The sequence below is a fragment of the Colwellia sp. RE-S-Sl-9 genome, from assembly GCF_048296855.1.
Taxonomy (GTDB): Bacteria; Pseudomonadota; Gammaproteobacteria; order Enterobacterales; family Alteromonadaceae; genus Pseudocolwellia.
Map to the genome: position 1 here is coordinate 3,920,667 of NZ_CP182631.1, position 461,373 is coordinate 4,382,039.

At 35.9% G+C, this 461,373-nt stretch carries 401 protein-coding genes, 10 tRNA genes, 1 other RNA gene, 3 pseudogenes and 1 other annotated feature (2 of these 416 running past the window's edge); of the genes and pseudogenes, 241 read left to right on the forward strand and 174 right to left on the reverse strand.

The window, feature by feature from the left end:
- The 6 genes from thrB to ACM9HF_RS17025 all read right to left on the reverse strand — a co-directional run.
- Positions 1-688, reverse strand: partial view of a homoserine kinase gene (gene thrB / locus ACM9HF_RS17000; RefSeq protein ID WP_473611887.1) — the 5' portion only. The gene continues 275 nt to the left of window position 1, outside the view; only the first 688 of its 963 coding nucleotides appear in the window; its start codon is at positions 686-688; the stop codon falls past the left edge of the window.
- Positions 688-3,144 carry a bifunctional aspartate kinase/homoserine dehydrogenase I gene (gene thrA, locus ACM9HF_RS17005; RefSeq protein WP_473611891.1) on the reverse strand — a complete coding sequence of 819 codons (2,457 nt, stop codon included), beginning with the start codon at positions 3,142-3,144 and terminating at the stop codon, positions 688-690. Before thrA ends, thrB begins: the two co-directional genes overlap by 1 nt.
- A gap of 625 nt (positions 3,145-3,769) precedes the next feature.
- Positions 3,770-4,483, reverse strand: a complete 714-nt coding sequence (locus ACM9HF_RS17010) for a M48 family metallopeptidase (RefSeq protein WP_473611895.1) — start codon at positions 4,481-4,483, stop codon at positions 3,770-3,772.
- Positions 4,484-4,524: 41 nt separating this feature from the next.
- Positions 4,525-4,959 (reverse strand): YebG family protein, encoded by a 435-nt coding sequence (locus tag ACM9HF_RS17015; protein ID WP_473611898.1) that lies wholly within the window; start codon positions 4,957-4,959, stop codon positions 4,525-4,527.
- Positions 4,960-5,111: 152 nt separating this feature from the next.
- On the reverse strand, positions 5,112-6,500 hold the full coding sequence (gene dbpA / locus ACM9HF_RS17020; protein WP_473611902.1) for an ATP-dependent RNA helicase DbpA: 1,389 nt from the start codon (positions 6,498-6,500) through the stop codon (positions 5,112-5,114).
- Between the two features lie 179 nt (positions 6,501-6,679).
- On the reverse strand, positions 6,680-7,408 hold the full coding sequence (locus ACM9HF_RS17025) for an alpha/beta fold hydrolase (RefSeq protein ID WP_473611906.1): 729 nt from the start codon (positions 7,406-7,408) through the stop codon (positions 6,680-6,682).
- A 150-nt stretch (positions 7,409-7,558) separates the two neighbouring features.
- Here ACM9HF_RS17025 and ACM9HF_RS17030 point away from each other — a divergent pair, with 150 nt between their 5' ends.
- The 4 genes from ACM9HF_RS17030 (at position 7,559) to ACM9HF_RS17045 (ending at position 11,976) form a co-directional block, all read left to right on the forward strand.
- Complete coding sequence (locus tag ACM9HF_RS17030; protein ID WP_473611909.1) at positions 7,559-9,196, forward strand: response regulator; 1,638 nt, start codon at positions 7,559-7,561, stop codon at positions 9,194-9,196.
- An 877-nt stretch (positions 9,197-10,073) separates the two neighbouring features.
- Positions 10,074-10,742 (forward strand): GntR family transcriptional regulator, encoded by a 669-nt coding sequence (locus ACM9HF_RS17035; RefSeq protein WP_473611913.1) that lies wholly within the window; start codon positions 10,074-10,076, stop codon positions 10,740-10,742.
- A gap of 742 nt (positions 10,743-11,484) precedes the next feature.
- Positions 11,485-11,793 carry a DUF1289 domain-containing protein gene (locus ACM9HF_RS17040; RefSeq protein ID WP_473618326.1) on the forward strand — a complete coding sequence of 103 codons (309 nt, stop codon included), beginning with the start codon at positions 11,485-11,487 and terminating at the stop codon, positions 11,791-11,793.
- A 107-nt stretch (positions 11,794-11,900) separates the two neighbouring features.
- Positions 11,901-11,976, forward strand: a tRNA-Phe gene (locus ACM9HF_RS17045).
- Between the two features lie 53 nt (positions 11,977-12,029).
- On the opposite strand, the gene ACM9HF_RS17050 is transcribed toward ACM9HF_RS17045, so the two are convergent.
- Together ACM9HF_RS17050 and ACM9HF_RS17055 are read right to left on the reverse strand one after the other, a co-directional pair.
- Positions 12,030-15,512, reverse strand: coding sequence for a transporter substrate-binding domain-containing protein (locus tag ACM9HF_RS17050; RefSeq protein ID WP_473611917.1), 3,483 nt, complete (start codon positions 15,510-15,512; stop codon positions 12,030-12,032).
- A 3-nt stretch (positions 15,513-15,515) separates the two neighbouring features.
- Entirely contained in the window at positions 15,516-16,565 is a 1,050-nt protein-coding gene (locus ACM9HF_RS17055; RefSeq protein ID WP_473611920.1) for an HD domain-containing phosphohydrolase, read from the reverse strand.
- 473 nt (positions 16,566-17,038) lie between these two features.
- Between ACM9HF_RS17055 and ACM9HF_RS17060 the strand changes: the two genes are divergently transcribed.
- Complete coding sequence (locus ACM9HF_RS17060) at positions 17,039-18,994, forward strand: RiPP maturation radical SAM C-methyltransferase (RefSeq protein ID WP_473611923.1); 1,956 nt, start codon at positions 17,039-17,041, stop codon at positions 18,992-18,994.
- Between the two features lie 30 nt (positions 18,995-19,024).
- Here ACM9HF_RS17060 and ACM9HF_RS17065 read toward each other — a convergent pair whose 3' ends face one another.
- The 3 genes from ACM9HF_RS17065 to ACM9HF_RS17075 form a co-directional block, all read right to left on the reverse strand.
- Complete coding sequence (locus ACM9HF_RS17065) at positions 19,025-20,017, reverse strand: C1 family peptidase (protein ID WP_473611927.1); 993 nt, start codon at positions 20,015-20,017, stop codon at positions 19,025-19,027.
- 84 nt (positions 20,018-20,101) lie between these two features.
- Complete coding sequence (locus ACM9HF_RS17070; RefSeq protein ID WP_473611931.1) at positions 20,102-20,797, reverse strand: iron-containing redox enzyme family protein; 696 nt, start codon at positions 20,795-20,797, stop codon at positions 20,102-20,104.
- Positions 20,798-20,980 (reverse strand): aroma-sacti cluster domain-containing protein, encoded by a 183-nt coding sequence (locus tag ACM9HF_RS17075; RefSeq protein WP_473611935.1) that lies wholly within the window; start codon positions 20,978-20,980, stop codon positions 20,798-20,800. It abuts the gene before it with no gap.
- A gap of 210 nt (positions 20,981-21,190) precedes the next feature.
- Here ACM9HF_RS17075 and ACM9HF_RS17080 point away from each other — a divergent pair, with 210 nt between their 5' ends.
- On the forward strand, positions 21,191-27,385 hold the full coding sequence (locus tag ACM9HF_RS17080; RefSeq protein WP_473611939.1) for a response regulator: 6,195 nt from the start codon (positions 21,191-21,193) through the stop codon (positions 27,383-27,385).
- A 37-nt stretch (positions 27,386-27,422) separates the two neighbouring features.
- On the forward strand, positions 27,423-28,328 hold the full coding sequence (locus ACM9HF_RS17085) for a GGDEF domain-containing response regulator (protein WP_473611942.1): 906 nt from the start codon (positions 27,423-27,425) through the stop codon (positions 28,326-28,328).
- Between the two features lie 25 nt (positions 28,329-28,353).
- Here the strand turns inward: ACM9HF_RS17085 and ACM9HF_RS17090 are convergent, their stop codons facing one another.
- From ACM9HF_RS17090 to ACM9HF_RS17120, 7 genes are all read right to left on the reverse strand, one after another.
- Complete coding sequence (locus ACM9HF_RS17090; protein ID WP_473611947.1) at positions 28,354-29,583, reverse strand: cyclic di-GMP phosphodiesterase; 1,230 nt, start codon at positions 29,581-29,583, stop codon at positions 28,354-28,356.
- Between the two features lie 276 nt (positions 29,584-29,859).
- Positions 29,860-30,456 carry a 3-isopropylmalate dehydratase small subunit gene (gene leuD / locus ACM9HF_RS17095; protein ID WP_473611951.1) on the reverse strand — a complete coding sequence of 199 codons (597 nt, stop codon included), beginning with the start codon at positions 30,454-30,456 and terminating at the stop codon, positions 29,860-29,862.
- Positions 30,457-30,465: 9 nt separating this feature from the next.
- Positions 30,466-31,878 (reverse strand): 3-isopropylmalate dehydratase large subunit, encoded by a 1,413-nt coding sequence (gene leuC / locus ACM9HF_RS17100; RefSeq protein WP_473611955.1) that lies wholly within the window; start codon positions 31,876-31,878, stop codon positions 30,466-30,468.
- A 2-nt stretch (positions 31,879-31,880) separates the two neighbouring features.
- Complete coding sequence (leuB, locus tag ACM9HF_RS17105; RefSeq protein WP_077341540.1) at positions 31,881-32,975, reverse strand: 3-isopropylmalate dehydrogenase; 1,095 nt, start codon at positions 32,973-32,975, stop codon at positions 31,881-31,883.
- 96 nt (positions 32,976-33,071) lie between these two features.
- Positions 33,072-34,622 (reverse strand): 2-isopropylmalate synthase, encoded by a 1,551-nt coding sequence (gene leuA / locus ACM9HF_RS17110; protein ID WP_473611960.1) that lies wholly within the window; start codon positions 34,620-34,622, stop codon positions 33,072-33,074.
- A gap of 326 nt (positions 34,623-34,948) precedes the next feature.
- Complete coding sequence (locus ACM9HF_RS17115; protein ID WP_473611962.1) at positions 34,949-36,442, reverse strand: capsule assembly Wzi family protein; 1,494 nt, start codon at positions 36,440-36,442, stop codon at positions 34,949-34,951.
- A gap of 143 nt (positions 36,443-36,585) precedes the next feature.
- Positions 36,586-37,176, reverse strand: a complete 591-nt coding sequence (locus tag ACM9HF_RS17120; RefSeq protein ID WP_473611966.1) for a TIGR04211 family SH3 domain-containing protein — start codon at positions 37,174-37,176, stop codon at positions 36,586-36,588.
- Between the two features lie 290 nt (positions 37,177-37,466).
- Here ACM9HF_RS17120 and ACM9HF_RS17125 point away from each other — a divergent pair, with 290 nt between their 5' ends.
- Genes ACM9HF_RS17125 through ACM9HF_RS17155 form a run of 7 tightly spaced genes read left to right on the forward strand, consistent with a single transcriptional unit; the run spans position 37,467 to position 43,366 of the window.
- Entirely contained in the window at positions 37,467-38,969 is a 1,503-nt protein-coding gene (locus tag ACM9HF_RS17125) for a CYTH domain-containing protein (RefSeq protein ID WP_473611970.1), read from the forward strand.
- 36 nt (positions 38,970-39,005) lie between these two features.
- Entirely contained in the window at positions 39,006-39,533 is a 528-nt protein-coding gene (locus ACM9HF_RS17130; protein WP_473611973.1) for a hypothetical protein, read from the forward strand.
- 3 nt (positions 39,534-39,536) lie between these two features.
- Positions 39,537-39,728, forward strand: coding sequence for a hypothetical protein (locus ACM9HF_RS17135; protein WP_473611977.1), 192 nt, complete (start codon positions 39,537-39,539; stop codon positions 39,726-39,728).
- A gap of 28 nt (positions 39,729-39,756) precedes the next feature.
- Positions 39,757-41,340, forward strand: a complete 1,584-nt coding sequence (lnt, locus tag ACM9HF_RS17140; RefSeq protein WP_473611981.1) for an apolipoprotein N-acyltransferase — start codon at positions 39,757-39,759, stop codon at positions 41,338-41,340.
- Positions 41,327-41,626 (forward strand): acyl carrier protein, encoded by a 300-nt coding sequence (locus ACM9HF_RS17145; protein ID WP_473611985.1) that lies wholly within the window; start codon positions 41,327-41,329, stop codon positions 41,624-41,626. Before lnt (ACM9HF_RS17140) ends, ACM9HF_RS17145 begins: the two co-directional genes overlap by 14 nt.
- Entirely contained in the window at positions 41,619-42,857 is a 1,239-nt protein-coding gene (locus ACM9HF_RS17150) for a beta-ketoacyl-[acyl-carrier-protein] synthase family protein (RefSeq protein ID WP_473611988.1), read from the forward strand. Before ACM9HF_RS17145 ends, ACM9HF_RS17150 begins: the two co-directional genes overlap by 8 nt.
- A 23-nt stretch (positions 42,858-42,880) precedes the next feature.
- Complete coding sequence (locus tag ACM9HF_RS17155; protein ID WP_473611992.1) at positions 42,881-43,366, forward strand: GNAT family N-acetyltransferase; 486 nt, start codon at positions 42,881-42,883, stop codon at positions 43,364-43,366.
- A 57-nt stretch (positions 43,367-43,423) separates the two neighbouring features.
- Here the strand turns inward: ACM9HF_RS17155 and ACM9HF_RS17160 are convergent, their stop codons facing one another.
- The 8 genes from ACM9HF_RS17160 to ACM9HF_RS17195 all read right to left on the reverse strand — a co-directional run bounded on the left by ACM9HF_RS17160 (position 43,424) and on the right by ACM9HF_RS17195 (position 49,998).
- Complete coding sequence (locus ACM9HF_RS17160) at positions 43,424-43,882, reverse strand: potassium channel family protein (RefSeq protein ID WP_473611997.1); 459 nt, start codon at positions 43,880-43,882, stop codon at positions 43,424-43,426.
- Between the two features lie 44 nt (positions 43,883-43,926).
- The gene (locus tag ACM9HF_RS17165; protein WP_473612001.1) at positions 43,927-44,250 is read right to left on the reverse strand and encodes a hypothetical protein; all 324 of its coding nucleotides are present in this window, start codon (positions 44,248-44,250) and stop codon (positions 43,927-43,929) included.
- Between the two features lie 3 nt (positions 44,251-44,253).
- A complete protein-coding gene (locus ACM9HF_RS17170; protein WP_473612005.1) occupies positions 44,254-44,895 on the reverse strand; it encodes a hypothetical protein in 642 nt (213 codons plus the stop codon).
- 88 nt (positions 44,896-44,983) lie between these two features.
- Positions 44,984-45,673: a PspA/IM30 family protein gene (locus ACM9HF_RS17175; RefSeq protein WP_473612009.1), complete on the reverse strand. Its 690-nt coding sequence runs from the start codon at positions 45,671-45,673 to the stop codon at positions 44,984-44,986.
- Positions 45,674-45,699: 26 nt separating this feature from the next.
- A complete protein-coding gene (locus ACM9HF_RS17180; RefSeq protein ID WP_473612013.1) occupies positions 45,700-46,113 on the reverse strand; it encodes a YjfI family protein in 414 nt (137 codons plus the stop codon).
- A 152-nt stretch (positions 46,114-46,265) separates the two neighbouring features.
- Entirely contained in the window at positions 46,266-47,975 is a 1,710-nt protein-coding gene (locus ACM9HF_RS17185; protein ID WP_473612017.1) for a polyamine aminopropyltransferase, read from the reverse strand.
- Positions 47,976-48,090: 115 nt separating this feature from the next.
- Positions 48,091-48,993 (reverse strand): DUF350 domain-containing protein, encoded by a 903-nt coding sequence (locus ACM9HF_RS17190; protein WP_473612021.1) that lies wholly within the window; start codon positions 48,991-48,993, stop codon positions 48,091-48,093.
- Positions 48,994-49,017: 24 nt separating this feature from the next.
- Positions 49,018-49,998 carry a hypothetical protein gene (locus ACM9HF_RS17195; protein ID WP_473612025.1) on the reverse strand — a complete coding sequence of 327 codons (981 nt, stop codon included), beginning with the start codon at positions 49,996-49,998 and terminating at the stop codon, positions 49,018-49,020.
- Between the two features lie 341 nt (positions 49,999-50,339).
- Between ACM9HF_RS17195 and glnE the strand changes: the two genes are divergently transcribed.
- Positions 50,340-53,213 (forward strand): bifunctional [glutamate--ammonia ligase]-adenylyl-L-tyrosine phosphorylase/[glutamate--ammonia-ligase] adenylyltransferase, encoded by a 2,874-nt coding sequence (glnE, locus tag ACM9HF_RS17200; protein WP_473612029.1) that lies wholly within the window; start codon positions 50,340-50,342, stop codon positions 53,211-53,213.
- A 135-nt stretch (positions 53,214-53,348) separates the two neighbouring features.
- Here the strand turns inward: glnE and ACM9HF_RS17205 are convergent, their stop codons facing one another.
- The gene (locus ACM9HF_RS17205; RefSeq protein ID WP_473612033.1) at positions 53,349-54,047 is read right to left on the reverse strand and encodes a putative porin; all 699 of its coding nucleotides are present in this window, start codon (positions 54,045-54,047) and stop codon (positions 53,349-53,351) included.
- 354 nt (positions 54,048-54,401) lie between these two features.
- Between ACM9HF_RS17205 and ACM9HF_RS17210 the strand changes: the two genes are divergently transcribed.
- Entirely contained in the window at positions 54,402-54,773 is a 372-nt protein-coding gene (locus ACM9HF_RS17210) for a DoxX family protein (protein WP_473612037.1), read from the forward strand.
- A gap of 134 nt (positions 54,774-54,907) precedes the next feature.
- On the opposite strand, the gene ACM9HF_RS17215 is transcribed toward ACM9HF_RS17210, so the two are convergent.
- Together ACM9HF_RS17215 and lpxL are read right to left on the reverse strand one after the other, a co-directional pair.
- Entirely contained in the window at positions 54,908-55,612 is a 705-nt protein-coding gene (locus ACM9HF_RS17215) for a TcpQ domain-containing protein (RefSeq protein ID WP_473612041.1), read from the reverse strand.
- A gap of 52 nt (positions 55,613-55,664) precedes the next feature.
- Positions 55,665-56,603 carry an LpxL/LpxP family Kdo(2)-lipid IV(A) lauroyl/palmitoleoyl acyltransferase gene (gene lpxL / locus ACM9HF_RS17220; RefSeq protein ID WP_473612045.1) on the reverse strand — a complete coding sequence of 313 codons (939 nt, stop codon included), beginning with the start codon at positions 56,601-56,603 and terminating at the stop codon, positions 55,665-55,667.
- A 69-nt stretch (positions 56,604-56,672) separates the two neighbouring features.
- Here lpxL and hldE point away from each other — a divergent pair, with 69 nt between their 5' ends.
- The gene (gene hldE / locus ACM9HF_RS17225; RefSeq protein WP_473612049.1) at positions 56,673-58,100 is read left to right on the forward strand and encodes a bifunctional D-glycero-beta-D-manno-heptose-7-phosphate kinase/D-glycero-beta-D-manno-heptose 1-phosphate adenylyltransferase HldE; all 1,428 of its coding nucleotides are present in this window, start codon (positions 56,673-56,675) and stop codon (positions 58,098-58,100) included.
- An 81-nt stretch (positions 58,101-58,181) separates the two neighbouring features.
- Positions 58,182-59,226, forward strand: a protein-coding gene (locus ACM9HF_RS17230; protein ID WP_473612053.1) for an IS630 family transposase whose coding sequence is annotated in 2 segments (ribosomal slippage) — positions 58,182-58,654 and positions 58,653-59,226 — 1,047 coding nt in all. Because the reading frame shifts where the segments join, the coding sequence is not laid out codon by codon here.
- A 202-nt stretch (positions 59,227-59,428) separates the two neighbouring features.
- Here the strand turns inward: ACM9HF_RS17230 and tolC are convergent.
- Positions 59,429-60,754 carry an outer membrane channel protein TolC gene (gene tolC, locus ACM9HF_RS17235; RefSeq protein ID WP_473612057.1) on the reverse strand — a complete coding sequence of 442 codons (1,326 nt, stop codon included), beginning with the start codon at positions 60,752-60,754 and terminating at the stop codon, positions 59,429-59,431.
- Between the two features lie 211 nt (positions 60,755-60,965).
- Here tolC and ACM9HF_RS17240 point away from each other — a divergent pair, with 211 nt between their 5' ends.
- The 6 genes from ACM9HF_RS17240 (at position 60,966) to ACM9HF_RS17265 (ending at position 68,974) form a co-directional block, all read left to right on the forward strand.
- The gene (locus tag ACM9HF_RS17240; RefSeq protein ID WP_473612061.1) at positions 60,966-61,610 is read left to right on the forward strand and encodes an NUDIX domain-containing protein; all 645 of its coding nucleotides are present in this window, start codon (positions 60,966-60,968) and stop codon (positions 61,608-61,610) included.
- Positions 61,607-62,062 (forward strand): DUF1249 domain-containing protein, encoded by a 456-nt coding sequence (locus ACM9HF_RS17245; RefSeq protein ID WP_473612065.1) that lies wholly within the window; start codon positions 61,607-61,609, stop codon positions 62,060-62,062. Before ACM9HF_RS17240 ends, ACM9HF_RS17245 begins: the two co-directional genes overlap by 4 nt.
- A 20-nt stretch (positions 62,063-62,082) precedes the next feature.
- Positions 62,083-62,868 carry a metallophosphoesterase gene (locus ACM9HF_RS17250; RefSeq protein WP_473612068.1) on the forward strand — a complete coding sequence of 262 codons (786 nt, stop codon included), beginning with the start codon at positions 62,083-62,085 and terminating at the stop codon, positions 62,866-62,868.
- Positions 62,861-63,436 carry a YqiA/YcfP family alpha/beta fold hydrolase gene (locus ACM9HF_RS17255; RefSeq protein ID WP_473612071.1) on the forward strand — a complete coding sequence of 192 codons (576 nt, stop codon included), beginning with the start codon at positions 62,861-62,863 and terminating at the stop codon, positions 63,434-63,436. The genes ACM9HF_RS17250 and ACM9HF_RS17255 overlap by 8 nt, the downstream gene beginning before the upstream one ends.
- A gap of 61 nt (positions 63,437-63,497) precedes the next feature.
- Entirely contained in the window at positions 63,498-65,384 is a 1,887-nt protein-coding gene (gene parE, locus ACM9HF_RS17260) for a DNA topoisomerase IV subunit B (RefSeq protein WP_473612075.1), read from the forward strand.
- Positions 65,385-66,163: 779 nt separating this feature from the next.
- On the forward strand, positions 66,164-68,974 hold the full coding sequence (locus ACM9HF_RS17265) for a carbohydrate-binding protein (protein WP_473612079.1): 2,811 nt from the start codon (positions 66,164-66,166) through the stop codon (positions 68,972-68,974).
- 176 nt (positions 68,975-69,150) lie between these two features.
- On the opposite strand, the gene ACM9HF_RS17270 is transcribed toward ACM9HF_RS17265, so the two are convergent.
- Both ACM9HF_RS17270 and fdhD read right to left on the reverse strand, forming a co-directional pair.
- Positions 69,151-71,448, reverse strand: coding sequence for an FdhF/YdeP family oxidoreductase (locus tag ACM9HF_RS17270; protein ID WP_473612083.1), 2,298 nt, complete (start codon positions 71,446-71,448; stop codon positions 69,151-69,153).
- A 15-nt stretch (positions 71,449-71,463) separates the two neighbouring features.
- On the reverse strand, positions 71,464-72,312 hold the full coding sequence (gene fdhD / locus ACM9HF_RS17275; protein ID WP_473612087.1) for a formate dehydrogenase accessory sulfurtransferase FdhD: 849 nt from the start codon (positions 72,310-72,312) through the stop codon (positions 71,464-71,466).
- Between the two features lie 176 nt (positions 72,313-72,488).
- On the opposite strand from fdhD, the gene ACM9HF_RS17280 reads away from it, so the two are divergent.
- From ACM9HF_RS17280 to parC, 4 genes are all read left to right on the forward strand, one after another.
- Entirely contained in the window at positions 72,489-72,833 is a 345-nt protein-coding gene (locus tag ACM9HF_RS17280) for a metalloregulator ArsR/SmtB family transcription factor (RefSeq protein ID WP_473612092.1), read from the forward strand.
- Positions 72,834-73,285: 452 nt separating this feature from the next.
- Positions 73,286-75,241 carry a diguanylate cyclase domain-containing protein gene (locus tag ACM9HF_RS17285; RefSeq protein WP_473612096.1) on the forward strand — a complete coding sequence of 652 codons (1,956 nt, stop codon included), beginning with the start codon at positions 73,286-73,288 and terminating at the stop codon, positions 75,239-75,241.
- Positions 75,232-76,419, forward strand: coding sequence for a GGDEF domain-containing protein (locus ACM9HF_RS17290; protein ID WP_473612099.1), 1,188 nt, complete (start codon positions 75,232-75,234; stop codon positions 76,417-76,419). The genes ACM9HF_RS17285 and ACM9HF_RS17290 overlap by 10 nt, the downstream gene beginning before the upstream one ends.
- A gap of 186 nt (positions 76,420-76,605) precedes the next feature.
- Positions 76,606-78,909 carry a DNA topoisomerase IV subunit A gene (parC, locus tag ACM9HF_RS17295; protein WP_473612104.1) on the forward strand — a complete coding sequence of 768 codons (2,304 nt, stop codon included), beginning with the start codon at positions 76,606-76,608 and terminating at the stop codon, positions 78,907-78,909.
- 24 nt (positions 78,910-78,933) lie between these two features.
- On the opposite strand, the gene ACM9HF_RS17300 is transcribed toward parC, so the two are convergent.
- Together ACM9HF_RS17300 and ACM9HF_RS17305 are read right to left on the reverse strand one after the other, a co-directional pair.
- Complete coding sequence (locus ACM9HF_RS17300; RefSeq protein ID WP_473612107.1) at positions 78,934-79,497, reverse strand: DUF6942 family protein; 564 nt, start codon at positions 79,495-79,497, stop codon at positions 78,934-78,936.
- A gap of 81 nt (positions 79,498-79,578) precedes the next feature.
- Complete coding sequence (locus ACM9HF_RS17305; RefSeq protein ID WP_076419589.1) at positions 79,579-79,749, reverse strand: DUF3545 family protein; 171 nt, start codon at positions 79,747-79,749, stop codon at positions 79,579-79,581.
- A gap of 269 nt (positions 79,750-80,018) precedes the next feature.
- Between ACM9HF_RS17305 and yaaA the strand changes: the two genes are divergently transcribed.
- On the forward strand, positions 80,019-80,795 hold the full coding sequence (gene yaaA, locus ACM9HF_RS17310) for a peroxide stress protein YaaA (RefSeq protein ID WP_473612112.1): 777 nt from the start codon (positions 80,019-80,021) through the stop codon (positions 80,793-80,795).
- A 78-nt stretch (positions 80,796-80,873) separates the two neighbouring features.
- On the opposite strand, the gene srmB is transcribed toward yaaA, so the two are convergent.
- Together srmB and fldB are read right to left on the reverse strand one after the other, a co-directional pair.
- The gene (gene srmB, locus ACM9HF_RS17315; protein ID WP_473612116.1) at positions 80,874-82,118 is read right to left on the reverse strand and encodes an ATP-dependent RNA helicase SrmB; all 1,245 of its coding nucleotides are present in this window, start codon (positions 82,116-82,118) and stop codon (positions 80,874-80,876) included.
- Between the two features lie 59 nt (positions 82,119-82,177).
- Entirely contained in the window at positions 82,178-82,705 is a 528-nt protein-coding gene (fldB, locus tag ACM9HF_RS17320; protein WP_473612120.1) for a flavodoxin FldB, read from the reverse strand.
- Positions 82,706-82,937: 232 nt separating this feature from the next.
- Between fldB and dsbC the strand changes: the two genes are divergently transcribed.
- The 4 genes from dsbC to lysS all read left to right on the forward strand — a co-directional run bounded on the left by dsbC (position 82,938) and on the right by lysS (position 88,374).
- On the forward strand, positions 82,938-83,711 hold the full coding sequence (gene dsbC, locus ACM9HF_RS17325) for a bifunctional protein-disulfide isomerase/oxidoreductase DsbC (RefSeq protein ID WP_473612123.1): 774 nt from the start codon (positions 82,938-82,940) through the stop codon (positions 83,709-83,711).
- A gap of 106 nt (positions 83,712-83,817) precedes the next feature.
- Complete coding sequence (gene recJ, locus ACM9HF_RS17330; RefSeq protein ID WP_473612127.1) at positions 83,818-85,554, forward strand: single-stranded-DNA-specific exonuclease RecJ; 1,737 nt, start codon at positions 83,818-83,820, stop codon at positions 85,552-85,554.
- Between the two features lie 101 nt (positions 85,555-85,655).
- A protein-coding gene (gene prfB / locus ACM9HF_RS17335; RefSeq protein ID WP_473612131.1) for a peptide chain release factor 2 occupies positions 85,656-86,754 on the forward strand; the annotation gives its coding sequence in 2 pieces (ribosomal slippage) (positions 85,656-85,730 and positions 85,732-86,754; 1,098 coding nt in all).
- Positions 86,755-86,799: 45 nt separating this feature from the next.
- Positions 86,800-88,374 (forward strand): lysine--tRNA ligase, encoded by a 1,575-nt coding sequence (lysS, locus tag ACM9HF_RS17340; RefSeq protein ID WP_473612134.1) that lies wholly within the window; start codon positions 86,800-86,802, stop codon positions 88,372-88,374.
- 91 nt (positions 88,375-88,465) lie between these two features.
- Here lysS and flgE read toward each other — a convergent pair whose 3' ends face one another.
- The 6 genes from flgE to ACM9HF_RS17370 form a co-directional block, all read right to left on the reverse strand.
- A complete protein-coding gene (flgE, locus tag ACM9HF_RS17345; RefSeq protein ID WP_473612140.1) occupies positions 88,466-89,806 on the reverse strand; it encodes a flagellar hook protein FlgE in 1,341 nt (446 codons plus the stop codon).
- Positions 89,807-89,834: 28 nt separating this feature from the next.
- Positions 89,835-90,524: a flagellar hook assembly protein FlgD gene (locus ACM9HF_RS17350; protein ID WP_473612144.1), complete on the reverse strand. Its 690-nt coding sequence runs from the start codon at positions 90,522-90,524 to the stop codon at positions 89,835-89,837.
- 20 nt (positions 90,525-90,544) lie between these two features.
- Positions 90,545-90,964 (reverse strand): flagellar basal body rod protein FlgC, encoded by a 420-nt coding sequence (gene flgC / locus ACM9HF_RS17355; protein ID WP_473612148.1) that lies wholly within the window; start codon positions 90,962-90,964, stop codon positions 90,545-90,547.
- A 2-nt stretch (positions 90,965-90,966) separates the two neighbouring features.
- Positions 90,967-91,365: a flagellar basal body rod protein FlgB gene (gene flgB, locus ACM9HF_RS17360; protein WP_473612153.1), complete on the reverse strand. Its 399-nt coding sequence runs from the start codon at positions 91,363-91,365 to the stop codon at positions 90,967-90,969.
- 111 nt (positions 91,366-91,476) lie between these two features.
- Positions 91,477-92,307: a CheR family methyltransferase gene (locus ACM9HF_RS17365; protein ID WP_473612156.1), complete on the reverse strand. Its 831-nt coding sequence runs from the start codon at positions 92,305-92,307 to the stop codon at positions 91,477-91,479.
- A gap of 32 nt (positions 92,308-92,339) precedes the next feature.
- Positions 92,340-93,269, reverse strand: a complete 930-nt coding sequence (locus tag ACM9HF_RS17370) for a chemotaxis protein (protein ID WP_473612160.1) — start codon at positions 93,267-93,269, stop codon at positions 92,340-92,342.
- A gap of 160 nt (positions 93,270-93,429) precedes the next feature.
- Here ACM9HF_RS17370 and flgA point away from each other — a divergent pair, with 160 nt between their 5' ends.
- The 3 genes from flgA to flgN all read left to right on the forward strand — a co-directional run bounded on the left by flgA (position 93,430) and on the right by flgN (position 95,013).
- A complete protein-coding gene (gene flgA / locus ACM9HF_RS17375; protein WP_473612165.1) occupies positions 93,430-94,122 on the forward strand; it encodes a flagellar basal body P-ring formation chaperone FlgA in 693 nt (230 codons plus the stop codon).
- A gap of 74 nt (positions 94,123-94,196) precedes the next feature.
- Positions 94,197-94,508 carry a flagellar biosynthesis anti-sigma factor FlgM gene (flgM, locus tag ACM9HF_RS17380; protein ID WP_473612169.1) on the forward strand — a complete coding sequence of 104 codons (312 nt, stop codon included), beginning with the start codon at positions 94,197-94,199 and terminating at the stop codon, positions 94,506-94,508.
- A gap of 73 nt (positions 94,509-94,581) precedes the next feature.
- Complete coding sequence (gene flgN / locus ACM9HF_RS17385) at positions 94,582-95,013, forward strand: flagellar export chaperone FlgN (protein WP_473612173.1); 432 nt, start codon at positions 94,582-94,584, stop codon at positions 95,011-95,013.
- Between the two features lie 73 nt (positions 95,014-95,086).
- On the opposite strand, the gene ACM9HF_RS17390 is transcribed toward flgN, so the two are convergent.
- Together ACM9HF_RS17390 and ACM9HF_RS17395 are read right to left on the reverse strand one after the other, a co-directional pair.
- Positions 95,087-95,557 (reverse strand): LPP20 family lipoprotein, encoded by a 471-nt coding sequence (locus ACM9HF_RS17390; protein ID WP_473612176.1) that lies wholly within the window; start codon positions 95,555-95,557, stop codon positions 95,087-95,089.
- 6 nt (positions 95,558-95,563) lie between these two features.
- A complete protein-coding gene (locus ACM9HF_RS17395; RefSeq protein ID WP_473612180.1) occupies positions 95,564-96,208 on the reverse strand; it encodes a FlgO family outer membrane protein in 645 nt (214 codons plus the stop codon).
- A gap of 190 nt (positions 96,209-96,398) precedes the next feature.
- Here ACM9HF_RS17395 and ACM9HF_RS17400 point away from each other — a divergent pair, with 190 nt between their 5' ends.
- The 24 genes from ACM9HF_RS17400 (at position 96,399) to ACM9HF_RS17515 (ending at position 122,178) form a co-directional block, all read left to right on the forward strand.
- Complete coding sequence (locus tag ACM9HF_RS17400; protein ID WP_473612183.1) at positions 96,399-97,562, forward strand: flagella assembly protein FlgT; 1,164 nt, start codon at positions 96,399-96,401, stop codon at positions 97,560-97,562.
- Between the two features lie 47 nt (positions 97,563-97,609).
- A tRNA-Arg gene (locus tag ACM9HF_RS17405) sits at positions 97,610-97,686 on the forward strand.
- Positions 97,687-97,855: 169 nt separating this feature from the next.
- Entirely contained in the window at positions 97,856-98,902 is a 1,047-nt protein-coding gene (locus ACM9HF_RS17410) for an efflux RND transporter periplasmic adaptor subunit (protein ID WP_473612187.1), read from the forward strand.
- Positions 98,902-102,057 carry an efflux RND transporter permease subunit gene (locus tag ACM9HF_RS17415; protein WP_473612191.1) on the forward strand — a complete coding sequence of 1,052 codons (3,156 nt, stop codon included), beginning with the start codon at positions 98,902-98,904 and terminating at the stop codon, positions 102,055-102,057. Before ACM9HF_RS17410 ends, ACM9HF_RS17415 begins: the two co-directional genes overlap by 1 nt.
- Before the next feature lie 127 nt (positions 102,058-102,184).
- Entirely contained in the window at positions 102,185-102,928 is a 744-nt protein-coding gene (gene flgF, locus ACM9HF_RS17420) for a flagellar basal-body rod protein FlgF (RefSeq protein ID WP_473612195.1), read from the forward strand.
- Positions 102,929-102,947: 19 nt separating this feature from the next.
- Positions 102,948-103,736, forward strand: a complete 789-nt coding sequence (gene flgG / locus ACM9HF_RS17425) for a flagellar basal-body rod protein FlgG (RefSeq protein ID WP_473612198.1) — start codon at positions 102,948-102,950, stop codon at positions 103,734-103,736.
- A gap of 55 nt (positions 103,737-103,791) precedes the next feature.
- Entirely contained in the window at positions 103,792-104,475 is a 684-nt protein-coding gene (gene flgH, locus ACM9HF_RS17430; protein WP_473612201.1) for a flagellar basal body L-ring protein FlgH, read from the forward strand.
- Between the two features lie 40 nt (positions 104,476-104,515).
- The gene (locus ACM9HF_RS17435; RefSeq protein ID WP_473612205.1) at positions 104,516-105,619 is read left to right on the forward strand and encodes a flagellar basal body P-ring protein FlgI; all 1,104 of its coding nucleotides are present in this window, start codon (positions 104,516-104,518) and stop codon (positions 105,617-105,619) included.
- An 18-nt stretch (positions 105,620-105,637) separates the two neighbouring features.
- Positions 105,638-106,642, forward strand: coding sequence for a flagellar assembly peptidoglycan hydrolase FlgJ (gene flgJ, locus ACM9HF_RS17440; RefSeq protein WP_473612209.1), 1,005 nt, complete (start codon positions 105,638-105,640; stop codon positions 106,640-106,642).
- 58 nt (positions 106,643-106,700) lie between these two features.
- A complete protein-coding gene (gene flgK, locus ACM9HF_RS17445; RefSeq protein WP_473612214.1) occupies positions 106,701-108,701 on the forward strand; it encodes a flagellar hook-associated protein FlgK in 2,001 nt (666 codons plus the stop codon).
- Positions 108,702-108,710: 9 nt separating this feature from the next.
- Complete coding sequence (gene flgL, locus ACM9HF_RS17450) at positions 108,711-109,916, forward strand: flagellar hook-associated protein FlgL (protein WP_473612218.1); 1,206 nt, start codon at positions 108,711-108,713, stop codon at positions 109,914-109,916.
- Positions 109,917-110,038: 122 nt separating this feature from the next.
- A complete protein-coding gene (locus ACM9HF_RS17455; RefSeq protein WP_473612221.1) occupies positions 110,039-110,857 on the forward strand; it encodes a flagellin N-terminal helical domain-containing protein in 819 nt (272 codons plus the stop codon).
- Positions 110,858-111,098: 241 nt separating this feature from the next.
- Entirely contained in the window at positions 111,099-111,920 is an 822-nt protein-coding gene (locus ACM9HF_RS17460; RefSeq protein WP_473612224.1) for a flagellin N-terminal helical domain-containing protein, read from the forward strand.
- A 244-nt stretch (positions 111,921-112,164) separates the two neighbouring features.
- Positions 112,165-112,986 carry a flagellin N-terminal helical domain-containing protein gene (locus ACM9HF_RS17465; protein WP_473612227.1) on the forward strand — a complete coding sequence of 274 codons (822 nt, stop codon included), beginning with the start codon at positions 112,165-112,167 and terminating at the stop codon, positions 112,984-112,986.
- A gap of 185 nt (positions 112,987-113,171) precedes the next feature.
- A complete protein-coding gene (locus ACM9HF_RS17470) occupies positions 113,172-113,993 on the forward strand; it encodes a flagellin N-terminal helical domain-containing protein (protein ID WP_473612231.1) in 822 nt (273 codons plus the stop codon).
- A gap of 85 nt (positions 113,994-114,078) precedes the next feature.
- Complete coding sequence (locus tag ACM9HF_RS17475) at positions 114,079-114,555, forward strand: flagellar protein FlaG (protein WP_473612234.1); 477 nt, start codon at positions 114,079-114,081, stop codon at positions 114,553-114,555.
- A gap of 42 nt (positions 114,556-114,597) precedes the next feature.
- Entirely contained in the window at positions 114,598-115,962 is a 1,365-nt protein-coding gene (gene fliD, locus ACM9HF_RS17480) for a flagellar filament capping protein FliD (protein ID WP_473612237.1), read from the forward strand.
- A 48-nt stretch (positions 115,963-116,010) separates the two neighbouring features.
- The gene (gene fliS / locus ACM9HF_RS17485; protein ID WP_473612241.1) at positions 116,011-116,445 is read left to right on the forward strand and encodes a flagellar export chaperone FliS; all 435 of its coding nucleotides are present in this window, start codon (positions 116,011-116,013) and stop codon (positions 116,443-116,445) included.
- Position 116,446: 1 nt separating this feature from the next.
- Positions 116,447-116,788, forward strand: coding sequence for a hypothetical protein (locus ACM9HF_RS17490; RefSeq protein WP_473612245.1), 342 nt, complete (start codon positions 116,447-116,449; stop codon positions 116,786-116,788).
- Positions 116,789-116,832: 44 nt separating this feature from the next.
- Positions 116,833-117,819 carry an NAD-dependent 4,6-dehydratase LegB gene (locus tag ACM9HF_RS17495; protein ID WP_473612249.1) on the forward strand — a complete coding sequence of 329 codons (987 nt, stop codon included), beginning with the start codon at positions 116,833-116,835 and terminating at the stop codon, positions 117,817-117,819.
- Positions 117,820-117,857: 38 nt separating this feature from the next.
- Complete coding sequence (neuC, locus tag ACM9HF_RS17500; protein ID WP_473612252.1) at positions 117,858-119,021, forward strand: UDP-N-acetylglucosamine 2-epimerase; 1,164 nt, start codon at positions 117,858-117,860, stop codon at positions 119,019-119,021.
- A gap of 85 nt (positions 119,022-119,106) precedes the next feature.
- On the forward strand, positions 119,107-120,201 hold the full coding sequence (gene neuB, locus ACM9HF_RS17505; protein WP_473612255.1) for an N-acetylneuraminate synthase: 1,095 nt from the start codon (positions 119,107-119,109) through the stop codon (positions 120,199-120,201).
- A gap of 226 nt (positions 120,202-120,427) precedes the next feature.
- Complete coding sequence (locus tag ACM9HF_RS17510; RefSeq protein WP_473612258.1) at positions 120,428-121,477, forward strand: nucleotidyltransferase family protein; 1,050 nt, start codon at positions 120,428-120,430, stop codon at positions 121,475-121,477.
- Positions 121,477-122,178, forward strand: a complete 702-nt coding sequence (locus ACM9HF_RS17515) for an acylneuraminate cytidylyltransferase family protein (RefSeq protein WP_473612262.1) — start codon at positions 121,477-121,479, stop codon at positions 122,176-122,178. Before ACM9HF_RS17510 ends, ACM9HF_RS17515 begins: the two co-directional genes overlap by 1 nt.
- Here the strand turns inward: ACM9HF_RS17515 and ACM9HF_RS17520 are convergent.
- Positions 122,175-123,119, reverse strand: a complete 945-nt coding sequence (locus ACM9HF_RS17520) for a hypothetical protein (RefSeq protein ID WP_473612265.1) — start codon at positions 123,117-123,119, stop codon at positions 122,175-122,177. The two genes, ACM9HF_RS17515 and ACM9HF_RS17520, sit on opposite strands and share 4 nt — an antisense overlap.
- 185 nt (positions 123,120-123,304) lie before the next feature.
- Between ACM9HF_RS17520 and ACM9HF_RS17525 the strand changes: the two genes are divergently transcribed.
- From ACM9HF_RS17525 to ACM9HF_RS17545, 5 genes are all read left to right on the forward strand, one after another.
- The gene (locus tag ACM9HF_RS17525; RefSeq protein ID WP_473618327.1) at positions 123,305-125,092 is read left to right on the forward strand and encodes an acyl-CoA dehydrogenase C-terminal domain-containing protein; all 1,788 of its coding nucleotides are present in this window, start codon (positions 123,305-123,307) and stop codon (positions 125,090-125,092) included.
- 229 nt (positions 125,093-125,321) lie between these two features.
- A complete protein-coding gene (locus ACM9HF_RS17530) occupies positions 125,322-126,056 on the forward strand; it encodes a 1-acylglycerol-3-phosphate O-acyltransferase (RefSeq protein WP_473612268.1) in 735 nt (244 codons plus the stop codon).
- The gene (rraB, locus tag ACM9HF_RS17535) at positions 126,056-126,406 is read left to right on the forward strand and encodes a ribonuclease E inhibitor RraB (protein WP_473612271.1); all 351 of its coding nucleotides are present in this window, start codon (positions 126,056-126,058) and stop codon (positions 126,404-126,406) included. Before ACM9HF_RS17530 ends, rraB begins: the two co-directional genes overlap by 1 nt.
- A 21-nt stretch (positions 126,407-126,427) precedes the next feature.
- Positions 126,428-126,586 carry a hypothetical protein gene (locus tag ACM9HF_RS17540; RefSeq protein WP_473612275.1) on the forward strand — a complete coding sequence of 53 codons (159 nt, stop codon included), beginning with the start codon at positions 126,428-126,430 and terminating at the stop codon, positions 126,584-126,586.
- Between the two features lie 603 nt (positions 126,587-127,189).
- Positions 127,190-127,411 carry a TIGR02922 family protein gene (locus ACM9HF_RS17545; protein WP_473612278.1) on the forward strand — a complete coding sequence of 74 codons (222 nt, stop codon included), beginning with the start codon at positions 127,190-127,192 and terminating at the stop codon, positions 127,409-127,411.
- 67 nt (positions 127,412-127,478) lie between these two features.
- On the opposite strand, the gene ccmE is transcribed toward ACM9HF_RS17545, so the two are convergent.
- The 5 genes from ccmE to ccmA are packed head-to-tail and all read right to left on the reverse strand — an operon-like array spanning position 127,479 to position 130,399.
- Entirely contained in the window at positions 127,479-127,970 is a 492-nt protein-coding gene (ccmE, locus tag ACM9HF_RS17550) for a cytochrome c maturation protein CcmE (RefSeq protein ID WP_473612281.1), read from the reverse strand.
- Positions 127,954-128,238, reverse strand: a complete 285-nt coding sequence (gene ccmD, locus ACM9HF_RS17555; protein ID WP_473612283.1) for a heme exporter protein CcmD — start codon at positions 128,236-128,238, stop codon at positions 127,954-127,956. The genes ccmE and ccmD overlap by 17 nt, the downstream gene beginning before the upstream one ends.
- Entirely contained in the window at positions 128,238-128,984 is a 747-nt protein-coding gene (locus ACM9HF_RS17560) for a heme ABC transporter permease (RefSeq protein WP_473612285.1), read from the reverse strand. Before ACM9HF_RS17560 ends, ccmD begins: the two co-directional genes overlap by 1 nt.
- Position 128,985: 1 nt before the next feature.
- Positions 128,986-129,690 carry a heme exporter protein CcmB gene (gene ccmB, locus ACM9HF_RS17565; RefSeq protein ID WP_473618328.1) on the reverse strand — a complete coding sequence of 235 codons (705 nt, stop codon included), beginning with the start codon at positions 129,688-129,690 and terminating at the stop codon, positions 128,986-128,988.
- A 55-nt stretch (positions 129,691-129,745) separates the two neighbouring features.
- Positions 129,746-130,399, reverse strand: coding sequence for a cytochrome c biogenesis heme-transporting ATPase CcmA (gene ccmA, locus ACM9HF_RS17570; protein WP_473612288.1), 654 nt, complete (start codon positions 130,397-130,399; stop codon positions 129,746-129,748).
- Between the two features lie 400 nt (positions 130,400-130,799).
- Between ccmA and ACM9HF_RS17575 the strand changes: the two genes are divergently transcribed.
- The 5 genes from ACM9HF_RS17575 to hemH are packed head-to-tail and all read left to right on the forward strand — an operon-like array spanning position 130,800 to position 136,194.
- A complete protein-coding gene (locus tag ACM9HF_RS17575; protein ID WP_473612292.1) occupies positions 130,800-132,806 on the forward strand; it encodes a heme lyase CcmF/NrfE family subunit in 2,007 nt (668 codons plus the stop codon).
- Positions 132,806-133,354, forward strand: a complete 549-nt coding sequence (locus ACM9HF_RS17580; protein WP_473612295.1) for a DsbE family thiol:disulfide interchange protein — start codon at positions 132,806-132,808, stop codon at positions 133,352-133,354. The genes ACM9HF_RS17575 and ACM9HF_RS17580 overlap by 1 nt, the downstream gene beginning before the upstream one ends.
- A 5-nt stretch (positions 133,355-133,359) precedes the next feature.
- Entirely contained in the window at positions 133,360-133,842 is a 483-nt protein-coding gene (locus ACM9HF_RS17585) for a cytochrome c-type biogenesis protein (protein ID WP_473612299.1), read from the forward strand.
- Positions 133,843-133,846: 4 nt separating this feature from the next.
- Positions 133,847-135,148 carry a c-type cytochrome biogenesis protein CcmI gene (gene ccmI, locus ACM9HF_RS17590; protein WP_473612302.1) on the forward strand — a complete coding sequence of 434 codons (1,302 nt, stop codon included), beginning with the start codon at positions 133,847-133,849 and terminating at the stop codon, positions 135,146-135,148.
- A gap of 20 nt (positions 135,149-135,168) precedes the next feature.
- Positions 135,169-136,194, forward strand: a complete 1,026-nt coding sequence (hemH, locus tag ACM9HF_RS17595; RefSeq protein ID WP_473612305.1) for a ferrochelatase — start codon at positions 135,169-135,171, stop codon at positions 136,192-136,194.
- 77 nt (positions 136,195-136,271) lie between these two features.
- Here the strand turns inward: hemH and ACM9HF_RS17600 are convergent, their stop codons facing one another.
- From ACM9HF_RS17600 to pepA, 5 genes are all read right to left on the reverse strand, one after another.
- Complete coding sequence (locus ACM9HF_RS17600) at positions 136,272-137,264, reverse strand: GDSL-type esterase/lipase family protein (RefSeq protein ID WP_473612309.1); 993 nt, start codon at positions 137,262-137,264, stop codon at positions 136,272-136,274.
- A gap of 201 nt (positions 137,265-137,465) precedes the next feature.
- A complete protein-coding gene (locus ACM9HF_RS17605) occupies positions 137,466-137,675 on the reverse strand; it encodes a cold-shock protein (RefSeq protein ID WP_077341370.1) in 210 nt (69 codons plus the stop codon).
- Positions 137,676-137,969: 294 nt separating this feature from the next.
- Complete coding sequence (locus tag ACM9HF_RS17610) at positions 137,970-140,843, reverse strand: valine--tRNA ligase (RefSeq protein ID WP_473612314.1); 2,874 nt, start codon at positions 140,841-140,843, stop codon at positions 137,970-137,972.
- Between the two features lie 64 nt (positions 140,844-140,907).
- Complete coding sequence (locus tag ACM9HF_RS17615; RefSeq protein ID WP_473612317.1) at positions 140,908-141,393, reverse strand: DNA polymerase III subunit chi; 486 nt, start codon at positions 141,391-141,393, stop codon at positions 140,908-140,910.
- 71 nt (positions 141,394-141,464) lie between these two features.
- Positions 141,465-142,973 (reverse strand): leucyl aminopeptidase, encoded by a 1,509-nt coding sequence (gene pepA, locus ACM9HF_RS17620; protein ID WP_473612321.1) that lies wholly within the window; start codon positions 142,971-142,973, stop codon positions 141,465-141,467.
- 240 nt (positions 142,974-143,213) lie between these two features.
- On the opposite strand from pepA, the gene lptF reads away from it, so the two are divergent.
- Entirely contained in the window at positions 143,214-144,359 is a 1,146-nt protein-coding gene (gene lptF / locus ACM9HF_RS17625; RefSeq protein ID WP_473612325.1) for an LPS export ABC transporter permease LptF, read from the forward strand.
- Positions 144,356-145,420 (forward strand): LPS export ABC transporter permease LptG, encoded by a 1,065-nt coding sequence (gene lptG / locus ACM9HF_RS17630; RefSeq protein ID WP_473618329.1) that lies wholly within the window; start codon positions 144,356-144,358, stop codon positions 145,418-145,420. The genes lptF and lptG overlap by 4 nt, the downstream gene beginning before the upstream one ends.
- Positions 145,421-145,437: 17 nt before the next feature.
- Here lptG and ACM9HF_RS17635 read toward each other — a convergent pair whose 3' ends face one another.
- Positions 145,438-145,941, reverse strand: coding sequence for an RDD family protein (locus ACM9HF_RS17635; protein ID WP_473612328.1), 504 nt, complete (start codon positions 145,939-145,941; stop codon positions 145,438-145,440).
- A 261-nt stretch (positions 145,942-146,202) separates the two neighbouring features.
- Between ACM9HF_RS17635 and ACM9HF_RS17640 the strand changes: the two genes are divergently transcribed.
- Positions 146,203-146,287: transfer RNA gene (locus ACM9HF_RS17640), tRNA-Leu, on the forward strand.
- Between the two features lie 101 nt (positions 146,288-146,388).
- Here ACM9HF_RS17640 and ACM9HF_RS17645 read toward each other — a convergent pair.
- The 5 genes and pseudogenes from ACM9HF_RS17645 to ACM9HF_RS17665 all read right to left on the reverse strand — a co-directional run.
- A pseudogene (locus ACM9HF_RS17645) lies at positions 146,389-146,628 on the reverse strand (RNase H1/viroplasmin domain-containing protein); the annotation flags it as partial.
- Positions 146,629-147,255: 627 nt separating this feature from the next.
- Positions 147,256-147,615, reverse strand: a complete 360-nt coding sequence (locus tag ACM9HF_RS17650) for a hypothetical protein (RefSeq protein ID WP_473612332.1) — start codon at positions 147,613-147,615, stop codon at positions 147,256-147,258.
- A 36-nt stretch (positions 147,616-147,651) separates the two neighbouring features.
- The gene (locus tag ACM9HF_RS17655) at positions 147,652-149,499 is read right to left on the reverse strand and encodes a glycerophosphodiester phosphodiesterase family protein (RefSeq protein ID WP_473612336.1); all 1,848 of its coding nucleotides are present in this window, start codon (positions 149,497-149,499) and stop codon (positions 147,652-147,654) included.
- Positions 149,500-149,549: 50 nt separating this feature from the next.
- On the reverse strand, positions 149,550-150,488 hold the full coding sequence (locus ACM9HF_RS17660; RefSeq protein ID WP_473612339.1) for a glycerophosphodiester phosphodiesterase family protein: 939 nt from the start codon (positions 150,486-150,488) through the stop codon (positions 149,550-149,552).
- Positions 150,489-150,550: 62 nt separating this feature from the next.
- Complete coding sequence (locus ACM9HF_RS17665; protein ID WP_473612343.1) at positions 150,551-153,202, reverse strand: TonB-dependent receptor; 2,652 nt, start codon at positions 153,200-153,202, stop codon at positions 150,551-150,553.
- A 163-nt stretch (positions 153,203-153,365) separates the two neighbouring features.
- Here ACM9HF_RS17665 and ACM9HF_RS17670 point away from each other — a divergent pair, with 163 nt between their 5' ends.
- From ACM9HF_RS17670 to ACM9HF_RS17680, 3 genes are all read left to right on the forward strand, one after another.
- A complete protein-coding gene (locus ACM9HF_RS17670; RefSeq protein ID WP_473612347.1) occupies positions 153,366-154,532 on the forward strand; it encodes an ROK family transcriptional regulator in 1,167 nt (388 codons plus the stop codon).
- 71 nt (positions 154,533-154,603) lie between these two features.
- The gene (locus ACM9HF_RS17675) at positions 154,604-155,920 is read left to right on the forward strand and encodes an MFS transporter (RefSeq protein WP_473612351.1); all 1,317 of its coding nucleotides are present in this window, start codon (positions 154,604-154,606) and stop codon (positions 155,918-155,920) included.
- Between the two features lie 435 nt (positions 155,921-156,355).
- A complete protein-coding gene (locus ACM9HF_RS17680; RefSeq protein ID WP_473612354.1) occupies positions 156,356-156,889 on the forward strand; it encodes a PEP-CTERM sorting domain-containing protein in 534 nt (177 codons plus the stop codon).
- 1,073 nt (positions 156,890-157,962) lie between these two features.
- Here ACM9HF_RS17680 and ACM9HF_RS17685 read toward each other — a convergent pair.
- Together ACM9HF_RS17685 and ACM9HF_RS17690 are read right to left on the reverse strand one after the other, a co-directional pair.
- A pseudogene (locus ACM9HF_RS17685) lies at positions 157,963-158,140 on the reverse strand (IS982 family transposase); the annotation flags it as partial.
- 91 nt (positions 158,141-158,231) lie between these two features.
- Complete coding sequence (locus ACM9HF_RS17690) at positions 158,232-160,106, reverse strand: sulfatase-like hydrolase/transferase (RefSeq protein ID WP_473612358.1); 1,875 nt, start codon at positions 160,104-160,106, stop codon at positions 158,232-158,234.
- 265 nt (positions 160,107-160,371) lie between these two features.
- Between ACM9HF_RS17690 and ACM9HF_RS17695 the strand changes: the two genes are divergently transcribed.
- The 5 genes from ACM9HF_RS17695 (at position 160,372) to ACM9HF_RS17715 (ending at position 169,589) form a co-directional block, all read left to right on the forward strand.
- Positions 160,372-161,727, forward strand: coding sequence for a hypothetical protein (locus ACM9HF_RS17695; RefSeq protein WP_473612362.1), 1,356 nt, complete (start codon positions 160,372-160,374; stop codon positions 161,725-161,727).
- 133 nt (positions 161,728-161,860) lie between these two features.
- A complete protein-coding gene (locus ACM9HF_RS17700; RefSeq protein WP_473612366.1) occupies positions 161,861-164,473 on the forward strand; it encodes an alpha-amylase family glycosyl hydrolase in 2,613 nt (870 codons plus the stop codon).
- Between the two features lie 13 nt (positions 164,474-164,486).
- Positions 164,487-165,386 carry a sialate O-acetylesterase gene (locus tag ACM9HF_RS17705; RefSeq protein ID WP_473612369.1) on the forward strand — a complete coding sequence of 300 codons (900 nt, stop codon included), beginning with the start codon at positions 164,487-164,489 and terminating at the stop codon, positions 165,384-165,386.
- Positions 165,387-165,670: 284 nt separating this feature from the next.
- Positions 165,671-166,381 (forward strand): helix-turn-helix domain-containing protein, encoded by a 711-nt coding sequence (locus ACM9HF_RS17710; protein WP_473612373.1) that lies wholly within the window; start codon positions 165,671-165,673, stop codon positions 166,379-166,381.
- 631 nt (positions 166,382-167,012) lie between these two features.
- Positions 167,013-169,589, forward strand: coding sequence for an EAL domain-containing protein (locus tag ACM9HF_RS17715; protein ID WP_473612376.1), 2,577 nt, complete (start codon positions 167,013-167,015; stop codon positions 169,587-169,589).
- Between the two features lie 39 nt (positions 169,590-169,628).
- Here the strand turns inward: ACM9HF_RS17715 and ACM9HF_RS17720 are convergent, their stop codons facing one another.
- Positions 169,629-169,847, reverse strand: a complete 219-nt coding sequence (locus tag ACM9HF_RS17720; RefSeq protein ID WP_473612379.1) for a hypothetical protein — start codon at positions 169,845-169,847, stop codon at positions 169,629-169,631.
- 370 nt (positions 169,848-170,217) lie between these two features.
- Here ACM9HF_RS17720 and rnk point away from each other — a divergent pair, with 370 nt between their 5' ends.
- On the forward strand, positions 170,218-170,628 hold the full coding sequence (rnk, locus tag ACM9HF_RS17725) for a nucleoside diphosphate kinase regulator (protein WP_473612384.1): 411 nt from the start codon (positions 170,218-170,220) through the stop codon (positions 170,626-170,628).
- Positions 170,629-170,773: 145 nt separating this feature from the next.
- Here the strand turns inward: rnk and ACM9HF_RS17730 are convergent, their stop codons facing one another.
- The 4 genes from ACM9HF_RS17730 to ACM9HF_RS17745 form a co-directional block, all read right to left on the reverse strand.
- Positions 170,774-171,466, reverse strand: a complete 693-nt coding sequence (locus tag ACM9HF_RS17730) for a cupin domain-containing protein (RefSeq protein WP_473612388.1) — start codon at positions 171,464-171,466, stop codon at positions 170,774-170,776.
- 27 nt (positions 171,467-171,493) lie between these two features.
- Positions 171,494-172,114, reverse strand: a complete 621-nt coding sequence (locus tag ACM9HF_RS17735; protein WP_473612391.1) for a glutathione S-transferase family protein — start codon at positions 172,112-172,114, stop codon at positions 171,494-171,496.
- A gap of 232 nt (positions 172,115-172,346) precedes the next feature.
- A complete protein-coding gene (locus ACM9HF_RS17740; RefSeq protein WP_473618330.1) occupies positions 172,347-173,078 on the reverse strand; it encodes an FAD-dependent oxidoreductase in 732 nt (243 codons plus the stop codon).
- Positions 173,066-173,419, reverse strand: a complete 354-nt coding sequence (locus ACM9HF_RS17745; RefSeq protein ID WP_473612394.1) for an NAD(P)-binding protein — start codon at positions 173,417-173,419, stop codon at positions 173,066-173,068. Before ACM9HF_RS17745 ends, ACM9HF_RS17740 begins: the two co-directional genes overlap by 13 nt.
- Positions 173,420-173,534: 115 nt before the next feature.
- Here ACM9HF_RS17745 and ACM9HF_RS17750 point away from each other — a divergent pair, with 115 nt between their 5' ends.
- Complete coding sequence (locus tag ACM9HF_RS17750; protein ID WP_473612397.1) at positions 173,535-174,071, forward strand: TetR/AcrR family transcriptional regulator; 537 nt, start codon at positions 173,535-173,537, stop codon at positions 174,069-174,071.
- A 243-nt stretch (positions 174,072-174,314) separates the two neighbouring features.
- Here ACM9HF_RS17750 and ACM9HF_RS17755 read toward each other — a convergent pair whose 3' ends face one another.
- Complete coding sequence (locus ACM9HF_RS17755; RefSeq protein ID WP_473612401.1) at positions 174,315-177,464, reverse strand: response regulator; 3,150 nt, start codon at positions 177,462-177,464, stop codon at positions 174,315-174,317.
- 467 nt (positions 177,465-177,931) lie between these two features.
- Here ACM9HF_RS17755 and ACM9HF_RS17760 point away from each other — a divergent pair, with 467 nt between their 5' ends.
- Both ACM9HF_RS17760 and ACM9HF_RS17765 read left to right on the forward strand, forming a co-directional pair.
- Positions 177,932-178,423, forward strand: coding sequence for a hypothetical protein (locus ACM9HF_RS17760; RefSeq protein WP_473612404.1), 492 nt, complete (start codon positions 177,932-177,934; stop codon positions 178,421-178,423).
- Complete coding sequence (locus ACM9HF_RS17765) at positions 178,423-179,508, forward strand: hypothetical protein (RefSeq protein ID WP_473612407.1); 1,086 nt, start codon at positions 178,423-178,425, stop codon at positions 179,506-179,508. Before ACM9HF_RS17760 ends, ACM9HF_RS17765 begins: the two co-directional genes overlap by 1 nt.
- 375 nt (positions 179,509-179,883) lie before the next feature.
- On the opposite strand, the gene ACM9HF_RS17770 is transcribed toward ACM9HF_RS17765, so the two are convergent.
- A complete protein-coding gene (locus ACM9HF_RS17770) occupies positions 179,884-180,936 on the reverse strand; it encodes an aldo/keto reductase (protein ID WP_473612411.1) in 1,053 nt (350 codons plus the stop codon).
- Between the two features lie 486 nt (positions 180,937-181,422).
- Here ACM9HF_RS17770 and ACM9HF_RS17775 point away from each other — a divergent pair, with 486 nt between their 5' ends.
- The 4 genes and pseudogenes from ACM9HF_RS17775 to ACM9HF_RS17790 all read left to right on the forward strand — a co-directional run bounded on the left by ACM9HF_RS17775 (position 181,423) and on the right by ACM9HF_RS17790 (position 184,796).
- A complete protein-coding gene (locus ACM9HF_RS17775; RefSeq protein ID WP_473612415.1) occupies positions 181,423-181,743 on the forward strand; it encodes a hypothetical protein in 321 nt (106 codons plus the stop codon).
- Between the two features lie 102 nt (positions 181,744-181,845).
- A pseudogene (locus ACM9HF_RS17780) lies at positions 181,846-182,826 on the forward strand (IS630 family transposase).
- 28 nt (positions 182,827-182,854) lie between these two features.
- Positions 182,855-183,049, forward strand: coding sequence for a helix-turn-helix transcriptional regulator (locus ACM9HF_RS17785; RefSeq protein ID WP_473612419.1), 195 nt, complete (start codon positions 182,855-182,857; stop codon positions 183,047-183,049).
- 604 nt (positions 183,050-183,653) lie between these two features.
- The gene (locus ACM9HF_RS17790; protein ID WP_473612423.1) at positions 183,654-184,796 is read left to right on the forward strand and encodes an HNH endonuclease; all 1,143 of its coding nucleotides are present in this window, start codon (positions 183,654-183,656) and stop codon (positions 184,794-184,796) included.
- 694 nt (positions 184,797-185,490) lie between these two features.
- On the opposite strand, the gene ACM9HF_RS17795 is transcribed toward ACM9HF_RS17790, so the two are convergent.
- From ACM9HF_RS17795 to rpsU, 11 genes are all read right to left on the reverse strand, one after another.
- The gene (locus ACM9HF_RS17795) at positions 185,491-186,315 is read right to left on the reverse strand and encodes a hypothetical protein (RefSeq protein ID WP_473612427.1); all 825 of its coding nucleotides are present in this window, start codon (positions 186,313-186,315) and stop codon (positions 185,491-185,493) included.
- Positions 186,316-186,359: 44 nt separating this feature from the next.
- Positions 186,360-186,662, reverse strand: coding sequence for a helix-turn-helix domain-containing protein (locus ACM9HF_RS17800; RefSeq protein WP_473612431.1), 303 nt, complete (start codon positions 186,660-186,662; stop codon positions 186,360-186,362).
- A gap of 10 nt (positions 186,663-186,672) precedes the next feature.
- Positions 186,673-186,939 carry a helix-turn-helix transcriptional regulator gene (locus ACM9HF_RS17805; protein WP_473612435.1) on the reverse strand — a complete coding sequence of 89 codons (267 nt, stop codon included), beginning with the start codon at positions 186,937-186,939 and terminating at the stop codon, positions 186,673-186,675.
- 122 nt (positions 186,940-187,061) lie between these two features.
- Positions 187,062-188,030, reverse strand: a complete 969-nt coding sequence (locus tag ACM9HF_RS17810; RefSeq protein WP_473612439.1) for a hypothetical protein — start codon at positions 188,028-188,030, stop codon at positions 187,062-187,064.
- A 92-nt stretch (positions 188,031-188,122) separates the two neighbouring features.
- Positions 188,123-188,551, reverse strand: coding sequence for a hypothetical protein (locus tag ACM9HF_RS17815; protein ID WP_473612444.1), 429 nt, complete (start codon positions 188,549-188,551; stop codon positions 188,123-188,125).
- 15 nt (positions 188,552-188,566) lie between these two features.
- Positions 188,567-189,817, reverse strand: coding sequence for an integrase domain-containing protein (locus ACM9HF_RS17820; RefSeq protein WP_473612448.1), 1,251 nt, complete (start codon positions 189,815-189,817; stop codon positions 188,567-188,569).
- A gap of 167 nt (positions 189,818-189,984) precedes the next feature.
- A tRNA-Ile gene (locus ACM9HF_RS17825) sits at positions 189,985-190,061 on the reverse strand.
- Between the two features lie 234 nt (positions 190,062-190,295).
- A complete protein-coding gene (gene rpoD, locus ACM9HF_RS17830; protein WP_473612452.1) occupies positions 190,296-192,143 on the reverse strand; it encodes an RNA polymerase sigma factor RpoD in 1,848 nt (615 codons plus the stop codon).
- Between the two features lie 153 nt (positions 192,144-192,296).
- The gene (gene dnaG, locus ACM9HF_RS17835; protein ID WP_473612455.1) at positions 192,297-194,054 is read right to left on the reverse strand and encodes a DNA primase; all 1,758 of its coding nucleotides are present in this window, start codon (positions 194,052-194,054) and stop codon (positions 192,297-192,299) included.
- A gap of 168 nt (positions 194,055-194,222) precedes the next feature.
- A complete protein-coding gene (locus tag ACM9HF_RS17840) occupies positions 194,223-194,669 on the reverse strand; it encodes a GatB/YqeY domain-containing protein (protein ID WP_473612459.1) in 447 nt (148 codons plus the stop codon).
- Positions 194,670-194,707: 38 nt separating this feature from the next.
- Positions 194,708-194,923, reverse strand: a complete 216-nt coding sequence (rpsU, locus tag ACM9HF_RS17845; protein WP_076420232.1) for a 30S ribosomal protein S21 — start codon at positions 194,921-194,923, stop codon at positions 194,708-194,710.
- A gap of 218 nt (positions 194,924-195,141) precedes the next feature.
- Between rpsU and tsaD the strand changes: the two genes are divergently transcribed.
- A complete protein-coding gene (gene tsaD / locus ACM9HF_RS17850; protein WP_077341576.1) occupies positions 195,142-196,167 on the forward strand; it encodes a tRNA (adenosine(37)-N6)-threonylcarbamoyltransferase complex transferase subunit TsaD in 1,026 nt (341 codons plus the stop codon).
- An 11-nt stretch (positions 196,168-196,178) separates the two neighbouring features.
- On the opposite strand, the gene plsY is transcribed toward tsaD, so the two are convergent.
- The gene (plsY, locus tag ACM9HF_RS17855; protein WP_473618331.1) at positions 196,179-196,775 is read right to left on the reverse strand and encodes a glycerol-3-phosphate 1-O-acyltransferase PlsY; all 597 of its coding nucleotides are present in this window, start codon (positions 196,773-196,775) and stop codon (positions 196,179-196,181) included.
- 251 nt (positions 196,776-197,026) lie between these two features.
- Here plsY and folB point away from each other — a divergent pair, with 251 nt between their 5' ends.
- The 5 genes from folB to ACM9HF_RS17880 all read left to right on the forward strand — a co-directional run bounded on the left by folB (position 197,027) and on the right by ACM9HF_RS17880 (position 201,285).
- Positions 197,027-197,383, forward strand: a complete 357-nt coding sequence (folB, locus tag ACM9HF_RS17860; protein WP_076420229.1) for a dihydroneopterin aldolase — start codon at positions 197,027-197,029, stop codon at positions 197,381-197,383.
- Positions 197,383-197,886 (forward strand): 2-amino-4-hydroxy-6-hydroxymethyldihydropteridine diphosphokinase, encoded by a 504-nt coding sequence (folK, locus tag ACM9HF_RS17865; RefSeq protein WP_473612470.1) that lies wholly within the window; start codon positions 197,383-197,385, stop codon positions 197,884-197,886. The genes folB and folK overlap by 1 nt, the downstream gene beginning before the upstream one ends.
- A 5-nt stretch (positions 197,887-197,891) precedes the next feature.
- Positions 197,892-198,704, forward strand: coding sequence for an undecaprenyl-diphosphate phosphatase (locus tag ACM9HF_RS17870; protein ID WP_473612474.1), 813 nt, complete (start codon positions 197,892-197,894; stop codon positions 198,702-198,704).
- 426 nt (positions 198,705-199,130) lie between these two features.
- Positions 199,131-200,288 carry an acyl-CoA dehydrogenase family protein gene (locus ACM9HF_RS17875; protein WP_473612478.1) on the forward strand — a complete coding sequence of 386 codons (1,158 nt, stop codon included), beginning with the start codon at positions 199,131-199,133 and terminating at the stop codon, positions 200,286-200,288.
- Between the two features lie 148 nt (positions 200,289-200,436).
- Positions 200,437-201,285: a co-chaperone YbbN gene (locus tag ACM9HF_RS17880; protein ID WP_473612482.1), complete on the forward strand. Its 849-nt coding sequence runs from the start codon at positions 200,437-200,439 to the stop codon at positions 201,283-201,285.
- A gap of 64 nt (positions 201,286-201,349) precedes the next feature.
- Here the strand turns inward: ACM9HF_RS17880 and msrA are convergent, their stop codons facing one another.
- The gene (gene msrA, locus ACM9HF_RS17885; protein WP_473612485.1) at positions 201,350-201,889 is read right to left on the reverse strand and encodes a peptide-methionine (S)-S-oxide reductase MsrA; all 540 of its coding nucleotides are present in this window, start codon (positions 201,887-201,889) and stop codon (positions 201,350-201,352) included.
- 199 nt (positions 201,890-202,088) lie between these two features.
- Here msrA and ACM9HF_RS17890 point away from each other — a divergent pair, with 199 nt between their 5' ends.
- Positions 202,089-202,307 (forward strand): DUF3820 family protein, encoded by a 219-nt coding sequence (locus tag ACM9HF_RS17890; protein WP_473618332.1) that lies wholly within the window; start codon positions 202,089-202,091, stop codon positions 202,305-202,307.
- A gap of 112 nt (positions 202,308-202,419) precedes the next feature.
- On the opposite strand, the gene ACM9HF_RS17895 is transcribed toward ACM9HF_RS17890, so the two are convergent.
- The 3 genes from ACM9HF_RS17895 to ACM9HF_RS17905 are packed head-to-tail and all read right to left on the reverse strand — an operon-like array spanning position 202,420 to position 205,910.
- On the reverse strand, positions 202,420-203,796 hold the full coding sequence (locus ACM9HF_RS17895) for a sigma 54-interacting transcriptional regulator (RefSeq protein ID WP_473612490.1): 1,377 nt from the start codon (positions 203,794-203,796) through the stop codon (positions 202,420-202,422).
- 3 nt (positions 203,797-203,799) lie between these two features.
- Positions 203,800-204,420 (reverse strand): hypothetical protein, encoded by a 621-nt coding sequence (locus ACM9HF_RS17900; protein WP_473612494.1) that lies wholly within the window; start codon positions 204,418-204,420, stop codon positions 203,800-203,802.
- Positions 204,417-205,910, reverse strand: a complete 1,494-nt coding sequence (locus tag ACM9HF_RS17905) for a HAMP domain-containing sensor histidine kinase (protein WP_473612500.1) — start codon at positions 205,908-205,910, stop codon at positions 204,417-204,419. Before ACM9HF_RS17905 ends, ACM9HF_RS17900 begins: the two co-directional genes overlap by 4 nt.
- 431 nt (positions 205,911-206,341) lie before the next feature.
- On the opposite strand from ACM9HF_RS17905, the gene ACM9HF_RS17910 reads away from it, so the two are divergent.
- The 25 genes from ACM9HF_RS17910 to lpxC all read left to right on the forward strand — a co-directional run bounded on the left by ACM9HF_RS17910 (position 206,342) and on the right by lpxC (position 231,721).
- Positions 206,342-206,647 (forward strand): hypothetical protein, encoded by a 306-nt coding sequence (locus ACM9HF_RS17910; RefSeq protein ID WP_473612503.1) that lies wholly within the window; start codon positions 206,342-206,344, stop codon positions 206,645-206,647.
- Positions 206,648-206,745: 98 nt separating this feature from the next.
- Positions 206,746-207,045: a hypothetical protein gene (locus ACM9HF_RS17915; protein ID WP_473612507.1), complete on the forward strand. Its 300-nt coding sequence runs from the start codon at positions 206,746-206,748 to the stop codon at positions 207,043-207,045.
- A 97-nt stretch (positions 207,046-207,142) separates the two neighbouring features.
- The gene (locus ACM9HF_RS17920) at positions 207,143-207,442 is read left to right on the forward strand and encodes an EF-hand domain-containing protein (protein ID WP_473612511.1); all 300 of its coding nucleotides are present in this window, start codon (positions 207,143-207,145) and stop codon (positions 207,440-207,442) included.
- Positions 207,443-207,541: 99 nt separating this feature from the next.
- Entirely contained in the window at positions 207,542-207,859 is a 318-nt protein-coding gene (locus ACM9HF_RS17925) for an EF-hand domain-containing protein (protein WP_473612514.1), read from the forward strand.
- A 171-nt stretch (positions 207,860-208,030) separates the two neighbouring features.
- A complete protein-coding gene (locus ACM9HF_RS17930; RefSeq protein WP_473612518.1) occupies positions 208,031-208,363 on the forward strand; it encodes a hypothetical protein in 333 nt (110 codons plus the stop codon).
- A gap of 370 nt (positions 208,364-208,733) precedes the next feature.
- Positions 208,734-209,096 (forward strand): YcxB family protein, encoded by a 363-nt coding sequence (locus ACM9HF_RS17935; protein ID WP_473612522.1) that lies wholly within the window; start codon positions 208,734-208,736, stop codon positions 209,094-209,096.
- A 454-nt stretch (positions 209,097-209,550) separates the two neighbouring features.
- Positions 209,551-210,549, forward strand: coding sequence for a Fe(3+) ABC transporter substrate-binding protein (locus ACM9HF_RS17940; protein ID WP_473612526.1), 999 nt, complete (start codon positions 209,551-209,553; stop codon positions 210,547-210,549).
- A gap of 119 nt (positions 210,550-210,668) precedes the next feature.
- Positions 210,669-212,297 (forward strand): ABC transporter permease, encoded by a 1,629-nt coding sequence (locus ACM9HF_RS17945; RefSeq protein WP_473612531.1) that lies wholly within the window; start codon positions 210,669-210,671, stop codon positions 212,295-212,297.
- Entirely contained in the window at positions 212,294-213,406 is a 1,113-nt protein-coding gene (locus ACM9HF_RS17950; protein WP_473612535.1) for an ABC transporter ATP-binding protein, read from the forward strand. Before ACM9HF_RS17945 ends, ACM9HF_RS17950 begins: the two co-directional genes overlap by 4 nt.
- 321 nt (positions 213,407-213,727) lie before the next feature.
- Complete coding sequence (gene mraZ, locus ACM9HF_RS17955; RefSeq protein WP_473612538.1) at positions 213,728-214,186, forward strand: division/cell wall cluster transcriptional repressor MraZ; 459 nt, start codon at positions 213,728-213,730, stop codon at positions 214,184-214,186.
- A 27-nt stretch (positions 214,187-214,213) separates the two neighbouring features.
- Positions 214,214-215,155 (forward strand): 16S rRNA (cytosine(1402)-N(4))-methyltransferase RsmH, encoded by a 942-nt coding sequence (rsmH, locus tag ACM9HF_RS17960; RefSeq protein ID WP_473612542.1) that lies wholly within the window; start codon positions 214,214-214,216, stop codon positions 215,153-215,155.
- 17 nt (positions 215,156-215,172) lie between these two features.
- The gene (ftsL, locus tag ACM9HF_RS17965) at positions 215,173-215,487 is read left to right on the forward strand and encodes a cell division protein FtsL (protein ID WP_473612546.1); all 315 of its coding nucleotides are present in this window, start codon (positions 215,173-215,175) and stop codon (positions 215,485-215,487) included.
- The gene (locus tag ACM9HF_RS17970) at positions 215,484-217,244 is read left to right on the forward strand and encodes a peptidoglycan D,D-transpeptidase FtsI family protein (RefSeq protein ID WP_473612550.1); all 1,761 of its coding nucleotides are present in this window, start codon (positions 215,484-215,486) and stop codon (positions 217,242-217,244) included. The genes ftsL and ACM9HF_RS17970 overlap by 4 nt, the downstream gene beginning before the upstream one ends.
- The gene (murE, locus tag ACM9HF_RS17975; RefSeq protein ID WP_473612554.1) at positions 217,237-218,754 is read left to right on the forward strand and encodes a UDP-N-acetylmuramoyl-L-alanyl-D-glutamate--2,6-diaminopimelate ligase; all 1,518 of its coding nucleotides are present in this window, start codon (positions 217,237-217,239) and stop codon (positions 218,752-218,754) included. The genes ACM9HF_RS17970 and murE overlap by 8 nt, the downstream gene beginning before the upstream one ends.
- On the forward strand, positions 218,751-220,142 hold the full coding sequence (gene murF / locus ACM9HF_RS17980) for a UDP-N-acetylmuramoyl-tripeptide--D-alanyl-D-alanine ligase (protein ID WP_473612558.1): 1,392 nt from the start codon (positions 218,751-218,753) through the stop codon (positions 220,140-220,142). Before murE ends, murF begins: the two co-directional genes overlap by 4 nt.
- On the forward strand, positions 220,142-221,224 hold the full coding sequence (gene mraY / locus ACM9HF_RS17985) for a phospho-N-acetylmuramoyl-pentapeptide-transferase (protein ID WP_076418508.1): 1,083 nt from the start codon (positions 220,142-220,144) through the stop codon (positions 221,222-221,224). Before murF ends, mraY begins: the two co-directional genes overlap by 1 nt.
- Positions 221,225-221,266: 42 nt before the next feature.
- Complete coding sequence (gene murD / locus ACM9HF_RS17990) at positions 221,267-222,637, forward strand: UDP-N-acetylmuramoyl-L-alanine--D-glutamate ligase (RefSeq protein WP_473612565.1); 1,371 nt, start codon at positions 221,267-221,269, stop codon at positions 222,635-222,637.
- 20 nt (positions 222,638-222,657) lie between these two features.
- Entirely contained in the window at positions 222,658-223,836 is a 1,179-nt protein-coding gene (gene ftsW, locus ACM9HF_RS17995; protein WP_473618333.1) for a cell division protein FtsW, read from the forward strand.
- On the forward strand, positions 223,833-224,960 hold the full coding sequence (gene murG, locus ACM9HF_RS18000; protein WP_473612569.1) for an undecaprenyldiphospho-muramoylpentapeptide beta-N-acetylglucosaminyltransferase: 1,128 nt from the start codon (positions 223,833-223,835) through the stop codon (positions 224,958-224,960). Before ftsW ends, murG begins: the two co-directional genes overlap by 4 nt.
- Positions 224,961-224,968: 8 nt before the next feature.
- Entirely contained in the window at positions 224,969-226,429 is a 1,461-nt protein-coding gene (gene murC / locus ACM9HF_RS18005; protein ID WP_498811556.1) for a UDP-N-acetylmuramate--L-alanine ligase, read from the forward strand.
- The gene (locus ACM9HF_RS18010; protein WP_473612578.1) at positions 226,429-227,367 is read left to right on the forward strand and encodes a D-alanine--D-alanine ligase; all 939 of its coding nucleotides are present in this window, start codon (positions 226,429-226,431) and stop codon (positions 227,365-227,367) included. The genes murC and ACM9HF_RS18010 overlap by 1 nt, the downstream gene beginning before the upstream one ends.
- Positions 227,368-227,416: 49 nt before the next feature.
- Entirely contained in the window at positions 227,417-228,175 is a 759-nt protein-coding gene (locus ACM9HF_RS18015; protein ID WP_473612581.1) for a cell division protein FtsQ/DivIB, read from the forward strand.
- Between the two features lie 5 nt (positions 228,176-228,180).
- Positions 228,181-229,416, forward strand: a complete 1,236-nt coding sequence (gene ftsA, locus ACM9HF_RS18020; RefSeq protein WP_473612585.1) for a cell division protein FtsA — start codon at positions 228,181-228,183, stop codon at positions 229,414-229,416.
- Positions 229,417-229,525: 109 nt separating this feature from the next.
- Positions 229,526-230,689 (forward strand): cell division protein FtsZ, encoded by a 1,164-nt coding sequence (ftsZ, locus tag ACM9HF_RS18025; RefSeq protein WP_473612589.1) that lies wholly within the window; start codon positions 229,526-229,528, stop codon positions 230,687-230,689.
- 114 nt (positions 230,690-230,803) lie between these two features.
- Positions 230,804-231,721 carry a UDP-3-O-acyl-N-acetylglucosamine deacetylase gene (gene lpxC / locus ACM9HF_RS18030; protein WP_473612593.1) on the forward strand — a complete coding sequence of 306 codons (918 nt, stop codon included), beginning with the start codon at positions 230,804-230,806 and terminating at the stop codon, positions 231,719-231,721.
- A gap of 140 nt (positions 231,722-231,861) precedes the next feature.
- Here the strand turns inward: lpxC and ACM9HF_RS18035 are convergent, their stop codons facing one another.
- Positions 231,862-232,335 (reverse strand): DUF721 domain-containing protein, encoded by a 474-nt coding sequence (locus ACM9HF_RS18035; RefSeq protein ID WP_473612596.1) that lies wholly within the window; start codon positions 232,333-232,335, stop codon positions 231,862-231,864.
- A gap of 78 nt (positions 232,336-232,413) precedes the next feature.
- On the opposite strand from ACM9HF_RS18035, the gene ACM9HF_RS18040 reads away from it, so the two are divergent.
- From ACM9HF_RS18040 to mutT, 3 genes are all read left to right on the forward strand, one after another.
- Entirely contained in the window at positions 232,414-233,271 is an 858-nt protein-coding gene (locus tag ACM9HF_RS18040; protein ID WP_473612601.1) for a M23 family metallopeptidase, read from the forward strand.
- Between the two features lie 97 nt (positions 233,272-233,368).
- Positions 233,369-236,050 (forward strand): preprotein translocase subunit SecA, encoded by a 2,682-nt coding sequence (gene secA, locus ACM9HF_RS18045; RefSeq protein WP_473612603.1) that lies wholly within the window; start codon positions 233,369-233,371, stop codon positions 236,048-236,050.
- Positions 236,051-236,132: 82 nt separating this feature from the next.
- Positions 236,133-236,534 carry an 8-oxo-dGTP diphosphatase MutT gene (gene mutT, locus ACM9HF_RS18050; RefSeq protein WP_473612607.1) on the forward strand — a complete coding sequence of 134 codons (402 nt, stop codon included), beginning with the start codon at positions 236,133-236,135 and terminating at the stop codon, positions 236,532-236,534.
- A gap of 33 nt (positions 236,535-236,567) precedes the next feature.
- Here the strand turns inward: mutT and yacG are convergent, their stop codons facing one another.
- From yacG to ACM9HF_RS18095, 9 genes are all read right to left on the reverse strand, one after another.
- Positions 236,568-236,804 (reverse strand): DNA gyrase inhibitor YacG, encoded by a 237-nt coding sequence (yacG, locus tag ACM9HF_RS18055; protein WP_473612610.1) that lies wholly within the window; start codon positions 236,802-236,804, stop codon positions 236,568-236,570.
- A 56-nt stretch (positions 236,805-236,860) separates the two neighbouring features.
- Positions 236,861-237,607, reverse strand: coding sequence for a cell division protein ZapD (gene zapD, locus ACM9HF_RS18060; protein WP_473612615.1), 747 nt, complete (start codon positions 237,605-237,607; stop codon positions 236,861-236,863).
- Between the two features lie 152 nt (positions 237,608-237,759).
- A complete protein-coding gene (coaE, locus tag ACM9HF_RS18065) occupies positions 237,760-238,368 on the reverse strand; it encodes a dephospho-CoA kinase (protein ID WP_473612619.1) in 609 nt (202 codons plus the stop codon).
- 33 nt (positions 238,369-238,401) lie between these two features.
- Positions 238,402-239,307, reverse strand: coding sequence for a prepilin peptidase (locus tag ACM9HF_RS18070; protein ID WP_473612623.1), 906 nt, complete (start codon positions 239,305-239,307; stop codon positions 238,402-238,404).
- A 119-nt stretch (positions 239,308-239,426) separates the two neighbouring features.
- Positions 239,427-240,677 carry a type II secretion system F family protein gene (locus tag ACM9HF_RS18075; RefSeq protein ID WP_473612627.1) on the reverse strand — a complete coding sequence of 417 codons (1,251 nt, stop codon included), beginning with the start codon at positions 240,675-240,677 and terminating at the stop codon, positions 239,427-239,429.
- A gap of 66 nt (positions 240,678-240,743) precedes the next feature.
- Positions 240,744-242,375 carry a type IV-A pilus assembly ATPase PilB gene (pilB, locus tag ACM9HF_RS18080; RefSeq protein WP_473618334.1) on the reverse strand — a complete coding sequence of 544 codons (1,632 nt, stop codon included), beginning with the start codon at positions 242,373-242,375 and terminating at the stop codon, positions 240,744-240,746.
- Between the two features lie 215 nt (positions 242,376-242,590).
- Positions 242,591-243,037: a pilin gene (locus ACM9HF_RS18085; protein WP_473612630.1), complete on the reverse strand. Its 447-nt coding sequence runs from the start codon at positions 243,035-243,037 to the stop codon at positions 242,591-242,593.
- 308 nt (positions 243,038-243,345) lie between these two features.
- Positions 243,346-244,323 (reverse strand): carboxylating nicotinate-nucleotide diphosphorylase, encoded by a 978-nt coding sequence (gene nadC, locus ACM9HF_RS18090; RefSeq protein WP_473612634.1) that lies wholly within the window; start codon positions 244,321-244,323, stop codon positions 243,346-243,348.
- On the reverse strand, positions 244,324-244,845 hold the full coding sequence (locus tag ACM9HF_RS18095; RefSeq protein ID WP_473612638.1) for a retropepsin-like aspartic protease family protein: 522 nt from the start codon (positions 244,843-244,845) through the stop codon (positions 244,324-244,326).
- A 47-nt stretch (positions 244,846-244,892) separates the two neighbouring features.
- Between ACM9HF_RS18095 and ampD the strand changes: the two genes are divergently transcribed.
- The 10 genes from ampD to ACM9HF_RS18145 all read left to right on the forward strand — a co-directional run bounded on the left by ampD (position 244,893) and on the right by ACM9HF_RS18145 (position 260,426).
- Entirely contained in the window at positions 244,893-245,525 is a 633-nt protein-coding gene (gene ampD, locus ACM9HF_RS18100; RefSeq protein ID WP_473612642.1) for a 1,6-anhydro-N-acetylmuramyl-L-alanine amidase AmpD, read from the forward strand.
- Positions 245,526-245,579: 54 nt separating this feature from the next.
- On the forward strand, positions 245,580-246,416 hold the full coding sequence (gene ampE, locus ACM9HF_RS18105) for a beta-lactamase regulator AmpE (RefSeq protein WP_473612646.1): 837 nt from the start codon (positions 245,580-245,582) through the stop codon (positions 246,414-246,416).
- Between the two features lie 318 nt (positions 246,417-246,734).
- Positions 246,735-247,508, forward strand: coding sequence for a pyruvate dehydrogenase complex transcriptional repressor PdhR (gene pdhR, locus ACM9HF_RS18110; RefSeq protein WP_473612650.1), 774 nt, complete (start codon positions 246,735-246,737; stop codon positions 247,506-247,508).
- A gap of 139 nt (positions 247,509-247,647) precedes the next feature.
- The gene (gene aceE / locus ACM9HF_RS18115; RefSeq protein ID WP_473612654.1) at positions 247,648-250,332 is read left to right on the forward strand and encodes a pyruvate dehydrogenase (acetyl-transferring), homodimeric type; all 2,685 of its coding nucleotides are present in this window, start codon (positions 247,648-247,650) and stop codon (positions 250,330-250,332) included.
- A gap of 26 nt (positions 250,333-250,358) precedes the next feature.
- On the forward strand, positions 250,359-252,287 hold the full coding sequence (gene aceF / locus ACM9HF_RS18120; protein ID WP_473612658.1) for a pyruvate dehydrogenase complex dihydrolipoyllysine-residue acetyltransferase: 1,929 nt from the start codon (positions 250,359-250,361) through the stop codon (positions 252,285-252,287).
- 209 nt (positions 252,288-252,496) lie between these two features.
- Positions 252,497-253,930: a dihydrolipoyl dehydrogenase gene (gene lpdA / locus ACM9HF_RS18125; RefSeq protein WP_473612662.1), complete on the forward strand. Its 1,434-nt coding sequence runs from the start codon at positions 252,497-252,499 to the stop codon at positions 253,928-253,930.
- Between the two features lie 107 nt (positions 253,931-254,037).
- Positions 254,038-256,296 carry a leucine-rich repeat domain-containing protein gene (locus ACM9HF_RS18130; RefSeq protein ID WP_473612665.1) on the forward strand — a complete coding sequence of 753 codons (2,259 nt, stop codon included), beginning with the start codon at positions 254,038-254,040 and terminating at the stop codon, positions 256,294-256,296.
- Between the two features lie 117 nt (positions 256,297-256,413).
- Positions 256,414-256,890, forward strand: coding sequence for a YHS domain-containing (seleno)protein (locus ACM9HF_RS18135; RefSeq protein ID WP_473612669.1), 477 nt, complete (start codon positions 256,414-256,416; stop codon positions 256,888-256,890).
- Between the two features lie 401 nt (positions 256,891-257,291).
- A complete protein-coding gene (gene pepN / locus ACM9HF_RS18140) occupies positions 257,292-259,946 on the forward strand; it encodes an aminopeptidase N (protein ID WP_473612674.1) in 2,655 nt (884 codons plus the stop codon).
- A 120-nt stretch (positions 259,947-260,066) separates the two neighbouring features.
- Positions 260,067-260,426, forward strand: coding sequence for a hypothetical protein (locus tag ACM9HF_RS18145; protein ID WP_473612677.1), 360 nt, complete (start codon positions 260,067-260,069; stop codon positions 260,424-260,426).
- Between the two features lie 191 nt (positions 260,427-260,617).
- Here ACM9HF_RS18145 and ACM9HF_RS18150 read toward each other — a convergent pair whose 3' ends face one another.
- Complete coding sequence (locus ACM9HF_RS18150; RefSeq protein ID WP_473612680.1) at positions 260,618-263,413, reverse strand: bifunctional aconitate hydratase 2/2-methylisocitrate dehydratase; 2,796 nt, start codon at positions 263,411-263,413, stop codon at positions 260,618-260,620.
- 368 nt (positions 263,414-263,781) lie between these two features.
- Here ACM9HF_RS18150 and ACM9HF_RS18155 point away from each other — a divergent pair, with 368 nt between their 5' ends.
- The gene (locus tag ACM9HF_RS18155) at positions 263,782-264,156 is read left to right on the forward strand and encodes a YacL family protein (protein WP_473612685.1); all 375 of its coding nucleotides are present in this window, start codon (positions 263,782-263,784) and stop codon (positions 264,154-264,156) included.
- A 20-nt stretch (positions 264,157-264,176) separates the two neighbouring features.
- On the opposite strand, the gene ACM9HF_RS18160 is transcribed toward ACM9HF_RS18155, so the two are convergent.
- Positions 264,177-265,019 carry an HDOD domain-containing protein gene (locus ACM9HF_RS18160; protein WP_473612688.1) on the reverse strand — a complete coding sequence of 281 codons (843 nt, stop codon included), beginning with the start codon at positions 265,017-265,019 and terminating at the stop codon, positions 264,177-264,179.
- A 180-nt stretch (positions 265,020-265,199) separates the two neighbouring features.
- Here ACM9HF_RS18160 and ACM9HF_RS18165 point away from each other — a divergent pair, with 180 nt between their 5' ends.
- Positions 265,200-266,327 (forward strand): WD40/YVTN/BNR-like repeat-containing protein, encoded by a 1,128-nt coding sequence (locus ACM9HF_RS18165; RefSeq protein ID WP_473612692.1) that lies wholly within the window; start codon positions 265,200-265,202, stop codon positions 266,325-266,327.
- 80 nt (positions 266,328-266,407) lie between these two features.
- Here the strand turns inward: ACM9HF_RS18165 and ACM9HF_RS18170 are convergent, their stop codons facing one another.
- From ACM9HF_RS18170 to lgt, 3 genes are all read right to left on the reverse strand, one after another.
- Positions 266,408-267,520, reverse strand: a complete 1,113-nt coding sequence (locus ACM9HF_RS18170; RefSeq protein ID WP_473612696.1) for an NF038122 family metalloprotease — start codon at positions 267,518-267,520, stop codon at positions 266,408-266,410.
- Between the two features lie 173 nt (positions 267,521-267,693).
- Positions 267,694-268,479 (reverse strand): ribonuclease H family protein, encoded by a 786-nt coding sequence (locus ACM9HF_RS18175; RefSeq protein ID WP_473612700.1) that lies wholly within the window; start codon positions 268,477-268,479, stop codon positions 267,694-267,696.
- 6 nt (positions 268,480-268,485) lie between these two features.
- On the reverse strand, positions 268,486-269,292 hold the full coding sequence (gene lgt, locus ACM9HF_RS18180) for a prolipoprotein diacylglyceryl transferase (protein WP_473612703.1): 807 nt from the start codon (positions 269,290-269,292) through the stop codon (positions 268,486-268,488).
- A 546-nt stretch (positions 269,293-269,838) separates the two neighbouring features.
- On the opposite strand from lgt, the gene ACM9HF_RS18185 reads away from it, so the two are divergent.
- Positions 269,839-272,163 (forward strand): putative bifunctional diguanylate cyclase/phosphodiesterase, encoded by a 2,325-nt coding sequence (locus ACM9HF_RS18185; RefSeq protein ID WP_473612707.1) that lies wholly within the window; start codon positions 269,839-269,841, stop codon positions 272,161-272,163.
- A gap of 9 nt (positions 272,164-272,172) precedes the next feature.
- Here ACM9HF_RS18185 and ACM9HF_RS18190 read toward each other — a convergent pair whose 3' ends face one another.
- Together ACM9HF_RS18190 and malQ are read right to left on the reverse strand one after the other, a co-directional pair.
- On the reverse strand, positions 272,173-272,604 hold the full coding sequence (locus ACM9HF_RS18190) for a DUF3859 domain-containing protein (RefSeq protein ID WP_473612711.1): 432 nt from the start codon (positions 272,602-272,604) through the stop codon (positions 272,173-272,175).
- 78 nt (positions 272,605-272,682) lie between these two features.
- Positions 272,683-274,875, reverse strand: coding sequence for a 4-alpha-glucanotransferase (gene malQ, locus ACM9HF_RS18195; protein WP_473612715.1), 2,193 nt, complete (start codon positions 274,873-274,875; stop codon positions 272,683-272,685).
- A gap of 306 nt (positions 274,876-275,181) precedes the next feature.
- Here malQ and ACM9HF_RS18200 point away from each other — a divergent pair, with 306 nt between their 5' ends.
- Genes ACM9HF_RS18200 through ACM9HF_RS18210 form a run of 3 tightly spaced genes read left to right on the forward strand, consistent with a single transcriptional unit; the run spans position 275,182 to position 277,057 of the window.
- On the forward strand, positions 275,182-275,847 hold the full coding sequence (locus tag ACM9HF_RS18200; RefSeq protein ID WP_473612719.1) for an SDR family NAD(P)-dependent oxidoreductase: 666 nt from the start codon (positions 275,182-275,184) through the stop codon (positions 275,845-275,847).
- Positions 275,841-276,227, forward strand: coding sequence for an MGMT family protein (locus ACM9HF_RS18205; protein ID WP_473612722.1), 387 nt, complete (start codon positions 275,841-275,843; stop codon positions 276,225-276,227). The genes ACM9HF_RS18200 and ACM9HF_RS18205 overlap by 7 nt, the downstream gene beginning before the upstream one ends.
- 50 nt (positions 276,228-276,277) lie before the next feature.
- Positions 276,278-277,057: an alpha/beta fold hydrolase gene (locus tag ACM9HF_RS18210; protein ID WP_473612726.1), complete on the forward strand. Its 780-nt coding sequence runs from the start codon at positions 276,278-276,280 to the stop codon at positions 277,055-277,057.
- A 75-nt stretch (positions 277,058-277,132) separates the two neighbouring features.
- Here the strand turns inward: ACM9HF_RS18210 and ACM9HF_RS18215 are convergent, their stop codons facing one another.
- Together ACM9HF_RS18215 and tpx are read right to left on the reverse strand one after the other, a co-directional pair.
- Positions 277,133-277,612 (reverse strand): Hsp20 family protein, encoded by a 480-nt coding sequence (locus ACM9HF_RS18215; protein ID WP_473612730.1) that lies wholly within the window; start codon positions 277,610-277,612, stop codon positions 277,133-277,135.
- A gap of 323 nt (positions 277,613-277,935) precedes the next feature.
- A complete protein-coding gene (tpx, locus tag ACM9HF_RS18220) occupies positions 277,936-278,532 on the reverse strand; it encodes a thiol peroxidase (RefSeq protein WP_473612734.1) in 597 nt (198 codons plus the stop codon).
- Positions 278,533-278,717: 185 nt separating this feature from the next.
- Here tpx and ACM9HF_RS18225 point away from each other — a divergent pair, with 185 nt between their 5' ends.
- Complete coding sequence (locus ACM9HF_RS18225; protein ID WP_473612738.1) at positions 278,718-279,812, forward strand: response regulator; 1,095 nt, start codon at positions 278,718-278,720, stop codon at positions 279,810-279,812.
- Between the two features lie 2 nt (positions 279,813-279,814).
- Positions 279,815-280,780, forward strand: a complete 966-nt coding sequence (locus tag ACM9HF_RS18230; RefSeq protein WP_473612741.1) for a sensor domain-containing diguanylate cyclase — start codon at positions 279,815-279,817, stop codon at positions 280,778-280,780.
- 54 nt (positions 280,781-280,834) lie between these two features.
- On the opposite strand, the gene lnt (ACM9HF_RS18235) is transcribed toward ACM9HF_RS18230, so the two are convergent.
- The 7 genes from lnt (ACM9HF_RS18235) to ACM9HF_RS18265 all read right to left on the reverse strand — a co-directional run bounded on the left by lnt (ACM9HF_RS18235) (position 280,835) and on the right by ACM9HF_RS18265 (position 289,770).
- Entirely contained in the window at positions 280,835-282,391 is a 1,557-nt protein-coding gene (gene lnt, locus ACM9HF_RS18235; protein WP_473612746.1) for an apolipoprotein N-acyltransferase, read from the reverse strand.
- Between the two features lie 20 nt (positions 282,392-282,411).
- On the reverse strand, positions 282,412-283,290 hold the full coding sequence (locus ACM9HF_RS18240) for a CorC family transporter (RefSeq protein WP_473612750.1): 879 nt from the start codon (positions 283,288-283,290) through the stop codon (positions 282,412-282,414).
- A 41-nt stretch (positions 283,291-283,331) separates the two neighbouring features.
- Positions 283,332-283,787: an rRNA maturation RNase YbeY gene (ybeY, locus tag ACM9HF_RS18245; protein WP_473612754.1), complete on the reverse strand. Its 456-nt coding sequence runs from the start codon at positions 283,785-283,787 to the stop codon at positions 283,332-283,334.
- Positions 283,787-284,842 (reverse strand): PhoH family protein, encoded by a 1,056-nt coding sequence (locus tag ACM9HF_RS18250; protein ID WP_473612757.1) that lies wholly within the window; start codon positions 284,840-284,842, stop codon positions 283,787-283,789. The genes ybeY and ACM9HF_RS18250 overlap by 1 nt, the downstream gene beginning before the upstream one ends.
- 57 nt (positions 284,843-284,899) lie before the next feature.
- The gene (gene miaB, locus ACM9HF_RS18255; protein WP_473612761.1) at positions 284,900-286,342 is read right to left on the reverse strand and encodes a tRNA (N6-isopentenyl adenosine(37)-C2)-methylthiotransferase MiaB; all 1,443 of its coding nucleotides are present in this window, start codon (positions 286,340-286,342) and stop codon (positions 284,900-284,902) included.
- A gap of 202 nt (positions 286,343-286,544) precedes the next feature.
- On the reverse strand, positions 286,545-289,403 hold the full coding sequence (locus tag ACM9HF_RS18260) for a ligand-binding sensor domain-containing protein (RefSeq protein ID WP_473612766.1): 2,859 nt from the start codon (positions 289,401-289,403) through the stop codon (positions 286,545-286,547).
- On the reverse strand, positions 289,324-289,770 hold the full coding sequence (locus tag ACM9HF_RS18265) for a hypothetical protein (protein WP_473612770.1): 447 nt from the start codon (positions 289,768-289,770) through the stop codon (positions 289,324-289,326). Before ACM9HF_RS18265 ends, ACM9HF_RS18260 begins: the two co-directional genes overlap by 80 nt.
- A 203-nt stretch (positions 289,771-289,973) precedes the next feature.
- Here ACM9HF_RS18265 and ACM9HF_RS18270 point away from each other — a divergent pair, with 203 nt between their 5' ends.
- Entirely contained in the window at positions 289,974-291,155 is a 1,182-nt protein-coding gene (locus tag ACM9HF_RS18270) for an FAD-dependent monooxygenase (RefSeq protein WP_473612774.1), read from the forward strand.
- Between the two features lie 68 nt (positions 291,156-291,223).
- On the opposite strand, the gene ACM9HF_RS18275 is transcribed toward ACM9HF_RS18270, so the two are convergent.
- From ACM9HF_RS18275 to hisG, 14 genes are all read right to left on the reverse strand, one after another.
- Positions 291,224-291,308 (reverse strand) — tRNA-Leu (locus tag ACM9HF_RS18275).
- A 50-nt stretch (positions 291,309-291,358) separates the two neighbouring features.
- Positions 291,359-291,433: transfer RNA gene (locus tag ACM9HF_RS18280), tRNA-Gln, on the reverse strand.
- A 74-nt stretch (positions 291,434-291,507) separates the two neighbouring features.
- Positions 291,508-291,582: transfer RNA gene (locus ACM9HF_RS18285), tRNA-Gln, on the reverse strand.
- A gap of 38 nt (positions 291,583-291,620) precedes the next feature.
- Positions 291,621-291,705 (reverse strand) — tRNA-Leu (locus ACM9HF_RS18290).
- A gap of 10 nt (positions 291,706-291,715) precedes the next feature.
- Positions 291,716-291,792 (reverse strand) — tRNA-Met (locus ACM9HF_RS18295).
- 188 nt (positions 291,793-291,980) lie between these two features.
- Positions 291,981-292,469 carry a GNAT family N-acetyltransferase gene (locus tag ACM9HF_RS18300; RefSeq protein ID WP_473612778.1) on the reverse strand — a complete coding sequence of 163 codons (489 nt, stop codon included), beginning with the start codon at positions 292,467-292,469 and terminating at the stop codon, positions 291,981-291,983.
- A gap of 153 nt (positions 292,470-292,622) precedes the next feature.
- Positions 292,623-293,243 carry a bifunctional phosphoribosyl-AMP cyclohydrolase/phosphoribosyl-ATP diphosphatase HisIE gene (hisIE, locus tag ACM9HF_RS18305; protein WP_473612781.1) on the reverse strand — a complete coding sequence of 207 codons (621 nt, stop codon included), beginning with the start codon at positions 293,241-293,243 and terminating at the stop codon, positions 292,623-292,625.
- Positions 293,237-294,028 (reverse strand): imidazole glycerol phosphate synthase subunit HisF, encoded by a 792-nt coding sequence (hisF, locus tag ACM9HF_RS18310; RefSeq protein WP_473612784.1) that lies wholly within the window; start codon positions 294,026-294,028, stop codon positions 293,237-293,239. Before hisF ends, hisIE begins: the two co-directional genes overlap by 7 nt.
- On the reverse strand, positions 294,010-294,747 hold the full coding sequence (gene hisA / locus ACM9HF_RS18315) for a 1-(5-phosphoribosyl)-5-[(5-phosphoribosylamino)methylideneamino]imidazole-4-carboxamide isomerase (RefSeq protein WP_473612788.1): 738 nt from the start codon (positions 294,745-294,747) through the stop codon (positions 294,010-294,012). Before hisA ends, hisF begins: the two co-directional genes overlap by 19 nt.
- A 3-nt stretch (positions 294,748-294,750) precedes the next feature.
- Positions 294,751-295,377 carry an imidazole glycerol phosphate synthase subunit HisH gene (gene hisH / locus ACM9HF_RS18320; RefSeq protein WP_473612793.1) on the reverse strand — a complete coding sequence of 209 codons (627 nt, stop codon included), beginning with the start codon at positions 295,375-295,377 and terminating at the stop codon, positions 294,751-294,753.
- Complete coding sequence (gene hisB, locus ACM9HF_RS18325) at positions 295,377-296,447, reverse strand: bifunctional histidinol-phosphatase/imidazoleglycerol-phosphate dehydratase HisB (RefSeq protein WP_473612795.1); 1,071 nt, start codon at positions 296,445-296,447, stop codon at positions 295,377-295,379. The genes hisH and hisB overlap by 1 nt, the downstream gene beginning before the upstream one ends.
- A gap of 24 nt (positions 296,448-296,471) precedes the next feature.
- Positions 296,472-297,596, reverse strand: coding sequence for a histidinol-phosphate transaminase (gene hisC / locus ACM9HF_RS18330; RefSeq protein WP_473612799.1), 1,125 nt, complete (start codon positions 297,594-297,596; stop codon positions 296,472-296,474).
- 1 nt (position 297,597) lies between these two features.
- Complete coding sequence (gene hisD, locus ACM9HF_RS18335; RefSeq protein WP_473612802.1) at positions 297,598-298,902, reverse strand: histidinol dehydrogenase; 1,305 nt, start codon at positions 298,900-298,902, stop codon at positions 297,598-297,600.
- Between the two features lie 3 nt (positions 298,903-298,905).
- Positions 298,906-299,805 carry an ATP phosphoribosyltransferase gene (gene hisG, locus ACM9HF_RS18340; protein ID WP_473612806.1) on the reverse strand — a complete coding sequence of 300 codons (900 nt, stop codon included), beginning with the start codon at positions 299,803-299,805 and terminating at the stop codon, positions 298,906-298,908.
- A gap of 69 nt (positions 299,806-299,874) precedes the next feature.
- Positions 299,875-300,004: a sequence feature (His leader region), on the reverse strand.
- Positions 300,005-300,258: 254 nt separating this feature from the next.
- Between hisG and ACM9HF_RS18345 the strand changes: the two genes are divergently transcribed.
- The 8 genes from ACM9HF_RS18345 to fadD all read left to right on the forward strand — a co-directional run bounded on the left by ACM9HF_RS18345 (position 300,259) and on the right by fadD (position 307,940).
- Positions 300,259-300,504, forward strand: coding sequence for a hypothetical protein (locus ACM9HF_RS18345; RefSeq protein ID WP_473612810.1), 246 nt, complete (start codon positions 300,259-300,261; stop codon positions 300,502-300,504).
- 103 nt (positions 300,505-300,607) lie between these two features.
- Positions 300,608-302,596: a DNA repair helicase YoaA gene (yoaA, locus tag ACM9HF_RS18350; RefSeq protein WP_473612813.1), complete on the forward strand. Its 1,989-nt coding sequence runs from the start codon at positions 300,608-300,610 to the stop codon at positions 302,594-302,596.
- Entirely contained in the window at positions 302,593-303,309 is a 717-nt protein-coding gene (gene tsaB / locus ACM9HF_RS18355; protein ID WP_473612817.1) for a tRNA (adenosine(37)-N6)-threonylcarbamoyltransferase complex dimerization subunit type 1 TsaB, read from the forward strand. The genes yoaA and tsaB overlap by 4 nt, the downstream gene beginning before the upstream one ends.
- 115 nt (positions 303,310-303,424) lie before the next feature.
- Complete coding sequence (locus ACM9HF_RS18360; RefSeq protein ID WP_473612821.1) at positions 303,425-303,853, forward strand: hypothetical protein; 429 nt, start codon at positions 303,425-303,427, stop codon at positions 303,851-303,853.
- Positions 303,846-304,523, forward strand: coding sequence for a M50 family metallopeptidase (locus tag ACM9HF_RS18365; RefSeq protein ID WP_473612825.1), 678 nt, complete (start codon positions 303,846-303,848; stop codon positions 304,521-304,523). Before ACM9HF_RS18360 ends, ACM9HF_RS18365 begins: the two co-directional genes overlap by 8 nt.
- Before the next feature lie 76 nt (positions 304,524-304,599).
- Positions 304,600-305,199, forward strand: a complete 600-nt coding sequence (locus tag ACM9HF_RS18370; RefSeq protein WP_473612828.1) for a Slp family lipoprotein — start codon at positions 304,600-304,602, stop codon at positions 305,197-305,199.
- A gap of 15 nt (positions 305,200-305,214) precedes the next feature.
- Positions 305,215-306,099 carry an alpha/beta fold hydrolase gene (locus ACM9HF_RS18375; RefSeq protein WP_473612831.1) on the forward strand — a complete coding sequence of 295 codons (885 nt, stop codon included), beginning with the start codon at positions 305,215-305,217 and terminating at the stop codon, positions 306,097-306,099.
- A gap of 185 nt (positions 306,100-306,284) precedes the next feature.
- Entirely contained in the window at positions 306,285-307,940 is a 1,656-nt protein-coding gene (gene fadD / locus ACM9HF_RS18380) for a long-chain-fatty-acid--CoA ligase FadD (protein ID WP_473612835.1), read from the forward strand.
- Positions 307,941-308,506: 566 nt separating this feature from the next.
- Here the strand turns inward: fadD and ACM9HF_RS18385 are convergent.
- Positions 308,507-310,351 (reverse strand): M2 family metallopeptidase, encoded by a 1,845-nt coding sequence (locus tag ACM9HF_RS18385; protein ID WP_473612839.1) that lies wholly within the window; start codon positions 310,349-310,351, stop codon positions 308,507-308,509.
- Positions 310,352-310,783: 432 nt separating this feature from the next.
- Between ACM9HF_RS18385 and psrA the strand changes: the two genes are divergently transcribed.
- The 6 genes from psrA to ACM9HF_RS18415 all read left to right on the forward strand — a co-directional run bounded on the left by psrA (position 310,784) and on the right by ACM9HF_RS18415 (position 317,849).
- Positions 310,784-311,419, forward strand: a complete 636-nt coding sequence (gene psrA / locus ACM9HF_RS18390; RefSeq protein WP_473612843.1) for a TetR family transcriptional repressor PsrA — start codon at positions 310,784-310,786, stop codon at positions 311,417-311,419.
- 145 nt (positions 311,420-311,564) lie between these two features.
- On the forward strand, positions 311,565-312,578 hold the full coding sequence (nagZ, locus tag ACM9HF_RS18395) for a beta-N-acetylhexosaminidase (protein WP_473612847.1): 1,014 nt from the start codon (positions 311,565-311,567) through the stop codon (positions 312,576-312,578).
- A 146-nt stretch (positions 312,579-312,724) separates the two neighbouring features.
- On the forward strand, positions 312,725-313,936 hold the full coding sequence (locus ACM9HF_RS18400; protein ID WP_473612851.1) for a saccharopine dehydrogenase family protein: 1,212 nt from the start codon (positions 312,725-312,727) through the stop codon (positions 313,934-313,936).
- A 12-nt stretch (positions 313,937-313,948) separates the two neighbouring features.
- Positions 313,949-315,139, forward strand: a complete 1,191-nt coding sequence (gene nspC, locus ACM9HF_RS18405) for a carboxynorspermidine decarboxylase (protein WP_473612855.1) — start codon at positions 313,949-313,951, stop codon at positions 315,137-315,139.
- An 84-nt stretch (positions 315,140-315,223) separates the two neighbouring features.
- Positions 315,224-316,090, forward strand: coding sequence for an agmatinase (gene speB, locus ACM9HF_RS18410; protein ID WP_473612859.1), 867 nt, complete (start codon positions 315,224-315,226; stop codon positions 316,088-316,090).
- 613 nt (positions 316,091-316,703) lie between these two features.
- Positions 316,704-317,849, forward strand: a complete 1,146-nt coding sequence (locus tag ACM9HF_RS18415; RefSeq protein WP_473612862.1) for a N(5)-(carboxyethyl)ornithine synthase — start codon at positions 316,704-316,706, stop codon at positions 317,847-317,849.
- 194 nt (positions 317,850-318,043) lie between these two features.
- On the opposite strand, the gene ACM9HF_RS18420 is transcribed toward ACM9HF_RS18415, so the two are convergent.
- Together ACM9HF_RS18420 and ACM9HF_RS18425 are read right to left on the reverse strand one after the other, a co-directional pair.
- Positions 318,044-321,130, reverse strand: a complete 3,087-nt coding sequence (locus ACM9HF_RS18420; protein ID WP_473612866.1) for an efflux RND transporter permease subunit — start codon at positions 321,128-321,130, stop codon at positions 318,044-318,046.
- Entirely contained in the window at positions 321,131-322,240 is a 1,110-nt protein-coding gene (locus ACM9HF_RS18425; RefSeq protein WP_473612870.1) for an efflux RND transporter periplasmic adaptor subunit, read from the reverse strand. It lies immediately after the preceding gene.
- Positions 322,241-322,387: 147 nt separating this feature from the next.
- Here ACM9HF_RS18425 and ACM9HF_RS18430 point away from each other — a divergent pair, with 147 nt between their 5' ends.
- From ACM9HF_RS18430 to ACM9HF_RS18460, 7 genes are all read left to right on the forward strand, one after another.
- Positions 322,388-323,260: a LysR family transcriptional regulator gene (locus ACM9HF_RS18430; RefSeq protein ID WP_473612874.1), complete on the forward strand. Its 873-nt coding sequence runs from the start codon at positions 322,388-322,390 to the stop codon at positions 323,258-323,260.
- Positions 323,261-323,377: 117 nt separating this feature from the next.
- Positions 323,378-324,856: an ATP-binding protein gene (locus ACM9HF_RS18435; RefSeq protein ID WP_473612878.1), complete on the forward strand. Its 1,479-nt coding sequence runs from the start codon at positions 323,378-323,380 to the stop codon at positions 324,854-324,856.
- Positions 324,857-324,874: 18 nt separating this feature from the next.
- Complete coding sequence (locus tag ACM9HF_RS18440) at positions 324,875-325,540, forward strand: response regulator (protein ID WP_473612882.1); 666 nt, start codon at positions 324,875-324,877, stop codon at positions 325,538-325,540.
- Positions 325,541-325,641: 101 nt separating this feature from the next.
- Positions 325,642-325,950: an EF-hand domain-containing protein gene (locus tag ACM9HF_RS18445; RefSeq protein ID WP_473612886.1), complete on the forward strand. Its 309-nt coding sequence runs from the start codon at positions 325,642-325,644 to the stop codon at positions 325,948-325,950.
- Entirely contained in the window at positions 325,943-326,407 is a 465-nt protein-coding gene (locus ACM9HF_RS18450) for a hypothetical protein (protein ID WP_473612890.1), read from the forward strand. The genes ACM9HF_RS18445 and ACM9HF_RS18450 overlap by 8 nt, the downstream gene beginning before the upstream one ends.
- 168 nt (positions 326,408-326,575) lie before the next feature.
- Entirely contained in the window at positions 326,576-327,862 is a 1,287-nt protein-coding gene (locus ACM9HF_RS18455; protein ID WP_473612894.1) for a YHYH protein, read from the forward strand.
- A gap of 75 nt (positions 327,863-327,937) precedes the next feature.
- Positions 327,938-328,465 (forward strand): hypothetical protein, encoded by a 528-nt coding sequence (locus tag ACM9HF_RS18460; RefSeq protein ID WP_473612897.1) that lies wholly within the window; start codon positions 327,938-327,940, stop codon positions 328,463-328,465.
- Positions 328,466-328,734: 269 nt separating this feature from the next.
- Here the strand turns inward: ACM9HF_RS18460 and ACM9HF_RS18465 are convergent, their stop codons facing one another.
- The 9 genes from ACM9HF_RS18465 to ACM9HF_RS18505 form a co-directional block, all read right to left on the reverse strand.
- Positions 328,735-329,457: a hypothetical protein gene (locus ACM9HF_RS18465; RefSeq protein WP_473612901.1), complete on the reverse strand. Its 723-nt coding sequence runs from the start codon at positions 329,455-329,457 to the stop codon at positions 328,735-328,737.
- Positions 329,447-330,229 (reverse strand): hypothetical protein, encoded by a 783-nt coding sequence (locus ACM9HF_RS18470; RefSeq protein ID WP_473612904.1) that lies wholly within the window; start codon positions 330,227-330,229, stop codon positions 329,447-329,449. The genes ACM9HF_RS18465 and ACM9HF_RS18470 overlap by 11 nt, the downstream gene beginning before the upstream one ends.
- Positions 330,226-330,612 carry a cupredoxin domain-containing protein gene (locus ACM9HF_RS18475; RefSeq protein ID WP_473612907.1) on the reverse strand — a complete coding sequence of 129 codons (387 nt, stop codon included), beginning with the start codon at positions 330,610-330,612 and terminating at the stop codon, positions 330,226-330,228. Before ACM9HF_RS18475 ends, ACM9HF_RS18470 begins: the two co-directional genes overlap by 4 nt.
- The gene (locus tag ACM9HF_RS18480) at positions 330,612-331,925 is read right to left on the reverse strand and encodes an ATP-binding protein (RefSeq protein WP_473612910.1); all 1,314 of its coding nucleotides are present in this window, start codon (positions 331,923-331,925) and stop codon (positions 330,612-330,614) included. Before ACM9HF_RS18480 ends, ACM9HF_RS18475 begins: the two co-directional genes overlap by 1 nt.
- Entirely contained in the window at positions 331,926-332,585 is a 660-nt protein-coding gene (locus ACM9HF_RS18485) for a response regulator (protein WP_473612914.1), read from the reverse strand. It abuts the gene before it with no gap.
- Positions 332,586-332,706: 121 nt separating this feature from the next.
- Positions 332,707-333,981: a DUF3570 domain-containing protein gene (locus ACM9HF_RS18490; protein WP_473612918.1), complete on the reverse strand. Its 1,275-nt coding sequence runs from the start codon at positions 333,979-333,981 to the stop codon at positions 332,707-332,709.
- Positions 333,972-334,196, reverse strand: a complete 225-nt coding sequence (locus ACM9HF_RS18495; RefSeq protein WP_473612922.1) for a DUF4266 domain-containing protein — start codon at positions 334,194-334,196, stop codon at positions 333,972-333,974. Before ACM9HF_RS18495 ends, ACM9HF_RS18490 begins: the two co-directional genes overlap by 10 nt.
- Before the next feature lie 8 nt (positions 334,197-334,204).
- A complete protein-coding gene (locus ACM9HF_RS18500; protein ID WP_473612925.1) occupies positions 334,205-334,726 on the reverse strand; it encodes a TlpA family protein disulfide reductase in 522 nt (173 codons plus the stop codon).
- Positions 334,727-334,859: 133 nt separating this feature from the next.
- Positions 334,860-335,564, reverse strand: coding sequence for a DUF6445 family protein (locus ACM9HF_RS18505; RefSeq protein WP_473612928.1), 705 nt, complete (start codon positions 335,562-335,564; stop codon positions 334,860-334,862).
- Between the two features lie 350 nt (positions 335,565-335,914).
- On the opposite strand from ACM9HF_RS18505, the gene ACM9HF_RS18510 reads away from it, so the two are divergent.
- The 21 genes from ACM9HF_RS18510 (at position 335,915) to ACM9HF_RS18610 (ending at position 351,198) form a co-directional block, all read left to right on the forward strand.
- The gene (locus ACM9HF_RS18510) at positions 335,915-336,364 is read left to right on the forward strand and encodes a DUF2753 family protein (protein WP_473612931.1); all 450 of its coding nucleotides are present in this window, start codon (positions 335,915-335,917) and stop codon (positions 336,362-336,364) included.
- 32 nt (positions 336,365-336,396) lie between these two features.
- Positions 336,397-336,588 carry a hypothetical protein gene (locus ACM9HF_RS18515; RefSeq protein ID WP_473612935.1) on the forward strand — a complete coding sequence of 64 codons (192 nt, stop codon included), beginning with the start codon at positions 336,397-336,399 and terminating at the stop codon, positions 336,586-336,588.
- A 1-nt stretch (position 336,589) separates the two neighbouring features.
- Positions 336,590-337,096: a superoxide dismutase, Ni gene (gene sodN, locus ACM9HF_RS18520; RefSeq protein WP_473612938.1), complete on the forward strand. Its 507-nt coding sequence runs from the start codon at positions 336,590-336,592 to the stop codon at positions 337,094-337,096.
- A 20-nt stretch (positions 337,097-337,116) separates the two neighbouring features.
- On the forward strand, positions 337,117-337,398 hold the full coding sequence (locus ACM9HF_RS18525; RefSeq protein WP_473612940.1) for a S24/S26 family peptidase: 282 nt from the start codon (positions 337,117-337,119) through the stop codon (positions 337,396-337,398).
- A 243-nt stretch (positions 337,399-337,641) separates the two neighbouring features.
- A complete protein-coding gene (locus tag ACM9HF_RS18530) occupies positions 337,642-338,163 on the forward strand; it encodes an RNA polymerase sigma factor (RefSeq protein WP_473612944.1) in 522 nt (173 codons plus the stop codon).
- 19 nt (positions 338,164-338,182) lie between these two features.
- Positions 338,183-338,542, forward strand: coding sequence for a DUF6768 family protein (locus ACM9HF_RS18535; protein WP_473612948.1), 360 nt, complete (start codon positions 338,183-338,185; stop codon positions 338,540-338,542).
- A 235-nt stretch (positions 338,543-338,777) separates the two neighbouring features.
- Positions 338,778-339,152, forward strand: coding sequence for a DoxX-like family protein (locus tag ACM9HF_RS18540; RefSeq protein ID WP_473612951.1), 375 nt, complete (start codon positions 338,778-338,780; stop codon positions 339,150-339,152).
- Positions 339,149-339,736, forward strand: coding sequence for a DUF2238 domain-containing protein (locus tag ACM9HF_RS18545; protein WP_473612955.1), 588 nt, complete (start codon positions 339,149-339,151; stop codon positions 339,734-339,736). Before ACM9HF_RS18540 ends, ACM9HF_RS18545 begins: the two co-directional genes overlap by 4 nt.
- A gap of 381 nt (positions 339,737-340,117) precedes the next feature.
- Positions 340,118-340,516: a P-loop NTPase family protein gene (locus ACM9HF_RS18550; protein ID WP_473612957.1), complete on the forward strand. Its 399-nt coding sequence runs from the start codon at positions 340,118-340,120 to the stop codon at positions 340,514-340,516.
- A gap of 388 nt (positions 340,517-340,904) precedes the next feature.
- Positions 340,905-341,516 carry an acyltransferase gene (locus ACM9HF_RS18555; protein WP_473612961.1) on the forward strand — a complete coding sequence of 204 codons (612 nt, stop codon included), beginning with the start codon at positions 340,905-340,907 and terminating at the stop codon, positions 341,514-341,516.
- The gene (locus ACM9HF_RS18560; RefSeq protein WP_473612965.1) at positions 341,516-342,958 is read left to right on the forward strand and encodes an oligosaccharide flippase family protein; all 1,443 of its coding nucleotides are present in this window, start codon (positions 341,516-341,518) and stop codon (positions 342,956-342,958) included. Before ACM9HF_RS18555 ends, ACM9HF_RS18560 begins: the two co-directional genes overlap by 1 nt.
- 75 nt (positions 342,959-343,033) lie before the next feature.
- Positions 343,034-343,972 carry a glycosyltransferase family 2 protein gene (locus tag ACM9HF_RS18565; protein ID WP_473612969.1) on the forward strand — a complete coding sequence of 313 codons (939 nt, stop codon included), beginning with the start codon at positions 343,034-343,036 and terminating at the stop codon, positions 343,970-343,972.
- A gap of 36 nt (positions 343,973-344,008) precedes the next feature.
- Complete coding sequence (locus ACM9HF_RS18570; protein ID WP_473612973.1) at positions 344,009-344,734, forward strand: glycosyltransferase family 32 protein; 726 nt, start codon at positions 344,009-344,011, stop codon at positions 344,732-344,734.
- 4 nt (positions 344,735-344,738) lie between these two features.
- Positions 344,739-345,929, forward strand: a complete 1,191-nt coding sequence (locus tag ACM9HF_RS18575; RefSeq protein ID WP_473612976.1) for a glycosyltransferase — start codon at positions 344,739-344,741, stop codon at positions 345,927-345,929.
- Between the two features lie 13 nt (positions 345,930-345,942).
- The gene (locus ACM9HF_RS18580; protein ID WP_473612981.1) at positions 345,943-347,025 is read left to right on the forward strand and encodes an EpsG family protein; all 1,083 of its coding nucleotides are present in this window, start codon (positions 345,943-345,945) and stop codon (positions 347,023-347,025) included.
- A complete protein-coding gene (locus ACM9HF_RS18585) occupies positions 347,025-347,915 on the forward strand; it encodes a glycosyltransferase family 2 protein (RefSeq protein WP_473612985.1) in 891 nt (296 codons plus the stop codon). Before ACM9HF_RS18580 ends, ACM9HF_RS18585 begins: the two co-directional genes overlap by 1 nt.
- A 20-nt stretch (positions 347,916-347,935) precedes the next feature.
- Positions 347,936-349,051, forward strand: a complete 1,116-nt coding sequence (locus tag ACM9HF_RS18590) for a glycosyltransferase family 4 protein (RefSeq protein ID WP_473612989.1) — start codon at positions 347,936-347,938, stop codon at positions 349,049-349,051.
- A gap of 264 nt (positions 349,052-349,315) precedes the next feature.
- Complete coding sequence (locus ACM9HF_RS18595; protein ID WP_473612993.1) at positions 349,316-349,774, forward strand: DUF2753 family protein; 459 nt, start codon at positions 349,316-349,318, stop codon at positions 349,772-349,774.
- A gap of 48 nt (positions 349,775-349,822) precedes the next feature.
- The gene (locus ACM9HF_RS18600; protein WP_473612997.1) at positions 349,823-349,948 is read left to right on the forward strand and encodes a hypothetical protein; all 126 of its coding nucleotides are present in this window, start codon (positions 349,823-349,825) and stop codon (positions 349,946-349,948) included.
- A 49-nt stretch (positions 349,949-349,997) separates the two neighbouring features.
- A complete protein-coding gene (locus ACM9HF_RS18605; protein WP_473613002.1) occupies positions 349,998-350,252 on the forward strand; it encodes a S24/S26 family peptidase in 255 nt (84 codons plus the stop codon).
- A gap of 205 nt (positions 350,253-350,457) precedes the next feature.
- Positions 350,458-351,198 carry a substrate-binding periplasmic protein gene (locus tag ACM9HF_RS18610; RefSeq protein ID WP_473613006.1) on the forward strand — a complete coding sequence of 247 codons (741 nt, stop codon included), beginning with the start codon at positions 350,458-350,460 and terminating at the stop codon, positions 351,196-351,198.
- 515 nt (positions 351,199-351,713) lie between these two features.
- On the opposite strand, the gene ACM9HF_RS18615 is transcribed toward ACM9HF_RS18610, so the two are convergent.
- Positions 351,714-353,045 (reverse strand): RICIN domain-containing protein, encoded by a 1,332-nt coding sequence (locus tag ACM9HF_RS18615; RefSeq protein WP_473613009.1) that lies wholly within the window; start codon positions 353,043-353,045, stop codon positions 351,714-351,716.
- Between the two features lie 162 nt (positions 353,046-353,207).
- On the opposite strand from ACM9HF_RS18615, the gene ACM9HF_RS18620 reads away from it, so the two are divergent.
- Entirely contained in the window at positions 353,208-353,477 is a 270-nt protein-coding gene (locus ACM9HF_RS18620; RefSeq protein ID WP_473613013.1) for a DUF6662 family protein, read from the forward strand.
- Positions 353,478-353,597: 120 nt separating this feature from the next.
- Positions 353,598-354,491, forward strand: a complete 894-nt coding sequence (locus ACM9HF_RS18625) for an FAD:protein FMN transferase (RefSeq protein ID WP_473613017.1) — start codon at positions 353,598-353,600, stop codon at positions 354,489-354,491.
- Between the two features lie 511 nt (positions 354,492-355,002).
- Here ACM9HF_RS18625 and ACM9HF_RS18630 read toward each other — a convergent pair.
- The 4 genes from ACM9HF_RS18630 to ACM9HF_RS18645 are packed head-to-tail and all read right to left on the reverse strand — an operon-like array spanning position 355,003 to position 357,566.
- Complete coding sequence (locus ACM9HF_RS18630; RefSeq protein WP_473613020.1) at positions 355,003-355,251, reverse strand: hypothetical protein; 249 nt, start codon at positions 355,249-355,251, stop codon at positions 355,003-355,005.
- Positions 355,238-355,774: a tRNA adenosine(34) deaminase TadA gene (tadA, locus tag ACM9HF_RS18635; protein ID WP_473613024.1), complete on the reverse strand. Its 537-nt coding sequence runs from the start codon at positions 355,772-355,774 to the stop codon at positions 355,238-355,240. Before tadA ends, ACM9HF_RS18630 begins: the two co-directional genes overlap by 14 nt.
- Positions 355,771-356,925: a radical SAM family heme chaperone HemW gene (gene hemW / locus ACM9HF_RS18640; RefSeq protein WP_473613028.1), complete on the reverse strand. Its 1,155-nt coding sequence runs from the start codon at positions 356,923-356,925 to the stop codon at positions 355,771-355,773. The genes tadA and hemW overlap by 4 nt, the downstream gene beginning before the upstream one ends.
- Before the next feature lie 35 nt (positions 356,926-356,960).
- A complete protein-coding gene (locus ACM9HF_RS18645) occupies positions 356,961-357,566 on the reverse strand; it encodes an XTP/dITP diphosphatase (protein ID WP_473613031.1) in 606 nt (201 codons plus the stop codon).
- A 109-nt stretch (positions 357,567-357,675) separates the two neighbouring features.
- Here ACM9HF_RS18645 and ACM9HF_RS18650 point away from each other — a divergent pair, with 109 nt between their 5' ends.
- Positions 357,676-358,578 carry an EamA family transporter gene (locus ACM9HF_RS18650; protein WP_473613036.1) on the forward strand — a complete coding sequence of 301 codons (903 nt, stop codon included), beginning with the start codon at positions 357,676-357,678 and terminating at the stop codon, positions 358,576-358,578.
- 80 nt (positions 358,579-358,658) lie between these two features.
- Here ACM9HF_RS18650 and ACM9HF_RS18655 read toward each other — a convergent pair whose 3' ends face one another.
- The 4 genes from ACM9HF_RS18655 to ACM9HF_RS18670 form a co-directional block, all read right to left on the reverse strand.
- Entirely contained in the window at positions 358,659-359,096 is a 438-nt protein-coding gene (locus ACM9HF_RS18655) for a DUF4426 domain-containing protein (protein WP_473613040.1), read from the reverse strand.
- Between the two features lie 73 nt (positions 359,097-359,169).
- Positions 359,170-359,718 carry a YggT family protein gene (locus tag ACM9HF_RS18660; RefSeq protein ID WP_473613044.1) on the reverse strand — a complete coding sequence of 183 codons (549 nt, stop codon included), beginning with the start codon at positions 359,716-359,718 and terminating at the stop codon, positions 359,170-359,172.
- A gap of 38 nt (positions 359,719-359,756) precedes the next feature.
- Positions 359,757-360,569: a pyrroline-5-carboxylate reductase gene (gene proC / locus ACM9HF_RS18665; RefSeq protein WP_473613048.1), complete on the reverse strand. Its 813-nt coding sequence runs from the start codon at positions 360,567-360,569 to the stop codon at positions 359,757-359,759.
- A gap of 62 nt (positions 360,570-360,631) precedes the next feature.
- Positions 360,632-361,309 carry a YggS family pyridoxal phosphate-dependent enzyme gene (locus tag ACM9HF_RS18670; RefSeq protein ID WP_473613052.1) on the reverse strand — a complete coding sequence of 226 codons (678 nt, stop codon included), beginning with the start codon at positions 361,307-361,309 and terminating at the stop codon, positions 360,632-360,634.
- Between the two features lie 71 nt (positions 361,310-361,380).
- Between ACM9HF_RS18670 and ACM9HF_RS18675 the strand changes: the two genes are divergently transcribed.
- Both ACM9HF_RS18675 and ACM9HF_RS18680 read left to right on the forward strand, forming a co-directional pair.
- Positions 361,381-362,427 (forward strand): type IV pilus twitching motility protein PilT, encoded by a 1,047-nt coding sequence (locus tag ACM9HF_RS18675; protein WP_473613056.1) that lies wholly within the window; start codon positions 361,381-361,383, stop codon positions 362,425-362,427.
- Between the two features lie 38 nt (positions 362,428-362,465).
- Positions 362,466-363,596 (forward strand): PilT/PilU family type 4a pilus ATPase, encoded by a 1,131-nt coding sequence (locus ACM9HF_RS18680; protein ID WP_473613058.1) that lies wholly within the window; start codon positions 362,466-362,468, stop codon positions 363,594-363,596.
- Between the two features lie 71 nt (positions 363,597-363,667).
- On the opposite strand, the gene ruvX is transcribed toward ACM9HF_RS18680, so the two are convergent.
- From ruvX to ACM9HF_RS18720, 8 genes are all read right to left on the reverse strand, one after another.
- Positions 363,668-364,108: a Holliday junction resolvase RuvX gene (ruvX, locus tag ACM9HF_RS18685; protein WP_473613059.1), complete on the reverse strand. Its 441-nt coding sequence runs from the start codon at positions 364,106-364,108 to the stop codon at positions 363,668-363,670.
- 54 nt (positions 364,109-364,162) lie between these two features.
- Positions 364,163-364,717: a YqgE/AlgH family protein gene (locus ACM9HF_RS18690; protein WP_473613060.1), complete on the reverse strand. Its 555-nt coding sequence runs from the start codon at positions 364,715-364,717 to the stop codon at positions 364,163-364,165.
- A gap of 52 nt (positions 364,718-364,769) precedes the next feature.
- A complete protein-coding gene (gshB, locus tag ACM9HF_RS18695; RefSeq protein WP_077338238.1) occupies positions 364,770-365,723 on the reverse strand; it encodes a glutathione synthase in 954 nt (317 codons plus the stop codon).
- 33 nt (positions 365,724-365,756) lie between these two features.
- Positions 365,757-366,518, reverse strand: a complete 762-nt coding sequence (rsmE, locus tag ACM9HF_RS18700; protein ID WP_473613061.1) for a 16S rRNA (uracil(1498)-N(3))-methyltransferase — start codon at positions 366,516-366,518, stop codon at positions 365,757-365,759.
- A 236-nt stretch (positions 366,519-366,754) separates the two neighbouring features.
- Positions 366,755-367,942 (reverse strand): methionine adenosyltransferase, encoded by a 1,188-nt coding sequence (gene metK / locus ACM9HF_RS18705; protein WP_473613062.1) that lies wholly within the window; start codon positions 367,940-367,942, stop codon positions 366,755-366,757.
- A 193-nt stretch (positions 367,943-368,135) separates the two neighbouring features.
- Positions 368,136-368,975 (reverse strand): glutamate racemase, encoded by an 840-nt coding sequence (gene murI / locus ACM9HF_RS18710; protein ID WP_473613063.1) that lies wholly within the window; start codon positions 368,973-368,975, stop codon positions 368,136-368,138.
- A gap of 98 nt (positions 368,976-369,073) precedes the next feature.
- Positions 369,074-369,256, reverse strand: a non-coding RNA gene (ssrS, locus tag ACM9HF_RS18715) — 6S RNA.
- 140 nt (positions 369,257-369,396) lie between these two features.
- Positions 369,397-369,708, reverse strand: a complete 312-nt coding sequence (locus tag ACM9HF_RS18720) for a cell division protein ZapA (protein WP_473613064.1) — start codon at positions 369,706-369,708, stop codon at positions 369,397-369,399.
- Between the two features lie 260 nt (positions 369,709-369,968).
- Here ACM9HF_RS18720 and ACM9HF_RS18725 point away from each other — a divergent pair, with 260 nt between their 5' ends.
- From ACM9HF_RS18725 to ACM9HF_RS18760, 8 genes are all read left to right on the forward strand, one after another.
- Positions 369,969-370,538: a UPF0149 family protein gene (locus ACM9HF_RS18725; RefSeq protein ID WP_473613065.1), complete on the forward strand. Its 570-nt coding sequence runs from the start codon at positions 369,969-369,971 to the stop codon at positions 370,536-370,538.
- Between the two features lie 19 nt (positions 370,539-370,557).
- On the forward strand, positions 370,558-371,916 hold the full coding sequence (pepP, locus tag ACM9HF_RS18730; RefSeq protein ID WP_473613066.1) for a Xaa-Pro aminopeptidase: 1,359 nt from the start codon (positions 370,558-370,560) through the stop codon (positions 371,914-371,916).
- A 48-nt stretch (positions 371,917-371,964) separates the two neighbouring features.
- On the forward strand, positions 371,965-373,215 hold the full coding sequence (gene ubiH, locus ACM9HF_RS18735) for a 2-octaprenyl-6-methoxyphenyl hydroxylase (RefSeq protein WP_473613067.1): 1,251 nt from the start codon (positions 371,965-371,967) through the stop codon (positions 373,213-373,215).
- Positions 373,216-373,262: 47 nt separating this feature from the next.
- Positions 373,263-374,519, forward strand: a complete 1,257-nt coding sequence (locus ACM9HF_RS18740) for a UbiH/UbiF/VisC/COQ6 family ubiquinone biosynthesis hydroxylase (protein WP_473613068.1) — start codon at positions 373,263-373,265, stop codon at positions 374,517-374,519.
- Positions 374,520-374,791: 272 nt separating this feature from the next.
- On the forward strand, positions 374,792-375,595 hold the full coding sequence (locus ACM9HF_RS18745) for a hypothetical protein (protein ID WP_473613069.1): 804 nt from the start codon (positions 374,792-374,794) through the stop codon (positions 375,593-375,595).
- A 14-nt stretch (positions 375,596-375,609) separates the two neighbouring features.
- Positions 375,610-376,308 carry a phage tail protein gene (locus ACM9HF_RS18750; protein WP_473613070.1) on the forward strand — a complete coding sequence of 233 codons (699 nt, stop codon included), beginning with the start codon at positions 375,610-375,612 and terminating at the stop codon, positions 376,306-376,308.
- 62 nt (positions 376,309-376,370) lie between these two features.
- The gene (locus tag ACM9HF_RS18755) at positions 376,371-377,279 is read left to right on the forward strand and encodes a tetratricopeptide repeat protein (protein ID WP_473613071.1); all 909 of its coding nucleotides are present in this window, start codon (positions 376,371-376,373) and stop codon (positions 377,277-377,279) included.
- Positions 377,280-377,723: 444 nt separating this feature from the next.
- Entirely contained in the window at positions 377,724-378,764 is a 1,041-nt protein-coding gene (locus ACM9HF_RS18760; protein ID WP_473613072.1) for an XdhC family protein, read from the forward strand.
- A 12-nt stretch (positions 378,765-378,776) separates the two neighbouring features.
- Here the strand turns inward: ACM9HF_RS18760 and rimI are convergent, their stop codons facing one another.
- The 4 genes from rimI to aceK form a co-directional block, all read right to left on the reverse strand.
- On the reverse strand, positions 378,777-379,223 hold the full coding sequence (gene rimI, locus ACM9HF_RS18765; RefSeq protein WP_473613073.1) for a ribosomal protein S18-alanine N-acetyltransferase: 447 nt from the start codon (positions 379,221-379,223) through the stop codon (positions 378,777-378,779).
- Positions 379,223-379,600 (reverse strand): DNA polymerase III subunit psi, encoded by a 378-nt coding sequence (locus ACM9HF_RS18770; protein WP_473613074.1) that lies wholly within the window; start codon positions 379,598-379,600, stop codon positions 379,223-379,225. The genes rimI and ACM9HF_RS18770 overlap by 1 nt, the downstream gene beginning before the upstream one ends.
- A 133-nt stretch (positions 379,601-379,733) precedes the next feature.
- A tRNA-Trp gene (locus ACM9HF_RS18775) sits at positions 379,734-379,810 on the reverse strand.
- Between the two features lie 183 nt (positions 379,811-379,993).
- Complete coding sequence (gene aceK, locus ACM9HF_RS18780; protein WP_473613075.1) at positions 379,994-381,721, reverse strand: bifunctional isocitrate dehydrogenase kinase/phosphatase; 1,728 nt, start codon at positions 381,719-381,721, stop codon at positions 379,994-379,996.
- A 225-nt stretch (positions 381,722-381,946) separates the two neighbouring features.
- Here aceK and queA point away from each other — a divergent pair, with 225 nt between their 5' ends.
- The 5 genes from queA to secF all read left to right on the forward strand — a co-directional run bounded on the left by queA (position 381,947) and on the right by secF (position 387,558).
- Positions 381,947-382,993: a tRNA preQ1(34) S-adenosylmethionine ribosyltransferase-isomerase QueA gene (gene queA / locus ACM9HF_RS18785; RefSeq protein ID WP_473613076.1), complete on the forward strand. Its 1,047-nt coding sequence runs from the start codon at positions 381,947-381,949 to the stop codon at positions 382,991-382,993.
- Between the two features lie 85 nt (positions 382,994-383,078).
- Positions 383,079-384,209: a tRNA guanosine(34) transglycosylase Tgt gene (tgt, locus tag ACM9HF_RS18790; RefSeq protein ID WP_473613077.1), complete on the forward strand. Its 1,131-nt coding sequence runs from the start codon at positions 383,079-383,081 to the stop codon at positions 384,207-384,209.
- Positions 384,210-384,288: 79 nt separating this feature from the next.
- Positions 384,289-384,624, forward strand: coding sequence for a preprotein translocase subunit YajC (yajC, locus tag ACM9HF_RS18795; protein WP_473613078.1), 336 nt, complete (start codon positions 384,289-384,291; stop codon positions 384,622-384,624).
- 119 nt (positions 384,625-384,743) lie between these two features.
- Positions 384,744-386,591, forward strand: a complete 1,848-nt coding sequence (secD, locus tag ACM9HF_RS18800; protein WP_473613079.1) for a protein translocase subunit SecD — start codon at positions 384,744-384,746, stop codon at positions 386,589-386,591.
- Between the two features lie 19 nt (positions 386,592-386,610).
- On the forward strand, positions 386,611-387,558 hold the full coding sequence (secF, locus tag ACM9HF_RS18805) for a protein translocase subunit SecF (RefSeq protein WP_473613080.1): 948 nt from the start codon (positions 386,611-386,613) through the stop codon (positions 387,556-387,558).
- Positions 387,559-387,648: 90 nt separating this feature from the next.
- On the opposite strand, the gene ACM9HF_RS18810 is transcribed toward secF, so the two are convergent.
- Positions 387,649-388,851 (reverse strand): cyclic di-GMP phosphodiesterase, encoded by a 1,203-nt coding sequence (locus tag ACM9HF_RS18810; protein WP_473613081.1) that lies wholly within the window; start codon positions 388,849-388,851, stop codon positions 387,649-387,651.
- Between the two features lie 247 nt (positions 388,852-389,098).
- Between ACM9HF_RS18810 and ACM9HF_RS18815 the strand changes: the two genes are divergently transcribed.
- Positions 389,099-391,639 (forward strand): TonB-dependent receptor, encoded by a 2,541-nt coding sequence (locus ACM9HF_RS18815; RefSeq protein WP_473613082.1) that lies wholly within the window; start codon positions 389,099-389,101, stop codon positions 391,637-391,639.
- A gap of 122 nt (positions 391,640-391,761) precedes the next feature.
- Complete coding sequence (locus tag ACM9HF_RS18820) at positions 391,762-393,366, forward strand: tetratricopeptide repeat-containing sulfotransferase family protein (protein WP_473613083.1); 1,605 nt, start codon at positions 391,762-391,764, stop codon at positions 393,364-393,366.
- Positions 393,367-393,471: 105 nt separating this feature from the next.
- On the opposite strand, the gene ACM9HF_RS18825 is transcribed toward ACM9HF_RS18820, so the two are convergent.
- The gene (locus ACM9HF_RS18825) at positions 393,472-393,810 is read right to left on the reverse strand and encodes a hypothetical protein (RefSeq protein ID WP_473613084.1); all 339 of its coding nucleotides are present in this window, start codon (positions 393,808-393,810) and stop codon (positions 393,472-393,474) included.
- Positions 393,811-394,195: 385 nt separating this feature from the next.
- On the opposite strand from ACM9HF_RS18825, the gene ACM9HF_RS18830 reads away from it, so the two are divergent.
- Entirely contained in the window at positions 394,196-395,857 is a 1,662-nt protein-coding gene (locus ACM9HF_RS18830) for a beta-helix domain-containing protein (RefSeq protein ID WP_473613085.1), read from the forward strand.
- 76 nt (positions 395,858-395,933) lie between these two features.
- Complete coding sequence (locus ACM9HF_RS18835) at positions 395,934-398,636, forward strand: TonB-dependent receptor plug domain-containing protein (protein ID WP_473613086.1); 2,703 nt, start codon at positions 395,934-395,936, stop codon at positions 398,634-398,636.
- Positions 398,637-398,707: 71 nt separating this feature from the next.
- Here ACM9HF_RS18835 and ACM9HF_RS18840 read toward each other — a convergent pair whose 3' ends face one another.
- From ACM9HF_RS18840 to ACM9HF_RS18855, 4 genes are read right to left on the reverse strand one after another with little or no spacing between them, the layout of a single operon-like run.
- On the reverse strand, positions 398,708-399,337 hold the full coding sequence (locus ACM9HF_RS18840; protein WP_473613087.1) for a PqiC family protein: 630 nt from the start codon (positions 399,335-399,337) through the stop codon (positions 398,708-398,710).
- A 25-nt stretch (positions 399,338-399,362) separates the two neighbouring features.
- Positions 399,363-401,012, reverse strand: a complete 1,650-nt coding sequence (gene pqiB / locus ACM9HF_RS18845; protein WP_473613088.1) for an intermembrane transport protein PqiB — start codon at positions 401,010-401,012, stop codon at positions 399,363-399,365.
- Complete coding sequence (locus tag ACM9HF_RS18850) at positions 401,005-401,619, reverse strand: paraquat-inducible protein A (protein ID WP_473613089.1); 615 nt, start codon at positions 401,617-401,619, stop codon at positions 401,005-401,007. The genes pqiB and ACM9HF_RS18850 overlap by 8 nt, the downstream gene beginning before the upstream one ends.
- Positions 401,616-402,242 (reverse strand): paraquat-inducible protein A, encoded by a 627-nt coding sequence (locus tag ACM9HF_RS18855; RefSeq protein ID WP_473613090.1) that lies wholly within the window; start codon positions 402,240-402,242, stop codon positions 401,616-401,618. Before ACM9HF_RS18855 ends, ACM9HF_RS18850 begins: the two co-directional genes overlap by 4 nt.
- 238 nt (positions 402,243-402,480) lie before the next feature.
- On the opposite strand from ACM9HF_RS18855, the gene ACM9HF_RS18860 reads away from it, so the two are divergent.
- The 10 genes from ACM9HF_RS18860 to rpoS all read left to right on the forward strand — a co-directional run bounded on the left by ACM9HF_RS18860 (position 402,481) and on the right by rpoS (position 409,807).
- A complete protein-coding gene (locus tag ACM9HF_RS18860; protein WP_473613091.1) occupies positions 402,481-403,098 on the forward strand; it encodes a hypothetical protein in 618 nt (205 codons plus the stop codon).
- An 83-nt stretch (positions 403,099-403,181) separates the two neighbouring features.
- Entirely contained in the window at positions 403,182-403,502 is a 321-nt protein-coding gene (gene ftsB / locus ACM9HF_RS18865; protein ID WP_473613092.1) for a cell division protein FtsB, read from the forward strand.
- Positions 403,503-403,504: 2 nt separating this feature from the next.
- Entirely contained in the window at positions 403,505-404,275 is a 771-nt protein-coding gene (gene ispD / locus ACM9HF_RS18870) for a 2-C-methyl-D-erythritol 4-phosphate cytidylyltransferase (protein WP_473613093.1), read from the forward strand.
- Positions 404,275-404,757 (forward strand): 2-C-methyl-D-erythritol 2,4-cyclodiphosphate synthase, encoded by a 483-nt coding sequence (gene ispF, locus ACM9HF_RS18875; protein ID WP_077338201.1) that lies wholly within the window; start codon positions 404,275-404,277, stop codon positions 404,755-404,757. The genes ispD and ispF overlap by 1 nt, the downstream gene beginning before the upstream one ends.
- A gap of 30 nt (positions 404,758-404,787) precedes the next feature.
- The gene (gene truD / locus ACM9HF_RS18880) at positions 404,788-405,846 is read left to right on the forward strand and encodes a tRNA pseudouridine(13) synthase TruD (RefSeq protein ID WP_473613094.1); all 1,059 of its coding nucleotides are present in this window, start codon (positions 404,788-404,790) and stop codon (positions 405,844-405,846) included.
- Positions 405,847-405,866: 20 nt separating this feature from the next.
- Positions 405,867-406,613 carry a 5'/3'-nucleotidase SurE gene (gene surE / locus ACM9HF_RS18885; protein WP_473613095.1) on the forward strand — a complete coding sequence of 249 codons (747 nt, stop codon included), beginning with the start codon at positions 405,867-405,869 and terminating at the stop codon, positions 406,611-406,613.
- Between the two features lie 75 nt (positions 406,614-406,688).
- Entirely contained in the window at positions 406,689-407,351 is a 663-nt protein-coding gene (locus ACM9HF_RS18890; protein WP_473613096.1) for a protein-L-isoaspartate(D-aspartate) O-methyltransferase, read from the forward strand.
- On the forward strand, positions 407,351-407,929 hold the full coding sequence (locus ACM9HF_RS18895; protein WP_473613097.1) for a YqaA family protein: 579 nt from the start codon (positions 407,351-407,353) through the stop codon (positions 407,927-407,929). Before ACM9HF_RS18890 ends, ACM9HF_RS18895 begins: the two co-directional genes overlap by 1 nt.
- 78 nt (positions 407,930-408,007) lie before the next feature.
- A complete protein-coding gene (locus ACM9HF_RS18900; protein WP_473613098.1) occupies positions 408,008-408,817 on the forward strand; it encodes a peptidoglycan DD-metalloendopeptidase family protein in 810 nt (269 codons plus the stop codon).
- Positions 408,818-408,901: 84 nt separating this feature from the next.
- Complete coding sequence (rpoS, locus tag ACM9HF_RS18905) at positions 408,902-409,807, forward strand: RNA polymerase sigma factor RpoS (RefSeq protein ID WP_473613099.1); 906 nt, start codon at positions 408,902-408,904, stop codon at positions 409,805-409,807.
- Positions 409,808-411,084: 1,277 nt separating this feature from the next.
- Here the strand turns inward: rpoS and mutS are convergent.
- The 5 genes from mutS to ACM9HF_RS18930 all read right to left on the reverse strand — a co-directional run bounded on the left by mutS (position 411,085) and on the right by ACM9HF_RS18930 (position 417,711).
- On the reverse strand, positions 411,085-413,682 hold the full coding sequence (mutS, locus tag ACM9HF_RS18910) for a DNA mismatch repair protein MutS (protein WP_473613100.1): 2,598 nt from the start codon (positions 413,680-413,682) through the stop codon (positions 411,085-411,087).
- 439 nt (positions 413,683-414,121) lie between these two features.
- Positions 414,122-415,579, reverse strand: coding sequence for an NAD-dependent succinate-semialdehyde dehydrogenase (locus ACM9HF_RS18915; RefSeq protein ID WP_473613101.1), 1,458 nt, complete (start codon positions 415,577-415,579; stop codon positions 414,122-414,124).
- Positions 415,576-416,019, reverse strand: coding sequence for a homoprotocatechuate degradation operon regulator HpaR (gene hpaR / locus ACM9HF_RS18920; RefSeq protein WP_473613102.1), 444 nt, complete (start codon positions 416,017-416,019; stop codon positions 415,576-415,578). The genes ACM9HF_RS18915 and hpaR overlap by 4 nt, the downstream gene beginning before the upstream one ends.
- Positions 416,020-416,021: 2 nt before the next feature.
- Positions 416,022-416,276, reverse strand: a complete 255-nt coding sequence (locus ACM9HF_RS18925; protein ID WP_473613103.1) for a fumarylacetoacetate hydrolase family protein — start codon at positions 416,274-416,276, stop codon at positions 416,022-416,024.
- Between the two features lie 16 nt (positions 416,277-416,292).
- Entirely contained in the window at positions 416,293-417,711 is a 1,419-nt protein-coding gene (locus ACM9HF_RS18930; protein WP_473613104.1) for a pyridoxal phosphate-dependent decarboxylase family protein, read from the reverse strand.
- A gap of 115 nt (positions 417,712-417,826) precedes the next feature.
- On the opposite strand from ACM9HF_RS18930, the gene ACM9HF_RS18935 reads away from it, so the two are divergent.
- Positions 417,827-419,224 carry an aminotransferase-like domain-containing protein gene (locus ACM9HF_RS18935; RefSeq protein WP_473613105.1) on the forward strand — a complete coding sequence of 466 codons (1,398 nt, stop codon included), beginning with the start codon at positions 417,827-417,829 and terminating at the stop codon, positions 419,222-419,224.
- 53 nt (positions 419,225-419,277) lie between these two features.
- On the opposite strand, the gene ACM9HF_RS18940 is transcribed toward ACM9HF_RS18935, so the two are convergent.
- A complete protein-coding gene (locus tag ACM9HF_RS18940) occupies positions 419,278-420,195 on the reverse strand; it encodes a LysR substrate-binding domain-containing protein (RefSeq protein ID WP_473613106.1) in 918 nt (305 codons plus the stop codon).
- Between the two features lie 146 nt (positions 420,196-420,341).
- Between ACM9HF_RS18940 and ACM9HF_RS18945 the strand changes: the two genes are divergently transcribed.
- The 13 genes from ACM9HF_RS18945 to ACM9HF_RS19005 all read left to right on the forward strand — a co-directional run bounded on the left by ACM9HF_RS18945 (position 420,342) and on the right by ACM9HF_RS19005 (position 446,814).
- The gene (locus tag ACM9HF_RS18945) at positions 420,342-421,820 is read left to right on the forward strand and encodes an SLC13 family permease (RefSeq protein WP_473613107.1); all 1,479 of its coding nucleotides are present in this window, start codon (positions 420,342-420,344) and stop codon (positions 421,818-421,820) included.
- Positions 421,821-422,552: 732 nt separating this feature from the next.
- A complete protein-coding gene (locus ACM9HF_RS18950) occupies positions 422,553-425,405 on the forward strand; it encodes a TonB-dependent receptor plug domain-containing protein (protein WP_473613108.1) in 2,853 nt (950 codons plus the stop codon).
- A gap of 233 nt (positions 425,406-425,638) precedes the next feature.
- On the forward strand, positions 425,639-427,666 hold the full coding sequence (locus ACM9HF_RS18955) for a prolyl oligopeptidase family serine peptidase (RefSeq protein WP_473613109.1): 2,028 nt from the start codon (positions 425,639-425,641) through the stop codon (positions 427,664-427,666).
- Between the two features lie 552 nt (positions 427,667-428,218).
- On the forward strand, positions 428,219-429,118 hold the full coding sequence (locus ACM9HF_RS18960) for an alpha/beta fold hydrolase (protein ID WP_473613110.1): 900 nt from the start codon (positions 428,219-428,221) through the stop codon (positions 429,116-429,118).
- Positions 429,119-429,277: 159 nt separating this feature from the next.
- Positions 429,278-430,696, forward strand: coding sequence for a 3-isopropylmalate dehydratase large subunit (leuC, locus tag ACM9HF_RS18965; protein ID WP_473613111.1), 1,419 nt, complete (start codon positions 429,278-429,280; stop codon positions 430,694-430,696).
- Positions 430,696-431,304 carry a 3-isopropylmalate dehydratase small subunit gene (gene leuD, locus ACM9HF_RS18970; RefSeq protein WP_473613112.1) on the forward strand — a complete coding sequence of 203 codons (609 nt, stop codon included), beginning with the start codon at positions 430,696-430,698 and terminating at the stop codon, positions 431,302-431,304. The genes leuC (ACM9HF_RS18965) and leuD (ACM9HF_RS18970) overlap by 1 nt, the downstream gene beginning before the upstream one ends.
- A gap of 227 nt (positions 431,305-431,531) precedes the next feature.
- Entirely contained in the window at positions 431,532-432,728 is a 1,197-nt protein-coding gene (locus tag ACM9HF_RS18975; protein ID WP_473613113.1) for an alpha-hydroxy acid oxidase, read from the forward strand.
- Between the two features lie 230 nt (positions 432,729-432,958).
- On the forward strand, positions 432,959-435,811 hold the full coding sequence (locus ACM9HF_RS18980) for a TonB-dependent receptor plug domain-containing protein (protein ID WP_473613114.1): 2,853 nt from the start codon (positions 432,959-432,961) through the stop codon (positions 435,809-435,811).
- Positions 435,812-436,467: 656 nt separating this feature from the next.
- Positions 436,468-437,781, forward strand: coding sequence for a metal-dependent hydrolase family protein (locus tag ACM9HF_RS18985; protein WP_473613115.1), 1,314 nt, complete (start codon positions 436,468-436,470; stop codon positions 437,779-437,781).
- Positions 437,782-438,614: 833 nt separating this feature from the next.
- Positions 438,615-440,630, forward strand: a complete 2,016-nt coding sequence (locus ACM9HF_RS18990; RefSeq protein ID WP_473613116.1) for a TonB-dependent receptor domain-containing protein — start codon at positions 438,615-438,617, stop codon at positions 440,628-440,630.
- Between the two features lie 294 nt (positions 440,631-440,924).
- Positions 440,925-443,081, forward strand: a complete 2,157-nt coding sequence (locus ACM9HF_RS18995) for a S9 family peptidase (protein WP_473613117.1) — start codon at positions 440,925-440,927, stop codon at positions 443,079-443,081.
- Positions 443,082-443,369: 288 nt separating this feature from the next.
- A complete protein-coding gene (locus ACM9HF_RS19000) occupies positions 443,370-445,517 on the forward strand; it encodes a S9 family peptidase (RefSeq protein ID WP_473613118.1) in 2,148 nt (715 codons plus the stop codon).
- 301 nt (positions 445,518-445,818) lie between these two features.
- Entirely contained in the window at positions 445,819-446,814 is a 996-nt protein-coding gene (locus ACM9HF_RS19005; RefSeq protein ID WP_473613119.1) for an alpha/beta fold hydrolase, read from the forward strand.
- A gap of 57 nt (positions 446,815-446,871) precedes the next feature.
- Here ACM9HF_RS19005 and ACM9HF_RS19010 read toward each other — a convergent pair whose 3' ends face one another.
- On the reverse strand, positions 446,872-447,351 hold the full coding sequence (locus ACM9HF_RS19010; RefSeq protein WP_473613120.1) for an Lrp/AsnC family transcriptional regulator: 480 nt from the start codon (positions 447,349-447,351) through the stop codon (positions 446,872-446,874).
- 216 nt (positions 447,352-447,567) lie between these two features.
- Between ACM9HF_RS19010 and ACM9HF_RS19015 the strand changes: the two genes are divergently transcribed.
- The 8 genes from ACM9HF_RS19015 to ACM9HF_RS19050 all read left to right on the forward strand — a co-directional run bounded on the left by ACM9HF_RS19015 (position 447,568) and on the right by ACM9HF_RS19050 (position 457,231).
- Positions 447,568-448,800, forward strand: a complete 1,233-nt coding sequence (locus tag ACM9HF_RS19015) for a 3-methyl-2-oxobutanoate dehydrogenase (2-methylpropanoyl-transferring) subunit alpha (RefSeq protein WP_077338177.1) — start codon at positions 447,568-447,570, stop codon at positions 448,798-448,800.
- A 50-nt stretch (positions 448,801-448,850) separates the two neighbouring features.
- A complete protein-coding gene (locus tag ACM9HF_RS19020) occupies positions 448,851-449,864 on the forward strand; it encodes an alpha-ketoacid dehydrogenase subunit beta (RefSeq protein ID WP_473618335.1) in 1,014 nt (337 codons plus the stop codon).
- Between the two features lie 2 nt (positions 449,865-449,866).
- Positions 449,867-451,612 (forward strand): 2-oxo acid dehydrogenase subunit E2, encoded by a 1,746-nt coding sequence (locus ACM9HF_RS19025; protein WP_473613121.1) that lies wholly within the window; start codon positions 449,867-449,869, stop codon positions 451,610-451,612.
- Between the two features lie 8 nt (positions 451,613-451,620).
- A complete protein-coding gene (gene lpdA / locus ACM9HF_RS19030; protein WP_473613122.1) occupies positions 451,621-453,039 on the forward strand; it encodes a dihydrolipoyl dehydrogenase in 1,419 nt (472 codons plus the stop codon).
- 45 nt (positions 453,040-453,084) lie between these two features.
- Positions 453,085-454,236, forward strand: coding sequence for an acyl-CoA dehydrogenase family protein (locus tag ACM9HF_RS19035; RefSeq protein ID WP_473613123.1), 1,152 nt, complete (start codon positions 453,085-453,087; stop codon positions 454,234-454,236).
- A 40-nt stretch (positions 454,237-454,276) separates the two neighbouring features.
- Complete coding sequence (locus ACM9HF_RS19040; protein ID WP_473613124.1) at positions 454,277-455,341, forward strand: branched-chain amino acid aminotransferase; 1,065 nt, start codon at positions 454,277-454,279, stop codon at positions 455,339-455,341.
- Positions 455,342-455,382: 41 nt separating this feature from the next.
- A complete protein-coding gene (locus ACM9HF_RS19045; RefSeq protein ID WP_473613125.1) occupies positions 455,383-456,156 on the forward strand; it encodes a 3-hydroxyacyl-CoA dehydrogenase in 774 nt (257 codons plus the stop codon).
- Positions 456,157-456,589: 433 nt separating this feature from the next.
- Positions 456,590-457,231, forward strand: coding sequence for a hypothetical protein (locus tag ACM9HF_RS19050; RefSeq protein WP_473613126.1), 642 nt, complete (start codon positions 456,590-456,592; stop codon positions 457,229-457,231).
- A gap of 214 nt (positions 457,232-457,445) precedes the next feature.
- On the opposite strand, the gene ACM9HF_RS19055 is transcribed toward ACM9HF_RS19050, so the two are convergent.
- Positions 457,446-458,333, reverse strand: coding sequence for a LysR family transcriptional regulator (locus ACM9HF_RS19055; RefSeq protein ID WP_473613127.1), 888 nt, complete (start codon positions 458,331-458,333; stop codon positions 457,446-457,448).
- Between the two features lie 146 nt (positions 458,334-458,479).
- On the opposite strand from ACM9HF_RS19055, the gene ACM9HF_RS19060 reads away from it, so the two are divergent.
- Together ACM9HF_RS19060 and ACM9HF_RS19065 are read left to right on the forward strand one after the other, a co-directional pair.
- Positions 458,480-459,703, forward strand: a complete 1,224-nt coding sequence (locus tag ACM9HF_RS19060; RefSeq protein ID WP_473613128.1) for a multidrug effflux MFS transporter — start codon at positions 458,480-458,482, stop codon at positions 459,701-459,703.
- A 195-nt stretch (positions 459,704-459,898) separates the two neighbouring features.
- A complete protein-coding gene (locus ACM9HF_RS19065) occupies positions 459,899-460,879 on the forward strand; it encodes a LamG domain-containing protein (RefSeq protein ID WP_473613129.1) in 981 nt (326 codons plus the stop codon).
- Positions 460,880-460,950: 71 nt separating this feature from the next.
- Here ACM9HF_RS19065 and ACM9HF_RS19070 read toward each other — a convergent pair whose 3' ends face one another.
- Positions 460,951-461,373, reverse strand: the 3' portion of a protein-coding gene (locus ACM9HF_RS19070; RefSeq protein WP_473613130.1) for a hypothetical protein. The gene runs 2,016 nt beyond the window's last position; 423 of the gene's 2,439 nt are visible here — the last part of the coding sequence; its start codon lies off the right edge, out of view; the stop codon is at positions 460,951-460,953.

A 461,373-nucleotide genomic window follows, 5' to 3' on the forward strand; every position in this document is an offset into this window, starting at 1 on the left:
CGCCTCTATGGCAAGCATCAACAAATGTTGCTAAATTTTGTGCAAAGGTTATGGCATCTTTTCTGCTGTAGCTAGTAGGTAAAACTTCTCTAGCAGCTTTAGTTGATACTTCAATACCTGGATAAGCCATTACATAATAACAAGCTTCAAAACCCGGTAAGGTTTTACAAATAATTTGCTCGTCTGGCACCATTAATTGTAAGTTACCTAAATAACATGGTGCTACATTGTCATAATGTAAACTACCACTTATTTGAGCTTCCATTTGGCCCATCATGAAAAGCATACTTTTTTTGCTAAAGTAAGCTTGGTTTAAGTTATGAGCTTTTTGGTAATAAGCATTTAAGCCTTCTAATGCTGCTACTACTGAACAAGCACTTGAACCTAGCCCACTACCTACTGGCATTTTTTTATCAAGCACCATTTTTACCGGTTCAACTTTATGGCCGGCTTTTTCCATTTCTTTGTTAAAAAGTAAAAGGCTGTGCCATACAATATTGTCGGTAGGTGCGCCGGGTAGCTTATTAGCAAATTCGCCAATAACTACTAAGCTATCTTCTTCTGCTGCTTCAACGGAAACAACATCACCTAATAATGTGCCATCAATAGGTCTTACTGCTAAACCTAAGATGTCAAAGCCAACACTTAAATTACCAATAGATGCTGGCGCGAAAACAGAAACAGACATTAGTGTTGTTGCTCCCATGCTAATGTTCTTAATATGTCACCAAATACACCCGCAGCAGTAACGGCAGCACCTGCGCCATAGCCACGTAATACAAATGGTAGTGGTTGATAGTAACTACTGTGAATGGCTAAAGCGTTTTCACCATCTTTTATACTGTAAAGAGGGTGGTCTTGGCCCACAGCTTCTATAGATACTTGGCATTTACCGTTTATGATATTACCAATATAACGTAGTACTTTGCCTTCAGCTTTCGCTGCTTGAACACGTTCATTAAACTTAGCATCGATAGACTTTAAGTTGCTCATAAATGTTGCAACGTCACCACTATCGTCAAAATCACTTGGTAATACAGGTTCAATGTTGATGTCTGAAATTTCTAATTGCATACCTGCTTCACGTGCCATAATCAGTAGTTTACGTGCTACGTCCATACCGCTTAAGTCATCACGTGGATCAGGTTCAGTAAAACCATTCTCTTTGGCAATAGCTGTTGCTTCTGAAAGAGGCATACCTTCTTCTAATTTACCAAACATGTAAGATAACGAGCCTGATAATATACCTTCAAAGCGTTGTAGTTCGTCACCTGCTTTAAGTAAGTTTTGGAAGGTGTCAATTACCGGTAAGCCAGCACCAACAGTTGTTTCGTATAAAAATCTACGGTTAGATTTTTGAGCGGCTGTACGAAGTGCTTGGTAGTATTCCCAAGAATCGGTATTGGCTTTTTTGTTTGGTGTAACTACGTGAAAGCCTTCTTCTAAAAAGTCTACATAGCTCATCGCTAATGCTTCATTAGAAGTAGAATCTACTAATACTGGGTTGATTAAATTGTTTTCGCGTACGAAAGCTTTTAGGTTTTCAGCGGTTACAGGAACGGCATCTTTACCTAGCGCATCTTTCCAGTTTTCTAGGTCGATACCTTCTTGGTTAAATACCATGCCTTTGCTATTTGCTAAGCCGTAAACTTTAATAACAATGTTTTGCTTTGTTAATTTAGCTTGTTGACGTGCTATTTGATTAATCAGTTCGCTACCAACAACACCACAACCTACCATGAAAACGTCGATGGTTGGTTTGTGAGAGAAGAAGTTTTGATGACTTACTTTCATTGCAGCGGTACATTTACGTTCTTCAATGACTACTGAAATACTTCTTTCTGAAGAGTCTTGTGCAATAGCTACTACATTAACTTGCGCTTGTGCTAATGAACTAAAGAATTTAGCAGCTACACCGCGTTGGTGGTGCATGCCATCGCCTACTAGAGAAACAATTGATAAGTTGCTCGTAAGTGTTAACGGCTCTAATAAACCATTAAGTAATTCTAATTCGAATTCGTTTTGTAAACTTGTTTTTGCTGCTTCTGCATCATGTGAATGAATACAAAAGCTAATGCAGTATTCGCTTGACGACTGACTAATAAGAATTAATGAGATGTTTTCACGGCTCATAGTTGCAAATACGCGGCTGGCCATGCCTACCATACCTTTCATACCTGGGCCAGAAACGTTAACCATAGTTAAGTTGTCTAGGTTTGAAATAGCTTTAACTTTTTTCTGTTGGTCGTTTTCGTTAGCGATTAAAGTACCTGGTGCTGATGGATTTCCCGTGTTTTTGATTAAACAAGGAATATGGTACTGAGCGATTGGACCAATTGTTTTAGGGTGTAAAACACTTGCACCGAAATACGAAAGCTCCATTGCTTCTTGGTACGATAGGTAATCAAGCAAGGTTGCTTCTTTTATTACACGAGGATCTGCGTTGTATACACCATCAACATCTGTCCATATTTCACAACATTCTGCTTGTGCACATACTGCTAAAACGGCAGCAGAGTAATCTGAACCATTACGACCTAATGTTGTTACTTGTTTTTCGCTATTTACACCAATAAAACCAGGCATAATCGCAATGTTATGTAAGTTAGGGTAAGTCGCTTGGAAAGCGGCTTTACATTTTTCTAATTCGGCAACAGCATTAAGTGAAACATTGTTGGTATATAAAAATTCTTCAGGCGCTAAAATTGATACTTTTTCATTTTGAGCAACAAGTACTGACTCAAGTAAAGCAACACTTAATCTTTCACCCATGCTGATGATTCTTGCTCTGATATGCTCAGGGCAGAATGAAAGCATGTTAGCACCTTTAAGGTATTGGCCTAAGCTATGTTCCCACTTTGCTAATGTTTGTTCTGAATGTTCACGGTTAAAAGTAGGTAATTGCGTATTTAAGTCTTCAATAATGGTATCAATAGCGTGTTTAAAAGAAGTTAAATCAGAGGCTAGTTTGGCTTCATCATTAATATTTTCAGCCATAGCGACTAAATGATTCGTTACGCCTTGAGGCGCAGAAACTACTACAGCTACTGGTGTTGTTGAACTTTGATCTTTGATGATTGAAGCAACTTGCAAAAACCTACCAGCATTTGCTAATGATGAACCACCAAACTTTAATACACGCATTTTACATTCCTCTTAATACAAAAAAGCCCGTGAGTGTTAGGTCACGGGCTTTGATAAAATCTTTCGTTTTTACATTAGCCAGCGACTACCGTCCAAATAATGGTAGTAGTGTTAGTCGTAATAATAATAGCGTTGCTGATTAATGTATTCATAGTGCGTAAAATGCCTGAATTAGCGGATTCTGTCAAGGGTAGTTTTGAATAAAGGTGAATCAATAATTGAATAAAAGAGATGATTTTTGAATAAAATATAGGGTATTTGCATAAGTAAGGGGAAATTGAGCGTAAAAAGCATACTATGGCTTAATTAACCTTTTTTACTATTTAATAGTATTAAAGCTAAACCATTTAATATACTAAGATATTTTGTATTAGCACCCTAAACAATAATTAAACAAATTGTCATTATTGAAAGTATGGTTGATACAATATAAATACCTGTAATTTTATAACTATGTGTATTGATTTTCATATTAAACTCACCCTAAAACACGCCTAACGAAAACATTCTCTATAATAATTAAAGCGTAAGCGATATTTATGCCAGAATGTTTTATGTTTAGATGGTTTTTTATACAAAAAGTTTAATATATTTTTTAAAATAATTGTTTGTATCAGGAGAAGGTTTACCAGTGCATTTTAGCTTGGTTTTGCTTTAACCATTGACTGGCTTTTTTATAGTTAGGCATGTGTTTTTCAACTAACCCCCAAAATTGAGCGGAGTGATTTAAATGTTTAATGTGGCAAAGCTCATGAACAATTACATAATCAAACACCCAAGCAGGTGCCATTATTAGTAAGTAGTTAAAACTTAATTCATGTTTGTTATTACAGCTTCCCCAGCGTGCCTTATAACGTTTTACTTGATACGAAGCCGGAGTAATATTAAGTTGCTTAGATAGTTCAGCTAACCGGTAAGCTAAATAATTTTCAGCTTGGCTTTTCATCCAACAGGCTAATTTTTTCTTAATTTGTTTTGATAAATAACTAAGGTCTTCCTGTTTTCTTTCTACCAGTAAAGGAAGTGTTAAGTTAACTTCCTTTTCAGTTATGTTGATTGAATTAGAGGCTTTGCTTCTTTGATATTGAACACACAGTTTTTTTTCAACCCCGTAAATAAGCAGGGTGCTGTTAGGAAGGTAAGTGGGTAATTCTGGGGGACAATGTTGCCTATGCGCGGCAAGTTTGTTGAGGATCCAAGAGGTTTTATTGGTTATAAGTGTTTGAATAAAATCAGGAGAGACACCTTTTGGTGCTCTCACAATAACTTCATTATTTTTTATTTGTAGTGCTATGGTTTTACGTTTGTCACTACGAATAACTTTATAATCAATGTTCACATTATTCACGATTAAAGGTTAATTTGTAGCGGTTGCTGTTTTTAAGCTGGGGTATTTGCAATTTCACTCGCGGTTTTGCTTTTTGTTTTTCTAACGGCTTTTTTAGGTGCAGGTTTTTCTTGAACAACTTCAGGCGTTTCATTTTCAGGTTCTGTGATAATAGTCTCTGCAACTGGAGCCGCTTCTACAGCAACTTCTGCTTTCGGTTCTATTTGAGCTTTTGGTTTAGCTTTAGGTGCCGGTTTAGCTTTTTTAGCTTGTAAGGCTACAAGAACATCTTCACGGTTTTGCGCTAAGTAGATACTTAATTCTTCTTTAACTTCATCACTAAGATCAAAAGGAGTAGAGTCTAACATGGCTGTTAAATTATCTGCCATATCAAGCATTTTATCGTAATCATCTGCTGCTTTTTTGTCCATGAATGTTTGAACCTCCACACCGTGTCGAATGACAACAAACCGACTTTCAACTGCCATTTTTTTCCCTTACTTAACGAATATTTATATTATTGAGTAAACTCGAGGATCTTTTGTATTAAACTAAAACGCAAAAAATCCTGTTAACAATATCATCTGTACATGTATATAACAACAGTGCTTTGTATCTTTTTTGTTATCGTGACTTGATATTAATCTAGCAACTGCCGTGTTCTTACGTTTCGGCCTTTTAATTTGTCTTGCGAGAGTTTCTTTAATGCTTTTTTAACAACACTTCTTTCTACAGCTACATAAGCCCACGTAGCGCCTAATTGAATTTTTCCAACTTGCGATCCTTCAATGCCATTATCTCCGGTTAATGCACCTAGAATATCACCGGGTCTAATTTTTTGTTTTTTACCTGCATCAAGTTGTATTGTTGTCATTTTAGGTTTTACGGGAGTTGTGTTTAATACGCTTGCATCGGGTAGTAATTCGCTTTCTATTGTTTTATTTAAGTAATCTTCAAGTAAGCCAAATTTATAAGATTCTTTATCGCTGTATAATGTACAAGCTATACCTTTGCTTCCTGCTCGACCTGTTCTTCCTATACGATGAACATGTACTTCACTGTCGTGTGCAATTTGGTAATTAAAAACGGCATCAAGATTATCTATATCTAGCCCTCTAGCGGCTACATCAGTTGCAACCATAATTGAAGCGCTATTATTTGAAAACCTAACTAAGGTTTGATCTCTGTCGCGTTGCTCTAAGTCTCCATGTAAAGCGACTGCGCTAAAACCGAAGTTGTTAAGGGCATCAGCAACCATTTGCACTTCTCTTTTGGTATTACAAAATACAATTGAGGTTTCAGGCTTATGTGCGAGTAGTAATAATCTAATAGCATCAATGCGTTGTACGTCATCTTCCACTTTGAAAAAATGCTGTGCAATAGTTTGTTCTGTATGCTCACCTTTGGCTTCAACCATTTCTGGTTTATTCATTATTTTATTTGAAATAGCTTCAATCTGTTTTGGGAAAGTTGCGCTAAATAATAACGTTTGGCGTTCGCTAGGTATTTGGCTAATGATGGCGTCAAGTGAAGCTTGAAAGCCCATTTCAAGCATTCTATCTGCTTCGTCTAACACTAAAGTGTCTACATCATTAAGTGTTAATGTACCTCGACCTAAGTGATCTTCAACTCGCCCAGGAGTTCCAACAATAATATGAGCGCCATGCTCAAGCGAACCTACTTGTGGTCCAAATGGAACACCACCACACAAGGTCAATATTTTTATATTGTGAATGGTTCTGGCGAGTTTTCTTAATTCTTTAGCGACTTGATCAGCAAGTTCGCGTGTTGGGCATAACACAAGCGTTTGGATACGAAATCGTTTAACGTTAAGTTTGTTTAGTAAACCTAAACCAAAAGCTGCTGTTTTTCCTGATCCTGTTTTACCTTGCCCGATAAGATCTTTACCTAATAATATATGAGGTAGGCTTTGGGCTTGGATCTCTGTCATTTCTTCATAACCAAGAGAAATGAGGTTATGAAGCAGATCAGGATTTAAATTTAAAGATGAAAAGGCATTGGCAGTCAATGGAAAGATCTCGTTGTAAACATATTGCGCTTATTTTACATGGTTTACTTTTTATTTGTCAGAGTTTTATTGGCTTTGTTTATTGCCTATACCTGTTACCAATTAATATGCGTATTTTAGAGCATTTGAGCAATATCAATTCAAAGCATTGTTGATGAAGTGATTTTGCTCAAGCGCTTCTACGATGGGTCTAAAAACCATTCTGAAATTGTATGAGCTAATAGTTGGGGTTGTTCTAACGGTAGCATATGACCCGTATTTTTAAGTATTTTTAAAGTTTTATTCTGTGTTATTGCTTCATCAATTTGTTTTTCAATACGTGACAATTTAACTAAACAATCGCTATCACCTACACAAAATTTTATTGGGCAATTCAGTTTGAATAATTCAGGTAATAAGTTTTTCCGTTGCGTTGTTACATCTAATTGATGGAGTAATACGTTTTTACCTAAGGTTTGATCCATTGCACGAATAGTTTGTTTTATGAGCTCATTAGTATGCGCTGAAGGATGCAATAAATGATGTATGCGCTTGTCAGGTATGCCGCTATATCCGTTAGATTTTATCCATTGAATGGTTCGAGCTCTTTCTTTTTTTTCTTTTTCAGGTAAGGCACTCGACATATTCGATACAAGTAATAACTTAGCTATTTTATCAGGATGTTTAAGAGCAATATTTGATGCTAGGTAACCACCCAATGAAAACCCTACGAGGTAGCTACTGTCAGAAATTGGTTGAGATAAATGTTCGGTTATTTCATCAATTGTTTTTAATGATGGTATAGGTAAATGAATAAATTCAGTACTTGCAGGGAGTAATGTTGATAGTGACTTCCATGCATTTGTCCATAAACGTTCATCACACATAGTGCCAGATATAAAGTAAATTTTTTTCGTTGTAATTGTCATAAAAGTTTATATAGTCAAATTTTTGTAAGGGTTATCTGTAGATAGTCTATTATTTTAATAGTGGACTATTCGTATTTACATTGCTTTTATTCAAAGTAGTTGATAAAAATAACAAGGTAATTACTTCAAACAGCAAAGGTTTTATTATCGATGGAAATAACAAGTAAAAGCGATTTAGATGATTTTGCTAATTTAAATGTGTTAATTATTGATGATAATAGACTTGTACACGATTTTTTAAAACATACTTTTTTCGATTTAGGGTTTAAAACCGTTCGATGTGCTGAAAATGCTTATCATGGTTTAAGTCTATGTGAAGAAACTCGCTTTCATATTATTATTTGTTCATTTAATGTAAAAAGTGATAAAGATGGGTTTCATTTATTAGAAGAGCTTAAATTTAAAGGGCATGTTAGTAAAACCACTATTCTTATTTTTCTGAGTTCTGAAACCAACGAATCTTTAGTGAATTCAATTGTAGAATTGCAACCGGATGATTTTTGGGTAAAACCTCTTTTACCTAAAACCGTTATCGCAAGGATTAAATACACTCTAGATATTAAAAAACACCTTTTTAGTTTGTATAAATCGATTGATCTTAAAGAGCCTTCTAAAGTTATTTACTATGCAGATCGTTTTTTATTAGATAAAACCTTGGCTAAATATCACCCTAATATTCAGCGTATGAAAGGTGAAGCCTTTATTAATTTACTTGAATATAAAGAGGCTGAAATTTTCTTCAAAGGCCTGCAATCTAAATATCGCTATGCATGGGTGTATTTGGGCTATGTAAAAGCGTTATTAAAACAAGGGAAAATGGAAGAAATTCAAGATTTATTGGAGGAGTTAGCAAATAAGCCTGATACACGTTTTGCTTTGCATGATTTATTAGCTCAATATTATATGGAACAAGAAAACTATGAGCGCGCTTACGAAGAAATTAAAAAGGCAACGAAACTATCACCTCGTAATATTGAGCGAAATAAGAAGTCATGGGATTTAGCGCGATTAAATCACGATCATATGGGGCAGTATATGGCAACGAAGAATATTGCAATTAATGCCAAAAATTCTATTCACGACTCTCCTGCATTAATACTAAATGTTATTCGTTCAGGCATTGATCTAGCTTGCACTATAACTGATGAGTCTTCTAATAAAGTACTAGGTGAAACAGATCAGTTTATTAAAAAATTAGAGCATGGATATAAAGATTTAAATTTATTTAAAGAGCAAATTACCGTGGTAAAAGCTCGCCTTCATAATGTGCGAAATGAAAATGTTAAAGCAAAAAAATTAGTAGAAATGCATTTAACTTTAAAGCCGTCGGAATCTATTGAAGATAACTTAGATAAAGTAAAAGTTTTTCATGAGTTAGGAATGAGAGAAGAAGCTTTTACATTACTTAAAGCTGTTAAAAATCAAGTGTCGGGTGACTCTTTAACCAGTGAAGTACTCAGTAAGTATGTCGAACAAGAAACCGACGAACGTTCAGAAATTAATTTTACCCCCAAGCAGCTTAATAGTATGGCTGTAGAATTTTTTCAAAAGAATAAACTTTTACCTGCCCTCAACTCTGTTATTCAAGCATTAAAATTAGCGCCTACAAACGTTAAACTACTATTTAGTTTGTTGAAAATTCTTATCGTGATGAAAAAACGTGAAGAAATCACCTCAGAGCAAACTAAATTAGCGGCAGATGCTATTGAAAAATTAGAGAAAACGCCTCTCGATGATAATAAACTACACGTTTTTAGCGGACTGAAAATAAAATGGCATAATGATTAACACTCAAGTTAGCATAGGTAAAAACAAGTGTTTATTATTTGTTTTGTCTAAGATTTTTTCATTTTACACTTTCTATTAAGGTCAGATAACTTTTCTCCGATAATCAACAGCGGAATATTTATCTCTGATTTATTAGCATTTTAAATTGCTAAGCCAGCAATAGCTCAATAATTAATGATTTTTGTATGAGCTAAATCACTTTCTATTAATTAAAATTAAGTATTTAACCTCAACTCGGGTTAATGAATGTTAGATAATGAATTAAAATTCTTATTTATCAAAGCCTTAATCTGTATCGTTGTTTTCCTAAGTTATATTAGTCTCTCAACATTGATATTTTTGTGTATAACAAGGCGAATTTTTCTATCTAATAGCTAGCTATTAGTAATAAATTCAACAAAGTTAGGCATAAAAATAGCTTGTTGAGTAACTTTGCTTATCCCGAGCTGAGGTTATTTAACCTTGAATTCGGTTTAATAAGTGCTTCTCTAGCAACTATTTTTCCTAACTTCTACGTTAAATTTACTTGCAATAGAGGAGTATTGACGCGAAATTTGCCTTGAATTAGGAAAAACTTGCAAGCTAGAGGCTCAGTAAAGCTATTTTTTTGTTATATTTCAATTTGTTAAGGAGCTCTTAAACCGAGTTCAGGTTAGTTAACCTTTTTAGTTATCAGTTTGTTTTATTCAGTAGAATTCAGAAATATTCTTTAATAAGATATGAAGTACTTTTACAAATGTTAAAAAAAGGTTAATATGAGGTTAACTTTTTAAGTGACAATAGAATACTTATATTCAAATTATTGAATATAATAAGTTTGTCTGTATATGTTTTTAGCATGAAATTTATATAGGCTCCATAATTTCAGGGAACGCAAATGTCCATTACGTATAAAACAAGAACTCAACTGGTTGTTGAAACTATTAGAGAAAAAATATTAAGCGGAGAAATAAAGGCTGGACAACCTTTACGCCAAGCGGCGTTAGCAACAGAATTAAATGTTAGCCGTATACCTATTCGTGAAGCTTTATTACAGTTAGAAGCTGAAGGCTTAGTTTCTTTTGAACCACATAAAGGCGCAACAGCAACCGAACTTAATGTCAGCAGGGTTGATGAATTATTTGAACTTCGTGCATTATTAGAGTCTGACTTACTGGCATCGTCTATCCCTCATTTATCAGAAGAAAAATTAGAAGAAGCAACTCATTTATTGCATCAGCTTGATCGTGCTTTAGGCACAGAAAATGCCGCTAATAAATGGAGTGAGTTAAACTCTAGTTATCATAATTGTTTGTATTCGGCATCAAACAAGCCGCAAACAATCGATTTAGTTAATACCCTTAATAAAAATGCAGACCGTTATATTCGAATGCATTTACTTTGGGCAGGTGGTATTTCAAAAGCAGAATCTGAGCATAATGAAATACTTACTTATTGCAAAAACAAAGACATTGAGAATGCTGTTGCTGTTTTGAAAAAACATATTTTAGGTACTAGAGATGAAATTAGATCTTTCTTACTTGAGCGTGAATTAGCTAATGCTTAATTTGAATATTTAAATACCTATTCAATAATTATTAAATAGGTATTATAAATTTTAATTCATAATAGGCTAAGTAGCCTGAACTCAGCTTAATAAATGCTTCTCTAGTAGTTACTTTTCCTAACTTCTGCGTTAAATTTACTTGCAATAGACTGGCTATTGACGCGAAATTTACCTTGAATTAGGAAAAACTAGCTAGAGGCTCAATAAAACTATTTTTCTTATATTTCAATTTATTAAGAATCTCTTAAACCAAGTTCAGGTTAAGTACTCAATGGTAAAACTTTTACGTGTACCTGCACTGTAAGATTTAATGTAAGTGCTTGTTTTATCTTTTCTGATTTCATGCCTAAAAAGTAAGCAGTTATTGACTTTTTTCATTCCTATCTATACTATTCACGCCGCTTTAACTCCCTGTATTTAAGGTTTAATTTCTTTTTAGTTTGTTTTTAAAGCTATTTTTTATACCGTTCCATAAATAATTTGGCCTTTTTATACAAAGGGTGCTTGGTCTTTTTAACGACTAGAAATGATCAATTAATTATTGGGATTGAAGATCTTAATTACCATCTTGCAACAGATAAGCTGGCATAAGTTAGAGAACTTAGGTAAAAGTATCTATACTCATACCACCTCAATATGCAGTTTCAGGACGTCTGAGGTGGCATGGGTATATGTGTTATAATTTATAGATATCTTTTGATCTTATTATTTATGTCAATTGCGTTAAGGTTCCTATGTGAGTATGCAATTAGAGTTTTTTGATGTTCCTAGTCCTTGTGTTGGAATTTGTCAGTCAAATGACAAAGGTCAGTGTTTAGGGTGTTTTAGAACAAGAGTAGAGCGTCAAACATGGACGAATATTAATTCGGATGAAAAACAAAAGGTTATCAAGCGCTGTATTCAACGTAAAAAACGTTTTGAAAATAAAGTGATAGCCAAAGTTAAAGTAGAAGAAGAAACTAAAGTTGTGCAACCTTCTTTACTTGATCCTCCTGTTAAAAAAACATTAGATACGTCTACAGATTTCGACTTTGACGATTTTGAATTGTAAATCATCAAGTTAAATAAGTTGCTAGCGAAACTAATAACTTATATGATGTGCGCTCTTTTAGAGCTTAAGCATATTTAAATGTTAGAATTGTATTAAGTCGCTAAATTGCCCCGATAGCTCAGTTGGTAGAGCAGAGGATTGAAAATCCTCGTGTCCCTGGTTCAAATCCGGGTCGGGGCACCATATAATATATTTGATATAAAATATAACTAAAGCCTGCATTGATGCAGGCTTTTTTATTTTTGTTCAGTGAATAACATAAATTGATGTAAGTAGTATTTAATTTTATTTATGTCAAATACATCAGCTGCAGCAAAAAGCTCTTGTGCGTATTCTTCTATAGAGTATTCTTCATTTTTTTTCGCCCAAACCTCTAGTTCTTGCGAAAACTTGATAATACCGTTGAGCTGATTATTTTTTTGTAATAGCAGGCAGATTGGAACATAGGTTTCAGTAAGCTCCTTTAATCGTTCTTTATTATGAAGCGCTATCGTTGTAGTGTTATGAGCCTCTTTTTTATTATTTTCACTTGATACAAACACATGATCTAAATGTTTTGTGAGTTCATCAATTAATTCTTTTTGTAATACGGGTTTACGTAGGTAACCATCAAAATTTTCTCGTCGTTGTCGTTCGTAATCACTTCTCATTACCGATGCAGTTAACGCTATTATAGGTAGGTTAGGGTTTGATGCTTTAATGATTTGTGCGGCTTCGTATCCATCCATTCCAGGCATTCTAATGTCCATTAATACTAAGCTAATATTATTGCTATGGGCTTTTTCGACGGCTTCTTCACCGCTTTTAGCTATCAATAGTTGAATAGAAAGAGAAGAGAATATTTCTATTAATAATTGCCTGTTGTCTTCAATGTCATCAACTATCAGTATGCTGGCTCCTAAAAAATCACATTTTTTGGTATCATTATTTTCTTTAGGAGATATGTCTTCGTTTGATAATATTTGTTCAATTGCGTGTAATTTTAAACTGAAGCAAGAGCCTTTATTGAGTATGCTAGTAACCGATAGGTCACCATTCATTAATTCGGTTAGTCTTCTACTAATTGTTAAGCCGAGGCCTGTACCACCATATTTTCTAACGCTTTGTCCTTCTCGTTGATTAAAGCTTTCAAAGATAGATTCTTGATCACTTTCAGAAATACCAATACCACTGTCTTGTACTGATATAATAAGGTTTTCTTGATTATTAGTACTTTTTTCTATTGTTGCTTTTAAGGTAATTAAACCAGAGTCCGTAAATTTAACTGCGTTGCCTACAAGGTTAAAAAGTATTTGCCTTACTCGTGCTTTATCTATTAATAAGTGACGGGGAATATCGTCTGAAACATCAATAATAAAGTCTATGTTCTTACTTTTAATTTTCATTAAAAAGACATTGCCTATTTCATCAAATAATCCGTTTATATTGGTAGGCTCTTTAATAATGGTTAGCTTACCCGCTTCTATTTTAGATAAGTCTAAAATATCGTTAATCAGCATTAATAAAGAGTTACCTGCTGATTGTATGGTGTTGACGAAAGTTTTTAATTTACGATCCGTAATCTGTTCGCTAAGTAGTTCTGTAAAACCAATAATTGCATTCATTGGGGTTCTGATTTCATGGCTCATATTGGCTAAGAATTCTGACTTGGCATTGTTTGCCATTTCAGCTGACAGCTTTGCTTGCTCTAAATTTTCTTCCATAGCGATACGCTCAGTTACATCAACGGCTATGGTTAATAAAACAGGCTTCCTTTTATAGGTAAGGGGAATTACCGAAATCATCATTGAATGTACTGAACCATCATAACGCTTGAAAGGAATCACAAGTTGTTCTATTTTTCCGTGCTTTTTAATTTCCTCGGCTACCGTTTCTCTATCATTCATATTGTGATAGAAATCAGCAATATTTAATTTTTTTATATCGATATTTTTAATATTATTGTCATGTTTAGCTTTTTTGTTCGCTGTAATAATATTGCCGCTAAGATCTGTTACTACAACATGTTGTGGAATATTATCGAGTAAAGCTTTTGTTTGAGTTTCTGCTTCTTTTCTTAAGAGTATTTCGTGTTTAAGTTTTCTATTCCAATAAATGATGAAAATCAGAATAAAAATAAAAACAGAGACAATTTGAGCGATTAACTGATAATCAATTTTAGTGACAAACTGAGAACGTCCCCATTTTTGGGCTATGCTTTGTTTTTCACTGGGGGGAATTTTTTTCAATGCTTTATTTAGAATAGGAATTAATGAAGATAATTCTGGGTTCACTCCAAAAGTGAGTTTTGTTTTAAATTCGGTTGTACCAACCACTCTAATATTGTTTATCCCCATTTCTGATATTAGGTAGCTAACTTGAGGTAGTGTGCCGAGAAAAGCATCTACTTTACCTGTGGATACAGCTGTTAAACCATCAGCTACGGTGTCTACTTTGTTAAATGGAATATAGGGATAGCGATTTAATATTTGATGGGTGTTGCCGTAATCTTTAACGATCGCTATTTTTTTTGATTTGATGCTATCAATATTTTCAATAAACCTTTGTTTACTTTTCATCACGATAACAATTGGGCTGGTAAGGTATTGTTCGGTAAATTCTAATTCGTTAGATAAAAATGTTTGTTCGGTTGTTGAAATAAGCCCTATTTCCCCTGATTTAGCCAGTGCAACCGATTCAGCCCAAGTATTTGTTGGTATGTATTTAAACGTTATATTAAGGGATTGGCTTAAAACATTTAAGTAATCAGACACCATTCCAATGTATTGGTTATTTTTATCTTTTGCTTCATAAGGCAACCAATGTGGATCACCTGCAAATGTAATAATAGGATGTTTTAGTAACCATTCTTTTTCATCTGTTGTGAGGTATTCTGTTGTTGAGTGCTTTTTTGGTTTATTACTTAGCCAACGTTGAGAAATGTTCTTTTTGTCACTTTCAGTAATTGCTAATAACCCTTTATTAATAATGCCTGCGAGTGTTTTATTTTTTTTCAAAGTAACAATGTGAATAGTGTGCATACCAATTGAGCGGGTTGATTTAAAGGGGACTATTGTATTTATACCTTCTTTTTCAAGTGTATAAATAAGGGCTCCGTAAGTATCGTAAAGTATATCTGCACGGCGTTCTAAAACCGCATCTATAGCTTCTCCAAAGGTATTAACTAAATAAATATTTATTTTGGGGTAATGTTTTTGCAATATTTCTATATGAGCATAGCTCTTAGGAATAGCGACTGTTTTACCATTTAGGTCTTGAATTGATTCAGCTTTTACAGATTGATGAATAAAAAAATAATCTAATGCTTCGAAGTAAGGTTGAGAAAAATTTAAGTATTCTTCACGTTTTTTTGTGTGGTATACCGCTGGTAATAAGTCTACTTCACCGGTTTTTATTTTAGCTAAATTATCGTCCCAAGTTGAAATCGAAATATTAAATGTTAAACCTGTATATTTTGTAATAAGTGATAGGTAATCGTTAGATATTCCTTGATGTTTACCTGAATCGTCAGCGAAATTAAAAGGTGTCCAATCCTTTGTTCCACCCACATTTACAACAGGGTTTTGTTTTATCCATAACAGTTCTGAAGGGGTTAGTATTTGATTATAAGTTGTGTGTTGTTCGGTGTTTTTTGTTTTATCGGTATTTTGAGCAATTGAAAAGGAACTAAGCAAGTATATACACAATAAAAAGTGAGTGATTAAGCTTGTTTTTTTCATTCGCTAGTTTGTTCCTATAGCAATAAATTCATCTAAATGCTCAATAAAAATATTAACCAGCGCGGGATCAAAATGAGAGCCAGACTGTGCTTGTATGTAAGCGACGGCTTCATCAATTGGCCAACTGTCTTTGTACTTGCGTTTATGAGTTAATGCGTCAAATACATCGGCTAATGCGACTATACGACCATATATGTGTATTTCATTGCCTTTAAGGCCTCTAGGGTAGCCACTACCGTCCCATTTTTCATGATGTTCATAAGCTATAATCCCTGCAGATTTAAATAATCGACGATGAGATTTTTTAAGAAAATCTTTTCCTCTTTCTGCATGGGTTTTCATTATGTCAAACTCGCTTTCTGTGAGTTTTCCTGGTTTATGGAGGATTTCTTCTGGAATAGCTATTTTGCCTATGTCATGCATGGGAGATGCGTGGAAAAGAATAATTTCGTCTTCTTCCGTTAAACTTTCAGTATAATGTGCTAATAGCCTGCATGACTCTGCCACACGTTTAATATGTTGACCTGTTTCATCCGATGTTAATTCCATCATTTCCATTAAAATGTAAATCATTTCACGCTGATTTTCTTCTAACTCGTTCGTTAATCTTTCTTGTTGAAAACCTGCCTTTACAGTTAACTTAATATTGGTTTGTTTTAATAAACTTTTAGCGCGGTGTAGTTCTAAATGATTTTTGACACGACAGAGAATTTCTTCAGCGTGAAAGGGCTTTATTATGTAGTCGGCACCGCCTAATTTGAAACCTTTAGATATTGAGTCTATATCGGATTTAGCGGTGAGAAAGATAATAGGGATATCTTTATGTTCTTCCATTAGCTTAAGCTGACGGCATACTTCAAATCCGTCTAGTTTGGGCATCATAATATCTAACAGAATAAGATCAAACGTTTCATGTTTGATGAGTTCAAGCGCTTCAAAGCCGTCAGATGCGAAAGATAATAAATAATTTTCTTCTTTTAAAATATTCATAGCCACTTGAATATTTTCAGGTACATCATCAACAATAAGAATTTTCATGTCTTGTAAATCCATTATTCTCAACTCCTTGTTATTGACATGCATAAATAAGCGGGAAGGGAATAGCTTATTTACTAATTTTTATATTTAAAAATTGCTTGTTATCTAAACTATAGCAGGTTTTTTGTACAGTAAAATCTAGATCAAGTTTTATCATGATCTTATTTTTATAAAAGGCATTATATCTTGTTAACTTCATGACTAAATTTTATAGTGAATATAGATAACCCGAATTCGGGATAAGCAATTATGCCTAATATTGCTATTTAATCACCTAACGTCGTTATTTTTATTGCTAATAGCCAGCTATTAGTCAATAAAAAATGCCTTGTTAAGCGAATAAATTTCAACATTAGGAAGCTAATAACGTGTTATTTGGATAATATTTATTTATGTTTATCATCTTTTATTTATAAATCAGTAAATTACAAAATCCATTATCCCGAGTTCGGGTTAAATTATATGTTCATGATATTAAGTCGTTTTATATGAAAGCAGATATTTGTTTGATCAGTATGCCTTATACCTCTCTTAGCACGCCTTCTTTGGCATTAGGTGTACTTGAAAACTATATTAGTCAGTATGGAAATACGGTGCATTCAGTTTATGGGAATTTAGAGTTTGCTAAAAAAATAGGTTTGGCAGAATACGAATTTATTAATAATGCTTTTAATGATTATTTGATAGGTGAATGGACTTTTTCTCAATCAGCATTTCCGCAACACGACTTAAAGGATGAAGGTTTTTTCGCACTATTTAGAGATTTAGATAAGCCTAAAAAACAAATGTTGTTATCTATTAGAGATAGCGCTACAAATTTTATAGACGATATGGCCAAAAGTGTTTTAGCTAAACAGCCGAGAATAGTAGGGTGTACGTCAACATTTCAACAAAATTGTGCGTCTTTAGCTTTACTGAGAAAAATTAAAAATGCAGATCCTTCTATTATTACTTTAATGGGAGGAGCCAATTGCGAAGGTGTTATGGGGCAAACCATCAGTGAAGAATTTACTTGGGTTGATTATGTTTTTTCTGGTGAATGTGATGATGTTATTGGCGAGTTTATTGATAAATTAGTTAAAGGTGATTCAATAGATAACCATAACCTACCTTATGGGTTTATTACCCAAAAAAATAAAGCTATTTTTACTGATGCTTCTACAAAAAAAAAAGCCCCCCGAGCGCATATGGAAGATATGTCGCTAGTGTCTTCGCCTATTTTTGATAGCTATTTTAATACGTTAAATAATCTTAATTTATCTGAATATATTTCTCCGGGGTTATTAGCTGAAACATCCAGAGGATGCTGGTGGGGAGCTAAACAACATTGTACTTTTTGCGGTTTAAACGGTGGAAGCATGGAGCATCGTTCAAAACTACCTGAAGTAGCTATTGAAGAAATGGACTATTTATCCACGCGATATAATGTGAACAAATTTTTTATTGTGGATAATATTCTCCCTGTAGAATATATGAACAGCGTACTACCAGAGCTTGCCGATAAATATGAATATAATATTTTTTATGAAACCAAAGCTAATTTAAAAAAAGGCCATGTAGAAAAACTCGCTAAAGCCGGTATAAAGTGGATACAGCCTGGTATTGAAGGATTACATGATGACTTTCTTAAAATTATTAAAAAAGGTACGACGGCTATTCAAAACGTTGCGGCTTTAAAATGGTGTAGAAGTTACGGTGTGAGGGTAACGTGGAATTTATTATGCGACGCTCCTTTTGAACAAGCATCGTGGTACGATGAAATGGCAGAATGGTTACCTTTGGTATCGCACTTACACCCACCTTTCGATCAAATGGCAAAAATTTGTTATCACCGTTTTAGTCCCTATTTTAATAATCCTGAACAGTTTGGTTTAACATTAGAGCCCACTAAAAGTTATCAGTATGTTTATCCGCTATCAAAAAATAAACTCTTTAATTTAGCCTATTTTTTTATTAAGCAAACAGATAACACACAAGGGATCTATACCTTAAACTTTACTTTTACATCTGAAACTGCAGCTCATGAAAAAGTACAAAATATCTTAAATGACTGGAGCAACTCTTGGTTAGAAGGGGCTTTACCTATGTTATTTATGGTTGACCAAGGGTCACAAATAATTATTATGGATACGCGTAAAGTCGCAACAAATTTTACTCATATACTTACGGGGTTAACCGCTACTATATACAGAATGATTGCAGAGCCAACACCTAAAGCAAGGTTGCTCGTTAAATTGACTGAGTATTATCAATCAGCAGAAGAAACATATACTGAAGAAGCATTAGAAGAAAGCATTGATTTTTTAATTAAAAATCATTTAATGATCCATTTAAGTAAATGTTATATGTCACTCGCTTTTATAGGAGAGTCAGCAGAGATGCTAGACAATCAAGATGCACCTAGCGGTTGTATTGATTTAGTTAAAGCGGCGAATGAATTATAAGGTTTCTCCAATAATATTACGTGTTTATCGTTACAAAGAAGATAAGCACCAATAGCTAAAAGTGTTATCAACTTCACCTTCAGCCGTATCGTAGCGGCTTAAAAAAAACAGATAAGGGATATAGCAATAGCCATTATCGCCAAAGGTATCACCGTACGAGTTTCTTACTATGAACACTTCTTTTTCATCATCAAAACCAACCGCTAACATGGCATGACCACCTAACCTAATCTCGTTTTTAGCTGGCATAGTCATTACGCCGTTATTGGTGATAAGAAAAAAACTTTTAGGTACCATCATACCAAAAATAAACGGTATACCTTTTGATAACGATAATTTTAGCTCGGTTAAATCATCCTTTACTGATAATTTGCAATAACGAATAATTTTGTATTGGTTTGCTTGCGCTATCGCTTTTGTAGAAGGTTTCTCGGTGATTGCTGCGTGTATTTCGGTTGCATTTTCTTTTAAAACTTTGGCTACTTCTAATTGAACATCTTGAAATGTTCCGGTTTTAACTACAGAGGCAATACTGCTCGGGTAGGCCATTTCAGGATAAGGCCATAGCGGTTCAGAACATACACCGTGTTTGTTTAAAACTTTAATGCCATCTCGAATAAAAACAGGTTTGTTGAAATCAACTTCGTTTGCTAATACGCGTTCGTGGTAATAAATAAACATAGGTGATGCGTTTAATGATTTTGCGGTTTGCTTAAGTTGATCTTTATGAATAGCGTTGGTATTTAGTAATGATCTATTTTCGTTAACAAAATAGAGTTCAGCGGCAACCGACAACGCACAAGCAGAGCAAGAATTTAATAACCCTTGATTAATTATGGGGGAATTTAATAAATGGCGTAAATCAACTTTTTCATGAATATGCTCAGCTATTTTAGTTTTTAATTGAACAGGACATGAAATATGAGAATAAGAGGAAGAGTTTTCTCCATGAAGATCACAAAAAAGGTGATCTCTATGATCATAACAATCAGGCTGTACCGTCGTTTTATATAACGCTTCCATAATATCTCTTCAATTATTGATTTTTTTGTATAAAAAAACCTTAATAACATGATTAAGGTTTTTTAAACTCATACCCATTTAAAATTACGTGCTTTTAGGTGCAGCTCTGCAAACATCTTCCATCACTAAAGCCACATAACGATAGGTTTGAAATGCGCTCATTTCAATGGCTCTAAAATGCGCTTCAGTTAGTGGTAAGCTGTTAATTGTATTTATTATATCTTGCCCATGCTGGCTGTCGATAACCGCATGCTCTAAAATAGTACTAAAACCTTCAGCGGGTAATCCTGATTTTTCAATTAAGCTATTAACATATTCAACGGTTGGGTGATTAACTTCTAAACAAGCTATATACCCTAAAAAGGCGATAGGGTGATGGTGGCGAATTAAATAATATTGTGAACCAACTAAAGCTGAAACATTGGAAGGAGGAATACGTGAAAAAATTTCTTCACGTGATACACCTAATTTTTCTAAATCGTTAACATACCATTGATCATGATCTGTTTCTTCAGCAATATGTTTTTCCATATACTTTATTAATGGTGCACAAACAGGATCATTTTCTATTGTATTTGCGCAATTAATAACTTCCTCCATCAATGGAACGGTTGCTCTAGCGACCATTTGATTGATAAATATGTGCTCTATACACACAGAAGGATGTATTGCCAGCTGAGTAAATTGGTTATTTATATCTGCAGCTCTAGCACTTAAAAAGCTTAAGTTAGCTTGTAAACGTTCAAAGTGAGTTGTTCCCTTATTTATTTTACCTATCACTTAAAGAATAATCCCAACGGGCTGACCACTTTGGTTCTGAATTTTTTTATTAATTGATTTTAAATGATCTACTTCTTCTTGAGATAATTGGTTTATCGCATTGACGTGATCTTCATGTAATCTATCTTTATCCAAAGCACCAGCTTCATGAAGTTGCTCAACATTGGTTTTTGTATTAGACATGTTAATTCCTTGTAAAATTATTGTTTTTTTTAAGTTATTTAAAGTTATTCAGTTAATTACGTTAACAGAATAAGGAATAAAGGTAATTGTTGTCAATCATTGATATTGATCGATAGTTCTTTTGTTATTTAATAAATATTGCCTTTACAAAAGATGATTTTTATTCACAAAATAAGCTATTAATATAAATTAAAAAAATTAATCAATTTTATGAATTCATCTAAATTCAGTTTCTCTAACATTTATATCATTCTATTTTTATTTCTTTTTACTGCTATCAGCAACATTGCACTCTCTATAGAAATATCTAATAAACAATTTTCTCACTTTTCATTAGAAGACGGTTTATCACAAGCGACAGCTCAAACAATGCTTTATGATAGTCAAGGTTTTTTGTGGGTTGGAACCACAGACGGTCTAAATAAGTATGACGGTTATCAGTTTAAGGTGTACAGACATAATCCAGATGATAATAAGTCAATATCAAGTAATGATTTGATATCAAGTATGGAAGATTCTGCTGGTAATTTATGGTTTGGAACAAACGGGCAAGGTATTACTTTATTTGATAAAAAGACTGAAGGCTTTACACATTTTAAATTTTTAGAAAATGAATCAACAAGTCTCAGTCATGGTGTAGTTAAGTCCATTGCACAAGACAAAAAAGGGGGGCTTTGGTTTGGTACTAAAAAAGGCTTAAACCATCTAATACGGCCATCTGATAAATTTATACATTTTAATCAGCCCCTAGAAAAGGGTATTAATGCTTCTGATTTAGATATCAATTATCTATTACCTGACAATAATAAAATTTGGATTGCTACGGCTAATAGTGGTCTATTTTATTTTGATTTGATTAACCAATCTTTTACGGCTATCCCAGTAGATAATGTTAGTTCTACTATTACCTCAATGGTTAAGTTTAACGATACTCAAATTATGTTAGGCACTGATGATGGGGTTGCCTTTTTAGATATTAATTTACTCAAAGTTATTGCTCATAAACCTTTATCTATTTTAAAAGCTCAATACATTAGTTCGCTCTTATTAGAAGATGATAACTTATGGATTGGCACTAAAAGTGGAGGGTATGTTTATAATGTTAAAAGTAAATCTCTCAGCCATTTTACTCATCAAGAAAATAAAAACAAAAGCTTAAGCCATGCAGAAATAACAACATTAACCAAAGATCGATTTGGAGGCGTTTGGGTTGGAACTTTTGTAAAAGGATTAAATCGTTTTGATAGATCTACTATACAGTTTAACCATAGCAATATAGAAAATACCAGTTTATCAAGTAATATCGTTTTAAGCTTTTTAGAGAAAAAAAATAGATTACTTATTGGCACCTATGGTGGGGGGTTAAACATATATGACAGAAAAAGTAATACTTATGAACTCCGTAAAACAATAATAGATAACACCAATAGTATTTCAAGTGATGTTATAACTGCGTTAGTTGCCGAAAATGATAATACTTTCTGGGTAGGTACTATTGGGGGAGGAGTAAATAAATTTAATATAGTTGAAAATACTATGTCTCATTATGTAAATACTCCCGATAATTTAAAAAGTTTAAGTAATAATAATGTATTAACTCTATTTAAAAGTAAAACTGGAGAGTTATGGGTTGGAACTTGGGGAGGAGGACTAAATAGATTTGACTATGAAGGCGATTATTTTAAACGTTATACCCATGAAGTAAATAATAAAAACAGTATATCAGATGATAGTATTTGGGCCATTTATGAAGACAATAATGGTTTTTTATGGCTGGGTACAGAATCAGGAGGGCTAAATAAATTTGATCCTCAAACGAATATATTTACGCATTATTTGAATGATGTAAATAATAAGAAAAGTTTAAGTCATAATTATGTTCTTTCCATTCTTCAAGCTAAAAATGGCACTTTATGGATAGGGACAAAAGGAGGGTTAAATAAATTTGATCCTATATCTGAGTCTTTTATTCATTACAGAGAAAAAGATGGTTTAGCTAATGACAGTGTTGTAGGGATTATTGAAGATCTTGATGGCAATTTATGGCTGAGTACAAATAAAGGACTTTCGAAGTTTAACCCTAAAACAGAACGTTTCAAGAATTATGATAATAACGATGGGGTGCAACATACTGAATTTAATGCATTAAGTTACTATAAAAGCAATAGTGGCGAGATGTTTTTCGGTGGTGTAAATGGCTATAATCATTTTTATCCAGAAAATATAAAAGATGATACAAGCATACCTCAAGTAGTGTTAACTGATTTTTTTCTATTAAATAAACCCGTTAAAATAGCTAATAAGCATCATTTATTAAACGACACTGAATTAAATAGAATAAGATCCAATAAAACAAAGCAACCAATAGAAGAAGATAACTTTTCTTTACCCGCCGCTATCAATGAACTAGATGAATTAACGTTAAGTTACCACGAAAAAGTGATCGCTTTTGAATTTGCTGCACTCCATTTTGCTGAACCTATGAACAATCAATATGCCTATAAACTTGAAGGTTTTGATAGTGAATGGATTTATACCGATGCTAAAAACAGAAGGGCAACTTACACCAATATACCGGCTGGTAATTATGTATTTAAAGTTAAAGCCAGTAACGGTGATGGATATTGGAATGAAGAAGGTAAAACGATAAAGCTCAACGTTTTACCGCCTTTATGGGAAACTTGGTGGGCTTATACGTTATATCTTTTCGCTATTTTAGGGATTATCTTTTTCCTTATTTACCGCCAACATATTAAACATCTACGAGAGCAAGCTATTAACATTCGTTTAACCCGCGTAGATAAGCTTAAAGATGAATTTCTAGCAAATACTTCACACGAGTTACGTACACCGTTAAATGGTATTATTGGGTTGGCCGAGTCGCTTATCGATGGCGTTGCGGGTAAGTTACCCGACAAAGCAACGCACGATTTATCTATGGTTGTATCTAGTGGCTATCGTTTGTCTAACTTGATCAACGATATTTTAGATTTCTCTAAATTAAAAAATCACAGCTTAACTTTGCAAACAAAACCCATTGATTTATGCAGTATGGTTAATGTTGTTATTGCACTTTCTAAGCCTACAGTAAAAAACAAAAAACTTTTGTTAGTTAATAATATATCTGCAGATTTTCCGCCTGTTATGGCGGATGAAGATAGAGTACAACAAATATTATTTAATTTGATCGGCAATGCTATTAAATATTCATTAAGTGGAGAGGTGACCGTATCTGCTAATGTAATTGGTAAAAAAGCTTTTATACGTGTTAAAGATACGGGGATTGGGATTGAAGCATCAGAGTTAGAAAGTTTATTTGACTCGTTTAAGCAAGCTGAGCACACAGAACTAAAATTAGAAGGTGGAACGGGGCTTGGCCTAGCTGTTACAAAGCAGTTGGTTGAATTGCATGGCGGCTCTATAGAGGTAAGCTCAATACCATTACCTGATGAAAACCATGGAAGTTGTTTTAGTTTTTATCTCAATTTAGCCAGTAAAAAGGAAAAAGAATTAGCGGGGGAAAATCTAAAGGAGGTAAATGCATTAGAGCAACCGTTGAACGTTTTACAGCCTTTAGACGATGAAATAGATTACTTTTTTAATATGAGTGACTTCGATTTATCTTCAGACATAATAGATAAAGAAGACCGCACGTTTAGCATACTTATCGTAGATGATGACCCAATAAACCGTCAGGTTTTAGCTAACCATTTAATGCCTAAAGGTTACCAGCTAACTCAAGCTATAGGCGGCCAACAAGCACTTAATGTTATTGAAAAAGAGAGCGAGAACCTATCATCAGGGCAGCGACCATTTGATCTTGTATTACTTGATGTCATGATGCCTAAAGTGGATGGGTATCAAGTTTGTCAAAAAATAAGAGAAACTTATTCTGTTAATGAGCTGCCGATAATATTCTTAACAGCAAAAAATCAGGTAGCTGATTTAGTCGAAAGTTTCTCAGCTGGCGGTAATGATTATCTAACCAAACCAATATCAAAATATGAACTGTTATCTCGGGTAGAAACACATTTGAAATTACTCGATATTAATAGAGATTTAGAACGACAAGTAAAAGAACGAACATTAGAGCTAGAGCATGCAATGGAAGCTAAAAGTGACTTTCTTGCAAAAATGAGTCATGAAATTAGAACTCCAATGAATGCTATTATTGGTTTAAGTCATATCACCTTAAAAACTGAGTTAGATAAAAATCAGCGAGATTTACTTGAAAAAACTCAAGATGCTTCCCACGCTTTATTAGGGCTTATTAATGATGTTTTAGATTTTTCAAAAATTGAAGCTGGTAAAATGGGCGTTGAATGTATCCCTATGACAATAGATACCCTCATCAGAAAAGCCAATAATATCTGTGCCTTGCGCGCTCATGCTAAAGAATTAGAATTAGTGGTTCAAGTACATAAAAATGTACCAGAACAAATAAAATCAGACCCCGTACGCTTACAACAAATATTGGTGAATTTAATTGGTAATGCGATTAAGTTTACTGAGCAAGGGCATGTTCATATTGAGGTTAAGCTGGTTGACGGTGATCGTATGCCAGTAATAACTCATCCCATTTATAATAATGAAATTGATATTAATAATTTACACATGCTTGAATTTAGTGTGTCAGATACCGGTATCGGAATTAATAAAGAATCAATTGAACAATTATTTAAATCATTTTCTCAAGCTGATAGTTCTATTACTCGTAAGTACGGGGGCTCTGGATTGGGCCTATCTATTTGTAAAGAATTAGCCGCTCTTATGGGGGGGAATATTTGGGTTGAAAGTGAAGAAGGTAAAGGAAGTAAGTTTAGCTTTACTGTGGCTTTTGAAGCACTTGAAAATTCAATCTTCGCGCCTCAAAACTTACACTTAATGGATGAATTGAAAATATTGGTCGTGGACGATAATCCTATATGTTTAGATATTATTAGCGATGCGTTAAGTGAATATAATTGTAATGTGAGTATGACTAACGATGCAGTTAGCGCATTACAATTATTAAAAGAGCAAAATCTAGCAGGTAACCCGTTTGAGATTGTTATTACTGATTGGAAAATGCCAGATGTTGACGGGATCGAGTTCGCTAAAATAATTAATCTAGAGCCTGATTATTATCATGTAAAAGCGGTGTTGATGGTAACCGCTTTTGATAAAAACAAAGCAATACCTATGGCTCAATCTGCGGGTATTGATGGCTTTATAGAAAAACCTGTTACTCCTACTTTATTATTAGAATCTATATTAAATGTACTTAAATTAACGCCTGAGCAACGTGTTAATTGTTTAGATGTGTCAAAAGTAGACTATTCAAATAAGCATATTTTATTAGTTGAAGACAATGAATTAAATCAACAAGTTGTTTTAGGCTTTTTAGAAGAAACAAAAGTAAATATAGATATAGCTAGTCATGGAAAAATAGCATTAGAGAAGTTAGCCAATAAAGCTTACGACTTAGTATTTATGGATGTTCAAATGCCAGTAATGGACGGAATAACGGCTACTCAAGAAATCCGCATTCAAGAGCAATTTAAAGATTTACCTATTATTGCAATGACAGCACATGTTGTACCTGAGGAATTGAATAAATGTTTCGATGCCGGTATGAATGAGTACTTTACCAAACCCATAGATCCTAAAGCATTAATATCGTTACTTGCTAAATGGTTTAGCGTGCCAGAATCTTCATATATACCTGTTATACAGGAGGATTCTTTAATTAAATCAAATATTACAGAGCTTCCACAAACCGAGCAAACACCGCACGATAAATTTATAAAGAATTTAACTGCGTTAAAAGTACTAAATGCAGATAAAGCTTTAACAAAAATGGAGGGGAGAGAAGAGATATTTAAAAAAATTGTCATTGGTTTTTATCAAAGTGCTCCCGATACCTTAAAATTAATTGAGCAGCAGTACAATGAACATTTATATAAAGATCTTTATATTACGATCCATTCTTTAAAGTCTAACGCGGCGTATATAGGTGCATATGTATTGTCTGAGCTTGCAGGTGAGTTTGAATTATTGTTAAGTAGCTATAACCCTGAGCTTAAGCTGGAGAAAACAAGTCTTATTGATATTGAAAAGTTGGTTAATCAAGTGTGCGCAGAGTTAAATATTATTTTGTTAGCTTGTTCACCTATTGTGGATGAGTATTTAAGTGCTTCAAAAGTAAGTTCAGAAACATTATCGGTACAAGACATTAGTTATAATATGCTAAAGTTATTAAGAGAAGAGAATGCTGAAGTAGAAGATTTATTACCTGAGTTTATTCAGTCTACTCGCAACACTGAGTTTGAAATTGAGGCGAACAATATTGTTGATTATATTGAAGATATTGAGTACTCGAAAGCGATAACCCGTGTAAACTCTTTGAGAGAAAAAATGCTTTGAATTTAATAACCCATATCAATGTGAATAAAGGTCAATTTTGGAACAATCAATTTTAATTGTAGATGACGACAAGTCGAATAGAAAAATTTTAAAAGACTTACTACAAGAGCAAGCTAAAATTATTTTTGCTAAAAATGGTATGCAGGCTATAGAGCTGGCTAAAAAACACTTACCAGACTTAATTTTACTGGATGTGATCATGCCTGATTTATCTGGTTTTGAGGTGATTGATGTTATTAAAAAAACACCTGAAACTATGAATATCTCGGTAATTTTTATTACCGGTTTAGCCAATAATGATGATGAAGCTAAAGGGTTTGATTTAGGTGGTTGCGACTACATTTATAAACCCTTTAAACCTAATATTGTTATTGCTCGTGTCATGATGCATTTAGAATTAATTAATCAACGTAAAATACTTCATGACATTGCCCATTTAGATGCGTTAACTGGTGTTTTTAATCGTCGTCAAATGGATGTAGTACTTAAAGATGAGGTTGTAAAAAATCAAGCTAATGAAGCAACCATGATGATAGCCTTGATTGATATCGACTTTTTTAAATTATATAACGATAACTATGGCCATGGAGCGGGCGATATAGCATTAAAGCAGGTGGCTACAGCGTTAAAAGAAGCTTGTACTTGTAGAGAGTACTTTGTAGCTCGTTATGGAGGTGAAGAGTTTGTTGTTATTTTTCCAAATTGCAATATGACGTCAGCACGAGAGCTGATCGAAAAAATGATGCAAGCTATTCATTTAAAAGCGATAAAACATGAATATTCAAATGTTGCTGAACAACTTACATTAAGTATTGGTGCTGTTTTACTTAATGGAAAAAATTCAAAACTTACGGAACTTGAAGCATTAAATAAAGCTGACGAATTATTGTACGACATTAAATCTAACGGCCGTAATAGAATTAATATCGTCCCTCTTAATTAGTTTTTTGGAGCCTGCCAATAAAGCACTAATCAATAAAAGCATTTTTGAAAAACTTCATCAGATCTAAATTAAATTCTTCAGGCTTAACACAACTTTCTATTTGGTCGTTGTATTTGGGTTTACTTAAATCTAACTCTTCCATTGTTATGACTTGATTTAAACGAGTATTGTAAAAAACACGTACAAAAGGATTAAGTGGTTTGTTTTTATTTAGCTGACTGATTAGCCCAACCTTACCACTGTTTAATTTTACTAGGGTACCTATAGGGTAAAGTCCTAAACATTGAATAAACTGCTCTACTAATGCTTTATCATAACTATTCGGCGACTCACTAATCAGAATTTTAAACGCTTTTATTGGATGCATTCCTGCTTTATAAACTCGTTCTGCTGTCATAGCGTCGTAACTGTCAACAATAGCTATCATTCGTCCATAAACAGATATTTCTTTAGCTGCGAGTTTGTATGGGTAGCCTTTGCCATCTAAACGTTCATGATGCTCTTTAACCACTGACATAACGATATCTGGAAGGTTTGGTGTGTCTTCAAGTACCTTTACACCCAGTAATACATGAGTTTTCATTATTTCGTATTCTTCGTCAGTAAATCTCCCAGGTTTATTTAATATATTATCAGGAATAAGTACCTTACCAATATCATGTAAAAATGCTCCTAAAGCTAATTCTTCCATCACTTTACGTTCTATATTCATGTGCTTGCAAAGTATAGTCATTAGTATCGAAACATTAAGCGAGTGCTCAACTAGATAGTCACCTTTAAACCTTAAACGAGACATACAAGAGAGGGCGTCTTGATTTCTAAATATTGAATCAACAATTGCGTTTGTACTTTCTTGAACTGCATCAGTATCTATAACTTTATTTAACGTAATATCGTGTAATATTTTTTCTTGTAAGAGTTTGGCGTTGTGATAAAGCTTGTTAGCTGTTTTTATTTCGGTATCGAGAGAAGTTGTCGATTCTTTAATAACTTTTTGGGGTGACGTTACTTCAGATGAGGCAATGTTATTCTTGTTTTTTTCTTCATCTTGTTTGGTTCTAGATGGATCTATTACTACGTAGTTAACATGAGATTTTTTCAGTTGCTCAATACTCGACTCTTTTAATATGTAGCCTTCAGATTTGATATTAACATCTTTATTTTTAGTAAAAATAGATAAAACATACATACCAATTTTTAATTGGCTTAAGGGGATTTTTTTTTGTTTTTCTAACACACTATCTGAGTTTGACATTTAAAATCCTAATTAAAACGTTTTAGTTATTATGAAACGAATCTTATTAATAAATAGGTCAATTCATAATAAATTAATTATTAGGTCAATTATAGTTCATGATTGATATTTTTGTGATGGAATTACTGTTGTAATTTAGTTGAGGAAAAATAGGGAATTATTATATGTATCAGGTTATTGTAAAAAGGCAACGTATCATTATAAATGAACGTTGCCTTTATTTATTTGTAGGGTATTACTCTTATTTTCTAAGCTAATTAATCATTGGAATTGTTATTAAGCCCAGCTTGGACGTTTAGACTCAAAGTCTTCAATCATGTCTATTTTGTTTAATGTCCAGCCAACACTATCAACACCTTCAGCTAAGCAATACTTGTGGAATGTATTCATCTGAAAGTTAAAAGTTAAATCGCCACATGAAACACTTTGGCTAGGAAGATCAACCGTAATATTGATGTTGTTAGCTTCTGCTGCTTCAAATAACTGCTGAATTTCATCATCAGTTAATTTAACTGGCACAATGCCTATGTTGATGCAGTTACCGTAAAAGATGTCAGCAAAACTTGGTGCGATAATTACATCAAAACCAAATTCTTGTAATGCCCATGGAGCATGCTCTCGACTTGAACCACAACCAAAGTTTTCACGTGTTAATAATATACTCGCCCCTTTATATTGCGGGTAGTTTAAAACAAACTCAGGATTTTCTTGTGTGCCGTTATTGTCTAAATAACGCCAATCATTAAATAAATGCTGACCAAAACCTATACGTTCTGTTTTTTGTAAAAATTGTTTTGGGATAATTTGGTCGGTATCTACGTTAGCCATATCTAACGGAGCAACTAAACCTGTATGTGATGTAAATTTTTCCATTATTTGCTCCTATTTAGCATTAAGGTCAACAAAGCGACCTTCAATTGCGGCAGCCGCTGCAACTTCAGGGCTAACTAAATGAGTACGACTATCACGACCTTGGCGGCCTTCAAAGTTTCGGTTTGATGTAGAAGCACAGCGATCACCAGGCTCTAAACGGTCATCATTCATACCTAAACACATTGAACAACCGGGTAAGCGCCATTCAAAACCCGCATCAATAAATATTTGTGATAAACCTTCTTCTTCTGCTTGTGCTTTTACGCGGTATGAACCCGGTACAACAATAGCATCAACAGTATCAGATACTTTTTTATTCTGTTTCGCGTAATCGCTAACGATACTGGCTGCAGCGCGTAAATCTTCAATACGTGAGTTAGTACAAGAGCCTATAAATACTTTATTAACGGTGACATCTGTTAATTTAGTACCTGCAGTTAATCCCATGTATTTTAATGCTTTAACACAAGATTCTTTTTCAACAGGGTCAGAAAAGTCGTCAGGAGATGGAACAACAGAATCAATCGATGTTACTTGTCCTGGAGTTGTCCCCCAAGTCATTTGTGACTTGATGTCTTCACCTTTTAAGGTTAATACATGATCAAATGTTGCATTATCATCTGTTTTTAATGTTTTCCAATAAGCGACAGCCTCATCCCAATCGTCTAGTTTCGGCGCGTATTCTTTATGTTGTAAGTAATCAAATGTTGTTTGATCTGGAGCTATTAAGCCAGCTTTAGCACCGAATTCAATACTCATGTTACAAATGGTCATACGCTCTTCCATGGTTAATGCTTCAATAGCTTCACCACAGTATTCAACAACATAGCCCGTTGCACCTGCTGAACCGGTTTTACCAATAATGGCTAAAATAATATCTTTAGCGCTAATACCTTTGCCTACTTTACCTGTTACTTCAATTTTCATGCTTTTAGCACGGTTTTGACGTAGTGTTTGAGTCGCTAATACATGTTCAACTTCTGAAGTACCAATACCAAAAGCTAATGCGCCAAAAGCACCATGTGTTGCTGTATGCGAATCACCACATACAATAATTTGACCTGGTTGAGTAATACCTAACTCAGGCCCCATTACATGAACAATACCTTGGTTTTTATGGCCCATACCAAAAAGTTTGATGCCGAACTCTTTACAGTTTTCTTCTAAAGTTCGTAACTGGTTAGCGCCCGCAGGACCAGCAGCATCAATATCAGCTTTACGCGTTGATATGTTGTGATCCATTGTTGCTATGGTTTGCTGAGGACGACGAACAACGCGGTTATGAAATTTTAAGTTAGCGAAAGCTTGTGGAGTAGTCACTTCATGAATTAGATGACGATCTACATATAAAAGTGGTGTTTCACCTTCTTTGCTTTCAACTAAATGTTGAAAATATAATTTTTCGTATAAAGTAGTTGCCATGATTACTGCTCCTTAATGTTAGCGCAGATGATTTCACCCATCTCCGCGGTAGTTTTTGCTGTAGCTGTACTTTCAGGTGTTAATAAATCACCGGTTAAGTAGCCGTCGTCTAATGCTTTTGATACGGCTTTTTCGATAGCTTGTGCAGCATCACCTTGGTTAAGGCTATAACGTAGCATAAGTGCAGCAGAAAGAATTTGTGCAATCGGGTTAGCAATACCTTTTCCTGCGATATCAGGAGCACTACCGCCTGCTGGTTCGTACATACCAAAACCTTCTTCGTTTAAGCTTGCCGAAGGTAAAAGCCCCATAGAGCCTGTGATCATTGCGCAAATGTCTGACAAAATATCACCAAAAAGGTTAGAACAAAGCATTACGTCAAACTGTGCCGGGTTTTTAACTAATTGCATAGCGGCGTTATCAACGTACATATGGTCTAATGCAACGTCAGGGTATTCTTTAGCAACATCTAATACCACTTCGCGCCACAATACTGAAGCTTGTAATACGTTTGATTTATCAATAGATGTTACTTTGTTATTACGTTTTTGCGCTGCTTTAAAAGCTAAGTGAGCAATACGACGTATTTCTTTACGCGAATACACCATAGTGTCGTAACCGTATTCGTCTTCACTACCGGCTTCGCCAGCACGACCTTTAGGTTCACCAAAGTAAATGCCACCGGTTAATTCACGCATAACTAGAATGTCAAAACCTGTGCCTGAAATATCAGCACGTAAAGGTGAAAGATGCGACATAGCAGAAATTAAGCTAGCAGGGCGCATATTACAGAACAAACCGAAATGGCCACGTAAACCTAATAATGAAGCGCGTTCTGGTTGTTCAGCAGAAGGTAAGTTTGCCCATTTAGGACCACCTACAGAGCCGAATAAAATAGCGTCAGCTTTTTCACACCCTTCAATAGTACTTTTGGGAAGTGCTTGACCGTCATTGTCGATAGCATAGCCACCCACATTATAATCGTTCAAGGTAAGGTCGAAATTAAATTTTTCAGCAACGGTTGCTAATACTTTCTTTGCTTCTGCCATGACTTCTGGGCCGATACCGTCACCAGCTAATATTGCTATGTTAGACATTTTTTACCTACTTTATTTTTACTTAATTTGTGAACTTACTACGGCATTGTTGTGCTTAATGTTTGAGTAAGTTCGTTTTAAATACTCTCAATATTTTTACTTGTTAGCTTTACGTTCTTCACGTAAGGCTGCTATGTGTTTTGCGCGTTGAATTGCGTTTAGTGCAGATATCAATGCTTGTCCTGACGCTTCAATAACATCAGTAGCAATGCCATAACCATGAAAGTTACGCTCTTGCCATTTTACCACTAAATTAGCTACACCTAAGCCGTCTTCACCTGCACCTTTATTGGATATTTTATAATCAGCAACTTCAATTTCTTCATCTACGGCTTTTTTAATGGCTTGATACAACGCATCAACAGGACCATTACCGGTAGCCGATTCTGTTTGGATTTTATCTCCTACACTTAATTTAACGCCAGCTGTTGCAAATTCACCACTACCTGATTGAACATTAATGTTTAGAATTTCGTAATGTTCTTGGCTGTCTTGTTGTTGAATATTAAACAATAATGCTTCTAAATCATCATCAAATACTTGGCCTTTTTTGTCTGCCAATTTTAAGAAATCTTCATACAATGCTTCAATGTCGAAATCGTCTTCGTTGTAGCCTAATGTACCCATTCTGTGTTTAATCACATGGCGACCACTTCGAGAGGTTAAGTTTAATTTGGTTTTGCTGATGCCGACACTTTCAGGAGTCATAATTTCGTAGGTGTTAGACGCTTTTAACATACCGTCTTGATGAATACCTGAAGAATGACTAAAAGCGTTACTGCCCACAATAGCCTTATTTGGCTGTATTGGCATGTTACATAAATGGCTAACTAGCTTAGAGGTACGAGCGATCTCTTGATGGTTAATATTGGTATGAACATTCATTAAATCTTGACGAGTTTTCATGATCATCGCAATTTCTTCTAATGAACAGTTACCTGCACGTTCACCAATGCCATTGATAGTACATTCAATTTGACGGGCACCAGCTTGTACCGCAGAAATTGAGTTAGCTACCGCTAAACCTAAATCGTTATGGCAGTGTACTGAAATTACAGCTTGATCAATATTAGGAACACGGTTGAATAATTGTGTGATAATTCCACCAAATTCGTTAGGTAAAGTGTAACCTACAGTATCAGGAATATTGATAGTTGAAGCGCCTGCTTTAATAGCATTTTCAACCATGCGACATAAGTTATCGATTGGTGTACGGCCAGCATCTTCACAAGAAAATTCAACATCATCGGTAAGGTTACGTGCATATTTAATCGCATGAAGCGCCATGGCTTCTACATCATCAAAACCTTTACGTAATTTTTGTTGTACGTGAACATCAGAGGTTGAGATAAATGTATGGATTCTAAACTGTTCTGCAACGCTCATTGAATCAGCACACGCTTGAATATCAGCTTCAACTGCTCGTGATAAACCACAAACAATAGAGTTCTTAACTGTACGAGCAATTTCTTGTACTGAGTGAAAATCACCCGGTGAAGATACAGGAAACCCCGCTTCAATAATATCTACACCTAAGCGCTCTAACGCTTGGGCTATTTGGATTTTTTCGTTTACTGATAAACTCGCAGTTAATGCCTGCTCGCCGTCTCTTAAGGTCGTATCAAATATTATTACTTTGTCATTCATGGTTATGTCCTTGGCGGTTATACACTTAAGTACGCGGGCAAAAAAAAACCCGCGAATTATAGCGCGGGTTTGATATTTATTCTTTATAAATTTTAAACAATAATAGACCATCCGCGTATTTTACATACGAGGAGAAGTAAGCTGTTTAATGAAAAATTTATATTTTGCATATTATATTTGGTTAAATGTCTTAAAAATAATCTGTTAACGTTTAATGCGTTTTTTAATTGGGTTATTAGTATCAAATTTATACATATATAGTCAAACAATAAATAATAAAAAAGTAGTTTAAATAGGAATATGAAATAACGATTAACTTTATTAAATTATAAATTGTATTCAATATTTAAAAATGCATTAAAGTCACTATCATCAGAAATATCATTATCAAAAGACGATTGGCTGTACTCACTCCCAAGTGTAAATCGCCAATTTCTATAGCTATGTTGTATTTTAGCTGAAAGTGTAATCATATCTTCTGCTATTGCTGTTAATGGATTACCAACGATAGGATTACTAGGTGCTTTGTCTGAATTGTCGTAGTTTAACGATAATTTTCGCAATTTCAATTCCATATGAGTATCGGTTTGTAATTCAGAGATAATACCTAATACCATTGCTTTAGCATCGTTATCGTATATATGACCTATAGTTCTTTGTTCATAGCGCATACCCGTTGCATAGGTGTGATGCTCATTGAAGCAATCACCTGTGTCAATATTGTTTGTATCCGTGCAGTCAGCGTAGGTATCACTAAACTCAAAATACATAGTTGAAGGTTTGTTGAAAGGTCGAATATGAGTATCTAAACCAATAAGAGTTACAGGCTCTGTTAAAAAGCCAAATGAAGAATGATTGTCGCCATCTTCAGCGTAGTATTGTCCGTAAAGGGAAAATGGCGTATCAAATGCGTTAAAAGTGTAACGTAAGTCATATCCTGCTTGTTGATTTCCCGGCTCTTGTGAAACCTCTCCAGAACAATCAAGTCCTCCAGCGCCACAATTATCTTTACCTATTAACACATTCCAAAAGGTTGATGCGTCTTTAGGTCGTCCTTCTCCACCCCATTGAGCGAGTCGAGTTATGCCTATTTCTAGGTTATCAAAAGGTTTGAAATTTAATCTAAATCCCCATAATAAAGTGTCTTTAATAACTCTGTCATCGTCCATCATGCCCATGAAAGAAGTTACTGTCCAAGGAATGCCATAATCAGTAAAAGGTATAATAAATGGGAGAGACTCTTTTCTGGTTAAGGAAATTGTAGGCATAGGTCTCGCATTATTTGTAAGACTTAAATTACTGTCCCAACCATTTCCCCACCAACGATCTTGCATGCCTATTGTCGCAACCCAGTTTCCGACAAAAGTTGCAATATAACTGCCGTCATATCTTATTTTTCCGTCATCTGAATGGTTGTAGCTTGTTGACAAGTTTAAAGCGAATGAGTCGGTCATCCATGAAGTGCGAATACCAATATTGTTTTTTTCACGAAAGCTATCACCAAAGCTAGTAAAACGTTTGTCTTTTAATGATGTATTTAGTTCTATAGTTTTTTGATTGTTTTTTGCTAGCTTAAATTGATGCATTACATAGTTGTAAGAGCTTTGTGCTTTTTCATCTAAAGCAGTTATTGGTGCTTTTTTGAGATCATTAACAATATTTATCCACATTAAGGGATATGTGGTTGTTGGTGTTTTGATCATGCCTAAATCTGCTAAGTGTTGAATGTTAGCTCGAAGAAATATATTTGATGTATCTACCCAAGGTTCTGCAAAGCTAGGCAGAGAGAATAAAGCTAAAAGATAAATGTATTTTTTCAATTTTTTAGTAGTCTTTAAGTTATTGAAGATGAAGAGAATGTATTTAAAAGCCTAAACTTGAAGAAGAATAGAATACAGTATTTGTGAGCTGTATTCTATCTTAGGAGGATAATATGAATAAAATAATAAATTGTTTTGAAATGTTACTTCCAGCTATTCATGCTACTTTTTTTATTTGAAGAAAGTCGAGGAAGAATCAAGCCTAAAACTAAGCCAATACATAAAACGATAGCACCATTAAAAAACCATTCTTTTTGTATGTTGGTATCTTGATCTTTTAGTTTGAGCTGTACTTCACTGAGGCTTTTGTTAAGTACTGAAATTTCGTTATTAAGTTGAGTTTTTTCACTGCTTAATCGGTCAACATTTTTGTTTGCACGTAAAAGACTCTCTGTAACTGAACCCGCATTACTTTCTAGGTCGGCTAATTTGGCATTGAGTTGAGCAATAACCACTCGAAGTCCTGCTTTCGTTGAAACGTATTGGCTTTCTAACCAAACAGTTCTCCCTTTTTCATCAATAACTTCTGAATATTCGTTACTGTTGTTACCTGTGATTTGAACTTCAGCACCTGAGGTTACTGTGCCTAAAATGCGGTAGTTTTTACCAGGCCCAGAGTGAACAAATATAGGGAGTTCGTCAGAAATATATCCTACAGTCGTATTTTCTTGCGAGTACACACTTGAAGAAAGAATAAATAATAAACAGGTAAAAAAAGTTCTTAACAATGTCATGCGGTAACCAAATGCTTAAGTAATCGAGAATGACTGAAAATATTAGGGGTTTGCATCTTTGATAGCAAGTAGAAAGGCAATTATTTTTGCTCTATTTCTGTATATTTTGTGTATACATGCTTAAACAGCTTAAATATGTGTAATTTAGTTGTTTAAGATGAGAGCATAATGTTGAAAAAGATTGCCTATAAGTACGAGCTTTTGTATTGTAGGGAGTTCATGAGTTATATGATTAATTACTTAACGTAGAAAATTAATATAGCGATTATAAATACTTAACTTGAGACATCATGGCGATAGAGATAGAGCTAAAATATTTAGTTTTTAGCGATAACACAACAGAAATCATTTCAACCTTATTATCAAAACAGAAGATTGACTATATTGAAAGCGTTACTCAATTGGGTAACTGCTATTTTGATACGCCAGATTTAAATTTAAGAAAACATGACATGGGCTTACGCATTCGTGAAAAAGACGGAATGCTAGAACAAACTATTAAAACAGCGGGTAAGCTGATAGGTGGTTTGCAGCAGAGGCCTGAGTTCAATGTACCTATTACGGTTAAGCAGCCTCAACTTGACTTATTTCCTACTGAAATTTGGAAATCAACCCAAAACCTTGAAAACATCCAAAAGCAATTAGTTTCATTATTTTCTACAGACTTTGAACGACACATATGGCTGATTAATACAGCAAAAGGTGGCGTAGTAGAGGTTGTTTTTGATCAGGGGGAAGTAACAAGTAACGGATTAGTTGATCCTATTTGTGAAATTGAATTAGAGCTGGTTCGAGGTGAGCTATCTGAATTGTTTGACTTAGCTGAATTATTTTTAACTGAACTCGAACTGAGGCCCGGTCTAAACAGTAAAGCCGCGAGAGGTTATGGATTGTGGAACGAAGCCAAAACCACGCTAGTATGCTCTCCGCTGGCTTTGTTACCGTTAAATCAAAATGAAAATATTAGCGAAGCTTTTCTGACTGGTTTAACTTCTGCCCTTAATCATTTACAAAAATCAGTAGAGCATTATATAGATGAGCCGGCTTTATCTGATTTAGCGGTAATTAAAGACACGTTAGCCTTGATGGAACATGGTTTTATCTTTTTTGAAGAACATTTATTAGAAGAGCTAGCTGAAATTAAAAATGAAATAGCTTATTTTGTTGGTGTTTTTTCATGGGTTGAACATCTTATTTACTTAAAAGAAATAGTTAATAAAACAGGTAACTACCGGAAAAAGCTTGATTACAGTACTGAACTTATTACTGAGTTGAAGTTAGAAAAAAGAAGGTTCCCTAATATAGATGAAGTAAAACAAGTTTTTCATTCTCAGCGATTTAATCAATTACAACTTACTATTCTTAAACTTTTGATGCCAAATCAGAAGCTATTTTCTAGCAGCGCAGCCAATATAAATATACTAACTTTTGCGACTAATCAGTTATCAAAAAGTTTAGATGATTTAGTTAAGGCAATGCCTGAGGCTAAGTCTTTAACGAGCGAGCAGTATTTAGAGCAAAGTCCGTTACTCAATATTAGTTTGCATACAGGAATTTGGTTTGCTGGATTATTTAACGAAGAAGAGCGAAGTAAATACAGAGCGCCTTGGTTAGATATTCGAGAAGGTATTACAGAGTTACAAGTGTTATGGCTTATTCAACAACAACTTCAACGTTTACCTGAGCAACCGGCCAAATTAATGAATTGGCAAAAAAGTAAGGTAGACAATTTATTACACGCTTTAGATCATTCTAAACATAGCGCAATGTCTCTTGTACCTTATTGGTTGTAATTATTTGTACCGTTATAAAAAACGTAAGCTAAATCAATGAACAAGCCGTTATTATCTTTTTTTCGGGCATTTATGGTTTGGGTACTATTACTACAGCTGTTTGTTTGGTGGATTGATGAGAGTACTAGGCTTGCGTTTTTTATTCAAAGCTATCTTGCTGAAGCGGCAGGTTATTTAGGGAGCTTTTTTTTAGATAATATAAGTGTTACGGATAACAAACTTATTCATGCTAATACGCAAAGGTTTGTGATAGTTGACCATCAATGTACGGCATTATCGTTAATTGCTACGTTATGGGCTGCCATTTTTGCCTTGCAGTATAGGTGGCGTTTAAAAATATTAATGGCGATTAGTGCATGTTTTTTGATCCAAATTGAAAATATTATTAGAATTGTTCACTTATTTAATGAAATTAAGCACCCAATAAATCAATTTGAACTTTACCATTTATACATATGGCAGTTAGTTAATTTTACTTCTGCATTAGCACTTTTCTTTTTAATGAATTTGCTGGCAGAAAAGTATGAAACTCGAAGCTCAACAGAGCAGATAAAGCAAAGGTAGAAAATGTTTAATAAAGTTGTTGTTATATTTTTTATGATGTTCGTTTTGTTTGTCTCTCACCCTGTTTTGGCCGTGGGTGGAGGCGGAGGAACAGGGGGAGGAGGAAGTAGCGCAAGTGTACCTTACATGCATCCATTGTTTCATGTAGTACTTGTTGCGGTAATTGCTTTAGTTTATAAATTTAAAAATAAATAATCTGTTTATTGGATTATTATTTCTTCAAATGAAAAATCAAAAACAAGCTTTTGATTTACTTCTAGTATTCTTAACTGTAGGGCTATTTTATTTAGCTTTTCCTAGTGGTGGGTATGGTTTTTTAGCTTGGATTGCTATAGTTCCCACACTTTTTGCTTTGTATGGCGCTAAACCTAATTATGCTTTTACTTTAGCTTTATTAGCGGCCACCTTTGGTTGGTTTTGTAGTATTTGGTGGGTGATTCCTGGTATTGCAGATATTACCTATAGCCATGCTAATTTAATTATTCCTTTTGTTTTTCTGTTCTGTGTTGCTTGCGCTTTGCCTTATGCTATTGGCGCATGGTTTTATGTCGCTTTAAAGTGGAATGAGAGTGTTTTCGGTGCACTTAAAGCAGCATGTTTGTTTACAGTGCTTGTTAATTATATTCCTCATATTCTGCCCGGTAATATTGTTCATTCATTATATTTGTCGCCTATGCAAATACAGCTTGCTGATATTGGTGGTGTTGGGCTTGTTTTTTTTATTATTCACGCTGTTAGTTTTTTACTTGCAGGGTGTTTGATTGAACGAAAACGTAATAAGCAAAAAAGCTTACAGTACCTAGGCGTGGCATTGCTGTTTTTTATGGGGAACTTGTTATACGGATTTGTTCAGTCGGCATTGATTGAACAAGAGGTTAAAAGGCATCATAGCAATCAATTAATTATAGCAATGGTGCAACCTAATATAGATGTAAAACTGAGAACACGAGATGACTGGTTAACCGTAGCTAAGCCATTGCAAACGCTTATTCATCAAACATTGTCAGAACAACACTCTGATAACCTATTATCAAATAAACCCGATTTAATCATTTTTCCTGAAGTGCCAGTGCCATTGTCTTTTGAGTTTTTTGATTATGATAAAAAATTATTTAATGAAGCTATAGGTAACACACCTTTATTATTAACAGCGATCGAACCTATAAATAAAACCTTAAATGAGAATAATGGCTACTTTAATACCATTGAATTAATACAAGATAATCAAGTAACGTCACGCTACCAAAAACAGAAGTTATTGCCTATAGGGGAGTATCTACCCTTTGAAAAACAACTGCCATGGTTACGTAAAATGTTACCTTATGCGCCTAATTACAAGTCAGGCGAACACTCCCAAACATTACCTTTGTTGATAAATAATAATACGATTAATATTATCCCTTTAATTTGTTATGAAGCCATTTTTACAGATTTGGTTGGTAAAAGTATCAATACTCTTAATAGTTTAATGATTAATACCGTTAACGATGCTTGGTTCGCTAATACCGCCGGTGTTAATGTACATTTAGCCTTGTCATTATTTCGTACCATTGAATATAGAACACCGTTAGTAAGAGCGACTAATACAGGGATCAGCAGTATTATAAATGCGCAAGGACAGATCGTAGAAGGTTCTCTTATTGAGTCGAATAAACAAGCTATTTCAATCACTCAGGTTTACATAAAAGATATAGAGTCGTTTTATCAAAAATATCCTAATACGAGTAAAGTTATTTTTATACTCATCACCTTATTATCATTAATTGTCGACTGGAAAAAGGTTAAATTAAGCAATGAACACAAGTAACGTTAGCTCACTTACTAAAGCTAAAATCATCGATATTGTTTCTGAATATACTACTGAAGATTTGAAGCAGGTTTCCCATAGTGATTCGTTAGATAGTATTGGAATTGATTCGCTCTCGTTGGTTGAAATTATTTTTGATCTGGAGGAAGCTTTTGATATTAACATTCCTAGTGAGAATGAATTAGAACAGCAAGGTTTTAATTTATCTAGCCTTGATGATGTGGTTATTTTGGTTGAAAGCCTTGTTCAACAGAATATTCAAAATAAAGTCGATAATAATGAGTAAACGCATTGTTGTTACAGGTATGGGCGCTATTTCAGCCGCGGGTAATAATGTTAGTCGCTTTAGCGAATACCTTTTTGAAAACAACAATAACCTGATAAATACAATTGCACCTATTAGCTTATTTACGCCTGAGCCTCATCATGTATCAATGGCGGCAGAAGTTAAACATTATGATCCAGCCAAGAACTTTTCAAAAGCAGAGTTAAAACATTTTGATCGTTTTACTCAATTTGCTTTACTGGCCACTGATGAAGCAATAACACAATCGAAACTCGCTTTTAATGATAGCCCGTTAGCTCAACGTACTTGTGTTGTACACGGTACCAGTATTGGCGGACAAGAAACTATTGAACAGTCGTATTCATTGTTGTTTGAATCAGACAAAAAGCGTGCTCATCCTTTTACTGTACCTAAATTATTACCGAGTTCAGCCACTAGCCATATTTCAATGAAGTATGGGATTAAAGGCCCCGCGTTTACTACTTCATCGGCTTGCTCATCTTCAGGACATGCGTTGATCATGTCTGTACTAATGCTACGCAGTAATATGGTAGATGTTGCAATAACAGGTGGAGCTGAAGCTTGTATCACTTCAGGTAATTTTCATGCTTGGGACGGATTACGCGTGTTATCTCACGACACATGTCGTCCTTTTTCAGCGAATCGAAGTGGTTTAGTTATAGGGGAGGGCGCAGCGACCTTAGTATTAGAAACGTTAGACCATGCAATAGCACGTGGTGCCGATATCTATGGTGAAATTGTTGGTGTAGGTATGAGCTCTGACGCGCACAATATGATACAGCCATTGGCTGAAGGCGCTGAAATGGCGATGAATTCAGCCCTTCAAGATGCCAACATTCAGCCGTCAGATATTGCTTATATAAATGCTCATGGCTCAGGTACTAAGCAAAATGACAAAACAGAAACCTATGCGATCCATCAAGTATTTAAAGCGCATGCACTTCAGTTAAAAGTGTCTTCAACTAAAGCGATTCACGGTCACGTGTTAGGTGCTGGCGCAGCATTAGAAAGTATTGCCAGTATTTTAGCGATAGAAAAACAGCAATGTCCACCAACTCAAAATTTTGAAGAAAATGATGATGAATGTAATTTAGACTATGTTCCTAACCGAGCTAAGCCTCATACCATTAATTACGCAATGAGTAACTCTTTTGCTTTTGGTGGACTAAATACTTGTATCATTTTTAAAAAGTATATACCTAATATTTAATACTATTCAACAAGGAGAATAACGTGAGCTCTTTATCAATACGAACAGCTGTAAAGGGTGATGCAGCAACAATTTTATATTTCATTCGTGAATTAGCTATATATGAAAAAGCTGAACATGAAGTACTAGCCACAGAGCAAACGATAGCAGAGTCTATATTTACTGAAGGTAGCCATGTAAATGCCTTAATTTGTGAGCTTGAAGGTAAAGCCATAGGCATTGCTATTTATTTTTATAACTACTCAACGTGGTTAGCAAAACCGGGTTTATATCTTGAAGATTTATATGTATCTCAAGAGTATAGAGGTAAAGGCGCTGGCAAGTTACTGTTGCAGAAAATGGCACAAATAGCCTTAGAAAAAGGTTGTGGCCGTTTTGAGTGGAGTTGTTTAGATTGGAATAAACCTTCGCGTGATTTTTACGAGTCTATTGGTGCTGTTTCACAAGATGAATGGGTAGGTTATCGAATGTCGGGCAAAATGTTAGTCGACTTTGCTGCGGGGAAATAACTTTCCTGTATTCTTTGATTATTTCCCTGCATTCCTCATGATTTGATGAAATGAAGCCTAAGGTTTATTCATTTCATCAATTTTCTTTTCAAGCTCTAATAATTTAGCGTAAATATCCGCATTTTGTTTACGTAGTTCTCTGTTTTTAATATTGGTATCTGCAAATCCAAAAATGCGATTAGCGAAAATAGCACCTAACGTACCTAATGTACCTACACCAAGTAAAAACATTGTATATACAGCGATACGCCCCATGGTGGTAATAGGATAAACATCTCCAAAACCTATGGTTGAGGCCGACATAACCATTAGCCATATAGCATCACCATAAGTTTTTACAGGGGAGTTAGCGTTTTCTATTTCAAAAATATAGGTGATATGACCGAGAGATAGGGTGAGACACGCCATGACTAAAAATAGAAAACAGGTTAACACTAAAAAATTGTAATTTTTAACACCAAAATCATCTACTTTATACAAGTGTGTTTTTTCCATAACGGATTCAAATATTAACACCGTTCATCTCCTTATTCTTATTTTAACAAAGCTTTAAATGGCTATTATTTTTCATCATTAACGTGTTGTATCAAATCGTCCATCAATTTCTTTTTAATGTCTAATTGTTGATCTGGTGATAAGTTGTATTTTTCAGCAAGAAGTTCGTAATCAGCGGGCGCTAAACTTACCGTTAAACGAGGGCGTTTAGGACGTTTACTTGTAGGTAAACCTAGAATGTCACGTATTTGATCAGAAGGGCTTAAACCTGCTTCTAAGGCTTCTTTTCTAATAGCTAGTTGAATTTTTTCATCCATGTCAAAAGCCACTTGAACGGCTTTAACTACTTTAACAGATGATTCCCATTTTTCGAGTATTTTACGCGCCACGTGTTAACTTCCTGGATACATGTCAATAATATCGGTTGTTGGTCTAAACAAAGTTAAAAACACTTCAGTATCGCCGTCTTGCCATACTTCGATATCAATACCTCTGGTATCTTCTTTATCGAATAATGCGTATAGCTCAAATTGCTCGCCAGCGTCTTTCCCTTCATACGATGAAAGAGATTCTACTCGATTATCCTTTCGGTGAAAATAGCCAACTTGTGAATAGGTTTGTTGTTGATATTGATCGCTACTCCACTGAGATGTGCTATCTGAATCAGCTTGTCTTTCCAAAAAGGCATTACCCGGTTCGTCAAAGATTGTGGCAAAATCATCTAAATTGAAAAGTGTTTCAACGTCATTACGTTCTATTTTTAAAGAGAATTTAAGGTAGGTTTCATCATCAATATCTAGGGTAAGATAAATTTGAGTGTTGTTAGTGCCTTTTAGTACCCATTCCGTTTCGGTTTTGCTTTCGTATTCGTAACAGTTAATAGCTGATACTTGAAACTCTTGACCACGTAACGTTTCAGGTAACCCAAAGCTATCGCTAAGTACAATAATATCGTTTTTTTTGAGTTGATTAGCGTGTGTTAATTTACGTTCTACTTCTGCTTCTTTTTTAAAAATGTTTTTTAAAAAGCTCATATTTATCACCATAAAAATCGCTTGTTATTTGCATAACAAGCGATTGAGTCAGTATCTTTTTAGTCTATTGCTATAAAGCGACTAAAGTCTATTTTTGTTTCGCTTTTAAACGATCAAGAACTGAACTTGCGCTTGCGTCAGTTGCACCAATGCCTGCTTCTTTTAACTTAGCTTCAAGCGAGTTATCAGAATTTTCAGACTCTAATACTTCCGCAGCTTTCATTTGGTCATCAAATTTTTGCTGTTTAGCTTTAATGCGCTCTAAAGAATCTTTAGCACTTAATAACTTAGAGTTACTTGAAGAGAAGTTATCAGTAATAGCTGATGTTGCTTTTTGCACACTTTCAGTAGTTTTTACCATAGAAAGTTGACGCTTGTATTCAGCTACTTGACGCTCACTTTTCTTCACTAAGTCTTTTAAGCGATTCGCGCTACCTTCAAAACTATCTAAAGATTGCTGTTGAGTAGCTAATTCGCTTTCTAAAGCAGCAATTTTTTCTGCAACTGCTAAGGCTAATGTTTCGTCGCCTTTCTCTAATGCTTGAACTGCGTAGCCTTCGTGCTCAGTAATTTCACGTTTAACGCGGTCTACTTCACGGCTTGAAGCCATTTGCTGTGCCATAACACCGGTAAGGTCACGTTTAGCTTTAGTTAAATGGTTTTCAGCATCGCGAATTTCTTGTTCGAAAATACGAGTAGCATTTGCATCTACAATCGATTCACCTACTTCAGATGCACCACCACGGATAGCCGTCATTATCTTTTTGAAAATACTCATTTTATTACTCCTAATAAGGTGGTCGTTTAAATTAAAAAATCACTCATGTCGTCGATAATTTCAACGGCATTATTACTTAATACAGCAAGCTCGTGCTCAATATCGCTGTATGTTGAATTAATAGATAAAGCACCAAAAATTACATATTTGTCGCCTATTTTTGAAAATGATGACAAAGGCATAGGTATGTTCATTTCTAGCATACTTTCGTGCATTTCATGCAGCTTGTCAGACTTAACTTCCTCTGCACCCCAAAGGTAAGTAATGCAAAGAATTTGATCGTCAGACACCGATAAAAATATAGGTAACTCTTCACGGTCAATGACTGAAATTTGTAAAACATCAACTTCACCTGAAATGGGTTGGCAATCAAAAACCATTCCTGTTTCTGAACTATCTGCCATTGTATTTAGGTGGTTTGCTATCGTATGAATATTCATGTTGTTCCTCTTCATGTTAATTCTTCGCATTATCAATTATTAAAGTGATAATAAACGATTTTGCTAATCGACATATTATGTCAACGGGGTTAATTTAACACTTAGACATAATATGTCAAGCATGTTTTTTACTATTTTTTAAATTTATCTATTTATTGTAAGTAGGAGTTATTAAGTCCTTGCTGATCTTGCCATGCATTTTGATGTAACTGATAAATGGCATGACTACCTAAATAGTTAACGGGTATGCTTTCCTTGTTTTTATAGAAATTATGAGGAAATTCAAACGCGTTTTTAATCATAGGTAACGTTAGCCAAAAATGCTCAACGGGTAAAGCCTCTAATGCATTTAAACGTTGTAATGGGCTTGCTCCCATTTTACTGGCAATTGTCCAACCCCATTCACCAAAGCTAGGTACATTATCGTGATATTGCTGCACGGACGAAAAGTTTGCTGCTTCTAAGGTTTTTTGAACCGATATAAACGATTTTTTAGCATGATAAGGGCTGGTTGATTGCACCCCTATTAAACCATCTCCCGCAAGTAGTTGTTTTAGGCGAGCGTAAAAGTTAACTGAGTACAATTTGTTTAAGTCAGGATGGCTAGGGTCTGGTAAATCAACAATAATAGCGTCGTATGACTTACCTTGTGCTAATAAATCATCTATGGCAATAAAGGCGTCGCTCTTAAATACTTGTACATTTTTATGCTGCAAACTTTTTTGGTTTAGTGCACTAATTTGTGCAGCTAAAGAGACGGGAAGTTTCTTTTCGGGAGTGGTGAATATATCGATAAGCTCGTCGTCTAAGTCAATAAGCGTAACGTGTTTAGGTGACCATTGCAGTACATCACGAAGCGCAAGGCCGTCTCCGCCACCAATAATTAAAATGTTATCTTGTCGGGCTGAGCCTGCCAATACAGGCGCAACTAAATAACTGTGATAAATAAACTCGTCTGAAGATGAAAACTGTAATCGTCCGTTGAGGTAAAAACCAATGACACTGCCTTGTTCTACGCCCATATATCGTTGAGTAAAAGTAAGTTGCTGAAATTTGGTTTTGTCTGAATACACCACTTTGTCGAGATAGAGCAGGTTATTCATTTGGTTTAACCAAGTATTACCTTGTTGATATACAACCCCTACAACAACAAATAACATAAGGTGAAAGGTAATAAGGGTTTTTTTCCACGTGAGTTTTTTCCAATAGTAAAGGATAAAAATACTACCCACGAATAAGTTCAACGCGGCAGTTAATGCACTGGCTTTACTAATATCAATTGTTAATAAAAATAGCACCCATACAGCAGCACCTATTCCTGCGCCAATGTAGTCGGCGCCATATATAGTGCCTATGTTATTTTTTAAATGTTTCTCGTGTATTTCTTCACGAATTCGAGCAATTAATGGAATCTCCATTCCTATAAAAAAGCCCAGTAATAAGCCAAAAAAATATGGGCTATTAAAAGCAATAAAACTCAGTTGTTTAAAAAGGCCACCACGGGGCATCGCATCGGGTGGTAAAGAAAACATATCTGAAATAAGCAACGGGAAGGTTTGGGTTATGGCAATAAAACCACCAATAATTAAAATAGATAAACTACCCAATATCGCAATAATAAGTTCTAACCATACAAATCCATTAAAAGCACAGGTGATTTTACGTGCTGCAAAAGCACCTAGCCCCATCGCGACAATCATTAAGCCGATCATGGCATAAATGGTACTTTCCATAGCACCTAATACACGCCCTGCATAATGAGAAAGTAAATACTCATATATAAGTCCGCAGCCAGCTAAAATCGCCATAGCTAATATAAGAAACGTGTCGTGCCAGAGTAAGGAGGTTTTATTGGTATTCATGAAGGCTTAATAGGTAAATGTAAGTTAAAAAAGTAAGCCGTATAGAAATTATACGGCTTTATTTGAAAGGAGAGAGCGTTAAACACAAACGTGTCGTTTTATTAACTTTTAGTTGCTATGCCATTAATCCGGTAAGGATCAAAGCAATTGAAATACTAATGGCCATTTCAACACTCGCCACACCAATATTATGTTGCTGATCAACTTCTTCTACTAAGTTAATGCCCCATAAAATCAGTTTTTTAGCTAATGTAGTAAGCACTGAAACTAATACAGTCATAACGATACTAAACACTAACCAACCAAAAAGGTTCGTTAGCAAAGTTTCAGAAGAATAAGTTAAGAAGTAACTTGCTGCGGTTACGGCTAGCGCTGTACTAATAACTTGACCAGCGTAGCGAATAGCTAATGCTGTTTGACCGTCTGCAAAAGCTTCTTGCATACTGTCGCCTTGATTATTGTTAGCGTATTGTTTTTCTTTAATACGTGTAACCATTACTAACATGGCCTGAGATACTACAAAACCAGCGGCAATAGCAACAAAGGTACTAATATTTAAACCATTTACCCAAATAAGTACGGCCCTAATAATAATGGCTGTAGCTATAGCTCCTGCGGCATCAACAATACCTACAGAAATATTATGTGCTTTAATTTGTTCTGTTTTATTAATTTGGTTTAATGCGATACGGTCGTGAACAATGCGACCAATTTTTATTAAAATTAATCCAAAAAGTCCGTAAGACAACATTCCTATTGCTTCAAGTAAATAGCTATCTGCGCTTTCACCCATAATAGCACCGCTTAGTGCAATACCCATCGCGGCAATACTACCTGCAACACTAATTCCAAAGGCAAAGTTATCTTCTTTAGATAATTCGTCAGTTGAATTAACTTTTGCTGTAAAGCCAGAAATAAAGCGCATTGCGCCAAGGAGTATAATAGCGATTGAAATATCAATGGCTAAATATATTAGTAAGTCTTGGTTGAGATTGGTTATATCTATTAATGTATTCATTATTTTTCCCTATTCTGCTACTCGCTATTTGCCGCGTTTAAAGCCACGAGAAGTAGAGCTTGAGCTATTTCTGAAACTGGCGTTTTTAGATGAACTTGAAGAACCTTTAGCGTACGAACTTTTTGATGAGCTCGTAGACTTAAACTTATTAGCACTCGTTTGTGCTGTTCGGCTTTGGCTTGATAATGACGAAGAACCTGTGCGATTTTTACTATAAGCACTGGTAAATTTTTGCCCACGACTTTCAAACGATTTACGAGTACGGGTTTCAAGTGAGTTTTGTTTACTTAATTGACTTGGAGAACTATAACGCTTTCTTCCATAGTCGTTATAATAACTATAGTTTCGGCTACGTCCCCAGTCATTGTAATAGGTACGACGAGAACCAAAAACATCACCCATCATAGAATACATGCCGTACCATGCCCAAAAAGACATACCATTACTGCCCGTAGTCCATTGACCATAGCTTGGGTTACCAATGAGCTGTTCACCTGTACCAAAGTCTTGCGCATTATTTGCTTTAGCACTCTGGCTTTTCGATAAAGAGTTTATTCTAGGTAGTTGTCCGTCAGACATATCTGCTAATACATTTAAAGGGTCGCTAAGGGCATCTGAAAATAACGTAGGATCAGCAGCCTGATAAATATTTAGTAACTCATCATACAAAGCTTGTTTGCTAGCAAACATATTAGGTTGATTTTTAGCTGTGTTAAGTCGATCAACTAACGCAAGGAACATAGGCCCTTCAACGGTTGCATCTTTTTTGAACTGCTCAATTAACGGGGCTAAATTCGGTTTCTGCTTAAGAACATGCTCAGCGTATTGATTAATAAGAACAGCATTTCTTACGCTGCCGTTTTTTAATCCATTGGCTAGTTGTTCAATACGTTGTTCCGAAATAGATGTTTGTTGTACTATTTGCTCATTAATAGGATCGCTACATCCTATTAAGCCAATCGTTAATATCAACAACAATATTTTTACGTGGTGCATTCCTGCCATAGGTGTCCTCAAAAATGCTTGATTATTATTTATTAATATCATCCTTGACATAATATGTCTAATGGTTTGATACGCTATTTACAAAAAGCATAAACGTTTATTCTTACAAGTCTATTTTATTACCATTACTGTAATCGAAAAATGAGTTATTAGTTTAAAATTTTAAGCAACAATCATTTTATTTTAATGAAGGTGATAATCAAAACTTCACACACGCTCAACTAAGTTACTGACTTGTATTTGAGCTACATTCAATGTAAAACATCTCTAAAGAAAAAACAGCCTCTAAAGTTCTCATTTCAATAGATTAATGAAAAATATGCCATTTATTTATGGAGTATATGATGCATAGCCATGTAAAAAAAGTAACTTCTGCTTGTTTAGTGCAGCAACAAGAAAAAAGTTGGATGCAATTTTCTGCTCAACACCCTAATGCAACAGAACAACTTTCAGAGATACAACTCGAACACTTTAAAAGCGCAATAATGTTAAGTGATTACATTTTAAAAAGTGCGCTTCAAGCTCCTGACATTGTAATAGGGTTATTTGTATCAAATTATGTTTATCAAAAAGAAACACCTAACTATCAAAAGTTATTAAGTGATTTTATAAGTGAATGTAGAACTGAAGAGGATTTACATAAAGCACTAAGGTTATTTCGATTACGTGAAATGGTGGCTATTGCAACGGCCGATCTTGTTTTAAATATTCCGTTAAATGAGTCATTAAAACGTTTATCAGAACTGGCTGATGTATTCGTGCAAGGTGCGTTAGATTGGCTAAGTCAATTTTGTTATGAAAAATGGGGAGAACCCAAAAATAGCGAAGGCGAAACTATTCCTTTATTGGTTTACGCCATGGGCAAATTGGGGGGAAAAGAACTTAACTTTTCATCCGATATTGATCTTATTTTTACTTATCCAGAATCAGGTGAAACCCAAGGCGCTAGACGTTCAATTGACAACCAACAATTTTTTACACGCTTAGGGCAAAAATTGATCACAGCACTTAATCAGCAAACAGCAGACGGATTTGTGTACCGTGTTGATATGCGTTTAAGGCCTTTCGGTGACAGTGGACCTTTAGTGTTAACCTTTAATGCAATGGAAGATTACTACCAAGAACAAGGTCGAGATTGGGAGCGTTATGCCATGCTCAAAGCTCGCCTCATTGGTGCAGGCAAGTATCACGATCAATTAGATAAAATGCTTAAACCTTTTGTTTATAGACGTTATATCGATTTTAGTGTGATAGACAGTTTACGCCGAATGAAAATGATGATTGCGCAAGAAGTTAGGCGTAAACAACTCATCAATAATATTAAATTAGGTGCTGGTGGTATCCGTGAAATTGAATTTATTGTACAAGTCTTTCAGTTGATCCGGGGCGGACAAGTTAAAAGTTTACAACAACGAAATTTGTTAACCGTACTTCCTTTATTAGTGGAAGAAGGTGAAGTGCCCGTTAAGAGTATGACAATACTTAAAAGTGCTTATGAGTTTTTACGACGTGTTGAAAACATTATTCAGGCGCTTGGCGATAAACAAACGCAAACATTACCTGACTCTGAATTAGATCAAATGCGAATTTTAGCTGCATTAGAGCAGGATGAGTTAAGTACGTGGCCATTATTTTTAGAGCACTTACAATTCCATATGTATGGTGTTCATAAAGAATTTATCGCGCTTATTGGTGAAGAGGGCTCTCATCATCATATTAAAGATTCACATTGGGTGACTTTATGGGACAGCGATTGGGATCATGAAGAAAGTTGTACGTGGATCAGTAAAGTTAATCAAACATGGAAAGTTGATAGTATTTGGCACCAAATAAGTGACTTTAGAGAGGAACTGACTAAAAAAGGTATTGGTAATCGCGGTCGTCAAACACTAGATAAATTGATGCCGCTACTCTTATTCTTTTTAAATGAAGACAATGTAGAAGATACAACATTAGAGCGCGTACTCTCTATTTTTAAGAAAATAGTTACACGAACAGCTTATCTTGAATTGCTTAATGAAAATGAAGGGGCGTTAAAGCATTTAATTAAATTATGTCGCTCAAGTTTATGGGTAACAGAGCATATTGCTAAGTTTCCTATTTTACTTGATGAGCTTATTGATCCTACCCTATTCAGTAATCCGCCCTTAGAAACTAGTTATGGATCAGAATTACGCGAAACAATGCTTCGTATTCCAGAAGAAGATCTTGAAGCGCAAATGAATATGCTACGTCAATTTAAACAGGTTCAGCATTTACGTTTAGCAGCTGCAGATATATCAGGTGTATTGCCTATCACTAAGGTAAGCGATCACTTAACTGCAATTGCCGAATGTATTATTACTGAAGTGATTAACCTAGCATGGGCACACGTTACACAAAGATTTGGGCAGCCGCTTTCTACTGTAGGTACTGATGATAAAGGTTTAGCTGTTATTGGCTACGGTAAAATGGGCGGGATAGAATTAGGATACGGTTCCGACCTTGATTTAGTGTTTCTACATAATAGTTTGCCAACCGATATGACCAATGGTGAAAAAGAAGTTCCTGCCAGTCAATTTTATGCCAAGTTAGCCCAACGTATAATGCACATTTTTAACACCAACATGGCCAGTGGTATTTTATATGAGCTAGATATGCGTTTAAGACCTTCAGGTAATTCAGGCCTTTTAGCTGTGCATATTGATACTTTTGAAGAATATCAAAAGCAAGATGCTTGGACATGGGAGCATCAAGCGCTGGTAAGAACACGTTGTGTTTATGGTACTGAGTTTTTTGTTAAGCGTTATGAAGAAATCAAACGTAATATTATTGCTAGCCCAAGAGATAATGCTGTACTGAAAAAAGATGTTGTAGAAATGCGTCAAAAAATGAAGTCTCATCTTGATAAATCAACAGAAGATCTGGTTGATATTAAGCAAGGAGAAGGGGGCTTAGTGGATATCGAGTTTTTAGCGCAATACTTAGTTTTATCTCATGGTCATAAACACCCTAGTTTAGGAAAATATTCAGATAATATTAATATTTTTAATGAGCTATGCGCGTTATCTTTAATTAGTGAAGAAGATAAAGATGCGTTAATTTCGAGTTATTGTCATTTACGAGATTTTGGTCATAAGGCGACTCTACAAGGTATTAATTCTTTGATAGCAAACAGCGAGTTTACCGAAGTAGCAAAAAATATAACATCAATTAAGCATAGGTATTTAGTATGAAATTAGCATTGCCGCACTACGAATGCTTATTTTCATCATACTGAATAAAGTACAATTAGTTGAAATCAAATTAAACTTTTAGGGTAATTAAAAAGGGAGACATTAGTCTCCCTTGTTTATTCAATAATATTAGGCTTAAAAGCGACCTGTTATACCAAATAATAATCCATCATCACTATTTTCTAATGAAACATACTCAAGACGAGCTGAAATCGCTGGAGTGAAAAAGTGTTGAGCACGAATGGTGCCGTTAATACCTTCCTCTGTTGAAAGGCTTAACCCTACACTTGATTGAGCAGTCCAAAAGTAGTCTGCTGCAGCTGTAAAGTCGTTATCTAAATTAAGGTAAGACACTTCTACATTAACAAAAGTACCGTTATTTAATGTAGCAATATATTTAGTGTTTAACGCTAAAGAATCAGAAAATTCTTCATCAGCGCCAGAAACTGAAACCATCCAGTTTTTATCAAAAAAGTAGCCGATTTCACCAACAAGTCCAGTGTCATCGCCTCCACCATCAACATCGAAATAAGTTACATCTAAACCAACAAAAAGGTCATTGTGGTAATAGTCAGCACCTAATACTAGTTGATAGGCATCACCATCGAAATCAGTGTAGCTAAGGTTAGCACTAGTGTTTCTACCCATAAACGCAGCTTCAGACCATGCTGTATTATTTGTAGTAACGTTGTTAAGGTAATATGTGCCTTCAAGTTTAATAGTATTGAAGCTATCAATGTTTAAATAATCTACATCAATTTGAGTATTGTAGTCATTAGCTATAGCAGCTGAAGAAAGTAAAGATAAACCGAAGAATACTGCATATGTTTTCATTATATAAATCCTTTATATGTTATGTAAATTCCTAAGAAAAATAGTAGGAAATCAATGGATATACACACAAACTAGTAGCACAAATATACAGTACTATTTGTGCGTAAAATCCATTTCGCGCGCACTATACTGGCCCATAAAAAAGAAAACAAGTATTTTGATATAATTTTTACGGCGTTGTTTTAGCATTGCGGAATAAATACTTTTTGAAAGTTGTCGACATCACAATATAAATCAACTAATTTCTTCATAACTGTTCCTTGTATGGTTCTTGGTAGAAAAAGTACATCGCGGAACGGGTATAGTTAAATTTCATCCCGAACAAGGGGCTTTATTATAATAAGAGAGATATATATGAATTTTTTAGATAAGTATAAAGAGCATACATATGCGGCTTTTCGTATAGTGCTAAGTTTTTTATTTATTTTTCATGGTACCCAAAAGTTACTTTCTTTTCCTATTGAATTTCCGTACCCGATAAATCCTATGATTATGAGTGCAGGAATTATAGAGTTAGTATGTGGGACGCTCGTCATGTTGGGCTTTTATGCTAGAGGGGCTGCATTTTTAGCTAGTGGCACAATGGCAGTTGCTTATTGGTTGGCACATGGACTTAATAATCCATTCCCTATTGCCAATGGGGGAGAGTTAGCCACTATTTATTGTTTTGGCTTTTTATTTATAGCAACTAATGGACCTGGTATGTGGAGTATAAATAAACGTTAAATTGAAAAGGCCTATAATACCAATCGCAATAAGGCATTGATGATTTATACTCGTCTAAATAGTCAATTCATTAATGCGTTTGGTATTATAAAACTAATACATACTGTGAATGCTAGGATAACCAAAAATTCGGTTTAATAACCAGAGTTTGACTTCAATAAGGCACATTCTTCGTCTAGATAAGACTTTGTACCTTCTATAACAACGATAGCACGTGATTGATAACAGAAATAAGTAGAAACACCATTTTGGAAATGCCCGCTAATTCCTTGGCTTAGTTGTAAGGCTGTTTTTAAAATATTTTTATTGATCCTAAAAGCATCTTTAACGACATAATCACGATTAAGTCGCCAATAAACTTCCAGTTTATCTTCTTTAGCATATTCAGATAATTTTTGAAAAACAGTTTCACCAAGTCTAAAAGGTCTTGATTCTGTGGTGCCTTGCCAGTTTCTAGGGTAAGCTCGAACCACTTTTTTGCGTGCATTTAATAGTAACTCTAGGTCACCTTTAGGATCAGGCAAATAAACAATATTATTACGAATAGTGGGTTTATCTATATCAGACTCGCCATTAATATTGGCGTAAAATGTTGATAAACCTGTTGCTGCTTTATTTTCACTTTTTTTCTTTTCTATAGGTTTAGCTTGTGTAGGAGAGGGAGGCTTGGTATTCATTTTGTTTGATGTTTTGTCCCCAATAGCTTGTGCTGGAACGCTAGCTGCGACAGGTTTTTCATCGCTAGCTAACGACATGAGTAAGTCTTGATTAGCAAAAAATAAATAGGCAAGAATAACTAATATCGTGCCAAATATAATATTTCGTATCCAAAAACCCATAAGACCTTACTCATTAATAATGTTAGATAATATATACCTTAACTAACAAATCCTATTTATACAAACTTGGGTCATTTTCATTAGGTCGTGTTTTAAATCTTCTGTGTAACCACATGTACTGTTCAGGCTTACGCATAACCGCTTTTTCAACTTCGTGATTAATGCGGGTCACGTCTTTAATATCATCGTCGGTAGGGAAATCGTCTAAAGCAGGTGTTATCTCAATAGTATAACCACTCCCATCGTCATTACGTTTGGGTATTAATACAAAGGTTTTAGTATTAGGTTGGCGAGCAAAAATAAGTGTACCAGTAGTACTAGCGGTTTCTTTTACATTAAAAAAAGGAACAAATACACTACGATTTCTACCATAATCTTGGTCGGGTAAATATAAGCTAGATTCACCTGTTCTGATGGCTTTAATTAAGCCTTTTACATCTCGCTTACCTAACATGTATTTATTCGATCTGCCTCGGCCTCTGTATTGGAAAAATTCCATTAACTGATTGTTATGCGGGCGATAAAAAATAACTAATTGATGATTAAGCCCAAAACCACGGCCAGCTATTTCAGCACATAAATAATGCATAGCTAACAAAAATACGTTGTGACCTTCTTGCTTAGCTTTTTCAATATGCTCTAAACCTGTAACGGTAAATTTTCGCTTAACACGCCAGTCAGGCCACCACCACCCCATGCCTGTTTCTAAAAGTGCTATCCCTGTACTTTCAAAGTTCTTACGTAAAAGTTGTTCGCGCTCATGTTCAGCCATATCAGGAAAACAGAGTGCTAAATTACGAGCGGCAACTTTTTTTCTGCTTGAACCTATTTTAAATAGAAGCTTACCAATTTGACGACCTAAAAAGAGTTGAAACTTATAAGGTAACCAGGAAATAGAGTACATAATGAGTACGCCAAGCCAAGTTAACCAGTATTTAGGTAATAGAAAAGACAGTTTAAAATCTGGTTGTAAAACTTTATTTTTACTCACGGTATAAATTCAACTCATAGTAATTCGTGTGATACACTATCGCGCATTATATCTGGTATAGGGTACAGGATGAAAGTAGATATTCCAGCTTTTAGCAAAGCACGTGTTTTAGTGGTAGGCGATGTCATGTTAGACCGTTACTGGCATGGTCCAACGCAACGTATTTCTCCAGAGGCCCCTGTGCCTATTGTTAAAGTTAACCATAATGAAGATCGTCCAGGCGGTGCTGCAAACGTTGCATTAAATATTGCCTCGTTAGGTGGAAAAGTCACTTTAGCGGGTATTACAGGTAACGATGAAGCGTCAGAGATTTTAGAAACACGCCTAGCTTCAATGGATATTAATTGCCAATTCGACAAGCAAGATAATACGCCAACCATTACTAAACTACGAGTACTCAGCCGAAATCAACAGCTTATTCGTTTAGACTTTGAAGAGTCTTTTGCTCAAGTTGATAAATCAGTTTTAGCACGCTCGGTAGAACAATTGTTACAAGAACACGATGTTTTACTTTTGTCGGACTACGACAAAGGTACTTTATCAGATGTTCAATCTCTTATTACCGCAGCGAAAAAACTCAATAAAGCTATTGTGGTTGATCCTAAAGGAACTGACTTTAGTAAATATCGTGGAGCAACGTTAATAACGCCTAATTTATCAGAGTTTGAAGCAGTGGTAGGGGCTTGCAATACAGAAAGCGAACTTGTTGCAAAAGGTAATAAATTACTTGAAGATTTAGAGCTTGAAGCGTTATTAATTACTCGTAGCGAACAAGGAATGACGCTATTACGTAAAAATGAAGAAGAATTCCATTTACCAACTCAAGCCAAAGAAGTTTACGACGTAACGGGGGCTGGCGATACCGTTATTGCAACGTTAGCTCTAGCTATTGCGGCTAATGCAGGGTATGACCAAGCAAGTGCGTTAGCTAACGTAGCTGCGGGGATTGTTGTGGGTAAAATTGGTACCTCTACTGTAAGCGAAGCCGAAATATTAAATGCATTATCAACCGGGCAAGAAAGCGGTTTTGGTGTATTAACAGAAGAACAATTGAAAATAGCGGTTGGTTTAGCCCAAGCTCGTGGTGAACAAATTGTAATGACGAATGGTTGCTTTGATATTTTACATGCTGGCCATGTATCTTACTTAGCAAACGCTAAAGCTTTAGGAACACGTTTAATTGTTGCCGTTAATAGCGACGACTCAGTTAGACGTTTAAAAGGTTCAGGCAGACCTGTAAATCCTAACGATAGACGTATGGCTGTGTTGGCTGGTTTAGGCGCTGTAGATTGGGTTGTTCCATTTACTGAAGATACGCCACAACGACTTATTGCTAACATTTTACCTAATGTTTTAGTAAAAGGTGGTGATTATAAAGTGGAAGAAATTGCTGGTGGAGCTGAAGTGATAGCAGCTGGTGGCGAGGTTAAAGTACTTAATTTTGAAGAAGGTATTTCAACAAGCGCTATTATAAATGCGATTAAACTCGAAGATTAATGATTAAATCTTGTTAATAAATGATCGTTATACCAATTAGTCTAATTATGTGATCTAATGTCATTTATTTACTCATAATAAATGACATTGAACACTCATAGCTCACAAGAATTAAAAATACTCTCCAACAAAGTAAAAGATCATCGAATGAGACTGCGCTTGCTAGCCGTTTCGCACTTTAAATCGGGTAAGAATAGATCAGAAGTTGCTAGAACACTTAATATAAGTAGAAGAATTGTTAATGATTGGGTTGCGAACTACATCAGCGAAGGTTTACTTGGTCTTGAGAGTAAAAAACCTACAGGGCGACCTAGCTATCTTACAGAGCAAGATAAAGAAATATTGAGTCAATATATAAAGGCTCAATGCCAATCCGATATGGGTGGACGACTAACGGGTGAGTGTATCCGACTATATATCAACGCTAATTTTGATGTTGATTATCACCCCAACGCCATTTATAAGTTATTAAAATCAATGGGGTTTAGTTGGATAACAAGTCGCTCACGACACCCAAAGCAGTCTGATGAAGTACAAGAAGATTTTAAAAAAATTCGAAAGTGAAATGATCCGCACGATCCCATGGAATGTGAGGCTTAAAGAGATAGATGTGTGGTTCCAAGACGAAGCACGTTTTGGACAGCAAAATACAACGACAAGGCTCTGGGCAGAGAAAGGAACAAGACCGAGAGCCGTTAGGCAACAACAGTTTGAATACGCTTACCTTTTTGGTGCTGTTTGCCCATCAACAGGCGCAACTGAGGCACTGATTTCTCCAGTAATGAACATGGATGTAATGGAACAACATTTGGCTTTAATTTCTCAAAAAACTCAAGAAGGACGACATGCAGTGATCGTTGTCGATGGTGCTGCATGGCACCAAGTTTACCTTGCTGATAAATTTAACAACGTAACGATCATTAAGTTACCACCGTATTCACCTGAGTTGAATCCAATAGAGCAAGTTTGGAGTTGGTTGCGCCAACATCATTTAGCGAATAGGTGCTTTCAAGGCTATGATGACATCCTCGATGCTTGCTCTGATGCATGGAACTCATTTGTGAGTGATGCAAAGCGGGTCATGAAAATGTGTAGTAGAGATTGGATTAAGGTGGGAAAAACTTAAGATGGAATGGTATTACTTTTAATGAGTGCAATAGAAAAGGCAGCGATAGCTGCCTTTTTTAGTTTTAAATATTTAAATACATTACTTAATCTCAACTCGGGTTAATGAATGTTAGAGAATGAATTAAAACTCTCATTTATCAAAAGCTCAACCTGTATCGTTATTTTCCTAAGTAACTTTGCTTATCCCGAGCTGAGGTTATTTACGTTGACGGTAATAAACCATTATTAATATCAACTAAGTCTTGCTCGGTAATTGTACCGGCTGCTTGCTTTAACGATAATATTGCTTGAATGTAGCTGTATCGAGTTGATGAAAGATTACGTTTAGCGTTATATAAATTACGCGTACTGTCTAATACATCAACAATAGTTCTTATCCCAACATCCATTCCTGCTTCAGTTGCACGTAAAGCACTTTCAGCACTAATTACCGATTGTTCTAACGATTTAATTGCTGAAACCGCTGCAATAACTGTGTTGTAAGCATTACGTGTACTTCTTACAACATTACGGTGTGTTTTAGATAAGTCTTGGCTTGCGGCAACATAATTACTTTGCGCTTGGCGTACTGAACTTGTAATAGCACCACCCGTATATAAAGGAACATTAATTTCAACACTGATTGATTGACTATTAAAATCAACCGTTGGTGACGGAATTAATTGATCGTCAATATCAGATTTTGAATAACGACCTTTTAAATCTATGGTGGGATAGTGGCCAGCACGTGCGGTATTAATACTATCTTTACTGATGTCTACACTGATTTTTTGTGAAATTAAGCTTAAGTTTTTCGCTTCTGCTGTTTGTTGCCAGTCGTTAGCACTATCTGGCGTTGGGCGAGAAGCACTAAATCGTTTAGTATTTAATACATCTAAATTACGCGGATAAATGTTGGTAATTTCTCTTAACGCTTCTTCAGCATTAAATACACTATTTTCAGCTCTAATTTCAGCTGTTACCGTGTTATCAAACTGTGCTTGCGCTTCGTGTACATCAGTAATGGCTGTTAAGCCTACTTTAAAGCGTTGTTTGGTTTGATCTAATTGACGTGCAATAGCTTTCTTTTCTGCTTTTGCGAACTCTAGATCGTCTTTTGCACTTAATACATCAAAATAAGCTTTTGTTACTCTAACAATCAATTCTTGTTGAGCCACTTGAAAAGCAATATCACTTTGATGCGCTATTTTTTTAGCGGTACCTAATTTTAACCAAGAAGCATGATGGTATAATTCCATTGATAGACTAGCACCAATCGTTTTGGTTTCCTCATCTTTAGATTTAATATCGTTGCTCTCGTTTTCTGATAATTCATAACTACCAAAAGCGTATAATTGAGGAAGTAAAACAGAGCGTGCTTGAATAATATTTTCTTTAGACGCCATAAATTGAGCATGGGCTTTTAATACTACAGGGTCGTTTGCCTGAGCTTGTTGATAAACATTAACCAAGTTTTCAGCGTTAGACGAGTGGCTAGTTACCATAACCGTTAAGCCAACAATGAGAGATATAATATTTTTTTGCATGGGTTCGTAATCCCTTAAGGTATAATCCGCTTATGAATATAATTTTCATAAACATTTTAATAAACTTATTCTATCTAGCTCAAGTTATTAGCTAAAAGAATTAAGTGTTAAATAATCTATTCTAGTGTAACAAAATATTTAGTGGCATTGATATACACCATTATATTTTAAATACAGCCTCTAGAAAAATGTAAAGCAGGAAGTAAAACCTATGAGTATTAAAAAATCATACCCAGATATTTTAAGATTTAGTCATAAAGATATGACGATAGTTAAAGTAGAATCAAAATTTAAAGGCTTTTTTACTATTAATGAAGTGCATGTGAACCATGCGTTATATGAAGGCGGAACAAGCATTACCCTTAAAAGAGAAATATTTGAAAGAGGCGATGCTGTTGTTTTATTACCGTATGATCCTATAGCCGACAAAGTCGTTATTATTGAACAGTTTAGGTTAGGTGCTATGAGTGGTGATACACCGTGGCAACTTGAATTTATTGCCGGTATGTTTGGGGAAAACGAACATCCCATTGATGTGGCTATTCGTGAAGCTAAAGAAGAAGCGAATTTAACCATTAAAGAAGACGACATTATTAAAATAAATCAGTTTTTCCCTAGTCCTGGTGGAACAAGCGAATGCATATATATGTTTGCGGCAAAAGTTGATGTAACAGAAGTAGGTGGGGTGTACGGATTAGAAGAGGAAGGCGAAGATATTTTAGTGCATGTTATGTCGCGAGAAGACGCTTTGAGTTTATTAGCTCAAGGAAAAATTACCAATGCTTCAACTATAATTGGGTTACAATGGCTTCAGCTAAATTATTCACAATTACAAAAGTCTTGGTCTGCTCTATGATGGTAAAAGCAAAAAAATATAAACCGCAATTAGCCGCATTACTCAATTTATGTGATGTAAACTATATGCTGTTAATTAAATTGCTAGCAGATAAAGAAGAAGTAGGGCAAGAACGTGAATTTTTTATTTCAGACTTTTTATCGTATGCCGTTTCGGTAGATGAAGTGACGCGTTATACCACCCTGATCACCATTAACCAAAATACAGTAGAAGTCGGAAAAGAATTATCTCACCTATTTCAGCCTAAAATGGTTATTCGTTTATACCACGATGCGCGTATGGCAGAAGTTATATCATCGCAAAATATTCGCCAAGTAAAACCTCGATACGACTACCCTAATAAAAATATGCATTTACCTGATGAAAAACAACAAATTAATATATTTTTGAAAGAGTGGTTACAATTATGCCACGAGCTTGGACAAGTTAAGCTGGCACTTGATTTAAAATAGTTTAGAAACGAATTTTTAGTATGAAACACGCCTTAAAAGTTGCACAAATTAGTGATACACACTTGTTTGCAGATAAAAACACATTGCATTGCGGAGCTAATGTTTATCAGCATTTAGTTCATGTATTAACACATATTCAAGGTGTAGAAAAACCTGATGTTATTGTGTTTACTGGCGACTTAACACAAGATCATACTGATGCTTCTTATCAGCAATTTGTTGAAATATTTCAGCAACTTGATATTCAAATTCCGGTTCATTTTATTGCGGGTAATCATGATGAACATCGTCAACTCGAACAGTATTTAACAAATAAATCGTTTAATTCATCAAAAATCATTACCCACAATGCTTGGCAGATACTCTTAATAAATAGCAAAAGCGAAACACCCTCAGGTTATGTATCTGAAGGAACATTAAATGAGCTAAGTAAAAATATAGACCCTGAAAAAAAACAGCTTGTTTTTATGCATCATCATCCTCTTGATGTAGGTTATTTTATTGATAAACATGGTTTAAAAAACAAAACCGAATTTTGGAATGCCATTCAACAGTTTCCTTCTATTCAAGCCATAGCGTGTGGACATGTACATAACGACTTATCGATACAACCCGAACAATCAGGATATAATATTCCCTTATATACGTGTCCAGCAACCTCTATTCAATTTGATCAAACAGCAAATACATCAGCATGTAATGGTCAAGGTGCAGGCTATCGAATATTTGAATTAAGTAACGATGGTACGTATACCACATGCACATATTTTGTAAGCGATTTAGCTCAAGGAAATCACGATGAGTAATTTACTTTTTATCCATGGATTTAATTCATCACCGTTATCGAAAAAAGCCCAACAAACTCAAAAATATATACAAGAACATTTACCTGAGGTTAAGTTTCATTGTCCTCAGTTAGCGACTAACCCTAAAGATGCTATTAACCAGCTTGAACAATATTTTGAAGCATCACCTGCTGAACATTGGGCGTTAATTGGATCTTCATTAGGTGGATATTTTTCTACATATTTAAGTGAAACCTACAATTTAAAAGCAGTATTAGTGAATCCTGCTATTAAACCTTACGAACTCTTATCAGGTTACGAAGGCGAACAAATAAACCCGTATACGCAAGAAAGCTACAGAGTTGAAAAGCGTTATCTTGAAGATTTAATTGCGATTGAAAAGCCCCGTGTCGTAAAAAATAATTATATGGTCATGGTACAAACAGGGGATGAAGTGTTAAATTACCAAGAAGCGGTTGATAAATTTCAAGACAGCCATTTAATTGTGCAGCCAAACGGCGACCATAGCTTTGTTAATTATGAAAAAATGCTACCTAAAATTGTAGAGTTTCTTCAGTTAACAGCGTAAATTGCTCTAAAACAAAGCATAAATAACTTTCTTTATTAAATACAACGAATAGATGACTCAAATGAACGAACAATATAATTCTGATTCTATCGAAGTTCTTAGTGGTTTAGACCCAGTAAGACATCGTCCTGGTATGTATACCGATACATCTCGTCCTAACCATTTAGGGCAAGAAGTTATCGATAACTCAGTGGATGAAGCTTTAGCGGGCTACGCTCAAAACATAACGGTAATTTTAGATAAAGATCAGTCGCTAGAAGTTATTGATGACGGTCGAGGCATGCCGATAGACATTCATCCCGAAGAAGGTGTAACAGGCATAGAGCTTATATTTTGTAAGTTACATGCGGGTGGTAAATTCTCTAATAAAAACTATCAATTTTCAGGTGGTTTGCACGGTGTAGGTATTTCAGTTGTAAATGCTTTATCAACACGAGTTGATGTAGCGGTAAGACGTGACAGTAAAGTCTATGAAATGGCTTTTGAAAACGGTGAAAAAGTTGAAGAGCTACATGAAACCGGCACAGTAGGGCGCAGAAATACAGGAAGCCGAGTTAAGTTTTGGCCAGATCCTGGCTATTTTGATTCACCTAAGTTTTCAGCACGCCGTTTAGCACATCTATTAAAAGCCAAAGCTGTATTGTGCCCAGGCTTAACCATTAAATTTCATGACAAAAATGAAGATGATAAATATGAATGGTGCTATGCAGACGGTTTAGTTGATTATCTAAAAGATTCAGTAAAAGATTACGAATCTTTACCTAAAGAACCTTTTGTTGGTACTTTTACCTCGCAACAAGAGGCTGCCGATTGGGCGGTAACTTGGTTACCTGAAGGGGGAGAAGGGGTTGGCGAAAGTTATGTAAACCTTATTCCAACGGTTCAAGGTGGTACTCATGTAAACGGTTTAAGGCAAGGGTTGCTTGAAGCCATGAGAGAATTTTGTGAGTTTAGAAACTTGATCCCTCGCGGTGTTAAATTAACGCCAGACGATGTATGGGACAAATGTTCATATATTCTTTCAGTAAAAATGCAAGACCCACAATTTGCAGGCCAAACCAAAGAGCGTTTATCATCTCGTCAATGTGCTGCATTTGTTACCGGTGTTGTTAAAGACTCTTTTAGTTTATGGCTGAATGAACATACTGAAATAGCTGAATCGTTAGCAGAATTTTGTATTTCAAACGCACAGCGTAGACTACGTGCAAGTAAAAAAATAATTCGTAAAAAAATTACTCAAGGGCCTGCACTTCCGGGTAAGTTAACGGATTGCGGTAGTCAAGATATAACTCGTACAGAGCTTTTTTTAGTGGAAGGTGACTCTGCTGGCGGTAGTGCAAAACAAGCACGAGATCGTGAAATTCAAGCCATCATGCCTCTTAGAGGTAAAATTCTAAATACATGGGAAGTTGATTCAGGACAAATACTTGCCTCGCAAGAGGTACATGACATTTCAGTCGCTTTAGGTATTGATCCTGACTCTGAAGATTTATCAGAACTACGTTACGGTAAAATTTGTATTTTAGCTGATGCCGACTCCGACGGACTTCACATTGCTACTCTATTATGTGCTTTATTTACCCAGCATTTCTTACCTTTAGTTCAAGCCGGACATGTGTATGTTGCCATGCCTCCTTTATATCGAATTGATGTGGGTAAAGAAGTATTTTATGCGCTAGACGAAGCTGAAAAAGACAGCATACTTGCTCGAATAGAAGCTGAGAAAAAACGTGGAAAAGTTAACGTACAGCGCTTTAAAGGCTTGGGTGAAATGAACCCTCTTCAACTGCGTGAAACTACTATGGATCCTAATACTCGCCGTTTAGTGCAGCTAACTATTGATGAGTTTGATACTACAATGGAATTGATGGATATGTTGCTTTCTAAAAAGCGTAGTGGCGATCGTAAAGAATGGCTACAAAGTAAAGGTAATTTGGTTGAGTTGTAAATTTTAAGCGTTAATTAAATATACCCGTTACCAATCAAGAGGCTATTTCAGAGTGCTTGAGCGATATCAATTCAAGGCAGTGCTTTGCAATAATGGTCGTTCCCTTATAAAAAGCATTGTTGATGAAGTGATTTTGCTCAGCACTTCTTTGATGGATCTAAAAACAATTTATGCCGCGTTATTAACTTTAGTCAGGTTCCTACATGGACGTAGACCTTAGATTTTGTTTGGAACGTAAAATCTGTGCCTAAATTGTTTTTAGTTCCCACTGAAACCTGCATCTTGAATGATAACGGGTATAGTTAGATCTAGGCGAATAATATGACCTATATTATTCGCTTATTATCCCGAATTCGGGTTTATTATTGTTTTACATAATCCTATCTATAATCTTCGTACTCTTAGTCATGATTACCGCAATTGATTTTAATATAAGTATTTGTTTTTAATTTTTATTTTTCGTGTTTTTCTTTGTGGTAATTTCAAAAAGGTAAACGAAAATCCTACATCGACTTATACATAGTCAGAATCTACAAAAGAAAATATTATAAATGTAGTTTATTTTAAATTGTTGATTTAAATATTTATTTTGTTTTTTTTATGTTTTACCTATTTTATCTACAAAATTAATAAAAACTTTGTGTTTGTTTTTTATTCGCCTATATTTCTTATAAGCTACTATTGTTAATTATAAATTTATAATTGTTAATTGTAGACAAAATGGCATTGCAAATATAAAGGTGCGGTGCATTCAGGATGAATTTAAACAGGATTTTTTTATGGAATTTATAAAACAACGTTCTCTACTCAATGCTTGTGTTGCATTGTCTCTTAGTACATTTTTAACACAAGCTTATGGTGAAACAGTGGTTGTTCAAGCGGAACAATTTAACAATTCAGGGGGAACATTCAATGACGGTCAACCTAATCCTATCTCTATATATTCAGTTAATGGCCAAGGAGCTATTAACTGGATTAATAATGGGGATTATGTCGATTATGATATTAATACTAATGGTGGTGAATATACCATTGAATATTTAGTCGGTACAAGTATCGCTTCTAATGCAAACATTGAATTATTTACGAATACAAATAATGCTTGGGTGAGCCAAGGAACAGTTGCTGTGCCATTAGGGAGTTGGGATGATTTTCAGCCATTAACCCATAGTAGTACCGTTACTTTACCTGCAGGTAGTTCAACTATTCGTATTCAAGCCGTAGGTGCTAACTGGCAGTGGAATTTAGAATCTTTTTCATTAGTAGCAGATGATATTGACACTGGTGGCGGAACGGGTGAAATCATTGTTCAGCTAGAAAACTTTGCTGGTACTGGCACAAATGGTCGCGTTGGTGGAGATACCGTAGAAGGCTTTGGACAAACTGCGACAGGTGTTAACTGGGTTACTAATGGTGACTACGGTGATTACAATGTTACTTTTGATCAAGCTGGTATTTACAAAGCATTTTTTACTTACTCTGCACTAAGTGCGGGTAGTTACGGGGCGCGTATTGACTTAAATAGCGCACCAGTTGCTTGGGGTTACTTTGCTGAAACGGGAAGTTGGAATGTTTCTGCTGAGGTTGAACTTTATGGTGGCGAGTTTGTTGTTGAGAATGCTGGGTCACATGTTTTACGTGTAGAGGCTATTGGTGGCTCAGATTGGCAATGGAGTGGTGATAATGTTCGCATTGTTCGTGTAGGTAATGTTACGTCAATTCCGACGCCTTTATACAATCCGAATGATCATAGCGTAGCGGAAATCGAAGGCCCTGTATTAGGCTTACCATTCTTGAAACAACCAGTTCAAATTCCTGTGGCTAACCAAGTATTGAAGTCTGATGTTTGGTATACCTATCCGCAAAATAATCAGCTAGCAGGTTTTGATAACTTTGGTGCCACAGGAGCATTTTGGGGGCATCCACCAGAGGAAAATTTTTACGATGAAACGACCATTGTTGATTGGACTGAGCTGGTTCGCGGTTACCAAGATATAGGTATTGAATATACAGCTCGAGGTGAATTTGATTGGGGATTCCGTTGGTTTACTGAATATGTTACTAACTCATCGCCTCACTATGTTCGTACGCTTGATGATCGTAATGTAAGAATGACTTTTATGGGATATCTTAGTTACGATGGTTATAACAATAATTGGTTGAGTAATCATAGCCCTGCGTTTGTACCATTTATGAAATCTCAAGTTGATCAAATATTAAAAGCGAATCCAGACCGCTTAATGTTTGATACGCAAACCAACTCAACACGTTCAACAGATATGCGCACTTTTGGTGGTGACTTTAACGACTATGCTATGGAGAACTTCCGTGTATGGTTAGGTAAGAAGTACAGTAGTTCTGAACTTTCAGCTATGGGTATTAACAATATTAATACCTTTAACTATCGAGATTTCTTGTTAGCGCAAGGTGTTACACATACTTCATTTACACAGGCAGCTGATACTATTTCTGGTGATGTGCCAATGCTTGAAGATTTCATTTACTTCAACCGTGATGTATGGAATCAAAAATTTGCTGAAGTATTAGATTACATTCGTGTGCAACGTCCTAATATTGAAATTGGTGCAAGTACGCATTTGTTCGAATCACGTGGCTATATATTCAACGAGAACATTACTTTCTTATCGGGCGAGTTGAATTTAGGTGCAAGAACAACGATTGCTGAATTACCAACTAATATTCTTGTTCACTTAAAAGGTGCACAAGCGGTTGGTAAAACACTGGCTTATTTTCCATATCCTTGGGAGTTCGATGAACTTCGTCTTACAAATTCTCCTCGTTTCGGCCGTGGTTGGGTTGCTCAGGCGTATGCTTATGGTGGTATATTCTCTATTCCTGCAAACGTTTGGGTAGGTGGTGATGTATTCACTTGGTCGCCAGGTGCAGATAACTACCGTGATATCTATCAATTCGTTCGTGCACAAGAGAACTTGTTTAATAACTACACCTCGTATTCGAAAGTTGGTTTAGTGCATGCTATGTACTCTTCAATGAAAGCAGGTTTTATTGACGGTGGAAATCAAGTTCAATCAAGTGTGAAACTTCTAACGCTTGATAATATTAACTTCGATATGCTGGTGTTTGGTGATGAAGGACATCCGGTTGTCCCACGTTCTGAAGACTTTGATAAATTTGATCATATTTTCTACGACGGTGACCTTAGCTATTTAACGGTTGAGCAAAAAGCTATATTAGATCAGCAAGGCAGTAAAGTTAGACATATTGGTCAACGTGGCACTATTGCAGGGATAGATATTAATGTGAGTATTAATGGAACACTTGCTAACGAAACAGTATCAGCCGTATCTCGTATTCATGAAACAAACGAGAATGCGCCGTATGTTGTGCACTTGGTAAACCGTCCGTTTGCTGGAGGAGTAACACCAACACTTAATGGTGTTGAGGTGGCTATTCCTCAGGGGTACTTCCCTGAAGATGTAACTTCCGCAACATTGCATTTACCGAACGGTACTAGTACTAATCTTACCGTTTCTACGAACGGCAATGGTGATGCTGCTGTAACGGTTAATAATCTTGAAGTATGGGGAATTATTGAATTTGGTCATTAATTCAATAATATTTTTTTGAGGCTAACTTAATAACCGTTTAATTAATTGAACTGTTTGATACGAAAGTGAATTATCAAATATTTAATGGTTTTAACCTATAAACATGATCAATAAATGATTGTGATTCATTTGGCCTCTAAAGGATAATGATGTAAATACATCATTATCCTTTTTTCTTAAATAATTCTATCAGATACTTCCGCTTTTTTAATGATAACCGCAATAGACTTTGACGTAGGCGTATCGCTTTCATCCCCTACACTTTTTAATGCCACTAAAGGGTTAGCTTCAGGGAAATAGGCGGCAATGTTACCTGCTGGTATGTCGTAACTGACTAACTTAAAACTATAAATTTTGCGTTCAATATCATCTGGCCATAAGCTTTCTACATCAACTAAGTCTTCATTTTTTAAGCCTAAGTCAGCTATGTCGCTTGGGTTCATAAAAATAATATCGCGTTCGCCACTAATACCACGGTAGCGGTCTTCAAAGCCGTAAATGGTGGTGTTGTATTGATCGTGAGAACGTAAGGTTTGTAGAACAAAAACGCGATTTTTTGTTAATGCTCTAATCGATGCGGGTACAATGTCATCAGGTAGTTGATTCGTACTAATTTGAGCTTTTTTAGTTGCAGTATTCCATGTGAATTCCGCTGCGCTATTACCTAAATAAAAGCCACCCGGTTGAGCGAGTCTTTCATTCATTTGATTAAACTCAGGCAAGGTTTGCCCAATATAGTCGCGAATTAAATCGTAATTGTTAGCTAGTTCTAACCATTTTACAGGGGTATCGCCTAATGTTGCGTGAGCAATGCCAGCAATAATTGCTGGTTCTGAACGCATGTTACTGCTGTCTGATTTTACGACACCTTTTGATTTGTGCACCATAGAGAATGAGTCTTCTACAGTAACTGACTGTTCGCCAGTGGCTTGTACGTCAATATCGGTACGACCTAAACAGGGTAATATAATTGAAATTTCACCAGGAAAGAGGTGAGTTTGATTCAATTTAGTAGCAATATTTACGGTAAGTTTACAGCGTGTTAAAGCTTGTTGTGTAAATTCAGTATCGGGGGTTGCAGAAACAAAATTACCTCCTAAGGCTGTGAACACCTTGCTCTCGCCTGAAAGCATAGCTTCAATCGCCTCAACAACATTATGACCATTTTCTTTAGGTGGAGTGAATGAAAACACTCGAGACAAATTATCTAAAAACTTAGCATCAGGTTTCTCATTAATGCCCATGGTTCGGTCACCTTGAACATTTGAATGACCTCTAACAGGACAAAGCCCTGCACCGGGTTTACCTATGTTGCCAAACAGTAATTGTAAGTTGGTGATCTCTTGAATAGTAGCAACGGAATGTTTGTGCTGGGTAATTCCCATCGCCCACGTAATAATAACGCTTTTGGCTTTTTGGTAAATGCTTGCTGCTTGCGTTAATTCTTCAATACTTAGGCCTGACTGCTGGGTAATATGTTCCCATGTTGTTGCTTCTACCGTTTGTAAGTAATCATCTAACCCTTGTGTGTGTTCGTTTATAAACTCAAGATCGAAAACACTTTTATTATCTTTTTGTGCGGCCTTGTGTTGTTCAAGTAACACTTTAACCATGCCTCGAACACACGCCATATCACCACCTAAATTAGGGGTGAAATAATGCTGTGAAATTTGAGTTGCGCCGCCTGATAGCATTTCAACCGGAGATTGAGGATTAGCAAATCGCTCTAAGCCTCTTTCCTTTAATGGGTTGAAAGTCACTATGCTAGCTCCTCGGCGAGAGGCATGGCTTAATGAATCAAGCATTCTTGGGTGATTTGTTCCGGGATTTTGCCCAAAGACAAAAATAGCATCGGCTTTTTCAAAATCATCAATTTTTATGGTGCCTTTACCAATACCTATTGATTGTTTAAGGGCAACGCCGCTGGCTTCGTGACACATGTTTGAACAATCGGGAAAGTTGTTAGTGCCAAATTTTCGAACGAAAAGTTGATATAAAAAAGCAGCCTCGTTGCTGGCGCGGCCTGAAGTATAAAATTCTGCTTGGTTGGGGCTTTCTAACGCATTAAGTTGTTGAGCAATAATGGCAAAGGCCTTGTCCCAAGATAATGGTTCGTAATGATCGGTTGTTCTATTATAAATAAGCGGTTCAGCTAAGCGACCTTGGTATTCTAAAAAGTAGCCCGTTTGTTTTTGTAACCAGCTAACTGAATGTTCTTTAAAAAATGCTTCGCCAATGCGGCGTGAGGTTGCTTCCCAGTTAACAGCTTTTGCGCCATTTTCACAAAAGCGGAATCGACCCGGTTCGTCTTTTTCACCCCACGCACAACCGGGGCAGTCAAACCCATGATCTTGATTTGTTTTAAGTAGGTTTTTAATGTTTTTAGCAATATTGTCACTTTTAAATAAGTGAGTTGCTGTGCTTTTTAATGCACCCCAGCCACCCGCGTGACCCTTATAATTTTTTACTGACATTTTATAACCTACTTGTTATGCGTTATGGTAATTATAATCAATGCGATGATTGCCATGATATACGTTAAATTTATTATTTTTAGTAAAACCAATTAAAGTAATATTGAACTGAATAGCGGCCGATATGGCTAAGCTTGAAGGCGCACCAATAGCTATTATTACAGGAATAGCGGCAGTAATGGCTTTTTGTATTAATTCAAAGCTTACTCGACCGCTGAGTACTAAAATTGATTGTGTTGTCATTTTTTCTTTAAGAAACACATCGCCAATCACTTTATCTACCGCATTATGACGACCAACATCTTCGTAAACGCATACCCATTGGTTATTGCTAATATAGCCAGCGCCATGCACCGCACCAGATAAATTAAATAGCGGCTGATGACTATTAAGTGCTTTTGCTATTTCAATAATCTTATCACTTTTTAACCATAAGTCAGTGTTATCGATAACACTATCCGTTTTAATTGCTAAGCCATTAAGTGAGGTTTTTCCACAAATTCCGCAACTTGACTGACTAGGGAAAGAACGTGTTATTTTTTGCCAATCAGGTTGTACGTTAGGTGCAAGTTTAACAATAAGGTGATTGTTAGTTATAGCTTCATCTGGAGGGGTAATATTTACAATATCGTGTATTGATTTAATAATTTGTTCGTTAAATAAGAAACCTGTGATCAGGGTATTATCGTGATCAGGAGTTCTCATTATTACGGTGAGATCTACCGTTTTGTATGTTTTTGATTCTTTATCTAAAAAAGACAGGCTGATCAATAAAGGCTCTTCAATAATAGCATAATCGTCGATAGCACTATGCGTACTGCCGTTATAGTGGCGTTGGTTAACTTTTTTTAAACCGCAGATCATTAATTGTTAGGCTTTATGAGGTAATTAGTCGCATTAGTATATAACTCTTCGTAGATTGGAATAAAGAATAAGAGGTCCAATTACATTAGTTTTCGAAAGAAGTACTTTTATCATCTTGTAAATTATTTTATAAAACCTTAACATATATGAAATATCATATATGTTAAGGTTGTTTTATGGATCCTGTTTTATTTTTTAAAAACCTAGCGGAAGAAACAAGATTAAAAATTTTGTTATTAACTTTAGCTGAAACAGAACTTTGCGTGTGTGAGTTAGTGCAAGCAATGGAATTATCTCAGCCTAAAATATCTAGGCATTTGGCACAGTTACGAAAGCATGGTTTGTTAACGGATAGAAAAGAAGGCAAATGGGTTTTTTATTCAATTGGTTCTGATATTCCTCAATGGCAAAAAGAGTCGTTAGCGGTATGTGCCGTAAATAATGAAGACTACATTAAATCAATAAAAGAAAAGTTAAATCATTGGGGTGACAGACCTAATAGACAGCAGCAATGTTGTTAACTGTCTCCATCATTGGTGTTAATGGTCGCTAAAAGCGATAAGTCGCTAACAACATAGCGAATAAAAGCTCTTATGAGTATAACCCTATTTAAGCAACTTCCACGGTAACTAAACAATTACCTTTAATGACAGGGCCTTTACCTTAACTGATTGTGCTTTGCGCATGCTTGTTGTGCTGCACTTTTATACCCTTAGGTATTCACCTTTAAACATTGCGATGTTGTTTTAATGGATGTAGGTTTTTATTAAATGGCTAATGCTATGGGGCGCTTATTAGATAAGGTATTATCGGGTGTTTTTTTTCAGTTTTACGGATTAACTTATTGCTTGTTAATATCTGCTTTTCTAGCCTTGTTGTCGGGAATTTTTATAAAAAAAGTGCAGATATAGCTTAATAAAATATTGAGTCATTAAATAAGCACTTTCTGCCGCTTGCAATTAGTTTTATACTAATGAACTTCATTAATTTACTGATAGATAAATATTTGTTTCAACTTTTTGTACAAAAAATAATTCAGCAAACACAAAAAACATGCTTAGCAAGTATGCTTTTTGTGTTTTTTATGTTCTCTTTTTATGCTTATTCAGAAGAACAAGAGCCTTTAAAATTTTCTGAAATAATTGAACAAATAGAATCTTTACAAAAGAAAGATTTATTAACTGCCATTAAACTCGCCTCGTTTTACGATAAAAACTTAAATCAATTTAGTCTTGAAGAACGTATTCATTTTAAAAGATTACAGGCTGAACTTTATAATGATAAAACAGCGTTTGATCTCGCAAAAGTTGTAGCAGAAGAGGGCTTAGAGCTAACCCAAAAACTATCGCATCCTTCCATTAACATGGCGAGGTTACTTAACTTAAGAGGTTATGCTATTGAAAGTGAGGGGCATTATGAATTGGCATTACAGGACTATATCGCGGCGTTAGAAATAGCTGAATCATTAGATGATCGAAAAGCGGTAATAGAAACGTTAACAAATTTAGGTGCAGTTTATTATATTACTGAGAAATTTGAACGCTCTATTATCGTGTTAAACGATGCGTTATTCCAAGCAAAAGCGTTAAACGATGATAAAATGTTAGGCTTAGTTTATTTGGAATTAGGCTCGCTTTACAGTTATCTAAAACAAGATGATAAAGTACAAGAGTTTAATAAAAAGGCACATTTTCATCTCACCAAAGCTAACGAACCTCATAAAGCTTTAATGAGTTTACAAAATATTGCTGTAACTCATGCAGCTAACGAAGAATATTTACTCGCCATAGAACTTTATAAAGAAATTATTGGCAAAGCCAAAAAGGCAGGTAATTTTTCTGCTTTATCGAATACCTACTCGGAAATGGCCGAAGCCTATTTAAAGAAAGATCCGAGTGATCCGCATACGGCATATCATTACATTATTATTGCTGAAAAATATGCGAAATCAGTCAAAGAAGCGAACTATGAAACGTTATTACTAGTGAATAAAGCGGATATTTTAAATCATTTAGAACGATATCAAGAAGCGCTCGTTACTATAGATAAAGCTGAAAATCTTGTGCCTGATCAAGCTGAAAACATTCAAACCTATTCCATTTTAGAGCTTTTACGTATTAAGTCCGAACTGTATTACGCACAAGGTTTATACGAAAAGGCGTACCAAACACAAAATGCTCGACATGAAAATACGAGAAAAATAAACTCACGTAATAATCTTCAGGCGCTTGAAGGTATTCGTATTCAATATGAAAGTAAGCAAGATGAACTTCAGGCTAAGGTCCTGAAAGAGAAACAAGTGGCTCAATCGTTAGCTTTACAAGAAACCAGTAAATCATATCGTAATAAAACATTTTATATTTTTATCGGTGTTATTACTGTGTTGGCACTGGCTTGGTTTTACGTGATTAATTTAAATAATCAGAAGAAATTATTAAATAGCCGAGAAACAGATCATTTAACTGACTTACCTAATAGACAAACATTATTGGCATTAGGATCTGCCCAGTTTAACCAAGTGACTAAAAATAAAAATGATTATAGTGTCTTAATCATTAAGGTTGATAACTTTACTAATATTAACCAAGTGAAAGGGTACGAGACAGGTAACAGTATATTGATTGAAATATCATTAATTATTACCAATATCATTGGAGAGAATACTCAGTGTGGTCGATATTCAAGTAATGAATTTATTGTGCTTTTACCTAATGTTAATGCTCAAATAGCTGAAGATATTGCGCACAAAATTCATAGTTATATTTATAGAAAATCTTGGGAAAAATACGGATTAAAAGTTATTTCGGTCAGTATAGGTATGAGCAATAACAATTCTCATTTATTCCGTTCATATGAATCATTAGTTAAACATGCAAGCGTTTTAAAGCAAAAATCCGTTGTTTCAGGAGGGAACATGGTATGCGTTTAATTAATATTATATTGCTATTTATTCTTACTTTTATTTATTCAACAAGTAGCTTTGCCTATGATGAAATTAAACCATCGTATGTGCCAATTGTTTCTATTACTGAAGACATTAACCGCTTGCTTTTTCAAAGCGAATCTAAACAATTGAATGCTGAACTTGCGTTAAAAGAAAGAGGTATCGACTTTGAGAAATTAAACCCAGCAGAGCAATATTTATACTTTCTGATTTTAGCTAATAGTGCTCTAGGTCTTAATCAGCACCATAAGGTTATAGCTTATTTATTACAGGCTAAAGCTTTAGAAGAAACAATCAATCAAGATCAATTAAGTCAGTTATCTTTTCTTAACTTATACAAAAAGTTAGCACAAAGTTATGCGGAAATAGGGCAGTTCAAAAAAGCTTACGACGCTAACCATACTTATATTACTAAGTATGATGCTTACATGAAGAGTGAAAGAGACAAGTATATTTTTGAGTTAGAAGATAAATACGAAACAAAAAGAAAAAAAGATATTAATACCTTACTCAATAATCAAACTGAGTTAAAAGCACTAGAAATTGATGAATCATTACATAATGAAATTCTTCAACGGCGTAATATTTATATTGTTAGTTTTTTGGTTGTTATATTTTTACTTTTGTTACTGCGTTTGCTTTCAATGAATAAGCGTATACATGAATTATCTAAAGAGGATATGTTAACAGGCGCTAGAAATCGAAAAACATTATTTCGTTATGGTAAAAGTGCCATTAAACGTTGCATCGAAAATAAGGTGAGCTTGTGTTTGTTAGCCATAAATATTAATGATTTTAAAGGCCTAAATGAAATTCATGGTGATTACATTGGAGATGAAATTTTAAAAAGATTTGTGTTGCTAGGCACTGAGTCTATGAGAACACGCGATATATTTGCACGTTTAGAAGATGCGACTTTTATTGTTGTATTACCTGAAGCTGCAGAAGGGGAAGCTAAAGCCATTGCTCAACATTTGAAAGAAAAAGTAGCCACTTTAAATTTTGATTATGTCGGTATACATCAACAACTCGATATTAGTGTGAGTATTGTGGAGTTGAGTGAATCGTTAAATAATTTTGAATTACTCTTAAATACAGCAATGAACGTTTTGTATGAAATGAGAGATGGTGAAGGCAAACAAATCAAAATTTATCAACAATAGTCTTATTATCTTAATAAAATAGTGGTTAATTCACTAAAAATTCAATCAAGTATTTTCCCTCTGCCAATAATCAGATAAGCTATCAGGTAGATGTTTATATCTATTTTTTTATTCGCAAAAACAATCATTCAAGTTAACTATTAACTCGCATTAGTGAGCTTTAGAAACTTTTTAGGAAACTTATTCATGTCCGATATGCTCGATTATAGTCTTGACGGTGTAGAACAAAAACCACTAAGAGAATTTACCGAAGAAGCTTATTTAAACTATTCAATGTACGTGATTATGGACCGTGCATTACCGCATATCGGAGATGGATTAAAACCAGTACAAAGGCGTATTATTTATGCCATGTCTGAGTTAGGTTTATCGGCACTTGCTAAATATAAAAAATCAGCACGTACCGTGGGTGATGTTTTAGGTAAATTTCATCCTCATGGTGATTCAGCCTGTTACGAAGCCATGGTATTAATGGCTCAGCCCTTTTCTTATCGCTACCCGCTTGTAGACGGGCAAGGTAACTGGGGCGCGCCAGATGATCCTAAATCCTTTGCGGCCATGCGTTATACCGAAGCGCGTTTATCAAAATTTAGTGAAGTTTTATTAAGTGAATTAGGGCAAGGCACCGTTGAGTGGACACCAAACTTTGACGGTACAATGAAAGAGCCTAAAACATTACCCGCACGATTACCTCACATTATGCTTAATGGTATTACAGGTATCGCCGTTGGTATGGCAACGGATATTCCGCCTCATAACGTAAGAGAAATCGCTTCAGCGTGTATTCATTTAATTGATAGTCCTAAAGCTGAAACTATTGATTTACTTGAATATGTGCAAGGGCCTGATTATCCAACAGATGCAGAAATAATTACCCCTAAAGCAGATATTGCCAAAATTTATGAAACAGGTCGCGGTAGCATAAAAATGCGCGCGGTTTACGATATTGAACATGGCGAAATTGTTATCACGTCTCTTCCTCATCAAGCTTCAGGTGGTAAAATACTTGAGCAAATAGCCAACCAAATGCAAGCTAAAAAATTGCCAATGGTGGTTGATTTACGTGACGAAGCTGACCACGAAACTCCTATACGACTAGTGATTGTTCCACGCTCAAACCGAGTAGATGTAGAGCAGTTGATGCAACATTTATTTGCAACAACAGACTTAGAAAAAAACTACCGCGTTAACCTAAATATGATTGGATTAGATAATAGTCCTGCCGTTAAAAATTTAGGCACCATATTAAAAGAGTGGATTGAATATCGTCGTGAAACCATCAGGCGAAAATTACAGTTTAGGTTAGACAAAGTATTAGCTCGTTTGCATATTTTAGATGGTTTACTTGTTGCCTATTTAAACATTGATGAAGTGATTGAGATCATTCGTACTTTTGATGATCCTAAAGCTGAATTAATGTCGCGTTTTGACTTGTCAGAGCGACAAGCTGAAGCCATTCTTGAAATTAAATTACGTCAGTTAGCTAAGCTTGAAGAAATTAAAATAAGAGCAGAGCAAGACGAGCTGAATATTGAACGCGAGTATTTAGAAAAAACCTTAAATTCTAAAGCGCGAATGAATACGTTAATGAAAAAAGAAATTCTTGAAGCAGCAGAAAAGTACGGTGACGAGCGTCGTTCTGTTCTTGTTGAGCGTGAAGAATCTAAAGCATTAACTGAAAAAGATTTAGTACCAAGTGAACCTGTCACGGTTGTTGTGTCTGAAAAAGGTTGGGCTCGATGCGGTAAAGGTCATGATATTGATCCGTTAACCCTTAGTTATAAATCGGGAGACGAATACCTTTGTTCAGCCAAAGGTCGAAGTAATCGCCCTGTAGTATTTATTGACTCATCAGGCAGAGCTTATGCCACAGAAGCACATAGCTTACCCACAGCAAGAAGCCAAGGTGAACCACTGACAGGACGCTTTAACTTATCTACTGGTGATACCTTTGAACATACCTTAATGGCAGATGATGACTGTAAATATTTATTAAGTAGTGATGCGGGTTATGGTTTTGTTGGTTCGTTTGACGATATGGTTAGCCGAAATAAAAATGGTAAAGCGCTATTAAGCCTACCAGCCTCAGCTAAAGTCATGCTACCTAAAGTCATCAATAATATTGATACAGCGCTTGTGGTTGCAATAACCAGCGAAGGACGAATGCTTATTTTCCCTGTTAAAGACCTACCGGTATTAAGTAAAGGTAAGGGGAATAAAGTGATAAACATTCCTTCTGCCCGTGCTAAAGCAAGAGAAGAATATTTAACTATTTTAGATATCATATCACCTACAAGTTCAATTACATTACATGCAGGAAAGCGTAAATTAACCCTTAAACCTAGCGATGTGGAACATTATAGAGGTGAACGTGGTCGTCGCGGCAGCAAGCTTCCTAGAGGCTTACAACGAGTAGATCGTATCGAGATAGAAAACCCTGTTATTGAAGCTGAACCGTTAGAAACACAAACGCCAGACGTGAGTGAATAAATTTGAAGTAAATAAGTTAGAGGCTTATTCTAAATTAGCCTCTAACTGTTTAATAAGCTGAACCAATTGCGTTATTTTGATATTTGATAATTGCCTGTAATCGAAATACGGGCAGATAATGATATTTTTAGTCGCGTTAATCGCAAAGCTTTCAGACAACCAATAACAGTGTTTGTCTATTCCTAATTTATTTGCGTAAGTTTTCCCCATTATTATTGTGATCATTTTACTTTCAGTAGAATGCACATCTTCAAGCTTAATCTCTTCAAAAGTAACACCTGAAAACAATAAACACGCATTACTTTGTTTTTGTAATAAAGACTCATCTCTTAAGTTCTGCCAAGTTACAAATTTTTCAGGATGATATTCAAATAACAATTTAGCAAAAACATTGAAAATTTTACGCCAATGGTTTCCTGTTAATTGTCCTATTTGTTGAATATCTCCATTTTGCATAGGGTTAACTAAGGTTAAATTTTGGTATTGGGGTAACGGGGGAATATTTTCAATATAAACACGTAAATTGGCATTAATGTTTCCTAAACCAATAATAGGTTCTGATGCGTTTTTAGTTTGTGGGAGAGACATGATAAACCTTAAATTATCGGCAATAAAAAACTCGGCAGAACCGAGTTTTAGTTAGACTATATTATTTATTTTATTTAGGAGTTAATAATCGTCAAACATATATTCTAATGAATCGTCGAACGCTTTGAGTTCTTTTTCTAGCTGGTGTTGATCTTTTAATAATTCTATTTCACGCCATTTTCTTTTTTTATTGCTTTTATTGGACTTAGCTTGTGTATCTAACGAGCCCAATGTTTCTTGAAATGTGTTCATGGAATGCTCCTTTGTAATTACAACAGCCCCTTTTAAATACCATAAGCTATGTGTAAGTTAAATATTTTTATTTTGATTTTTATTTAACTATTTGAATTATCATTAGATTTTGTTTTGAATATTTAACAAAAGTTTACAGTTGAATCCAATCTCATTAGGTAAAAAATGTATTCAGATAAATTTTGTTAAAGTTAATAAAAATAACTGATTAGCTATGTTATAGTGACGCATATAAATTATTTTAAACGCTTTAAAACCAAGGTCTTAACATGTTAATTGTTGTTTCTCCTGCAAAAAAATTAGATTTTGAAACGCCATCACCTACGAGTAAATTTACTCAGTCAAATTTATTAGAGCATAGTCAAGAGCTTATCAATCGTTGTGTAAAATTAACGCCTGCTGATTTGTCTTCTTTAATGGGGATTAGCGATCAGCTTGCAGGTTTGAATGCTGCCCGTTTTGGTGAATGGGCATTACCTTTTACAACCGATAATGCGAAGCAAGCGGTATTAGCTTTTAGTGGTGATGTTTATACCGGACTACAAGCTTATGACTTCGATGAACAGTCGTTTGATTTCGCACAACAGCATTTAAGAATATTGTCGGGTTTGTATGGTTTGTTAAAACCTTTAGATTTAGTGCAAGCTTACCGATTAGAAATGGGGACTAAATTAGATAATGATAGAGGCGCTAACTTGTATCAGTTTTGGGGCGATATTATTACGGATAATCTCAATACAGCTCTTGCAGAACAAGGTGACGATATACTCATTAACTTAGCGTCTAACGAATACTTTAAGTCGGTTAAGAAAAAGTCATTAAAGGCGACGATCATTACTCCTGCATTTAAAGATTGGAAAAATGGTCAATATAAAATGATCAGCTTTTATGCGAAAAAGGCGAGAGGTTTAATGGCTAATTACATTATTGAAAACAAAATTAGCAATATAAATGACCTGAAGAATTTTGATAGTGCGGGTTATGCTTATAGTGAAGACTTATCTAAAGGTAATGACTGGGTATTTACTCGTAAAGAAATGGATTAGTTAATACCAAGTTGATTGAAACAAAAAAGCACCATAATTTATGGTGCTTTTTTGTGTATACCATTTGACTGGTTTAGCTTATTTCGACTTTTTAGCTGATCTTTTAGCAACTTTTTTTGCTTTAGCTTTTTTCTGAGCTGTAGTTCTTTTTACTTTTGGTTTTTTAATCGCGACGCGGGCTTCTTTATGTTTTGGGCGTAACTCGTCAATGACACGACGTTGCAGTCTTTCATCAGCGTATCGTTCAATTTTACCTATAACTGCCATATCATGAGCTTCAACTAAAGATATTGCGGTACCTTTGTTACCTGCTCGGCCTGTGCGTCCAATTCTATGAATATAAATATCGGCTTTTCTTGGCATATCAAAATTAATAACATGAGTAATATCATCAATATCTAAACCACGAGCTGCTACATCTGTGGCGATTAAAATATTAACTTTGCCAGAACGTAAGCGATCAACTGAACTGTTGCGTTTATCTTGAGGCATTTTACCTTCAAGCCATGCGCAAGGAAGTTCGTCAGCATATAATTTACCTGATAGGTACTGAACCGTTTCACGTTTATTCGCAAATACTACAGCGCGTTTAACATCTTCTTGTTTAAGAATGTTTTCTAAAAGCTGATATTTGTGTTGAGCATTATCAGCAAGATGGATCCATTGATGAATTTTAGCTTTTTCTTTACGAGAAGGGTTTGATTCTAAAAATACAGGTTCGGTTAATACCTCTTTCGCACAACGAATAACACCCGCACCTTCTAATGTTGCAGAAAATAGCATGGTTTGTTTACGCCAGCGAGCCTCTGCAATAATGCGATTAATAACATCAGAAAACCCCATATCTAGCATACGATCAGCTTCATCAAGAATTAATATTTCAATGTCTCGGGCATCAAATTGCTCACTTTCAATATATTCCATTAACCGACCAGGGGTCGCAACTAATATATCCAGATTTGTGGTAAGTAATTCTTTATGGCTACCATAGTTAACACCACCGGTAATTACACCTGATTTAATATGAGTCAAAGCGGTTAATAATTCGCATTGCTCATGGATCTGTAAAGCAAGTTCACGGGTAGGAGACAAAATTAATACACGAGGAAATCCCGGGTTTTTTCTAGGGTAGTCAAGTAAATGTTGTGCAGCAGGAAGTAAAAATGCGGCTGTTTTACCAGTACCTGTTGGTGCTGAGGCTAAAATGTCTTTGCCTTTCATTGCCTCTGGTATAACAAGCTCTTGAATTGATGTTGGTTTTTTAAAACCTGCATTTTTAATACCGCCTAGAAGTTCAGAATCTAGGTCAAACTGCTCAAACATAGTTACTCTTAAATATTGAATTTATATGGCGGCATTATAATGCTAAATGCCCTTAGATCCTAAATACTATTGAATATTTCTTGTAATTCTTTTTCTAGGTTTTGGCACCATTGAGTGATTCTTTCATCAGATAAGTCATATTGATTATCTTCATCTAAAGACAAACCAACAAACTGGCTTTTGTCTTCGGTGAGGGCTTTTGACTGAGCAAAGTCGTAACCTTGATTTGGCCAGTAACCAATTACGTATGCGCCAACGGCTTGAACTTGTTCATGTAACATACCTAAAGCATCTTGAAACCATTCGGTATACCCTATTTGGTCACCCATTCCATATAAGGCCACAATTTTGTTTTCTAAATTAAGGTCGGCTATATCATCCCATTTTGCTTCCCAGTCTTCTTGTAATTCACCGTAATCCCAAGTAGAAATACCTAAAATAATAATATCAAAGTTAGCGATCTCAGCTAGAGAGGTATCTTTAATATTGTATAATTCAACGGAATAATGATTTAATGTAGATTGAATTTTTTCTGCTGCAATTTCTGTGTAGCAAGTGGTAGAGCCGTAAAATAAGCCAATTTTCATTGATAAGCCTTAGTGTCACTTAATCTTGATGATGTTATCGTTAAATTTTTGTGGGTAGTTTATCAGATATAAAACAAAGTTCGCTATGAGTAAGGTTTCTTTTAAGTAATTGCATTATAATTTTTATTCGTGTGTAATTCGTGCAATTTAATATGTTAGAGAACGGTCTAATAAAAAGCGGATGGTATAAGTCCACTCGATATTAACTGGTTCTTCTTTTTGGGTATGATAAATGAAAATGTTTAAGTCTGTTGTAATGTTAGTTTCCGCACTGTGTGTGAGTAGTTCTGTAATGGCATTAAGTGCTGATAGTCAAAGTGTTGCAACGAATGCTAAAGCATCGTTTGACGCTAAAGCCATTACTAATAAGTTGTCTAATACTTTAGGTTTAGAGGCGTCACAAATCAATGCTTCTCCTATGCCAGGTATTGCTGAAGTGATTACTAAACAAGGTATTTTCTATATAAGCCATGACGGTAATTATATTTTACAAGGTAAGCTGTTTGGTATAGGTGGTGAGGTTACAGACCTTACAGAATTAAGCTTAGCTAAAGTAAGGCTTGAAGGTATTAAACAGTTTGATAATGCCATGATCACCTTCCCCGCTAAAGATGAGAAACATGTTGTTACTGTTTTTACCGATATAACTTGTGGGTATTGTCGTAAGTTGCATGAACAAATTGGTGACTATAATGATCTCGGCATCACGGTTAGATATTTAGCCTATCCTCGTTCAGGTATTAGAGATCAAATGGGTAATTATTCACAAGGTTTTAAAGATTTACGTTCAATTTGGTGTAACGAAAAACCAAATGAAGCGTTAACTAAAGCGAAAAGTGGTTCTCAAGTAGCACAACGTATTTGTGAAAAACCGATTGAAGAAGAATTTAACTTTGGTCGTCAAATTGGTGTAAGTGGTACTCCTGCTATTGTGTTTGAAAACGGTATGATGATGCCAGGCTATCAACCACCTGAGCGTTTAGCTCAAATTTTAAATAGTTTATAAAAGCTACACGTTTTTTATAACTGTTATTTACAATTAAAGAGCTACTCAATAGAGTGGCTCTTTATCGTTATAGCTATACCTATTATCATTTTACAGGCAACACGTGATGCAAAAAAAAATTCTACGTAGGCCAATTCATCCGATAGATAATTTACCTCAATCTCTTCACCCTATTATCAAGCAAATTTATGCTAGCCGAGGAATAGAAGGGGACAACGAATTATTACTTAATGTTGCTCAACTTGCTCCTGTAGATTCTTTAAAAGATGTCACACTAGCGGCTCAAATATTACATCGAGCCTTTGTTGATAATTTAAGTATTTGTATTATTGGTGACTTTGATGCCGATGGTGCAACAAGTACTGCTCTAATGACCGAAGCGTTTAATATGTTAGGTTATGGTAATCATCAATTTATTGTGCCTAATCGATTTGAATTTGGTTATGGTTTAACGCCTGAGATTGTTGATATGGCAGCTGCGCAGGGGGCACAACTCTTAGTTACAGTTGATAACGGCATAAGTTGCCTAGCTGGCGTTAAACGAGCTAAAGCGCTCGGGCTACAAGTCGTTATAACCGATCATCATCTACCTGGAAAAGAATTACCTAATGCTGACGCTATTGTTAATCCTAATCAACCAGCCTGTACGTTTGTCAGTAAATCGATTGCTGGTGTAGGTGTCGCTTTTTATTTAATGCTAGCGCTACGTAAACATTTACGAGAGCAACACTGGTTTGAAACAAAGCAAATTAAAGAACCGAATATTGCACAATTACTCGACTTAGTGGCTTTAGGTACGGTGGCTGATGTAGTGACTTTAGATAACAATAACCGTATTTTAGTGTCTCAAGGTTTAAAACGAATTAGAGCAGGGCAAACCCGACCAGGTATTCAAGCGTTGTTAGAAATTGCAGGTAAAAATCAGCAACGTATTGTTGCAAGTGATTTTGGTTTTGCTTTAGGGCCACGAATAAATGCCGCTGGGCGTTTAGACGATATGTCGTTTGGTATTAATTGCCTATTAGCTAAAAATTTAATGACCGCACGTACAATGGCTGCTGAATTAGACGAACTCAATAAAGCCCGACGTTCAATTGAGCAAGGCATGCAGTTTGAAGCTGAAAAAATAATGGCAGTTTTAAATTACGAAGAAGGTAATTTACCTAACGCTATATCGCTTTTTCAAAAAGACTGGCATCAAGGTGTTATTGGTATAGTTGCAGGGCGCTTGAAAGAAAAATACCACCGCCCCAGTATTGTATTTGCCGCGGCAGATATTGATAACCCACAAAGTGAAATAAAAGGTTCTGCTCGCTCTATTCCCGGTTTACATATCAGAGACTTACTTGAGCATATCGATTCGCAACATCCTCAATTAATTAAAAAGTTTGGCGGGCATGCTATGGCGGCAGGCCTTTCAATTGATGCTAACGATTTTGAAACATTTCAAGGCTTGTTTAATCAATATGCAGGTCAGTGGATTGCTGAAGAAAACTTACAAGGCACCTTGTTGTCTGACGGTGAATTGAATTTACCCGAGCTGACATTAGAGTTTGCTGAATTGCTAAGAGAGTCAGGCCCGTGGGGGCAAAATTTTTCTGAACCTGTGTTTGATGACAACTTTTTAATTATTCAACAACGCATTGTGGGTGAAAAACACCTAAAAGTAGTTTTACAAAAAGATAATAAAGTGTTTGATGGTATTGCCTTTAACGTAGATATAACGCAATGGCCCAACCAAAAAGTCAATCAAGTGCATGTGGCTTATAAGTTAGATGTTAATGAATTTAGAGGCAAACAAAGCGTGCAATTTCTTATTGAAGAAATACAAGTTGTTTCTTAAATTACGTGTAAATTGTAACGTTTATTTACCCTTTAATTTACGTTACAATGCGCGACTATTTTCTTTCTTTAAATCAACTTTTTAAAAGTGCTAAATAACTCATGTTAGAAGTAAACCCTGTATTAAATAAAATCAAAGAAATGCGCGAACGTACGGAACTGTTACGGAGGTATCTTTGACTACGATCTGAAGTCAGAAAGATTAGTTGAAGTTACACGAGAGTTAGAGTCTCCAGATGTTTGGAATGATGCTGAACGAGCACAGGCATTAGGTAAAGAAAGAGCATCTCTGGAAATGGTCGTTGAAACTATTAACGATCTAGATGCAGGTTGTGAAGACATAGAAGGTTTAGTTGAGCTTGCCGTTGAAGAAAATGATGAAGATACCTTCAACGATGCACAAACCGAAACCAATGAGTTAGACAAAAAATTAGCAAAATTAGAATTTCGTCGTATGTTTTCTGGCGATAATGACGAGAACGGCTGTTACCTTGATATTCAATCAGGCTCAGGTGGTACAGAAGCTCAAGATTGGGCTGAAATGCTTATGAGAATGTATCTTCGCTGGGGCGAAGCAAAAGGCTTTAAAACTGAACTTATTGAAGTTACTGATGGTGATGTTGCCGGTATTAAAGGTTGTACTATTAAGTATTCAGGTGAATATGCTTTTGGTTGGTTAAGAACCGAAACTGGCGTACATCGTTTAGTGCGTAAATCGCCTTTTGACTCAAGTGGGCGACGTCATACATCGTTTGCGTCTGCATTTATCTATCCTGAAATAGACGACAATATTGATATAGAGATAAACCCTGCTGATTTACGTATCGACACTTTCCGTGCTTCAGGTGCTGGTGGGCAACACGTAAATAAAACTGATTCAGCCATTCGTATAACGCATGAGCCAACAGGTGCAGTAGTGGCTTGTCAGGCAGATCGTTCACAGCATAAAAACCGCGCAACAGCGATGAAGCTTTTAAAAGCTAAGCTCTACGAGATGGAAATTCAAAAGCAGAACGAAGATAAACAAGTATTAGAAGACGGTAAGTCTGATATAGGATGGGGCAGTCAAATTCGCTCTTATGTATTAGATGATAGTCGTATTAAAGATTTAAGAACTGGCGTTGAAAACCGTAATACACAAGCGGTATTAGACGGTGATTTAGACCGGTTTTTAGAAGCCAGTTTAAAATCAGGCTTATAAAAGCTTTCAACCAATTGAAAAATTAAGATAACTTTGAGAAATAAAATGACAGATAAAGCCGATAACACAGCTCCAGCACAAGATGAAAATAAACTTATTGCTGAGCGTCGCGTAAAACTTGAAAAAATTCGCTCTAATTCTTCTGCGAATGGTTTTCCAAATGATTTTAACCGTGAACATTTAGCTGCCGATATTCAAGCTGAGCATGGTGAAAAAACTAAAGAAGAACTTGAAGCTCTACAAGTAACTTATGCTATTGCTGGTCGTGTTATGGCAAAGCGTGGACCATTCTTAGTAATACAAGACTCGTCAGGTCGCATTCAAGGCTATGCTGAAAAAACAGTACAAAAAGAGATACGTGAAAAATGGGGTTCATTAGATATCGGTGATATCGTTGGTATTAAAGGTATTTTACATAAATCAGGTAAAGGTGATCTTTATGTGAATATGGACGAATACTCTTTACTAACTAAGTCGTTACGTCCGTTACCTGAAAAATTTCACGGTTTGTCTGATCAAGAAACTAAGTACCGTCAACGTTACGTTGATTTAATTATCAATGAAGATACACGTAATACCTTTAAAATTCGTTCAAAAATTGTTTCAGGTATTCGTAATTTCTTAGAGCAACGTGATTTCATGGAAGTGGAAACACCTATGTTGCAAATCATACCCGGTGGCGCAACAGCTAAGCCTTTTATGACGCATCATAATACCTTTGATCTTGATATGTATTTACGTATTGCACCTGAACTTAACTTAAAGCGTTTAGTGGTAGGTGGGTTTGATCGTGTTTTTGAAATTAACCGTAGTTTCCGTAACGAAGGTATTTCAACTCGTCATAACCCTGAATTTACTATGATTGAGTTTTACCAAGCATACGCTAATTATCATGACCTAATGAATACTACTGAAGAAATGTTACGTACTATTGCACAAGATGTATTAGGTACTACCACTATTCGTAATACCGTTAAAAATGCTGAAGGTGAAGTCGTAGAAGAGAAACTTTATGACCTTGGACAGCCGTTTGCTCGTTTATCTATGGTTGATGCAATTTTACAATATGGTAAAAATCATCGTGGTGCTGAGCAACTTAATGAAGCGGCTTTACGTGACCCAGAAAACAACTTTGATGCAATTAAAGCAATGGCAAAAGCTGTTGGCGTGAAAGAAGGTGATGCCGCTAAAGTTTGGGGGCCAGGTAAATACATTTGTGAAATCTTTGAAGAAGTCGCAGAGCATTTATTAGATCAACCAACATTTATTACAGAATACCCATGGGAAGTTTCACCATTAGCTCGTCGTAATGATGAAAACCCATTTGTAACTGACCGTTTTGAATTCTTTGTTGGTGGTCGTGAATTAGCGAATGGTTTTTCAGAGCTAAATGATGCAGAAGACCAAGCTGAGCGTTTCCAAAAACAAGTAACAGAAAAAGATGCCGGTGATGATGAAGCAATGCACTACGACGCTGATTATATTAATGCATTAGAATATGGTATGCCTCCAACGGCTGGTGAAGGTATTGGTATTGACAGGCTTGTGATGTTATTTACTGACTCACCAACGATTAAAGACGTTATTTTGTTCCCTCATATGCGTCCTGAAACTGATTAAATATCTGTTAAGTTAATTAATCCCAATAAAAACGCCGCTTAAATAGCGGCGTTTTTATTTCTATGTCATTAGAATGTTAACTTATTTATTACTATCGAATTTGTAATATCGTTTGGTTCAATTGATTATCTACTTCAAGGGATCTTGAGTTCGCTTGGAAGTTTCGTTGAGCTGATATTAAATCAATTAATTCAGTTGTTAAGTTAACGTTTGATTGTTCAAGTGCTGAAGAGTTTATTGTTCCGTATGTACCAGAACCCGCTTCGCCTGCTAAGGCTTCACCTGATAATATGCTTTCTTTCCAGTTAGTGTTACCTTGTTGACTTAAGCCTTGGTTATTAGCAAAACTAACTAAAGCAACACGAGATAAGGCTTGTGATGTACCATTACTGTATGTTGCTTGTACTAACCCATCAGGGCCAATATCTAAGCCTGTTAATCGGCCAACCGGTAATCCGTTTTGTTCTAGTGACGTTACTTCAAAGCTTGAAGCAAATTGCGTTGGCTCGTTTGTATTTGGGCCAGCAGTATCTAGATTAAAGTCAATAACAATGGTTTGAGTACTATCAGAACCGTTAGTTAGAATAGTGGCACCTAGAGGAGCCGTTTGGAAACCAGCTGCGGGTACTTGAGATACAAAGTCACCACTTGAATCAAAGTTCAAACGAGCACCATCAAAACCATTTATACCAACACCGGTAGCTACACCTGCAGGATCTGTTAAGTTAACTCTTTGGTTATCTACCGCTGCAGTAACAGTCCAAGGGTTATTACCACCAGAAGGAGCTTCCTTGATAAAGTAATATGTCATGATGTGACTATCACCTAACGAATCGAATACGGTAACTGAAGTTGAATGGTTGTAAGTTAAAGGATCTGTTAAATCAAAATTACCAGGTGAACCTGTTATAACCGTATCACCAGCGGGTAAGTTCATTCGAATATCTACTTCTGACGTTTTTTCAGGAGCACCCGATGCAGTCGGAATACGAATAGGCTCTGATGTACTTAAACTGACTGAAGAAGAGCTACCATCTGAGTTTACAGGGAAACCCAGTAAATGTTGTCCTGCTGAATTTACAATGAAGTTTTCTGAGTTTAACTTGAATTGGCCTGCGCGAGTGTAAGAAAACTCTAAGCTATCTAATTCAGGAACCACAGCAAAAAATCCGTTACCTGTAATCGCTAAATCTAGTGAATTTTGGGTAAATTGAATACTACCTTGTTGAAATTGTTGAGCAACATCTGAAGTTAATACACCATCACCTACTTTAGTGTTGCCTGCTGCAAGAAGTGAAGCTGCGTAAACATCAACAAATTCCGCGCGTGACTCTTTAAAACCAACGGTGCTTACGTTGGCAATGTTATTAGAAGTAACATCAAGATCTTTCTGTGCTGCGTTTAAGCCGCTTAATGCGATATTAAATGACATATATCCACCTTATAAAAAATTTGTTGGGTTAACCTTCAGATACTTCTACAACATCTTTCAATGCCATTGAACTACCACCATTAAGATTTAAAACTATATCTCCACCAGCGCCAGCGAGCGTTACACTGTCTACTTTACGATAGCTCATTGCTTGAAGTTCTGATGCTTGACCGTCGACTAAGCCTGCTACTCTAAAACGATATGCGCCTGTTGGAGCTGGATCTCCATTGCCATCAAGTCCGTTCCAAGTAAAACTTGCTTCACCAGCGGTCATATTGCCTACAGCTACCGTTTGAATAATTTCACCTGCTGTGTTTTCAACATAGATATTGACGTTACTAGCATCTTGATCCGTTATTATTTTACCATTAACGGTATCGCCTTCACTCATCCCGAAAGTATTGTCGTCGACTAATACGCTTCGTCCAACAAGAGATGAAGCCTGTAATGCTTGACTTGATGACATAGAAGCTGCAAACGAGGTAAAACTTTCGTTTAATTGAGCTACGCCATCTGTAGTAGAGAACGCCGTCATTTGAGAAATCATCTCATTATTATCTGTTGGCTTAGTTGGGTCTTGATGTGCTAACTCAGCAGTAAGTAAAGAAAAAAAGTCTTCTTGTGTTAACATGCCATTGTTATTTTCATCGGCAGTTTTTATGTCTTCTTGTTGCCAGCGTAAAGAATCTAATGCTGTACCACCACTAACAGTTTCCATTTCTTACTCCTAATCAGTAATTAGCGCTGACCTAACAACAACGTTTTATTCAACATGTTTTTAGCTGATTCAGCTAATTGCACATTAGTTTGATATGAACGCGACGCTGAAATCATATTGGTCATTTCTTCTATTACGTTAACATTGGGCTTATATATATAGCCTTCTTTATCTGCCATTGGATGATCTGGAGAGTATTCAATGTTTAAAGGTTTATTACTTTCAACTACACCTAATACTTGAACACCAACAGAGTTTTCTTGTCCTGCGGCAGCTTTTTGCATCTCTGCGGCAAAAACTGGATGTCTGGCTCTATACGTTTCGTCAATACTACTACTTACACTATCAGCGTTAGCAATGTTACTTGCTGTAGTATTTAAGCGTACTGATTGTGCGCTCATGCCCGTGGCACTTATGTTAAAGACGTTAAATAGGCTCATTATTATTGCCCTCCAGTAATTGCTTTTTTCAAGCCTTGAATTTTTCCAGTAAGGAATTGTAAGCTAGCTTGATAATGCATTGAATTATCTAAATACAAGTTTCGTTCCACTTGTACATCTACAGTGTTGCCATCACCTGTATCTGGTTGATTTGGAATACGAAATTCAAGACCGTTATTTGTTTCTATTCTCACATCTAGGTGTTTTTCGTGAGTACGCGTCATACCGGTTTGTTGTTTTTGAGCTGCTTGGGAAAGCATCTTTTGGAAATCCATCCCTTTGGCTTTATAACCAGGCGTATCTGCATTAGCAATATTACCTGCAATAACTTCAGCTTGTTTAGAACGCAGTTCTAAACTTTGGGGGTGCAAACCGAATGCTTTATCAAAACTAATAGCCATAACATCACCTTTTTTGTAATTAAAATGACATATTCAAGTATTATGCCAAGCAAAAGTGTCAATATTATGGGGAGGGGAAAGGATGATGAAATATACTTGTTCTACAAGGGGTTATTGCTTTTGATAAACAATGCCAGGGTTGCAACGTATCATATTAAAATCTTGACTGAGTCCAGATAATGACTCTGAAGCCCCTAAAAATAAATAACTTTTAGGGGTAAGAGTACCGTGTATTTGAGATAGAATTTTTGTTTTTATTTCTGGTGAGAAATAAATGAGTACATTACGGCAAAAAACCAAATCAAATCTTCCCATTAAACTATAGCTATTAAGCAGATTAAGTTGTCTGAAATTTACCATTTTTTTAACAGAATCTTTTACTTTCCACATGCCATTATCGCTTGCTTCGAAAAATCTTCTTTTTCGTTCGGCTGATAATCCTCTCGATAATGCCAAACTATCGTAATGTCCGTGTTTGCAATGGTCTAACATGGTTGTGGAAATATCGGTACCCGTAATTTGTACACCTAAGGGGAATGCTTTACTGTTCAATTGTTGAAATTCTTGTATTGCCATAGCAATTGAATAGGGTTCTTGGCCTGAAGAGCTGGCAGCGGACCATATTTTGAGTGATGAATTACGCTCAGCAAGATCGGGTAGTATTTTAGCTTTGAGCAATTCAAAGGGATATTCATCACGAAACCATAAGGTTTCATTTGTGGTCATAGCATCAATAACAGCAGCCCTAAGTTGCCGCTCTGCTGGACTTAAGGTTTTTTTGACTAATGTTGCTAATGAATCAATTTTGAATGTTGTCATTAGTGGAGCTAAACGGCTTTTTACTAAATATTGTTTATTTTCACCTAAAACAATTCCACACTGTTGCTCTAAAAATATTCTAAATTCGTTATAGCTTTTTTCATCAAGTTGCCTATCTGACACGTTTGATTTCCTTATTGTGAATGGTAGGCGTACTAATCATTAATTTTTAACCATTTTTTGACAGCGGTTGCTAATTCATCGGGGTGAAATTTAGGAATAAAATCATCCGCACCTACTTTTTCAACCATAGCATTATTAAAAACACCACTTAAGGATGTATGTAAAATAATAGGTAATGCGCGCATGTTTTCTGCCGCTTTAACTTCTGCTGTTAAGGTATAACCATCCATTTCCGGCATTTCAATGTCTGAAATCATTAAGGCGACTTTTTCAGTAAGGCTTGTATCGCAGGTTTCAGCAATCGCTTTTAATTGATCTAAAGCGTCTTGGCCATTTTTTGCTAAAATAAGATTTAATCCTAAAGGCTCAAGTGCTCGTTTTACTTGATTTCGAGCTACGGTAGAGTCATCTGCTATCATCACCAGTTTATCGCCTACTTGTTCCCCCATAGTTGAATCGGCAAGACCTTCAGTTAAGTCGGTAGATACAGGACTAATTTCATTGAGAATTTTTTCTACATCTAATATAGACACCATCTCGTTGTCTATTTCTGTAACCGCTGTTAGGTAACTTGATTTTCCTGCACCCTCAGGAGGAGGCATTACATCTTTCCAGCTTAGTGTGGTAATTCGCTCAACACTCGACACTAAAAAACCTTGAACACTTCGATTATATTCCGCAATGATAATAAAAGAATTTTCAGTTTGGGTGATTTCAGGGCCACCTGTTGCTTTGCTTAAATCAATAACTGAAATAGTTTGGCCACGAATATGCGCGATGCCTTTTATGAACTTATCTTGCTGTGGCATAGGGGTTAGCCTTGGGCATTGCAAAACTTCTCTTACCTTGAATACATTAATGCCAAAACGTTGTCGGCCAACTAGCTTAAACAGTAATAATTCAAGTCTGTTTTGCCCCACTAATTGAGTTCGTTGGTTTACTGAATCTAAGATACTTGCCATAAAAACCTCATTAGAAGTTATGCCTACTTAGTTCGGCATAGTTCTTGATAGTAATAGTTAATTAAACTTAGTGCCTATTATTTGACAATGAGTTTATATCTCTCGTCTTACTATAAGCATAGACGAGTATTCTTATTTACTAAAAAAGAAAACAATATTTATGATGTATACAAAAATATTGAGAACTTTACTCTTTATTATTCCATTAATATCATTTGAGAATTATGGAAATACAACAGATGAAACTAGTTTAGTTGATTTTGTAAAATCGGTTGTAAAAAATAATATCGATACACCTACTGATGGTAAAGTAGAAATTAGTGTTCCTGCAATTGATCCGCGTATTAATATAAAACCATGCATATCAACACTTAAAGCGAATATACCTGAAAACCATAATGGTAGAAACATCAATGTTAAAATTTATTGCGAAGATAGTACACCATGGCAGCTTTTTATTCCTGTTCGTATAAGTCAGGAAATCCCTGTATTAGTAACAACGAATATATTAGCTAAGGGTAGTATAGTAGATGCAAGCAATACAGAAATTGAATTTATTAATGTTAATAATATTAGAGGTGAGAGTGTTGATAATTTGGATCTTGTTGCCGGTGGACGATTAAAGCGACGATTATCTAAAGGGGCAGTAATATCACCTCGAAATATTTGCTTAGTGTGTAAAGGGGAGGCTGTGACTATTATCGCTAGATCTGATGATTTTATGATCAAAACAAGAGGGGTTGCACTCTCTGATGGAAGCCAAGGTGAACAAGTAGAAATTAAAAATTCTAAGTCAGGGCGAATGATCAATGCTAGAGTAGAGGCTGTTAATAAAGTTGTGATTAATTTATAATTCGACCTAAAGAAAAATGACACTAGGCCGATACCAAGGTTGAGATTATAACATATTGTTATTAGGAATTTATTATGGCCTTAAATATCAATAACTTGAATGGTTCAAATCAAGTTAAACAAAAAATAGAACAACAAACGCAAGTTAAACAGCAAGTTGTTCAGCAATCAAATACTGAGCAAAGCAAAGCTGCTCGTCAAGATTCTGTATCGTTAACTCCACAAGCTAAACAAATGAGTGAGTTACAGAAAAAAGCAGCAGATGCTCCAATGGTAGATCAAAAGAAAATAGATCAACTTAAAAAAGCGATTACGTCAGGTGAATATAAAATAGATCCTGAAAAACTTGCAGCTAATATTGCAAACTTTGAATTTAATATCGATTAACAGTTGAATATCGTAGTTAGGTATTTATCAATCTTCTATATCGATATTAACTAATAATTATAGAGGGTAGATCGTGTCTGATACCATAAATGTTTTAGAAATACTTAATCAACAAAACACTCAGCTGTGTCAATTAGAACGCTTATTAAAAGATGAGTATGAAGTTTTACAACATCATAATCCATCGAAATTAACCGATATTAATAAGTTAAAAGACGCGTTACTGACGCAAATAGATTCAACTGATAAATTATTAGCGAATACTAAGCAATTTGTTTCAGACAAGAAAAGTGGCCTTTACACTGATGAACTCCAAGCAATAGAAGCCATACTGTTGAGCTGTAAAGATTTGAATCAAATTAATGGTGAAATTGTTCAAAAATCTCAAATTTCTATCGAACGTATGCGAACCACACTATTAGAGAATAATACTAAATCAACAATGACTTACGATAGTAAAGGTAAAACAAGCGGTGGTTTAAACCGTGTAGGGATAAAAGCTTAGTTGTTATAATTGTCTTCTACCAATTTAAAAAACAAAAAAACTGCAATTAAGCAGTTTTTTTGATTATTGGGTATTAATAATATTGAACGCTTTTAATTTGTTTACCATTTGTAGAAGCAAGATATAGCTCATAAACATCTTTAAAATCTAGGCTTAGTTCTGTTGTATAGCTATCGCCGACTGGATAACTCTTCACTACTTTAGCGCCACGAATAATTCCTTTAATAGAGGCATCTAATTGTTGGTTGTTAATAAGTAAATTAGACATACTTGTTTTACCATCAATTTGTTGGCCGTATACCTGTTCAGCTAATTCCGCATAGGCGGCAAGTTTAGACGCATTTATTGCCATCAGCATTTGCTGCGTTTTATGGGGTGATTTTTGTAAGCTAATAGGCGCTTGTCCAATCGCATGAAGCACAGGGAAACTATCTGGTTTAGGTGTTTCCCATTGCACATGTTTATCATAAATCGTCGAACATCCATTTAAACAAAATAGCATTGCAGTAAAAAATAACGTTATGTAAGATTTATTCATCATCATGTACCATTATTGTTGAATTTCAACAGCTCTATTGTCTTTCTCTAACATTGTACTGTCGCGAATAATTAATCCGTCTTTTATATTAACTGTTTCATTATTGTTTAAGGTTTCGCCTAGCACCCAAGCAGGTATAAACGATTGTGCACTAGCCACAACAACTCGTGATTGCATACCAATCATACGAGCATTTACCATAACCCCACCGTCTTTTTCCATCATGGTGCCTGTTACCACATAGTCAATAATCTGGCGTTCAGGTAACTCTTTCCAATCTCGAGTAAATGCGTAATCGCCATCTTTGGTTACACGAATATGTCCAGTCGTTTTAAAGTCAATAACCACCATTCCATGCATTTGAAGTTCATGAATGAAGTTTTCAGATAATTGATTTCCCAACCAATTTGTTGACTCTAAATCTTTTAAGTCAACAAACGAGGCGACAGCTATTGGCGTTTTAGGGCTCACAAAAGAGCTACTCTCTAGCATTTGGTAAGCTAAGCCTTTTACCACGTCGTTTATAGCGTGTTTAGGTAATTCGAAACTGTTAATTTCGCTTTGATCTACATGAGTAGATTTATAAAAATTTTCATCTTTAGTGCTTGTACACGACAATAACGTCGGTAACAGTAATGGAATAAGCCACTTTTTCATTGAGCATCCCTCAGTTGTTCGTTACTTCTGACTAAAACTAAAGCATAATTCAAGCCAATATATAGGTCTTGAAATGTATAGCACTTAAATAATTAGCTAAATTAAGTCAGACCGTAAATGCTTTTATGGGCATAAAACGTGCATGCTAGCTTGAACTATAGAACAACCTACTAATATATTGGGATTTCATATGAAAAAATTGTTAATACTGTTAAGTTTTGCGTTAACTAGCTTTTCGGCTTTTACACAATGGTATGAAACTCAAGGGCAAGCTCATATTGCGAATGGAAATCATCAAAGTGCTCGTACAACGGCAATGGAAAATGCTCTTAAACGTGCTTTACTCGTTGCAGGGGCCTCTGTTTCTAGTGTTCAGCAGGTGATTAACGGCGTACTTACTCAAGATCAAATTAGTGTTCGAGCTTCTGGTACGGTGAATTCATTCGAATTAATAGAAGAAACTTATAAAGGCGACTTATTGACGGTAAAAATTAGAGCTGATATTTTTCCTCAAGAAAAACAATGCTTTTCAGCTGATTATCGTAAATCAGTATTATTAACGCGAGGCAATATTTTAAATCGTGAACAAGCGAATATTGGAAAGATTTATGCTTTAGATACTGAAGTTATACGTAAGTTGTCAGATAAAATAAATAAAGAAGGTTATTATTTAGATAGTAAATTAGCCATCAAAAGTAAGTCTGGTTTTTCTCGTTATAATGAAAGCATGCAGTACGAAAAAATTAAAAATCTCGCTATGTCGTTATCAGATCATACAGACACACAGTTTATTATGTTTATCGAGTTTCCTGATCTGTCTCTTACTCAGCGTACAAACAGCGAGTTAAAGTTTTGGCAAAAAGACCATTTTGATCGTCACTTTAAAATAAACTTATATATATACAATGGCAGTAATGGTGAGTTAGTGTTGGACAAACAATATCATAATACAGCACCGTGGACTTTCGATAAAAGAGAGCCAATAGACGTAACCAGTAATACTTTTTGGTTAAGTGAATATGGAAATAGTATTGATCGCACACTTGATATGATGATTTCAGACATTGATGAAAATATGATGTGTCAACCTACTCGAGGTAAAATAGTACAAGTTGCAGGCGATACCATTTTATTTAATTTAGGTGAAAATCAAGGCGTTAAAGTGGGCGACGAGTTTTCATTGCTTCATGCAAATAATTTTATTAGTGACTCAGGTAAAACTTATTCAGGTTTTAACGTGAGCCCTTATAAAGTTAAGGTTATTAGTACCTCTAAAGAAAGTGCTAAAGCTACAACACCAGATAATAACTTGTTAGGTAATATTCAAATAAATGATATTGCGGTAAGATATTAAAACTAATAATATTTATTAGTGCGTCTTGTTCCACAATACTCCTATTGGACCCCATAGCTCAGCTGGATAGAGCAATCCCCTCCTAAGGGATAGGTCGCAGGTTCGACTCCTGCTGGGGTCGCCATAGTTAAATTAAAATATTCATATTATTTTTTAATACAGTCTCATTTCTTCCCTTTCACTCTTACATTTTTTATACATATTGATACGGGTATTTGATTGACCCATAGCTTACTCAGTGTAAGATTGAGTTATAAAAAATATCTTTATTAAAATAGAGTATAGGGAATAACATGAAGCTTCTTTTTACATTGTTACTGTTGAGTTTTTTCACTATCACGCGTTTTAGTTACGCCTCAACTTTAGTTATCGCTGAAGAAGCAATTGATCTACTTATGTATCCAACACGTAGTTCACCAGCACGTGTTATCGCACTTAATCAAAGTTTAATTCCCGCTCAAACTTCAGGTGTTGTAACTAAGCTCTTGGTTAATGTGGGTGATAAGGTTGTTAAAGGTGAAATATTAGCGACTTTAGATTGTGATATAAATTTATTAACTCACAAAGTTCAAGCCGCAAAATACGAACAGTTCTATTCATTACTCCTATTTAATAAGCGCGAATTGGTAAGAGGAAGAAGCCTTTTAAAGCAAAAGAATATTGGTGAAGCGGAACTTGATCGTTTAAATAATGCAGTTGAAAATAGCAGGGCAATTATACAAACACAAAAAGCTGAAGTAGATACCGCTTTATTAAATGTTGAGCGCTGTAATATTAAAGCGCCGTATGATGGCGTTGTTACTATGCGTATCGCTAACTTAGGCGAAATGATTGATTTTGGTAAACCTGTAGTTGAATTAATTGAAGATAATCGTTTAGAAGTTTCCGCAAAAATAGCCACAAGCGATGAGCAAAGTTTTTATCAAGCTAAGGTGTACACGCTCGATATTGCCGATCACTCTTATAATGTAACGTTAAGATCTTCACTCCCCGTAATTGAACAAAATACGCGTAGTCGTGAAGCTAGATTTTTATTTATTGATAAACAAGCTATAGCAGGGAGCACCGGCCGATTACGTTGGAAAAGCCCTACTCCTTATTTACCTGCTCACTTATTACAAAAGCGAGAAGGGCAAAATGGCTATTTTATTATAGACGATAATAAAGCCAAATTTATTACTGTTGAAATGGCTGAAGAGGGCAGACCGATTCCTTATCATTTACCTCATACCTCTCAAATAATTACTGACGGACGCCACGGCTTAAATGATGGCGATACCATACAAAAAACGGTGACTAATAAAGCGCTTAAACAAGCTTTGGGTGGAGATAAGTCGTAATGTGGTTACGTAATCTTATTCAAAATCATGTGCTTACTAATTTAGTTTTTGTACTTATCTTATTTATGGGTATTGCTGTTTATCAACAATTACCAAGAGAGCAAGACCCTTCTATTAATTTTAACTGGGTACAAATAACAACCTTTTTACCTGGAGCTTCTGCTCGAGATGTTGAACAAAAAGTTACTGATATTATTGAAGAATCTGTAGAAAAAGTTCAAGACATTAAGTTTGTATCAAGTACCAGTCGTGAAGCTATTTCAAGTATTTTAGTGCGTTTTCACGATATGGATGAACGCAAGTTTGATAAACGAGTGGCTGATTTACGACGAGAAATAAATAACGTAGAAGATCAAATGCCAGAAGAAGCTGAGCGTCCTACAATATTTGAGGTAACCTCGGCCAACGCTTTTCCTACGGCAACTGTTGTCGTTTCAGCTTTGGCTGATGATGAAAACTTAAGACGACAAGCTCGCGCTTTAGAAAAAGATTTAGCCCGTATCTCTGGTGTTGACCGTGTGCAAGATACTGGATTGCGAGAGCCTGAAATTCAGGTTCGTTTTGATGTTGATAAAATTCAACAATTGGGTATTTCGCCAGTAACCGTTGCAAACTCAATTCGAACATTTTTTACTGATATATCAGCGGGTACTGCGCGTATTGCTAAAGATCAGTGGTTAGTGCGTATTCAAGGAACAACTACAGATCCTGAAATTTTAGCGCAACTCCCTATCTTAGCGGCTAACGGTGTAGCAACAGAAATACGGTTAAAAGACATTGCTCAAGTTGTTCGTGCACGGGCTAAAGCAGATCGTATTGTGAGTTTTCAAGGTCGTCCTGCGGTTTTATTTGCTGTTATGAAACAAGACAGCGCAAATACTTTAGCCTTGGTTGAGCGTGTAGATCAATTTATTAAAGACCGAAATGTGGTGAGTAAAGAATTAGGTGTTGAATTTACCTTGGTAGACGATCAAACGCTTATCACTAAAAATGCCCTTAACATTATGCAAACTAACGCCATATTTGGTTTGTTATTTGTATTAATTGTAACTTGGTTTTTTTTAGGCAGTCGTGTCAGTGTATTAGTAACTATAGGTATTCCGTTTACGCTCGCAGGTACTTTTATTGTTCTACAGGCGTTAGATCAAACACTTAACACATCAGTATTGTTAGCTATTGTAATTGCATTAGGTATGTTGGTTGATGATGCTGTTGTAGTGGTAGAGTCTATTTATTACAAGTTGCGTCAAGGCGTAAAAGGCATAGATGCTGCTTGGAGTGGCTTACAAGAGGTGATTAAACCCGTTACTGCTTCGGTGTTAACGACTATGGCCGCATTTTTACCATTAATGTTATTACCCGGTATTTTAGGTAAGTTTATGATGGTCATTCCTCTTGTGGTTACTGTCGCATTAGCTTTTAGCTTAGTTGAGGCTTATTGGATGTTACCAGGCCATATTATTGCCGCCAAAGTTAACTTTGATAAACCTAGTAAAATGGATGCATTTCGTCAAAAAACACTTCGCTTACTTAAAGTTAAGTATGGCTTCGGGTTAATCAAGGTGATGCGTAATCCTAAAAAAACCTTATCAGGCATGTTATTGCTATTAGTGTTGGCAGTAGGTGCAATCGCTGCTGGCTTAGTTAGAACTGATTTTTTTGCTGCTGATACCATACGCTTATTTTATATTAATGTAGAAATGCCCCCAACAAGTTCATTGCAAGACACCATGAAAAAAGTGCAAGATGTTGAAATACTGGTAAAACAAGAGCTTAAAGAAGATGAAACTCGTTCGGTTGTTAGTTACGCAGGACAAATGTTTACTGAAATGGCGCCACTATTTGGCGACCAATTAGGGCAAGTACTCGTTTCTCTTAAACCTAAACAAGGTGATATGAGAAGTGTTGAAGAGTTAATTGAAGATACACGTAAAGCTTTATCAGGCGTTGTTGGCCCTACCAATATTTCATTTTTAAAGCTAGCTGGGGGCCCACCAACAAGCAAACCAGTTAGTATTAAAGTAAGGGGGGATGATTACCAAGAGCTACGTTTAGCAACAGATGCACTCACCCGATTTATGAAAAAAGATGAACGCTATAAAGATATTATTGATGATGACTCTAAAGGGCGTTTTGGTTTACAGCTTACTTTAAATAACGATGCTATTAATCGTTTTGGCATATCACCAAGCGATGTTCAACGTTCAGTTAAAATGTTAATTGATGGTGAGATTGTCAGTTATATTCAAAGAGAAGGCGACAGAATAGCGTTACGCGTTAAGTCGGCGGCAGCTGAAATTAATCAGTTTGAAAATATAGATGCCTTATTGCAGTTAACCGTACCAACCCCTTCAGGAAGTAATATTGAACTAAGAGATTTAGTGCATATAGAAACAGTTCAGGTAAAAGGTAATTTAAGGCATTACAACTTTAAGCGAGCAATAACGTTAGAATCAGATATTGATAAAAACGTTATAGATACTGTAGAAGCGAATGAGTTAATTAAAGTGCATTGGGCAACTATAGCGACAGATTTCCCTAATACGTCTTTAGATTTTTCGGGTGAGCTTGATGATATTCAAGAAAGTATTGATGCAATGGGCATGCTATTTTTATTTGGTATTGGCTTAATGTATTTAATTTTAAGTACACAATTCCAAAGTTACTTTCAGCCTTTGATGATTTTATTAACGGTACCACTAGCATTCGTTGGCGTAATTCTTGGTTTACTCGTTTCAAGAGACCCATTAAGTTTGTTTACCATGTACGGTATTGTTGCGTTAGCAGGGATAGCGGTTAACTCATCTATTGTGTTAATTTCAACCGCCAATGAAAACATTAAAAAAGGTATGACATTAACACACTCTACCTTTTATGCTGCTAGACGACGTATGTTACCTATATTAATTACAACACTTACAACGGTTGCTGGCTTGTTTTCATTAGCTTCTGGTTTAGGTGGGCATTCACTTATTTGGTCGCCTGTTGCAACGTCAATTGTTTGGGGGTTACTGTTTTCATCAAGCTTAACTATGTTTGTTATTCCTGTTTTGTATCAACTTGTAATGGGTACGTGGTTTAAAAAATTAAAGCATTTTATTCGATTAAATCTTACTTTATTATTCAAGAAGATATCTTCAAGTCAGGCCAATTAGCTTGAATATAACGAGAGTAGGTTTACAGCCGTAGGCCTACTTTACATCATACCTCCTTATCTACCTTTCTTTTTTATGGCACTTATATTGCATTTCTAATATCAGATTAATTTGATAGAGATTCGTTATGGATAAAATGCTTTATATCGCTATGAGTGGAGCGAAGCAAAATATGCAGGCCTTAGCGGTTAATGCTAATAATCTGGCGAATGCAAAAACTACAGGCTTTAGGGCTGATTTAGCACAAGCGAGATCAATGCAAGCTTTTGGCGAAGGACTACCTTCTCGGGTATTTTCTATGACTGAAGTGGCCAGCCAAAACTTTGACAGTGGAGCTTTGTCATCTACAGGACGTTCGCTTGATATTGCTATTGAAGGTCCTGGTTGGTTAGCTGTTCAATCTAAAGATGGTTCAGAAGCATACACTCGAAATGGTCATTTACGCTTAACTGAAACGGGTGCGCTAGAAACAACAAATGGCGAGTTAGTCGTAGGCGATGCAGGGCCTATTTTTTTACCTCTACCTATAAATAATATTCAAATAAGTCGCGACGGAACCATTATGGTTCAGCCTGAAGGCGCTCCTGTTACTACACAAGAAGAAGTAGCCCGTATCAAATTCGTTAACCCAAATGTTCGTGCACTTGAAAAGGGTAACGATGGCTTGTTTAGACGAAAAGACAACAACATTGAAGAAGCAGATGTCAGCGTTAAAGTGATGAGTGGCATGCTTGAATCAAGCAATGTTAATCCTGTTGGTGAAATGACAGACATGATCGCATTACAAAGACAGTTTGAAATGCAATTAAAATTAATGAAAACCGCTGAAGAAGTAGACTCAAGTGCTTCTGCTTTACTCCGTGCTTTCTAAATGAATTTTGAGGTGATATATGAACGCAGCATTATGGATCAGTAAAACCGGCTTAGATGCACAAAACAAAGAAATTGCCGTTATATCTAACAACTTAGCTAACGCAAGTACGGTTGGGTTTAAAAAGAGTCGAGCGGTTTTTGAAGATTTACTGTACCAAACAATTAATCAACCTGGCGGTAAATCAGCACAAGATACTGAAATGCCATCAGGATTAATGCTAGGTGCGGGTACTAAAGTGGTAGCTACCCAAAAAATACACACGCAAGGCGATATGTTAACTACCGATAATTCATTAGATTTAATGATTCAAGGTGAAGGTTTTTTTGAAATATTAATGCCAGATGGAAGTTCGGGATACACACGTAACGGGCAGTTTACAATGGATGAGGAAGGTAATGTTGTTACGCCAGGTGCTGGCTATTTAATGCAACCTCAAATTACCATTCCGCCTGATGCTTTATCTATTACCGTATCTCAAGACGGTGAAGTTTCAGTAAAACTGCAAGGGCAAGCAGAACCAGCGGTTATTGGTCAAATTAATACCGTCAATTTTATTAATCCTACGGGGTTAGAGCCGATAGGGCAAAATTTATATTCAGAGACTGCTGTGAGTGGTGCTCCTCAACAAGGTGTTCCTGGTTTAGAAGGTTACGGCATGATTGTTCAAGGTGCTTTAGAAACCTCAAACGTAAATACCACAGAAGAATTGGTTAACTTAATTGAAAGCCAGCGTGTTTATGAAATGAATTCGAAAGTTATTTCTGCTGTTGATCAAATGCTGAGTTACATCAATCAACAATTATAGATTGTTGAGCTATTTAAAATTATTTCTATTGATACAAAGAAAGAGGAGAGGAGTCATGAAATATTTAATATTACTAAGTGTTTTACTTATTCAATTGTCAGGTTGTGCAAGTATTGAAAACGCAAAAATATTACCTAATGATCCTGATTTTGCTCCAATAATGCCTGAAATGGAAGAAGAACCTATTGTACCCACAGGGTCATTATTTAAAGAAAATTACGTCAATAATATTTATTCGGATTCTAAGGCGCATCGTGTCGGCGATATTATTTCTGTTGTGTTAAGCGAAAATACACAAGCACAGAAAAATGCAAAAACAGAGCTTAAAAAAGACAACAGTTCACTATTAGGTTCGGTTATTGGTTTAGGTGGAGCGCCTATCACTTTTAAAGGAGACTCGTTGGAATTTGGCTACAACCAAAGTTCAGACTTCTCGGGCGATTCTAAATCAGATCAAAGTAACAGTTTAACAGGCAATATTTCAGTTCATGTATTACGTGTTTTACCCAACGGAAATCTAATGATACGTGGTGAAAAATGGATGTCGTTAAACAATGGCGACGAATATGTACGACTAACCGGTATTATTCGCGCTCAAGATATCAGTTCAGGCAACACGATTATGTCAAGCAAAGTGGCGAATGCTCGTATTCAATATGCTGGTACAGGAGCTTTTGCTGACGCACAAGAACAAGGCTGGTTGTCTAAATTTTTCGGTAGCTCATGGTGGCCTTTATAAAGCTTAGCTTTATAAAATCATCCATAAATAAGGTATTACTATGAAGCAGTTAATTAAGCAGTTGTGTAAATTCAGTCTTATTATCGTGTGCTTATTTACACACTCGGTAAATGCTCAACGTATTAAAGATTTAGCCGATGTGGCTGGCGTAAGATCTAATCAGCTTTTAGGTTATGGTTTAGTGGTAGGTTTACCTGGAACAGGTGAACAAAGTCCATTTACCGAACAAAGTTTTAAAACCATGTTAAGTAATTTCGGTATCACTATGCCGGCAAACTTAAAGCCTAAAATTAAAAATGTTGCCGCTGTTGCCGTTCATGCAGAGCTTGAAGCTTTTGCTAAACCTGGTCAAAAAATCGATGTGACTGTTTCTTCTATGGGATCAGCACAGAGTTTACGTGGGGGAACTTTACTACAAACCATTTTAATGGGAGTAGATGGTAATGCTTATGCTGTCGCTCAAGGGAGTTTAGTTGTTGGTGGCTTAGGTGCTGAAGGTTTAGATGGCTCTAAAATTGTTGTTAATACACCCACTGTTGGGCGTATAGCAAATGGTGCTATGGTTGAGAAAGAAGTTATTTCCCCTTTTTCATCGGGTGATCATATAACCTTTAATTTACATCACTCTGATTTTACCACAGCTAAGCGATTATCTGACACCATTAACGATCTTATTGCTGGCTCAGCTCGAGCTATTGACGCAACTTCAGTTACGGTAACTGCACCGCGAGATATTGCCGACCGAGTAAGCTTTTTGTCCACACTTGAAAATTTAGAATTTGAACCGGATAGATCCTCTGCAAAAATTATTGTTAACTCACGAACAGGTACTATTGTTATTGGTTCTGATGTTCGATTATTACCTGCAGCGATAACTCATGGCGGAATTACGGTTACTATTAATGAGGTACAAGATGTTTCACAACCTAATGCTTTTGCAGAAGGTGATACCGCTATAACAACGCAATCTTCAGTAAACGTTAACGAAAGCGATGACCGTATGTTTGTATTCCAACCGGGAGTTACTTTAAATACTTTAGTACGTGCTATTAACGAAGTTGGTGCTGGCCCTGGCGATGTGATGGCGATTCTTGAAGCTTTAGATCAAGCGGGTGCCTTACGTGGGGAGTTGATTGTTATATAATTAACAATCAATAATGCTATGACTAGACTTACCGATGCGCAAAATTTTCTTGATGTAAACGGCTTAAACTCTGTTAGACAACAGTCTAAATCAACCGATAAAGCAGATAAAGAAGAAGCATTACAAAGTGCGGCTAAGCAGTTTGAAGCTATTTTTATGCAAATGCTATTAAAGAGTATGCGTAGCGCTCAAGAAGTTTTAGAGTCTGATAGTCCATTTAATTCAGAAAGCACAAAATTCTACAGAGACATGCACGATCAACAAATGTCGTTAGAATTATCAAATAATGGGTCGTTAGGTTTATCTGAATTAATTGTTAGACAGCTGGGGGGCGATAGCGAAAACTTTACTCCTCACACCGTATTAAGAAGTAATGGTAATTTAGACTCTCGTGGTAAAAACGTTTTTGATTTGCAAAACACAAGAGATCCTTTACCTAAAACGATCGAGTTGGATCGTCAAACAAATGACAAAAATGAAGTTACGATCCCTAAATATTTATCTAAAGATATTGATCAAAATGTTTCAAGCAATACGAGCTTCTTACCTGAATTTAATAATCCTCAAGACTTTGTTACCGCCATTACTGACTCAGCTAAACAAGTTGAAGCCAAGTTAAATATCCCGTTTGAAGTTGTTATTGCTCAAGCTGCTTTAGAAACAGGTTGGGGGCAAAAAATCATAAGAAATAATCAAGGCGAAAGCTCTAATAACCTGTTTAATATCAAAGCGGATTCACGTTGGAAAGGCGATAAAACCACAACTGAAACGTTAGAGTTTCAACAAGGCGCAATGGTGAAAAAACGAGAACCGTTCCGTGTGTATTCATCTATAGCAGAAAGTGTTAATGATTACGTTAATTTCTTATCCTCCAATGAAAGATATCAACCTGCCTTAAAAAATCCGTCCAATGTGGAACAGTTTTTGCAAAACTTACAAGGTGCTGGTTATGCCACCGATCCTAATTACGCAAAAAAAATATTAGGGACATTGAAAACAGTTACCAGCCTTATTGAAAAGTAATTCTCTTTAATTACTTCTCCTAATTATTATTCGTTAATGCAATCGTTGTGAGGCAATCATGTCTGTTAATTTATACAATACAGGGGTTAGTGGTTTACTAGCTGCTCAGCAGCAACTTGCTACTACTGGTAATAATATTGCCAATGTTAATACAGAAGGATATAACCGCCAACGCGCAGAACAAAATGCTGCAACGGGGTTATATTACGGAGGTAATTATATTGGCGGTGGCACTTATATAGAAGATGTAAGACGAGTTTATGACCAATTTTCATATAAAGAACAATTATTAAGTCAAACAAATTTAAGTAACGCAGATGAGTTACATGTTGACTTAAGCCAGCTTGATGAAATTATGACTTTTTCTGGTGGAGCCATTAATAATTCTCTTGATCAATTCTATCAAACCGTAAATGGTATTGCTGATAACCCAAGCGACTTAGGGTTAAGAAGTATGGCAATAACCCAAGCAGAAGTATTAAGTAGTAACTTTCAATCCCTCAATGCTGACTTTGACCAAATGGAAAAATCTATCAATGGTGAGATAGAGCAAATTGCAAGTCAGATTTCTCAAATATCAGTAGAGATTGGTAAACTTAATGAACAAATACTGCATACTAATAATTCAACATCTGGACAGCAAAATGATTTACTAGATACTCGCGATAATTTAGTAAATGAATTGAGTAAATACACAAGTGTTAATACTGTTGTTGATAATAATGGTGTTATGAGTGTAATGATTGGTAATGGCGCGACATTAGTAGCAGGAATAACCTCCTTATCCGTTGGTGTGCAAGCGGGTGATCCAGATCCTAACAAAACCACATTAACCATTGTTGGTGCTAATAGCTCTGTTAAATTAAGTGGGGCTTCAGTAGGAGGCGCACTCGCTGCGAAATATGAATTTAGAGACGAGCATTTAGCGCAAGTTAAAAGTGAAATAAACCGAATTGCTATGGTTGTTTCTGAAACATTAAATGAAGCTCAGCATGATGGGTTAGATTTAAATGAACAAGAAGGGTTAGATTTTTTTACCGATATTAATAGTACTACATTAGAAAGTGCACGTGTATTAGCTACCTCTAAAAATACAGGGAATTTACAAGCACGCGTAAATATTTCTGACGTGTCAAAAGTACCTACAGATGAGTTTGAAATTAAATATGATGGAGTAAATTTCATCATGAAAAATTTATCAGATAACTCAACCGTTAACTTAGGTGCTGCGGGGGCTTCACATAGTGCTTCTCTTGCTTTATATGGTTTTGAGTTTATTGAAGATTCAGGAACACCAAACGCAGGCGATACCTTTATTATTAGGCCAACTGAAAATAGTGCCTCATTAATGAAAGTTAATTTAACTGATGGGGCTGGGATTGCAGCAAGTACACCTATAGATGTTTCAACCTCTGATAATAATGTGGGAGGAGGTGGAGTCGCTATTGTTCAAATGAATGATCCATTAGCCGCACAAACATATGCAAGTACAACCAATACTTCTTTAACCGTTGATATTTATGAAAGTGCACCAGGTGTATTTGATTATCGTGTTTATGATGCTGCCGTTGTGCCAATTTCAAGTATAGCGTCAGGTTCATATTTGTCGGGTAGTAGCGTACTTGTAGATTTACCTCCTTCACCTGCTACAGCAGCATTTCAATTAGAAATTAAAGGTAGTCCAACAGGGGCAAGCGCTTTAGCACGAGAAGAGTTTTATATTGCTGATTCATTTGGTGTGGGTAACGGTAATAATGCAACCTTAATGGGACTAACCCAAGAAAAAGGCATTATTAATGGTGAGAAAGAAACCTTTAGTCAAAGTCTTGGAGTATCTACGGCTAGCGTAGGGTCAAAAGCAAAATCTGCAGAATTAGTGGAAACAACGGCGCAAGCTTTATATACACAGGCTTATAACCGTAACCAATCTACATCAGGTGTTAACCTAGATGAGGAAGCAGCGAACTTATTAAAGTTTCAACAAGCTTATCAAGCCTCTTCACAAATAATTTCTATTGCGAATACTATTTTTGACACGTTACTTCAAGCGGTGAGATAGGAGTAAATTATGAGAGTTTCAACTGCCCAGTTTTATCTTCAAAATAGCCAAACAATTGGTACCTTACAATCTCAAGTTAATCAACAGTCAGAATATTTATCAACAGGTAAGCGTATTATCACAGCTAAAGACGATGCGGTCGCATATGGTACGTTAGCTGGTTATAAAGATGAGCTGATGAATATTGAAAAATATCAGCGAAATATAACACAGGCTAATAATAGAAATAGCCTGCAAGATACCTCATTCGATAATGCTCAAAATTTAATGCAAGAATTAAAAAGTCTTTTTATTCAAGCAAATAACGGAACATTAGATGACGATGATCTTAATTCTTTAGCCGAGCTGGCAACGAATAGCCAATCACAACTGTTAGACATAGCGAATACAAAAGACGAAACCGGCGGTTATATTTTTGCTGGGTACCAAATAGATAAACAACCTTTTGTTTTACAACCTGACAATTCTGTTAATTACTTAGGGGATAGTGGTGTAAGGGAACTGCAAATAGCAAAAAATGTAATGGTTGATACTAACCAACCAGGTGACGAAGCATTTGAAAAAGTTGCTAATGCTATTGGTGATTTTAAGCCTAATTATATCTCTAATACCTCAGGAATTTCTGTAAACAGTGCGCTGATTAATAACCCTGCGGCTTATGACGATATAAGTAATCCACCCGGTTATCGCTTTACTTTTACTGCCCCATCCGATTTAACCGTTACTGATGTGAATGGTAGTGTTGTATATCCTACGGCGGCATATACCCCAGGGCAAACAATTGCCTTTAATGGTGTTGAAGTTCAGTTAGACGGCAATCCTTTGCCCGGCGATGAGCTTGTCTTAGAAGCCACTCAAACGATTAGTATTTTTGATACGATAAAATCAGCAATTGATTGGATGAATGTGGGTGCTACACCCGCTAATAATATTCAACATCAAGTTGATTATAACGAAATTTTGACTCAATTAGATCGAAGCCTTAATCATATGACTACACGTCAAACAGATGCAGGTATAAGAGTTCAACTCATTGAAACTCAAAGTGAAAATCATAAAGATAAAGAGTTAACTATATCGAAAAGCCAATCAAATATTGAAGATTTAGATTTTGCTAAAGCGGTAGCAAGCTTTGAGCAATCGCAAGTGGCATTGCAAGCAGCACAGCAAACCTTTGTACAAGTAAAAAACCTTACATTATTTAATTATATTTAACATTTTTAATGTTGGCATTAAAAATGTATTAAATAGTTAGCGTCAAAATTTATATTAAAGTGGTTCCAAGTAAATGTTGTTATCAGCAAATAGAACCACCACCTACTTAGGAGATGATAGCAATGGCATTAGTCGTAAATAGTAATATAGCGTCTTTAAACTCGCAACGAAGTTTAGGTACTGCAACAAACGAATTATCAACTAACTTTGAGCGTTTATCTTCTGGTAAACGGATCAATAGTGCGAAAGATGATGCGGCAGGTTTACAAATTTCAGCTCGTTTAACCGCTCAAATAAATGGTTTAAATCAAGCCACTCGAAACGCAAATGATGGTATTTCTTTAGCTCAAACAGCTGAAGGTGCATTAGATGAATTTACCAATGCTTTACAGCGTATGCGTACTTTATCTATTCAATCAGCTAACGGTTCAAATACCGATGCAGATAGAACCGCACTTGATGCCGAGTTCCAAGAACTAGCCACAGAAATAACACGTATTTCAGATCAGGCTAGTTTTGGTGGTGAAAATTTACTCGATGGTACTTATACAGGTAAAGATTTTCAAATTGGTGCTAATGGTGGGCAAACTATACGTTTATCTATATCACAAGATTTTGCAGCATCGGTTATTTTAAGTACACCAACAATATCATCTGCTGCTCAAGCTTCTACAGCTATTGGTAAAATTGATACTGCGTTACAAACTGTAAACAGTGTGCGTGCAGAGCTTGGTGCTAAACAAAACCGTTTTAGTTCTGTTATTCGAAGTAACGATAATACAGCGCAAAACTTATCAGCATCTCGTTCTCGTGTAATGGATACGGATTACGCAGCGGAAAGTGCTTCGCTCGCTAAGAGTACTGTACTGCAACAAGCAGCAAGCTCTATGCTAGCTCAGGCAAATCAACAGCCTCAAATAGCCTTGTCTCTACTGCAATAAAGAAAAACATATGTTTTATGCTTAAAGCCCTCATTTATGAGGGTTTTTTTTTAACTAAAATATTTTTAAATCAATGGTTAACGTTCTTATTCTAGGTTTTAAAAATAAAAGCTAAAAAAGTTTAAAGTTATTTGAAAAGTCACCGATATAGTTTTCAAGAAGCATTAAGTAAAAAATAATTACTTATACTTGCTTCACAAATTAAATAATTTTATGAGTATATTACCTAGGAGATCTTATCATGGCATTAGTTGTTAATAGTAATGTTCAATCTTTGAATTCACAGCGTCAACTTCAGAATTCAACCAATAGCCTAGCCGATAATTTTGAGCGTTTATCTTCTGGTAAACGTATTAACAGCGCAAAAGATGATGCTGCTGGTTTACAAATATCAAGTCGTTTAACGGCACAAATTAATGGCTTAAATCAAGCGTCTCGTAATGCTAATGATGGTATATCTTTAGCGCAAACCGCTGAAGGAGCGTTAGACGAATATACGAATACTTTACAACGTATGCGTACATTGGCTGTGCAATCGGCTAACGGTTCAAATAGTGATGCTGATAGAACAGCATTAGATGCTGAATTTGGTGAATTAGAACTAGAACTGACACGTATTTCAGATCAAACTTCATTTGCTGGTGAGAACCTATTAAACGGTTCTTTTACAGGTAAAGCGTTTCAAATTGGTGCTGACGGCGGACAAACTATTACGGTGTCTATAGGTCAAGACTTTGATGCATCTTCTATACTAGGTGCAGCTTCTACAAATATTTCTAGTGCTGGAGGTGCCTCTACAGCTATTGGTAATGTGGATGCAGCTTTGGTTAAAGTGAATACAGTACGAGCAGATCTGGGTGCAAAACAAAATCGTTTTTCTTCTGTTATTAGAAGTAACGATAATACCGCACAAAACTTGTCAGCTTCACGTTCACGTGTGCTTGATACAGATTATGCTGCAGAAAGTGCTGCATTAGCAAAAAGCTCAGTACTACAACAGGCATCAAGCTCAATGCTTGCACAGGCAAATCAACAACCACAAATAGCACTATCGTTATTGTAGTGATTTATTTTTTTATGGTGGCCTTTAAACCCTCTTTCTGAGGGTTTTTTATTATAGGAAAAATAAAATTTTCTTAAAAATCAATAAAAAATGCTGTTTTGAAATAAAAAGCTAAAAAAGATTAAAGTTATTTAAAAAGTAACCGATATAGTTTTTAAGAAGCAGTGAGTATCAATACTGATTATTAAATACTAGCTTCGTTAATCGAATTCATTGAAGGGTAATTTACCCAGGAGATATTATCATGGCATTAGTAGTTAATAGTAACGTTCAATCATTGAACTCACAGCGTCAACTGCAAAACTCAACCAATAGCTTAGCTGATAATTTTGAGCGTTTATCTTCAGGTAAACGTATTAACAGCGCTAAAGATGATGCGGCTGGTCTACAAATTTCAAGTCGTCTTACTGCCCAAATTAACGGACTTAATCAAGCATCACGTAACGCTAACGATGGTATTTCATTAGCGCAAACAGCAGAGGGTGCACTAGATGAATATACAAATACATTGCAACGTATGCGTACATTAGCGGTGCAATCAGCGAATGGTTCAAATAGTGACTCAGATAGAACTGCGTTAGATTCTGAATTTAGCGAGTTAGAACTTGAGTTAACGCGTATTTCATCACAAACATCTTTTGCTGGTGAGAATTTATTAGATTCATCGTTTACAAGTAAAGCTTTTCAAATTGGTGCCGATGGTGGTCAAACGATTACCATTTCTATTGCACAGAACTTTACTGCAGCGTCTATTTTAGGGAATGCTACAGCTACAATCTCTTCGGCTGGTGGCGCATCTACAGCTATCGGTAATGTTGATGCTGCTTTGGTTAAAGTGAATACAGTGCGCGCCGATTTAGGTGCTAAGCAAAACCGTTTCGCTTCAGTTATTCGTAGTAACGACAATACGGCACAAAACTTATCAGCATCACGTTCACGAGTATTGGATACTGATTACGCTGCTGAAAGTGCTGCATTAGCTAAGAGTTCAGTATTACAACAAGCATCAAGCTCAATGTTAGCTCAAGCGAATCAACAACCGCAAATAGCATTATCATTATTATAACAGCGAGTAATAGAGGCAGGTTATTAATAATCCATTAGCCTCTAATAAACTTTTGTACGTGTTATTGACGTTATTTACTAAAGTATATTTATGACGTGTCGATAACATAGGTATATGAAGTGAAGTTAAGTACATTCACTTTAAATTAATTCAGATAGGGCTTTGTAAGTCCGAAGGAGAATAACATGGCTTTAGTAGTTAATAGTAATGTTCAATCATTGAACTCACAGCGTCAACTTCAAAACTCAACTAATAGTTTAGCTGATAACTTTGAGCGTTTATCTTCAGGTAAACGCATTAACAGCGCAAAAGATGATGCGGCTGGTCTACAAATTTCAAGTCGTTTAACGGCGCAAATTAATGGCTTAAACCAAGCATCACGTAACGCTAACGATGGTATTTCATTAGCGCAAACTGCTGAAGGCGCGTTAGATGAGTATACAAATACATTACAACGTATGCGTACATTAGCAGTACAATCAGCTAACGGCTCAAACAGTACTGCGGATAGAACCGCACTTGATGCTGAATTTGGTGAGTTAGAACTTGAACTTACGCGAATTTCAGATCAAACTTCATTTGCTGGTGAAACGCTTCTCGATGGCAGTTTTACCAATAAAGCATTTCAAATTGGTGCTGATGGTGGGCAAACAATTACAGTATCAATTGGTCAAAACTTTGATGCAGCAACTATTTTATCAACAGGTGCTGCAACTATCGCTACAGATGTTGGCGCTACGTCAGCAATCGGATTAGTTGATAATGCGTTAGTAAAAGTGAATACTGTACGAGCTGATTTAGGTGCAAAACAAAATCGCTTTTCTTCAGTTATTCGTAGTAACGATAATACAGCGCAAAACTTATCAGCATCACGCTCACGTGTATTAGATACTGATTACGCGGCAGAAAGTGCAGCATTAGCGAAGAGCTCAGTGTTACAACAAGCATCAAGCTCAATGTTAGCTCAAGCAAATCAACAGCCGCAAATAGCATTGTCATTACTGTAGGTTTTACTTAAAAAGTAGTAACAGAATAATGACACTCCTACTTGAGTGTCATTTTCGTATATAAAATTTGAAATTGGAGGTGCCCATGTCTATTAATATTGCTAATAACAGCCCTATAAATATGGCAGATGATCTTAATCAATTGAATAAAAATACTAAATCATCCCCTGATTTAGCAATTGAAAAAGGCAAAGCATTTGAAGATTCAGCTACAAAAGAAACAACTTTAAAGCTTAATAAAGTTGCCGAATTACAAAGAGTAAAAGAGTTAGAAGAGCAATCAATTGAAGATAAATCTAGTGAAAGCTTAGCTGAAGAAGCGAGTATAGTTTCAGATGCAATGAAAACAATATCTGAATTTATTAACATGCCGATCAGAACAGTTAACTTTACTCAAGACGATGGCTCTGATAAGACCGTGATTAAAATTTTCGATTCAGAAAATAATGAATTGATAAAACAGTTCCCTTCAGAAGAAATTCTTTCTATTGCCCAACGAATTGTCGAGCTTAGAGAAGACGTAAGTAAAAAAACTGGTATACTTCTTGATGAGAGTATCTAAAACATTTAGATGATAGGTGTTTAATATATAGGAGACAGCATAATGAATATTACACAAGCAGGAATAGGCTCAGGATTAGATCTTGAATCAATTATAGAGGCTTTCGTAACCGCAGAATCTGTCCCACAAGAGATACGATTACAGGAAAAAGAAGATCGCTACAATACTGAATTATCAGGTATTGGTAGCTTAAAATCTGCTTTGTCTACTTTTGAAAGTAGCGTAAACGAATTAAAGGATATTGATAACTTTAATCAACAGACTGTTACAGTATCAGGCGATAATTTCTCTGCTACAACTAATGGTTTTGCTACATCAGGTTCTTTTGACGTTGAAGTCATACAACTTGCAAAATCCACAAAAATACAAACAACGAATTTTGCAGACTCCTCTACAACTGTTGGTGCAGGTACGTTAACCTTTAATTCTGCCAATGGTGATACTTTTGACGTTACTATAGACGCAGCTGATGATTTATCGACTATCCGCGATAAAATTAATCAAGGTACAGGAAATTTTGGTGTTAATGTTACTCTCGTTAATAGTGATAACGGTACATTTTTAACTTATACAGCAGCCGATACAGGTACAGATAACGCTTTAACGGTAACTTCTGGTGACGCAGCACTTAGCGGTTTATCTACATCTGCTTCTGAAATAGTAACTGCAGATAATGCTATTATTGAAGTTGATGGGAATGTTATTACAAACTCCACTAACGAATTTAAAAATAATATTGAAGATGTGACTATTGTAGCAACAAAGGTTAGTGATGCAGGCGTTACCTCAAAGTTAGATGTTACTCAAGACACTAGCGTAGCAAATACACTCATTACTGATTTTGTTGCTGGATATAATGCTTTAGTTGATAATATGATAGGGCTAGGAGCCCCTGTACAAGGGCGGTTAGCCTTTGATGCCGACTTACGTTCAATGCGCGGACAGTTGTCCGATATTGCTATTAATCAAGTAGCAAGTTTGGCAGGTAATTCTATTCAGTCGTTAAATGATATAGGTATATCATTTAATAAAGAAGGCCGACTCGAAATATCAACAGTTGCAACAGGTTCATTAAAGAGTGGTGCAGAGAAATTATCAGACGCTATTTCAAATGACATAAATGGAGTTGGCGAGCTTTTTGCTAGTACAGATGGTATCGTCAGCCAATTGACAGCGTTAATTGATAACTATAATGGTGGTGATGGTACATTAACTAAAAGACAAAGTGCATTGAATGAAAATTTATCTGGAATTGCAGATGAATATACCGCATTAGAGACTAAACTACGTGATTATGAAGATACACTACGTAAAAGGTTTTCTTTTCTTGATTCGTCGGTAGCTCAGTATAATGCAACAAGTGACTGGTTGACTTCAGCATTAGCGTTACCAGAGTCAAACAGCTAGTTTTATTTTAGTTATCTAACCACAATATAGGTAAAAGAGGTACTCAAAATGAGACAAAGTCTACAAGCATATAAAAAAGTTAATATTGACAGTAATATTTTAGCATCTGATCCTCATAAAATTATTGTGATGATGTTTGACGGCGTATTACAGAGTATGTCGCAAGCAAAAGGTGCTATTGAAAGAAAAGATTTTGCTTTAAAGTCTACAGCTATGACCAAAAGCATTAATATTCTAAATGCCTTACGTAATTCGTTAGACTTCACATCAGAGCCCGTTATTTCTCAACGATTCGATGATTTATATGCTTATTGTATCGATCAGCTACACGGCATCAGTGTAAATTTAAATGCTGAAGGTATTGATGAAGTGTTTAATTTATTAAAACCATTAAGAGACGCATGGTTTGATATGCCTGAAGAGTCTAAAAAAGAAGGCATATCATTACTTGAAGAACGTAATAAATTAACACAAGGTGCATAATGTGTTTTTTGTTGAGCTATCTGAAAAAATTATTGCGCTAACTGAGCAAGTAGAGCAGTTAATTGATAATAAAAATGAAGAACATTGTTCAGCGCTTTTATCTCAACGTCATAGTTTGCTTGTTGAGCTACATGAAAAGGTAACACAAGAAGCAAACAAAAATGATACTGTCGATATTGAAATGATGGATAATTATCATCATTTTTTAACTACCATTCAACAGCGAGATAACGTTTATCTCACCCATCTAGATGCTGCTAAAAAAGAAGTTATGAAAGCTCTTAGTCTTCAAGTTGTTGGTACTAAAGCTGTATCTGCATACAAAAATGTTATTATAGATTAATACATACTCTCAAAATTCTTATACCTATTTAGGTGATTATATCTATGAATAATAAAACTGTATTAATTACGGGGGCTGATGGGTTTATTGGCTCTCATTTAACCGAATTACTGGTTAAAGAAGGGTATAAAGTCAAAGCGCTTGTTCAATATAACTCTTTTACTTCTTGGGGATGGTTAGACGGACTTTCTTGTATTAATCAAATAGAGGTTATTTCCGGAGATGTTAGAGATCCTAGCTTTTGCCAAGCAATCACTAAAAATGTAGATATTGTTTTTCATTTAGCGGCTTTAATTGCTATTCCTTATTCTTATGTGGCCCCCCAAAGCTATGTTGAAACAAACGTTACAGGCACCTTAAATATATGCCAAGCCTGTAAAGATAATAATGTTGAACGAGTCATTCATACATCGACGAGCGAAGTTTATGGTACGGCGCATTATGTACCCATCGACGAGAAACATCCGTTACAAGCTCAATCCCCCTACAGTGCTTCTAAAATTGGTGCGGATGCTATGGCAATGAGTTATTTTAATGCTTTTGATTTACCTTTGACTATTGCTCGACCATTTAACACTTATGGTCCGAGGCAATCTGCACGTGCTGTTATTCCAACTATCATTACTCAAATAGCAAATGATGTTAAATCTATTAAGTTAGGTGATGTTTCACCTACTCGCGATTTTAATTATGTTGAAGATACTTGCCGTGGATTTTTGGCTTTAGCACGATCAGATAATACGATTGGTAAAACTTTAAATATTGGATCTAACTTTGAAATTAGCGTTGGCGATACGTTAAATTTAATTAAAAAAATAATGAAGAGTGACGTTGCCTTTATTCTTGATGATCAAAGACTAAGGCCTGATAAGTCTGAAGTGTTTAGGTTGTGGTGTGATAATAGTGAAATGATTAAACTTACAGGATTTAAACCGTCATATAATATTGAACAAGGTTTAGAGGCTACAATTGAGTGGTTTTCAAATCCAGATAATTTGAAAAAATATAAGCATAATATTTATAACGTGTAGTCAGTAGTCATCATTAATTCTTAAAAGGCTTTATACGAGTGAGTAATAAAAAAATAGCAGTATTTACCGGAACGCGTGCTGAATATGGTTTACTCTATTGGATCCTTAAAGGGATCTCAGCCTCAAAACATGCTGAGTTACAACTATTAGTTGGTGGAATGCATCTTTCTTCTGAGTTTGGTTACACGGTTAATCAAATTGAAAAAGATGGTTTTGATATAACAGATAAACTTGAGTTCTTACTATCTTCAGACAGTCCTGTGGGTATTTCAAAGTCTTTAGGATTAGCAGTAATAAGTGCAGCAGAGAGCTTTGCACGAAATAAACCAGATGTTGTTGTTATTTTAGGGGACAGATTTGAAGCTTTGGCCATTGCCCAAGCGGCAATGATTGCCGCTATTCCTATTGCCCATATTCATGGCGGAGAAATAACTCAAGGTGTCATTGATGATTCTGTTCGTCACGCTATTACAAAAATGTCTTATTTACATTTTACCTCAACCGAAATTTATCGTAAAAGAGTCATTCAATTAGGAGAGCAACCCCAAAATGTATTTAATATGGGAGCTCCAGGAATAGATAACATTAACAAACTAACGTTAATGGAGTTGGATGAACTCGCTAGCTCATTACAAATTCAATTAAGTCATCCATTCTTTTTAATTACCTATCATCCCGTCACTTTATTGGCAGATAAAGCCGATGAAGAACTAAAATGTTTACTGAGTGCTTTAGATAAATTTCCTCAATACCAAGTGATTTTTACTTATCCTAATGCTGACACCTACGGGCGTAATTTAATTGAAATATTAAAAGCATATCAGCAAATAAATCCCAAACGTACATTCTTGCTCGAATCCATGGGGCAATTACGTTACTTATCTGCCATGAAACTTGCTAGTTTGGTAATAGGTAATTCTTCAAGTGGAATTATTGAGGCTCCTTCGTGCAAAGTCGCAACAGTAAATATTGGCGATAGGCAAAAAGGGCGGTTATCAGCTGAAAGTGTTATTCACTGCAAAGGTGATGAAAGCTCTATTTATCAGGCTATTCAATATGCACTATCTGAAAAAATTCAAAGTACATTAGATCATGTTATTAATCCGTATGGAAATGGTCAAGCATCTGAAAAAATAGTACAGCAATTGGTTGACTGTGAATTAGTACAGCATACACAAAAAGTTTTTTATGACCTTAACTGATGATGTTTTCTTGGAATTAGATAGTGGCTTTTAATTGTGTTAGTTAAGCTTTGAGTGAATCAATGTTATTGAAAGAGATGAATTAATGGAAACAAGTAAGGTTTTAATTATTGCTGAAGCCGGTGTGAATCATAATGGTGATGAACACCGTGCTTTTGAACTTGTTGATCAAGCAGTCGCAGCTGGTGCTGACTGCGTTAAATTTCAAACATTTAAAGCTCATAACTTAGTAACGAAAACAGCTAGTTTAGCTGATTACCAAAAAGAAAATGGTGTTAAAGAAAACTCTCAATTTGCTATGTTGAAAAAGTTAGAATTAGGTTTTGATATCCATGTTAAATTGGTTGAGTATTGCCAACAAAAAAACATTACTTTTCTTTCAACAGCATTTGATTTTGAAAGCTTAGATTTCTTAATCAATGTTTTAAAATTACCTATGTTAAAAATACCTTCTGGCGAAGTGACTAATGCTCCTTTTGTATTAGCGCATGCTCATAGTGGGAAGCCGCTTATAATTTCAACCGGTATGTGTAGTTTAGATGAAGTTGCTAAAGCATTAAGCGTAGTAGCATTCGGGCTTTGTAATGTTGAAAATAATACATTAGATAATACGCCGAGTGAGAAAGCTTTTAAACAAGCCTTTGCATCAGAACAAGGTCAACGACTATTAAATCAACACGTTACCTTATTACATTGCACGACTGATTATCCTGCCGCCCCTAAAGATATTAATTTGCATGCTATGAATACACTTAAAGACTCGTTTTCAGTTAAGGTGGGCTATTCTGATCATAGCGAAGGAATTGTCGTGCCTATTGCGGCTGTGGCTAATGGTGCGTGCGTTATTGAAAAACATTTCACGACGGATAAAAATTTGCCAGGTCCTGATCATAAAGCATCGTTAGATCCCACTGAACTAAAAACAATGGTAGACGCTATTCGACTAGTAGAACAAGCGATGGGAACAGGAATTAAAGAAGCCACAACTTCAGAGCTAAAAAATAAGCTAGTCGCGAGGAAAAGCTTAGTTGCTGGGCAACGTATTAAGCAAGGGGATAAATTAACACCTGAAAATATTCATATTAAACGTCCAGGTTCTGGTAAATCACCATATGAATATTGGGATTTACTTAATACGCTTGCTACAAAAGATTATGAAATAGGCGACTTATTAATCTGAGTCGTTTTTTATAAATTTTCCTCTAAAATCTTCATCACTCTAGGTATAAAAAATGCTTAATAAATAGAATAAATGTATACCGTGTTTTATTTTCAGCGCTATACTTAAAATATTTATTAAAATCAGTGGAATAATACCTGTTCAATGATTGATATTGGTATAACTAACTCGTTATGACTGTAAATTGGTTTAGCGTGTTTATGATAAACATTGATAAAGAGGTTATATGACTCAACTTTGGAAAAACATCTTAGTTCCACCTTCTACAACGATGGAAGAAACCATTAAAGTTATTGATCTTGGTGCATTAAAATTAGCGCTAGTTGTTGATTCAGATGAAACCTTGTTAGGTGTTGTAACCGATGGAGATATCAGGCGGGCATTAATTCGACATCAAAGTATGGATACAGCCATTATCGATGTTATGAATAAAAGCCCTTTAGTTGCTGACGTAAATACGACAAAAGCACGCTTGTTATCGTTAATGAAAAAAAATTCCCTCATTGCTATTCCTTTAATTAAAAATAATAAATTAGTTGGTTTAGAAACATTAGAAAAAATTGTTTATAAACCGACTTATGAAAACCCTATATTTTTAATGGCGGGAGGTTTTGGTACCAGATTGCGCCCATTAACTAATGATTGCCCAAAGCCATTACTGAAATTGGGTGGAAAACCTATTTTAGAAACGATTATAGAAAATTTTGTCAATTCAGGTTTTCATAATTTTTATATCTCTACACACTTCCTATCTGAAAAAATAAAAGAACACTTTGGTGATGGCTCTGATTGGGGAGTCAATATTGAATATGTTTATGAGGAATCTCCTTTAGGTACAGCAGGAGCTTTAGGGTTATTGCCTGATAGTATGCCCAAATTACCTGTCATTATGATGAATGGTGACTTACTTACTAAAGTTGATTTTGAACATTTACTTTCATACCACTTAGATCAAAAATCTTTGGCGACTATGTGTGTAACTGAATATGAATATCAAGTGCCTTATGGAGTCGTAGAGTCTGTTGGAAATCAAGTGGTCAGCATGGTAGAAAAGCCACTTCAACGACATTTTATTAATGCGGGCATCTACGTAATTAATCCTGAATTAATTGCGCAAGTTGAAAAAAACCAAATCATTGACATGCCTACATTAATAGAGCAAAAAATAGCAGAAAACCACAAAGTTTCTATTTTTCCTATTCATGAATATTGGTTAGATATTGGAAAAATGAACGACTTTAATCAAGCACAAATAGATGTAAGAGATAAGTTTTAATGATACTAAAGAAACGTTTATTTGCTTTTATTGGTGCTAGAAGTGGCTCAAAAGGTTTGGTCGATAAAAACATTAAAATGTTTCATGGTAAACCCTTAATGGCATGGACGATTGAAGCTGCACTAAACTCTCAATATATTGATAAAGTGTTTGTCTCTACTGATAGTAAAAAGTACGCTGAAATTGCTAAACAATATGGTGCAGAAGTTATTGATAGACCTGAACACTTATCAAATGATGATTCCTCTTTAGCTGAAGCTCTACAACACGCTTATGAACAAATAAAAACATTACATGGAGAGTTTAATATAGCACTAAATCTGCAAGCGACGTCACCGTTAAGAACATGTAAGCATATTGACGAAGCCATTGAGCTTTATACATTGCGTGATAACGAAGAGTTACGTCTTTTTTCGTGTTATCAACTGGAACAAAAATATGCATGGATCATGAAAGGTGATAAGCAGGGTTATGCGCACTTTGTTGATAACAGTGAACAAATAAAAACGCATCATGCTCGACAAAAAAATGCTGCCATCTATATGCCTAATGGAGCTATATATATACTGCCGACGAATGATTTATCTAAGTTTTATAATGATACATCAATTCCATATGTCATGAATCAAGCAGAATCTATAGATATTGATACTATTCAAGATTTTGAGTTAGCTGAACAGGCTTTTTTAAGCATTCATTAATGAAACTTCTCAGCAGTATATTGCCCTTGTATTATCGCTAATTCTGACGTTTGATTTAATGTACCTAAAGGTAACAATGCTGGCCCTGTTGGTTCAGCTAAAAGATAGGTTGTGCCGTCTAACGTTATTGTTACTTCATCTTCTCTTGCCAATACATCTATGCCAATTAACGCATGGTTATCGATAAAAATTAACACCATTTTTATTCTTGGCATGAGGGATCTTAATATAGCTGCTGTGAGAGTCACTTTACTATCGCAATCTCCTTGGTTTTCCCACAATAGCTTTAAGGGGGGATTAAAACCTGAACCGGAAGATTCAACTCTTGAGTTTAGTGTTGAATAAGGAATATTTTGTACAAAAGCCAAAACATGATCTGTTGCTTTACGAATGTTTTGTATAGAAACCGTTTCTAAAATTAACGGTTTCATTGGTTTCAAGTCATCAGCTGATAACGAGGCAAAGGTTACATGATCAGGTTTTATTGCTTGTATATTATCGTAAGTTGTAAAGGTGTGATACCAATTAGCTTGTAGGTATTGTTGAGTAAACTCACTATGCAAAGTTAATATTTTTTCTTCGGTATCATTCACTAATGCTAGGTCGCTGCCTTTAACGGTAATGCTTCCTGCTTTCTTATCATAATTAATTTGAATGTTTGCAATAGGGTTTTTATTCAAATACCTCATGATTTTATTACTAATTTGCCGTGCAGCTAATTTAGGTTTATAGGTACGGAAGTTTCTAAACTTATTGAATAGGGCTGCCTTCTCTAACGAAAAGACTATAGATTGCGCTTTTTTCTGATGATCTTCCCATTGATAATTAAATTGGTAAAAATCACCTTTTTCTACTTTACTGAAATGAAGTTGTTTTGCTGCAGCGTTATAAGTAACACAACATAATAATATTAATATAAACAGTTGCTTGGGGTTACTCATCGTACATGTTTACTCATAACGCTATTTATCATTAATTTAAGCACTTGTTGTGATGCTAAGCAAGTCGTTATATCACGTGAAGTGTACTTTGCTTTTAATAAATATTTGGCGTAGTATTAAAACAGGTGTTTTAATTGCTTGTTTAAATATTGCGATTAATTATAAAAAACGTTTTATTTTCGGAGATGATTGTGGCTGATTACCAAGTACCTTTAAAAGATATGAATTTTTTGTTGTTTGATGTATTTAAGTCAGAAACGTTATGGCAAAACTTGCCTAAATTAGCTGATCATGTAGATCGTGAAACAACTGAAGCAATATTACAAGAATGCGCAAAAATAGCAGAACAAGAAATTGCTCCACTTTCACGAATAGGCGATGAAACAGGTGTTAATTTTAATAATGGCACAGTAACAACGGTTCCAGGTTACAAAGAAGCCTTTGCAACATACGTAGCGGGTGGATGGACTGCCTTAGGTGGTGATGTCAACTATGGAGGCATGGGAATGCCTAAAGTTGTAACAGCTTTCCACGAAGAAATGCTGTGCTCAGCCGACATATCTTTTTCATTATATCCAGGACTTACTGCTGGCGCGGGTTTATCGTTGGCTAAGCATGGTAGTGAGGAGTTGAAGGAAAAATATTTAACACGTATGTATTCCGGTGATTGGACCGCAACAATGTGTTTAACTGAATCTCATTCAGGTACCGATTTAGGTTTAATTAGAACCAAAGCAATACCTCAAGATAATGGTAGCTATAAAATCACAGGTAATAAAATATTTATTAGCGCGGGTGAGCATGATTTAGCTGAAAATATTATTCACCTTGTCTTAGCTAAGTTACCAGATGCACCAGCAGGACCTAAAGGTATTTCTCTTTTCTTAGTGCCTAAATTTAAGGTGAATGATGATGAAACCTTAGGTGAAGCGAATAATGTAACTTGTGGTTCTATTGAGCATAAAATGGGTATTCATGCTTCCGCTACCTGTGTAATGAACTTTGACGAAGCTGAAGGTTATCTTATTGGCGAAATCAATAAAGGCTTAAATTGCATGTTTACCATGATGAACTTTGAACGCATTGGCGTTGGTATTCAAGGTATAGGAGCTGCAGCTAAGTCTTATCAAAATGCTCTTGAATACGCTAAAGATCGTTTGCAAGGTCGTTCATTAACGGGTGTTAAAAACCCTGATGGCGTAGCTGATTCAATTATGGTTCATGGTGATGTGCGCAGAATGCTATTAAATATGAAAGCATTAACTGAAGGCTCAAGAGCTTTATCAACTTACATTTCAATGCAATTAGATATATCAACATACGGTGAAGGAGAGCCGCAGAAAAAAGGTGAAGCGTTAGCGGCGTTAATGACACCTCTTGCCAAAGCTTTTTTCACTGACATGGGATTTGATAGTACAGTTGCGGGTCAGCAAGTATTTGGTGGCCATGGTTTTATTCGTGAATGGGGGCAGGAGCAACTAGTTCGTGATACTCGTATTGCTCAAATATACGAAGGAACAAACGGCGTGCAAGCTATGGATTTACTCGCTCGTAAAGTTGCAGGTAGTAAAGGTGAGCTAATGAAGATCTTCCTTCAAGAGGTAAGGGATTATATTAACGCGACTAAGCATGAAAACATGAATCAATTTATTGCACCGCTTTCAACATCAATTGATGAATTAGAAGAACTCACTCATTATGTTTTAAGTGCCGCACATAAAAATCCTGAAGAATTAGGTACAGCAGCAAACGATTATTTACATGTGTTTGGTTATACAGCAATGGCTTTCATTTGGGCTAAAATGGCGGAAGAGGCTTTTAATAAAGAAAGTTCTGGCGATAGTTTTTACCAAAGCAAAATTAAAACCGCACAATATTATTTTGCAAAACTACTGCCTCGAAGAGCATCACTTATTGAATCAATAAAAGCGGGAAGTCATACCTTGTTTGATATAGAAGATGAACTTTTTTAAAAACTAAATGGTTGGTTATAATTTTAATGCTCATAAGTGATTCTTATGGGCATTTTTTATATACATTATAAACGAAGCTATGTACTCCTTAACATTGATATGCTTCTAGCCAAAAAGCGTAAATTTATTACTGTTAATACTCTTGCGAAAATAGTGTTATTAACTAATTCACTATTTGGATTAGTTAAGGGTTATACTAGCGCCCATAAATTTTATGTGAGATGTAACTTTGTTAGCGTTTTTTCGAATATTATTAGTAACCATTGCTTTGGTTTTTATATGTGTTGTTTCTTGTATTTTTTGCTTATTTAGACCTTTCCATAAAAATAATGCACATTTAACTTGTCGTTACTTAGCTAAAGTTACAACATTATTAGGTGTAGAGGTTGAAGTTAGGATCCCAGAGTCAGTTAAGCATATTGATTCTGTGGTGTATATTTGTAATCACCAGAATACTTGGGATATGTTTACGTTAGCAGGTGCTGTTAGGCCAAATACGGTAAGTGTTGGCAAAAAAAGCCTTATATGGATGCCTTTTTTTGGACAAATGTATTGGTTAACAGGTAACATTCTAATAGATCGTAAAAATAGTAATAAAGCTAAAAATACTATTGCACAAACGGCGAGTAAAATTAATGCAGACGGACTATCTGTTTGGCTTTTCCCCGAAGGTACTCGTAGTTATGGTAAAGGTATTTTACCTTTTAAAACAGGGGCTTTTAGAACAGCACAACAAGCCAATGTTCCTATTGTTCCTATTTGTGCAAGTAGTTCGGCTGATATAAAATTGAACCGCTGGAATAACGGAAAAATAATAATTCAATTTTTAGAACCTATTCACATAAATACACAAAATAGCGAGAGTATCAAATCTGTAACTCAAAAAGCCCAGCTAATGATCACTGAAAAATTTAATGAACTGAACGAAGAAGTACAACACAGTTATAGCAATGAGACTAAATAATGATTGAAGATGAATTACAACAATGGTTAACCCATACTGAAAACTTAATTGCAGATCTTATTGCAGACGAAACAAATGAAGACGTAGATCATACTATTGAACATCATTTTTCTAGTGCAAATTTTGAGTTGTTAGAAGCTGCAGCGGTAACAGCTTTTAAGAAAGGGTATGATGTAGAAGAGCCTGAAGAAGCAGAAACTGACAGTGGTGAAAAGGTATTTGCCTTTGATATTATTACAGAACAACCTCTTGAGGTAGATATCATTTCAGATGAGACTAAAATTATGTATCAGTTAGCTAAGCAGTGTAAAGTGGACTATGATGGTTGGGGTACATATTTCGAAGAATAGAATATACCAAGGAGTTATTCGATGGATTGGATTAATAATATTATAGACCCTGCGATTTTATCGCTTTTAATTCCAATTATTGCAATTGTAGGTGCGTTTAGTCTTTCTGCTTTTAAAGCACATCATAAGCATATTGAGAGAATAGAAAAAATAAAACAGGGAATGGATCCTGATTCTTAAATTTTAGATTAATATTAGTCTCACTACTGCGTTTCATGCCCCTTGATGAAGCGCTGAAATAAATATTTGCTATGGGACGAATTTTTCGTCGTATAAAGTAGTGATTTTATTACTGGGATTTGCATACATTTTTTAAGAAATAAAGGAGCTGATATTTCGCTCCTTTTTAGTTATTAATTACAGCTCATCAATCAACTTCTATGTTACCCCTACTATCAATATTCATTTTACTGAATAATTAATTTTTATACCAAACGCATTAATGAATTGACCATTTAAACGAGTACAAATGATCAATTGGTTATTGCGATTGGTATTACTCATGGAGCTTCGTAAATTCCTGAATTTCACTTCTTATCTTTTTTAACCAATAACCTCAAGTTATTGTCTTATAGCTTTTTATTTATTTTTAAATTGTATGCAATTTATTGCTAGTAATTTTTATTAAAATAGTTAACTATAAGTTCAAATTTTTAACTGCCTATGTATCCAAAACTATAGACTTGTCTATAATTAAAATAACCTAAAAGGATGTTCGCCTAGATATTTATTAGTTGTATAGCTGAAAAGTAACTCATTCAGCTAAGTAGATTAGGAACAATAATGACACATCCATCTCAACGAAAAGTTACTGTAATATATTATACTGAAGGATCGCTTGAGCTAAAACATGACGTTAAAACCTTTGAAGAAAACATGAATGGTAGGGTTATTATTCCAAATAACTTTAAAGAGAATAAATCTATTATTGCTGTATGTGATGGTGAAATAGAGATTTTAAATAAAGTAGGTGAACGTATTTTGTCAGTAAAATACACCGCCTAATCTTTAAAAATATGAAAGGTAATTGTGATGGTAAATATATAACCATAACAGTTACCTTTTTTAGTGGTTAATAACCTTTAGATTCAGTGTGAGGTGTAGTTGAGTCAGCTTCTAGTTCTTTAGGCATATAATTTTCATCATGTTTAGCTAACACCTCTGTGGCTTCAATGACATAACTATCAGTATTCAATACACCATTTGCGACAATACCTTGTCCTTCTCTGAATAGATCAGGCAATATTCCATCATACTTTACAGTAACCATAGGTTCATTTTCATCAAAAGTAATAGGCATTTTCATGTCTGCTAATTTAAACGCTATTTTTAAACTATTCTCATCTCTTTTAACGCTACCAGGTACGACTAACCCACCAATTCTTAAACGTTGTCCATCGATCGCTTTGATACCAGAACCTTCTTTACCATTATAAATTTCTGAAGGTTTGTAAAACAGATCAATGTTTTGACTTAATGCATATAACACGAGTCCTGAAACAACGCCTAAACCTATTAGGATAGAAGTGACAATAGTTAAACGTTTTTTACGGCGTGGATTCATTTTCTTCCTCGGATACAGCTAAAGGGGATAGGGATTCTTGCTTATTTTTTTGAGTTTTTTCTTGGGCGCTTTGTTGCAATTTAGCTGCTTCTTTACGCTTAATTTCTCTTAGATAACGTTGAGCAATATGCTGAACAGTTTGTTGGTGCTTTTGTTTGCTAAACACAATAAGTAATAAAATAGCTAACGCGGCAACACCATATGAAAGCCAAACGTAAAAGCCGTAACCGCCCATATCAAAAAAGGCGCTAATACTTTCAAACTGCATTATTTACCTCCTTCAGCGAGTACTAATTCTTTTACCCAAGGGCGCATACTGTTTCTTGATAAAATCTCACTTCTAAAGCGGATACACGTTATCACTATAATGAGAAAAATAAAGCCCATATAACAAAATATAAATGGCCATAGCATATCTATTGTCATAGAAGGTTTGCCCATTTTACTGACTGTTGCACCTTGGTGTAATGTATTCCACCATTCAACAGAGTACTTTATGATTGGAATATTGATAACGCCTACCAAGGTTAATATGCCAGCGGCTTTACCTGCTAACCCTTTATCCTCAAAAGCGTTATGAAGTGCTATTACACCTAAAAACAAAAATAATAAAATGAGTTGAGAGGTTAGTCTAGCATCCCAAATCCACCAAGTACCCCACATAGGTTTCCCCCACGCCGCACCAGTAACTAAAGACACAAAAGTAAACACAGCGCCAATCGGTGCTAAAGCAGCAGCAGAGGCATCAGCAAGCCTTAACTGCCAAACAATACTGCATAATGCTGCAATGGCCATCCCAACATATATTCCCATGGATAATGTTGCGGTGGGGACATGAATATAGAAAATTCTGAAACTATCACCTTGTTGATAATCTGCAGGTGAAAAAAGCAAAGCCCAAATTAAACCAACAGTAAGCAAGGCAATTGTTAAATAGCTAAACCACGGAATTAACCTACCCGTTAGGTGGTAAGTGGTTTCAGGGTTTGCGTAAGGGTGTAGCCATTTCCACATGTTAGTTTGTACTCACTTTTAAAGCTGATGATACGGCAAATGGTGCCAAGGTAAGGGTACTAAAAAATAGCGCGGCAATTATAGCAAGTTGCCCTGTAAAAGGTAAGTTCATCGACGCGCTATCAATTGCACTCGTTGCAAAAATTAATACTGGAATATATAAAGGCAAGATTAATAAACTTAACAACACGCCACCTTTTTTAATGCCTACCGTTAGCGCAACGCCTATCGCGCCAATCAAACTTAATACCGGTGTGCCTAATAAAAGCGTGAGCATTAAAGCACCATAACTGTGTTCGTTTAGGTGTAAAAGTACGGCGAGTAAAGGCGCAATAAAAATAAGAGGTAAACCGGTTAATAACCAATGTGCGGTAATTTTAGCTAACACTAAAACAAAAATAGGGTGTGGGCTTAATAACATTTGCTCTAACGAACCGTCATTGTAATCAGATTTAAACAATCGATCTAATGACAAAAGTGTTGATAACAATGCTGCAACCCAAATAATACCAGGAGCTATACGCGATAATGTATTTATTTCAGGACCAATTCCAAGAGGGAAAAGCGTAATAACAATAACAAAAAACAAGATAGGATTTAAAATGTCGTCTTTATGTCTAAACGCTATCGTGAGATCTCGTTTTAATACCAGCATAAACGCTGAACGATAAGATAAGCTATTTAAATGTTGAGTGTTATTTACCATTGATTGTGCCATTAATTGGGCCATTGCTCAGTTCTATGTATTATAAAAAACAACATTAGAAGAAACGATATTCTAGCGTGAGTTTTTTTACTCGTTCTTTAGGTAATGCTAAATCTTGATGTGTCGTTAAAATAATACAGCCTCCCTTATTAACATGAGTTAAAAATAGTGACTCTAATGCTTTTACGCCAATTTTATCTATAGCGGTAAAAGGTTCATCTAAAATCCATATAGGTGCTTTCGTTTGCCATAATTGAGCTAGAGCAATACGCCTATGTTGTCCTGCACTTAGGTGCGAAGCTAAAGAATCTTCAAAACCTAATAAGTTAACGTCTTTTAATGTGTCTTCTGCCAAGTTAGGGTTTAAACCTTGTAATGCCAGATTAAATGCTAGGTTTTCTTGAGCCGTCATTTCGCCTTTTACACCGGGAAGGTGACCTAGATAAAGTAAGTTTTGATGATAATCTTCACGAACTTTTTGAATGTCTTTTTCATTAAAATAAACAGTACCATCATACGGTACAGATAAACCCGATAAGATACGTAATAAGCTAGTTTTTCCTGCTCCGTTAGGGCCTTCAACTTGAATAATATCACCTGAATAAGCGTTTATATTTAACGCTTCAAATAAAATACGATCCTCTCTAATGCATGTCAGCATTTTGGCTGATAACAAAGGAGTTGAAGTGGTTTTATGAGTTGTTTGCAAGAAAAAATCCAAATAAAAAACGTTATACGAAGCGAGTATAACCTAATGTTTATACTTTAAAATTGATATAGAACAACTTCGATTTATGCGCATTATCATACTATATCGGCATGTAATTCAACAGTTCGAAATAATATTGAAGATTCACACTAACTTTAATGATTAATAATATGGGTTGATGCTAGAATAACGCCAATTTTTAGGTTTAAAAAAACTCAAAAATAATATATTGCATGGGCTATTTGTCATAACTTATTACACTTTTTGTGCCTGAAAATGATAAATACATTCTAAAATACGCATTCAAATGAATAATGTTATTAAAAATTAATTGAATAGCCCCACCTTTATTCGACTTTACAGCAAAGATCGAGAAAGAAAGATAAATCCGGAGAAATAAATGATACCTGAGTTAGGGCACTTCGCTCTCATAATTGGTTTAGCCTTTGCTATTTGTTTAAGTATTGTGCCTTTAGTTGGCATAGCAACTAAGCACCAACAGCTTATAACTTATGCTAAACCGCTAACGTTTGGTATGTTTGCTTTTATTGCTATTAGTATTATTACTTTGGGTTATAGCTTTGTAACCGATGACTTCTCCGTACTTTATATTGCAAGCCATTCAAATAGCCATTTGCCTTATTATTTTAAAATAAGTGCGGTGTGGGGCGGGCATGAAGGTTCATTATTGCTTTGGGTTTTTTCTTTAGCCGCTTGGACAGCCGCAGTTGCTAAATTTAGTGATGGTATTGAAGACGCGTTTATTGCACGCGTTTTAGCTGTGTTAGGCATGGTTGTGGTTGGTTTTGCGGTATTTACTTTATTAACTTCAAATCCATTTGAACGTTTATGGCCTAATGTGCCTGTAGAAGGGCGTGACTTAAATCCTTTATTACAAGACGTTGGTTTAATTATTCATCCGCCATTATTATATTTAGGCTACGTTGGTTTCTCTGTGTCTTTTGCTTTTGCTGTAGCGGCTTTAATGTGCGGTAAGTTAGATGCGGCTTGGGCTCGATGGGCTAGACCTTGGACCGTTGGAGCATGGGTTTTCCTAACTTGTGGTATTGCTTTAGGTAGTTGGTGGGCTTATTACGAACTCGGTTGGGGCGGATGGTGGTTTTGGGATCCAGTTGAAAACGCTTCATTTATGCCTTGGTTAGTGGGAACGGCACTTATTCATTCGTTAGCGGTTACTGAAAAACGAGGAGCTTTTAGAAACTGGACTGTTTTATTAGCTATTTTTGCGTTTAGTTTAAGCTTGCTGGGAACATTCATCGTTCGTTCTGGAGTTATTACCTCTGTTCATTCGTTTGCAGCAGATCCAGGGCGTGGATTATTTATCCTCATGTTATTAGCTATAGCTGTTGGAGGCTCCTTAACATTATTTGCTATAAGAGCTTCAAACGTTGCAAGTTTTAGCCGTTTTGCTTTTTATTCAAGAGAAACAGCATTACTTATTTGTAACGTTATTCTTGTTATTGCTGCTGTTACTGTGTTACTCGGTACTTTATACCCATTACTCGTTGATGCCTTAGGTTACGGTAAAATTTCTGTTGGGCCCCCTTATTTTAATGCGGTATTTGTTCCAATAATGAGTTTACTCTTTATTGTTATGGGTATTGGCCCGCTTATTCGATGGAAAAAAGCTAAAAAAGGTGAATTACGTAAACAATTATTTTCTCCATCAATTATTAGTATTGTTATTGGTATAGCTTTTCCTTTCCTATATGCCGGTGAGTTTAATGCTTGGATCACTATGGGGATTACATTAGCCTGTTGGGTTGAGCTCGTGGTATTGAAAGACTTATACAACAGAGCGAAAGGCCCAGATGGAAAATTATCAATATCTAGGATCAGCTTAAGTCAAATTGGTATGACATTAGCCCATAAAGGTATTGCTATCGCTATTGTAGGTGTAACGCTTGTTTCTACTTATGAAACCGAAACCAATGTGAAAATGTCACAAGGTGAAAGTGCACTTATTTCAGGATACGAAGTTAAATTTAACGGTGTTAAAGACGTAAAAGGTCCTAATTACTCGGCGGTGCAAGGCCAAATTGAGGTTTATAAAAATGGTGACTTTGTTAGCTTGTTACAGCCTGAAAGACGTACTTATTTAGTACAAACTATGGGAATGACTGAGGCAGCAATAGATCCCGGTTTGTTTAGAGACGTTTATGTTGCTCTGGGTGATCCATTACCAAATAATGCTTGGGCGGTACGCGTACATTACAAACCTTTTGTAAGGTGGATTTGGTTAGGCGCTATTTTCATGGCAGTAGGTGGCGTACTTACCATGTTAGATAAACGATATCGTAGAAAAAAAACAGTGAAAACAAAATCTTCGAGCTCAGAAAATAGCGAAATTCAGAGTGCAAAACCAAATTTAGCAGGAGCAGAGTAATGGGTAAGTTAATTCGATTTATTCCTCTTATATTGTTTGTTGTATTGGGTGTGGTTTTATATCGCGGGTTGTCGTTAAATCCGACTGAACTGCCTTCTGCTTTGGTTAATCAGCAATTTCCTGAATTTTCGTTATATGGTGTTAACGATGAGAAAACGTTGAAAACCAATGCAGATTTTAAAGCCGGTATTAAATTGGTTAATGTATGGGGAACGTGGTGTCCGTCGTGCAGAGCTGAGCATGAGTATTTACTAAAACTTTCTAAAACTGATCGCTTTACTATCTATGGTTTGAATTATGACGATGAAAGAGCAGCCGCTCAAAAATGGTTAGCTGCTTTAGGTAATCCTTACCAGTTTTCATTGTTTGATGAATTAGGCAAGTTAAGTATTAATTTAGGTGTGTACGCCGCACCTGAAACTTTTGTTATTGATCATAACAATATTATTCGTAAGCGTTTCGCTGGCCCCTTAAATGCCAATATTTGGCGTCATGAATTTGAGCCACTTATTGTGCAAATTGAATCTGAACAACAAGCGGGGAGATAGTTATTATGATCACCAAATTTTTAGCCTCATTAGTTTTAAGCATTACATTAACTTGTGCTTTTATAACAACTTCTATTGTGCATGCTAGCCCTGTTGATACATACGAATTTAAAGATGAAGTGACTAAAATACGTTTCAACGATTTAACCAAAGAGTTGAGATGTCCTAAATGTCAAAATCAGAATTTAGCTGACTCTAACTCACCTATTGCAGCTGATTTGCGTAGAGAAGTTTATGATTTACTTGAGCAAGGAAAAGCAGACAGTGAAATTGTTAATTTTATGGTAGCTCGATATGGCGACTTTGTATTATATCGCCCGAGAGTGAACAGCCTTACGTATATTTTATGGTTTGGTCCTGCGCTATTATTACTTATTGGTGTAATAGTTGTAGTGATGATTATTCGTAAAAAGCCGCAAGCTACAGTTGAAAAAACACTTTCTACTGAACAGCAAAGCAAACTTGATAACATACTAAAAGACAAATAAATTCATGCCAGAACTCATTATATTAATTGTTGCTTTTCTTCTCCTTATACTCGTTGTTATTTGGTGGCATTTTATTAAACAAAATAACAACGTGACTATTGTCAATAACTCACAACGTGACGATACTAATGTTAGGTTATATCACGAACATAAAGCTGAAATTGAAAACGATTTTAAACAAGGCAGTATTGATGATGAAAATTACCAATACTTAATTGCAGAATTAGATAAAAGCTTATTACAAGATATAGAAGAAAATAAGAAAGCTTCAGCTGAAGACGTGATTGAAAGCAAAACTATTTCGGTTATTTGGCCAATAATATTAACACTCTTTGTTTTGACCTTTAGTTTTGTTATGTACAACCATAATGGCGCTTACGAGCAACTGAGTCAGCCATTAAACAGTAACCAACATGCTGGTGCTGAAATGAGCGAGCAAGATCAAGCACAACAAATAATTGCTCAAATCAAATCCCTGATCGATTTAACAGTAAACGAACCTGATAATTCAGACGCTTGGTATGGCTTAGGTCAAGCCTTTATCAATATTGGTGAATTCGACAAAGCGATAGAGTCGTTTGATCAAGTTATTCGCATTGAAGGTGAATCTGCTGAGTTATATGGTGCTAAAGCTCAAGCTTACTACTATAAAGACAATCAAACTATCTCAAGTGATGTGCAAGAGTTTATTGATAAAGCGCTAGCATTAAATCCTGCTGATGCTTCAACCAATATACTCATGGGTATGCATAATTTTATGAAGCAAAATTATGCAATAGCGATTAAACATTGGGAAACGGTTATTAATGCCGGTAAACCGAATGTAAATACACAAGCGCTTAGTGAGGCGGTAGCTGAAGCTAAAAACAGGTTATTACAAGCCGCTAATGGACAAGGTATGGAACAAAGTCATCCTGTTTCAACAAATAACGATCAAACTGATACAGGGCCACAGTTAACAGTTAATGTTGATATAAGTGAAAATATTAAAGAACAACTGATCCAAGGTGAAGATAAGGTCGTATTTATCTACGCAGTATCATCAGATGCTAAACATGGCAGAATGCCTGTTGCCGCGGTTAAAATGAAAGCAAGTGATTTACCTGTAACTGTTGTGCTAAACGACAGTAAAGCAATGTCGCCACAAGCTAAAATTAGTGATGTTCCTGCCGTTAATATTTACGCGGTAATTTCTGCTAGTGGCAGTGTGGGTACTAAATCTGGCGACTTTAAAGCGGAACGGCTAAATACTGATGTGTTATCAACCGAACCCGTATCATTATTGATTGATACCATTGTTCCTTAACGAGTGTTTAGATAAATATTATGTCGAGATTTTTAGGCCGCAGTAAAGAACTTCACGATAAGAAAGCGAAAATAGGTGTGCTAGTGACTAATTTAGGTACACCTGAAGCGCCAACAGCTTCAGCATTAAGAACTTATTTAAGGGAGTTTTTATCTGATCCTCGTGTAGTAGAAATACCTAGAATATTATGGATGATTATTCTACACGGTATCATTTTACGTATTCGACCTAAAAAATCCGCCGCTTTGTATAAAAGTATTTGGACAGAGCAAGGCTCACCACTTATGGTGATCAGCGAAAAACAAAAAAGTAAAATTGAAAATGCGTTAACAGAAAAATATGGCGACAAGGTAACCGTTGCTTTGGCTATGCGATATGGTAATCCCTCAATTGAAAATGCCTTAAATACGATGCAGCAATCAGGTGTTAACGATATTATTGTATTACCTTTATATCCTCAATATGCAGGCCCTACAACAGCCTCAACATTTGATGCCGTTGTTAAAACACTTCAAAAGTGGCGTTGGATCCCAAGTTTACGTTTTATTAGCGGATACCACGACAATCCTAAATATATTCAAGCGCTTAAACATAGCGTAACTGAGCATATTAAATTATACGGTAAACCCGATAAGCTCATACTTTCATTTCATGGTATGCCTAAATACTTTTTAGAGCAGGGCGACCCTTATTATTGTTTTTGTAGTATGACCACGCGTTTATTAACAGAGTCTTTAGGTTTTGATAAAGATGACTTTGTAATGACCTTTCAATCGCGTTTTGGTAAAGCTGAATGGCTACAGCCGTACACTGATGTAACTTTAGAAAAACTAGCTAAAGAAGGCCATAAGCATGTTGCCATAATGAGTCCTGCTTTTAGTGCTGACTGCTTAGAAACATTAGAAGAGTTAGAGCATGAAAACCGAGCTGTTTTTATAGACGCTGGCGGTGAAACTTACCACTACATTCCTGCACTCAATGATGACGAACTTCATATCGAAGCTTTAGTTGATGTTATTAATGCTTCTATGCCTATTACCAAGTAAAAACGCATTTTGAGTATGCATCTACTTGGTAAAGGCTTTCTGAGTTTTAATGAATAACGGTTTAATCTCAATTTAGGCTACTTATCTAAAATTTTCGTTATTTGTTTTTCAAGTGCTTTAAGTTCTATTTTGTATTGATTCATGGGTAAACCAACAGGAAGTTTAGGGCGTGTGTGTCCTGTATAAGTTAACCACGCATCTCGAGTTAACTGCATTTTTTTGTTTGTTAGTGTAAGTAATTTTTGTGGTGATTTACTTAAGGTTTCAGCTAAAGATAGTGAGTTAGAAATATGTTGTTGATTCATTATAATTTTTTCGGGCTCAAAATAATTCATAATTAAGTCAGTTAAAAACCAGTATCCTTCGTCAATCATATGAATACCGTCATGTTGATAAAAATAATCAGGTTGGTCTTTTCTTAACGTTATAATTTGCCTGTTCATTTCGTTGTATAGGTCAATCACATGCCAACCATCTACTCTTTTTTGTAATAACCAATTAGAAAAAGATCTTAAGACTTTATCATTATAATCAAGGGCATCTATGCTCCCTTTTTGATGGTCATACATAGGCGGGGTTATATAAACTGCAGGAATATTGCGTTCGCTAATGGCTTTGTTTAACGCTAAATAACCTTGTTGGAAGCGTTTATCTTTTTTGTCGTTAAACGACTGGTATATACCACAGTTAATACCATACATAGCAATAATAAGATCAGGTTGTGTTTTATCTAAAACTGATATTAAACGGTCATGCACATACGGGCGAGGAAATGTACCGTTTGCATGTCCTGCTTCGCTTAACCCTGTAATCGTTTCGCTTGGTAAACCGACATTAATAATTTCGAATACTTTGTTCGGATAGAGCTTTTTTAACCATAACTCCGTATTAACAACCATACCGCCTTGAAAAGTAATACTGTCTCCAAGAAACACAATTCGTTTAGCTTGTTCAATAGAGGGCGCTTTTATGAATGATTTTGATGTAGATGGCTTTTGTATGGAAGTACAGCCAAAGCTGAACATTATCATAAACACATACATTAAAAATATTTTGAAGAAATATTTCATGCTGAATTCTTTATATGGATTTTATTAATTCATTCTATATGTAAACTCTGTTGTTTGTATATGATGTTTCGTATTGTTAGATAATTTGATTGGTAACGGGTATAGATTGTTATTAGACGAAGTAATTTGATGAGGAGGAACAAATAAAAAAGGTGAATCATTTCTGATTCACCTTTTTCGAATTTGTTTTAAGTGTTTAACTTAAAGAGCTGTTACGTTTTCAGCTTCAGGGCCTTTTTGGCCTTGTTTAACTGTAAAAGATACTGCTTGGCCATCAGTTAAAGTGCGGAAACCGTCACCTTGGATAGCGCTAAAATGAACAAAAACGTCAGGGCCGTTTTCTTGCTCAATGAAACCGAATCCTTTAGATTCATTAAAGAATTTTACTTTACCTGTTACTGAGTCAGACATACTTACATTTCTCACAAAAAATAGTTTAAAAACAGCCAAATGGCTACATACGGAGTAAATGCTCTCTACCTCAAAGTACAGACAGAGAAAGGTTTCCAATAACACAATAAAAGCGTTTAGGACAATCAACTATTACTAGCTAACCTTTCCTTCTTCCGAAACGCAAAAACTCAACGCGACAACATGTTATCACAAAGGTTCCCATTAATCTTTACTTTTTTATGACAAAAAAAAGCCAGCTAAGATGCTGGCTTTTAACAACTTTTTTACAAAAACGTATAGAGTTGTGTACGTTTATAACGCTTCGATTTGAGTAACTTGTTCTTGAAGCTTTTCAAGTGCTGACTCAGCTTCAGCTAATTTAGCTTTTTCTTTATTGATAACAGCTTCTGGGGCTTTACCAACAAATTTCTCATTACTTAATTTACTTCTTGTTTTATCCGCTTCTTTGTTCAGCTTCTCAATTGATTTAGTTAAGCGTGCTATTTCAGCATCTTTATCAATTAAACCTGCCATTGGAATAAGAACAGATAAATCACCAACAACCGCAGTAGCAGATAAAGGGGCTTCGTCATTGTCAGTCAATACAGTAATGCTTTCTAATTTTGCCAATGCACTTAAGAACTGCTGATTTTCATCGATACGACGTTGATCATTTGCACTTACGTTTTTAACTAACACAGGTAATGACTTACTTGGTGAAATGTCCATTTCGCCACGAATATTACGAATAGCAACAATGAACTGTTTAACCCACTCTAAGTCATCTATCGCTTGTTGATCGCATAGGTTTTCATCAAACACAGGGAATGACTGAACCATAATGCTATTACCTAATTGACTACCGTTATTTTCGATAAAGTTAGTTAATGGCACAACACGTTGCCAAATAGTTTCAGTAATATAAGGCATTATTGGATGCATTAAACGTAATAAGCTTTCCAGTACATTAACTAAAGTATGACGAGTTGCACGCTGCTGGGCTTCGTTTCCTTTGAAAAATACAGGCTTAGTGAGCTCTAAATACCAATCACAGAATTGATTCCATGTGAATTCGTATAGCGCTTGTGATGCTAAATCAAATCTAAAGGTTTCAAAGGCTTCATGTACCGTTTTAACCGTTTGTTGAAATTGACCTAAGATCCAACGATCGGCTAATGAAAACTCCATTTCCGCATTACTGTCTTTACCACAGTCATGCTCTTCGGTATTCATTAATACATAACGGCTGGCGTTCCATAATTTGTTAGTGAAATTACGGTAACCTTCAAGGCGTTTCATGTCCCAGCTAATATCGCGACCAGTAGTTGCAACAGAGGTTAAGGTAAAACGTAACGCGTCAGTACCATGTGCTTCAATACCATTAGGAAATTCTTTTTTGGTTAGCTTAGCTATTTTAGCGGCTAACTTAGGTTGCATCATGTTGCCAGTACGTTTCTCTAATAATTCATCTAAAGAAATACCATCAATCATGTCTAAAGGATCAATAACATTACCTTTAGATTTACTCATTTTATCGCCATTTTCATCGCGAATAAGGCCGGTAACATACACTTTTTTAAATGGAACTTGTGGTTTGCCACTTTCATCTTTGTTGAAGTGCATGGTCATCATGATCATACGAGCAACCCAGAAGAAAATAATATCAAAGCCTGTAACTAACACATCTGTTGAGTGGAAGTTTTTTAAGTCTTCAGTGTTTTTTGGCCAACCTAATGTAGAGAAGGTCCATAACGCAGATGAGAACCATGTATCAAGTACGTCGTTGTCTTGTTTTAAGCTGATATCTGCTGGAATGTTGTGTTTAGCTCTTACTTCTTCTTCTGTTCTGCCAACATATACATTTTCGTTTTCGTCATACCAAGCTGGAATTCTATGTCCCCACCAAAGTTGACGAGAGATACACCAGTCTTGAATGTCTTTCATCCAAGAAAAGTACATGTTTTCGTATTGTTTAGGCACAAACTCAATTTCACCTGACTTAACCGCATCTACTGCAGGTTCAGCTAAAGGTCCGGCTCTTACGTACCATTGGTCAGTTAATAGTGGTTCAATAATTACACCAGAACGATCGCCATATGGGGCCACTAAATCGTGCTCTTTAACTTCTACTAATAAGCCTAGTTCATCAAACTTTTCAACAATGGCTTTACGTGCAACAAAACGGTCTAAGCCTGCAAATTCAGCGGGTAAAGCAGTATCGTAAGCATCGCTTACTTCGCCCGTTCCGTTATAAACTTCAGCTTCTGCTAAAATTTCTGCATTTTTATTTAATATATTGATAAGTGGTAGGTTATGACGTTTACCTACTTCATTATCGTTAAAGTCGTGAGCTGGCGTTATTTTTACACAACCCGTGCCTTTTTCCATGTCAGCATGATCATCGCCAACAATAGGAATTAAACGATTAACTAACGGTAATAAAATATGCTTACCGATAAGATCTTTATAGCGTTCGTCTTTAGGGTTAACAGCTACGCCAGTATCACCAAGAACAGTTTCTGGTCGAGTAGTCGCTACAACTAAGTAGTCTTTACCCTCGGCAGTTTTTTCGCCGTTGGCTAATGGGTAACGTAAGTACCACATATGGCCTTTTTTATCTTTATTCTCAACTTCAAGATCTGAAATAGCCGTATGGAATTTAGGATCCCAGTTAACGAGTCTTTTACCACGGTAAATCAAGTCATCTTCAAATAATCGTACAAAAACTTCTTGTACGGCTTCAGACATACCATCGTCCATAGTGAAACGTTCGCGTGACCAATCGATAGAATTACCTAAACGGCGCATTTGCTTACCAATAGTGCCGCCAGATTCTTCTTTCCATTCCCAGACTTTGTCGATGAAGGCTTCGCGCCCGTAATCGTGGCGTGTTTTGTCTTCTTCTGCCGCTATTTTACGTTCAACTACCATTTGTGTTGCGATACCTGCATGGTCACAACCCGTTTGCCAAAGGGTATTTTTGCCTTGCATACGCTGATAACGAATTAACGTATCCATTATGGTTTGTTGAAATGCATGACCCATGTGCAAGCTACCCGTCACATTCGGTGGTGGAATAGCAATACAGTAGCCGTCACCTTCGCCTGTAGGGCTAAAGTAACCTTGGTCTTCCCAACTTTTATAAAGGGATTGTTCAATGTCAGAAGGAGTAAATGTTTTTTCCATCAGAATTTCCGTAAGAAGAGTGTCTTATAACTCGCTTTAGTTAAACATCGAGTTAAGTATTAATTTAAGTAATAACAGGGGCTGGTTGGCTTTCAACTAAAAATCCCCATTGCTTACAAGTTCTGTATCTGTCTCGAGCTTGCTGCTTTAATAATTCGTTTGTTGGTACAAAATCAACTACCGTTGAAAAATTATTCGTAAAATTAGGCACTGTAGTGGTTAAGTTAATAAGAACAGGGCGCCTAGTTGTTGGATTTTGCCAGCTAATTTCAACTGGAGAACCACCTCTTGGGCCTTCACCGACTAAATTATGAGCCACAAATGAATGAGGCTCAAAAGCCCATAACATTTCGTCAATATTATGAGCTTGTGCTTGATCTTGCGTATAAATAAACACTTTTTGGTTTTGTCTGTAAAAATAGGCAGCTTGCAAACAGGCTTGATGAATTAACGAGTTTGACTCGATATCAACAGTTGTATCGTTATGTACTGGCTCTTTAGAAGTGTTTTCTACTTCGGGAAGCACATAAAACATGACTTTTGTTTGCATTTAAATTACCGAATAGCTGTTAAATAATAACCTTAAGTAAAGCTAGCCGTATTCAACAACTAGCTTTAGGTTTATTCACCTTGTTCTGTACCTGATTTATTTAATAAATATTGCGTTAGCATACTTACAGGTCTGCCTGTTGAGCCTTTGTCTTTACCGCCGCTGCGCCATGCTGTACCAGCAATGTCTAAATGTGCCCAGTGGTATTTTTTAGTAAAGCGAGATAAGAAACAACCTGCAGTAATAGCACCCGCACCTTTGCCGCCTATATTGGCTAAATCTGCAAAAGGGCTTTCAAGTTGTTCGTAATATTCTTCCCATAAAGGTAAGCGCCATGCTCTATCGCCACTTTGCTCTGAAGCGTTAAGTAGTTCGTGAGCTAACGGATTATGTGTACTCATTAATCCTGTTGCATTTTTACCTAAAGCCACAACACAAGCACCTGTTAATGTCGCAACATCAATAACGGCTTCTGGGTCAAAACGTTCAACGTAAGTTAAGGCGTCACATAATACTAAACGGCCTTCAGCATCGGTATTTAATACTTCAACGGTTTGGCCTGACATAGTTGTTAATATATCACCAGGTCGATAAGCATTACTGCCTGGCATGTTTTCACACCCAGCAAGTACACCAATAACATTAATCGGTAAGTTTAATTCAGCAAGAGAGTGCATAGCACCTAAAACACCTGCAGCACCGCCCATGTCGTATTTCATTTCATCCATGCCTGCGCCGGGTTTTAATGAAATTCCACCACTATCAAAAGTTAAACCTTTACCTACTAATACAACAGGAGCTGAATCATCACCCGCGCCATTGTATTTAATGATGCTCATTAACGATTCGTTTTCTGAACCGCGACCAACGGCAAGGTAAGAACCCATGCCAAGTTCTTCCATTTCTTTTTCATCAACAACGGTTATTGTAATTTTTTCGTAATCGTTATCTAAAATACGTGCTTGTTCTGCTAGATAGGCTGGATTACAAATATTAGGTGGCATATTGGCTACATTTTTACAGGTAGAAATACCTTCAGCAATCGCTAAACCATGTGCTACTGCACGCTCTCCTAGAGGCAGTTCACGTCGAGTAGGAACGTTAAATACTATTTTACGTAGTGGGCGACGGGCTTCTGCTTTACGCGTTTTTAAACTGTTAAAGCTGTATAAACAATCTTGAGTTGCTTCAATCGCTTGGCGAACTTTCCAGTAAGTATCACGACCTTTAACATGCAGCTCAGATAAGAAGCATACAGCTTCCATTGAACCAGTTTCGTTTAAGGTGTTAATTGTTTTACTGATAATTTGACGATATTGACGTTCGTCTAATTCACGCTCTTTACCACAACCAACCAATAACACACGTTCACTTAATACGTTAGGAACATGATGAAGTAATAGCATTTGCCCAGACTTACCTTCAAGGTCGCCTCTACGTAACAAATTACTAATATAACCTTCGCTTATCTCGTCAAGTTGTTCAGCTATTGCAGATAAACGACGTGGTTCAAATACACCAACTACAATACATGCACTGCGTTGTTTTTCTGGGCTACCACTTTTTACACTGAACTCCATGGGTTCTCCTAATTGGCTATTATAAACGCTATTTTTAATTAAAAATGGTCGTTTAAACTGCTTAAAACATTAAATAATAAGGAAGATTACTTTTAAATCTATTCGCCTAAAGGCTATAATCGTCGCTGGCTTCAACAACATTATGCTTCTAGTGCACTTATTATTTAGTATGAAAACAACCAGTTTACTTAAAAATAGTGCGATTGTCAGAAAAAAACTAAGTTTTTATAGGATCTATTTGTGATTATTTTTCGCTATTTATTAAAAGAAGTCGCTAAAACGCAGCTTGCTGTATTTTTTGTACTGATGGCGATATTTATTAGTAACAAATTTGTACGTGTTTTGGACGATGCGTCTGAAGGTGGAATTCCTGGTCATTTAGTTATGATTTTCATTGGTTTAAAGGTGCCTGATTTAGCTGGAATGATTTTACCTTTGAGTTTATTTTTAGGGATTTTATTAGCTTATGGCAGGATATACGCTGACAACGAAATGGCGGTATTACATGCCTGTGGTGTGAGCGAATGGTATGTTGTTAGAGTTACGCTTATTCTTGGTTTGATCACCGCAATCGTTACGGGCGCTTTCACCTTATATTTATCACCATTTGCTTCTGAATACGAATACCAAGTTAAAGAAGATTTGGCGGCTGATTCTGGTTTAAGTTCGTTAACCGCAGGGCGGTTTCAAAAAACAGGTAACGAAAAAGCTGTGGTATTTATTCATGATAAAGACCGAGAATCTGGTGCTTTAAAAAAAGTATTTGTTGCTCAATTACCTGATAAAGAACATACCGCTGATAGTATAATTAACTCGAGTTTAGTTTATGCAGCTCAAGGACAAGTCATAGAAGAAGATACCGGCTCTCAACGACTTGTATTAACCGATGGTATTCGATACCAAAATGACGTTAAAAATAAAGAATTTCGAGAAGTCGCTTTTGGCAAATATTATATCCAGATACAAGATCAAAAAGTTGAGCATAAACGTCGTAAATTAAGTGCTATACCAACAGATAAATTATTAATTACTCAAGATGAAGAGTTTCAAAACGAATACCGTGCTGAAATGCAATGGCGAATGGCTTTTCCTATTGTATGTTTAGTGGTTACATTAATTGCTGTGCCACTGAGTACCGTTAATCCACGACAGGGCAAGTTTGGTAAAATGATCCCAGCGTTGATCTTATTTTTAAGTTATTTCTTATTATTAACGGCTTCTCGTTCAGCACTTGAAAGCGGTGCTATTCCTAATGTTATTGGTTTATGGCCAGTACACTTTTTAGCCTTTGTTTTAGGTGTTATTTTATTACTTCAAAATAGAGCGTCAGGACTAAAATTAAAATCACTTTTACCTTCTTTTCCACGTAAAAAAGCAGCTCAATAATGAAAATTCTTGATATATACATCGGTAAAATAATCGCATCGACTACCGCGACTACATTAGCGGTATTTGTAAGCTTAAGCGGTATTATTAAATTTGTAGAACAAATGAAAGCTGTTGGACGTGGTAATTATGACTTATCGCACGCGGCGCTTTATGTGTTGTATGCTATTCCCAGAGATATCGAAATATTTTTCCCGATGGCAACTTTGATTGGTGGCTTAATTGGTATTGGCTCACTTGCGAGTAATAGTGAATTAGTGGTTATGCAGGCTGCGGGCTGGTCGCGTTTAGATATTATTAAATCAGTAATGAAAAGCGCTGTTATTATGATATTGATTAGCATGGCAGTAGGCGAGTGGTTAGCACCAAGAGGTGAAGCAGCTGCGCGTGAAGTAAGAGCACAAGCCATATCAGGCGGTAGTTTAGTTTCTTCTAAAAACGGTGTTTGGGCAAAAGATGGTGACTATTTTGTTCATATCGGTGAAATTAAAGAACACGGTGAACTCACTAACATTCAAATTTATAAATTTAATAACAAACTTAAACTTTCTAGTTGGTTAGCTGCCGAAAGAGCACTTTACAAAACCGATGCTTGGGAGTTAAGCGGTGTAGTAGAAACCTTTGTAACTGATAACAATATATCATCTGAAAAGTTAGCGACAAAAGCATGGGATTCATCATTAACACCCGATAAATTAGGTGTTATTACGCCAGAGTCTTTATCTATTAGTGGCCTGTCAGACTACTTACAATATTTGGAAGATAACGATCAAGACTCAAGCCGATACTTGCTCGCCTTTTGGCGAAAAATAGTTCAACCCATTACTGTAGCTGTTATGTTATTGGTGGCATTGTCGTTTATTTTTGGCCCATTACGTTCTGTTTCTATGGGCGCACGAATAATGATGGGGGTTGCAACAGGTATACTCTTTTATATCAGTAACGAAGTGATGGGCTCAATGAGTTTAGTGTATCAATTACCGCCTATACTTGGCGCTGTGATGCCAAGCATAATATTTGTGAGTATTGCGCTGTACTTGATGCAGCGAAAACCAAATTAAATATCCATTAAGTAGGGCTAAATGTTTTTAGCTCTACTCACTTCAATAGGTAATAAAACCACCTCAGTTTGTGTAAAACGGTCTTGCAAGCTTAACTTGTTTTTTCTATCAAATATAACGGCCAAATTACCTAATCCCATTAATGTGGGTAACAATCTTTTAATGCCTGTTGTTTTAGAAATTAGCGAACCATCTTGATTTTGAACACGTAAACGCCATGCTTTCATACCAATAGTTTGACCACTTCTCGCCCAAAACCATACAAAGAAAAAAGCCACCCAAAAGAAATTCCAGAGATATATTAAACTGCTATATAAAAAGGAGTTTTCTTGTACATCAATCAAGTGCTCATATTCACCCATATCAATAAACCCCAAATGGTTAAAAAAGATAAAAATACAGAATGAGATCAGTCCAGCAACCATATAAACCGCTACAGCAGTTAAAAAATCGTATACCCAACAGGCAACGCGGCGTCTAAAGCCCGCACGAGGGAAGTCGTTATAATTAATTGAATTCATGAGAACACCTTTGAATATTTCGAATAGTTTACCAAAGTGTGTTGTTAAATCGCATTATTTTTTAGAGGATATTTATTAACGGTTAAATAAACAACATCTAAACACATTGTTTTATAAAAACTATTGCTAACACGGTGTTTTTTCGTATAATGCCGACCTCTTAATAATTTCATTGAGAAGTTGTTAAGAAAGAGTTTGTAAAGAAATAGGCTTTTACGTAAAAGATCATTTCTTTGTAAACTCACGTTTACTTCCCTTCATGCCGGTGTGGTGGAATTGGTAGACACGACGGATTCAAAATCCGTTGCCTTCGGGCGTGACGGTTCAAGTCCGTCTTCCGGTACCATTCTTTGCAAGAGACATTAAGCCGACCTAGAGTCGGTTTTTTTGTGTTTGAGATATAGTTAATTTATAGAATTAAAACCAATTTGAAGTCGCTTCAAATAATCATTCATCCCATGGAGGTCGATTGTATTTACCTTCAGCTCGCATTCTTTTTGTTTTCAATGGCTCTTCACTAACCGTGTTTTGCGGCGTTTTACTCTTTTCCTTGACGTGGTTTTTGTAGGCTCTTCGAGCGGCAGCCTTGCTTTCGAAACCTTTATGCTTGCATCCTGAGTAACCGTGAACTTGTTTATTAGTATCTTCCCAGTTGTCGTAAATGCCGGGTTGGCGGCCTTCGAAAACAACATAAGCTTTAAATCTGCTAAAATGGGTGTGTTAGAAAAATCACTTGCCATTAAAAACCACTGCAGTCCTTAGCAAAAAACAGCCTTAATGCGTATCTAAATCCGACTAGTCAATCAGAATAATAGGGCGTGACGAAGGATTCACATATTGCGTATTGATTACGCGATAGATAGGTAATTGTTCATTCACAATATGTTTATTAGACAACAAACGGTCGGCTCGTTTGATGCGATGTTTTTCATATGCTGAAGATGAAATCCTACGTCAGAGGTTACACTGGCTGTAGCTCCATTTAACAAACTGCTCACACAACTCGTTAATGACGCTCGTCTAACTTTATGCATTTTAGGCGTGACAGCTGTAAGAAATTTCTTCAAAATAACAACTTCATTCATGGTATTAGTCTTTAGTGATGTTTGGCGATTGATCTGATCACCAAATACCTTGAATGTTCCAAATTATTTTAACAATGACTCACCACCTTATTTCGTGGGGATACCTCAGACCCTGATCCCAGATACTTTAACCTCAGATACTTTTGACATTGATAAATCTTAAATAACAAGAGCAAGCAATGCATGCTCTTGTTTAAATAATGATTATCTTTGGCCTAACATACTCTCCTTATTTAAACACATATACGCCGGTAAAGCCTTGGGTACTACAATTACCATGATAATTGGCAATTGTGACAATACTGCCATTTATCATCGCCATTTGGAGTTGCGTTACAAATACTCTACCTACAGTATCATCCAAATCGTAACCATTAGAGTGAGCATTAAGATTATGCCTCTGTGTTAGGTCATTAACTGGCGATACCGTTATACTAAGAGCTGGATTGAGATGGTTGGATTGTGAAGAGCCGGTTCTTATTTCTTGAACGTACAATTTGTCTGTTCCGTTAAACTGACAGTTGTCAGCAAAGGCAGAATTATTCAATATAAGAGCTGAAAGCATGCCAGTTAAAATTTTAATTTTCATAGTATTTTCCTTTGATTAATAAATGTTAAATTTATATTAGTTCGCTAAAACGATCGTGGGTGGATTGGGTTGTAATTTCAATAGCGGCATTAATTTGCGCTGTAAAGCAATTGAATTTGTAAGTGAGTTATTCAGGATAGCATCTCTTGTTTCTTCTCTTAAGGCGAACATTACACGGTCTGCATCATCAATAGTCAGGATTTGTACCGATTTGAACTTATCAGCCAAACACCCGTAATTACTCACAGTTACCGCATATTTACCCAAGCCATCATCCTTAAAGTTATAACCAATCACAGCGCTGTTATCCAAGGATGCACCATCCAGACATTTGGCTATTTCCTGAACACCATACTGGTTAGCAAGCGCAAAATGCGAGTTACCTTTAAGATCGATCAGACTCTTAATATTAAAGAGATAAGAAGCAGAATAGTCACAATGTCCAGTTGATGGATAACAATATGGGTTAGTGTAGACCGAAAAATTCTCTGAAATTTGGCGAACATCCGGTGGACGCCATGAGGTCACCCCTAGTCCATTATTGATATTATAAGCATAGGTGGGTAATCCTTGGGTATCGGCTACTTCAAAACCAATAACAGCTGGTATAGGTTTTGAAGTATGTGAAGTTGTATTACTCAACCAGTTTTGCAGGTAATTTTGATTATTGACCTGGTCGGTAAGAGCCGGATAACCGTTAATCGTATTGGTATCCGGGCCAGGCAAACCGCCAGGATAAACCGTCGCTGAACCAGGTGTGACACCATACAGTAAACGGCTTGATAAAACCGGTATCCAATAATAATTGGCCCAAGCAGAAATGTGTGAGGCAAGGGTGTTTCCGTTCCCCGTCAGACCATCGGGATAAACATTGGCAAAGGGTTTTAATACAACCCAATGCTTAGCTGCCACCCCTTTACAATTATAAATGGAATCGATTGCTTTAATTGCCGCAGCCACCTCATCCTGATGGCGTAAGTCTAACACGACAACCATACCCGGATAATGTTGTCCTATAAAGTTGAGTGCTGTTGAAATATTAGTAATATATGCGGTACGACTGTTTGAAACAGAAAAAGCATGTGTATCCCGAGAAAATCCTCTTAGCCGATAGCTTATCGAGGTATCTATTAGTGCGGGATTGAAATTACTCATAGTGGATCTTGATACGGTAGTGGAAGTGTAAGGGGGGAGCTCCTTGGATGGGTAATAAGTGTATAGATCACTCGAATTATGACCAAGACCGCCACCACCTATATCATTAACGGTAAATACGCCCCCTGTATAAGTGTTATTGGCATTTTTAATAACTGGTGGATCAATTAACGGATCCCAATTGTATATTGTTGAGATGTATGACGTTCGGCCAATAGTATAATCGTGCATTAATACCAATTGATTGTTTAGGTCCATATGCACATCCAGCTCGATTAACTCAAAGTTTCTCACACCGGCTTCGATAATCGCCTGAATGGAATTTTCGGGTACCGCATGAGCATTCTCATATATTTTTCCATGTACTCCTCTATGGGCAGAAAGCAACCATTTTTCATTGTGTGCCTCTATGCTCTGGGAGTCATCAAAACGTTTATCCCAAGTACTTTTATCTTGGTTAATGAATTCAATGATTTTATCTTCATCAAACTGCGCATTACCCGGCCCATAATTACATTGGCCATTTTCAGGCTGCACTGCCCACTCGGTAAAACCAGGGCCTGATTGAGGTGCAGGCAGCATCTTAGGATCATTTTTTAATGTGGTGTAATAGCGCTTTGCGATGGTATCGGCTTCATTCGTCATAGAGGCCATCACAGGTAAAAGCCCTTGCACTGTAAAAATGCTGATTAAAGCAGTATATAACCACCTTTTTCGTTTATGTAACATAACACTTTCCTTTTAGTATTTTAGGGAGATTTTGTTTCTAATGATGTTTATCAAGGGTGTTTCACCTCCTGTTGCATGCAATCATCTGTTGATAGTTTGCGTTGTCTTTTCGATGTTAAATAATCAATTAACAGTTGTGGTTGATCGGTTTGGATAATGTTGACTTTGGCATTAGCAAAAGCGTTATATCCAGCTTCTGTGTCTACATCCGCCGCTATTTGATCTGGTCTGCCTAAAGCATTTACCCAAACGGCACTACCTTGCTTATTCAGCTTTTCACTCAGCTTGGCTGACGTATATGAGGGCCGTAAATGAACCATCTTGAAGCCATTTTTTACTAACAAATCCGCTTGCTCTGGACTCTCAGCCATTGGCATTAACCAGGCGTCAGGTAAATGGGGTAATATTCGCGCCAGTACAGCCGGTTGTTGGTGATAAAAAGAGAGTTGCTTATCCATTCCCGCCAATTTTGCTAGCTTGGCGATGGCCGCGAGGGTTTTATCACTGTAATCTTTTAAATCAAGATGGGTGATAACGCCCCTTTTAGCAGCTTCAAACACTTCAGCTAAAGTAGGGATTTTAAGTGCCGACACGCTGCCATCGTTATTCAGTAAATTAACCTGTTTTAATTCAGCTAGGCTCATCTTTGCCACTGCGCCCTGACCATTGGTAGTGCGATCAATCGTTTCGTCATGCATCAGCACCAATGTACCGTCTTTACTCAGTCGTACGTCTAGTTCGACAAAATCTACGCCTAATGCAATCGCATCTTTTATGGCTGACAATGAATTTTCAGGGGAATGCTGATGGGCCCCTCGGTGAGCAGCCACTAAGACATGTTTAGCTGATGGGTGATTTAATACTTTTAGAATTTGCTCAACACGGCAGTTGTTTTGCAAAGTAGAGACTACATGGGGTTGCGCACTAGTCGTGGCTGCAACGAATACTTGTAGATAAATTAACAATGCAATTTGTAGGATTTTATTCATTTTTATCTCTTTAAAAAGGCCTGTTAACTCAATAACAGGCCAGTGCTCTATTTATAATGGATTTAAAAATTGTAGCTAAGGCCCAGCTGAAAGGTTCTGCCGCTTTGTAATACACCTTTAATACGGGTTTTATCATCTTGAGTAAAAGAGCGAATTTGCTCGTTGCTTAGATTAAGCGCATCTAATCTGATTTGAAGGTGTTTAGAAATAGCGTAACCGGCTGAAAAATCGAGTTGACCATAGGCATCACGATAAAGTGGTTGTCCAGCAGTACCTGAAGCATTGAGTAAATAATCTGTACGCCAGTTATATGCTAGCTTCATCGAAACTGGCTCAGCGTCATAATACAAAATTGCGTTGTAACTACTTTTTGATAAGCCAGGCAATTGAGAAGCTAGAATAATGCTGCTCTGTGTTTGCTCATTAAATTCAGCTGAGCTATCGGTAAAGGTCGCGTTAAGTGAGATCCCAGCACCTTGGAAGTTCTCAGGTAAAAATCTAAATGGCGAAGTAAAACCAATCTCAAAGCCAGATATTTTGGCTGATTTTCCGTTTGTTGGGGCGCTGACATACACTGCATGTAAATTGCCATCTGGATCAGGTAGTTGAACTTCAGTAGTGGCAGACTCCACGAAACCATTTAGTTCTTTTTGAAAATAAGCCACGGTAAATGCCGCACCTTCAGCAAAATACCACTCTAAACCAATGTCATAATTAGCCGCGGTAAAAGGGTTAATATCGGGGTTACCAGATTTGCCGGTTAAAGTGCCAAAATTAACGTCAATGGCTGGCGCAATATCCGTTAGGTTTGGTCTAGTCAATGAACGATAAGCGGCAAAACGCGCAACCAATTCTTGGTTAATATCCCATTTCACATTTAAGCTGGGAAGCAATTCATTGTAATCTGTTTCGATACTGACAGGATATTCGCCTGTATCTGTATCCTTACCTGTACCGCTAGAAGTTTGGTTGGTTGCAACATAACGCAGACCCAAATTACCCGAAATATTATCGCCTAATACAAAATTAGTCATAACATAGGCAGCAGTAGTACTTTCTTCTATCTCAAAACTGGCTGTCGCCTTAATTTGTGGACTAAGAGGATTTGTATTCAGAACATCGTCTACTAATCTGCTGTAATCAATTGAGATGATGTTCGCTGGGTAACTAGCAGGGCTGCCGTCTACCGTGAAATCTTTGACTATCAAGTAGTCGGCGATATCGCCACCGAAATCTGGGGATTTTCTCTTATCTTCAAACTGTGAACTGCCTTTTTTTCTGTCACTTAAATGCAGTCCAAAATCAATTTGTTCAAAAAATTCAGAATCTAGTAAATAGCTAAAATCAAGATTGATATTTTGTTGTTTATCTTTGTTTAAGCTTGGTAGATTGCGAATTTCCTGCAAGATACTGTAAGAATTAACGTCACCAATAGCCATCCCTGATGTTGTTGGTGTGAAGGTAACAAAGTCACCAATCATCTCATAAAATATAGCTGTATTTGCACTTCGGATGTCTACAGCTGTCCAATCATAAAAATCTTCTTCAGCATCGGCATAACCGAGAGTCGTCGTCATCATTAACGCGTCGGTTAAGTCAGCATCTAGCTTAAAGCTAGTTTGAAACAAGTTAGTGTCTACGCCATACTCATAACCTAACACACGCATAAAATGAGATTGTTCAGGAAAAGTACCAGAAACAAAGCGTTGATCTTCACGTTGTAAGTCTTCAGGAATATAAGTCGCAGGGTAACCCTCAATCGGATAATCATTTCGGATCTGTTCACCGGTATGATCGGTTTTCGCGTATATTGCATCCCATGTTATTGATACATTGTCAGAGATCTCTCCTTGCAGGGTGAAGGTAGCATTTAATCTTTTTTGTTGGCGGTTATTGGCCATATTTCGAGGATCGCGTGGAATATATAAATCGGCAATGGCGTCAATTTCTTCTTGCGTATACGTACCATTTGCAGGGTCAGCATTAGCACCCATTGACATGGTTAAAGGCACCCAAGTAGAAGTATCAGCCATGTATTCTGTTTTAGTGGTATCTGAATATGCCAGCCCCAACGCTATACCAAATTTGTTGTCACTAAATTGATCGACATATAAAGCAGTAAACTTAGGATCCGTCTTTTCACCTAAATCGTTATAAACTGCTTTCGCACCTATGTTGATTAACTGCTTATCGTAATCAAGCGGTTTATAAGTGCTAAGTTTCACCGTACCTGCTAACCCTCCTTCAATATCTTTAGCCGTCAAACTTTTATTGACCACTGCGCCAGAAAAAAGCTCTGAAGCCAATAAGTTAAAGCTGAATCCCCGCTCTTGTGCAGGTGTAATTGTTTGAATGCCATTTACACTCACTCCTACAAACTCAGAACTTAAGCCTCTAACATTAATTGAACTGGCTTCACCAACCGCAGTTGATTGACCACCACCTTCAATGCGGCTTACTGTAATACCGGGAATACGTTGCAACGCTTCGGCTAAGTTCAAGTCAGGAAATTTACCAATGTCTTCTGCCACAAGTGCATCCGCGAAAACGTTTGATTCACGCTTGACATCCATCGCTTTGGCCAAACTGGCTCTTACCCCAGTGACTTCTATTCTCTCTACTTGTTCATCATTGGAAGTTTCTTTAGCCAGTAAAGGGCTAGAAGCAACTAAAGCTAAGCCACAAGCGAATGCAATTTTGTTTTTGTTAAACATTTCTTTGTCCATTTGAGTAATTGATTGGCAATATATTAATACTTACAACGAGTAGGTTTTATTAAGGTTTTGTGAATTTTACTTACACCGAGTAAATAGGTTGGATACTTGTCTCACTTTTGCTAAATTATGTTTTAAATAAATTTGATGAATGCATACCAATTTGAATACATTTTCACATGACCAATTAATTCACCCTCGTTTTTTTTCTCGAGGCCAACTGAGCCTTGTAAATGATAGTGAGGCCATTGTTTTAGGACAATTACTCCGATGCAAAGAAGCAACACAGGCGGGCTTAGGGGATGGACTAACATTTTCTCAGCAATCAATATCGAGAATGCTAACCACGTTACAAGCTCGAGGAATGGTGATTAAAGGAGCTGCCGGTAAAAATAACCGAAGGGGACAACCTAGTTTCAAATTTTATCTCAATCCACAATTTGCTTATTCGATTGGTATTTCGTTAATGGCTAAAGGAGTCTCATTGGCTCTCATTAATTTTGCCGGCGAAGCGATTGATTATTTCACACCATCGATTGATAACATGGCCAGAGACAATGTATTTTCTGTAGTAACTAAAGGTATAAGTACACTGCTAAATAACAATCAACTCGATTTAGACTGTATTTTTGGTATTGGTCTTAGCGTTACTGGTTTTTATACCGATTCTCAGTCAGCAATGTTTAATACACCGGATTCACTCAACGATTTTGCCCTAACAGATCTCAATGCACTTTTTTCGAAGGCACTTAATTTACCCGTGTGGTCTGATAATGATGGTAATGCAGCAGCTATTGCTGAAAGTATAGGTGGTATAGGAAAGACATTACAAAGCTTTGCCTATTTTTACTTTGCCACAGGAATTGGTGGTGGTGTGATAAATAAACGAGGTTTGTTTAAAGGTATTAATGGTAATGCTGGAGAGTTTCGCGCGATTTTGCCCACTGAAGGTTACCTATCTCCTACGTTAGAGTCTTTGAGAATGAGTGTAAATAAACACGGCAGCCACTTTAAAACAGTCAATGAGCTTGTTGACAATTACTCTGATTCTTTGGCAGGTATAGAAGAATGGATAAGTGATGTTACGCCATCACTTTCACTTATGGTATCAGCCACGTCGGCTGTGTTAGATACTGAAGCGATTGTATTTGGCGGTATTATTCCTAAACAATTGGCTGAGCGATTGATTGCTGAACTGAACTTTTTTGATATTAATCGGCGTGGTGTAAAACGTAAAACCGCGAAAGTAATCACCTCAGAATTAGATTTCGATGCCGCCACCTATGGTGCCGCACTATTACCTTTTACTCAGCGATTTTTTCATTTTTAATTTAACATGACATAATACTTTAATATTGTACTGGTAATGTTCTTCTCGCTACATTTTAATGAATTTGTAAAATGATTAGAACCCAAGTTTTGTACGCTAGTGGTAATATGGGGAAGTCGTCAGTCGCTTCTCTATTTGATATCTTTGCGTTGTTTTATTTTACTGATGTACTTGGTTTCTCTGGCATCGCGGCAGGGAATATTATTTTATTATCTCTAATTTGGGATGGCTTGACAGATCCATGGATTGCAGTCATTACTGATAAGCTTCGAGATAAGTTTACTACCGTCAAAATTTATTTCTTGATTGGAGTACCAGCAACAGCACTGTTTGCAGTTTTGTTTTTTCATTCTGGTTATATCCCTGAAAAATACCGATTTGTATTTGCTGTAACATCACTTTTCTTATTCAGAGCGGCTTATACTATTGTTGATATTCCCCATAATGGTCTATTAAGTTTTATTGTTAATACTCCAAAAGATAGAACGAATGTTGCGGGTATGAGAATTTTTTGTAGCGCATTAGGTCGAGCTCTTGTCACTATTACGTCTGTTCATATTATCGTTGGAATTGCCCCTAACGAATTAAACGCTCAATTTGGCCAAGCTTCACTTCTTTTAGCATTAGTATTTCTATGTATTATGACTTTGTGTTTAAGTTCAATAAAACACATACCGATAGTCCATGAAAACGAGAAACTAAGCGGTTTCAAGTTAACTGATATAATTAAGGAAATATTTCACAATAAACCCCTTGCAATCGTATTTGTGATGTCCGCTATATCTTCGTTGACCACCCATACAGTTAGCACAGTCATTATCTATTTTTCTAAGTATGGATTAAATAACGAATCAATAGGAGGAATGGCATTAACCGTTATGACTTTCGCTCAAGCTGTCTCGTTAATTTTTTGGGTGTTTTTCACCAATAAATTGACTGATAAAGCTTTAAGTGCTCAATTTGCTAATGGGCTATTAGTTATAGCAATGATGCTAGCTCTTCTGGGTATGTCATCTGATAAATCTCTGTATATCGTATGTATATTAACTGGGATAGCGACTAGTGGTATATCCATGCTGAATTGGTCTTTGCTGCCAGATGTATTAGATGCTAATTCAAAAAGTGAGGGTAGGAGATACGACATCAGTGTTTTTGGTTTTTTTACTCTGACAAACAAAATATGTAACGGTGTAGCAATTGCCTATGTTGGCTGGATACTTTCTTTATTTGAATACTCTGCTAATTCAAAAACTGCCTTTGAAGTCATTGACCAAATAATATTTTTTATCCTAATTACTCCATTTATTGGTGGAATTATTTGTTTTATTTTATTAGGAAAACTGAGAAAAGATCACAGGCTAATTCTAAAACTACTGAGTAGTTCGTGATATTTAGTTTTGCAATAGACTCACTGCATTAAAGGTCTGTTATCGCTTCACTTTTGCCAATTGACATATATTATTTATGTCCGCTTTTGGCCGATTGCTGACATTTCAATATTTCGTTTTTATGACTTCTTGGTGCGCAGAGACGACATTAACAGGTAGTTATAGCTAACGTCCGCTGCAAGCTCGCATAGCTGTCGTTTCAAGTATCAAAATTAAAAACAAAAATATACTTCAAACGCTCTGACCCCATTGATTACGTGACTGGACAAGTGTCAAATTATTTTACATTTTTTAATTTAGTGATTAACTAATTTTAACTACCACACTGAAAATAAATAGTTTTTATTCTTTGGTATGATATGTGCTCGTGTACAGTTAGAAGTAACAAAAACATTTACATTCTCTTTCAAGGAATGTATTACAAAGGAAAATACGATGAATATAAAAATGTTAAAAGCGGCTTTGGTTGGTTTGGTTTTATCTGTTAGTGGTTTTGCTAATGCTGGAATTATTTATGACTTTCAATGTAACGACGCGACATGTGGAGGAGTAGATGATTGGGGCGGTTATTTTGAAATAATAGAATCAGCTGTTGCAAACCAAAGTTTAACGGGTACTTCTGAAATTATTGATTTTGTATTCATGAGTCCTGACAAAGGAGGTTTAACATTTGTTTTGGCTGGCTTGTCAGACGATATTAAAATAACATTTTCTGCTGATGGAAACCTAATAACATCCATTACTGATAACGGCGTGAACGCAGATTGTAATGCAAGCGGACCAGAGGCGTGTTTTACTAATGGTCTTGATGCATTATTTGTAAGTGAAACCTTTGTAAATGATGTAGGTTTTAACAGCCAACAAGGGCAGTGGATAGCAAGAACTCAAGTACCAGAACCATCTACCCTTGCCATCCTCGCATTAGGCGTTATGGGTTTAGCATCACGTCAATTTAAGAAACAATCTTAATAATTTCTTTGTAGCAAATTCTAGAAAAACATCAATTGTCAATATTGGTGTTTTTTTGTGTTTGGAGATTAATAATCTATTTTTTTCATCAATAAACCATCAGCATAGGATACTTAATCCTATGCTATACCATGAATATAAAACCTTCTAAGGCTTTAATTTACGATTAAGCACTACTAGCATCATTTTTATAGTTTTTGACAACAATTCATTCCCGTAAAATATTTCCTTTATCGAATAGCTACGAAAGAGTTGTAGTTAGATAAACAAAGAATAATGTCAGCTTTCTAACTTTAAGCAGGCTATTTCAATGTCATTATTTTATAATGGAAAGGGTCTTCAGTGTGGCAGTAGTTATCCTTTCAAACTAAGCCTGAATCTCCGCTTTTGGCTAACTCAAGAAGTATCTAATGATCACTAGCTTAATGTTAACAAAGTGGCATTACTTAGCATTAATATGTTAAATACCAACGGCAGGAATGAGCTTAAACCAGCCCTACAGGCTTGTAGTGAATTTGGTTAATGTCAGCTTTTGGCTATAAGTTGACCTAAAGAAGAATTAAACGCTAACGTCAACAAAGCGCACAAAGTGATCGTTAATATTTCAAACGTGAACGACGGCAATGGTGGCACACTAGTCTGTTGAGTTTAGGAGTTAAGCTATAGAAGATACTCTAGATAATTTTATTTAAGATTCTTACTTAGTATTATCCATCTCCTTAAACGTTAGGTGATACAAATGACAAAGAAAAAGCGTCCCGGTTTTAGTCCTTAATTTCGTTTAGAAACAGCATGATTAGTGATTAATAATGGTTATATTCTCGAAGATGAAGCGAAAGCGATGGGGTTGCTTATTCCACCGTTAGCAAATGGGTTAAGCAGTTAAAAGAAGAGTGAAAAGGTAAGTAACCTAAGCGACTTATATGTTCCCTGAGCAATTAAAAATAAGTGAATTTGAAAAAAAGTTTGAACGTATTGAATGAGAAAAGGGTATATTAAAAAAGGCTACCGCTCTGTTGATGTAGACTCACTGAACAATTATTATTAACTTGAGAGGGCTTAAGCGACGACTCTTAAGCGACAACCATAGTGTTTAGCTTTAGATCAGGTCGATTAAGGCTTGGCTTGTTTTCTTTAAAACAACAAACCATTAATCCCGTCATTAAAAGTAAGCATTAAGCCATTCATATTCCTATGTTTTGAGTGTTCAATAAACGAAGTATTCTTTAATTGGTCGTTTATAATATCTACTCGTCATTCGATTGTTTTAACATTTGTTAAATTATTTCTCATACCTAGTTCGATATTGCTGACAATAAACTAGGTATGAGTCGGTATGTGGCTAATAATTAGGTCGTTGCAAATGCTTTATATTTTTTGCAGGAATTAAATCCATTGGAATGTCGATACGCTTGTCATCGGCACCGGCAGCAAAGTTGCTGATGTTATAGCTATTTAACGTCGACCAGTCCATTTCAACTCGACCATCCCCTAAGACAATATTACCAAGCTTCTCTCTAAACCAATTTGCTAATGGTAAGTATTGAATGGTATATGCGATGTTGTTACGCTCAAGTGGGTCATTGCGTAAATCATATAAGGCAAGATCTACTTTTAAAGGCTCTGCTGTTAATGCCCAAGTAATGTTGTCGTTCAGTAGTGGTGTTTTCGCTACCGTTCGGCGATCACGAGTACGCATTGAAAAAGCGAAATCTTTTGTGCGTAAATAAGCACGATGGCCTGATACTAAATTCATTTCGCCGACAATATAATCACGTTTAAAATGAGTGTCATTGGCGACAACCTCTAAATCGCTACCGTCTAAATAGTTATAGCGTGCTTGATTAATGTCAATATCGGCTGCCGCCATCATAGTTGGCGCAAAATCAACATATTCAACTAATTTATCGACGATTTTACCTGCAGGGTATTTTTTCTTATCCGAAGAAACGACAATCACGGCGCCATTTAAAGATTCACGCCACGATCCAAATTTTGCCATGATCCCTTGTTCTCCTAAATGCCAACCATGATCGCCCACGGTGAAAACAATTAAATATTCACGGCCTTGTTGTTTCGAATGTGCCTTAAATGCCTCTACAGCCTCACCAATTAATGCATCGCCGAAAGCGGTAAACGCATAATAATCACGAATCGCTTGTTGTTTTTCATCAACGCTCATCATATCGGTTTTTGATTCATTATAAATTTGCATTTGTTGCGGATTAAATGTTGATAATTCATCGCTATCAAATGCCGGTAATTTGTATACTTTATCTTTAAATTGATCACGGAATTTTTTCGGTGGCATCACGGGGGTATGCGGTAAATGAAAACCTAGATTGACGAATACTGGCTTATTTTTATCAGCACTTTTTACTTTTCGGCCGGACAGGGTTTTATAATTTTTCCCTGTATTGGTTAAATAATTTTTAAACTCTTCTACGATGCGTGCATCAACAGTTTTATCAGCAGGTTGAGGGTTAACACCACCTAGAATTAAGCCTTTATTAATACGCGTATAAGCACGTAGAATATCAAATTCTTCTTCTACTTCATCAACAACTTGTTGTTCTTGTTTGGTTAACTGGCGATGTTGTTTTGACAACACATACGTTTTTTTACGGCCGTCAGGATAATAAACCGTTTCAGTGCTATCTCGGCGCAATAATAAGCCATCAATCAAACCATAAGCGCCAGTTTGATAAAATCCGCCAAAGCCCTGGCTATATAGATCTCGATTAAATTCAATTTCCAAATCAAAAATATTACTTTTGCCTTTAAACTTTTCTCGAATACCGTGATGAGTTTTACCTATAATTGCTGTGCTATAACCGGCATCTCGTAAGCTTTGTGAAACAGCCGGTGTGGCAATATCAGTTTGTTGATGCACTTGTTCCCATGCAAATTTTCCGCTGCGAAACGGATATTTACCAAGATGCATAGAAGTACGCGACGGCCCACAAGCTGGAGATTGATTATACGCTTTGGTATATAGCACACCTTCAGCTGCGAGCTTGTTAATATTGGGGGATGATACATAGCCTAATGGGCTTTCACTTTTACCTATGGTAGCGCGGTTATAAGCTTCGATAGAGTCTGGTCGATGGTCATCAGTAATGATCCAAAGGATATTCGGTTGAGATTCTTTAGCCAAACTTGACTGACTAATTAAAAAAGTAGTTAACAATAAGAGTTTGCTAAAGTTTTTATGCATATTCATTCCTTAATTGATAAAATCTGAACTCAAGAGTTCAATGTATTATGTTTGGCGTTATTCTTTTGCTATTACGCCTTGTTTGAGGTCGTCGCAAAACAGTAATACGAGAAGTCGATATTGTTGCTTTCAAATACCTGTTTTTAATTTAGCTATCCGTATTAACGGAATTTAAGTACACTAGATTAACCACTGTTTTATTTATTTGTAAGTAAAATTAAGCTACTAACTATGGGTTAACACGTTAAGTTAACGGTTACCAAAGATGACTCAAAAAATATCAAATAACTCAATTCCAGATAACGCACTAATCTCGGCGCAACTCAAGCGAATCATGAATAGTAGCACCTTTAACCGTTCAAAAGTTAATAGTAATTTACTCCGTTACCTAGTTGAGTACGCGTTGGTAACGAGAGAAAAAGAAGGGAAAATAAAAGGCCCAAAAGAAATTGAAATTGCAATGGAAGTTTTTGATAAAGGTGATAATTATAACCCCGTGGAAGATTCGTTCGTCAGGGTTTATATTTCAAAACTACGCAAAAAACTAGAAGTCTTTTATCAAACAGAAGGGCAACAAGAAGCGTTTCAAATAATTATTCCTTCGGGAGGTTATGAACTTTCATTTGTCGTGAAAACGCCCCCTGTAGAAAGTGATAGCAACACATTGATTAGCGCAACAGAGCAACCGCAAGATGTTCGGTTAGACTTGGCTAACAGTACACCAGAACAAGGAAACTTTTGGCAACGAGGTTTTCGGTATCAAACCATTCTCACCATTTTATTAGTGTTTTCTCTATCTATACATATTTATGCTTTTTTTGGCCGTTCTGCGGACCAAAATGACAATTTTGAAGCGGTTAAGGAGCATCCGATTTGGCGTGATTTACTTAATCATCAAAAACCAATCTTGATTGTTGTAGGTGATTTTTTTGTTATGGCCGAGTTAGATTCATACTCAAAAAATTGGCGAGCAGTGATCGATTTTCAAGTGAATAATGAGCTAGATTTAAAACGATATTTTGAGCGCTACCCAGCAAAGAAAGAGGTGATGCATAAAACTAACATCACTTACTTATCGAATAAAAGTGTCTTTTCAATGAAGCACTTGCTTCCACTATTCGACGATGTGGCGGAAATAGATATACGCTTGGTCTCGGAACTATCTGCCAGTGATTTACGTGAATATAACTTAGTCTACCTTGGTGAGTTTAAAATGCTTGGCCCTTTAGCTACTTACTTTAAAGGATCGAATTTTCAAATAGCACCCCGTTCTTTAACACACCGTCAGACCAAAAAAGTTTATGATGTTAAAGGCGTTTTTGAGGAGTACTATACTGATTATGGTCTATTTGCTAAATTCGCTGGACCCAATGAAAACCTAATCTACACATTTGCGGGTTTTTCAGATGCTTCTATTAGCCAAATGACTAAATTTGCTACAACGTTAGAGCATTTGAACTCTGATGAGTTTGAAAATAATATCAAAGAGAAAACTTATTCGAATATAGAATTATTATTTTCAACTACGAGTTTTAATCGAACCGGTTTAGGCGTCAACATTGCTGAAGGCGGAAAAATTAATCCTGACAACATATGGGTTAATACTGACTCAAAATTATAACCCACATTAATTACCATGCTCTTCGATATTAGTACTATGCATTCGTATTCACTGCTGAATCGTTTGAGACACCTTTGCCTATCGTATAGTATTTAGCGATAAACAAAGCTGTCAAGAGAACCTTAGAATACTTATGAAAAAGTCTTTAATAATCATTTGGGTATTACTAATATTATATGGATGTGGCGCCGAGCAAGCTGTATATATTGATTCTGAGAACAAGCTAAACGCTTCGACTGAGTCTAAATTACTGCTCCATGTTCCTTCCCCTGAATGGCAAGATCAAATCATCTATTTTTTGATGACGGATCGCTTTGCCGATGGTAACCCTAATAACAATGATTTAGGTGCTAACGAATACAATCCAAACAAAGAAAGTCATTATAGTGGAGGCGATTTACAAGGTGTTATCAATCAGCTTGACTATATTCAAAATCTCGGAGCGACAGCGGTCTGGACTACTCCGGTTGTTGCTAACCAATGGTGGGCAACGGCGGAAAATTATGGCGGCTATCACGGTTACTGGGCTATTGATTTTAGTAATGTAGACGCTCATTTAGGGACAACAGATACCTTCAAACAACTATCGGATCAACTACACCGCCGTGGCATGTATTTAATTCAAGATATTGTGGTGAATCACACGGGTAACTTTTTCAATTATAAAGGTGGTGTAGACGGCTACGATCCAAACAACACAGCCAAAAATTTTTTCTTAATCGAGAAACCTAACTCTTTACAGTCGGCACCAATCCAAGCCCCGTTTGACTTAATCGACAGAAATAATGCGGAACACGTGAAGGCTGACATCTACAATTGGACACCATCAATTAAAGATTATAACGATACCTCTCAGCAGTTTACATATCAACTGGCAAGCCTTGCTGATCTCAACACCAAAAATCCTGTGGTGATCAATAAATTCAAACAAATCTACGGTGATTGGATTAAAAGTGTCGGCATAGATGCATTCAGAATCGATACCGTAAGATACGTCGACCATGAATTTTTTCATAAATTTATGCATGATGAAGATGGTATTCATGCAGTAGCAAAGTCAACGGGAAGAAATGATTTTTTAGCCTTTGGTGAAGTGTTTGATACTTCAAAAGCTTATCAAAATGACGCAGAACATAGGGTTGCTAGCTATCTAGGAAGCGAAGAAAAGCCAGAATTAAATTCGCTTATTTCTTTTCCTCTTCACCATGAGCTTAAAACTGTTTTTGCCCAAGGTTTTCCTACTGAACACTTATCATATCGTATTAAGCAACATATGGAGGTTTATAACAATCCTTATGTCATTCCTACGTTTATTGATAACCATGATATGGCTCGTTTTTTGGCAAGTGGTGATGTGGCAGGATTTAAACAAGCCTTAGCCACTATTTTAACTATCCCTGGGATCCCTGTCATATATCAAGGTTCGGCCCAAGCAATGATGGAGTCTCGTCAGGCTATGTTTAAAGGGGGCTTTATGGCAAGTAAAGACTACTTTAATCAAGACACTGAACTTTATAAGTTTATTGCCGAGCTCACCCATCTTCGTACCAGCGATAAATTATTTACTCGAGGTTCTTTGCAGATGATCGCAGCGAATAAAAACGGGCCTGGGTTACTCGCATATAAACGTGAATATCAAGGTAGAACTGTGCTGGTTATGTTTAATACTTCTCGCGACGATATCCTAGTTAATGGTATGAAAGCGTCAAATCAATCGGGCACTTTGCGGGCACTATTTGGTGATGTAAGTGGTATGTCTTTAGATGCTTCAGGTTATCTTACCACTCAATTACCGGGTCGTAGTATCGTCATAGCAGAACTTGAAAGTAATGATGAAAATGTTGCACAAGTGTCCGGAAATATAGCAATCAACACTTCAAGGCCAGTGCAAACCGTCACACAGGACATTGTAATAACAGGACGCTCTAGCTACCCAAATAGCAAATTACTGTTGATAAAGAATACTTACTTAAAATCAGCACGAGAGATTTTGACAGACGAAACAGGAAGTTGGCAGATCACTTATCCAGTGAACAACTTGGGACAAGAAAAAGTGTCACTTGTGGTCTATCATCCTGAAAAAAATACCTCAAGCGACGCATTCTCCTTTGAGACTTTTGTTGAGCACCCTGAACGCACGTTTACCTTCAGCGACCCTATAGGTGACGATATAGGTTTAGATGGTAAACTTAGCGCTCCAACACATAGCCAAAGCATTGGTCAGCAAGACATCATAACGGCCAAAGCAGAAATTGGTGGTGAAGTACTGAAACTAACCTTAACTATGAAACAGCTCACCAATGACTGGCTACCAACCAATGGATTTGACAATGTTGCCTTCAGCCTCTTTTTCGATTTAGCTGAAAAGAAAGGATCTAAAATTCTTCCGATGATCAACGCTGAAATGCCATATGACTGGACATGGGATCTAGGTCATGTGATTTATGGTTGGGGTAACACAACATTTTCAACCCAAAATGCAAATGCATATCACCAAGGGGATAAGTTTGGTATTGCACCACTAGTGACCGTAGATAAAAGTCTCAAAACAATAACTTTCTCCTATCGTGCTAATGACTTTGGAGTAACCTCATGGCTGAACAGTCACATATATATCACCACTTGGGATATCACTGGTGAAGGAGCTTATCGAGAGCTAACCCCTACGCCAGAACTTTGGAGCTTTGGTGGTGGCAACCATGACGATGCTAAAATTATCGACTTTTTAGAAATAACCCTACAATAATGAGAAACAGATTATGAAAACTAAATTAATTACGACTCTACTGCTATTTTGCACAATTCTTGTGGCTAAGGCTGCTGAATATCAAGTGTTCTACTTAGGTGGACAATCAAATATGGACGGTTATGGCTACAACAATGTTTTGCCTGCCGATTTATTAAAACCACAAGACGTAATGATTTTTCATGGTAATGGCGTACTTGATAATAAACAAGGTGGTAGTGAAGGGGTTTGGAGTAAAATTCAACCAGGCCATGGCACAGGGTTTAAATCAGATGGTAATAAAAATACCTACTCTGATCGATTTGGCCTTGAGTTGACCTTTGCTGATACCCTGAGTAAAAAAATGCCAAATAAGAAGATTGCTATTATCAAATATTCTGCTGGCGGTACAGGGTTAGCGCTAAAAACTGGTTATGGTAACTGGTCTCCTGATTTTGCAGAAGGAGAAGGTAAGAACCAATATGATTACGCATTAAAAACTATTCAAAATGCCTTTGCCACAAATGACATAGATGGTGACGGTGAACCAGACACTCTTATTCCTGCAGGTATCATTTGGATGCAGGGAGAAGCCGATGCACACACAAGTACACATTCTGCCAATGCTTATTTAGATAACCTTACCCGTTTGATGTCCTTATTGCGTGCATCACTGAGAAAAGACGATATTCCCGTGGTGATAGGTAAAATCACAAATTCAAACTTAGAAGAGGGGATCATGCCATATATCAAACGTGTTCAAACGGCTCAGCGCCTATTTACCGAACAAGATATCTGTGCCAGCTATATGACTAAAACCAGTAATTACGATTACACCCCAAAAGATGCTTGGCATTATGCAAGTGATAGCTATATAAGCATGGGGAAAGACTTTGCAACTGCATACCTTCAGCTTGCAAAACAATGTCAATAAACATGTAAGATGTTATGACCCTATGAATGCTGACAAGATTGAGTGTGTGAAGTGATTTAAACACATCATGATCTTATTAATGTGAAAAACTGCGTCATCGAAAGGGCTGTAAAGTTTCTATTACCGCCTGATGGCGCAGTGTTGGTATTCTGTTCTTTCGGCAAGCTTATTGCTGCTACTGAGCTTCCATCTTGGAGCACATATTACCTCAGCCAACTTATAATAATTCATTGCTGTAAATATTGTTTTTTAAGAAAGCTTAAGCTCTTTTTCAAGACTATTTTGTGGGTATAAATAGTGTTGTATTAGGGGCTGTTGACCTTTCAGGTATGTTTGATGTTTATAAGGGAGAAGGCTCTCATTGTCTTTACCCTTATAGTCATACTATTGAATTGGACCATGCTCAGCCTTGTGCATGTATAGGTATTAAGTTCAAAGTGGGCGCATTATATTCATTAAATAAGATCCCATTTACTCAAGTATTACTAAACACAGCCAATATAATGAATTTTGATATTTTTGAAGGTGCCGCTGACATTAGTGAAAATGAGCTACTTGTTATGGCGAAGAATGAACATGAAAAATGTATCGCGATATTAGATAAAATGATTTCATCTTTATTAGCTAATTGCTACGAAGATAAACATAGCGAAATCACAAGAAAAGCGCTTCCTTTGCTAACCGATAAGCCTATTAATGAGTTAGGCGATATGCTGTTTTGTTCGCAGCGTACTCTTGAACGAAGTTTCTTAAAAGTAACAGGTTTCACGCTTAAGCAATGTCAGTCGATGAATAAACTTGAGACTATTTTAGAATATCTTTATCAACGTCAACCATGTGATATTAACTGGGGTGATATTGCTTATCAATTTGGTTTTAGCGATCAACCGCATTTGATTCGTTACTTAAAAAAACACATTAATCTAACACCAAATAATTATGCTCAACAGCGTGGCTTTACTATTGATGTTTATGGCGGTGTGGGAGCTAAATAACGTTGTCTGTTTTGTTCAATGATATCAACTATGATCATTAACATATGCTTATACAAATGTATGGTTAAACCTGTTACTCCTAATATTAGTGATGCACTAGATCATTACCTATACAGATATTGAGCGTAAGGAAAGTGTATATTCTTTTTCTGTTGATAACGTTAAAAATACAGTTAATACACAAGTTATTTATAACTACGAGTAAAATAGTTAAGCCTTTGTTTTATTTGTTATTTTCATGTTTTACTGAGAGGGGGTAAATAGTGTGAGACGATCAATGATTATTTATTGAGCTAAGTTACGTTTTTCAGCTATAGTTATATTAGTTACGGTTGAATCATGATTCATGTCATTTTACCTGTTAACGAATATTAAACTTTTTTGGGACTTATTAACTTTTAGTGTTTTTAAAATAAAAAATAAAAAATAATAAATGATAAAACGAACACACACTTATATTTTGTCTTTTTTGATAACATTATGCTTATTATTGGGTGGCATTGCCTATGCTAACCAATCAGTTTTGGTTTTACATTCTTATCATGCTGAACATATATGGGTACAAATGATTAAGAGAGGGATAGATAAAAGCCTCGGTAATTCAACTGATTTATCTGTATATCATGAGTATATGGATACAAAACGTTATCCTTTATTTTCTCACAAAACGAAGTTTCTTGAGTATATTCAAGATAAATATGCCGATACTGTGCTCGATGTCATTATTGTTTCAGATGATGCGGCCTTAGCATTGGTGAGAGAAAACAGAGTTACATTATTTGAAAATATTCCTATAGTTTTTTTAGGAATAAACAATGTCGATAATCAGCTGATTAATACGCCTAATATTACAGGTGCATTTGAGAATAGAGATGTTGCCAGTGCAGTGTTTGATATTAAAAATTTAACACAAATCGATGAATTAATTATTATTACCGACAGTAGTAAGCCTGGACAAGCTAATTTATCTAAGCTTAATAAAGTTAAACATAGCAAGAATGCACCTAGTAATATTCACGTATTGATTGACTTAAAGAAAGATCAAATTATAAATAAGCTGAGGCAATACTCTCCAAGAGTACCCATTTTTAAAATAGGTCAAATAGTTAAATCGTCTACAAATAATTCTTTATTATCGTGGGATGAAGGCACATCCATATTAACTTCTAATATAAAAAACCCTCTATTTACCCTTTCAAGTACATCAATAAAATATGGTGCATTGGGAGTGCATATGCTCAATGGTGAAAAGCACGGTGAACAAGGGGCGTTATACGCTCGTCGTATTTTAGAAGGTACAAAAGTCACTGAACTACCACCTATCATTAAAGCGAAATCAATTTGGACATTTAACTGGCCATTAATTCAACATTACAAGTATGCCAATGGTCATATTCCTGCTGGTAGCCTGTTTATTAATAAAGAAGAATCTTTTTATGAAAAAAACAAAGAGTTAGTTTTTGGAGCGTTAACGGTATTTACCATTGCATTGTTAATTATTGGGCTTTTAATTGAGCTGGTTCGCCGTGGTCGTCAAACACAAGCTATTCTCACTAACAACGAAAACAGATATAAACAACTTGCGCAGGCGGGGGCGAATGTTTTTTGGGAAATAGATACAAATCATAAAATAACGTATTTATCAGGTAACACTGAGGTGCTTCTTGGTAAGTCTATAGAAGAGCTAAAAGGGCATTACTTTGGCTATATTTTTCAAGATGAAAATATTAATGAATTTCCATTAGAAAAAGCTAAAAACGTATTTAAACGTAAGCTACCAATTGAACGCTTTATATTTAAAAGAAAAATAGCACGAGATCGAGTGAAGGTATTGGTTATTAATGGCGGCCCAATGTTTAATAAGTCTGGCGAATATATTGGATATAGAGGAATATGTAACGACGTAACCATGGAGCAGCAACTTACAGAAAAACTGGCCTATCAAGCTGAATACGATGTGCTTACAGGGCTCATTAATAGAGGGAGTTTTCTTGTACAACTTAAAAAAGAAATTAAGAAAGTACCTAAAATATCCTCATTTATCTGTTTTTTAGATTTAGACCGCTTCAAGCTGGTTAACGATACGGCAGGTCATTTAGTGGGTGATGCTATGCTCACCAAAATAGCGGATGAAATTAGTTCATGTATTGAAGAAGAAGATGTTTTAGGTCGATTTGGCGGTGATGAATTTGGATTGTTACTCGTTGATAAGTCACAGGAAAAAGCATTAGCTTTATGCGAAAATATCGTAAAAAAAATCAATCAATTTCATTTTCAATGGAATGATAAGAAAATTGCGGTAGGTATGAGTATAGGCATGGTGCCACTAGATCGTGATTTATCAGAAATCGAATTATTAAGTAAAGCAGACCTTTCATGCTATAAAGCCAAAGACTTAGGTCGAGACAGGGTTTATTTTGCTGACCCTAATAACATGGAATTACACGCTGAAGCTATTCAAATGGGATATATAGCCAATATAACGCAGGCACTCAAGAACAATCAGTTCTATTTAGTTAAGCAGCCCATAGCCAATGCAAGTTACGATGATTCGCATTTACATTACGAGATTTTACTTCGTTTTAAAGACGACAATGGTGTAAATGTTTCACCGGCTTCATTTATTCCCGCAGCTGAAAAATATGGTGTTATTACGTTAATTGATTCATGGGTTGTACAGAATGTTTTTGACAATTACAGTAACTATTTTTCACCAGATACACTCGTTTCTATAAATTTATCAGGACTAAGTTTAAGCAACGAAGAGTTTATTAAAAAACTTACAACACTCGTACTTAACTCTTCAATCGATTGTCGTAATATATGTTTTGAAATTACGGAAACTGCGGTTATTTCAAACCTATCGAGTGCGCTGTTATTTATCGATAAAATGAAAAAGCTAGGTATTAAATTTGCTTTAGATGATTTTGGCAGCGGTGCGTCTTCGTTTGGGTATTTAAAACAGCTTCCTGTGGATTATCTTAAAATTGACGGTAGTCTGATCACAAGTATGCTTTGTGAACCCATTGATAGAGCTATTATCAAATCAATTCATGAAGTGGCTAAAATGATGAATATGCAGACTATCGCCGAGTTTGTTGAGAATGATGAACTGAGAGTTGCATTAGCCGATATGGGAATTGACCTAGTTCAAGGATATGGCATTGGTAAGCCTATACCGTGTCAGTTGGTTCAAAAGGTTGCTTAATCACTATCTATCTGAGGGTTTCTCATCTTTATTAAAACGTTACGAATTTCCCGTTTTTAATACTTTATTTATTGCTTGGCATAGAGTTACAGCCACATATTCTTCAAAATTTTCTGCAGGATCAAATGAACGCTCGTGAGCAATATTAATAGACTCCAATTGGGCTATTAGTTTTTCTATAGTGTTTTCGGTTAATGCTTCAGATTCGTTTAATTTATCACTGATTGATAAGAGTTGATTCCAGATAATATGATTCATTTTAGTTACATCGTCGGGTTGAGTCGTAAAAATTTAACGACAATAAAAGGGAGAAGATTAAGCTGAATATGTTAATGCACTTTTTTGGTGAGACTTTAAAGGGTATTTATACAAATTTCTAGTTTAGTTTATACAATATTTAATACCTAACCTGAACTTGAAATAATGGATTTTGAATCTACTTATCTTTAATTTTGCTTATTTACCTAATAATGGGCTTTTAAAAGAAAAAATTAACTAACACTAAAAAAGGGAAATAGAGCAATTAAAATATATTGTTTTATCTCTATTATTACACTCGCTATTAAGTTTTTAATTGGTATGATTGTCTATTACTTTAAATTAATGCATTTATATGGAGTTACACCTAATGCAAAAGCCAAATATCACAATATCTTCGATTGATGCTGAAAGGCTAGATCGATTAATTGATACTCTTGATGAAAAGTCTTACCCTAATTTAGATGATTTAATCGTAGAGTTATCAAGAGCTAATATCGTTTTGCCAGAGCAGGTACCTGCTAATGTGGTAACGATGAATTCAACTATTGTGTTTACGGTTGCTTCAACAGAAAAAGAGTTTTCTTTGACGCTTGTTTATCCTAAAGATTTGGCTAATAAGGGGAATAATATTTCTATATTAGCTCCAGTAGGAAGTGCTTTACTGGGTTTAAGTGAGGGGGATGAGATCTCTTGGCCTAAACCAGGAGGAGGAAATTTATTAGTGAAGGTAAGTAAAGTGACATATCAACCTGAGCGTTCAGGACATTTTCAACTTTAACTGATTGATGCTGTAGTGAATATTACAGCATCAAGTATTTATTCAGTAGTACGCTATGCTACTTGTTAATAAATTACTACCAGTAATCAATGTATTATCTTTTTAAATAATCTGAACTAGCTGTCAAAATTTTCTGTAAATATTGCTATGCTTGATTTACGCGTTCAATTTGATTTTCTACATCAACTAAGTGGCCTGTTTTTATCCAAACTTTTGCGCCATTACTGCCTGCTGTAATGTTGACGCTATGATTTATAGGTAGTCTGGCCCAACTGTGTTTTACTAAGTTATCTTGTTGTTCATTAATATCGCCCTCTAGTACAAAAAGCTCTGTTCCACCTGCAGGTGTGAAGTTAAGTTGAGCGTTTCCATCAAAATGCAGTAACGATACTTCTTCAATGTGATCTTTATACAAGGGTGTTATTTGAACGTCTGCTTCATTGGGGATTGCTACTTTTCCCATAGCATTCATTTGTAAACGAACATGTGTTCGGTCTTCAGGTTGGAATTGCCAAAGTTTAACCATTATTACGCAGCCATCTTTTGAGCTAGGTGTATGACTTGATTGTGGAGGGTTGCGAATATAAGAACCAACAGGGAAGTCGCCATGCTCGTCTTGAAATACCCCTTCGAGTACTATAAATTCTTCACCACCTGTGTGTACATGGGGTGAGAATTTACTACCTGGGGCATAACGAACTACGGTAGTTGCTCTAGCAACTTCATCGCCAGCACGATCAAGGGCACGTCGGTCTACACCTACCATTGGTGATGCTACCCAAGGTAGAGTGTTGCTGTGTACTATTTCACGTTTACTAAAGTCGGCGGCAATTTTCATGTTGAGTTCCTATTATTTGGTTTGTAATTAAGCTGCTATGCTAGGACGAGTAGCTATACGAGCTTGCCATGCTATTACGTTTACTAATTCTTTAGGTACGTCAATTTGTGCAAAACCAGCAAAGACTAAACCCGCATGTAGTGTGATATCAGCAACGGTGAATTCGTCGCCAGCGAGAAACGCACTATTTGCTAATACAGAATCAAAATAGGCTAAGCCAGCCAGTGCTTTTTCCATTTGTTTTTGACCCCATTCTTTGTTTTGATATGTTTCAAGTACTGGGCCTAATCCGTCTGTTGCATGATGGAAGTACGTTGCCACGGCATCTAATACCATAGACTCTGCTCGACGTTGCATCATACTGATAACCGCTCGGCTTTTAGGTGTGTTACCCGTTAAAGATGGGCCTGCAAACTCGTGGTCAATATATTCAATAATAGCAGAGCATTCCGAAATAAAAGTACCATCATCAAGCTCTAAAACAGGAACGCCACCGGCAGGATTTTTTGCTAAGAATTCAGCTGAACGATGTTTGCCATTCATTAAGTCTACAGGAATAAATATCGCTTTATCAGCTGCATTTTTTTCTGCCAATGCAATACGTACACGAAGCGGGTTAGGGAAGTTTTCTACGTCATATATTTTCATTATGTTTTCTCTTTATTTTAAAAAGTGTATTGAACAGTTAAAGGTGGTTGTTTGTTCAAGCTTAGAGTGATGCTATATATAAAACCCAAACTATCTACTGGTAGGTATCTTGATAGGTTAAATAAAATAAGTCAATTACCTTTATAGTCTTAAATATCTATATTGTTATGGTGTTAATTTAAACTATAATATTTTCAGTGGGTTATCTTGTGATGTAATGTAAAAATTACTTTTAGGGTATTTTGTTTATTACATCATTAACGGCACACACAGCGCCTTCAAGGTATCCCGCATCTATTGTCGAAAACTCGCTCCCAACTAAAAATATCTTTTTCTCTGTGAGTTCTTTTTGATGATACTTACTATCAAAGTAAGGGTGTTGTGGTGGTTCATTAAGATCTAACTCTGATGTTATATATTCACTTGTGGCCCAATCTTTAAAGTAGGTATTTTCTACTTTTTTGGCTTGCTCTCCGTACAATAGCGCTAATTGGCTTAAGCATGCTTGTTTTATTTGTGCTTCACTGTACTGGCTACGTGATATTGCTGGAATACCAATAAAACCAAATAATGCATAAGAAGGTTCATTGTTTGCGCAAGCATCGTGTATTTCTTGCATTGGACCCTGTTGGCTAAAAGCCTGGCCTGATAATGATTGTTCGCGCCAAAAAGGAGTGGGATAAGTTGCAATAAATTTCGCTTGTGCAGCCATCCATGTGGGGACTTGCTTTAATGCCTTTTGTAACGAGATTGAAGCCCAATTTGTGGGAGTTAGGTGTTGTATTATCATACGTGGGGGTAATGCCAATATCAGATTGTTTGCTTTAAAAACAACAGTGTTACCTTGTTGTTTTACTGTTACAGTCCAACTTCCATTTTCTTGCTTTACCTGTATTACAGCATGGCTTGTTTTGATGTTGTTAGGATTGAGTTTATTGTAAAGGGTGTTAATTAGGGCGGTAATCCCCCTTGTATTCGATACATACTCATGGCTCCCGCACCAACTGTACGTGTAACACCTTGATTACCTTGTTTTTGAAATAATGCATCGCCTTGTGTGTATTGCTCAAAATAAGACAACTCTAGTTCAGTTAATAATGCTTGTATATTATGTTGATGTGGAAAAATCCATGTTGGCCCTAAGTCGTGGTGATGTTCAGTATTATTGTCTTTTACACCAATAATACGGCCGCCTAGCTCAGCATTAGCTTCTAGTAATATGTAGGGTAAGCCTTTTCTTTCCAACGCCCGTGCAGACAAAAGCCCCGCTAAACCTCCCCCAATAATTATATTTGAAGTTTTCATGCTGTTTCCTATTCTCTTAGCTATCTATCGATAGGAAGTTTTATGTGTATAATGTTTCTTGTCAACCCATTTATCCTCATGGATAATTGGTTTAGGTCATTAAAGGTAAGTATATATGTCAAGAAAACAAGAACTTTTACAGCTAGCACAAAACAAAGTGCGCGAGGGCGGATATAACAATTTTAGTTTTAGAGAGTTAGCAAAAGATATAGGAATTAAAAGTGCAAGTGTGCATTATCATTTTCCAACTAAGGCTGATTTAGGTGCTGAACTTGCCAAACTTTATACTGATAATTTTATCAATGCTTTAGGTGACCCAAAAATCCATAAAGACTCAGGTAAAAACCCTGTGGCTATTTATGTTGAGCAATTTAGGCAAGCGCTACATCAAGATAAAAAAATGTGTTTATGTGGGTTACTAGGTGCGGAGTCTGATGTTTTACCCGAGCAAGTTAGGGGAGAAATAAAACGTTTTTTCAAGAAAAACTTAGCATGGCTTGAACAAGCTTATTTATGTGTAAAAACAACGGATGCTGTATCCGCTAAACAGCTTGCTATTAAAACAATATCAGTATTAGAAGGTGCTATGATGATCAGTATTGCAATAAAAGATAATAGTGTATTCGATCAGGCTATTGTTGATTTAATGTAATTGCTATAATTTAAGTAACCTCAACTCGGGTTAATGAATGTTAGATAATGAATTAAAAATCTTATTTATCAAAACCTTAATCTGTATTGTTGTTTTCCTAAGTTATATTAGTCTCTCAACATTGATATTTTTGTGTATAACAAGGCGAATTTTTCTATCTAATAGCTGGCTATTAGTAATAAATTCAACGAAGTTAGGCATAAAAATAGCTTGTTGAGTAACTTTGCTTATCCCGAGCTGAGGTTAAGTATTGTTCTTCAGGCAATTTTCTATTTCATTATATAACTTATTTGGCTGAATAGGTTTTGGTATGTAAGCGTTCATGCCAACTTTAAAACATTGTTCAATATCGTCGTTTACGACGCTTGCTGTTACGGCAATAATAGGTGTTTCAGCGATTCCATTAGATTTTTCATAAGCACGTATGTCTATACTGGCTTCAAACCCATCTTTTATCGGCATCATTAAATCCATTAGTATAATCTGAAAATTTTGGTCTTTACTGTAAATATCTATGGCTTCTTGGCCGTTATTCGCTACTACATGTTGATAACCTACTTTTTGGAAAAGCAATGCGGCAACTTTTTGATTAATACGGTTGTCTTCAACAAGTAATACTCGTATAGAATTGGACTGCTCTTTATTGCTCTGCTCTTCTTCTATCCCTTGTTCGGATTTTGTCTGGGTGGTTGTTTCTAAAGATCCTTCTTGCGCTTGATGGAGATCATTCATCGCATTGAGTATTTTACTTTTGAGTATTTCGGCTTTAAATGGCTTAGGAAGATAATCATTCATACCGCAAGCAAAACACTGTTGTATATCTTCTTCGACCACACTTGCTGTTAATGCAATAATTGTTGTTGGCGTTTTTTTATGTATTTTTTCGTATTGACGGATCTCTTTTGTTGCAACAAAACCATCTTTTATCGGCATCATACAATCCATTAAAATGAGGTCGTAGTGGTTAGCTGTAAAAAGGTTAACGGCTTCTTGGCCATCATTGGCAATATCAAATTCGTAACCCAATTTTGTGAGATGTAATATAACAACTTTTTGGTTTATTCTATTATCTTCAACCAGTAATATTTTTTTGGTTGATGAAGTCGGTAGTGTGTTTTCTATGATACTTTGGTGATTTGAACGGGCCAACTCACAACAATGCTCAAGGGCTTTAAGTAGTTTGTTACCTAATAATGGGTAGGTAATTAATGCACTAATACTGTTACCAAAATCTATTTGTGGTGCATTAAGTGGTTGAACTAAGCACAAGGCTTTGCTGCCTTGATTAAAAGGCTCTAAGTCAATTGGTTCTAAGTGATCGAATGTATCTTCGGTGGTTGCGTAAATAATAATTTGAGGTGTGTTATCCGTTGGCACTGTTAGATTTAATAAGGATTGTTGAATTTCAATATTATTAATACCAAATATATTAAGTTCGTATTTAATAACTTGGGTTACTTCAGTGTTATCACAGACAATAGCAATATTGGTATGATTAAATATCTCATTCTTTTTACCTTTAAGTTCCACTACTTCTAGAGGTAAATAAAAATAAAATCGACTGCCTTTTGCTTTTCGTGAATCAAGTTGAAGCTTTCCTCCCATAAGCTCAATAAGCTGTGTACTAATGGCTAGACCAAGGCCTGTACCACCAAATTTTCTTGTGGTTGAATTGTCTTCTTGAGAAAAAGGGTCAAAAATTTTCTTTTGCTGCGCTTCGTTAATACCTATTCCTGTATCAATAACTTCAAACAAGTAAGATGAAGCGTCTTGTTTATGTTTTTGATATTGAATACCAATTGATACACTGCCTGTTTCAGTAAATTTTACGGCATTAGACATAAGGTTCATTAATACTTGTCTTATACGATGATCGTCAGCTAAAACCGTTAGGGGTAAATGGGGGTCTATATTGATGTTAAGCGCAATAGATTTTTCTTTTAATGTAGGCGCAATAATTGCGGAAACATCATAAACACTTTCGCGAAGATTGGTAGTATAAGTGCTGATAGGAAGTTTACCGGATTCAATTTTGGAGAAATCTAAAATGTCGTTTATTAAGCTCAATAAAAGCTGCGACGATGTTTCTATCGTATCTACATAATCTTTTTGGGTAGCGCTTAAGTGGGTACTTGATAATATGTCTGATATACCAATAACTCCATTTAAGGGGGTTCGTATTTCATGCGACATATTCGCCAGAAAGCTACTTTTGGCCTTACTTGCGGTTATTGCCTCTTCTTTTGCGGTAATCGCTTCGTTTTTCGACGCTAGTAATTCACGTTGGTTTTTTTGTCTTTCAATAGTAAGTCGTTCAACTTTTTCTGCAAATTGGCTAAGCTCATCGCGTCCTTCAATATGCAATTTTAATTCTTTTTCATCGTCATCTTTGTGATCTAAAAAATCGATTACGGTATTTAAATTAACAATAATACGATGCGCTAAAGCAATACCAAAGAGAAGAACTAATAAAATAGATATGGCTGTTACGCAGAAAAATATGAGCCTTTGTTTTTCAAAGGTACTAATCGCTTGTTGAATATCTTGTTTTAGCTGTTGTTCTATTGCATTAGTCACCTTTTGAAAAAGAGCTAAACGTTGCGCAAAAGCATTTATACCTTCTTCAATAGCTTGTTCAGTTATTTCAGATGTCATGCTTTTATCTAATAACAACTCACGATAGGTATTACTTTCTTCAAAGGCTGCATTAGAGAATGCAGCTAATAATAATTCAACCTGTTTTTCGTCTGCATTTATTGCAACAAAACGATCGACAAACAGTTGCTGATTTTGAATTAAAGTGCGTATTTCATCCCTCATTAATTTTGCTAGTTCACTGTTTTGAGTTTTAATCAGTGTTTTACTTTGCCAGTTTTCTTCTTGTACCCAAAAGATTAACCACTCTAATTGTAGTAATGCTTTAAAATTACTATCAACAATTTGAATAGGGGCTTTGAAGTGTGTTTTTTCAATGGTTAATAAAAGTTGTTTATATATATCGCTTTGCCATTGAATACTGTCTTGTTGACTAATGGGGTCTTCGGCATTCGCTATCGCTTTAATCGTTTCTTTATACTGTTCAATGAGTTGCTGGTATTGTGCTAGATCTTTTTGAGAATAAATAACGTTTATTTCGGTTGTTAGTGTTGCTAATGCTTTTTGGGCGTTTTCAATATTTGCCGACGATCTTGATGCGTAAGAAGCTATGTTTAGTTCTTTAAGCTTAGCAATCACGTTAATAACATGAGTTGCTTTTTCTAAGCGGGTCAGTTGATCGTTAACTTCTAAAACCTGGCGACTAGATAAACCAATAATAACAATGGTAGGTAAAAGAACGAGTCCCCAGATTTTTTTCCGAATACTAAGATTGTTCCACAAACTAAGTATGAGCATTTATGTATCCATTGGTTAAACGTTGTTGAAAAATAAAATAGTTTATTAAGATTATTCTAGAACACTAATTCAATTTTTACCTTATACCCTTGTCTATTTTATTTGAAATACCTTTTAGGCTTGAGAATTTAGATTTATGGTCTACCTTTAAAGTATATATACCCGTAACCATTCAAGATGCAGGTTTCAGTGGTAACTAAAAAAAATTTAGGCGCAGATTTCACGTTTTAAACGAAATCTAAGTACATACATCCATGTAGGAACCTATAAGCCTCATAAATTGTTTTTAGATGCATCGAAGAAGCGTTTGAGCCAAATGACTTCATAAACAATGCTTTTTAATAAAGGAACGACCATTATGACAAAGCATTACCCTGAATTGATATCGCTCAAAGCTCTGAAATACACATCTTGATTGGTAACAGGTATAAACATAAATTCATCAAATGCTATAAGTGGTAGAAAGGATGCAGCAGTCACCTAATTTAGGAAAAAATAGAATGCGATTAGGTAACTATACGCTGTCTCGTTGGTTTCTATTACTTACTTTATGTTTCTTTGCCTCTACTCAGGCACATGCCAATGATGTGTATGCTGTATTTACGTTAACCCCAGACTTTAAGCCATTAACTAAAAGTAAGGTAAGAATGCTTTTTAGAGGAAAAACTAAGCTTTTACAAGGAGAAAAGTTTGAGTTGTCTGATTGGCCTCAAAGTAACGATGTTCGCAACGGATTCTATCAAGCATTACTCGGAAAAGATTTAGCTCAAATGAATGCGTATTGGGCAAGACTTTCATTTTCGGGAAAGGCAAGACCCCCTAAAGAAATAGATAATGGGTCGGTAGAGTCTTTGGTTGAATGGATGTCACTAAAACCTTCCCGTATTGGTTACGTCCCTATAGATTTATTACCCGAGAATGCACATGTGCTTTATATTGTTAAAAAGGAGAAGCAATAATGAGCAAGAAGCTCTTAGCATTATTTATATCAACAATTAGTTTCTCATCTTTTGCTGAAATAGAATTAACGGATCAATTATCACTAAGTGGCTTTGGTTCTAGTTCGTTAACTAAATCAAATAATCAAACATTAGTAATTATGAACCGTGGTATTAATGATGAAACGTGTTGGGATTGCGATACTACTTTGGGGCTTCAATTAGATTATTTTAATGATGCTTTTAAAGCGTCTGCACAATTAGTTAAACGACCACAAGATAAATGGAGCGCCCCTGAACTTGAGTGGGCTTATGCGGGCTATTCTATGAGTGAAGTAGAATTTAGAGTGGGGCGTTTACGCATTCCTATATTTTTAGCCTCTGAATATTATTATGTTAGCCATGCGTACAACTATGCCAGACCTCCAGAAGAGCTCTATAATTCTATATTAGGACTAACGGCATATAATGGGGCAAGTGTTGTTTGGAACTTAGAATTGTTTAATGAATACCAGTTAACAATTATGCCTTTTATTGGCTTTAATAATACCAGTTTAGTGGATGCTGGCGATACTCTTGATGTGGAATTAGATATTGACAGTATGTCGGGTATTAACTTTTTATTGTCTGGTGAATATTACCGTTGGAATTTGTCTTACTTTACCGCTGACTTTGGTCAAACGTTTCAATTTACAAATGCAAGACCTGATGTTCCTTATTTTGAACTGAGTTTTCTTAACGATAGCGTCGAACTTTATTCTTTAGGGCTAGAATATGAGTTTGATTCATTATTATTAACTGCTGAAAGACAAATAGGTAATTTACGTTCTACTTGGTATGCCAGCGCAGCCTATAAACTTAATAAGTTTGTTCCTTATATTCAGTATGGTGAAAATAGAGCTAAAATTACCCGTGTTTCTACATATGATGATAAATCAGGCAGTAGTTTTGTGATGGGTCTTCGTTATGACTTGTTATACAACGTATCACTTAATATTGAATGGCAGAAGTTTAAAAGCTTTGGTGAGCAACGTGGCTCTTTTGTTGAAACACCTAATAAACCAGAAGCCGATCTATATACTTTAATGTTCAACTTTGTGTTTTAAAGAGAATACTCCCAAGCTAGGGCCTGTTGCTCTTTTGAGTATGATGTTTGTTCAATTTAAAAGCGTTTTAGTCACAGGTTTTACGTTCCAAACAAAACCTAAGTACCTGCATCCGTGCAGGCAAGGCAAACGTTTTGTCACATAGTCATTCTATGTAAAAAAGGTTTACAGAAGAATAAATCGTTTTTAAATGAACCCTTGGGCAGCGCTTGTTTGATATTTCTACATCGTTATAGTGATTTTATGTGGCGCGACCACACATCAATCACTATGTCTTATATAAAAATCAAACAGATTGCTGCAAAAATATACCTGAAAGGTCAACAGACCCTAATCATTTCAACTAGTTTAGGGGATTTATCTTTTATCAAATAATTAAAAAGGTGTAGGGTAATCTCTTAATACGCCATCAATATCATTTAATGCTTCTGTGCTCAATTCAATATCAAATCCTTTAATATTTTCTTTCAGTTGGTCCATAGTAGTTGCACCAATGATTGTTGACGTTACTCCACGTACTTGTTTACACCAAGCTAATGCGAGTTGTGCAGGTGTAATGTTATATTGGTTAGCAATATCGACATAAGCTGCTGTTGCTTTATGGGCTGAAGGTGTGTCTCTGTATATACCGTTTCTTTGTTCATAGGTCCATCGGCTACCTTCTGGGCGTGTATTATTTAAGTATTTACCCGTTAACATACCGGTAGCCAGAGGTGACCACGGTAAATACGCGATATTTTCACGAATGCAGTTTTCGAGTAAATAAGGGGAATCTTGTGTATGAAGTAAACTGAACTCGTTTTGAACAGAAACAATACGGGGTAAGTTATGTTGTTCACTTAACTTTAAATAGGTATTAATGCCCCATGGCGTATCGTCAGATAATCCACAATGTCTAATTTTTCCGGCTTCTACACAGCGCGATAATCCTTGTAGAATATCAAGCATATCTTCAATTTCACGCTCTGAAGTTGTTTGTGTGAAATCAATTTGATTGGGCCAATGGTTTCCAAAATGAGGAAAACTACGATTAGGCCAATGTAACTGAAATAAATCAATATAATCAGTTTGTAAGCGTTTTAACGAGCCTTCAACTGCAAGCTCTACGCTTTTACCCGTGATTGGCTCTCCGTTTCTGATCCAAGGTAAGCCTTGCCCTGAGATTTTTGTGGCTAACACTATATCTTTTCTTTTCTGGAGATTGTTAGATAACCAGTTACCTATAATCGTTTCGGTTTTACCATAGGTTTCTGGTGCAGGAGGAACAGCATAAAGTTCAGCGGTATCAATAAAGTTAATATTTTGAGATAACGCATAATCAATTTGTTGATCTGCTTCTTGCTGATTATTTTGTAACCCCCAAGTCATGCTACCTAAGCAAACCTCAGAAACCGATAAATCACTACTACCTAATAAAGAATATTTCATAACTACCTTATGAGTGGTTAATTAAAGTGTATGTCATTTTATATTGGTACGGGTAGGTGGAATACCAAGGTGAACAGATGAATTAATGCTGATTCTATTAATAAATTTATCTACCTTGTCTTTTGAAATATTCTATTTAACCCAAATTCCGGTTATTTATTATATAGGCTAGTATTAGGTGGTAATATGCTCATTAATCCACTTTTCAAGTTGATATTTCATTAATCACCTGAACGGCGAGCAACTTCTTTACCTTGTTTAAAAATTAAAACGGTAGGCGTTGCTTTTACGTTAAGTGTTCAAAAAACGCTGTAATCGTTATTATACAAATCGCCATAATCCATTGATCATTTATACTCGTCTGAATGGCCAGTTACATCGTTATTTATTTAATAATTAGAGCACTCCTTATTAAAATAAATTCCTCGCCTATAGGCGTAGGTGTTTAGGTTCAGTCTGGAGCGATGAACCTGTTTACAACTGTTAGTGAAAGCTAAAGAAAGCGATAAAGTTTTATTTACTCGGTTGATACCAGAAGATATTGAGGATTCGAGCTACCAACATTTTTTTGATTACGATATAAAAATAGTGGATCGACTTTCATTCTTAAAAGGTAGCGATAGAGGTTCATATTGTATAAATCTTTATCGTTTTAGTAAGAAATATACCTCTACAGAAATTGAAAAGATAACGGATGTTTCTAATTTTTTGATGAGTTGTGCGATAAAACATACTCGACTTGCTGGTGGACTATCCGATTTTTTAACCAGAGAGGCTCAAATTAATGAGTTATACCAATTAGTCTAATTATATGATCTAATGTCATTTATTTACTCATAATAAATCACATTGAACACTCATAGCTCACAAGAATTAAAAATACTCTCCAACAAAGTAAAAGATCATCGAATGAGGCTACGCTTGCTAGCCGTTTCACACTTTAAATCGGGTAAGAATAGATCAGAAGTTGCTAGAACACTTAATATAAGTAGAAGAATTGTTAATGATTGGGTTGCGAACTACATCAGCAAAGGTTTACTTGGTCTTGAGAGTAAAAAACCTACAGGGCGACCTAGCTATCTTACAGAGCAAGATAAAGAAATATTGAGTCAATATATAAAGGCTCAATGCCAATCCGATATGGGTGGACGACTAACGGGTGAGTGTATCCGACTATATATCAACGCTAATTTTGATGTTGATTATCATCCCAACGCCATTTATTAAGTTATTAAAATCAATGGGATTTAGCTGGATAACAAGTCGCTCACGACACCCAAAACAGTCTGATGAAGTACAAGAAGATTTTAAAAAAAATTCGAAAGTGAAATGATCCGCACGCTCCCATGGAATGTGAGGCTTAAAGAGATAGATGTGTGGTTCCAAGACGAAGCACGTTTTGGACAGCAAAATACAACGACAAGGCTCTGGGCAGAGAAAGGAACAAGACCGAGAGCCGTTAGGCAACAACAGTTTGAATACGCTTACCTTTTTGGTGCTGTTTGCCCATCAACAGGCGCAACTGAGGCACTGATTTCTCCAGTAATGAACATGGATGTAATGGAACAACATTTGGCTTTAATTTCTCAAAAAACTCAAGAAGGACGACATGCGGTGATCGTTGTCGATGGTGCTGCATGGCACCAAGCTTACCTTGCTGATAAATTTAACAACGTAACGATCATTAAGTTACCACCGTATTCACCCGAGTTGAATCCAATAGAGCAAGTTTGGAGTTGGTTGCGCCAACATCATTTAGCGAATAGGTGCTTTCAAGGCTATGATGACATCCTCGATGCTTGCTCTGATGCATGGAACTCATTTGTGAGTGATGCAAAGCGGGTCATGAAAATGTGTAGTAGAGATTGGATTAAGGTGGGAAAAACTTAAGATGGAATGGTATTAGAGCAAAGACTACATGCCATTAATAGTAAGGCTAACAACAAGAGAGCTAGGAGTATGTGTTAGGGCCTTGCTTGGTTTGTCTAGCGAGGGAATAGGATTAGATTTAGGCATTAAAATAACTAGTGTACAAACCTACCGTAAACGCGCTTATGCTAAGTTAAATATATCAAGCCAAAATGAACTATTTGGTTTATGTTTGAAAAATTAATAAAGCACAGAAAATTCCCTCTGCTTTTAGAGTATTAAACTGAGTTTATTGCTTTAATTTTAGCGCGATTAGAAAATTGAGCTCATATTAACTGCTACCTAGGCTCACTGATTCTCGTATCTAGCCGTTGGCGAGTAAATGAATCAGTTAAGTTTGAAGCTTTAATAAATACTTGTGTGTTTTTATTAATATTATAAGCAATTCGATCTTCGAGCACTGTATCACTATAAGTGTTACTTAAACTTTGAGATTGCGCAGAACTTCACAGATAAAGTGTTATATTTTAACTAAGTGAGATAGGGCGAGACTAAATTATATAAGAAATGAAAATGGTGGCCCTCCCTGACCTGAATTTAATGTCTAAGTCTATGATAAATTTATCTATATATTTTGGTTGTGTTTATTGGTGTTACTTCTAGTGTTACTAGAAGTTAAAGTCATCTAATTTCACGGAAATTAATTTTAAATTATTTTTATATTGTCTCTTAAAATAAATCAAAGATGATTTAATGTTTATTATGTAATCTTAATTCAATGTAGAATTAGTAATAAATACTTGTAATTAAGTTATCAAAAACAGGCTTTAATTTGGAGTTTTGCTTTTATGACAAATATAAATGAATGCGCTTATTGTGAATCAGTAATTACGAAAGAAAATGATTCAAGAGAACATATAATTCCAAACTCTATTGGTGGGAAGCAAACTGTTTGTGGATTTATTTGCAAGGATTGTAATAATTCACTAGGTAATTCTTGGGATTTTGAATTGTCAGAACGACTAAAATGGTTCACATTAGCTTTGGGTGTTAAGCGTGATAGGGTTCAAAATAAAAATCAAAGCATGGCAATTAAAACAAAAGATGGTACTAATTTAAATTTAACATCTGAAGGCGTATTAACTCCTCAAGAACCATTTTTTGAGTCCACACCATATGACAATAAAGTTAATATTCGTATGCTTGCACGAACTGAGCATGAAGCTAAAAATATGTGGCGAGGAGTTAAGAATAAATATCCTCAATCAGATGTTGGAGAGCCTTTAAAAATACAGCAATTTAAAGTTAATAGCCCACATGGAATAAACTTATCTTTTAATGGCGTCAATCTAAATTGTTCGGTTGTTAAGACAGCTTTAGCGATGTGTTTTAATCTTGGTATTAAACCTAGAGATTGCGAGGTAGGCATTAAAACATTAAAAAACACTACGGGTAGTAATGATGTTTGTTCTTTTTATATTAATGATGTTGTTTTAGATCGCCCTCATGGGCTCTTGTTTCACCTTGTAGCACTTAGAGGTGATTCAAAAAAATCTACTCTTATAGCTTACGTAGAGTATTTTGGTGTAATGAGGAAAGTGATAAAACTTAGTAATCAATTTAATGGGAAGAGTTTTGATTCAGTATATTCAATTAATCCTCAGACCCGAAAAGAGTTGGATTTATCCGTCAACTTGGATATACCAGAAGAAGAGTTAGGAGCTGCATTTAATGGGTTAGCTTATCCTGACAGCTTTTCTAATGCTTGTAATAATGCATTTAAAATATCCGAAGGCATTCGAGTAATGAGGGAAAGGCAGTATGTTTTTCGTAATGAATTATTAAAAGCTAGAGTGCATCTTGGAATAGAAAAAAATAGTACGCCTAAATTGAAAGATGCAGAAGAGTTTAATCGCTTCATGACAAAACAGATTGGTCCGATAGAAGATTATATTAATAATGCTCCACCTTTACCTAAACGAAAAAAATAATAGGCTTATTGTGTTGTTAACTTTTATTTAGTCAATACTGACTATTTAAGTGTATTTCCCCTTTGTTTATGACTACTCCCATAGCTTTAATTTGGGTTGTTAGAGTGATATGACAAGTTTTAACGCATAGATTATCGAGACATATAATTTATTAGATGACCATTTTCGGTCACAATAATTAACACTGCATTACTTGTTAAAATCGACATTATCATAATTCAATAACTGCGCATTGATTGCGTAGTACGCAGTTAACTTTGAGTAATAACCTAATTTATTAATATTTATTAGGTAAGGCGAATTTACATCTTTAGGTAATCTTATAGAGGTGGCTCAGAAAATAACATCGCAATTGAAGTTAAACTATTTATGGCTAGCATGCCCCGTCACACTTACCCCGTTTAGCGAAACTATAGTGCTCCCGTCAGTTTGATAGATACACATAAAATTATCAGCATAATCATCAATAAATTCTGGATGTTCACATTGAGCATTTATGTTGCTATGCACTTTTATGTTCTTTTTATAATATGTCAAAAGTAATCGAGGCATTAAAATACATGTGATAAAAGTTATTATTTCCATTTCACTTTTCCATTAATAAGATATCTTACACTCTAGCATTATAATAAAGATTAACTAAAAACAACGCATAACAACATGTAAGAATATTAATAATAAACTGAAATGAGTCTTACGCTTTTTCCCAATCATTAAGCCACTCGTCTGTTGTTTGTTCTTCTGGCTTCTTAATATAATTAGTATCAGGTAAATAATTACTTATTACCGCGCTACCTTGTTTACTTAATTCGTACTTATCTGGACACGTACCGAAATATCCCTGTAAGCCTTTATTATCATATGCTTTCGTAATATCATTGTTTGGCGTTCTTGTCTGGCTGTTGTATGGGAGTTGTCTGGCAATTGTATGGGAGTTGTATGGCAAACAGTGTGAAAGCTTCTTTAAAATTTGATTGTGGTGACAGTTCATTAAAGGAATGATTTTATCTTTTAACTTACTACTACGATCAAAGGTAGGTACAAAAAAACAATGTTTTAAGTTTCCCATATAATCATGAAAACTAGATAGTCTCGACGGTAAGCTCAAACCAGTTGATAACCAAAATTGATAGAATTTATATTTTTTATTTACGCGAAATTGACCTTTAGGTAAGCAACTTCCTTTTATTCCATTTTTAGTTGTACGACTTCTTTTTAATTCAACATTAAAAGTTACATAACAATCCTCTCCAGTTACTAAATTAATTAACTGTAAATTAAGTCCTGAGCTTTTATGTTTTCCATAATATCCAGTTGAATAGTTATCATAGATATAAACATCTATATCAAGCACGCAGGCTATTTCTCTTAATAAGTTTGCGGAATTTTCAGCAAGCCACTTTTTAGGTACTTGCTGATTACTTGCTGGCGTTATAATTAACTGACCATTAATAATATTAATCTGATCACCCCTAGAAATTAAAACTTCTAGCAATGAGCATTTTTTAATATGGTTCATTGTGGGATCTTCTTTAATGAATTAACTTATACATGTGATATGTTTCAGGTTTTATCATCGATATTGATATCAGATAAAAGTACGTATTTAGCAACGCTATGAGCTTTGTTATCAGGTGTTTTTTCATTAACCCGGTAAGTTTCTATATTATGGCCTTGCGCCCTTAATTCTAAAATACGTGGTGCTGGCGATAATATATGTAATTCATCTCGTATTTGTAGGGTAGTGGCAGAGCCATACTTTTCCAAATACTCTAATATTTGCACTCGCTGAGAGGCAGCGCTAATATCTAAAGTGTCATTTGATTGGTGAGTGCCGTTATTACTTGCGGCCTTATCTTTTGTCATAAAACTCCCCTTATGCGGCTTGCTGACGTTGTTCAACTAGCTTCATTACAAGTGCTTTAATCTCTTGGGCACTTACGCCAGCTAATAAAGCTCGATTAACAGCTTCTATTTCAAAGTTAACCCAAGCCACTGAGCGTTCGCCTAATGATATTGGAGGTGGCATTAAGCCTAACTTTACCTTTTCGTAGAATGATGATTTAGGGAGTCCGCATAGCTTTGTTACTTCGCCAATGCGTAAATATATAAGTGGAGTTGTAATGTTGTTGTACTGAACCATATCGTTACCTTTTGGGTTGTGTTGTTTGATATGGTTTTATTAAAATCTATTTATTAAGTACTTTGTGGCAACTGCCAAAATCAATTGGCAACTAACCTATAAATAATTAGTTGCCAAAAAGATTATTCTGAAAGAAGCTTTATTCCTTTTGTTATTCGCTCTCTGATTGCTCTCTCACTTAAACCAGCTTGTAGCTCAGGTAAATATTCTTCCAATTTCTTAGCAACTTGAAGAACGGTAGGTTTATCTACAGTACCTAGCATATTACCTTTAGTACTAACTAACGCCTTAGTTAACAATCCGATAGTTTTATATAAATTATCCGTCTCCCTAGTCGATGGCGACTTTATAACAGTATTATTATTCAGGTTATTATTTTGTACGTTCTCTGTATTGAATAAAGCTTCAGCCATTCGGTCAACTTCACTTTGTAATGATAAAACTACCTTACCTTTATTGATTCTGTCATATTTAGCGCTCGCATATTCACAAGCTTGAATTATTAACTCTTCTGACACTTTCGGGAGATACTTTATATATTTCTTAGCTGCTTTTTTAAAATTAAATGTTTGTTCACTCTCTTTTGATAATCTTTTTAATTCAAGAAAAGATTGATCATTACTAATTATCTCCTCCAAAAACATAAGATTAATATCCACCCCAGCATCATTAACAAGTTTTAAGAACTGGGGTAAATGCACGTAACTATCGAACAGGTAAGCTTCATAGTTAATACCACCATCAATAGGTGAAACTAAGCTGCCAATCAATTCAGATGATATATTTTCTGTAAAATCAGAAATAATTAAGTTTACTAAAGGGGGAGGATTTCCGTAATTATCACTCGCTATGAAAGATGGATAACTTATTTGTATCTCACATAACCCTCTAATTCTTTTGGGGCTACATTGAGATCCATTAATAGGTGTTTTTACATCACAAATACCACAGACAAAAGAATAAAAGGTTATGTGTTGAGCTAAATATTCAACATACCTCTGTTCAGGTTCAGCTAAAAACAGTTCATCATAATAAAACGTTTTTGTAGCCAATCCTATCTTTATAAAAGCTTCATTATTACTAATATACATATTGTACCCTCAGTACAACCCTCATTAAATAACTAAGCCAGAGCGGTGAGGTACCACTTTTTCGGGAGCTACCCTAGGCTTGGTTAAACTTTTTAAGCTGCTGCTTGCTCTGGTTGATTAATCATTAAGTCATCAAATAAACTAACAGCATTAATTAATAATGTATCAGCCACGTAAATTGCTGATACTTGCGCTTTGATCAGTTCGTTAGGATATTCAGCCTCACACCAATTACTAGTCGCTAGTTCTGTTATTGCGTGATTGAAAGTAGATATTTGCTTATAAGCGGTAAACGCTTTAGAGAATAAAATACCTTTATTATCTTGATCCCACATTTCATCGGTAATAGCTTGCGCATCAGAGACACACTGTAATGATTTGATTAAGTCTACATTTAAAAATATTGTTCTTTCGCAAACAGCATTTGCAGTAGAAAGCAGTGTTAACTTTAATATCGAATATGCGCTGTTAAAATCATCTGCCATTTGTGTGGCACGGTCGTCTAGATAAATATTATTCATTGTTTATTTTCCTTATTAAAAATTAACTACACTAAGACCTTTATTACCTAAAGCAGACAGACTCATATTACCGGTTGCTGCTTTTTCAATATGTTCAGACCACCAGTTCATTAACGCGCGTCTTCGCTCGATATATTCGCTACGGTTGTAAGCTCGTCTTACTTCGTTTTTATCAATATGAGCTAAAGCGGCCTCGATAACATCAGGATCAAATCCTTGTTCGTTTAATGTTGTGCTAGCTAATGCCCTTAATCCGTGCGAAACAAGCTGACCAGCAAAACCAATTCGTTTTAATGCCATATTAGCTGTTTGTGTATTTGCGTGGCTGTTATTTGCTCTATGGCTCGGGAATAAATATTCTTTGTGACTGCTAATAGGTTTTAATCTTTCAAGGATCGCTAATGTTTGTTGAGTTAATGGGATGGTATGAGGTTTACCCATTTTCATTCGTTCTGCAGGGATAATCCAAAGATTGTTTGTAAAGTCTATTTCTTCCCACTTCGCTTTGGCTGTTTCCGCTGGCCTAGTCATAGTGTGTAATTGAAATTCAACTAAACAACGAGTAATAAACATTATGTTAGAAGTGGATAAAGCGACCATTAATTCAGGCAGCCTATCTGGTGTGATGGTTGCCATGTTTTGTTTTTTAGGTGCGGCAAACAATTTAGTAATATCTGATAGGGTATTTGCTTCAATATGACCAGATGCAACAGCTAACCTCATAATCTCATTAACAACCCTACATAAACGTTTTACAGTTTCTAAGCTGCCTTTTGCTTCAATAGGTTTGAGTATATCAATGACAGTTTTTGGTTTTACCAGATGAATAGGGGTATGTTGTAAAAGTGGTAATACGTGTTTATCTAAAGACTTCCATGCATGTATAGCTGTTTCAGGCTTAACGGCTTTTGATTTTAACTCGAGCCATTTCTCAGCAAATGAACCAAAAGTATTATTTAGAGCTTCAAGTTTTTGTCTTGCTTGTTCTTCTCGGTGATATTTCGGATCGATATTTTGGGCTAAAAGCTCTCTTGATTCTTTTCGAAGTTCCCTTGCTTGTGCAAGTGACAGGGCAGGGTATGAGCCAAAACTGATGTTTGCTCGTTTTTTTGTGATCGGACGATAATAATTAAATAGCCAGAGTTTGGAACCAGTCGGCTTTATCCGTAAAAATAAGCCGTCACCATCAACTAGGCTGTACTCCTTGTCTTTTGGTTTTGCTTGTTTTATTTCCGTATTTGTTAAGGGTTTTGTTGTTCTAGCCATTTTTAGTAACACCAAAGTTAGTAACATCATGTCCGTGTTACTATAAATGTTACCTAAACTTTCAGATTGTGCAAGACCCCCTCAGACAGTTACAGGTAGAACTACCTTGTAATAACTAGGTTTTATATGGGGTATAGGACTGTACTAGATGATATGAGAAGTGAAAATGGTGGGCCCTCCCCGACTTGAACGGGGGACCTGCCGATTATGAGTCGGATGCTCTAACCAACTGAGCTAAGGGCCCATTTTCATGGCCTAGGCCTGAAAACTTTTTCTTGCTAAAAAACATTACATCTCAAAGCGGCGTGAAGTATAAGCATTTTTTATTTTGTTGTCACCACTATAATCTGAAATAATTTATAAAAATTGACTGTTAGCTTAATTGTTAAACAAAATAAGCGTTTATTTATTTTTTAATCGCCGAAAATGAAAAAATCCAGCACTTGGCTGGATTTTTAAATAAGGTGTTAAACGGTTTTTATTCGCCGTCTAAGAAACTCTTAAGTTGTTCTGAGCGAGAAGGATGACGCAATTTACGTAATGCTTTCGCTTCTATTTGACGAATACGTTCACGTGTAACATCAAACTGCTTACCAACTTCTTCTAGCGTATGGTCAGTATTCATATCAATACCAAAACGCATTCTTAATACTTTAGCTTCACGTGCTGTTAAACCAGCGAGTACTTCGTGAGTTGCATCTTTTAAGTTTTCAGAGGTTGCAGAATCAACAGGTAATTCACCGCTACCATCTTCAATAAAGTCACCTAAATGTGAATCTTCGTCATCACCAATAGGGGTTTCCATTGAGATAGGTTCTTTCGCTATTTTTAATACCTTACGAATTTTATCTTCAGGCATTACCATGCGTTCAGCTAACTCTTCAGGAGTTGGCTCACGACCCATTTCTTGTAACATTTGGCGAGAAATACGATTAAGTTTGTTAATCGTTTCAATCATGTGTACAGGAATACGGATTGTGCGGGCTTGGTCAGCAATTGAACGTGTAATTGCTTGGCGTATCCACCATGTAGCATAGGTTGAAAACTTGTAACCACGACGGTATTCAAATTTATCAACTGCTTTCATTAAGCCGATGTTACCTTCTTGGATCAGATCTAAGAATTGTAAACCACGGTTGGTGTATTTTTTAGCGATTGAAATAACAAGACGTAAGTTGGCTTCTACCATTTCTTTTTTCGCACGGCGAGCTTTAGCTTCACCAATTGACATACGACGGTTAATGTCTTTAATGCCATGTACGTTTAGGTAAGTTTCTTCTTCAATCATGTTAAGTTTGTAGATGCAACGTTCTACGTCTAACTCAATATCAGCTAGCTTAGCTGAATGAGGTAAGCCCGCATTTTTTTGCTCGTTAAACCAATCTTTTGATGTTTCGTTGCCTGGGAATATTTTGATAAAGGTAGCTTTAGGCATACCTGCACCAACAACACAGTGCTTCATGATCAAACGTTCTTGAACACGTAAACGGTCCATTACGCTACGCATGTTTTTAACTAAACGATCAAAAACTTTAGGTACAATTCTAAATTCTTTGAATACTTCAGCTAATGCATCAATTGCAACTTGTGCGTCAGTATGGCCTCTGCCTTTATCACTGATAATTTTGTTTGCAGCTTCATAAGCATCACGAAGTAAACCAAATTTTTCTTTGGCTAATTCAGGATCCGGCCCTGTATCTTCTTCTTCTTCGTCTTCATCATCGTCACTGTCTTTATCTTTGTCTTCATCATCTAATTCTTCTTTAGATAACTCAGAACCAATATGAGTTGCAGCGGCAGGAATTTCTTCTTCTTCAGCATCAGGGTCTAAAAAGCCAACGATTATATCGCTTAAGCGAACTTCTTCTGCTTCGAAGTTGTCCCATTGCTCTAATAAGTAATTAATTGCAGGAGGGTATTCAGAAACCGAACGTTGTACTTCTTTGATACCTTCTTCAATACGTTTTGCGATAACTATTTCGCCCTTACGGGTTAATAGCTCAACAGTACCCATTTCACGCATGTACATACGTACGGGATCTGTTGTACGACCAATTTCGCTTTCAACTGAAGCAAGTGCTTGCGCAGCAGCTTCGGCAGCGTCTTCATCGGTGTTCGCTTCACTCATCATTAAGGTATCGTTATCAGGCGCGTTTTCAAACACCTGTATACCCATGTCGTTGATCATTCTAACGATGTCTTCAACTTGGTCAGAGTCAATAATCTCTTGAGGAAGATGATCATTAACTTGAGCAAATGTTAAATAACCTTGCTCTTTACCTTTAGTTATTAGCTCTTTAAGCCTAGATTGTGGGGCTTTATCCATTGACGAGTGTCCACCTAATTTATGGGTATCAAATTGAAAAAAGTAAGCCTTGAATTATAGCAATATGCTTGCTTAATTACCAGACGTAAACCGATATATTGTTAACTAGTTGTTATACCAAGTTGATTATTTATATACAACTTTAAACGCCTATTAGGCGCTAAGTAAACTATGTAATTCTTGTTTTTCTATTTTTGTTAAACCTGTTGTTTGTTCTTTTGAAAGTAATGCTTCAGTACGTTGTTCGATAAAAATATTGAGAAAACGTTCAATAATATCTAAAAAAGTAGATTCTGCGTTTTCAGGCTCAATATGATGTTCTAAGTACATTAATTTAGTGAGCTGCTTACTTTCTTCTTGACCTCTATACTTTTCAATAATTTGTGCACTATGAATACTTGGGTTTTGCTTGCATATCATGAGTAACTGATTTAACAGGGGTATTCCAGGTACATTTAAATGCGTAAGTATTGATATATCAGGTAAAGCATTAACTATATGGGGATGCTCAAGTAATAATGCAATAGCTAATCGAACAGGTGTTATTTTTGTTTGCTTTTTTATGGGCGTTTTTGTGTTTTTTGAAGCAAACGCTTTATTTAATTTAGCGAGTTGTTGCTCATTACCGCTGCCAAAGTTATTAGCGAGTTTGGTTACAATGGCATCTTTTAGATGGCTGTCAGGTAATTTTTCTAAATAGGGTTTAAATGCATTAATAGCAGATGATTTACCTTCGGCGGAAGTCATATCGTATTGGGCTAATAAATGCTCAAATAAAAAGTCAGAAAGAGGTGTTGCTTGATCTATTATAGCCTCAAAAGCTTGCTGGCCTTTTGTGCGTATTAGGCTGTCAGGGTCTTCTCCGTCAGGTAAAAAAACAAACCTTAGTGAGTAACCATCTTGAATTAAGGGTAGGGCATTATCCATAGCTCGCCAAGCTGCATCTCGGCCGGCTCTATCACCATCGTAGCAACATATAACTTCTTTAACGGTTCTAAAGAGTGTTTGTAGTTGCTCTGGAGTTGTTGCTGTACCTAATGATGCTACAGCGTAAGTTACACCATGTTGGGCTAATGCGACTACGTCCATATAGCCTTCAACTACAAGTAAGCGTGATAGTTGTTTATTTGCTAATTTTGCTTCGTATAAGCCGTAAAGTTCTTGGCCTTTATGATAAATACGCGTTTCTGGGGAGTTTAAGTATTTAGGTGTTCCATCTGATAGTACTCTACCACCAAAACCAATAACACGGCCTCGTTTGTCGCGAATAGGGAATTGTATACGACCTCTAAAGCGATCATAAGGCTTGTTTTTATCGCCCTGAATAGCCATGCCTAAATCAACAAGTTGTTTAGTAATTGCTGAGCTTTTAGCAAATACGTTCATCATGCCATCCCAAGCATCGCTGATGTAACCAATACCAAACTGTTTGACTATTTCGCCACTTAAACCGCGACCTTTTAAGTAGTTTATGGCCGTTTCTTTGTCATTAGCTACACGCAGTTGTTGTTGATAAAAACGGCTGATTTGTTCCATTAAGGCATAATCATCTTGTTTTTGTGCGTAAACTTGTTGCTGTTGTTTTTGTTGTGCGGGCGTTTGATTATTGTCTTCACGCGGAACGGTCATACCGTAGTGTGAAGCGAGTTCTTCTACAGCATCAGGAAATTCTAATCGATCAAATTCCATTAAAAATGAAATCGCATTGCCATGTTCGCCACAACCAAAGCAATGATAAAATTGTTTGTCTTGGCTTACGCTAAATGAAGGTGATTTTTCGGTATGAAAAGGGCAACAAGCTTGATAATTTTTACCTGCTTTTTTTAAAGGAACACGACTATCAATAAGTTCAACAATATCAGCTCTGGCTAATAAGTCATCGATGAACTGTCTTGGGATCATACCTGCCATATAATTAGAACACTCGAATGTTGAGAATAGGGAACTTCGTTTTCTATTTTACACAATAAAATCGTTTGATTGATATTAGTTTTCAATCTTTAAATTTAAGGGAATAAAAAACCGCGAGGCATAAGCAATCGCGGTTTATTTTGAGACTTCCCTTGTGGGAATATAAAGTTAACTATTTAAAGTATTTCTTACTTGGCCGCTTACTGCGCCCAAATCTGCTTTACCTTGCATAATAGGTTTTAATATTGCCATTACTTTGCCCATGTCAGCCATTGAAGCTGCACCGGTTTCTGTTATTGCTTTATTAATTAAATCATTAATCTCATCTGCAGTGAAAGGTTGAGGTAAAAACGTATTTAACGCTTCAACTTCAGCCGCTTCTTTTGCAGCTAATTCATCTCGACCACCATCAGTAAACATTTTAATAGATTCTTTACGTTGTTTAACCATTTTAGTTAAAACGGCTAATACGTTTTCATCTGTTGCTTCTGTACCGTGATCTATTTCAGCTTGTTTAACAGCTGATATCGCCATGCGAATAACACCAAGACGTAATTTGTCTTTAGCTCGCATAGCAAGTTTCATTTCATCTTTTAGTTGACTAAGTAGACTCATAGGTTGACTCAGTTGACTGAAGTAAGTACTAAAATATCTTAGTACATACGAACGCGACGAGCGTTCTCACGAGAAACTTTTTTAGCAGCACGTTTTACAGCAGCGGCTTTTTTACGTTTACGTTCCCAAGTTGGCTTTTCATAACATTCGCGACGACGAACTTCTGAAAGGATACCGGCTTTCTCACATGAACGTTTAAAACGACGAAGTGCTACGTCAAACGGTTCGTTCTCTCTTACTTTAATTACTGGCATTTTTTTTGTTAACCTTTGTGTCTATTTAAATCTATAAAATTGGTAACCTTCTTAGCCTAAGCCTCGAAATCACCCGCTCTATCAAAAATTGGTGCCGTATTCTAAAGCCAACAGGTAAGTAAAGTAAAGTAATAATAACAATATGACACTTTAAATGGTGGAGAATTGCTTTTATCACAGGTAAAATTGCGCGCTTAACTTTTGAGGATTCTTTTTATATGCGTATTTTAGGTATTGAAACATCATGTGATGAAACAGGTATTGCTATTTATGATGACGAGCAAGGTATTATGGCTCATCGTTTATATAGCCAAATTGCTGTTCATGCGGATTATGGTGGAGTAGTGCCTGAGTTGGCGTCACGTGATCATGTGCGTAAAACTATTCCTTTAATTAAAGAAGTGTTAGCTGATGCTAATTTAACACCTAAAGATTTAGATGGCGTTGCTTATACTGCTGGTCCTGGTTTAGTGGGGGCGTTACTAGTTGGCTGTTCTATTGGACGAAGCTTGGCTTATGGTTGGGGAATACCCGCTGTGCCTGTTCATCATATGGAAGGGCATTTATTAGCACCAATGTTAGAAGACAATGTACCTGAATTTCCTTTTGTTGCTTTATTAGTTTCAGGCGGACATACCATGTTAGTTCGTGTAGATGGTATTGGGCAGTATGAACTTTTAGGTGAATCTGTTGATGATGCAGCAGGTGAAGCCTTTGATAAAACGGCTAAACTTTTGGGTTTAGATTACCCTGGTGGACCTGTTTTAGCGAAAATGGCAGAGAAAGGTGTTCATGGCCGTTTTGTATTTCCTCGCCCTATGACCAATAAACCGGGGTTAGATTTTAGCTTTAGTGGTTTAAAAACAGCAACGGGTACGGCTATTCGTGAAGAAAAAGCAAAAGGGACTATGGATGAACAAACACATGCTGATATTGCTTATGCATTTCAAGATGCAGTGATTGATACCATAGCAATAAAATGTAAAAGAGCATTAAAAGCATGCGACCTAAAGCGTTTAGTTATCGCTGGTGGTGTAAGTGCTAATACTGCGCTACGTGAAAAGTTAGCGGTTATTACTAAAAATTTAGGTGGTGAAGTGTTTTATCCTCGCCCTGAATTTTGTACCGATAATGGTGCCATGATCGCTTATGCTGGTTTGCAACGGTTAAAGTCGGGCGCAGAACAAGAGTTAACGTTTAAAGCTACACCACGCTGGCCGCTTGATACGCTTCCTGCAGTTTAATTTGTAGAGTGTTAGTTTTTTACTGATATTTTATTCTCTGTACCTTTAAGTAAGCGTTGAATGTTATCTTTATGTCTCATAATAACTAGTGCGCTTAACATAAGTACAGGGAATACATAAATGGGTTTGATCATCCATGTATATAAGGGGGCTAAGCTAACGGTTACAATAGCCGCTAAACTCGAATAGCGTGTAAGTTTAGCTACAATTAGCCAAGTACCAATTAATAGCCCTCCTAATGTAAAACCTAATGGTAATAAAACACCAAAAGCAGTTGCAACAGCTTTACCTCCTTTAAAACCAAAAAATATGGGGAACATATGTCCTAAACAAGCGGCAACTCCGATAAAACCAATATATAAGGGTTCTATGCCTAAAAAGTAAGCCCCCCAAACTGGAATAGCTCCTTTAATCACATCAAAAAATAAAACGAAAGCGGCAGTTAATTTATTGGTACTACGTAGAACATTGGTTGCGCCGGGATTATGTGAGCCAACATCACGAGGATCGGGTAAATGTTGAATTTTACATATTAAAATAGCACTAGAAATCGAGCCCGCTAAATAAGCGAGTACAATTATTCCTAATATTAAATAATAATGTGTAATGAGTTTTCTCTTAAAATATTGTTAAGTTAGTTATAAGTGAATCTAAAGCTATCTAATTATAGAAAACAACCGTAACACTAATGACCAAAGCCTAAAGATAGTTAATTATATTCTAAGACATTTCTGGTTTTTAATGATTTAGATAGGTAAAATTACGCCTAATAAATAATTTAATTGGTATTATGCATCAAATTAACTATTTGAAGTTATAACATAATCTAATTATGCCGTGTAATAAAGAGTTTTGAAATATGGATAAAGTTTGTATCGAAGGTTTAAGCATTCAAACCACTATTGGCTTTTATGAGTGGGAGAAGCAAATCAAGCAAACACTGATCATAGATTTAACACTCGGTTGGGATATATCCAAAGCAGCACTTAATGACGAATTAGCAAAAACATTAGATTACGCAAAAATTTCTGAAGACGTAGAAGTATTTGCTAATGCTAATCCCGTCGATTTAATTGAAACATTGGCGGAACGTTTAGCTCAGTACTTAATGAGCACTTACCAAATTCCGTGGTTAAAACTTAAAGTGGGTAAACCTGGTGCTGTTCATAACACTAAAACTGTTGGTGTTGAAATTGAAAGAGGCGTAATGGCTTAATGTCGTACCTTTATATTTCTTTAGGCAGTAATATAAATAGGGAATATCACGTTAAGCACGGCCTTACTGAACTTGCAAAAGTATTTGGTGCCTTAACGCTTTCTTCTTTGTATGAAAGTAAAGCCGTAGGTTTTGATGGTTCAGACTTTTATAACATGGTGATTGGTGTTGAAACATCAAAAACGATAGAAGAAGTTGCCAAGACGTTACGTACTATTGAATTTAAGTACGGACGAGAACAGCAAGCTAAAAAGTTTAGTCCACGTACTTTAGATTTAGACCTATTACTGTTTGATGAACTTATTCTCAATACACCAGCACAAATCCCCAGAGATGAAATTACAAAAAACGCTTTTGTTTTATGGCCGCTTGCTGAAATAGCTGAAAGCCTTAAACATCCTGTTACTAATCAATCGTATGGCCAGCTTTGGCAAAATTTTGATAAAGCGAGTCAGTCGATCACCCAAATACCATTTTCATGGTCACACATTATGGATAATTAAAATACATGAGTACTTTAGAAATATTTTTATTAGCTGTTATTCAAGGCTTTACTGAATTTTTACCTATCAGTAGTTCGGCTCATTTAATTTTACCTTCTGCTGTTTTAGGCTGGCAAGATCAAGGCTTAGCCTTCGATGTAGCAGTACATGTAGGTACTTTATTAGCTGTAGTGTTATATTTTAGAAAAGAAGTAGGCCGCATGGCTGTTGCGTGGGTTTCAACTATTACGCAGCGTAATAAAGAAACAGAAAGTAATTTTGATGGCACATTAGCTTGGTGGATTTTGTTCGCCACTATTCCTGCCGGCTTATTTGGTTTACTCGGTAAAGATATTATAGAAGAGTATTTACGTTCAGCCTTGGTGATTGCCGGAACAACCATTATTTTTGGTGTGTTACTTGGTTTTGCTGATGTTAAAGCTAAACAGAATGTAAGTATTGAAAAAATGGGCTTTAAAGGCGCTATGCTGATTGGTTTCGCACAAGCTATAGCGTTAATCCCTGGAACTTCCCGTTCAGGTATAACCATGACCATAGGTTTAATGTTAGGTTTAAGTAGAGAAAATGCGGCTAGATTCTCATTTTTATTATCAATTCCCGCAATTGCAATGGCCGGAAGTTACTTAACACTAAAACTTATTACTTCTGCTGATGCGGTTGACTGGAATGCGATAGGCTTAGGTAGCGTACTTGCTTTTGTTAGTGCATACGCCTGTATTCATTTCTTTTTAGTGTTACTTGATAAAATAGGTATGATGCCATTTGTTATCTACCGCTTAGTGTTAGGCTTTGGCTTATTGTGGTTTGTATTAGGTTAAAACTTAATTAACCTCAACTCGGGTTAATGAATGTTAGATAATGAATTAAAATTATTATTTATCAAAACCTTAATCTGTATCGTTGTTTTCCTAAGTTATATTAGTCTCTCAACATTGATATTTTTGTGTATAACAAGGCGAATTTTTCTATCTAATAGCTGGCTATTAGTAATAAATTCAACGAAGTTAGGCATAAAAATAGCTTGTTGAGTAACTTTGCTTATCCCGAGCTGAGGTTAATTATTGTTTAAGTTAAAAAAAACGTGCTTTTTAGCACGTTTTTTTATGGGGAAAATAAAATATAGCTCAAGTTTAGTTTTTAAGGGTAAGTTTACGTTAACGTAAAATATTTAATGAATGTTGTTCATTCTTTGATTACACTATAAATAGAGATTAACGAAAATATTAACGAGATAGAGGGCTCTTATGGATTTATCATTAACTGAAGAACAAGCCATGATCCAAGACATGGCAAAGAAGTTTGCAGAGTCAGAACTTGCACCTGTGGCTGCACAACTTGATGAAACCTATGATGAAACTTTATTTTTAAGTAATATTAATAAACTCTCCGAATTAGGCTTTATGGGTTTAAATGTTAAAGCCGAATACGGTGGAGTTGAAGCTGGCGCTGTGTCATTTAGCTTAGCAATAACAGAACTAGCCAGAGCTTGTGCGTCTACAGCGGTTACAACATCAGTAACCAACATGGTGGCAGAAGTTATCCAATCCATTGGTAATGAAGAGCAAAAGCAAAACTACTTACCTAAATTATGTAGTGGTGAATACCGCGCTGGTGGCTTTTGTTTAACAGAAACAATGGCAGGTTCAGATCCTGCAGGTATGAAAACCACAGCAGTAAAAGCAGGTGATGGATACGTTTTAAATGGCACAAAAGTTTATATTACCAGTGCTTCGTTTGCCGATATTTTTGTGGTTTGGGCTGTTACTGATTCATCAGCAAAAAAAGGTAAAGGGATTTCTTGCTTTCTAGTTGAAGCAAATACTCCCGGTATTACCATCAGTAAACGAGAAGACAAAATGGGTCAAAAGGCTTCTCCTACCAATCAAGTTATTTTTGAAAATTGCCGTATTCCAGCAACAGCACTTATGGGACAAGAAAACCAAGGTTTTTCTATTGCAGTAAGTGAATTAGCGGGGGGGCGTATTGGTATAGGTTCACTTGCTTTAGGTATCGGTTTAGCGGCTATGGATTATGCGCGCGAATACATTGTAGAGAGAAAACAATTTGGTCAATCATTGTCTAACTTTCAAGGATTACAATGGAAGTTAGCGGATCGATATACTGACTTAGAAGCTGCTCGTTTATTATTAATGCAAGCTGCAGATAACAAAGATAAAGGCTTACCTTTTAGTACTTCAGCCTCGATGGCTAAATACTTTGCCACCGAAAAAGCTAATACAGCCTGTTACGACGCTTTACAAATTATGGGCGGAGCAGGTTATATTAAAGAGTACCCATTAGAGCGTTTCGCAAGAGATGTTCGGGTAACGTCTATTTATGAAGGTACAAGTGAAATTCAAAAAGTGATCATTTCAAGATCATTGCTTAGCGAAGTTAGCTAATACGTATAGCTTGATAAGCTTTTTATTTATCCCATTATTATCTTAAGGTTAAAACAATAACTTTTTCACATATAGTTATTGTTTAAACCTTGTATCTTTAAGGTTCGCCCCAAAATATTGAGTAATATTGTTTTACTTGGAAATATCAATGAGCTCAAATATCGTTGCCATCACATTAGAAAACTTCCAACAAGTTGTTTTAGAAGAATCAAAATCAAAGCTTGTTCTTGTCAGTTTTTGGGCTGAGCAAGTGCCTGAAAGTATTGAATTACGAGATGTATTAACAGCAAAAGTGTCATTATTCCCTGACCATATGGTACTCGCTACGGTTGATTGCCAAACACAAGGCCAAATCGCTCAGCAGTTTGGTGTTCAAGGTTTGCCTACAGCTGTTTTAGTAAAAGATGCACAGCCAATTGACGGGCTGTCAGGCCCTCAAACAGAAGAACTAGTACAAGCCTTTTTAGATAAACATTTACCTAAAGTTGAAGATACATTATTAAATGAAGCTAAGTTAGCTTTAGTGGAAAATGATATAAATAAAGCATACACAGCTGCATCACAGGCTTACCAAATAGACAGCGAAAGAGCTGATATTAAAATTGTTTATGCCGATGCCTCTATTCAATTAGGTAAGGTGGCCGATGCTGAAGCCGTTTTAGCTACGATTACACTAGTCGATCAAGATAGTGCTTATCAAGCCGTTATGGCTAAGCTTGAATTAGCGACACAAGCTGCTGAATCACCAGAAATTAAAGCATTGGAAGCACAGCTTGAAAGTGAACCTGATAACGATGAAATAAAACATAAGTTAGCAGTACAATATTCTCAAGTTAACCGTAACGAAGAAGCCCTTGAGATACTGTTTAGATTAGTACAAAAAGATATGTCTAACACTACAAGTAAAGAGTTAATGTTAGATGTGTTGAAAGTACTACCAGACGGCGATTCGTTAGCCACTAAATATAGAAGAAAGCTTTATACTTTGATGTATTAAAAACTGTATTTTATGACGCAATAAAAAGCCACGCTATTTTACTAATAGCGTGGCTTTTTAAGTATTACTTTAATTTATCAACAAAAGTCTTTTTAAATTTAGCCAGTTTAGGGGCCACTACGGCTTGGCAGTATGGGTTTTCTGGATTGCGATTGAAATAGCCTTGATGCATATCTTCACCTGAGTAAAACTCAGATTTTGCAGTAACTTCTGTTACTACGGGAGCAGGCCAAATGTTATCTTGATTGATCTCGTCAATAATACTTAAAGCCGCTTGTTGTTGTTCTTCAGTATGAAAAAAAACACCAGAGCGATATTGAGTGCCGGTATCATTACCTTGTCTGTTTAATTGCGTAGGATTGTGCAGCGCAAAAAATATTTCTAATATTTCACGGTAGCTGATAACGCTAGGATCATAAGATAATTGCACAACTTCAGCATGGCCTGTAGTGCCAGAACAAACTTGTTCATAGGTTGGATCACTAGTTTCTCCCCCCATATAACCCGATACAGCACTTTCAACACCTTTAACGTTATTGAAGGCTGATTCGATACACCAAAAGCAGCCGCCCGCTAATGTTGTTTGTTCAATTGTAGTTGTCATGTTGTTATTGCCTGTTTACATATTTAAGAAGAGAATTAGAAGTAAGTTATTTTATACTAAGTTGATTTATTAACTGCTCATTTTAATCATTAAAAAGTAGACCACATATTTAATCAAATTGGTATTATATAGAAAGCGATAGGTATAATAAAAATATAAGTGTTAGATTATTGCAGTGAATAAAATTTAAGAGAACAACATCGTGTCAGATCAACAAAAATTAGTAGAAGCTGTTAATCAAGTTATGCCCTTTGGAAAATATGCAGGAAGAAAGTTACTTCAATTACCAGAACCTTATTTAGTCTGGTTCCACGGTAAAGGTTTTCCTGAAGGGAAGTTAGGTGAGCAACTCGCATTAATGTATGAAGTGAAACTTAATGGCTTAGAAAATATGTTACAGCCATTACTAAAAGATTAAATCTAGACCCATCCCATTAAATTATCGCTAAGCGGGCAATAAATATTATTGAGGTGAGTAATACCATTCTCACTCATGAGGTTGGTATTGCTCAGTGATCAGTTATCAGTGATTAGGGGTCTTCAGACCTAAAAGCTTCTGCAGTTAAATGATGACGATTGAGTAACTTATAAAACTCAGTTCTATTTCGTTGTGCTATTTTAGCGGCTTTAGATACATTACCTGCAGTAATTTGTAGTAACTTAGCTAAATAATCTCGTTCAAATTTGTCTTTTGCTTGTTGAAAAGAGGGTAAAATAGTCGTTTTGTCTCGCAAAGCATTTTTAACCAGCGTTTCACTAATGAGTGGTTCTGTTGATAACGCGACACTTTGCTCAACAATATTTTGTAATTGTCTGATATTGCCCGGCCAAGGTGCGCTGATCAGTAATTCCATTGCCTCTTGAGAAAACCCTTTAATATCAGCATCAATTTTCTCAATAACATTATTTAGAAAGTGCTGAGTAAGCAGTGGAATGTCTTCACGCCTTTCAGATAACGGCGGTAACTCTAATTCAACTACATTAAGGCGGTAGTACAAATCTTCTCTAAACGTTTGATCAATAATGGCTTGCTGTAAGTTTTTATGAGTTGCCGCAATAATACGAACATCAACCTTTATCGATTGTGTGCTACCTACAGGGCGCACTTCTCGTTCCTGTAAAGCTCTTAATAACTTTACCTGAAAGTTCATTGGCATATCGCCAATTTCATCTAAAAATAATGTGCCACCATCGGTTGCTTGAAATAAACCCACATGATTTTTTTCAGCACCGGTAAATGCGCCTTTTGTATGACCAAAAAGCTCAGACTCTAAAAGTTGTTCAGGAATTGCAGCACAGTTAATCGCTGTGAATTTTTTATCATATCGAGAACTTGCTTGATGAATAGCATTAGCTAGAAGTTCTTTACCTGTACCACTTTGGCTGTGAATTAAAATGCTAAAATCACTTTTTGCTATTTGTTTGGTTTGGTCTAATAACGCAGCCATTACTGTACTACGGCTAATAATGTTTTTACGCCACAGTTCACTTTGTTCAGGGTTGTCTATATCGATGGGTTGTAACCGAATAGCTTGAGAAACCGTATCAAGTAGTTCTTTACTTTCAAAAGGTTTCGTTAAAAAGCTAAAAACCCCTTGTTTAGTTGCGCTAATAGCGTCTGGAATTGTACCGTGTGCGGTTAAAATAATAACGGGCATACTTGGATATTGCTGACGTATTTGTTCAAATAACGCCATGCCGTCCATACCTTCCATGCGTAAATCGCTGATAACAAGTTGCGGGTGAAAACTCTTTAATTTTCCTAAGGCAACTTTAGCATTTTCTGCTGATTCAACTTTATAGTTGGCAGCTGAAAGTCGAATACCTAATAAGCGTAATAAATGAGGATCATCATCAACAATCAGGATATTTCCATTAACAGGGCTAGTTGGGGTAGATTCATTCATAAGTTATTTCCCATGTTCGTTAATGTTTTTTTCTATACGGTGTAGCTGATTTATTTGTTCTTCAAGCATTTGTACTTTCTGCTGTAATTCTGTTATTTCTTTAGTGTTTTCTACAAGTTTTTTGTCTTTAATACCTGATTTTTTTTGTAAAGCCGACAACATATTTTGTGCGTTGTTAAACTGTACTTTTATGTCGTTTTGTTTTTGTCTGGTTAACAGTTGTTCGTTTAATAAATCTCTCAGCAAGGTAATGAGTGCTAAATTTGTCGGGTTGTAACGAGACTCCACATATTGCAGCTGTAGTTCATTTAATATGGTTTTAGCTGTGTAAGGATTGTAAATAGGGGATTGAGGTAAGCTATGTAATAACAACACGTATATATCAGCATCGGGGCTTCTAACGTCTTGATTCTTCTTTTGTTGTTCAATTTCTTGCAATAACTCATCATTATCTAATGTTTTTAACCACAGGTAATAATCACCATAAGTTGGAATATTAGTGTTTTTGGGAGGGGTTATTTCACAAGCTGATATGCTAAGTAATAAGACAACTAAACATAAAGATTTGATATGCTTGGCTTTCATCCAATTAAGGGATACTTGTTTTTTGTTATTTAAGCTCATAATTTATTTTCCAATGAAAATGCTCGGGGTATTTTTAACGTAAAAGTGGTTCCACTCGGTGCTTGCGTTTTACTTGATACGCTAATGTTGCCATTAATACGCATTAATAATTCTTTTACTATGGTTAGTCCTAAGCCGCTGCCTTTAATTTCATTTCCTTGAGGGGCAGGGCCTTGATAAAAAGCATCAAATACTTTAGTCATAACTTGTTCGTTTAATCCCATACCTTGATCGCTAAGGGTTATAATTAATTGTTCATTATCTAATGTCGTGGTGATGGAAATAGCGCTGTTTTCAGGAGAGTATTTAATCGCGTTAGATAATAAATTATCTAAAATTACCCCTAATTGTTTTGCGTTACTGTATATCGCAATGTTATCTAGAGATGTTTGTATATTGAGAGCTTTTCTTTTTATATCAAGCTTTCGTTCATTTAAAACATTTGAGATTAAATGAGAAACAATAAGTTTTTCTGAATCTTGTAGACTTGTTGAATCTAACACTATATTGAAATCTAATAAGTCTTCAATTAAGCGTTGTAGCCTTGAAACACTGGTTCTTATAATGTCGCTAATTTCTTGTTGATCAGGATTAAGAGCACCTACGCTGTTATCGTATAATAATTCAGTTCCTTCTCTTATAGCGGCAAGCGGGGTTTTTAGTTCGTGGGATATATGCCTAATAAAACTCGACTTTTGTAATTCAAGCGCATGTAGCCTAGTTCGCATGACTTCAAGTGCGTCAACAATTTCATTGACTTCGGGTGAGCTTTTAAGGTTAATTTTGTGTTCAAAATTTCCTTGTTCTAATTGTTGTATTTGAGCGATTAATTTCTTTAATGGTTTGGTAATGATAATTATAAAAAATATGGCAATAAGAATGGTCACAGGAATGATGAGTAAGCTATTCAACATAGTTTGACGCACTGTTTTAGCTGACGTTTTCACATTTCTAGCTTGATTGTATATAAGCTCGTTACTACGTTGGTTTATGCGTTGGTTAGTTTTAGCTAAAAGTTTGAATTGGTCTTGTAACTGAGTTAAGTACAAGGTTTGATTGTTATCGGGCGATAATAAGGTGTTGATCACCCTGATTTCATTAAGGAACTGTTCACTTATTTTTTTTAATTGGGCATCGTGATGATTAATTAAGCTTTTACTGATCAGGTTTAATAATATTTCTTCTTCAGCAAAATAGTTATTTGTGAGTTCTTTATTTTTTAAAACTATCGACTGACTTGCATACCTTTCCATTTTTACCAACAACTCACTGAGTTGCTTTGTGGTTTCTGTAAACTCTGCCGCATTAAAAATAGCGTCTTCACTTTGATTAGATAACTGATTAATTTGCGCAGCACTATAAAGTAGCGCTGCAACGAGTGGTAAAGCAACGAGTGAAAATCCCAATAATGTGAGCTTTTTAATAGAAAGCGTTTCTAACCCTAATATTTTTTTTATGTGAAAAAAGTTAGATGAAGATGTATTGCTCACTGTATTTGTAATCCTTTGATTTTTAATTGTGATAACGGGTATACACCCATCTTTTAAGGGAAATAGGCATAGAACGCAATAGTGTCTCTAATTGGATACATGGGGTTTTTGTTGTTATTTTTAGTTTAACTATTTGTTTTTAATGATTTATTTTTTTTGCCGGTGTTTTGTGAATCGATTAAAATATTATAATTTTATTTAAGTGTCTCATAAAGGAGACACTGTTTTAAATGTTAATGAAATAATTCTTTTAAAAACAATAACTTAAAAGTTGGTACGACTTGTGCAATACCTTCGTCGGTTATAGTGATATGTGATTGTTATCTACCACTAAGTAAATAACGTAATGTTTACTGAAGAGATAAGAATCCTAATTCGCACTATTAATTTTAAATCTTATTGAATTTAAATTTTATTGAAAAGGAATCATTATGAATAACGTAAGTTTAGTTAAAGTTACTTTAGGTGTTGCATTTGCAGCTGTTGCTACTTTTATCGTAAATGCGAATGATACAGTTGCTGACATAAAAAATGAAATAGCAGCAGAAACTACTGCGTCAATGCAAAGCCCGTCATTTTCAGATCTTTTATCAACTTTCGATGCTGATGAAAACGGTTCATTAAGTGAAAGCGAATTGTCTTCAAGCGCACTTCAGTCTGACTTTTCAAGTATTGATACAGATGGCGATACAAACATCAGTGAAGACGAATTCAACGCTTATGTAGCATCAAAATAATAGAGATACATCATTAATAGCACATAGCTTTTCTTATTTTCCCCCAGCTTTGTGCTTGATTAAATCACTTTACAAATTTTTATATATGAGGAATTAGAATGACTAACTTAACAAAAATAATTTTAGGTACTGCATTTGCAGCAGTTTCAACTTTTAGTGTAAATGCATATGAGATCCTTCCAATGGAAACAGATGAAGAAATAATTGAAACGGTTCCTGCTGAAGCTGTTGATAGTTTTTCACAGCTGTTATCTGCATTTGATACTGATTCAAGCGGCGCTTTAAGTGAAAGTGAATTGTCGTCAAGCGCGCTTCAATTAGATTTTTCAAGTATTGATACTAATGGTGATACCAACATCAGCGAAGACGAATTTAACGCTTATGTAGCATCAAAATAACACTAAACATCATTAATAGGCGCTAGCTTTTCGTTGTTTTCTTTAGCTTAGCGTTCTATTAAATCATTTTACAAATCTTTATAAATGAGGAATTACAATGACTAACTTAACAAAAATGATTTTAGGTGCTGCATTTGCAACAGTTACAACCTTTAGTGTAAATGCATACGAGATCCTTCCAGTAGAAACAAATGAAGAAGTTACTAAAAATGCTCCTGTATTAGCTGTTGATAGCTTTTCACAATTATTATCAGCATTTGATGCTGATGAAAGCGGTACTTTAAGCCAAAGTGAGTTGTCTTCAAGTGCACTTCAGTTAGATTTTTCAAGCATTGATACTGATGGTGATACAAGTATCAGTGAAGCTGAGTTTAATACTTATATTGAATCAAAATAGTTTACGATTTTATTTATGAGTGCCTGACTTTTATTAATTTATCTGTTTGGCACTTTTGATATTACGTGAAAATTTAAATTTTTTAAAAGAGAGATAACCATGACAGCGATTAACTTAGCAAAAATTATTTTAAGTGTTGCGTTTGCAACTGTTGCAACTTTTAGCGTGAATGCTAATGAAATTCTTCCTGAACAAGCTGAAGCTACAATCGAAAGTTCAGCATCATTACAAGCTGAAACTTTTTCTCAACTATTATCAGCGTTTGATGCAGATAAAGATGGTGCTTTAAGCGAAGTTGAATTATCTACAAGCAATAATGATGCGCTTAAAATTGCCTTTAAAAATCTTGACGCAAATGAAGATGCTACTATTAGTGAAGATGAGTTTAGTGCTTATATTAGTCAAAAGTTAGATTGATAATTTGAAGCGGTTGGGTCTTCTTCCTCTTGAGGTTCAATCGTTTTTTCTTATTTATAAACAACTACTTAGGATTCTTTGTTAATCCACTTACGCCGACTGAGTTCCCAACTTTTTCAGTCGGCTTTTTTAGAAACGTATTATAGCGCTAATATATAAAGGGTTAAGAAAATGCAAGAAAATCTGATAGAAGATACAACGCAACACATAACACGATATATTGAATTGAATAATTGGATATTTGAAATAAAAAGTATTAAAGCCATCAAAGTTGAAAAGTACGGTGAGCCATATAGTGCAACGGCTAATTTGTGCATAAATAATGACAATGCTTTTGTTGATGGTGTAATGACACGTGATCAAACGGATTTAGATAAAGAAGATTATGTTACTTTTAAAGCATTATGTAAAAAGCTTGGTATTACTAAAGTTAAATTTGATGATTTTACCAATCAAACCTTTTTTGCTATGCAAGCAGATAATAGGTCAGTGAATATTGCATAACCCTTGTTGAGTAAATTAAATTATAACGTATGTAATAAGGAATTTTCATGAATGTTATAAAAAGTAGAACAACCACATTATTTTTAAAAAAAGCTCACCTTATCAATTATTAGTAAGGCTTGTTTGTAATAAAACACGCCTTATTTTAAATTACTTATTATTGCTATCATCTCACGTCACTTAACGATAAAATAACGTTTTATCCTTATAAAACTTATCAAAAAACATGACGACGCCATTCTCATATTCTCATACATTTATTCTAGATAAAGCGCATTTTAACGAATGTTACAGTCAGTCGGTTGTAAATGACCAGTCTATAAAAGCCTATTTTAAAGCCATAATATTAAGTCTGTTTGGTATACTTCTTGTGTTATTTAGTGATGTAAATCCTTACGCCGCTTGGTTTGTATTTGCGTTAGGTGTGTTAGAAGCTGTTAGTATATATTACCGTCAAGCTTGGTGGGTAATGCGTCAATTATTAGGTAAATCAGCTAAAGGCGAAGTTACATTGATAGTTGATGAAAAGGGTATTACAACAGATTCTTTTTATATAAAAAGCATGGTGTTATGGGAAAATATTTCAGCCTTTAAAAAAACGCCATTAGGTTGGGTTATTAGTCATGAAATGGGCAATAACTATATTTCTGATAGTTGTTTGTCTTCTCAAGCCTCCGATATGTTTATTCAACGTCAAGCATCCTTTAATGCCAAACAGACAAAAGAAAGTTAAACAATACTATCTTTACCGATTAAGTGCTTCTTTGATGGGGTTAAAAATAATTTAAGCAATATTATTAACTCTAGCAAATTGGCATGTAGTTATAGCAAGTTGATTCATTAACTGCTCATTTTCTCTCATAAAAAAGTAGCTCACTTATTTCACCAAATTTTTATTATGTTTGGTTTGGAGCGCAAAATCACTTCTTCGTTAGTGCTTTTTATAAGGGAACGACCATCATTACAAAGCACTGCCTTGAATTGATATCGCTCAAGCACTCTGAAATAGCCTCTTGATTGGCAACGGGTATATATAAAATAAGCTGTAATTTTAGACTGTACTAGTCGGTATTGTTTAGGTTGAAGTTTTGTTACAAATTATAAATGAGAATTATTCTCAAACCTATTGTTGTACGATATAATCATTTTATTCAATTGGGTTAAATAAATTTATCAGGTAAATATTTATGTTAAAAAAATTAGTGAGTGTTTTGGCCTTCACGGCTTGTTTTGCTGTTAATGCTGCACAAGAAGTTAATGTGTATTCGTATCGTCAGCCTTTTTTAGTTGAACCTCTTTTTAAGACGTTTACTGATAAAACCGGTATTAAAGTGAATGTTGTATTTGCTAAAAAGGGTATGGCTGAACGTTTAAAGCGTGAAGGTAAACATAGCCCCGCTGATATTTTATTAACAACAGATATCAGTCGATTAATTGAATTAAAAGATAATGGCTTATTACAAGCGGTTAATTCTAAAAACCTTGAAGAAGCTGTTCCTGCTCAATATCGTTCTGCTGATGATACATGGTTTGCATTAACAACACGCGTAAGAAATATTTATTCAGCTAAGCGTTTAGGGAAAATCGATTTTAATTATGAAGATTTAGCAAAACCCGAATGGAAAGGGCGAGTATGTACGCGTAGTGGCAAGCACCCATATAATGTGGCTTTAGTTGCTTCAATGATTGCTGAACATGGTGAAGCAGGAACATTAGCTTGGTTAGAAGGCGTTAAAAGTAACTTAGCACGAAAGCCTCAAGGCAACGATCGTGGTCAAGTTCAAGCCATTAATCAAAAGCTATGTGATGTATCTTTAGGTAATAGCTATTATTTTGGTAATATGCTTACCGATGAAAAACAAAAAGTGTGGGCTGATAGTGTTTACATTAACTTTCCTAATCAAAGTAACCGTGGCGCACATGTGAATATTTCGGGTATGGCAATGGCGAAATACGCACCTAATGAAGATAATGCTAAAGCGTTAATGGAATTTTTAGTGTCAGTGCCTGCTCAACAGTTATATGCTGAAACAAATATGGAATACCCAGTAAGAAAAGGTGTTAATGCATCTAAACTTGTTGCATCGTGGGGAGAGTTTAAAGCTGACAAGTTACCTCTTGAAGTGATTGCTGAACATAGAAAAACTGCTTTAAAACTTTTAGACAAGGCGAAGTTTGATTTATAATCCGTTTCATTACTACATTGATTTTTTCGTCTCTAGAAATGATCAATAAAGCGGGATTGAAATAATCCTCTATCTGTAGGTAGAGGAATTAATTAAGAATAAAATGGCAGTATAATATTGTGATATCGGGTAACCGCAGCAAGGTTTGGCAAATAGTTAGCTGGGCTACCGCAAGTGTATTAGTACTGCCAATTTTTATAATGCTAATGAGTGGCTTTAGTGCCACTACTGAATTATTCTCCCATTTATGGGACACGGTTTTACCTACTTACGTTTTAAACACCTTGTATTTAGCCATTGTTGTAGGCACCTTATCCATTTTTTTCGGTGTAATATCTGCCGCTCTTATTACTCAAACTAACCTTAAAGCAAAAAACATTTTAAGATGGCTATTAATGCTACCTTTAGCAATGCCAGCTTACTTAGTTGCTTATTTATATACGGATTTATTTGATTATGCAGGCCCAGTTCAACGTTACCTAAGAGATTTTTTTGGCTGGCAGTCACCTGCAGACTATTGGTTTTTTGATATAAGAACCTTATTCGGGGCTGGTATTGTTATTTCACTGGTTTTATTTCCTTATATTTATATGCTGGCGCGTACAGCGTTTGAACAGCAAGATCAAAACCTGCATCGAGCAAGTCGTTTGTTAGGGCTTACTACCTTTCAAACCTTTTATAAAGTTTGTTTACCTTTGGCCAGGCCAGCCATTGCTATTGCAGTGAGTTTAGTACTGATGGAAACCTTAGCTGACTTTGCGACAGTACAGTATTTTGCTGTAAATACATTAACTACCGCTGTGTACGATACATGGTTAGGTTATGGTGATTTATCAACAGCTAATGCTTTAGCAAGCTTATTAACCTTAATGGTGTTTTTTGTTATTTTATTTGAACAAAAAGCACGAATGAAACAAAGGCATCAATCAAATAGACCAACACGTGGCAATCACATTATTGTGCTATCTATATCACAACAATTTTTTGCAAGCTTATTTTGTTGGGGGTTAGCTGTATTCGGATTTTTGCTTCCCATGTTTTTACTTGTGTTAATGGCGTTGGAGTATGCAACGGTTGAACAACTTGATGTACTTATATCTACAGGATTCAACAGTATTGAACTTGCTATTTACACGGCAACTATTGCTACACTTATTGCTATAGTACTTGTGCTTTATAAGCGTTTACATCAAGATAAATATAAAGCGGTACCTCTTAACGTTTCTGGATTTGGTTATGCTATTCCAGGTACTGTTCTCGCAATGGCGATGTTAGCGACTTTTGGGCCATTAGACGGTTTCATCAATGAAATGGCCGTTAAAGTGGGCATAGAAGAACCGGGCCTTATATTATCAGGCACTATTTTTGCCATAGTATTTGCATTTGTGGTTCGATTTTCAGCTATTGCCAACGGTACTATTTCTGGTGGGGTTGAGCAAATATCACAATCGATTGATTTAGCACCACCTAGTTTAGGCGTAAAACAGCTAAAGAGTATTTTAACGGTACATATTCCTTTACTTAAATCATCAATTTTTATCGCTTGGTTATTGGTTTTTGTTGAAGCAATGAAAGAACTACCTGCTGTGTTATTATTGCGTCCTTTCAATTTTGATACCCTAAGTACGCAAATATATCAGCTAATTTCGGATGAAAGGCTTGAACAGGGCGCTATTGGTGCGATTTTAATTGTAGCATTTGGTTTGATCCCTATTATTTGGCTAAATAAAAATGAGGATAAAGTGTGACCAGCATAATAGATATTCGTCAATTACAGGTGAAGTTACAGCAAAAATCTATTTTGTCTGGTATCAGCTTTACTCTTGAAGCCGGCGAAATATTAGGATTGGTAGGTCCAAGTGGTTGCGGTAAAACCACTTTGTTAAATACTTTGGCCGGTTTTATTGAGCAAGACCATGGCGATATTACTGTTGGTAATGCATTACTGATTAATAAACAAAATAGAGTGCCACCAGAGCAACGTAATATAGGCATGATCTTTCAAGACTACGCGTTGTTTCCTCACTTAACCGTTGAAAAAAATATAGGTTTTGGTTTAGATAAACTGTCAAAAGCCGCTAAGCAATCAAGAATTGATGAGCTTCTTACTTTATTAGAACTGCAAGAGCTTGGCCAGCGCTACCCGCATCAGTTATCAGGGGGACAGCAGCAGCGTGTAGCTATTGCAAGAGCATTAGCACCTCAACCACAGATATTGTTATTAGATGAGCCTTTTTCAAATATTGACGCACGTTTACGTAATGAATTGATGATAGAGATTCGTCAATTACTTAAGTCCTTAAATATGACTGCGATTTTTGTCACTCATAACAAAGATGAAGTTTTTACTTTTGCCGATAAAATTGCCGTTATGTATGAAGGACAAATATTGCAATTGGGTTCGCCTATTCATGTCAGTCAACAACCTAGCAGTTGGCAAGTGGCAGATTTTCTTCAATTAGGTAGCTGGCTTCCTTTTCAATTAAAAGAGAGTGCGGGTAAAAAGCTAGCAGAAACTGCAATAGGCGCAATTGAACTTACCAGTGAGCAAAGTCATGTTAATAAGTCATCAACTAAAAATGTAAATAATAGCGGTAAACAATTATTGTTAATTAAGCCGAAAGAAGTCGAAGTTAACACTGACACTAATTTTGATGATAATCCTTACAATAAACCTAATGTTGTTGTTAATCACATTGGTATTACTGAATATGGCTACCATTATATAGTGAACAGCATAGATAATTCGCCAGAATTAAACTTTGAGCGCTTGAGTTTTTATCACGAACAAGTATTTGCTATAGGGCAGCAGCTTTCGATTTGTATAAAACATCATCAATATTTAACCTTTCAATGAAATAAAATGTAGCACTTAATTTGGATCCACACTATTAAAAATAAAAATGGGAATTTACCCCCTATTTTTAATTTTACCTCTCACATATTGTATAAAATCTGATTAAAAATTTTAATTTCCAGTAAAAATAAGGGCTGTAGATCCACAAAAGCCCACATTTTCATAAACTTCCCTTAAAGCCTTTATTTTATTGAGATCTAGGGGGATCAATTTACTGATTCTTTGCTTGACATAACCTTGTATTCCTATCTAAACTGTCTAATGTGGATAAAAGTGGGAAAAAGTGGATCAAATTAGATTCACCCAACAAAAGACAGGTTTATGTTTAGAGGCACCAGCTCAATCACATTAGATAGCAAAAATAGGATCACGATACCTACAAAGTATCGTGAAGAACTATTTGCTGATTGTGCAGGAAAAATGGTGTGTACAGTAGATATTCAGCATCCTTGTTTATTGCTTTATCCAATACATGAATGGGAAGAAATAGAATTAAAATTGTGTGAATTGTCGAGTATGAATCCTCAAGAACGTCTTGCTCAACAAAAGTTATTGGGTAATGCCTCAGATTGCGAAATTGATAAAAGTGGGCGATTACTGATCAACGGACCTTTAAGACAGCACGCAAGTTTAGAAAAAAATATTATTTTAGTCGGCCAGTTGAAAAAATTTGAAATTTGGAGTGAGCAAGCTTGGCAAATGCAAATGCAACAAGACATTAGCGAAATGCAAGCGAGCGATATTCAGCTTACAGAAAGATTACTCGATTTGTCTTTATAGCAATAAACATACGGTTATTAAATAAAAATGCAAATAGATAATTCACACATTTCAGTATTGCTCAATGAAGCAGTTAATGGACTAGCTATCAAACCAGACGGTGTTTATATCGACTGTACCTTTGGTCGTGGCGGACATTCAAGCCTGATACTTTCACATCTCTCCGAATCGGGACGATTAATTGCAATCGATCGCGATTTAACCGCAATTGCAGCAGCAGAAAAGTTTGCAGATGATCCACGTTTTTTAATTGAACACAGTGGTTTCGCTGATTTAGAAGATATTGCGGCTAAACATGAATTATTAGAAAAAGTTGACGGAATTTTATTAGATTTAGGTGTTTCATCACCACAACTTGATGATGCCGATCGTGGTTTTAGTTTTATGAATGATGGTCCATTAGATATGCGAATGGACACCAGTAAAGGTCAAACAGCAGCTGAATGGATAGCTGTAGCTGATGTTGAAGATATTACTTGGGTACTGAGAACCTTTGGTGAAGAAAAACATGCATGGAAAATAGCCAATGCGATTGTAGATACACGCGAAGAAACACCTTTCACGCGTACCTCAGAACTCGCTAAATTAATTAAAACGGTTGCTCCACAAAGAGAAATTAAAAAGCACCCAGCAACACGCAGTTTTCAAGCTATTCGTATGTACATTAACAGCGAGCTTGAGCAAATAGAAAAAGTGCTTGCGGCGTCATTGTCGGTACTGGCAGAAGAAGGTCGATTAGTGGTTATTAGCTTCCATTCGTTAGAAGACCGTCTAGTTAAACAATTTATGAGAAAACACTCTCAAGGTAAGCAAGTACCTAGAGGCTTACCTATTAGTGAAGCTGAATTACAAAAAGGTAAAAAATTATCACTTATCGGTCGAAAATTAAAACCAAGTAAGGATGAGTTGGAAGTTAATAATAGATCGAGAAGCTCTGTATTAAGAATCGCTCAGAGACTTCCAAGATAAGTGAGATGCAATAAATTATGGCATCGAAAAAAATCGTTCTAGCATTTGAAATATGGAAAGACCTAAAACGTAATATCGTCGTACTTATTTTATTGATGTTAGTGGTTGTTTCAGCGTTTTATGTGATTTATTTCACGCATTTACATCGCCAAACCACCAGCGCCTATGAAAATTTATTAGTAGAGCGAGATGAACTCGATATTGAATTTCGCAACTTGTTATTAGAACAAAACAGTTTAGCCGAACATAGCGCAATAGAAAGTAAAGCGGCTAAAAAATTAAATATGAAGCGTCCCGACGCAAAATCAGAAGTGATTATTACATTGCCATGAGCAAAAAAGTGATTAAACGAAATGACAAATACAAGCCTACCACCGTAGCATGGCGTTTTTACGTTGTGCTAGGTGTGATCTTGTTCGTTTATTCAGGATTAATGGCTCGTAGCGCTTATATTCAGGTTATTGAACCTGATATGTTGAAAGAACAAGGCGACATGCGCTCGTTAAGAACGGCATTTAAAACCGTTCAACGTGGTTCTATTTTAGATCGTAATGGTGATGAACTCGCTGTAAGTGTTCCTGTTGAAACTATTTGGGCGGATCCTAAAATAGTGATGCAAAATAAAGCACTTGAAATGAAAGAGCATTGGCAAGCATTAGCTGATGTACTTGATCAAGATGTAAACGATTTAACAAGCCGCGTTTTACGTCATCCTACTAAACGTTTTGTTTATATAGAACGTCAAGTTTCTCCTGCAATGGCGAATTATGTTCGTCAATTGAAAATTCCCGGTATTCATTTAAGAAAAGAATCTAAACGCTTTTATCCTGCGGGTGAAATAAGTGCTCATCTTGTTGGTTTTACTAATGTTGATGATAAAGGTATTGAAGGTGTTGAACGTGTTTACGATCAATTACTCACGGGCACTGATGGTAAACAACAATATAGAAAAGACGCAAAAGGTCGTAAGATTGAAATTGTTAAGGTAGAAGATGCAACACCACCTAAAAACCTGCAATTAAGTATCGATCAACGTATTCAAGCTCTGGCTTATAAAGAACTTAAAGGTGCTGTAAAAGCGTTTAAAGCGACGTCGGGTTCAGTCATTGTAACCAATGTTAATACAGGGGAAATACTAGCTATTGTTAATAGCCCTTCGTATAACCCGAATAACCGCAGAAACACAGCTATTCATCGTTTTAGAAACCGAGCTATTACCGATTTTTATGAGCCGGGTTCAACGATGAAGCCTTTAACTATATTAAGTGCTTTAGAATTTGGTTCAGCTAATACAGATACTATTGTTAATACTTCGCCAGGTTATATGAGATTGGGTGGCCGTCGAGTAAGCGATCCGCGTAACTATGGGAAACAAAGCTTAACTGATATTTTGGTAAATTCTTCAAATATGGGAACCACGACATTAGCATTAGAATTACCTAAAGAATTTTATTTAGATAAGTTTTTTGAAGCAGGATTTGGTGAAGACACAGGCACAGGCCTCATAGGTGAAAGCTCGGGTATTATGCATGATCGTAATCGTTGGTCTCAAATTGAACTTGCCACCTTGTCATACGGAATGGGGGTTGCAGCAACACCATTACAAATAGCTCGATTTTATTCTGCAATCGCTAATGGCGGTATAAAACGTTCATTAAGTATTTTAAAAGCAACGCCTGAAAATAGTCAGTTTAATAAAGCTGAACGTATATTTTCAAAAGAAAATAGTCAATTAGTTATGAATATGCTTGAGCAAGTGGTTAATAAACATGTTGAAGCTGCAGTGGTTGACGGTTATCGCGTAGGTGGTAAAACTGGGACCGCTTTTAAAGCTATGGCCGGTAGTTACGGAAACGACTATGTAGGACTATTTGCTGGTTTTGCACCTATTACAAAACCTGAACTTTCAGTCGTTGTTGTTATTAATGAGCCAAGCGGTGATATGTATCACGGTGGTGAAGTTGCTGCACCTGTATTTTCACGTGTTATGAAAGGTGCTTTGCATTTACTTAATATCGCACCAGACAAATTAGAAAACGAAGTAAAAGTAACACATGTTCAAAAAAGCGAGGACGATGACAATGCCTAGTTATTCTCGTTTTTCAATTAATTTAGCACTTAATGCTTTTAATATCATGGTAAACGTTGATCTCTCCGAGAAAGAAGATCGCGATCTTATCAATGACAGCCGAGAAGTTAAAAAGGGCGATATTTTTGCTGCAACTATTGGCCAGTTATGTGACGGACGAGATTATATTGATAATGCTATAGACGCAGGTGCTGAGCTTATTCTTGTGCAATGCGAAAGCATGAAAAAGCACGGTAAAGTTAAAGTGAAAAATAAAGTCACTTTAATTCAATTTTTTGAGCTGAATAAGCATCTTTCTAGATTAGCTAATTTATATTATCAACAACCTCATAATAAGCTGACCACTATTGGTATTACAGGAACAAACGGTAAAACCACGACTAGCCAAATTATTGCTCAGTTATTCGAAAGTTGCGGAAAGTCTTGTGCTGTTATTGGGACGGTTGGGGCAGGTAAATTAAATAATTTACAACCTGTTATTAATACAACACCGGGCCCTACAGAATTAAATAGATTATTAAATAGTTTTGTTAACGACAAAATTAGTCATGTAGCGATGGAAATATCGTCACACGCGTTAGATCAAGAGCGTATATCACCATCAATGATTGATATCGCGGTATTTACTAATTTAAGCCAAGATCATCTTGATTATCACCATACGATGGAAAGTTACGCGCAAGCGAAAGAAAAACTTTTCACTCAAAATTCGGCGCAAATAGCCATATTAAATGGTGATGATGCTTGTGCACAAAACTGGTTGAAAAATTGGTCCAGTGATTCAACGGTTATTATTTATGGTTTAGATCAAAACATTAAAAATAATGAACGCTTTGTTTGCGCCACTAATATTAAACACACACTTCAAGGTGTTGAGTTTGAGATAGAAACACATCTAGGTAAGGTTACTGTAGCCAGTGCTTTAATGGGTGACTTCAATATAAGTAATTTGCTTGCTTCTGCTGCAGTGTTATTAAGCCAAGATTTTACCTTAGAGCAACTCGTAAAAGCTATTAGCCAACTTAAACCCATTGTTGGACGAATGGAGATGTTTTCTGCACCTAATTTACCCACGTCGGTTGTTGACTATGCACATACGCCCGATGCTTTAGAGAATGCATTAAAAGCCTGTAAACCTCATTGCCAAGGGAATCTACATGTAGTTTTTGGTTGTGGTGGTGATCGCGATAAAGGTAAACGACCTTTAATGGGCGCTATAGCCGAACAATATTCAGATTTTGTGGTATTAACAAACGACAACCCACGTAACGAATCACCTGAAGCTATTGCAAATGAAATTCTCACAGGTTGTAAATTTCCTGACAAAGTTAAGGTTATTCTAACGCGTAATAAAGCCGTAGAACATACGATAGGAACCTCTGCCGCTAATGACATGATTTTATTTGCAGGTAAAGGGCATGAAGATTACATCGTTATAGGTAACGAAAAAATAGCTTATAACGAACGTGGACTTGTTCAATCAATATATGCCAATAAGGCGGTCTCATGATTTCATTAACACTTTCAACTATCGCTAGTGCTGTTAATGGGCAATTAATAGGCAACGATTTATCAATCGATAATATTACAACAGATAGTCGCTCTTTAAATAAAGGTGATTTATTTTTAGCGTTGAAAGGGCCTAATTTTGATGGGCACAAGTTTGTTGAACAGGCTGAAAAATCTGGATGCTTAGCCCTTATTATTGATCATCAAGTTGATTCACCTTTACCACAAATTATTGTTAAAGATACTCATCAAGCCTTAGGGCAAGTTGCTGCCTTTGTTAAAACAACGATAGCGCCAAAAACTGTTGCTATAACAGGTAGCAGCGGTAAAACCACGGTTAAAGAAATGGTATCAGCCATTTTATCGCGTATTGGTAATGTGTTAGCGACAAAGGGCAACTTTAATAATGATATTGGTGTGCCATTAACATTATTAAGACTTGAGCATACACACGATTTTGCCGTAATTGAGCTAGGTGCTAATCATATGGGCGAAATAGCTTATACAACAGGACTTACTCAGCCAGACGTAGCCGTAATTAACAATATAGCCGCAGCCCATTTAGAAGGTTTTGGTAGCTTATGTGGAGTTGCTCGAGCGAAAGGCGAAATTTTTGAAGGTTTATCTGAGAATGGCATCGCTTTGTATAACCAAGATTGTCAGTTTGCAAATAAATGGCAATGGCGTTTAGAAAATAAAACGGTACGTCGTTTCTCGTGTGTAAGTGAGTCAGATTGTTTTAGTTCAAACGTAGTTTTAGACGATCGCGGTTGCGCAAGTTTTACTTTAAACACTCATGTAGGCAATACCTTTATTGAATTAACGGTACCGGGTAAACATAACGTTTGTAATGCCGTTGCTGCCGCACTTATTGCTATAGAATTCGGTGCAAGTTTAAATGATATTCGAATTGGTTTAGCTGAAATGCAACCAGTGAGTGGTCGTTTAAATATACATCAACTTTCACCCGGTTTACGACTTATTGACGACACTTACAATGCCAACGTTGAATCAATAAAAGCAGCAACTGAATTATTAGCAAGTTATCCCGGAAAACGTATTTTGATTTTAGGCGATATGGGGGAGTTAGGTGCAGAAGCGAGAAGTTATCACCAAGAAGTTGGTGAACATGCTCTTACTTGTAAAATAGACCACCTATTAACGGTTGGAGTATTAAGCCAAGTAACAACGGATGCTTTTAACCAATCACAAAAAACAGGTTCACATTTTAGTTCAAAAGAAGCGCTGGTAGAGGCACTTCATCCCTTGATTGAAAATGAAGAACAGCAAATATCAATATTAATAAAAGGTTCAAGAAGCGCACATATGGAAGATGTAGTTAAACAAGTTATTTCCCACTATCAACAAGTTAATGAGGGAATAGCGTAATGTTACTTTGGTTAGGTGAATATTTAACTCAATATTTTAGTGCGTTTAATGTTTTTTCATATTTAACATTTAGAGCTATTGTCAGCACGTTAACTGCGTTAGTTGTTTCGTTGTATTTTGGCCCGAAATTAATTAGATATTTACAAGATATGCAAATAGGCCAAACAGTACGAGATGATGGCCCGCAAAGTCATTTATCTAAATCAGGCACACCAACAATGGGTGGTATTTTAATATTAGCTTCTATTGTTTTTAGTGTTTTATTATGGGCCGATTTATCAAATACTTACGTTCAAGTTGTGTTGTTTGTGGTGATAAGTTTTGGTTTGATTGGTTTTGTAGACGATTACCGAAAAGTTATTAGAAAAGATTCCAATGGGTTAATCGCTCGCTGGAAATATTTTTGGCAAACAGCCGCAGGTCTTTCGACTGCCATATTTTTATATTGGTTTGCTCAAACACCAGAAGAAACATCATTAGTTATTCCATTTATAAAAGACGTGCTACCTCAATTAGGTATTTTCTACATTGTAATGACTTATTTCGTGATTGTAGGTACCAGTAATGCGGTTAATTTAACGGATGGCTTAGATGGTTTAGCGATTGTTCCAACAGTAATGGTGGCGGGTGCATTGGGTTTATTCGCTTATGTAACGGGTAATGCCAATTTTTCTGAGTATTTAAATATTTCTCATATTCCATTAACCAGTGAGTTAGTGGTGGTGTGTACTGCTGTTGTTGGTGCTGGTTTAGGATTTTTATGGTTTAACACTTACCCCGCGCAAGTATTTATGGGCGATGTTGGCTCATTAGCTTTAGGCGCTACTCTAGGCGTTATTGCTGTATTAGTTAGACAAGAACTTGTTTTATTTATTATGGGTGGCGTTTTTGTTGTAGAAACCGTGTCGGTTATTTTACAAGTAGGCTCCTACAAATTACGCGGACAGCGCATTTTTAGAATGGCACCTATTCATCATCATTACGAATTGAAAGGCTGGCCAGAACCTAGAGTTATAGTAAGGTTTTGGATTATATCCGTAGTTTTAGTTTTAATTGGTTTGGCCACATTGAAACTACGTTAAGAGTTTTGAATAAAATTTAACACAAAGGTAAAACACATTTAAATGCAAAAATTAGCACACTTTAAAAACAAGAATATAGTCGTGTTGGGCGCAGGCCTAACAGGACTTTCTTGTGTGCGATTTTTACAAAAAAACAATATACCTTGTGCTGTTAACGACAGTAGAGAAAATCCGATAGATTTATCATTATTCAAAACAGACTTTCCAAATACAGAATTGTTTACGGGGAGTTGGAACGCTAACCTTATTCGACATGCTGAAGTTTTATTAGTTAGCCCAGGTGTTGATTTAAATGATGCAGCTATTCGCGATAATATAAGTAATACGTGTGAAGTGATTGGCGATGTTGAGCTGTATTGTCAATTAAGCAATACGTCAATAATAGCGGTTACGGGCTCAAATGGTAAATCAACCGTGGTGTCGTTATTACATTACTTAGGTAATCAGTTGGGTTATAAAACTCAATTGGGTGGCAATATTGGCGTACCGGTTTTAGACATAATTAATGAAGAGATTGATTATCTGGTATTAGAACTTTCTAGCTTTCAGCTTGAAACACTTCGCAGTATGAAGGCTAAAACAGCAAGTATTCTTAATATTAGTGATGATCATTTAGATCGTCATAAAACGATAGAAAACTATACTGCAATTAAACAAGCTATATATCCGCAAAGTTCTGTTGCTGTAATAAACCGTGATGATAGTGCAACACATACTTCAAACGATGTGGTGAAGAAACAAGTTTCTTTTGGGAGTGATAAACCCAAACTTGAACACTTTGGTGTCGCCTCATTTAATCAACAATCATATTTAATGTATGGCGATGAAAAATTAATCGCGTTAAATGAATTACCATTAGCCGGAATGCACAACGCGCTAAATTATTTAGCCGCATTAGCCTTAGGGATGAATGCTGGTTGGTCTTTATCGTTAATGGTGAGTCATTTAGCTGGATTTAAAGGTTTACCTCATCGTTGTCAGCGAGTTGAAAGTCAAGATGATGTACATTGGGTAAATGATTCAAAAGCAACAAATGTCGGTGCAACTTTGGCAGCAATTAAAGGTTTGTCAGATTTAGCAAAAGCTGATCAAAAACTTATTTTGATTGCGGGTGGTGATGGTAAAGGTGCTGATTTTTCACCACTTAAAAGTGTAATCAATGAGCATGTTGCTTTACTTTATACGCTTGGTAAAGATGGCGATAAAATTGCTGAGTTAGTTAAAAACTCTACAACCAACAGCATTCACGTATCATCTATCGATGAAGCAGTACATCTTGCTCATATTGTCGTGAAAGCAGGAGATATCGTTTTATTATCTCCAGCTTGCGCGAGTCTTGATATGTTTAAAAACTTTGCCGAACGTGGCCAAGTTTTTACTCAAGCTGTTCATTCAGTGCAAGGAGTTAGTTAATGACAACTCTTACTGAAAAAATGAACCTGATTACTATTCCACAATGGTTAACTTTTAATTCGTCGCGTGCAGCGACATTTGATCGTACCTATATAATTTTAGCATTTGCTATGTACATGATAGGTTTAGTTATCGTGGCAAGTGCTTCTATGCCAATTGCCGACAGATTATTTGGTAATCCTTTCCATTTTATTATTCGTCATTCTATCTATATCGGTTTGAGCTTATTTGTAGCAGCTATTGTCATGCAAGTGCCACTTGCTACATGGCATAAACATAGTACCCATTTATTGATTTTCGGTATTGTTTTATTGGTTACAGTACTGATCGTTGGGCGAGAGGTTAATGGTTCTCAACGTTGGATTATGGTTGGGCCTATTACGGTTCAAGCGGCAGAACCCGCTAAATTGTTTTTCTTTTGTTACCTATCTGCGTACTTAGTTCGACGTCGTGATGAAGTGATGGAAAACGTTAAAGGCTTTATTAAACCCCTGATTGTTTTTGGCGTTTTAGCTAGTTTGTTATTGTTTCAGCCGGATTTAGGTACGGTTATTGTGATGTTTGTGACTACTTTTGGTTTGTTATTTTTAGCAGGCGCAAAATTATGGCAGTTCATATCTATTGCATTAGTTGGATTAACCTCAATTTCGGCATTAGCTTATTTTTCACCTTATCGATGGGCGCGTGTTACAGGTTTTTTAGACCCATGGAAAGATCCATTTGGTACGGGTTATCAATTAACTCAATCGTTAATGGCTTATGGTCGTGGCGAAATGTTTGGTCAAGGTTTAGGTAATAGTATTCAAAAGCTTGAATACTTACCTGAAGCACATACCGATTTTGTAATGGCCGTATTAGCCGAAGAGTTTGGTTTTGTGGGTATTGCTACCATTTTAGTTATAAGTATGACGTTAGTGATAAAAGCCTTATTACTAGGGCGTAACGCGGTAAGTAAAGAAAAGTATTTTGAAGGCTTTTTTGCTTACGCTATTGGTATTTGGTTTAGCTTTCAAGCTGCCGTTAATGTTGGTGCAAGTGCAGGTATTGTACCAACCAAAGGTTTAACTATGCCGCTGATCAGTTATGGCGGTAGTTCAATGATTATTATGACCATTGCACTAGTTGTTTTATTAAGAATCGACCACGAAATCAGGTTGCAAAGTATTCAGGCAACCAGTAAAGGAGGTCGAAAAAAATGAGTGACAGAAAAATTTTAAATAGTGAAAACACGAACAACAATAAGAAAAAACCAACCATTTTAATTATGGCTGGTGGTACAGGCGGGCATATATTTCCGGGGATAGCGGTAGCTGATAAATTAAAATCAATGGGCTGGAATATCCATTGGTTAGGTACAGCTAAACGTATGGAAGCGAGTATTGTTCCTGAACATGGTTACGAAATATCGTTTATTAATATTGCAGGTTTACGTAATAAAAATTGGAAAGAATGGATTAAAACCCCCTTTAAATTGATGCTGTCAGTTTTTCAATCCATACAAGTTATTCGTAAAGTAAAACCCGATGTTGTATTAGGTATGGGCGGTTATGCAAGTGCTCCTGGCGGAGTTGCAGCTTGGCTCATGAGTAAGCCGTTAGTTTTACATGAACAAAATGCTGTAGCCGGTATGAGTAACCGCTTTTTATCAAGAATAGCGTCGCGTGTATTAAGTGCTTTTCCGGGGGCATTTAGTCAAGGAATTAAGCATCAGGTTATTGGTAATCCTCTTCGAAGCGACATTATTGCTATTGAAAACGTTATACCGCAACAACCTGCTAGCAGTAAAAAAGTATTAGTTGTAGGCGGGAGCTTAGGTGCTCAAATACTTAATACAACGGTGCCGCAAGCAATGAAACAAATCAAACTTCAAAGTATTGATGTTTGGCATCAAACAGGTAAGGGCAATCAAGAGGCTGTATTAGATAGCTATCAAGAATACGGGCTACCTGAAGAAAAAGTAAAAGTTACTGAATTTATTGATGATATGGCAGAAGCATACAAATGGGCTGATGTTGTTATTTGTAGAGCAGGAGCGTTAACGGTTTCTGAATTAGCAATGGCAGCAAAGCCAGCAGTATTTGTACCTTTGCCACATGCGGTTGACGATCACCAAACAAAAAATGCCATGTATTTAGTCGAACGAGGAGCTGCGAAGCTTATCCCGCAAGCTGAATTTAACGGTACAACATTAGCGCAAATGTTAAATACCCTTTTTATATCAGATACCGTAGTACAAAAAATGGCAAAAGAAGCACACGATGCAGCCCACGCTGATGCTACGGCTAATCTTGCGGCAATTTGTGTTGAGTTGGTATCAAAATGAGTAGAGCAATGAGTGATAAAAAATCGGAACCTTCATCTAATATCAATGCATTAGGCGCAAGAACACCGGAAATGAGACGCGTGAAGCGTATTCATTTTGTTGGTATTGGTGGGGCTGGTATGGGTGGTATAGCTGAAGTGTTGTTAAACGAAGGTTATGAAATCACAGGATCTGACATCGGTGAAAACCAAGTGGTTAAGCGTTTAGTTGGTTTAGGTGCAAAAGTTACTATTGGACATCATAAAGATAATATTGAAGGTGCGAGCGTTATTGTTGTTTCAACGGCTATTGATGCTTCTAACCCTGAAATAGAGCATGCTTTGCAACTGCGTATTCCTGTGGTAAGAAGAGCTGAAATGTTAGCCGAACTTATGCGTTTTAGACATGGCATTGCTATAGCCGGTACTCATGGAAAAACAACAACAACGAGCTTAATAGCCAGTATATTTGGTGAAGCGAAACTTGATCCTACCTTTGTTATTGGTGGGCTATTAAATAGCGCAGGTACTAACGCACAGCTTGGTAGCAGCAGATATTTAATTGCAGAAGCAGACGAAAGTGATGCGTCATTTTTACATCTACAACCTATGGTAGCTGTTGTCACTAATATCGATGAAGATCATATGGAAACATACCAAGGTGATTTTGAAAAACTTAAAGATACCTATATCGAGTTTTTACATAATTTACCTTTTTATGGCCTTGCTGTTGTTTGTATCGACAATCCGGTAGTAAGAGAACTTTTACCTAGAATTGGTCGACAAGTTATTACTTATGGTTTTTCAGAGGATGCTGATGTTCAAGCAACCAACTTTAAACAAACAAATGGTAAAAGCTATTTTACGGTTAAGCGAGCAGGTAAAGAATTGATGCAACTTAGTGTGAATCTTCCTGGTGAGCATAATGTATTAAATGCTTTAGCAAGTATTGCCGTTGCAACAGATGAAAATGTTGAAGATGCAGCGATTCAGTCGGCCTTAGAAAAATTTGCAGGTATTGGCAGAAGATTTGAACAACTTGCCGAACTAAAAACAGAAAATGGCGATATGGTGCTGGTAGATGATTACGGACACCACCCAAGAGAAGTACAAGTAACCATTAAAGCCATGCGTAATGGTTGGCCAGAAAAACGTTTAGTGATGGTGTTTCAGCCTCATAGATATTCTCGAACTCGTGATTTATACGAAGATTTTGTAGAAGTATTATCGGAAGTGGACTGTTTATATCTTTTAGATGTATATGCTGCTGGCGAAGCACCCGTTGCAGGAGCTGACAGTAAGAGTTTAGCTAGAAGTATCAGACAACGTGGTCAAGTAGAGCCTATTTACGTGAGTGATGTGAATCAGTTAGCTGAATTACTACAGGGGCAGCTACAAGATGGTGACATGGTTATTACGCAAGGCGCAGGAAATATTGGTGCAATTGCTAAATCGTTAGCAACAAGTTCTTTATTAGGAGCATCTAACTAATGAATACTTCTGTAAATAAAGCACTAAAAGAACAAAAAATAGCTGTTTTGTATGGCGGTAATTCAGCTGAACGTGACGTTTCGTTGAAGTCGGGTAAAGCAATATTTAATGCCCTTAATACGACCGGTTATAACGTTGAACTGATCGACACAAAAGACTTTTGTTTAAGTGATCTTGTTAAAAAAAATATCGATAGAGCTTTTATCGCATTACACGGGCGAGGTGGTGAAGACGGTTGTTTACAAGGCGCTTTAGAGTATATGAATATTGCATATACAGGTTCGGGTGTTTTAGGTTCGGCGCTTTCAATGGATAAAATTAGAAGCAAGCAAGTGTTCCAAGCTGTAGATATCCCTACAGCCCCATTTTGTATTGCAGACAAAAATATTTATCAAAAAGCTGATGCTCAAACCATCATGGCTGAATTAGGTCATAAAGTGATGGTAAAGCCAGCAAATGAAGGCTCAAGTATTGGAATGGCAATGGCGGTAAATGCAGATGAATTACATGAAGCATTAACTACAGCGTTTGAATACGATGAAGATGTATTAGTAGAAGCTTGGATCACAGGGCCTGAATATACCGTCGCTATTTTAGGTAACGAAGCGCTTCCTGCTATTCATATGGAAACACCAAGAGGTTTTTACGATTACGAAGCTAAGTATCAGTCAACAACAACTCAGTACCATTGCCCATGTGGATTATCAGTAGAAGATGAAGAGCAACTTAAAGCTATTGCTTTACGTGCATTTAAAGCTACTGATGCAAAAGGATGGGGACGTGTAGATGTTATGCGTAGCGAAATTAATGGTTGGCAGGTGTTAGAAGTAAACACCGTACCGGGTATGACAGAAACATCGTTAGTACCTAAAGCGGCTAAAGAATATGGATTAAGTTTTAATCAATTAGTCGCCAAAGTTTTAGAAATAAGCTGTTAACAACAAATTTTACTTATAGTTTTTACTGAGAAAAAGATAAAGCATAAATATGACGAAAGAGAACGCAACTGAAACTAAGCAAAAAATAAATATCAGCTTTTGGGCCGGTGTTGTTTTTTTTGCTGTAGTCGTGGGATCAATATCTTCGTTTGCATATTTTTTAAATAATAAGTTATCTGAAGATGAATCTGCACCAGTAACATCTTTAGTCATCAGTGGTGAAATGGCTTACACCACTAAAAATGATATAGAAAAAGCGATTGAGCACATCAATTTTGGTAACTTTTTTAAGGTTGATGTAAATAACGTACAAAAAATGGTGGAAGCATTGCCTTGGGTTTATTCGGTATCTGTAAGAAAGCAATGGCCAAATGAATTGAAAATTTATGTTGTTGATCAAGCGCCGATAGCGCAATGGAATGGTGATTCTTATATCAATGCTTATGGTGAAGTTTTCCAAACAGGGACAAATAATTTAGCCAATAATTTACCAGACTTTTTTGGACCTGAAGGCACTGAAGATGTGGCATTAAAAAATTATAAAAACTTAAACGAGTTACTCAGTTATGGCGGTTTTAATATTTCTGAATTGGTATTAACAGAACGATACGCCTGGCAATTAACATTAAAAAATGGCGTTATTTTGAATTTAGGTAGAGAAAATAGAGTAGAGCGCATACAGCGTTTTATGGATGCATATCCACATATAAAATTAGAAGAAGATGTACAAATTAATTATGTAGATCTTAGATACGACACCGGCTTTGCAGTTGGGTTTAAATCCATTGATAAGAATGAAAGAGTTTAACTTTAATGTCAAAAATAATAGATAGAAACCTCGTAGTAGGACTAGACATAGGTACTTCAAAAATATCTGTGGCTGTAGGGGAAATTACTCCAGACAAGAAGTTAAGCATTGTAGGTGTGGGTAACCAACCAGCAAGAGGCATGGATAAAGGTGGCGTAAACGACTTAAATCTTGTTATTCAGTCAATTCAACGAGCGGTTAATGAAGCTGAGTTAATGGCTGATTGTAATATTACCTCTGTGTATTTAGGCATTTCAGGTAAGCATATTAGTTGTCAAAATGAACAAGGCATGGTGCCAATTACTGATAATGAAGTTATTCAAGAAGATGTAGATAACGTTATTCATACAGCTCGTTCAGTACCAATTTCAGCAGAGCGTAGAATGCTTCATGTATTACCGCAAGAATATAGTATTGATTGCCAAGACGGCATAAAAAGCCCAATAGGTATGTCAGGTGTAAGAATGGAAGCCAAAGTTCACATTGTTACTTGTGCGAACGACATGGCTAAAAATATTGTGAAATGTGTAGAACGATGTGATTTGAAAGCTGATCAATTAATTTTTTCTGCACTAGCATCAAGTTATTCAATACTCACGGAAGATGAAAAAGAATTAGGTATTTGTGTTGTAGACATGGGCGCGGGGACTATTGATATTTCAATATTTACAGGCGGTGCATTAAGACATACCGCGGTAATACCTGTTGCTGGTAATCAAGTTACAAGTGATATCGCAAAAATATTTAGAACACCATTAAGTCATGCTGAAGATATAAAAGTGCAATACGCTTGCGCATTAAGACAAATGGTGAGTATGGAAGATAATATCGAAGTACCAAGTGTTGGTGGAAGAGCAGCACGTTCAATGTCGAGACATACATTGGCTGAAGTTGTAGAACCAAGATACCAAGAGCTTTTTGAATTAATACAAGAAGAAGTGCGTGAAGCAGGTTTAGAAGATCAAATTGCAGCAGGTTACGTATTAACGGGTGGTACTTCCAAAATGGAAGGCGTTGTTGAGTTTGCTGAAGAGGTATTTCAAATGCCTGTTAGAGTCGCTACACCTCAGGGTGTATCAGGCTTACATGAGTATGTTAATGATCCTATATATTCAACTGTTGTTGGTTTATTGCACTATGGAATGCAAGCAAACGAGCAACATGGTAACGAAATTAAAACAAGCGATGGAGTGAGATCTTTAGGGACTCGCGTCGTTGCTTGGTTTAAAGGTGAGTTCTAAAAGTAAAAAAAATGTAAATAAATGAATATTTAGCTTTATGTCTTTAATAAATCTAAATAAAATATCGTTTTGGTGGAACAAAACATTATATAAATCGGAGAATAAAAAAATGTTTGAATTAATGGAAGATCACAATCAAGAAGCAGTTATTAAAGTAATAGGTGTTGGCGGCGGCGGCGGAAATGCTGTTGAGCATATGGTGACACAAACTATAGAAGGCGTTGAGTTCATAACAGCTAACACAGACTCGCAAGCCCTTCGTAATTCATCAGCTAATGTAACTTTACAGTTAGGTACTGATGTAACAAAAGGTTTAGGCGCAGGCGCAAACCCTGAAATTGGCCGCAGAAGCGCTGAAGAAGATAGAGAAACTATCAAAGAAGCTCTTCGAGGAGCTGATATGATCTTTATTGCTGCTGGTATGGGCGGTGGTACAGGTACCGGTGCAGCTCCAGTAGTTGCTGAAATAGCCAAAGAAATGGGTATTTTAACGGTTGCTGTTGTAACAAAACCTTTCCCGTTTGAAGGGAAAAAGCGTATGAATTACGCAGATCAAGGTATTGAATTTTTAACTAAAAATGTTGATTCATTGATCACTATTCCTAATGAAAAATTATTAAAAGTATTAGGTCCAGGCACAAGTTTACTTGACGCATTTAAAGCTGCAAACAATGTATTATTAGGTGCAGTGCAAGGTATTGCGGAACTAATTACTCGTCCAGGACTCATAAACGTTGATTTCGCCGATGTTAGAACAGTAATGTCTGAAATGGGAACGGCAATGATGGGGTCTGGTACTGCATCAGGTCCAGATCGTGCTGAAGAAGCTGCTGAAGCCGCAATTTCAAGCCCATTACTTGAAGATGTAGATTTAGCCGGTGCTCGTGGTATTTTGGTTAATATTACAGCCGGTATGGATATTAGTATTGATGAATTTGAAACAGTAGGTAATGCAGTAAAAGCATTTGCTTCTGAAAATGCTACTGTTGTTGTTGGTGCAGTTATCGACCCAGAAATGACTGACGAATTACGTGTAACAGTAGTTGCTACAGGTATTGGCGCTGAGCGTAAACCAGATATTACATTGGTTAATCCAGCTCCACAGGTTGAGCAACAAGTTGTTGGCGGTGATTACGTACCTAGCCCACAAATTGATTTAAATTCAGCAGCTGTAGCAATGCCTGAAAGCAATGCTCAAGTGCAAAAAGTAGCGGCAACTGATTTAGATAACTACTTAGATATACCAGCATTTTTACGTAAACAGGCTGATTAGTTGACTCTAAAGAGTCCTACTTTGATTATATCGAGTGAATTTGCTATATTACGCGACCGCTGAAAATTAGCGTTCATGTTCAATATTAAAGAAGCGAATGGTTAAAGGCTATTTATGATAAAACAACGTACTATTAAAGACAGTGTTTCTGCTGTTGGCGTAGGCTTACACAAAGGCGAAAAGGTGCAGATAACTCTCCGTCCTGCTCCTGCCAATACCGGAATCATATTCCGTCGTGTAGACTTGTCTCCAATTGTAGACATTAAAGCAACGCCCGAAGCTGTGGGCGAAACAACTTTATGTACGTGTTTAGTTAATAAAGAAAATGTAAAGATTTCCACCGTCGAACATCTTCTTGCTGCCGTAGCCTCACTCGGTATTGATAACCTGATCATCGATGTAGATTCAGCTGAAGTGCCTATTATGGATGGGAGTTCGCTTCCATTTGTATACTTGATCCAATCTGTAGGTATAGAAACATCAAAAGTTGCTAAGCGTTTTATTCGAATTACTAAAACAATTCGTGTAGAAGAAGGCGATAAATGGGCAGAATTAAAACCTTATGAAGGTTTTCGTGTTAACTTTTCGATAGAGTTTAATCACCCTGTTATTGCTAATACCTGTCAAACCATGAGTATGGATTTATCAAGTAACACTTTTATTAAAGAAATTAGTCGCGCAAGAACGTTTGGTTTTATGCAAGATATTGACTTTCTTCGTTCTCACGATTTAGCCTTAGGCGGTAGTTTAGAGAACGCGATAGTGCTTGATGAATATCGTATGTTGAACAAAGATGATTTGAGATACGATGACGAATTTGTTAAACATAAAATATTAGATGCTATTGGTGATTTGTATATGGGCGGCACCAGTATTTTAGGTGAACTTAACGCATTTAAATCAGGGCACGCACTTAACAATCTTTTATTAAGAGAAGTGTTTAAGCAAAAAGAGTCTTGGGAATGGGTCACATTTGAAGACAATGAAAAAGCGCCTATTGAATATCAAGAACTGAATACTTCAATTTTTTAATACTTATGTATTAGTTAATATTTAAAACCAGCCTTTAGCTGGTTTTTTGTTTTAGAAAGATCACTCAAATTTGTACATAGATTGATTATTTATTCTTCGTATTAAATAGGTCAATTCATTATTGCGTTTGTTATAAAGTGTTACTTTTTTACGTGTTGGGCGAGTTTTTCTAGTTTTTCTTTTAGTCCTTTAGGTGCATTTTGGGCAATGCTACGCAATTCAGAGGCTGTTTTTTCTGAGATTGTAGATGATGTTATAACTGTTTTTTTATTCGCTTGAGGATGTGTTGGCCTTAAAATATTACGATTGGGTGATACTTTAATTTCAATTTGAGAATACTTACCTTGGGTTGCTTCAACGAGCTTTTGGTTTATTTTCATTCGTTCAAATTGAAGTCTTTGACCCCAAACGGAAGAATTAACGTTAATAACAACACTTTTATTACTAAAATTTGCGATATGCCACACCTCTTGTGGAAGGTCAGGGCAAGTTTGTCGTACAATATCTGTTAATATAGTTAAAGAGTTGGTTTTTTCAGTGATGTATGCCAAAGTGCCTCTGTTTGAATTAATCAGCGACGACATATCAGATGGGCTTTTTGATTTTCGAGCCATTTGAAAAACCTAAATAGAGATAAACCAAGAACAATGAGTTTAACACTACTATACCGTGGAAAAAATGTAAGTTTTCTAATGAAGCTAAAAAAGCTTCATTGGGTATCATTGCTTATTGTGTTTTTTTTAATATCAGGGGGAATAATTCACCTTATTTTTTCGGGTAATGCTATTCCAGAACAACCACTTTATAGTATGGCAAGTGAGCTAGAAACTCCTCACAACATACAACACACTAACCCACAGCAGCTTACTGCTTTAACTATGAAGTTAGCCGAGCTACAAAGCCAAGTATTACGTATTAATGCATTAGGTGAACGCTTAGCTGAAGCGTCAAATATTCCTGAAAAAGAGTTTAACTTTAATGAGCTTCCACCCAGCGGTGGTCCGTCTATCGAATATGAAGATATCACAGCAAAGTCTATAGCAGAATTATCAAAAGACATTTCATCTTTAGAAGATTTAATGCTTTATGAAGAAAAACAACTTAATATGCTTGAATCTTTAATGTTGGGTCACCATATTGAAAGTATGAGCTATTTATCTGGTCGGCCAATTAGAAAAGGGTGGCTTTCATCTTATTTCGGCACCAGAAAAGATCCATTTAATGGGCGACCTGCAATGCATAAAGGTGTAGACTTTGCGGGTAAAGAAAATGCAGATATTATAGCTACTGCCGCAGGCGTAGTTAGCTGGGCTGGAGAGCGCAGTGGATATGGTCATTTGATCGAATTAGATCATGGACAAGGTATGAAGACACGTTATGGTCATAATAAAGTGTTATTAGTGTCAGCAGGGGATGTAGTAACGAAAGGACAAGTGATAGCTCGAATGGGAAGTACGGGTCGTTCAACAGGGCCACATGTGCATTACGAAATATTACGTAATAACCAGCAAATAAATCCAATCAAGTTTATTTACAGAAAAGCTAAATAATAGCTCTAAGTTCTACATATTATTGAGTATATAGTTAGTAGTTTACTAATTATATTAATTTTAGGCGGAAGATTTCTTCCATAAGTGGTTTAACAAGATGTTTGTAAAGTTAATAACAAAGCTGTTTGGTAGTCGTAATGATCGATTATTAAAACAAATGAGAAAAGAAGTAGCGAAAATTAATGCATTAGAGCCGGCAATTGAAGCATTAACCGATGAAGAATTAAAAAATAAAACAGCTGAGTTTAAAGAACGTCTTGCTAATGAAGAAACCTTAGATAGCCTTTTACCAGAAGCTTTTGCTGTTGTTCGTGAAGCCAGTAAACGTGTTTTTGGTATGCGCCATTTTGACGTTCAAATGATCGGTGGTATGGTGCTTAATCAAGGTAAGATTGCCGAGATGAGAACAGGTGAGGGTAAAACCTTAACTGCAACACTACCTACTTATTTAAATGCGCTTACAGGAAAAGGCGTTCACGTAATTACTGTAAACGACTATCTTGCAAGTCGTGATGCTGATTGGAGTCGACCTTTATTTGAATTTTTAGGGATGACAGTTGGTTGTAACATTCCAGGTTTAATGCCTCAAGAAAAACAAGCGGCATACCAATCAGATGTTACTTACGGTACAAACAACGAATTTGGTTTTGATTATCTTCGCGATAACATGGCTTTTTCACCAGAAGAACGTGCTCAAAAGCCGTTACATTTTGCTATTATCGATGAAGTTGATTCCATCCTTATTGATGAAGCACGAACTCCCCTTATTATTTCTGGTCAAGCGGAAGATAATGCCGAGTTATATAAAATTATCAATACTGTAGTGCCTACCCTAGAGCAACAAGCAGAAGAAGATAAAGAAAACGAAGCAAGTACTGGCGATTTCACTATTGATGAAAAAGCTAAGCAAATTTATTTAACAGAACGTGGTCAAATACGTATTGAAGAAATTATGCAAGAAAAAGGGTTGATCCAAGAAGGTGACTCTTTATTCTCTGCAAGTAATATTACTTTGTTGCATCATGTAATGGCTGCACTTCGTGCTCATAAACTTTTCCAAAAAGATGTAGATTACATTGTTAAAGAAGGCGAAATTGTTATTGTTGACGAACATACAGGTCGTACAATGGAAGGTCGTCGTTGGTCAGAAGGTTTACATCAAGCGGTAGAAGCTAAAGAAGGTGTAGACATTCAAAATGAAAACCAAACATTAGCATCAATTACTTTCCAAAATTTCTTTAGATTATATGACAAGCTATCGGGTATGACAGGTACAGCTGATACCGAAGCTTTTGAATTTAATCATATCTATGGTCTTGAAACCGTTATTATTCCAACGAATCAGCCAATGATACGTGATGATCGTTCAGATTTAATTTATCTAACAGCAGAAGAAAAATTTGAAGCTATTTTAGAAGATATTAAAGGTTGTGTAGAACGAGGACAACCTGTACTTGTTGGTACTATTAGTATCGAAACCTCAGAGTTTTTATCAAATTTTCTTAAAAAAGCAAAAATAAAACACAAAGTTCTAAATGCTAAATTTCACGAACAAGAAGCAGAAATTGTTGCGGATGCAGGCAAAATTGGCGCAGTAACTATTGCAACTAACATGGCTGGTCGCGGTACTGATATTGTTTTAGGTGGTAACTTAAATGCCATTATTGCAAAACTAAATAATCCATCAGAAGAAGCTATTGCTAAAGCTAAAGCTGAGTGGCAAGAACAACACGAAAAAGTGTTAGCTATAGGTGGTTTACATATTATAGCAACAGAACGTCATGAATCTCGTCGTATTGATAATCAATTACGTGGTCGTGCAGGTCGTCAGGGTGATGCTGGTTCAACGCGCTTCTATCTATCAATGGAAGATGGCTTAATGCGTATTTTTGCCTCTGAGCGAATTGGTAACATGATGCGTAAGTTAGGTATGGAACATGGCGAAGCCATAGAACATCCTTGGGTTACAAAAAGTATTGAAAATGCTCAACGTAAAGTTGAAGGCAGAAACTTTGATATGCGTAAGCAGCTGTTAGAGTTTGATGATGTCGCTAACGATCAACGTAAAGTTATTTACGAACAACGTAATGAACTGATGGACGAAGCTGAAATTTCTGACGTTATTAGCGCTATTCGTGCCGATGTTGTTAATGGATTAATTGATCAGCATATACCACCACAATCCTTAGAAGAAATGTGGGATGTGGAAGGCTTAGAAGAACGTTTGAAAGGTGACTTAGCACTTGAATTGCCTATTGCACAATGGCTTAAAGAGGATAGTAAATTACACGAAGAAACCTTACGTGAAAAAATACTAGAAACTGCAAATACCGTTTATGCAGAAAAAGAAGCGGTTGTTGGCAGCGATGTTATTCGTCAATTTGAAAAAGCCGTTATGCTGCAAAGCTTAGATTCACATTGGAAAGAGCATTTAGCTGCAATGGATCATTTACGTCAAGGCATTCATTTACGTGGTTATGCACAAAAGAACCCTAAACAAGAATATAAGCGTGAATCGTTTGAGCTATTTTCAGAGCTTTTAGAGAACTTAAAATATGATGTAATAGGTATTTTAAGTAAAGTTAAAATTCAAGCTGAATCTGATGTTGAAGCGGTAGAAGAACAACACCGTAAAGCAGAAGAAACACCTAAAGAATTTACTCACGAATCTTCTAGTTCAGCTACTGAACCTCAAGAAACAAGACGAGTAGGTAGAAATGAAGCTTGTCCTTGTGGATCCGGTAAAAAATATAAACAATGTCACGGTAAATTAACTTAAGCATTGTATATAACATAAACTTAAAGCCAGTCAATAGACTGGCTTTTTTATAATATTTTTTAATTCCAAAAGAAGAATAAAAATGAAGAAAATTGTAGAAGTTGCTGTTGGTGTTATCAAACGTAATGAGCTTTATTTTATGACAAAACGTTTAGAGCACGTACACCAAGGTGGTAAATGGGAATTCCCTGGTGGGAAAGTTGAAACCAATGAATTACCAGAATATGCATTAAATCGAGAGCTTAAAGAAGAGGTCAATATTGATGTGCTCAGTAGTTGCCCATTAATCACCATCAATCATGATTATGGCGATAAGGCTGTGTCGTTAATTGTTTATCTTGTTGAAGACTTTTCAAATGAGCCTAAAGCATTAGAAGGGCAACAAGAGGGATGGTTTACTTTTGAAGAATTACTTAGTTTAGATTTACCTGAAGCAAATAAAGGGATTTTAGATGCGTTAAAAAGTATAGATCAATCTAAATAATGATAATTCTATAAGTGGTTAATTAACTTAGTATTACTCAGGTTCGACAAAAAATTTGTTATGTTGTAAAAACTCATCTTCTAAAGCATCTAACATTTCTTCAGTGATTTCTTGGTTAGGATCAATGTTTTGAGCTATTTTATGGCCTTCATCAGCCCATTCACCTAAATCAATGAGTTGACAACGTTTACTACAAAATGGTCTGTATGTGCTTTCTGGCTGCCAAATTACATCATCTTTACAGGTAGGGCATGAAACTTTAAGGGGCATAAGGAAACTCTTTAAATAAATAACTTGAGTATTATAAAATTAAATAACGCTAAGTGCTAACACTTTGCTAACTCAAAGTTCGTTGGTTGATTTAAATAGCGTCTGCCCATTTCATTACAGGGCACCACAAAACGAATGGAATACCTGAATTTGTTACCGCTTACCGTGGGATAAAAATTGGCGTTATTAGGTGTTTTTATTCTAAGAAGAAGTATATTTTCACCATTGTCTTGATAAAAACCATTATCTGTTTTTATGCATTCAAATTCACCTCTTAATCGGATGAATTTTAAAATAAGACACAAACTGTGAGTTATTGACGAAAATAAGTTGATCCACGAATTCATTTCTTCAAAAAGTAGCGATTCGTCACGACTAAGCCAAAAGTGTAATTGAGGCAAATCAAAAACACAGGTTCCGCCTTGCATAGCAAATCTTTGTTTAAGTCCCGTCAGAAATTTAATTTCTCTATAATCTAACCATTGTTGTTTAGTTTTTTTTAATTCACACAGTAAAGCAATTGTTTGTTTTAGATTATCTTCTAAAAGAGAGGTATCAATATCAGGTGCTTGCGACCAAACAACTAAATTTTGCTCAAGCTTTTCCAGTTCTTTAATGAGATCACCACGTATATCATTTCTTTCAAGCGTATCTATTATTGAAAATAGTGCATTGAAATAAGTAATATGTGAAGAACTTATATTACTAGATGAGCTCATATTTAAATGCTTGAACAATTGCTCAAGTTTTAAATAATTGCGAATACGCTCGTTTAATGGGTGTTCAAATAATACAAATGACATAACAATTAACTAGGCCTTAGAATGTCACCATCTTAGCGCTGCAAAGTTAAAATGGCTAATGTATTTCATAAAATCTTACACTTTACTGTGTTAATTGGTGCTTACGATGAAGAAAGTTATTATTTCGAGTTTAATCTATTAATACTATTGCTTTACTGTAACTTTGCTAAGTTTAAATAAGAGTTATGCAGGTGTTTAACTTGTAGGTGAACTGAGTTTAAATCAGTATTGGAATTATCAATTATATCGTCAGCCAGCTCTAGTCTTTCATTACGAGAAATTTGGCTGGCTATAATTTTTTCAATTGTAATTTTATTGCTATTATCGCGTTTTATGGTTCTTTCTATTTGTGTTGATTCATTCACATCAATAACCAAAGTACGATTTACGTATTGAGTGAGTTTGTTCTCTAATAATAAGGGAGCTACTAAAATACAGTATTCACCTTTAGTTTCTGTAATCTTAGTTAATATAGATTCACGAATAAGAGGGTGTAATAAACTATTAAGCCATTGTTTATCATTTTCAGAGCTAAAGATCTTATGGCGTAATTTTGTTCTGTCTAAAGAGCCGTCAGGTAATATGAAGTCGACACCAAAATACTCCTTTATTTTTGCTAACGCAGGTGTATTAGGTTCTACTACTTCACGTGCTATTATGTCTGCATCAATTAGTTCAACACCTAACTCATTAAACATATTAGCGATAGTGGTTTTTCCGCTACCTATACCGCCCGTTAAGCCAACAACAAATTTTTTCATAGTTTAAATCTTTATATATTGGAAAATATTTACCTATACAAGCCTACTTAAATACCAGCCCCAAATACTATTTCCCCATATCATGGTAATCCAGCCTGCAATGGCTAAATAGGGGCCAAACGGGATAGCTTGTTCGCGTTGATGGTTTTTAAATACCATTAAACTAATGCCGATAATAGCGCCAACAGCTGAAGCCATTAATATCAATAAAGGAAGTAATTGCCAGCCGAGCCAAGCACCAAATAAAGCCACTAGTTTAAAATCGCCATAACCCATACCTTCCTTACCTGTTAATAGTTTAAACAGCCAAAATACACAGTATAGACTCATATAACCGGCAACAGCACCAAGCACAGCATCCTGTAATGGCACAATTGCACCATTGATATTTACGAGTATACCTAACCAGAGAAAAGGTAGGGTAATTTGATCAGGTAGTAACATGTGATCAAAATCTATCATGGTTAAACAAATTAACGCATAAGTTAATAAAATAATGAATAATGCGGTACTGGTAACGCCATAATGAACAGCGATAACCGTACCTAAAAATGCAGTTACCAACTCAATAATGGGATATCGAGCAGATATTTTATTTTTACATTGGCTACACTTTCCCTTTAAAAGTAACCAACTTATTACGGGAATATTCTCGTAAAAACGAATTAAATGACCACAGTTAGGGCAGGTTGAATTGGGCTTAGACAGCGTTATTTCTTCTATCGCTGTTTCTTTTGTATCTGACTTATTTTCTTTTGTTTTAGGTAACTCATCTGCTAAAAATTCTCGACACTCTTTATACCATCCTTGCTCCATGATTTTAGGCAAACGATAGATAACCACATTGAGGAAGCTACCAATTAACAATGAAAATAAAGCAACAACCGCATAAAAAATCATTAAGTTATTTTCAAAAGCAAAAATTAAATCCGTAAACATTAATAACCTCAAATTAAAAATATTGTTCTAAAGTATTCTTCTAAAAAATTAAGCCATTCAAAAGAATGGCTTAAAATAAAAATTATGGGTATATGTAAGTTATTGCTAATAATTTAAAATTAAACAACCATACCTATTTGGAAAATAGGCAAGTACATCGCAATAATTAAGCCACCAATAACCACACCTAATACAGCCATAATCATAGGCTCTAATAATGCGGTTAAGTTATCTACTGCATCATCCACTTCACGTTCATATACAGTGGCTACTTTCGATAGCATATCATCAACAGCGCCAGACTCTTCGCCAATCGCCACCATTTGAATAACTAAATCAGGGAATATACTACAGTTACGCATGGCTAAATTCATTTGCATACCTGAAGTAACTTCAGAACGAATATCTAAAATTGCATCACGAAACACTGCATTACCTGAAGCTCCAGCTGCTGATTGAAGCGCGTCTGGTAAAGGCACACCTGCAGCAAAAGTAGTCGATAAAGTACGTGCATAACGGGCAACAGCGGCTTTTTTTAACATGTCACCTATTACAGGTAGTTTAAGTATTTTTTTATCAACACTATCTCTTAACTTTTGACTGTTTCTATGGGCACGTTTAAATAAGAAACCCGCTAAAAATAAAGCCCCCAAGCCAATGTACCAATAGGCTTGCATAAATTCTGATATACCAACAACAAATAAGGTAAAGGCAGGTAACTCAGCCCCGAAACTTGCAAAAATTTCCTGAAACACTGGTACAACAAAAATAAGTAAAATTGATGTAACAACTGCCGCTATTACTAAAACAGCAATAGGATAGGTCATGGCCTTTTTAATTTTAGCTTTTAAAATTTCAGCTTTTTCTTTGTAAGTTGCTATGCGATCGTAAATAGCTTCTAACGCACCTGATTGTTCACCTGAATTAACTAAATCACAATATAAACCATCAAAATATAATGGGTGTTCGCGTAAACAATCAGATAAGGGTAAACCTGATTGTAATTTGTTGCCAATATCCGCTAAAAGTTTTTGCATTTTTGCATTGCTATGGCCAGTACCGATCATTTCAATGGTTTGAACTAAAGGTACGCCTGCACCTAACATAGTGGCAATTTGTCGGGTTATAGCAGCAATATCTCCTTGCGTAATAGCTTTTTCACCACTCATGCCAAACAAAGGCTTAGGTTTTTTCTTAACTCTACCAGGAGTAATACCTTGTTTGCGTAATTGAGCTTTTAATGCCATTAAACTGGGGGCGGATAATTCGCCAGATATTTTTTTCCCTTTGCGATTAACTCCTTGCCAAATAAATACATCTAAGGCTTTTGGGGTAACCATTTTAGCTTGTTTGGTGTTTGATACTGCCATGTAAAATTACCTAATTATTTTTATGTTAAAACTGTTTTTATATTTGTTATTTATTCTATTGCTTTTTTAAGAGCTTGTGACTCGATTTATTTCTTCTAAACTGGTTATGCCATTCATGGCTTTTACTAAGCCTGACTGCCGTAGGTTATTAAAGCCTTCTTTTTGACATTGCTCTGCCACTTCTAAAGAGTTGCCACCTTCCATAATAATAGTTGCAATACTTTCTGTGATTTTAATGACTTCATATATGCCAACTCGGCCTTTATAACCACCTGTACAATGCTCACACCCTACAGCTTTGTATATTTTTACCTTAGGGAGTTGATCGGGTAAAAAACCTTGTTGTAGTAGTTCATTTTCTGGTATACGTTCTTCTACTTTACATTGTGTACATAATCGTCGAGCTAATCGTTGGGCAATAATAATACTGACAGAACTGGCAACGTTATAGGCAGGAACGCCCATGTTTAATAAACGGTTTAATGTTTCTGCAGCTGAGTTGGTATGTAATGTTGATAATACCAAATGCCCTGTTTGTGCTGCTTTTATTGCAATTTCAGCCGTCTCTAAATCACGGATCTCGCCCACCATAACAATATCGGGATCTTGACGTAAAAAAGATCGTAAAGCTCCAGGAAAGGTTAAGCCCGCTCTAACGTTAATTTGTACTTGGTTAATACCTTCTAAATTTATCTCTACTGGATCTTCTGCTGTGGAAATATTACGCTCTGGGGTATTCAATATATTTAAGCCGGTATAAAGAGAAACTGTTTTACCTGAACCGGTAGGCCCTGTAACTAAAATCATACCTTGTGGTTGGCCCAGCGCATCCATATATATTTTCTTTTGCTCATCTTCATAGCCGAGCATTTCAATGCCTAACATAGCGCTTGAAGAGTCTAAAATACGCATTACTATTTTTTCTCCCCACATAGTAGGAAGAGTACTTACACGGAAATCGATAGACTTTTTCTTAGATAAGGCTATTTTGATACGGCCATCTTGTGGTACTCGACGCTCAGCAATATCTAATTTCGACATAACTTTTAAGCGTGCAGCCATACGAGACGCGAGTTTAATACTAGGGCGAGAAACTTCTGACAAAATACCATCAATACGAAAACGAATTCTGTAAGACTTTTCGTAAGGTTCAAAATGTAAATCTGAAGCGCCTTTTTTAATCGCATCTAATAATATTTTATTAATATAAACAACGATAGGCGCATCTTCTTTATCGTTGGTTACAGGTGCATCTTCGGCATCATCTTGCACGTCCATATTAGCTAGTTCTTCAGCATCAATGTCTGATATATCTAAGCTGTCGCTTTCATCTTCTAAAACTTTATCTATACATTCATGTAAGGTGATTTCGTCTGTTAAAACAAGCTCTGTGGTATAACCCGTATTAAATTGAATTTCTTCTAAAGCATCTAAGTTAGTGGGGTCAGACATCGCAATAAATAATACTTTACCACGTAAAAATAAAGGCAAAGCATTGTGTTTTTTGATGAGGTTTTCATTACGTACACCTTCTGGAACTAAAGTAGTGTCAAAGGTTTTAAGGTCTATTAAAGGGTAACCAAAGGTACGAGAAAGTATACTGGCTATACTTTTAGCGTCGTATTGCTTATCTTCAACTAGAAAACGAATAAAAGGTTTATTTTGTTTTTCAAAATCAGTGTTAATACTTTCAACCATATTAGGAGGAACAATATCGAATTTTGATAATGCGGAAAGTAAACTGGATTGTTTATGACTACCTTTCATATGCCTTTATGTACATCAATGAGTAATATACTGAGTGTACTTATTTTTGATGTAGAAAACAAAGGATAGGTTTGAATTTAATAGTGAAATATATTAAAGATATAAAAAAAGCTCCGGAGAGGAGCTTTAAGTTTATAAATTATATATTAGCAAAGACCCTGTGCTAAACAAGTAGATGTTGATTTAACTGCCCAAGTAGTACCGCCAGCTGCTGTTATAGTAGCTTCTAATTGATAATCTGCAGTAGTACCTAAGTTTGTAGTAATAGTTATTACACCATCAGTCATGGTAGCAGCAGTAACATATTGTCCTGAAAGTGCTCCAGGATCATCAGCTGCAGGAATACCATTAGTGCCTGCATCTAAGTCAGCTACAGCAGTAATTCCTTTTGTTTGAACCGCCAAGTCAGCAGCACCTTTATAGATAGATGTTGCTAATACCGCCTCAGAGAACTTAGCCCTATCTGAGTAAGTTTTATAAGCAGGCAATGCAACTGCTGCCAAAATACCGATAATCGCTACAACGATCATCAATTCAATAAGAGTAAAACCCTTTGCTTTGTTTACGTTATTAATTTTATTTAAAGTTTTCATAGTAAAAGTTTCCATTTATTTTACGGGGTTGTTGAGCATATACTGCGACAAATTTTTACAGATGTAAAACATTCTTATTCATTTTTTTGCATTTTTTTTGTTTTTTGTTTTAATTTAGCAATTTTTTTACATTTTTTTAAAAAAGCTACTTTAATTTAACAACTTATCTCGGTAATTTATGCTAAATACAATTATATTGTATACAAGAATTCTTGTTTTTTGTTTAATAATTAAACAAAACTGTATCTGAATGTTACTTTTGTTTGTTTTTATCTCTTACTTAATTCAATAATAGTCAGTGAATACAATTATGAAAATCGCATTGATAAATCTATTGCATTAACTTGTTTAGTGAGTGCTCCTACCGAGATGAAGTCGATTCCTGATTTTGCGTAATCAGTCAGTGTGCTAAGTGTCATGTTGCCTGATACTTCTAATAGTGTTCTTTTTGCTTCCCTTTTAGTTTTCGGCGTTTCTATTCCTGAAGTGTTTAATACTGAGTTTTTCGCTGCTTGGTTACGTAATACAACAGCTTCTTCAATCATGGCATGGCTGAAGTTGTCTAACATAATAATATCGGCTTGTGCGGCTAGTGCTTGATTTAACTCGTTTATTGATTCTACTTCTACTTCTACCTTTTTATCAGGGTGGTTTTGCTGTGCTCTATTAATTGCTTGAGTGATCCCGCCACAAGCCGCTACGTGGTTTTCTTTTATTAAGAAGGCATCGAATAAACCAATACGATGGTTGTAGCCACCACCACAAGTAACCGCATATTTTTGAGCATTACGTAATCCAGGTATAGTTTTACGTGTATCTAATAATTTAGTACTGGTATTTTTTAATGCTTTTACGTATTCACTTGTGATAGTTGCTGTACCTGATAGGGTTTGTACAAAGTTTAAAGCGGTACGTTCACCTGTTAATAATGTACGAGCATAACCTGATAACTCAAATAAGGTGGTATTGGCTGATACGTGTTGTCCGTCATTTACAAACCATGTAATTGTCGTAGGTATAAATGTTAGGTTTGACTGGCTTTTAGCTAATTGTTGAGAAACAAGAGCATCTAATTGTTTAAAGACTTCGTTTACCCATGCAACACCACAAAATATACATTCTTCTCGTGTGATCACAGTCGCATGTGCTGTATCAGTTTCTGGAATTAATTCAGCGGTAATGTCTGTGCCATTATTTAAGTCTTCTTTAAGAGCAAAGGCGATCGTTTCTTTAATGTCGTTTAGAAGTTGTGGGGTTATGTTTGTTGATAATTGAGATGCTTGCATTTATTTTTGTTCTCGTAATATTAGTGTTTTGCCACTTTGATGAAGTTCTAGCTGTTTTAATGCGCTCATGCCTAAAAGGATTTCATCACTGTTAAATGAAGGGTTAATATTAGCTTCTACATTATATAAGCTAATATCACCAATATTTAACTCGTTAATTTTTGAACGGTACACTTGCGTATTACCATTAGCCGTAGATACTTGATAGCTATTATAACGTGGTAAGTTTAATTTTTCTGCTATATGTTCAGGAATAGAGACGTCAGTTGCTCCCGTATCAAGTAAAAAAATAACAGATTGTTGATTTATTTTACCTACTGTTAAGTAATGTCCTTGTTTATTTCTTTTAAGATGAACTTCGTTTAAGCCATTATCTAATAAATAACTGTCGGGTGAACTATTCGGATTTTGTTGCTTTTCGAGTATTTCTTGAAATAAAAACACAAGTAAACCAATGGCTATTACCCATGCAATCCAACCAAAATATTTTCCTATTTTGTTTGTTGTATCTTCTTCAGTCATAATACTCAATATTGTTTTAGTATATTTTACATAGAGACAGATATTGTATGACTAATGATTCGGTTAGCCAATTAAATGAAGGATCTTTTCTTAATAAAAGAGATAAAAAGATTATTATAGATAATGGATGGTTTAACCGTGAGGTTAATGGTATCAATCATTTTCCTTCTCCACACTTTACTCCGAGAGAAGATAACTGTGCTGTAAGCTTGTTGGTAGTGCATAATATTTCTTTACCGCCTAATCAGTTTGGTGGAGATTACATAACGGATTTTTTTCTTGGTAAATTAGATAAAAATGCTCATCCTTATTTTGAAACTATTTATGAAATGAAAGTTTCTGCTCATTGTTTAATTAAAAGAGACGGGAGTTTAGTACAATACGTTTCTTTTTTAGATAAGGCATGGCATGCAGGAATTTCTTCTTATAAAGGAAGAGAAAAGTGTAATGACTATTCTATTGGAATTGAGCTAGAAGGTGCAGATGATATTATTTATACTGAGCAACAATATCAAACACTAGCATTAGCGTGTTTTTCAATTCAACAAGAATACCCTGAAATTAATGATAATATAGCTGGGCACAATCAAATAGCACCAGACAGAAAAACAGATCCAGGCGAAGCATTTAATTGGAAGCATTTTTTTCGTTGTTTAAAAGTGTATAGTGATGCCAATTAATCCCCATTCTATTTAAATTATAAAAATAGTTAATTAACAAAAAAGGTTGATTGTATGAGTTTAATCAGTTTATTAATTGCGTTGTTGTCTGAACGCTACTTATCAAACAAGTGGTGGCAATTTAATACCTATTATAAGCGCTACAGCAAACTTGCTTTAAATGAAACAGGGGCTGATTCAAAAGATAAGTCTCCCATTGCTTTATTGTTGTTTTTATTGGTACCTACTGTGCTTTGTTATATAGCATTAGATCAATTGAATAATGATTTTTTATATTTAATCGCTTCAACCGCTATTTTAATTATTTGTTTTGGTTGTTTAGATACTCGTTCTATATATAAGCGTTATTTGGTGGCTGCTTTTCGTGGTGAAACAACAACGTGTGATCTTATTCATAAAGAGTTACTACAAAATAAACAGTTACCAGAAATGGGCTTTGGACAAGCTTTGGTTTGGCTAAATTATCGATACTTTATAGCCATAATGCTCTTTTTTGTTATTTTTGGAGCACCAGGCGCTTTGTTCTATCGACTATTAACGAGCATAAATGAGCGTTGCGTTACCGTAAATGATGAGCAAGAAGAACCCAACGTGTGTGTATCTAATCAATTACTTTTTATTATTGATTGGCTACCCGTAAGAATAATCGCCTTAGGTTATATGTTAGTAGGGCACTTTTCTAAAGCGATACCTATATGGTTAGGAAATTTGTTTGATCTTAAAATGCCATCGTATGAAGTATTAGTTTCAGTAGCTCAAAAATCTGAAGACTTTATGGTTGATTCTCAAGATTGTACAGCTGAGCCTTGTACTTTAGTGAGGCTAGCCAAAAGAACCTTGTTATTATGTTTAGCTTTTATTTCTATTTTAATATTAACGGGAGTGCTTTAGTGGTTGTTGTTTTATTACATTTGCTATCCATCCTTGATAATTAAAGCAGAATAAAATATCTATTAAGTTTATAAAGCTTATAGATACTTATGCTTCATAAGTTGTTGTTATATTTATTTTTGTTTAATAAAGTTGATTGATTTTAAACAAGCGTTTTAAGTTTTGACTCTAAAGTTTTCCTTGGAAAATGAGATAAATTAAACTATGTTACGTTTACAAAACTTCAAGGTTTTGTTATTTTTACAACAAAATTCTATTGGTAATACCAATTTACCAAGCTTGATTTGAAGTTTGTTTAGGTTGTAGGGGTAATGAAAAATGTCGTTTGGCAGCGTAAAAAAAGCAGTTAAGCAGCCGAAGTTATCAGATGTTATTCAAGAGCAATTGGAAACAATGATCCTTGAAGGAAGTTTACAGCCTGGTGAGAAGTTGTTACCTGAACGTGAACTCGCTAAGCAATTTGATGTATCGCGTCCTTCATTAAGAGAGGCGATACAAAAGCTAGAGGCAAAAAAATTAGTTACAAGAAAACAAGGGGGCGGAACCTTTGTTAGTCATACTATTTTGTCTGGCTTGTCAGACCCATTGTTTGAGCTAATGTCACAAAGTAATGAGTCGCAATTTGATTTGTTAGAGTTTAGGCATGGTATAGAGGGAATGGCTGCATATTATGCTGCAATGCGTGGAACACAAGCTGATTTTGATGAAATTCAAAGAAAGCATGACAATATTGGCAATATTCAGCTAGAAGATAGTTACTATCTTGAAGCTAACGCAGTATTTGATTTTTATATGGCAATTTGTGCAGCTTCTCATAATGCAATTATTTTGCATTTAGCTAGAAGCATGAGAGCTTTGCTGGTTGATAATATAGAACAGAATTTAACAATGATGGCTAAGCGGCCAGATGTTTTTTCTCAGATAACGGATTACCGAAAAAACTTGTTAGAGGCTATTATGAGTGGAAAGCCCCAACGTGCTTGGGGAGCTAGTCATAGCCATTTAGCGTTTATTGAAGAAGTTTTATTGAAACTGACACAGGAAAATAGTCGGGTTGAACGTTCAATGAGACGAATGCAACGCAAAATATAGATGTAACATCTATACATTATTATTAAAGGTTAACTACCTTTAATTGTTTAGGTAATTTTTAAGTAAATTTTAATATTTAACTTTAATCCCAAAGCCACATTATAAAGTGGCTTTAATAACATTTGGAGACAAAGTAATTATGTCTGAGCTCCCGAAAATTGATATTGATTCGTCAGAAACGCAAGAATGGTTAGAATCAATGGAGTCTGTTTTAGAAAATGAAGGGCCAGAGCGTGCTCATTTTCTATTAGAAAAATTAATTGATAGTGCACGCCGTAGCGGTACACATTTACCATTTGATGCTAAAACAGCATACGTAAACACTATTCCTCCAGGCCAAGAGCCTCATATGCCTGCAGACCAAACCATTGAGTCGCGTATTCGTGCAGCAATTCGTTGGAATGCTTTAGTACTGGTATTACGTGCTTCAAAGAAAGATTTAGACTTAGGTGGTCATATCGGTAGTTTTGCTTCTTCAGCAACACTTTACGATGTAGGTTTTAACCACTTTTTTAAAGCCGCTTCAGAAAAAGACGGTGGCGATTTTATTTTTGCTCAAGGTCATATTTCTCCAGGTATATACAGCCGTGCATTTTTAGAAGGTCGTTTAACTGAGAAACAAATGAATAACTTCCGTCAAGAATGTGATGGCGAAGGTTTATCATCTTACCCTCATCCTCATTTGATGAAAGATTTCTGGCAGTTCCCTACAGTTTCTATGGGCTTAGGTCCATTACAAGCTATCTATACTGCACGTTTCTTAAAATATCTTACTGATCGTGGAATTAAAGATTGTTCAGGCCAACGTGTTTATTGTTACTTAGGTGACGGTGAAACTGATGAGCCAGAATCATTAGGTGCTATTGGTTTAGCGTCTCGTGAAGGTTTAGATAACTTATGTTTCGTTATCAACTGTAATTTACAGCGTTTAGACGGACCAGTACGCGGTAACGGAAAAATCATTCAAGAACTTGAAGGTACATTCCGTGGCGCAGGTTGGGAAGTTGTTAAAGTTATTTGGGGTTCATACTGGGATGCATTAATCGCCCGTGATACTTCAGGTAAACTTTTACAATTGATGAGTGAAACAGTAGATGGTGAATACCAAAACTGTAAAGCGAAAGGTGGTAAGTACACTCGCGAAAACTTCTTCAATAAATACCCAGAAACAGCAGCATTAGTAGCTAATATGTCTGATGCTGATATTTACCGCTTAAACCGTGGTGGACATGATCCTGTTAAAGTTTACGCAGCTTACAAAAAAGCAATGGAAACTAAAGGTCGTCCCACTGTTATTCTTGCTAAAACTGTTAAAGGTTTTGGTTTAGGTGCATCAGGTGAAGCGCAAAACGTTGCACATAACGTTAAGAAAATGGATGTTGAATCTATTAAGAGATATCGCGATCGTTTCAATATGCCTATCGCTGATGATCAAATTGAAGATTTACCATTCTACAAATTCCCAGAAGATAGCCCTGAATACTTGTACATGAAAGCGCGTCGTGAAGCCTTAGGTGGTTCATTACCTGCACGTCGTGAACAAGCTGAAGAACAATTAGAAATGCCTGGATTGAAAATATTCGACGCTATTTTAAAAGGTTCTGGTGAACGTGAAGTTTCATCAACAATGACGTTTGTTCGCGTATTAAATGCTGTTTTAAAAGATAAGAAGATTGGTAAGCGCGTTGTTCCAATTATACCTGATGAAGCACGTACTTTCGGTATGGAAGGTTTATTCCGCCAAGTGGGTATTTACGCAAATGAAGGACAAAAATATGTTCCTCAAGATGCTGATCAAGTTGCTTATTACCGTGAAGACAAGAAAGGCCAAGTATTACAAGAAGGTATCAACGAACTAGGTGCTATGGCATCTTGGGTTGCTTCTGGTACGTCTTACTCTACTTGTAACGCGACAACTATTCCGTTTTATATCTACTACTCAATGTTTGGTTTCCAACGTGTTGGTGATTTAGCATGGGCAGCTGGCGATAGCCAAGCACGTGGTTTCTTATTAGGTGCTACTGCTGGTCGTACAACCCTTAACGGTGAAGGTCTACAGCATCAAGATGGACATTCACATGTTCAAGCTAACTTGATTCCTAACTGTGTTACTTACGATCCAACATACGGTTATGAAGTTGCTGTTATTGTTCAAGACGGTTTACGTCGCATGTATGGTGAAAACGAGAATGTTTTCTACTACATGACATTAATGAATGAAAACTATCAACATCCAGCAATGCCTGAAGGTGCTGAGGGCGAGCAAGTTGCAAAAGATATCATTAAAGGTATTTATAAATTAGAAACCGTTGCTGCTAAAAAATCTGCCGCAAACGTTCAATTATTAGGTTCGGGTACTATTTTATTACAAGTGCGTGAAGCTGCTCAAATTCTTGCTAAAGACTATAACGTTTCGAGTGATGTGTATTCAGTGACATCTTTCAACGAATTAGCTCGTGAAGGTCAAGAAGTTACACGTTGGAATATGCTTAACCCTGAAGCAGTACAAAAAACTGCTCACATTGGTACTGTAATCACTAAAGCCGCAGGTCCTGCTATTGCTGCAACCGATTATGTTAAATCATATTCAGATCAAATTCGTGCCTTTATCGATACAGATTACCGCTGTTTAGGTACTGATGGTTTTGGTCGTTCAGACAGCCGTGCTAACTTACGTACTCACTTTGAAGTGAATGCTGGTTATGTTGTTGTTGCTTCATTATATGAATTAGCTAACCGTGGTGAAGTTGAGAAGAGTGTTGTTACTGAAGCGATTAAACGCTTTAACATTAACACAGATAAACTTAACCCACTTTACGCTTAATTTAGACTAGAGAAGGAATCAAAGATATGTCTGATATTCAAAAAATTCTAGTCCCTGATGTTGGTGGCGAAGAAGTTGAAATTATCGAGATTTGTGTTGCTGTTGGCGACACATTAGAAGCTGATGAAGGTATTGTAACGGTTGAAACTGATAAAGCTTCAATGGATATTCCAGCACCTTTTGCTGGAGTACTATCAAGTCTTTCAGTATCAGTTGGCGACAAAATTAAAGAAGGCGATGTAATTGGTGAATTAAAAGCGTCAGGTGCAGAGGCTTCGGCTGAAGCTCCTGTTGCTTCAAGCGCAAGTGAAGTTATTGATGTAGCCGTACCTGATATTGGTGAAGATGGTGAAGTTGATGTTATTGACGTACTTGTCGCTGTTGGCGATGTAATTGAAGCTGAAGATGGTTTAATTACTTTAGAAACTGATAAAGCAACAATGGACGTACCGTCAACACATGCGGGTACAGTTAAAGAAGTTTACATTTCCAATGGCGACAAAGTTAAACAAGGTACGCTTGTTATTAAACTAGAAACTTCTGGTGGTTCTGTTGTTGCTGAAACTGCACCTGTAGCTGAAGCAGCGCCTGTTGCATCGGCTCCAGTAGCACAAGCTGCTGCACCGGTTGCCACTGAAAGCGCAATTATTGATATTGTTGTGCCAGATATTGGTGAAGATGGTGAAGTAGACATTATTGATGTACTTGTTGCTGTTGGGGATGAAATCAATGAAGAAGATGGCTTAATTACATTAGAAACAGATAAAGCAACAATGGACGTACCTTCATCACATGCAGGTACGGTTAAAGAAGTTTTAGTTGCTGTTGGCGGTAAGGTTAAAAAAGGCTCTTTAGTTATCAAGCTAGAAACTAGCAGTGGAGCACCAATTGCTTCAGCTGAAGCCTCACCAGCTGAAGCTCCTGCAGTAACAAGTGCTGTAGTTCAAGCGCCTGTTGAAGCTCCTGCTGCTACTAAGTCAGCACCTGTTCCACATCATCCTCAAGCTGGCACATATAAAGCGACAGGGGCAATTTATACGTCACCTTCAATTCGCCGTGTTGCTCGTGAATTTGGTGTTGATTTAACATTAGTTAAAGGGACTGGTCGTAAAGGGCGCATTCTTAAAGAAGATGTTCAATCGTATGTTAAATATGAATTGTCTCGTCCTAAAGCGAATGCTGGTAGCTCTGTTGCAAGTGGTGAAGGTGGTTTACAAGTTGTTAGTGCTAAAACTATTGATTTCTCTAAATTTGGTGAAATTGAAACAAAAGCCTTAACACGTATTCAGAAAATTTCTGGACCATTCTTACATCGTAACTGGGTAACCATTCCGCATGTTACTCAATTTGATGAAGCTGATATTACAAATGTTGAAGCATTCCGCAAAGAACAAAATGTTGTTTGTGAAAAGCAAAAGCTTGGTTTTAAAATTACACCACTTGTGTTTATTTTAAAAGCGGCAGCAGATGCTTTACGTGCCTACCCAACATTTAACTCTAGCTTAAGTGAAGATGGCGAAAGCTTAATTCTTAAGAAATACATCCACATTGGTGTTGCTGTAGATACGCCAAACGGATTGGTAGTTCCTGTTGTTCGTGATGTTGATAAAAAAGGTATTTACGAATTATCTCGTGAGCTTTTAGAAATCAGTGTTAAAGCACGTGAAGGTAAACTTAAAGCAGCAGACATGCAGGGCGGTTGTTTTACTATTTCTAGTTTAGGTGGTATTGGCGGTACAGCATTTACTCCAATTGTTAATGCACCAGAAGTCGCTATTTTAGGTGTTTCTAAATCAGAAATGAAACCTAAGTGGAACGGAAAAGACTTTGAGCCTAAGTTAATGTTGCCATTGTCTATGTCTTATGACCATCGCGTAATTGACGGTGCTCTTGCTGCAAGATTCACTGTGCATTTAGCAGGTGTAATGTCAGACATTAGAAAGCTTGTTTTATAAGTAATACACTCTATTGTTGATTTGGTTCGGCAACATAACTTAACAGTAATACCCACTGAAAGTTTTTATGTTGCCGACATTATCAGTATAAAAGATAGAGATTTTGGTCAAGTTTAAGTAGACTTCTTGCCAGAATAATAAAAAACATTCTTGATTGTGCTTGTTTATTAATTAGCACAATGAATATTCATACGTAAATTGAGGTTAGCATGAGCAACGAAATTAAAACTCAAGTAGTAGTTTTAGGAGCAGGCCCTGGTGGTTATTCAGCAGCATTCCGCGCTGCCGATTTAGGTTTAGATGTAGTATTAGTTGAAAGTCGTGAAACACTTGGCGGTGTTTGTTTGAATGTTGGTTGTATTCCATCAAAAGCATTATTACACGTAGCTAAAGTTATTGATGATGCTGCAGCAATGGCATCTCACGGTGTAACTTTTGGCAAACCAGAAATTGATTTAGATAAAATTCGCGGTTGGAAAGAAAGCGTAATCGGCCAATTAACAGGTGGTTTAGGCGGAATGGCTAAAGCACGTAAAGTAAATACTGTTTACGGTTACGGTAAATTTACAAGTGATAAAACTATCGCTGTTGAAGGCTCTGACGGCAAAGTAACAACAATTACATTCGACAATGCAATTATTGCTGCGGGTTCTTCAGTGGTTGACTTACCTTTTATACCGACAGAAGATCCTCGTGTTATCGATTCTACAGGCGCTTTAGAACTTAAAGATGTGCCAGAAGAGTTGTTAGTATTAGGTGGTGGTATTATCGGTTTAGAAATGGGTACAGTATATAAAGCGTTAGGTTCTAACGTTTCTGTAGTTGAATTTGCAGACCAACTTGTACCTGCTGCTGATAAAGACATCGTTAAAATTTACACTAACTACAACAAAGCTAAATTCAACATTATGTTGTCTACTAAAGTTGTTGCAGTTGATGCGAAAGACGATGGCTTATATGTAACATTTGAAGGTAAGAACGCTCCTGAAGGTCAGGTTCGTTACGACAAAATTTTAGTTGCTGTTGGCCGTAAGCCAAATGGCCACTTAGTTGATGCTGATAAAGCTGGTGTAAATGTTGATGAGCGTGGTTTTATCAATGTAACTAACGAATTACGTACTAACGTAAATCACATCTTCGCAATTGGTGACGTAGTTGGTCAACCTATGCTTGCTCACAAAGCTGTTCATGAAGCACATTGTGCAGCTGAAGTTATATCAGGTAAAAAACACACGTTCGAACCTCGTTGTATCCCTTCAATCGCTTATACTGACCCAGAAATGGCTTGGGTTGGCGTTACTGAGCGTGAAGCTAAAGAACAAGGTTTAAACATTGAAGTGGCTAACTTTCCTTGGGCCGCTTCTGGTCGTGCAATAGCTTCTGCACGTACTGAAGGTAAAACTAAGATGATCTTTGAAAAAGAAACAGGTCGTGTTCTTGGTGGTGCTATTGTAGGTATTAACGCTGGCGAAATGCTAGGTGAAGTTTGTTTAGCGGTTGAAATGGGCGCTGATGCTGAAGATGTTGGTTTAACTATTCATGCTCACCCAACGTTAAACGAATCAATTGGTTTAGCGGCTGAAATCTTTGAAGGTTCAATCACAGATTTACCTAATGCAAAAGCTGTAAAGAAAAAGAAATAATTACTCTTAATTAATAACTTTTTTAAATTAAAGCCCACTATTATGTGGGCTTTATTATTATCTAACCCCCTACTATTTATAAATCACTTTAAAAGGAATTTAAACAAATGCTGCTGATAGAAAAGTTTCCTCGTCTATATTTTATTTTTTTGTTCTCAATATTTATCACTGCATGTGGTGGTGGTTCAACGCCAGTATCAACGGCTCCTCCAATATCACCTATTACGCCAGAGCTTTCAGTAGATCCCATACCTGTACTGGCAGACGAGCGTTTGAATACCTGTATTACTGAAACAGCTAAGAATGAAGGATGGACATCTGTTGATCAAGTAAAGCATTTAAATTGTTCTGGCAGGCAGATCGCTTCGTTAATGGGTATTGGAAATTTGTATAATTTAGAAACTTTTATTATTGGTTCTGGTTATAATCAGCTGAATGGCTATAAAGAAAAATGGAGTGTTGATTTAACTGAGCGCCCACAAAGATTACCAAATATTAATGATACAAATAGTAAGTACATAATCGATTTATCGCCATTAACCTCACTACCTAAACTCAGTCACTTTGAGTTACTGTACAATGGTGATGATAATAAAGTTTATGATTATTCACCTATAAGTCAATTAACCAAGTTAAATACTTTAGTTTTAGATGGTGTTTTGGTCTATATAGATAATGATGATTATAGTGACGTGGTGAATGTAGATTTAAGCAAACTAGTAAACCTCAAAAATCTAGTATTTAAGCCGAGTAATATATACTCCTTCGACACTCCTACCACATATAGTAATTTACCTGATTCACTTGAGTTTTTTAAGACTAGGGGCTTGTCTGAACGTTTTCAGCCACCTGATACATTAAAACACTTAGTATTAACAGAAGGAAATAATGACGCGGGATATAATCTATCTACTATCATAGATTATTCTTTAAAATCCTTTGAAATAAACTTATGGGATATTCCACAAACCAATGTAGATGATATTAGAGCTTTTATATCTAAGCAAACGGGATTACAGCGATTAATCTTGCAAGGTGTTTATTGGAATTTAGGGGATGATTTAGAAGAGCTGACTAACCTTGAATCACTTGATCTAAGAGATGTATCCAGTGATACACTAGATTTTAGTGCATTAAATACGTTAACTTCATTATATATTGAGCCAATTTCTTCATCAGAGCAGGAAAGAGTAGTAAAGTTACCTAAACAATCAATGAATATTATTCATTTGGTGATAAGTGGATTTGACCATGAGATGGGATTTGATAGCTATGATTTTTCACTTTATTCAAGTATTGAAGAACTTAGGATTGATTCAACCCCTGCTTTAGTTGAAGAACTCGTATTACCCCAATCAAATAAATTAAAATCTTTAAAAATAACCAACATAAAAATTAAAAGTGGGGTTATTCCTAACTACCCTGTACTAGAACATTTAAGCTTGAATTTAAATTCATTTATCTATCCAGATGAAGAAATAACTTTACCTCAGGCTAATAATTTAATTTCGTTGTTTATCAATGGTGCAAAGATTAAAGATGGTTATGTACCGAATTACCCAAAACTTGAGTCTTTATCGCTTTATAGTGATTCGGATACATTGTCTTTTGAAAACTTAGCTTTTCTAGAAAATATGCACAATTTAAAAGGGCTAGGAATTTCAGTAAATGGCGACATTGATGAACAATACTTTTCTCCAATCGCTAATTTAGGCGAATTAAAAGAGCTTAGCCTTGAATACATAGATAACGCACCAGTAGATACTTTTAATTTTTTGAGTGAATTAACTCGTTTAGAATACTTAAACTTTAACGCTGTAGACATTAACTCTTTAACACCGCTTGCAAATTTAACATCTTTAACAAACCTGACCATTAATGATGGTTCAAAAATGCTAGCATATGCACGATATATTCGTTCTGGTAGCCCTCAAGGAAATGTTAGTGATTTATCACCGCTGGCAGGGTTAATCAATTTAAAAGTTTTAAATTTAATAAATAATCAAATTAGTGATTTAACACCGCTAGTTGGTTTAACTAACTTAGTTCATCTTGGTTTATCACAAAATGAAATTAGTGATTTAACCCCGTTAACAGAATTAACTAACTTATCTCTACTTTGGTTAGCAAGTAATTCGATTTCCGATTTTTCAGTACTGGCTGATTTGGATTCTTTAGAAATACTTTATTTGCCAGATAATCAAATTAGTCAACTAGGAGGAATTATAAAAAACTTTACCGCTAATCCAAAAGTTTATCTGGAAAATAACCCTATTGAAGGTTGCTCTGAAAAATCTCTTGTAATGCTTTTACCGTACTTAGGCTGGAATATTGATAGGTTACAAAGAGACTGTCCGATAGAATAATTACATAGTTACCTTTATATTTTATATCGACCGTCTTTAATAATTAAATTATTGCGAAATAAAAGCTATCTATAGCCTATCCTATTAAGTAGTTGTTTATTTATTAGGAAACAAAATATGTTTTTAGGTAAAAAGTTAATTAAAGCGGTTACTTTTGTTTTGATGTTTTTTAGTTTGCCTGCTTTTGCCGTTGATGATGCGGTTAACACCGGGCGCTTTAATAATATTGCGATTGATGGTTACGATACCGTTGCTTACTTTACTCAAAATAAAGCTATTGAAGGTGATAAAGCTTTTCAGGTTAAATGGCATAATGCTTACTGGTATTTTGATAATAAAGAAAATAAAGCTTTGTTTGAAGCTAATCCAGAAAAATATGCGCCGCAATATGGTGGTTGGTGTGCTTATGCAATGGCAAACGAAGGCGATACGGTACGTATAGATCCGGAAGCTTTTCATATTCATGATAATAAGCTTTATTTGAATTACAGTGAAGGTGTTCAAAAAAGGTGGCTTGAAGATAAGCTGATGAAAATTGAAGATGCAGATCATTACTACCCACTAGAAACTAATGTAAACAGTTTTATTAAATAACCTGAGTTCGGTTTAAGAAGTAGTTAACTAATTGAAAAATAAGTATTTAAATACTACCTCGCTTCTAGCTTGATACTTTTACTTAATTCAAGGCAAATTTACGCGTCAATAGCTGGCCTATTGCAAGTGGATTTAACGCCGAAGTGAGTAAAAATAGCTGCTAGAATAACATTTATTAAGCCGATCTTAGGTTAATAATTTTTTAGCATTTCTGTATTAAAGCACTTTTTAGGGGCTTTTTTGTTAGTGCTATACCAAGCTAGGCTCGATAATAAATTGTTATTCGATAAAACTTCCTATCTTATTTGCTCGTTTGTTTATCGATAGTCTCTTTTAACTCATCCCCGTCTCTTTTATAGTGAGCGTTACATAATATAAATATATTTTATAAGGACTTATAAATGAATTTGTTTCGACCTGTAGCTTATTCTTTTTTTGTTTTATTGTTATCGGCTTGTCAATCAAGTTATAACTCCAAAAGTGAAAAAACAACGACTGTTCCACCAAGAGCTGAAAATGCGTATTTATCGCAAGAACAAGCTTATTTACGTTCGTCGCGCGTGTCAGATGTTCATTACAACCTGCAATTTACTTTGTCTGAAAGTAGTCAGTTTTCAGCAACTTCTGTTATCGATTTTTCATTAAAAGATAATTCAACACCTTTAACGGTCGATTTAAACGATGCAGAAATTAATGCATTAATGGTAAACGGAAAGTCAGTTAAACCAACATATAATAAATGGTTTATTACTTTACCAGCAAAGTCATTAAATAAAGGTAAGAACGTAGTAAGTATTAGCTTTACACGTGAGCATAGTACTGATGGGGAAGGGCTACACCGCTTTAAAGATCCTGTTGATGGCAAAGTTTATTTATACTCGCATTTTGAACCAGCGGCGGCACAGCAAATGTTTGCTTTGTTTGATCAGCCTGACTTAAAAGCTACTTATACTATGTCGGTTTCTGCTCCTGCTGATTGGTCTGTTATTACCGCAATGAAGGAAAGCCGAGTTGAAGAAAAAGGTCAACTTAAGGTATGGCACTTTGATGAAACGCCAAAGCTGAGCCCGTATAATTTTTCTCTTCATGCTGGGCCATATAAAGTATGGGAAGACAATAATGCTAAATACCCATTACGCTTATTTGTACGTCAATCAGTCGCTAAGCAAATTAAACCCAGCGATTGGTTTAAATATACGACACAAGGCTTAACTTTTTTCGAAAATTATTACGGTGTTGATTACCCATTTACTAAATATGATCAAGTACTCGTGCCTGACTTTTTGTACGGTGCGATGGAAAATGCGGCTGCAATCACTTTTGCTGAAGGTAGCTTTTTAACAAATGGTGAAATGAGCAAAAGCAAACGTGAAAGATTAGCTAACGTTATTATGCATGAAATGGCTCACCAGTGGTTTGGTAACTTAGTTACCATGAAATGGTGGAACGGACTTTGGTTAAATGAAAGTTTTGCTGCTTTCATGGCAACTTTAGCTACAGCAGAAGCTACAGAATTTACCGCAGCATGGCGCTCATTTTATACGGGTGGTAAACAGGCGGCTTATCGTGCAGATCAAAGTGTAACAACGCATCCTATAGAAGTTGCTATTCCATCAACAGCTAATGCTTTCGATAATATTGACGCGATCACTTATTCAAAAGGGGCTTCAGCTTTAAATCAATTACGTCACTTATTAGGTAAAGATACTTTTAGAAAGGGGATTCATCAATACCTTAGTGAAAATGCTTATAAAAATGCTGTTTTAGATGACTTCATTGCAAGCTTAGCTAAAGCGAGTAACCGTAGTTTAGATACATGGAAAGATCAGTGGTTATACAAAGCAGGTGTTAATACCATTAATGTGAATTTTGAATGTGTAAATAATGTGATTAGCTCGTTTGAAATACAACAATCTGCAGATATTAAGTTTCCAACTTTACGTGAGCAAAAAATTCAACTTGCGCTATTTAATATTAAAGGTGACAAACTTAAGCAAACAAAAGCACTACCTTATATTTATAAGGGAAAAACTACTCAAGTTAATGAATTAAAAGGTGTTCAATGTCCTGATCTTGTTTACCCAAATTATGAAGATTGGGGATTTGTTAAAGTTCAATTAGACAAAGCTTCTTTTAAAACAGCTAAACAACATGTGAATAAAGTAGAAGATCCACTTTTACGTTCAATGTTATGGCAAAGTTTGTGGGACAGTGTTCGTGACGGACAGTTACCACTTAATGAATATTTAGATGTTGCCATTAACAACATCTCTGCCGAAAACGATTATACCATTTTGGGGCAAGTGATTAGCCAGCTTGAAACAAGTAAAACTTATTTAAATAAAATGTATGGTTTAAATAACGCTTATGCGAAAGAGATGACACAAAAGTTAGAAGAGCTTGCATGGGCTAATACTATAAAGAGTTCTGGCAGTAATATGCGTAGATGGTTTGAAGCTTACAGAACCATAACCAGTTCAGCATCAAGTTTAAGTAACTTATACGCTGTATTGAAAGGTGATGAGGTTATTGACGGGCTTGTTGTTAATCAAGATTTACGTTGGGATATTATTGCGCAGCTAAATCGCTATCAATACCCTAATGCAGATAAGTTAATAACAGCCGAGTTAGAAAAGGATAGTTCTGATACGGGATTGAAGTCAGCTATTTATGCTGAAGTTATTACACCAGATGAATCAACTAAAACGCGTTGGTTAGCTAAAATACAGCAGAATGATTCAGAGCTACCGTTTTCAAAATTACGCTCAGCTATGACCGCTTTATATACATCTGATCAAAACAGTTTAGATGAAAAAACGGCAGATCAGCGTATAAACAGTTTAGCAAGTATCGATGCGGCTAATGATCACACCTTTATGAGAAGTTATGGTCGTTATCTTATTCCTGCAAACTGTTCGTCACAAAGTGTTAAGCGTTTACAAAAAGCCGCAGATACGTTAACTGATTTATCTTCAGGAACTAAACGCTCATTGTTGGTTGCTTTACAAAATGATGAACGTTGTTTAATGATCAAGAATAAAATGGCTATTAAATAGCTAGATAAGCGCTAAACAATACATATTCAGTATTGATAGTGTGTTAAAACTCGTTGTGTTGTATTCTTACGTATATCGTGATTATCCAATACCACGAGTTTTTTATTTTTAGGAGATTAAATGAAATCGATACTTATTGTTTTTATGTTATGTATGACAGGGTGTGCTCATATTTTAGAGGGAGAGTCAGAAGTATCGGAAGGTAAAGCTTGGGATTTTGATCATCAAGTTCAGTTTGAGCAACATAAAATAAGTGATAACAACTATAGCTTAATTGTTCGTTCTACCAATAGAACGCGATTTTCAACACTTTCGGCTTTTTTAGTTCGTCAATCTTTTCAGATTTGTAAAGCCTATGGTTTTAAAATTGAAATTGTTGATGGTATTGAAACCTACAATGATGAAAAATATATCAAGAGTTTTATTCCTGCTTCGTTACAAGCGAATATTGAATGTAAGCCAAGTTTGAACAAAGGTTAAATCTTTATCATACAGCTTAGTTAATATTCATTTTTGTTGTCTGTTCTTCCTTTACAGAAATAAAAAAGGGTGATTATTTTAGTTATTCGCAAGTGTTAACTCGCTCAACTAAAATGGTCACCCTTTTTTTGTTTTATTTCTAATTAAGTACCTTACCTATCTTCCAAATAAAGTACTTAGCTTAGTAATATTTATACCATTTTAATAGGTACGTATTTAGTGCTCATCTCTTCTGTAGGAGGAGCAAATCGAGTTAAGTCGATACCTTCTACCGCAGCTTTGTATTCTTCGATTGAAGGGAAACGACCCAGTACAGATGAAAGTACAACTAGCGGTGTAGAACCTAGTAATGATTCACCTTTTTTCTCAGCACTATCCGCAACAACTCGGCCTTGGAATAAACGAGTTGAAGTAGCAATAACTGTATCACCAGGTTCAGCTTTCTCTTGGTTACCCATACATAAGTTACAGCCAGGACGTTCTAAATACATGATGTTTTCGTATTTAGTACGTGCTGCACCTTTCGGGTTTGCATCATCAAATTCAAAACCAGAGTACTTACGTAAGATGTCCCAATCGCCTTCCGCTTTAAGTTCATCAACAATGTTGTAAGTTGGTGGAGCTACAACTAATGGCGCTTTAAATTCTACTTTGCCGTTTTGTTTTTCAATATTACGTAACATTTGAGCGATGATTTGCATGTCACCTTTGTGAACCATACAAGAGCCAACAAACGCTAAATCTACAGGCTTGCCATCGTAGTATGAAACAGGGCGAATAACATCATGGGTGTAGCGCTTAGATGCATCTTCGTTGTTCACATCAGGGTCAGCAATCATTGGTTGATCGATAACATCTAAATCAATAACAACTTCTGCGTAGTATTTGGCGTTGTCGTCTGGTGATAATGCTGGAGTAGTTCCTGATTTAACTTCTTCAATGCGTTTGTCAGCTAAAGCAATTAAACCGTTAAGTGTACCCGCTTCGTTTTCCATACCTTTATCAATCATGATTTGGATACGGCTCTTAGCAAGCTCAATTGATTGAATTAAAGTTTCATCATTTGAAATACAGATTGAAGCTTTTGCTTTCATTTCTGCAGACCAATCGGTGAAAGTGAACGCTTGGTCAGCTAATAAAGTACCAATGTGTACTTCGATTATACGACCTTGGAATACGTTTTCACCGCCAAACTGTTTAAGCATTTGTGCTTGAGTAGCATGTACAACATCACGGAAATCCATGTGACCTTGCATTTTGCCTTTAAATGTTACTTTTACAGACTCTGGAATTGGCATAGCCGCTTCACCTGTCGCAAGAGCTATTGCAACAGTACCTGAATCGGCACCAAATGCTACGCCTTTAGACATACGAGTATGCGAGTCACCACCAATAATGATAGCGCGATCATCGACGGTAATATCATTTAGTACTTTATGAATTACGTCAGTCATTGCGTGGTAAACGCCTTTAGGATCACGCGCTGTAATTAAACCGAACTTGTTCATAAAGCTCATTAATTTAGGGATGTTTGCTTTAGCTTTGCTGTCCCATACTGATGCTGTGTGACAACCAGACTGATATGCGCCATCAACTAATGGAGAAATAGTTGATGCGGCCATCGCTTCTAGCTCTTGGCATGTCATAGGGCCAGTAGTATCTTGTGAACCTACAATGTTAACTCTAACGCGAACATCAGATCCTGCGTGAAGATCAGTTTCAGAAGCAACGCCTACAGCATTTCTGTTAAATATTTTTTCAACGGCTGTTAAGCCTTGACCTGCATGAGAGATTTCTTTAGAAGGTGCATAAACTTGAGGTATTTCAATTCCTAGTACTTCAGCTGCAATAGTTTGTAGCTTCTTACCAAAGGTAACCGCGTAAGAACCACCCGCTTTCATGAATTCCATTTTTTGTGGAGTGAAAGCAGAAGAGATATCAACTAGTTCTTTATCACCGTTTAATAATTTTTTAGCTTTAGTATCAATAGTTAATACAGTACCAGTAGCAACTGAGTAAGCTTCTTCTAAAACAACATCGCCATTTTCATCAACAACATTATTGCCGTTCGCATCTACTTTCTTAACCCAGTTTTTAAGATCAAGACCAATACCACCAGTTACATCAACAGTCGTTAAGAATATTGGAGAAATACCATTTGTACCAGCAACAACAGGAGCTATGTTAATAAATGGAACGTATGGACTTGCTTGTTTACCAGCCCAAAGTGCAACGTTATTCACACCCGACATACGTGAAGAACCAACACCCATAGTACCTTTTTCAGCGATAAGCATTACTTTTGCGTTAGGGTGCTTAGCTTGTAAAGCTTGGATCTCGTCTTGAGCTTCTGGAGATATCATACATTTACCGTGTAATTCACGGTCAGCACGTGAGTGTGCTTGGTTACCAGGAGAAAGTAAATCAGTTGAGATATCACCTTCACCAGCGATATAAGTTACTACTTCAATTTTTTCTTCAATGTCTGGTAGCTTGGTAAAGAATTCAGCGTTAGCGTAGCTTTCTAAGATGTCTTTAGCAACGGCATTGCCTGCTTTGTAAGCCGCTTCAAGACGCGCTGTATCTGCATCGTATAAAAATACTTGTGTTTTTAATACCGCGGTTGCTGGCGTTGATAAGGCAACATCATCGCTTAATGCTAGGTCGAGTAGCACGCCAATAGATGCGCCACCTTTCATGTGTGATAGTAATTCGTAAGCAAATTCAGGTGTAATTTCTGCTACTGTTTCTTCACCTAAAATAATTTGTTTTAAGAATTTTGCTTTTTCACTAGCTGCACTTGTAGTACCAGGCAGAGTATTGTAAATGAAAAAGTTAAGAGAATCTGCGCGATATTCATTCCCTTGATCTTTGATTTGTTCGATGATTTCAGCTAATAATTCAGCGCTATCAATAGGCTTTGGCGCTAAACCAAGCTCCTTTTTACGACTTTCAATTTCTGCTATATACTCTAAATACAGACTCATTTGATACTCTCTCTAGCTATAAAATGCTAATAACAGGGTCATTAGCCAGGACAAAATTTGTCCCTATTTTACCTGATTTTTTATCTACTATGAATCATTTGATAAAATAAAGACTATTCATGAAAAATATACCTGATAGAAGCGTTAGTTATTTTGAATTATGTGACTGTTGAAAATCAAGATGTATTTTTTAATCTTCTAGCTAATAATGACGGTATGAACCAGTATAGATATGATGAATTCTTTTTTATTATATTACTTATATTAAAAATACGTTTTATTTAATGTGTTTTTTTAAGGTTAAATAATTTATCAAAAGAGAGGTGGGGAAGTTTGATATAATCGGTATATTTAATTATGAGGAATTTATGGAATACGAATTTATTCATGATTCATTTACGGGATCAGCTAGCGCTAGATTTTCTATGGAACATGAAATTATGGGGCCTTGGCTAGAAGTTGAGGTTGGTAAAAATATTGAAAAAATAAGCATCCTATTAGATGCGATCGCCAATGTTAAGGATCGAAAACAAAGCGACATTACAATAATAGGCATGGAATACACACTTATTTTTAGTGAAGATTCTGTAAAAATTATTGCCAATAGTCAGTTTGAACATTTTGATAAAGATAATGGTGCTGAGTTTGAAGAAGACTTAAATACTGACTACGATAGCTCTGCTGAATGCGGTATTGAAGACTTCAAAGCGTTTTTAGATAACTGGTCAAATTTTATTAAATAACAGCTGAAGATAAGTTAGCGCTAGATTGTTATTTCTTCAAAACTATTGAATAACGTTAGATATTCATCTTCATTTAATACGAGTATTTTTAAGACTCTTTCTTTTAGAAAAGTCCAATCAGGCGTGTCAGTGTTATATCTTTTTTGATGGACAATATTTTCAGCCATTTTTAAAATAGAAAAATAAAATTTTTGAAGGCGGCTGAATGGGTTATCTAAAAAATCTCTTTCATGATGAGCTAAAATCAATTGGCAAATATCTTTAGGTAATCGCCACGAGGTGGCAACATAATAGCCTATAGTTGCGTGATTTGCTTTGTAAGTAGTATCTTCAATTGATGTTATTGAAACGTCAGGAGTTTCCAAGGCATGTTGAAATGTTTGATGATATTCAGAGTATTTCATTGCCATAATAGGAATACCACAATCATGGAAAAGTCCTAAAGAAAATAAAATATCTTTAGAGATAGCTTGTTTTAGTGAGTTACCTATATGTACACAAACATTCGCTATATTGGTTGAATTTATCCAAAAATCTTCTAATGCGATTGAGCAGTCTTCCTGTTTAAAGACTTGTTTTAGTAAACTGCTTGTGACTAAGATTATTATGCCTTCTAAACCAATATAACGAACTGATTTGGGTATGTCAGAAACTGTTCTAGATAAACCATAAACAGGCGAATTGATGGTTTTTAATATAGTGGAAGATACAGCTGCATCTTGCGCTATAGTACGAGCGATAAGATTTAACTCAGGCTCTTTTTGCGCAATTAATCCTTGAAGTTTTTTAAGTAATTTGGGTTGGGCGGGAATGGAAAAGCCACGCTCTATATCTTCAATTACTTTTTGATCAATATGTAACATAAGTTTTAATTATAATTTATTGCTAAGTTACAGCTCATATATAAATATGACATTATTAGTCCTTTACTATGCTATAACTATCACTCAATTTTAATTAATTTACAACAGCTTATTAAATTTTAACTTCTGTTAATCTTAGTTTATTTTTATCTAAATTGTTATTTTTTAAAGGTTAATGTTATGGATGTTAATTCAAATATATTTTTTCTAAAGGAATCAAAGGATAACTTAAAAATATCCTGTGCGATTTGTATTATCTTTTTATTACTCTCTTTGGGCGCTAAAGCTACTCAAATGACCATTGACTTACCTCAATGGAAAATGAGCACAATAGATAATACACCCTCTTTAAGAGCAAGTGGTATATATAAAAATTCGTTATGGGTTGCCGGTACAAATAACTCTATTTTTGTTAGCCATAATGGCGGAACTTCTTGGCAAAATCGTTCGATATCTAGTGAAATATTATATGACTTTAGAGACATTGAAGTCTTTGATGAAAATACAGCAATAGTTATGGGAGCGGGAAGTGGAAAAAAATCAGTGTTGTTTATTACACAAGATGGGGGGAATCATTGGAAATTATTAAATCAAAACCAAGAAGAGAAGGGGTTTTATAATTCGATAGGGTTTTGGAACAAAAAAAATGGTTTGCTTTTAGGAGATCCTCTTGATGGCTATTATGTAATAAAACGTACTGTAGACGGTGGGAAAACATGGAGTCGTGTTGAAAAAAATAACTTACCTGCAATATTAGATAACGAATCTGCTTTTGCTGCAAGCGGTAACACTTTAATTGTTGGTGAAAATGGTAAGGCTTGGTTTACCACGGGAGGTAAGCAGGCATCATTATATATAAGTTCTAATTATGGCGAGAATTGGCAAAGGATTAAACTTCCTTTGTTTGATGAAACATTAACAGCTGGGGGGTATGGTTTATACCAATATCAAGGTAATGCTTTTGTGCTTGGGGGGGATTATAAAAATAGAAGTGGGAAGTATAAAAATTTATCTTTGGTTAAAGGAGATGAAGTTTTTTCACTTAGGAGTGGTAATAGGGGGTTACGTACAGCAATGTCTTGTATTAAAAGTATTTGTATTATTACGGGTAAGTTATCGAGCGACGTATCATTTAATTATGGAATGACGTGGCAACCATTAAAAAACAATAAAAATGATATTGGTTTTTATACTATAGCAAGTAATAACGAATTGTTTTTAGGTGCGGGTAGCGATGGTAAAGTGGGAGTGTTTTCTCTCAAACGCAAAGAAAACTCTCCTGTTGGTAATTCTCGGTTAAGAATGTAATTAACCGCTTTAGCTAAAGAAGAAAAAAGCGCAAGATGCGCTTTTTTGTATGAAAATAGATCCAAGTAATCAAACTAATATTATTTAGCTTTTCTGTTACGACGGAAAAACATCCCAAATGAAGTTAAACCAAATAAAGCTAGCGTAGTTGGCTCAGGCACTCCAGTTACAGATTTAAGATCCCAGCCTATAACATCAAATGCTAATAAATCGAAAGGGGTTACATCTACAAATTCACCCGGTGCTGCAGTAGGATCAAGAGCTCCTATATTTAAGTTGTCTTTCCAATGACTTGCTTGTTGACCATCACCATTGGTTCTACCTGTTGAAAAAGGTGCTATGTTAGTTTTACCACCATCTATTGAAAAGTAGCTGTCTCCACCTGGCCTAAAATCTTTGAGGCCTAGTGCTGCACTTTCAGTAGAAAAACGAAATAGATCCATTGTGGCGGCAACTCCACCTACATTATCTAAATCAAGGGTGTTATCATCATAAAAATCATAAAAATCTACACCACTTACAAAACCTAATGAATGGCCTATTTCATGAATAGCCACGCCAATAAAGTCCCATTTATCGATATCAACACCATCACTTGAATCAAAATCAAATGCAAAATCACTACTAAATGTTAGTGCCGCATCCGAAGCTGAAAAAGCATTACCGTAAACATCTGATGAGAACCCTAAAGCTTTTGCGTTAGCTTGTGTCATGTAAACCATATGGTTATCATCTTGACCATTAGCTGATCCATCATTGTCTATTTCTGTATAGTCAAATCCGTTAATGTCTTGTTCAGTATCTAAAAAGCTCATACCACAATAAGCTTGACCTAAATTACTACACTCTAAATTATTTACTGAAACAACATCTGCTGCTGAAGTTGCATCTGTGAATAAAGCGTTGGCTACATTGTGATATAAAAGATCAACCCTAGTGGAACCTGCTTGCGCTAGAACACCTGCACCAAGAGAGCCAAAGCCTATATTTAGGTTAATTTGAACATTATCGGTAAACTGGTTTTCCCAAAAGTTAGCTGCTTTTTTAAAACCTTCTAATGCCAACGCGCCTTTTGCTGTTGCAAAATCACTAGAATTATAACTGAGGTTTATTGTTGTTGCTGATGCGCTTGATAGAATAGCGGTAGATAATAGAAAAGCTGATGATAATTGAACTAAATTTTTTTTAAGCATAACATTTCCTTATTGAAATTATTTATTTTCCATAGAAACTTAAGCACAGATCATACCTGTGAAATTTAGTTCATTATTTTCAAGTGATTAGACATTATTTATTTCTTTGATACTTACTAACTGTAAAAAAAACTGACAAAAATTCCGGTGTACTTTATTTGAAAATCAACTATTTAACCTGACGCCATAGCTAATATTTCTTTAATATCAATAGACTGTGTATATTTAACAAAGTCCTTTTCAGCATTAATACGTGCAAAAACAGCCATTCTATCAGAGAGTTCGTTACCTTCTATATTGGCATGTCCTTTTACGTGAGTGATGGTTAAATGACTTTTAAGTGTTTCATAAAGAGAAAAACAGCCTTGTATTATTTCCAAGTTTTTTATTTCTTCTCCTTTGCCTCTTGTCCAACCTTTATTTTTCCATCCTTTCGCCCACTTTGTTATACAGTCAATTGAGTATTTTGAATCTGATAAGATTTGAACGTTTTGACTTTTTTTAATATGAACTGCAGCAATCTTTAAAGCTTCATGAAGCGCATTTAATTCGGCTGTATTGTTTGTGCCGTTTTTATCATATAGACCATACCAAAGTTGTATGAGTTGCTCTTTTTGATAAATTGCTATACCTGAACCTGATTTCCCTGGATTAGGTGAACACGCACCATCACAGTATATGTTAATATCTGCAAAGTTTAGCGTTGAACTTTTGTTTTGTAGTGGGACTTTTTTAGCTGATGTAGTTGTTTTTGAAGGCGTACTTTTACCAGTTGATAAAGAACGTTTCATTAAGGCTTTAGTATATGATTCTTTAAAAGCTTCTTCTGCTTCGGCTTTAGAAGGAAAGCCCATATATTGAGCATTGTTCATGCCTGCAACTAGCGATTGTACGGTACTCCAAGTATCAAAAACTCCAGTTTTTTGACCTTTCCAAATGACATAATGCTTCTTACTCATGCTAGTCTACTTCTTATTTGTATTGGTTGATGGAGTCTTTAGTTGTTTGCACGCAAACATAACTAGCATAATCCCAGCAATAAAGAATGGAATACTAAGCATTTGCCCTGTATTTAAAATAAACTCTGAAGAGTAGGCCGCTTGTTTTTGTTTTACAGATTCAATTAAAAATCTAGCGGTAAAGGTAAGAATTAAAAAGGTACCTAGTAATAATCCTTTTGGTGAATGACTTTTAAACTTTTTATATAAGCCAAGTAAAATGATGAATATAAATAAGTAGGAAATAGCTTCGTAAAGCTGTGCAGGATGTCTTGGTAAATTATCGATTCTTGCAAAAACAACAGCCCATGGCACATTACTTGTAACACCAAGTATCTCAGAGTTAATAAAATTTGCACAACGTACAAAAACACCAAATAAAGCAGTAGCAATTGCAAGTCTATCTAAAATCCATAAATAACTGACTTTATATTTTTTAACGTACAAACCGATAGCTAATATAACACCTAAGCCGCCACCATGGCTGGCTAATCCACCTTCCCATATTGCTAATATTTTCATTGGGTTTGCGAAGTAATAACTAGGATCATAGAAAAAACAATGGCCTAATCGTGCGCCTATAATAATTCCAAAAACAACATAACCTAATAAGGTGTCTAAAGATTCTTGGTTAATATTTTCTGTTTTATAAATCCATTTCATTACCTGCAAACCAGAGAGTATGGCAGAGGCAAATAAAACACCGTACCAATGGATTTTTACAGCGCCAAAAGAGATTAATACGGGGTCAATATTCCAAATTAAATGTTCCAAGGAGAATACCTGTAAAGAGAATAAGTAACGATAAAGTAAAATTTACTTCATCAGAGAAAGGATTTACAGCCATCATAAATTTGAAGGACGATACTTTCAAGCTGAAGTTACCTATTCACTCATTTTTTATGTAACAAAAATTAGGGGCTGTTGATCTTTGCGATATATTTTTTAGCCTACAATAGCTCGTTTGGCCTTTATGCAAGGATTTGTTTTGATATGTAATTATTCTACTAAGAAAATAATAACGCAGCAGACATGCAACTAGCATTGCTTTACAGTTTCATTCAAACGAAATTTATACCCAAAAGGTAAACATGCTCTAGTTTTTAATGTGTTATTCCAACTGTTGAATAAAGTTGATTTAATCGTAATTACTTGGCTAAATTAACGTTTAGGACTATTATGTATACATTGTGAACGTTTTATAGACTATCTTTGCTTACGTTTTTAATAAGGTGTAAGCGTTGTTGTTGAGGAAGTAAATTTCTTACTATACAAATAAAAAAGGATTTTATGTTTTGAAAGCGCAACAGGTATTCGATAATGAGTAAACGTTCAATTAAAGAGTATCTACTCCTTTCTAGTTCCTCTTCTGGGATTATAGTTATTACCCTCTTTATGTTGATTCGTATTTACCAGCAAGAATGGGTACATGCTTTGCTGGATGCTGTGATTGTTCTCGCATTATCGAGTACTTTTTATTACGTTTATAAAACCAGAAATACAGAAAAAGTCAGTGTTTTTTTAGGCATATCTTCTATGTTAGGAGTAGTGTTAATTATTTGGCTGAAGGGGGTTAGTCAAATTTACTGGGAATATCCAGTAATTATTGCTTCTTATTATCTATTCCGAATTAATTTAGCACTGGTTCTTAGTGCTGTACTCATGATTGTTGTGAGTATTTTAACCTTTAATCAAACCTCTTTAATCAGTTTTAGTACCATCATCGTTACCTTACTTATGGCAAATATTTTTGCTTACTTTTCGGCTCGTAATATAAGCCAGCAACATATGTCCTTAATTAAAAGTGAGCGACTAGAGCGTCTTCGTAATAAAACATTAGAGCTTATTGTGGGGTCTCATAAACTGCCTGTTGTTTTAGAGTTTATTACTAAAAGTGTCGAACAAGAAAGTTCCGATGTTATATGTAGTATATCCCTCCTCGATAAATCTAAAAAATTCCTTATAACGGGTGCTGCGCCTAGTTTACCTAAAGCTATGTTAGAAAAAACTCATATGATGGAAATTGGCCCTGAAGGAGGGCCTTGCGGAGCTGCAGCTTTTTATGAAAAAAGAATTGTTGTTGCAAACATTAGTACAGACCATCGTTGGACTTTACTTGCTGAATTGGCTGAAAAATCAGGCTTAAATGCATGCTGGGCTGAACCTATTGTAAGTTCGGAAGGAGAGGTTATTGGTGTATTTAGTCTTTACCATAGTGCTCAATATATACCTACCTCGCAGGATTTTTTACTCATAGAACAGTTTGCACATTTAGCGAGTATATCTATTGAGAGGGAGAAAAATCACTTATTAATATGGCAACAAGCAAACTTTGATAATCTGACTGGATTACCCAATAGAAATATGATGCGTAGCCATTTAACACAATTGATTGCCAGAGCTGAACGAGATAATGAAAAAATAGCATTAGCTTTTTTAGATTTAGATCATTTTAAGGATGTAAATGATACTTTAGGTCATCATATTGGCGATGCTTTATTAAAAGAAACCGCTAAACGTATAAAGCAAAGTATTCGTAAAAACGATATTGTAGCAAGGTTGGGGGGGGATGAGTTTGTTATTATTATGTCTAACCTTAAAGACTTTAAAGGCGTAGAAGTTGTTGCAGAACAACTAAGAAAATCTATCTCTTTACCTTATTATCTTTTTAGTGAAGTGGTACATAGTGCTGTGAGCATTGGTCTTACTATTTATCCAGATGATGCCGTAGATATAGATGATTTACTAAAAAATGCAGACCAAGCAATGTACGGAGCTAAAAGTTTAGGACGAAATAACTATCATTATTTTACTCAGTCAATGAGAGAGCAAGCCGTAGAAAGAATGCAACTAATTCAGGATTTACGTCACGCGATAAATAATAAGGAGTTTTTTGTTGTTTACCAGCCTATTGTTAACTTACAAACTAATATTATTTATAAAGCTGAAGCGTTGGTTAGGTGGCAGCACCCTAAACGTGGAACGGTAAACCCATTAGATTTTATTCCGCTTGCAGAAGAAACCGGGTTAATTATTGAAATTAGTGATTTTGTTTTTCATCAGGTGCTATTAGACGTAAAAGAATGGCGTGAAAGTATTAATGCTAATTTTCAAATCAGTATTAATACCTCTCCAATTCAGTATAAAAAGAACTCAGGAAATATAATTTCTTGGATGGATTTATTAAAAAAGGAAAAAGAAAGCTTAGGCTCAATTGCTTTTGAAATAACAGAAAACCTTTTAATGGAAAATAAAAAAGGTGTTACTGATATGTTAACTCTAGTGAAAGAATCAGGGATCCCCATTTCTATTGATGATTTCGGTACAGGATACTCTTCACTTTCTTATTTAAAAAATTATGAAACAGATTACTTAAAAATAGATAAAAGTTTTGTTCAAAAAATGACTGACGATAGTAAAGATTTAGCGTTATGCGAAGCTATGGTGGTTATGGCTAAAAAACTGAATATTAAAGTGATAGCTGAAGGCATAGAAACAAAAGAACAAAGAGATATATTAAGGGATATAGGCTGTGATTACGGACAAGGCTATTATTTTTCTAAACCGGTTAAAAAGAGCGACTTTGAACAGTTTTTAATAGATAACGCCGCAGCAGATGAATTATTCACTTTATCCGAGAGCTAAAGCGTAGTGTTAGTATCCTGCTCTTTTCCAGAATGATGCTTCTAAAAGCTCATTGGGCTCGTCAACTATAAATGTTTTATCAGCAATAATTTTATTGTCACACGTAATAGTCATACGCCAATCGCCTAGTTTATTATCAATAGGAGCCCATATTGTATCACCTAAATAAAAATTCCAGTTATTATCCCTAATATACATGTCACCTGTAAAAGGTGGCATTACAGTGCCATCGTCATCAGGAATGTTGGGATGATAAATACAATAAGTTATTTTTTTACCTTTTCCTTTTTTTATGTTGATAATAAAACCAAATTCGATATCTATTTTAGCGGGTACACTAACGGTAAATTCTTTAATTTTAGGAAGTGATTTACTGGTGTCTTCCCATTTGTCGTATATACCAAAACTAGTAATAGAATGTTGGATGATTGATTTGGCCATAGATTTTAGTGTGAGGATTAATTATTTATTTGTATTTTAAACGGGAATTTTAACTAATCCCTGTTTAAAATACTTCCTTTATTTAGGTCGAATCTCATTCATAAGTGACGCGATATTTAAGATTGAAGGTATACTCCATAGTTCGTCTAATATGATCGGAAGTTTTTGACGCCAGTTAGGGTGCTCATCAATCGTGCCAGGAATATTAACTTGTTCTAATAACTCTAGAGCGTCTTCTAAAGGAATTAACTGTATATGGCTTTTTGATAACCCAATATATTTTTGAACAGCTATATTAAGATGTGAGTTGGTTATTTCTAATGTTTCACTATTAACATCATCAGCAGATAAGGTACCAACGTCTTTTAATGCATCGATTAGGCAATGACGATCTTTAATACGGTCAATTTGTTCTTGATCTTTTAGTTCATCATTTGGATATAAATTTAGCTTTCTTCGCCATGTTAAATCGCGGCTAGCCCACCAACCCACCAATGTAGGAACATCGTGAGTAGAAACAGTCGCAATTGACTGACTTGGGTATAATTCAGGGCGTTTAAATAAACCTGTTTCCCACCAACGTTCAAAATAAAGCACTTTATAAGACAATAAACCCGACTTAGCTATTATTTCACCAAAACCTTCAGGAACGGTTCCTAAATCTTCACCAATAACAACACAGCGAGAACGACGTGATTCTAAAGCAATAATACTTAAAATATCATCTAGCGGGAAAGTGATATAAATACCTTCATGTGCACCCATTTCAGGAGCAATCCAATATTGACGCATTAATCCTAATATGTGGTCTATTCGTAAGGCTCCGGCGTATTGCATATTGCAGCGTAAAGCTTTAATTAATGGTTGGTAGCCTTGTTCTTTTAAAGCAACAGGGTTCATTGGTGTTAAGCCCCAATTTTGACCTAGTGTATTCATAGCATCAGGCGGAGCACCTATAGCAGCACCAGATACATAAACCTCTTGGTTTGACCAAACATCAACGCCTGAACCATCACAACCAACAGCTAAGTCTAAATATAATCCAATTGGCATATCATGAGTCTGTGTTAGGTTTGCCGCATTCGTTAATTGTTCGTGGGCTAACCACTGCAAATACATAAAGTATTGAATACGTGTTGCATGTAACTCTTGAAATATTTTTACCGCTTGAGTGTTAGGCGACTGGTATTCTTTTGGCCATGCTTTCCAGTCATAAATTGAAGGATCCAATTCTCTAAAGTGTTCATAAAGTGCTTCAAAAGTGGCTAGTGTAAATAAATCTTCCCCTTGCTCTTGAGTAAAACAAATAAAATCTTGTCTTATAGAATCATTTATTTCTTGCGGAGAAATAATAAAGTCATCAAATAGAATTTCTAATAATTCAAACTTTAACTCTGCAACCGCAGGGTAGTCTATTAACTGACTTGATCGTGCTGAGGCTAGTTTTGTTTGGAAGTCTTCGTTATTAAATTTTTCTTGGGCAAGTTGACATGTTGAAAAATTAGGAACATTTTGTACATTAATATATAAAGTATTTATAAAACAGCGGCTCGTTGGTGAATAAGGGCTGATGTGTGCTGGATTATTTTGATATAAAGGGTGTAATGGATTAAGCCCCACAGTTGAGGCTCCTTGTTTAGAAGCGCCTATAATTAATTTATTTAAATCTTCGAAGTCTCCCATACCAAAATTTTGTTCGCTTCGTATAGAGTATAGTTGAGCTGTATATCCCCATACTTTATTTTTATGAGCTTCTTCCGCACTAAAACATGTTTCGGGTACTACAATTAAATGACAATTGGATTGTTGTTCTCCACACTTTATTGATAATTTGTGATAACCCTCTTCTATCTGAGGAATAGGTAACTGATATTTGGAAAAAGTGCTTTCGTTTAACTTTGTTGTGTCTATTAATTCTAAGTTTGAAGTATCAAGGTGTTGATTAAATAAATCGCCATTTTCAGTTGTTATTGTCCAGCTTATTGTTTGCTGAACTCCCGAATTATGTATGCTAATAGGAATAAAAGGCGTTTTATTCGTACTTTTTATGATATGAGTAGTTGGTAAAATATTCCGCCATTGCTTTTCTTGTAATGTCTGTATTTGTTCAGCGAGTACTTGTTCACTGGTTAAGTTAAACCCCATTGCATTTAATAATGATGCTAGTGCTTCTTTTTTTGGTGTTTGTTTGATCCCAAAACTATTAACGTAATTTTTATGGAATCCAACAAGCTCTGCCAATTTTTCTACAGATGGGGAGGCTTTATTCATACTTACTCTCTATATTCAGGAAAATACTTTGAATTTTTACGGAAATAACACAAGTTGAAGTTTATTTAGTAAGTTGCGCCTTAGTCGAGCGAAAAAGATAAGTACATTATTTATAGCATACTCTTACTAAGTTTTTGTACTGTAAAATACAAAAGTTTTAAATTTTCGTTATTTATTAAAATAAATATTTATTTTTATTATTTGCTTATAAATTTGTTTGTTTGCAATAAAGGTTACTTATATTATGGCGCTCATAGTGTAATAAAGTTTTTAATGTACTGCTTATAAATAGGCTAAGGAAATATTATGAAGAAAACGATTGTAATAACTGGCGCTAATCGTGGTATTGGTTTAGCAATGACTGAGGTTTTTAAATCACAGGGCCATCTTGTATATGCTTTGTGTAGAAACTCTTCAGAAGAGCTAAATAATTTAGGTGTGCATGTTATTACAGATATTGATGTAGCTACCACTCAAGGTATTAAGAATATGAAGAAAGCTTTGAGTGGTATAGGCATTGATATACTGGTTTGTAATGCTGGAATTCTTAGGGATGAAAGTTTAGCAGATATAAATCTCGACACGATTAGAGAGCAATTTGAAGTGAACGCTTTAGCACCATTAAATATTGTTGATACGTTACAGTGTAATTTAAATTTAGATGGTAAAGTGGCGATGATCACCTCACGCATGGGCTCTATTGCCGATAATGAATCTGGCGGGCGTTATGGTTACCGTATGTCTAAAGCCGCGTTAAATGCTGCAGCTATGTCGTTAAGTAAAGATTTATATTCTCAAGATGTTGCGGTAGGTATTTATCACCCAGGTTATGTTCAAACCGAGATGGTAAATAATAATGGTGATATTTCAGCAAATGAAGCTGCGGTAAAAATTGTTGATTTAATTCATGGACTCACTTTAAAAGAAACCGGTGTTTTTAAACATTCTACTGGTCAAGTATTACCATGGTAATTACATCGCAAGATGTGAATAAACAGCCTGTTAACAAACAATATGTAAAAATATGGAAAACGGTACAGGCTATTCCTTTTGGTTGTGTAGCTAGTTACGGGCAGGTTGCTGATTTATCAGGATTACCGGGCCGCGCACGATTAGTTGGAAAAGCCTTAGGTGAGGTGCCCAATAATGGCTGGAATAATCAAAAGGTTCCTTGGTTTCGAGTGATAAACTCACAAGGGAAAATTTCTTTTCCTACGGGAAGTGAGTTATTTATTAAACAGAAAAATTTATTACAAGATGAACAAGTTGTTGTTCTTGGAAATAAAATAAAGATGACTGAGTATCAATGGTCTCCTGATCTAGGAGAACTACTATTTAAATTAGAGTTTTAATGAAAACTTTGTTTAGTTTTTCATTTCAGTTATATAAAAGTAGGTATTAAATGATTGATTTACCCCGAGGAATACATGTTTCAGGGCAGGGGCCGGCCGTTATTTTATTGCATAGTTCTTTGAGTAGTTCAAAGCAGTGGTTGGCTTTAGTGGAATGTTTAAAAAATAGTTTTCAAGTGATTAATATAGATATTTTGGGATATGGATCTGCTGAAGGTGTTAAAGATCCAAAGGTTTATAATTTTTCTATTGAGATACAACGTATCCAACAAGCTTTACAACAAATTATTCCAAATGAGGCTTATCATATTGTAGGGCATTCTTGTGGTGGTGCGCTTGGTTTAAAGTTAGCGGTTGAAAATCCTAGCAAGGTATTATCACTATCTTTATACGAGCCTGTCGCTTTTCATTTATTGCCTCAAGGAAGTGAAGCAAGAATAGCGGCTAATAAGTTTGCTCAAGAAGTTAATATTGATGATCTTTATTTAGCGGCTGAAAAATTTACTGACTTTTGGAATGCAAAAGGCTTTTTCAGAAGCCTACCAGAACGAATGCAGCAATTAATGGCTAAAGATATGGAAAAAGTGAATTTAGATTTTATCGGTTTAACTGTTGAAACATACGGGCCTGACGATATAAGTAAAATTAAATCTCCTGTTATGATGATGACAGGAAATCAAAGCCCACAATTAAGTAAAACATTAGCAAAACTGATTGTTGCTAGCTTAGATAACGTTAAAGAAGTGAGTTTTGAAGCTGGACATATGGGACCAATAAGTCATGCCAGTATAATACAGCCGAAAATAGCTGAGTTTATTAGAGATTGTTAAATAATTTTTAGGCGTAAAAAAACCCAGCTAAAAGCTGGGCAAAAATAAATAAGGGGAAACACTTGTCATATCATATTAAGAAGCGGCAGCCTCCTGAATATTAGATACTGTTTTTTGTAATGGATTTTTACCATTAATGGCTATTTTTCTTGGTTTAAGTGCTTCTGGTATTTCTCTTTCTAAATCAATATGTAAAAGACCATGCTCCATAGAAGCGCCTGTTACTTTTACATGATCGCCGAGTTGAAATTTTCTTTCAAAGTTACGCTCAGCAATACCTTGATGTAAGAATTTTTGTTCGCCTTTGTTATTACTGCCTGTTTTTATGCCAGTAACAATTAATGTGTTTTGTTTTGATTCAATTTCTAACTCATCTTCGGCAAATCCCGCGATTGCCATAGTCACTCTGTATTGATCTTCTGCAAGCAGTTCAACATTATATGGAGGGTAAGATGATTGTTTATCAGCTCTAGAGGCTTTATCTATCAAACCCGCTAAGTGGTCAAAACCAATAAATGAACGGTAAAGTGGGCTAAAATCTGTAGATGTACGCATAATATTCATATCCTATATTTAGTTAGCAATATGCTATATCCGTTAAATATCATTATTTTTGTTAAAATCAATAGAAGTAAAATCTATATAGTTAAAGCCAATTAAATTGCGAATTAACGATTTTTAAATAATTTATTATCAGGATAAATGTGCCTTTCAATTTGAACAGGCGGTTAATGTAGACCCTATCGGCGACTACACTATAATAGATGGTATTGAAGTGATTTTTTTCAAGAATAAAAACCAAATAAATTTCTATTTTATTTGGTTTTTATTTTAAGTTGTTGATTAGTAACTATAAATGTTTTATTCTTTTTGCTGTTTTATAATGGTTTATTTAATAAAGAGATTTTTTCAAAAGCTTTTTCATAATTTGGGTGATCTGAAATATTGGAAACCAACTCTTTATAAACAATTTTCTGTTCAGAATTAATAATAAAAATAGACCGCGTTAATAATCCCATATCTTTTATTAAAAGACCGTATTTTTTACCGAAGTCTCTCCAAACAGAGTCAGATAAAACTTGAATACCGTTAATGCTTTCAGTTGTGCAAAAACGTTTTTGTGCAAAGGGTAAATCATTACTTATAGTTAGAAATATTGTGTTTGCAGGCAGAGATGCAACTTTTTCGTTAAATTTTTTCGTTTGAATTGAACACACACCTGTGTCTAAACTAGGGACTACAGATATTAAAATATTTTTACCTTTAAAAGATTTAAGCGTTACTGGAGAAAAGCTTTCGTTTACCACTTTAAAATTAGGTGCGCTATCACCCACGTTAATTTGTTGGCCTATTAGCGTTACAAATTTTCCTCCAGCTTTTACTAATGAGCTGTTTTCAGGAAGTGTATTATCATGCGCTGATGAAAAAGGAGGTAAAGTGATAAAAATAAAGGTAATTAATGTAAAAAATTTCATTGTATAATAAGGTCAATCAGATTTGGTTGAAGACAGTTTACCGTATTTTATTTAATTTTTTTAAAAAATTATCTGCAGTCTTCGTTATTATTATCTATTGTTAACAAGTAACCTTGTTATTAGTAATATTGTTTTTTATATTCTTCTTTTTATCAGTTTTGAGTCAATTAGGGAAATAAGCGTGTATGTCAACTCCGTTATTAATTTGTGATGATTCAAATATGGCGCGTAAACAAGTAGCGCGTTCTTTGCCAGACGGCTGGGATGTCGATATAAGTTTTGCAACCAATGGATTTGAAGGTATTGAAGCCATTAAAGCAGGAAAAGGTGATGTTCTTCTTTTAGATTTAAACATGCCAGGAATGGATGGATACGAAGTTCTTCAAGCTATTGTTGAACAAGATCTCCCTACACTTGTTATCGTTATTTCGGGAGATATTCAGCCAGAAGCGCATCAAAGAGTTACTAGTTTAGGTGCTTTAGACTTTATTCAAAAACCAGTAAGTAAAGAAAAACTCACTGAAATCCTTTCTGCTTATGGTGTTTATACTGCTTCAGCTGAGTCAGTAGACACACAAGATCCACTTGTTATTGCAGAAGAATCAACATCTAAAATTAATTTACCACCGGTAACTACAGCTAAGATTGAAGATACCCCTACAGTTAACAAGCCTGAAATTGATTTTTTAGAATCTGATTTAAGAGATTGCTATCAAGAAATTGCGAACGTTGCTATGGGGCGTGCAGGTGACTTATTAGCACGATTATTAGATGTATTTGTTGTTTTGCCTATTCCTAATGTTAATTTGATTGAAGTCAGCGAATTGAGTATGGCTTTATCAGCAGTTGAAGTGAATGAAAGTACTTCAGGTATTTGCCAAGGCTTCATAGGTGCAGGTGTGTCAGGAGAAGCCCTATTAATACTTAATGACTCCAGTTTTAAAGATATTGCTACCTTGATGAACTATCAGCAAATATTAGATGAAAATTCAGAGTTAGAACTACTCATGGACATGGCAAATGTTTTAATTGGTGCTTGTTTAAGTGGTGTTTCAGAGCAACTTGATATGAACTTTAGTCAAGGGCACCCTGTTGTTCTAGGGCAGCACAGAAAAATTTCTGAACTTATCGCAACTAACTCAACTCGCTGGAGGCGAACCCTAGCAATTGAAATAAGCTATAGCATTGAAAATTACCCGATAAAATGTGACTTGTTATTATTATTCACAGAAGAATCGATGAAAACACTTAACAATAAAATTTCTTACTTATTGGATTAACTATGTCGCATGAAACTGAAGAAATGAATGAATTACATTGGCTGATGGAAATGCTCCACACTATTGATGTGGGTTTAGTTGTTCTTGATCGCCAATATAAAATTCAAATATGGAATGGTTTTATGGAAAACCATAGTGGTTTGTTACCACGAGAAGTAAAAGGCAAAGAGATTTTTTCTTTATTCGATGAAATTCCCCAAGATTGGTTTAAACGTAAAGCTGAATCTGTTTTTTTACTTAAAAACAAAGCGTTTACCATTTGGGAACAAAGGCCTTATTTGTTTAAGTTTCAAAATTATCGTCCAATTACAGGTTCTGCAGAATATATGTATCAGAATACGACGTTTATTCCTTTGATGTCGTCTACGGGTTTGGTAACCCATTTATGTTTACTTATTTATGATGTAACTGATAACGCAATAAATAAAAATGACCTTGAAAGAGTTAATACTGAACTAGCTGTTTTAAGCCAAACAGACGGTTTAACAAAGCTGTTTAATAGAAGTCACTGGGAAAGTTGTTTGAATGCTGAATTTAAACGCTGGTGTCGAAGTAGAAGTGCAAGCAGTTTAGTTATATTAGATATAGATCACTTTAAGCATGTAAATGACACATACGGCCATACTGTTGGGGATGATGTTATCCGCCATTTATCTGGATTAATTAGACAACACGTACGCGAAACTGATATTTCAGGGCGCTATGGTGGTGAAGAATTTGTTATTTTGTTGGCCGATACTCCTTTAGAAAACGCTCAAATATTTGCTGAAAGATTACGTAAGGAAGTTGCTCAGTCTATTGTTAAGCATAATGATATTGATCTCTCTTATACTATAAGTTTAGGGATTGCTGAAGTGGAGCCTAGTATTAAAACTTATGAAGCATGGATTGAACATGCTGATGAAGCCTTATATCGTTCAAAAGAAAGTGGCCGAAACAAAGTGAGTTTACACCCTAAAAGCTCGTAAATTTATTGAGTAAATGATGAAAAAAGCTTTATATTTAGTAAATATAAAGCTTTTTTATTTTGTTTTACGTTGAAATAACAACGCGTTAAATAGATAAGTTAGTAAGGTAAGTAATGGAATTAACCACTGAATGAACTGCCCCCACTTAGCATAAGGTGTTGTTCCCTTGACTAAGTTGATTTCTGCTCTGAGTACACTTTCAGTAAATTGTGGAACAGTGCCTATGATACTACCTGTATGATCTATTGCGGCTGTTACACCATTGTTAGTCGAGCGAAGCAAGGGACGTCCAAACTCTGCGGCTCGCATTCTTGCAATGTCTAAATGCTGGTGAGGACCATGGGAGTTACCGAACCAAGAGTCATTACTAACCGTTAATAATAGATCGGTTGTTGGTTGGAAATTTGCTCTTAATTGCGCCGGAAAAGCTATTTCAAAGCATATAAGTGGTAATATGTTAATGTCTTTGGCAACAAGGTTTGGCTGTTTATATTCACCAGAAGAAAAGGACGACTGCGGTAAATTAAATAATGGAGCAATAGGTCTTAACCATTCTTGAAAAGGAACAAATTCACCTATAGGTAATAAATGATATTTTGAATACCTATTTGTGTGATCGTATTCGTAGCTTCCTTCACTATCACTTTCGTGTTTTTTACCCAAGGTGATTAAACTATTAAAGTATTCTCTTGCTTCATAGTTATAATTTAATATTCCGGTTATTATTGCGCTGTTTTGTAAGGCCGAAGATTTATTTACTAGTGTTAAAAAGTCTTGGGCCCTAGGTTCAAGTGCTGTAATTGCTGACTCAGGCCAAATAATGATATCAGCATCATAATTTACACGTGTTAAATCTAAATATTTCAGCATGGTAGGCCATTCTTGCTCAGGAGCCCATTTTATTTCTTGTTTTATATTGCCTTGTACTAATGCAACTTTTATAGATTTACCGGTTGGAGTCACCCAAGTTGTCTGGCTAAAATAGCCTGCTGCGATGGCGGTAGATAAAAGTATACTAACTGATATGTATCTATTTTTACGCTTAACAAATTGAAGGATTGAAACACAAGTAAGTAAGACTATTGAAGTGACACCAACCTCACCAAAAACAGGTATCAAGGAAGCTAAAGGGCTATCTATTTGCGTATAACCTAAAGATAACCATGGAAACCCCGTTAATAATACACCACGTAGGTATTCAGTCATTAACCAAAATGCAGAAAATAGCCATACATTAAATTGTTTATTAGTTGAAAGTTTGGCAGCTAAATAACTTGCTAATGCGGGGAATACCGCTAAGTAAAGAGAGAGAAGAACCATCAATAAAATAGATACAGCAAGTGGTAATCCGCCAAATTGATCTATAGCAACATGGACCCAACTTATACCGCTGGCGAACCAACCAAAACCAAAAATAAAACCCTGTTTAGTTGCTTCTTTAGGCGTATTATTGTTGATTAGAGTAAGCCAAAGCACAATCGTAATAAATGGAAGCCACCATAAGGAAAATGGTGCATAAGCGAAAACTAAACTAAGCCCAGCAATAAAGCTAAGCCAGTTTTTAGGCGCGCTAAAAAATACTTTGAGAGATTTGATTAACGTTGAAAACATGAATATCCAAATGAGTAATGCTAATCAACGTTTTTACCGTTAACTTCGTGGTCTTTAGGAACGGTAACTTGTATTGTTTGAATTCGGCGGTTATTGGCAGCAGTAATTTTAAACTCAAATTCATTAATGCTAACAATTTCACCTTTTTTAGGCATATGCCCAAACTGATGGAGTATAATACCGCTAATTGTATCGGCGTTTTCTTCATTGAAACTGGTGTTAAAGTATTCGTTAAAATCGGCTAATTCAGTCAGGGCTTTAACTTGATACACTTGGCCTGCAAGGTACTTAATATCTTCTTCGATTGCATCGTCAGTTTCATCTTCAATTTCACCAACGATAAGCTCTAAAATATCTTCAATAGTAACAACACCTGAAACGCCACCATACTCATCTACAACAACAGCCATATGATAACGCTGCGATCTAAATTCTTTTAATAGGGGTTCAACTTTTTTACTTTCAGGTACCATAATCGAAGGTCTGATAACCTTTGCTATAGTACATTCTTCATCTTGTTGCTGGAAAGCGTAGGCAAGGAGGTCTTTAGCTAAAAGTATCCCTTCAATTTTATCTATATCTTCATTAATAACGGGGAATCGAGAGTGTCCAGATTCAACAATTTTAGGAAGTGACTTTTCAAGAGGGTCATTAATATCGAGGGTAACCATTTGTGATCTTGGTATCATGATATCTCTTACTCGCATATCAGATACTTCTAAAACACCTTTGATCATTAATTTTGTTTCTGGTCGTATTAGTTCTCGATCTTCAGCATCGTTTAAGACATCAACTAACTCATCTTTACTTTTCGGTTCTCCTGTAAATACTTGTGTAACTTTCGTCCAAAGTGATTTGTTTGAAGAACCGCTGCTAGAGTGTGGGTTATCATCGCCCATGGGGTATTATATTTCCTATAATTAATGTTTAAATATGAAATCTATACTTCTTGGTAAGGGTTGTCTATACCAAGGATTGATAATAGTCTTATTTCTATTGATTCCATCTCAATAGCTTCATCTTCTTTTATATGGTCATATCCAAGTAAATGCAAGCATCCATGGATAACTAAATGAGCCCAATGATCTTCACTCTTTTTGTTTTGCTCTTGTGCTTCTTGAATAACCACGTCAGCACATATAATAAGGTCACCTAATAGGTTAATATCAATACCTTCAGGTACTTCAAAGGGAAAAGATAAAACATTCGTTGGCTTGTCTTTTTGACGATATTGATGATTAAGTTGTTGGCTTTCTTTTGTTTCAACGAGTCGAATGGTTAATTCAGGATCGTTTTCAATAGTGGATAATGCTGTTTCAGCCCACAATTGTAACTGTTCTACTGATGGTAAGGTTTTATTTTCACAAGCAATTTGAACATCTAATTGTACTGCCATTACTCTTGAGCCTTCGCTTTATTTTCTATTGCGGCAGCACTTTGCTCTGCTTTAATACGATTTGTTTTCTTTTCGTGTGTTTCATAGGCTTCAATTATCCTTGCAACCACAGGATGACGAACAACATCTTTTGATTCGAAAAAGTTAAAGCTAACGCCTGGAATATCTTCAAGCACTTCTATTGCATGGCGTAAACCAGATTTTTGTCCACGAGGTAAGTCTACTTGAGTAATGTCTCCGGTAATTACTGCTCTTGCATTAAAGCCTATACGCGTTAAAAACATTTTCATTTGTTCAACGGTCGTGTTTTGACTTTCATCTAAAATAATAAAGGCATCGTTTAAGGTACGGCCTCTCATATATGCAAGTGGGGCTACTTCAATTACATTACGTTCAATCAGTTTTTCTACCTTTTCAAAACCCAGCATTTCAAATAATGCATCGTAAAGAGGGCGTAGGTAAGGGTCAACTTTTTGTGAGAGATCACCGGGTAAAAAACCGAGTTTCTCACCAGCTTCTACTGCTGGGCGTGTTAATAAAATACGTCTAACTTCCTGCCTTTCTAATGCTTCAACCGCGCAAGCCACGGCTAAATAAGTTTTACCTGTACCGGCAACACCCACACCAAAGCTAATGTCGTTAGTTATTACGTTGTGTACATAACTTTGTTGATTTTCATTTCGTGGTTTAATAACACCACGTTTTGTTTTAATTGTAATTAACTTATCAAAATTTACATCAAGATTACTTTTACTTGGTTCTTGTTCTAAAACATTTGCGCTAATAATAGCGAGATGAACCATTTCATCGGTAATATTTTGATGCTGATTTTTAACGGTACTGGTTTCTACATATAAGTCTTTTAATATTTTACTAACGGCTAAACAATTGTTTTCTTTACCCACAATTTTAATTTGATTACCACGATAACTTATTTCAACGCCTAAACGTTTTTCAATTGTTTTTAAGTTATCGTCCATTGGGCCATATAAAGAGGCTTGTCGTGAATTATCTTCAGGTTCTAATGTTAATATGTGGTTGCTGTTTTTACTCAAAGTAACTATCCAAAAGAGTCATATTTGTTATTTTAATAACTTATGACGTTTATTAAATTAAGGGGTGAAAGTACTTACACCGATTTCGTTTGCGCCATGTTTTGCTTGTTGGTGGTGATTGTTTGCAAGAATGTCGGCAGGAGAATGTGAAACACGTAATCCCATATCTTTCTCTTCTCTTATTAATTCACCACGCAGAGAGTTAGAATAAACATCGGTAACTTTTACATCAACAAATTGGCCAATAACATGATGAGGCGCTTCAAAATTTACAATTCTGTTGTTTTCTGTACGGCCACGAAGTTCCATTGGGTTTTTCTTAGAAGGGCCTTCAACTAAAATACGTTGTTCTGTACCTAACATTTGACGTGCAATACGTAATGCTTGATTACTAATAGTGTCTTGTAATATTTGTAAACGGTCTTTTTTAGTTTGGTCTGAAACATCATCAGGTAAGTCTGCTGCTGGTGTTCCTGGACGAGCACTATAAATAAAGCTAAAACTTAAATCAAAATCAATGTCTGTGATCAGTTTCATTGTTGCTTTAAAGTCATCGTCAGTTTCGCCGGGGAAGCCAATAATAAAGTCTGAAGACATACAAATATCTGGACGCGCTTTTTTTAATTTACGTATTTGAGACTTATATTCTAATGCAGTATGTCCACGCTTCATTTGTACCAAAATTCGGTCGCTACCGCTTTGTACTGGTAAATGTAGATGGCTAACTAGTTCAGGAACGTCTTTATAAACTTCAATAATGTCATCTGTAAATTCTATAGGGTGAGAGGTGGTATAACGAATTCTATCAATACCATCAATCGTAGCGATTAAGCGTAATAGTTCAGAAAAACGACAAATGCTACCGTCATGAGATTCACCTCGGTAACCATTTACGTTTTGGCCTAATAAATTAACTTCACGTACGCCTTGCTCTGCGAGTTGGGCAACTTCGTATAATACATCGTCAAGCGGACGACTTACTTCTTCGCCACGCGTATAAGGAACTACACAGAAAGTACAATATTTACTACAACCTTCCATTACAGAAACAAAGGCGGTAGGTCCATCAGCTTTAGGTTCTGGTAAGCGGTCAAATTTTTCAATTTCAGGGAAGCTTACATCAACAACAGGACTTCTATCACCCGTAACTTGTTGTATCATTTCTGGCAATCTATGCAAAGTTTGAGGGCCAAAAACCATATCAACATAAGGCGCTCTTTGACGAATGGCATCACCTTCTTGTGATGCTACACAGCCACCAACACCAATAACTAGATCGGGGTTGGTTATTTTTAGATTTTTCCAACGGCCGAGTTGATGAAATACTTTTTCTTGAGCTTTTTCACGTATCGAACAAGTATTTAATAAAATAACATCAGCATCTTCAGCTTCGTCTGCTAACTCATAGCCATGAGTTGAATCTAGAAGTTCAGCCATTTTCTGCGAGTCGTACTCGTTCATTTGGCAGCCCCATGTTTTTATGTAAAGCTTTTTACTCATTAATACTTGCCTAATAATTCAATAGTGATTTTAAAAAAGGAGTCGTATTTTACTCTTTCTTTAGAAGAGACGCCAGTTTAGTTGACGCAGGTAAGTAAATTATAATGTTTCAATTAATGAATTAACGTATTTAATACAAGAAAAAATAGGTCACTTTTAACTAACTAGTTGTTATAGCTATTAAATAGTATTGTTAAGAATATTAAGAAATATCCATTAGTGGGATGCTAATGATGAGTTGGCTGCCTGAATTTTCTTTATCGAAAACGTTGAATGAAGCGTTGTATTTACTTGCTATTTGTCGAATGTAATACATTGATATATCAAAATTTATTTTATTTTTAAATTTTGAAAAGCCATTTTCATCATTTGAAATAGTTAGCCATATTTTTTGTTTAAATTCTTGTATCGTTATCTCGAAGTTGCTTCCATTTCCATTCATTATTGTTGAAACAATAGTCTCGTATATTATTTTATACATATCAGCCTGCATTTCATGGCTAAGTCTAGATTCAGAAATATCAATCTGTAAATTAATATTTGAATGATACTTTTCGTGTATATAGTTTACAAAATAAGGTAGAGCAACTTCTAGTGATTTACCTCTAATAGTATTAGGTTCAACATCTTGGTCGTTTTCAGATAAAGATTCGATACATTTGTTCACTATTTGTGATATTTGATGTAAACGCGCGGGAGTAAAACTTTCAAAATCATTAGATAATAGTTCTTTCGCTTGCTTAAGGTTTCTTTCAACATTAAAGGATATTTTACCATGCATTCTTATATCGTTAGAAAGAATGGAATGAATATGGCGAATGGATCTAAACCTAAGATATAATAACCAAGCAGCTACAATCAGAATAAGGCATATGATAAATAGATAAAGGTTCTTGATTTTGGGCGTTAAATACCAAGGATAAGCCACATTGATTTCTGCAAATGCTTGAATATCACTCCATTGACCTAAACTATTTGTGCCTTTTATCGTTAATTTGTAAGTACCTGATTGTAAACCTGTTAGTGTTAATTGATTACCGTATATGCTGTTCCAATCGCTATTGTTAATTTGATATTGGAATTCTTTAGGCTTACCTGAACGAAAATCTAAACTCGCTAAATTAAAAGATATAACATCGTTTTCGGAGTTAACGTTAATATTCTTATTCATTAAGAATTTTTGCCCAGAAACAGTAATTTCACTAATAGATATCAGCGAGTTATATTTCTTTATCTGTGTTAATGGTACTTCAAGCATGCCTCCATAATGAGGAATATAGACATTGTCGTTATGTTTTATTGGACTATCAGTAAAGGTGTACTGTTCAGTATTTGGAACCAGCGCAATGGTGTTATCTTTTGTATTTATACGGTATAAACCTTGCTGAGCCGGAGCCCAAATTTCATCATGTATTACCGATATCATAGAAAAATCAATACCTATACCTATTCGAGATAAAACATCGCCGTGAAAATTTAATACAAACAAACCATCACCTTTTGTTGCGGCGTACACTTTGTTATTGAATACAGCAAATGATATGACCTTGCTCTTACCAGGTAAGTTAATATGCTGAGTCACCTTTGTATAACGATTATATATATCTATACCTTTTGATGTTGCTAACCATATTTTATGATTATCAAGGGTCATTATATCTATAATTTCTGAACTGCTTATTCCATTATCTACATCTATATGGTCAATAATATGTTTCGTTAATAAATTGTATATATAGAAACCGTTATAATTAGTTGCTATATAAAGTAAATTTTGATTTTTAGTGAGTTTGAGTAAAAGTTTATTATTGTGTATAAAATCAACTTTTTTGACTTCTTTATCTAAAAAGTTATATACCCATAACCCATCAAAAGTTGCTATGTATAGATCATTGTCAATAGGTAATAAATCCATTGTTTTTTTAGCTAATGTGGTTAGAAATGGATTTATTTCTGATGATAATGTTGTTCGGTTATTGTTAAAAACATGAATGCCGTCGCCGTAACTGCCGACAAGGATATTGTTTTTGAATAAGGCTGTTTCATTAGCATTAGTGGCAACATTGTAGATTTTTGGATGATTTTTTATGGGAGATGGCGATATGTTTTTTATACCTTTATTACTGCTGATCCATAAAGTATTAGATGAGTCTAGCATCATATCTTTTGCGATCAAGGGTTCAATATCAGGATAATTATGCTCAATTTTAGTTAAGTTTTTAGCTAACAGCTTTACAATGTTGCCAGCTTTATTAAGTAGGAGAAAATTACCATCGTTAGACTGAGTACTTAGTATTAACTCTTCAGTATTAGGTATTGTCGGGCGATTACCATTATCATCAATGAAGATAATGTTCTTTTGAGTGATAACTAAAATGCCGTTATCGTTGGTGCTTATATGGTAAATATTTTCATTAATTAGGGGGGTAAAAGTGTTGTTTTTGTATTTAAACAACCCGCCTCGACCTGCTGCATATAAATTTTTGTTCGTTTTCTTGAAAAAAGAAATATCTACGCTTTCTGCAATAAGGGTCGTTGATTTAGTTGATGGAGTATATTGGTAAATATTTTTTGGAATATTTAAATAATATTTTCCTTTAAAAACAATAGCATTGTAGATGGTTTTTGAAGGAAGATTGATTTCTATTTGAGATGTTTTTCTTGTTAGAGGGTTAAACTTCCATAATTGCTGAGATTCAGTAGAAACAATAAAATCATCGCCTTCGAGGGCTATATCATGTATCCAAGTAAAGGGGATATTCCATTGGGCACTTTGGCTTGAAAAACTAATAATATTAACACCATCAAAACGAGAGAGTCCTGTTTGCCCCCCAAACCAAATATAACCATGATTGTCTTGAACTATATTTTGAGGTTTTACATAAGACGATAGAGGAGTTGCGGGTGAAGCTGATATATTTGTGGAAGTAAATGTTAGGAATATAAGCGGCAATAATACATGCCACTTAGTTACAGATGATTTATAAGATATTTTTTGCTGAGCTAGATATGTGATCTTTCCTACCACAAACCACAAAAACTTTAGGTACCATATTTTCATCAATAGGCTTTTGCACCAACATATAGGTGGGTTTTCTTGGATCTGAAGGACGTTCTTTATTCGCCCATGCATGGCGTATTTTATCGGCATGTTCTTTGCCATATTTTGTTTCAAATCCTGTGGCGAGTATATCTACGCCAAAGTCATCCATAATAATCATCGTGTTGTTATGGTAGCCACTTGTCGAATCAAAATCTATATCTACCGTTAATATTTTATTATTGGGTAGTACTAAATCAGCACGTAAGTGAGCAATTACCGCTCGATCTTGGTGAGCTTTTAAGTTTGAATAATTAGGTTTTTCTCTTAAATCGAAGGTTAAGTTAATGTCTTCAGCTATTTTTAATTTCTCTTCTAAATGACTCATTATTATTCCTTGTAAAAGTAATTTAAATTGTTTTTATTGTAGCAACTACTTCATGCCACTCATGAGTATAGGAAAGATATCTTTATATGTTTCAGTCTTTTCATATTTTAATTGCCCTGAATATGCAGTTGTTATTTAAATATCGTATAAGCTGCAAAGGTTCGTTAAAATAAAACCATATGAAGGACGAAAGATAGTTATAGATGAAAAACTTTGATTGTGTAGTTGTAGGTGGTGGAATGGTAGGCGCAGCAAGTGCTTTAACTCTGGCAAATCTGGGGTTAAAAGTTGCTATAGTTGAAGTTAAACCTTGCGAGTTATTCGATCCTCAATCAGCTTTTGATTTAAGGGTGTCAGCAATTTCTGTTGCCACTCAACAATTACTTGAGCAACTCGATGTTTGGGATTCGTTATCGAAAAAAAGGATGTGTCCGTATTCTCGTTTGGGGGTTTGGGAAAGTCAGTTATCTTATACTGAGTTTGATTCACAAACGATTAAACAACCTATTTTAGGGCATATTGTTGAAAACCGGTTGATTCAGCTTTCTTTATGGGAAGCTATAGAAAGCAATAATCATATAACCGCTTTTTGTCCTAATACACTGCTATCGTTTGAGCAATACGAGAATGAAGTGGTTATTGAGCTTGAAAGTCATACAATATCGTCAAAATTACTTATTGCTGCTGATGGCGCTAATAGTAAGGTTCGAACCTTAGCTAATATTGGTGTTACAGGTTGGGATTACGGCCAATCAGCCATGCTTATTAACGTAGAAACAGAATTAATCCAACAAAATATAACGTGGCAACAGTTTTACGAAACTGGGCCTGTTGCTATGCTTCCGCTTAGCGGTATAAGTGAACTCGGTGGATACGCGTCTTTAGTTTGGTATCATCAAAAAAATGAAATTAAGCGCTTGTCTGCTTTGAGTGATCAGCAACTTGAATTAGAAGTAATGAAGCATTTTCCACAACGATTAGGGAAAATTAAAGTGCTTAATAAAGGAGCGTTTCCATTAACTCGCAAACATGCAAATACTTATCAAAAAAATAGAGTGGTATTACTCGGGGATGCGGCCCATACCATTAATCCTATGGCTGGGCAGGGAGTTAATATAGGCTTTAAAGACGTAAAAGCACTTCAACATGTTATTGCAACAGCGATAGGCAATGGAGAAGTTTGGTCTGATGTAAGTGTAATAGCCCGATATGAAAAGCAAAGAAGAAAAGATAATTTACTTATGATGACAGCTATGGATACTTTATATGCGTCGTTTAGCCATCCTTCAATTATTACTAAGGTCGTCCGAAACCTAGGATTAATAGTAGCAAATAAATCAGGTGTGATTAAAAAGAAAGCGCTAGCGTACGCATGTGGATTATAATTTTTAAGTTTAATAAATATTAAAATTAAGGAAAGGTGTAATAAGATAAGTGTGAATATAATATGAAATGGTACGGGGTGAGAGACTTGAACTCTCACATCTTGCGATACTGGAACCTAAATCCAGCGCGTCTACCAATTCCGCCAACCCCGCGCATAATATAATCTTTTTGGAAATATTAAATTATTCTAGAACTTGAGAAGTGGCAGGGGTAAGAGGATTTGAACCTCTGAATGACGGGATCAAAACCCGCTGCCTTACCGCTTGGCTATACCCCTGCAGAAAAACTCAAATGTAAATTACAATACAACTTTTCTATATGATGGATTTTATAAAGAATCTTCAAAGAAAGTGGCAGGGGTAAGAGGATTTGAACCTCTGAATGACGGGATCAAAACCCGCTGCCTTACCGCTTGGCTATACCCCTGCAATGTAACTTACTTTGCAGCTAACGCTGCTTTGAAATGGTACGGGGTGAGAGACTTGAACTCTCACATCTTGCGATACTGGAACCTAAATCCAGCGCGTCTACCAATTCCGCCAACCCCGCATTTCAAAAATGGTGGCTACACCGGGACTCGAACCTGGGACCCCATCATTATGAGTGATGTGCTCTAACCAACTGAGCTATGTAGCCTAACCAACCTGCCTGAGCAAGTGGCGCGTATTATGCAAATCTCGCTGACCTACGTCAACCGTTTTTTTATAAAAAAAGAGACTTTTTGACTGTTTGAACAAACAGTGTTCGATTTGTCGTTAAACTGCGCACTCTATCTATATATAAATAAGCTATTTTTAAATTTAATGTTTGAAAAACAAACTAACTCATAATGAGGCTCTTAGCATAGCAATATGAGGGATATTGTCTTCTAAATAGATATCTGAAATACGATTAAAGCCATAAGTTTGATAATAGCTTTCTAAATGCGCCTGAGCTGATATTTTTATACTTTCTTCGGGGAAATATCTTTCACACGCCTCTAGTGCTTTTTTCATTAATAGATGGCCTAGCTTTTGCCCTCGGTATTCGGGGGCAATAACAACTCTACCAATACTTGTATAATCAGTATAAGTTGTGCCTTTAGGTAAAATACGTAAATAAGCGGCTATTACATTGTTGTTATTTTTAATTTCATTAAGAGAATAGGAAAAAAGATGGATAGTGTCTGAGTGCCTATCATGTTCATCAAGATCAGGGTAATAACAGGCTTGTTCAACAACAAAAACATCGATACGTAGTTTTAAAATGTCGTACAACTCATCTGTTGTCAGCGATGAGAATGGTTTTGTGAACCATAATAATTGTTGTGGCATAATTTGTAACCTGAGCTTATTAATATTTAATCGTTATGCTTTTAATCATAATTTGCGCAATGTATTAAATAAAGCATTAAGCTAACGTAATTAAACAGCGCAATAAAAAAAGGCACTAAAAAGTGCCTCTCGTTAAATAATAAATAGGTTAGATTATTTATTATGTCTTTTTTGTAATACTTCCATTACTTCAGAAAGCTCTACATTTTGATCTTTTAACAGTACAAGCGTGTGATAAAACAAGTCAGCGCATTCACCTAAAAACTCTTCTTTAGTTTCAGCAAGAGCGGCTATTACTACTTCAACACCTTCTTCCCCCACTTTTTGAGCAACTTTATTTGTACCGCGAGATAATAATTTTGCTGTGTAGCTTTCTTCAATAGGATCGTTAGCACGTTTATCAACAAAGCGTTCTAAGTGGCTTAAAAAGTTTTGTTGGCTAAGTTTCTCTTCAGGGAAACATGACGTTGTATTTAAATGACAAGTAGGGCCATTAGGATTTGCAGCAATGAGTAAACAGTCTTTGTCACAGTCAGCTAATACTTGTTTAACATCTAATGTATTATTCGAACTTTCGCCTTTCATCCATAAGCGTTGTTTAGAACGACTAAAGAAAGTGGCTTTACCTGATTTTAACGTTGCCTCTAAGGCTTCTTGATTCATAAAACCTTGCATTAATACAGCGCCAGTTGCAGCATCTTGAATAATTGCAGGTAATAGGTTGTCCATTTTATCCCAAGCAAGTTCTTGGCTATTTTCTAAAGTAACTAACATGTTTTTTCCTCACAAAGTCGGATCTCAACTTTATTCTGTTTGAGCATCTCTTTTAATTCAGAGATAGGGATGATGCCTTTATGGAAAACACTGGCAGCTAGCGCACCATCAACATCAGCTTGTTGAAATACATCGCTAAAATGCACCATTTCACCAGCACCGCCAGAAGCGATTAAAGGTACATTACAAACAGCGCGTGCTTGCTCAAGTTGTTTTATGTCGTAACCTTTACGCACACCATCTTGGTTCATGCAGTTTAAAACAATTTCACCAGCACCTAGTTCTTGAACTTTTTTGATCCATTCAAACGTAGTCCATGAGGTTTTTTGTGTACGTGATTCATCACCGGTAAATTGATAAACCTGATACTCACCAGTTTCTTCATTAAAGAAGCTGTCTATACCTACTACAACACACTGTTGACCAAACTGATCAGCAAGACGTGAAATTAAGGTTGGGTCCATTAAAGCCGGAGAGTTAATACTAATTTTATCAGCACCCATTTTTAATATTTGTTGTGCGTCAGCTTCAGTTTTAATACCGCCAGCGACACAAAAAGGAATATCAATAACTTGTGCTATACGGGTAACCCAGCTTTTATCGACAACACGACCGTCGGCGCTTGCGGTAATATCGTAAAATACGAGTTCGTCAGCACCTGCTTTTGCGTATTGTTCAGCTAGGGGAACAATATCACCGATAATTTCATGGTTACGGAATTTAACGCCTTTAACTACTTTACCGTCTTTAACATCAAGACAAGGGATTATACGTTTGGCCAGCATGCGATAGCTTCCTCTAAAGTAAACTTACCTTCAAGTAATGAACGACCTAAAATTACGCCGCTAACGCCTGTTGGAATTAAAGCTTTAATATCGTCTAATGAACCAATGCCACCTGATGCTTGCCAATCAAGTTCAGGATACTGTGCACATAATTCAGTGTACATAGTAACGTTTGAACCCGATAGCGTACCGTCTTTACTTATGTCAGTACAAAGTACGTGTTTTAAACCGGCATCTTGATAGTGTTCTAATAACTCTTCTAAGTTAACGCCACTGTCTTTTATCCAGCCGTGAGTAGGTAAGGTTTTATTACCGTTTTCATCAATTTTAACATCAAGTGCTAAAACGATTTTTTCGCCGCCAAATTCCTGTATCCATTGTGCAACTAGTTCAGGTTGTTTAATGGCTAACGAACCGATAACTACGCGGTCAGCGCCTACCGTTAAAAGTTGTTCAACATCTTCTTTAGAACGAACACCGCCACCCACTTGAATGGTCATTTTTTCGTGATTGACTAATGTTTTAAGTAGCGTTAGCTGGCGTTTAGTTGAGTCTTTAGCGCCGTCTAAGTCAACAAAGTGCATTACGGTTGCACCTGCTTGTGAGTATAAATCTTGACGTTCTTTTGCTGTATAGTCGTAATTTGTTTTTTGTTCGTAATCGCCTTGATAAAGTCGAACTACTTGACCATCGATAAGGTCTATTGCTGGGATCATCATGGCTTACATCTCCAAAAAGTTTTTAATAATTTTACTACCGGCATTACCTGAACGTTCAGGGTGAAATTGACAGCCAATAAAGTTGTCTTTAGCAATAGCGGCTGAAAACTCAGTGCCGTATTGGCAAGTAGCCGCAGTAAATTCACCTACAGGTACAGCAAAACTATGTACAAAGTAAAAGTATTCGCCCGTGTTAATACCTTGAAAAACAGGGTGCTCGATTACCGAAGTTAAGGTATTCCAACCCATATGCGGTAAGCGTAAGCCATTAGCTGCAAGTGGTTTTACTTGTGTGGGTATTAGGTTTAAGCAATCAATTATTTCTAACTCGCCAGAAAAATCTCCTTCATGAGAGCTTTCTGTCATTAATTGCATACCTAAACAAAAGCCTAAAACAGGTTGAGTTAAGTTTTGAATCGTAGGGGCTAGATTTTTTTTATGGATGTTAGCCATCGCATGTTTAGCATTACCAACACCGGGTAAAATCACTTTATCAGCAGATTTTATAATTTCAACATCATCTGTAATGAGCGCTTTTAAACCTATGCGCTCAACAGCAAATTGTACTGAAGATAAGTTGGCACAACCGGTATCAACAATAACGTTTAGTTTTGAATTACTGCTCGACATTACAATGAACCTTTTGAGCTAGGTAAAACATCGCCTTTTACTTCAATTGCTTGACGTAATGCGCGGCCAAATACTTTAAATAAACTTTCTACTTGATGATGACTGTTACCGTCACTTGTTGATAAATGTAACGTAACAGCCATAGCTTGCGATAACGAATGGAAGAAGTGATGTACCATTTGTGTAGACATACCACCTACCATTTCGGTGCTAAAGTTTGCGTTAAACTCTAACCAAGGGCGACCTGAAATATCTAAGCTACATTCTGCACGGCATTCGTCCATAGGTAATACAAAACCAAAACGGCCAATACCGCGTTTATCGCCTAGCGCTTCTTTTAAAGCTTGGCCTAAAGCAAGGCCAGTATCTTCAACGCTGTGATGATCATCAATATGGTAATCACCATCTACTTTAACAATCATTGAAAATCCCGCATGGGTAGATATTTGATCTAACATGTGGTCAAAAAAGCCAAGGCCTGTATTAATTTCTGAAGCGCCTACTTTATCTAAGTTTATTTCAATATTAATGTCGGTTTCTTTAGTGGTACGAGTTACTTTAGAAGTACGTGCTTTAACAAGTAACTGCTCAGCAATGTCGTTCCAATTTAGGGTTTCAGGATTATATTGAATACCTGTAATCCCCATATTTTCAGCTAATTGAATGTCAGTAATTCTGTCACCAATAACAAAAGAGTTAGCAAAGTTAACTTTACCTTGTTGTAAGTACTCGCTTACCATACCTAGTTTAGGTTTACGGCAAGAGCAGTTGTCTGAATCAAAGTGAGGACATAATAAAACGTCATCAAAAATAACACCTTGAGAAGCGAAAATATCCATCATCTTGTTATGAGGTAAATCAAAGTCGCTTTGTGGGTAGCTGTCGGTACCTAAGCCATCTTGGTTTGATACCATTACTAAGCGATAACCTTTGCTTTGTAATTTTAGTAAAACAGGAATTACATTAGGTTCAAAAACAAGCTTTTCTAAGGTATCTACTTGTTTGTCGCTGATCGGTTCTTCAATTAAGGTGCCATCGCGATCAATAAATAATATGTTTTGCTGTGCCATTTTATTTCTCTGTAGTTTGCTTGTTTAAGATTTTAAGTTAGAAAATGCTGTTTCAATAACTTGTTTTAATGAAGCTAATTCTGACTTACTGCCAATACTAATACGTAAACAATCGGCTAGTTGCGGTTGTTTAGATTGATCTCTAATTAATATGTTTTCTGCTAAAAGTGCTTCAAAAACAAAAGCTTTATGAGGTGTTTTAAATAACACAAAGTTTGCATCCGTTGGAAAAACTTGAGTACACCATTGTTGTGCTTTTAACCAAGTAGACAATTCTTTAGCAAGCGTGTTAGTCGATTTAACACGTTCGGTCATTACCGTTAAGTTATCACCTTTTAACGCTTTACTTGCTATTTCTGCAACAGGTGCTGAAATAGGGTAAGGCGCAATCACTTTACTTAACATCGCAATAACATCACTATTTGCTAAAGTAAATCCGCAGCGTAAACCAGCTAATGCAAAAGCTTTAGATAAGGTTCTTAAAACAATTAAATTATCGTACTGAGGTAACCAGCTAGCAACCGACTTATCTGCACTAAATTCGATATAAGCTTCATCAACAACTACCATAGCGGTGTCTTTAAATAGCTCAAGTACTTCTTTAATTTGTGCGTGAGGTAATAAATTACCTGTAGGATTGCCCGGCGAACATAAAAACACAACTTTTGCATTACCCACTTGTTGCTTTAGCGCGTTAATATCTAATTCGTTGATACCTGTTTCACTTTGCAAAGGTACTCTAACAATACCTGCACCGTGATTTTCTGCACTAATGGCATACATACCATATGTTGGTGGGCAAATAAGAATGCTGTCTTCATACGCTTTACAAAACGTACGAATAATTAATTCAATACCTTCATCTGCACCACGTGTTGCAAGTATATTGCTTTTAGGCTGTTGGCTATATTCACTGTAGGCGTTTATTAATGAGTCAGGTTGAAAGTCAGGGTAACGATTTATACAGTCAGCGCTGATCTCATAATTTCCTAATCCTGCAGCTTCGTTAGCGTTTAACCATGTTTTATTGTTAAATTCACCATTACCAGCATGTAAGCGACGAGCTGACTCATAGGGGATCATGTCTACCAGTTCAGCTCTAGCGAGCTTGTTTACTATTGAGGGTACGGTTGAACTAGAATTACTCATATTACTTTGCATCCTCTAAACGAATAGTGACAGCACGTTGGTGAGCATCTAATCCTTCAGCATCAGTCAATTCGATAATACATTCAGCTAAACTTGCTAAACCAGAGCGTGTAATTTCTTGTACAGTAAAACGTCGTGAAAAATCGGCTAAAGATAAGCTGCTTACCACTTTTGAATAACCATAAGTAGGTAATACGTGGTTTGTACCACTTGCATAATCACCAGCAGATTCTGGTGTAAAAGCACCTACAAAAATAGAACCTGCATTACGTAACTTACTTACTAAGCTACTCGCGTTATCGGTTTGTACAATTAAATGTTCTGGACCATATTCGTTCGATACTTCAACCGCTTGTTCAATAGACGTTGTTAAAATTAAACGACAGTGTTCAAGAGCGGCGGTAGCTATATTGCAACGGCTTAATAAAGCCACTTGCTTTTGTAATTCAACATCTACAGCGCTTAATAAACTTTCGCTGTTTGACACTAAAATAACTTGGCTGTCTGGACCATGCTCTGCTTGAGATAATAGATCTGATGCGATAAAAGCAGGGTTACTGTTTTCGTCACCAATCACTAATACTTCAGAAGGGCCAGCAGGCATATCAATGGCAAAACCAGCGACTTGTTGAGACAGCTGCTTTTTAGCTTCAGTTACAAATTTATTGCCTGGGCCAAACACTTTATTCACCGACTTAATGGTTTCAGTACCAAAAGCTAACGCGGCACAAGCTTGTGCGCCACCCACTGTGTATATTTCGGTAATGCCACATAAATTTGCAGCAGCTAAAATTTCGTTAGCTAATTTACCATCTTTGTCTGGTGGGCATACTAATACTGATCTTTTACAACCGGCAATTTGTGATGGTACACCTAGCATTAATACCGTTGAAGGTAATGGCGCACTGCCTGCAGGTATATATAAACCAACACTTTCAATGGCTTCAGATTTTAAAACACAGTTAACGCCGGGGGTTGTTTCAACGGCAATATCTTGATGTTTTTGTGCTTCGTGAAAACGTTTAATTTGACCATAAGCCGTTTCAATCGCTTTTAAGCGTTTTGGTGAAAGTGCTTTTACAGCGGCTTCTAATTGCTCTTGAGAAACGGTTAAGGTTTTTAATGCAATACCATCGAACTTTTCAGTTAAATTGTATAATGCTTTATCACCTTGTGTTTTCACCAAATCAAGAATACTCGCTACTTGCTCTGATAGCGTGGCACTATCAGCAATAGCAGGGCGTGCTAACGTGTCTTGTTTAGCTTTTTCGTCGAGTAACGACCAATTAACTATAGGGTATTTCATTGTTTAGCCCATCATCTTTTCAATTGGCATAACAAGAATTGAGTGACAACCTAAGGCTTTTAATTCTTCCATTGTTTCCCAGAAAAATGTTTCTGTAGCAACAACGTGAACGGCAACCATGTCTTCGCGGCCCGCTAAAGGTAAAATTGTTGGTGTTTCAGTTCCCGGCATTAAAGTGCTTACTTCAGCAATTTTGTCTTTAGGTGCGTGTAGCATAATGTATTTGCTTTCTTTAGCTTTCATTACGCCGTGTATACGTGGCAATAAGGTATCTAAAATAGCTTGTTTTTCTGGGTTTAAGGTATCTGCACGTTGTATTAATGAGGCTTTTGAACGAAATACTTCAGCAACTTCTTTTAATCCGTTGGCTTCTAAAGTAGCGCCTGTTGACACTAAATCACAAATACCGTCAGCTAAACCTACACGAGGAGCTACTTCCACCGAACCTTTTAATAAACAAAACTCTACGTTAATACCGTTTTCTTTGGCAAAACGAGTTAATAATTGTGGGTAGGTTGTTGCAAATCGTAAACCGTCTAAACATTTAAGGCCGGTATATTCAAACTCTTCAGGCATAGCGATAGAAAAACGACAGCCACCAAAATCTAATGGTGTTGTACGAATGTATTCATTTTTGCTGCCAATTAAAGCACGTGCTAATTCTTCTTCTTCAAGCGTGTTGTCACCAACAATACCTAAATCACATACGCCATCCATAATTAATCCTGGGATGTCGCTGCTTCTTACACGCATAATATCAATAGGCATATTAGCAACATGAGCGAGTAATCTTCTATCTGTAACGTTGATTTTTAAACCACAACGTTTAAATAGAGCTTGTGTATCGTCGCTAAGACGACCTGATTTTTGCATTGCTATGCGTAAACGTGTTTCAGTTGTCATGCTTAATGTCCTATTAATTTTAAAATTTTAAATTTGATCATTCTTGTTTCGTTAAGCTGATAGAGCTAAACGTAAAAACCCCCGAGAGAGATGACTCTTTCGGGGGTTTTAGAAAATTCTATATTTCGATTACCACTGAAAGGTCACAGCCCCTCAGCGAATAAACCTGAGCAGCTAATCCGTATGGTGATGATGATGTAAGTTCAGGTTTAAATTCATTATTTTCTCGTTTTGGAAAACGTGTCGTTTTCTGTTTAATATTCATTACGTAGAAATTTCAGTACAGAAATATTTTTAATCTGTTTAATGGAGCGTACAATACTGTTTATTTGCTTTTAGGGCAAGTATTTCTTAACTATTTAATATGAAATATTGATCTAAGATAGTAAAGGTTTTCTCTTACAAGCCGATAATAGAGCTATTAGTATTTAATGTTAAATTGCGGAGGGCAGCATGATGGATATTTTTACCACTCAGTTGAGGCGTGTTGTTCAAACGCCAATAAAACCTGCAAACTCTAAAGTTAAGGGACCAGCTAAAGAACCAGCAACAGCTGAATTAACAGAAGATTTTGATCACTTAGAACAGCATGCTGATAAGCATAAGCTTGAAAAAAGTGATGCTGAAGAAGAAACGCCTGATAGCGTTGATTCTAAGCAGGGTGAAGATAAACCTCCACATTTAGATATATATGTGTGATTAAGTATTTCTCCGCGGTGATTTTTACTTCAACGCTATTTTTTCTCCTTCATTTCCTTATAATAGAACGCAATTAACTTAATCTAAAAGAATCCTGCTGTAGATGACTCCTGTTGAGCATGCTTTTTCTGAAAATGGCGCATTAGCTAGCGCTATTTCAGGCTTTTCACCACGCCAAGCCCAAACTGATATGGCCATTGAAGTGGCTAATTCAATTAAAAATAAGTCATCGCTAATTGTGGAGGCTGGAACAGGTACAGGTAAAACTTTTGCTTATTTAATTCCTGCACTCATTGCTAATAAAGAAGCTGCTGCGAAAGAAGAACCTCAAAAAAAGATCATTGTTTCAACCGGGACTAAAAACCTGCAAGAACAGTTATTTCATAAAGATTTACCTCTTATTAAAAAGTCTCTTGCGACTCAGGCACAAGTTGCTTTGTTGAAAGGTCGCGCTAACTATTTATGTATTTATCGACTTGATCAATATAAAGAATCGCGAGGGCAGTTAGATGCCGAAAGTTTAGCTGATTTTGTAAAAGTAAGAGAATGGGCAAATGTTACTCATACGGGGGATACGGGCGAACTGGTTAATGTTATTGAAAACTCTCCGGTATTTCCTTTTGTTACCAGCACTGTCGATAATTGTTTAGCAAAAGATTGTCCTAATATTGAAGATTGTTATTTAGTCAAAGCACGACAAAAAGCGATTGATGCTGATTTGGTTGTGGTGAATCATCATTTGTTTTTTGCTGACATGGCATTAAAAGATAGCGGCTTTGGTGAGCTAATTCCTAAAGCTGATATTATGATTTTTGATGAAGCCCATCAAATAGCCGATATTGCGAGTGAGTATTTTGGTGAGGCATTTTCAACTCGCCAATTATTAGACTTATGTACCGATGTTATTCAGGTTTATAAAACTAGCTTAACGGATGTTAAACAATTAGGAAAAGCGGCTGAAAAGCTATTAAAAACAAGCCAAGAATTTAGGCTGTTATTTAATTATGATCCTGAACGGGGAAACTGGCGAGAAAAGCATAACCAAAAACGCTTTGGTCAAGCATTCGCCTCGTTAAAAGTAGATTTAGATTTTTTGTATCAGGTGATCAAATTGTGTGTATCGCGTAATGAAGCGATTGATCATTGTTTTGAACGCGCCGTTAATTTATTAGCACAGTACGATATTATGGTAGATGTTGATGCTTTAGGCATGAGCTTTTGGTATGAAACAACACCTCGACATGTTGTGCTTCATAAAACGCCATTATCTGTTGCTGATAAATTTAGTGAGTACGTTAAAGAGTCAGGTGCTGGTTGGATATTTACATCAGCAACGCTGGCGGTAGATGGAAAATTTGAACATTTTGCTCAGCATTTAGGCTTAACTAGCGCTAATCATTTATTACTGGAAAGCCCTTTTGATTACGAACAACAATCACAACTTGTTGTGCCGCGTTATTTACCTGAAGCTAATGATAAAAGCCGTGCAAATGCGTTAGCAAATATTGCTTTACCGTTAATTGAAGCAAGCCAAGGTGCCTGTTTTATGTTGTTTACTAGTTATCGCGTAATGCATCAAGTTGCTGAACTGCTTTCAGAGCAAATAGAAAACCCGTTGTTAGTACAAGGGCAAATGGGGAAAAGAAAATTACTTGAAGAATTTATTGAACAAAAACACGCAGTTTTATTAGCTACAGCAAGTTTTTGGGAAGGTATCGATGTAAGAGGGAGCAGCTTAACTTGTGTTATTATTGATAAGTTACCTTTTGCTTCGCCAGATGATCCCTTATTACAAGCAAGAAGTGAAGATGTAAAACGCCGTGGTGGCGAACCTTTTTCGCAAATACAACTACCTCAAGCGGTTATTGCTTTAAAGCAAGGAGTAGGGCGCTTAATACGAGATGTAAGCGACCAAGGTGTTTTGGTTATTTGCGACAATAGACTCGTTAATAAACCGTACGGGGAAGTGTTTTTAAATAGTTTACCTGCGATGAAGCGCACACGAAATATTGAACAAGCAGCTACATTTTTAAAAAGCTTGAACAATAATACAGAAGAACAAAAGTTAGAAACAGAGACAAAACTTACATGAGTAAAGCAAATTATTTAGTTATTGATGCATCAACAGAAGCGTGTTCAGTAGCTCTACAGTATCAAGGTAATATCACCAGTTTATATGAGTTATGTCCGCAATCTCATAGCTTACGTTTATTGCCTATGATAGATGAACTATTAAAAAGTGCCGAGTGTTCTTTAGATAAATTAGACGGAATTATTTACGGTCAAGGTCCAGGGAGTTTTACTGGAGTACGTATAGGTATTGGCGTAACACAAGGTTTAGCTTTTTCAGCTGAATTACCTGTCGTCGGTGTATCTACTTTGCAGGCTATGGCGCAACAAGCCTTAACTACTTATGGTGAAACTCGTGTTATTTCAGCGATTGACGCGCGTATGAGTGAAGTTTATACAGGCTATTACGAAGCTGACGACAATAATATTATGCAACCTAAAACTGCAGAACGTGTATTACCACCAGCTACGGTTAAACAATATTATATCGATACGGTAAGTCTTGATATGAATAACTTACCTTATGGTGTAGGTACCGGTTGGGAAGCTTACAAGGCCGATCTTGAACAATTAAAACATAATGAAGGCGAACCCGAACTGTTATTCCCCCATGCTCAAGCTATGTTACTTATTGGCGCAGTGGCTTTTAGTCAAAATAAAGGTGTCGCTGCAGAAAACGCTCAACCTGTTTATGTGCGAGATACCGTCTCATGGAAGAAATTACCGGGTAAATAGTCTATAATTTATACTTTACAGAAATCTCAATCGTAATTTTATTGCTGTGGCGCTTATAAAATCAGCTAAAATAAATTTAGTTTTAACCTTTATCATTATTTGTTAAATTACACTTATGAACATAAATGACTCAACATATTCAAACCAAGCTTTACGTGCCGCACAAGGTACACAAGGTGTTGGTAAAGCTAATCAACAGGGGAATGTAAAGCCTGTTGTAGCGCCTATTGATGAAAATAATCAAAGTAGTAAAAGCAAAAATTTAGAGAAAGATAAATCACGGTTTGATGTTAGTGAAGAAGCTATTGCACTACTTGAACAACAAGCCGAGCTAAATTCAGCTCAATCAGGCACAGGTATTGTGGTTCGAGGAGAAAACTCCTCAACCAATAATTCAGCAAGTGATCAACAACAATCTAAAAGCTCTCAGTACGATAAACCTTCTCAGCAAAACCTTTCAGCAGTTGCAGCCTATCAATCGGTTGATAACATTGCTCAGAGAGAAAACATAAAACAATTCTTTGGCGTTAATCTATTTGCCTAATATTCAAAAAAGTTCGGTTGGTTTTTTAAATAGACACCAGTTTTGGCTGTTTATTATTGCCGCAATTATATTTATTCAAATCCCTATTATTTCAGTCCCTTTTAAATGGTTAGAAAGCTATTTTCATGAAATTAGTCACGGCCTTGCTGCTTTAATTACGGGGGGAAGTGTTGTTCAAATAGAGCTGTTTCCTAATGGTGCGGGTTTATGTACAACTCGTGGTGGCTTTACCTTATTAATCAGCTTTATGGGCTATGCTGGCGCAATTATGTGGGGCTTTTTAATTTATTCAATTGCATCTATTAATCAAAAAGTGGCAAAAATTGTTACTGGATTAATTATTGCGCTTATTGTGTGTTCTCTCATTTTTTGGGTACGAGATTTATTAACCTTATTTATTTTGTTAGTGGTGCTGGGGATTTTTTTCTTACAATTTAAATTACCAAAATTAGGTTATTTACAAAAATTATTAAAATTTACCGGTATTATGGTGTTATTAAATAGCTTGTTAAGCCCATTGTATTTGCTAGACGGACGCTCTCTTGGTGATGGTGCTCGTTTAGCAGAAATAACATTTATTCCTGAACTTATTTGGGTAATAATCTGGTCTGTTATGGCTATATTGAGTTTATTTACCTTAAGTAAGCGATCTAAATTTACCGTAAGATAGACATCACAATCTATTGTCAGTAGATTGTAATTAAATTGCAGTTAACTTGTAATAAGTAAAGCATAGGAGATTCATCATGACAAAATACTGGCTTATATCATGCGTTTTATTATGTACAGCATGTGCGTCTGTACCTAAAAAATTAGAGTTGCCCGAAAACACCAAAACAGTAGAATTCTCAAGTGCAAAATCACCTACTGCTAGTATTATTGGTGAAAAAGCACGTTGGGGTGGTGTTATTGCATCTGTAAAGAATAATGCTGACAATACCATGTTAGAAATTGTTAATTTTCCGCTAACCTATAATTTACGACCGAAGAAAGGTGATGAAACTCCTGGTCGTTTTAGGCTATATTTTAAAGGTTTACTTGATCCTGTAATTTATAAAGAAGGACGAAGTATTACTGCTGTAGGTACAGTAGCTGAACTTGAAAGTGGTCAAATAGGTGAACATAAATATGATTTTCCTGTGTTAAAAGACGCAAGCGTTCATTTATGGAAAAATATCCAACGTGTTGATATTAATTTACGTCAGTCACCACACTATTATCACAACGACCCATATTACTGGTCAGGCTCACATATTAATTATAATCGTCCTATTGTTATTCGTTCGTCAAGCTCAAGTAATAAGCAATCGACTAAATCGATTATGCCGCCAGTCAAAAAACGATAACCATACGTAAATTAGATGAAAATCCCTTCAGAAAGTATTGAAGAGGCTGTTTTTAAAACAGCCTCTTCTCAAATTAGCGCACTTACCATTAATAAAAATTCAAATAATATAATACTTTGCCTACATGGCTGGTTAGATAATGCGGCTAGTTTTACGCCATTATTTGAGTATTTAGACGTTAAAGATGACTTTAATGTTATTGCAATTGATTTACCTGGCCATGGTGCTTCTTCACACAAAAGTGTTGATGCTCATTATCATTTTATTGATTGGGTATATGATATTTTGGCGTTATTTGAATCTAACAAGTGGACTAACGTTCATATTGTAGGTCATTCAATGGGGGGAATGATTGCTTCAGCTTTTGCTGCAGCGTTTCCAGAAAAAGTAAAATCTTTAACTTTAATCGATTCTATTGGCTTTATTTACGGAGATGAGGCAGAAAGTACCTCAGTATTGCGTAAAGGTATGCTAAGTCGAATTAAAGCGAGCTCAGCTCCCACTATTAACAGAAAATCATCAACTTTATCATTAGACATAGCAGTAAGAGCAAGAGTGCTTATCTCAGATCTTGAGTATCGCCATGCTGAACTTATTGTTTCTCGCAATTTGCTGTATACAAAAGGGCAATGGTCATGGCGTTCAGATCGTAAATTAAATACTATATCTCCTTATCGTTTAAGTTTAACTCAATGCAAACAAATCATTTCTGATATTAAAATACCGGTGCAAGTGATTTATGGTAGTAAAGGGTTAGACTTTGTTAGAAAAGGAATAGAACTGTTTTGCCCTTTAATGCCTTGTAAAAAAATAGTTGAGCTTGAAGGTGGACATCATGTTCATATGGAAAAACCTAAAGAAACAGCTAAGCTTATTAGTGAGTTTGTTACATCAATTTAGTCTTTTAAAATGAAAGGTCTTCTGCTGAAGTGGAGCTAAAATTAGAGTAAATAAGCACATATTCTCTAATTTAACGGGTATTTTTGAATAAGATGATAAATTAACTGGAATGACCAGTTAATATTTGATAAAACTTATTTTCATCAAATCTACATAAAAAATATTACTATAATAGGGTGAACATCGTGAGCAAAATTTGGCTTGAAAAAAGTTATCCTCCTAATCTTCCATTTGAAATAGATCCTGATAAATATTCATCATTGGTACAAATGTTTAATAAGTACTGTGGTATTTATACTGATCGCACAGCATTCATTAATATGGGATCTGAAATATCGTATAGCGAGTTAGCTTCACAAGCTGAAGCGTTTGCTGCTTATTTGCAGCAAGATCTGGGCTTAGTAAAAGGCGATAAATTTGCCATCATGGTTCCTAACACGCTGCAATATCCTATCGCGTTATTTGGTGCCTTAATGGCTGGTTTAACGGTTGTTAATGTTAATCCTTTATATACTGCTCGCGAACTAGAGCATCAATTAAAAGACTCAGATACCAAAGCTATACTCATTATTGAAAACTTTGCGAGTACCTTAGCTAAAGTTATCGATAAAACCGATGTAAAACACGTTATTTTAACTTCGTTAGGTGACCGTTTGGGCTTAGTTAAAGGGGCTGTGGTTAACTTTGCCGTTAAATACGTTAAAAAAATGGTACCTGCTTTTAAACTTTCTAATACTATTCGTTTTAATGCCGTATTAACTGAAGGCGCGAAAAGAACATTTAAACCTGTAGATATTACTGGACAAGACTTAGCTTTTTTACAGTACACAGGAGGAACAACAGGTGTTTCAAAAGGAGCTATGCTTACACACCGTAATATGGTGGCAAATTTAGAACAAGCTAAAGCTGCTATCAAACCATTGCTTGATGAGGGAGGTGAAATTATTGTTACTGCACTTCCTCTTTATCATATTTTCGCTTTAACGGCTAATTGCTTAACGTTTGTAACACTTGGTGGAACTAACTTGTTGATTACCAACCCCAGAGATATGGCGGGTTTTGTAAAAGAATTAGCTAAATACCCTTTTAGTGCTATTACAGGGGTAAATACTTTATTTAATGGTCTTATTAACACACCAGGATTTAAAGATTTAGACTTTAGCCATTTAAAAATGGCGCTTGGCGGAGGTATGGCTGTGCAACGACCTGTAGCTGAAAAGTGGCAACAAATTACATCTATTTTATTGTTAGAAGGTTATGGTTTAACTGAATGTGCACCTTTAGTTACTTTAAGTCCATACACGCAAACTGAATACAATGGCACTATTGGCTTACCTGCTCCGTCTACCGATATAAAAATTATGGATGAAAATGGTGTAGAAGTTGCTGTAGGTGAACCTGGTGAAATGTGGGTGAAAGGTCCACAAGTCATGGCAGGTTATTATAAACGTGACGATGCGACTAACGAAATATTGAAAGACGATTGGTTGGCCACAGGTGATGTAGCTTGTATGGATGAAAATGGCTATTTTAAAATAGTTGATCGTAAAAAAGATATGATTATTGTTTCGGGGTTTAATGTTTTTCCTAATGAAATTGAAGAAGTTGTGATGATGCACGAAGGTGTTCTTGAGGTTGCAGCGATTGGAGTAACTGACGATAGTTGTGGTGAGATTGTTAAAATATTTGTGGCATTGAAAGATAAAAGTGTCACAGAAAAAGAGCTTATTGCCCATTGTCGTGAAAACCTAACCAATTATAAAGTCCCTAAATTAGTTGAGTTTCGCGATGAATTACCAAAATCTAACGTAGGTAAAATTTTAAGAAGAGAATTACGTTAATTTTTTTGCTGTATATACCCCTTACCGATCAAGAGGCTATTTCAGAGTGTTTCTTCGGAGGTTCTAAAAACAGTTTATGCTTCGTTATTAACTTTAGTCAGGTTCTTACATGGATGTAGACCTTAGATTTAGTTTGGCACGTGAAATCTGTGCCTATATTGTTTTAAGTTCTCATTGAAACCTGCATCTTGAATGGTTACATAACACTACATAGTATTTTTGTTTACACTAAGTCGCTAGCAATATAACTAAGGATATAGGTTGACTGACGTTAGGGGAATACTTAACCTCAGCTCGGGATAAGCAAAGTTACTCAACAAGCTATTTTTACGCCTAAATTCGCCTTGTTATACACAAAAATATCAATGTTGAGAGACTAATATAGCTTAGGAAAATAATGGTGTGTATTAAGTTTTTGATAAATAGGGTTTTAACTCATTCGCTAACATTCATTAACCCGAATTGAGGTTAGTTAATCAGCTGAATTATTAGTATCAATTCAGCTGATTTATTTATAAATAGATGGAGCGGATGATTAAGTTCTGTTTAACAGATAAAATTTACGTCTAAAAACCACACTGTTTTCCTTGGTTTTTCTCTTTTAACCATTCTTGTAATGGCGCAAAATAATCTAAAACAGCGGTAGCATCCATTTGCTCAGTACCAGTTAATACTTTGTAGGCTTCTTGCCACGGTTTACTCGCACCCATTTCTAATACGGTATTTAACGCAGCGCCAGCTTCTTTACTATCGTAGATTGAGCAACGGTGAATGGGGTCGGTATTACCTGATATTTCACATAGGGCTTTATGAAATTCAAATTGCTGAATATGCGCTAAAAAATAACGTGAGTAGGGTGTTCCACCGGGTATATGGTATTTAGCGCCCGGATCAAAGGCATTTTTATCGCGTTCAACGGGAGCTGCAACACCTTGGTATTTCTCACGTAATTCCCACCAAGCGGTGTTGTAGTTTTCAGGAGTAATTTCGCCTGAATACACTTTCCAACGCCATTTATCAACTAATAAACCAAAGGGAATAAAAGCGACTTTATCTAGCGCCATCTTAAGTAACAATCCAATATCTTTAGATTCATCAGGGATGGTATCGATTAAAGCAATCTTTTTTAAGTATTTAGGTGTTACAGAGAGCGCTATAGTATCGCCAATCGCCTCATGAAATCCGTCATTTGCACTACCTTGATAATACTTCGATTGATTTTTATATGCGCGTTGGTAAAAGTTGTGTCCAAGTTCGTGATGAATTACCGCAAATTCTTCACCTGTTTTTTGAATACACATTTTAATACGTATATCGTCTTTAGAGTCTAAGTTCCAAGCGGAAGCATGGCAGATAACATCTCTGTCTTTCGGTTTAGTAAATAATGAACGTGACCAAAAGGTTTCTGGTAAAGGATCAAAGCCTAGAGAAGTAAAGAACTTTTCAGCACCTTTTACCATTTTTATTTCATCGTAGTTTTTCTTTTCAAGTTGTTCTGTTAAATCGTATCCAGGGTCGGCATCTTTAGGTGCAACTAAGTCGTAAATATTACCCCAAGATTGTGCCCACATATTTCCTAATAAGTGGGCTGGAATCGGCTTGTTTTGAGGCACTTTATCTTCGCCATATTCCTTACCTAATTCAGTTCTAACATAACAATGCAAATCATCGTATAAAGGTTTTATTTGTCCCCATAAACGATCAAGTTCTTTAGAAAAATCGTCAGCAGGCATATCGTATTTAGAGCGCCACATAACACCTAAGTCTTTATAACCTAAACTTCTCGCGCCTTCATTACCTAGCTCAGCTTGTTTAACGTATAAAGGTTTCATTGCTGGGCTGATGGTTCTCCAACCTTCCCATAGCTCTAATAATTCATCATAATTGCGAGAGGTAGCCATTGTAGCTGTCATCTCACCTAAATTAAGTGTTTGTCCTGCTTTATTCGTGTAAGTACCTTTACCGTACATTCCATTTAACTGCGAACCTAGTTGGGCTAATTTAGCTGACTTTTCTGGATCTTGTGGAGCAGGCATCACTAAGCCGAGCTTTAGCATATCTAGTTTTCTTTTTTGATCAGCAGAAACATTTACGTTATCAAATTTAGCTGCTTCTATCGCATATTTAACACTCGCTTCTGTTGTTTTTTGGCTAACTCTTGCAGATAAAGCTTCAGTATCTTCAGTGATAAAATTGCTATAAATCCACTCAGCTTGATTAGCTTCTATGCCTAGTTTTATTAAATCTTGCTCTGTGTTATTCAAAAAAGTTTCGGCATCTTTTGCTGTTAATGCTTGATTGGCTTCTTGAGGCGTTGGAGATGTTGACTTAACTGAAGCTTCTCCCATACAGCCGTATAATGTCGTAGACATAACGATTGCAATGGTTGATAGCGTAAATGATTTGTTCATTTTTATAGCGCTCTTTATTTTTAAAATTATACATGCAGTATATGAAAATATGTTTTGTAGTAAATTAAAATAGTATGAAAAGGGGATTTTCTAAGTTAAATGGTGTTCTATAATGAGATTATTATTAATAAAACAGAAATTTATTTTTGAGCAACCATAATCCTTTTTATATGGACGACCATTATTACAAAGCATTTCCTTGAATTGATATCGCTCAAGTGTGCTGAAATACGTATCTTGAGTGGTAACGGGTATATTAAAGCTATAATATAATGTTGCAGTGTTAATAAATGAACAAAAGTATATTTCATGCTACCTTTGTTTCTTCAAAACATTGACCTATGCTAGTGTTATACGATACTTTAAACACCTGTTTAAACTGGTTGTTTGAAAATTCAGTTTACTTATTTCAATAAAAAATTTGATCATATTATGAGTACAAAAAACAAGATATTAGACGCCGCTGAACATTTATTTGCTGTAAATGGCTTTAATGGTACATCGTTAAGAGAAATTACCAGTCAAGCAGAAGTTAATTTAGCTGCTGTAAATTATCATTTCGGTTCTAAAAAAGAGCTAATTAAAGCAGTAATGTCTCGTTATATGAATGAACTGTCTCCTCGTTTAGAAAACACTCTTAAACAAATTTGTGACGACGATAAAAAACCTACCTTAATTGAAGTGTTTTCTGCTTTTGTTGAACCGCTATTGTGGTTAAATCAATTTAAAGAAAACGGTACGAGTAACTTTTTACAATTACTTGGGCGTGGTTATACCGACAGCCAAGGTTTTTTACGTTGGTTTTTAACCACTCAATATCCGGGAGTTATCTCAAATTTTGTTGCCGCGGTTTATAAAGCTTATCCTGAATTGACCGCTGAAGAAGTATTTTGGCGATTACACCTTACTATGGGCACTGTTATATTTACTATGTCTTCAAGCGGCGCTTTAATTGATATTGCTAAAAGTGATTTTGATAAAAATATTGATATTTCAGGTGTTATTCAACAGGTTATTCCTTATATTGCTGCTGGTGTAGCGGCTCCAATTATTCCTTCCAACGCTTGATCAAATCTTCTTAAACAACATTTATACCAAGCTTTAAATGTTGTTTTAATGCGCTTTATCTAGATAAACCTAATGATTTATATTCTTTTAATATTAATCATTTATAATCTCTGTATTCGTATATTACAGTTAGAAGATGGTTTACATGGGCCCTATAATGTTAGATGTACTGGGTACATCGCTCACTCAAGAAGATAAAGAGTTACTGCAACATCCACTTGTTGGTGGCCTTATCTTATTCACGCGTAATTTTGAATCTGTGGAGCAGTTGTCTGATTTAAATAACCAAATACGTAAAGCCGCCAAAAAAGAGTTTCTTATTGCGGTAGATCATGAAGGTGGTCGAGTACAACGTTTTAGAAAAGGTTTTAGTTTGATCCCTGCAATGGGTTCACTTATGGCTAAAACACAGCAAAATTATGCTAAGGCAAAAGAGCTCGCCACACATTGTGGTTACGTTATGGCGACTGAAGTTCAAGCCTGTAATATTGATATTAGCTTCGCTCCTGTTTTAGATGTAAACGGTATTAGTGAAGTGATTGGTGATCGCGCTTTTGATTCTCAACCCGAAGCTATTATTCATTTGGCTAATGCGTTTATTGAAGGTATGCACTTGGCTGGCATGAAGGCTACAGGTAAGCATTTTCCGGGGCATGGTAGTGTTAAAGCTGATTCTCACATTGATTTACCTATTGATTACCGAAAAAGATCTGAAATAGAAGCATTCGATATTTTACCTTTTAAACACCTAATTAAAGCGAATAAAGTGGATGCGTTAATGCCTGCGCATATTATATTTCCTGAAATAGATAGCCAAGCTGTTGGTTTTTCATCGTATTGGTTGCAGAAAATACTACGGGAATCGTTAGAGTTTGAAGGGGTTATTTTCAGTGATGATTTATCTATGGAAGGCGCATCTTGTGTTGGTGGTTATGTAGAACGAGCTGAAGCTGCACAGCAAGCAGGCTGCGATATGTTGTTATTATGTAATAACAGAGAAGGCTGCATTAGCGTGATTGATAACGCGAATATCAATATAAATAAAATCAGTAACCAACGTATTCAGCGTTTATTAAAAAGCACACAACACAGCTTTAAACAATTGGGTCAAAACCCACAATGGAATGAATCTATTAAATTTATAGAGCAGTATACTTAATACCAAGTATCTATTGTTTGTTTTTTATACGACTATTGTTTAAATTAACTATTATTTACTATGAGGACATTAGCTAAAAAATAGCTTGTAAAATTTGAATTTATCACTAAAATTCACCAACTTTTTTTAGCGTATGTGATTTTAAAATGACTAAAGTGATGATAATCGGCGCAGGTGGTGTAGGTAACGTTGTTACACAAAAGTGCGCTCAACAAAATAATGTATTTACCCAAATTGTATTAGCTAGCAGAACGCTAGCTAAATGTCAGGCTATTGCAAATAGCGTAAAAGAAAAAACAGGCGTAACAATTAATACGGCGCAAGTTGATGCTGATAATGTTCCTGAACTTGTTGCATTACTTAAGCAAGAAAAGCCATTCTTAGTGATTAACGTGGCGTTACCTTACCAAGACTTAACCATTATGGACGCTTGTTTAGAAGCCGGCGTACATTACATGGATACTGCAAACTACGAACCATTAGATACCGCTAAATTTGAATATAAATGGCAATGGGCTTATCAAGAAAAATTTCAAAAAGCAGGCTTAACAGCACTTTTAGGGAGTGGTTTTGATCCCGGCGCTACCAACATGTTTACTGCTTATGTTGCTAAACATTACTTTGATGAAATCCATTACCTAGATATTATTGATGTAAATGGTGGCGACCATGGTTACCCGTTTGCCACTAACTTCAATCCTGAAATTAATATTCGTGAAGTTACCGCTGAGTGTCGTCACTTTGAAGATGGTGAGTTTGTAACCACACCCGCTATGAGTAAAAAAGCGAAGTTTACTTGTCCTGATGGTGTTGGTGACTTTGATATTTACCGCATGTATCACGAAGAACTAGAATCGTTAACGGTACATTTTCCTACGTTAAAACGTGCACAGTTTTGGATGAGCTTTTCAGACAACTATCTTAAGCATTTAGAAGTATTAGGTAATGTAGGCATGACAGGTATTGAGCCCATTGAATATGAAGGGCATCAAATTGTACCTATTCAATTATTAGCTAAATTATTACCTGATCCATCAAGCTTAGGGCCAAGAACAAAAGGTAAAACTTGTATTGGTACCGTTGTGCGTGGCTTAAAAGACGGTAAAGAAAAAATAGTTTACTGTTACCAAATTTGTGATCACGAAGCTTGTTATAAAGAGGTAGCCTCTCAAGCTATTTCATATACAACTGGTGTTCCAGCAATGATTGGCGCCAAAATGATGGTTGAAAAAAACTGGTTAACACCAGGCGTTTTCAATATCGAGCAGTTTGATCCGGATCTATTCATGGCCGACATGAATGAATTTGGCTTACCGTGGAAAGTTATCGAGCTTGATCAATTCAACCTTGACCAATAAGTACAGCGTATTATGCAATTTACTGACTTTGCTCAGCTTGACTTAACCCGCTTACCGTCGCCATGTTTTGTGGTAGATGAAATCGCTGTTGAACGTAATTTAAACATATTAAACACCGTTCAACAGCAAAGTGGAGCTAAGGTTCTGCACGCGTTAAAAGCCTTTTCTATGTGGTCGTTAGCGCCGTTAACAAACAAGTACCTTAGTGGTACTTGTTCAAGCGGTTTACACGAAGCTAAATTGGCAAAAGAGTTTTACCATGGCGAAATTCACGTGTATTCAGCTGGCTTTAGTGAAGCTGATATACGTGAGCTAGTCACCTTTGCGCATCATATTGTTTTTAATAGCCCAAGCCAGTTGCTACGTTTTGAAAACATATGCCGCGAAGCGCTAACCACACGAGACGATTTATCGTTTGGTTTACGCATTAATCCACAACATTCAGAAGGCGAAGTTGCTCTTTACGACCCGTGCGCTAAAGGTTCTCGTTTAGGTACACCTGCGTCTGAGTTGGAAAAATATCTTGCGTTACCTGAATTTCAACAAGCGTTCACGCTTATTTCTGGTCTGCATTTTCATACGCTATGCGAACAAGGTTTTTTACCATTACAACGTACTTTAGCGAGTGTTGAGGCTAAATTTTCTCATTTATTTACTACGCTTAAATGGATTAACTTTGGTGGTGGTCATCACATTACCGCACCTGATTATGATACCGAAGGCCTAATTACGTGTATTAAAAGCTTTATGAGTAAATACGCCTTACAAGTATATATTGAACCCGGTGAAGCCGTTGCGATTGGCACAGGTATTTTAAGTTGTGAAGTACTTGATGTGATTTATAACGACTTTCCGCAATTGATTTTAGATACATCTGCTACGTGTCACATGCCTGATACGTTAGAAATGCCATACCGACCTGACATTTCAGGAGCAGGGCAGGCGAATGAAAAACCGCATACCTATCGTTTAGGTGGTTTAACGTGTTTAGCTGGCGATGTAATAAACGACTACAGTTTTGATAAACCTATTCAAGTGGGTCAACGCTTAGTGTTTGAGGATATGGCGCATTACACTATGGTAAAAACTAGTACGTTTAACGGTACGCAATTACCATCAATCGCTATTTGGAATTCAAAAACTGATAAACTAAATGTTGTAAAATCATTTGGTTATGAAGACTTTAAACAACGGTTATCTTAATACATTTAGCTTAGCTTTTATCACAGGGCTTTTATTGATTTTAGCTAAGTTACATAACATTTTCCCTATAATGGCTGCATTATCATGACAAAAAACTATCCTATTTTTCTCGCGTCTGAAATAGAACAATCACCTATCGAACAAGCTGCTTTTTCGGTATTGCCTGTACCTTACGAAAAAACCGTGTCGTACAGTGGCGGAACAGCGCAAGGGCCATTAACTATATTAGAAGCGTCAGAACAACTAGAAACGTGGGACGGAAAATCGAACCCTTCAGCGTTAGGTATTCATACCTGCGATGTGGTTGATTGCACGGTTGACCCAGAGCAAGTGATTGAAAATATCGCCAATGCAGTCACAAAAATACTTAAAGCAGACAGTATTCCCGTAGTTTTAGGTGGCGAGCACACGGTTACTTATGGTGTTATTAAAGGCTATTTGGATGCAGGTATTACAGACTTTGGTGTTGTGCAAATAGATGCACATGCTGACTTACGCGATGCTTACGAAGGCGATAAGCTAAGCCATGCATCCGTAATGAAACGTTTGGTTGATTTAAACATTCCTCTTTATCAATTAGGTATCCGTGCTTTTTGTGAAGAAGAAATAGCAACACGTGAGAAGCACGGTGTTTATTTTCAAGATGCTGACGAGCTCGTACCACAAAATATTCAAAGCATAAACTTGCCTGAAAGCTTTCCTAAAAACGTATTTTTTACGGTAGATATTGACGGAATTGATCCTTCAGTATTCCCTTCTACAGGAACACCCGTACCGGGTGGTTTATCTTGGTATCAAACCCTCAACTTGTTTGAGTCTGTAGCGAAACAACGCAACATTATTGGCTTCGATATTATGGAATATGCGCCGATTGCAGGTTTTCATGCTTACGACTTTTCAGCCGCATTACTTACCTACAAATTGATGGGGATTGTTGAAAGAAACAAATAAGTTTTTAGCAAATACTTAAAGGAATAATGTAACCAATTATTCCTTTATGTTTAACAAGCCATTTAGCTTAATAAATCGTTTATATCCCTTCATTTCAACTTGCAGGTATAGAATAAGCTTCAAAAATGCTATGATAGGCCTTCATCACCGAGCAGTTAACATTCTCTTACCTATTTTCTGCCTATAATTACGGCCATTAACGTTTAACTCAGTAAACTTATTACTCGCTTTACTTAATGAACTTGCACGTACTTATACTCATTCTTCGAAAAACGCTACATCAATAAAGTAAACGTAAATGCTTGATCATTATTATGATTATGTATTTTTTATTTATTGTTGATGATCGTTTTATCAAATAAAAACCATGTTGCTCTCTTGGCGACATACCCCTTATTTTACAGAGCTTTGCTTAGCAAACTCTAATATTCCAAAACTCTTAACATAAGAACAGAGCAGACTCTATCAAACTGGCCTATTGGCGAAGCTTTTATACCCATTTGATTAAATAAGTGATCTACTTTTTCATGAGGAAAAATGAGCAGTTAATTAATCTACTTGGTATTTCATTCGTTTATGACGTCGTATTTATTTTATAACGAGGAACAGTTACATGAGCATACTAAAAGTAGGAGTCATAGGGACTTCAAAAAAAGAAGACGAACGTAGATTTCCTATTCACCCTCGACATTTAAAACGCATTCCTGAAGCACTCCGCAGTCAACTTATATTTGAAGAAGCTTACGGTGAACCTTTCGGTGTTTCAGATGCAGAAATAGCGGATTTAACGGGCGGTATTGCTACACGTCATGAATTATTGGCCGAGGTAGGTACGGTTATTATTGCTAAGCCTGTATTAGCTGATTTAGAAGAACTACGTGAAGGTGGAACATTATGGGGCTATGTACATTGTGTTCAGCAAAAAGACATTACACAGGCGGCTTTAGAGCGTAAACAAACATTAATTGCTTTTGAAGATATGTTTGTTTGGTCGCCAAGTGGTCAAGTTGGGCGTCATACTTTTTATAAAAATAACGAAATGGCAGGGTATTGTGGTGTTTTACATGCGCTGCAATTAAAAGGTATGGATGGTCATTATGGTAATCAACGTAAAATCATTATTTTCGGTTTTGGTGCAGTAAGTCGTGGTGCAATATATGCTTTAAAAGCGCATGGCTTTAGAGATATTACTATTTGTATTCAACGTCCTGATCACGAAGTACGCGAAGAAGTGCTTGATTGTAACTATGTTCGAATTCGCGCTGGAACAGCAGACGAAGCACGCATGATGGTGATAGAACATGACGGAACAGCAAGGCCGCTAACTGAATTAATCAGCGAAGCAGACATTATGGTAAACGGAACTTTTCAAGATACGGCAAACCCCATCGATTTTATTATTGAATCTGAAAAGGCATGCCTTAAACCTAATGGTTTAATTATTGATGTAAGTTGCGATGAAGGTATGGGCTTCTTTTTTGCTAAACCAACAACCTTTAAAGCACCTATGTTTAAGTATGAAACCATTGACTATTACGCGGTAGACCATACACCGAGTTACCTTTGGGAAAGTGCCACACGTTCTATTTCAGCGGCACTTATTGTTTATTTACCTGTGGTATTAGCCGGTCGTGAGCGTTGGTATGAAGACGATACGATTAGAAAAGCGATCAACCTTGATGAGGGCATTATCAAAAACCCTGCTATATTGTCATTTCAAAATCGTGCCACTGATTTTCCGTATGCTTATATTGAATAGATTTTCTTGGGCGTAAGTTTACCCAACAGCTGTGAAGGTAAGTTAATACTCTACAGCTGTATTAGAAAGATAAACATTCAACTATAAAAAAGCCTGTGTTATATAAACACAGGCTCTATTATTTTCTACCCATTATCCTAATTGAAGCAGGGCAATCTTTTATTATCTAGCAATAAACTTAATTTTATATAGCCTTAATTTTGTATCGCTTTGATTTTATACAGTACGGTAAACAGTACAGGTACAACAATTAACGTTAGTATGGTGGCAAAGCCTAAACCAAACATTATTGTTACCGCCATTGACTCAAAAAATACATCGAATAGTAACGGTATCATACCTAAAATAGTGGTTATTGCGGCCATAGCTACAGGTCTTACACGACTTACGGCAGAATCAAATACGGCGTGGTAAGGCTCTTTCCCTTCACTAAGTTCTAGGTTTATTTGGTCAACCAGCACAATGCCATTTTTAATTAACATGCCTGATAAACTTAACAAACCGAGTAATGCCATAAAGCTAAACGGTGCGCCCATTACAAGCAAGCCTGTTGATACACCTATAAGGGCAAGTGGTACGGTAGCCCAAATAACAAGCGGCGCTTTAATTGAATTAAACAGTAAAACAGTAATAGCAAACATAACTAAATAGCCTAAAGGCAGGCCACCAAATAATGCGGCTTGTGCTTTTTTAGAAGACTCATGCTCACCACCCCATTCAAATGAGTAACCTTGAGGTAATGTAATGGCTTCAATTGGCGCTTTAATTCTATTAAATAAACTCGCGGCAGTTTCATCGCCTAAAACATCGTGGTCAGCCATTACGGTAATGGTACGCTTTCTATCGCGTCTCATAATGAGTGAGTCTTCCCAGTCGGTTTCAAAGCCGTTAATAACTTGCATAATAGGTACGTGTTTACCCGACGATGCGCTGTAAACTTGTAGCTCAGGCAAGGTGTCTATGTTTAAGCGTTCTTCTTTTGGCGCGCGAGCTACAATAGGGAGCAACTTAGTGCCTTCGCGATATAAACCAACTTGTTGACCAGAAAAGTTGGTTAACAAGAGTTCGTCTATATCATGCTTACTTACGCCTACACGTCGGCCCATGGCTTCGTTAAATTGAGGGCGAATAACTTTAGTGCGTTCTCGCCAATCATGTCGAATATTAAAAGCTTTACCGTCATCTTTTAATATTTGAGTAGCTTGTATTGCTAAATTTCTGAGTACGTCTGGGTCAGGCCCTGAAAATCGAGCTTCAATTTTTGCATCGGTTGTTGGTCCTATTTCCATCGCTTTGATTTTAGACTGAGCTTGCGGGTAGTTTTCATTCACATAAGTACGTAAATTGCCCATAACCTCTGGTAGTGCTTCTCTATTTTCAACACGAATAATTAGCTGCCCAAAAGCAGCGTACGATTTTTCAGGTGCGTAAGTCAGCATAAAGCGTGGCGCACCACGACCCACGGTAGAGGTTATTTGAGTGACGTTATTTTGTTTTAATAAATACGCTTGAATCGACTCAATATCTTTTTGTGTTTCTCTGATATCTGAACCTTGAAAACGCCAATAATCTAAATAGAACATAGGTGTGTTTGATTTAGGGAAAAACGACTGTTTAACCTGACCAAAACCTATTACAGACATTACAAACAAAGCAAGCATCATAAATAAGGTAATGGCTCTGTGTTTCATGCAAAGTGTTAATAAAGCTTTGTAGCCAGTAAAAATAGCGCCTTTATATGGGTCATCGTTTTGATCGTTTTGCTGAATTTTATCGCCTTCAATATTTTTATTAACTTGGGTTTCTTTAAACATGATATGAGCAAAAAAGGGCGTTAAGGTTATGGCGGTTACCCAGCTCAGCAGTAGTGAAATAAGAAGTACCCAAAATAAACTACCGGCAAATTCACCCGTTGCGTCTGACGATAAACCAATAGGAGCAAATGCAGCAATAGCAATAATGGTTGCACCTAAAAGAGGGAGGTTAGTTTGCGAAGTAATACTTAAAGAGGCTTGTAGCTTGGTTTGACCTTTTTTCATGCCGATGAGAATACCTTCGGTGACGACAATGGCATTATCAACCAGCATACCTAAGGCAATAATTAATGCGCCTAATGATATGCGTTGCAAGTCAATACTAAATAAATTCATAAAAATGAAAGTACCTAATACGGTAAGTAATAATACGATACCAATTAAAACCCCTGTTTTTATGCCCATAAAAATAAGCAGTACAGCAATAACAATAGCAACGGCTTCTATTAAACTTATCATGAAGTTTTGCATTGAATTATCAACTTCAGCGGGTTGGTTATAAACGTTAGCTACCTCTAAACCGATAGGGCGAAAGTTTTCTAATTCGTTAATACGTTCTTCAATGTGCTGACCTATTTCTACTACATTAACGCCTGATGAAAACGATATACCTAGTAATAAAGCTTGTTTATTGTTGTAGTTGGTAATGTGGCTGGGTACTTCTGCATAATCACGGCGAATGCTGGCAACATCACCTAAATAAACGAGCTCAGACGCTCCCGGATTGGAAATAATCAAACCTTCTAGTTCTTTAACGGTTTGAAATTCGCCTGTGGGGTGTAATCGAATATATTCGCTGCCAATTTTAACTTTACCAGAGTTAGATACTTGGTTTTGAGTTTGCAGTAATTGATAAATTCTACTGGAGGGAATACCTAAAGCTGCTAGCTTATTTCGTGTTATTTCAACTACTATTTGCTCTTGTTGTTCACCAGAAACATTAACCTTGCCTACACCTTTAATTAAAACGAGTTCGCGGCGTAAATAGTCAGAATAATCTTTAAGTTCTTCGTACGAGTAACCTTCTCCGCTAATGGCAAGTAGTACGCCAAATACATCCCCAAAATTATCGAGAACTGTAGGCGGATATACACCTGGGGGAAGTTGTGGTGTTAAATCATTAATTTTTCGTCTTAACTCATCCCAAATTTGCTTTAAATCATTTTTACGATAGGTAGGCTTCATTTCTACAACAATTTGAGAAAACCCTGCACTTGAAATAGAGGTAACAAACTTTACATAAGGGAGTTGTTGTATTGCATTTTCAATAGGGTAGCTAACTTCTTCTTCAACTTGGGTAGGTGAAGCGCCTGGGTAAGCCGTAGTTACCATTGCCATTTTTAAGGTAAATTCAGGATCTTCTAAACGTCCTAAACCGTTATAAGCAATAATGCCACCAAACAGTAGTATAAATACAAACATCCAGCTGGTTACGCTGTTTTTTATAGAGTACTCGGTAAGTTTCATTTATAAGCCCTTTTCACGATTCCAAGGACGAACCTGCATGCCTTCAGTTAAAAAGTTACTGCCTGCTGCAATAATTTGGTCACCTGCGCTTAATCCCGAAAGTACTTCAATGCCTGTGCTTTTTACTTCACCTACTTCAACGGCAATTCTATGCACTGTCATGGTGTTTGGGTTAACTTTCCAAACAAACTTTTTCGGGTTATCTAACGGTTTATCTTCAGGAGAAAATACGGCGCTTATTGGTAGAACAAGTTTTTGTGACTCTAGCTGGGTTATTTTAGAAAGGTCTATGCGAATATTGGCCGACATACCGGGTAGGGCATTAAAATCTTTAGGAGTGGGTAAAGAAAAAACAACTTTATAAGTTAGGGTGGAAGGATCCGCTTGTGTGTCCCATTCTTTAACCGTTGCTAAAAACTCTTGATCAGGGTGCGAATCAAAAATAACTGTCGGTTGATGTTGAGAGCCTTTTTTAACACGTGACGCGATGTTTTCAGGCATTTGTATTGAAATGTCAATAATGTCGAGTGTTTGTAAATCTATAATGGTTTGTTTAGCTTGAACGTGGTCAAAGTTTTTAATAAATACTTTAGAAATATTGCCCGAGAAAGGTGCGTGTAAATAGGTATATTCTAAATTATTTTTAGCCACGTTAAGAGACGATAGCGCAACGCCTAAGTTGGCTTTTGCTTCGTCAAAACCTGATTGAGAACCTAGCTTACGCGCTAATAAAAGTTTAGCTTGTTCAAATTGAGATTTAGCTAAATCATATCGCGCTTGTCTGTCGTCAAGTTGCAACTCAAAGTCTGTAGGATCTAATCGTGCGACCACATCGCCTTTTTCAACGGTATTACCGGGTTTTACTGGAAAATCGATAACTTGCCCACTTACTCTAAACGCTAGTTTAGATGTGGCATTTGCTTCAACTTCTCCTGGGAAATTACGTATCGCCTGTTCAGAAGGATCTACCACAGTAAATATTTTAGCTGGGCGAATAAGTTTTTCTTTATTAGGTGTTGGCGTGGAATTATCACAACCAGATATAAGTACTATTGCTGACATAAATAAGGTTGAAATAACGTAGTGAATTTTATGAGCCTTTAAAAACATATGAGCCTCTAGATAATAGATAGGGTAAATCCGTTTTAGTACAACAATTATAGCTTGAGAATATGAATAAAAGTATTGATATAAATTAATTAACTTATTCAATTTAATTTATACTCTTTGATAGCTATTATTTAGAACCGTAAGTAAATGACATTAGATCAAATTAGAACATTATGCCGCATTGTAGAGTGCGGAACTTTGCAAAAAGCCGCATTAAGTTTACATAAAACCCAACCTGCATTGTCTATGGCATTGAAGAAGCTAGAGGCAGAATATGGTTTTCAAATTTTAACTAGAGATAACTACCGATTAACCTTAACCGAAGCTGGCAAGTTGTTTTATCATAAAGCGCAAGAGCTACTGCAATCGGCTTCACAGCTTAATTCTTTAGGGCAACATTTAGGTGAAGGGAACGAAGCTAAAATAAGGCTAGGTTATGACGCTATATGCCCGTTATCGAATATATTATCGGTGTTAAAACGCTGCCAAACTCAATTTCCCTATACTGAAATAGAATTAATTGGCGAGTCTCGTTTTGGTTCTTTAGATTTACTTAAAAAAGAAAAAATTGATTTAGCCATTAGCCCATGGTGGCCAACGCTTTATGCCTTAGGTGGTTTAGAATCGTTACCTATTAGCCACTTCAGTATTATTTTAGTGGCAGCACCTCAATTATTTCCTACTTTTAAAAACATTAATATTAATGACTTAAAACAAGAAGTACATATTAACGTAGAAGAGAGTGATTTGAGCTTTGACACTCACGATCTTATTTTACTTAAAGGTTGCAGACAGTGGCGAACCAAAGACGCTTACACCCTTAAAAATATGCTCGTTGAAGGGTTAGGCTGGGGTTATATTCCTGAATTTATGGTGGCAGAAGAGCTTAAATCAGGCCAACTGATTAAGCTACAACTTGCTGAACTTGAATACAGCATAAGTGGTGAGATACGTTTAATTAAACGACAAGAAACTACATTAGGGCCTGTTTCAAGTATGATTTGGAATGAATTTTCATAAGAGAGAAGGTTTCATCTTAAATCGTTTAGCTTATGCACATTATTTGCACATTTAATTGCTATTCTAGTTTTATGAAATGGTTGCTTGCTCAATAATATTAAGGTTAATTGTTGGTTTATGAATATTCAAAAAAAATTCTTTTTAATATTTTTTGGCTTTAGTTTGGTATTGGTTTTATTCCTTGTTTTACTTATGCAGTGGAGCCTTGGAAAAGGCATGATTGAATACGTTAATACTAAAGAAATAGAAACACTTACACCTGTAGTAAAAGAACTCGCTACAGAATATCAAAAACATGATAATTGGCAGGGAATGAGCGGAAAGCATAACAAATTACGACACTTAATTTCAGAAAGCCTTTCGAACAGTGACTTTTCAACCAGACCACCCGCTTTAGGTTTTCAGCATAAAAGACCTTCGGAGTTACCGCCTCAAGATCGTGAGCATGGCAGAGCAAGAGATGGTTTTCCTTTAGGTGAGCATTTACCGCCACCACCACATTCTTCTGGTAGCGAAGCACATTATGCTTTATTTGACAGTAATAATGTTCTTATTGCAGGCAAGGCTTTCGAAAACTTGGAATACAGCAAGAAAAAGATCCTTGTTAATAATAACACGGTAGGTTTTTTAGCGGTGTCTAAACGTAATCAGTTAACCCAAGGTTACGAGCTAGATTTTATAGAGCAACAACGGCAGTATTTATGGCTGATCGGGATTCTTTTAATGGGGTTAGTTGCTTTAGTTGCTTTACCCTTAGCAAGGCATGTTGTTGAGCCTATTCGCTTAATTACCCGAGGTGTACATAAATTAACGCAGGGAGATTATCAACATCCAATTCATTTGAATCGACAAGACGAACTCGGTGAGCTGAGTCGCGACTATAATGAATTAGCGCTTACCTTATCGGAAAATGAAATAGCGAGAAAACGCTGGTTAGCTAATATCTCTCACGAGTTACGTACGCCTATTGCGATTTTAAGTGGCGAGCTTGAGGCGATGCTTGATGGTATTAGGCCATTAACGCAAAGCAATATTTCTTCTGCAAATGACGAATTGAAACACTTAACACGTCTTATTGAAGACCTACAACAACTCACTAGCGCTGATATTGGCGGCATGCGCTACCGTAAAAAACATGAAAACTTAGTCGAGTTATTACAAAGTGAAGAAGACAAATATCGTAGTTACTTGTCTGATGCTGACATGACATTGAGTGTAGATGTTAAGGATGAAAATATTGCTATTTATGTTGATAAAACAAGGCTGTATCAATTGTTTGAAAACATTATTAATAATGCCATTAAGTATTCAAATGGCACCAAATTTAAAATATCGTTAGGTGTTGAAGCAAAGGCTACAGAGCCCTTAGCGTTTATTACTTTTGAAGATAATGGATGTGGAGTTGACGATAAGCACTTAGGTAACTTATTTGAACATCTATACCGTGTTGAAAATTCTAGAAATCGTAAAACAGGTGGTTCAGGTTTAGGTTTGTCTATATGCCGTCACATTGTTAATGCACATCAAGGTGAAATATTAGCTGAACATTCAAGTTTAGGCGGCTTAGCTATCGTGATTAAATTACCAATTTCCTAAAATAATTAGAGAACGTATATGACAAATTCAATATTGATCGTAGAAGATGAAGTAAAACTTGCAAACTTGTTACACGACTACTTTGAGAATTCAGACTTTATACCTCACTTAATTCATCATGGTGACGAGGTGATACCATGGGTAAAAGAGCATAATCCCAACGTTATTTTACTCGATGTTATGTTACCTGGTAAAAACGGCATTGATCTTTGCAAAGAAATTCGCCAATTTTCAAATATTCCTATTTTAATGGTTACTGCAAAAACCGATGAAATAGATCGTCTTTTAGGGCTAGAGTTAGGCGCTGATGACTATATTTGTAAGCCTTTTAGTTTTAGGGAAGTAGTTGCTAGAGTTAAGGCCGTATTACGAAGAATTCAGCATGTAGATAACAATCTTAATATGTTGCAGCTTGATGAACATCGTTTTACGGTTACGTTGAATCAGCAAGAGGTCACATTAACTTCAGTTGAGTTTCAATTACTGAAGCCTTTAGTGAATAAGCCAGAACGTATTTTTACGCGAACACAGTTGATGGAAAATATGTATTCAGATCACCGTATTGTTAATAATCGTACTATCGATAGTCACATAAAAAAACTACGTAAAAAGCTCTTAAGCATTAGTGATGGTAAAGATTGGATTGAATCAGTATATGGCACAGGTTACCGTTTAGTTTTATAAAAAAACGCTCATTTTAAACTTCCTTTTTTTGTGCACATTGTTTGCAAATTCTCTTGTTATTCTTAGCTTGAAAGTTAAATTAACAAGTACAGGAAATTCTTATGAGCATTTATAACAAATCAATTATTGCAATTACGCTATTAATAGCAGCAACCGCCTCTGTTCAGGCAAATGATACAATGCAAGAAAAAATGGGAGGACATCAACGACCTAGTTTTGAATCGATAGACGCTAACGCAGATGGAGATATTGATCTTGATGAGTTTTCATTACAGGAACTTCCTCATGGTGATCACCAAACGGTGTTTACTAGCATAGACACTGATAATAATGGTGTTATAAGCCAAGAAGAATTTGATAACCATAAACCACCACATCCTAAACATGGAAAAGGCAAGCATCATGATTAATTCAATAAATTCTGGTATGCCAATGCCGCCACCACCACGTTCAGATCAAAAGTTAACAGAAGAGCAGCAAAGCTTGATCTCTGAAACTTTGTCAAAATTTGACGCTGAAAATATTAATGAAACCGATGCGCTGAGTATTATTGATGCATTTTCTCAAGCTGGAATTCAACCGGGTGAAGCGCTTGAAAAAGCAATGTCGTCATTTGGTTTTGATGCTAAAACATTAGGGGATCTTGCTGACGTAAAAGGGCAAGGGGGAATGCCACCGCCACCACCTAAGCAAAGCACTGAAGAAATAACGTCTATGGTAGATTATCTAAAAGAGCTTTTAGATGAGAAGCTAGCAACGGGTAGCGACAGTGTACTCAGTGATGAAGATAAACAGTCAATTTTGGCTCAAGTCTTTGAAAAATTTGATATAGAAAGCGGCGAGTCTATTATTAATACCACAGCATAAAACTTGATTACTGATTTATGGTCATTAAACGTATAAAAACGAGAGCCACTTTTTAATAGGAAGTGGCTTTTTTATATTCCTTATTTTATGCACATTGTTTGCACATTAACCTATTAGTATTACCAGCATAGTAATAGTTGGTATTACCCTGTTGGAGTCGATATAACAATGAAACATTCTCTTTTTTCCACTAAAAATAAAGCCAGTTTTCAAAACAGCGTAAGCTTTACATTATCAAGTTTGGTTCTGGCTTGTTCACTTGCTGCTTGTGGTGGCAGTAGTACGAATGAAACGCAAACGAGTGTTGAATCTAATACTGCACCTGTTGCTAATGCGGGGGCAGATCAAACCCTTTTTATTGGTAGTACGGTAACGCTTTCAGGTGCACAAAGTACTGATGCAGATGGCGACACATTAAGTTATTCGTGGAATTTATCTACTTTACCTAATGGTAGTGTTTCTGAATTGTCTAGTGATACTGAGCTTTCTACATCATTTATTGCTGATGTTGCGGGCCTTTATGTTGTGTCGTTAATGGTTAACGACGCTAGCGAAAACAGTGAAATTGACAGTGTTAACATTCTTGTATCAAACGTTACTCAAGGCTATACAGACGGTGTTTTATGTGATTATAGTTACGATGCCTATAATGATTCTGACTCGGTGCAACTAAACAGTACCGTAACTTGGACATGTAGCGATGAAGAGCGAGAATTAACGTCTAATGGTGTTCCAGACCACGCGGTAGGCACTTTTCCTAATACTAATAACCCCAATACGATAACAGAACAAAGTGTAGCCGAAAGTTATAGCTTAGCACCTGTTGAAACGACTGTTGCTACAACATTAGGTGGACCTGCAGGTCCTACGGGATACGTACTAAATGGCGTGAAAATTGATGCTAATACCGCTGGAAGTTGTGACGATTCAGGCGATAACTGTAGTTTGATAGGTAATGAAGGTAACTGGCATATTGAGGCGTTAGGACATAATAGTTTTAATTTCGGTACCGATGACAACAATGCGCATGTACAGCCCGGAGGTGTTTATCATTATCATGGTATGCCTGAAGGTTTTGTAACTAAGCAAGGCGGTGACAATACCACTATGACCATTATTGGTTGGGCGGCAGATGGATTTCCTATTTACGCACGCTATGGCTATAGCATTGCTAGTGATAATACCTCTCCCCTTAAGTCAATGACGGGAAGTTATCAGTTAGTTACTGAAGTTAGTGAATCAAGACCATCTGTTGATACGTATGCCTTAGGTACCTTTGGTGAAGATTGGGAATATGTTGCTGGTTCAGGTGATTTAGATGAATGTAACGGGCGAGTGGGCGTTACGCCAGAATTTCCAGCAGGTATATATCATTATTACGCCACAGACAGCTATCCGTACTTGCAACGTTGTGTAAAAGGAGAAGTTGAAGCGGGCAGTGTGCCACCACGCTAAATCATTAAATTTTAAGACTCTTTTGTTAAAGAGTCTTAAACCTATAGCCCTTTTAAATAATGAGAGATCTTTTTCATGAAAAATATAAAAATTGGTTTCATTGCAATAGTGAGCTTACTAACTAGCATGTTTGTATCAAGCCATTTGTATGCCCACGTCATGGTTGCTCAACACGGAACACTCAATGTTATTGATAATAAAGTATTTATGGTGCTTTCATTACCCGTTTCAGCTTTTGAGGGAGTGGACGATGATAATGACGGAAAACTGTCTAAAACCGAATTTACTCGCCATCGTACAGTGATTAGTAATCTTATTCATAAGCGTGTTGTACTTAAAGAAAATAATGACAAGTTGGTATTGCAAGACATGCTACTTTCACCCGTTGTATCTCATCAGTCGTCAAAATCACCTGTTTCACAATTAATTGTAATGGGGCGTTATAGTTTAGCGGATCCTTTTAGTCAGTTAGAGTATGAAGTAGATCTTTTTGGTACAGAGCCAACTGAACAATTATTGGAAGTTACTGCTACCCGTAAAAGTGACCAAAAGAAACAACTTATAAAACTAACAGTTAAAGGTTCGAGTATCTCTATATTTTAATAAACGATAGAAGGAATGGGTAGTCTGGTTTGAAGTCTAATTGGCCGTGAGTTTTTTGTAGCATGTATTTTGTAATATATACCCGTTATCGATCAAGATGTGTATTTCAGAGCGCTTGATGGATATCAATTCATCATAACGAGGGGTTACAATCAGCTATTTGTTGTTGCTCTTTTACATAGAGTAACTATGCCGCAAGTGCAAGGCCTACATTAAATCGCGTTTGACTCGAACAAAATTTAAACATGAAAGTTCAACAGACTCTAGCATTAAAATTCATACTCTATAGCAAAGCGTAGGGTATGATTTTTTCCTTTATGAGACACTTCAGAAATAAACCCTGCTTCCCATTTTAATTGTTTTTGTCCTTCAAATCGGTGAACCCCCATAAAACCTGGACCTAAACCTACAAAGTTTTCTCCAGTATAAATTTCAAGGGAAGGTTGCAATTCAGGTAGGTATCTATAACGATATTGCGCTCTAAATTCTAATTCCCATTCGTCTTGAATATCTTTTCCCCACTCTTTAATCGCGAAAAGGTTTAGTGTTAGGCTATTTTTATTCAATTCTTTTTCAAAAATAAGGCCCATAGTTGCTTCGTAAATATTTAAGCTTCTTTGTTTTTCAAGTTCAAAAAGTACTCCCCAGTCGGCCCAAAATTGACCTTGTTCTGTTAGCATCCAGCGGGCTTCTATTTCAGTAGCTTGTAATTCAAAATTCCCTGTTTCATCTCTTTCTCCAATTATAAAATATTCAACGGCTAGATCTTCTAATAGTGATAGACCGTAGCCAATACGTTGCGCTAAAACGTTATCAGCACTTGTTTGACTAGACATTAAGCGCCATTCAATACTTTGTTCATTCGCTACTACGTAGGGATGATATATTTTGTCTACCACCATACCGTCAGCTAATACTATGGGGCTGGTAAATGTTGCCATCATTAAAGTGAACATTAAGGCGAGTAATGTGTTTATTTTTTTATTTCTCATAGTGGTTCTTCTCTATGAATGCTTTGGTTAAGGCTTGCGTGATGAAAGGTAACGTAAAAGCTAAACCGTATATTACGAGGAATAACAGTGAAGGAGATTCTTCGTATCCTATTAGGGCTTTAAGTACATGACCATATTCTGAATTGTCTTGTACGAATGCACCTAAGTTTACAATGGGGGGGCCAACGTCAATTAAGTCTACTTGTGATAGATAAGTAGTTATTTGGCTTATTTGTCCGGCGAGAAATAAGGCCCAAAAAACGTTGATGAGTCTATTTTTATTTCGCTCTATTATTTCTGTCAAGATAAAAGAAAATAAGGTGCTAAAGCTAGCACAAATTCCTACCCCAATAATACAACCAATAAATATGTTCATATGATTGTTTTGGCGCTGAAAATACACATCAAAAAATATTAAAAATGCACTGGCTTTTAAAACGATAAAAGCACCAACACCTAATAAGAACATGTCTTTAGTGTGTGATGACAACAAACTGTTTTTAGAAGTTGATGAGTTAATAAAAAATAAAAAGCAATAGGTAATAAAAAGTAGGGCAACAAAGGTACGTTCAATGCCAGTACCTTCGAACATTTCACTTACGTATGGTGCTGCGAGAAAAAACAATAAACTACTGAATATCCCGAACGAAATCGCAGACGATAAATATGAAAAGCTTAAGGTTTTATTTTTTAAAAATACCTGTAAATAACTTAATAAAATAAAAATAGGTAATAAGTCGCGTAAAAATAAAATAACGGTATTAATTATCATGGCGTTTCCTCCACTACAATAATTTTACCTCTGGCGGTATTCGGGTGAAATTCGCCAAAATATTCATAAGTGCCTACGGGTAATGGTCCAACATATATGGTGGATTTTTTACCGGAAAAAATAACTTTTTCTCTATTTAGGTCAAAACTGTCAAATTCTTCAGCGACATTATCTTTGTTTTCGATAATAATTTTTACTTTTATATTAGCAGGTATAGCCAGTGTTGAAGGTGTAAAAATATGGTCTTTAATAGTGAGGTAATACACTTTGTTTTTAGCACAAGCATATTGACTCCAAATGCTTGCTATAAAAAGTGCGGCATATAATAACTGGCTTACTGTTGAATAAAGTAAAGGTGTTAGTATGTTACGTTGTGGCTGCATTATTGAACACCCACTAATGAAATAGGAAAAACAACGGTGACACATAATCCACCAAGCGATGAACGTGAGCAAGATATTTCACCGTTATGTAAAGTCGTTATATGTTTGACTATTGATAAGCCTAAACCCGAACCTTTAATGTGAGAGTGCTGGGAGTCAACTCGATAAAAACGTTCATAAATTTTAGGAAGCTCTTCATCACTAATTCCTGGGCCTGAATCTTCAACGCTGACTTTAATTGAGTTATTTTCATGGGTAATAGTCAGTTTAATTTCAGACTTGTTACCACTGTATTTTATTGCATTTTTTAGTAAATTTTCAAACAAGGTGTATAAAGCGAAGTAGTTTCCTAACAAACTATTTTTATTGGCTGTTTCTAACGAAATATTTTGTTGATGAGCCGATAGTAAATCAAAGTTACTGCCGATCACGTCTTGTAGAATAACTTCTAGATCAACCGTTTCTGTTTTTTGGTTAAAGTTTTCTGGCGTAAAGCGATATAGCGCAATAATTTGTTCGATAACATGAGCCATTCGATCAACGTTTTGTTGAAGTTCGGTAAACTCTGTAATGGTTAGTTTGTTATTTTCAAAAGACTTTTGAATATTATGCGCATTTATTTTTAGTACGCTAATAGGTGTGCGTAATTCATGAGCTGTGTTGGCGGTGAGTTGTTTTTCTCGATCGAATGAATCTGAAAGTCGAACCAATAATTGATTAAGGCGATTAAGCACTGGAGCTAATTCAATTGGGGGTTTGGTTAAGGTGACTTCTGATAAGTCGTCGGTGTTTTTGTTTTTTAATTGTTGAGACAAACTCACTAAAGGCTTTAAGCTTTTATTAATAATATAAAAAACAATTAATGCAATAAAAGGTAAAGCAAATAGGAGGGGAGTGGTAATAACAAATAAAATAGACTCTGCCGACTCAATTCTTGACGACATAGGTTGTGCTACTAATATTTCAAAGGCGTTTTCTTTTAAAGAATAGGTTTTCCATCGTTTACCACCAAAAAATACCTCGTTGTTATATTTTGACGAAGCATTAAATTTTGAGCTTGGCATTTGTTCGCTTTTACTGACTAATACGCCATTTTTAAATACTTGAAAGGCAAAAGCATCGTCTATTGTTGAAGGTAATGTTTGATTAGATTTACTCATAGCTAAAACGAAAGTTGCAATGGAATGAAGTTCTTGATCGAATATTATGTCGAGCTGCTTAACCGTATTTTTATACCCGTATAAAGCTGAAAAAAACGAAGCTAACATTACCGCAGATATAATAAGGGTAATAAGTTGCTTTTTTATCGACATTTACGCCTTACTCACAATATAACCAACACCTCTAACGGTTTTAATGAAGGTTTTAGGAAGCTTTTTACGAATATTATGTACGTGAACCTCAATAGTGTTGCTGCAAACTTCTTCGCCCCATTCGTACAACTTGTTTTCAAGTGAAGCTTTAGAATTTATTCTGCCTGCATTTTCCATGAGTGATTTTACGATCATGTATTCTCTACGAGAAAAATTAACGCTTTCATCATCTATTAAAATTTGCTGAGCTTTAGTGTCTAATTTTATATTGTTGATAACTATTGTGTTGTCTTGATTGGTACCTATTCGTCTTTCTATTACTCTTAATCTTGCGAGTAGTTCAGCGATATCGAAAGGTTTAGCGAGATAATCTTCTGCTCCTAGGTCTAACCCTTTTACTTTGTTTTCAACACCGTCTCTTGCCGTTAAAATAAGTACAGGTATGTGTTTGTTTTTTTCTTTTATTTTACGTAAAACATCTAAGCCATCAATATCAGGTAAACCTAAATCTAAAATAACGCTATCAAAATCTTCTGTAAGTATAGCGTTTACTGCATCATTACCTTTATCAACCCAATTAATTGTGTAGCTTTCATTATATAAAGACTGCTTTAACCCTTGAGCAAGCGGTATATCGTCTTCAACTAATAATATTTTCATGGGAAGTGCCTTGATTATTTTGCGTAAAGTTTACATTAATAACGTTACTTTTATTATAGCAGCAAGCCATCAAACCTATGAAGGTTTGATGGCTTGCTTAGTACTTTAATAATATCAACAATTAAAAGCTGTAGCTTACCTGTGCAACAACCGCATTGATACTTGGGTATAAGTCAACATCGTTTAATACTCCTGGCTCTTCTATGCCTGTACTATTTGACGACTGCTGAAAAAACTCTAACCTGAATGAAAGCTCAGTATTGTCTTTCATTGGTATGCCGTATTTTACTCCTACCGTTATACTATCCATTTTACCTAATCGATAATCAGCACTCATATAACTAGGTAGCGGGTTGCTACTTAACTGAAACGGCTGATAAAACTCGGCAGCATCTTGAGTGTAATAACGTATATGTGGTTCAATGTAACTATCGCCTAATGGAATTCTATAACGTGCATCTAACGTATGAGACGTTACTTCCCAATCATCCCAAAAATAACGGTAAGAAATATCGATAATTGAATTTGATAAAAAATGATGTTTTGTCTGCCAAAAAATACTATTTTTTACGCGCTTATCAGGTCGGTTTTCATAAAGCTGTTTTTCAGAAAAACCATTTGAGTCAACTAAACTTACCACTTTGAATGGATCTGTTAAATAACCATCAACTTGTGAGTATGAATAGTTAAATTGCATAATTGTTTGTCGGTCAATAACTTGCGTAATACCCAATAGTAAATCTATTGTAGTTTTATCGTCATCACTGCCTGAACGGTTTAATTCACTGTTTGGTGCAACCATTTCAGCAAAAGCTATTGGTATGCCGCCTTCAGGCGTTATTGTGTCGTTACTGTAAGCAATGCCAGCAGATAGCGTGGTGTTTTTTTGATTAAAATCTCGCGCAATATTAGCGTTTAACCCTAAAGATAAATAATCGTATTCATTCGAAAAATGCAAACCGCCACTTACGCGATAATCTTCTGCAAAAGGTTGTGTCCATTGAGCATTAAACTGTAAACGTGTGTCGTGGAAAGTATCGTCTAAAGGTGTTTCGCCAGCTGGAGTATCGAAAGAACCATTACCTGAAGGACGAGTAAAGGTTTGTACATTAGGTTGTGCTACTGCGCCATTTGCTGAAGCGCCAGTGAGAACATCAACCGTTAGTTTTAAATTCAAAAAATGTTCGTCTTGAAACTCTTTAGTACCGGCTAAAATTAATTCAGTTGCTTGTACACGGTCGGTTTCACCATAGTACATAAGTGCAGTGTCAAATTCCCAGCTTTTTTCTTCTTCTGCGTGGGCTGATGTGCCTAATAAGGTGCAAGTTGCTACGGTAAGCAACTGGGTAATATTTACCTTGTTTTTGCTCGATTTTTTATTGTTCATTAATTGCATCCGCAACCCCCTCCTGCAAAGCCTCGTCCGCCACTTGATGATTCTTTACTGAAATAAATATGATCATCAAGAGAAGCATCAATAGGAGACGAATTTAATGCCATTTCGTCTTTAGCTAACAAGTCTCTTTCCCATGGTTGTACGCCTAAGCTACTACAAGCAGAAGTCAGCGCGACAATGCTAACGATAAGTATTGTATGTTTATAATTTTTCATAATGTTTCCTACATTGTTGCTAAATTATTAGGCGATGAAGCGATTAATTGAGCAATTTCTTGTTCATAATTTGTGATTTTTGCACTAAAAAATCCTGTATGACGTTTCATTATTTTACCCTCTTGATTAATTAAATAACTGCTGGGCATGCCTTTAATTTTAAACTTTTTAGCCAGACTTCCTTTAGGATCATAAATAACAGGAAAATTAGCGGGTGAGGTTTGTAAAAATGTTTCAGCTAACGTTTTTTCATTATCAAGATTAATACTAATAACGGTAAATTTGTCTGAGTTGTACGAAGATTGAATTTTGTTCATCCACGGAAAAGACTTTCTACAAGGACTACACCACGAGGCCCAAAAATCAATATAAATGACCTTACCTTTGTGCTTAGCCAATAATGTATCTAATTCTATTTGTGTGTTGTTAGCTGCTTCTCCACTATAAGAAAGCGGAGAAAAAATGGCGATAATTATTACCAATAATAATGAGGTAATTGTTGAGGTTTTAGTGTTTAAAATAAAAGCCATATATGTCTCCATAATAATAATATGGAAAGTTTACGGGGTGAAACTTAAGGTAAACTTAAGAAACGCAATATATCTCGATTTAGGAAAGGGATTTAACGATTGTTAAAATAGCCTTTAGCTTTAATTTTTAAATTTACTCGAACTGTATGAAAATATTTGCCGTTAAACGACCTGTTTCAATATTATCGATGATATTTGTTTTTAAATTATCTAAAAAGGGTGAATGGAAGTGTGTGCCCGGATATATAACCAATCGATTTTGACGGTATGGAATAATGTCGATTAACTCAAATAGTTCGCTTGAATGACTAAAATACTTTTGTTCAAATAAACCGTTTTTATTAATAAAATCATTCATTGAATTAATATATTCACTTATGTTCTCTTCAGATACTCGTTCAATATTAGTTAATTTATTACGATAGAAAGCGGTTCCGCCAAATTCTCCAGCATTTAAATAATGGGTAAAAGCGATATAGTTTGGTTTTAAATTATCGTAATGTGGAATGCATTGTTCAGGTATTAACTCTTTTTCATTTCGAGTTAATATTGAATAGGCAGAACGTTCAATAGTATGGCGATTTAAATTCGATAGTAAACTTGTTTTTTGTTGTACTTGCTCAATCAACTGATTGATTAATTGTAAATAAAACTCAGGTAAATTTGCTCTTCTTCCAGGATAAAAGCTCTTGCTTTCATCATCAAAAGTAGCGGTGTTTAAAGCATAATTAATTAATGGATTAATATCTTCTAGCACGTCATCAATAATAACAATTTCTGTTTTTTGATGACCAATGAGCTTTGTTGATATTTTCATTTTGTGATTTAGTTTTATCATGCCATACACCTTATTCTATTCTACATAATGATAAGCTATTGATTGTTTTAAGTATAGTTTTCGTCATGCTGAACTTATTATTAACGATAATAGTCGGTTTATTTATACCCATGCGAGTTCCTGATACTGTATTCAGTAATTTTTCTTTTATGCTTCCCTCGTTATTAAATTAATCTTACCTCTGTTCAATAAATTATTCTCTAGCCACCATTTTTACTGACTTCATCGTTAAATTTAGGATCAATAGATCTGAGTTCGGGTTAAATTAATTTCTTTGTACTAGATTTTTTAAGGGAAACACTTTAGTATAAATCTAAATGGTAATGATTCTTATTTTGTTTTGGGTGTCTATGAAAGAATGGGAAAGTATAATGAGGGAAGCTAAACAAGCTTTTAACGATAAAGTGTTTAGTGTGGCTATTTTTTTAAATAAGCAGGCACTCGATGTAGCAAATGATCGCTTTAACGAATATGTAAACGAAGACGCTGAAAAGTCAGTCGCTGCAGTTATGGTGAGTTATTTCAGCTTAGCTGATTCATATATTCAAATTAGAGACTTTCAGCAAGCCTATAGTATTTATCAACAGAGCTTTAGTTTTCTTCAAGTTATTACAAGTGACCTTTACAAAAATAGAGAACTAGAGGTGGCAGCTTCTCATGGTATGTCTCATTTAAAAAACGAGTGGTATCTCTTTATTAAGCATCATGAAAATAAATTACAGACGTTAACCCCATCATTAATACATCAATTTCAAAAAAACTTAAATCAGTTAATGAGCGCAACTTTAACCATTCATTAGCTTTATAAATATCACTTAAATAAGGAAGCATAATGCTAAAAATTTTTACTCTGTCTTTTATGGCTTTATTTTCTAGCCTATCGTTTGCACATGAAGGTCATGACCATGGTCATTGGTCTAGCAATTTAACGCATTTAATTTTAGCGTTTGCTGTTGTAGGTATTGTTGCCGTGGGTATACAAGTTTTTCGTCGTAAAAATCAACAGAGAAAAAGGGGAGAATAATATGATTCATTCAATGTTAACTGCTTTAGATAAAGTAAGTTCTTTTAAAACAGCCTCTGCGCATTGCGACATACCCTGTAAGATATACGATCCTAGTACTGCACAAATATGTGCATTAACTATGATCCGTATGGTTGATTTGATTGAAGAAGTAAATGCTAAGGAAAGCCCCGTTCCAGCAGATCGTTTTCAACAAGTGCGTTTAATCAATGAAAAAGAAGCGCATGGCATAAAACTGAAAGAAGAAATTAGAGTTATTTGGGGGGATTATTTTAAACAGCCTCAAATAGATAAGTACCCAGACATTCATAGGCTTGTGCATAATATTATGATGCAGGCATCTAAAGTTAAGCAAGGTGTAAATCGAGAAGAAGCTTTAAAGTTACTTGAATTGATTAATGATTTTTCTACTATATTTTGGGAAACTAAGGGGATACCTACCTATTTAGCTGTATGTCCTTATCCGCCGAGTCAGGCTGTTGTATACCCTCAACTAGCATCAATCTAATGTGTATTAGGTGGTAGTATTTGATTCATTTAATTAGGGTGAATGGTAATAGTATGTTGCCTGAACTTGCTAACGGTGACTTTGTTATTGTGAGTACGTTTTATTGGTCTTTAAACGTTGGTGATTTAATTGTTGCTGAGCACCCTGAATATAAATCTATTATTAAGCGTATTGTTAAATTGTCTGAAACGAAAGGAGTGCTATTATCTAGCGCTCATCAAAGTGGTGTTTCAACAGAGCAAATAGGTTGGATCCCTAAAAAAAAGATCTTTGGCAAAGTGTTGTATCAATTTAAATCCTAATTCCCTATTTTTTCTCCTAAATTAATTCTAATAAATTATGAACATGGCCAAAATATTAGTTATTGAAGACGATCAAGCACTCAATAATTAACTTGCTGATTTATTAAATAAAGCCAGCTACGAAGTTGATCAAAGCTTGTACCTCTTCAATTCCTCGCATTACTTTATAATATTTTTACATTAGCATGAACCTTTCATCACAGCCTTGCGTCTTGTTATTGAAGCAAACAAAAAGACAATACTATGGAACAAGCACAAATAGATTTACTCGTTATTGATGCGAAATTAGGTAAAGACATTGCGTTTGCACAGCTGTTTAATTATTTTCAGCAAGGTTTACTTCGCTACGCTTATAAAGTGAGTTCTGACTCTCAAATAGCCCAAGAAGCGACACAAAATAGTTGGATAAAAGTTACTAGAAACCTCACTAAATTAAAGGATCCAAGAGCCTTTAAAAGCTGGTTGTTTCAACTGACTCATTGGCAGGTTCTAGATTTACTGCGTAAACAAAAAATACATGACCAATGTATTGATATTGAAGAAGTAGATGAATTAACAAGTTCTGCACCTGCCAATGAAAACAGTGAATTGTATTTTTATATATCTCAACTTGAGAATATTGATAAACAAGCCATTCATTTATTTTATTTAGAAGAAATGAGCTTACAAGAAATTAGTATCGTGCTTTCAATACCTATAGGTACGGTTAAGTCACGATTAAATCGTGCAAGAAATACGTTAAAAAATAAATTATCAAACCAGTAAATAGATAAGGAATAATGTGATGAATATAGATAAAAAAATTAAAGAAGAATTAGAGTCAGAGGCTAAACAAGTTGATCAAATTTTAGTACATCAAGAAGGCTTGTTTTCAATGTTGGCAAACGCATATAAAGGCGCTTTAGGTGGTTGGATGATCTTAGTGTCTATTATAACGCTGGCGGTATCAGCAATGATGGTTTGGGCGGGATACGAATTCTTTTTTGTAGAATCTATACTAGAACACAAGCTACATTGGGGCGTTGTATTAATTATTTCATTGGTCGTTCAAATAGCATTAAAAATGTGGACCTTTATGGAAATTAATCGTATGTCGACATTAAGAGAATTAAAGCGGGTGGAGCTGGCGATAAGTAAGTTATAATAAATTTATTCAACTGTAAAACTACCAAGGGTGATTATCTCATTACGAGCCTTTGGTTTTGTTTTATATTTTTTGATGATCATGTATGGTGAGGGCATATATACCTGTTACCAATCAAGATACGTATTTCAGAGCACTTGAGCGATATCAATTCAAGGCAATGTTTTGTAATAATGGTTGCTCCCTTATAAAAAGCATATAGTGACTGATTTAAATAAAGAAAAAGGATCTTCACATGTCTTCCATTCAAATTGCTCGATATATTGTCAGTTTCAGCTGGTTATATCACGGTATATTTCCTAAGTTAGTTCATATAGCGCCATTAGAAAAATTAATGACAGCGAGTATTGGTTTATCTGAAGAACTCTCTTATTTTGTTACTAAATCAGCAGGGATCGGCGAAGTGATTTTTGGTATTGTTATTTTTATTTTCTATAAAAATAAAGCCATTATATTACTGAATATTGCCGGTTTAATAGGGCTTTTAGTTTTTGTGGGTATTTTGCAGCCTCAGCTATTAATTGAAGCATTTAATCCTGTAACCACCAATATTACCATGATAGGTTTAAGCCTTATTTTATTAAATGAAGATGCGGGCAATAAGCAATGAAATACCTTTGGGTGAGTCTATTTTTAGCGGTACTTGTTTGGTCTGGTGTTAATCCAAAAGATCAATTTACTTGGTTTCTTGAAGTGTTACCTGCCGTTATTGGTGGCAGCATTTTAGCATTTACTTATAACAGCTTTCGGTTAACACCCTTATTGTACTTTTTTATATTACTCCATTGTATTGTATTAATGGTAGGTGGGCATTATACCTATGCCGAAGTGCCGTTTTTTGATGAATTATTAGGTGCTACGCGAAATAACTACGACAAAGTAGGGCACTTTTTTCAAGGCTTTGTTCCTGCCTTACTTGCGCGAGAAATACTTATTCGCAAACACGTTGTAAATGGTGATAAATGGCGAAACATTATTATTGTTGCCATCTGTTTAGCTTTTAGTGCCTTTTATGAATTAATTGAATGGTGGGTCGCGTTATCTACAGGCGAAGATGCTGAAGCTTTTTTAGGTACACAAGGTTATATTTGGGATACACAATCAGACATGATGTGGGCCTTAAGCGGAGCGATTATTTCATTATTAGTGCTATCAAAAATTCACAACAAGCAGCTAATAAGTTTAGGTAGCTGAAAAGTTAAGTGCTACGAGTAAATAGAAGGAGGCTTTGTTTTGTCTAAAGTGGTTATATTTGGAAATTCAGGATCGGGCAAATCAACGCTTGCTCAAAAAATAAGTGCAGGCAATCAAAGTGCGCATCTAGATCCATACCCGTTACCACTCATGAGGCTATTTCAGAGCACTTGAGCGATATCAATTCAAGGCGATACTTTGTAGTAATGGTTGTTCCCTTATAAAAAGCATTAACGAAGAAGTGATTTTGCTCAAGCGCTTCTTCGATGGGTCTAAAAACAATTTATGCTTCGTTATTAACTTTAGTAAGGGAATAACCATGACGTAAACTTAATGCCTTGCCTAAATTGTTTTTAGTTCCCACTGAAACCTGCATCTTGAATGGTAACGGGTATAGACACGATTGCATGGCAACCAACTACGCCACCATCTAGAACACCAATTACCGAGTCTAAAGCTAAAATTGATGAGTTTTTGAAAAATAACAACGTATGGGTAATTGAAGGGTGCTACACCGATTTACTTGAGTTGGTTACACCTATTGCCGATAAAGTTATCTTTTTAAACTTATCGGTTGAAGATTGTATTCGTAATGCACAAAAACGCCCTTGGGAACCTCATAAATATGAATCTAAAGCCGCTCAAGATGCTAATTTAGCTATGCTAATTGATTGGATTTCGCAATATACCCACAGAGATGATACGTTTTCGCAAAGCGCACACTTAGCACTTTTTAATAATTTTGAAGGTGAGAAAGAAATGTTAACTCATAATATTTAAAGCTAGAGAGAGTGTTGACCTTTGTATTACAGGCTTATTTATACGCGGTTTACTCGTTGTTGTTACTTTTTACATATAATAAAGATGCCTGAAACAAGCATCTTGAGGCGGTTTGGCTATAGATTAAATCGCGTTTAATTTGAACGAAATTTATACCCAAAAGGTCAACACGCTCTAATGTTTGCCCACACTTTTTAACCTCAATTTATTTTAAACAATAATTTTTACTTATATTCATGAGTTTATCTTTATAATTTGGTCTATTTGCTTTCATAAACAATATGGTATCTAATAATGAAACTTCCTAAAACGCCAAAACTTAACAATCGCTTAACATAAAGCAATAAAAATAATAAAGCTGGAACCTACCCTAGGAACTATTACGTTAATGATAAAAAGTATGTTAAAAAAAATACTTCGAAAGCTTGTGGAATTAATATTTAACGAATGGATAATCGAAAAATTAGTAACATTTTATAAGCATCTGCTTGAAGATAAAGTAAGAAAGGCTGTTGGTAAAGTCTCACTTAATACAGTTGAACATCAAGGAATAAACTGTAAATTTCATGGTGATGTTAAAGTCTATTATTCTGAGGGGTTAAAATTAGGCGACAATATTCGAGTAGGATTTGGTAGCTTTTTTTTCGCATTAGGAGGGATATCAATCGGCAACAATACACAAATTAGTCGTAATGTTGTAATTTATTCCGCAAATCACAGTACCGAAGGTGAAGCAATACCGTACGATGATCAATATATACTAAAACCTGTAACCATTGGAAAGTCTGTATGGATTGGTATGAATGTTATGATTTTACCTGGAGTTACTATTGGTGATGGTGCTGTCATTGGTATGGGAGCTGTTATATCTAAAAACGTTGAACCAGGAGCGATTGTTGTTGGTTCAAGTCAACGGATCATAAAACTCAGAGATCTTGAAAAGTATAAATTATTAGACGAACAAGGGCAGTATTTTTCAGAATTATGGCCTGATAAATAATGAGTAACAAACTTTATAGCTCAATAAAAAGAAGTGTTTTTGGAAATTTATCTGTTTATGTTTTACAGATTGTTTCAATGGTTTTTTATGCGAGAATGTTCACACCTGCAGAATTTGGTATTGTTGCTTCGGTTCATGTTTTTGTTATTTTCTTTCAACTTTTTTCTGATTTAGGTTTATCACCAGCTTTATTGAGCTTAAAAAAAATAGGGACGAATTTAAGAGATAGTGTATTTACTTTTACTATTGTTCTTGGGGCTATTCTAGGAGGAAGCTTTTACGGCTTTTCTTTCTTTTTGAATAGTTATTACGATAATTCATCCTATTCATTTTTTGGAATATTTGTGTCAGTTGCTATTGTATTTCAAGCTATGGCTACTCTTCCTACAGTCAGTCTTCATAGAGAAACTAAATTTTACTCTATTGCAATAGTAAATATTTTAAGCGAACTGGTCACTTTTATATTAGTGGCTGTTTTATATCAATATGACTATGGCGTCATTATTTTATTTCTTCGTATTCTTTTATCTTCTGTTTTTCGTTTCTTTATGCTTTATATACTTTCAAAAAGTACATATGTTGGATTGGCAAAACTAAACTTTAATTTTAAATATCTATCTGAAGTTGTTAGATTTTCAACGTTTCAATTTTTATTTAATGTTGTTAACTATTTTTCAAGAAATTTAGATAATATTTTAATAGGTAAGTATTTAAGTATTGAATCTCTTGGTATTTATGATAAATCGTATCAGTTAATGAGATATCCATTACAACTAATAACGTATTCTATAAATCCTGCTATTCAACCAATTCTTAGTGGCCAGAATTTAAATTTAATTCTTAAAGAGCATAATAAATTGATAAAAAAATTACTTATATTATCGATACCCATTGCGCTTTTTATGGGAGTTAATAGTACACAGGTTGTACTTTTACTGTTTGGCGAACAATGGGGGGAAGTAGACGAGTTAGTGACTATTTTAAGTTTTATTATTCCAGTTCAGATGGTGCTGTCAACGTCAGGAGCTTTTTTTCAATCTATTAATAAGCCTCAATTGCTCTTTTATAGTGGAGCAATTGCTGCCGCAGTAAATATAATTTTTATTATTTTCGGGATATATCTAGGCAACATAATTGCGGTAGCGATTTGTTTATGTATTGGTTTTACCATTAGTTTTATGGTGATTTATTTTGTTTTATTTAAATATGGCTTTCGTATTTCAAGCTTTGAATTTTATAAAGTTATATTCGGAGTAGCCGCACGATATTTACCTGTTGTTCTAATTTATTGTTTTGTTACATCATATTCTTCGATTGAAACAGGTTTGGTGTTTACTGACTTATTATTATCGGGAATTTTACTTTTAATTTTATTGGTGCTTTTTAATTTTAAAATGTTAAGTGCAAATTTATTACCAGCTAATCAAATAGCCAACGAATGAACTAAACATGATCTTTAGTTTAACTAGTCGTTAGCTCATTATTAATAAAATTTATGTTTATATTGAGATTTATCGTTGAATACAGAAAATAACGTTTCAGTTATTATCACTACCTACAATAGTGCAGAGTGTATTGTTGCTGCAATTCAATCTGTTCTACAGCAATGTAATGTAAATGTTGAAATAATTATTGTTGACGACTGCTCAGACGATTTCCCTTTATTAAAAAATAAAGCAGAACATTATTCCCTGCAGTGTCCAATTACTATTTTACAACCTGAAGGCAAAGGTAATGCTAATGTATCGAGAAATATAGGTATTCAAGCTGCACAATATTCGTATGTTGCCTTTTTAGACGCTGACGATACGTGGAATAATCAACACCTAATATCGTGCTTAACAACAATACATGATCAATCACTAGATGCTTGTTTTAGCAGAGTTAATTTAATATCAGATCAAATAGTTACTAAAGCTATACCCACATATAAAACACAATCAGATATATGCGAGTTTATTTTTATTCAAGGAGGGATTTCAGTCACTTCAAGTTTAGTTATTAATAAAGCAACATTAGTGAATGTAACTTTTAATAATAAGCTATTTAAACATCAAGATTGGGATTTTTTGATTCGTTACACTTATGCATATAAGTTAGGGCAGTCGCCTTATTATGGGCTTAATTATACGTTGTCGACAGGCACTAATATGAGCTCAAAGTTTAACTTTGATGCGTCTATTTTTTTTATGAATAATACCTTGTCAGAGCGGTGGCATGCTATTTTTATCTCATCTCAAATAACAAAAATAATAAATGAAAAACGATATAGTGATTTGGTTAGTTTACGGACTAAGTTAAATGGTAATTATAAAAATGACTGTGGTCTCTTAGGCTTTAAAAATAATTTGATAATATCGAGTGCCAAAAGTAGAGTGCTATTTAAAGTAATAGCCAGTATTTTTCGTATAGTAAGCAGTGTTAAAAGCCAAGTCCGCTTGCTTTTAAAGTTTTAATAATAAAAATTATAAATCTTATAGGTAGTACATATTATGACAATCCCTAAAGTTATACATTATTGTTGGTTTGGTAAAGGCGATAAACCACAAGACGTAATCGCGTATATTGATGGTTGGAGTCGTATGTTGCCTAATTATCAAATTGTTGAATGGAATGAAGATAATTTTAATGTTGATATTAATGACTATGTTAAAGAGGCGTACGAAGCAAAAAAATATGCATTTGTTAGTGATTATGCTCGATTATTTGCTTTGTATCACCAAGGAGGTATCTACTTAGATACCGACGTTGAAGTGTTTAAGGTGTTTGATGATTTACTTGATAATGATGTGGTATTAGGTTTTGAAGAAGCTAATTACATAGCAACAAGTACCATTTGTGCGAGAAAAAATTCTGCCTTTATCAACGAGTTTATGTGTATTTACCATAACCGACCTTTTATTTTGCCTAGCGGAGAGTGCGATTTAACAACAAATGTTACTAAACTAACTACGTTACTTGAAAAATATAACTTGGTTTTAGATGGAAAAAATCAAAGTATTACAGCCAAAAATAACGAAGTAATTACCGTTTTAGACCGTGTTAAATTTTCCCCTTATGATTATCTACATAAAATTGATTATAGTGACGATACCTCTTACGCGGTACATCATTTTGGTGCTACTTGGGCTTCCTCGTCTTCTAAATTTAAGAAAGCTGTTAAAGGTTTGATCATCAAACTATTAGGATCAAATAACTTTAAAAAATTACAGGGATAAACAAATGAAAAAATTATTAATTTCTTCATTTGATATGGAAGTAGGTGGAGTAGAACGAAGCCTATTAAGTATGCTTAATAATTTTGACTATGAGCAATTTGACGTCGATTTATTTCTTTACAGCCACACAGGTGACTTTCTTGACTTACTTCCTCCGCAAGCCAAATTACTTGATGAAGTAAAAGAATACAAAACGGTTAGACAATCTATAAAAGAAATTTTTAAGACTAAAAGTTGGTTTATTGGTGTTGCTAGAACATTAGCTAAGTCAGCGATGTTTTTTAATAAAGTTAAAGAAACAAATTATCTTCAAACTCAGCTTATATGGCGGTTTTGCTTACCTTTTTTTCCAAAAATGTCGAAAGAATATGATGTCGCTATTAGTTATTTATGGCCTCATGATTTTATAGCGAACAAAGTTAACGCAAAAGTAAAGATAGCTTGGATACATACAGACTATTCTGCTATCACTACTGATGTGAAAGCCGATTTAAAAATGTGGGATATGTTCGATTATATTATTTCTATATCTGATGATTGTTCTCATGCCTTTGTAAAAAAATATCCGTCATTACAAAAAAAGTTAATTGTTGTAGAAAACATTACATCACCTGACTTTGTTAAAACAATGTCTTTAGAAAATATAGCAATAAATACATTAGATAAAAACTGCTTTTCTCTTTTATCTGTTGGCCGTTTATGCCATCCAAAAGCATTTGATAAAGCTATTGAAGTACTTGCTTTAATACATCAAAAAGGTTTTACACATATTAAGTGGTACATTATTGGTTATGGACCTGACCAAGCTTTACTAGAAAAATTAATCATAAACCATGGTTTAGAAGATAGTTTTATTCTATTAGGTAAAATCAATAATCCATACCCTTACATGAAAGCATGTGACATATATGTTCAACCCTCAAGATATGAAGGGAAAGCGGTTACTGTTTCAGAAGCCCAAATCTTAGCAAAACCTATATTGGTAGCTAATTATCCTACAGCTAAAAGTCAAATTGAGCATTCTGTTGATGGAGTTATTAGTGGTAATTCTAGAGAGGAAATTGCCCAAAGTATTATTGATTTGTATGAAGATCCAAATAGAAGGAGTGCATTAAGTCATTACTGTTCAATGAATAATTATAATAACAGTGATGAACTTAATAAGTTGTATTCAATTATTAACCTTTCGGTTTAGGTGAATAATTTAAATGTTGCCTTATATTTTTATTTATCTACTTTCTTTAAGCTTTATGTTTATAGGACATCATTTTAAGTTTAATAAAATAGCTTTGAACGCAACTTATATCGTATCTGCAATTCCCTTAATTATCCTCACTGGATTTAAGCATGCAAAAGTAGGAACTGACTCTCCACACTATATTTATTATTATAATTATATTGATAGTGTTGACTCTCTTATTGGTATTATTAATGTTAAAGGTGAGCCTGCCTTCTGGGTGCTTAATTATTTGGGGCGTCTGATCAGTGATAACTACGTTGCATTATTTTCATTAAGCTCAATTATTATAACTAGTTGTTATTTTTACAGCATTAAACAGTTCAATCTTAAAACATTATCATTAGCGACTTTATTATTAATAGGCCCTTATCTTTTTCAAATTAATGGTACTCGGCAAGCAATTGCTATAGCTATATTTTCCGTTTCTGTAATATTCATAATAAACAAACAACCAATAAGATATTTATTGTCTATTTTAATTGGTTGTTTGTTTCATAAGTCAATTATTATTTGCTTGCCCTTATATTTTATTTTCAAGGGGGAGATAAAACCTCGTAAAATTGGCTTCATTCTTTTCTTTTTTCTTATTTTTGTTGTTTTTTTTCCAAGCTTCATCAGTATCGCTTCAAGTATTGATAGTAAATATTCAACCTATGGCGATCAACAAGAAACGAGTGGTGGGGTTGTCGTTTCAACCTTTAATATTTTGCTTTTTGTTTGGTTCGTATTATGTCGGAGAGTCAATGCTAGGTATCTGGGAACACGCTCGTTTGATATTTTATTATCCTTATATTTACTTGGTACATTAATAAGTTTACTTTCGATAATTTTAAGAATTGACCCATCAGGCTTTTTGAGGATGAGTATATATTTCATTCAGTTGAATATGTTTTTATTACCGATGACAATTATAAGTTTTAAAGACTATCAAACACGGTTAATCATGATATTCGTTGCCATTATATTCATGAGTTTATATTTTTATTTAACTACAAGCACATTTAGTAATTTAGCTCCTTATCGATTTAATCCAATAGTAGAGAATTTATAATGAAAGTTAGCATTGGTATTCCATTTTATAATCCTGGTAATTTCTTAAAACAAAGTATCTACTCAATACTTAATCAAACCTTTACAGACTTCGAACTTATATTATTGGATGATGGTTCAACAGATAATTCATTAGAAATTGCTAAAAGCTTTGATGATCGGCGTATTAAAGTGATCAGCGATGGAAAAAATAAAAGCTTACCTGTTCGGCTAAACCAAATTATAGATATTGCCCAAGGGGAGTATATCGCTAGGATGGATGCTGATGATTTGGTTTCTCTTGATAGAATTATAAAGCAAGTAAAGCTATTAGATAATTCGCCCGACATAGATATTGTAGCAACAGGGCTTTGCTCTATTACTGATGAAAATGAAGTTATTGGTTATAGGCAACCTTCAGTAGAAGTTCTTGATAACTTATCTGTAAGCGATGCCATTTTTGGACTGTCAGGAATAGCTCACGCCACTATATTGGTTAGGAAAAGTTGGTATTTAAGAAATAGCTATAACGAGAATACAAAGCTAAAAGAAGATTATCAGTTGTGGATTGATGCGGCAATTAAAAAGGATTTAAAGGTGGCTTTTATAAAGGAGCCTCTTTACTACTATCGTGAAGAAAGTAGTGTTTCTCCTAAGAAGGCAATCAGAGCATATTTTAATGGTTTGAAAATTGTTTTGTTTCAATACTTACAATTTTTAACGTTTGGTAATAAAGTTAAAATTGTGGGTAAAACTATCGCTAAAGTTTTATTTGTATTTTTCGCAAATATATTCAAATTAGAAAATAAATTATTAACTTTAAGAAACAAAAGTACACATCAAGACCCTGTTTTAATAAAGCAATTACAAAGTGAAATTAACACTTTAATTATAAATTGTGACCATAAATAAACACAGTAGAGTTATTCACTATGAAAATTATTATTATCGGGGCTTTACCTGAGTCTTTGATTAACTTTAGAGGCGAATTGATAAAGAAATTAGTCAATTTAAACCATGAAGTTATTACGATGGCTGCCTACACAGATATAGAAACTAAAAATAGAATAGAGAAATTAGGCTGTAGGTATATTTCTTATCCGATTGCACGAAATGGCATCAACCCTTTTTCAGACTTAAAAACTTTTATGTCCTTAGTCAAAGTATTCCAAAAAGAACGGCCTAATAAAGTTATAGCGTATACTATTAAACCGGTTATCTGGGGTGGGTTGAGCGCTAATTTATTTTCAAGTATTCAATTTAATGCCTTAATAACAGGTTTAGGTTTTGCTTTTCAATCAGGTGGATTTAAACGGAATGTTGTAAAGTTTATAGCTAAAACACTCTATAAAGGAGCTTTAGTTTCAGCCAAAAGTGTAATATTTCAAAATAACGATAATAAGCAGACCTTTATACAAAATAGAATAATTCCACATTCAAAAGCTTATGTAGTAAATGGTTCAGGAGTAAATTTAAATTACTTTGAACATTGTGAGCTACCTAAAGAGCCTATTTTAACCTTTCTGACGATTGCTCGGTTGTTAGGTGATAAAGGTTTAAGAGAATATGTGTCTGCTTCTGAAATTGTATTAAAAATATATCCGAATATAAGATTTCAAATCTTGGGACCAGCAGATCCATCTCCTGATGGTATAAAAATTGAAGAAGTCTATAGTTGGAAAAATAAGGGGCTAATAGAGTATTTAGGTAATACCACTGATGTTAGACCTTTTATAAGGCAGTGCCATGTATTTGTATTAGCGTCATACCATGAAGGATTACCTCGTACCGTTCTAGAAGCTATGGCAATTGGTCGCCCGATACTCACAACAGATGTTCCTGGTTGTCGAGATACTGTTGAAGAAGGGAGTAATGGATTCTTAGTTGAAAAAGGTAATGCAAAACATCTTGCCGATAAAATGCTCTGGTTTATAGAAAATCCTAATGAACTCGCATCTATGGGGGAAGCGAGTTTGGCGTTTGCTCAAAATAAATATGATGTGAATAAAGTAAACCATACTATTTGCAATATTTTAGAAATAAATTGAGCAGATTAACATCTTTATCAGCTTCAATTTTTAAAACATCGCACAGTTAAACTTCAAAAAACTATAGCCTATATTTTTAAATTTATAGGTTATCTCCTTTATATTCGTTAATTAATTGTACACTTCCTAAAGATTATTTAAAACATTTCTACCATCTACTTCTTAATTACTATTTCATTTAAAATATCTATTGCAAACCCAAATGATAATGATTATCATTTGAGTTGTGGCGGTAAGATTAATAAATAAGGAAGGTATTCGCTAATGAAAACAAATGTAATTCAGCAATCAGAACCATTGCTTTGGCAAAGGTTACTAACCTTTGGAAATGAGTGTTATGAAAAACAAAATTGGTTACAAGCCGAATATTACTATAAAGAGGCTGAACTACAATTAGATTATTTATGGTCGGCAGACCCAACGAACATCAATTTATTAATGGCGTGGATATGTACTTTACATAACTTATCTACACTATTTGAACAACAGGGAGATAAGCAAATAGGGTTACGTTATTTGCTTATTCCGCATAATAGAATGCTTAACTTAACTCAAAGCAAACAAGCGACAGAAGACGTAAAGTTAATTGCCATTAAGGCCTTGAAATTAACTTTTCCTCCAATTCTGGTATTCAGTAAAAAGAATCCTATTTGTAATGATTGTATGCAATCAATCCAAGAGTTTAAGCAGAAACTCGAAAGCCAGCAAGAGGTAGTACATTAAGCGTTAATTATTGAAACACATTGTTTTAGTTACCACAGGAGAGTCATTATGTTTTATACGTTATTAGAATTATTAGATAAAAAATTAAATTTTGTCACAGTAGCTGCTAAACAAAAGGAACATACTGGCGACAACGGAAAACTAGCAAAAGCGATTTTAGATAAAGGAGCTTAATAATATGACGGTACTAGGATTTAAACTTTTAAAAGTAAAGGGACACAGTATGTTTCCTAAAGTGCCTCAGCACAGCTATATATTAATTAATCAGTGGTTTAATTTTTGGCGTGTAAAACCTAATCAAACTGTATTAATTAAGCATCAAACATTAGGGCTTATTATTAAAACGGTTGCACTAATTGACCGTTATGGTTTTATTTGGAGCAAAGGCGAGAATCCTTCAAGCCTAACGGTTGAGAGGATTGGCCCTGTAGATAAGCATCAAATATTAGGAAAAGTATTAATGATTATTAAACAGTAATTTTAGTTAAGTTAATCTATACTGAAGCTATTACAAAAAAGTGATAAAAGAGTAACTTCTTTGTATATTTTGAGCTATGTGTAGTTAAGGTTAATTTATCCGTATTTTTATATTCATGAGAAATCAGGCATACTACTTCAATGTTCAATAACTAAACGATAGTAAGTTGATTTTTAATTAGCTCTAGTAAAGGCTTGGAGATTTCATGAATACTCAATTACAGCGTATTTTATACGGTTTTCTTTTTATTTTCTTTCATGCTTGTAGTTATAGCCAAAATATTACTTTTTTAACTCATCAAATAGAGCCTTTTTCTTATTTAGAAGATGGTGAGCTAAAAGGACTTACCACAGAAATCATTAAAGAGATGATGAAAATCACTCAATATAATCACGATATTAAAGTATACCCATTTGCAAGAGGTTTATGGACTGTTCAAAATAAACCTAACTATGCAATGTATATTGTAGCCAGGCGTCCTGAAAGGGAAGGTACGGTAAAATGGGTAGGACCGTTGATATCCAGTGGTGTGTACTTCTATAAAAGAAAAGGCTCGAGTATTATGCCTTCAAGCTTAGATGAAATTAAAGAGTCTTTTTCAGTTGGTGTACATTTAGGAAATGCAGATCATAACTTTTTAAAAGCTCAAAACTTTAATAATATTGTACCTACAACAAAGCCATTTTATGCAATAAAAATGTTAATAAAAGATAGGGTGAATTTAGTTCCTATGAGTGAATTGACAGTACATAGCTTAGCAGAAAAAGAAAAAGCGAATATCGAACGCACCAACGTCAAATTATATAATTCAGACATATATCTGGTTTTTTCAAAAGAAACTCCAAATAATATAGTTGCTAATTGGCAAGCTGCATTAGATGAAATAAAATCGACAGATGTTTACGACAAGATTTATAAAAAATACTTACCACTTCCATCAAAATAAATAGTTGTAGCCTATCTTGCTCGTAGGCTTTATATCTATAGTATGCAGGATCTTGTTGGAGTTTTATGTGGCTAAGTACACAGAGACGCTCCAAATTATACCAAACGCATTAATGAATTGACTTACGTTAATAATTTGAATAATAAGTAACCTGAACTCGCCTGAATAAATCCTTCTCTAGTAGCTGTTTTTCCTAACTTCTGCGTTAAATTTACTTGCAATAGAGGAGTATTGACGCGAAATTTGCCTTGAATTAAGAAAAACTAGCAAGCTAGAGGCTCAATAAAACTATTTTTATTATATTTCAATTTGTTAAGAATCTCTTAAACCGAGTTCAGGTTAAGTAGTTAAAGAAATACTTTAAATTTGTTAGCTTTCATTTATTTAAATGGGTATAGATTAATTGAGTCATAGAACCTGTATAAGAAAAGGCTCTTGAATAAATTCAAGAGCCTTTATACCTAATTAAATATCTAATAGGTTGGTATGTTTAAATAAAGTACTTTATTTAAATATCAGTTTACAAACTTAAAGCGCTGATTGTCACCATTAAAGCAGTTCCACTGATTAAGTGCTGCGCCATTAACGGTTTGCTGACCTGCTATATCTAAACACTTGTCACTTGCTTTAGAGCGAATTTCATAATATCCATCGCCTTTGTCGGCTAGTTTCCATCGTTGGTTGTTATTACTGTGGTTACATACCCATTGATGAACTGTTGCGCCATCGGCAGTATTTCCGTCTTTTAATTCAACACATAAGCCACTTTGATTTGAGGTAATTGCATATTCACTATTACCTAGATCAGTCAACGTAAATTGTTGGTTAGCATTACTCGTATCACAGCCCCATTGTTGATATAGGCTACCATTATTTAATGCACCATTAGTAACATCTATACATTTTGTACTGTGTTTGGCTTGTATACTAGTAGTACCTGATGGAACACCAACTGAAACAGGTTTATAGACACGGATCCAGTCAACATACATTTTATTTTTACTTTCGTCAGCGAGATCTGCATCTGTTGCTATATTGTTAGCTGCAGAGCGCCAAGCATGATCTTCAGTATCAATAATGATGAATGCTTCTTGATCCATATTGTATTGGCTTTTATCTAGTATTGCTCCTGTGTAGTCTTTATCGGTCATAACTACTTGTGCCCATGAACCATCTGCAGTTTGCTGACCATCTATGTAAAAAGTGACCTCAGTCGGACTTTTCCAGTAAACACCAAAACGATGAAATTGTTCTCTCCAGTATGTACCTGAAGTAGGTGTAACATGAGTTTGATCGTTAAAGTCGCTGATAATTTCATTAGTTTGTTCATCACGCATAAATACGTGGAAATTGGTCGACATGTTTTGTGCAAACCATGTTTCTCTCGCGCCACCATAAACTTCCAATACGTCAATTTCACGTTCATCATTTTCACTAAGTAACCAAAAGTTAGATGACAATTCTAGGTTACTCACTTTGATATTAGCTTCTAAAAAAATAGGGTATTTAACTTTTGTTTTAGATGTAACTACACCAGCATTAACTTGATCTGTACCTGTGCGACGAGATGCACTGATAATTAAGTTACCATCCGCAACCCAAGATGAATCTTGTTGCCAATAGGTTAGCCCTGGACCTGTCCAAGCATTAAAGTAAGTATCATTCCATTTATCTGTAAAAGTACTTGGTTTTCCTGTGTAATCAAATGAATCAGAGTAGTTTCCTTGCAACTCCCACGTTTTGCCATCGCCTGCTGCTACTGGTAGTGGGATCGTGTCCCAATCTGCTGCATTAATAGAAAATGAAGCGAGCATTATTCCTGATAGTAAAACAGTCCTTTTTTTCATAATAATTCCTTGTTTAGTCTATAAATAAAGTTTATATAATTTTTTGTACATTATGTACACACACAATATATTGTTAACTGTTAACATTGGTCAAGCTGTTCATTAATACAGTAATGATAATGATTTTTATTTGCGTTGGTTGTTTTAGCAATGTTTAGCTTAATGACTACATCAGCATGGGCTGGTGAAAATTATGGGGCAAAGGTTGTAAATACACGTCCACAAGATAGCTACGAATTCAAACTTTCAGGTACTATTCGTTTAGACAAAAATAAATGTGACCATTACAGCTTTCACTGTATTCATCCTGAAATCGAATATGGCATAACCAAAAAGCTAATTATTGGTGTTGAAGCTCTCACTTACCGAAAAGCTATGGTCGTCAAATTATGCCCCCTAAATGGCGTATATAATTTCATGGAAAAACAGTAGTGAATTTTTGAAACTAGATAAGCAGATTAAAAATATATCAGGTGCTACACTATCGTGCAGCGATGTAACTGATAGCATTAATCGATTAAAGGAAATCTGGAAGCAAGTGCTTAAATTATTGTGACACTAAATCAATTAGAAAAACGTAAAACATTACTTGGAACCTTAGTTGACATAGAATTAAGGGGAGAAGTCGCAGACGATGAACTTACTGCATTGTCTGAAGTAATATTTAATGAAATTGAACGAGTTCATCATACATTGAGTTTCCACAGTGAAACGAGCGAACTCTCATTTTTAAATCGACAAGCATTAAGTTTAGCTAATCGGTTTGATCCGAATAATCAAACTTTATCAATCGCTATATCCAAAGATTTGAATAAAGTACTGTCTTTTGCACTTCAGCTAAATAAATTTACCCGTGGTTTATACGATGTAACCGTTGCGCCTAGTTTAATTTTAAATAAGCAATTGCCTAATCATTTATCGTTAAATGTAACAAGCCAAAATTGCACCTTAGCTTTTGGTAACAGCAGTAATATGAGTTGTAATGAAAGTGTGGTGCATATTGATAAACCTTTATGTATCGACTTAGGTGGAATAGCCAAAGGTTATGCGCTTGATTGCGCGTTAAGTAAAGTACCTGCACACATTTATTGTCGTATTAACGCAGGAGGCGACCTAGCAATAAACCAGTGGAAAAATGAAGAAGTTGCACTGCAATACAATAAACGTAGTACGGCATTAAGAAGTGTAAAAATGCAAAATAGTGCGTTAGCTACATCAGGTAATTATCACCGAGAAAATAAGTCAGCTATTATTCAGCCTTCAACAGGGAAGCACGTTAAGTTTAAAGGCAGTATGTCGGTGTTCTCTTCTCAAGCTATGTTGTCAGACGCTTTAACAAAAGCGATGATTTTATCGTCGCGTTCTCAAAAGCGGAAAATGGCTAAATATTATAATGCCCAAGCGATAAAAATTAATCGTTTGGGTTTTGTTAAACTTTACTATTAAGGGGTTTTATTGTTTTCGGATTTATCCAAACCTTACATGTAACTTTTTTCTTACTTAACCTCAATTCGGGTTAATGAATGTTAGCGAATGATTTAAAATCGTTATTTATCAAAAACTTAATGCGCACCATTATTTTCCTAAGCTATATTAGTCTCTCAACATTGATATTTTTGTGTATAACAAGGCGAATTTTTCTATCTAATAGCTGGCTATTAGTAATAAATTCAACGAAGTTAGGCGTAAAAATAGCTTGTTGAGTAACTTTGCTTATCCCGAGCTGAGGTTAATTAACCTGAGTTCGGTTTAAGAAGTATTTAATTCATCGAAAAATTAAAATCTTATCCCGCTTCTAGCTTGATATTTTTACTTAATTCAAGGCAAATTTACGCGTCAATACTCCCCTATTGCAAGTGAATTTAACGCCGAAGTCAGTAAAAATAGCTGCTAGAAGAATATTTATTAAGCCGAGTTCAGGTTGCTTAAATTTCAAAAGTTCTAGTAGTGAATTGTTTTAGTCTTGTTCAATTGACCTGTTAGCCATTTCTTCAGGAAGTATCTGTTCTAATTTCAAGTCATATTGCTCTTCATTGTTTTGATACTCTTCTTTTAAATATTCAAAAAATTGAGTTAAATGAACATAATGTTCTTCATAATCATCACGATCTCGTAATTTCTCACTTTTTAATAATTGTTCATTATATAAAGCGGAGTCTCGTATAGCAGATAAAAGCGTAGGAATATATGCTTTAGGTATTTTCATTATCTATCTTATCTTGCTTCTTTTTCGCCTTTATCTCTGCACGTCTTCGTTTAAAAAAAGCAGACAGCAGGGCGCTGCATTGTTCTGCTAACACGCCTTTTGTGGTTTCTATTTTATGATTATGCTTTTCATGATCTACCAAGTTAAACGCGCTACCAGCTGCACCTGTTTTTAGATCGTTGGCTGCAAAGACTAAGCGTTTTATTCTGCTGTGTACCAATAAACCAGCACACATAGGGCAAGGTTCAAGAGTCACGTACAAAGTACAGTCAATTAAGCGGTAGTTTTGTAGAGCTTGGCCTGCTTGTTTTATGGCGAGCATTTCAGCATGGGCTGACGGATCGTTTAAGGTGATTGACTGATTAAAACCTTCGCCAATAATTTTACCGTCGGCTACAACTACAGCACCTACAGGAATTTCGTTAATCTGCTCTGCCTGTTGTGCTAGCTCGTAAGCGCGCTGCATAAACTTGATGTCAGGTTCGTGTTGATCTTGCTTGTTATGGGTGACTTTTGCTGTCATAAAAACATCTCAAGTAGGTCGTTTAAATAACGGTGCCCAAGTAAGGTGACTTGCCATGTGGTGCTGTCTTCATTTGGGCTTTGTACTAAACCTTTTTGCTGAGCATTGTTTAGTATAGGTAATACGGTGTTTCGGTTTAAACCGGTATAAGCTTCAAAATCGTCTAAGCTGAATTCTGCACACAATCTAAGTACATTCATCATGTATTCGAAAGGCAGTTCGCTTTTATCAACCGGATTTAGGTGGTCTAAATGTTCGCGCTCTTTATCTAAATAGCCTTTAGGGTGCTTTACTTTTACGGTGCGAAATATTTGTTGCTGCTCGATATCAGTAATTTTACCGTGTGAGCCACAGCCAATACCTAAATAATCGCCAAATCGCCAATAGTTAAGATTATGTTTACATTGGTATTCTGGTTTGCTGTACGCTGATATTTCGTATTGTTTGTAACCTGCATCTTCAAGCAGTTTGACGCCTTGGTCTTGAATATCCCATAAAGTTTCGTCAGCCGGTAAAGTAGGGGGCTTTGAATGAAATGGTGTATTAGGTTCAATGGTTAATTGATACCAAGATAAATGAGTAGGATTTAAATCTATAGCGGTTTTTAAGTCGTCTAAAGCGTTGTCTAACGATTGATTAGGTAAACCGTGCATTAGGTCTAAATTAAAACTTTTTACGCCACAAGTTGTGGCAAGTTCTGCGGCACTTTTAGCTTGTTGGCTATCGTGTATTCTTCCCAGTTTTATCAGTTTGTCTGACTCAAAACTTTGCACACCTATAGATAAGCGTGAAACCCCTGCGTTAAAAAAGCCAATAAACTTGTCGGCTTCTACTGTGCCAGGGTTGGCTTCTAAGGTTATTTCAATGTTTGCGTCGTGTGTAAATCTTGATAACACTTGCTCTAACATTGATTTAATTGCTGGCGCTGAAAATAAGCTGGGTGTACCACCACCAATAAATATGGTGTGCAGTGGTCTGTCGCTTAAGCTAAAACGTTTTATGTCGGCGTCTAAATCTTGTATGAGTTGCTCTACATATTCGGCTTCAGGAATTTCATTTTTTAGTGCATGAGAATTGAAGTCGCAGTACGGACATTTTTGTACGCACCATGGAATATGAATATATAACGATAACGGTGGAGCTTTAAGCACAGAGAAATTTCCTGATAGGTATTAAATTGATTAAGTTATTTGGCTTGGTGCTTTGCTGCTAGCTCTTTTACCAATATAGCAAGTGCTTTTCCACGGTGGCTTAATTGATTTTTTAATTCACGCGGAAGTTGGGCCGAGGTCATTTTATGATCTTCTTGCCAAAAAACAGGATCGTAACCAAAACCTTGTTCACCTAATTTTTCGGTGATTATGCTACCTTCCCAAACACCATGACAAATAATAGGCGTAGGATCGTTAGCGTGTTCCATATATACCAATACACAATGAAAACGTGCGCTGCGCTCAGCTGTAGGTACGTTTAATAAAGCTTTTAATAGTTTGTTGGTGTTGTCGCTGTCGGTAGCATTTTCACCTGCGTAACGTGCTGAATATACACCGGGTTCACCATTTAATGCGTCAACTTCTAATCCAGAGTCGTCTGCAATAGCCGGTAAACCTGTAATTTTGGCGGCATGACGCGCTTTTATGATGGCGTTTTCAACAAATGTTGTACCTGTTTCAGGTACTTCAGGTACATTAAAATCACTTTGAGGCACTATCTCAATAGTGTGTTGTGCTAGTAAACTAGAAAGCTCTTTTACTTTACCCTGATTACCTGTTGCTAAAACAACTGTAGACATGCTTTTACCTTTGAACTGTGTAGTGTTTTTTAGTTGCATGGATCATACAATATAATCCTAACCATGTATTGAATTAGCTCCACCTTTTCATCTTTTCATAAGGACTGACATGTCATTTAAAGACACCCTATTAGGTTTACTCATTATTATTATTTGGGGCATTAACTTTGTAGTTATTGCTTGGGGTCTTGATGGATTACCGCCATTATTAATGGGCGCTTTACGTTTTGCTTTAGTATTTTCTGTTGGCTTTTTATTTGTTAAAAAACCTAATATTCCGCTTAAATGGCTGGCCGCTTATGGGCTTGTTATTAGTTTTGGTCAGTTTGCTTTTTTGTTTAGTGCTATGTCGTTGGGGATGCCAGCGGGATTAGCGTCTTTAGTGTTGCAATCGCAAGCATTATTTACGTTGATTTTTGCGGCGTTGTTATTAAAAGAGCAAGTTAAGTTTGCTCAAATATTAGCAATGTTAGTTGCTGGCTTAGGGCTGTATACTATAGCGAGTACGGGGGAAGATACAACAATGACAGGTATAGGCTTTATGTTAACTATCATGGGCGCGTCTTGCTGGGCGCTAGGTAATATTGTTAACCGTGTTATTAATAAACGAGGGTTTAAACCCGGAGTAGATTTAGTCATATGGTCGGCTTGGATACCGGTTATTCCTTTTGCTATATCAAGCTATTTTATTGAAGGGCCTGATTTAATTATTGAAAGCTTAATTGGTTTTAATTGGGTGTCGTTTTTGTCTTTAGCTTATTTAGCTGTTGCTGCATCAATTGTTGGCTATAGCTTATGGAGCCATTTACTTGGGCAATATCCAGCGGCACAAGTTGCCCCTTTAACTTTAGGTGTGCCTATTGTAGGTATTACTGCGTCGGCTTTTTTCTTGAATGAAACTATTTCTACAACACAGTGGGTAGGGAGTGCTTTGGTGTTATTTGGATTAGTGATTAATGCGTTTGGTGAGAAACTAACGGTAAAGTTAGGGTTAAAAAAAGCGAGAATTTAATATTCTACTTTTAAACATGTAATAAAAAAGGAGAGATATACAGGTTATATATTTCTCCTTTTTTATTGTGATATCAGCCTTTAATCTACATAAAATTTTTGTTTAAACTTGAATGACTTATTACCTGTGCCGTCATTTATCGTAACATCAAAGTAGTAGGTTTCTTCATCTGAGTAGGTGACTTGAGCTAAATAGTAAATTGCATCGCCTTCGGTAACTTCTTCAAACTCTAAAGTTTTAATTTGGCCTAGATCATTTCGAGCTTTAGCTGTAATAACCACATGTTTAGCGGGTTTACCTTCTTTACTATTATCGAGAACAGATATATTAATTACACCATTATATCGACTACGTTCAATACCATAAGCTTTAGCTATTTTAGGTGTTAAAAACGTGGCACCAAAAGCCATGTAATGCACGTCTAAATGTTCTAATTTCTTCATGTTTTCAGCATGTGCATTAAGCATAAATACTGAAGTGATGATTAATATTGATAAGCGCTGTATTAATTTTTTCATAAATGATTCCTAAAGCAGAAGGTTAAATTATTATTTAACCTTTATGTCGCCAGTCTACTTTTGTTAATAAAAGTTAAAGCATTGCCCAGTATGGGATCCAACCTGATAGTAATATATTAATAACATTCAATAATAAAAATGCGGCTAATATTGATAAATCTAAGCCGCCGATAACCGGTACTATGTTACGAATAGGTCGTAATACCGGATCTGTAAGTTGCTGGAAGATAACTTGTGTTGGATTATAACCTTGTACCACCCAACTCATTAACGCCATAATTAACATGATGATAAACAATAAAACGCCTGTTTGTTTTATTAAATATAACGCGCCTAAAATTAAAGCGGTTACAATATTAATACCTGCGCCATTTATTAAAGGAATTAAAACAAATTTTAATGATGCTACGATAAAAGCTAACACGATTGTCGCAACGTCTACACCACCAAACCCTGGTATAATTTTACGAAAAGGGATAACTAATGGGTTACTTACTTTTACTACAAATTGGCTAAGTGGGTTGTAAAAGTCGGCACGTACAAGTTGTAACCAAACACGCACGATTAAAATCATGAGTATTGTGTCGAATGCAAAGTCGAGTAAAAAGTTAATTGCTTGCATTTATTTCTCCGGTAAAAGTCATTTAAATAAATTGATGGTTATGAGTTAGCAAGCTCTTGAGCTCTGGTTATTGCGGCGTTCATCGCTGTTGCTACAAGTTCTGGTAATTTACCTTCAGTAAATTGTAGAAGTGCTGCCTGCGTAGTGCCACCTTTAGAGGTAACATTGGTGCGAAGCTGGCCAATTTCAACCTCAGGGTTATTAACTACCATGCTTGCAGCGCCTATTGCGGTTTGTTGTACCAGTAGTCTACTTTCTTCTGCGGAAAAACCTAGTGCTTTCGCTTGTTGTTCCATGGCTTCCATAAATAAGAAAAAATAAGCAGGGCCTGAACCTGAAACTGCGGTTACTTTATCTATACCTGCTTCGTTTTCAAGCCAAATGTATTGACCCGTACAAGCTATAATTTTTTCAACATTGGCTTTTTGTTCGGTAGTTACAAATTCATTGGCGAATATACCTGTCATGCCTAAACCAACTTGAGCTGGCGTATTTGGCATAGTGCGCACAATCGCTGTGTTTGCCTGTAAAGCTTGTTGAATATTTTTAAGTAAACATCCTGCGGCAACTGAAACAAAGCATTTATTTTCAATATTCACGTTATCTGCAATGTTTTTACATACTTCAACAATAAGGTGAGGTTTTACACCCAAAATAATCGTGTCGGCAAAAGCGACGGCTTCAAGGTTGTCAGCGGTATTTAAAATATTGTACTGCTTGGAAAGTGCTTCACGTTTTGCCGGTGAAGGATTGGTGACCATAATGTTTTTAGGGTCGATGCCGTTTTTTACTAAACCGCCAATGATGGCACCATTCATATTACCTGCACCAATAAATGCTATTTTTGTCATTACTGTTCCTGTTATTAATTTTAAATTGTTAAGGCTGCTAAGGTAGTTAACCTGAACTGAGGCTATTTATCTCTAGCGCCAAATATTGCCGTACCTACACGTACCATGGTTGAACCAGACATTATCGCTTGCTGCATATCATCAGACATTCCCATTGATAAGGTATCTATTTGAGGATAGGTTTGTTGTAGGTTTAAAAAAAGTCGCTGCATTTCATCAAACGTTTCGCTTGAAGCATTTTTTTCAGGTATTGCCATAAGGCCTCGTAAGGTTAAATTATCGCAATTGTTAACAAATTGAGCTAACTCTGGTAAATCGTTTGTTAATACTCCCGACTTACTGTTTTCATTACTAATATTGATTTGTAAACAAACGTTTAGTGGGGTATCTTGATGACTTCTCTGTTCGTTCAGTCGGCTGGCTATTTTGATACGGTCGACCCCATGAACCCATGAGAAATTTTCGGCAATTTGTCGGGTTTTATTCGATTGAATAGGGCCTATAAAGTGCCAACAAATATCAGATAAATGTGAGAGCTGTGCTATTTTTTCTACGGATTCTTGTACATAGCTTTCACCAAAATCTCGTTGTCCTGCTTCATAAGCCTGTTCAATGAGTTCATTAGGTTTAGTTTTGCTTACAGCAAGTAAAGTCACTTCGTGAGACTTACGGTTTGATAGATTACATGCTTGAGAAATTTGCGCTTCAATCGCAGCGATATTATCTTTAATGAGTGTCATATAAATTGTTTCAAATATTTAATTTAATTATTCGAGCAACGCTTCGAATTATTTATAGCTAAGAGGTCTGTATGGATATTACCGAATTACTTGCATTTAGTGTTGAAAATAATGCATCAGATTTACATTTATCAACGGGTACGCCACCTTCAATTCGTGTTGACGGTGATGTAAGAAAGCTAAATATACCGGCCTTTGATGCCGCAGACGTTAACGCGTTAGTTTATGATATTATGAACGACAAACAACGCAAAGACTACGAAGAAAAGCTAGAAGTCGATTTTTCATTCGAAGTGCCAAATTTAGCACGTTTCAGGGTAAATGCTTTTCACCAAAACCGTGGGCCTGCCGCTGTATTTCGTACCATTCCAAGTAAAATTCTTTCTTTAGATGATTTAGGTTGTCCTGATATTTTCCGAGATATTGCTGATACGCCTCGTGGTTTAGTATTAGTTACAGGGCCAACTGGTTCGGGTAAGTCTACTACGCTAGCGGCAATGGTTGACTACATTAATGGTAGCAAACATGATCATATTCTTACCATTGAAGATCCAATAGAATTCGTACACGAAAACAAAATGTGTTTGATTAACCAACGTGAAGTTCATCGCGATACCTTAAGTTTTGAAGCTGCACTACGTTCTGCATTACGTGAAGATCCTGATGTTATTCTTGTTGGTGAAATGCGTGATTTAGAAACTATTCGATTAGCCATGACCGCAGCAGAAACAGGTCATTTAGTTTTCGGTACCTTGCATACAACGTCTGCACCTAAAACCATTGACCGTATTATTGATGTATTTCCAGGTGAAGAAAAATCTATGGTGCGTTCAATGTTATCTGAATCTTTACGCGCTGTTATTTCACAAACTCTTATCAAAAAAGTAGGCGGTGGCCGAGTAGCTGCTCATGAAATTATGATTGGTGTTCCTGCTATTCGTAACTTGATCCGTGAAGATAAAATTGCGCAAATGTATTCAGCAATTCAAACGGGTATGTCGCACGGCATGCAAACCATGGATCAATGTTTACAAAACTTAGTGAGCCGTGGATTAATTACACGTGAAGCAGCAAGAGAAAAAGCGGCAGACAAAAATCAATTTTCACAAGGTTATTAATCTGAGTGATCACTAAACGAATGAACTAGGGCGTTTAAATGAATTTTAATCAATTATTATCAAAAATGGTCGCTTCAGATGCGTCTGATATGTTTGTTACCGCTAAATTACCTGTTAGTGCAAAAATTAATGGTGAGTTAGTACCTATTGATGAGCATGTATTAACGGCGGCTGAATCGTTAGGCTTAGTTCACGATGCTATGACAGATAAAAACAAACGCATATTTGAAGAAGAGAAAGAGTGTAACTTTGCTATTTCTATCGACAGTATTGGTCGTTTCCGTGTATCAGCATTTTGGCAACGTGATATGGCAGGTATGGTTGTACGTAGAATTGTAACCGATATACCAGAAGCTGATGATTTAGGTTTACCGTCTGTTTTAAAAGATGTGGTTATGTCTAAACGTGGCTTGGTGCTATTTGTTGGTGGTACAGGTACAGGTAAATCAACTTCAATGGCGGCGTTAATTGGCTATCGTAACAAAAACTCTCACGGTCATATTTTAACGATAGAAGATCCTGTGGAATTTGTTCACGAACACCAAAAATGTATGGTAACTCAGCGTGAAGTAGGGCTTGATACAGAAAGCTTTGATGCTGCACTTAAAAGTTCATTACGACAAGCACCTGACGTTATTTTGATTGGTGAAATTCGTAACCGAGAAACTATGGAGCACGCGTTAAGTTTTGCTGAAACAGGGCATTTATGTATTGCAACTCTGCATGCTAACAACGCTAACCAAGCGATTGACCGTATTATGCATTTAGTGCCTGCTGATCAACATAGCAAGTTACTCTTTGATTTAGCTTTAAACTTACGTGGTATTATTGCACAACAACTCATTCCTACTACCGATGGTAATGGGCGTGTAGCGGCAATTGAAATATTATTAAACTCGCCATTTATTGCTGAACTTATCAAAAAAGGTGATATAGGTGGTATTAAAGAGGTGATGCAAAAGTCTAAAGAATTAGGTATGCAGACTTTCGACCAAGCATTATTTGATTTATACCAAGCGGGACAAATTAACTACGCTGATGCATTGCATCATGCCGATTCACCAAATGATTTACGCTTAATGATCAAATTACGCAGTAATGATCAAGGGGGATCAGGTGCACTTGCTGGCGTAACTTTAGCAGGATTAGAGCCTGAAGATGATTTTTAGGTAGATTGTCTAATAAAGCAAAGGGATCGTTTAGATCCCTTTTTTATTAAATTTTCTGTAACTTACTTGAACTACCCATACATAGATTCAAAATAGCTTTCGATAATAAGCTTAGCTGATTCTGCATCGATATTATCTTTCTTAAGGTTTTTATAGCCACCTCGAGCAAAAAGCTGCTCTTTAGCATCTGCTGTGGTTAAACGTTCGTCTTGATATTCAACAGTTATGCCAAATTTTCCAAACACTCGTCTACCAAACTTTTTAGCATCAAGGGTAAGTTGTTGCTCTGATCCATCCATATTTAGCGGTAAGCCAACTACAATGTAATCAGGCTGCCATTCTTTTAAATATTGATTAATATTATCCCAATTAGGAATTCCATCGTTGGCTTTTACACTGCCTAGTGGGCTTGCACTTCCTGTTATTTCTTGTCCTACAGCAACACCGATATATTTTTTGCCGAAGTCAAAACCAATAACTGTGCGTTGACCAATAGGGTTGTTCTTTGCCATAAATGTTCATTTCCAAAGGGTATGTTATTTTGTGAAGGAGGCTATCGCAATTTTTTATGCGTGACCTACATCGTTTGAAAGGTGAGCGATATCTATACCAAGTTTTTCAGTAGCTTTTTTCCAGCGTTGTTCAATAGGAGTATTAAATAAAATATCGTTATCGGCATCTATGGTTAGCCAAGAGTTTTCTTTTATTTCTTCTTCTAATTGCCCTGGGCTCCAGCCAGCATAACCTAAAGTGACTAAAAACTTTTCTGGTGCACTTTCAGTCCCTAAAGCCATAAGTATATCTTTAGAAGTGGTGATCATTACGTCGCTACTTAGCGCTAAAGAGCTTTGCCAGCCTTTTTGTGGGCTATGTAATACAAAGCCTCGTTGTGTCGATACTGGGCCGCCAGTGAGGACTTTTTGATTCATTACAGGGTTTGATTCAACATCTGCCTCAATATGTTCTAGTAATTCGTTTAAGGTCATATTTATTGGCAAGTTGATAATTAGCCCCATCGCGCCTTCATCATTGTGTTCGCATACATAAATAACGCTTCTATTAAAATAAGAATCGTTTAATGCGGGCATTGCAATAAGGAGTTGGTTTTCAAAATTAATCATAGTGTTAACTTATCTTTTTGTTAGTCGCGTAGAGCTATTTTTTCTATTAAAGTTACTTAGTTCGAATGTTTTCTTCAATAGCATCCATTAATTTACCACTAATATTAATTGGGTAAGCGGCTTCTATTTCTCGAATACATGTTGGGCTAGTTACGTTTATTTCTGTTACTTTATCACCTATTACATCTAAACCAACAAAGTATAACCCGCGCTTCTTCAATTCAGGGCCAATCGTATCTGCAATGAGTTTATCTGTTGGGCTTAGTGGGCGAGCTTCACCGCGTCCGCCTGCGGCTAAATTACCACGAGTTTCACCTTGTGCTGGAATACGCGCTAAGCAGTAAGGCATAGGTTCACCGTTTACAATAAGAATACGTTTGTCGCCGTCGGTAATTTGCGGCATGTATTCTTGCACCATAGCATATTGGCTACCGTGGTTAGTGAGTGTTTCAAGTATTACACCTACGTTAGGATCGTTAGGACCAATCCTGAAAATAGATGATCCGCCCATGCCGTCAAGCGGCTTGATGATGATGTCTTTTTCTTCTTGATGAAAATCACGAATTAACTTGCTGCTGCGGGTAACTAAGGTTCTAGGCGTTAAATCAGCAAACCATGCGGTAAATAGTTTTTCGTTACAGTCGCGTAAACTTTGTGGCTTATTAACAATAAGTGTACCTTCAACTTCAGCTCTTTCAAGCATGTAAGTAGCATAAATAAACTCAGTATCAAACGGAGGATCTTTACGCATCAATACTGCGTCTAGTTCACTTACGGCAATATCTTTAGCTTCTTCTAAATCATACCAGTGCTCAGGGTTATCATATACTTTAACTATGCTTGCTGAAGCGCGACATTGACCACGGTCTAGATAGAGGTCATTCATTTCCATGTAATAAATTTCGTAACCGCGTTTTTGAGCTTCAAACATCATCGCCATTGATGAATCTTTTTTCACATTAACCTGCGAAATAGGATCCATTACTATGCCAAGTTTTATTGTCATTTTACTTCCTAATTTAATTCGTTATTTATAACTTTATTTGATGTCGCCGTAACGACATTGTAAAGCGGTAATAGCTGTTAAAGCTGCTGTTTCTGTTCTTAGTACACGCGGCCCAAGTAATACATCAATAAAGCCTGAGTCGTTTGCTTGCGTAATTTCATCATCATTCAAGCCACCTTCAGGACCAATTAATAACCTCACACGGTCATTATTATTGGGTAAGTTCATAATGGAGTGTTGAGCTTTGGGATGCAAATTTAGCTTTAAGGCTGAAGTTTCTTGGGCTAACCATTCATTTAATTGAACAGCTGGCTTAACAATAGGAACAACACAACGACCACTTTGTTCACATGCACTAACTACTATTTTTTGCCACTGATCTATTTTTTTTTGTAATCGTTCGCCGTTAAGCTTTACTCCACATCGTTCAGTAAAAAGTGGGGTAATGGTATTTACGCCCAGCTCAACTGATTTCTGTAAGGTAAAATCCATACGGTCACCTCGTGAAACACCTTGACCAAGATGAATGTTAAGAGGGGATTCTACTGACTTTTCGATAAAGCTTTTAATCAACACTTGAGCACTTTTTTTGCTTACATTAACAAGTTCACCTTCATAGTCGCCATATTTAGCAGGGCTGCTATCATCACTCGGGTTTATACTATTAAACAGAGTGACACTATCGCCATTTTGTAAACGCAGTACACGAACGGTATGACCAAAAGCGTCATCGTTTAAGTCAACGGTTTCGCCAATATTAAGAGGCGTATTTTGATAAATTCTAGGGTTTCGCATGTTTATATTTATACTCAAGAGGTACTGTATTCGACAGTGAATTTACGTAATTACTTTCATTTACTTTAACTAAAAATAATTGATGTAACCAAGATAGGGGCAAAAAGGCTTTTTTTCAATGAAGAACTGTAGGAAATAGCTGAGAAAAGAGAAGGTATCCTCATATCATCTTAATATAAAGTCATAGATATAAAAAAAGCTTTCATATTGAAAGCTTTTTAGAAAATAATGAAGTATTACAAACCAGCAGAGCGACGTAAGTCTTCAGCTTTGTCTGTTTTTTCCCAACTAAATGCAGTAAAGGTATCGTCACCTACTGTCATTTCATAAGGTTCTCTACCAAAGTGACCGTAAGCCGCTGTTTGTTGGTACATAGGGTGTAACAAATCTAGCATTTTTGTAATACCGTAAGGGCGTAAGTCAAAGTGCTCTCTTACTAATTCTACTAGTTTTTGTTCAGGCACTTTACCAGTACCAAAAGTATCGATTGAAATTGAAGTAGGCTCTGCAACACCAATTGCGTATGAAATTTGAATTTCACAACGGTCAGCTAAACCTGCAGCAACGATGTTTTTAGCAACATAACGACCAGCGTAAGCTGCGCTTCTGTCTACTTTTGATGGATCTTTACCCGAGAATGCACCACCACCGTGACGAGCCATGCCGCCATAGGTATCAACAATAATTTTACGACCTGTTAAGCCACAATCGCCAACCGGACCACCAATCACAAATTTACCTGTTGGGTTAATATGATATTTAGTGTCTTTTGTTAATAATTCAGCAGGAATCACGTGTCTAATAATGTTTTCCATTACCGCATCGTGTAAATCTTCCTGTTTAATTTCAGGGTTATGTTGAGTTGATAAAACAATGGTATCAATCGAAACTGGCTTATTATCTTCGTAGATAAAAGTTACTTGAGATTTAGCATCTGGACGTAACCAAGGTAAAACACCTGATTTACGTGCTTCAGCTTGACGCTCAACTAAACGGTGAGAGTAGTATAAAGCTGCAGGCATTAAGGTTTCTGTTTCGTTCGTGGCGTAACCAAACATTAAGCCTTGGTCACCAGCGCCTTGATCTTCAGGTTTTGCGCGGTCTACACCTTGAGCAATTTCTGGAGATTGTTGGCCAATTAAATTCATAATGCCACAGGTTTCGCCGTCAAAACCAACGTCTGATGACGTGTAGCCAATACTACTAATAACGTCACGAGTGATTCTTTCTAAATCAACCCATGCAGTTGTTGATACTTCACCTGAGATGATAGCAACACCTGTTTTAACCATAGTTTCACAGGCAACACGAGCGTGTTTATCTTGTGTGATTATTGCGTCAAGTACAGCATCAGATATTTGATCTGCAATTTTATCAGGATGGCCTTCAGATACAGACTCTGAAGTGAAAAAGTGTTTAGACATAAAACCTCAATAAGTTAATTGGTTACGTATTTCTATTAATTAAACCTAAAAATAAATTACGTTTAATTTAATCGTACTATAAGAAAATAACGTATTAATCGGGTGAAAATTTTTGCTAAGTTTACCTGTTTACAGATTAACTTCATAGAATTATTTACGCCTAGACGGCTAAACGTCTTAAATTTATAAAAATTTAAAAGGGTGATAACTTGACAGGAGTGTTTAATAACGTAGACATTATTGAGATTAATTCGCTGTTAGCCTGTGAACTAAAAAATTGATATTGCAGCTGTTTGTTAGAAAAACAGTGGGTATTAGCTATTAATTGATGTTGAATCAGTTGGCGCTTAAGTTGTTCAGTAACAGGTAAAGCCGTTTCCATTATGGTGATTTGGTTATCAACTAAATATTTAATTTTATCTGTAAAGAAGGGGTAATGGGTGCAGCCTAATACAATAGTATCTGTATTTTTGTTTAAGACTTCTAAAAGATAATCTTTGAGTAATATTTCAAAGTTATTTGAATTGAGCTGGTTGTTCTCTATCAATTCAACTAATCCTGGACAAGGTTGAATATGTACGTTTGAGTCTGACTTGTGTTTATCAACTAAAGCTAAAAAACGCTTATTTTTAGCTGTTGCCTGTGTCGTTAATATAGCAATGTTTTTACTCAGTGCTACCGCGGGTTTTATGGCAGGTTCTACACCAATAATAGGAATAGAAACACGTAACCTTAACTGATCAATAGCAATAACTGTTGCGGTATTACAAGCAATCACAATTGCTTTGCAGTCTTTTTTTATTAGTGCATCAGCAATGACATTAACTCGTTCAATAATTTCATCATCAGACTTGTCGCCATAAGGCGCATATAAAGAATCCGCAATATAAATAAGCTGCTCATTTGGTAACTGTTCTTTAATACACTTGAAAATAGACAAGCCACCTAAACCAGAATCGAATATTCCAATCGGTTGATTTGACTGATTCTCAGGTTGAATTTGTGTGTTTAACGTTTTTTTAGTTACAGTCATAGAGACGAAGTTATTAAATGAATATTTATGAATAATAGGGAATATTGTAAATTAAAAAGAAAAGAATAAGTACAGGGATATTGAGTATAAGTAAAATGAGTGTTTCCAGGATGCCGCAGCTAACTTCAGCCCATGAACACCGGATGCTCAGGGCGGAAATATCATAAAAACCGTAGGCTTCCCGATACGAGCCGGGCTTGCACAATAGAGTTTAATCAATTTCCTGAATTAAAACTTATCGGCTCAGGGACATAGTCAACATACAAACACCCTGAAAACATCTTTAGTATAGCTAAAGTTTGTTAATGTATTAAGTCATTAATTGTAAATGAGTGTTAAGTGTTGTTTATTTGGACTTTTTAAATATTTTTTATACAAAAATATAAAAAATATATCAGAGTTTTTATGTTTAAGAGTTTAATTAAGCTGGATCTTTTTCAGTAGGTGACAACGCTTGTTCAATCGTAGATTGTAAAAGTTCTATTTTGCTTTCTAATACGAGCTTTTCTTTTTCTGCAGCTTCTTGTGTTTTTAATAAGTCGTAAGCTAAGTTTAATGCCGTCATCAACATAGATTGCTCAAGAGAAGAGTTTGCACAGGTTTTATCGTTAGCTTTAGTAAAACGTAAATTTAATTCTTGGGCAGCAGCAAGTAAGGCGCTTTCTTCCCCAACAGGGCAGGCGATTTTCAGTGATTTATTCGCAACGTTAATTGTTAGAGTGTTTGGGCTCATTGTTTAGTTTCTCGCTTTTCCATTTTTGCTTACCCTGATCATGGAGAGTATACCTATATTTAAAATTTAAGCTTATTAAAAATGATCTTATAAACTATAATCATGCTATACCTTTGATGCAACCTAGCTTTATACCCGTTACCACTCAAGAGGCTATTTCAGCCCGGATCTTGAATGATAACGGGTATATCCTCTAGTATCACAATAGCGCGAATGTTAAGATACTAAGCAGTGAACTTACTTAATTAAATGAATATTTTATGACTGATGAAACAACACTCGACTTTGCGACAATTCAAGGCATATTAACGAGTGAAAATGTTAAAATGCATGCTTCTGAAGTACATGGCGTTATGACTGGCTTAGTGTCAGCTGGTTATATTTTCGAAGATTCAGATTATATTATTGTTATTAACGACATGCTTAATAACAGTGAAGGCTTTCCTGCTGCCGTTAAACTTGCTCTTAAAGCTATGTTTAGTGATATTTGGCAAAACATTTTAGACGACTCTTACAGCTTTCAACTTATGTTGCCTGATGACGACGACAGTATTATGGAAAGAGCAAACGGATTAGGCCATTGGGTACAAGGGTTTAATTTAGGTTTTGGTTTACAACAAAAAAATAAAGCTAAATTGTCTGAAGATGTTCAAGAAGTACTGAACGACTTTGTTGATATTGCTAACCTTTCTGACGAAATGGAAGAAGACGAAGATACAGAGCAAGCCTATTATGAAATTGCTGAATATGTTCGAATTTCAGCGTTACTGTGTTTTACTGAGCTAGGTGTTCCGCCAGAAAACACGTCTAAAGAAGAAACCTTGCATTAAAACGCACTAAGACTCCTATATGAATCAAACGCATTTATCCGGTACCGAATTACCTTTAAGCGAATTTACGGCTCGTCGTGAACGCTTTTTTGCCAGTATGCCTGAAAACAGTGTGGCCTTATTTCCTGCTGCAATCGAATTAACACGTAGTAATGATACTGAATATCCTTTTTGCCAAAACAAAAACTTCTTTTATTTAACAGGGTTTCCTGAGCCAGATGCGGTACTTGTTCTTATAAAGGAAAAGACAAATCGGGTGGTATTATTTTCTCGTGCTAAAGATGCGTTACAAGAAGTATGGCATGGACGAAGAGTAGGGCAAGAGCTAGCCGTAAGTGCTTACGGTATTGATGAGTGTTTTACTCTTGATAAACAAGATGAATTTATTCCTGAATATATGGCTGATAAATCGAGCTTACTTTATTGTATTGGCGCAGCTGAACCGGTAAGTGAATCGTTTGAAATTAAGGTGCTTAGTTGGCTTAAAGCAGTAAAAGCTAAATCTCGTTTAGGTAAAAAAACGCCTACCAATATTATTGATTGCAGCAATATTATTCACGAAATGAGATTAATTAAAAGCGAAGCTGAACTTGAGCTGATGCGCAAAATTAATAAAATTAGTGGTGTAGCTCATCAACGTGCTATGAAGCAATCAGCCGTTGGTAAGTTTGAGTATCAGATAGAAGCTGATATTTTACATGAGTTTGCATCTCATGGGGCTAAAGCTCCTGCTTATACCACTATAGTTGCGGGTGGTGATAACGGTAATATTCTTCATTACACTGAAAATTCAGATACGTTAAAAAATAACGAATTATTACTCATTGACGCTGGCGGTGAACTTGCTGGCTATGCTGCCGATATTACAAGAACATTTCCTATTAATGGTGTTTTTACCAACGAGCAAAAAGCGATTTATCAATTAGTATTAGACGCTCAACTTATTTCTATTCAATCCATAAAGCCTGAAAGTACTTTAGCCCATTTAAATAATATGGCCTGTGGTTTTCTTACCGAAGGTTTACATAACTTAGGTATATTAAAAGGCGATTTAAGTACTTTAATTAAAGAAAAAGCCTGTAAAAAGTACTTTATTCATGGCCTAGGACATTGGTTAGGTTTAGATGTGCACGACGTAGGTGACTATAAAAGCAATGATAAGCGCGAACAAACACGCGAGTTTGAACCGGGCATGGTAATGACGATAGAGCCAGGTTTATATATACCGTTAGACGATCTTTCAGTAGAAGAAAAGTGGCGTGGAATCGCAGTGAGAATTGAAGATAATATTGTAGTAACTGAAACAGGATATGAAAATTTGACTGTTAATGCGCCAAAAGAGATTGCTCAAATTGAAGCCTTAATGGCAAATTCATAATCCACACTTTTTCAATAAAATCTACAAATAACCAAGTGTTAGAGACAAATGCAAGCATCAGAAAATATCAGCACTAAACAGCACTTTGATGTCATTATTTCAGGTGGCGGCTTATCGGGTTCTTTAATGGCGCTCAGTTTATTGTCTCTTAAAACATCAGATAATAAGCCTTTATCTATCGCGATTATTGAAGCTGCTGATGCAACTAAAATAGGCCAATCGATTAAAAACACTACGTCAGTATTCGACGATAGGGTGTTGGCTTTATCTCACGCTTCAGCTCAATATTTAAAAAAAATAGAAGCTTGGCCGCTTATACAAGAACATGCACAAGCGATAACAGATATTCATATTTCAGATCGTGGTTATTACGGCAAAGCACGTATTACTGCCGATAAACATAGCGTATCAGCCGTAGGTTATGTTGTTGAAATGTCTAAGTTAGGTTTGGCATTACACCAAGCGCTAGAAAAAAATTCTCATCATTTAACTTGGTTTACGCCAGACTCTATTGAACAAATTCAATGGAAATCTGAGTCTGTTGATATCACTTTAACCTCGCAAATTCAGCTCTCGGCTTCGTTACTTATTGGTTGCGATGGCGCTAATTCAATTTGTCGGCAATCTGCCAATATAGCGTGCGATCGTACTGACTATAATCAATCAGCCTTGATTACCAATGTATCTACTAAGCAACCTCATCATGGCGTAGCGTTTGAGCGATTTACCGAAAACGGGCCTATTGCCATGTTGCCTATGGTTAATGTAGCGAATGAAAATTCTCGGTGTTCGTTAGTTTGGACATTAACACCAGAGCAAGCTGATGAAATGAAACTATTAACTGACGAGGAATTTAAAATCACCTTAGAGCGCTCGTTTGGTAGTTGGTTAGGTAGTATAGAAAAAGTAGGGACGCGCCACATTTATCCTTTATCGTTAGTGCAAGCTCAAGCGCAGATACACCACCGAATGGTACTTATTGGTAATGCTTCGCACACTATTCACCCTATTGCTGGGCAAGGGTTTAATTTAGGTTTACGCGACGTACAAATATTAGCTAAAACATTAAAACAAGCGTTAAGTCAGCAAGAGGATATTGGTTCGTTTAATCGATTAACCGAGTATGCGCTAGCACGTAAAAAAGACCATCGTCACATAATTAAGCTCACAGATTCTTTAGTCACACTTTTTTCAAACGATTTATTTCCGCTTGTTGTTGGCAGAAATATTGGTTTGAAAGTGCTAAATTACGTGCCCGTTATTAAAAACACCTTTGTTAATAAAACGATGGGCTATTAGCTTTATTTTATTTAGCTCATTTCAATTTATTTAAGTGAAAAAACATCATGCAAAAATTTGATATCTTGATTGTCGGTGCAGGGATGGTGGGATTAACCCTCGCCCTTGCTATTAGAAAAACAACAAGATTAACCGTTGCCATTGCTGACAAAACACCTTTATCTGCAATAACAGACGAACCTAGCGTGCGAGTTAGCGCTATTAATATGGCAAGTCAGCAAATTTTTGAGCAGCTAGATGTTTGGCCAAACATTGTTGAACAACGACTTCAACCTTATCAGCACATGCATGTTTGGGATAAAGCTGGCTATGGCAAGTTGTTGTTTTCAACAAATGATGTTGCTGGAATATTAGGGGCTAGCGATGTAGAACAATTGGGCTGGATTATCGAAAATTCAGTAGTGCGTCTCGCATTGTGGAATAAAGCTCAGCAAGACAGCGGCATTACTTTTTTTACGGATGAAAATATTACCAATATAGGCATGGGCGATAGCGAAGTGTTTGCAAGTTTTGCTACACAAATGCCTATTACTGCTAAATTAGTTGTAGGTGCTGATGGTGCTAATTCTTGGGTAAGAAAACAAATGGATATGCCTATAACCTTCAGAGATTACGACCATCACGCTATTGTCGCTACAGTGCAATGCGAACAAGGCCACCAAAATACAGCATGGCAGGTGTTTTTACCTACAGGGCCGTTAGCGTTTTTACCTTTATTTGATGAAAAATTATGTTCTATTGTTTGGTCTACTTCACCTGAAGAGGCTGAAAGGTTAATGGCTTTATCTACAGAAGATTTTTCGAAAGAGTTAACAGCCGCTAGTGATGGTAAGCTTGGTAATATTACTTTAACCAGCAAAACGTTTTCATATCCTTTATCTATGCGAATGTCGCAAAGTTTTACACAAGATAGAGTCGTTTTAGTGGGAGATGCTGCACATACTATTCACCCGTTAGCAGGACAAGGTGTAAATCTTGGATTACTTGACGCCGCCTCATTAGCACAAGTTATTAGCGAACAAATTGAGAAACAAAAACACACAGCGCAACCTGAACAAACTCAATGGGCTAAGGCTACCGTATTAAATCAATATTCACGCTGGAGAAAGTCTGAAGCTGTAGAAATGGTTGCTGCAATGGAATCGATTAAACAGGTATTTACCCCACAAAACCCAATAACCCAAGTGGTGCGTGGGTTAGGGATGACCTTGTTTGATAATATCAAACCCGTAAAGCAATTAATGGTTAAACAAGCGTTAGGCATGAAAGAAAATTTACCGAGTTTAGCTATTATTCAAAAATAGAAATATAATACAATCCTACCCATTTTATTGGTTAAAATGGGTATTACCCACCGCAATTTTTTCTTTAGGTACTTGTTAGCTTTATTTTTTCAACTGTAATAACTGTCTGTTTTCTTTACACTTCATTCCTTTTTCTGGTGCGACCTGTCCTTTAATTAACTCATTTTATTAATTAAATTTTTTTTGGCTTTATTTATGCAGGTTTTGTATACAATTCTGATAAGTCTTATAAAAACATAATAATTATTACTCAAAAATTTTAAGGATTAAATATGAATATACCGTTTAAATCTTCACTGATTACTGGCATCTTTGTGATGTCGACACAATTATCACACGCCGCTTTAATTACCCCAGACATTACTATTTCGGGCTTTGCCGAATTTGATACAACTTCACTACCATTTTCTGGTACGGGTTCTCAAAGTGGTGAAATAAAAAGTGTATTAGGTGGAACAACATCAACAACAATTATTACAGATGTAACGCCTGCCGGCGCCAATCCACAAGGTGGTTTGTTCTCTATGACCGGAGATGGTGTTGGTGCAAGTGCAGTCGCTATGGGAGACGCTTTTGATTTTATGGGAGACTTCTTTTTTAGTTTTAATTTTGATTTAGCTAATTCCTCAGGTGTAGATGATTACATGATCAGCTTTGGTATCGATTTTTCAAATACTGTTGATGCAGATGGCGCTGATGCTTATGTGGATTCTGAAATTGTATTAGAAGATACCGCAGGCGAACTTTTTTTCTCAGACGTAACCTCTGATACTCTTGGTGACGAGAAAAATGGAATTGCGTTACCAACTTCTGGAGCAGCCATAAGTGATTCAGGATTGTTTGATTTTGACGTAACACTATTAGCTGGCGGCATGTATAGTTTTGATGGCTTTTTAAAAATGGATGGGGAAGAATTTGATGGAGGCACTTTTTCAGCTGATTCAACTGCCTTTATTTACATAAAAGAAATTACTAAACTTGGTGCTCCTGTTTCTGTTCCTATTCCAGCCACTATATTGTTGTTTTTGACTGGTTCATTGGGCTTATTAGTCCGTAAATACTTTACTAAAAAATAACTAAGGGTATAAAAATGAAACTTAAACAAACTATTAAAATATTAAGCGCGCTACTCGTTACCTCTATTTTACCTTCTAAGGCAATGGCTTGTTCGACAGATGCATACCTTGGCAGTATGTGTGTTTTTGCTGGTAATTTTACGATAAGAACCTGGGCCAAAGCTGAAGGGCAATTATTATCTATTGCACAGAATTCAGCACTCTTCTCATTGTTGGGGACAATGTATGGTGGTGATGGCAGAACAACCTTTGGTCTACCTGATCTAAGAGGTCGCTCAGCTATAGGTAGTGGTAACGGTCCGGGATTACCTAATTATAATGTTGGACAAAGAGGTGGCTCACCTACTGTAACTTTATCTATAGCGAATATGCCATCGCATAACCATGTAGTGACTACAAATGTTGTGAGTACTGCAGATACCAGTGGAAGCTCAGCAATACTTAGAGCGCTTGCGGGTAATGCTACAACAAATACTCCAACGGGTAATGTGTTAGCGAATAGCCCAAGAAGAGAAAATATATACAGTTCTGCTGCACCAAGTGTTGATATGAGTACCAGTGCTGTAGATTTAACGTTAAATATTGCTGTAGATAGTACGGCAACCAATACCGTTTCTAATAATGGGGGCAGCCAAGCTTTTAGTGTGCAAAATCCTTATTTAGCGGTAACTTGGTTAATTGCTTTACAAGGTATTTTCCCATCTCGCAACTAGACCTTTATATAAAACTAAGGCAACTATTAAGTTGCCTTTTTTTATTTATTATTCTACAGCCTATGAGTTTAGTTATAGCTAATGAGGTAGACGATTGGTCTGGATCTCTTAGTAAAGCTAATAAGCTTTTGGCTGAAAAACAATATTTACCCGCTTTTAATGAATATAAAATATATGCAGATAAAGATAACGGTTTAGCCCAGTTCTCTTTAGCTTTATTGCTTAAAAATGGATGGGGTAAACCCGCCAATATAAAGGAAGCTTGTTATTGGTATAACAAAGCTGCGAATAATGGTATCCCTATGGCTCAACAAGAGCTTGGAGATTGTTATTTACAAGGGATTATAGGGGATAAAAAGCAAGCTTTAGTTTGGTATGAAGCAGCCTATAAATCAGGAATCGCTTCTGCAGCTTGCCAAGCAGGTGAATTGTATTTGGCCGGAGAATATGTTCCGCTAAATAAAGAAAAAGGATTAGCTCTTTGTGTTCAGGCCGCTAATAGCGGTGCTGTAAGTGCGATGACTAGTTTAGGTAAATGGTACTTTAATGGGCAATATGTAGAAAAAAATATTTCTTTAGCTTTTCAAGTATTTCAAGATGCCGCCAATAAACATAGTGCTGAAGCAGCTTATTACGTAGCACAATATTACGATAGGGGGATTCAAAGAGAAATAAGTATAAAAGATGCTTTATACTGGTATGAAAAATCTGCCAGTAGAGGATTTAAAAAAGCTTATTTACCCACATCAGCCTTATATTTAAAAACGTTTGAAGAAGATAATACCGATAAAAAAGGTAAGCTTTTAGCTAAAACCTATTTATGGGCAAAAACATCGATAGAACTGATTACTGAACCGCAAGATAAACAATTAGCGACCTTAATTTTAAATAAAGTGAATACTGAAATGCCTCCACAATGGCAGGCTGATTTAAATGCTAAAGTTAAAGAGCATGTTGATCTGTTCAAGTAAAACTGATCGTTGTACTTAAAAATTTCCTAATAAAAAATGCATACTAAGAATAAGTTTATCGCTTAAGTAAGTGTAAATGAGTTCTTTGTAAATAAGTAGGTATACCCAAACCACTTCAAGATGCAGGATTCAGCTGGAATTAGAAACGTCTTTAGGCAAGGCATTGATTGAAGAGGATGGTTAACTCCCTTGTCGAAATCAATAACGCTGCATAAAACGTTTATAAACCAGCCTTTTAGGGACGGCTGAGCAAACCATGATTATCGTTCCATCTGTTTTTAAGGAAGCGACCATTAATAAAAAAATGCGCCTTGATCATGATTCGCTCAGTCGTCCTGAAACGAGCATCTTGAGGTGGTTTGGGTATATACCTTTGTGCTGGTGATTATGCTGTGATAAATTCCCTCTCACTAAAATCGATAAAACTCTTCTATTGTCCAATTCATGAATACTAAAAATAACCAACTTTCTACTCTACTTAGTTTATGGCACCCAAAACGAGATCAACAGCAATGGGTTTTAGGTACTATTTTTGAAATTAAAGGATCCTCATACCGTAAACCGGGCGCCATGATGTTTTTTGGTGATTTGGGTGAGCAATATGGTTTATTAAGCGGAGGCTGTTTAGAGTCAGATCTTATGCGTCATGCACGAAAGGTTATGGATACTCAGCAAGCTAAAATTGTTATTTACGACATGACCGATGAAGACGATATTGGTTGGCAACTAGGCATTGGTTGCGGTGGATTAGTTAAAATTTTACTACAACCTATTCATACTCAAAATAACTACTTAGGGTTAGCTGAGTTAACTCAACAAGTAAAAGAAAGAAAAACGTTATGGCACGCTCAACAAATTGTTGAAGGTACGCCGCAATCGAGTGTTTATTGCGATACCACTGCATTAATAACTGAACATCCGGCTATTGAAGCACATATTAATAAATTTAATAGCCAAACAAATAATTACTCATCAAAAGCTGTTTTAATTGAAGGTGACTCTATTTGGTTATACACACCTATTTTACCTTCGCCGCATATTATGATTTTTGGTGGTGGAGTTGATGCTTATCCCGTAGTTGAAATAGCTCATACTATGGGCTGGCAAATAACAATAGTGGATAAGCGTTCTGCTTATGCGAGACAAGCTCATTTTCCTTATGCTGATTGTATTATTAAAGAACCCGCAAGTGCTTTGTTAGAACAACCTAATATATTAAATAGTGTCGATGCGGTTGTGATCATGACTCATAATATTTTGATGGATGGTGAAGCATTAAAAGTGGCTCAACAAAGCAGTGCTACTTATGTTGGTTTGTTAGGCCCAATACATCGTAGAGAGCGTATATTAGATAATGAAAATTTGAAAATAGAAAGTTTAGCTAAACCGTTATCAAGCCCTATTGGTTTAGATATTGGTGGGCAGTTACCTGAGTCTATTGCTCTTTCTATTTTATCTGAATGTCATAAAGCGCTTTATAAGTAATGCTACAGCGCTTTATAGGGTTAGGCACATCACAATAGCGTCTTCGTAACCAAAGCCGTTAGCACTAGGGTAATAACCTGTGCGCCTGTTTGTTTCAGTAAAGCCTTGGTTGATATACATCATTTGTGCGCTAATGTTTTTAGCTCTTACTTCTAGCCATACTTTTGTTGCTGTAAGGTTTTTTACTTCTTGTAAAAAATGATTGAGTAATGCTTTTCCGTAACCTTTTCCTTGTAGGCTAGGTGCTACGCAAATATTCATTAATGTCACTTCACCGACTACATGCTCACCAATATAAAAACCAACTGTTTGGTTATTTACAATAAGGTAAAAGCCAAAGTATCTGCCTTCAATACAGCTGTTGAAGGTTTTTTCGCTCCAAGGGTGAGAGTGGCAAGCTGTTTCAATAGGCATTAAATGGTCTACATCAGAAGGGGTAATTGCGTTGAAGGTTGTCATTAATTTAATACTTTTTGTTGGATGATTTTCCACAACTCTTTTTTCAATTTTACACTGTTTTCGAAGGCTGTGATAACAGGAGTACTCAGTGTGCTATTAGCAAAAGTAATTGCATCGGTTTCGATAAATTGCCAATTAAATAATCCAAGATCAATCATATTATTTTTAATGGTGATTTCGCCAATTGATACATTAATGCTTTGCAAAATATCAGTAAATAATAGATGTTCAGTTAAGGATTTTGGATCTATAAGTTGTGATGTGGCTTGTGAGTTATTGGTATTATCAGCAAGTTGTTCTTCAGAGGAAGTACGTTGTTGCCATACTTTTATACCCATTTCATTTAGGTGATTAAATTGTCGTTTAGTTATTGTCATAAAAATATACGAGATTTAGGCCATAAACAAATAGGTGAACATAATGACAGAAATCATAATCAACAGAAAGATAAATGGGGAAATTATATAAAGATAAACAATGAATATTAAGATGATGATCTTAAGAAAAGAATGGCAGGGGTGGAGAGATTCGAACTCCCAACCGTCGGTTTTGGAGACCGCTGTTCTACCAATTGGAACTACACCCCTGCAACGGAGAAGAATTATACCCAAGCGAAACCAAAGGTAAAGCATAAAATACTAATTATTTATCGTTCGCTTAATTATTCTACATAAATTACGAGGTTGGATAAAATATAGGAGTATATTGATGAATAAACACCCGCCTCACAGGAGTGTGCTTGGTTTTTTTCATTAACTTAATCTTCTTTATTATTCAAATAGATTACAAAAACGTAGCTCGTCAGGGTAAGGAAAAACATCGCCGAATACTTTGTTTTCTAAATTATGTTGCACATTTTGCCAATATTTTGCGTTGAGCAAGTCTTCGTGTTGTGCAATAAAGGCTGCACGATACTTTTTGTTGGATAAAGCAAAGGTGGCAATTTCTTCAGGAAATACATCAGCAGGTGCTACTGAATACCAAGGTTCAGAGGCATAAATTTGCTCTTCTGTTTTAGCTTCAGGAATGGTTCTAAAGTTCACCTCATTCATATAGGTTATTTCATCGTAATCATAAAAAATAACTCGGCCATGGCGAGTAACCCCAAAGTTTTTCAAAAGCATATCACCAGGAAATATATCAGCGGCTATTAATTGTTTAATAGCCTGTCCGTATCCGTACATTGCATCACTAATTTCATCATCATTAGCATTAGATAAATATATATTAAGCGGGATCATGCGGCGTTCAATGTATAAATGCTCTATTACTATCATGTCGCCATCTTCCTTAATAATAGAAGGGGCGACATCATATAGCTCTTGTAATAACTCTGCCGAGAATCGACTTTTAGGAAAAGCAACTTTGGAATACTCCATTGTATCCGCCATACGACCTACCCTGTCATGATGTTTAACAAGGCGATATTTGGCTTTTACGTCTTGCTTAGTCATATTTTTACTGGGAGCAAATTTATCTTTAATTATTTTAAAAACATAAGGGTAAGAAGGAAGAGTAAATACACTCATTACCATGCCTTTTATGCCGGGAGCGAGCTCAAGTTTGTCGTTACTGGTAGATAAATGATTAAGAAAGTCGCGATAAAACTCAGTTTTCCCTTGTTTATGAAAACCTATAGCAGAATAAAGATCGGCACGCGTTTTATGCGGAATAAGTGATCGCAAAAAACTTACTAGAGCGTAAGGATGTTCGCAATTAACAAAAAAGTACGCTCTAGCAAAACCAAAGACAACCGCCATAGTTTCTGAATCAGTCAGTACCGCATCGATAAAAAGCCCTTTTTTAGGCTCGTTGAGTATTGAAATAATAAAAGGAGTTATGCCAGCCGGTGAAATAACACGGCCAATAATATAAGCGCCTTTGTTGCGATAAAATACAAAATTTAATACATCAAACTGTAGGCTCTCAATCTGAAACATGGTTTTTTTAGCGCGTTGCCTAAAGATATTAATTAACATATTGGCATCTCGGTCAATATTATTGTAAGGCACATTAAAGTTAGGGTAGGTGATCATATCTTTAATAGTATTTAAAACGCCTTTCTCTGCCGGCTGATATCGAGTGTAAATAACAGGGGGTTGCTCGCAATCTAAGCGACAAGCAGTGCTTTCTACAAAAATATAATCGTTGTGGTAATACTGGCGAGAGAATAAGTTACAAAATACAGAATTATAAAAAGATTCAGCGAGATCTGGCTGCTTATGTGTGGCTAATAGGCCGATGTAAGCCATTTTTACTTCTAACCATAAAGATTCGTCTAAATCATTAATATTAAATTCTTGATGAAGATGCTCTAACGTTTCAGTAACTCTATGCTCATAAAAATCGGTTCTTTGTTTAGCCGCAACCTGAACTTCGCTCCATTGACCTTGTTCAAAACGAGTTTTAGCCGACTGTGTTATTTCACTATAAAGAAAAATATGGCGTTCAAAACCGTCTAATATTTTTTGTGCAATTGCGTATGAAAGGCTTCTCATTATTATTCCTCATAACCACTGTTTTATGAGCATATTATAAATAGCAAAAATAGGGAGGTATGTTTCATGAATACCAAGTATAAATAACCTAAATTTAGCTGAGTTCGCTATTAGTTGCTTAAGTTAAGCTGATAAAACACTCAAATACTAGTTTTCTCTTGCTATTCAAGGCTTGTAGCACTAAAATTACGCGTTTTTTTATACTAAAAAGTACTTGTTTTTAACATGCGTGTAGCCGATTTTTCGTTTGAATTACCCGAAGAGCTTATAGCTCGTTATCCTAAAGCTGATAGAACGTCTAGCCGATTAATGTCGTTAGATGGAAACAGTGGCAATATTGAAGATCTTAATTTCTTAAATATTATCGACAAAGTAAACGCTGGCGATTTGCTTGTATTTAATAATACACGCGTTATACCGGCTCGTATGTTTGGTAAAAAAGCTACCGGTGGACAAGTTGAAGTATTAGTAGAGCGCTTGCTTGATGACCGTAGGTTTTTGGCGCATGTTCGAGCAAGTAAATCACCAAAAGTAGGTTCTGAGGTTATTTTAGAAGATAAAGTAACTGCAACTATGGTGGCTCGTCACGATGCTTTATTTGAGTTTGAAGTGCATGGCGAACAATCTGTTTTAACCGTGTTGGAAGATATTGGCCATATGCCTTTACCGCCTTATATCGATCGCCCTGATGAAGAAAGCGACCGAGAAAGGTATCAAACAGTTTACAATGAAAAACCCGGTGCAGTTGCGGCTCCAACGGCAGGTTTACATTTTGACGATGCATTACTCGAACAGTTAAAAAGCAAAGGTGTAAATTTAGCCTTTGTTACTCTTCATGTAGGTGCTGGAACTTTTCAACCGGTACGTGTTGATGAAATAGCTGATCACATCATGCATGCTGAATATGTAGAAGTACCGGCAGAAGTGGTAGAGCAAATTAAACAAACAAAAGCTGCTGGTGGCCGTGTCATTGGCGTAGGTACAACTTCAGTTAGATCATTAGAAAGCGCAGCAAAAGCAGCGAAAGAAAAAGGTGAAACACTAACCGAGTTTTATGGTGATACAGATATTTTTATTACACCAGGTTATCAGTTTGAAGTGATTGACGCGCTTATTACTAACTTTCATTTATCTGAATCCACCTTATTAATGCTGGTAAGTGCATTTTCAGGTTACGAAAATATAATGGCAGCGTATAAACATGCTGTTGCAAACGAATATAGATTTTTTAGTTATGGTGATGCTATGTTTCTCACCAAAAAAGTTAACTAACTCTTTTAATTAAACTTTTTAGTTAAAGCTTTTAGTTAATACATATTGCCGCTAGCCTGTTTCGCTAGTGGGCTAAGGAAAATAAATGAAATACGAATTAATCAATACTGACGGAAAAGCACGAAGAGGTCGATTAACCTTTTCTCGCGGTACAGTAGAAACTCCAGCTTTTATGCCTGTAGGTACTTACGGTACTGTTAAAGGTATGAAAACTGAAGAAGTTGCAGATACTGGTGCTGAAATTATTTTAGGGAATACCTTCCACTTAATGTTACGTCCTGGTACTGAGATTGTAGAACAGCATGGTGGTCTTCACGATTTTATTAATTGGGATAAACCTATTCTTACCGACTCAGGTGGATTCCAAGTATTTAGCCTAGGTGCTATGCGTAAAATCACAGAAGAAGGCGTTAAATTTAGCTCACCAGTAAACGGTGAAAAAATCATGTTAACACCTGAACGTTCAATGGAAGTGCAAAAAAGCTTAGGTTCAGATGTTGTAATGATATTTGACGAATGTACGCCATACCCTGCGACTCATAAAGAATCGAAAGAGTCTATGGAGCTTTCATTACGCTGGGCGCAACGCTCTAAAGATGCTCATGGTGATAATCCATCTGCACTTTTTGGTATTGTTCAAGGCGGAATGTATGAAGACTTACGTGAAGTATCTATTAATGGTTTAAAAGCTATTGATTTTGATGGCTACGCAATTGGTGGTTTATCTGTAGGCGAGCCTAAAGAAGATATGATCCGTATATTAGATCATACCGCACCCTTGATACCTGATAATAAGCCCCGATATCTGATGGGGGTAGGTAAACCAGAAGACTTAGTTGAAGGTGTTCGTCGCGGTATTGATATGTTTGATTGTGTTATGCCAACACGTAATGCCCGTAATGGTCATTTATTTGTAACTGATGGTGTAATTAAAATAAGAAATGCACGCCATAAAACAGATACTGGCCCACTAGATCCTGAGTGTGATTGTTATACCTGTAAAAACTATTCTCGTGCTTATCTTCATCATTTAGATAAATGTAAAGAAATTTTAGGTTCTCAATTAAATACGTTGCATAATTTACATTTTTATCAACGCATTATGAAAGGCCTACGTCATGCTATTGAAAACAATAAGCTTGATGAATATGTTACTCAGTTTTATGCTTTAAGAAATTTACCTGTACCACCTTTAGCTGGCTCTGAAGCTGAATAAAAGTGATACAAAATAAACTAGCCTAATTGGTATAGTTTACCTAATTTAACAATTTTAATATTAAAAATAAGAGGAATTTATGAGTTTATTTATTAGTAAAGCACATGCAGCAGCAGCTCCAGCAGCAGCGGGTGGTGGTATGGAAATGATCATCATGTTAGCGGTATTTGGTGCAGTATTTTATTTTATGATTTACCGCCCACAAGCTAAGCGTGTTAAAGAGCACAAAAACTTAATGTCTGCTCTTTCAAAAGGCGATGAAGTATTAACGCAAGGCGGCATTGTTGGTAAAATAGTTAAAGTGTCTGATGAAAAAGATTTCTTGGTAGTAAGTATTGCCGAAGGTACTGAAGTAACAGTACAAAAAGGTTCTATCAATGCTGTACTTCCAAAAGGCACAATGAAGTCATTGTAATTACATACCAAGCAGCATAGTAATGAGGCTGCTTGGTATTAGTCACATTTAGTGCCTGTATTATGTTTTAATATAATACAGGCACTAAATTATTTATTAACAAAAAATAGGACGATATTGTGTTAAACAAATATCCATTATGGAAAACACTAATGGTACTTTTTATAGTAGTTGTTGGTGCTTTATATGCTTCTCCAAATTTATATGGTGAAGATCCTGCGGTACAAATATCAGGATTACGTGGTGTAGAGATCACAGCATCTACACTCGATACTGTAAAAAAAGAGTTAGCAGACGAAAACATCCCATTTTCAAATATTGTTCTTGATAAAGGGCAAATTTTAGCGCGCTTTTTAAGTACCGAAGAACAATTAAAAGCCCGTGATTTGTTAATTGATAATTTAGGCGAAAACTATTCTGTTGCTTTAAACCTAACTCCGGCAACACCTAAATGGCTAGCTCAATTAGGTGGTACACCAATGAAGCTAGGTTTAGATTTAAGTGGTGGTGTAAGCTTCTTGATGGAAGTTAACATGAAAGTGGCTATTAATAAGGCAACAACAAATATTATTGATAGCTTTAGAACTGATTTACGTACCGAAAAAATTAGATACCGCTCAGTAAAAGAAACTGACAAAGGTGTGCAAGTTGTTTTTCGTAAAGCTGAAGATTTAGATGAAGCTGAAAGCTTTATCAAAAAGAAATTTGGCGATTTATTGTTAACAACGGATAGCGATAAATTAACGTTAACAGCAGCAATGACTGATGCAAAAATTAAAGAAGTACGTGATTACGCCCTACAACAAAATATTACCATTATTCGTAACCGTGTTAATGAACTTGGTGTTGCAGAGCCATTAGTACAACGTCAAGGTAAGAAACATATTGTTATTGAGTTACCGGGTGTTCAAGACACGGCAGTAGCTAAAGCAATTCTAAGTGCTACAGCAACAATCGATTTTAGAATGGTTGATACTGAAGGCGATTTAGCCAGTGCGTTAAATGGTCGAGTGCCAGCAAGTTCAGAAATTTTATATGAACAAGATGGTAAACCTGTACTACTTAAAAAGCGTGTAATGCTTGAAGGTAGTCACATTGTTGATGCTAAATCAGGGTTCGACGAATACAGTCGCCCACAGGTAAACATTGATTTAGATGCTGCTGGCGGTAGTAAAATATCGAACTTCACTAAAAGTAACATTGGTAAGCCAATGGCTACAGTATTTATTGAATACAAACCTACTAAAAAGAAAGATGCTGAAGGCAATACTATTTTTGAAAAAGTAGAAGAAGTTATCAGTGTTGCAACGATTCAATCTCGTTTAGGTAACAGCTTTAGAATTACAGGTGCCGGTAGCCAAGCTGAAGCACATAGCTTAGCGTTATTGTTAAGAGCTGGTGCATTAATCGCTCCTATTCAAATTGTTGAAGAAAGAACAGTAGGGCCAACTTTAGGTGCTGAAAACGTTAAATTAGGTTTTCAAGCTATCTTAATGGGATTTGGTTTAGTCTTTATCTTTATGATGATTTATTACCGTGCTTTTGGTGTAGTAGCCAACTTAGCATTAGGGGCTAACTTAGTATTAATTATTGGTGTTATGTCGTTAATACCAGGTGCAACGTTAACCTTACCGGGTATGGCAGGTATTGTATTAACAGTGGGTATGGCGGTTGATGCAAACGTATTGATATTTGAACGTATTCGAGAAGAAATTCGAGCAGGTAAATCAATTCAGCAAGCGATACACCAAGGTTACGATGCTGCATTTTCTACCATTATAGATGCCAACATTACTACTTTGATCGCTGCACTTATTCTTTTTGCTGTAGGTACAGGTCCAATCAAAGGTTTTGCGGTAACATTATCAATCGGTATTCTTACTTCAATGTTCACAGCTGTTATAGGTACACGTATGGTTGTAAACGCAGTTTGGGGCGGTAAACGTCTCGATAAATTATCAATATAGTGAGAGCGAAGAGTTAATTATGCAAATTTTCCAATTAAAAGAAACACTCGCTTTTATGCGTTACAGAAAGGTAGCATTAATATTTAGTTTATTATTGATGTGTGCTTCGGTATTTTCACTTTTTACCAACAAGTTAAGTTTAGGATTAGATTTTACTGGTGGTACGTTAATCGAAGTTGGTTTTAAAGAACCGGCTGATTTAACTAAAGTTCGTGATGTACTGGATAAAAATGGTTACAGCGATGCTGTTGTTCAGCTTTATGGTTCAAGTAGAGATGTTGTCATTCGCTTGGCTGAACGCCAAGGTGTTAAAGTTGAATTATTAGGTGACCAAGTACTTAACACAATCAAAGAAGGTACTGGTGTTGAACTCGACATGAGACGTATTGAATTTGTTGGTGGTAGTGTTGGTGACGAGCTAGCAGAACAAGGTGGCTTAGCTATGCTTACCGCCTTAATTTGTATTTTAGTTTACGTTGCATTTCGTTTTGAATGGCGTTTCGCACTAGGTTCTGTAATCGCTTTATTTCACGATGTATTGCTAACGTTAGGTTTATTCTCTTTCTTGAAAATAGAATTTGATTTAACGGTATTAGCGGCAATCTTGGCGGTTATTGGTTACTCCCTCAACGATACGATTGTTGTATCTGATCGCATACGTGAAAACTTTAGAAAAGTACGTGATAGCAGCGCCTCTGAAATTATTGATATTTCATTAACGCAAACATTAAGCCGTACGTTTATTACTTCTATAACTACTTTATTAGTATTAGCAGCATTGTTCTTTAGAGGCGGTGAATTGATTCATGGCTTTGCAACTGCATTATTATTTGGTGTGTTTGTAGGTACTTATTCGTCTGTATATGTAGCAAGCTCTGTTGCATTGGCGTTAGGTATTTCTAAAGAAGATTTAATACCTGAAGTGATTGAGAAAGAAGGTGAAGATCAAGAGGCGATGATGCCTTAACCGTCTTTTAAATTAGCGTTTTGTTAATTAAAGTCATTAATAAAAACCAGCATTTTTGCTGGTTTTTTGTTTTAAAGGCTAAGGGAAGGGTTAACCAATAACTTCTCGGATCACTTTTGATATATTAATTTTATAGTCTTCGGGTTTTGCAGCAGCGCTAATGGTTATTGCTTCTTTATCTAAAAAATATTCTTTAGAGGTAATGCTTCGTTCATATTTGGTACTATAAAAAGCAATAACGGTTGGTTCTAAAGGCGCTTCTCTGTTCCCTTTAATAATGACAGCCAATGTTTCATTCGATAACTTAACTACCGAACCAACAGGGTGTACGCCAATATATTTAATAAATTGCTGTACTAAAGTTCGATCAAATTGTTCATTTTTCGACATTAAGTACCTTAAGGCGTTAATAGGTTGCTCGCCTTGTTTGTGATGTTTGTTTCCCGTCATTGCATCATAAACATCTACAATGGCTGTTATTCTTGCAAGCCGAGATAACTTACAAGCATTTAGTCCGCGAGGGTAGCCAGAACCATCAAGTCTTTCATGATGGTTAATCATCATATCGGTTGTTATTTTATTGCTTAAGCCTTGCGAGTGGCAAATTTTATGACCCCAAGTAAGATGCTTTCGCGTGAGTTCTTGTTCATTTGGGGTTAATTTTCCCTTTTTATCTAAAATTGTTTTAGGTATTTTTGCTACACCTACATCATGTAGTAAAGCACCAATCGCTATTTGTGTTGCTGCTTCTTTTTTCAACCCTAAAAATAATACAAAACCGCACATTAAAATGGCGCTATTAACGGCGTGTTCCCATTGATAAGTACTTTTGTCTCTAATTCTTGTTAATATTGATATAGCGTATTCGTTTCTAATGATTGAATTTGTAATTTCTTCAGCGAGTTGATTAATAGCGGTTATATTAATTTTTTTATCCGTGTTTATGTCGTTAAATAAATCTTTAATGGTTTCTGTGGCGTTATCATATATTTTACAAGAATGATGAAATTCCTCGGCGACAGATTTTTGTTTATGAAGTGTCTTTTTAGAGGAGGGATGCGGAAGAGTTTTTTTAGCGACAGTAATGTTTTCAGCTGGAGGATTCAGCGATTTATCTTCCCTAATAACAATGCTTGTAACGCCTTGTTTTTTTAATTGGTTAATAATATCGTTAGATTTTACTAAGCCTTTCGTTTTAATTTTAAAAAAACGTTTTTCACATTTTACATCTAAAACGTACATGCCGAGTTTTAATTCTTCGACGGAAATAGTACTCGACGATATTTCAGGCATATATGCTCTTTATTATTATTATTTTTATTGCTGTATTTTTGCGCACTTTTAAAATAGATACAATAGAGTTCGTTCAGAAGAGAAAATTATGTGATTTAATTGATAAAAATATCTACAATCTGCTACAAAGCTACCTTATAGTGTGGTTGTCATAAATTAAAATAATAACAATTACGTTTAACTTAGTTTTTATGCGCTTTATCGTAAATTATAAGGCGACAAGAATTATAAAATACCAAGGGAAATTATGATTAATAATACTCCATTATTTAAAAAATCAGCTGTTTTTTTAGCCTTAAGTTCAACCTTTCTCATTCCAAACTATGTTATCGCTGAAGAAGCTGATAATACTGAAATGCATGGTATTGAGCGTATTCAAGTTACGGCTTCTCGTCGTGCTTCATCAGTTCAAGAAGCTCCACTAAATATTACCGCTTTAGATAGCGATGTAATGAAAGATCAAAATATTGGTAAATTAACTGAAATCGCGCGTTGGGTTCCAGGTTTATCTATACCCGACCAAGGTGGTCGTGGTGGTAATAATATTATTGTTCGTGGCTTAAGTACTAACTCTACAGGCCCTGATTCAGATGGTGGAACCGTTGCTACTTACTTTGGTGAAATGCCATTAGAGGTTGATGTTCGTTTAATTGATGTTGAACGTGTAGAAGTACTTATTGGGCCACAAGGTACTTTATACGGTGCAGGTACTTTAGGTGGAGCATTACGTTATATTCCCAAAAAAGCAGAGCTTGACGTAACGAGCGTTGAGCTTTCAGGCGATTTATTTAACGGTGCAGAGTCTGATAACCTTGGTGGTGAAACAAGCTTTATTATTAATACACCACTTATTGAAGATGTTTTAGCGGTTCGTGCTTCATTTAATTATTATAACGACCCTGGCTTTATTGATTACGCTTACACGGTAAAAGAAGGTGGTGTATCTAACCCTGATCCTGATTGGAATAATCCGCAAGAGGTTAACGATAATATTCGTTCCGTTAACGATGCTAACGGCGAAGAAGTACTAACAAGTCGTATTGCATTACGCTGGACTCCTACTGATTGGTTAGATGGTACATTAACTTATCTTTATCAAAAAAGTGAAGTTGAAGGCCGTACCGTATCTAATTACAAAACTTTAGGAGCTGGAAACCCCTTAAGAGATTTAGTAGGAAAATATGAGTCAGCCGAACGTTATTTAGAACCTGAAGAAAACAAAGATTCATTAATTAGTTTAGAGCTTACTGCTGATTTAGGCTTTGCTGAACTTGTGTCGGCAACTGGTTTTTCAGAGCATAAAAATGAAGGCCAACGTGATCAAACCGACTTATTAATTGCGAACGATTGGAGCTATGAGACTTTTCCTACTTTTTCGGCTTTTACTCGTGAAACTGAAGACTATGATAATTTTACACAGGAAGTGAGATTGGTGAGCCAATCAGATTCTATGTTTTCTTGGATTGTTGGTGCTTACTACAATAAAGATAGTGGTGAGGCATTAAGTGAAGAATATACTCCTCATTATGCCGAATTTGCGGGTTCAGATCGTGCTGATGATTTAGAGTATTTACAATACACTGATGAAGATGTTGTTGAAAAAGCATTGTTTGGTGAAATGAGTTTTCAATTTACAGAGAAATTTAATGTAACTCTAGGTGCTCGTTTTTATAAATACGATATAGATACAACTTCTGCATTTACATTAGGGTTATGGGATTGGGAAAGAGATTTAATAGGTGATTCTTTAGTATTTGATCCTGAAGCTATTGATGATGATGGAAATAAAGTACTTATTAATACATTGAGTGACGGTGACGGTAGTTTATTTAAACTAAATGCTAGTTATAAATTTACGCCAGATATTATGTTGTATGCGACTATTAGTGAAGGTTTTCGTTTAGGCGGTACTAATGGTATAGCTGCTTGTCCTGAAAAACTTGTTGCAGGACAACAATATGTTTGTGCAGAACCTGAAGAATTTGCTTACAAACCCGATTCTACCACTAATTATGAATTAGGTTTTAAAAGTACATGGTTTGACAATAAATTACACTTTAATGCAACGCTATTTAATATAGATTGGGAAGATGCCCAAGTAGGTGGTGCTGCGACTGAAAATGGTGGTTTGCCTTATATAGCTAATGCAGGAACGGCTAATAGTAAAGGTATAGAAATTTCATCTAGAGCTATGCTTTCAGATAACCTTACTGTGTTTATAAGCTATGCGTATGCAAAAGCTAAATTAACAGAAGATGTTGTTGGTTTTTTTGGTCGATTAGAAGCAGGAGATCCCGCTACAGATGAATACTCTATTTTAACTGGTGATCGATTACCCGGAGCGCCAGAGCATCAATTTTCTTTCGGTGTTAATTATTCTCAAGAAGTGTTTGATAATAAAATGCTTGATATTGTTTATGGTATTACGGCACAGAGTGATATTTACTCTTCAGCAGGATTAAGAGCTGAAGGTGAAAGTTTACCTGGCTATGCTTTAAGTAATTTATCTGCAACTCTTTCAGATGATCAATGGTCAGTTACTTTATATGTAGATAACTTATTTAATAAATATGCTTATTCGTCAACTCGAAGTACAGGTAAATTTGCAGGGTATTATGAGTTTTCTAATACCTATCAAGATGGTGATATAATTAATGGTGTCGAAGTTGAAGATGTAGCTAAGGTTATTGACAATGAAGCCACTTTTGATCAATACCGCGCGTACTCTCACTATGTTGTAGCGCCTCGTACTATTGGTATTAAAGTTAATTACTTATTTGATTTGTAATTTAACACACCTTACATAGCGTTTTACTTATTGTATAAAAGCATTCTGTTTTTTAAATAGAATGCTTTTTTCTTTTCAGTAAAATGATCGTTCTATTAATAATTTAACCGTGATGATTTCATATGACCCAAAGCATTAAACAACTTCATGAAAAAGCGCAACAAGCGTTAAGTCATAAACAATATCAGCAAGCCCATGGTTTTCTTATTACTCTTTTGCAGCAAGATAAATACTTTGCTGATGCGTATTTTTTATTAGGGATTATTGCCTGTGATCATCATAACCATGAAAAAGGTATTCAGTTATTTGAACAGGCTCTTAAGCTTGAAGAGCATAATGCAGAAAAGAGTGCTAGCCATAAAATAGAATATTTATCACAACTTGCAAAGTCATACGCACTGGTAAGCGATCCTATTAAAGCTAATCACTTTGCAGATTTAGCTTCTGAACTTGTATCTAATCAAATAAAAGTATCAGCATTAACACTTGATACATTAGGTGTTGCATACAGCAAAATTGGCTTACATCAAAAGGCTATTCCGTTATTTCAACAAGCAGTAAAACTTGATATTAACAATGCTGCTTATTATTTTAATTTAGGCGTATCGCAAACTTTTACAGGCGATTTCACTAGTGCTCAAATATCACATGAAAATGTTATTAAGTTAGACCCGTCTTTTAGTAAGTCGTATACCGCGTTGAGTTCATTAGGTGGTGTAAATACAAAAACGTATAATTTACCTAATATGCTATCGTTGTTTGAAAACGTTACACATCCAGATGAAAAACTGCATATTGGTCATGCTATTGCCCGAGAATATGAAGCACTTAACGATTACGACCAGTCATTTAAATACTTAAGCTTAGCGAAGCAAGCCAAGCTTGATTCAATCAGTTATAACTTTGCTGATGATGAAGCGATGTTTGATAGTTTATTTACGGCTTTTGGTAAAGATAAAATCAGTGTTAAACCTTCAGTAAAAGGCTTTGATAATAACGAAGCTATTTTTATAGTAGGTATGCCTAGATCAGGCACTACGCTAGTTGAACGCATTTTGTCTCAACATACAGAGGTAACAACTGCAGGCGAGCTTGAGTACTTTTCTTTATTAGTCAAAAAAATGAGCAAATCATCAAGCCAACGTATATTAGACAAAGACACTATTGAAGCAGCCCAAACTATAAATTTTGAAGCCTTAGGTAAGGCTTACATTGAAAAAACACGCGTGCTAACAGGCAACACCCCTAGATTTATTGATAAAATGCCATTCAATGTTTTATATGTAGGTTTTATTTTACAAGCACTACCTAATGCCAAAATAGTGTGTTTAGACCGAAGTCCACTCGATACTATTATGAGTAACTTTAGGCAGTTATTTTCAGCCAATTCATACAACTATAATTATGCTTATAGTTTATCCACTACAGCGCAATATTATGTACTATTTAAGAAGCTTGCAGAATTTTGGGTAAATAAATTTCCCGATAATTTTTATCAAGTTAACTACCAAGAGTTAGTTAATGAGCCTGAATTAAAAGCAAAAGAGCTGATTAATTTTTGTGGTTTACAGTGGCAGGAATCGTGTTTATACATAAATAGCAATACGGCACCCGTAGCAACAGCAAGCGCGGTACAAGTTAGACAACCCATTAATAATAAATCTATCGATAACTGGAAAAAATACAAAAAACATATAGAACGAATTAAATTGAATTTAAAAAGTTAATCTGAATATAAAATTACGTTTTTCAGTATTAATAGGTAAATGTTAATTCTTTATGGTAAGAAGCAGAGTACTTCTAATATCGAATTACTCTGCTTAAATTGTTTTTTAGTTAACTAAAGTCATTGTGCGGAGGTAATCAGCTATACCATCTTTACATCTAGCTCCATCGTCTTCCCCTTTAGCCTCTACAGGATAAACCTTAACAAGATTCCTATTTCTTTGAGCTGAAAGAGCTCTTAAATAAATGGGACCAAAATTGTCATCATCATAATCTTTAGTGAGTACATCTAGCATCGTGCCATCATAACTACTTGTTGCAACTATAGTGATTCCATTAGCTCCAGGTGTAATCGAGTCAATGTAAGCTTCACACCAATGAGCAGCACTTACGTTAACAGAAAAAACAAATGTTGCAGCGACAGAAATCATAGATAAAAACTTCATAAATATTCCTTATTTCAAGAGTGGTTGATTTTCCAACTACAATTTATCGACTAGTTATTACAAAAAGATTATAGAAATATGAATTGGATTCTTGTGGTAAATGTTGCTGTTGCTTTAATGGTAAAGCTATAAATTCATGAAAAGTAAAATTTATATAGTTATGAATGACACATTAGATATTAACTGATTTTAAAAATTAGTTTTTTGAACGCTTATATAGTTGTTAACTAATACCTTATTAATCAACATCTTCAGCAGGTTTGTCATATTTTTGCAACTTTTCCTAAATAAAAAATACATATTTCTAAAACATTTCTGTCATTTTTCATCCGTACTATCTTCGCAACTTTATTATCAATCTTTAAAATTCCTGCGGAGCAGAAAAATGCAAATGAAAACTTTATTCCAAGTAAGTGCTATAGCAAGTGCGTTGATGTTAGTTGGTTGTGGTGGCGATATTAATATTCAACCTACAGTTAATGATAATAGCGTAACAACAACTACAACAAACAATAGCGGTGGTGGTGAAACTCCTACTACTCCGGTTCCAGCTGAAAACCCTTGTGCAAGTCGTGGCGACTTACAAGGTGCATTTAACGGTAAAGACTGTGAGTACAGCACTTCATTTGCAAGTAAAAATATTGAAATAGAAAACGACATTGAATTTGCTAAATTGGCTGACGACGGTGTGCACGTACTAAACGGTGCCTTATTAGTGGGTAAAGATTGTAATACAACAACGTCTTGTTCTATTGAAACTAATGGCCCTACATTAAAAGTTGAAGCAGGTGCTACCTTAGCATTTACTTCAGGCGAAGCGATTATTCGTATCGCTCGTGGCGCTAAAATTGATGCTATTGGTACATTTGAAGACCCAATCGTATTTACTTCTGCCAATGCCATTGCTCGTCATGATGCTGTAGGCGATGGTGCTCAATTTGCTGATTGGGGCGGAATTATCATTAATGGTTTTGGTTTAACTAACCAATGTACAAATGCACAGCGTGCTGCTTCTACTTGTAATGTAGAAACAGAAGGAATTACGAGCTACTTTGGTGGTAACGACAATGCTGATGATAGCGGTTCAATTAAATACGCTAAAATTTGGTATGCGGGTTCAGGTCCTAAAGTAGGTGGCCCAGGTGATGATTTAAACTCATTGACTTTAAATGCTGTTGGTTCAGGTTCTTCTTTTGACTTCTTACACATTCACCAAGGCTATGATGATGGTATCGAATTTTTCGGTGGCGCATCTACTATTAGTCACATTGCTGTAACAGATACACAAGATGACGCAATCGATATTGATGGCGGCTGGCAAGGTAAAGGCCAATTTATTTTTGTTAAACACGGTTCTGTAGAAACGAAAAAAGAAGTGGTTATTCCTGCTGATGGTGATGATCCAGAAAGAATCGTTCCAGCAGGTTCAAAAATATTTATGGGTAACAACGGTTTTGAAACTGACGGCGAGAAAAACGGCGGCGCAGATTACGATGAAGCTCCAGCGTCTAACCCAACTATTGCTAACGTAACGGTTATAACTACTGATGAAAAATCAGTACGTGACCAAAGTTCTTCTCAAGCAATTAAATTTGATGATGCTATTAAGTCAATGTACTACAACGCATTATTTGTTAAAGCAGACGGTGCAAACGGAACCGCTTGTATCGAACATTCATCAGATGGTGAGAAAAATGCCGATGCAATTAAATTTACTAGCTCTGTAATGACATGTGCGAATGAATTTAAAGGCGAAGCTACATTTATGTCAGGTAAAGAACCTGCAGCGTTAACAGGTACTGCAAAAGCTGATTGGTATGACAACGCAGGCTCTAGCCAACGTTTAGCTACTACTGCTTCTGTATTATCAAATGATTTTGCTACAGATGTAGACTCTGCTGATATCACAGTAACAGCAACTGATGTAACAACATTAGATGGCTTCTTCCAATCTGCAACTTATGTTGGTGCTGTTTCAGATGCTGATACTAGCTCTAACTGGTACAAGTGGGTTGAAGCTGCTGTAACGGCTGCAGAACAAGATTAATCAATCTCTTTAACACAGCAAATAGGCGCTTAACAGCGCCTATTTTTTAGATGATTAATTATTGTGGGATAGAAAAATGAATATTCAATATAAACTAAAAACAGTTAGTTTAGCAGTAAGCCTTGGTTTAATGGCAACAACATCAACAACACTTTTTGCAGAAGAGCAAAACAGTGAAATTGAAGAAGTTGTAGTTAAAGCAAGTCGACTACAAGGTAGCGCTGCAGCAGTTGTTGAAGAAAGAAGAAATCAGGCGTTTGTTGCTGATATTTTAGGCTCAGAACAAATGTCTAAAACGGGTGACAGTGACGCGGCTTCAGCACTTCGACGTGTAACAGGCTTAACATTAGTTGATGGTAAATTTATCTATGTACGTGGTTTAGGTGAACGTTATTCAAGCGCACGTTTAAATGGCGCAAGTATTCCAAGCCCTGACTTAACGCGTAACGTTGTACCTCTTGATATATTTCCTGCAAGTATTATAGAAAGCTTGTCGGTTCAAAAAGCGTTTTCTCCATCAATGCCAGCTTCTTTTGGTGGTGGCGCGATTGATATTCGCACAAAAACAGTACCTAAAAACTTTACAGGTAGTATTGAACTAGGCGTAGGTTACGACAGCGAATCAAACTCTGGTTATACTTATGATCGCCACGGTGGTGGTATACCTAAAGCATTAAACGAAGCTATTGTTCATTATAAAGGTGATTTTAGCTTACGTAATATTATTGTTACCGACAATTTAGTAGACAATGACAATGCGTCGCGCGCTGATCAAGCAACGCTTATTAATAACAGTTTATTAAAAACACTACCTCGTGATTTAGTGATGAAAGATGAATCATTAGATCCTGCTTATAATATAAAAGGTAGTATAGGTAACTCATTTGATGAAGATTACTTAGGTGGCACCATTGGATTTTTAGCGGCAGTTTCGTACGATAAAAATCAAAAAAACACCAATAAAACATCATCGGTGATCAGTGAAAACTTAGTTGAAAACTGTAGCTCTGTTTTAAATACTGCAGAAGATGTGACTAACTCTTGTTATAACATTACTAAAACGTCTGATGTTACAACAGATAACAAGCGTTTAAGTGGTATTTTTAATGTCGGTTATCAGGTAAACGATCTATACGGAAACCATAAATTATTATGGTCTAACATCTATTTACAAGATGCTGAAGACGAAACCTCGATAGGTATTATTCAAAGCCCTAACGGAAGTACAATTAATACGATTGCAAGTAATGGTGTTGCTCAACGCGAGCACGAATTTACGTATGAAGAGCGCGAGCTTGAAATTATGCAATTTATTGGTGAGCATACTTTTCTTAAATTAAACGGTTTAGGTTTTGATTGGCAGTACACAGAGTCTGAAGCGACCACTGAAGTACCTACTGACATTGAATATAAGTTTATCGATAAATATGTTGATAATGCTTATGTTAGTTCGTCAATAACGGGTGATGACAACCGTATGGTATCGTCATACTTAGATTTACAAGATAATGTTAAATCGTATAGCGGCAACTTAACACTACCGGTTTACTTAACTGATCTTGAGATGGAATTTAAAGTTGGTTACGACTTCTCTGAAAAAGGCCGTTATTACAGTACCTCAAGTTTTGCTGTAAATAACGACACAGGTGTATCTATTCCGGTTAATACAGGTATAGACAGTGTTCTAAGCGCTACAGGGTATTTAACTGACGAACTTATTGATTCAAATAGTATTTTTGTTGACTTCAACGAACCATCTGCACCTGATGCTGATGATTACCTAGCAGGGCAAAAAATTGATGCAGGTTATGGTTCTTTTGATGTGTTTTATAAAGGTACTTGGCGTGTAAGTGGCGGTATAAGATGGGAAGAGTTTAAGCAAGTTTCTCTCGCAACATCTAGTTTGATCTTCAACGGCGACGATTTAAATATTTTCTTTTCAGAAGATAAAATTGAAGCGGGTACTATTAGAGAAGATGATTTCTTTTCTTCATTAGCGCTGACTTATATGGGCGGCGCAGACTACCAAATACGTTTAAGTTACGGTGAAACAGTTATACACCCTGATTTACGTGAAGTTGTACCTGTTGCTTACTTTGATCCATTAACGGATATTAGAACAGTGGGTCGTGTAGGTTTAGAAAGTAGCCCTATTTCTCATTATGATTTTCGTTATGAGGCTTATGGACAAAACGGCGATAACTATTCTGTAGGTCTTTTCTATAAAGATATTGAATCACCTATTGAATCGGTATTGTCTGTAGGCGACCAAGACTACACCTTAGGTTTTGTAAATGGCGAAGCAGCTAAAGTTTACGGTATAGAAGCTGAGTGGTTATATGATTTATCTTGGATGCAAGATGGTTTCTTTACTTCAGGTAACATTACCTTAAGTGATTCTGAAGTAGAAATAGACCCAGCATTAGCCGGTAACTTAACTAATACAACTAAACGTATGAATGGACATTCTCAATACGTTGTTAACTTACAAATGAATTATGATTCAGCTAATGGTAATCATAGTAGTTCGTTAGTATATAACGTATTTGGTGAGCGCATTCTTGCTTCTGGTATTAGTGGTTCAGACGATGCTTACGAGCAACCGTTCCACTCATTAGACTTGGTTTACACTTACTATCCAGACTTTAACTCTAAAGTTAAATTGAAAGTGAAAAACTTGCTTGATGAAGACCAAGAAGTTACACAGTCTGACATCGTTGTTCGTTCAAAATCGGTTGGTGTAAATGTGAGTTTAAGTTACACCTATGAATTTGAATAACGAATAATTACTATAGATTATTCAGGTTAAATAAAATCCAGTATCAGTTATTCTGATACTGGATTTTTTTATTAGGTTAATTCTTTAATGATTAAGCTTGATAACTCATCTAAAGAGTTTTTAAAGTTTTCTACAGCATGGTTATAACCATTTTCGCTCAGGGGTTGGCGAATATCAAAAAACGTTTTTTCTCGAGTATTATCCAATGTACTTTCAATTGTATAGTAACCAGAAATCACCGTTTCATGTTGCTGGTTGGCTATCGTAAATTGCTCAAACGATAGACTTAATTTTTTATTGGCTAAATGAGTGTTTTTTGAGTTTTTAAGATCGAAATATAGGTGGTTATTATTAGCTGATAGCGATGTTATTAAGTGAGCCAAAATCGCTTTTGGTAACTTGTCTCCCCAACGATGTTGGTTTGAAATTTGTATTTGATGAGAATCAACTTGCATCACTATACCTCCCGTATTTAAAAAGTCGGCGAGTGTAATATCGTTGATTATTACTAGAGTATCTTCTTGTGTTTTTTCAATATTTATTATTTTACTTGCTTGTGGTTTTATTGCATTTAATGAGTAGTATTGAATACCTTCATTCGTGTTTGAACATCCTAAAGTAAAAAGCGCTGATATTATTAAAAATGCATTAAAAGCCGCTTTTATTTGTGTACTACTTTTACTCTGTATATACGTTTTCATTGAGTAGACTCTCTTGTTCGTTAAACTATTGTTCAGCGGCTTGAGGCTGAATTTCTGTTGTATTATCGTTATTAAATATCAAACGATTAGGTTGTCTATTTAGCGTCATAATAAGGGGAGACAAGTTATTTATTGTTTTATCTAAGCTTTGTAATACCTCATTTAGCTGCTGATTAGTTTGAGAACCTTCAGAGTACGTTTTTGTTAGGCTTTCAATACCTTTTAACGTGGCATTAATTTGAGCAATAATTGTTTGGCCTTTTGGATCATTTAACAAGGTTTCAACGCGTTCTGCGGTTAAGTTAAATTGGTCCATTGACTCTGTTATGCTGGTTAAAGCTTTTGATGTAGATTTTACAATATCATTAAAAGGAATTTTTTCTATCGCTTTGGTAATGTTGTCTACTCGTGTCATTAATTGTTCTAATTCATCATCAGCGGTAGGAATGAGTAGTAAATCACCAAAAGTTTCAGGGGTTTCTAATGGTGTATTAATATATTTTAATTCAATAAATTTACTACCCGTTAATAAGTTATTCGTACTTATTACGCCATGTAAACCTTCAGATATCCTTTTTCTCATGTTTCTTTGGGTTTTATGTAAGCCTATTTTATTATCTTTAAGTCCTAATCTACCCGGATATATTTTGATCATTATGGGCAGTAGCGTGTTTTTGTCTAAAATATTAGTAATTTCAGGGTAATCTATGTCGGTTCTAACCACTTCACCTATATGTAATCCTTTATATTCAACCGGTGCACCAGGTTTTAACCCTCGTATTGTTTGGTTGAAAAGTAACATATAATTTTGACCAACGTTAAAGAGCTGTTCGTTTACCTTTTGTTTATTTGGGTAAATAGAAAATTCTGCACGTTCAGTTATGCGTTCGCCTTTTGTTAAATAAGTGGGAACATCAAATGCAACGCCACCGCCTAGTAAGGTTTCAATAGTACCAGTATTAAATTTAACGCCTTGGGCTGATAAATCGACATCAATCCCCGTAACTTCCCAAAAACGTGTGTTGGTAGTAATAAGTTGATCGTAGGGAGCTTCAATAAATACGTTGTAGTACATTTTGCCTTCTTGGGTGTTTAAATGAACATATTCAATACGGCCAGCTTGACTCCCTCTAAATAGAACAGGGTCGCCAATATCAAATGCATTATCACTACTGCTATCAAGCGTTATGTGTAAGCCAGGTGTACCTGCTGGAGTCGGTGGTGGGTTTTCTAAACCTTGAAAATGGTATCGTGTGGACTCGTCTATGCCAGGTGAAAATTCAATATATGAACCCGATAAAATTGTGGATAAACCTGACACACTACTTAAACTAACTCTAGGTTTTACTACCCAAAAATTACTGTCTTTAGTAAGTAATTCACCAACTTTTCTGTTGAGTCTTGCACTAATAATAACGCCATCTAAATTGTTATTCAGCTTTATATCTACAACTTTACCTACTGTTATATTGCGTAGTTTAATTAAACTTTCATTTTTGCTAATACCTTGTGCAGTAGCAAATTCAATGGTAATTAATGGGCCTTGTTTGAGCCATTGATCGACTACCATCCAAGCTCCTATCGCTAGGGCTATTAAAGGAATAAGCCATATAGTTGATATTTTGTTTACCGACTTTACTTCAGCTTTAGGAAGTTCGTTTTTTTGCTCAATCATGAGTAGCCTCAAAGGTATGAGATTGCCAAATAAGGCGAGGATCAAAAGTATTTGCCGCTAGCATAGTCATAACCACAAAACCTGTAAATGCAACAGCAGCAAAGCCTGCTTCAATTTTTACAATAGCGCCCATATTAACGAGTGCCACTAAAATAGATACAACATAAATATCGACCATCGACCATTTACCAATAAATTCAATAATACGAAATGAACGATAAGCCGCTTTTCTTGATTTAAAGCCAATATAGGTTGTTTCATAGCATAGCCAGCTTAATGCGAAGAGTTTTCCTAATGGAATAACAATGCTGGCAAAAAATATAATTAAGGCAACAAGGTAAGAATGACTTTGCCACAATAAAATAACACCACCGAGTATCGTGCTTTCTGTTTTACTGCCTAAAACTGTGGTGATCATCATAGGCAAAAAATTAGCGGGAATAAAAAGCAAATATGAGGTCGCCAGTAATGCCATAGTATGCTGAATACACTTAGGGCTTATTTGGGAAAGATGTGCATGGCATTGATCGCAATATGAATCAGATGCTGAATTTAGTGTTAAACAAACAGGGCATTGGCATAGTTTATTATTTTTAGCTGTGATCATGCTGCTTCCTTAGTTTGTTTGCTTTTACGTTGGTATAGCGACCATAACTGATACCGATCAAAATAAATAAAAGTGCTTGATAAACTAATAATAAACAAAAGATAAAAAAGTAAGGCGTAACCAAATTCTATGTACGCCATAGTTTGTACTTTTATAAAGCTAACTAAAATGCTGATAATAAATATTTCGGCCATATTCCACGGTTTAAGCAGTACCGTTAGTTTTAAAATAGGGTTAGTAAAAGGGAGCATTTTTGGAGTTTTAAAAGATAATGAAATATAAAGAATACAGAGTAAAAAGCACAACGGAATAATAAAGGCGGTAAATGCTAATAAAGCAGATATAAGTATATAAGTAATATTTTCAACATTTTGTATAGACTCAATTAAAGTGAGTGTTTTTTCATCACCATGCAGGCTGAAAATAATAAAGGGAAAATTTAAAGCAAATGCTAAAAATATTAAAGCTGTTACCGCACTTACTAATAGTTTTTCTTGAGCGTGCCTATAAAAGCGCGTTAATACATAGCCACAGCGGGGGCACTTGGCTTTTTCTCTATGTTTAAGAGGTGGTATTAACATGAGTAAATCGCAGTCGTGGCATGCGATATGACGCTTTTTCATTATTATTACAAACAAATTCAAGGTGGTTAGCTAGTTGTTGTAGCTTAGCTATAATTTATATTATTTTCCACTATTTCAAGTGGTTAGTTGCATTTAAATCGTGTGTTTTGTTTGTTTAGCGCATTATCTTCAAACGTCTAACCTTATTTAATTAAACTGATATAAGTCGATTTATCTTTTGCGATCAATGAAGTATGCTTAAATATCATTCATAAACGTTATAGTATTTAATCATTATATGACCGAACAGGTTTCTCTTTGGAAAAGCGAACAACAATCATCAGACTTTGCTGAGCTTTGTAATGCTTTATATGAAAGAGAATTACATGCACTTGCAAATATTGATGCTATGTCCGTTGGATTAATTCAAGGTAAATTAAAAAGCTTGCCTTATTATATTCAATGTACCGCACGACAAATGATGCAGGCATCAACGCCGTTAACCTTAGATATTCAAAATGCCAGTTGGTCAGCTAAACAGGGCGCTCATATGCCTTTATCTGATCAAGACGAAAACACGGTAAATCAATGGTACGCTAAAATTACGTTAAAACATGGACTAGTTGTTCCAATTGTTCATGATAACCATATAGCACTTGATTGTATTGACAGGATAGATGCGGAAAAACAGCGTTTTAGAACCAACGTACACGGATGGTTTTACTTTAACAAAGCACTACCTGAGAGCGACTCAACGTATCGATTATTAAAACCTAACAAACGTGTTATGACGGCTGCTTGTGCAGGTCATTGCTGGGTTAATAATCATAAATCTATTCCTGTTATGCCAACCCTTAGAGAATTACTTTTATCCTGTACTATTAATTGGCGTAATTTCAAACAACCTATTTCCTAATAACTGTAAAATATATTTAGCCATACTGAGTTAATTCCTTATAATAGTGCAATGCTTAAGGATTTGTGTATCAGCCAGCTTTTATGAGAGCAATAATCATTATTTTGTTAATATTTTTAGCCTTATTACAGCACCGTCTGTGGTTTGGAAAAAATAGTGTGCCTGATTATTTAGCTATTGAGAGCGATGTCGCTAGGCAACGAGCCGATAACGACAAGCTTATACAACGTAATAAAGTGCTCTACGCTGATACCGACGATTTAAAATCAGGTGTTGAAGGAATAGAAGAAAGAGCGCGAAATGAATTAGGTATGATCAAAGAAAACGAAGTGTTTTTTCGTATTGTTTCTACAAACAAAGCAAAAAGGCAATCAGCCGAACATTCTCAAAAGGATACTCAGTAATAATGAGTTCACCTTGTCAACAATTTGTTGTTGTAGTTCCCGCTGCTGGCGTTGGTAAAAGAATGCAGGCGCAATGTCCTAAGCAATATCTTACTATTGAACAACACACTATTTTAGAACACACCGTTTTTAAATTGTTATCTCACCCCCTCATTACACATGTTGTTATTGCCATTAGTAAAGGCGATGAGTATTTTCAAGACACAGCATTACCTTCGCATCCAAATATCTCAGTAGTACATGGTGGGGCTGAGCGTGTCGATTCAGTATTAGCGGGCTTACTCTCAATAAATAGTAACCATTTTCCTTGGGTTATGGTGCACGACGCTGCAAGACCATGTGTTGATTTAGATGATATATCGGCACTTATCGCACAAACACAAATTAACAATTGTGGTGGGTTATTAGCTTATCCTGTTCGTGACACCATGAAAAAAGCTCAATCGGTGAATGTTCAAGCTTTTCATCAAGTGGAACAGACCATAGAACGCGATAATTTATGGCATGCATTAACTCCTCAGTTATATAAAACGAATGAATTAATTTCAGCTATTACACAGGCTTTAAAAGATAAGATAGCTATAACTGATGAATCATCTGCCATAGAATATGTAGGTTTAAATAGTTTATTAATTGAAGGTAATGGCCATAATATTAAAATTACTCGGCCTGACGACTTAATGTTAGCGAATTTTATTTTGTCTCAACAAACTAAGCCTGTTGATTTAAGCGTTAACAAAGACTCTCATTCAACTTCACAAAAGGTAAAATAATGCGTATAGGACATGGTTTTGATGTACATAAGTTTGGCGGTGAAGGTCCTTTAGTATTAGCGGGTGTAAGTATTCCATACGAATTTGGATTTATTGCACATTCAGATGGTGACGTAGCTATTCATGCCCTATGTGATGCTATTTTAGGTGCCTTATGTTTAGCTGATATAGGCAATCACTTTCCTGATACCGATGGACAATACGAAAACATATCAAGCCGAATTTTATTACGCCATGTTGTAGGATTAATGCATGAACAGGGTTACGAGCTTGGAAATGCTGACATAACCATAGTTGCTCAAGCACCTAAAATTGCGCCTCATTTATTAGCAATGAGAACCTGTTTATCTGAAGATTTAACTGCTGAAATTTCTCAAGTGAATGTAAAAGCAACCACCACTGAAAAACTAGGCTACGCCGGTCGTAAAGAAGGTGTAGCGGTTCATGCCGTTGTTTTACTAACACCTAAAGCTAAATGTTAAACCTAATAAAACAAACACAGAGAAATTAACGTGAATACAGCATTACCTAAGTTTAGTTATTTATACGGTCAACCCACTTCTACTGGTTTTTTACGCAGTGAAATGGCTGATTTTAAAGTGTTTGAAAACCTGCCTTTTCAGCCTTGTGGTGAGGGTGAACATTTATTTATTCATGTTAGAAAAACGGGCGAAAACACGGCATATGTCGCTAAGCAATTAGCAACATATTTTGGTGTAAAAGAAAACCTAGTTTCTTATGCGGGCTTAAAAGATCGTTTCGCGGTAACCGAACAATGGTTTGGTATACATGTGCCAGGGAAAAAAGAATATGACCTGTCTGATCTCTCTATTGAAGGTATAGAGGTTTTAGCCAGTGCTCGACACAACAAAAAACTCCGTATAGGTGCATTATTAGGTAACCGTTTTGAGCTTACCTTGAAAAAGGTAACAAATCCTGAAGAGTTGATAAGGCGCTGGCACGCGGTTGTGGCTCATGGTGTTCCTAATTATTTTGGTGAGCAGCGTTTTGGCATTGAAGGCGGAAACATAGAAAAAGCACTTTCATTATTTTCAGGCACTAAAGTTAAAGATAAGAAAAAACGAGGCATGTATCTTTCTGCGGCACGTTCGTTAATTTTTAATAAAGTGATAGACGAACGTATTCAAGCCAATACTTTTGATAAGCCGACTGACGGCGATGTATGCATGTTAGCAGGAACACAGTCAGTATTTGTCGCTGATGAAATAGACGACAGTATAACAACACGATTTAACGAAAAAGACATTGATCTTACCGCACCTATGTGGGGCGCAGGCGAATTAATGTCGACAAAAGAAGTACAATCTTTTGAGCAAAATGTGGCAAGCCAGTATCAAGAATTTTGTGATGGCTTACCCAAGTTTGGTTTAAAGCAAGAACGCCGAAGAATTCGTCTTTGTGTTGAGAACCCAGATATAAAAGTAACAGGTAAAACTGAAGACTGTACTGTAGTATTAACCTTCTCATTACCTGCAGGCTCTTATGCTACAACGGTAATACGTGAGTTATTAGATTATACCGACCTGACTCAACGCCAAGGCCATGCTTGATAAGTTTATAAGGAAGATAAATGAAAATTTTATTAAGTAATGATGACGGTGTTCATGCAAAAGGTATCAAAGTATTATTTGAGCACTTATCTAAAGCGTTTGATGTAACACTTGTTGCACCCGATAGAAACTGTAGCGGCGCTAGTAATTCATTAACATTAGTTAACCCTTTACGTACCCATACATTAGAAAATGGATTTATAGCTGTAAATGGTACACCAACAGATTCTGTTCATTTAGGCATTAGTCAATTAATGGAGCAGCAGCCCGACTTAGTAGTGGCGGGTATTAATCATGGGCCTAATTTGGGAGATGATACACTTTATTCAGGTACTGTTGCTGCAGCTACCGAAGGGCGTCATATGGGAATGCCAGCTATTGCTGTATCTTTAGCTGGAGATCAGCACTTTGATACAGCAGCCGTAGTTGTAGTTAAAATAATAAAACGTTTAAAAGATTTTCCTTTACCGCAAGATCAAATATTGAATGTTAATGTACCCGACGTACCTTTAGCCGAATTAAAAGGCATTAAAGTGACTCGTTTAGGTAATAGACATCAAGCTGAAGCAATGAAAAAGCAACAAGATCCTTGGGGTAGAAATATATATTGGTACGGGTTGTTGGGACCTGAACAAGATGCGGGAGAGGGAACAGACTTTCATGCTATCGCCAATAATTTTGCATCTATTACACCTTTAACGGTTGATATGACTGCATACAATAGTATTGATTCAATGGCTAAGTGGGTAAATGAGCTCTCTCTTTAATTAAACAAAAAATGAGTCCGTTTGGTATAACTGTGTTGTTAGCTAAACCATAAAAAAAATAAAAATGAGTAGAATATGAATGTCAGAGTAGGAAGTCGTATTGGTGGGAAGTCTAGCCGAAGTGGAGAAATACTGGCACAAAAATTACATGCAGAAGGAATTGTGAATAAAGACGTACTACAAGCTATTGCTCGTACGCCGAGACATATTTTTGTTCCTGAAATATTAGCCCATAAAGCATACGACAATACTGCTTTACCTATTGGGCAGGGACAAACTATTTCACAACCCTATATAGTCGCAAAAATGACAGAGTTACTTTTAGCAGACGGTGTGCCTGATAGTATTTTAGAAATAGGCACAGGGTCTGGTTATCAAACGTCGATTTTAGCGCAGCTATCTCCAAAAATATTTTCAGTAGAACGTATTAAGTCACTGCAATGGCAAGCCAAAAGAAGATTGCAGGCAATGGACTTACATAATGTATCAATGAAACATGGCGATGGTTGGAAAGGCTGGAAGAGTAAAGCGCCTTTTCAAGCCATTATTGTTACAGCCGCACCTAATTCTGTTCCGCAAGACTTGTTAGATCAACTTGCTGAAGGAGGTCGATTAATTATACCGGTTGGCGAACAAACACAAATTTTAAAAATTATTACACGGCAAGGTGAGCAATTTAAAGAACAGCAAGTTGAAGCTGTGCGTTTTGTTCCTCTTGTACCTGGAGCTTTATCTTAATGAAAATATTTTCTGCCCTTTATGATTGGACGCTAAAATGGGCAAAGCATAAATTTGCTCCTTATATATTGGCTTTTTTATCCTTTTCTGAATCAGTGATCTTTCCTATTCCGCCCGATGTATTATTGGCACCTATGGTTTTATCGAAACCTGAAAAAGCATGGCGATTTGCTAGCATAACAACTATAGCTTCAGTAGTAGGAGGTGTATGTGGGTATATTTTAGGTTATTTTATGTTTGAACCATGGATTCAACCTATTATCAGTGAACTTGGTTATCAACACCGATTAGATCAAGTGATGGATTGGTTTTCTCAGTATGGTGTTTGGGTGGTTTTTATTGCAGGATTTTCACCTATACCTTATAAGTTGTTTACTGTAAGTGCTGGCTTTCTTCATATGGCCTTTATTCCTTTCTTAATAGCATCAGCTATTGGTAGAGGCATGCGATTTTTCTTAGTGGCTGGTATTATTCAATGGGGCGGGGCTGCAATGGAAGATAAACTAAGAAAATCGGTTGATAAAATAGGTTGGGGAATTGTCATTATAATCGTAATCGTTTACTTTATTTTGCGTTAAGTTGTTTTTAATTTATTAAGTAGTGTTAAGTTAATTTAAGTATTTTTAAGTTTTAAATTTGAGAATGAAAGTTTATATATGAATAGAAATAAAGTTATCGTTTTTACTTTTTATACGCTTATTATTCTATTTTTGGCTAGTTGTTCTACTCGTAAGTCTCCAGCGCCTGTTGTAGACGTTCAAGGCTCGGTTCCTTTAAGTAAAAAAATTCGTAATAGCATTAAAGCTACAGAATATATTGTAAAAAAGGGAGAAACCTTATATTCAATAGCCTGGCGCTCAGGTATTGATGTACGTGAAATTGCTAAAATCAACAAAATACCACCTCCTTATGAAATTTTCCCTGGGCAAAAACTCAACTTAACTAACAAATTTATACCATCTGTTAAAAAGACGTTACAAAAAGGTAAAACTTATACCGAAAAACCTAAAGTTGTAAAAAAACCTATTGCACAGATAAAAAATCAAGCGTATGGTAAAAATGTAGTCGATAAACGGATTGACATAGATCAAAAAGTTAGAAAATGGGTATGGCCTACTAAAGGTAAAGTTATTACTTATTTTTCGTCTACACAGAAAATGAGTAAAGGTATAAATATTGCAGGCAAAAGAGGACAAGCTGTTTTGTCTACAGCAGATGGTAAAGTCGTTTATGCTGGAGACGCGCTCAGTGGATATGGCAAGTTAATTATTGTGAAACATAATGATGATTATCTTAGCGCATATGCCCACAACGATCATATATTGGTTAAAGAGCAACAAACAGTGAAGGCTGGCGATAAAATTGCCAAGATGGGAAGTACAGACGCTGATAAAGTAATGCTTCATTTTGAAGTACGATTTAGAGGAAAGTCAGTAGACCCAATGAAGTACTTGTCGAAAAAATAATAATAATAATAAGTAGAATTTAATGGAGTTAACGTGAAGAACTAATTAGTAAGTTTAGCTTAGCTAAAATACGGGAGATATAGCATGAGCATTGATACTAGCAATAAAAACAAATTATCAAATGATAAAATAAAAATATCAGAAGAAACCACATCGAACTTAGATGCAACTCAGATCTATTTAAGTGAAATTGGCTTTTCCCCTCTTCTAACAGCAGAAGAAGAAGTTTACTTTTCTCGCCTTGCACTAAAAGGTGACGAACCCTCAAGAAAACGTATGATAGAGAGTAATCTACGTTTAGTTGTAAAAATATCTCGTCGTTATAATAATCGTGGTTTACCTCTATTAGACCTTATTGAAGAAGGTAATTTAGGACTTATCCGTGCTGTTGAAAAGTTTGATCCAGAACGAGGATTTAGATTTTCTACTTATGCAACATGGTGGATACGTCAAACGATTGAACGCGCTATCATGAATCAAACACGTACCATACGTTTACCTATTCATGTAGTAAAAGAACTTAATATTTATTTACGTACAGCCCGAGAATTGATTCAAAAATTAGATCATGAACCTACCGCAGAAGATATTGCACAAGAGCTAGATGTACCCGTTAAAGACGTAACCAAAATGCTGCGTTTAAATGAGCGTATAACGTCGGTTGATAGCCCTTTTGGTGGAGATGCTGAAAAAGCCTTGTTAGATATTATTCCTGACGAAAAAGGTGGTAGCCCTGAAACTAAGCTGCAATCAGAAGACATTAAAAGTAATATTGTTAACTGGCTAAATGAACTTAACTCAAAACAACGAGAAGTATTAGCAAGACGCTTTGGTTTACTTGGATATGAAGCCGCCACTTTAGAAGATGTTGGTACTGAAATAGGTTTAACACGTGAACGTGTTCGCCAAATTCAAGTGGAAGCATTGAAACGTTTACGTGATATTTTAAGTCAACAAAACTTATCAATAGAAGCTATTTTTCAAGCATAAAAATTGAGACTTGATCACACCTTAACATATTCTAATGTTAAGCCCAGCAGGGGAACGGCATGTACCGTTTATCCCTGCTATTTAATTTCCTTATCATTATCTTTTTTAATAACCCCATTTCATTAAATTATTCTCGGCTTGTGCTGGTTAAAACTCTCTATGGTAGTATTGCCGCAACTAGCAGCTGCTCAATAGAGCGTTTATTTTTCTTCTGCATAAAAAATCTCCTAAGAACGAGTATAAATAATCAATGGGTTATTGCGATTGATATTATATACCCGTTGCCAATGAAGAGCCTATTTCAGAGCACTTGAACTATATCAATTCAAGGCAATGCTTTGTAATAATGGTCGTTCCCTTTTAAAAAGCATTGTTGATGAAGTGATTTTTCTCAAGCGCTTCTTCGATGGGCCTAAAAACAATTTAGCCGCGTTATTAACTTTAGTAAGGTTCTTGGACGGATCTAGGACATTAGCGTAACGCAGGAGCTGCTACAGAGAATAACCATGACATAAACTTAATGCCTTACTTCCAGGATGTAGACCTTATATTTTGTTTGGAACGTAAAATTTGTACCTAAATTTTTTTAACTCCCACTAAAACTCGCATCTTGAATAGTTACGGGTATATACCCGTTTAAATGGCTAATGACATCGTTATTTATTTAATCATTAGAACACTTCCTTATTAAAATAAATACATAGCCTTAATAGAACTTAACTGAATTAATGACACTTAACTGATTAAACAAATAATCAATTGTAGATTTAATTTCGTAGGCATTAACGACTGTCTAGAAAAATTAGGATCTGTTGATTTTCATGTTTGTTGAGCTTGGCGCAAGGGATCTAGCATAGTTGTCTATGTAAATTCTTTGCAACAATGAGCAATAAGCATTTAAACGGATCCGTAATACAGGGGTTATTTGCCATTTCTACTGCGTTATCCCTAATATTTTATATTTGTTTGGCGTCCAGCCGATTTTATTTGACTTCATTTAATATACAATTTGCATTACACAATAGATATGGACTGCATACGTATTCAGCATTGATTGTTTTTCATTAAAGTTTGAGTAGGGTGAAGATATGCGTGAAGTTAGATTTTTTTATTTAAAATTAATTTAAATCAGTAGGTTGTTTTGTTTTTTGTTGTAGAGAAAGTTACAAGGAAGTGTAAATACTATTAAGATTTAAAATAAGTCAGTTGATGAATACGTATGTAATACAACATAAAAATTAAGGTGCGAATGAGTATTCACACCTTAACTCTTTCAGCTAAATTTTAGCTTTCAAGGTAAATAATAAATCAAGTGCTTGTCGAGGCGATAAATCATTTAAATCTGTATCTTTCAACGTATTTACTACAGGATGATCTTCATCAATTAACGACAATTGTTCAAAGCTAGTGTTATCACTTTGCGGGGCAGGTGACACCTGATGTGAACTAGATTTAGACGATATAATTTGTTTATTTTCTAATTCAGTTAAACGCTGCTTAGCACGGCTAATTACTGAATTTGGAACACCCGCAAGTTTAGCTACTTGAATACCAAAACTTTTACTTGCTGCGCCTTGCTGAACCTTATGCATAAAAGCAATGTTGTCGTCATGTTCAATGGCGTCTAAATGCACGTTATCTAATAATTCAAACTCATCAGACAATAAAGTCAGTTCAAAATAATGAGTCGCAAATAAAGTGTACGCTTTTATTTGGCTGGCGAGCATTTCTGCACATGCCCAAGCTAACGAAAGACCATCGTAAGTGCTGGTGCCTCGGCCTATTTCGTCTAACAACACTAAACTTTTATCGGTAGCATTATGTAAAATATTCGCCGTTTCTGTCATTTCAACCATAAAGGTTGAGCGGCCGCTAGCTAAGTCGTCAGATGCACCTATGCGCGTAAATATTCTATCTACCATACCTATTTCAGCTGAACTTGCTGGTACATAACAGCCAATATGCGCTAACAATACAATTAAAGCGGTTTGTCGCATATAGGTAGATTTACCGCCCATGTTTGGCCCTGTAATAATTAACATTTTATGCTTTTCTGATAAATGTACGGGGTTAGCAATAAACGCATCGTTTGTCATTTGTTCAACAACAGGGTGGCGTCCATCGTCAATTAAAATACCAGATTGCTCAGTTAATGTAGGTTTTACATAATTTAAGGTTTGGGCTCTTTCTGCAAAAGTATTTAATACATCAAGTTCTGAAATAGCATCAGAAAGCTCTTGTAGAGCGATTAATTCAGGTAATACTAAATCGAATAATTCATCGTATAGCCTTTTTTCTAACGCTAAAAACTTACTTTGTGCACCTAATACTTTTTCTTCGTGCTGTTTTAATTCGTTAGTAATAAAGCGTTCGTTATTTTTTAAGGTTTGGCGTCTAATATAATCATCAGGAACATCGCCCGATGCACTTCGGCTTATTTCAATGTAAAAACCATGAACCTTGTTATAACCCACTTTTAACGATTGAATACCCGTGCGTTCTTTTTCGCGTTGCTCTAGTTGCGCTAAAAACTCTGTTGCGCCGTCACTTAAATCTCTTAGTACATCTAATTCTTGGTTGTAACCGGGGGCGATAACGCCGCCATCACGAATTAATACAGGAGGGTTTTCAACAACAGCATTTTCTAATAACGTTTGAATGCTAGGTAATGGCATGCTTTTTAGTGCTAAATCGTGCATGTAGCCTGATGTTTTAATACTTAAAATATCTTGAAGTTCAGGCAAGCGTTGTAATGAATCACGTAAACGAGCAAAATCTCTTGGGCGAGCAGAGCGAAGTGCTATACGAGAAACTATACGTTCAATATCACCAAACGATTTTAATGTAGCAAATAAATCAACATATAAATCATGCGTTAAAATATCTTCAATCACTTGATGTCGATTATTTAATACCGACAAATTTCTTAACGGAAAATGAATCCAACGTTTCAATAATCGTGAACCCATAGGGGTTGCGCTGTTATCTAAAATGTCGGCTAACGTACAGTCGGTGCCGCCTTTTAAGTTAAAAGTTAACTCTAAGTTTCTTCTGGTTGCCGCATCTAAAATAACGCCAGTGGCTGCTGATTCAAAAATAACCGATCTTATATGGGGAAGTTCAGAACGCTGACATTCTTTAACATATTGAAATAAGCAACCCGCCGCAGCTAAACCAAACGTTTTATCTTCAACACCAAAACCCGTAAGTTCTTTGGTATTAAACTGTTTATTTAATAGCGACTTAGCTGTGGCGAGATCAAATTCCCACTCTGAACGCCTACGTAATCCTTTATGATTAGAAATTAATGAAAAGTCAGAGAAATTTTCAGGATAAAGCAATTCAGCAGGGTTAAGCCTTTGTAATTCAGCTTGTAATTGTTCTTTAGTGTTCGGCTCGGTAATAACAAAACGGCCACTAGTAATGTCTAAATAAGCTAAACCAAAATAGTGCTTATTTTTTTGTATGGTTTCGCTAATAGCAACAATTAAGTTGTCTTGTTTATCGGTTAATAAAGCTTCATCACTAACGGTCCCTGGTGTTACTACACGTACAACTTTACGTTCGACAGGTCCTTTACTGGTAGCGGGATCACCAATTTGCTCACAAATAGCAACCGACTCGCCTAATTGCACAAGTTTAGCTAAATAGTTTTCTACCGCATGATAAGGAACACCTGCCATAGGTATAGCATTACCACCCGTTTTACCGCGTGCAGTTAAAGATATATCTAAAAGATCAGAGGCTTTTTTAGCATCATCAAAAAATAATTCGTAAAAATCACCCATACGATAAAAAATAAGAATATTAGGGAATTCCGCTTTTATCGTAAGATATTGGCGCATCATAGGTGTGTGTTGTGATAAATCTGTCATATTTTTATTGTGGAGTTCTTAAATTTAATTGCTGGTTTATTATCTAGTTTGAGTATTTATATACATGATAAAGGTAACATTTGTCGGTTTACTTTAAATACTCAAATAAGGTGAAAGCCTATATTACGCTAGTAATAACTTGTTGTTGCTTATAATACTTTGGATAGAATCATAGGGCTAGTGATCAATCTTAAAACTCAACGTTTGATTTGGTATTGTTGTTCTATGTAAATTTCTTGCAATAATGAGTAATAAGCATTTAAACGGCTCCGTAGGGCAGTGGTTATGTTGTATTTTTACTTGAGCTATGTCTAAAGTTTGCTGGGGAAGTAGCTTTTTGAATAATTATTACGTACTACTTTGATAAGGTTGTGATGAATTTTATATTTAGACTCCCCTGTTTAAGGTATTTAAACAGGGGAGTAGCTATGAACAGGGATTAACTATTAAGTCCACTGAAACATATATATTTCACTTCTGTATAATCATCAAGTCCATATTTAGAGCCTTCTCGTCCATTACCTGATTCTTTAATCCCCCCAAAAGGGATCATTGCTGAACTAATAGAAACTTCATTGATACCGACCATACCATATTCAATATTCTTAGCCATTCTCCATGCACGTCCAAGATTATTGGTAAATACATAAGAAGCTAAACCAAATTCTGTATCGTTAGCCATATCAACAACTTCTTGTTCGTTACTAAATCTAAAAATTGAAGCAACAGGACCAAAAATTTCTTCACTAAATATATCCATGCTAGTGTCAAGGTTGGTAAGGATTGTTGGTTCGAAATAGCACGCGCCTAAAGATGATATTTTTCCACCTATTTTAACTTCAGCGCCTTGTTTAATCGCTCGTTGAACTAGATTGTCCACATCATTAGCTGCTTTTAAAGAAACTAATGGGCCGTGAGTTGTATCTGTATCAATTCCATTACCTAATTTAAATAGCTTAACTTTGTTAGTTAACTTAGTTACAAATTCTTGGTAAATATTATCTTGCACCATGATTCTATTAGCGCAAATACAGGTTTGTCCAGAGTTTCGGAACTTAGATATTATCGTTGCATCCACTGCTTTATCTAGGTCGGCATCATCAAAAATAATTAATGGCGCGTTACCACCTAATTCCATTGATGTTCTTTTAACGGTATCAGCACATTGTTTCATTAGTACTTTCCCTACAGGTGTAGAGCCAGTAAATGTTAACTTACGTACAATAGGACTGTCGGTAAAAACTTTCCCTAATTCACGTGATTGACCAACAATAACATTGATTACACCAGCAGGAATACCTGCGCGGTCTGCTAATTCAGCGAGTGCTAATGCAGATAAAGGGGTTTCTGAGGCCGGTTTAATAACAATGGTACAGCCAGCAGCTAACGCAGGAGCTGCTTTTCGGGTAATCATAGCGTTGGGGAAATTCCATGGTGTTATTGCAGCTACTACACCAACTGGCTGTCGAATTACTACGCCTTGGGCATTTGAGCCAGATAAGTTAATCGTATCGCCATAAATACGTTTAGCTTCTTCTGCAAACCATTCAACATAGCTTGCGCCATAATCCACTTCACCAAGAGATTCAGCGAGTGGTTTCCCTTGTTCAAGGGTCATTAACGTAGCAAGATCTTTTCTATTAGCAATAATCAAATCAAACCACTTTTTAAGTAATTCAAAGCGTGTTATTACGGAGGTGTCTTTCCATTGTTGAAAAGCTTCATCAGCGGCAGCAATTGCATCTTTGGCATCTTGTTCGCTAGCAAGGTTTAAATTCGTAATGACGTCACCCGTAGCAGGGTTAGTTACGTTTACTTTATTGTCTGCTTCTGATAACCACTTTCCGTTGAGGTAACTGCTGGATTTTAATAATGTAGTGTCGATTAAGTTGGTCATGAATCTTCTTCTAAAGTGTTTATTAGGTCATCTAATAGTTCGTAAAGTAGCTCTAACTTTCTGACACCATACTTTTCTTCTATTTCAGCATATCTTTCAACAGATTTTGGCGCTACTTTAGCAAATAACTCTTGGCCAAGTTCGGTCAATACTATGATTGATCGGCGCTGATCACTATCAACAGCTTGGCGTTCGATTATTTTTATTTGATCTAAATGATTTATAATTCGGGAAAGACTTGGCATAAGTAAATGGCAGCGCTTTGCTAATGTACTGATGTCAAGGCCGCTTTCATGCTCCAAAGCTCGAATAACACGCCACTGTTGTGATGTTAAATCATGTGCCTTAAGTGACGGGATAAACTTTTTCATCACTGCTTCTCTTGCTTTCAACAAGGTCATTGGCAGTGAGCGTTCGAAACTACGGAGTGCATTGGTCATAACTATAAAACTTCGTCCTTAACACCATTAACTAAGGTACCCACACCTTCAACTTCTATTTCAACAACATCACCTGGTTTTAAGTGGAAAAATTTAGAAAAATAGCTAATGATATATTTAAAAGGAAACATCATACTCGCTGTCGTATCATTTTGTCTAACCTCACCTTCGTAATCTAGCTTGTGAGACTCTGGTGGACGAATAAGAGGTAAGGTTAATGCTATTGATATTGGAGAAAACCTTTGAGGTAAAGCCAATATCAATAGTATTTTTTTATAAACTGAAACGACTCTTCATCTTTTCATCAACATCTATTAACACGGCTTTGGCTATTTCAATATCATTTAAGTCTGTTTGCCAATTACTAATAGCGGCTCTTATTATTGTTTTGCCTTCCCATTGTCCGGGGCTTAAAAATAAGCGTCCGTCTTTGTTTATTTCATTTAAATACTCAGAGGTAAGCTGATTTGCTGCTTCTACTGATAAGCCTTTCGTTGTAGGTTTAAATAACACTACGTTAAGTTGGCAAGGAAATACGAGATCATACCGATCAGAGTCTTCAATAAAATTCGCCAATGTTTTTGCTGAATGAATGTTAGATTCTACCCAATGCTTAATACCTGATTCTCCATAAGCTATTAATGATAACCAAATTGGCAGAGCGCGGAAGCGACGAGAGTTTTCAATGCCTAACGACATAAAGCTGGGTTCTTTGCTATTACTAACTAAATAAGGCGCAGGTACATCGCAAGTGTCAAATAATGCTTGGCGATGTTGTGTTAAAAATACACCACATTCGTAAGGTACATTTAGCCATTTATGACAGTCTAAAGTTATGCTGTCGGCTAGTTCTATGCCTTTCGTTTTTCCGTTTACACCATTAACGAGTCTTTCAAAAATACCAAAAGCGGCATCTACATGTAGCCATGCATTATATTTTTTACATAACTTACTTATGGCGACTAAATCGTCAAAATCGGTTGCGGTTACTGTTGCTGCACTGGCAATAACGAGTTTGCCTTTACTGGAACTTTTAGCCAACAATTGCGCTAATGCACTAACGTTTATTTTTTCAGATTGATTGAGTGCTGGAATATAGCTGATTTGTTGTTGTCCTAAACCTGCCATTCCTAAGCTTTTGATCATACTTGCATGAGGTGTAGTGGTGAACACTTCTATTTCTAAATTAAATAATCCTTGTTTTGCGACATCAATTCCTTGTTGGTTTCCAATAAACTGGCGAGCAGTAATTACCGATAAAAAATTAGCTGCGGTGGCGCCTGTTGTTAAAGAACCTTTGAAGGTATTTGGTAATTTAAATAATTCACATAACCATTGAAGGGTTTGGTTTTCAATTGCTGAGCTAATAGAGTCTCCATCTTTTGAAACATTTTGGTCAAAAGTAGATACCAACCAATCGGCTAAGGTGGCAATAGGGGTTGCTCCTCCTGTTACAAATCCCCAATATCTAGGACCTCTGCTGGCAGAAAGGTGCGGAATAAGATTGGTATCTATATGGCTAAGGGTTTCTTTTAATGATCGCCCGTTTTTGCTTAAAGAAGACAATTCAACTTTTTGATTTTTACTTGCAACAGGTCGATTATCAATTGATTGAATAAATTGAGAGGTTATTTCAGAAAATGCTGATATATATTGCGGTAAATTGTCCCATTCATTTTTTGTTGGCTTCATGTTTAACACCTTAATGACGATTCTTAGTAAGGATTAGTATAAATAAAAGCATGTTTGGGTACAGATACAGTATTGTGTTACTTTTAGGGTACAGATTGGTGGGCTATTTGTAACGATGAAAAAACAACCTATATATAAACAGTTAGCAAAAAATATTATTGAGAAAATATCTTCAGGAGTTGTAAGCCACGGAGATAAATTACCTTCATTAAGAGTGTTTTCTGTGCAACAGCAAGTGAGTGTAAATACAGCTATTCGTTGTTATGAGTATTTAGTTGATTTAGGTTACGTTGAATCTGAGGCTAAATCAGGGTTTTTAATTAGAAAGCCTCAACATAAAGCACAGCTAAATGAATTCCCTCAATTTAAAGGTGAAATAAAAGAGGTTAACAAAAAACTGTACAGTAATAATCAAAATAGGTCGTCTTTTACACCATTATTAACAGCACAGGTTAGTCCTGAATTTGTACCAATTAACCTATTAAAAAGCGCGTTCAATAAAGGCTTTCAAACACAAAATATCGATCAATTTATTTATAGTTCGGCTCAAGGAAACCAAGCGTTAATAAATGCTTTAATTGAGCACTTTTCTTACAAAGGTTTTGCACTCAAGCAGCAAGAATTGTTAATTACCCACGGTTGTATTGATGCTGTAGCAACGGCTTTAAATGTAGTAAGTAAACCGGGCGATACTATTGCTGTTAACTCGCCATGCTTTAATGGAATACTCGAACTTTTAGCCTTGTATGATAGAAAAGTTATTGAAATACCCAGTACAAACAGCGGATTAGACTTAAACCAGCTTTCTCGTATTGTTGAAAAACATACTATTGCAGCGTGTTTATTTAGCAGTAACTTCCAAAATCCAACAGGACATTCTTTATCTGCTGAACAAAAGCAGTGGTTAGCCAATTTTGCAGCACAACATAAACTTCCTATTATTGAAGACGATGTATTTATTGAATTACATCATCAAGGTGTTATGCCTTTACCTATTAAACATTGGGATAAAGAAGGTTGGGTACTTTGGTGTAGTTCTGTATCAAAATCTCTCGCGGCGGGGTTACGGTTAGGTTGGTGTGCAGCGGGCCGCTTTAGTGAAACCTTTAACTATCATAATAAAGTAAAAAACCTTGGGGTTAATCAGCCTATTCAAAAAGGTGTCGCTGAATTTATTAATAGAGGACACTATGCTCGGCATATTAAAAAAATCAATCAAACCTTATTAGTGCAGATAGCGTCTTATCGACGTTTTTTATATGCTATTTTACCCAAAAATACGGTTATTTCAGATCCTAAAGGTGGTGTAGTTCTATGGGTTAAAGTACCGAATATAGACACTCGTCTACTGGAAAAACACTGTTTAGATGAGGGCATTTATATCCGCTCGGGTTATTTGTTTAGTACCCAAAAATTCTACAGCGATTGTTTTCGCATAAATGTAGGTTGGCCGCTTACTGAGCAAATTAAAAATCAATTAAAGGTATTAGCTCAGTTTCTTAAAACAGAGTGAGTATAACTGAATGCTTCTAAAATTGCTTTCTGCTACATTTTAGAGATAAATTTTTAGGTTTCTTTTATGTAGTTTTCTAAAAACCTCACACACTCTCTTAGTTTGGCTGAATGTGAAAGTCTGGTTGGGTATACAGCCCAAATATTAGCTTTTTGAGTGTAATTAGGCAGTATCTGTACAATTTTACCTTCAGCTAATAAGTGTTTTACATCCCATAAAGAGCGCATAACTATGCCACGACCTTCTAATGCCCATTGCAAAACAATTTCACCATGATTACTAGATAGGTGCCCGCTAATAGGTAATGATATTTCTTTTCCATCACGATCAAAATGCCAAATACCAAAAGGAGAATTTCGCTCTTTAAGCACAAGGCAGTCGTGATGAGTTAATTCGTCAATTTTTTGCGGCGTTCCACATCGAGCTAAATATTCTGGTGAAGCACAAAGTATACGATTGTTCTCTTTAAGCATTTTACAAATATGTTGCTGAGGAAGATCTTCACCGACTCTAATTTCTAAATCGAAACCTTCTTGAATAATATCAACCGCGCGGTCAAACACTTCTAATCGAACCTCTAGTTCAGGAAATTGTTCTGACAGTTTAGCAATTGCGGGAGCTACATATTTACGACCAAAACCAAAAGTGGTACAAAGATGCAGAAGTCCACGAGGGATATGCTGTGCCTCGGTAAGATCATCAACCATGTCATCAATGTCTGCTAGTATTCTAATGGCCCAGCGTTGTGTACGTTCACCGTCATCGGTAAGTACTATTTTTCGTGTGCTTCGATGAAACAGTCGTGTGTTAAGGTTTGATTCTAAAATACCAATTCGCTTACTAATATAAGCAGGAGATTGGCCTAATTCCTCGGCAGCTGCGGCAAAACTTAACTTACGTATTACTGCAAGGAATACATTTAAATCTTTAGGGTGAGGTAATCCCCTACAAATCGTGTTCTCATCTTTCATATTTAGGTTGTTTATTATGGTTTTCGTAAAGCATATCATAGCTTATTGTAAAATATAGACTATAAATATTAATTCATAGTTACCTGTAACTATACGATTATAATCATAATAACAATGTTATATTCGGTCTGTTTTGGAGCATATTAATGGAAGTTGAACCTTTAGAAGAAAAAAAATTAGAATTTGGAGCAACCAGTCGTTTTCGCTTAATTGCTTTATTGTTAGGGCCTATTATTGCCTTACTTATTATGTTTTTACCTGCACCGCTTGGTATGGCAAAAGAAGCGTGGGTTTTAGTGGCTTTAATTGCTTGGATGGTTATTTGGTGGTTGTCTGAAGCTATACCTATTCCAGCTACGGCGTTACTCCCTATTCCGTTTATGCCACTATTAGGTGTAGGCGATATGAAAGTAGTAGCGAGTCAATATGCTAACCCCATTATATTTTTATTTCTTGGTGGTTTTATAATGGCTGCTGCTATGCAAAAGTGGGGGTTGCATAAACGAATAGCCTTAAAAATTGTTTCTGTGGTCGGTACAAATCCACCGAGAGTTATTGGTGGTTTTATGTTGGCAACGGCATTTTTGTCAATGTGGATATCAAACACCTCGGCGACTATTATGATGTATGCGGTAGCGCTGTCGGTGATCGACTTTGTTGCTCGTAAAACTAACGATGAAAAAATGTTACGTCGTTTTGGTGTCGCCCTTATGTTAGGCATTGCTTATAGCGGTACTATTGGCGGTGTTGGTACATTAATCGGTACGCCTCCTAATGCGTTATTAGCGAGTTTTCTATCTACAAGTTATGGTATTCAAATAGATTTTTTCACTTGGATGAAGTTTGGTGTTCCTGTTGTTTTATTAATGTTACCGCTTGCTTGGTTGTTGTTAACTAAATTTATTTTCCCTGCTGATAAAATTCAAATTGGTAATATTCAAAGTTTAATTGAAAACGAACTAAAAGAATTAGGCCCCATGAGTTATACCGAAAAAGTAGTCGCTGGCGTATTTTTTGGTGCAGCATTGGGTTGGATATTTCGTAAACCTTTGGTGGATTTAACGGGGTTACCAATTAACGATACGAGTATTGCATTAATTGCTGCTTTAGTTCTATTTGCTTGGCCAGTGCCAAAAAGCAGCGGTAAGTTTATTCTTGATTGGGAAGTAGCTAAAGAACTGCCATGGGGAATATTATTATTATTTGGTGGAGGGCTTGCTTTGTCTTTTGGATTTAATAATACAGGGCTTGCTTCATGGATAGGTCAGTTAGTTTCAGGTCTTAATGTAAGTACTTGGCTGCTTGTATTAACCGTTGTTGTTTCAATTGTTTATTTAACTGAAATAACCTCTAACACCGCTTCTACGGCAACGTTTCTTCCTATTTTAGGTGCGGTAGCAATTGGTTTAGATTTAGATCCTCGTACATTAGCTGTACCTGCTGCTGTTGCGGCTTCAATGGCATTTATGATGCCTGTAGCGACACCACCTAACGCCATTGTGTTTACCTATGAAAAAATGCGTTTATTCGACATGATTAAAGCGGGTTTCTTTTTAAATATTATTGCAATTATTGTTACCTGTTTAGTGATGTATCTTTTGGCAGGTGTCGTTTTTGGTATTTAACTTGAACTAGGGGTTGTTGACTTTTTGATATTACTTTCACAGCCCTTTGTGCTCATTTAAAATGAATTTTTCATTGGGCCTACGTGAGTTTTGATACTTAAGTTATGCTGGAATGTATAACTCGTGTTCGCTTTTTTAAGATAATTTAGGATACAAAGCTCACGTGGGGATTAAATTCGTTTTATATTCAATGAAATTCAACCACTAGAGATCAACAGAAGCTCCTCTATTTTTATAAAAACTATGAATATATTCAATTATGACTTTTTATAAGCTTCTTATAAGGATGTAGCAAAATAAACTAGTGTAGAGTAGTTATCGAGAATAATCATTCTTGCAATCATGTCTTTCTGACCTATATTTTATGTACTTAAATTTCGTTGGAAACGTTAAATTTGTGTTTATTAAACATTTAATTAACATTAAGTAGTCAACCAGTTAACAAGTGTTGTATAACATTATGAAAAATAGAGCCTTATTGGCTCTTTTTTTTAAGATTTTTAGCTATAATTGGAAAAGAATGATGCTTGAACTTATTGAACACGAAATGTAATTTATAACTCTACATTTTTACTATTTATTCCCCAAATCTAAGCTTGTAGTGTAGACGATAGTCTCTAATTTTTTTCCGTATAACAATGTTTGGTCATTTAAGAAAACAATAAGATTTTTGCGTGATAGACATAATGAGCGGTAGAAAAATTAAATTAATGTCATTAAGAGGAAATGATTATGTCCTGTAAATCAATAACTACAAAAAAAACACGTTTTAAACTTAATGCGTGTACTCTTTTACTTTTATCGTTAGGTGCATCTGCACAATCTGCTTATGCTGAAGAGGAAGCGACTGAAGCTAAAGAAGCTAAAGTTGAAAGAATCGCAGTAACAGGTAGTCGAATTCAACGACCTGGCTTTGAAACATCAACTCCAGTTAATGTTGTTGGAAAAGAAGCTATCGAAGAATCAGGCTTTTCTAACCTTTATGATGTTTTAAAATCAGTACCTTCTATTGGTGTTGGTTTAGGTAGTGCTAACGCCAGCGTACAAGCGCTTTCAAATCCAGAAGCTGGTGCATCATTTGTTAACCTTCGTGGATTAGGTACAGACAGAAGTTTAGTTTTGATTGATGGTCGCCGTCGTGTTTCAGGTAGTAGTGCCTCATCAGCGGTTGATATGTCAATGATCCCTGCAGGATTGATTGAGCGTGTTGAAGTTATCACCGGTGGTGCATCAGCTGTATATGGTGCTGATGCGGTAAGTGGTGCTGTTAACATGATCATGAAAGATGATATTGAAGGCATCGAAGTTTCAGTAAGTACAGGTGCTTCTACTGAAGGGAGTGGTGGTGAACGCTTAGCTCTTGACTTGGCCAGTGGTTCCGAATTTGCCAACGGTAGAGGAAGCATGGTTTTTGGTATAAGTTACAGTAAAGAAGAGGAGTTGAAAGCTTCACAACGAGACTTTTCTTCAATTCAATTAAATACACGACCAAACCCTGCTAATACAGGCGGTAATGACGGTATCCCAGACGAAATTCATGTCGATGATTTAGGATTGATTTCTTATTCTCCTTTAGGAGCCTTTAATATTGGAGGTAATTATTATACTGACGATAATGGTGTGCGATTACTTGATATGGGCGTTCCATTTGATTCAAGTAGAGGTGCAGGAAATGAAGGTTTTAGACAAGTTGACTACACAAGCTTAAGACAAGAGCAAGAAATTTTAGCGACACGCTTTAGTTTGAATTATGAAGTGTCAGATAATATTAATTTCTTCCTTGATGCGGATTATGGTCAAACGACTACGGTTGGTTCAGGACAACCAGACAATACATCAGCAGGTGATGGTTTTGTAATAAATAAATTGCAACGTGAAAACCCTTTATTACCTGATGATTTAACAGCTCTTATGGATGCTAATGGCGTAACAACGCTTACTTTTAACCGTGTATATGAGAATTGGGGGAATAGAATTCCAACTTTTGACCGTACCAGCACCTCTATTGTTGTAGGTTTTGATGGGTATTTAGAGAATGATTGGAATTGGAATGTTTTCTATCAAGATTCTCGTTATGAAAATAATTCAAAATGGGCTAATTATACGGTTACTGAACGTGTAGCTAATGCTATTGATGTTATTGAAGATCCTCTTACTGGTGAAGCGGTATGTCGTGTTGGTGGTAATTGTGTTCCTATTTATCCTCTTTCACAAGATCCGCTTACGGCAGAGCAAGAAGCATATATTCAGCATACAGTACTTCGTTTTCATAGAAATGAACAACAAGTTATGTCGGCGAGTTTAACAGGTGATGCATTTGAATTACCTGCTGGTGACGTTATGTTTGCTGCTGGATTAGAGCATCGAGAAGAGTCTATTGAAGCTTTAGATGATGGTATAGCACGACAAGGCAACGTTCATTTATTTAGAGGACAAGAGCCTCAAGATGCAGAGCTAACGGTTGATGAAGCGTATTTAGAAGTTGTGATCCCTGTGCTTTCAGATATGCCAGGTTTTAAACAGTTTGATATTGAAGCTGCAATTAGGTACTCAGATTACGATACTATTGGTGGAACAACAGCAAGTAAGCTTGGTTTTAATTGGGCAATATCTGACGATGTTCGTTTAAGAGCTTCTAAAGCGGTTAGTGTTCGTGCACCTAATTTATCGGAATTATTTAGTCCTGGTGTTACTACAGGAGCTTTTTTAACTGACCCTTGTGACGCTACTCAAGTTGATTTGGGTTCATCTACTCGTGAAGCTAATTGTATTGCTTTAGGCTTTCCTACAGGTTGGGTTGATCCTAACTCAGTACCAGCAAAAGAAGTTGTTACTGGAGGAAACCCTGATTTAAAAGAAGAAGAGTCGGATTCATTAGCTATTGGGGTTGTTTTAACTCCTAGTTTTATTGAAAATCTTTCATTTTCAATTGACTATTGGGATATTGAAATAACAGATGCTATCGGTTCTTTTTCTGCTACGGATATTATTAAGAAGTGTGTTGATTCACCATCAACCGACAATGAATTTTGTCCTTTAATAACTCGTGACAGTCAATCATCTATTTCTCGTATAGATGTTTCAAAAATTAACGTAGGTAGCCTTAATGCTCGTGGTATCGATTTTGAAGGTTATTATAAAACTGATGCTTATAATGGAACATTAGCTGTTTCTTTAAATGGCTCATACCTTTTAGATCATGAGCAGTTGATTGATGAGAATGACCCTACAAGTTTATTCATCACAAAAAATGAGCCTGACAACCCTGAGTTCCGTTCTAACTTAAACCTTACTTATAAAGAAGGTGCGTTATCTGTTGGATTAAACACTCGTTACATTGGTTCAACAGTACTTGATGCTAATGCTCTTACGAATGAAACAATAGATACTAATGATGTGCCTAGTCGTATGTATAACGACTTAGTCATTGGTTACGAGTTTGATAATGATTTAAGGTTAACAGCAACTATTACCAATATTGGTGATGTTGAGCCGCCTCGTCGTGAAGTTGTGTTTACTGGTGCTATTGGTAATTACGATAACGTTGGTCGCTTTGTTTCCTTAAGAGCTTCATATAACTTTTAATATTTAAAATATTATTGTTTTAAATAAAAGCCAAGTTTTTAACTTGGCTTTTTTTTCTTAAGATTTATTAAAAATAAATATTGGAAAGGTACATGAGCTATTTTTGTACTTTTAGTACTAAACGCATGAATGAATTGACCTATTTTATACGAAGAATAAATGGTCAATGGGTTATTGCGATTGGAATAACAATAGATATGAGCAATTTTTATTGAAAAATGTGAGCACAAAAGATGAAAAAATACATAACGATACTTATGAGTATTATTGGTTTTAGTTGTTTGAATTCATATGCGCAAACTTCAGCATTTAAGCCTATAGATGTTTTTGAATTAGAGTATGCAGCAGATCCAGAATTTAGTGCCGATGGGAAAAGCATAGTTTACGTGCGTAACTTTATGGACATAATGAAGGATAGAAAACGCAGTAACCTTTGGCGAGTTGATTTTGATGGAAAAAATCATAGACCAATAACTTCAGGATTAAACAATTATGCTAGCCCACGTTTTTCTCCTGATGGGACAAGGATCGCTTTTATTGCCAATGAAAATGGTAAAGCTCATATTTATGTTAAATGGTTAAAAACGGGCGAGCAGTTTTCAATTGCTCAATTACAAAAAGGTATTGGTTCTCTAACTTGGTCGCCTAATAGTGAGATGATTGCCTTTACACAATTTGTTGCCACAAAAAACAAACCCTATATCACGCTGCCAACAAAACCAAAAGGTGCTGAATGGGAAAAAGAAGCGACTATTTATAATGAATTAAAATATAGAAGTGATGGTTCTGGTGATTTAGAGCACGGAAACAAGCATGTTTTTGTTGTTCCTGCCTTGGGAGGAACACCTCGACAACTAACGTTTGGTGAGTTTAATCATAAATCAGTACTCTCATGGTCACGTGATGGTTCAACGCTGTATTTTTCAGCAAATCGTCATGATAATCATGCGATAGAAGTAAGAGATACTGAAATATATTCAGTTGAGCTTGAATCAGGTAAATTAACAGAGTTAACAAATCGATTTGGCCCTGATAATAATCCGGTTGTTTCACCTGATGGCAAAAAAATTGCTTTTACTGGTTACGATGATAAGCGTATGGGATATCACAACGAATATTTGTATGTGATGAACGTGGACGGGAGTGATCGTAAAGCACTTTCTGATAACTTTGACAGAAGTATTAATAGCTTCTATTGGGGAAGTAACAGTAAAGAAATATTCTTTGAATACACGGATAAAGGTTCAGGAAATATAGGGAAGATCAGTTTAAGTGGTAAAGTTACTAAGTTAGTTTCTAATGTGGGAGGCTTATCTTTTGGTAGGCCATATAACGCTGGTTCGTTTGCAGTAAATAAAAATAGTGAACTTGCGTTTACCTTATCAAACCCACTTGATCCTTCAAACATTGCGGTCGCTTCTCGTAAAGGTGGAAAATCAACACAAATAACTGATTTAAATAGTGAACTTCTTAACTATCGAACGTTAGGTACAGTTGAAGAAATTTGGTATAAATCGAGTCATGACGGTACTGATATTCAGGGATGGTTAGTTAAGCCAGCTGATTTTGATCCTAAGAAAAAATATCCACTTATTTTGGAAATTCACGGTGGTCCATTTCTTGGTTATGGCCCAAACTTTGCGGCAGAATTTCAATTAATGGCTAATGCCGGCTATATGGTGCTTTATACTAACCCTAGAGGTAGTAAGGGGTATGGGGCTAAATTTGCTAATCTGATACATCACGATTACCCCGGTAATGATTATCACGATTTAATGTCGGGTGTTGACCATGTTATCTCAATGGGCAACGTTGATGAAAATCGCTTATATGTTACTGGCGGTAGTGGAGGTGGAGTACTTACTGCTTGGATTATTGGAAAAACTAACCGTTTTAAAGCCGCAGCTGTTACCAAAGCTGTAGTTAACTGGACCAGTGCCGCGCTTTATTCAGATGTTCCTTTTCACTTTTCAAAATATTGGTTTGGTGCAATGCCATGGGAAGATCAAGAAAACTATTGGCGTCGTTCACCTTTATCATTGGTAGGCAATGTGAGTACACCAACCATGATTGTTGTAGGAGAGCTTGATGCCCGCACTCCACTTGTAGAAAGTGAACAGTATTATCAAGCATTAAAAATGCGTGAAATAGAAACGAAACTTGTCAGGATGAAAGGTGCATTTCACAATATATCTGCAAGGCCAAGTAATATGATTTCTAAAACATTGCATATTATTAAGTGGTTTGACGAGCATAAGTAATTCTGAACTTCAGTTTATGTATCGCTTTTACTACCCAGTTTGTTATTTTTGAAAGTAGATATCGCCTGCTATTGAGTAATGCTTTTAGGAATTAATATGATTCCTAAAAGCAAGGTATTCCAATAATCGTTTATATCTACAGCGTTTATCTTTTCTCTAAAAAGATCTTGTAATAATGAACCTGAACTCGGTTTAAGAGATCCTTAACAAATTGGAATGTAAGAAAAAATAGTTTTATTTAGCCTCTGGTTTGCTAGTTTTTCTTAACTCAATGCAAATTTCGCGTCAATACTCCTCTATTGCAAGTAAATTTAACGGGAAGTTAGGAGAAATGGTCGCTAGAGAAGCATTTATTAAGCCGAGTTCATATTAATTGAACACAAAATGTAATCCAAAGCTCTACATCTAGTGTATTTATTTCTGATTTGTGAATTCGTAAGATGGGGCATGATATTAAAATTGCTGAGTAGAATATTTTTTTACTGAAGAGTTGCTTTTTTTGGTGTAAATCGATTTACGTTGGCAATAGAAATCAAATTGAAAGGAACAATTATGTTTACCTCATATAAGATTGAAAAGACATTCGTAAACGAGATAAATATTAATTATCGCGTAGGCGGTAATGGTCCTGCGTTATTATTATTGCATGGACATCCTCAAACACATGTTATTTGGCATAAAATTGCCGATACCTTAGCTCAGCACTTTACTGTTGTTGCAGCAGATTTAAGAGGCTATGGCGATAGCGATAAGCCTGAAGCTAGCGATACATCTATTGCTTACTCAAAGCGTGAAATGGCAAAAGATCAGGTTGAATTAATGAAAACATTGGGGTTTTCTGAATTTTCAGTACTTGCTCATGATCGTGGCGCACGTGTTGCACATCGAATGGCTATGGATTCACCAGAGTGTATCAATAACATGATACTACTTGATATAGCACCCACATTAGCTATGTACGAGCAAACTAATCAAGATTTTGCTCGTGCTTATTGGCATTGGTTCTTTTTAATACGCCCTGCGCCTTTTCCTGAATCATTAATTGAAACTGATCCTGAAAACTATCTTCGAAATGTTATGGGCGCACGAAGTGCAGGCATGGCTCCATTTACAGATGAAGCTTTTGCTGAATATTTACGTTGTTTAAAACTTCCTGGCGCAGCAACTGGTTTTTGTGAAGATTATCGCGCGAGTGCAGGTATTGATTTAATACACGACCAAGACGATATTGATGCAGGCAAAAAAGTGTCGTGTCCGCTATTAGTTTTTTGGGGGCAAGAGGGCGTTGTTGGACGTTGTTTTGAGCCTCTTAATGAATGGGAAAAAGTTGCAGAAAACGTTAAAGGTGGAGCACTTCCTTCAGGTCATTATATTCCAGAAGAAGCACCTGATTTACTTTTAAAGCATGCAATATCCTTTATACAAACGGGTCAGTTTAACGGTCTAAATTGATGCGATTAACTGTGATGTTTTTAGCTTTAAAGTCAACACCTAAAGCTCTTTTTAAAAGCGATAAACATAGCAGATATCCCTTTAGCTGCCATTTAAGCTCCCGTTTACTTAGCAGCGCTTTTTTTTAATTTAATTCTAGCTTTTGAAGCGGAGAACTTTATGCATAAGCCAAGAACCCTTTATGAAAAATTAATTAATTCGCATACCGTATGCGAGTTAGACGATAAAGGACATGTTCTTTTATATATCGACCGTCAAGTGTTAAACGAGTATACAAGCCCACAAGCTTTTAGTGGCTTACGTGACGCTAACCGAGATTTATGGCGCCCTAACACATCACTTGCTGTTGTAGATCATGTTAACTCTACTGAGCCTCAACGTGTATCGGTGGGTGCTGAAGAAGGTGGTGCTTTACAAGTTAATTATTTCGCTAAAAATTGTGAAGACTTTGGTATCGAATTATTCGATATTCTTGATAGCCGACAAGGTATCGAGCATGTGGTTGCGCCAGAGCAAGGCTTTATTTTACCGGGTATGTCAGTTGCCGCAGGTGACAGCCATACCACCACTTATGGTGCCTTAGGTGCTTTCGGTTTTGGTATAGGTACTTCTGAAATAGAACACTTATTAGCAACGCAAACACTTATCTATAAAAAATTGAAAACTATGCGAGTTACCGTTACAGGTGCCTTAGGCTTAAGTATTACCTCTAAAGATGTTGTTATGGAGTTAATTCGTAACATAGGGGCGGCAGGCGCAACGGGTTATGCTATTGAGTTTTGTGGTTCTACTATCGAATCGATGAGCGTTGAAGCACGCATGACTATTTGTAATATGGCCGTTGAAGCTGGCGCTCGAGGTGCATACATGGCACCAGATGATGTTGTTTATAATTACTTAAAAGATAAACCTAGAGCACCAAAAGGTGAACTGTGGGAACAAGCCTTAAGCAAATGGCAAGCGCTTTATACCGATGAAGATGCGGTGTTTGATAAAGAAGTCACCATTGATGCAACAAGCATAGAGCCTATGATCACTTGGGGCACAAGTCCAGATCAAGCATCCGTTATTAGCGGTGTAGTGCCAAATCCTAAAGACGATATCGATCTTGCTAAGCGTAAAAGTACAACGCGCGCACTTCAGTACATGGGTTTACAAGCTGGTATTCCAATAAAAGGCATACCTATTACACACGCTTTTATTGGGTCGTGTACTAATGCCCGCATCGAAGATTTACGTCAAGTGGCTGAAGTAGTTAAAGGCCAAAAAATTGCGCAAGGCGTTAGAGCTATGATTGTTCCAGGTTCTTCTGAAGTGCGTGCTCAAGCACAAGCCGAAGGTTTAGCGGATATTTTTATTGACGCAGGTTTTGAATGGAGACAATCAGGTTGTTCTATGTGTTTAGCCATGAACGATGATGTTCTTAGCCCTGGAGATCGTTGCGCGTCGAGTACCAATCGTAACTTTGAAGGTCGTCAGGGAGCGGGTGTTCGTACACATTTAATGAGCCCTGCAATGGTCGCTGCAGCAGCAATTAAAGGTTATTTATGTGACATACGTGATTTGGGGATAAATTAATGGACGCTTTTAACATTGAAGCAGGAAAAATAGCACCATTTATGGCGGCTAATATAGATACTGATGTGATCATGCCTAAGCAATTCTTAAAAGGTATTGACCGCAAAGGACTTGATAAAGGTTTGTTCTTTGACCAAAGATTTCTTTTGTCAGGTGAACCTAATCCTGAATTTGTACTAAATAAACCTCAATGGCAAGGTGCAAAGTTTTTAGCTGTTGGCGCAAATTTCGGTTGTGGGTCAAGTCGAGAACATGCGGTGTGGGGCCTTAAACAATTAGGTATTCGTGCCTTAATAGGCACAACGTTTGCGGGTATTTTTTATGATAACTGCCAGCGTAATGGTTTATTAGTGATTGAATTAGATGAAAAATCAATGTCTCAACTTGGAGAGCAAGTCACTTCAGGTGAGATAAACAATATTGAAATCGATCTACCGAATCAAAAAATTAAGTTATCAGAAAATAATGAAATAAATTTTGAGCTAGATCCCATGCGAAAAGAAGCCTTAATGCAAGGTTTAGACGCTATTGGTAGCACTTTACAACGAGCAGAGGCAATAAAGTCTTTCGAGCAAAAACATTTACTTGAAAATCCTTGGTTGGCCTAGGGCCTGCTTGATATTTCTACATCGTTATAGTGATTTTATGTGGAACAACCACACATCAATCACTATGGCTTGTGTAAAAATCAAACAGGCTGCTGCAAAAATATACCTGAAAGGTTAACAAACCCTGATGTTGTTATAAAAATTATTGAACTGGTTGGCTTGATGTTGTTGTAGATTTTATTTTACTGGTTTTAGTTATCGTGAATTAATTAATTTGAGGTAAGCATATGACATATAAATCATCATTTGAATTGAGAAGAAGGTTTCTTCAGTTCATGGCCGCCAGTCCGTTTTTATATGGTTTTAATGTTTTAGGGCAAAGTATATCGTCACCATATGCACCTCAATATGTTCAAGATGCTAAAGAGGCTGTTAATGTTTTTGATTTTCATGAAGTAGCTAAATCAAAATTATCCCCAGGACATTATACCTACATGGCGCGAGGCTCGGATCATGGTCTCACCCAGCTTGCCAATAGCGAAGACTTCAAAAAAATCAAACTCCGCATGCGTCGTCTCGTCGATGTAAGAAATATAGACACATCAATTGAGTTATTTGGTAAACGCTACACTTCTCCCATCTTCTTATCTCCTTGTGGGAGACAAGCTATCTACCATCCTGAGGCCGAGTTGGCCGTTGCACGAGCTGCTAAAAATAAAGGCGTTGAATTTGTATTATCCACTGTTGGCTCTAGTGCTATTGAGGATGCAAATAAAGCGGCAGGCGAACCTATTTGGTTTCAACTTTATCCTGACACGGACTGGCAAGTTACTCAACGATTAGTAAAGAGAGTTGAAGATGCTGGTTGCCCAGTATTAGTGTTGACGGTAGATATGCCAGCAACTAACCGAGAAGCGCTCGACCGCTTTCATCGTTCAACTAATTCTGAATGTCAAAGTTGCCATTCACCAACGGCCGGTGTTTTGGGTAAAAAACCTATGCTTGAAGGACTTTCTCAAAAATCACGTGGTAAAGGTGGTGCCTTTATGGATTGGCTATTTGTTGAACGTTTAAAGGCGTCAACTTCAATGAAGATTGTATTGAAAGGCATAGTTACCTACGAAGATGCAAAGTTAGCACTCGAATATGGTGTTGATGGCGTTATTGTTTCTAACCATGGTGGGAGAGCTGAAGACAGCGGTAGAAGTACTATTGATTGCTTACCCGAAGTCGTTGCTGCTATTGACGGAAAAATCCCTGTTCTTTTTGATGGTGGTGTTCGACGAGGAACTGATGTTTTCAAAGCTTTAGCATTAGGCGCTGATGCAGTAGGAATAGGGCAACCTTATTTGTGGGGATTGTGCTCTTTTGGTCAATCAGGCGTAGAAACTGTATTAGAGCTGTTAAATCGTGAACTCGAAATAGTGATGAAACAAGCAAGAACAACGTCTGTTGCTCAAATAAATCAAAGCTACATTGTTTGAAAACATTTCACTTTTTTATTGTTTTGTTGGTAAACGCTATCTGAATTTATAGTCCTGAGAGGGTGTATAGCCAATTTTTAAATGAAAAAATAGTGATGTAGTAAATAATTTCACAAGTAAAGGAGGAAATCGTCATGTAAATAACACATAAAAAAAATGTAAAAAAACAAGAAAAATAGGATGTATTAAGCATCTATAAATTACATAAATTACGTTTGGGGGAAGTTATCATGTCATATAAAAAAATTAATAGACAAGAGTTTAAATTAACAAAAGTTGCTTCAAGTTTTTTATTATTATCACTGGTTTCATCGGGAGTATATGCTCAACAAGCTGAAACATCAAAAGAGAAAAAAGAGGAAAGTGTTGAAAAAATCACTGTAACAGGGAGTAAAATTCAACGACTGGGGTTTGAAACATCAACCCCTGTTAATGTAGTGGCAAAACAGGAAATTGAAGAGTCAGGTTTCGCGAGTATTTATGATGTTTTAAAATCAGTGCCTTCAATAGGTGTTGGTTTAGGTAGTGCTAACGGTAGCGCAGGGGGAGTTTCAGATCCAGAAGCCGGCGCATCGTTCATAAATTTACGTGGTTTAGGAACAGATAGAAGCTTGGTATTAGTCGATGGTCGCCGTCGTGTTTCTGGTAGTAGTGCTTCTTCTGCGGTTGATTTGTCAATGATCCCCGCGGGATTAATTGAACGTGTTGAGGTCATCACTGGGGGGGCATCTGCTGTATACGGTGCTGATGCTGTAAGTGGTGTTGTTAACATGATCATGAAAGACAAAATTGAAGGGATGGAGGTTTCTGTAAGTACAGGCGCCTCTACTGAAGGTAGCGGTGGTGAACGCTTCGCCCTTGATTTATCTGGTGGAGCAGAATTTGCTAACGGCCGAGGAAGCATAGTCGTTGGCGTTAGTTATAGCAAAGAAAATGAACTACAAGCTACGCAAAGAGACTTCGGTGAACTGCAACTAAGTTTACGACCAAACCCAGCGAATACAGGCCCTGATGATGGTATACCTGATCAAATCCACCTTCTTGACCAAGCTATTTATGCTTTCTCTCCTAAAGGAGCATTCAACATCGGTGGTACATGGTATACGGACGATAATGGTGTTAGACCAATTGACCGTGGTGTAGATTTTGATAGTCAACGAGGTATAGGCGCAGAAGGTTATAGATCAATAGAATTTACACCTTTAAGACAAGATCAAGAAACACTTGCAAGTCGTTTTAGTGTTAACTATAAAATAGCTGAAGATACTAATTTTTTTCTTGATGCTGATTACGGTATAACCAATACAGTTGGTGCAGGGCAACCTGATAATACAACGAGTAGTGGTGGATTTGCTATAAACACACTCCGACGTGAGAACCCTCTATTACCAGATGACTTAACGGCTCTTATGGATGCAAATGGTTTAACGTCATTTAAATATAATCGTGCATATGCAAATTGGGGCTATAGAGCACCAATATTAGATCGTACTAGTTACTCTATTGTTGCTGGTTTTAACGGCTATTTTGCAAATGAATGGAGCTGGGATATTTCTTTTCAAGATGCCAGCTACGAAAACGAATCGAAATGGGCTAATCATACGCTCCCCGAGTACGTAGAAAAAGCTATTGATGTTATTGAAGATCCTATTACAGGCGAAGCCGTTTGTCGTAGTGGTGGTGATTGTGTTCCTATTTATCCACTTTCACAAGATCCGCTTACGGCAGAGCAATCAGCATATATAGAGCATACCGTCTTACGTCTGCACAAAAACGAGCAACGAGTAATATCAGCAAGTTTATCGGGTGATGTATTTGAACTTCCTGCTGGTGATGTTTTATTTGCCGCAGGGGTAGAGCATAGAAATGAGTCAATAAAAACATTAGATGATGGCTTAGCTCAAAGAAATCAACTGCACTTATTTAAAGGTCAAGAGCCACAAGATGCAGAGTTAAATGTTGATGAAGCCTATGTAGAATTTGTGGTTCCTGTACTTTCAGATATACCGGCTTTTGAACAGCTAGATATTGAAGCTGCTGTTAGGTTTTCAGATTACGATACTATAGGTAGTACTACGGCAACTAAACTTGGCTTTAATTGGACTATATCTGAAGATGTACGTATAAGAGCATCAACCGCGACCAGTGTACGAGCGCCTAATTTATCAGAACTATATAGTCCTGGAGTGTCTGCATCTACTTTTACTACTGATGCTTGTCATATTACTCAAATTGAATTAGGTACGGCTACCCGTAAAGCTAATTGTGCTGCTTTGGGTATTCCTGTTGGTTGGGTAGATCCTGATGATGTTTCTGCAAAACTAGTTGTTACCGGCGGTAACCCAAACTTAAGTGAAGAAGAGTCAGATTCAGTAACAATTGGTGCAGTATTGACACCTAGCTTTATGGATGGTTTTTCTTTGTCGGTTGATTATTGGGATATCGAAATAACAGGTGCTATTGGTACTTTTTCTATTGCCCAAATTATTAATAATTGTGTTGACTCACCAACGCTTGATAATCAGTTTTGTCCATTACTTACCCGTGGTAGTAATTTATCTATTACTAATATAGATGTTACTAAAATTAATGTGGGTAGACTGAATGCCCGCGGTGTAGATTTTGAAGGTTTCTATCGTACTGGTATTTTTGAAGGTAATTTAAGTGTTTCTTTTAATGGCTCATATCTTATGGAGCATGAACAATTAGTTGATGAGAACGATCCTACCAGCTTAATTGTTACTAGAAATGAGCCTAACAATCCTAAATTCCGTGCGAACTTAAACTTTACTTATTCTCAAGATGCATTATCTGTTGGGTTAAAGACTCGTTACATTGGGTCAACAAACCTTGATAATACGGTTCTTACAGATGAGTCAATCGATACTAATGATGTTAATACGCGAATATATAATGACTTAATTTTTGGTTATAAAGTGAACGATGATATGAAGGTGCAAGCAACAGTAACTAACCTGCTTAATGTTGATCCACCTCGTCGTGCAGGCGTATATCTAGGTTCAAGCGGGAATTATGATAATACGGGACGATTTGTGTCTATACGAGCTACTTATAATTTTTAATAAGTTGCCTTAAATTGTCAGGATGATCTAACAGGGGATTTTAATATCCCCTGTTAATTTAATAGGGGGCAGGAAGTGGTTAAAGTACGAGTTGAAACAATAGAGTTGCGCCGTTGCTTTGATGTAATACCTGTTTCATTTGAACAAAATTTATAGCCAAAAGGTCAACACGATCTAGTATAAAAATTTTAATACAAGTAATGAGGAGATTATATTGATATAGATTATATATAAACCCGTTACCACTCAAGATGCGTATTTCAGAGTGCTTGAGCGATATCAATTCAAGGCAATGCTTTGTAATAATGGTCGTTCCCTTATAAAAAGCATTAACGAAGAAGTGATTTTGCTCAAGCGCTTCTTCGATGGGTCTAAAAACAATTTATGCCGCGTTATTAACTTTAGTCAGGGAATAACCATGACGTAAACTTAATGCCTTGCATACATGGATGTATGCACTTAGATTTCGTCTGGAACATGAAATCTGTGCCTAAATTGTTTTTAGTTCCCACTGAAACCTACATCTTGAATGGTTACGGGTATAAACATTAAAGCTAGAGAGGTTCTTGCAAAAGATATTCGTAGTTTTTCTTATTTCAAAAGTAGATAAATATAGATTGTAGTACTGTAGCGTTAAAAGGTTATCAGGAGATACCATGAAAGTTTTAAGTAAATTCGTAGGTTGTGTATTAGCTATAACTCCTCTTATAGGAAGCACGGCTGATTTTGTTGTGGTACATGCAGGTAAGTTAATGTCGGTACCTGGCGAGAGCGTTAAAAGTAAGCAAAGTATTGTTATTCGTGATGGGAAAGTGATTGATGTTAAGTCGGGTTATATATCAGCCAGCTCATTGAATATCACCAAAGATGACACCATCAAAATCCATGACTTAAAAAATAAATTTGTATTGCCGGGTCTTATTGATGGTCATGTTCACATTACCGATGAACTTGATAGTAAACATAAAATGCGTAGAGTCGAATTCTCTGATCCTGATACTGTTTTATTTGGTGCTAACAATGCAAAGAATACACTCAATGCAGGATTTACAACGGTAAGAGATCTAGGTGCTCGTGGCGGAGATTCTGTCTTTGCATTACGTGATGCTATTGCAAAAAACTATATTCCTGGTCCACGAATATATACGGCAGGGTTTGTTATTTCTCCTACAGGTGGCCATGGACAACGTCATGGATACAGACAAGAAGTATTTGAAGTGGTTAACCACAGTGGTGTATGTGACGGCGTTGCTGATTGTCGTCGTGCTGTACGTGACCAAGTAAGACGTGGAGCAGATCAAATAAAATTTGTTGCTACTGGCGGAGTAACATCCGAAACAGCATCAGGTACAGGACAGCAATTTTTTGATGATGAAATAAAAGCCATTGTAGATACTGCACATGCACTAGGGCGAAAGGTTGCCGCTCATGCACATAACGCAGATGGTTTAAATGCGGCATTGCGTGCGGGTGCTGACTCTATTGAACATGGTACTTTTGCTGATAAAGAATCATTAAAGTTATTTAAGAAAACAGGTGCTTACTTAATACCAACATTATTGGCAGGAGCTACTGTGACAGAAATAGCAATGAGTGAAAATTCATACTATCCACCAGCAGTTAAAGCAAAAGCAATTAAAGTGGGTCCTATGTTAATAGAAAATTTAAGAAAAGCGTACGCTAAAGGTATTAAAATTGCGTTTGGTACCGATAGTGGAGTATCTAAACATGGGCTTAACGCTAGAGAATTTGAATTACTAGTACAAGCAGGACTAACGCCTACAGAAGCAATTAAAACAGCAACTGTTTATGGCGCTGATAATTTAGGTAAATCAGATCTTTTAGGCTCTATTGAAGCAGGGAAATATGCTGATCTTGTAGCTGTGGATGGTGATCCAACAAAAGATATTAAAGAGTTAATGGATATCGATTTTGTAATGAAAGAAGGTATTGTTTATAAAAATAAGTAACACTAATACAACTAATATGAATAATAATTTTGCTAAGCAGGCGATTAACTAACTTGGTATCAGGGGGATGTTTTTCTCTTTTTAGCTAAGTTTTATCGCTTCAAATTAAGTGTTGCAAGTAAAATAACTCTGATATTACAGACCCTAATATTAGCTCTTTTTGTTTTTATGTTTGTAATATCAGAGTTCTTTGCTTTGTATGTTTTATTTCTTCTATAAAAAATACAGAGTAAAGAACACATTATATTTATTCAACCCACTCACTCATTGCTCTTCTACCTGTTTAACTATCCCTTTTTATTTAACCATCGAATTGACTCCCTAAATCAACACAACACGAAAGAGAACTTTTCAAAACACAATATGCCACTGTGTCTAAAAAATATAAATTGTTATATTTCATTATGCATTTTTACTTATGTAATTTTATGAAAATTAAAGACTTAATATTTATATAACCTCCTAATTTAAAAAATATCAACTTTATCAGCCCTTCCTAAAGGTTGGTTTAAAAACGCTTATAGTGCGTTATTGATTTCAACAAGGTTTCACATGGATGTATGTAGTTAGGTTTCGTTTAACGATACCTAAAATGTTTATATTTCCAGCGGAACATCATCTTGAGCTGGTATGGCGGTATCAGCAGTTTATGTAGGTGGGTCGTTGGAATTAACCTGCAAAATTATTCTACTAGGTTTTAGATTTTCAAAAAAAGTAAAACGTATTTATTTCTTATAATAATAATAATGGAAAACTAACACATGAAAATTATAACAGTTCATAAATATAGCTTATGTTTGTCAAGGATATGCATTTTAGGACTAACTCCTTTTTTGTCGAGCACAGCCCTAGCTAGCAACATCGTAGAAACAAATGTCCGAGTAAATAATTCAGATTTTTTGGTTTACACAACTGACTTTTTTGATCAATACAGTCCGCAAAATGCATTAGAAATGATTGAAAGGTTACCTGGTTTTTCTTTTGATGAAGGTTCTGAAAATAGAGGTTTTGGAGGTAATGCGGGGAATGTATTGATTGACGGTTCGCGACCAACGTCTAAATCTAATGGATTATCTAGTGTCTTACAGCGTATTCCTGCTGAGCAAGTTCTACGTATTGAGATTATAACGGGTGGAGTTAGTGCTGGAGAAGCAGCTGGTCAGTCAGTGGTTGCTAATGTAATTAGAGCTAATATAGGCACCAGTGGTACTTGGAGGATGCAATTGTTTAAAACCAGAAGTACAGCTTTTGAACCAGAATTTGAAGCAGCGATTACTGCAGAGCTAGGGGAATGGAATACATCTTTTGATGTCAGTATTGGCAATCTTCCGGAATATCGTCCTGCGGTTTTGACCGATCGCGATGCAAAAGGTGAATTAACGTCCTCTTCTAATGAAGTTTTTGAAGAGCTTACCCGAAAGACTTATTTTAGTGGTGAAGGTTCGCGAAGCTTGGCTGATGGTAAGCTCACGTTAAATAGCCGAGTAGGTAGCGAAAATTGGCAGGGCGACACGAGTCGCGATATTTTTTTAAATAGAAAGCCAGACAACTCAACTGCTGATTGGTCTTGGGTACTTAATCAAAAGAATAAATCACGAGAAGCAGAATTTGGAGCTGATTGGGCAAAAAATATCGATAATTGGAAATTAAGGATAATAGGTTTAGGTTTAGTTGAAGATGAAACCTATAGTTTTAAGAGACGGAATATAGGTGATAGTTTTGATTCTACTTTTCAGCAAGAGCGTTTAAAAACAGAATATGTAGGTAGAGCTACCTATGGGAAAGTTAACGGCTCTACGTTTAAACCCGAATTTGGTTTTGAGCTTGCTAGTAATAGACTTGATACTAACGCTATAGAATCTAATAACGGCATATTTTCAGCAGTTGCTGGCAGCGATGTTATAGTTCAAGAGTGGCGAGGTGAATTGTTTGCTACGTTTGTATATCAAATGAATGAGCAATTAACGCTTGAAGGTGGATTAACAGGAGAGTTTTCTCAACTTAAGGTAGAAGGGGGCTCAGATCTAAAACAAGATTTTCAGTTTCTTAAGCCTCGTATTTCCGCTACTTACACTTTAAATGATGACATTAAATTAATATTTGAAGCTGAACATGAAATAGGGCAATTAGACTTTAAAGATTTTGCCGCAAGTTCTGAAGCTTCAGATGATCGCACTACCTCAGGTAATCCAAGCTTAAAACCCGATCAAAGTACCGTGGTTAAAGCTACTGTTGATTGGAGGTTTAGTGATCGTGGTAGTTTTAAATGGGTGTTATTTAATGAATGGCGAAAGGATATTTTAGAGCAGATAGTTTTATCTGTATCTGAAGACGGAGAAGTAAGCCAAGGTTTGGGTAATGCCGGTGATGCTAATCATTGGGGAGTAAATATTGAACTTAATTTACCATTAGATTGGGTGCTACCTAATGGATTATTAGAAGTCACCTATGAGCGGGATGAATCGGCTTTTTATGATCCTATTATTGGTCGTGAACGGGTGGAAAATGAGTACAATCCATATGATATTGAATTTGAACTTCGTCAAGATTTAGCTGAACAAAAGATCGCTTGGGGATTTAAATTTGATGGTAATTTTGAAGAAACTGAGTTTTTAGTGGATGAATATAATAACACTAAAGCCACTAATGATCGGGTAGGTTTTTTTATAGAAACAACACGTTTTTTTGGATTAAAAATCCAATTAGATATAGATAAAGCTACAAGGGGGAAGTTTGACCGCTCGCGCTACTTTTTTGATGGTACTAGAGCTGGCACTTTTGAAGGAAGTCAAGTTTCTAAACGTATTCGTTACACCGATTATAAATTGTCACTTTGGGGAAGCTTTTAGTGGGGCTATCTCCTTTGGTGTTGATACCTTTTGAGTCTGAATTTCGCTTTGCAGTACTTGTCCAGCAATAGCGTTTAATTTGGACCATATCTAGTATGCTTTATGGCGATTTTATGTGTTTTTATGAGCCATGAATCGTGTTTTATGCTATCACAAAAGCTCAATTGATTCCGTATTGAATTGTACTGTACTATTTTGAAAGTAGTATTTTTTATCTTTCATCGTGAAGTGTAATTAGTCGTGAATGAAAGTACGTTATTCCAATACTAATTTATTAAAAAAAGGGGAACGGGCATGCAAATACAGTCAAAGGTTATTTTTTACAAGCTTTATTCAGATCGAAGTAAATATATAGGAGTAATTTTTACGTGGCTTTTGGCCATAGTGGGGGCAATAAGTTTATCGGGTTGTGCTTCAGCAGAAAGAACGCAATCGGTTCAGGTTAAAAATTCTCAGGTATCATCGGCACCCCTTATTCCACGTAGTGAGCTTTTTGGTAATCCAACATATTCATCTCTTAAGCTTAGTCCAGACGGCAAACAAGTTGCCTACAAAAAAATGTCTAACGGAGCATTAAATATCTGGGTTGGTCCAACTGATAATCCTGAAGCTGCAGTCCCTGTTACTTCATTTAAAAAGCCAGTGGGTAGAAGTTTCCGTTGGAGTGCTGATGGTCAATATTTATTAATGTTGGAAGATTGGGCAGCAAAAGAAATATGGCAATTATGGTCAGTGGATCTTGAATCTGGGATTGCCAAAAATTTGATTAAAGATCCCACTACCCGAACTGAAATTATCGGAACATCAAAAAAATATCCAACTAAGGTGTTGGTTAGCCTTAATACAAGAGATGCAAGGTTTGAAGATGTTTACCTAATGGATATAAAAACCGGTGAACGCGAAGAAGTATTTCGTAATGATGGACAATTTATTAGCTTCCGTGCGGATGCTAACTTAAAAGTTAATCTAGCTGAACGTGGTAATGAAGATGGCTCATCTACTTACTTTAGTTTAGATGGTGATACGCGTACTGAATTATTCACAGTACCACTTGAAGCGTTACGTAGTACAAGGGTGATGTCTTATAATAAAGGCGTAGTTACCTTACTTGATAGCCGAAATGCAGAGTATGCAAGTTTAGTTAAATTGAATACGGCAACCGGAGAACGTACTGTGCTTGCTCAGGCAATAGAGGCTGATATTAACGGTGTGTTCTTTGATAAAAAATCGAAATCACTATGGGCAACACGAGAAGATCCATTAGTACCTAAATGGACGATTAGATCACCTGCTGCAGAGGAAGAATTTACAGCGTTAATTAATACTTTTGGACACACTTTTTCGATTGCAGCTCAGCCAGATGATAAACGCTTATTGATCCTTGATTCGCCTAAGGGCTTGCCAGGACGTTACCATTGGTGGGATAGAGAAACCAAAACAGCTAAGCTTATATTTTCGACTCGACCTAATCTTGATAAATATAAATTAGCAGAGAAAAAAGGTGTCATGATACCAACACGTGACGGCTTAACTATGCCTTCGTATTTAACCTTACCTCCAGGAACGCCAGTAAACGCAAAAGGTTTTCCAACCAAAGCCATTCCATTGGTTGTTATTATTCACGGTGGTCCATGGGGACGCTCTAGCCTTATGAGTGATAGATTTTTTAATGGTGTTGATTATTGGCTTGCCGACCGTGGATATGCTGCATTATCAATAAACTTTAGAGGCTCTGTTGGGTTTGGTAATTCTTTTACCTCTGCTGCTGATAAAGAATGGGCTGGAGATATGCATAATGACGTAATTGACAGTGTTGATTGGGCTATTAAAAATGGAATAACAGTACGCGACAAAGTTGCTTCTTATGGTCGTTCGTATGGTGGTTATGCATCATTAGTTTCTTTAGCTTTTACGCCTGATCGCTTTCAATGTGCTATTGCTACTGCAGCGCCTTCTAACTTGAAAAGAATTACCGCTGATATGCCTGCTTGGTGGCGTTATCAATGGCCACAATGGACAAATCGTATTGGAGATCCAAATAATGAGAAAGATGCTATTGATTTACTCAATCGTTCACCAATCACTCGAACTGCAGATATTAAAGGTAATTTATTGATAACGGCTACAGGAGGTGACCCGCGTGTACTTATTCGTCAATCTGAATCAATGGTAGCTGCGATGGAAGCACTTCATAAGCCAGTAACTTATCTTGTTTATGAAGATGAAGGTCATGGTGGTTATAAAGCCGAAGTCACAACGTCTATGCGTGCCGTTCAAGAGCATTTTTTATCTGATTGTTTTGGTAATGCAGCTGAACCTTTTGGCTCAGATTTAGAACGCTCAGATATTGAAGTTAAATCAGGTGTTAATTTAATACCAGGCTTACCTCAAGCATTAAAAGAAACGGGTAACAAAAGATTTTCAGTGCCTCACATTATTGTAAGTAAATAGTGCTGTATAACTTGTAAGACTTAAGTTTGATAAGGTGTGCTAAATTAGCACACCTTAACTTTACTCAAAGGTATATACCCCCTTTTAATTGAAAAACGCTATAGCCATCTCCCTCTATCTATTGTTCATATATCGTGTCTTTTATTGTCACAGAAACTCAATTGATTACGTTTGAAATTCGATTATATTATTTTTAAGGTGGTTTATTCATTCACAATAAAGTCTGATTGTGAATGAATAGAGAGCATTTAAATATAATCAACCAACAGGGCACAAAGGGGAACAAGTATGAAAATATGGTTAGAGGTTAGCCTTTATAATATGAGCTTGATGCGAAAAAAGTATAGCCCAAAAGTCTTTGTTAATTTGTTGGCTATACTAGGGATGATAGGATTTTCAGGAGGTACTCTGGCTGAAGGCTCAGCATCAACTTTAGTGAAAAGCTCTCAATCTACTTCATTTATTCCACGTAGTGAGTATTTCGCAGATCCAACTTATTCAAGTTTGAAGATCAGTCCTGATGGTAAAAAAATAGCTTACATTAAGCCTTTTAATGGCGTGCGAAATATTTGGATTGGTTCTGTTGATTCACCGAAAACAGCCGTACCAGTGACATCCTTTAAGGAAGCGCCAAGAAGTTTCCGTTGGAGTGCTGATGGTCAATTTTTATTAGTATTAGAGCATTGGGTAGCAAAAGAAATAAATCAATTGTGGTCGGTAGAGCTTGAGTCGGGAACAGTGAAAAACTTAACCAATGACGTTACTACACGTACTGAAATAATCGCAACATCAAAAAAATATCCAACGAAAGTATTAGTCAGTCTCAATACCAGAGATGCAAGGTTTGAAGACGTATACCTAATGGATATGCAAACAGGTGAACGTGAAGAAGTATTTCGTAATGATGGGCGATTTATCAGTTTTCGTGCTAATGCCGATTTAAAGGTTAATATTGGTGAGCGTGGTAATGATGATGGTTCATCAACTTATATCCGTTTAGATGGAGACACTCGTTCTGAACTATTAACAGTACCACTTGATGCGTATCGTAGTACAAAAATCATATCGTATGATAGTGATAAAGGCATTATTACTTTACTTGATAGCGTTGAATCTGAATATACTAATTTAGTGGAATTTGATACCGCGACAGGAAAACGTAATATTCTAGCAAAAGCTATAGAAGCCGACATTACAGAGGTTTTTTATGATAAAAAATCGAAAGCATTGTGGGCAACAAAAGAAGATCCATTGATGCCTAAATGGACCGTGCGCTCTCCTAAAGCCGTGGACGAATTCGCAGCTTTAGAAAAAACGTTTGGTCATTCATTTTCAATTGTAGGGCAGCCCGATGAAAAACGATTATTAATACTTCAATCACCCAGCGGAAAACCTAACCGCTATCATTGGTGGGATCGTAAAACTAAAACCGCCACACTCATTTTTTCAACTCGACCTAATCTTGAGAAATATACACTCGCACCGACTAAAGGTGTAATGATCCCCGCTCGCGATGGAATATTATTGCCTACTTATTTTACCTTGCCACTTGGTACACCTGTAAATGCAGACGGTTTCCCAATAAAACCAATGCCACTTGTGGTTAGTCTTCACGGTGGTCCTTGGCTTCGAAAGCGTCCTGGCTTTAATTCGAATCACCCAATTGATGCTTGGCTTGCCGATCGCGGTTATGCCGTATTATCAATTAATTTTCGAGCATCTGTTGGTTTTGGCAAATCGTTTACATCTGCTGGCGATAAGCAGTGGGCTGGAGATATGCATAATGATGTAATTGACAGTGTTGATTGGGCTATTAAAAATGGAATAACAGAGCGTGACAAAGTCGCTTCGTATGGTTACTCGTATGGTGGCTATGCGTCTATGGTTTCACTCACTTTTACACCTGATCGCTTTCAATGTTCGATTGCCGGGGCGGGACCATCTAACTTGAAAAGAATATTAACAGATATGCCCGCTTGGTGGCGTTACCAGTGGCCGCAATGGATACATCGTGTAGGTGATCCAACTACCCGACAAGGAGTGGCTGACTTAATGGAGCGCTCACCCATATCAAGAGTTGCTGATATTAAAGGTAAGCTACTTCTATTTACAGGTGGGGAAGACGCACGAGTGCTTGAGCGCCAAGCGGAAGAAATGGTAGGAGCTATGGAAGCACTTAATAAGCCAGTTACCTACCTTCTTTATGAAAGAGAAGGGCATGGTGGACATCGAGCTGAAACGACCATTTCTAGAATGGCTGTTACTGAACATTTCTTGTCAAAATGTTTCGGTAAAAAAGCAGAGGCTTTTGGTTCCGATCTAGAGCGTTCAGATATGGAAGTTAAATCTGGTGTTGATTTAATACCAACTTTGTTTGAAGCGTTGAAAAAAACGGGTACCAAAAGGTTTTCTAAACCACACATTTTAAGTGAATAGATATACTTTATAGTTACTTAGCGTGATTATGTTATCAATTTTCATATGTGAGTTTATTTAATTTTATAAGAACATACTAAACAGCAGAGTATGTTTAGCCAAGGATGGCTCATACATTACAAATACAAAGTTCCTTACATTTTTCATCAGTGCTTGAGCTTGTTATGAAGCTCAGCATCAAGCAAAATATTTCAGCTTCGTAGATTTCATTATCGCTCATGTAAATATTCAAACGAAGTTTAACCGTTCCTAAAATATCAATGTATTCTTGATGAAATTTAAAAAGGTAAAACAATTTAAAATGAAATATATATACACCTGTTTTTTAATATTAATGAGTTCATCTGCTTTCGCTCAAGAAAGTAAGTTGCAATGGTTAGATTTAATGCTCAGTAATTACCAATACCCTCATGCCGTTGAGTATTTTACTGTTAACACGCAACAACAAAAATTTAAAATGGCCTACATGGACATTAACTCAACTAAAAATAACGGGCATAGCATTGTGCTTCTTCATGGTAAGAACTTTAATGGTGCTTATTGGGATACAACAATCGAAGCTTTAAAAAGTGAAGGTTATCGAGTGATCGTGCCAGACCAAATTGGTTTTGGGAAATCATCAAAACCCGATAATTTTCAATATTCTTTTCAAGAATTAGCTAAAAATACTAAAGCGCTTTTAGATTCTTTAGGTATTAAAAAAACAACCATATTAGGCCATTCAATGGGAGGAATGTTAGCAGCAAGGTTTGCGTTAATGTACCCAGAAACAACTGAGAAACTTGTGCTAGAAAACCCTATAGGGTTAGAAGATTGGAAGTTGTTGGTTCCTTATCAAACCGTTGATTGGTGGTATCAATTAGAAATGAAAAAAACGTATGAGGGTATAAAGGCTTATCAGCTTACAAATTATTATGATGGTAAGTGGAAAGCAGAGTACGACGAATGGGTTTACCTGTTAGCGGGTTGGAACTTAAACTCTGATTACAAGAAAATCGCTTGGAATGCAGCCTTAACTTACGACATGATTTTTACTCAACCTGTTGTGTATGAGTTTAAAGATATTAAAAGTCCAACCTTATTAATTATTGGAACAAGAGATAGAACAGCCCTAGGAAAACCTTTAGTGTCTGAAGAGGTAAGAAAAACTATGGGATTATATGATAAGTTAGGCAAAGCAACTCAAAAAGCTATTCCTAACAGTATATTAGTTGAAATAGAAAATATTGGTCATTTACCACATATTGAAAGTTTCGATAAATTTATTACTCCTTTAAAATCATTCTTAGCTAAATAAAAAGAAAGATTGTGTAATAAAAAAACGGCTTTAATTAGCCGTTAAGCATGGATAAACTTATTTACTCATATGCTCTAAAGGCAACTCTGTTTTATAACAAATTTGTTTTAATGAAAAACTGCTTTTTATGTGGCTAATGCCTTCCATTTCTGTGAGTTGTTCTAATAGTTCTTGATAGCTAGTTAAATCAGGTACGGCAACTCGAACTAAGTAATCAAAATCACCCGTCATTAAATAGCATTCCATCACTTGTGGCCATTGGCTTATTTTGTTTTCAAATTTTTCTAAATTATTCTTTTTTTGGCGGCTTAAGGTAATTTGAATAAAGACATTAACAGGCAACCCCACCTTTTTAGGATCGAGTAAGGTAACTTTACCTCTAAAAAAACCCGCCTCTTGAAGTAGCTTAACTCGTCTTGAACAAGGTGAGGCTGATAATGAAACTTTATCAGCTAATTCAAGATTAGAAATGCCTGCGTCTTGTTGTAACTCTTTTAATATTTCTATGTCGGTTTTATCTAAAATTAAATTGCTCACGTTGAATTCCTTATTTCTACTATGTTTTGTTTTTGTGGTGATACTCTCTAATTTTATATTTATTTTTGGTTTTTTACACCACTATTTTGTGTTTTTAGGTGTTTATTTGGTAGGACTAGCTACGGTTTTACATGATATATTTTTCTTATAATTTTAAAACTTTCACGCGTTTTAAACATAATAGATAAAGCACTCTGCTTTGGAGAAAACATTAACATGAATGATGAAAAACCGTTGAGCTTGCACGTACCAGAGCCGTCTTCTAGACCGGGCGATAAACCTGACTTTAGTCATATTAGCGTACCTGAAGCAGGCGTTGTTCGTAAGCCTGAAATAGATTGTACGCCTGCGAGTATTCGTGATCTTGCCTATGACATGGTTAGAGTTATGGATGATAACGGCAGGGCTGTTGGCGATTGGATCCCTGATGTTGATGATGCCTTTTTACTAAAAGGTTTAACCGTAATGTTAAGAACACGGATATTTGATGAGCGTATGTTCATGTCGCAACGCCAAGGAAAAACCTCTATTTATGTACAGTGTCGAGGTGAAGAAGCCATCGCTTGTGCACAACGCATGGCGTTATCGCAAGGCGATATGTGTTTTCCAAGCTACAGACAACAAGGGTTATTAATTGCTCAAGACTTTCCAATGGTAGATATGATTAATCAAATCTATTCCAATTCAAAAGATAAACTAGGCGGGCGTTCATTACCTTTTTTCTATTCAGAACGCGATTATGGTTTTTTCTCTATTTCTGGCAACTTAGGCACTCAATTTATGCAAGCCGTAGGTTGGGCAATGGCGTCTGCTATTAAAGGCGATACAAAAGTTGCTTCGGGTTGGATAGGTGATGGCTCAACGGCTGAAAGTGATTTTCACTCAGCACTTGTTTTTGCGTCAACTTATAAGCCGCCAGTGGTATTAAATGTGGTGAATAACCAATGGGCAATATCAACCTTTCAAGGTATTGCGAGTGGGGAGTCAGCTAATTTCGCCTGTCGTGGTCATGGTTTTAATATTCCTTCTATTCGTGTTGATGGCAACGACTTCTTAGCGGTTTATGCTGTGTCTAAATGGGCAATCGATCGTGCGCGTAAAAATTTAGGACCAACGTTAATTGAATGGGTAACGTATCGCGCCGCCGCTCATACCACGTCTGATGATCCAACAAAATATCGTCCAGCAGATGAAGCCGAACATTGGCCATTAGGCGACCCGATTGAGCGTTTGAAAACACATTTAATTGCTAAAGGTGTTTGGGATGAAACCAAACATGAAGCGCTAACTAAACAGATAAAAGCTGAAGTTAAAGCCGCAGCAAAAGAGGCTGAAAGTTACGGAACCTTAGGTAAAGGTGCGGTTCCTCCTGTGAGTGAAATGTTTAACCATGTTTATAAAGACATGCCTCCTCACCTTCGTAAACAACGTCAAGAATTGGGAGTATAAAAATGCCAGAAGGAAAAGTTATGCCTCAACATAAAGCAACTGAGAAAAAAGTGTCTCGTAAAAATATGATAGAAGCCATTCGTGATGCCCTTGATGTAAAAATGGCGCAAGACGATAACGTGGTTGTTTTTGGTGAAGATGTTGGTTATTTCGGTGGCGTATTTAGAGCAACAGAAGGTTTGCAGGCTAAATATGGTAAATCACGTTGTTTCGACGCACCAATTTCTGAGCTAGGCATTATAGGGGCTGCCGTAGGCATGGGCGCTTATGGTTTACGACCTGTTCCTGAAATTCAATTTGCTGATTATATTTTACCAGCATACGACCAAATTGCTTCTGAAGCAGCACGTTTACGTTATCGATCTTCGGGTGAGTTTATTGCGCCAATTACCATTAGAACACCTACTGGTGGTGGTATATACGGTGGGCAAACCCATTCGCAATCACCTGAAGCATTGTTTACTCATGTTGCAGGATTAAAAACGGTTATTCCTTCTAATCCTTACGACGCTAAAGGTTTGCTTATTGCGTCAATTGAAGACGATGACCCCGTTATATTTTTAGAGCCTAAACGATTATACAACGGCCCATTTGATGGTCATCACGACAGACCGGTAACCCCTTGGTCTGAGCATGAATTAGGTGAAGTTCCAGACGGTCATTACACCGTGCCTTTAGGTAAAGCGGCTATTGCCCGTGAAGGTTCAGACGTTACTATTTTAGCTTACGGCACTATGGTGCATGTTGCTATATGTGCAGCTGAAGAAACAGGTATAGATGCGGAAGTTATTGATTTGCGTACGTTACTACCACTTGATGAAGAAACCATTGAAAAGTCTGTTAAAAAAACAGGACGTTGTATTGTTGTGCACGAAGCCACTAAAACCAGTGGTTTTGGTGCTGAGTTGATGGCCGTTGTTCAAGAGTTATGTATGTACAATTTAGAAGCTCCTATTATTCGAGTTACTGGCTGGGATACACCATATCCCCATGCACAAGAATGGGATTATTTCCCCGGACCTGCTCGTGTTGGTGATGCATTAAGAAAAGTGATGGGAGAATAGAAATGAGCAATTTTTTAATTGAAGTACCAGACATTGGTGAAGGTATTGCCGAAGTTGAAGTTGTTGAGTGGAATGTTGCAGTTGGTGGAACCATCGAAGAAGACGATGTTTTATGTGTTGTAATGACCGACAAAGCGACTGTTGAAATTCCATCTCCTGTTGATGGCACAGTAACGTGGCAAGCTTGCCAAGCGGGCGATATGATTGCCGTTGGTGCCGACTTTGTAAAACTACAAGTAGAGGCTAGTGTTGCAAATTATGATGAAAACACAGCTGTTAGCCCTGCGCCTGAACAGGAAGTTGAAGCACCAGAAACAACGGTAGAAAACTCAGTTGTTGAAGAAGCCGTAGCGGTTCAAAACTCATCTGCAACCAATAACCTACCGGGTAACTATTATATTGATGTACCTGATATTGGTGAAGGTATTGCCGAAGTTGAAGTGGTTGAGTGGAGCATAAATATTGGCGATAACATCGAAGAAGACGATGTGTTATGTGTCGTAATGACCGACAAAGCCACCGTTGAAATTCCAGCCCCTACAGATGGAAAACTAGTATGGCGTGCTAGCGAAGCGGGAGAAATGATTGCTGTTGGTTCAATGTTTGTACGTTTAGACGTTGAAGGTGCGGGCAATATCTCTGAGCTAGCGAGTCAGGCACCATCAAATAGTAAAGCCGAAACACCTGCTGTTACGCAAGTTAAAGTCGAACAAGCAAAAACTTCAGTGGCTCAAACTAATGTAGCTCAAACTAAAGTTGTTAAGTCAGCTAAAACGGCATTTGAAAAGCCGAATGTATCTAAAAAACCTACAGCAAATGCTCATGGTAACGCGGCTACTTTTACTGGCGTTGCACGCGCCGAAGGTGATAAACCAACAGCAGCGCCTGCGGTTCGTCAACGTGCTATGAATGCCGGTATTAATTTAAATTATGTACGAGGAACAGGTCCTGCTGATCGCATTACTCATGATGATTTAGATGCCTTTATCGCAGGTCAATCGTCAGCTATAGCTTCTACATCTACCAATTCTAGTACCAATGCTGTTGCTAATGAATCAATTGAAGAGATTAAAGTTATTGGTTTACGTCGGAAAATTGCCGCTATTATGCAAGATACCATGCAACGTATTCCTCACTTTACGTATGTGGAAGAAATTGACGTTACTGAATTAGAAAAGCTACGTGCCAAGCTCAATAAAGAACGTACAGATGATCAGCCCAAATTAACCATGCTACCTTTTTTCATTAAAGCCTTGGTTATTGCTTTAAAAGATTACCCTGAAATGAGCGCACGTTTTGATGACGACGATAATATTGTATATCGTTATGGCGCAGCTCATGTCGGTATTGCAACTCAAACCGACAGCGGCTTAGTTGTACCGGTTATTAAACACGCTGAAACATTGGATTTATGGCAATCAGCCGACGAAGTTAAACGTTTATCAACAGCAGCACGTAGCGGTAAAGCTAAGCGTGAAGAATTAAGCGGTTCAACGATCACTATAACAAGCCTTGGCCCAGTGGGCGGCATTGTTACTACACCCGTTATCAACTCTCCTGAAGTGGCCATTATTGGCATTAATAAAATCGCTAAACGACCCGTTTGGCAAGATGGAGGTTTTGTTCCTCGCGATATTATGAATATTTCATCTTCGTTTGATCATCGAGTGATTGATGGTTGGGAAGCGACACTATTTGTACAACGTATTAAAAGCTTGCTTGAGTCTCCAGCAACCTTATTCATGTAGGAGTGAAAATGACTAATTTAGTTTCATGTAAAGTATTAATCGTAGGTGCAGGCCCCGGCGGATATGTTGCTGCAATTCGTGCAGGACAGTTAGGATTAGATACCGTGATTGTTGAAGGCGACAGAGCTGGTGGAACATGCTTAATTCGGGGGTGTATTCCGTCAAAAGCGTTAATTCATGCGGCATCACGTTTTGAAGAAATTAATGCGCATACTGGCGACGGTAAACTCGGCATTTTAGTACCACAACCTGCGCAGCTTGATATGCCAAAATTGATCGACTGGAAAGACTCAATTGTCGCGCGTTTAAGTAGCGGTGTTGAAGCTTTACTGAAAAAGAACAAAGTAAAACAAATTAAAGGTTGGGCTAACTTTTCTGATGCAAAAAACTGTACGGTTGACACGGCTGATGGAGTGATAAGTATTAAAGCGGAACACGTTATTTTAGCAACGGGATCAACCGCAACAGAACTGCCATTTTTACCTTATAGCGAAAATGTAATTTCTTCTACGCAGGCGCTTGATCAAAACGAACTACCTAATCACTTAGTTGTTATTGGGGCGGGTTACATTGGTTTAGAAATGGGCATCGCTTACCGTAAGCTAGGTGCAAAAGTTACCTTTATTGAAGGTATGGATTCTATTGTACCGCTGTTTGATAAAGAGCTAACAAAGCCTGTAGCCACATGGTTGAAAAAACATAATGTAGACATTGAATATTCAGCTCGCGCCCAGTCGGTTGTTGACCATGGTACAGGTGAAGGAGCCACATTAACCTATACCGATAAAAAAGGTATTGAGCATTCAATTCATGGCGACAAAATTTTAGTCACTGTTGGCCGTCGTCCTAATACGCAAGGTTACGGTTTAGAGAATATGTGTGTCGATATGAATGGCGCTTTCGTTAAAGTTGACAAGCAATGTCGTACAGCAATGAAAAACGTTTGGGCAATTGGTGACTTAGTTGGAGAACCTATGTTGGCACATAAAGCGTCAGCACAAGGGGAAATGGTTGCCGAAATTATTTCTGGTTTAAAGCGAGAGTTTAACCCAACGGTTATTCCTGCCGTTTGTTTTACTGAACCTGAACTTGTTGGTGTGGGTATAACGGCCGCGGAAGCCAAATTACAAGGTATAGAACCCCTTGTAGGTAAATTTCCTTTTGCTGCTATAGGTAAAGCGTTAGCAATGGAAGCCGGTAGCGATGGCGGCTTTGTTCGTATAACGGCCCGTAAAGATAACCATGTTGTTATTGGCATTCATGCTGTGGGCGCTCATGTTGCAGAGCTCAGTAATCAATTTGCTACTGCGATTGAAATGGGGGCACGGCTAGAAGATTTAGCTAATACCATTCATGTTCATCCAACATTAGGCGAAGCCACTATGGAAGCTGCCATGTCGACCTTAGGTCATGCAATACATATGTAATTAGAGTGTTGCTGATTAACGTAATAAATACCTTGAGATAAAAATATGCAAATAAAATTTAATGAAGAAGAAATAATGATTCAAGACACAGCAAAACAATTTGCTGAAGCTGAATTAAAACCTAATGCTGAATTGGTTGAGCAAGAAAGCGGTAAAGACCTATTTTTATCGAATATTAAAAAGCTGAGTGAATTGGGCTTTATGGGCATTAATATCGATAGCCAATATGGCGGTATTGAAGCTGGTAGCGTTGCTTTTTCTTTAGCGATAACTGAACTTGCCCGAGGATGTTCTTCAACTGCAGTTACCACATCGGTAACGAATATGGTGGCAGAAGTTATTCAAGCTGTAGGTAACGAAGAGCAAAAATCACATTATTTACCCAAAATTTGTAGTGGTGAGTGTTTTGCTGCTGGCTTTTGTTTAACTGAAACGGTTGCAGGTTCTGATCCTGCGGGTATGAAAACCCAAGCAGTAAAAGAGGGTGACGAGTACGTGCTTAACGGCACTAAAACGTTTATTACTTCGGGTGATTATGCTGGCGTATTTGTTGTGTGGGCAGTAACAGATCCTAGCTTACCCAAAGGTAAAGGCATAAGTTGTTTTTTAGTGGATGGCGATACTCCAGGCATAACCATTGCTAAAGCTGAAGAAAAAATGGGGCAAAAAGCCTCTTCAACTAATCAAGTGATTTTCGATAATTGTCGTATTCCTGCTTCTGCTTTATTGGGTAAAGAAAATCAAGGTTTTAAAATAGCGGTAACTGAACTAGCGGGTGGCCGTATAGGTATAGCTTCATTAGCATTAGGCTTAGGGCTTGAAGCGATAGAGTACGCTAAAGACTATATTAAAGAGCGTAAACAATTTGGTCAGTCGTTATCAAACTTTCAAGGTTTACAGTGGATGTTAAGTGACCGATATACGGAACTAGAAGCGGCTCGTTTATTAATCATGCAAGCAGCTGTTAATAAAGATAATGGTTTACCATTTTCTACTTCAGCCTCTATGGCAAAAGTATTTGCGTCTGAAAAAGCGAATGATGCTTGTTATACCGCATTGCAGCTATTAGGTGGTGCAGGGTACATAAAGGAATATCCGATAGAACGCTTAGCTAGAGATGTCAGAATTACCACTATATATGAAGGTACAAGTGAAATTCAGCGAGTGATCATCGCTAGAGATATCTTAAAAGACTAAATAAATCAGACATAAAATAGGAAATATAAAGAGAAGTAAAATGACAATTACAATAAATTCAAAACATCTAAATGAACGTGGTACTTGCCCAGCTGAATATAGTTTTGGTGAAATCTTCTCTGATCATATGTTTATACAGCAATATAGCCCTGAAAAGCATTGGCATAATCAAGAAATTTATCCTTATCAGCCTTTATCGTTAGATCCTTCTGCTGCGGTTTTACATTATAGTCAGGAAATATTTGAAGGCCTAAAGGCGTACCGAAACGTGAACGATAGTATTAATTTATTTCGTCCTCAAGAAAATATAAAGCGCTTTAATCGCTCAGCAAAGCGCATGGTTATGCCAGAGGTTGACGAAGCTTTGCATTTAGAAGCGTTAAAGTCGTTAGTTTACTTAGATCAAGATTGGGTACCTCATCAAAAAGGTTCATCTTTGTACATACGTCCAACGATGATCGCTACAAGTGCTAAATTGGGCCTTGGCGCTAGTATGAACTATAGCCATTATATTATTGCAGGCCCAGCAGGAAACTACTTTAAAGGTGGGTTAGTACCTATTTCAGTTTTTGTTGCTGATGAATATCGTCGGGCCGTAAAAGGCGGTGTTGGCGAAGCTAAAACAGGTGGTAATTATGCTGCGAGCCTTTTTGCTTCAGAAGAAGTGATTAAATTAGGTTACTCGCAAGTGCTTTGGTTAGACGCTGTAGAAGGGAAATACATTGAAGAAGTTGGCGCAATGAACATTTGTTTTGTGTATGAAAATGCACATATTGTAACGCCTGAGCTCAGTGGCAGTATTTTACCGGGAATTACACGAGATTCTATTTTGAAACTAGCTCCAGCATTAGGCTATGAAGTAAGCGAGCAACGTTTAGATATTGACGTGATTTTAGCTGATATAGCCAGCGGGAAAATAACCGAGGTATTCGGTTGTGGTACGGCTGCAGTTATATCCCCCGTAGGAAAGCTGGGCTTTAAAGGAAAAGAATACATTATTAATAATAATGAAACTGGCGATGTCGCTACAAAACTTTATGACAACTTAACCGGTATTCAATACGGTACTTGTGAAGATAAATTTGGTTGGGTTGAATCACTTTAATTGAGGTTAGTAGGGTTAATTAAAGTTAACGAGGAAAAGTAATGAATGTAGAAAATAAAGTCGCTGTAGTGACTGGTGGAGCATCAGGTTTAGGTAGAGCCGTATTAGACGAATTAAATAAAGCGGGCATAAAAGTTGCGGTTCTTGATCTAAATAAAGAGCAGGGCGCACAACTTTGTACGGAATTTGGTAACGATAATGTTATGTTTGTTTGTACTGATGTAACCAAGGAAGCGTCTGTTGAAAGTGCTTTTGAGTCTGTTATTGCTCAGTTTGGTCGTGTAGATATTTGTATTAATTGTGCCGGTATTGCCCCTGCTAAAAAAGTACTCGATCGCGACAAAAAAGCGCAAGCGTTATTTGCTTTTAGTTTAGCCATTAATATTAATTTAATTGGCAGTTTTAATGTAGCTCGAATTGCCGCTGAAAAAATGGCATTAAATGAACCTAATAACGACAACGAGCGTGGTGTTATTATTAATACCGCATCAGTTGCCGCTTATGATGGGCAAATGGGGCAAACCGCTTATGCGGCAAGTAAAGGTGGAATTGTAGCTTTAACTCTACCTATGGCGAGAGATTTAGCATCTTCAGGTATAAGAGTAAATACCATAGCTCCAGGGATTATGGGAACACCTATGTTATTAGCTATGCCTGAAAACGTACAAGAATCATTGGTTAATAATATTCAATTTCCTAAACGTATGGGAGCTCCTAATGAGTTTGCTCGCCTTGCGTTACATATTATTGAAAATTCATACCTTAATGGTGAAACTATTCGCCTAGATGGCGCTATTAGAATGCCAGCAAGGTAAGTTACTTAAGTAAGTTTTTTACGGATATAGCAGAGAAACGTGTGATTTATGTTTTTCTGTTATTTTATTTGTTTAGTCGAAACGGCAGTTATCGCTTTTTATGCGGCAACATCTTTCCTCAAAAATAGCTATTTAACCTGAGTTCGGTTTAATAAGTAGTTAACTCATTGAAAAATAAATATTAAAATCTTGGTTTGCTTCTAGCTTGATATTTTTACTTAATTCAAGGCAAATTTATGCGTCAATAGCTGGTCTATTGCAAGTGAATTTAACGCCGAAGTTAGTAAAAATAGCGGCTAGAAGAATATTTATTAAGCCAAACTCAGGTTATTTAACCTGAACACCCTTAAGTTTATTAGCTTTATTATTTTCTTTATTTTGGTTCGCTTTATGCAGGTAGCATCAGATAAATATCTAATGTAAAGGAACTACCATGTCTGCTGCTATCACGTTAACAACTTCGCAAAATGTATTATCGCAACTTTCAGCATTATCACAAAAATCATCAAGCCAAGGTGTTGAAGAAACGTCGTCGTATACTAGTGCCCTTGAAAATGAATCTTCTACGAGTAACTCGATAGATGAACTTAGGCGTTCCAGTAAAGTTACGAGTATAAATCCTGAAGAAGTTAGGCGTCTTTATAATCAAATTAAAGAGGAGACGAATACTGAATTAGAAACATTTAACACTACTGATAAAGCATTAGAACCATTTGATTATTTGAGTAACAATATTGATGGAATTATGGATTTTCCTATTGAAGTTAAAATTGAACGTGATGAAATTGAAATGGCTATTTTATATAACAGTTTAGGTATCAATTATCTGGATGTTAAGCGCATTGAAGTACGGGTGGAATTATTAGAAATTGCCAAGGAAGAAGTAAGGGAAAACGCCAACAACGGAAATATAACAAAAGATCAAGAGCAATCGTTAAATAAGACTATAAAAGGGCATATGGAGTCGTTACTTGAGCAAAAACAAAATATATTAGAAAGAAAGCACATTACTGAAAACGAAGATTTACTCTTTGAGCAGTTAAAACGTAGTTCTGCTGTTATGGTGAATGAATAGTAATAGGATTGGGGCTGTTGAACTTTTATGTTTAAATTAAATGCTTGTTGATCGCGGCGCAAAAAGCATTTAAACGGATCTGTAGGTCAGCATCTATTCGCCATTTCTACTACGTTATCGCCTATTAGAGTAGAATAACGACGAAGTATATGCTCGACCTTATATAAAAGGCTAATAAACTGCAGCAAAAATAATCAGCAAAGATCAACAGACCTTAGCTATTATTTGATAAATGTTCAACCAAGGTATCAATAAATTTTCTTTTAGCGGTACTTAAATGTTTTCTGCTAGGATAAACAACCGAAATAGGTAGGGGGGACGGCATAAATTTTGTGAGTAATTGAACAAGTTCTCCTTTCTCAATTTGATCTTGCACCATGAAGTTAGGTATATAAGAAATACCTAAGCCTGCTGTAGCAAACCTTTGCAGCATAATGTCGTTATTTGCTTCTAAATTCCCTTTAACTTTGACTAAGAAATTTTTATTTTCGTCTACAAAATTCCACTTAAATGGGGTTTTCATTATGGTATTAATAATACAGTTGTGATGTATTAAATCTTTAGGGTGATTAGGCGTTCCGTGCTTTTTTAGATAATTAGGACTTGCTACTACAATGAGTGGAAAAAGATGGATTTGACGCGATATCATATTCGAATCTTCTAATTTACCTACCCTTAGAGCTAAATCATAGCCTTCTTCTACAAGGTTAACTTCTCGGTTTACGAAATTTAATGATAAGGAAACATTGGGATATTTTTGAGAGTATTCGTTCAGCGCATTTTGCAGTATGTTTTCGCCTAATACTGGAGGTGCGGTAAAGTGAATATGATCTTTGATTATTTTTTCGTCTGTGGTTAAAGAAATCAGCTCACCTACGTTTTGTGTAATAACATCCATTTTTTGCAGGTAGCGCCTTCCATCATTGGTTAAGCTAATTGAACGTGTGGTTCTATGCAATAATCGTATGTTGAGTTGCTTCTCTAATTCGTTGATTTGCCTACTGACGGCTGAAGGGACTAGGTTTAAATGATTGGCTGCTTTACTGAAACTTTTGTGTTTACACACTTCCTGAAAAACTGTTATTGATTTAAATAAGTCCATTGTTGATTTATTCTGAAGAGTGAATTCATTTTTAGATTATTTATCACTTAATGTGATTTGTCTATTATTACCTTTCTTATATTTATACCCGTTTTCTATCTACAGTATCCACTGTGTATTTTTAGATCTTTATTCTCGAGGTTTACTTGCTTAAAAACTTTCAAAAACACACATTACCTTTTAAAGAATTTATTGGTTTAATGGCATTGATGATGTCGCTAGTCGCAATATCTATTGACTCAATTTTACCTGCACTTGAATCTGTAGGTAATGCAATGGGTAATACCAACTCTAACGATAATCAGTTGATGATTGCTTTTCTTTTTATAGGCTTAGCTTTTGGTCAATTTTTATTTGGTCCGTTATCTGATTCAATAGGACGACGTAAGAGTATGTTGATAGGTTATTCTATTTTCTTTCTAGGCAGCTTATTAGCAATTATTTCTAACGATTATCACACTATGTTGTTCAGCCGTTTGTTACAAGGTTTTGGTGTTGCGGCTCCAAGAGTATTATCAACGGCGATAGTAAGAGATTTATATAATGGAAGATTAATGGCTAAGGTTATGTCTTTTATTATGATGATATTTATATTGGTACCTATGCTGGCACCTATTATTGGTCAGGCAATATTAATGGTATTTAATTGGCAAGCCATTTTTATTTTTACAGGGCTTGTTGGCCTTGTGTCTTTGCTTTGGTATTTATTAAGGCAGGGAGAAACCTTAAGCACTGATAATAGAACCGACTTTACTTGGGTAAGAGTAAAACAGTCGGCATATACCGTTTTTACAAATCGTAAGGTTATAGGCTATGTTGTTGCTTCTGGTTTTATGTCAGGGCCTTTTGTGTTTTTTCTGAGTTCTTCACAACAATTATTACAAATTACCTATCAGTTAGAGACCTACTTTTCTTTATATTTTGCGGGTATATCTTTTGTTTTAGGCATTGCTTCGTTTGTAAATGGTAAATATGTTATTAAGCATGGCATGTTAAAAATAGCATCTATGTCATTAATTTTGTTGGTAGTTTCATCTTCTTTATTTTTTGTTACCTCTTTATTTTTTAATGGCTTACCTCCTTTGTGGGTAACAACGGTTTATTTATTAGCATTGTTTTTTTGTTTAGGTTTGGTGTTTGGTAATTTAACCGCATTAGCTATGGAGCCTTTAGGAAGAATGGCTGGAATGGGGGCTGCTATTGTTGGTTCTGTATCTACTCTTATGTCGGTAGTGCTTGCTGTAATTATTGGTCGTTTGTTTGATGGCACTACATACGCTTTAACTCTAAGTTTTTTAGCTTCATCAGTTATTGTTTTATTGTTATTTAAGTGGATTAATACAGCAGAACAGAAACAAATGGAAGGCTGATTTATTATCGTAATTGATAATTTTTTGATATTTTTAATTATTACTTATCTCTGTGAAATTCAATAAAGTTAATCTCAAACTTATTTTTATATTTAAATGTTTATTGTTAAATATAACGTGTTTTTTGTTGAGTGAATAAGGCTTATGATTTACCTTATCTATTATTAAACCTTTTAATTTTATGAGAACTTAATAATGAAAAACATAAATTCAAATCTTACCCCTCTTGCATTTGCGTTACTTATACCACTTGGAATTTCTGCATGTGGTAGTAGCAGCCAACCTGAAACAACAGCGGACTTAAAGCCAGTAGAAGAAACACTACCTGAAAACAAGCTTATTGTTATTGATGTAAATACAGCTAACGCAGAACTCCCAACCTTTACTTCATTTGATAACAACACTCCAGAGAATAAAGAGTGGAAAAAAGTTGAAAATATGTCAGATGAATTTGATACTTGGAATGAGAATAAGTGGACTAAGACTCGTTGGAATTATGGTAATACGCCGGTATTTATGCGTGACGAAAATTCTGGTGTAAGTGATGGCAACCTATGGATTAAAGCGACTTTAGACGAAACCAATAAAGATCAATGGTTTGAAACGTCTCGTGTTCGTTCGTTGGCAAAAATGAAGTTTCCTCTTTATACAGAGGCAAGGATCAAAACAGCTAATATTTCAGCTTATAATACTTTTTGGTTAAACAACGGAGATAGTAATAACCGTGATGAAATAGATATCATCGAAAATAATCCCAAGCCATCTCTTATGGGAGCAAAATACGATAATTATCCTTACGAAATGCACTCTCAGTATTTTGTTGTTAAGAATGGTGTAACAGAGCGTGGTGGTGATGATAATCCATCAGATAATCGCAAATTATCTGATGGTAATACGTTAAAAGGTGTTGCTTGGAATGACGCATACCATGTTTATGGCGCTTGGTGGAAAGACGAGCATACGGTTCAATTTTATTTAAATGGTGAAGCAGTAAACTTTGTTACCTCTACACAAGAATTTACGTTAGAGCAGCACATTATTTTTGACTTGTGGACACAAGACTCTGCATGGGTTGGTGGATTACCTGAAAAAAATGAATTATTAGATGATAAAAACAATACCATGAAGATTGATTGGGTAAGAACATGGGAGCTTGTTGATAAACCTATAAACTAATGTTCATATGGAAAAAAAATAAGCCGAGACATTTTAATGTCTCGGCTTATTTTATATCTTAGATTAAACGTTTATTTAGTACGTGTTAGTGCTTGGCTTGAATTAAATACCTGTAACGCTGTAGTACTAACAAAACCACCTGAATCAGGGAATTGAATGGTAACCGTGTTGTCTTCTTGCAAAGCAGTAAGGGCTACGGGAATTTCAATCACACCAAAGTAATTATCTCGACCAGGATTTACGTCACCTGTTTCTTGATCATAACCTCTAAAATCAACAGGAACAGTAACTTCTGTAGTATTTACCATAACTGTAGGTGTTAGTGACTTACCATGGTCACGTCCAATACCTAAACGTAATATTGCTTCACCATTTGAACCAACAACAACATCATTGATATCAAAGGTAATGGCGGTATTAGCCGTGATAGCTTGTTTAAAATCACTTGAATAATATTTAGTTTCTTCGCTCGTTTGGTCAATGGTAATATCTGT

What these genes read in the sequence shown, in the direction of transcription:
- hisD (WP_473612802.1), bottom strand. Translation starts at nt 298,902, where the DNA reads ATGAAATACCCTATAGTTAATTGGTCGTTACTCGACGAAAAAGCTAAA.
- ACM9HF_RS17635 (WP_473612328.1), bottom strand. Translation starts at nt 145,941, where the DNA reads ATGAATTCAATTAATTATAACGACTTCCCTCGTGCGGGCTTTAGACGC.
- ACM9HF_RS18480 (WP_473612910.1), bottom strand. Translation starts at nt 331,925, where the DNA reads ATGTCGATAAAAAAGCAACTTATTACCCTTATTATATCTGCGGTAATG.
- ACM9HF_RS17610 (WP_473612314.1), bottom strand. Translation starts at nt 140,843, where the DNA reads ATGGAAAAAACATTTACTCCTTCTGACATTGAACAATCCCTTTATAAA.
- ispF (WP_077338201.1), top strand. Translation starts at nt 404,275, where the DNA reads ATGCGTATAGGACATGGTTTTGATGTACATAAGTTTGGCGGTGAAGGT.
- ACM9HF_RS19035 (WP_473613123.1), top strand. Translation starts at nt 453,085, where the DNA reads ATGCAAATAAAATTTAATGAAGAAGAAATAATGATTCAAGACACAGCA.
- ACM9HF_RS17525 (WP_473618327.1), top strand. Translation starts at nt 123,305, where the DNA reads ATGATTGTGGCTGATTACCAAGTACCTTTAAAAGATATGAATTTTTTG.
- ACM9HF_RS17025 (WP_473611906.1), bottom strand. Translation starts at nt 7,408, where the DNA reads ATGACAATTACAACGAAAAAAATTTACTTTATATCTGGCACTATGTGT.
- aceK (WP_473613075.1), bottom strand. Translation starts at nt 381,721, where the DNA reads ATGAGAAGCCTTTCATACGCAATTGCACAAAAAATATTAGACGGTTTT.
- leuC (WP_473611955.1), bottom strand. Translation starts at nt 31,878, where the DNA reads ATGGCAACTACTTTATACGAAAAATTATATTTTCAACATTTAGTTGAA.
- folB (WP_076420229.1), top strand. Translation starts at nt 197,027, where the DNA reads ATGGATAAAGTTTGTATCGAAGGTTTAAGCATTCAAACCACTATTGGC.
- ACM9HF_RS18170 (WP_473612696.1), bottom strand. Translation starts at nt 267,520, where the DNA reads ATGCTTAAAAAAAATTTAGTTCAATTATCATCAGCTTTTCTATTATCT.
- ACM9HF_RS18435 (WP_473612878.1), top strand. Translation starts at nt 323,378, where the DNA reads ATGAATATTCAAAAAAAATTCTTTTTAATATTTTTTGGCTTTAGTTTG.
- ACM9HF_RS18820 (WP_473613083.1), top strand. Translation starts at nt 391,762, where the DNA reads ATGACCCAAAGCATTAAACAACTTCATGAAAAAGCGCAACAAGCGTTA.
- ACM9HF_RS17925 (WP_473612514.1), top strand. Translation starts at nt 207,542, where the DNA reads ATGACAGCGATTAACTTAGCAAAAATTATTTTAAGTGTTGCGTTTGCA.
- ACM9HF_RS18230 (WP_473612741.1), top strand. Translation starts at nt 279,815, where the DNA reads ATGTCGCATGAAACTGAAGAAATGAATGAATTACATTGGCTGATGGAA.
- ACM9HF_RS17940 (WP_473612526.1), top strand. Translation starts at nt 209,551, where the DNA reads ATGTTAAAAAAATTAGTGAGTGTTTTGGCCTTCACGGCTTGTTTTGCT.
- ACM9HF_RS18955 (WP_473613109.1), top strand. Translation starts at nt 425,639, where the DNA reads ATGAAAAAATACATAACGATACTTATGAGTATTATTGGTTTTAGTTGT.
- ftsB (WP_473613092.1), top strand. Translation starts at nt 403,182, where the DNA reads ATGAGAGCAATAATCATTATTTTGTTAATATTTTTAGCCTTATTACAG.
- ACM9HF_RS18900 (WP_473613098.1), top strand. Translation starts at nt 408,008, where the DNA reads ATGAATAGAAATAAAGTTATCGTTTTTACTTTTTATACGCTTATTATT.
- nspC (WP_473612855.1), top strand. Translation starts at nt 313,949, where the DNA reads ATGCAATTTACTGACTTTGCTCAGCTTGACTTAACCCGCTTACCGTCG.
- ACM9HF_RS18615 (WP_473613009.1), bottom strand. Translation starts at nt 353,045, where the DNA reads ATGAAAAAAAGGACTGTTTTACTATCAGGAATAATGCTCGCTTCATTT.
- ACM9HF_RS17470 (WP_473612231.1), top strand. Translation starts at nt 113,172, where the DNA reads ATGGCTTTAGTAGTTAATAGTAATGTTCAATCATTGAACTCACAGCGT.
- ACM9HF_RS17475 (WP_473612234.1), top strand. Translation starts at nt 114,079, where the DNA reads ATGTCTATTAATATTGCTAATAACAGCCCTATAAATATGGCAGATGAT.
- ACM9HF_RS17210 (WP_473612037.1), top strand. Translation starts at nt 54,402, where the DNA reads ATGAATTTTTTAGATAAGTATAAAGAGCATACATATGCGGCTTTTCGT.
- ACM9HF_RS18960 (WP_473613110.1), top strand. Translation starts at nt 428,219, where the DNA reads ATGTTTACCTCATATAAGATTGAAAAGACATTCGTAAACGAGATAAAT.
- ACM9HF_RS18530 (WP_473612944.1), top strand. Translation starts at nt 337,642, where the DNA reads ATGGAACAAGCACAAATAGATTTACTCGTTATTGATGCGAAATTAGGT.
- ACM9HF_RS18575 (WP_473612976.1), top strand. Translation starts at nt 344,739, where the DNA reads ATGAAAAAATTATTAATTTCTTCATTTGATATGGAAGTAGGTGGAGTA.
- ACM9HF_RS17455 (WP_473612221.1), top strand. Translation starts at nt 110,039, where the DNA reads ATGGCATTAGTCGTAAATAGTAATATAGCGTCTTTAAACTCGCAACGA.
- ACM9HF_RS17700 (WP_473612366.1), top strand. Translation starts at nt 161,861, where the DNA reads ATGAAAAAGTCTTTAATAATCATTTGGGTATTACTAATATTATATGGA.
- mraZ (WP_473612538.1), top strand. Translation starts at nt 213,728, where the DNA reads ATGTTTAGAGGCACCAGCTCAATCACATTAGATAGCAAAAATAGGATC.
- ACM9HF_RS18200 (WP_473612719.1), top strand. Translation starts at nt 275,182, where the DNA reads ATGAAGAAAACGATTGTAATAACTGGCGCTAATCGTGGTATTGGTTTA.
- ACM9HF_RS18445 (WP_473612886.1), top strand. Translation starts at nt 325,642, where the DNA reads ATGAGCATTTATAACAAATCAATTATTGCAATTACGCTATTAATAGCA.
- ACM9HF_RS17255 (WP_473612071.1), top strand. Translation starts at nt 62,861, where the DNA reads ATGAGTAATTTACTTTTTATCCATGGATTTAATTCATCACCGTTATCG.
- ACM9HF_RS18545 (WP_473612955.1), top strand. Translation starts at nt 339,149, where the DNA reads ATGAAATACCTTTGGGTGAGTCTATTTTTAGCGGTACTTGTTTGGTCT.
- ACM9HF_RS17895 (WP_473612490.1), bottom strand. Translation starts at nt 203,796, where the DNA reads ATGAATGAATCTACCCCAACTAGCCCTGTTAATGGAAATATCCTGATT.
- ACM9HF_RS17910 (WP_473612503.1), top strand. Translation starts at nt 206,342, where the DNA reads ATGAATAACGTAAGTTTAGTTAAAGTTACTTTAGGTGTTGCATTTGCA.
- ACM9HF_RS18375 (WP_473612831.1), top strand. Translation starts at nt 305,215, where the DNA reads ATGAAAATCCCTTCAGAAAGTATTGAAGAGGCTGTTTTTAAAACAGCC.
- flgL (WP_473612218.1), top strand. Translation starts at nt 108,711, where the DNA reads ATGAGAGTTTCAACTGCCCAGTTTTATCTTCAAAATAGCCAAACAATT.
- ACM9HF_RS18975 (WP_473613113.1), top strand. Translation starts at nt 431,532, where the DNA reads ATGACATATAAATCATCATTTGAATTGAGAAGAAGGTTTCTTCAGTTC.
- ACM9HF_RS17465 (WP_473612227.1), top strand. Translation starts at nt 112,165, where the DNA reads ATGGCATTAGTAGTTAATAGTAACGTTCAATCATTGAACTCACAGCGT.
- yoaA (WP_473612813.1), top strand. Translation starts at nt 300,608, where the DNA reads ATGACTCCTGTTGAGCATGCTTTTTCTGAAAATGGCGCATTAGCTAGC.
- flgK (WP_473612214.1), top strand. Translation starts at nt 106,701, where the DNA reads ATGTCTGTTAATTTATACAATACAGGGGTTAGTGGTTTACTAGCTGCT.
- ACM9HF_RS18940 (WP_473613106.1), bottom strand. Translation starts at nt 420,195, where the DNA reads ATGAAAGATGAGAACACGATTTGTAGGGGATTACCTCACCCTAAAGAT.
- ACM9HF_RS18660 (WP_473613044.1), bottom strand. Translation starts at nt 359,718, where the DNA reads ATGCAAGCAATTAACTTTTTACTCGACTTTGCATTCGACACAATACTC.
- ACM9HF_RS18225 (WP_473612738.1), top strand. Translation starts at nt 278,718, where the DNA reads ATGTCAACTCCGTTATTAATTTGTGATGATTCAAATATGGCGCGTAAA.
- folK (WP_473612470.1), top strand. Translation starts at nt 197,383, where the DNA reads ATGTCGTACCTTTATATTTCTTTAGGCAGTAATATAAATAGGGAATAT.
- ACM9HF_RS17705 (WP_473612369.1), top strand. Translation starts at nt 164,487, where the DNA reads ATGAAAACTAAATTAATTACGACTCTACTGCTATTTTGCACAATTCTT.
- ACM9HF_RS18835 (WP_473613086.1), top strand. Translation starts at nt 395,934, where the DNA reads ATGAATATTCAATATAAACTAAAAACAGTTAGTTTAGCAGTAAGCCTT.
- ACM9HF_RS18655 (WP_473613040.1), bottom strand. Translation starts at nt 359,096, where the DNA reads ATGAAAAAATTAATACAGCGCTTATCAATATTAATCATCACTTCAGTA.
- ACM9HF_RS17695 (WP_473612362.1), top strand. Translation starts at nt 160,372, where the DNA reads ATGACTCAAAAAATATCAAATAACTCAATTCCAGATAACGCACTAATC.
- parE (WP_473612075.1), top strand. Translation starts at nt 63,498, where the DNA reads ATGAACGAACAATATAATTCTGATTCTATCGAAGTTCTTAGTGGTTTA.
- ACM9HF_RS17650 (WP_473612332.1), bottom strand. Translation starts at nt 147,615, where the DNA reads ATGAAAATTAAAATTTTAACTGGCATGCTTTCAGCTCTTATATTGAAT.
- lysS (WP_473612134.1), top strand. Translation starts at nt 86,800, where the DNA reads ATGACAGATAAAGCCGATAACACAGCTCCAGCACAAGATGAAAATAAA.
- ruvX (WP_473613059.1), bottom strand. Translation starts at nt 364,108, where the DNA reads ATGGCAAAGAACAACCCTATTGGTCAACGCACAGTTATTGGTTTTGAC.
- ACM9HF_RS18095 (WP_473612638.1), bottom strand. Translation starts at nt 244,845, where the DNA reads ATGACTGAAGAAGATACAACAAACAAAATAGGAAAATATTTTGGTTGG.
- ACM9HF_RS18555 (WP_473612961.1), top strand. Translation starts at nt 340,905, where the DNA reads ATGATAAAAAGTATGTTAAAAAAAATACTTCGAAAGCTTGTGGAATTA.
- ACM9HF_RS17875 (WP_473612478.1), top strand. Translation starts at nt 199,131, where the DNA reads ATGGATTTATCATTAACTGAAGAACAAGCCATGATCCAAGACATGGCA.
- ACM9HF_RS17755 (WP_473612401.1), bottom strand. Translation starts at nt 177,464, where the DNA reads ATGCTCATACTTAGTTTGTGGAACAATCTTAGTATTCGGAAAAAAATC.
- ACM9HF_RS18645 (WP_473613031.1), bottom strand. Translation starts at nt 357,566, where the DNA reads ATGTCTACAGTTGTTTTAGCAACAGGTAATCAGGGTAAAGTAAAAGAG.
- ACM9HF_RS17075 (WP_473611935.1), bottom strand. Translation starts at nt 20,980, where the DNA reads ATGTCTAATACAAAAACCAATGTTGAGCAACTTCATGAAGCTGGTGCT.
- flgE (WP_473612140.1), bottom strand. Translation starts at nt 89,806, where the DNA reads ATGTCATTTAATATCGCATTAAGCGGCTTAAACGCAGCACAGAAAGAT.
- ACM9HF_RS17150 (WP_473611988.1), top strand. Translation starts at nt 41,619, where the DNA reads ATGAGTAAACGCATTGTTGTTACAGGTATGGGCGCTATTTCAGCCGCG.
- ACM9HF_RS18425 (WP_473612870.1), bottom strand. Translation starts at nt 322,240, where the DNA reads ATGTTTTTAAAGGCTCATAAAATTCACTACGTTATTTCAACCTTATTT.
- ACM9HF_RS17245 (WP_473612065.1), top strand. Translation starts at nt 61,607, where the DNA reads ATGATGGTAAAAGCAAAAAAATATAAACCGCAATTAGCCGCATTACTC.
- ACM9HF_RS18040 (WP_473612601.1), top strand. Translation starts at nt 232,414, where the DNA reads ATGAAGCTAAAAAAGCTTCATTGGGTATCATTGCTTATTGTGTTTTTT.
- parC (WP_473612104.1), top strand. Translation starts at nt 76,606, where the DNA reads ATGTCCGATATGCTCGATTATAGTCTTGACGGTGTAGAACAAAAACCA.
- ACM9HF_RS17120 (WP_473611966.1), bottom strand. Translation starts at nt 37,176, where the DNA reads ATGACATTGTTAAGAACTTTTTTTACCTGTTTATTATTTATTCTTTCT.
- lnt (WP_473612746.1), bottom strand. Translation starts at nt 282,391, where the DNA reads ATGTTTTCAACGTTAATCAAATCTCTCAAAGTATTTTTTAGCGCGCCT.
- ACM9HF_RS18670 (WP_473613052.1), bottom strand. Translation starts at nt 361,309, where the DNA reads ATGACACTCATTAAAGATAATATCGCTGCGATTGAAGCGCAAATTTCT.
- glnE (WP_473612029.1), top strand. Translation starts at nt 50,340, where the DNA reads ATGATGCATAGCCATGTAAAAAAAGTAACTTCTGCTTGTTTAGTGCAG.
- ACM9HF_RS18460 (WP_473612897.1), top strand. Translation starts at nt 327,938, where the DNA reads ATGAAAAATATAAAAATTGGTTTCATTGCAATAGTGAGCTTACTAACT.
- ACM9HF_RS17305 (WP_076419589.1), bottom strand. Translation starts at nt 79,749, where the DNA reads ATGAACACATTTCAAGAAACATTGGGCTCGTTAGATACACAAGCTAAG.
- hisC (WP_473612799.1), bottom strand. Translation starts at nt 297,596, where the DNA reads ATGAGTAATTCTAGTTCAACCGTACCCTCAATAGTAAACAAGCTCGCT.
- psrA (WP_473612843.1), top strand. Translation starts at nt 310,784, where the DNA reads ATGAGTACAAAAAACAAGATATTAGACGCCGCTGAACATTTATTTGCT.
- ACM9HF_RS17300 (WP_473612107.1), bottom strand. Translation starts at nt 79,497, where the DNA reads ATGTCTCTCCCACAAACTAAAAACGCATCAGAACCTATTATTGGTTTA.
- ACM9HF_RS19015 (WP_077338177.1), top strand. Translation starts at nt 447,568, where the DNA reads ATGAATGATGAAAAACCGTTGAGCTTGCACGTACCAGAGCCGTCTTCT.
- nadC (WP_473612634.1), bottom strand. Translation starts at nt 244,323, where the DNA reads ATGCAAGCATCTCAATTATCAACAAACATAACCCCACAACTTCTAAAC.
- flgB (WP_473612153.1), bottom strand. Translation starts at nt 91,365, where the DNA reads ATGGCTATTAGTTTTGATAAAGCATTCGGTTTGCACCCCCAAAGTTTA.
- sodN (WP_473612938.1), top strand. Translation starts at nt 336,590, where the DNA reads ATGATTCATTCAATGTTAACTGCTTTAGATAAAGTAAGTTCTTTTAAA.
- nagZ (WP_473612847.1), top strand. Translation starts at nt 311,565, where the DNA reads ATGGGCCCTATAATGTTAGATGTACTGGGTACATCGCTCACTCAAGAA.
- rpsU (WP_076420232.1), bottom strand. Translation starts at nt 194,923, where the DNA reads ATGCCAGTAATTAAAGTAAGAGAGAACGAACCGTTTGACGTAGCACTT.
- ACM9HF_RS18825 (WP_473613084.1), bottom strand. Translation starts at nt 393,810, where the DNA reads ATGAAGTTTTTATCTATGATTTCTGTCGCTGCAACATTTGTTTTTTCT.
- rpoS (WP_473613099.1), top strand. Translation starts at nt 408,902, where the DNA reads ATGAGCATTGATACTAGCAATAAAAACAAATTATCAAATGATAAAATA.
- ACM9HF_RS17180 (WP_473612013.1), bottom strand. Translation starts at nt 46,113, where the DNA reads ATGAATATTCATACGATAGCAAACCACCTAAATACAATGGCAGATAGT.
- ACM9HF_RS18175 (WP_473612700.1), bottom strand. Translation starts at nt 268,479, where the DNA reads ATGAGTAAGAAGCATTATGTCATTTGGAAAGGTCAAAAAACTGGAGTT.
- flgA (WP_473612165.1), top strand. Translation starts at nt 93,430, where the DNA reads ATGATGTATACAAAAATATTGAGAACTTTACTCTTTATTATTCCATTA.
- rraB (WP_473612271.1), top strand. Translation starts at nt 126,056, where the DNA reads ATGATTGAAGATGAATTACAACAATGGTTAACCCATACTGAAAACTTA.
- ACM9HF_RS17810 (WP_473612439.1), bottom strand. Translation starts at nt 188,030, where the DNA reads ATGTATATTAGTAATAATGAAGCTTTTATAAAGATAGGATTGGCTACA.
- ACM9HF_RS19055 (WP_473613127.1), bottom strand. Translation starts at nt 458,333, where the DNA reads ATGGACTTATTTAAATCAATAACAGTTTTTCAGGAAGTGTGTAAACAC.
- ACM9HF_RS18620 (WP_473613013.1), top strand. Translation starts at nt 353,208, where the DNA reads ATGACTACATCAGCATGGGCTGGTGAAAATTATGGGGCAAAGGTTGTA.
- yaaA (WP_473612112.1), top strand. Translation starts at nt 80,019, where the DNA reads ATGTTAATTGTTGTTTCTCCTGCAAAAAAATTAGATTTTGAAACGCCA.
- ACM9HF_RS17765 (WP_473612407.1), top strand. Translation starts at nt 178,423, where the DNA reads ATGAGCAAGAAGCTCTTAGCATTATTTATATCAACAATTAGTTTCTCA.
- ACM9HF_RS17185 (WP_473612017.1), bottom strand. Translation starts at nt 47,975, where the DNA reads ATGAATACCAATAAAACCTCCTTACTCTGGCACGACACGTTTCTTATA.
- ACM9HF_RS18675 (WP_473613056.1), top strand. Translation starts at nt 361,381, where the DNA reads ATGGATATTACCGAATTACTTGCATTTAGTGTTGAAAATAATGCATCA.
- ACM9HF_RS18145 (WP_473612677.1), top strand. Translation starts at nt 260,067, where the DNA reads ATGAAATCGATACTTATTGTTTTTATGTTATGTATGACAGGGTGTGCT.
- hemH (WP_473612305.1), top strand. Translation starts at nt 135,169, where the DNA reads ATGTCGAGATTTTTAGGCCGCAGTAAAGAACTTCACGATAAGAAAGCG.
- ACM9HF_RS18750 (WP_473613070.1), top strand. Translation starts at nt 375,610, where the DNA reads ATGAAACTTAAACAAACTATTAAAATATTAAGCGCGCTACTCGTTACC.
- ACM9HF_RS17290 (WP_473612099.1), top strand. Translation starts at nt 75,232, where the DNA reads ATGCGTTTAATTAATATTATATTGCTATTTATTCTTACTTTTATTTAT.
- ACM9HF_RS17815 (WP_473612444.1), bottom strand. Translation starts at nt 188,551, where the DNA reads ATGAATAATATTTATCTAGACGACCGTGCCACACAAATGGCAGATGAT.
- ACM9HF_RS18535 (WP_473612948.1), top strand. Translation starts at nt 338,183, where the DNA reads ATGAATATAGATAAAAAAATTAAAGAAGAATTAGAGTCAGAGGCTAAA.
- ACM9HF_RS17915 (WP_473612507.1), top strand. Translation starts at nt 206,746, where the DNA reads ATGACTAACTTAACAAAAATAATTTTAGGTACTGCATTTGCAGCAGTT.
- murE (WP_473612554.1), top strand. Translation starts at nt 217,237, where the DNA reads ATGCCTAGTTATTCTCGTTTTTCAATTAATTTAGCACTTAATGCTTTT.
- ACM9HF_RS18450 (WP_473612890.1), top strand. Translation starts at nt 325,943, where the DNA reads ATGATTAATTCAATAAATTCTGGTATGCCAATGCCGCCACCACCACGT.
- ACM9HF_RS17785 (WP_473612419.1), top strand. Translation starts at nt 182,855, where the DNA reads ATGCCATTAATAGTAAGGCTAACAACAAGAGAGCTAGGAGTATGTGTT.
- ACM9HF_RS18190 (WP_473612711.1), bottom strand. Translation starts at nt 272,604, where the DNA reads ATGGCCAAATCAATCATCCAACATTCTATTACTAGTTTTGGTATATAC.
- ACM9HF_RS17190 (WP_473612021.1), bottom strand. Translation starts at nt 48,993, where the DNA reads ATGAATACATTAATAGATATAACCAATCTCAACCAAGACTTACTAATA.
- leuA (WP_473611960.1), bottom strand. Translation starts at nt 34,622, where the DNA reads ATGAATGACAAAGTAATAATATTTGATACGACCTTAAGAGACGGCGAG.
- ACM9HF_RS17655 (WP_473612336.1), bottom strand. Translation starts at nt 149,499, where the DNA reads ATGTTACATAAACGAAAAAGGTGGTTATATACTGCTTTAATCAGCATT.
- ACM9HF_RS18810 (WP_473613081.1), bottom strand. Translation starts at nt 388,851, where the DNA reads ATGCCTGAAATATCGTCGAGTACTATTTCCGTCGAAGAATTAAAACTC.
- ACM9HF_RS18755 (WP_473613071.1), top strand. Translation starts at nt 376,371, where the DNA reads ATGAGTTTAGTTATAGCTAATGAGGTAGACGATTGGTCTGGATCTCTT.
- ACM9HF_RS18165 (WP_473612692.1), top strand. Translation starts at nt 265,200, where the DNA reads ATGGATGTTAATTCAAATATATTTTTTCTAAAGGAATCAAAGGATAAC.
- pepA (WP_473612321.1), bottom strand. Translation starts at nt 142,973, where the DNA reads ATGGAGTTCAGTGTAAAAAGTGGTAGCCCAGAAAAACAACGCAGTGCA.
- fliD (WP_473612237.1), top strand. Translation starts at nt 114,598, where the DNA reads ATGAATATTACACAAGCAGGAATAGGCTCAGGATTAGATCTTGAATCA.
- ACM9HF_RS18680 (WP_473613058.1), top strand. Translation starts at nt 362,466, where the DNA reads ATGAATTTTAATCAATTATTATCAAAAATGGTCGCTTCAGATGCGTCT.
- ACM9HF_RS19065 (WP_473613129.1), top strand. Translation starts at nt 459,899, where the DNA reads ATGAAAAACATAAATTCAAATCTTACCCCTCTTGCATTTGCGTTACTT.
- ACM9HF_RS17065 (WP_473611927.1), bottom strand. Translation starts at nt 20,017, where the DNA reads ATGGAAGCGTTATATAAAACGACGGTACAGCCTGATTGTTATGATCAT.
- ACM9HF_RS18370 (WP_473612828.1), top strand. Translation starts at nt 304,600, where the DNA reads ATGACAAAATACTGGCTTATATCATGCGTTTTATTATGTACAGCATGT.
- ACM9HF_RS18630 (WP_473613020.1), bottom strand. Translation starts at nt 355,251, where the DNA reads ATGAAAATACCTAAAGCATATATTCCTACGCTTTTATCTGCTATACGA.
- leuC (WP_473613111.1), top strand. Translation starts at nt 429,278, where the DNA reads ATGCATAAGCCAAGAACCCTTTATGAAAAATTAATTAATTCGCATACC.
- ACM9HF_RS18490 (WP_473612918.1), bottom strand. Translation starts at nt 333,981, where the DNA reads ATGCAATTAATGAACAATAAAAAATCGAGCAAAAACAAGGTAAATATT.
- ACM9HF_RS17285 (WP_473612096.1), top strand. Translation starts at nt 73,286, where the DNA reads ATGAACTTCATTAATTTACTGATAGATAAATATTTGTTTCAACTTTTT.
- srmB (WP_473612116.1), bottom strand. Translation starts at nt 82,118, where the DNA reads ATGTTTGAGCAGTTTGACCTAGATTCTGAACTTCTAGGCGGTATTAAA.
- proC (WP_473613048.1), bottom strand. Translation starts at nt 360,569, where the DNA reads ATGACAAAAATAGCATTTATTGGTGCAGGTAATATGAATGGTGCCATC.
- ACM9HF_RS17760 (WP_473612404.1), top strand. Translation starts at nt 177,932, where the DNA reads ATGCAGCAGTCACCTAATTTAGGAAAAAATAGAATGCGATTAGGTAAC.
- ACM9HF_RS17515 (WP_473612262.1), top strand. Translation starts at nt 121,477, where the DNA reads ATGATACTAAAGAAACGTTTATTTGCTTTTATTGGTGCTAGAAGTGGC.
- ACM9HF_RS18915 (WP_473613101.1), bottom strand. Translation starts at nt 415,579, where the DNA reads ATGACCAACTTAATCGACACTACATTATTAAAATCCAGCAGTTACCTC.
- rsmH (WP_473612542.1), top strand. Translation starts at nt 214,214, where the DNA reads ATGCAAATAGATAATTCACACATTTCAGTATTGCTCAATGAAGCAGTT.
- ftsZ (WP_473612589.1), top strand. Translation starts at nt 229,526, where the DNA reads ATGTTTGAATTAATGGAAGATCACAATCAAGAAGCAGTTATTAAAGTA.
- tsaD (WP_077341576.1), top strand. Translation starts at nt 195,142, where the DNA reads ATGCGTATTTTAGGTATTGAAACATCATGTGATGAAACAGGTATTGCT.
- flgG (WP_473612198.1), top strand. Translation starts at nt 102,948, where the DNA reads ATGAACGCAGCATTATGGATCAGTAAAACCGGCTTAGATGCACAAAAC.
- ACM9HF_RS18855 (WP_473613090.1), bottom strand. Translation starts at nt 402,242, where the DNA reads ATGAAAAAGCGTCATATCGCATGCCACGACTGCGATTTACTCATGTTA.
- yacG (WP_473612610.1), bottom strand. Translation starts at nt 236,804, where the DNA reads ATGCCCCTTAAAGTTTCATGCCCTACCTGTAAAGATGATGTAATTTGG.
- ACM9HF_RS17050 (WP_473611917.1), bottom strand. Translation starts at nt 15,512, where the DNA reads ATGAAAAAAACAAGCTTAATCACTCACTTTTTATTGTGTATATACTTG.
- ACM9HF_RS18850 (WP_473613089.1), bottom strand. Translation starts at nt 401,619, where the DNA reads ATGATCACAGCTAAAAATAATAAACTATGCCAATGCCCTGTTTGTTTA.
- ACM9HF_RS17265 (WP_473612079.1), top strand. Translation starts at nt 66,164, where the DNA reads ATGGAATTTATAAAACAACGTTCTCTACTCAATGCTTGTGTTGCATTG.
- ACM9HF_RS18895 (WP_473613097.1), top strand. Translation starts at nt 407,351, where the DNA reads ATGAAAATATTTTCTGCCCTTTATGATTGGACGCTAAAATGGGCAAAG.
- recJ (WP_473612127.1), top strand. Translation starts at nt 83,818, where the DNA reads ATGCAAAAAAAAATTCTACGTAGGCCAATTCATCCGATAGATAATTTA.
- secA (WP_473612603.1), top strand. Translation starts at nt 233,369, where the DNA reads ATGTTTGTAAAGTTAATAACAAAGCTGTTTGGTAGTCGTAATGATCGA.
- ACM9HF_RS18085 (WP_473612630.1), bottom strand. Translation starts at nt 243,037, where the DNA reads ATGAAAACTTTAAATAAAATTAATAACGTAAACAAAGCAAAGGGTTTT.
- ACM9HF_RS17680 (WP_473612354.1), top strand. Translation starts at nt 156,356, where the DNA reads ATGAATATAAAAATGTTAAAAGCGGCTTTGGTTGGTTTGGTTTTATCT.
- leuB (WP_077341540.1), bottom strand. Translation starts at nt 32,975, where the DNA reads ATGTCTAACATAGCAATATTAGCTGGTGACGGTATCGGCCCAGAAGTC.
- ACM9HF_RS18860 (WP_473613091.1), top strand. Translation starts at nt 402,481, where the DNA reads ATGACCGAACAGGTTTCTCTTTGGAAAAGCGAACAACAATCATCAGAC.
- ACM9HF_RS18570 (WP_473612973.1), top strand. Translation starts at nt 344,009, where the DNA reads ATGACAATCCCTAAAGTTATACATTATTGTTGGTTTGGTAAAGGCGAT.
- lpdA (WP_473613122.1), top strand. Translation starts at nt 451,621, where the DNA reads ATGACTAATTTAGTTTCATGTAAAGTATTAATCGTAGGTGCAGGCCCC.
- ACM9HF_RS18500 (WP_473612925.1), bottom strand. Translation starts at nt 334,726, where the DNA reads ATGGCTTTTATTTTAAACACTAAAACCTCAACAATTACCTCATTATTA.
- ACM9HF_RS18540 (WP_473612951.1), top strand. Translation starts at nt 338,778, where the DNA reads ATGTCTTCCATTCAAATTGCTCGATATATTGTCAGTTTCAGCTGGTTA.
- pepN (WP_473612674.1), top strand. Translation starts at nt 257,292, where the DNA reads ATGAATTTGTTTCGACCTGTAGCTTATTCTTTTTTTGTTTTATTGTTA.
- ACM9HF_RS18155 (WP_473612685.1), top strand. Translation starts at nt 263,782, where the DNA reads ATGGAATACGAATTTATTCATGATTCATTTACGGGATCAGCTAGCGCT.
- ACM9HF_RS17090 (WP_473611947.1), bottom strand. Translation starts at nt 29,583, where the DNA reads ATGTCAAACTCAGATAGTGTGTTAGAAAAACAAAAAAAAATCCCCTTA.
- ACM9HF_RS18160 (WP_473612688.1), bottom strand. Translation starts at nt 265,019, where the DNA reads ATGTTACATATTGATCAAAAAGTAATTGAAGATATAGAGCGTGGCTTT.
- ACM9HF_RS17060 (WP_473611923.1), top strand. Translation starts at nt 17,039, where the DNA reads ATGAAAGCAGATATTTGTTTGATCAGTATGCCTTATACCTCTCTTAGC.
- ACM9HF_RS18600 (WP_473612997.1), top strand. Translation starts at nt 349,823, where the DNA reads ATGTTTTATACGTTATTAGAATTATTAGATAAAAAATTAAATTTTGTC.
- ACM9HF_RS18265 (WP_473612770.1), bottom strand. Translation starts at nt 289,770, where the DNA reads ATGAGTCATTTAGAAGAGAAATTAAAAATAGCTGAAGACATTAACTTA.
- ACM9HF_RS17130 (WP_473611973.1), top strand. Translation starts at nt 39,006, where the DNA reads ATGAACAAGCCGTTATTATCTTTTTTTCGGGCATTTATGGTTTGGGTA.
- ACM9HF_RS18605 (WP_473613002.1), top strand. Translation starts at nt 349,998, where the DNA reads ATGTTTCCTAAAGTGCCTCAGCACAGCTATATATTAATTAATCAGTGG.
- ACM9HF_RS17575 (WP_473612292.1), top strand. Translation starts at nt 130,800, where the DNA reads ATGATACCTGAGTTAGGGCACTTCGCTCTCATAATTGGTTTAGCCTTT.
- ACM9HF_RS18725 (WP_473613065.1), top strand. Translation starts at nt 369,969, where the DNA reads ATGACTGATGAAACAACACTCGACTTTGCGACAATTCAAGGCATATTA.
- ACM9HF_RS17370 (WP_473612160.1), bottom strand. Translation starts at nt 93,269, where the DNA reads ATGGCAAGTATCTTAGATTCAGTAAACCAACGAACTCAATTAGTGGGG.
- ACM9HF_RS18595 (WP_473612993.1), top strand. Translation starts at nt 349,316, where the DNA reads ATGAAAACAAATGTAATTCAGCAATCAGAACCATTGCTTTGGCAAAGG.
- ACM9HF_RS18075 (WP_473612627.1), bottom strand. Translation starts at nt 240,677, where the DNA reads ATGGCAGTATCAAACACCAAACAAGCTAAAATGGTTACCCCAAAAGCC.
- ACM9HF_RS17800 (WP_473612431.1), bottom strand. Translation starts at nt 186,662, where the DNA reads ATGACAAAAGATAAGGCCGCAAGTAATAACGGCACTCACCAATCAAAT.
- lnt (WP_473611981.1), top strand. Translation starts at nt 39,757, where the DNA reads ATGAAAAATCAAAAACAAGCTTTTGATTTACTTCTAGTATTCTTAACT.
- surE (WP_473613095.1), top strand. Translation starts at nt 405,867, where the DNA reads ATGAAAATTTTATTAAGTAATGATGACGGTGTTCATGCAAAAGGTATC.
- ACM9HF_RS17175 (WP_473612009.1), bottom strand. Translation starts at nt 45,673, where the DNA reads ATGAGTATTTTCAAAAAGATAATGACGGCTATCCGTGGTGGTGCATCT.
- flgM (WP_473612169.1), top strand. Translation starts at nt 94,197, where the DNA reads ATGGCCTTAAATATCAATAACTTGAATGGTTCAAATCAAGTTAAACAA.
- ACM9HF_RS18930 (WP_473613104.1), bottom strand. Translation starts at nt 417,711, where the DNA reads ATGAAGCCAACAAAAAATGAATGGGACAATTTACCGCAATATATATCA.
- ACM9HF_RS17395 (WP_473612180.1), bottom strand. Translation starts at nt 96,208, where the DNA reads ATGAAAAAGTGGCTTATTCCATTACTGTTACCGACGTTATTGTCGTGT.
- speB (WP_473612859.1), top strand. Translation starts at nt 315,224, where the DNA reads ATGACAAAAAACTATCCTATTTTTCTCGCGTCTGAAATAGAACAATCA.
- flgF (WP_473612195.1), top strand. Translation starts at nt 102,185, where the DNA reads ATGGATAAAATGCTTTATATCGCTATGAGTGGAGCGAAGCAAAATATG.
- ACM9HF_RS18485 (WP_473612914.1), bottom strand. Translation starts at nt 332,585, where the DNA reads ATGAAAATATTATTAGTTGAAGACGATATACCGCTTGCTCAAGGGTTA.
- hisIE (WP_473612781.1), bottom strand. Translation starts at nt 293,243, where the DNA reads ATGTTAGTTACTTTAGAAAATAGCCAAGAACTTGCTTGGGATAAAATG.
- tadA (WP_473613024.1), bottom strand. Translation starts at nt 355,774, where the DNA reads ATGACAGCAAAAGTCACCCATAACAAGCAAGATCAACACGAACCTGAC.
- ACM9HF_RS18560 (WP_473612965.1), top strand. Translation starts at nt 341,516, where the DNA reads ATGAGTAACAAACTTTATAGCTCAATAAAAAGAAGTGTTTTTGGAAAT.
- metK (WP_473613062.1), bottom strand. Translation starts at nt 367,942, where the DNA reads ATGTCTAAACACTTTTTCACTTCAGAGTCTGTATCTGAAGGCCATCCT.
- coaE (WP_473612619.1), bottom strand. Translation starts at nt 238,368, where the DNA reads ATGAAAAAATTTGTTGTTGGCTTAACGGGCGGTATAGGTAGCGGAAAA.
- ftsA (WP_473612585.1), top strand. Translation starts at nt 228,181, where the DNA reads ATGTCAAAAATAATAGATAGAAACCTCGTAGTAGGACTAGACATAGGT.
- ACM9HF_RS18495 (WP_473612922.1), bottom strand. Translation starts at nt 334,196, where the DNA reads ATGAAAAATTATAAACATACAATACTTATCGTTAGCATTGTCGCGCTG.
- ACM9HF_RS18210 (WP_473612726.1), top strand. Translation starts at nt 276,278, where the DNA reads ATGATTGATTTACCCCGAGGAATACATGTTTCAGGGCAGGGGCCGGCC.
- ACM9HF_RS17690 (WP_473612358.1), bottom strand. Translation starts at nt 160,106, where the DNA reads ATGCATAAAAACTTTAGCAAACTCTTATTGTTAACTACTTTTTTAATT.
- murI (WP_473613063.1), bottom strand. Translation starts at nt 368,975, where the DNA reads ATGACTGTAACTAAAAAAACGTTAAACACACAAATTCAACCTGAGAAT.
- ACM9HF_RS18840 (WP_473613087.1), bottom strand. Translation starts at nt 399,337, where the DNA reads ATGAAAACGTATATACAGAGTAAAAGTAGTACACAAATAAAAGCGGCT.
- ACM9HF_RS17675 (WP_473612351.1), top strand. Translation starts at nt 154,604, where the DNA reads ATGATTAGAACCCAAGTTTTGTACGCTAGTGGTAATATGGGGAAGTCG.
- hisA (WP_473612788.1), bottom strand. Translation starts at nt 294,747, where the DNA reads ATGATGATCCCAGCAATAGACCTTATCGATGGTCAAGTAGTTCGACTT.
- ACM9HF_RS17270 (WP_473612083.1), bottom strand. Translation starts at nt 71,448, where the DNA reads ATGTCAGTAAAAAATTATAAGGGTCACGCGGGTGGCTGGGGTGCATTA.
- ACM9HF_RS17745 (WP_473612394.1), bottom strand. Translation starts at nt 173,419, where the DNA reads ATGAAAACTTCAAATATAATTATTGGGGGAGGTTTAGCGGGGCTTTTG.
- murC (WP_498811556.1), top strand. Translation starts at nt 224,969, where the DNA reads ATGAGTGATAAAAAATCGGAACCTTCATCTAATATCAATGCATTAGGC.
- tpx (WP_473612734.1), bottom strand. Translation starts at nt 278,532, where the DNA reads ATGAAATTTTTTACATTAATTACCTTTATTTTTATCACTTTACCTCCT.
- ACM9HF_RS17410 (WP_473612187.1), top strand. Translation starts at nt 97,856, where the DNA reads ATGAAGCTTCTTTTTACATTGTTACTGTTGAGTTTTTTCACTATCACG.
- ACM9HF_RS17145 (WP_473611985.1), top strand. Translation starts at nt 41,327, where the DNA reads ATGAACACAAGTAACGTTAGCTCACTTACTAAAGCTAAAATCATCGAT.
- ACM9HF_RS17080 (WP_473611939.1), top strand. Translation starts at nt 21,191, where the DNA reads ATGAATTCATCTAAATTCAGTTTCTCTAACATTTATATCATTCTATTT.
- ACM9HF_RS17870 (WP_473612474.1), top strand. Translation starts at nt 197,892, where the DNA reads ATGAGTACTTTAGAAATATTTTTATTAGCTGTTATTCAAGGCTTTACT.
- ACM9HF_RS19005 (WP_473613119.1), top strand. Translation starts at nt 445,819, where the DNA reads ATGAAATATATATACACCTGTTTTTTAATATTAATGAGTTCATCTGCT.
- ACM9HF_RS18830 (WP_473613085.1), top strand. Translation starts at nt 394,196, where the DNA reads ATGCAAATGAAAACTTTATTCCAAGTAAGTGCTATAGCAAGTGCGTTG.
- murF (WP_473612558.1), top strand. Translation starts at nt 218,751, where the DNA reads ATGATTTCATTAACACTTTCAACTATCGCTAGTGCTGTTAATGGGCAA.
- rpoD (WP_473612452.1), bottom strand. Translation starts at nt 192,143, where the DNA reads ATGGATAAAGCCCCACAATCTAGGCTTAAAGAGCTAATAACTAAAGGT.
- ACM9HF_RS17735 (WP_473612391.1), bottom strand. Translation starts at nt 172,114, where the DNA reads ATGAAAATATATGACGTAGAAAACTTCCCTAACCCGCTTCGTGTACGT.
- ACM9HF_RS17770 (WP_473612411.1), bottom strand. Translation starts at nt 180,936, where the DNA reads ATGAAATATTCTTTATTAGGTAGTAGTGATTTATCGGTTTCTGAGGTT.
- mutS (WP_473613100.1), bottom strand. Translation starts at nt 413,682, where the DNA reads ATGACAGATTTATCACAACACACACCTATGATGCGCCAATATCTTACG.
- fliS (WP_473612241.1), top strand. Translation starts at nt 116,011, where the DNA reads ATGAGACAAAGTCTACAAGCATATAAAAAAGTTAATATTGACAGTAAT.
- ACM9HF_RS18720 (WP_473613064.1), bottom strand. Translation starts at nt 369,708, where the DNA reads ATGAGCCCAAACACTCTAACAATTAACGTTGCGAATAAATCACTGAAA.
- yajC (WP_473613078.1), top strand. Translation starts at nt 384,289, where the DNA reads ATGAGTTTATTTATTAGTAAAGCACATGCAGCAGCAGCTCCAGCAGCA.
- ACM9HF_RS18590 (WP_473612989.1), top strand. Translation starts at nt 347,936, where the DNA reads ATGAAAATTATTATTATCGGGGCTTTACCTGAGTCTTTGATTAACTTT.
- ACM9HF_RS18505 (WP_473612928.1), bottom strand. Translation starts at nt 335,564, where the DNA reads ATGATAAAACTAAATCACAAAATGAAAATATCAACAAAGCTCATTGGT.
- ccmB (WP_473618328.1), bottom strand. Translation starts at nt 129,690, where the DNA reads ATGGTAAATAACACTCAACATTTAAATAGCTTATCTTATCGTTCAGCG.
- ACM9HF_RS17720 (WP_473612379.1), bottom strand. Translation starts at nt 169,847, where the DNA reads ATGAATCATATTATCTGGAATCAACTCTTATCAATCAGTGATAAATTA.
- leuD (WP_473611951.1), bottom strand. Translation starts at nt 30,456, where the DNA reads ATGGAAAAATTTACATCACATACAGGTTTAGTTGCTCCGTTAGATATG.
- ACM9HF_RS17495 (WP_473612249.1), top strand. Translation starts at nt 116,833, where the DNA reads ATGAATAATAAAACTGTATTAATTACGGGGGCTGATGGGTTTATTGGC.
- gshB (WP_077338238.1), bottom strand. Translation starts at nt 365,723, where the DNA reads ATGACAATAAAACTTGGCATAGTAATGGATCCTATTTCGCAGGTTAAT.
- ACM9HF_RS18770 (WP_473613074.1), bottom strand. Translation starts at nt 379,600, where the DNA reads ATGACAATAACTAAACGACAATTTAATCACCTAAATGAAATGGGTATA.
- ACM9HF_RS18935 (WP_473613105.1), top strand. Translation starts at nt 417,827, where the DNA reads ATGAAAAAACAACCTATATATAAACAGTTAGCAAAAAATATTATTGAG.
- ACM9HF_RS18465 (WP_473612901.1), bottom strand. Translation starts at nt 329,457, where the DNA reads ATGAGAAATAAAAAAATAAACACATTACTCGCCTTAATGTTCACTTTA.
- ACM9HF_RS19025 (WP_473613121.1), top strand. Translation starts at nt 449,867, where the DNA reads ATGAGCAATTTTTTAATTGAAGTACCAGACATTGGTGAAGGTATTGCC.
- hisH (WP_473612793.1), bottom strand. Translation starts at nt 295,377, where the DNA reads ATGTCGAGCAGTAATTCAAAACTAAACGTTATTGTTGATACCGGTTGT.
- ampE (WP_473612646.1), top strand. Translation starts at nt 245,580, where the DNA reads ATGAGTTTAATCAGTTTATTAATTGCGTTGTTGTCTGAACGCTACTTA.
- dnaG (WP_473612455.1), bottom strand. Translation starts at nt 194,054, where the DNA reads ATGGCAGGTATGATCCCAAGACAGTTCATCGATGACTTATTAGCCAGA.
- ACM9HF_RS17820 (WP_473612448.1), bottom strand. Translation starts at nt 189,817, where the DNA reads ATGGCTAGAACAACAAAACCCTTAACAAATACGGAAATAAAACAAGCA.
- ACM9HF_RS17580 (WP_473612295.1), top strand. Translation starts at nt 132,806, where the DNA reads ATGGGTAAGTTAATTCGATTTATTCCTCTTATATTGTTTGTTGTATTG.
- ACM9HF_RS17415 (WP_473612191.1), top strand. Translation starts at nt 98,902, where the DNA reads ATGTGGTTACGTAATCTTATTCAAAATCATGTGCTTACTAATTTAGTT.
- ACM9HF_RS18890 (WP_473613096.1), top strand. Translation starts at nt 406,689, where the DNA reads ATGAATGTCAGAGTAGGAAGTCGTATTGGTGGGAAGTCTAGCCGAAGT.
- malQ (WP_473612715.1), bottom strand. Translation starts at nt 274,875, where the DNA reads ATGAATAAAGCCTCCCCATCTGTAGAAAAATTGGCAGAGCTTGTTGGA.
- ACM9HF_RS19040 (WP_473613124.1), top strand. Translation starts at nt 454,277, where the DNA reads ATGACAATTACAATAAATTCAAAACATCTAAATGAACGTGGTACTTGC.
- fldB (WP_473612120.1), bottom strand. Translation starts at nt 82,705, where the DNA reads ATGAAAATTGGCTTATTTTACGGCTCTACCACTTGCTACACAGAAATT.
- ACM9HF_RS18760 (WP_473613072.1), top strand. Translation starts at nt 377,724, where the DNA reads ATGAATACTAAAAATAACCAACTTTCTACTCTACTTAGTTTATGGCAC.
- hisF (WP_473612784.1), bottom strand. Translation starts at nt 294,028, where the DNA reads ATGCTGGCCAAACGTATAATCCCTTGTCTTGATGTTAAAGACGGTAAA.
- ACM9HF_RS17280 (WP_473612092.1), top strand. Translation starts at nt 72,489, where the DNA reads ATGGATCCTGTTTTATTTTTTAAAAACCTAGCGGAAGAAACAAGATTA.
- ACM9HF_RS18745 (WP_473613069.1), top strand. Translation starts at nt 374,792, where the DNA reads ATGAATATACCGTTTAAATCTTCACTGATTACTGGCATCTTTGTGATG.
- ACM9HF_RS17040 (WP_473618326.1), top strand. Translation starts at nt 11,485, where the DNA reads ATGCAATTAGAGTTTTTTGATGTTCCTAGTCCTTGTGTTGGAATTTGT.
- ACM9HF_RS18690 (WP_473613060.1), bottom strand. Translation starts at nt 364,717, where the DNA reads ATGATTAATTTTGAAAACCAACTCCTTATTGCAATGCCCGCATTAAAC.
- ACM9HF_RS18580 (WP_473612981.1), top strand. Translation starts at nt 345,943, where the DNA reads ATGTTGCCTTATATTTTTATTTATCTACTTTCTTTAAGCTTTATGTTT.
- leuD (WP_473613112.1), top strand. Translation starts at nt 430,696, where the DNA reads ATGGACGCTTTTAACATTGAAGCAGGAAAAATAGCACCATTTATGGCG.
- ACM9HF_RS18610 (WP_473613006.1), top strand. Translation starts at nt 350,458, where the DNA reads ATGAATACTCAATTACAGCGTATTTTATACGGTTTTCTTTTTATTTTC.
- ACM9HF_RS17250 (WP_473612068.1), top strand. Translation starts at nt 62,083, where the DNA reads ATGAAACACGCCTTAAAAGTTGCACAAATTAGTGATACACACTTGTTT.
- queA (WP_473613076.1), top strand. Translation starts at nt 381,947, where the DNA reads ATGCGTGTAGCCGATTTTTCGTTTGAATTACCCGAAGAGCTTATAGCT.
- ACM9HF_RS17540 (WP_473612275.1), top strand. Translation starts at nt 126,428, where the DNA reads ATGGATTGGATTAATAATATTATAGACCCTGCGATTTTATCGCTTTTA.
- ACM9HF_RS18035 (WP_473612596.1), bottom strand. Translation starts at nt 232,335, where the DNA reads ATGGCTCGAAAATCAAAAAGCCCATCTGATATGTCGTCGCTGATTAAT.
- rnk (WP_473612384.1), top strand. Translation starts at nt 170,218, where the DNA reads ATGCAAAAGCCAAATATCACAATATCTTCGATTGATGCTGAAAGGCTA.
- ACM9HF_RS18185 (WP_473612707.1), top strand. Translation starts at nt 269,839, where the DNA reads ATGAGTAAACGTTCAATTAAAGAGTATCTACTCCTTTCTAGTTCCTCT.
- pdhR (WP_473612650.1), top strand. Translation starts at nt 246,735, where the DNA reads ATGTCGTTTGGCAGCGTAAAAAAAGCAGTTAAGCAGCCGAAGTTATCA.
- ACM9HF_RS18950 (WP_473613108.1), top strand. Translation starts at nt 422,553, where the DNA reads ATGTCCTGTAAATCAATAACTACAAAAAAAACACGTTTTAAACTTAAT.
- ACM9HF_RS17615 (WP_473612317.1), bottom strand. Translation starts at nt 141,393, where the DNA reads ATGCAAACAAAAGTCATGTTTTATGTGCTTCCCGAAGTAGAAAACACT.
- ACM9HF_RS18010 (WP_473612578.1), top strand. Translation starts at nt 226,429, where the DNA reads ATGAATACTTCTGTAAATAAAGCACTAAAAGAACAAAAAATAGCTGTT.
- ACM9HF_RS19045 (WP_473613125.1), top strand. Translation starts at nt 455,383, where the DNA reads ATGAATGTAGAAAATAAAGTCGCTGTAGTGACTGGTGGAGCATCAGGT.
- ACM9HF_RS17795 (WP_473612427.1), bottom strand. Translation starts at nt 186,315, where the DNA reads ATGAACCATATTAAAAAATGCTCATTGCTAGAAGTTTTAATTTCTAGG.
- ACM9HF_RS17390 (WP_473612176.1), bottom strand. Translation starts at nt 95,557, where the DNA reads ATGATGATGAATAAATCTTACATAACGTTATTTTTTACTGCAATGCTA.
- ACM9HF_RS18945 (WP_473613107.1), top strand. Translation starts at nt 420,342, where the DNA reads ATGGAAGTTGAACCTTTAGAAGAAAAAAAATTAGAATTTGGAGCAACC.
- hisG (WP_473612806.1), bottom strand. Translation starts at nt 299,805, where the DNA reads ATGACAACTGAAACACGTTTACGCATAGCAATGCAAAAATCAGGTCGT.
- ACM9HF_RS17790 (WP_473612423.1), top strand. Translation starts at nt 183,654, where the DNA reads ATGACAAATATAAATGAATGCGCTTATTGTGAATCAGTAATTACGAAA.
- murG (WP_473612569.1), top strand. Translation starts at nt 223,833, where the DNA reads ATGAGTGACAGAAAAATTTTAAATAGTGAAAACACGAACAACAATAAG.
- ACM9HF_RS17350 (WP_473612144.1), bottom strand. Translation starts at nt 90,524, where the DNA reads ATGGAAACTGTTAGTGGTGGTACAGCATTAGATTCTTTACGCTGGCAA.
- ACM9HF_RS17600 (WP_473612309.1), bottom strand. Translation starts at nt 137,264, where the DNA reads ATGAAATATTTCTTCAAAATATTTTTAATGTATGTGTTTATGATAATG.
- ACM9HF_RS18150 (WP_473612680.1), bottom strand. Translation starts at nt 263,413, where the DNA reads ATGAGTCTGTATTTAGAGTATATAGCAGAAATTGAAAGTCGTAAAAAG.
- ACM9HF_RS18300 (WP_473612778.1), bottom strand. Translation starts at nt 292,469, where the DNA reads ATGCCACAACAATTATTATGGTTCACAAAACCATTCTCATCGCTGACA.
- tolC (WP_473612057.1), bottom strand. Translation starts at nt 60,754, where the DNA reads ATGCAAAAAAATATTATATCTCTCATTGTTGGCTTAACGGTTATGGTA.
- neuB (WP_473612255.1), top strand. Translation starts at nt 119,107, where the DNA reads ATGGAAACAAGTAAGGTTTTAATTATTGCTGAAGCCGGTGTGAATCAT.
- tsaB (WP_473612817.1), top strand. Translation starts at nt 302,593, where the DNA reads ATGAGTAAAGCAAATTATTTAGTTATTGATGCATCAACAGAAGCGTGT.
- ACM9HF_RS18815 (WP_473613082.1), top strand. Translation starts at nt 389,099, where the DNA reads ATGATTAATAATACTCCATTATTTAAAAAATCAGCTGTTTTTTTAGCC.
- ACM9HF_RS17460 (WP_473612224.1), top strand. Translation starts at nt 111,099, where the DNA reads ATGGCATTAGTTGTTAATAGTAATGTTCAATCTTTGAATTCACAGCGT.
- ccmI (WP_473612302.1), top strand. Translation starts at nt 133,847, where the DNA reads ATGCCAGAACTCATTATATTAATTGTTGCTTTTCTTCTCCTTATACTC.
- ACM9HF_RS17520 (WP_473612265.1), bottom strand. Translation starts at nt 123,119, where the DNA reads ATGAGTAACCCCAAGCAACTGTTTATATTAATATTATTATGTTGTGTT.
- rsmE (WP_473613061.1), bottom strand. Translation starts at nt 366,518, where the DNA reads ATGCGAAACCCTAGAATTTATCAAAATACGCCTCTTAATATTGGCGAA.
- ACM9HF_RS17215 (WP_473612041.1), bottom strand. Translation starts at nt 55,612, where the DNA reads ATGGGTTTTTGGATACGAAATATTATATTTGGCACGATATTAGTTATT.
- ACM9HF_RS17585 (WP_473612299.1), top strand. Translation starts at nt 133,360, where the DNA reads ATGATCACCAAATTTTTAGCCTCATTAGTTTTAAGCATTACATTAACT.
- ftsW (WP_473618333.1), top strand. Translation starts at nt 222,658, where the DNA reads ATGAACCTGATTACTATTCCACAATGGTTAACTTTTAATTCGTCGCGT.
- hpaR (WP_473613102.1), bottom strand. Translation starts at nt 416,019, where the DNA reads ATGACCAATGCACTCCGTAGTTTCGAACGCTCACTGCCAATGACCTTG.
- pqiB (WP_473613088.1), bottom strand. Translation starts at nt 401,012, where the DNA reads ATGATTGAGCAAAAAAACGAACTTCCTAAAGCTGAAGTAAAGTCGGTA.
- msrA (WP_473612485.1), bottom strand. Translation starts at nt 201,889, where the DNA reads ATGACAACTACAATTGAACAAACAACATTAGCGGGCGGCTGCTTTTGG.
- ACM9HF_RS17510 (WP_473612258.1), top strand. Translation starts at nt 120,428, where the DNA reads ATGACTCAACTTTGGAAAAACATCTTAGTTCCACCTTCTACAACGATG.
- ACM9HF_RS18455 (WP_473612894.1), top strand. Translation starts at nt 326,576, where the DNA reads ATGAAACATTCTCTTTTTTCCACTAAAAATAAAGCCAGTTTTCAAAAC.
- ampD (WP_473612642.1), top strand. Translation starts at nt 244,893, where the DNA reads ATGACTAATGATTCGGTTAGCCAATTAAATGAAGGATCTTTTCTTAAT.
- ACM9HF_RS17240 (WP_473612061.1), top strand. Translation starts at nt 60,966, where the DNA reads ATGAGTATTAAAAAATCATACCCAGATATTTTAAGATTTAGTCATAAA.
- rimI (WP_473613073.1), bottom strand. Translation starts at nt 379,223, where the DNA reads ATGACAACCTTCAACGCAATTACCCCTTCTGATGTAGACCATTTAATG.
- ACM9HF_RS18360 (WP_473612821.1), top strand. Translation starts at nt 303,425, where the DNA reads ATGAACATAAATGACTCAACATATTCAAACCAAGCTTTACGTGCCGCA.
- ACM9HF_RS18130 (WP_473612665.1), top strand. Translation starts at nt 254,038, where the DNA reads ATGCTGCTGATAGAAAAGTTTCCTCGTCTATATTTTATTTTTTTGTTC.
- lpdA (WP_473612662.1), top strand. Translation starts at nt 252,497, where the DNA reads ATGAGCAACGAAATTAAAACTCAAGTAGTAGTTTTAGGAGCAGGCCCT.
- murD (WP_473612565.1), top strand. Translation starts at nt 221,267, where the DNA reads ATGCAAAAATTAGCACACTTTAAAAACAAGAATATAGTCGTGTTGGGC.
- ACM9HF_RS18385 (WP_473612839.1), bottom strand. Translation starts at nt 310,351, where the DNA reads ATGAACAAATCATTTACGCTATCAACCATTGCAATCGTTATGTCTACG.
- ACM9HF_RS17900 (WP_473612494.1), bottom strand. Translation starts at nt 204,420, where the DNA reads ATGAGCTTAAATAACAAAAAACAAGTATCCCTTAATTGGATGAAAGCC.
- ACM9HF_RS17660 (WP_473612339.1), bottom strand. Translation starts at nt 150,488, where the DNA reads ATGAATAAAATCCTACAAATTGCATTGTTAATTTATCTACAAGTATTC.
- ACM9HF_RS17715 (WP_473612376.1), top strand. Translation starts at nt 167,013, where the DNA reads ATGGATACAAAACGTTATCCTTTATTTTCTCACAAAACGAAGTTTCTT.
- ACM9HF_RS18585 (WP_473612985.1), top strand. Translation starts at nt 347,025, where the DNA reads ATGAAAGTTAGCATTGGTATTCCATTTTATAATCCTGGTAATTTCTTA.
- ACM9HF_RS18470 (WP_473612904.1), bottom strand. Translation starts at nt 330,229, where the DNA reads ATGATAATTAATACCGTTATTTTATTTTTACGCGACTTATTACCTATT.
- ACM9HF_RS19000 (WP_473613118.1), top strand. Translation starts at nt 443,370, where the DNA reads ATGAAAATATGGTTAGAGGTTAGCCTTTATAATATGAGCTTGATGCGA.
- ACM9HF_RS18515 (WP_473612935.1), top strand. Translation starts at nt 336,397, where the DNA reads ATGCTAAAAATTTTTACTCTGTCTTTTATGGCTTTATTTTCTAGCCTA.
- ubiH (WP_473613067.1), top strand. Translation starts at nt 371,965, where the DNA reads ATGCAAGCATCAGAAAATATCAGCACTAAACAGCACTTTGATGTCATT.
- ACM9HF_RS17665 (WP_473612343.1), bottom strand. Translation starts at nt 153,202, where the DNA reads ATGTTTAACAAAAACAAAATTGCATTCGCTTGTGGCTTAGCTTTAGTT.
- ACM9HF_RS18510 (WP_473612931.1), top strand. Translation starts at nt 335,915, where the DNA reads ATGAAAGAATGGGAAAGTATAATGAGGGAAGCTAAACAAGCTTTTAAC.
- ACM9HF_RS17125 (WP_473611970.1), top strand. Translation starts at nt 37,467, where the DNA reads ATGGCGATAGAGATAGAGCTAAAATATTTAGTTTTTAGCGATAACACA.
- ACM9HF_RS17840 (WP_473612459.1), bottom strand. Translation starts at nt 194,669, where the DNA reads ATGAGTCTACTTAGTCAACTAAAAGATGAAATGAAACTTGCTATGCGA.
- ACM9HF_RS18270 (WP_473612774.1), top strand. Translation starts at nt 289,974, where the DNA reads ATGAAAAACTTTGATTGTGTAGTTGTAGGTGGTGGAATGGTAGGCGCA.
- aceF (WP_473612658.1), top strand. Translation starts at nt 250,359, where the DNA reads ATGTCTGATATTCAAAAAATTCTAGTCCCTGATGTTGGTGGCGAAGAA.
- flgH (WP_473612201.1), top strand. Translation starts at nt 103,792, where the DNA reads ATGAAATATTTAATATTACTAAGTGTTTTACTTATTCAATTGTCAGGT.
- ACM9HF_RS17400 (WP_473612183.1), top strand. Translation starts at nt 96,399, where the DNA reads ATGAAAAAATTGTTAATACTGTTAAGTTTTGCGTTAACTAGCTTTTCG.
- ACM9HF_RS18740 (WP_473613068.1), top strand. Translation starts at nt 373,263, where the DNA reads ATGCAAAAATTTGATATCTTGATTGTCGGTGCAGGGATGGTGGGATTA.
- thrA (WP_473611891.1), bottom strand. Translation starts at nt 3,144, where the DNA reads ATGCGTGTATTAAAGTTTGGTGGTTCATCATTAGCAAATGCTGGTAGG.
- lpxC (WP_473612593.1), top strand. Translation starts at nt 230,804, where the DNA reads ATGATAAAACAACGTACTATTAAAGACAGTGTTTCTGCTGTTGGCGTA.
- ACM9HF_RS18240 (WP_473612750.1), bottom strand. Translation starts at nt 283,290, where the DNA reads ATGGGCGATGATAACCCACACTCTAGCAGCGGTTCTTCAAACAAATCA.
- ACM9HF_RS18980 (WP_473613114.1), top strand. Translation starts at nt 432,959, where the DNA reads ATGTCATATAAAAAAATTAATAGACAAGAGTTTAAATTAACAAAAGTT.
- ACM9HF_RS19050 (WP_473613126.1), top strand. Translation starts at nt 456,590, where the DNA reads ATGTCTGCTGCTATCACGTTAACAACTTCGCAAAATGTATTATCGCAA.
- ACM9HF_RS17545 (WP_473612278.1), top strand. Translation starts at nt 127,190, where the DNA reads ATGACACATCCATCTCAACGAAAAGTTACTGTAATATATTATACTGAA.
- ACM9HF_RS17880 (WP_473612482.1), top strand. Translation starts at nt 200,437, where the DNA reads ATGAGCTCAAATATCGTTGCCATCACATTAGAAAACTTCCAACAAGTT.
- ACM9HF_RS18440 (WP_473612882.1), top strand. Translation starts at nt 324,875, where the DNA reads ATGACAAATTCAATATTGATCGTAGAAGATGAAGTAAAACTTGCAAAC.
- ACM9HF_RS18985 (WP_473613115.1), top strand. Translation starts at nt 436,468, where the DNA reads ATGAAAGTTTTAAGTAAATTCGTAGGTTGTGTATTAGCTATAACTCCT.
- ACM9HF_RS17930 (WP_473612518.1), top strand. Translation starts at nt 208,031, where the DNA reads ATGCAAGAAAATCTGATAGAAGATACAACGCAACACATAACACGATAT.
- ACM9HF_RS17135 (WP_473611977.1), top strand. Translation starts at nt 39,537, where the DNA reads ATGTTTAATAAAGTTGTTGTTATATTTTTTATGATGTTCGTTTTGTTT.
- secF (WP_473613080.1), top strand. Translation starts at nt 386,611, where the DNA reads ATGCAAATTTTCCAATTAAAAGAAACACTCGCTTTTATGCGTTACAGA.
- ACM9HF_RS17560 (WP_473612285.1), bottom strand. Translation starts at nt 128,984, where the DNA reads ATGTGGAAATGGCTACACCCTTACGCAAACCCTGAAACCACTTACCAC.
- ACM9HF_RS18550 (WP_473612957.1), top strand. Translation starts at nt 340,118, where the DNA reads ATGGTAACGGGTATAGACACGATTGCATGGCAACCAACTACGCCACCA.
- zapD (WP_473612615.1), bottom strand. Translation starts at nt 237,607, where the DNA reads ATGTCATTTGTATTATTTGAACACCCATTAAACGAGCGTATTCGCAAT.
- ACM9HF_RS17055 (WP_473611920.1), bottom strand. Translation starts at nt 16,565, where the DNA reads ATGGATTTACAAGACATGAAAATTCTTATTGTTGATGATGTACCTGAA.
- ACM9HF_RS18415 (WP_473612862.1), top strand. Translation starts at nt 316,704, where the DNA reads ATGAGCATACTAAAAGTAGGAGTCATAGGGACTTCAAAAAAAGAAGAC.
- ACM9HF_RS17035 (WP_473611913.1), top strand. Translation starts at nt 10,074, where the DNA reads ATGTCCATTACGTATAAAACAAGAACTCAACTGGTTGTTGAAACTATT.
- ACM9HF_RS18215 (WP_473612730.1), bottom strand. Translation starts at nt 277,612, where the DNA reads ATGCGTACATCTACAGATTTTAGCCCACTTTACCGTTCATTTATTGGT.
- ispD (WP_473613093.1), top strand. Translation starts at nt 403,505, where the DNA reads ATGAGTTCACCTTGTCAACAATTTGTTGTTGTAGTTCCCGCTGCTGGC.
- ACM9HF_RS18205 (WP_473612722.1), top strand. Translation starts at nt 275,841, where the DNA reads ATGGTAATTACATCGCAAGATGTGAATAAACAGCCTGTTAACAAACAA.
- ACM9HF_RS18345 (WP_473612810.1), top strand. Translation starts at nt 300,259, where the DNA reads ATGATGGATATTTTTACCACTCAGTTGAGGCGTGTTGTTCAAACGCCA.
- ACM9HF_RS18475 (WP_473612907.1), bottom strand. Translation starts at nt 330,612, where the DNA reads ATGCAGCCACAACGTAACATACTAACACCTTTACTTTATTCAACAGTA.
- pilB (WP_473618334.1), bottom strand. Translation starts at nt 242,375, where the DNA reads ATGGTTGAAAGTATTAACACTGATTTTGAAAAACAAAATAAACCTTTT.
- ACM9HF_RS17605 (WP_077341370.1), bottom strand. Translation starts at nt 137,675, where the DNA reads ATGTCTGACTCAGTAACAGGTAAAGTAAAATTCTTTAATGAATCTAAA.
- ftsL (WP_473612546.1), top strand. Translation starts at nt 215,173, where the DNA reads ATGGCATCGAAAAAAATCGTTCTAGCATTTGAAATATGGAAAGACCTA.
- ACM9HF_RS17205 (WP_473612033.1), bottom strand. Translation starts at nt 54,047, where the DNA reads ATGAAAACATATGCAGTATTCTTCGGTTTATCTTTACTTTCTTCAGCT.
- mutT (WP_473612607.1), top strand. Translation starts at nt 236,133, where the DNA reads ATGAAGAAAATTGTAGAAGTTGCTGTTGGTGTTATCAAACGTAATGAG.
- ccmD (WP_473612283.1), bottom strand. Translation starts at nt 128,238, where the DNA reads ATGCAGTTTGAAAGTATTAGCGCCTTTTTTGATATGGGCGGTTACGGC.
- hldE (WP_473612049.1), top strand. Translation starts at nt 56,673, where the DNA reads ATGAAAGTAGATATTCCAGCTTTTAGCAAAGCACGTGTTTTAGTGGTA.
- ACM9HF_RS17750 (WP_473612397.1), top strand. Translation starts at nt 173,535, where the DNA reads ATGTCAAGAAAACAAGAACTTTTACAGCTAGCACAAAACAAAGTGCGC.
- tgt (WP_473613077.1), top strand. Translation starts at nt 383,079, where the DNA reads ATGAAATACGAATTAATCAATACTGACGGAAAAGCACGAAGAGGTCGA.
- ccmE (WP_473612281.1), bottom strand. Translation starts at nt 127,970, where the DNA reads ATGAATCCACGCCGTAAAAAACGTTTAACTATTGTCACTTCTATCCTA.
- ACM9HF_RS17805 (WP_473612435.1), bottom strand. Translation starts at nt 186,939, where the DNA reads ATGGTTCAGTACAACAACATTACAACTCCACTTATATATTTACGCATT.
- ACM9HF_RS17970 (WP_473612550.1), top strand. Translation starts at nt 215,484, where the DNA reads ATGAGCAAAAAAGTGATTAAACGAAATGACAAATACAAGCCTACCACC.
- ACM9HF_RS17435 (WP_473612205.1), top strand. Translation starts at nt 104,516, where the DNA reads ATGAAGCAGTTAATTAAGCAGTTGTGTAAATTCAGTCTTATTATCGTG.
- fdhD (WP_473612087.1), bottom strand. Translation starts at nt 72,312, where the DNA reads ATGATCTGCGGTTTAAAAAAAGTTAACCAACGCCACTATAACGGCAGT.
- dsbC (WP_473612123.1), top strand. Translation starts at nt 82,938, where the DNA reads ATGAAAATGTTTAAGTCTGTTGTAATGTTAGTTTCCGCACTGTGTGTG.
- mraY (WP_076418508.1), top strand. Translation starts at nt 220,142, where the DNA reads ATGTTACTTTGGTTAGGTGAATATTTAACTCAATATTTTAGTGCGTTT.
- ACM9HF_RS17170 (WP_473612005.1), bottom strand. Translation starts at nt 44,895, where the DNA reads ATGAGCTTTTTAAAAAACATTTTTAAAAAAGAAGCAGAAGTAGAACGT.
- flgC (WP_473612148.1), bottom strand. Translation starts at nt 90,964, where the DNA reads ATGAGCCTATTTAACGTCTTTAACATAAGTGCCACGGGCATGAGCGCA.
- flgJ (WP_473612209.1), top strand. Translation starts at nt 105,638, where the DNA reads ATGACTAGACTTACCGATGCGCAAAATTTTCTTGATGTAAACGGCTTA.
- ACM9HF_RS17015 (WP_473611898.1), bottom strand. Translation starts at nt 4,959, where the DNA reads ATGGCAGTTGAAAGTCGGTTTGTTGTCATTCGACACGGTGTGGAGGTT.
- ACM9HF_RS18260 (WP_473612766.1), bottom strand. Translation starts at nt 289,403, where the DNA reads ATGAAAATATGGTACCTAAAGTTTTTGTGGTTTGTGGTAGGAAAGATC.
- ACM9HF_RS18070 (WP_473612623.1), bottom strand. Translation starts at nt 239,307, where the DNA reads ATGTTTACGGATTTAATTTTTGCTTTTGAAAATAACTTAATGATTTTT.
- hisB (WP_473612795.1), bottom strand. Translation starts at nt 296,447, where the DNA reads ATGGCACAGCAAAACATATTATTTATTGATCGCGATGGCACCTTAATT.
- ACM9HF_RS18400 (WP_473612851.1), top strand. Translation starts at nt 312,725, where the DNA reads ATGACTAAAGTGATGATAATCGGCGCAGGTGGTGTAGGTAACGTTGTT.
- ACM9HF_RS18015 (WP_473612581.1), top strand. Translation starts at nt 227,417, where the DNA reads ATGACGAAAGAGAACGCAACTGAAACTAAGCAAAAAATAAATATCAGC.
- ACM9HF_RS18420 (WP_473612866.1), bottom strand. Translation starts at nt 321,130, where the DNA reads ATGAAACTTACCGAGTACTCTATAAAAAACAGCGTAACCAGCTGGATG.
- pepP (WP_473613066.1), top strand. Translation starts at nt 370,558, where the DNA reads ATGAATCAAACGCATTTATCCGGTACCGAATTACCTTTAAGCGAATTT.
- ACM9HF_RS18135 (WP_473612669.1), top strand. Translation starts at nt 256,414, where the DNA reads ATGTTTTTAGGTAAAAAGTTAATTAAAGCGGTTACTTTTGTTTTGATG.
- ACM9HF_RS17730 (WP_473612388.1), bottom strand. Translation starts at nt 171,466, where the DNA reads ATGAAAATTGCCGCCGACTTTAGTAAACGTGAAATAGTACACAGCAAC.
- ACM9HF_RS18650 (WP_473613036.1), top strand. Translation starts at nt 357,676, where the DNA reads ATGTCATTTAAAGACACCCTATTAGGTTTACTCATTATTATTATTTGG.
- ACM9HF_RS17030 (WP_473611909.1), top strand. Translation starts at nt 7,559, where the DNA reads ATGGAAATAACAAGTAAAAGCGATTTAGATGATTTTGCTAATTTAAAT.
- aceE (WP_473612654.1), top strand. Translation starts at nt 247,648, where the DNA reads ATGTCTGAGCTCCCGAAAATTGATATTGATTCGTCAGAAACGCAAGAA.
- ACM9HF_RS18430 (WP_473612874.1), top strand. Translation starts at nt 322,388, where the DNA reads ATGACATTAGATCAAATTAGAACATTATGCCGCATTGTAGAGTGCGGA.
- ACM9HF_RS17920 (WP_473612511.1), top strand. Translation starts at nt 207,143, where the DNA reads ATGACTAACTTAACAAAAATGATTTTAGGTGCTGCATTTGCAACAGTT.
- ACM9HF_RS17195 (WP_473612025.1), bottom strand. Translation starts at nt 49,998, where the DNA reads ATGGCAGGAATGCACCACGTAAAAATATTGTTGTTGATATTAACGATT.
- ybeY (WP_473612754.1), bottom strand. Translation starts at nt 283,787, where the DNA reads ATGGCAGTACAATTAGATGTTCAAATTGCTTGTGAAAATAAAACCTTA.
- miaB (WP_473612761.1), bottom strand. Translation starts at nt 286,342, where the DNA reads ATGAGTAAAAAGCTTTACATAAAAACATGGGGCTGCCAAATGAACGAG.
- ACM9HF_RS18995 (WP_473613117.1), top strand. Translation starts at nt 440,925, where the DNA reads ATGCAAATACAGTCAAAGGTTATTTTTTACAAGCTTTATTCAGATCGA.